The sequence below is a fragment of the Alteriqipengyuania abyssalis genome, from assembly GCF_019857185.1.
GTDB classification, from domain to species: domain Bacteria; phylum Pseudomonadota; class Alphaproteobacteria; order Sphingomonadales; family Sphingomonadaceae; genus Alteriqipengyuania; species Alteriqipengyuania abyssalis.
Genome location: NZ_JAHWXP010000003.1, coordinates 277501 through 729491, shown reverse-complemented (window position 1 = coordinate 729491; position 451991 = coordinate 277501). Strand labels below are relative to the sequence as shown.

Annotated in this window: 427 protein-coding genes, 5 tRNA genes, 2 pseudogenes and 3 riboswitches (2 of these 437 only partly in view); of the genes and pseudogenes, 272 read left to right on the top strand and 162 right to left on the bottom strand. The window is 65.2% G+C overall.

The features are described from left to right. Positions 1–736: the end of an aminomethyl-transferring glycine dehydrogenase subunit GcvPB gene (gcvPB, locus tag KYN89_RS13350; RefSeq protein WP_222825497.1), read on the top strand. It extends 866 nt beyond the left edge of the window; the window shows 736 of its 1602 coding nt (coding positions 867–1602); its start codon lies off the left edge, out of view; the stop codon is at positions 734–736. Positions 737–748: 12 nt separating this feature from the next. Then, positions 749–1465, top strand: a complete 717-nt coding sequence (locus KYN89_RS13345; RefSeq protein WP_222825496.1) for an Nmad3 family putative nucleotide modification protein — start codon at positions 749–751, stop codon at positions 1463–1465. Between the two features lie 151 nt (positions 1466–1616). On the opposite strand, the gene mmsB is transcribed toward KYN89_RS13345, so the two are convergent. The 11 genes from mmsB to KYN89_RS13290 form a co-directional block, all read right to left on the bottom strand. Next, the gene (mmsB, locus tag KYN89_RS13340) at positions 1617–2489 is read right to left on the bottom strand and encodes a 3-hydroxyisobutyrate dehydrogenase (protein WP_222825495.1); all 873 of its coding nucleotides are present in this window, start codon (positions 2487–2489) and stop codon (positions 1617–1619) included. 255 nt (positions 2490–2744) lie between these two features. Continuing rightward, positions 2745–3527 carry an enoyl-CoA hydratase-related protein gene (locus KYN89_RS13335; protein ID WP_222825494.1) on the bottom strand — a complete coding sequence of 261 codons (783 nt, stop codon included), beginning with the start codon at positions 3525–3527 and terminating at the stop codon, positions 2745–2747. A gap of 117 nt (positions 3528–3644) precedes the next feature. Continuing rightward, positions 3645–4694, bottom strand: a complete 1050-nt coding sequence (locus KYN89_RS13330; protein WP_222825493.1) for an enoyl-CoA hydratase/isomerase family protein — start codon at positions 4692–4694, stop codon at positions 3645–3647. Continuing rightward, positions 4691–5080 carry a VOC family protein gene (locus KYN89_RS13325; protein WP_429699548.1) on the bottom strand — a complete coding sequence of 130 codons (390 nt, stop codon included), beginning with the start codon at positions 5078–5080 and terminating at the stop codon, positions 4691–4693. The genes KYN89_RS13330 and KYN89_RS13325 overlap by 4 nt, the downstream gene beginning before the upstream one ends. Then, positions 5077–6222 carry an acyl-CoA dehydrogenase family protein gene (locus KYN89_RS13320; RefSeq protein ID WP_222825492.1) on the bottom strand — a complete coding sequence of 382 codons (1146 nt, stop codon included), beginning with the start codon at positions 6220–6222 and terminating at the stop codon, positions 5077–5079. Before KYN89_RS13320 ends, KYN89_RS13325 begins: the two co-directional genes overlap by 4 nt. A gap of 64 nt (positions 6223–6286) precedes the next feature. Next, positions 6287–6934 carry a hypothetical protein gene (locus KYN89_RS13315; RefSeq protein WP_222825491.1) on the bottom strand — a complete coding sequence of 216 codons (648 nt, stop codon included), beginning with the start codon at positions 6932–6934 and terminating at the stop codon, positions 6287–6289. A 139-nt stretch (positions 6935–7073) separates the two neighbouring features. Then, positions 7074–8015, bottom strand: coding sequence for a polysaccharide deacetylase family protein (locus tag KYN89_RS13310; protein ID WP_222825490.1), 942 nt, complete (start codon positions 8013–8015; stop codon positions 7074–7076). A 31-nt stretch (positions 8016–8046) separates the two neighbouring features. Beyond that, positions 8047–8583 (bottom strand): hypothetical protein, encoded by a 537-nt coding sequence (locus KYN89_RS13305; protein WP_248285221.1) that lies wholly within the window; start codon positions 8581–8583, stop codon positions 8047–8049. A 40-nt stretch (positions 8584–8623) separates the two neighbouring features. Further along, the gene (locus KYN89_RS13300) at positions 8624–9202 is read right to left on the bottom strand and encodes a hypothetical protein (protein ID WP_248285220.1); all 579 of its coding nucleotides are present in this window, start codon (positions 9200–9202) and stop codon (positions 8624–8626) included. 40 nt (positions 9203–9242) lie between these two features. Continuing rightward, positions 9243–9974 carry a hypothetical protein gene (locus KYN89_RS13295; protein ID WP_222825488.1) on the bottom strand — a complete coding sequence of 244 codons (732 nt, stop codon included), beginning with the start codon at positions 9972–9974 and terminating at the stop codon, positions 9243–9245. Positions 9975–10034: 60 nt separating this feature from the next. Next, a complete protein-coding gene (locus tag KYN89_RS13290; protein WP_222825487.1) occupies positions 10035–11534 on the bottom strand; it encodes a CoA-acylating methylmalonate-semialdehyde dehydrogenase in 1500 nt (499 codons plus the stop codon). Positions 11535–11767: 233 nt separating this feature from the next. Between KYN89_RS13290 and KYN89_RS13285 the strand changes: the two genes are divergently transcribed. The 6 genes from KYN89_RS13285 to KYN89_RS13260 all read left to right on the top strand — a co-directional run bounded on the left by KYN89_RS13285 (position 11768) and on the right by KYN89_RS13260 (position 15106). Beyond that, a tRNA-Gly gene (locus KYN89_RS13285) sits at positions 11768–11841 on the top strand. Between the two features lie 100 nt (positions 11842–11941). Next, positions 11942–12214, top strand: coding sequence for a UvrB/UvrC motif-containing protein (locus KYN89_RS13280; RefSeq protein ID WP_222825486.1), 273 nt, complete (start codon positions 11942–11944; stop codon positions 12212–12214). A 186-nt stretch (positions 12215–12400) separates the two neighbouring features. Next, the gene (locus KYN89_RS13275) at positions 12401–13393 is read left to right on the top strand and encodes a GGDEF domain-containing protein (protein WP_222825485.1); all 993 of its coding nucleotides are present in this window, start codon (positions 12401–12403) and stop codon (positions 13391–13393) included. 19 nt (positions 13394–13412) lie between these two features. Then, on the top strand, positions 13413–13964 hold the full coding sequence (locus KYN89_RS13270; protein WP_222825484.1) for a hypothetical protein: 552 nt from the start codon (positions 13413–13415) through the stop codon (positions 13962–13964). 137 nt (positions 13965–14101) lie between these two features. Beyond that, the gene (locus KYN89_RS13265) at positions 14102–14563 is read left to right on the top strand and encodes a Dps family protein (protein WP_010236441.1); all 462 of its coding nucleotides are present in this window, start codon (positions 14102–14104) and stop codon (positions 14561–14563) included. A 78-nt stretch (positions 14564–14641) separates the two neighbouring features. Further along, positions 14642–15106: an NUDIX hydrolase gene (locus KYN89_RS13260; protein ID WP_222825483.1), complete on the top strand. Its 465-nt coding sequence runs from the start codon at positions 14642–14644 to the stop codon at positions 15104–15106. Here the strand turns inward: KYN89_RS13260 and dinB are convergent. Beyond that, positions 15103–16242 carry a DNA polymerase IV gene (gene dinB / locus KYN89_RS13255; RefSeq protein WP_222825482.1) on the bottom strand — a complete coding sequence of 380 codons (1140 nt, stop codon included), beginning with the start codon at positions 16240–16242 and terminating at the stop codon, positions 15103–15105. The genes KYN89_RS13260 and dinB overlap by 4 nt on opposite strands. Positions 16243–16308: 66 nt before the next feature. Here dinB and KYN89_RS13250 point away from each other — a divergent pair, with 66 nt between their 5' ends. Next, positions 16309–17601 carry a multidrug effflux MFS transporter gene (locus KYN89_RS13250; protein WP_222825567.1) on the top strand — a complete coding sequence of 431 codons (1293 nt, stop codon included), beginning with the start codon at positions 16309–16311 and terminating at the stop codon, positions 17599–17601. A gap of 133 nt (positions 17602–17734) precedes the next feature. Here KYN89_RS13250 and KYN89_RS13245 read toward each other — a convergent pair whose 3' ends face one another. The 5 genes from KYN89_RS13245 to crtY are packed head-to-tail and all read right to left on the bottom strand — an operon-like array spanning position 17735 to position 23961. After that, the gene (locus tag KYN89_RS13245; protein ID WP_222825481.1) at positions 17735–19627 is read right to left on the bottom strand and encodes an acetyl/propionyl/methylcrotonyl-CoA carboxylase subunit alpha; all 1893 of its coding nucleotides are present in this window, start codon (positions 19625–19627) and stop codon (positions 17735–17737) included. A gap of 33 nt (positions 19628–19660) precedes the next feature. Next, a complete protein-coding gene (locus tag KYN89_RS13240; protein ID WP_222825480.1) occupies positions 19661–20671 on the bottom strand; it encodes a phytoene/squalene synthase family protein in 1011 nt (336 codons plus the stop codon). Then, a complete protein-coding gene (locus tag KYN89_RS13235; protein ID WP_222825479.1) occupies positions 20668–21261 on the bottom strand; it encodes an LOG family protein in 594 nt (197 codons plus the stop codon). The genes KYN89_RS13240 and KYN89_RS13235 overlap by 4 nt, the downstream gene beginning before the upstream one ends. Further along, positions 21258–22757: a phytoene desaturase gene (locus KYN89_RS13230; protein WP_222825478.1), complete on the bottom strand. Its 1500-nt coding sequence runs from the start codon at positions 22755–22757 to the stop codon at positions 21258–21260. Before KYN89_RS13230 ends, KYN89_RS13235 begins: the two co-directional genes overlap by 4 nt. Beyond that, positions 22750–23961, bottom strand: a complete 1212-nt coding sequence (gene crtY / locus KYN89_RS13225; RefSeq protein WP_222825477.1) for a lycopene beta-cyclase CrtY — start codon at positions 23959–23961, stop codon at positions 22750–22752. The genes KYN89_RS13230 and crtY overlap by 8 nt, the downstream gene beginning before the upstream one ends. A gap of 130 nt (positions 23962–24091) precedes the next feature. Here crtY and KYN89_RS13220 point away from each other — a divergent pair, with 130 nt between their 5' ends. Next, positions 24092–24976 (top strand): MipA/OmpV family protein, encoded by an 885-nt coding sequence (locus KYN89_RS13220; protein ID WP_248285219.1) that lies wholly within the window; start codon positions 24092–24094, stop codon positions 24974–24976. An 88-nt stretch (positions 24977–25064) separates the two neighbouring features. On the opposite strand, the gene KYN89_RS13215 is transcribed toward KYN89_RS13220, so the two are convergent. Beyond that, complete coding sequence (locus KYN89_RS13215) at positions 25065–27119, bottom strand: S9 family peptidase (protein ID WP_248285218.1); 2055 nt, start codon at positions 27117–27119, stop codon at positions 25065–25067. Between the two features lie 114 nt (positions 27120–27233). Here KYN89_RS13215 and KYN89_RS13210 point away from each other — a divergent pair, with 114 nt between their 5' ends. The 4 genes from KYN89_RS13210 to KYN89_RS13195 all read left to right on the top strand — a co-directional run bounded on the left by KYN89_RS13210 (position 27234) and on the right by KYN89_RS13195 (position 31696). Next, a complete protein-coding gene (locus tag KYN89_RS13210; RefSeq protein ID WP_222825475.1) occupies positions 27234–28505 on the top strand; it encodes a metal-dependent hydrolase family protein in 1272 nt (423 codons plus the stop codon). Next, positions 28502–29020 carry a hypothetical protein gene (locus KYN89_RS13205; protein ID WP_222825474.1) on the top strand — a complete coding sequence of 173 codons (519 nt, stop codon included), beginning with the start codon at positions 28502–28504 and terminating at the stop codon, positions 29018–29020. The genes KYN89_RS13210 and KYN89_RS13205 overlap by 4 nt, the downstream gene beginning before the upstream one ends. A 136-nt stretch (positions 29021–29156) precedes the next feature. After that, the gene (locus KYN89_RS13200; protein ID WP_222825473.1) at positions 29157–30974 is read left to right on the top strand and encodes a DUF885 domain-containing protein; all 1818 of its coding nucleotides are present in this window, start codon (positions 29157–29159) and stop codon (positions 30972–30974) included. 314 nt (positions 30975–31288) lie between these two features. After that, positions 31289–31696, top strand: a complete 408-nt coding sequence (locus KYN89_RS13195; RefSeq protein ID WP_222825472.1) for a hypothetical protein — start codon at positions 31289–31291, stop codon at positions 31694–31696. A 4-nt stretch (positions 31697–31700) separates the two neighbouring features. Here the strand turns inward: KYN89_RS13195 and KYN89_RS13190 are convergent, their stop codons facing one another. Beyond that, a complete protein-coding gene (locus KYN89_RS13190; RefSeq protein ID WP_222825471.1) occupies positions 31701–33317 on the bottom strand; it encodes an AbgT family transporter in 1617 nt (538 codons plus the stop codon). Positions 33318–33347: 30 nt separating this feature from the next. On the opposite strand from KYN89_RS13190, the gene KYN89_RS15525 reads away from it, so the two are divergent. The 7 genes from KYN89_RS15525 to KYN89_RS13155 all read left to right on the top strand — a co-directional run bounded on the left by KYN89_RS15525 (position 33348) and on the right by KYN89_RS13155 (position 39433). Continuing rightward, positions 33348–33683: a DUF1328 domain-containing protein gene (locus tag KYN89_RS15525; protein WP_429699547.1), complete on the top strand. Its 336-nt coding sequence runs from the start codon at positions 33348–33350 to the stop codon at positions 33681–33683. A gap of 43 nt (positions 33684–33726) precedes the next feature. After that, positions 33727–33838: riboswitch (TPP riboswitch) on the top strand. A 52-nt stretch (positions 33839–33890) separates the two neighbouring features. Further along, positions 33891–35780: a phosphomethylpyrimidine synthase ThiC gene (thiC, locus tag KYN89_RS13180; protein ID WP_222825470.1), complete on the top strand. Its 1890-nt coding sequence runs from the start codon at positions 33891–33893 to the stop codon at positions 35778–35780. Further along, the gene (locus tag KYN89_RS13175) at positions 35777–36301 is read left to right on the top strand and encodes a hypothetical protein (RefSeq protein ID WP_222825469.1); all 525 of its coding nucleotides are present in this window, start codon (positions 35777–35779) and stop codon (positions 36299–36301) included. Before thiC ends, KYN89_RS13175 begins: the two co-directional genes overlap by 4 nt. Before the next feature lie 31 nt (positions 36302–36332). Then, positions 36333–36914 carry a hypothetical protein gene (locus tag KYN89_RS13170; RefSeq protein ID WP_222825468.1) on the top strand — a complete coding sequence of 194 codons (582 nt, stop codon included), beginning with the start codon at positions 36333–36335 and terminating at the stop codon, positions 36912–36914. Positions 36915–37024: 110 nt separating this feature from the next. Continuing rightward, a complete protein-coding gene (locus KYN89_RS13165) occupies positions 37025–37579 on the top strand; it encodes a nuclear transport factor 2 family protein (RefSeq protein WP_222825467.1) in 555 nt (184 codons plus the stop codon). Between the two features lie 203 nt (positions 37580–37782). Next, the gene (locus tag KYN89_RS13160; RefSeq protein WP_222825466.1) at positions 37783–38811 is read left to right on the top strand and encodes an ATP-dependent nuclease; all 1029 of its coding nucleotides are present in this window, start codon (positions 37783–37785) and stop codon (positions 38809–38811) included. Next, entirely contained in the window at positions 38777–39433 is a 657-nt protein-coding gene (locus tag KYN89_RS13155) for a hypothetical protein (protein WP_222825465.1), read from the top strand. The genes KYN89_RS13160 and KYN89_RS13155 overlap by 35 nt, the downstream gene beginning before the upstream one ends. Positions 39434–39476: 43 nt before the next feature. On the opposite strand, the gene KYN89_RS13150 is transcribed toward KYN89_RS13155, so the two are convergent. Further along, positions 39477–39947 carry a YaiI/YqxD family protein gene (locus tag KYN89_RS13150; protein ID WP_346727238.1) on the bottom strand — a complete coding sequence of 157 codons (471 nt, stop codon included), beginning with the start codon at positions 39945–39947 and terminating at the stop codon, positions 39477–39479. Positions 39948–40021: 74 nt separating this feature from the next. On the opposite strand from KYN89_RS13150, the gene KYN89_RS13145 reads away from it, so the two are divergent. The 5 genes from KYN89_RS13145 to KYN89_RS13125 all read left to right on the top strand — a co-directional run bounded on the left by KYN89_RS13145 (position 40022) and on the right by KYN89_RS13125 (position 42948). Then, positions 40022–40618: a hypothetical protein gene (locus tag KYN89_RS13145; protein ID WP_222825464.1), complete on the top strand. Its 597-nt coding sequence runs from the start codon at positions 40022–40024 to the stop codon at positions 40616–40618. Between the two features lie 483 nt (positions 40619–41101). Beyond that, positions 41102–41314 carry a cold-shock protein gene (locus KYN89_RS13140; RefSeq protein ID WP_222825463.1) on the top strand — a complete coding sequence of 71 codons (213 nt, stop codon included), beginning with the start codon at positions 41102–41104 and terminating at the stop codon, positions 41312–41314. 74 nt (positions 41315–41388) lie between these two features. Then, on the top strand, positions 41389–41589 hold the full coding sequence (locus KYN89_RS13135) for a hypothetical protein (protein ID WP_222825462.1): 201 nt from the start codon (positions 41389–41391) through the stop codon (positions 41587–41589). A gap of 224 nt (positions 41590–41813) precedes the next feature. After that, entirely contained in the window at positions 41814–42221 is a 408-nt protein-coding gene (locus KYN89_RS13130) for a DUF6491 family protein (RefSeq protein ID WP_054525352.1), read from the top strand. 142 nt (positions 42222–42363) lie between these two features. Next, positions 42364–42948: a fasciclin domain-containing protein gene (locus tag KYN89_RS13125; protein WP_222825461.1), complete on the top strand. Its 585-nt coding sequence runs from the start codon at positions 42364–42366 to the stop codon at positions 42946–42948. A 77-nt stretch (positions 42949–43025) separates the two neighbouring features. On the opposite strand, the gene KYN89_RS13120 is transcribed toward KYN89_RS13125, so the two are convergent. Then, entirely contained in the window at positions 43026–43544 is a 519-nt protein-coding gene (locus KYN89_RS13120) for a hypothetical protein (RefSeq protein ID WP_222825460.1), read from the bottom strand. Positions 43545–43715: 171 nt separating this feature from the next. On the opposite strand from KYN89_RS13120, the gene KYN89_RS13115 reads away from it, so the two are divergent. Further along, a complete protein-coding gene (locus tag KYN89_RS13115; RefSeq protein ID WP_222825459.1) occupies positions 43716–44141 on the top strand; it encodes a COG3650 family protein in 426 nt (141 codons plus the stop codon). Here the strand turns inward: KYN89_RS13115 and KYN89_RS13110 are convergent. Beyond that, entirely contained in the window at positions 44138–44482 is a 345-nt protein-coding gene (locus tag KYN89_RS13110; RefSeq protein WP_222825458.1) for an Mpo1-like protein, read from the bottom strand. The genes KYN89_RS13115 and KYN89_RS13110 overlap by 4 nt on opposite strands. Positions 44483–44639: 157 nt before the next feature. Here KYN89_RS13110 and KYN89_RS13105 point away from each other — a divergent pair, with 157 nt between their 5' ends. After that, positions 44640–45716, top strand: a complete 1077-nt coding sequence (locus KYN89_RS13105) for a PAS domain-containing protein (RefSeq protein ID WP_222825457.1) — start codon at positions 44640–44642, stop codon at positions 45714–45716. Then, entirely contained in the window at positions 45713–46096 is a 384-nt protein-coding gene (locus KYN89_RS13100) for a response regulator (protein ID WP_222825456.1), read from the top strand. Before KYN89_RS13105 ends, KYN89_RS13100 begins: the two co-directional genes overlap by 4 nt. A 12-nt stretch (positions 46097–46108) precedes the next feature. Here the strand turns inward: KYN89_RS13100 and KYN89_RS13095 are convergent, their stop codons facing one another. Next, on the bottom strand, positions 46109–47533 hold the full coding sequence (locus KYN89_RS13095) for a S41 family peptidase (protein WP_222825455.1): 1425 nt from the start codon (positions 47531–47533) through the stop codon (positions 46109–46111). Positions 47534–47707: 174 nt separating this feature from the next. Here KYN89_RS13095 and KYN89_RS13090 point away from each other — a divergent pair, with 174 nt between their 5' ends. Continuing rightward, on the top strand, positions 47708–48286 hold the full coding sequence (locus tag KYN89_RS13090) for a YbhB/YbcL family Raf kinase inhibitor-like protein (protein ID WP_222825454.1): 579 nt from the start codon (positions 47708–47710) through the stop codon (positions 48284–48286). Here the strand turns inward: KYN89_RS13090 and KYN89_RS13085 are convergent. Both KYN89_RS13085 and KYN89_RS13080 read right to left on the bottom strand, forming a co-directional pair. Then, positions 48283–48684: a DoxX family protein gene (locus KYN89_RS13085; protein ID WP_222825453.1), complete on the bottom strand. Its 402-nt coding sequence runs from the start codon at positions 48682–48684 to the stop codon at positions 48283–48285. The genes KYN89_RS13090 and KYN89_RS13085 overlap by 4 nt on opposite strands. Positions 48685–48688: 4 nt before the next feature. Continuing rightward, on the bottom strand, positions 48689–49120 hold the full coding sequence (locus KYN89_RS13080; protein ID WP_222825452.1) for a cupin domain-containing protein: 432 nt from the start codon (positions 49118–49120) through the stop codon (positions 48689–48691). A 69-nt stretch (positions 49121–49189) separates the two neighbouring features. On the opposite strand from KYN89_RS13080, the gene KYN89_RS13075 reads away from it, so the two are divergent. After that, positions 49190–50449 (top strand): dipeptidase, encoded by a 1260-nt coding sequence (locus KYN89_RS13075; protein ID WP_222825451.1) that lies wholly within the window; start codon positions 49190–49192, stop codon positions 50447–50449. 26 nt (positions 50450–50475) lie between these two features. Here the strand turns inward: KYN89_RS13075 and KYN89_RS13070 are convergent, their stop codons facing one another. The 8 genes from KYN89_RS13070 to KYN89_RS13035 form a co-directional block, all read right to left on the bottom strand. Then, entirely contained in the window at positions 50476–50667 is a 192-nt protein-coding gene (locus KYN89_RS13070) for a DUF3008 family protein (protein ID WP_010236360.1), read from the bottom strand. Between the two features lie 10 nt (positions 50668–50677). Continuing rightward, a complete protein-coding gene (locus KYN89_RS13065; RefSeq protein ID WP_222825450.1) occupies positions 50678–50908 on the bottom strand; it encodes a hypervirulence associated TUDOR domain-containing protein in 231 nt (76 codons plus the stop codon). Positions 50909–50929: 21 nt separating this feature from the next. Then, positions 50930–51244, bottom strand: a complete 315-nt coding sequence (locus tag KYN89_RS13060; protein ID WP_222825449.1) for a hypothetical protein — start codon at positions 51242–51244, stop codon at positions 50930–50932. A 69-nt stretch (positions 51245–51313) separates the two neighbouring features. Beyond that, entirely contained in the window at positions 51314–52135 is an 822-nt protein-coding gene (gene dapD / locus KYN89_RS13055) for a 2,3,4,5-tetrahydropyridine-2,6-dicarboxylate N-succinyltransferase (protein WP_222825448.1), read from the bottom strand. 85 nt (positions 52136–52220) lie between these two features. Further along, on the bottom strand, positions 52221–53264 hold the full coding sequence (locus KYN89_RS13050; protein ID WP_222825563.1) for a phosphotransferase family protein: 1044 nt from the start codon (positions 53262–53264) through the stop codon (positions 52221–52223). Positions 53265–53520: 256 nt separating this feature from the next. Beyond that, positions 53521–54606: a Zn-dependent alcohol dehydrogenase gene (locus KYN89_RS13045; protein WP_222825447.1), complete on the bottom strand. Its 1086-nt coding sequence runs from the start codon at positions 54604–54606 to the stop codon at positions 53521–53523. 69 nt (positions 54607–54675) lie between these two features. Next, the gene (locus KYN89_RS13040; RefSeq protein ID WP_222825446.1) at positions 54676–55968 is read right to left on the bottom strand and encodes an acyl-CoA dehydrogenase family protein; all 1293 of its coding nucleotides are present in this window, start codon (positions 55966–55968) and stop codon (positions 54676–54678) included. Between the two features lie 99 nt (positions 55969–56067). Then, a complete protein-coding gene (locus KYN89_RS13035) occupies positions 56068–57534 on the bottom strand; it encodes an MFS transporter (RefSeq protein WP_222825445.1) in 1467 nt (488 codons plus the stop codon). Between the two features lie 226 nt (positions 57535–57760). Between KYN89_RS13035 and KYN89_RS13030 the strand changes: the two genes are divergently transcribed. From KYN89_RS13030 to KYN89_RS13020, 3 genes are all read left to right on the top strand, one after another. Then, complete coding sequence (locus tag KYN89_RS13030) at positions 57761–58939, top strand: acyl-CoA dehydrogenase family protein (protein ID WP_222825444.1); 1179 nt, start codon at positions 57761–57763, stop codon at positions 58937–58939. 148 nt (positions 58940–59087) lie between these two features. After that, complete coding sequence (locus KYN89_RS13025; protein WP_222825443.1) at positions 59088–60227, top strand: acyl-CoA dehydrogenase family protein; 1140 nt, start codon at positions 59088–59090, stop codon at positions 60225–60227. Positions 60228–60367: 140 nt separating this feature from the next. Then, a complete protein-coding gene (locus KYN89_RS13020; RefSeq protein ID WP_222825562.1) occupies positions 60368–61171 on the top strand; it encodes an SDR family NAD(P)-dependent oxidoreductase in 804 nt (267 codons plus the stop codon). Positions 61172–61225: 54 nt separating this feature from the next. Here KYN89_RS13020 and gmk read toward each other — a convergent pair whose 3' ends face one another. From gmk to KYN89_RS13005, 3 genes are all read right to left on the bottom strand, one after another. Continuing rightward, positions 61226–61891, bottom strand: coding sequence for a guanylate kinase (gene gmk, locus KYN89_RS13015; RefSeq protein ID WP_222825442.1), 666 nt, complete (start codon positions 61889–61891; stop codon positions 61226–61228). Between the two features lie 66 nt (positions 61892–61957). Further along, on the bottom strand, positions 61958–62356 hold the full coding sequence (locus KYN89_RS13010; RefSeq protein WP_197637459.1) for a hypothetical protein: 399 nt from the start codon (positions 62354–62356) through the stop codon (positions 61958–61960). A gap of 57 nt (positions 62357–62413) precedes the next feature. Further along, positions 62414–62926 carry an SspB family protein gene (locus KYN89_RS13005; protein WP_010236326.1) on the bottom strand — a complete coding sequence of 171 codons (513 nt, stop codon included), beginning with the start codon at positions 62924–62926 and terminating at the stop codon, positions 62414–62416. A gap of 85 nt (positions 62927–63011) precedes the next feature. Here KYN89_RS13005 and hisB point away from each other — a divergent pair, with 85 nt between their 5' ends. From hisB to KYN89_RS12930, 15 genes are all read left to right on the top strand, one after another. After that, positions 63012–63605, top strand: a complete 594-nt coding sequence (hisB, locus tag KYN89_RS13000; protein ID WP_054527262.1) for an imidazoleglycerol-phosphate dehydratase HisB — start codon at positions 63012–63014, stop codon at positions 63603–63605. Further along, positions 63598–64215 carry an imidazole glycerol phosphate synthase subunit HisH gene (gene hisH / locus KYN89_RS12995; protein WP_222825441.1) on the top strand — a complete coding sequence of 206 codons (618 nt, stop codon included), beginning with the start codon at positions 63598–63600 and terminating at the stop codon, positions 64213–64215. Before hisB ends, hisH begins: the two co-directional genes overlap by 8 nt. Before the next feature lie 163 nt (positions 64216–64378). After that, positions 64379–65110: a 1-(5-phosphoribosyl)-5-[(5-phosphoribosylamino)methylideneamino]imidazole-4-carboxamide isomerase gene (hisA, locus tag KYN89_RS12990; protein WP_222825440.1), complete on the top strand. Its 732-nt coding sequence runs from the start codon at positions 64379–64381 to the stop codon at positions 65108–65110. After that, on the top strand, positions 65107–65307 hold the full coding sequence (locus tag KYN89_RS12985) for a hypothetical protein (protein WP_222825439.1): 201 nt from the start codon (positions 65107–65109) through the stop codon (positions 65305–65307). Before hisA ends, KYN89_RS12985 begins: the two co-directional genes overlap by 4 nt. Continuing rightward, positions 65304–66092: an imidazole glycerol phosphate synthase subunit HisF gene (gene hisF, locus KYN89_RS12980; RefSeq protein ID WP_222825438.1), complete on the top strand. Its 789-nt coding sequence runs from the start codon at positions 65304–65306 to the stop codon at positions 66090–66092. Before KYN89_RS12985 ends, hisF begins: the two co-directional genes overlap by 4 nt. A 34-nt stretch (positions 66093–66126) precedes the next feature. Further along, positions 66127–66465, top strand: a complete 339-nt coding sequence (locus KYN89_RS12975; RefSeq protein WP_222825437.1) for a phosphoribosyl-ATP diphosphatase — start codon at positions 66127–66129, stop codon at positions 66463–66465. Next, on the top strand, positions 66455–66829 hold the full coding sequence (locus tag KYN89_RS12970; protein WP_222825436.1) for a histidine triad nucleotide-binding protein: 375 nt from the start codon (positions 66455–66457) through the stop codon (positions 66827–66829). The genes KYN89_RS12975 and KYN89_RS12970 overlap by 11 nt, the downstream gene beginning before the upstream one ends. Positions 66830–66935: 106 nt before the next feature. Then, positions 66936–67430, top strand: a complete 495-nt coding sequence (locus KYN89_RS12965; RefSeq protein ID WP_248285216.1) for a YbgC/FadM family acyl-CoA thioesterase — start codon at positions 66936–66938, stop codon at positions 67428–67430. Next, the gene (gene tolQ, locus KYN89_RS12960) at positions 67431–68144 is read left to right on the top strand and encodes a protein TolQ (RefSeq protein WP_222825435.1); all 714 of its coding nucleotides are present in this window, start codon (positions 67431–67433) and stop codon (positions 68142–68144) included. A 1-nt stretch (position 68145) separates the two neighbouring features. Beyond that, positions 68146–68589, top strand: coding sequence for an ExbD/TolR family protein (locus tag KYN89_RS12955; protein WP_222825434.1), 444 nt, complete (start codon positions 68146–68148; stop codon positions 68587–68589). A 13-nt stretch (positions 68590–68602) separates the two neighbouring features. Then, positions 68603–69418, top strand: coding sequence for a TonB C-terminal domain-containing protein (locus KYN89_RS12950; protein WP_222825433.1), 816 nt, complete (start codon positions 68603–68605; stop codon positions 69416–69418). Then, a complete protein-coding gene (gene tolB / locus KYN89_RS12945; RefSeq protein ID WP_222825432.1) occupies positions 69415–70818 on the top strand; it encodes a Tol-Pal system beta propeller repeat protein TolB in 1404 nt (467 codons plus the stop codon). Before KYN89_RS12950 ends, tolB begins: the two co-directional genes overlap by 4 nt. Positions 70819–70892: 74 nt before the next feature. Then, the gene (gene pal / locus KYN89_RS12940) at positions 70893–71399 is read left to right on the top strand and encodes a peptidoglycan-associated lipoprotein Pal (RefSeq protein ID WP_222825431.1); all 507 of its coding nucleotides are present in this window, start codon (positions 70893–70895) and stop codon (positions 71397–71399) included. Positions 71400–71536: 137 nt separating this feature from the next. Continuing rightward, on the top strand, positions 71537–72070 hold the full coding sequence (locus KYN89_RS12935) for a J domain-containing protein (RefSeq protein WP_010236293.1): 534 nt from the start codon (positions 71537–71539) through the stop codon (positions 72068–72070). 103 nt (positions 72071–72173) lie between these two features. After that, on the top strand, positions 72174–74531 hold the full coding sequence (locus KYN89_RS12930; protein WP_222825430.1) for a TonB-dependent receptor: 2358 nt from the start codon (positions 72174–72176) through the stop codon (positions 74529–74531). Between the two features lie 63 nt (positions 74532–74594). Here KYN89_RS12930 and KYN89_RS12925 read toward each other — a convergent pair whose 3' ends face one another. Next, positions 74595–75911, bottom strand: a complete 1317-nt coding sequence (locus tag KYN89_RS12925; RefSeq protein WP_222825429.1) for a cystathionine gamma-synthase family protein — start codon at positions 75909–75911, stop codon at positions 74595–74597. Between the two features lie 242 nt (positions 75912–76153). On the opposite strand from KYN89_RS12925, the gene KYN89_RS12920 reads away from it, so the two are divergent. After that, a complete protein-coding gene (locus tag KYN89_RS12920; protein WP_222825428.1) occupies positions 76154–76813 on the top strand; it encodes a hypothetical protein in 660 nt (219 codons plus the stop codon). Positions 76814–76826: 13 nt separating this feature from the next. On the opposite strand, the gene KYN89_RS12915 is transcribed toward KYN89_RS12920, so the two are convergent. The 3 genes from KYN89_RS12915 to pdeM all read right to left on the bottom strand — a co-directional run bounded on the left by KYN89_RS12915 (position 76827) and on the right by pdeM (position 78783). Further along, positions 76827–77378 (bottom strand): hypothetical protein, encoded by a 552-nt coding sequence (locus tag KYN89_RS12915; RefSeq protein ID WP_222825427.1) that lies wholly within the window; start codon positions 77376–77378, stop codon positions 76827–76829. Between the two features lie 36 nt (positions 77379–77414). Then, positions 77415–77957 (bottom strand): translation initiation factor IF-3, encoded by a 543-nt coding sequence (infC, locus tag KYN89_RS12910; protein ID WP_222825560.1) that lies wholly within the window; start codon positions 77955–77957, stop codon positions 77415–77417. 109 nt (positions 77958–78066) lie between these two features. Beyond that, positions 78067–78783, bottom strand: a complete 717-nt coding sequence (gene pdeM / locus KYN89_RS12905) for a ligase-associated DNA damage response endonuclease PdeM (protein WP_222825426.1) — start codon at positions 78781–78783, stop codon at positions 78067–78069. Positions 78784–78852: 69 nt separating this feature from the next. Here pdeM and hemF point away from each other — a divergent pair, with 69 nt between their 5' ends. The 6 genes from hemF (at position 78853) to KYN89_RS12875 (ending at position 86861) form a co-directional block, all read left to right on the top strand. Continuing rightward, entirely contained in the window at positions 78853–79707 is an 855-nt protein-coding gene (gene hemF / locus KYN89_RS12900) for an oxygen-dependent coproporphyrinogen oxidase (RefSeq protein WP_222825425.1), read from the top strand. Positions 79708–79902: 195 nt separating this feature from the next. After that, positions 79903–81906 carry a bifunctional diguanylate cyclase/phosphodiesterase gene (locus KYN89_RS12895; RefSeq protein WP_222825424.1) on the top strand — a complete coding sequence of 668 codons (2004 nt, stop codon included), beginning with the start codon at positions 79903–79905 and terminating at the stop codon, positions 81904–81906. A gap of 13 nt (positions 81907–81919) precedes the next feature. Next, on the top strand, positions 81920–82354 hold the full coding sequence (locus KYN89_RS12890) for a BLUF domain-containing protein (RefSeq protein ID WP_222825423.1): 435 nt from the start codon (positions 81920–81922) through the stop codon (positions 82352–82354). A gap of 84 nt (positions 82355–82438) precedes the next feature. Beyond that, entirely contained in the window at positions 82439–84349 is a 1911-nt protein-coding gene (locus KYN89_RS12885; RefSeq protein WP_222825422.1) for a M1 family metallopeptidase, read from the top strand. A gap of 59 nt (positions 84350–84408) precedes the next feature. Continuing rightward, positions 84409–86502, top strand: coding sequence for a RelA/SpoT family protein (locus tag KYN89_RS12880; RefSeq protein ID WP_010236263.1), 2094 nt, complete (start codon positions 84409–84411; stop codon positions 86500–86502). Beyond that, the gene (locus KYN89_RS12875; protein ID WP_222825421.1) at positions 86499–86861 is read left to right on the top strand and encodes a VOC family protein; all 363 of its coding nucleotides are present in this window, start codon (positions 86499–86501) and stop codon (positions 86859–86861) included. The genes KYN89_RS12880 and KYN89_RS12875 overlap by 4 nt, the downstream gene beginning before the upstream one ends. Here the strand turns inward: KYN89_RS12875 and KYN89_RS12870 are convergent. From KYN89_RS12870 to KYN89_RS12860, 3 genes are all read right to left on the bottom strand, one after another. After that, positions 86858–87391: a GNAT family N-acetyltransferase gene (locus tag KYN89_RS12870; protein WP_222825420.1), complete on the bottom strand. Its 534-nt coding sequence runs from the start codon at positions 87389–87391 to the stop codon at positions 86858–86860. The two genes, KYN89_RS12875 and KYN89_RS12870, sit on opposite strands and share 4 nt — an antisense overlap. Next, a complete protein-coding gene (locus KYN89_RS12865; RefSeq protein ID WP_222825419.1) occupies positions 87388–88377 on the bottom strand; it encodes a peptidylprolyl isomerase in 990 nt (329 codons plus the stop codon). Before KYN89_RS12865 ends, KYN89_RS12870 begins: the two co-directional genes overlap by 4 nt. Before the next feature lie 103 nt (positions 88378–88480). Then, entirely contained in the window at positions 88481–88885 is a 405-nt protein-coding gene (locus KYN89_RS12860; protein ID WP_222825418.1) for a metallopeptidase family protein, read from the bottom strand. Positions 88886–88967: 82 nt separating this feature from the next. On the opposite strand from KYN89_RS12860, the gene KYN89_RS12855 reads away from it, so the two are divergent. The 16 genes and pseudogenes from KYN89_RS12855 to KYN89_RS12780 form a co-directional block, all read left to right on the top strand. Then, positions 88968–89058 (top strand) — tRNA-Ser (locus tag KYN89_RS12855). A gap of 143 nt (positions 89059–89201) precedes the next feature. Continuing rightward, a complete protein-coding gene (locus tag KYN89_RS12850) occupies positions 89202–90377 on the top strand; it encodes a tyrosine-type recombinase/integrase (RefSeq protein ID WP_222825417.1) in 1176 nt (391 codons plus the stop codon). Continuing rightward, the gene (locus KYN89_RS12845; RefSeq protein WP_222825416.1) at positions 90374–91165 is read left to right on the top strand and encodes a hypothetical protein; all 792 of its coding nucleotides are present in this window, start codon (positions 90374–90376) and stop codon (positions 91163–91165) included. Before KYN89_RS12850 ends, KYN89_RS12845 begins: the two co-directional genes overlap by 4 nt. Positions 91166–91302: 137 nt before the next feature. Continuing rightward, positions 91303–91494, top strand: a complete 192-nt coding sequence (locus KYN89_RS12840; RefSeq protein ID WP_222825415.1) for a helix-turn-helix domain-containing protein — start codon at positions 91303–91305, stop codon at positions 91492–91494. Next, a complete protein-coding gene (locus tag KYN89_RS12835; RefSeq protein ID WP_222825414.1) occupies positions 91494–91874 on the top strand; it encodes a hypothetical protein in 381 nt (126 codons plus the stop codon). Before KYN89_RS12840 ends, KYN89_RS12835 begins: the two co-directional genes overlap by 1 nt. Next, positions 91871–92128, top strand: coding sequence for a PC4/YdbC family ssDNA-binding protein (locus KYN89_RS12830; RefSeq protein WP_222825413.1), 258 nt, complete (start codon positions 91871–91873; stop codon positions 92126–92128). Before KYN89_RS12835 ends, KYN89_RS12830 begins: the two co-directional genes overlap by 4 nt. A gap of 898 nt (positions 92129–93026) precedes the next feature. Further along, entirely contained in the window at positions 93027–93479 is a 453-nt protein-coding gene (locus KYN89_RS15400) for a helix-turn-helix domain-containing protein (protein ID WP_248285215.1), read from the top strand. Then, positions 93476–94054, top strand: coding sequence for a PIN domain-containing protein (locus tag KYN89_RS12820; protein ID WP_222825412.1), 579 nt, complete (start codon positions 93476–93478; stop codon positions 94052–94054). The genes KYN89_RS15400 and KYN89_RS12820 overlap by 4 nt, the downstream gene beginning before the upstream one ends. 413 nt (positions 94055–94467) lie before the next feature. Continuing rightward, the gene (locus KYN89_RS12815) at positions 94468–95484 is read left to right on the top strand and encodes a COG3904 family protein (protein WP_222825411.1); all 1017 of its coding nucleotides are present in this window, start codon (positions 94468–94470) and stop codon (positions 95482–95484) included. Positions 95485–96457: 973 nt separating this feature from the next. Beyond that, on the top strand, positions 96458–97045 hold the full coding sequence (locus tag KYN89_RS12810; RefSeq protein WP_222825410.1) for a hypothetical protein: 588 nt from the start codon (positions 96458–96460) through the stop codon (positions 97043–97045). A gap of 417 nt (positions 97046–97462) precedes the next feature. Further along, positions 97463–97897 (top strand): DUF6998 domain-containing protein, encoded by a 435-nt coding sequence (locus tag KYN89_RS12805; protein ID WP_222825409.1) that lies wholly within the window; start codon positions 97463–97465, stop codon positions 97895–97897. Then, positions 97891–98277: a thermonuclease family protein gene (locus tag KYN89_RS12800; RefSeq protein WP_222825408.1), complete on the top strand. Its 387-nt coding sequence runs from the start codon at positions 97891–97893 to the stop codon at positions 98275–98277. The genes KYN89_RS12805 and KYN89_RS12800 overlap by 7 nt, the downstream gene beginning before the upstream one ends. A 104-nt stretch (positions 98278–98381) precedes the next feature. Next, positions 98382–99131, top strand: a complete 750-nt coding sequence (locus tag KYN89_RS12795) for a hypothetical protein (protein ID WP_248285214.1) — start codon at positions 98382–98384, stop codon at positions 99129–99131. Beyond that, positions 99131–100327, top strand: a complete 1197-nt coding sequence (locus KYN89_RS12790; protein WP_222825406.1) for a M48 family metallopeptidase — start codon at positions 99131–99133, stop codon at positions 100325–100327. The genes KYN89_RS12795 and KYN89_RS12790 overlap by 1 nt, the downstream gene beginning before the upstream one ends. Further along, entirely contained in the window at positions 100324–100914 is a 591-nt protein-coding gene (locus KYN89_RS12785) for a hypothetical protein (RefSeq protein WP_222825405.1), read from the top strand. The genes KYN89_RS12790 and KYN89_RS12785 overlap by 4 nt, the downstream gene beginning before the upstream one ends. A gap of 650 nt (positions 100915–101564) precedes the next feature. After that, positions 101565–102173 (top strand): annotated as a pseudogene (locus tag KYN89_RS12780) (dipeptidase); the annotation flags it as partial. On the opposite strand, the gene KYN89_RS12775 reads toward KYN89_RS12780, so the two are convergent. The 5 genes from KYN89_RS12775 to KYN89_RS12755 all read right to left on the bottom strand — a co-directional run bounded on the left by KYN89_RS12775 (position 102170) and on the right by KYN89_RS12755 (position 105134). Next, the gene (locus KYN89_RS12775; protein WP_222825403.1) at positions 102170–102823 is read right to left on the bottom strand and encodes a glutathione S-transferase; all 654 of its coding nucleotides are present in this window, start codon (positions 102821–102823) and stop codon (positions 102170–102172) included. The pseudogene KYN89_RS12780 and the gene KYN89_RS12775 sit on opposite strands and share 4 nt — an antisense overlap. Then, the gene (gene trhO / locus KYN89_RS12770) at positions 102813–103790 is read right to left on the bottom strand and encodes an oxygen-dependent tRNA uridine(34) hydroxylase TrhO (protein ID WP_222825402.1); all 978 of its coding nucleotides are present in this window, start codon (positions 103788–103790) and stop codon (positions 102813–102815) included. Before trhO ends, KYN89_RS12775 begins: the two co-directional genes overlap by 11 nt. A gap of 41 nt (positions 103791–103831) precedes the next feature. Beyond that, entirely contained in the window at positions 103832–104176 is a 345-nt protein-coding gene (locus KYN89_RS12765) for a hypothetical protein (protein WP_222825401.1), read from the bottom strand. 120 nt (positions 104177–104296) lie between these two features. Next, positions 104297–104941 carry an ABC transporter permease gene (locus KYN89_RS12760; RefSeq protein WP_222825400.1) on the bottom strand — a complete coding sequence of 215 codons (645 nt, stop codon included), beginning with the start codon at positions 104939–104941 and terminating at the stop codon, positions 104297–104299. A 52-nt stretch (positions 104942–104993) separates the two neighbouring features. Beyond that, positions 104994–105134 carry a hypothetical protein gene (locus KYN89_RS12755; protein ID WP_222825399.1) on the bottom strand — a complete coding sequence of 47 codons (141 nt, stop codon included), beginning with the start codon at positions 105132–105134 and terminating at the stop codon, positions 104994–104996. A gap of 38 nt (positions 105135–105172) precedes the next feature. On the opposite strand from KYN89_RS12755, the gene KYN89_RS12750 reads away from it, so the two are divergent. From KYN89_RS12750 to KYN89_RS12720, 7 genes are all read left to right on the top strand, one after another. After that, entirely contained in the window at positions 105173–105754 is a 582-nt protein-coding gene (locus KYN89_RS12750) for an ATP-binding cassette domain-containing protein (RefSeq protein ID WP_222825398.1), read from the top strand. A gap of 261 nt (positions 105755–106015) precedes the next feature. Next, positions 106016–108730, top strand: coding sequence for a TonB-dependent receptor (locus KYN89_RS12745; protein WP_222825397.1), 2715 nt, complete (start codon positions 106016–106018; stop codon positions 108728–108730). 75 nt (positions 108731–108805) lie between these two features. After that, on the top strand, positions 108806–110764 hold the full coding sequence (locus tag KYN89_RS12740) for a tetratricopeptide repeat-containing sulfotransferase family protein (RefSeq protein WP_222825396.1): 1959 nt from the start codon (positions 108806–108808) through the stop codon (positions 110762–110764). A gap of 266 nt (positions 110765–111030) precedes the next feature. After that, positions 111031–111402: a response regulator gene (locus tag KYN89_RS12735; RefSeq protein ID WP_248285283.1), complete on the top strand. Its 372-nt coding sequence runs from the start codon at positions 111031–111033 to the stop codon at positions 111400–111402. Further along, a complete protein-coding gene (locus tag KYN89_RS12730) occupies positions 111402–113744 on the top strand; it encodes a sensor histidine kinase (RefSeq protein ID WP_222825394.1) in 2343 nt (780 codons plus the stop codon). The genes KYN89_RS12735 and KYN89_RS12730 overlap by 1 nt, the downstream gene beginning before the upstream one ends. Beyond that, the gene (locus tag KYN89_RS12725; protein WP_222825393.1) at positions 113737–114906 is read left to right on the top strand and encodes an EAL domain-containing protein; all 1170 of its coding nucleotides are present in this window, start codon (positions 113737–113739) and stop codon (positions 114904–114906) included. The genes KYN89_RS12730 and KYN89_RS12725 overlap by 8 nt, the downstream gene beginning before the upstream one ends. Before the next feature lie 45 nt (positions 114907–114951). After that, the gene (locus KYN89_RS12720; protein ID WP_222825392.1) at positions 114952–115560 is read left to right on the top strand and encodes a response regulator transcription factor; all 609 of its coding nucleotides are present in this window, start codon (positions 114952–114954) and stop codon (positions 115558–115560) included. 57 nt (positions 115561–115617) lie between these two features. On the opposite strand, the gene KYN89_RS12715 is transcribed toward KYN89_RS12720, so the two are convergent. Next, positions 115618–116988: an alginate export family protein gene (locus tag KYN89_RS12715; RefSeq protein WP_222825391.1), complete on the bottom strand. Its 1371-nt coding sequence runs from the start codon at positions 116986–116988 to the stop codon at positions 115618–115620. Positions 116989–117205: 217 nt separating this feature from the next. On the opposite strand from KYN89_RS12715, the gene KYN89_RS12710 reads away from it, so the two are divergent. From KYN89_RS12710 to KYN89_RS12695, 4 genes and pseudogenes are all read left to right on the top strand, one after another. Then, complete coding sequence (locus tag KYN89_RS12710; RefSeq protein ID WP_248285213.1) at positions 117206–119098, top strand: HAMP domain-containing methyl-accepting chemotaxis protein; 1893 nt, start codon at positions 117206–117208, stop codon at positions 119096–119098. Between the two features lie 254 nt (positions 119099–119352). Beyond that, the gene (locus KYN89_RS12705) at positions 119353–120759 is read left to right on the top strand and encodes a methyl-accepting chemotaxis protein (protein WP_222825390.1); all 1407 of its coding nucleotides are present in this window, start codon (positions 119353–119355) and stop codon (positions 120757–120759) included. A 64-nt stretch (positions 120760–120823) separates the two neighbouring features. Continuing rightward, the gene (locus KYN89_RS15520) at positions 120824–121336 is read left to right on the top strand and encodes a protoglobin domain-containing protein (protein WP_429699546.1); all 513 of its coding nucleotides are present in this window, start codon (positions 120824–120826) and stop codon (positions 121334–121336) included. After that, positions 121261–122453: pseudogene (locus KYN89_RS12695) on the top strand (methyl-accepting chemotaxis protein); the annotation flags it as partial. The gene KYN89_RS15520 and the pseudogene KYN89_RS12695, both read left to right, overlap by 76 nt. 217 nt (positions 122454–122670) lie before the next feature. Here the strand turns inward: KYN89_RS12695 and flaF are convergent. Continuing rightward, positions 122671–123033: a flagellar biosynthesis regulator FlaF gene (flaF, locus tag KYN89_RS12690; RefSeq protein ID WP_222825388.1), complete on the bottom strand. Its 363-nt coding sequence runs from the start codon at positions 123031–123033 to the stop codon at positions 122671–122673. 156 nt (positions 123034–123189) lie between these two features. Between flaF and KYN89_RS12685 the strand changes: the two genes are divergently transcribed. The 14 genes from KYN89_RS12685 to KYN89_RS12620 all read left to right on the top strand — a co-directional run bounded on the left by KYN89_RS12685 (position 123190) and on the right by KYN89_RS12620 (position 133407). After that, positions 123190–123906, top strand: coding sequence for a hypothetical protein (locus tag KYN89_RS12685; protein ID WP_222825387.1), 717 nt, complete (start codon positions 123190–123192; stop codon positions 123904–123906). Between the two features lie 81 nt (positions 123907–123987). Beyond that, positions 123988–124872: a flagellar motor stator protein MotA gene (gene motA, locus KYN89_RS12680; RefSeq protein ID WP_222825386.1), complete on the top strand. Its 885-nt coding sequence runs from the start codon at positions 123988–123990 to the stop codon at positions 124870–124872. Further along, positions 124847–125197, top strand: a complete 351-nt coding sequence (locus KYN89_RS12675; RefSeq protein ID WP_222825385.1) for an STAS domain-containing protein — start codon at positions 124847–124849, stop codon at positions 125195–125197. The genes motA and KYN89_RS12675 overlap by 26 nt, the downstream gene beginning before the upstream one ends. Continuing rightward, complete coding sequence (locus KYN89_RS12670; protein ID WP_222825384.1) at positions 125194–125559, top strand: response regulator; 366 nt, start codon at positions 125194–125196, stop codon at positions 125557–125559. The genes KYN89_RS12675 and KYN89_RS12670 overlap by 4 nt, the downstream gene beginning before the upstream one ends. Continuing rightward, positions 125556–127745: a chemotaxis protein CheA gene (locus KYN89_RS12665; RefSeq protein ID WP_222825383.1), complete on the top strand. Its 2190-nt coding sequence runs from the start codon at positions 125556–125558 to the stop codon at positions 127743–127745. The genes KYN89_RS12670 and KYN89_RS12665 overlap by 4 nt, the downstream gene beginning before the upstream one ends. 29 nt (positions 127746–127774) lie before the next feature. After that, entirely contained in the window at positions 127775–128287 is a 513-nt protein-coding gene (locus KYN89_RS12660; RefSeq protein ID WP_222825557.1) for a chemotaxis protein CheW, read from the top strand. Further along, positions 128287–129168 carry a CheR family methyltransferase gene (locus KYN89_RS12655; RefSeq protein ID WP_222825382.1) on the top strand — a complete coding sequence of 294 codons (882 nt, stop codon included), beginning with the start codon at positions 128287–128289 and terminating at the stop codon, positions 129166–129168. Before KYN89_RS12660 ends, KYN89_RS12655 begins: the two co-directional genes overlap by 1 nt. Further along, the gene (locus KYN89_RS12650) at positions 129165–130190 is read left to right on the top strand and encodes a protein-glutamate methylesterase/protein-glutamine glutaminase (RefSeq protein ID WP_222825381.1); all 1026 of its coding nucleotides are present in this window, start codon (positions 129165–129167) and stop codon (positions 130188–130190) included. Before KYN89_RS12655 ends, KYN89_RS12650 begins: the two co-directional genes overlap by 4 nt. 11 nt (positions 130191–130201) lie before the next feature. After that, complete coding sequence (locus KYN89_RS12645) at positions 130202–130591, top strand: response regulator (protein ID WP_222825380.1); 390 nt, start codon at positions 130202–130204, stop codon at positions 130589–130591. Between the two features lie 5 nt (positions 130592–130596). Further along, positions 130597–131109 carry a chemotaxis protein CheD gene (locus tag KYN89_RS12640; protein WP_222825379.1) on the top strand — a complete coding sequence of 171 codons (513 nt, stop codon included), beginning with the start codon at positions 130597–130599 and terminating at the stop codon, positions 131107–131109. A gap of 41 nt (positions 131110–131150) precedes the next feature. Beyond that, complete coding sequence (locus tag KYN89_RS12635; protein ID WP_222825378.1) at positions 131151–131441, top strand: hypothetical protein; 291 nt, start codon at positions 131151–131153, stop codon at positions 131439–131441. A gap of 2 nt (positions 131442–131443) precedes the next feature. After that, positions 131444–132289, top strand: coding sequence for a flagellar motor protein MotB (locus KYN89_RS12630; RefSeq protein ID WP_222825377.1), 846 nt, complete (start codon positions 131444–131446; stop codon positions 132287–132289). A 13-nt stretch (positions 132290–132302) separates the two neighbouring features. Beyond that, positions 132303–132755 carry a flagellar basal body-associated FliL family protein gene (locus tag KYN89_RS12625; protein WP_248285211.1) on the top strand — a complete coding sequence of 151 codons (453 nt, stop codon included), beginning with the start codon at positions 132303–132305 and terminating at the stop codon, positions 132753–132755. 1 nt (position 132756) lies between these two features. Next, entirely contained in the window at positions 132757–133407 is a 651-nt protein-coding gene (locus KYN89_RS12620; RefSeq protein ID WP_222825376.1) for a PilZ domain-containing protein, read from the top strand. 53 nt (positions 133408–133460) lie between these two features. On the opposite strand, the gene fliP is transcribed toward KYN89_RS12620, so the two are convergent. From fliP to KYN89_RS12605, 3 genes are read right to left on the bottom strand one after another with little or no spacing between them, the layout of a single operon-like run. After that, on the bottom strand, positions 133461–134198 hold the full coding sequence (fliP, locus tag KYN89_RS12615; protein ID WP_222825375.1) for a flagellar type III secretion system pore protein FliP: 738 nt from the start codon (positions 134196–134198) through the stop codon (positions 133461–133463). A 1-nt stretch (position 134199) separates the two neighbouring features. After that, positions 134200–134607 carry a flagellar biosynthetic protein FliO gene (locus tag KYN89_RS12610; protein WP_222825374.1) on the bottom strand — a complete coding sequence of 136 codons (408 nt, stop codon included), beginning with the start codon at positions 134605–134607 and terminating at the stop codon, positions 134200–134202. 1 nt (position 134608) lies between these two features. Beyond that, positions 134609–134842 carry a FliM/FliN family flagellar motor switch protein gene (locus KYN89_RS12605; protein ID WP_222825373.1) on the bottom strand — a complete coding sequence of 78 codons (234 nt, stop codon included), beginning with the start codon at positions 134840–134842 and terminating at the stop codon, positions 134609–134611. Between the two features lie 122 nt (positions 134843–134964). Here KYN89_RS12605 and flgC point away from each other — a divergent pair, with 122 nt between their 5' ends. The 5 genes from flgC to flhB are packed head-to-tail and all read left to right on the top strand — an operon-like array spanning position 134965 to position 137818. Next, positions 134965–135372 (top strand): flagellar basal body rod protein FlgC, encoded by a 408-nt coding sequence (gene flgC, locus KYN89_RS12600; RefSeq protein ID WP_222825372.1) that lies wholly within the window; start codon positions 134965–134967, stop codon positions 135370–135372. An 11-nt stretch (positions 135373–135383) separates the two neighbouring features. Further along, a complete protein-coding gene (gene fliE, locus KYN89_RS12595; RefSeq protein WP_222825371.1) occupies positions 135384–135713 on the top strand; it encodes a flagellar hook-basal body complex protein FliE in 330 nt (109 codons plus the stop codon). A 19-nt stretch (positions 135714–135732) separates the two neighbouring features. Continuing rightward, positions 135733–135996, top strand: coding sequence for a flagellar biosynthetic protein FliQ (locus KYN89_RS12590; RefSeq protein ID WP_222825370.1), 264 nt, complete (start codon positions 135733–135735; stop codon positions 135994–135996). 4 nt (positions 135997–136000) lie between these two features. Continuing rightward, positions 136001–136750 (top strand): flagellar biosynthetic protein FliR, encoded by a 750-nt coding sequence (gene fliR / locus KYN89_RS12585; RefSeq protein ID WP_222825369.1) that lies wholly within the window; start codon positions 136001–136003, stop codon positions 136748–136750. A gap of 3 nt (positions 136751–136753) precedes the next feature. After that, a complete protein-coding gene (flhB, locus tag KYN89_RS12580) occupies positions 136754–137818 on the top strand; it encodes a flagellar biosynthesis protein FlhB (RefSeq protein ID WP_222825368.1) in 1065 nt (354 codons plus the stop codon). Positions 137819–137863: 45 nt separating this feature from the next. Here the strand turns inward: flhB and KYN89_RS12575 are convergent, their stop codons facing one another. Continuing rightward, on the bottom strand, positions 137864–138280 hold the full coding sequence (locus KYN89_RS12575; protein WP_222825367.1) for a flagellar assembly protein FliX: 417 nt from the start codon (positions 138278–138280) through the stop codon (positions 137864–137866). 98 nt (positions 138281–138378) lie between these two features. Here KYN89_RS12575 and KYN89_RS12570 point away from each other — a divergent pair, with 98 nt between their 5' ends. The 3 genes from KYN89_RS12570 to KYN89_RS12560 are packed head-to-tail and all read left to right on the top strand — an operon-like array spanning position 138379 to position 140200. Continuing rightward, on the top strand, positions 138379–139470 hold the full coding sequence (locus KYN89_RS12570; RefSeq protein ID WP_010236248.1) for a flagellar basal body P-ring protein FlgI: 1092 nt from the start codon (positions 138379–138381) through the stop codon (positions 139468–139470). Continuing rightward, positions 139467–139781, top strand: coding sequence for a rod-binding protein (locus tag KYN89_RS12565; protein WP_010236247.1), 315 nt, complete (start codon positions 139467–139469; stop codon positions 139779–139781). The genes KYN89_RS12570 and KYN89_RS12565 overlap by 4 nt, the downstream gene beginning before the upstream one ends. Next, entirely contained in the window at positions 139778–140200 is a 423-nt protein-coding gene (locus tag KYN89_RS12560; RefSeq protein ID WP_222825365.1) for a hypothetical protein, read from the top strand. The genes KYN89_RS12565 and KYN89_RS12560 overlap by 4 nt, the downstream gene beginning before the upstream one ends. A 150-nt stretch (positions 140201–140350) precedes the next feature. Here the strand turns inward: KYN89_RS12560 and KYN89_RS12555 are convergent, their stop codons facing one another. Beyond that, positions 140351–140770, bottom strand: coding sequence for a flagellar basal body protein (locus tag KYN89_RS12555; protein WP_248285210.1), 420 nt, complete (start codon positions 140768–140770; stop codon positions 140351–140353). A 23-nt stretch (positions 140771–140793) separates the two neighbouring features. Further along, on the bottom strand, positions 140794–143535 hold the full coding sequence (locus KYN89_RS12550) for a hypothetical protein (RefSeq protein ID WP_346727236.1): 2742 nt from the start codon (positions 143533–143535) through the stop codon (positions 140794–140796). A gap of 104 nt (positions 143536–143639) precedes the next feature. Here KYN89_RS12550 and fliG point away from each other — a divergent pair, with 104 nt between their 5' ends. The 8 genes from fliG (at position 143640) to KYN89_RS12510 (ending at position 153221) form a co-directional block, all read left to right on the top strand. Continuing rightward, on the top strand, positions 143640–144674 hold the full coding sequence (fliG, locus tag KYN89_RS12545) for a flagellar motor switch protein FliG (RefSeq protein ID WP_222825364.1): 1035 nt from the start codon (positions 143640–143642) through the stop codon (positions 144672–144674). A 4-nt stretch (positions 144675–144678) separates the two neighbouring features. Then, the gene (locus KYN89_RS12540; RefSeq protein ID WP_222825363.1) at positions 144679–145368 is read left to right on the top strand and encodes a FliH/SctL family protein; all 690 of its coding nucleotides are present in this window, start codon (positions 144679–144681) and stop codon (positions 145366–145368) included. 179 nt (positions 145369–145547) lie between these two features. Further along, the gene (gene fliF, locus KYN89_RS12535) at positions 145548–147083 is read left to right on the top strand and encodes a flagellar basal-body MS-ring/collar protein FliF (protein ID WP_222825553.1); all 1536 of its coding nucleotides are present in this window, start codon (positions 145548–145550) and stop codon (positions 147081–147083) included. Between the two features lie 20 nt (positions 147084–147103). Next, on the top strand, positions 147104–147475 hold the full coding sequence (fliN, locus tag KYN89_RS12530; protein ID WP_222825552.1) for a flagellar motor switch protein FliN: 372 nt from the start codon (positions 147104–147106) through the stop codon (positions 147473–147475). Then, positions 147475–148821 (top strand): sigma-54-dependent transcriptional regulator, encoded by a 1347-nt coding sequence (locus tag KYN89_RS12525; protein ID WP_248285209.1) that lies wholly within the window; start codon positions 147475–147477, stop codon positions 148819–148821. The genes fliN and KYN89_RS12525 overlap by 1 nt, the downstream gene beginning before the upstream one ends. Before the next feature lie 26 nt (positions 148822–148847). Then, positions 148848–150953, top strand: coding sequence for a flagellar biosynthesis protein FlhA (gene flhA / locus KYN89_RS12520; RefSeq protein ID WP_222825362.1), 2106 nt, complete (start codon positions 148848–148850; stop codon positions 150951–150953). 152 nt (positions 150954–151105) lie between these two features. Then, complete coding sequence (locus KYN89_RS12515; RefSeq protein ID WP_222825361.1) at positions 151106–152548, top strand: flagellar hook-length control protein FliK; 1443 nt, start codon at positions 151106–151108, stop codon at positions 152546–152548. Between the two features lie 10 nt (positions 152549–152558). Further along, positions 152559–153221, top strand: coding sequence for a flagellar hook assembly protein FlgD (locus tag KYN89_RS12510; protein ID WP_248285208.1), 663 nt, complete (start codon positions 152559–152561; stop codon positions 153219–153221). A 349-nt stretch (positions 153222–153570) separates the two neighbouring features. Here the strand turns inward: KYN89_RS12510 and KYN89_RS12505 are convergent, their stop codons facing one another. The 6 genes from KYN89_RS12505 to KYN89_RS12480 form a co-directional block, all read right to left on the bottom strand. Then, positions 153571–153984: a hypothetical protein gene (locus tag KYN89_RS12505; RefSeq protein WP_346727235.1), complete on the bottom strand. Its 414-nt coding sequence runs from the start codon at positions 153982–153984 to the stop codon at positions 153571–153573. A gap of 151 nt (positions 153985–154135) precedes the next feature. Next, positions 154136–154963: a flagellin gene (locus KYN89_RS12500; protein WP_222825360.1), complete on the bottom strand. Its 828-nt coding sequence runs from the start codon at positions 154961–154963 to the stop codon at positions 154136–154138. A 164-nt stretch (positions 154964–155127) separates the two neighbouring features. Next, positions 155128–155889 carry a flagellar basal body L-ring protein FlgH gene (flgH, locus tag KYN89_RS12495; RefSeq protein ID WP_222825359.1) on the bottom strand — a complete coding sequence of 254 codons (762 nt, stop codon included), beginning with the start codon at positions 155887–155889 and terminating at the stop codon, positions 155128–155130. 22 nt (positions 155890–155911) lie between these two features. Further along, complete coding sequence (flgA, locus tag KYN89_RS12490; protein WP_222825358.1) at positions 155912–156382, bottom strand: flagellar basal body P-ring formation chaperone FlgA; 471 nt, start codon at positions 156380–156382, stop codon at positions 155912–155914. Beyond that, positions 156382–157167 carry a flagellar basal-body rod protein FlgG gene (gene flgG / locus KYN89_RS12485; protein ID WP_010236210.1) on the bottom strand — a complete coding sequence of 262 codons (786 nt, stop codon included), beginning with the start codon at positions 157165–157167 and terminating at the stop codon, positions 156382–156384. Before flgG ends, flgA begins: the two co-directional genes overlap by 1 nt. A 40-nt stretch (positions 157168–157207) precedes the next feature. Next, entirely contained in the window at positions 157208–157954 is a 747-nt protein-coding gene (locus tag KYN89_RS12480; RefSeq protein ID WP_222825357.1) for a flagellar hook basal-body protein, read from the bottom strand. Between the two features lie 134 nt (positions 157955–158088). On the opposite strand from KYN89_RS12480, the gene KYN89_RS12475 reads away from it, so the two are divergent. From KYN89_RS12475 to KYN89_RS12460, 4 genes are read left to right on the top strand one after another with little or no spacing between them, the layout of a single operon-like run. Further along, positions 158089–158640 (top strand): flagellar basal body-associated FliL family protein, encoded by a 552-nt coding sequence (locus KYN89_RS12475; RefSeq protein WP_222825356.1) that lies wholly within the window; start codon positions 158089–158091, stop codon positions 158638–158640. Next, positions 158640–159656, top strand: coding sequence for a flagellar motor switch protein FliM (fliM, locus tag KYN89_RS12470; protein ID WP_222825355.1), 1017 nt, complete (start codon positions 158640–158642; stop codon positions 159654–159656). Before KYN89_RS12475 ends, fliM begins: the two co-directional genes overlap by 1 nt. Continuing rightward, positions 159656–160291: a DUF6468 domain-containing protein gene (locus tag KYN89_RS12465; protein ID WP_222825354.1), complete on the top strand. Its 636-nt coding sequence runs from the start codon at positions 159656–159658 to the stop codon at positions 160289–160291. Before fliM ends, KYN89_RS12465 begins: the two co-directional genes overlap by 1 nt. After that, on the top strand, positions 160288–160860 hold the full coding sequence (locus KYN89_RS12460) for a MotE family protein (RefSeq protein WP_222825353.1): 573 nt from the start codon (positions 160288–160290) through the stop codon (positions 160858–160860). Before KYN89_RS12465 ends, KYN89_RS12460 begins: the two co-directional genes overlap by 4 nt. A 74-nt stretch (positions 160861–160934) precedes the next feature. Here KYN89_RS12460 and KYN89_RS12455 read toward each other — a convergent pair whose 3' ends face one another. Further along, positions 160935–161339: a hypothetical protein gene (locus KYN89_RS12455; RefSeq protein WP_222825352.1), complete on the bottom strand. Its 405-nt coding sequence runs from the start codon at positions 161337–161339 to the stop codon at positions 160935–160937. Between KYN89_RS12455 and KYN89_RS12450 the strand changes: the two genes are divergently transcribed. Together KYN89_RS12450 and KYN89_RS12445 are read left to right on the top strand one after the other, a co-directional pair. After that, entirely contained in the window at positions 161338–161685 is a 348-nt protein-coding gene (locus tag KYN89_RS12450; RefSeq protein ID WP_248285207.1) for a hypothetical protein, read from the top strand. The two genes, KYN89_RS12455 and KYN89_RS12450, sit on opposite strands and share 2 nt — an antisense overlap. 7 nt (positions 161686–161692) lie before the next feature. Further along, positions 161693–163591 (top strand): hypothetical protein, encoded by a 1899-nt coding sequence (locus KYN89_RS12445; RefSeq protein ID WP_222825351.1) that lies wholly within the window; start codon positions 161693–161695, stop codon positions 163589–163591. A gap of 65 nt (positions 163592–163656) precedes the next feature. Here KYN89_RS12445 and KYN89_RS12440 read toward each other — a convergent pair whose 3' ends face one another. From KYN89_RS12440 to KYN89_RS12430, 3 genes are read right to left on the bottom strand one after another with little or no spacing between them, the layout of a single operon-like run. Next, positions 163657–164562 carry a flagellin family protein gene (locus KYN89_RS12440; protein WP_222825350.1) on the bottom strand — a complete coding sequence of 302 codons (906 nt, stop codon included), beginning with the start codon at positions 164560–164562 and terminating at the stop codon, positions 163657–163659. An 11-nt stretch (positions 164563–164573) separates the two neighbouring features. Then, a complete protein-coding gene (locus KYN89_RS12435; protein WP_222825349.1) occupies positions 164574–166670 on the bottom strand; it encodes a flagellar hook-associated protein FlgK in 2097 nt (698 codons plus the stop codon). Between the two features lie 27 nt (positions 166671–166697). Next, the gene (locus tag KYN89_RS12430) at positions 166698–167996 is read right to left on the bottom strand and encodes a flagellar hook protein FlgE (RefSeq protein WP_222825348.1); all 1299 of its coding nucleotides are present in this window, start codon (positions 167994–167996) and stop codon (positions 166698–166700) included. A gap of 159 nt (positions 167997–168155) precedes the next feature. Here KYN89_RS12430 and KYN89_RS12425 point away from each other — a divergent pair, with 159 nt between their 5' ends. The 6 genes from KYN89_RS12425 (at position 168156) to KYN89_RS12405 (ending at position 172785) form a co-directional block, all read left to right on the top strand. Beyond that, a complete protein-coding gene (locus KYN89_RS12425) occupies positions 168156–168587 on the top strand; it encodes a flagellar biosynthesis repressor FlbT (RefSeq protein WP_222825347.1) in 432 nt (143 codons plus the stop codon). Positions 168588–168597: 10 nt separating this feature from the next. Beyond that, positions 168598–169926: a flagellar protein export ATPase FliI gene (fliI, locus tag KYN89_RS12420; RefSeq protein WP_222825346.1), complete on the top strand. Its 1329-nt coding sequence runs from the start codon at positions 168598–168600 to the stop codon at positions 169924–169926. Then, positions 169923–170375, top strand: coding sequence for a hypothetical protein (locus KYN89_RS12415; RefSeq protein WP_222825345.1), 453 nt, complete (start codon positions 169923–169925; stop codon positions 170373–170375). The genes fliI and KYN89_RS12415 overlap by 4 nt, the downstream gene beginning before the upstream one ends. 6 nt (positions 170376–170381) lie before the next feature. Beyond that, positions 170382–171461 (top strand): peptidoglycan-binding protein, encoded by a 1080-nt coding sequence (locus tag KYN89_RS12410; protein ID WP_222825344.1) that lies wholly within the window; start codon positions 170382–170384, stop codon positions 171459–171461. A 271-nt stretch (positions 171462–171732) separates the two neighbouring features. Continuing rightward, positions 171733–172014: a sigma factor gene (locus KYN89_RS15385; RefSeq protein WP_248285206.1), complete on the top strand. Its 282-nt coding sequence runs from the start codon at positions 171733–171735 to the stop codon at positions 172012–172014. A 36-nt stretch (positions 172015–172050) separates the two neighbouring features. Beyond that, positions 172051–172785 carry a hypothetical protein gene (locus tag KYN89_RS12405; protein ID WP_248285205.1) on the top strand — a complete coding sequence of 245 codons (735 nt, stop codon included), beginning with the start codon at positions 172051–172053 and terminating at the stop codon, positions 172783–172785. A gap of 143 nt (positions 172786–172928) precedes the next feature. On the opposite strand, the gene KYN89_RS12400 is transcribed toward KYN89_RS12405, so the two are convergent. Together KYN89_RS12400 and infA are read right to left on the bottom strand one after the other, a co-directional pair. Beyond that, positions 172929–173081, bottom strand: a complete 153-nt coding sequence (locus KYN89_RS12400; RefSeq protein WP_222825343.1) for a hypothetical protein — start codon at positions 173079–173081, stop codon at positions 172929–172931. Between the two features lie 46 nt (positions 173082–173127). Beyond that, positions 173128–173394 carry a translation initiation factor IF-1 gene (infA, locus tag KYN89_RS12395; RefSeq protein ID WP_010236168.1) on the bottom strand — a complete coding sequence of 89 codons (267 nt, stop codon included), beginning with the start codon at positions 173392–173394 and terminating at the stop codon, positions 173128–173130. Between the two features lie 850 nt (positions 173395–174244). On the opposite strand from infA, the gene KYN89_RS12390 reads away from it, so the two are divergent. Genes KYN89_RS12390 through KYN89_RS12370 form a run of 5 tightly spaced genes read left to right on the top strand, consistent with a single transcriptional unit; the run spans position 174245 to position 180144 of the window. After that, a complete protein-coding gene (locus tag KYN89_RS12390; RefSeq protein WP_222825342.1) occupies positions 174245–175819 on the top strand; it encodes an MBOAT family O-acyltransferase in 1575 nt (524 codons plus the stop codon). Between the two features lie 6 nt (positions 175820–175825). After that, entirely contained in the window at positions 175826–176989 is a 1164-nt protein-coding gene (locus KYN89_RS12385) for a hypothetical protein (RefSeq protein ID WP_222825341.1), read from the top strand. After that, positions 176986–177900, top strand: coding sequence for a class I SAM-dependent methyltransferase (locus KYN89_RS12380; protein WP_222825340.1), 915 nt, complete (start codon positions 176986–176988; stop codon positions 177898–177900). The genes KYN89_RS12385 and KYN89_RS12380 overlap by 4 nt, the downstream gene beginning before the upstream one ends. An 11-nt stretch (positions 177901–177911) precedes the next feature. Then, positions 177912–178157 carry an acyl carrier protein gene (locus KYN89_RS12375; protein ID WP_054526907.1) on the top strand — a complete coding sequence of 82 codons (246 nt, stop codon included), beginning with the start codon at positions 177912–177914 and terminating at the stop codon, positions 178155–178157. A gap of 43 nt (positions 178158–178200) precedes the next feature. Continuing rightward, complete coding sequence (locus KYN89_RS12370) at positions 178201–180144, top strand: HAD-IIIC family phosphatase (RefSeq protein WP_222825339.1); 1944 nt, start codon at positions 178201–178203, stop codon at positions 180142–180144. A gap of 4 nt (positions 180145–180148) precedes the next feature. Here KYN89_RS12370 and KYN89_RS12365 read toward each other — a convergent pair whose 3' ends face one another. Genes KYN89_RS12365 through KYN89_RS12350 form a run of 4 tightly spaced genes read right to left on the bottom strand, consistent with a single transcriptional unit; the run spans position 180149 to position 186307 of the window. Continuing rightward, positions 180149–181132, bottom strand: coding sequence for a DUF2891 domain-containing protein (locus KYN89_RS12365; RefSeq protein ID WP_222825338.1), 984 nt, complete (start codon positions 181130–181132; stop codon positions 180149–180151). Then, entirely contained in the window at positions 181123–182085 is a 963-nt protein-coding gene (locus KYN89_RS12360; RefSeq protein WP_222825337.1) for a DUF979 domain-containing protein, read from the bottom strand. Before KYN89_RS12360 ends, KYN89_RS12365 begins: the two co-directional genes overlap by 10 nt. Then, positions 182082–182753 carry a DUF969 domain-containing protein gene (locus KYN89_RS12355; protein WP_222825336.1) on the bottom strand — a complete coding sequence of 224 codons (672 nt, stop codon included), beginning with the start codon at positions 182751–182753 and terminating at the stop codon, positions 182082–182084. Before KYN89_RS12355 ends, KYN89_RS12360 begins: the two co-directional genes overlap by 4 nt. Then, on the bottom strand, positions 182750–186307 hold the full coding sequence (locus KYN89_RS12350) for a hydantoinase B/oxoprolinase family protein (protein WP_222825335.1): 3558 nt from the start codon (positions 186305–186307) through the stop codon (positions 182750–182752). The genes KYN89_RS12355 and KYN89_RS12350 overlap by 4 nt, the downstream gene beginning before the upstream one ends. Before the next feature lie 329 nt (positions 186308–186636). Between KYN89_RS12350 and KYN89_RS12345 the strand changes: the two genes are divergently transcribed. Next, positions 186637–191238 (top strand): FG-GAP-like repeat-containing protein, encoded by a 4602-nt coding sequence (locus KYN89_RS12345; protein ID WP_222825334.1) that lies wholly within the window; start codon positions 186637–186639, stop codon positions 191236–191238. Between the two features lie 101 nt (positions 191239–191339). On the opposite strand, the gene KYN89_RS12340 is transcribed toward KYN89_RS12345, so the two are convergent. Both KYN89_RS12340 and cls read right to left on the bottom strand, forming a co-directional pair. Then, positions 191340–192053, bottom strand: coding sequence for an endonuclease/exonuclease/phosphatase family protein (locus tag KYN89_RS12340; protein ID WP_222825333.1), 714 nt, complete (start codon positions 192051–192053; stop codon positions 191340–191342). 4 nt (positions 192054–192057) lie between these two features. Continuing rightward, positions 192058–193512, bottom strand: coding sequence for a cardiolipin synthase (gene cls / locus KYN89_RS12335; RefSeq protein WP_222825332.1), 1455 nt, complete (start codon positions 193510–193512; stop codon positions 192058–192060). Positions 193513–193761: 249 nt separating this feature from the next. Here cls and KYN89_RS15495 point away from each other — a divergent pair, with 249 nt between their 5' ends. Further along, positions 193762–196038 (top strand): EAL domain-containing protein, encoded by a 2277-nt coding sequence (locus tag KYN89_RS15495; RefSeq protein ID WP_222825331.1) that lies wholly within the window; start codon positions 193762–193764, stop codon positions 196036–196038. A 432-nt stretch (positions 196039–196470) separates the two neighbouring features. On the opposite strand, the gene KYN89_RS12325 is transcribed toward KYN89_RS15495, so the two are convergent. Next, a tRNA-Leu gene (locus KYN89_RS12325) sits at positions 196471–196557 on the bottom strand. A 158-nt stretch (positions 196558–196715) separates the two neighbouring features. Next, positions 196716–197432, bottom strand: a complete 717-nt coding sequence (locus tag KYN89_RS12320) for a zinc-ribbon domain-containing protein (RefSeq protein WP_222825330.1) — start codon at positions 197430–197432, stop codon at positions 196716–196718. A 154-nt stretch (positions 197433–197586) separates the two neighbouring features. Here KYN89_RS12320 and ftsE point away from each other — a divergent pair, with 154 nt between their 5' ends. The 4 genes from ftsE to KYN89_RS12300 are packed head-to-tail and all read left to right on the top strand — an operon-like array spanning position 197587 to position 200447. Then, positions 197587–198321, top strand: coding sequence for a cell division ATP-binding protein FtsE (gene ftsE / locus KYN89_RS12315; protein WP_222825329.1), 735 nt, complete (start codon positions 197587–197589; stop codon positions 198319–198321). Beyond that, complete coding sequence (locus KYN89_RS12310; RefSeq protein WP_222825328.1) at positions 198318–199247, top strand: cell division protein FtsX; 930 nt, start codon at positions 198318–198320, stop codon at positions 199245–199247. Before ftsE ends, KYN89_RS12310 begins: the two co-directional genes overlap by 4 nt. Beyond that, entirely contained in the window at positions 199244–199774 is a 531-nt protein-coding gene (locus tag KYN89_RS12305) for a YdcF family protein (RefSeq protein ID WP_222825327.1), read from the top strand. Before KYN89_RS12310 ends, KYN89_RS12305 begins: the two co-directional genes overlap by 4 nt. A 1-nt stretch (position 199775) precedes the next feature. Continuing rightward, positions 199776–200447: a lysophospholipid acyltransferase family protein gene (locus KYN89_RS12300; RefSeq protein ID WP_222825326.1), complete on the top strand. Its 672-nt coding sequence runs from the start codon at positions 199776–199778 to the stop codon at positions 200445–200447. Here KYN89_RS12300 and hisC read toward each other — a convergent pair. Continuing rightward, on the bottom strand, positions 200437–201534 hold the full coding sequence (gene hisC / locus KYN89_RS12295; protein WP_222825325.1) for a histidinol-phosphate transaminase: 1098 nt from the start codon (positions 201532–201534) through the stop codon (positions 200437–200439). The two genes, KYN89_RS12300 and hisC, sit on opposite strands and share 11 nt — an antisense overlap. A gap of 70 nt (positions 201535–201604) precedes the next feature. Between hisC and metX the strand changes: the two genes are divergently transcribed. The 3 genes from metX to metW are packed head-to-tail and all read left to right on the top strand — an operon-like array spanning position 201605 to position 203732. Further along, positions 201605–202714 (top strand): homoserine O-acetyltransferase MetX, encoded by a 1110-nt coding sequence (gene metX, locus KYN89_RS12290; RefSeq protein ID WP_222825324.1) that lies wholly within the window; start codon positions 201605–201607, stop codon positions 202712–202714. Further along, positions 202711–203133, top strand: a complete 423-nt coding sequence (locus KYN89_RS12285; protein ID WP_222825323.1) for a GNAT family N-acetyltransferase — start codon at positions 202711–202713, stop codon at positions 203131–203133. Before metX ends, KYN89_RS12285 begins: the two co-directional genes overlap by 4 nt. Further along, positions 203130–203732: a methionine biosynthesis protein MetW gene (gene metW, locus KYN89_RS12280; protein WP_222825322.1), complete on the top strand. Its 603-nt coding sequence runs from the start codon at positions 203130–203132 to the stop codon at positions 203730–203732. Before KYN89_RS12285 ends, metW begins: the two co-directional genes overlap by 4 nt. 133 nt (positions 203733–203865) lie before the next feature. On the opposite strand, the gene KYN89_RS12275 is transcribed toward metW, so the two are convergent. Continuing rightward, positions 203866–204246 (bottom strand): VOC family protein, encoded by a 381-nt coding sequence (locus tag KYN89_RS12275; RefSeq protein ID WP_222825321.1) that lies wholly within the window; start codon positions 204244–204246, stop codon positions 203866–203868. Positions 204247–204386: 140 nt separating this feature from the next. Between KYN89_RS12275 and bchI the strand changes: the two genes are divergently transcribed. Genes bchI through KYN89_RS12255 form a run of 4 tightly spaced genes read left to right on the top strand, consistent with a single transcriptional unit; the run spans position 204387 to position 208121 of the window. Further along, entirely contained in the window at positions 204387–205388 is a 1002-nt protein-coding gene (gene bchI, locus KYN89_RS12270) for a magnesium chelatase ATPase subunit I (RefSeq protein WP_222825320.1), read from the top strand. Beyond that, a complete protein-coding gene (locus KYN89_RS12265) occupies positions 205385–207064 on the top strand; it encodes a magnesium chelatase subunit D (protein ID WP_222825319.1) in 1680 nt (559 codons plus the stop codon). The genes bchI and KYN89_RS12265 overlap by 4 nt, the downstream gene beginning before the upstream one ends. Beyond that, positions 207061–207951 (top strand): alpha/beta fold hydrolase BchO, encoded by an 891-nt coding sequence (gene bchO / locus KYN89_RS12260; RefSeq protein ID WP_222825318.1) that lies wholly within the window; start codon positions 207061–207063, stop codon positions 207949–207951. The genes KYN89_RS12265 and bchO overlap by 4 nt, the downstream gene beginning before the upstream one ends. A 20-nt stretch (positions 207952–207971) precedes the next feature. Further along, entirely contained in the window at positions 207972–208121 is a 150-nt protein-coding gene (locus tag KYN89_RS12255) for a hypothetical protein (protein WP_222825317.1), read from the top strand. A gap of 13 nt (positions 208122–208134) precedes the next feature. Here the strand turns inward: KYN89_RS12255 and KYN89_RS12250 are convergent, their stop codons facing one another. Both KYN89_RS12250 and crtD read right to left on the bottom strand, forming a co-directional pair. Then, the gene (locus KYN89_RS12250) at positions 208135–208959 is read right to left on the bottom strand and encodes a hydroxyneurosporene dehydrogenase (RefSeq protein ID WP_488153967.1); all 825 of its coding nucleotides are present in this window, start codon (positions 208957–208959) and stop codon (positions 208135–208137) included. Between the two features lie 14 nt (positions 208960–208973). After that, positions 208974–210542, bottom strand: a complete 1569-nt coding sequence (gene crtD, locus KYN89_RS12245) for a 1-hydroxycarotenoid 3,4-desaturase CrtD (protein ID WP_222825315.1) — start codon at positions 210540–210542, stop codon at positions 208974–208976. 109 nt (positions 210543–210651) lie between these two features. Between crtD and KYN89_RS12240 the strand changes: the two genes are divergently transcribed. The 9 genes from KYN89_RS12240 to pufM all read left to right on the top strand — a co-directional run bounded on the left by KYN89_RS12240 (position 210652) and on the right by pufM (position 219221). Continuing rightward, a complete protein-coding gene (locus tag KYN89_RS12240; protein WP_222825314.1) occupies positions 210652–211722 on the top strand; it encodes a methyltransferase in 1071 nt (356 codons plus the stop codon). A gap of 112 nt (positions 211723–211834) precedes the next feature. Next, entirely contained in the window at positions 211835–212770 is a 936-nt protein-coding gene (bchC, locus tag KYN89_RS12235; protein ID WP_222825313.1) for a chlorophyll synthesis pathway protein BchC, read from the top strand. After that, on the top strand, positions 212767–213762 hold the full coding sequence (locus tag KYN89_RS12230; protein ID WP_222825312.1) for a chlorophyllide a reductase iron protein subunit X: 996 nt from the start codon (positions 212767–212769) through the stop codon (positions 213760–213762). The genes bchC and KYN89_RS12230 overlap by 4 nt, the downstream gene beginning before the upstream one ends. A 4-nt stretch (positions 213763–213766) precedes the next feature. Next, on the top strand, positions 213767–215308 hold the full coding sequence (gene bchY / locus KYN89_RS12225) for a chlorophyllide a reductase subunit Y (protein ID WP_222825311.1): 1542 nt from the start codon (positions 213767–213769) through the stop codon (positions 215306–215308). Then, positions 215305–216765: a chlorophyllide a reductase subunit Z gene (bchZ, locus tag KYN89_RS12220; protein ID WP_222825310.1), complete on the top strand. Its 1461-nt coding sequence runs from the start codon at positions 215305–215307 to the stop codon at positions 216763–216765. Before bchY ends, bchZ begins: the two co-directional genes overlap by 4 nt. 124 nt (positions 216766–216889) lie before the next feature. Next, positions 216890–217054: a light-harvesting antenna LH1, beta subunit gene (gene pufB / locus KYN89_RS12215; protein WP_010236081.1), complete on the top strand. Its 165-nt coding sequence runs from the start codon at positions 216890–216892 to the stop codon at positions 217052–217054. Positions 217055–217132: 78 nt separating this feature from the next. Further along, complete coding sequence (gene pufA, locus KYN89_RS12210) at positions 217133–217321, top strand: light-harvesting antenna LH1, alpha subunit (RefSeq protein ID WP_010236080.1); 189 nt, start codon at positions 217133–217135, stop codon at positions 217319–217321. A 130-nt stretch (positions 217322–217451) separates the two neighbouring features. Beyond that, positions 217452–218276: a photosynthetic reaction center subunit L gene (pufL, locus tag KYN89_RS12205; protein ID WP_222825309.1), complete on the top strand. Its 825-nt coding sequence runs from the start codon at positions 217452–217454 to the stop codon at positions 218274–218276. A gap of 15 nt (positions 218277–218291) precedes the next feature. Continuing rightward, on the top strand, positions 218292–219221 hold the full coding sequence (gene pufM, locus KYN89_RS12200) for a photosynthetic reaction center subunit M (protein ID WP_222825308.1): 930 nt from the start codon (positions 218292–218294) through the stop codon (positions 219219–219221). Positions 219222–219287: 66 nt separating this feature from the next. On the opposite strand, the gene KYN89_RS12195 is transcribed toward pufM, so the two are convergent. The 7 genes from KYN89_RS12195 to KYN89_RS12165 all read right to left on the bottom strand — a co-directional run bounded on the left by KYN89_RS12195 (position 219288) and on the right by KYN89_RS12165 (position 225862). Then, positions 219288–219557: a hypothetical protein gene (locus KYN89_RS12195; RefSeq protein ID WP_222825307.1), complete on the bottom strand. Its 270-nt coding sequence runs from the start codon at positions 219555–219557 to the stop codon at positions 219288–219290. A gap of 1 nt (position 219558) precedes the next feature. Next, positions 219559–220038, bottom strand: a complete 480-nt coding sequence (locus KYN89_RS12190) for a TspO/MBR family protein (RefSeq protein WP_222825306.1) — start codon at positions 220036–220038, stop codon at positions 219559–219561. A 13-nt stretch (positions 220039–220051) separates the two neighbouring features. Then, positions 220052–221245 (bottom strand): geranylgeranyl diphosphate reductase, encoded by a 1194-nt coding sequence (locus tag KYN89_RS12185; RefSeq protein ID WP_222825305.1) that lies wholly within the window; start codon positions 221243–221245, stop codon positions 220052–220054. Next, complete coding sequence (locus KYN89_RS12180) at positions 221242–222576, bottom strand: BCD family MFS transporter (protein ID WP_222825304.1); 1335 nt, start codon at positions 222574–222576, stop codon at positions 221242–221244. Before KYN89_RS12180 ends, KYN89_RS12185 begins: the two co-directional genes overlap by 4 nt. After that, positions 222576–223478 (bottom strand): chlorophyll synthase ChlG, encoded by a 903-nt coding sequence (gene chlG, locus KYN89_RS12175; RefSeq protein ID WP_222825303.1) that lies wholly within the window; start codon positions 223476–223478, stop codon positions 222576–222578. Before chlG ends, KYN89_RS12180 begins: the two co-directional genes overlap by 1 nt. Positions 223479–223546: 68 nt before the next feature. Then, positions 223547–224977, bottom strand: coding sequence for a transcriptional regulator PpsR (ppsR, locus tag KYN89_RS12170; RefSeq protein ID WP_222825302.1), 1431 nt, complete (start codon positions 224975–224977; stop codon positions 223547–223549). Positions 224978–224995: 18 nt separating this feature from the next. Then, the gene (locus KYN89_RS12165) at positions 224996–225862 is read right to left on the bottom strand and encodes a cobalamin B12-binding domain-containing protein (RefSeq protein WP_248285204.1); all 867 of its coding nucleotides are present in this window, start codon (positions 225860–225862) and stop codon (positions 224996–224998) included. Between the two features lie 214 nt (positions 225863–226076). Between KYN89_RS12165 and bchF the strand changes: the two genes are divergently transcribed. From bchF to KYN89_RS12090, 15 genes are all read left to right on the top strand, one after another. Beyond that, complete coding sequence (gene bchF, locus KYN89_RS12160; RefSeq protein ID WP_222825301.1) at positions 226077–226616, top strand: 2-vinyl bacteriochlorophyllide hydratase; 540 nt, start codon at positions 226077–226079, stop codon at positions 226614–226616. Further along, positions 226613–227908: a ferredoxin:protochlorophyllide reductase (ATP-dependent) subunit N gene (locus KYN89_RS12155; protein WP_248285203.1), complete on the top strand. Its 1296-nt coding sequence runs from the start codon at positions 226613–226615 to the stop codon at positions 227906–227908. Before bchF ends, KYN89_RS12155 begins: the two co-directional genes overlap by 4 nt. A gap of 2 nt (positions 227909–227910) precedes the next feature. Further along, entirely contained in the window at positions 227911–229506 is a 1596-nt protein-coding gene (bchB, locus tag KYN89_RS12150) for a ferredoxin:protochlorophyllide reductase (ATP-dependent) subunit B (protein WP_222825300.1), read from the top strand. Further along, positions 229496–233038 (top strand): magnesium chelatase subunit H, encoded by a 3543-nt coding sequence (bchH, locus tag KYN89_RS12145; protein WP_222825299.1) that lies wholly within the window; start codon positions 229496–229498, stop codon positions 233036–233038. The genes bchB and bchH overlap by 11 nt, the downstream gene beginning before the upstream one ends. Before the next feature lie 10 nt (positions 233039–233048). Further along, the gene (bchL, locus tag KYN89_RS12140) at positions 233049–233936 is read left to right on the top strand and encodes a ferredoxin:protochlorophyllide reductase (ATP-dependent) iron-sulfur ATP-binding protein (protein WP_222825298.1); all 888 of its coding nucleotides are present in this window, start codon (positions 233049–233051) and stop codon (positions 233934–233936) included. Next, a complete protein-coding gene (gene bchM / locus KYN89_RS12135; protein WP_222825297.1) occupies positions 233936–234658 on the top strand; it encodes a magnesium protoporphyrin IX methyltransferase in 723 nt (240 codons plus the stop codon). The genes bchL and bchM overlap by 1 nt, the downstream gene beginning before the upstream one ends. A 29-nt stretch (positions 234659–234687) precedes the next feature. After that, entirely contained in the window at positions 234688–236082 is a 1395-nt protein-coding gene (locus KYN89_RS12130; RefSeq protein ID WP_248285202.1) for a BCD family MFS transporter, read from the top strand. 22 nt (positions 236083–236104) lie between these two features. Beyond that, on the top strand, positions 236105–236878 hold the full coding sequence (gene puhA, locus KYN89_RS12125) for a photosynthetic reaction center subunit H (protein ID WP_222825295.1): 774 nt from the start codon (positions 236105–236107) through the stop codon (positions 236876–236878). Then, positions 236875–237513, top strand: a complete 639-nt coding sequence (gene puhB, locus KYN89_RS12120) for a photosynthetic complex putative assembly protein PuhB (protein WP_222825294.1) — start codon at positions 236875–236877, stop codon at positions 237511–237513. The genes puhA and puhB overlap by 4 nt, the downstream gene beginning before the upstream one ends. Further along, positions 237510–237986: a photosynthetic complex assembly protein PuhC gene (gene puhC, locus KYN89_RS12115; protein WP_222825293.1), complete on the top strand. Its 477-nt coding sequence runs from the start codon at positions 237510–237512 to the stop codon at positions 237984–237986. The genes puhB and puhC overlap by 4 nt, the downstream gene beginning before the upstream one ends. Further along, the gene (locus KYN89_RS12110) at positions 237986–238273 is read left to right on the top strand and encodes a hypothetical protein (RefSeq protein ID WP_054525055.1); all 288 of its coding nucleotides are present in this window, start codon (positions 237986–237988) and stop codon (positions 238271–238273) included. Before puhC ends, KYN89_RS12110 begins: the two co-directional genes overlap by 1 nt. Next, positions 238270–239331, top strand: coding sequence for a magnesium-protoporphyrin IX monomethyl ester (oxidative) cyclase (gene acsF, locus KYN89_RS12105; protein WP_222825292.1), 1062 nt, complete (start codon positions 238270–238272; stop codon positions 239329–239331). Before KYN89_RS12110 ends, acsF begins: the two co-directional genes overlap by 4 nt. Next, entirely contained in the window at positions 239325–240125 is an 801-nt protein-coding gene (puhE, locus tag KYN89_RS12100) for a putative photosynthetic complex assembly protein PuhE (protein WP_222825291.1), read from the top strand. The genes acsF and puhE overlap by 7 nt, the downstream gene beginning before the upstream one ends. A 23-nt stretch (positions 240126–240148) precedes the next feature. After that, positions 240149–241369 (top strand): 5-aminolevulinate synthase, encoded by a 1221-nt coding sequence (hemA, locus tag KYN89_RS12095; protein WP_222825290.1) that lies wholly within the window; start codon positions 240149–240151, stop codon positions 241367–241369. 83 nt (positions 241370–241452) lie between these two features. Further along, positions 241453–241674, top strand: coding sequence for a hypothetical protein (locus KYN89_RS12090; protein WP_222825289.1), 222 nt, complete (start codon positions 241453–241455; stop codon positions 241672–241674). Between the two features lie 106 nt (positions 241675–241780). On the opposite strand, the gene KYN89_RS12085 is transcribed toward KYN89_RS12090, so the two are convergent. From KYN89_RS12085 to KYN89_RS12075, 3 genes are all read right to left on the bottom strand, one after another. Then, entirely contained in the window at positions 241781–242269 is a 489-nt protein-coding gene (locus tag KYN89_RS12085) for a c-type cytochrome (RefSeq protein ID WP_429699545.1), read from the bottom strand. Between the two features lie 54 nt (positions 242270–242323). After that, positions 242324–243625 carry a DUF3422 family protein gene (locus KYN89_RS12080; protein WP_222825288.1) on the bottom strand — a complete coding sequence of 434 codons (1302 nt, stop codon included), beginning with the start codon at positions 243623–243625 and terminating at the stop codon, positions 242324–242326. 100 nt (positions 243626–243725) lie between these two features. Further along, complete coding sequence (locus KYN89_RS12075) at positions 243726–245156, bottom strand: NAD-dependent succinate-semialdehyde dehydrogenase (protein ID WP_222825287.1); 1431 nt, start codon at positions 245154–245156, stop codon at positions 243726–243728. A 98-nt stretch (positions 245157–245254) separates the two neighbouring features. Between KYN89_RS12075 and KYN89_RS12070 the strand changes: the two genes are divergently transcribed. The 4 genes from KYN89_RS12070 (at position 245255) to KYN89_RS12055 (ending at position 249148) form a co-directional block, all read left to right on the top strand. Further along, a complete protein-coding gene (locus tag KYN89_RS12070; RefSeq protein WP_222825286.1) occupies positions 245255–245635 on the top strand; it encodes a hypothetical protein in 381 nt (126 codons plus the stop codon). 82 nt (positions 245636–245717) lie between these two features. Continuing rightward, complete coding sequence (locus tag KYN89_RS12065) at positions 245718–246389, top strand: glutathione S-transferase family protein (RefSeq protein ID WP_010236009.1); 672 nt, start codon at positions 245718–245720, stop codon at positions 246387–246389. Between the two features lie 54 nt (positions 246390–246443). Next, the gene (msrB, locus tag KYN89_RS12060) at positions 246444–246860 is read left to right on the top strand and encodes a peptide-methionine (R)-S-oxide reductase MsrB (RefSeq protein ID WP_010236007.1); all 417 of its coding nucleotides are present in this window, start codon (positions 246444–246446) and stop codon (positions 246858–246860) included. 113 nt (positions 246861–246973) lie between these two features. Continuing rightward, complete coding sequence (locus tag KYN89_RS12055; RefSeq protein WP_222825285.1) at positions 246974–249148, top strand: transglycosylase domain-containing protein; 2175 nt, start codon at positions 246974–246976, stop codon at positions 249146–249148. A gap of 126 nt (positions 249149–249274) precedes the next feature. Here KYN89_RS12055 and KYN89_RS12050 read toward each other — a convergent pair whose 3' ends face one another. From KYN89_RS12050 to hflK, 3 genes are all read right to left on the bottom strand, one after another. Continuing rightward, positions 249275–250795 (bottom strand): Do family serine endopeptidase, encoded by a 1521-nt coding sequence (locus KYN89_RS12050; protein ID WP_222825284.1) that lies wholly within the window; start codon positions 250793–250795, stop codon positions 249275–249277. Between the two features lie 169 nt (positions 250796–250964). Continuing rightward, entirely contained in the window at positions 250965–251813 is an 849-nt protein-coding gene (gene hflC / locus KYN89_RS12045; protein ID WP_222825283.1) for a protease modulator HflC, read from the bottom strand. A gap of 2 nt (positions 251814–251815) precedes the next feature. Further along, a complete protein-coding gene (hflK, locus tag KYN89_RS12040; protein ID WP_222825282.1) occupies positions 251816–253027 on the bottom strand; it encodes a protease modulator HflK in 1212 nt (403 codons plus the stop codon). 74 nt (positions 253028–253101) lie between these two features. On the opposite strand from hflK, the gene KYN89_RS12035 reads away from it, so the two are divergent. The 4 genes from KYN89_RS12035 (at position 253102) to KYN89_RS12020 (ending at position 258949) form a co-directional block, all read left to right on the top strand. Next, on the top strand, positions 253102–254085 hold the full coding sequence (locus KYN89_RS12035) for an Mrp/NBP35 family ATP-binding protein (protein ID WP_222825281.1): 984 nt from the start codon (positions 253102–253104) through the stop codon (positions 254083–254085). Further along, the gene (locus KYN89_RS12030) at positions 254082–256412 is read left to right on the top strand and encodes a xanthine dehydrogenase family protein molybdopterin-binding subunit (RefSeq protein WP_222825280.1); all 2331 of its coding nucleotides are present in this window, start codon (positions 254082–254084) and stop codon (positions 256410–256412) included. Before KYN89_RS12035 ends, KYN89_RS12030 begins: the two co-directional genes overlap by 4 nt. 61 nt (positions 256413–256473) lie before the next feature. Then, positions 256474–257502: a ferrochelatase gene (gene hemH, locus KYN89_RS12025; RefSeq protein WP_222825279.1), complete on the top strand. Its 1029-nt coding sequence runs from the start codon at positions 256474–256476 to the stop codon at positions 257500–257502. A 58-nt stretch (positions 257503–257560) separates the two neighbouring features. Beyond that, positions 257561–258949, top strand: a complete 1389-nt coding sequence (locus KYN89_RS12020; protein WP_222825278.1) for a cytochrome P450 — start codon at positions 257561–257563, stop codon at positions 258947–258949. Between the two features lie 156 nt (positions 258950–259105). Here KYN89_RS12020 and KYN89_RS12015 read toward each other — a convergent pair whose 3' ends face one another. Next, positions 259106–259312 (bottom strand): DUF1674 domain-containing protein, encoded by a 207-nt coding sequence (locus KYN89_RS12015; RefSeq protein ID WP_222825277.1) that lies wholly within the window; start codon positions 259310–259312, stop codon positions 259106–259108. On the opposite strand from KYN89_RS12015, the gene KYN89_RS12010 reads away from it, so the two are divergent. Further along, a complete protein-coding gene (locus tag KYN89_RS12010; protein ID WP_222825276.1) occupies positions 259311–260555 on the top strand; it encodes an RsmB/NOP family class I SAM-dependent RNA methyltransferase in 1245 nt (414 codons plus the stop codon). The two genes, KYN89_RS12015 and KYN89_RS12010, sit on opposite strands and share 2 nt — an antisense overlap. A gap of 190 nt (positions 260556–260745) precedes the next feature. On the opposite strand, the gene KYN89_RS12005 is transcribed toward KYN89_RS12010, so the two are convergent. The 3 genes from KYN89_RS12005 to msrA form a co-directional block, all read right to left on the bottom strand. Further along, a complete protein-coding gene (locus KYN89_RS12005) occupies positions 260746–261012 on the bottom strand; it encodes a hypothetical protein (RefSeq protein ID WP_222825275.1) in 267 nt (88 codons plus the stop codon). Positions 261013–261199: 187 nt separating this feature from the next. Further along, a complete protein-coding gene (locus tag KYN89_RS12000) occupies positions 261200–261637 on the bottom strand; it encodes an FKBP-type peptidyl-prolyl cis-trans isomerase (protein WP_222825274.1) in 438 nt (145 codons plus the stop codon). A gap of 287 nt (positions 261638–261924) precedes the next feature. After that, the gene (gene msrA / locus KYN89_RS11995; RefSeq protein WP_222825273.1) at positions 261925–262479 is read right to left on the bottom strand and encodes a peptide-methionine (S)-S-oxide reductase MsrA; all 555 of its coding nucleotides are present in this window, start codon (positions 262477–262479) and stop codon (positions 261925–261927) included. Between the two features lie 131 nt (positions 262480–262610). Here msrA and KYN89_RS11990 point away from each other — a divergent pair, with 131 nt between their 5' ends. From KYN89_RS11990 to KYN89_RS11970, 5 genes are all read left to right on the top strand, one after another. After that, on the top strand, positions 262611–263450 hold the full coding sequence (locus KYN89_RS11990; protein WP_222825272.1) for a class I SAM-dependent methyltransferase: 840 nt from the start codon (positions 262611–262613) through the stop codon (positions 263448–263450). Between the two features lie 67 nt (positions 263451–263517). Then, positions 263518–264261, top strand: coding sequence for an SIMPL domain-containing protein (locus KYN89_RS11985; protein WP_222825271.1), 744 nt, complete (start codon positions 263518–263520; stop codon positions 264259–264261). A 9-nt stretch (positions 264262–264270) separates the two neighbouring features. Continuing rightward, positions 264271–265137, top strand: a complete 867-nt coding sequence (gene aguB / locus KYN89_RS11980) for an N-carbamoylputrescine amidase (protein ID WP_222825270.1) — start codon at positions 264271–264273, stop codon at positions 265135–265137. Between the two features lie 25 nt (positions 265138–265162). Further along, positions 265163–265648: a 2-amino-4-hydroxy-6-hydroxymethyldihydropteridine diphosphokinase gene (gene folK, locus KYN89_RS11975; protein WP_248285268.1), complete on the top strand. Its 486-nt coding sequence runs from the start codon at positions 265163–265165 to the stop codon at positions 265646–265648. Then, positions 265639–265714, top strand: a tRNA-Lys gene (locus KYN89_RS11970). Before folK ends, KYN89_RS11970 begins: the two co-directional genes overlap by 10 nt. Positions 265715–265718: 4 nt before the next feature. Here the strand turns inward: KYN89_RS11970 and KYN89_RS11965 are convergent. From KYN89_RS11965 to KYN89_RS11940, 6 genes are all read right to left on the bottom strand, one after another. Then, positions 265719–267305, bottom strand: a complete 1587-nt coding sequence (locus KYN89_RS11965) for a sodium:solute symporter family transporter (protein ID WP_222825269.1) — start codon at positions 267303–267305, stop codon at positions 265719–265721. Positions 267306–267364: 59 nt separating this feature from the next. Beyond that, positions 267365–269416: a glycoside hydrolase family 97 protein gene (locus KYN89_RS11960; protein ID WP_222825268.1), complete on the bottom strand. Its 2052-nt coding sequence runs from the start codon at positions 269414–269416 to the stop codon at positions 267365–267367. Then, positions 269416–271053 (bottom strand): alpha-amylase family glycosyl hydrolase, encoded by a 1638-nt coding sequence (locus KYN89_RS11955; RefSeq protein ID WP_222825267.1) that lies wholly within the window; start codon positions 271051–271053, stop codon positions 269416–269418. Before KYN89_RS11955 ends, KYN89_RS11960 begins: the two co-directional genes overlap by 1 nt. Further along, the gene (locus KYN89_RS11950) at positions 271053–272864 is read right to left on the bottom strand and encodes an alpha-amylase family glycosyl hydrolase (RefSeq protein WP_222825266.1); all 1812 of its coding nucleotides are present in this window, start codon (positions 272862–272864) and stop codon (positions 271053–271055) included. Before KYN89_RS11950 ends, KYN89_RS11955 begins: the two co-directional genes overlap by 1 nt. Then, positions 272861–274420, bottom strand: a complete 1560-nt coding sequence (locus tag KYN89_RS11945; RefSeq protein ID WP_222825265.1) for a tryptophan halogenase family protein — start codon at positions 274418–274420, stop codon at positions 272861–272863. The genes KYN89_RS11950 and KYN89_RS11945 overlap by 4 nt, the downstream gene beginning before the upstream one ends. A 101-nt stretch (positions 274421–274521) precedes the next feature. Further along, complete coding sequence (locus tag KYN89_RS11940; RefSeq protein WP_222825264.1) at positions 274522–277284, bottom strand: TonB-dependent receptor; 2763 nt, start codon at positions 277282–277284, stop codon at positions 274522–274524. A gap of 362 nt (positions 277285–277646) precedes the next feature. On the opposite strand from KYN89_RS11940, the gene KYN89_RS11935 reads away from it, so the two are divergent. From KYN89_RS11935 to ppc, 9 genes are all read left to right on the top strand, one after another. Beyond that, positions 277647–278675, top strand: a complete 1029-nt coding sequence (locus KYN89_RS11935; RefSeq protein WP_222825263.1) for a LacI family DNA-binding transcriptional regulator — start codon at positions 277647–277649, stop codon at positions 278673–278675. Between the two features lie 114 nt (positions 278676–278789). After that, a complete protein-coding gene (locus KYN89_RS11930) occupies positions 278790–280319 on the top strand; it encodes an MFS transporter (protein ID WP_222825262.1) in 1530 nt (509 codons plus the stop codon). Beyond that, positions 280312–281697, top strand: a complete 1386-nt coding sequence (locus KYN89_RS11925) for an alpha-amylase family glycosyl hydrolase (protein WP_222825261.1) — start codon at positions 280312–280314, stop codon at positions 281695–281697. The genes KYN89_RS11930 and KYN89_RS11925 overlap by 8 nt, the downstream gene beginning before the upstream one ends. Before the next feature lie 145 nt (positions 281698–281842). Further along, a complete protein-coding gene (zwf, locus tag KYN89_RS11920) occupies positions 281843–283291 on the top strand; it encodes a glucose-6-phosphate dehydrogenase (RefSeq protein WP_222825260.1) in 1449 nt (482 codons plus the stop codon). Further along, complete coding sequence (locus tag KYN89_RS11915; RefSeq protein ID WP_222825259.1) at positions 283284–283901, top strand: 6-phosphogluconolactonase; 618 nt, start codon at positions 283284–283286, stop codon at positions 283899–283901. Before zwf ends, KYN89_RS11915 begins: the two co-directional genes overlap by 8 nt. Beyond that, positions 283898–285718: a phosphogluconate dehydratase gene (gene edd, locus KYN89_RS11910; RefSeq protein WP_222825258.1), complete on the top strand. Its 1821-nt coding sequence runs from the start codon at positions 283898–283900 to the stop codon at positions 285716–285718. The genes KYN89_RS11915 and edd overlap by 4 nt, the downstream gene beginning before the upstream one ends. Further along, entirely contained in the window at positions 285715–286692 is a 978-nt protein-coding gene (glk, locus tag KYN89_RS11905; protein WP_222825257.1) for a glucokinase, read from the top strand. Before edd ends, glk begins: the two co-directional genes overlap by 4 nt. After that, positions 286689–287297, top strand: a complete 609-nt coding sequence (gene eda / locus KYN89_RS11900; protein WP_222825256.1) for a bifunctional 4-hydroxy-2-oxoglutarate aldolase/2-dehydro-3-deoxy-phosphogluconate aldolase — start codon at positions 286689–286691, stop codon at positions 287295–287297. Before glk ends, eda begins: the two co-directional genes overlap by 4 nt. A 29-nt stretch (positions 287298–287326) precedes the next feature. Beyond that, positions 287327–289993 carry a phosphoenolpyruvate carboxylase gene (gene ppc, locus KYN89_RS11895; protein WP_222825543.1) on the top strand — a complete coding sequence of 889 codons (2667 nt, stop codon included), beginning with the start codon at positions 287327–287329 and terminating at the stop codon, positions 289991–289993. A gap of 39 nt (positions 289994–290032) precedes the next feature. Here ppc and KYN89_RS11890 read toward each other — a convergent pair whose 3' ends face one another. Continuing rightward, positions 290033–291874, bottom strand: a complete 1842-nt coding sequence (locus KYN89_RS11890; protein WP_222825255.1) for a gamma-glutamyltransferase family protein — start codon at positions 291872–291874, stop codon at positions 290033–290035. Between the two features lie 224 nt (positions 291875–292098). Here KYN89_RS11890 and KYN89_RS11885 point away from each other — a divergent pair, with 224 nt between their 5' ends. The 3 genes from KYN89_RS11885 to KYN89_RS11875 all read left to right on the top strand — a co-directional run bounded on the left by KYN89_RS11885 (position 292099) and on the right by KYN89_RS11875 (position 298356). Continuing rightward, the gene (locus KYN89_RS11885; protein ID WP_429699552.1) at positions 292099–293538 is read left to right on the top strand and encodes an NAD(P)-dependent oxidoreductase; all 1440 of its coding nucleotides are present in this window, start codon (positions 292099–292101) and stop codon (positions 293536–293538) included. Next, positions 293535–298055: a glutamate synthase large subunit gene (gene gltB, locus KYN89_RS11880; RefSeq protein ID WP_222825253.1), complete on the top strand. Its 4521-nt coding sequence runs from the start codon at positions 293535–293537 to the stop codon at positions 298053–298055. The genes KYN89_RS11885 and gltB overlap by 4 nt, the downstream gene beginning before the upstream one ends. 103 nt (positions 298056–298158) lie before the next feature. Continuing rightward, positions 298159–298356 (top strand): hypothetical protein, encoded by a 198-nt coding sequence (locus KYN89_RS11875; RefSeq protein ID WP_222825252.1) that lies wholly within the window; start codon positions 298159–298161, stop codon positions 298354–298356. A gap of 36 nt (positions 298357–298392) precedes the next feature. Here KYN89_RS11875 and KYN89_RS11870 read toward each other — a convergent pair whose 3' ends face one another. From KYN89_RS11870 to KYN89_RS11835, 8 genes are all read right to left on the bottom strand, one after another. Beyond that, positions 298393–301686, bottom strand: a complete 3294-nt coding sequence (locus KYN89_RS11870) for an efflux RND transporter permease subunit (protein ID WP_222825251.1) — start codon at positions 301684–301686, stop codon at positions 298393–298395. Further along, positions 301679–303007: an efflux RND transporter periplasmic adaptor subunit gene (locus KYN89_RS11865; RefSeq protein ID WP_222825250.1), complete on the bottom strand. Its 1329-nt coding sequence runs from the start codon at positions 303005–303007 to the stop codon at positions 301679–301681. The genes KYN89_RS11870 and KYN89_RS11865 overlap by 8 nt, the downstream gene beginning before the upstream one ends. Next, positions 303004–304512, bottom strand: a complete 1509-nt coding sequence (locus tag KYN89_RS11860; protein WP_222825249.1) for an efflux transporter outer membrane subunit — start codon at positions 304510–304512, stop codon at positions 303004–303006. The genes KYN89_RS11865 and KYN89_RS11860 overlap by 4 nt, the downstream gene beginning before the upstream one ends. Before the next feature lie 92 nt (positions 304513–304604). Continuing rightward, on the bottom strand, positions 304605–304730 hold the full coding sequence (locus KYN89_RS11855) for a DUF2474 domain-containing protein (RefSeq protein ID WP_010235022.1): 126 nt from the start codon (positions 304728–304730) through the stop codon (positions 304605–304607). After that, positions 304730–305728 (bottom strand): cytochrome d ubiquinol oxidase subunit II, encoded by a 999-nt coding sequence (gene cydB, locus KYN89_RS11850; protein ID WP_222825248.1) that lies wholly within the window; start codon positions 305726–305728, stop codon positions 304730–304732. The genes KYN89_RS11855 and cydB overlap by 1 nt, the downstream gene beginning before the upstream one ends. After that, positions 305725–307197: a cytochrome ubiquinol oxidase subunit I gene (locus tag KYN89_RS11845; protein ID WP_222825247.1), complete on the bottom strand. Its 1473-nt coding sequence runs from the start codon at positions 307195–307197 to the stop codon at positions 305725–305727. Before KYN89_RS11845 ends, cydB begins: the two co-directional genes overlap by 4 nt. A gap of 92 nt (positions 307198–307289) precedes the next feature. After that, complete coding sequence (locus KYN89_RS11840) at positions 307290–308336, bottom strand: GGDEF domain-containing protein (protein ID WP_222825246.1); 1047 nt, start codon at positions 308334–308336, stop codon at positions 307290–307292. A gap of 265 nt (positions 308337–308601) precedes the next feature. Continuing rightward, the gene (locus KYN89_RS11835) at positions 308602–310767 is read right to left on the bottom strand and encodes a S46 family peptidase (RefSeq protein ID WP_222825245.1); all 2166 of its coding nucleotides are present in this window, start codon (positions 310765–310767) and stop codon (positions 308602–308604) included. Between the two features lie 230 nt (positions 310768–310997). Here KYN89_RS11835 and acs point away from each other — a divergent pair, with 230 nt between their 5' ends. The 6 genes from acs (at position 310998) to KYN89_RS11805 (ending at position 317383) form a co-directional block, all read left to right on the top strand. Continuing rightward, a complete protein-coding gene (gene acs, locus KYN89_RS11830) occupies positions 310998–312920 on the top strand; it encodes an acetate--CoA ligase (RefSeq protein ID WP_222825244.1) in 1923 nt (640 codons plus the stop codon). Between the two features lie 129 nt (positions 312921–313049). Continuing rightward, positions 313050–314459: a circularly permuted type 2 ATP-grasp protein gene (locus KYN89_RS11825; protein ID WP_222825542.1), complete on the top strand. Its 1410-nt coding sequence runs from the start codon at positions 313050–313052 to the stop codon at positions 314457–314459. A 32-nt stretch (positions 314460–314491) separates the two neighbouring features. Further along, complete coding sequence (locus KYN89_RS11820; protein ID WP_222825243.1) at positions 314492–315439, top strand: alpha-E domain-containing protein; 948 nt, start codon at positions 314492–314494, stop codon at positions 315437–315439. After that, a complete protein-coding gene (locus KYN89_RS11815) occupies positions 315436–316236 on the top strand; it encodes a transglutaminase family protein (protein ID WP_222825242.1) in 801 nt (266 codons plus the stop codon). The genes KYN89_RS11820 and KYN89_RS11815 overlap by 4 nt, the downstream gene beginning before the upstream one ends. Positions 316237–316271: 35 nt before the next feature. After that, entirely contained in the window at positions 316272–317027 is a 756-nt protein-coding gene (locus KYN89_RS11810; protein WP_222825241.1) for a proteasome-type protease, read from the top strand. 23 nt (positions 317028–317050) lie between these two features. Then, positions 317051–317383 carry a protein tyrosine phosphatase family protein gene (locus KYN89_RS11805; protein ID WP_248285197.1) on the top strand — a complete coding sequence of 111 codons (333 nt, stop codon included), beginning with the start codon at positions 317051–317053 and terminating at the stop codon, positions 317381–317383. A gap of 4 nt (positions 317384–317387) precedes the next feature. Here the strand turns inward: KYN89_RS11805 and KYN89_RS11800 are convergent, their stop codons facing one another. The 3 genes from KYN89_RS11800 to KYN89_RS11790 all read right to left on the bottom strand — a co-directional run bounded on the left by KYN89_RS11800 (position 317388) and on the right by KYN89_RS11790 (position 321559). Then, positions 317388–318542, bottom strand: a complete 1155-nt coding sequence (locus KYN89_RS11800; RefSeq protein WP_222825240.1) for a glycosyltransferase family 4 protein — start codon at positions 318540–318542, stop codon at positions 317388–317390. 192 nt (positions 318543–318734) lie between these two features. Further along, a complete protein-coding gene (locus KYN89_RS11795) occupies positions 318735–320321 on the bottom strand; it encodes a hypothetical protein (RefSeq protein WP_222825239.1) in 1587 nt (528 codons plus the stop codon). Next, entirely contained in the window at positions 320318–321559 is a 1242-nt protein-coding gene (locus tag KYN89_RS11790; RefSeq protein ID WP_222825238.1) for a Coenzyme F420 hydrogenase/dehydrogenase, beta subunit C-terminal domain, read from the bottom strand. Before KYN89_RS11790 ends, KYN89_RS11795 begins: the two co-directional genes overlap by 4 nt. A 270-nt stretch (positions 321560–321829) precedes the next feature. Between KYN89_RS11790 and KYN89_RS11785 the strand changes: the two genes are divergently transcribed. From KYN89_RS11785 to KYN89_RS11775, 3 genes are read left to right on the top strand one after another with little or no spacing between them, the layout of a single operon-like run. Next, positions 321830–322819, top strand: coding sequence for a glycosyltransferase family 2 protein (locus tag KYN89_RS11785; RefSeq protein ID WP_222825237.1), 990 nt, complete (start codon positions 321830–321832; stop codon positions 322817–322819). A 28-nt stretch (positions 322820–322847) separates the two neighbouring features. Continuing rightward, complete coding sequence (locus tag KYN89_RS11780) at positions 322848–323786, top strand: lysylphosphatidylglycerol synthase transmembrane domain-containing protein (RefSeq protein ID WP_222825236.1); 939 nt, start codon at positions 322848–322850, stop codon at positions 323784–323786. Then, complete coding sequence (locus tag KYN89_RS11775) at positions 323783–325501, top strand: hypothetical protein (RefSeq protein ID WP_222825235.1); 1719 nt, start codon at positions 323783–323785, stop codon at positions 325499–325501. Before KYN89_RS11780 ends, KYN89_RS11775 begins: the two co-directional genes overlap by 4 nt. Before the next feature lie 13 nt (positions 325502–325514). Here KYN89_RS11775 and KYN89_RS11770 read toward each other — a convergent pair whose 3' ends face one another. The 3 genes from KYN89_RS11770 to KYN89_RS11760 all read right to left on the bottom strand — a co-directional run bounded on the left by KYN89_RS11770 (position 325515) and on the right by KYN89_RS11760 (position 330532). Further along, complete coding sequence (locus KYN89_RS11770) at positions 325515–329099, bottom strand: ABC transporter permease/M1 family aminopeptidase (protein WP_222825234.1); 3585 nt, start codon at positions 329097–329099, stop codon at positions 325515–325517. A gap of 14 nt (positions 329100–329113) precedes the next feature. Further along, positions 329114–330007, bottom strand: coding sequence for an ABC transporter ATP-binding protein (locus KYN89_RS11765; RefSeq protein ID WP_010235060.1), 894 nt, complete (start codon positions 330005–330007; stop codon positions 329114–329116). A gap of 117 nt (positions 330008–330124) precedes the next feature. After that, positions 330125–330532, bottom strand: coding sequence for a nuclear transport factor 2 family protein (locus KYN89_RS11760; RefSeq protein ID WP_054526999.1), 408 nt, complete (start codon positions 330530–330532; stop codon positions 330125–330127). 111 nt (positions 330533–330643) lie between these two features. Between KYN89_RS11760 and KYN89_RS11755 the strand changes: the two genes are divergently transcribed. The 4 genes from KYN89_RS11755 to KYN89_RS11740 all read left to right on the top strand — a co-directional run bounded on the left by KYN89_RS11755 (position 330644) and on the right by KYN89_RS11740 (position 333056). Next, complete coding sequence (locus KYN89_RS11755) at positions 330644–331171, top strand: VOC family protein (protein WP_222825233.1); 528 nt, start codon at positions 330644–330646, stop codon at positions 331169–331171. 3 nt (positions 331172–331174) lie between these two features. Then, positions 331175–331525: a Rieske (2Fe-2S) protein gene (locus KYN89_RS11750; protein ID WP_054525107.1), complete on the top strand. Its 351-nt coding sequence runs from the start codon at positions 331175–331177 to the stop codon at positions 331523–331525. Between the two features lie 87 nt (positions 331526–331612). Beyond that, positions 331613–332041 (top strand): nuclear transport factor 2 family protein, encoded by a 429-nt coding sequence (locus KYN89_RS11745; protein ID WP_222825232.1) that lies wholly within the window; start codon positions 331613–331615, stop codon positions 332039–332041. A 4-nt stretch (positions 332042–332045) separates the two neighbouring features. Then, on the top strand, positions 332046–333056 hold the full coding sequence (locus KYN89_RS11740; RefSeq protein ID WP_222825231.1) for an NADP-dependent oxidoreductase: 1011 nt from the start codon (positions 332046–332048) through the stop codon (positions 333054–333056). Positions 333057–333128: 72 nt separating this feature from the next. Here the strand turns inward: KYN89_RS11740 and KYN89_RS11735 are convergent, their stop codons facing one another. Together KYN89_RS11735 and KYN89_RS11730 are read right to left on the bottom strand one after the other, a co-directional pair. Next, positions 333129–333896, bottom strand: coding sequence for an SDR family NAD(P)-dependent oxidoreductase (locus KYN89_RS11735; protein WP_222825230.1), 768 nt, complete (start codon positions 333894–333896; stop codon positions 333129–333131). 68 nt (positions 333897–333964) lie between these two features. Then, positions 333965–336253 (bottom strand): TonB-dependent receptor, encoded by a 2289-nt coding sequence (locus KYN89_RS11730; RefSeq protein ID WP_222825229.1) that lies wholly within the window; start codon positions 336251–336253, stop codon positions 333965–333967. A 141-nt stretch (positions 336254–336394) separates the two neighbouring features. Here KYN89_RS11730 and KYN89_RS11725 point away from each other — a divergent pair, with 141 nt between their 5' ends. Further along, on the top strand, positions 336395–337408 hold the full coding sequence (locus KYN89_RS11725) for an NADP-dependent oxidoreductase (protein ID WP_222825228.1): 1014 nt from the start codon (positions 336395–336397) through the stop codon (positions 337406–337408). A gap of 28 nt (positions 337409–337436) precedes the next feature. On the opposite strand, the gene KYN89_RS11720 is transcribed toward KYN89_RS11725, so the two are convergent. Continuing rightward, positions 337437–338198: an SDR family NAD(P)-dependent oxidoreductase gene (locus tag KYN89_RS11720; protein ID WP_222825227.1), complete on the bottom strand. Its 762-nt coding sequence runs from the start codon at positions 338196–338198 to the stop codon at positions 337437–337439. Between the two features lie 144 nt (positions 338199–338342). Between KYN89_RS11720 and KYN89_RS11715 the strand changes: the two genes are divergently transcribed. Then, positions 338343–339146, top strand: a complete 804-nt coding sequence (locus KYN89_RS11715) for an SDR family NAD(P)-dependent oxidoreductase (RefSeq protein WP_222825226.1) — start codon at positions 338343–338345, stop codon at positions 339144–339146. 22 nt (positions 339147–339168) lie between these two features. On the opposite strand, the gene KYN89_RS11710 is transcribed toward KYN89_RS11715, so the two are convergent. Continuing rightward, a complete protein-coding gene (locus tag KYN89_RS11710; protein WP_222825225.1) occupies positions 339169–340788 on the bottom strand; it encodes an AMP-binding protein in 1620 nt (539 codons plus the stop codon). Between the two features lie 144 nt (positions 340789–340932). Between KYN89_RS11710 and KYN89_RS11705 the strand changes: the two genes are divergently transcribed. The 3 genes from KYN89_RS11705 (at position 340933) to KYN89_RS11695 (ending at position 344044) form a co-directional block, all read left to right on the top strand. After that, a complete protein-coding gene (locus tag KYN89_RS11705; RefSeq protein ID WP_222825224.1) occupies positions 340933–342120 on the top strand; it encodes an aromatic ring-hydroxylating oxygenase subunit alpha in 1188 nt (395 codons plus the stop codon). Between the two features lie 161 nt (positions 342121–342281). Then, positions 342282–343640, top strand: coding sequence for an aromatic ring-hydroxylating oxygenase subunit alpha (locus KYN89_RS11700; RefSeq protein WP_010235087.1), 1359 nt, complete (start codon positions 342282–342284; stop codon positions 343638–343640). Continuing rightward, positions 343637–344044 carry a nuclear transport factor 2 family protein gene (locus KYN89_RS11695; protein WP_222825223.1) on the top strand — a complete coding sequence of 136 codons (408 nt, stop codon included), beginning with the start codon at positions 343637–343639 and terminating at the stop codon, positions 344042–344044. Before KYN89_RS11700 ends, KYN89_RS11695 begins: the two co-directional genes overlap by 4 nt. 33 nt (positions 344045–344077) lie before the next feature. Here the strand turns inward: KYN89_RS11695 and KYN89_RS11690 are convergent, their stop codons facing one another. From KYN89_RS11690 to KYN89_RS11680, 3 genes are read right to left on the bottom strand one after another with little or no spacing between them, the layout of a single operon-like run. After that, positions 344078–344854 carry an SDR family NAD(P)-dependent oxidoreductase gene (locus KYN89_RS11690; RefSeq protein ID WP_222825222.1) on the bottom strand — a complete coding sequence of 259 codons (777 nt, stop codon included), beginning with the start codon at positions 344852–344854 and terminating at the stop codon, positions 344078–344080. Further along, positions 344851–345654 (bottom strand): SDR family oxidoreductase, encoded by an 804-nt coding sequence (locus KYN89_RS11685; RefSeq protein WP_222825221.1) that lies wholly within the window; start codon positions 345652–345654, stop codon positions 344851–344853. The genes KYN89_RS11690 and KYN89_RS11685 overlap by 4 nt, the downstream gene beginning before the upstream one ends. Further along, a complete protein-coding gene (locus tag KYN89_RS11680; RefSeq protein WP_222825220.1) occupies positions 345651–346433 on the bottom strand; it encodes an SDR family NAD(P)-dependent oxidoreductase in 783 nt (260 codons plus the stop codon). The genes KYN89_RS11685 and KYN89_RS11680 overlap by 4 nt, the downstream gene beginning before the upstream one ends. A 151-nt stretch (positions 346434–346584) precedes the next feature. On the opposite strand from KYN89_RS11680, the gene KYN89_RS11675 reads away from it, so the two are divergent. Next, positions 346585–348018 carry an aromatic ring-hydroxylating oxygenase subunit alpha gene (locus KYN89_RS11675; protein ID WP_054527012.1) on the top strand — a complete coding sequence of 478 codons (1434 nt, stop codon included), beginning with the start codon at positions 346585–346587 and terminating at the stop codon, positions 348016–348018. Beyond that, positions 348015–348815 (top strand): ThuA domain-containing protein, encoded by an 801-nt coding sequence (locus KYN89_RS11670; RefSeq protein ID WP_222825219.1) that lies wholly within the window; start codon positions 348015–348017, stop codon positions 348813–348815. Before KYN89_RS11675 ends, KYN89_RS11670 begins: the two co-directional genes overlap by 4 nt. A 27-nt stretch (positions 348816–348842) precedes the next feature. Here KYN89_RS11670 and KYN89_RS11665 read toward each other — a convergent pair whose 3' ends face one another. Continuing rightward, positions 348843–349940: an acyl-CoA dehydrogenase family protein gene (locus tag KYN89_RS11665; RefSeq protein ID WP_222825218.1), complete on the bottom strand. Its 1098-nt coding sequence runs from the start codon at positions 349938–349940 to the stop codon at positions 348843–348845. A gap of 127 nt (positions 349941–350067) precedes the next feature. On the opposite strand from KYN89_RS11665, the gene KYN89_RS11660 reads away from it, so the two are divergent. Beyond that, positions 350068–350841 (top strand): helix-turn-helix transcriptional regulator, encoded by a 774-nt coding sequence (locus KYN89_RS11660; protein WP_222825217.1) that lies wholly within the window; start codon positions 350068–350070, stop codon positions 350839–350841. Positions 350842–350856: 15 nt separating this feature from the next. Here KYN89_RS11660 and KYN89_RS11655 read toward each other — a convergent pair whose 3' ends face one another. Beyond that, the gene (locus KYN89_RS11655) at positions 350857–352467 is read right to left on the bottom strand and encodes a GMC family oxidoreductase (RefSeq protein ID WP_222825216.1); all 1611 of its coding nucleotides are present in this window, start codon (positions 352465–352467) and stop codon (positions 350857–350859) included. A 127-nt stretch (positions 352468–352594) separates the two neighbouring features. Here KYN89_RS11655 and KYN89_RS11650 point away from each other — a divergent pair, with 127 nt between their 5' ends. The 10 genes from KYN89_RS11650 to KYN89_RS11605 are packed head-to-tail and all read left to right on the top strand — an operon-like array spanning position 352595 to position 362911. Then, complete coding sequence (locus KYN89_RS11650; protein WP_222825215.1) at positions 352595–352990, top strand: Zn-ribbon domain-containing OB-fold protein; 396 nt, start codon at positions 352595–352597, stop codon at positions 352988–352990. Continuing rightward, a complete protein-coding gene (locus KYN89_RS11645) occupies positions 352987–354132 on the top strand; it encodes a thiolase family protein (RefSeq protein WP_222825214.1) in 1146 nt (381 codons plus the stop codon). The genes KYN89_RS11650 and KYN89_RS11645 overlap by 4 nt, the downstream gene beginning before the upstream one ends. After that, complete coding sequence (locus KYN89_RS11640; protein ID WP_222825213.1) at positions 354133–355341, top strand: acyl-CoA dehydrogenase family protein; 1209 nt, start codon at positions 354133–354135, stop codon at positions 355339–355341. Positions 355342–355360: 19 nt separating this feature from the next. Beyond that, positions 355361–356332 carry a thiamine pyrophosphate-dependent dehydrogenase E1 component subunit alpha gene (locus KYN89_RS11635; protein ID WP_222825212.1) on the top strand — a complete coding sequence of 324 codons (972 nt, stop codon included), beginning with the start codon at positions 355361–355363 and terminating at the stop codon, positions 356330–356332. A gap of 13 nt (positions 356333–356345) precedes the next feature. After that, positions 356346–357356 carry an alpha-ketoacid dehydrogenase subunit beta gene (locus KYN89_RS11630; protein WP_222825211.1) on the top strand — a complete coding sequence of 337 codons (1011 nt, stop codon included), beginning with the start codon at positions 356346–356348 and terminating at the stop codon, positions 357354–357356. Positions 357357–357369: 13 nt separating this feature from the next. Then, complete coding sequence (locus KYN89_RS11625) at positions 357370–358809, top strand: 2-oxo acid dehydrogenase subunit E2 (RefSeq protein ID WP_222825210.1); 1440 nt, start codon at positions 357370–357372, stop codon at positions 358807–358809. 39 nt (positions 358810–358848) lie between these two features. Next, positions 358849–359382, top strand: coding sequence for a VOC family protein (locus KYN89_RS11620; protein WP_222825209.1), 534 nt, complete (start codon positions 358849–358851; stop codon positions 359380–359382). Between the two features lie 25 nt (positions 359383–359407). Continuing rightward, on the top strand, positions 359408–360610 hold the full coding sequence (locus KYN89_RS11615; protein ID WP_222825208.1) for a cytochrome P450: 1203 nt from the start codon (positions 359408–359410) through the stop codon (positions 360608–360610). A 40-nt stretch (positions 360611–360650) separates the two neighbouring features. Next, positions 360651–361844 (top strand): acyl-CoA dehydrogenase family protein, encoded by a 1194-nt coding sequence (locus tag KYN89_RS11610; RefSeq protein WP_222825207.1) that lies wholly within the window; start codon positions 360651–360653, stop codon positions 361842–361844. Next, the gene (locus tag KYN89_RS11605) at positions 361841–362911 is read left to right on the top strand and encodes a phosphotransferase (RefSeq protein WP_222825206.1); all 1071 of its coding nucleotides are present in this window, start codon (positions 361841–361843) and stop codon (positions 362909–362911) included. The genes KYN89_RS11610 and KYN89_RS11605 overlap by 4 nt, the downstream gene beginning before the upstream one ends. Before the next feature lie 26 nt (positions 362912–362937). Here KYN89_RS11605 and KYN89_RS11600 read toward each other — a convergent pair whose 3' ends face one another. Continuing rightward, positions 362938–364296 (bottom strand): alkaline phosphatase PhoX, encoded by a 1359-nt coding sequence (locus KYN89_RS11600; protein ID WP_248285195.1) that lies wholly within the window; start codon positions 364294–364296, stop codon positions 362938–362940. 171 nt (positions 364297–364467) lie between these two features. On the opposite strand from KYN89_RS11600, the gene KYN89_RS11595 reads away from it, so the two are divergent. From KYN89_RS11595 to KYN89_RS11570, 6 genes are all read left to right on the top strand, one after another. Next, a complete protein-coding gene (locus tag KYN89_RS11595) occupies positions 364468–365058 on the top strand; it encodes a DUF1826 domain-containing protein (RefSeq protein ID WP_222825204.1) in 591 nt (196 codons plus the stop codon). A 29-nt stretch (positions 365059–365087) separates the two neighbouring features. Then, on the top strand, positions 365088–365462 hold the full coding sequence (locus KYN89_RS11590; RefSeq protein ID WP_222825203.1) for a MerC domain-containing protein: 375 nt from the start codon (positions 365088–365090) through the stop codon (positions 365460–365462). A gap of 143 nt (positions 365463–365605) precedes the next feature. Continuing rightward, complete coding sequence (locus KYN89_RS11585) at positions 365606–366238, top strand: TetR/AcrR family transcriptional regulator (protein WP_222825202.1); 633 nt, start codon at positions 365606–365608, stop codon at positions 366236–366238. Next, the gene (locus KYN89_RS11580) at positions 366231–367916 is read left to right on the top strand and encodes an MFS transporter (RefSeq protein WP_222825201.1); all 1686 of its coding nucleotides are present in this window, start codon (positions 366231–366233) and stop codon (positions 367914–367916) included. The genes KYN89_RS11585 and KYN89_RS11580 overlap by 8 nt, the downstream gene beginning before the upstream one ends. Further along, positions 367913–369031, top strand: coding sequence for an HlyD family secretion protein (locus KYN89_RS11575; protein WP_222825200.1), 1119 nt, complete (start codon positions 367913–367915; stop codon positions 369029–369031). Before KYN89_RS11580 ends, KYN89_RS11575 begins: the two co-directional genes overlap by 4 nt. A gap of 5 nt (positions 369032–369036) precedes the next feature. After that, positions 369037–370401, top strand: coding sequence for an efflux transporter outer membrane subunit (locus KYN89_RS11570; RefSeq protein ID WP_222825199.1), 1365 nt, complete (start codon positions 369037–369039; stop codon positions 370399–370401). A gap of 23 nt (positions 370402–370424) precedes the next feature. Here KYN89_RS11570 and KYN89_RS11565 read toward each other — a convergent pair whose 3' ends face one another. The 7 genes from KYN89_RS11565 to KYN89_RS11535 all read right to left on the bottom strand — a co-directional run bounded on the left by KYN89_RS11565 (position 370425) and on the right by KYN89_RS11535 (position 377886). Further along, positions 370425–371087: an SCO family protein gene (locus KYN89_RS11565; protein WP_248285194.1), complete on the bottom strand. Its 663-nt coding sequence runs from the start codon at positions 371085–371087 to the stop codon at positions 370425–370427. Continuing rightward, a complete protein-coding gene (locus KYN89_RS11560) occupies positions 371080–371625 on the bottom strand; it encodes a copper chaperone PCu(A)C (protein ID WP_222825198.1) in 546 nt (181 codons plus the stop codon). The genes KYN89_RS11565 and KYN89_RS11560 overlap by 8 nt, the downstream gene beginning before the upstream one ends. 74 nt (positions 371626–371699) lie before the next feature. After that, positions 371700–372110 carry a DUF2946 family protein gene (locus KYN89_RS11555; protein ID WP_222825197.1) on the bottom strand — a complete coding sequence of 137 codons (411 nt, stop codon included), beginning with the start codon at positions 372108–372110 and terminating at the stop codon, positions 371700–371702. 72 nt (positions 372111–372182) lie between these two features. Continuing rightward, on the bottom strand, positions 372183–373466 hold the full coding sequence (locus KYN89_RS11550) for a TolC family outer membrane protein (protein ID WP_222825196.1): 1284 nt from the start codon (positions 373464–373466) through the stop codon (positions 372183–372185). A gap of 7 nt (positions 373467–373473) precedes the next feature. Next, positions 373474–375879: an ABC transporter permease gene (locus KYN89_RS11545; protein WP_222825195.1), complete on the bottom strand. Its 2406-nt coding sequence runs from the start codon at positions 375877–375879 to the stop codon at positions 373474–373476. A gap of 13 nt (positions 375880–375892) precedes the next feature. Beyond that, positions 375893–376582, bottom strand: a complete 690-nt coding sequence (locus KYN89_RS11540) for an ABC transporter ATP-binding protein (protein ID WP_248285193.1) — start codon at positions 376580–376582, stop codon at positions 375893–375895. 8 nt (positions 376583–376590) lie between these two features. Further along, entirely contained in the window at positions 376591–377886 is a 1296-nt protein-coding gene (locus KYN89_RS11535; RefSeq protein WP_248285192.1) for an efflux RND transporter periplasmic adaptor subunit, read from the bottom strand. 99 nt (positions 377887–377985) lie between these two features. Between KYN89_RS11535 and KYN89_RS11530 the strand changes: the two genes are divergently transcribed. From KYN89_RS11530 to KYN89_RS11520, 3 genes are all read left to right on the top strand, one after another. Beyond that, positions 377986–379248, top strand: a complete 1263-nt coding sequence (locus KYN89_RS11530) for a sigma-54-dependent transcriptional regulator (protein WP_222825193.1) — start codon at positions 377986–377988, stop codon at positions 379246–379248. Beyond that, positions 379245–380396: a sensor histidine kinase gene (locus tag KYN89_RS11525; RefSeq protein ID WP_222825192.1), complete on the top strand. Its 1152-nt coding sequence runs from the start codon at positions 379245–379247 to the stop codon at positions 380394–380396. Before KYN89_RS11530 ends, KYN89_RS11525 begins: the two co-directional genes overlap by 4 nt. Before the next feature lie 90 nt (positions 380397–380486). Next, positions 380487–381569, top strand: a complete 1083-nt coding sequence (locus tag KYN89_RS11520; protein ID WP_222825191.1) for a DUF2855 family protein — start codon at positions 380487–380489, stop codon at positions 381567–381569. 96 nt (positions 381570–381665) lie between these two features. On the opposite strand, the gene KYN89_RS11515 is transcribed toward KYN89_RS11520, so the two are convergent. Together KYN89_RS11515 and KYN89_RS11510 are read right to left on the bottom strand one after the other, a co-directional pair. Further along, positions 381666–382661 carry an NAD(P)H-binding protein gene (locus KYN89_RS11515; protein WP_222825190.1) on the bottom strand — a complete coding sequence of 332 codons (996 nt, stop codon included), beginning with the start codon at positions 382659–382661 and terminating at the stop codon, positions 381666–381668. A gap of 59 nt (positions 382662–382720) precedes the next feature. Further along, positions 382721–383953 (bottom strand): NAD(P)/FAD-dependent oxidoreductase, encoded by a 1233-nt coding sequence (locus KYN89_RS11510; RefSeq protein ID WP_222825189.1) that lies wholly within the window; start codon positions 383951–383953, stop codon positions 382721–382723. Positions 383954–384201: 248 nt separating this feature from the next. Here KYN89_RS11510 and KYN89_RS11505 point away from each other — a divergent pair, with 248 nt between their 5' ends. Further along, positions 384202–385497: an Nramp family divalent metal transporter gene (locus KYN89_RS11505; protein ID WP_222825188.1), complete on the top strand. Its 1296-nt coding sequence runs from the start codon at positions 384202–384204 to the stop codon at positions 385495–385497. A gap of 109 nt (positions 385498–385606) precedes the next feature. Here the strand turns inward: KYN89_RS11505 and KYN89_RS11500 are convergent, their stop codons facing one another. From KYN89_RS11500 to KYN89_RS11490, 3 genes are read right to left on the bottom strand one after another with little or no spacing between them, the layout of a single operon-like run. Next, on the bottom strand, positions 385607–386569 hold the full coding sequence (locus tag KYN89_RS11500; RefSeq protein ID WP_222825187.1) for an HNH endonuclease family protein: 963 nt from the start codon (positions 386567–386569) through the stop codon (positions 385607–385609). Then, positions 386566–388860 (bottom strand): AAA family ATPase, encoded by a 2295-nt coding sequence (locus KYN89_RS11495; protein WP_222825186.1) that lies wholly within the window; start codon positions 388858–388860, stop codon positions 386566–386568. Before KYN89_RS11495 ends, KYN89_RS11500 begins: the two co-directional genes overlap by 4 nt. A 5-nt stretch (positions 388861–388865) precedes the next feature. Beyond that, the gene (locus tag KYN89_RS11490) at positions 388866–390266 is read right to left on the bottom strand and encodes a hypothetical protein (RefSeq protein WP_222825185.1); all 1401 of its coding nucleotides are present in this window, start codon (positions 390264–390266) and stop codon (positions 388866–388868) included. A 118-nt stretch (positions 390267–390384) separates the two neighbouring features. Here KYN89_RS11490 and KYN89_RS11485 point away from each other — a divergent pair, with 118 nt between their 5' ends. The 9 genes from KYN89_RS11485 to KYN89_RS11445 all read left to right on the top strand — a co-directional run bounded on the left by KYN89_RS11485 (position 390385) and on the right by KYN89_RS11445 (position 404204). After that, positions 390385–391620, top strand: coding sequence for a patatin-like phospholipase family protein (locus KYN89_RS11485; protein ID WP_222825184.1), 1236 nt, complete (start codon positions 390385–390387; stop codon positions 391618–391620). A 237-nt stretch (positions 391621–391857) separates the two neighbouring features. Then, on the top strand, positions 391858–392532 hold the full coding sequence (locus tag KYN89_RS11480; protein WP_222825183.1) for a TetR family transcriptional regulator: 675 nt from the start codon (positions 391858–391860) through the stop codon (positions 392530–392532). A gap of 207 nt (positions 392533–392739) precedes the next feature. Next, complete coding sequence (locus KYN89_RS11475) at positions 392740–393270, top strand: RNA polymerase sigma factor (RefSeq protein WP_222825182.1); 531 nt, start codon at positions 392740–392742, stop codon at positions 393268–393270. A 38-nt stretch (positions 393271–393308) separates the two neighbouring features. Beyond that, the gene (locus KYN89_RS11470) at positions 393309–394241 is read left to right on the top strand and encodes a FecR family protein (RefSeq protein WP_222825181.1); all 933 of its coding nucleotides are present in this window, start codon (positions 393309–393311) and stop codon (positions 394239–394241) included. Between the two features lie 2 nt (positions 394242–394243). Next, the gene (locus KYN89_RS11465) at positions 394244–396616 is read left to right on the top strand and encodes a TonB-dependent receptor (protein WP_222825180.1); all 2373 of its coding nucleotides are present in this window, start codon (positions 394244–394246) and stop codon (positions 396614–396616) included. Positions 396617–396709: 93 nt separating this feature from the next. Further along, positions 396710–399910, top strand: coding sequence for an autotransporter outer membrane beta-barrel domain-containing protein (locus KYN89_RS11460; protein WP_222825179.1), 3201 nt, complete (start codon positions 396710–396712; stop codon positions 399908–399910). A gap of 285 nt (positions 399911–400195) precedes the next feature. Then, positions 400196–402310 carry a TonB-dependent siderophore receptor gene (locus KYN89_RS11455; RefSeq protein WP_222825178.1) on the top strand — a complete coding sequence of 705 codons (2115 nt, stop codon included), beginning with the start codon at positions 400196–400198 and terminating at the stop codon, positions 402308–402310. Further along, entirely contained in the window at positions 402310–402891 is a 582-nt protein-coding gene (locus KYN89_RS11450; RefSeq protein WP_222825177.1) for a hypothetical protein, read from the top strand. Before KYN89_RS11455 ends, KYN89_RS11450 begins: the two co-directional genes overlap by 1 nt. Then, complete coding sequence (locus KYN89_RS11445) at positions 402888–404204, top strand: PepSY-associated TM helix domain-containing protein (RefSeq protein ID WP_222825176.1); 1317 nt, start codon at positions 402888–402890, stop codon at positions 404202–404204. Before KYN89_RS11450 ends, KYN89_RS11445 begins: the two co-directional genes overlap by 4 nt. A gap of 28 nt (positions 404205–404232) precedes the next feature. Here the strand turns inward: KYN89_RS11445 and KYN89_RS11440 are convergent, their stop codons facing one another. The 3 genes from KYN89_RS11440 to KYN89_RS11430 are packed head-to-tail and all read right to left on the bottom strand — an operon-like array spanning position 404233 to position 406741. Next, entirely contained in the window at positions 404233–405531 is a 1299-nt protein-coding gene (locus KYN89_RS11440; protein WP_222825175.1) for a cobyrinic acid a,c-diamide synthase CobB, read from the bottom strand. After that, complete coding sequence (gene cobO, locus KYN89_RS11435; RefSeq protein WP_222825174.1) at positions 405528–406142, bottom strand: cob(I)yrinic acid a,c-diamide adenosyltransferase; 615 nt, start codon at positions 406140–406142, stop codon at positions 405528–405530. The genes KYN89_RS11440 and cobO overlap by 4 nt, the downstream gene beginning before the upstream one ends. Continuing rightward, positions 406139–406741 carry a hypothetical protein gene (locus KYN89_RS11430; protein ID WP_222825173.1) on the bottom strand — a complete coding sequence of 201 codons (603 nt, stop codon included), beginning with the start codon at positions 406739–406741 and terminating at the stop codon, positions 406139–406141. The genes cobO and KYN89_RS11430 overlap by 4 nt, the downstream gene beginning before the upstream one ends. A 209-nt stretch (positions 406742–406950) precedes the next feature. After that, a riboswitch (cobalamin riboswitch) is annotated at positions 406951–407162 on the bottom strand. Between the two features lie 72 nt (positions 407163–407234). After that, a riboswitch (cobalamin riboswitch) is annotated at positions 407235–407426 on the top strand. Positions 407427–407597: 171 nt separating this feature from the next. Between KYN89_RS11430 and KYN89_RS11425 the strand changes: the two genes are divergently transcribed. Genes KYN89_RS11425 through cobU form a run of 9 tightly spaced genes read left to right on the top strand, consistent with a single transcriptional unit; the run spans position 407598 to position 416069 of the window. After that, positions 407598–409517 carry a TonB-dependent receptor plug domain-containing protein gene (locus tag KYN89_RS11425; protein WP_222825172.1) on the top strand — a complete coding sequence of 640 codons (1920 nt, stop codon included), beginning with the start codon at positions 407598–407600 and terminating at the stop codon, positions 409515–409517. Next, positions 409514–409924, top strand: coding sequence for a DUF1636 domain-containing protein (locus tag KYN89_RS11420; RefSeq protein WP_222825171.1), 411 nt, complete (start codon positions 409514–409516; stop codon positions 409922–409924). The genes KYN89_RS11425 and KYN89_RS11420 overlap by 4 nt, the downstream gene beginning before the upstream one ends. Further along, complete coding sequence (gene cobT, locus KYN89_RS11415) at positions 409921–410937, top strand: nicotinate-nucleotide--dimethylbenzimidazole phosphoribosyltransferase (RefSeq protein WP_222825170.1); 1017 nt, start codon at positions 409921–409923, stop codon at positions 410935–410937. The genes KYN89_RS11420 and cobT overlap by 4 nt, the downstream gene beginning before the upstream one ends. Then, positions 410934–411509 (top strand): histidine phosphatase family protein, encoded by a 576-nt coding sequence (locus tag KYN89_RS11410; RefSeq protein WP_222825169.1) that lies wholly within the window; start codon positions 410934–410936, stop codon positions 411507–411509. Before cobT ends, KYN89_RS11410 begins: the two co-directional genes overlap by 4 nt. After that, positions 411506–412216, top strand: coding sequence for an adenosylcobinamide-GDP ribazoletransferase (locus KYN89_RS11405; protein WP_222825168.1), 711 nt, complete (start codon positions 411506–411508; stop codon positions 412214–412216). Before KYN89_RS11410 ends, KYN89_RS11405 begins: the two co-directional genes overlap by 4 nt. Further along, complete coding sequence (cobD, locus tag KYN89_RS11400; protein WP_222825167.1) at positions 412213–413196, top strand: threonine-phosphate decarboxylase CobD; 984 nt, start codon at positions 412213–412215, stop codon at positions 413194–413196. Before KYN89_RS11405 ends, cobD begins: the two co-directional genes overlap by 4 nt. Beyond that, positions 413189–414124: an adenosylcobinamide-phosphate synthase CbiB gene (gene cbiB / locus KYN89_RS11395; protein WP_222825166.1), complete on the top strand. Its 936-nt coding sequence runs from the start codon at positions 413189–413191 to the stop codon at positions 414122–414124. Before cobD ends, cbiB begins: the two co-directional genes overlap by 8 nt. Then, positions 414112–415569: a cobyric acid synthase gene (locus KYN89_RS11390; RefSeq protein WP_222825165.1), complete on the top strand. Its 1458-nt coding sequence runs from the start codon at positions 414112–414114 to the stop codon at positions 415567–415569. Before cbiB ends, KYN89_RS11390 begins: the two co-directional genes overlap by 13 nt. Beyond that, positions 415566–416069 carry a bifunctional adenosylcobinamide kinase/adenosylcobinamide-phosphate guanylyltransferase gene (gene cobU / locus KYN89_RS11385; protein ID WP_222825164.1) on the top strand — a complete coding sequence of 168 codons (504 nt, stop codon included), beginning with the start codon at positions 415566–415568 and terminating at the stop codon, positions 416067–416069. Before KYN89_RS11390 ends, cobU begins: the two co-directional genes overlap by 4 nt. 228 nt (positions 416070–416297) lie before the next feature. On the opposite strand, the gene galE is transcribed toward cobU, so the two are convergent. Together galE and KYN89_RS11370 are read right to left on the bottom strand one after the other, a co-directional pair. Next, on the bottom strand, positions 416298–417311 hold the full coding sequence (galE, locus tag KYN89_RS11380) for a UDP-glucose 4-epimerase GalE (protein ID WP_222825163.1): 1014 nt from the start codon (positions 417309–417311) through the stop codon (positions 416298–416300). A 762-nt stretch (positions 417312–418073) separates the two neighbouring features. Next, positions 418074–418165, bottom strand: a tRNA-Ser gene (locus tag KYN89_RS11370). A 237-nt stretch (positions 418166–418402) separates the two neighbouring features. Between KYN89_RS11370 and KYN89_RS11365 the strand changes: the two genes are divergently transcribed. The 3 genes from KYN89_RS11365 to KYN89_RS11355 all read left to right on the top strand — a co-directional run bounded on the left by KYN89_RS11365 (position 418403) and on the right by KYN89_RS11355 (position 421063). Then, positions 418403–419245, top strand: a complete 843-nt coding sequence (locus KYN89_RS11365; protein ID WP_222825161.1) for a DUF1134 domain-containing protein — start codon at positions 418403–418405, stop codon at positions 419243–419245. 71 nt (positions 419246–419316) lie between these two features. Then, on the top strand, positions 419317–420495 hold the full coding sequence (locus KYN89_RS11360; protein ID WP_222825160.1) for an amino acid aminotransferase: 1179 nt from the start codon (positions 419317–419319) through the stop codon (positions 420493–420495). Further along, the gene (locus KYN89_RS11355; protein ID WP_222825159.1) at positions 420482–421063 is read left to right on the top strand and encodes a GNAT family N-acetyltransferase; all 582 of its coding nucleotides are present in this window, start codon (positions 420482–420484) and stop codon (positions 421061–421063) included. Before KYN89_RS11360 ends, KYN89_RS11355 begins: the two co-directional genes overlap by 14 nt. Here the strand turns inward: KYN89_RS11355 and KYN89_RS11350 are convergent. Then, a complete protein-coding gene (locus KYN89_RS11350) occupies positions 421044–421364 on the bottom strand; it encodes a hypothetical protein (RefSeq protein ID WP_222825574.1) in 321 nt (106 codons plus the stop codon). The two genes, KYN89_RS11355 and KYN89_RS11350, sit on opposite strands and share 20 nt — an antisense overlap. Between KYN89_RS11350 and KYN89_RS11345 the strand changes: the two genes are divergently transcribed. Together KYN89_RS11345 and map are read left to right on the top strand one after the other, a co-directional pair. Next, positions 421332–421547, top strand: coding sequence for a ParD-like family protein (locus KYN89_RS11345; protein WP_222825158.1), 216 nt, complete (start codon positions 421332–421334; stop codon positions 421545–421547). The two genes, KYN89_RS11350 and KYN89_RS11345, sit on opposite strands and share 33 nt — an antisense overlap. Before the next feature lies 1 nt (position 421548). Next, complete coding sequence (map, locus tag KYN89_RS11340; RefSeq protein WP_222825157.1) at positions 421549–422316, top strand: type I methionyl aminopeptidase; 768 nt, start codon at positions 421549–421551, stop codon at positions 422314–422316. A 177-nt stretch (positions 422317–422493) separates the two neighbouring features. Here the strand turns inward: map and KYN89_RS11335 are convergent, their stop codons facing one another. From KYN89_RS11335 to KYN89_RS11300, 8 genes are read right to left on the bottom strand one after another with little or no spacing between them, the layout of a single operon-like run. Next, positions 422494–423006, bottom strand: coding sequence for a GNAT family N-acetyltransferase (locus KYN89_RS11335; RefSeq protein WP_222825156.1), 513 nt, complete (start codon positions 423004–423006; stop codon positions 422494–422496). After that, entirely contained in the window at positions 423003–423488 is a 486-nt protein-coding gene (locus tag KYN89_RS11330) for a hypothetical protein (RefSeq protein WP_222825155.1), read from the bottom strand. Before KYN89_RS11330 ends, KYN89_RS11335 begins: the two co-directional genes overlap by 4 nt. A gap of 13 nt (positions 423489–423501) precedes the next feature. Then, a complete protein-coding gene (locus KYN89_RS11325; protein ID WP_222825154.1) occupies positions 423502–424119 on the bottom strand; it encodes a riboflavin synthase in 618 nt (205 codons plus the stop codon). Positions 424120–424129: 10 nt separating this feature from the next. After that, positions 424130–425101, bottom strand: coding sequence for a bifunctional diaminohydroxyphosphoribosylaminopyrimidine deaminase/5-amino-6-(5-phosphoribosylamino)uracil reductase RibD (ribD, locus tag KYN89_RS11320; protein ID WP_222825153.1), 972 nt, complete (start codon positions 425099–425101; stop codon positions 424130–424132). Further along, the gene (locus tag KYN89_RS11315; protein ID WP_222825152.1) at positions 425079–425531 is read right to left on the bottom strand and encodes a hypothetical protein; all 453 of its coding nucleotides are present in this window, start codon (positions 425529–425531) and stop codon (positions 425079–425081) included. The genes ribD and KYN89_RS11315 overlap by 23 nt, the downstream gene beginning before the upstream one ends. A gap of 53 nt (positions 425532–425584) precedes the next feature. Further along, positions 425585–426319 carry a M48 family metallopeptidase gene (locus KYN89_RS11310; protein ID WP_346727233.1) on the bottom strand — a complete coding sequence of 245 codons (735 nt, stop codon included), beginning with the start codon at positions 426317–426319 and terminating at the stop codon, positions 425585–425587. After that, a complete protein-coding gene (locus KYN89_RS11305) occupies positions 426307–426747 on the bottom strand; it encodes a YcgN family cysteine cluster protein (protein WP_010236552.1) in 441 nt (146 codons plus the stop codon). Before KYN89_RS11305 ends, KYN89_RS11310 begins: the two co-directional genes overlap by 13 nt. Then, on the bottom strand, positions 426735–427334 hold the full coding sequence (locus KYN89_RS11300) for an SCO family protein (protein ID WP_222825151.1): 600 nt from the start codon (positions 427332–427334) through the stop codon (positions 426735–426737). Before KYN89_RS11300 ends, KYN89_RS11305 begins: the two co-directional genes overlap by 13 nt. Positions 427335–427417: 83 nt before the next feature. Here KYN89_RS11300 and KYN89_RS11295 point away from each other — a divergent pair, with 83 nt between their 5' ends. From KYN89_RS11295 to KYN89_RS11250, 10 genes are all read left to right on the top strand, one after another. Next, the gene (locus KYN89_RS11295) at positions 427418–428038 is read left to right on the top strand and encodes an ankyrin repeat domain-containing protein (protein WP_029140395.1); all 621 of its coding nucleotides are present in this window, start codon (positions 427418–427420) and stop codon (positions 428036–428038) included. Between the two features lie 3 nt (positions 428039–428041). Beyond that, positions 428042–428716: a COQ9 family protein gene (locus KYN89_RS11290; protein ID WP_222825150.1), complete on the top strand. Its 675-nt coding sequence runs from the start codon at positions 428042–428044 to the stop codon at positions 428714–428716. A 60-nt stretch (positions 428717–428776) separates the two neighbouring features. Continuing rightward, positions 428777–429016 (top strand): FeoA family protein, encoded by a 240-nt coding sequence (locus tag KYN89_RS11285; protein ID WP_054525192.1) that lies wholly within the window; start codon positions 428777–428779, stop codon positions 429014–429016. A gap of 9 nt (positions 429017–429025) precedes the next feature. Further along, the gene (feoB, locus tag KYN89_RS11280; RefSeq protein ID WP_222825149.1) at positions 429026–430870 is read left to right on the top strand and encodes a ferrous iron transporter B; all 1845 of its coding nucleotides are present in this window, start codon (positions 429026–429028) and stop codon (positions 430868–430870) included. 100 nt (positions 430871–430970) lie between these two features. After that, positions 430971–431510, top strand: a complete 540-nt coding sequence (gene ssb / locus KYN89_RS11275) for a single-stranded DNA-binding protein (protein ID WP_222825148.1) — start codon at positions 430971–430973, stop codon at positions 431508–431510. A 66-nt stretch (positions 431511–431576) separates the two neighbouring features. Then, positions 431577–432047: a hypothetical protein gene (locus KYN89_RS11270; protein ID WP_248285191.1), complete on the top strand. Its 471-nt coding sequence runs from the start codon at positions 431577–431579 to the stop codon at positions 432045–432047. Positions 432048–432338: 291 nt separating this feature from the next. After that, a complete protein-coding gene (locus KYN89_RS11265; protein WP_222825147.1) occupies positions 432339–433910 on the top strand; it encodes an ABC-F family ATP-binding cassette domain-containing protein in 1572 nt (523 codons plus the stop codon). Further along, positions 433907–434908: a DMT family transporter gene (locus tag KYN89_RS11260; protein ID WP_222825146.1), complete on the top strand. Its 1002-nt coding sequence runs from the start codon at positions 433907–433909 to the stop codon at positions 434906–434908. The genes KYN89_RS11265 and KYN89_RS11260 overlap by 4 nt, the downstream gene beginning before the upstream one ends. A gap of 37 nt (positions 434909–434945) precedes the next feature. After that, positions 434946–436313, top strand: a complete 1368-nt coding sequence (locus KYN89_RS11255; protein WP_346727232.1) for a TrkH family potassium uptake protein — start codon at positions 434946–434948, stop codon at positions 436311–436313. Then, positions 436303–436962, top strand: a complete 660-nt coding sequence (locus KYN89_RS11250) for a potassium channel family protein (protein WP_248285190.1) — start codon at positions 436303–436305, stop codon at positions 436960–436962. Before KYN89_RS11255 ends, KYN89_RS11250 begins: the two co-directional genes overlap by 11 nt. 14 nt (positions 436963–436976) lie before the next feature. Here the strand turns inward: KYN89_RS11250 and KYN89_RS11245 are convergent, their stop codons facing one another. The 3 genes from KYN89_RS11245 to KYN89_RS11235 form a co-directional block, all read right to left on the bottom strand. Further along, positions 436977–437513, bottom strand: coding sequence for a PAS domain-containing protein (locus tag KYN89_RS11245; RefSeq protein WP_222825145.1), 537 nt, complete (start codon positions 437511–437513; stop codon positions 436977–436979). A 349-nt stretch (positions 437514–437862) separates the two neighbouring features. After that, positions 437863–438405, bottom strand: coding sequence for a YceD family protein (locus KYN89_RS11240; RefSeq protein ID WP_222825144.1), 543 nt, complete (start codon positions 438403–438405; stop codon positions 437863–437865). Beyond that, a complete protein-coding gene (locus KYN89_RS11235; RefSeq protein ID WP_222825143.1) occupies positions 438402–438935 on the bottom strand; it encodes a ubiquinol-cytochrome C chaperone family protein in 534 nt (177 codons plus the stop codon). The genes KYN89_RS11240 and KYN89_RS11235 overlap by 4 nt, the downstream gene beginning before the upstream one ends. Positions 438936–439122: 187 nt before the next feature. Between KYN89_RS11235 and KYN89_RS11230 the strand changes: the two genes are divergently transcribed. The 4 genes from KYN89_RS11230 (at position 439123) to KYN89_RS11215 (ending at position 442963) form a co-directional block, all read left to right on the top strand. Then, positions 439123–439602 (top strand): outer membrane protein assembly factor BamE, encoded by a 480-nt coding sequence (locus tag KYN89_RS11230; RefSeq protein ID WP_248285189.1) that lies wholly within the window; start codon positions 439123–439125, stop codon positions 439600–439602. 72 nt (positions 439603–439674) lie between these two features. Continuing rightward, a complete protein-coding gene (gene hslV / locus KYN89_RS11225) occupies positions 439675–440232 on the top strand; it encodes an ATP-dependent protease subunit HslV (RefSeq protein ID WP_222825142.1) in 558 nt (185 codons plus the stop codon). A gap of 101 nt (positions 440233–440333) precedes the next feature. Continuing rightward, the gene (gene hslU, locus KYN89_RS11220) at positions 440334–441635 is read left to right on the top strand and encodes an ATP-dependent protease ATPase subunit HslU (protein WP_222825141.1); all 1302 of its coding nucleotides are present in this window, start codon (positions 440334–440336) and stop codon (positions 441633–441635) included. A 125-nt stretch (positions 441636–441760) separates the two neighbouring features. Then, positions 441761–442963, top strand: coding sequence for an MFS transporter (locus KYN89_RS11215; protein WP_222825140.1), 1203 nt, complete (start codon positions 441761–441763; stop codon positions 442961–442963). 9 nt (positions 442964–442972) lie between these two features. On the opposite strand, the gene KYN89_RS11210 is transcribed toward KYN89_RS11215, so the two are convergent. Continuing rightward, complete coding sequence (locus KYN89_RS11210; RefSeq protein WP_222825139.1) at positions 442973–444520, bottom strand: SulP family inorganic anion transporter; 1548 nt, start codon at positions 444518–444520, stop codon at positions 442973–442975. Positions 444521–444704: 184 nt separating this feature from the next. Here KYN89_RS11210 and KYN89_RS11205 point away from each other — a divergent pair, with 184 nt between their 5' ends. Next, on the top strand, positions 444705–447542 hold the full coding sequence (locus KYN89_RS11205; RefSeq protein WP_222825138.1) for a M16 family metallopeptidase: 2838 nt from the start codon (positions 444705–444707) through the stop codon (positions 447540–447542). Between the two features lie 18 nt (positions 447543–447560). Here KYN89_RS11205 and KYN89_RS11200 read toward each other — a convergent pair whose 3' ends face one another. The 4 genes from KYN89_RS11200 to KYN89_RS11185 all read right to left on the bottom strand — a co-directional run. Further along, a complete protein-coding gene (locus tag KYN89_RS11200) occupies positions 447561–449375 on the bottom strand; it encodes an ABCB family ABC transporter ATP-binding protein/permease (protein ID WP_222825137.1) in 1815 nt (604 codons plus the stop codon). Between the two features lie 45 nt (positions 449376–449420). Continuing rightward, entirely contained in the window at positions 449421–450404 is a 984-nt protein-coding gene (locus tag KYN89_RS11195) for a retroviral-like aspartic protease family protein (protein ID WP_222825136.1), read from the bottom strand. Between the two features lie 73 nt (positions 450405–450477). After that, a complete protein-coding gene (locus tag KYN89_RS11190) occupies positions 450478–451935 on the bottom strand; it encodes a lipopolysaccharide biosynthesis protein (protein WP_222825135.1) in 1458 nt (485 codons plus the stop codon). Next, positions 451932–451991, bottom strand: partial view of a glycosyltransferase family 2 protein gene (locus KYN89_RS11185; RefSeq protein WP_248285188.1) — the end only. The gene runs 870 nt beyond the window's last position; 60 of the gene's 930 nt are visible here — the last part of the coding sequence; its start codon lies beyond the right edge, outside the window — the gene reads right to left on this strand; the stop codon is at positions 451932–451934. Before KYN89_RS11185 ends, KYN89_RS11190 begins: the two co-directional genes overlap by 4 nt.

The following is a 451991-nucleotide window of genomic DNA, read 5'->3' as shown; positions in this document are numbered from 1 at the left end:
GATGCACATCAACCTGCACAAGACATTCTCCACCCCGCATGGCGGTGGCGGACCGGGCTCGGGCCCGGTGGTCCTGTCCGAAGCCCTGTCGCCCTACGCCCCGCTGCCGTTCACCGCGCGCGGCGAAGACGGCACGGTGCATCTGGTTGAGGAAGAGAACGCGCACGAGTTCGGCCATTCGGACGCTTTCGGCCGGATGACCGCGTTCCACGGGCAAATGGGCATGTTCACCCGCGCGCTCGCCTACATCCTCAGCCACGGGGCGGACGGGCTGGCGCAAGTCGCGGAAGACGCGGTGCTCAACGCCAACTACATCCTGCGTTCGCTGGAAGACCTGCTCCACGCACCATTCGGGGAGAGCGGCCCGTGCATGCACGAGGCGCTGTTTGGCGATCAGGGTTTTGCCGAGGGGCTTTCGACGCTCGATCTGGCCAAGGCGCTGATCGACGAGGGCTATCACCCGATGACGATGTACTTCCCGCTGGTGGTCCATGGCGCGATGCTGATCGAGCCGACCGAGACCGAGAGCAAGGCGGGTCTCGACCAGTTCATCGGCGCGCTGCGCTCGGTCGCCGAGCGGGCGAAGGCCGGCGACGAAGGCCTGAAGGCCGCGCCGTACTTCGCGCCGCGCCGTCGGCTCGACGAGACGCAGGCCGCGCGCAAGCCAATCCTTGCGTGGGAAGGCGAACTGGCCCCCGGCGGTGCGGCGGCACGTAGCGAGGTCGGCGGGCAGTAACCAGGTCGCGGCATGAAGATCGTCTTCAGCCGCAAGGGGTTCGACAGCGGATCGGGCGGGGGCTCCTCGCCCATCGTCGATGGCAAGCCAATCAGCCTGCCGATTCCCGACACCAAGGGGATCGCGAGGACGACCTATGGCGAGCTCGGGCTGGCCGCGCTTGCCGCTGCGGCGAGCCGGGGAGCTTACGGCGCGGAAAGCCTGTGCCATCACGATCCGCTGTTCACCGGCGATGGCCGCTGCCTGTTCGGGCAGGTCGGGGCGGCGCAGACGCATCTTGCCAATCAGGGCGTCGGCGTAGGCGACACCTTCCTGTTCTTCGGCCTGTTCGCGGGCGAGGATGGCGAGCGCCATCACCGTATCTTCGGCTACCTGCGGGTCGCGGCGGTACACCGGCTGGCTGGAGGGGTGCCCGAGCATCTGAAGGACAGCAGCCACCCTCATGTGCTCGGCATGCACGGCAGCAACGACACGATCTACGAAGGCGAGGGGAGGCAGGCGCGCCTCGCTAGCGAGGTGCTGCGCCTCACCGTGCCCGGCGGCCCGCTGACGCTGTGGCAGAGGCCTGCGTGGCTGAAGCGCGGCGGCCTGAGCTATCACGATCGACGCGACCGCTGGCTGCGTAGCGGTCGCCTGCGCAGCGTGGCGCGTGGTCAGGAATTCGTCGCGGACGTGGGCCGCCGCAAGGCTCCCCGCGAATGGCTGGAGCGGGTTCTCAACGAATTCTGATCCTCCCCGTTTCTCCGCAGAATAAATGGGGAGGGGGACCGCCCTCAGGGCGGTGGAGGGGCAGGCCGCGCCATGGCCCCTCCGTCACGCAGCCTGTGGCTGCGCGCCACCTCCCCGTTTGCGCTGGCGCGAAAACGGGGAGGATTGTTGGTTACTTATACGTCTTGATGATCGCCGAGAAATCGAGGCCGTCGTTGCCCGCGCCCGCGAAATCCTCGTACAGGCTAGCCGCGCGTGCGCCCAGCGGCACGCCCGCGTCGACCTCTTCCGCCGCCGCCATCGCGAGGCGCAGGTCCTTGAGCATCAGTGCGGTCGCGAAGCCGCCCTGGTAATCCTTGTCGGCAGGGCTCTCTACGCCCACGCCCGGCAGCGGGGTGTAGGCGTTGAGCGACCAGCAATAGCCGCTCGACTGCGACGAAATCTCGTAGAACTTCTGCGGATCGAGACCCAGCTTCTGCGCCATCTGCATCGCTTCGGCGACGCCGATCATCGAGATCGCGAGCAGCATGTTGTTGCAGATCTTGGCGGTCTGGCCCGCGCCTGCGTCACCTGCGTGGATCACCGCCTTGCCCATGCCTTCGAGGATCGGCTTGGCCGCCGCAAACGCCTCTTCGCTGCCGCCGACCATGAAGGTCAGCGTGCCGCCGTCCGCCGCCGCGATCCCGCCGCTGACCGGCGCGTCGACCATCTTGTAACCCTTGGCGGTGGCCATCTTGGTCACTTCCTTGGCGGTGGCGACGTCGATGGTCGAGCAGTCGAGCAGCGCCGCGCCTTCGGGCGCATGGCCGATCACGGCGTCGGAATAGACCGACTTCACGATCCCGCCATTGGGCAGCATCGAAACCACCGCGTCGACGCCCTGCACCGCTTCCTTCGCATCGGTGAAGGTCTCGCAGCCATTGCTCTTGGCCTTGGCGAGCGCGTCTTCCGACAGGTCGAACGCGCGCACTTCGTGGCCGTTCTTGACCAGATTCGCGGCCATCCCGCCGCCCATGTTGCCGAGGCCGATAAAGGCGATTTTCATATCACTCTCCCAAAAGTGAGAGGACCGCGACCCCACCAAGGATCATGAGCGGCCCAAAAGTTAGAAACAGGACCGGCTGGACGTACGCCATTGCGCGGTCCCATCGGTTGTGAGGCAACGGCTCTTCATCTCCGCCAGCCTTCAGAATGGCCGCTTCGATTAGGCTGATGCGCTCCTCGCGCCTGTGCCGCCAGCCACTCACACCGAGCCAGACGAACAGCAGGCCGAAGCCGAGTAGCCCAAGGCCTTTGAGGATTATCTCCCCTTCCACTGCCCGTCGCGCTTCTCGATGAAGGCTTTCATGCCCTCGGCCTTGTCCTCGCTTGCGGTGAGGATCTGGAACAGGCGGCGTTCGTGGATCACGCCCTGGCCGAGGAAGGTCTCGTAGGCGGCGTTGACCATTTCCTTGTTCACCATCGCGGCCATCGGCGGCATCCCGGCGATGGTCGCCGCGGTGGTCCGAGCCTCGTCCATCAGCGTGTCATGCGGCACGACGCGCGCGACGAGGCCGCTGCGCTCGGCTTCCTCGGCGTCCATCATCCGGCCGGTCAGGCACATTTCCATCGCCTTGGCCTTGCCGACCGCGCGGGTGAGCCGCTGCGATCCGCCCATGCCCGGCGCGACGCCCAGCTTGATCTCGGGCTGGCCGAACTTGGCCCTGTCGCTTGCGATGATGAAGTCGGCCATCATCGCAAGCTCGCACCCGCCACCCAGCGCGAAGCCGTTGACCGCCGCGATCCACGGCTTGCGGACGGCTTCGACAATGTGGCTGGTCCACTTGGCGAAGAAGTCCTGCAGGTAGAAATCCGCCGCCTCCTTCTCGCTCATCTCCTTGATGTCCGCGCCTGCGGCGAAGGCCTTGTCGCCGCTGCCGGTCAGGATCGCGCACAGCTGGCTGTCGTCGTTCTGGTAGGCGGCGAAAGCCTCGATCAGCTCGTCGAGCACCACGCTAGAAAGCGCATTGAGCGCCTGCGGGCGGTTGAGCGTGATGGTGGTGACGGCACCGTCGGTCTGCGTGGTGATGGTTTCGTAGGGCATTTCTACTCCAAATTCGTCATTGCGAGGAGCCGCAGGCGACGCGGCAATCCAAGGTGCTGGTCCATGGATTGCTTCGCTTCGCTCGCAATGACGAGGAAGGAAGCAATCCTGCGCTCGTCAATTCAGCGGCGTCCATTCCTCGCCCTCTGGCAGGGCAGCGAAGATCGCCTCGATCTGTTCGTCGGTTACGCCTTGGGGCGTGGCGGGGTTCCACTGCGGGTCGCCGGTCTTGTCGACGATCACTGCGCGGACGCCTTCGGCGAAATCGTGGCTGACAAGCACGCGGCTGCCGATGCGGTATTCCATCCGCATCTCGTCGGCGAAGCTGCCCAGCGTCAGGCTGTCCGCCAGCTGGCGCAGCGCGACCTTGCAGCTTTGCGGGCTCTTGGCGCGGAGCGTCTTGAGTTCCTTCGCGGCCCACTCGGAATCATCGGCTTCGAGCGCGGCGAGGATTTCCTCCAGCGTGCGGCCCGCGAACAGCCGGTCGATCGTCTCGCGATTGGCGAGGATGCGTGCTTCGGGCGGGGTCTCGGATGCCTCGTCGAGGATCGACTGGATGTTCGCCGGATCGTCGATGATCGCTGCCTTCACCCGGGCGAGGTTTTCGCTCGCGATGTAGTGCGTGGCGAGGCCGATGGCGTGGCACTCCGCCCCGTCGAGCCGCGCGCCGGTCAGCGCGAGGAACTGGCCGATGCGCCCGGGAAGGCGGCTGAGATACCAGCCGCCGCCGACGTCCGGAAAAAGGCCGATCCCCGTCTCGGGCATCGCGAACTTGGTGTTCTCCGTCGCCACGCGGAACGCCGCAGGCTGGCTGATGCCCACGCCGCCGCCCATCGTGATCCCGTCCATGAAGGCGACCACCGGCTTGGTGTAGGTGAACAGCTGGTGGTTGAGCTGGTACTCTGCATGGAAGAACTCGCGGCCCGTCTTGCCTTGATCGTTCAGCGCCGAGTTGCGCAACATCGCGATATCGCCGCCTGCGCAGAAGCCGCGCCCTTCGGCATGGTCGATCATCACCGCGGCGATGCCATCGTGGCTGGCCCACTCGGCCAGCGCATCGGCCATCGCGATGCACATTTCAGTGGTCAGCGCATGGATCGCCTTGGGGCGGTTCAGGGAGATATGGCCCACGTTCTGGTGGGTGTGGATGTTGAGCTGGTCGGTCATGCCGCGTCCTTATGTTCGATGAGATCCCAGCGGTTGCCCCACGGATCGTTGAAAACCGCGACGGTGCCATAGGCCTCTTCGCGCGGTGCTTCGGTGAATTCGACGCCCCATTGCGCCATGCGGCGATGGTCGGTCGCAAAATCGTCCGACTGGAGGAACCAGCCGACGCGCCCGCCCGCCTGATGACCGATGGCTGCGCTCTGTTCGTCGTTCGCTGCGCGCGCGAGCAGCAGCTTGCCGCCACGCGCCCCTGCCACAACGACCCAGCGCTTACCGCCGCCCAGATCGCTGTCTTCCTCGACCGCGAAATCCAGCGCGTCACGGAAGAAAGCGATCGCCTCGTCGTAATCGGGGACGAGGAAGGTGGTCATCGCAAGACCGGTCACTGCCGCAGCAGATCCCGACCCACGATCATGCGCATCACCTGGTTGGTGCCTTCGAGGATCGAGTGCACGCGCAGGTCGCGCCAGTAGCGCTCGATCGGGTAGTCCTTGAGGTAGCCGTAGCCGCCGAACAGCTGCAGCGCGTCGTTGACGATCTTGCTGCCGTTATCGGTCGCCAGCCGCTTCGCCATCGCGGAGAAGCGCGACTTGTCGGGCGCGTTGTCGGTGACTTTCGCCGCCGCGAGGTAGAGCAGCGCGCGCGCCGCCTCCAGATCGGTCGCCATGTCGGCGAGCATGAACTGCGTATTCTGGAAGTCGGCGATCTGCTGGTCGAACTGCTGGCGTTCCTTGGTGTACTTCACCGCCTCGTCGAGGCAGCGCTGCGCCCCACCGAGCGAGCAGGCGCCGATGTTCAGCCGCCCGCCATCGAGCCCCATCATCGCGAAGCGGAAGCCTTCGCCCTCGTCGCCCACACGGTTCTCCACGGGCACGCGCGCATCCTCGAAGATCACCTGCGCGGTCGGGCTGGCGTTCCAGCCGAGCTTCTTTTCCGGAGCACCGAAGGAAACACCGGGCGTGTCCTTGTCGACCACGAGGCAGGTAATGCCCTTGGTCTTGTGCTCGCTTGTGCGGACCATCGTGACGTAGACGTCGTTCACGCCGCCGCCGGAGATGAACTGCTTGGTGCCGTTCAGCACATAGTGGTCGCCATCCAGCACAGCCTGAGTCTTCAGGCCCGCCGCGTCCGATCCGCTGCCGGGTTCGGTGAGGCAGTAGGAGGCGAGCTTTTCCATCGTCACCAGCTGGGGAAGGTATTTCTCCTTCACGCCGTCGCCGCCGAAGCGGTCGATCATCCAGCTCGCCATGTTGTGGATCGAGATGAATGCGCTGGTGGTGGGGCAGCCATAGGCCATCGCCTCCATGATCAGCGCGGCTTCGAGCCGGCCGAGGCCGATCCCGCCCGATTCCTCGGACACGTAGATCGCGCCGAAGCCGAGTTCGGCGGTCTGCTTGATCGTGTCGACGGGGAAGTGATGTTCCTCGTCCCACTTGCCCGCATGGGGCGTGATGTTGTCGGCGGTGAACCGCTGCGCCATGTCCTGGATCGCGAGCTGGTCGTCTGAAAGCTGGAATTGTCCGGTCATGGAAGGCGACCTAGCCCCCCGGACGCGGATAGAAAAGGGGACAAAACGCTAGGGCGGGCTGCGATCAGGGTGCGCTGGAGCCGCGATCCGCCGGGCAGCGTTTGCGCATCGTGATGCGATCGGGGTAGCTTGACGCGGTGACGGCCAGCCGCTCCCGCCCGCCGAACAGCCGCATCGAGTAGTCTTCTTCCCAGCGCTCGCCTTCGCCTTCCATCGCCAGCGACACCACCAGCCCATCCCGGGTGCGGCGTACCGCGGTGACCTCGCCCCGCGATTCGTAGAAGCCGATGCTGCCCGGGCGCACCATCATGCGCAGGTCGGATTCGGGCGCGCAGCTGCCCTCGATGCCATCCCATTCGCCCAGATAGCGCGCCGGAATCGCGGTCAGCGCGGCGCGGTTGCGCGCGACATCGTCCGCCGGGACATTGGGCAGGGTGTAGAGGGTGGGTTCGCTGGACGGCGCAGGCAAGGGTCCGGGCGATGGGCTTGGCGGGGCGCTTTCGCTCGCGGCAGGTGCAGGCGTGCCCGCGGTGGCAGGCGCAGCTTCGCGGGTCGCGTCGTCCGGGGCGGGGGTGGCGACGCGGCGCGGGTCGATCGCCGGATCATCCGCGGTTGCGCTTGCGGCGGGGTCCGGCTGGGCGACCTCGCTGGTCCCGTCGCAGCCTGTCAGCACGATCAGCGTCGCGGCTGCCGGCATGATCCGTTTTATCATCGTAAAATGCCCCCCACGAGCAGCCCGGGTCGGTGCGCCGCTGCGTGGCCCGCTTTTCGCGAGGCCGACCGGAGCGGCGGCTTGGAGACCCGGCGCAAATTGCATGGTCGGGCCAGGATAGCAGCTTCTTCGGAAAAGGTCAGTCGTTGCGTTCGTGCGGCAGGCCGAGCACGCGGGTATCGAACCATTCCTGCGCCAGATCGGTGTCGTTGCCGCGATACCAGCGCGGGGCGGGCAGACCCTTTTCCCACGCGACCATCTCGGTCAGGCTGCCCTGCGCGGAGGGGGTGTCGTAGACGGCGGCGAAATCGGCGAAGGGATCGGCATAGGCCTCGTCCGCGCTGACGATGGTCCAGCCCTTGGCCTGCAGCGCGCGAACCAGATCGCCGATAAACATCGCGTTGAGGTCGGTCTCGTGCAGCAGGATCACGTGAACCGGGGAGCGTCCGATCGTCTGCCGCGCGAGCTGGTCGTAGAACTCTGCCGCGTCGACCTGGGTTTCGATATAGAGATCGTGCAGCGCCTGCCGGTCGATCGCCCGGCCTTCCGCCATCGCGCGCTTGGCTGCGCCTTCGTAGAACCAGTCGCTCGCATCCACGGTGACATAGCCGTTGGACAGGCCGCGCTGCGCCAGACCTTCGCGCACCGTGTCGCGCTTCGCCTTATCCTGCCGACCTTCGTCGAGGTAGGGATAGCGGAACCACGGGCGGTATCCTGCGCGCCCGTGAAGCCATTCCTCGGCGGCGTCGATATCGGCCAGATATGCGGCGGCATCGGCCTGCGAGAGGTGGGGGTGGGTCGCCGAATGGTTGGCGATCACGTGCCCGGCGGCGACATAGGACGCGATCCGCGCCTCGTCATCCGCGCCATCGATCTGCCCCGGATTGACGAAGAACACCGCCTGATCGACACCAGCCTCGGCAAGGTTGGCGATCAGCAGCCGCGTGCGCTCTTCCTCGGTAAGAAAGGCGCCCGGCGCGCGCGGCGCATCGTCGAAGCTGAGCGCAATCCGCTTTTCTGCCGACTGCGGCGGGGTGGGTGCGGTCTCGGCATGCGCGCACGCAGCAAGCAGACCGAGCAAGAGGGGAACGAGCCAGCGCATGGCCCGGACGTTAGTCCGGGCAGCGGCGGTAGGTAGTGGTGGAGCGTTCACCCGTGTCGAAATTGCGGACGGTCAGCGTCTTTGCAACCGGATCGACCCGGAACTCGAGCTCGTCACGGGTCGGCTCGTCCGCATAGGTGGTGTCGAACAGCGCGCGGATGTGGCCGGGCGCGCGGTCCGAGACGGAGATGAACTTTCCGCCGGTCTCGAAGAACGAATAGCCGTCTTCGCCGATGGTCAGCACCTTGCCCATATTGTCCTGCTGATAGCCGTCGCACTGGGCTTTGGTCACCGCTGCGCCATCGGTTTCGCGCCATTTGCCGCGGATCGCTGTGGGGAAGGTTTGCGCAAAGGCGCTGGGTTCCTGTTGTGCGTCACCGTCCGAAGGCAGACCCTTGGGCGGTCCGGCCCCGTCGCCGATCCCGCCATCGGGTTCGACCGGGATCGGGGTCTGGACGGCATCCGGGCCTTGCAGGGACGCATCTGCGGCGGAGGTATCGACCTCCTGCTCGTCGGGTGTGGGCGAGCACGCAGACGTGGCGAGCAAGGCGATCAGAAGGGGAAGGCAAAAACGCATGGGGGCAAGACTAGCCCGGACAGCGGCGGTATGTCCGCATAAAGTGTTCATCCGTGTCGAAATTGTGGACGGTCAGAGTTCCGGACGCGGGGTCGACGCTGAATTCGAGCTCGTCCTGGCTCGGATGGTCCCCGAACTTGGTGTTGAACAGGGCGCGGATGCGTCCCGGCTCGCGCTCGCTGACCGAGACAAGTCGTCCTCCGGGTTCGAAAAAGGTATAGCTATCGTCGCGGATGGTCAGCACCTTGCCCATGTTGTCCGGCAGGAAACCGTCGCACTGCGTGCTGGAGGCAGGGGTGCCTTCGTTCTCGCGCCATTTTCCCCGGATCGCGACGGGGATGCTTCTCCGCCGGGGATGTTGCCCTTCGGGCAGGTCGTCGTCCGGAAAAAGCCCGGGCCAGGGTGCGGCGTAGGGTCGGGCCGCGCTGCCCTCGATCTTTCTGGCCGTTTCGATGGCGATCGGAATCTGGCCATTCTCGACGGAGGGCGCAGGCGCGTTCGAGCCGGGCGCAGCATCCTTGGAGCTGTCGGCAGCGGAGCAGGCCGTCACGCCGAGAGCGACCGACGACAGGAGGGCAAGCGATTTCATTATCCGTGCACTTCCTGCTGTCGACACCCTGTCCGAAAGCTCAGCCGGAACATCTGGTCAGCGGGATCGGGCTGTGGCCAGGGCCGACCAGAGAACCGCTCTTGCCCCCCTCGTCCAGCACGATGCCGTAGGGTTCATCCTGGCCGTCGTCTTCGAGTTCGATCGCGTTCGGCCCGGCGTAGTGGACCTTGGTGAAATTGCTCGTCTTGCCCTGCCAGGTGATCGTCGTCGGCGCGATCCTGATCAGGCTGTCGGCGGCCGCCTTGCAGGTGCCGTAGGTGGACCAGGTGCCTTCGTACTCGGACGGGATCAGATGCGCCTCGCGGATTGTCGCGCACTTGCGGAATTCGAACGGTTCGAAACCGTCGCCCGAAAGGGTCAGGCGCTCGCCACCGTCCGACAGCTTCAGCGTGTAGGACTCTTTCGACCGGTCGTCGGCATACTGGAAGACACCCTCGCTCTCGATCCTGTCGTCGGAGATCTGCGAGATCGTCTCGGGCGTGAACGCGCCCTCGTAATACTGCAGCAGCTTGGGCTCGATCGTCAGCGCCGTATCGCTGAGCGTGGTGCACGCGAACTCGCCCGCGTCGACGCTGTCCCACCCGCCGCGAAAATTCGCGGGGATAGCGTCGAGCGCGGTCGGCGTGGGCTCTGCCTGCGCGGGGCGCGGCGCGGGGTCCGCGCTTTTCCCGTCCGCGTCCTCTGCTTCACCCCCGCATGCTGCCAGCGCGACCAGAGCCGCCACTGGCGCGATGTACCTGACCATGGTCATCCGTCTTCCCCCTGAAATGGTGCGACCCGAGCGGATTTTGGCAAGGTTTCCGGCGGCGGTTCAACCCATCGTCGGGATGACGAAGGCGTTCGATCCGTCGCCGCCGCCATCGGGCCAGCGCTGGGTGACCTTCTTGGTCTTGGTCCAGAAGCGCAGCCCTTCCTGCCCGTACTGGTCGATGTCGCCGAAGCCCGAACGCTTCCACCCGCCGAAGCTGTGGTAGCTGACCGGCACCGGGATCGGCACGTTGATGCCGACCATGCCCACGTTCACCCGGTGCGCGAACTCGCGTGCGGCGTGGCCGTTGCGGGTGAAGATGGCGACGCCGTTGCCGTACTGGTGCTCGCTCGGCAGCTTGACCGCTTCCTCGAAATCCTTTGCGCGCACGATCTGGAGCACGGGGCCGAAGATCTCTTCCTTGTAGCTTTCCATGTCGGTGGTGACCTTGTCGAGCAGGGTCGGGCCGACGAAGAAGCCCTTCTCGTGGCCTTGCAGCGTAAACCCGCGACCGTCGATCACGACCTCGGCGCCTTCCTTCTCGGCGGTGTCGATCCACTGTTCGATCCGCGCCTTGTGCTCGGGCGTCACGACCGGGCCGTACTGCGCATCCTTGTCGGTCGAAACGCCGACGCGCAGAGCGTTGATCGCGGGGATCAGCTTTTCACGCAGGCGGTTCGCAGTATCCTCGCCCACCGGCACCACCACCGGCAGCGCCATGCAGCGTTCGCCAGCCGAGCCGAAGGCCGCGCCCGCCAGATCGTTCACCACCTGGTCGAGATCGGCGTCGGGCATCACGATGCCGTGGTTCTTCGCCCCGCCGAAGGCCTGCACGCGCTTGCCGTTCGCGGTGCCGCGCGAGTAGATATACTGCGCGATGTCGGACGAGCCGACGAAGCTGACCGCGGCGATGTCGTCATGGTCGAGGATCGCGTCGACCATCTCCTTGTCGCCGTGGACGACCTGCAGCAGCCCTTCGGGCGCGCCCGCTTCCACGAACAGCTCGGCGAGGCGCACGGGTACGGAGGGATCGCGCTCGGACGGCTTGAGGATGAAGGCATTGCCCGCCGCGATCGCCATGCCGAACATCCACATCGGGATCATCGCGGGGAAGTTGAACGGGGTGATGCCCGCCCCGATGCCGAGCGGCTGGCGCATCGAGTAGACATCGATGCCGGGGCCCGCGCCTTGCGTGTACTCACCCTTCAGCGCCTGCGGGATGCCGCAGGCATATTCGATCACTTCCAGCCCGCGCTGCACGTCGCCATGCGCGTCGTCGACAACCTTGCCGTGCTCGCTGGAGAGCAGTTCGGCCAGTTCCTGCTTGTTGGCTTCGACCAGCCGCTTGAACTCGAACATCACGCGCGCGCGGCGCTGCGGGTTGGTCGCGGCCCATTCGGGTTGGACTTCCTTCGCCTTGGCCACCGCCCGTGCAAGCAGTGCCGCATCGCCCAGCGCAACCTCGGCCTGCACCTCCCCGGTCGAGGGGTTCCACACCTTGTGCGTGCGGGCGGCTTCGCCGGCAGCGACGCCGGTGGCGAGGTGATGGTCGATAGTGCGCATGGGGGCTCTCCGTGAATTTACTTTTCGGTAGCGCGCTAGACGCTGCGACCGTCCCAGATCAAGGGAGGAAGGGCCCGCTAACCACTGGCGAAAGAGCTAGCCGTAGCGTCCATCGCGCCCGATGCCCCCGAAATCGCATGAGGGTTGGCCGCAGTCAGGGGCGCTGCGTTCAACCCATCTTGACCGCGACGGGGCGAAGGTGCAATCGCGCCACGGCCCAATGCGGCCCCGATGCGGGTGTAGCTCAATGGTAGAGCAGCAGCTTCCCAAGCTGACGACGAGGGTTCGATTCCCTTCACCCGCTCCACAATCCTGAACCAGCCGCAGACAACCGCCATTCCGGAAGGGGGGTAGTGCGCCTCGTGCGGAGCGGGGGACCGGAAGTCGCATCCGCGCGTTCAATCGTCATGAGCAAGACCGTCGAGGAACTCCAGCGCGATATGGAAGCCGCCGCGCGTGCGCTCGATTTCGAAACTGCCGGGCGGATACGCGACCGGATCAACCTGATGCGCGGCGGAGCGAATGCGGAAGAGGCCGCGCAGGCCGATACCTCAGGCCTGATCCGCCAGCAGCCCGGTGCTATGGGGCTGGGCACAAGCAGGCAGCGGCCGATTCCTCCCGCAGGCTGGAGGAAGCCGCCAAAGCCCGACCTCATGACCTCCGGCCGGAAACGCAAATGAGCATCGCCACCCCCCATGGCGCGATCGAGTGGGAGGCGCGATTATCCCCTCTTTTGAGACTTTTGGATTTGCGCCGCGGGTGCGGGCGTAGATAAAAATTCACCAACGCGCCGTATAGTTAATGCCGCTGCGGCTCGTGGATGATCGGGCGCGGCACGATGAGGATACCGGACGGGCGAGTGGGGTATGGGTAAGGACAATATCGGGCGCGACGTGCTCACGTTTCTGGCTGGCAATCTGCTCGATCCCACGCCGATGAACTATCGCTTCGGCTATCTCTACCTGACCCGGTCGAGCAAGGTGATCTGCGAGGAAACCGACACCTACATCGAAAACGGCATGCGCATGAAGCAGGAGACGATCGTCGAGATCATGGGCAAGCACGCCTCTGCCTCCGACGATCCCGAAGAGCGGATTGCTGCGCGCGACGAAGCGGTCGAACTTTTTCTCAACACTGCCGGAGAGCTGGCGCGCGAGGCAAAACGTCAGGCGGACGGGGTCGGACGCGATATCGCGGAGGAAAGCCAGGTGATCCGCGAGGGCGCGCAGGGCGAGGATCTGACCGGCGCGATCCGCCGCATCATCGATCGCGCGGAAGAGGCGGAGCGCGAATTGTCCAACGCCTCCAACCGGATCGACCGGCTCCAGCGCGATCTCGACGAGGCGCGCAACAAGGCGCTGGTCGACGAATTGACCGGCATCCCCAATCGCCGTGCGACCCGCGCGACCATTCAGGATCTGGAGATCCGCAAGGTCCGCTATTGCCTCGGCCTCATCGACATCGATCATTTCAAGGCGATCAACGATACCTACGGCCACCCGGTGGGCGACCGCGCGCTGAAGCTGGTTGCCGAAGCGCTGAGCGAATCGCTCGCCCCGTGGCCGGTCGCGCGCTGGGGAGGCGAGGAGTTTCTCGTGATCGCCGAAGTGCCCGACGCAAAGAAGCTGGCGGAGCGCGTGGCCGAGGCGAAGGAAACGCTCGCCGAACGCAACCTCAAGCTGCGCGAGACCGACGAGCCGATGGGCCCGATCACCTTCTCCGCCGGGGTCGCGGTCAATTCCGAAACCAGCGACGAGACGCTGCGCCGGGCCGACAACGCGCTGTACGAGGCGAAGAAGGCGGGCCGCAACACGGTGCTGATCGCGCCCGAGAGCGGCCGTGTGGCGGACGCCGCCTGACCGCGCGCACCGCCCGCCCATGTCCTCCTTCCTCTTCGGCTTTGCCGCAGCGTTGCTCCTGACCATCGGCGCGCGCGATCAGTTGCTGGTCGCCCGGCTGGCCGGGCCGCTCGGCGCGATCATCCTGCTGGCGGCGCTGGTCGCTGCGGTCTTTACCGCCGGACTCATGGCGCTGGCGGGCGACGCGATCGCGCAGATGCTGCCCGAGGCTGCCCGCCGGATGCTGGTCGCCATCGCGCTGGTCGTCGCCGCGGTGGAGCTGGTCTGGCCGGGGCGGGACAAGCGACCGAAAGAGCCGACCCGCTCGCCCTTCGCGGCCTTCGTCGTGCTGCTCGCCCGGCAATGGGGCGATGCCGCGCGCTTCCTTCTCTTCGCGCTCGCCGCCGCAACCGCGCTGCCCGCCTATGTCGCGCTCGGCGGTGGTGCGGGGGCGGGGGTGGCGCTGGCCGGTGGCTGGGCGCTGGGGGAAGAACTGCAGGCGCTGCCGCTGCGCGCCTTCCGGCTGGTGATGGCGAGCATCGTCTTTCTGGCCGGGCTGCTGATCGGGCTGGGTGCACGCGGGATTATCTGAGCGCCGATCCCTCCGATTGGGCGAAGGCGCAGTCAATCACAGTAATCGAAGCTTTGGCAGGAAACCGGGAGCAGCTTGCCCCGTTGACCTCACGAGACCCTTTCCAAGGCCCGATAAAATAACACAGGAGACCAAACATGGCTCAAGCTGGCGACAATTCGAAAACCGCACTGGTGCAGGAACTTAACGGCCTGCTGGCGGACCACCTCGCGCTCTATTTCAAGACCAAGAACTTCCATTGGCATGTGAAGGGGCCGCGCTTCCGCGACCTGCACCTGCTGTTCGACGAGCAGGCGATCGAACTGCGCGACCAGATCGATGCGATCGGCGAACGCGTGCGCAAGCTGGGCGAGGTGACGCTGACCTCGATCGGTTCGGTCGCCCGCGCGACGCAGGTCAAGGATCAGGATTCGACTGACCTCGACGGCGATGCGATGGTCAAGGAACTGCACGACGACAACGTCGCGATGATCAAGCGCCTCAAGGGCATGAAGCCGCTGGCCGAAGAGGCGGGCGATAATGCCACCGATGGCCTGCTCGACGACTGGACCGATATGGCGGAGGAACGCGCGTGGTTCCTCAAGTCGACGCTCGGCTAATCCCCCGTTAGCTTGGCAACCAGAGGGGCCGATCCGGTGCTATGCCGGGTCGGCCCTTTTCTGTATCGCGCATCCATCATGCCGCCGCTGCTGCCCCGTTCGCTCCACCGCCTCGCGCTGCGCGCCGCGCACCGGCTGCGCCACGTCTGGCGGCGGCTGGCGAAGCCGCAGCTGCGCGGTGTGAGCGTCATCCTGCGCGATCCCGAAGGCCGCGTGCTGTTCGTCCGACATACCTATGGCCCGCCCGACTGGAGCCTGCCGGGCGGCGGGATCGCGCGCGGCGAAGCGCCCGAGGCAGCCGCGCGGCGCGAGATGGCGGAGGAACTGGGGCTGACGCTCGGCCCGGTCAGCGAACTGGGCACGATCCACGAAACCATTTCTGGCGCGCCGCACACTGCGTACCTTTTCCTGGCGGAGATCGCGGAGGCCCCGGTACCCGACGGGCGCGAGATCGTGGAGGTGCGCTTCGCGATGCCGGACGACCCGCCGCAGCCGGTCAGCGGCCTCGCCGAGGCGCGGATCGCTTACCTGCTGAAGATCTAGAACAGGGCGAGCTGACCGCCGCTGGCATCATTGGATCGCCCCTCGTCTTCTTCCCCGGAAGCGCCCCGTTCGAGATTGGAGAGGGTCAGGCCCATCAGGCGGATCGGGCGGGGCAGGGGCAGCAGTTCATCGAGTATCGCGTGCCCGATCGCGGCGAATTCGGCCTTGTCCGCTACACTGCGCGGTAGCGAGCGGGCGCGGGTCATCAGCTGGAAATCGTTGTATTTGAGCTTGAGCGTGACGGTGCGGCCGCGCGCCTGTGCCCGCTCGATCCGCTCCCACACGATCTCGACGATCTCGTCCAGCGTGGTGCGCAGCTCCTCCGCCTCGTGCCGGTCGACCGAGAAGGTGCGTTCCCCGCCGACCGACTTGCGGATGCGGTTGGCGCGCACGGGCCGGTCGTCGATTCCGCGCGCCGCGCGGTAAAGGTATTCGCCGAAGCTGCCGAAATGCTGCGCCAGCCAAGCGCGGTCCTTCGCGGCCAGGTCCGCGCCGGTGGCGATGCCGAGCCGCGCCATCTTCTCCTCTCCTCGCGGGCCGACCCCGTGGAAGCGCCGGATGGGCAGCGTCTGGACGAAAGCCGCGCCTTCGCCTGGGCGGATCACGCACATCCCGTCGGGCTTGTTCTGGTCGCTCGCCAGCTTGGCGAGGAACTTGTTGTAGCTCACCCCCGCGCTCGCGGTCAGGCGGGTCTTGGCGCGGATTTCCTGCCGGATCATCTGCGCGACCTGCGTTGCCGACGCGATGCCCAGCTTGTTGACGGTGACATCCAGATAGGCCTCGTCGAGGCTAAGCGGTTCGACCAGATCAGTATGGTGGCGGAAGATCGCGCGGATCTGGTCCGATGCCTCGCGATAGGCATCGAAGCGGCTCTTCACGAAGATCAGGTCCGGGCAAAGCCGTTTGGCGGTGACCGATGGCATGGCGGATTTTACGCCGAACCTGCGCGCCTCGTAACTGGCGGCAGCGACCACGCCGCGCCCGCTCGCCCCGCCGACCGCGACCGGCTTGCCCCGCAATTCCGGGTTGTCGCGCTGCTCCACGCTGGCGAAGAAGGCATCCATGTCGACATGGATGATCTTGCGCGTCGGCGGCGCTTCGCCGCGATCTTCCGGTGTGGTGGCGCCTTCGCTCATCGCGGGCCTGCGATAGCACACAGGTTGCCAAGCGGAACCGACGACGCCATCTGCGGTTTTGTGCAGATGCGAAATGAACAATTTTCTCCCGGCGAGTCGATCGACCGGCAGAGCGTAGATGCTCGCGCGCCTGCGGCGCTGCCGCCGTCGGGCCAGCGGATCGGCGAGCGCCAGCTGATCGCGATGATGGCGCTGCTGATGGCGCTCAACGCGCTGGGCATCGACGCCGTTCTCCCCGCGCTCGACAACCTTGCCACCGATCTGGGTGCAAGCGGCAATTCGCGTCAGTTCGTGGTCGGCGCCTACCTGCTTGCGGCGGGTCTGGGCGCGCTGGTGCCCGGATCGCTGGCGGACCGATACGGCCGCCGACCGGTGCTGTTCTCCGCGCTGGGGCTCTACATCGCCTTCTCGCTGCTGTGCGCGTTGGCGTGGAATTTCGAATCGCTGCTGACACTGCGCTTCCTGCAGGGCTTCGGCGCGGCGGGGATCGTGGCGCTTCCGCCCGCGATCATCCGCGACCGGGTGGGCGGCGACAAGATGGCCCGGATGATGAGCCTGATCTTCGTCATCTTCCTGATGGTGCCCGCGATCGCGCCGAGCATCGGGCAGGGCGTGCTGATGGTGATGGGCGACTGGCGCTGGATCTTCGTGTTCACTGCGGTCGCGGGCGTGGCGATGGGCGCATGGGCATGGCGCAACCTGCCCGAGACGCTGCATCCCGAAGACAAGCAGCCGATCCAGCCGCGCGTGATCGCGCGCAACATGCGCGCCACGCTGACCATGCGGCAGGCGCTGGGCTACACGCTGGGCAGTGCGGTGATTTTCGGTGCGCTGTTCGGTTTCATCAACTCGGCGCAGCAGCTGGTGGGAGAGGCATTCGGCGCGGGGCCCTGGTTCCCCGCGATCTTCGCCTGCTGCGCGGGCGCGATGGCGGTCGCCAGCTGGACCAACTCACGGATCGTCGAGCGTTTCGGTGCCCGCCGGGTCAGCCACACCGGGCTGTTCCTGTTCCTGATCGTGGCCGCGGTGCAGCTGTTCGTCGCGACCATGACCGAGGAAACGCTGTGGACCTTCGTCCCGCTGATGGCGGCAAACATGATGCTGCTCGGCTTTATCGGTGCCAATTTCGGCTCGATCGCGATGCAGCCTTTCCGCGAGACGGCGGGAGCGGCGGCAAGCGTGCAGACCTTCTTGCGGATGGTTACCGCAGCGGTGATCGGCGCGAGCATCGGCTATGCCTATAATGGAACCGCGATCCCGCTGGCGACCGCGCTGTTCGGCGGCGCGCTGATCTGCATCGGCCTGGTGCTGTTCGCGGAGCGCGGCAAGCTGTTCGGCCCACCGGTGGGCGAGGATTGATCGATCTAAAGCCCCTCCCCTTGAGGGGAGGGGTTGGGGAGGGGTGTGCCAGGGTTGCGGGTGTTGCCCTAGCCCGAGAGTTCAGAACCCCCACCCCTCGATCCCCTCCCCATGGGGAGGGGAGGTTGGAGGCCTATTCCGCAGGCTCCACCACGCACAGCACCGCTTCGACCTGCACCTGACCGCCCTCGCTGGCGGAAAGCTGTGTCACGGTGCCATCGAACGGCGCGGTGAGCGAATGCTCCATCTTCATCGCCTCGAGCACCATCAGCCGCTGGCCTGCGGTGACGCTGTCGCCCTCGGCCACGTCGAGCGCGATGACCTTGCCCGGCATGGGCGCGAGGATCGCGCCATCCGCGGCGGAGGCCGATCCGCCGGCATCATGGCGATAAGGTTGAACCCGAAATGCTGCGCCGTTCTCAAAAACCAGGTCGCCTGCCTGATAGGTTCCTACTCCGCCGCTAGGTAGCGGATCACCCCAACCATCATGGGGTGTGACTTCTACAGCCTCGCCATTGACCAAAAGGCGAATGCTTTCTTTTCGTTCGGCATTGAGCCGGAAGCCACCGATACCTTCCAACCTTGCGAGATCATTTCCGAATTGGTCTTCGTAGAGATGGTCTCGTACTCGTAGAGCAAGTGTTAATTTACGTAGCTGGGGTTCTTCTGTCAGTTCCTCAATGTGATCGCCGATGGTGCCCGTAGTCATCTGCCCGGACTTGAATTCGTCCAGTTCGAGCAACCTAACAAGAAACCACGCATTTTGCCGGACCGGCCACACATTTGTGTTAGCCGTTGCTTCGCGGAGATTGGAGATAGCGTCCTCGCGGTTGTCCCCCTTGCACACGATCTTGGCAATCATGGGGTCATAAAAGGGCGAGACTTCCGACCCCTGCTCCACACCCGTTTCGACCCTCGACCTGAAAGCGGGTAGGTCAAGATACTCCAACCGGCCCGTGCTCGGCAAAAACCCCTTGGCGGGGTCCTCCGCATAGAGCCGCGCCTCGATCGCCCAACCGGCGATGCTCAGCTCGTCCTGCTCTTTGGGGATCGGCTCGCCCGCCGCCACGCGCAGCTGCCACTCCACCAGATCGACCCCGGTGATCTCTTCCGTCACCGGATGCTCGACCTGCAGGCGGGTGTTCATCTCCATGAAGAAGATGCGATCCGCGCGCAGGCCTTCGCTCGCGTCGGCGATGAATTCGATCGTGCCCGCGCCTTCGTAATCGACCGCCTTGGCGGCGCGCACGGCGGCGGCGCAGATTTCCTCGCGCGTGGCCTCGTCCATGCCGGGGGCGGGCGCTTCCTCGATCACCTTCTGGTGGCGGCGTTGCAAGGAACAGTCGCGTTCGAACAGGTGGACGTGGTTGCCGTGACTGTCGCCGAAGACCTGCACCTCGATATGGCGGGGCGAGGTGATCCATTTTTCTAAGATCACATCGTCATTGCCGAAGCTGGCCTTCGCCTCGCGGCGGCAGGATTCGAGCGAGGAGAGGAAATCGCCCTCCGCGTCGACCTTGCGCATGCCCTTGCCGCCGCCGCCCGCGACCGCCTTGATCAGCACGGGATAGCCGATCGCGTCGGCCTCCTGCTTCAGCCGCTCGGGGCTCTGGTCGTCGCCATCGTAGCCCGGCGTCACGGGCACGCCCGCCTCGCGCATCAGCTTCTTGGCCGCGTCCTTAAGCCCCATCGCGCGGATCGAGGAGGGCGGCGCGCCGACCCAGATCAGCCCGGCGTCCTGCACCGCCTGCGCAAAATCGGCATTCTCCGACAGGAAGCCATAGCCCGGGTGGATCGCCTCCGCGCCGGTCTGCTTCGCGGCGGCGATGATCTTCTCGCCCACCAAATAGCTTTCGGCAGCGGGCGAGGGGCCGATATGCACAGCCTCGTCGGCACTGCGCACATGCAGCGCCTTGGCGTCGGCATCGGAATAGACCGCGGCGGTGGCAATGCCCATCTCGCGCGCGGTGCGGATGATGCGGCAGGCGATTTCGCCGCGATTGGCGATCAGGAGCTTCTGGATCATGCCCGCAGCGCTAACGCCAAGAGGGCGGCAGGTCTACCACCCGGCAACCGGGCGCAGATCGTCGCGGGTATAGGGCGGCCAGTGCTCGGGCTCGGGCGCGTGCTTCGTGACGGCCTCACCAAAGGCGGCGATCACATGGACGAGCTTTTCGTACCACGGCACATAGGTGCGGGTATCCCATGCCAGCTGGCCGCGTGCGCGGACCTTGCGCCCGATCGCGCCGTAGATGCGCGCGGCGGAGAGCACCGCCCAACGCTGGCGGAAACGCAGGTGTTTCGCGCCCAGCCGGGACGCGACCTCGTACATTTCCATCCGGTCGACCAGCCGTGCGGAGACCGCCGCGAGCGCGAAGCGGTTATCCTCGTCGGCATAGTTCTCGCGGGTCAGCCCGGCGTCCTCCAGCCACTCGTCGGGCAGGTAGCAGCGCCCGGCTGCCGCATCCTCGATCACGTCGCGCGCCACGTTGGCTAGCTGGAAGGCAAGGCCGAGGTCGCACGCGCGGTCGTAGATGAAGCTATCGTTGGGGGCGAACATCACCCGCGCCATCAGCACGCCGACCGCGCCCGCGACGTGGTAGCAATAGCGCATCAGCTCCTTCTCGCTGTGCGGGCTGAAGCCGTTCGCGTCCATCGCGAAGCCTGCGATCACCTCGTTCGCCATGTCGAGCGTGATGCCCGCCTCGCCCGCGACCTGGCCCAGCGCATCGAACGCGACATCGGCGGTCGGCTCGCCGGCCAGCGCGCGGCGGGTCAGCACCTTGATTGCCTGCAGCCGGTCCTCGATCCCCGCCTGGTCGCCAAGCTCGCCGCCCTTTTCCTGCGCGTCGGCCAGATCGTCGCACCGGCGGCACCAGGCGTAGAGCATCCACACCCGCTCGCGCGTGGCCTGGTCGAACAGCTTGGAAGCGAAGGCGAAGCTGCGCGAGCCTTCCGAGATCGCCTCGTACGACTGGCGCACGAGGCCCGCACGATCGCGCCCGCCGCCGGGACGGGGGATGGAGGGGCGCACGAAACGCGAAGGGACGAGGGGGCGGGCCTGGTTCAAAGCTGGTCTGCGCTCATGCGATAGATCGGGGTATTAGGCGTATAAGACGCAAGCTTGTCGAGCAGTTCCGGCAAATTGTCCGCAACCTGCAGGATCTCGCGATGTGTTGCACGCACGAAACCCGTATCCGCCATCCGGTTTACGAACTGCACAAGATCATCGTAAAAACCGAAGGCGTTGAGCAGGCCGACCGGATTTTCGTGATATCCGATCTGCGCCCAGCTCAAGGCTTCGAACAACTCGTCCATCGTGCCCATGCCGCCGGGCAGGGTGATGAAACCATCGGCGAGGTCGGTGAAATGCGCCTTGCGCTGGTGCATCGTGTCGACCGTGATCAGCTGCGTGCAGTCGTGGTTGGCGAACTCACGCTCCACCATCGCGTGCGGGATTACCCCGATCACTTCGCCCCCTTGATCGAGCGCACCCTGCGCCAGCGCCCCCATCAGACCGAGCCGACCGCCGCCATAGACGACGCCAATATCACGCCGCGCCAACTCGCTACCGACGTCGCGTGCCAGCTCGATATAGCGCGGATCGGGCGGTGTGGCCGCACCGCAATAGATCGCCAATCTGCGAAGGCTGGGCTTCACGCGAGATCCTCGATCATCAGTCCGGCGGTCGCCTTGGCGCTGCCGACCACGCCGGGGATGCCCGCGCCCGGGTGGGTGCCTGCGCCGACGAGGTAGAAGTTGCGGATCACATCGTCGCGGTTGTGGCCGCGGAAATAGGCGCTCTGGGTCAGCACGGGTTCGAGGCTGAAGGCGCTGCCGAGGTGCGCGTTGAGATCGGCGGAGAAGTCGCTCGGCGCGTAGTGGAACTTGGTCACGATCCGCTTGTGAATGTCGGGCACCAGCCGCTTGCCGACCTCGTCGAGGATGCGCTTTTCGAGCAGCGGGCCGACCTCGTCCCAGTCGACCGGCAGCTTGCCCTGGTGCGCCACCGGGACCAGCGCGTAGAACGTGCTCATCCCCGGCGGGGCCATGCTCGGATCGCTCTTGCTCGGGTGGTGGAGGTAGATCGAGAAATCTTCCGGCAGCACGCCGTTGGAATAGATATCGTCGAGCAGCCCTTTGTAGCGCGGCCCGAACAGGATCATGTGATGCGCGATGCCCGGCCATGTCCCTTCGAGGCCGAAATGGACCACGAACAGCCCGGGGCTGTAGCTCTTGCGGGCAAGACGGCGACCCATGCTCCACCCGCGCTGCGAGCGGCCCAGCAGGTCGCGGTAGGAGTGCATGATGTCGGCATTGCTGGCGACCGCGTCGAAACGCTGGACGAAGCCGCTTTGCGTCATCACGCTCTTCGCGCGCTTGTCGTCGACTTCGATCCCGACCACCGGGTCGCCCAGCCGGATCGTCCCGCTGATCCGCTCGAAATGGCGGACCATTCCGGCGATCAGTCGGTTGGTGCCGCCCTTGGTCCACCACACGCCGCCATCCATCTCCAGCTTGTGGATCAGCGCGTAGATGCTCGACGTCTTCATCGGATTGCCGCCGACCAGCAGCGTGTGGAAGCTCAGCGCTTCGCGCAGCTTCTCGTTCTCGACGAAGCTGGAGACCATCGAATAGACGCTGCGATAGGCCTGCTTCTTGGCGAGCGCGGGCGCGGCCTTGAGCATCGACTTGAAGTCGAGGAAGGGCACGGTGCCCAGCTTGACGTAGCCTTCCTCATACACGCCCGCCGAGTATTCGAGGAAGCGCTGGTAGCCTTCGACGTCCTTGGGGTTGAGCTTGGCGATTTCCGCGAACAGCTCTTCATGGTCGTTCGAGTAGTCGAAATTCGTGCCGTCGGGCCAGTTGAGGCGGTAGAACGGTTTTACCGGGACCAGTTCGACATCCTGCGCGATGTCGTGGCCCGAGAGTGCCCAGAGTTCCTTGAGGCAGTCGGGATCTGTGACGACCGTGGGCCCGCCGTCGAAGGTGAAGGTGCCTGCATCGGCGTCCTTCTCCCAGTAATAGGCGCGCCCGCCGGGCTTGTCGCGCCCCTCGATCACGGTCGTGGCGATCCCCGCGCTCTGCAATCTGATGGCGAGCGCGAGGCCGCCGAAACCGGCCCCGATAACGCATGCTGTACGGCCTTCAGCCATTGTCGGCAGTTCCTTCTGGTGGGGCGAGCGGCGGGCGATGCGATGCCAGCGCGCGCAGGGCATGGGGGATCGGGACCGGCGGCTTGCCGGTCAAGACCCTGAGCTTGTCGGGGGTGGTCGACCGAGCGGCGTAGAACCGCTCGATCAATCCCGGCGACAGGCGATAGAAGCGCGAGAAGATGCGATATCGTTCCTCAGGTTTCGCCGCGCCAAACAGCATTTTGCCGAGCATCCGGTAAAAACCGGTCCGCTGCCACACGCGGCGTGCATGCGCCTCCAGCAGCGCGGCCATCTGTTCGCCGGGAAGATCGCGGTTCTCGGCCACCAGCAGGGCGGTCTCGACCGCGAAGGGCAGGGTGTAGCTGGTCAGCGGGTGGGCGATCATCGCCCTCGCGCCCGCAATGGTCACGCCGGGCACGCGAACCTGCCGCTGGTACCGGGCAAGGTCGCCGCCGGTGATCACCGGCAGCACTCCGGTCTCGAACCCGATCGGCTCGCCCTGCCAGCCCATCGCATCGCAATAGCGCTCTATCCGGCTGGAGAGCGCCGCGCGGTCGAGCACCGGACTGTCCTGATAATAGGTATCCTCGACGAACAGCTCGTCCGCGGCGAGCGGCAGGGTGTAGACGAAGCGGAAGGCGTCGTGCTGGCGGACCTTCGCGTCCATTACGATCGGGCGGTCGACATCGTGCGGGGCGTCGGTGCGCAGATGGCGGCCCATGAACACCTGCCAGCCACCCTCGAACGCGTCCGACAGGATGAAGCCGCGCGCGTCGATCACGCAGCGCGCCTCGATCCGCTCGCCCCCCTCCAGTGTGGCTCCGCGCGCATCGACCGAGGCGACGTTGCGGCCCGTGTGAATGGTCGACTGCGCCAGCTCACGCCGCAGCGCCGCGTCGAAATCGGCCGAGGCGAGCGACAAATAGGTGCTCTCCAGCCGCCGCGAGTGCTCGGGAAAATGCACGTCGTAGCCCGCGGGCCAATGGATCTTGCGAAAGGGCGCGAGCAGCGCCGCGCCGCCTTGCGGCAGGTCGCTTTCGAACCAGCTCCAGCGGTGGTTGCCGCCCAGCGTCTCGCCCGCCTCGATCAGCACCACCGCCATCGACGGATCTGCCCGGCGCAGGGCGAGCGCAATCAGGCCGCCGGCGAGGCCGCCGCCAAGGATCGCGATGTCGGCACGTGCCCCTGATGTTGCCGGTGTCATCGCCAATGCTCGTAGGGCGCTGGGGAAAAAGGTGCAATTGAACTTGCGGTTGTCCGCGCAATCATGCGCTTTTGCGTGGAACTATGCCTCTCCATCGCCGTTCAATGGGGCGCAACATGAGGGATAATCCATGCGTTCAATTCTTCCCGCCCCCGCAACGTTCGCTGCGGTCGCGTTCGCCTGTGCCGGGGTGGCCACGCCAGCGCTCGCGCAAGACGGCCCGGACGATGATGCTCCGGCCCGCTCTGCCGAGGGTACGGTGTTCGACGGCGACTGGGTCCAGATCGGCGTAGGTGCCGGTTTCGCGCCCGATTACGACGGCTCGGACGATTACGAGGTCTTCCCGTTGCCGATCATCCAGGGCAGCCTCGGGGGGATCGATATCAACCCGCGTGCGGCCGGTTTCGCACTCGATTTCATTCCCGACGGCGCTGACAGCAAGGTCAATTTCGGGTTCGGACCTGCAGTGCGCCTGCGTACCTCGCGGACCGGCGATATCGAAGATCCGGTGGTCGCCGCAGCAGGCGAGCTGGATACCGCAGTCGAGGTCGGGCCGAGCGCCAGCATCGGCGTTTCGGGCGTGCTCAACCCGTACGACAGCCTGTCGGCCAATGTCGACGTGCGGTGGGATGTCGCGGGCGCGCACGAGGGGATGGTTATCAACCCAACGGTGACCTATTTTACGCCCGTGAGCCGCGGCGCGGCGGTCAGCCTGTCGCTCAGTGCGGAGCACGGGGACGAGGCGTTCAACGAATACTACTATTCGGTCGCCCCTGCGCAGGCGACCGCCAGTGGCCTGCCGGTCTACGATGCCGGTTCCGGTTTCAACAAGCTCAGCGCGAACCTGCTGGTCGGGTATGATCTGGACGGCGACCTCACCAATGGTGGCCTCGCGCTGTTCGCGATCGGCGGCTATTCGCGGATGATCGGCGATGCGAAGGATTCGCCCTTCGTTGCGCTTCGCGGCGATGCCGACCAGTTCTTGATCGGCGGCGGGATCGGCTACACCTTCTGACGCCAGCTGATGAGCTGACCATCGCAAACGCATGAAAAAGGGGCGCGGAGGCTTGAACCTCCGCGCCCCTTTTAATTGGTAGGCAGCGTTACTCGCTTGTGTCCTCGATCATCAGGTCGGGGCGCGGAGCGGGCATCTGCGCATCGCGGTCGCCGGTCTTCAGATAGGTGTCGAACCACTGCATCATGCGCAGGTTGTAATCGTAGCGGCTGGCCGCGCGCCGGTTGCCGTGGCCTTCGCCCGGGAACAGCACGAGGCGGACCGGGGTATCGGGCTTGCGCACCTTGATGTTGCGATACAGCTCGTAGCTTTGCGTCGGCGAAACGCGCGTGTCTTCTGCCCCGTGCATGATCAGGATCGGGGTTTCCGCCTTGTCGACGTGGTAGATCGGGCTGCGTTCGAGCAGGTGATCCCATTCCTCCCACGGCCACTTGCGCTCGTGCACCAGATACATCTCGTTCGGGATGTCGGTGGTGCCAAACTTGCTGATATTGTTGGAGATGCCGACGAACATCACGCTCGCGGCATACTCGCTGGAATAATAGGTCGCGCCCCAGGCGCTGGCGAACCCGCCGTAGGACCCGCCGGTGATCCCGGTGCGGTCCGCATCGGTCACGCCTTCGGCAACCAGCGCACGCTTCGCATCGACGATGTCGTCGAATTCCTTGCCAGCATAGTCGCCCTGGTGCTGCTTGGAGAACGCGGTGCCGTAGCCGGTCGAGCCGCGATAGTTCGGGTGGAACACGGCATAGCCCTGACCCGCGCCGACCTGTCCGGGCATCGAATAGCCGGTCAGCCAGCCATTGGTGTAATGCGATTCCGGCCCGCCATGGACCATCATGATCGTCGGCGCGCCGCCCTTGGGCACACCGCCGACCGGCTCGATCAGAATGCCCTCGATCTGCTGTCCGTCGCGCGCGGTGTAGGTCATCGTGCGCTGCGTGCCGAAGTCGATCTCGGCGAGCCACGGGTTGTGGCTGGTCCAGCGGGTCAGGGTGGTGCCGTTCAGCGCGAACAGTTCGCCGGGGTGGCGCGGGCTGTCGGCACGCACGAACAGAGAATCGCTGCCGCCGTTTTCGAGGGCAGTCGGGACCAGCTCGCCCGGGTCGATTTCCTGCGCCACGCTGCCATCGGCATTGTACATGCGCAGGATCGTGTCCGCGCCCTTGTCCACGATCGCGGCAAGCTGGCCATTGGCGAGCCATTCGGTATCGCCGACCGCTTCCGCCGCGCCCTCGTTGAGCGCGCGGTATGCACCGCTGGCGACATCCACCAGATGCAGCGTCGTCGCGGCGGGATCGTGCTGGTCGATACCGGCGACCAGCGAGAGCTGCCTGCCGTCGGGCGAGACTTCCAGATCGCCCAGCTTGCCCGGCGTTTCGACCGTCCGCAGCACGCGGCCCGTGCCCAGATCGATGATGTTGACCCGGCTGGCGGTATAGGTGTCGTCGATCCGCGGGGTCGGCTGGCTTTCGACAATGCCGAGCTTGCCGTCGGGCGTCAGCTTGAACGAGGTGACGTAGCCGGACACGGCGATCTCGCGCGGCTTCGCGTCGATCTCCTCGCCACCGGCCTGCGCGGCGAACAGGCGGTTGAACCGCTCTTCCTCTTCATAGACCACCGCGTTGAAGCCTTTCTTGGCCTCTGCCTTGCGGTCTGTGTCGGGGGCGGCGCTCGCCAGCAGATAGAGCGTCGCGCCATCGGGCGCCCATGCGTAGCTGCGGACCGAGGCGTCCTCGATCGCGGCGAGCTTCATCTGCGCGCCACCATCGACGGGGATGCCCCAGACCGCGCGATCTTCGTCGTCCTTGCTCCACAGGAAGCTGACCATCCGCCCGTCGGGCGAGAATTCGACCGTCGAGACGGAGACATCCTCGGGCAGGAAGACCCGGGTGTTGTCCGGCCCGTAGGCCATTTTCAGCTGCTGCTGCGTGCTGCCATTATCCTCGCCCGCAACCACGTCGGGCAGGCTGGCGGTGGTGTAGGCGACGCGGCTGCCATCGGGCGAGACGGCGATTGCGCCCACGCTTTCCAGCTGTGCCACATCCTGCGGCGTCATCGGGCGCGCCTGGGCGGTCGCGGCGAGCGACACCCCGGCGAGCAGGCTGGCGGCGGTCAGGGCAGTGCGGGTGGCGTGGTGCATCTTGTGGTGGTCCTCTCGTATTGCTTGGGTTGTTTTTGCCAAACTGTGCGGCAGGCTATAGCCAGCCATCCGGCGTGCGCAAACGTGCGGCCGGTCAAAAGGGGGAATAGGACGATGCGGGTACTGGTCTGGGTGATGGCGGCGTTTGCTGCGCTGCTGGGCACGCCTTCGCTGGCGCAGGTGACGGTGATCCATGCCGGATCGGTGATCCGCGATGCCGATGGCGAGCCGAGCGGCCCTGCCACCATCACGATCGAGGATGGCCGGATCGTTTCGATCGTCGACGGGCTCCAGACGCCGGGTGGCGAGGCGCAGGTGATCGACCTCGCCGACAAGACCGTGCTGCCCGGCCTGATCGACCTGCATGTTCACCTTACCGGCGATCCCGGCGGCGATTTCTGGAAGGAAGCGGTCGAGCCGGACGAGTGGGGCGTGGTCGTGGGCGCGAAGAACGCGCGGCTTACCGCGCTGGCGGGCTTCACCACCGTGCGCGAGGCGGGCAGCGGGCCCGAAACCGCCTTCGCCCTGCGGCGCGGAACGGCCGAGGGGCTGATTCCCGGCCCGCGGATCGTTGCGGCGGGCGTGCCGTTGGCGATCATCGGCGGGCACGGCGACGTCAACGGTTTCCGGCCCGAGGTCAACGAACTGCTCGACACGGGCTTCACCTGCACCGGCCCGGTCGAATGCGCCGCCAAGGTGCGGCTGGCGAGCCAGAACGGCTCCGACGTGATCAAGATCACCGCCACCGGCGGCGTGCTCAGCCAGCAGGGGCGCGGGCTGGAGGCGCATTTCAGCGATGCGGAAATGAAGGCGATTGCCGACACCGCCCACTCGCTCGGCCTCAAGGTCATGGCCCATGCGCACGGCGCGCGCGGGATCGAGGCGGCGAGCCGCGCCGGGATCGATACGATCGAGCACGGCACCTATCTTGATGAGGCGGCGGCGCGCGCGATGCGCGAGAACGGCACCGTGCTGGTCCCCACGCTGATGGCGTTCCAGGGCGTGACCGAGCGGCTGGGCAAGGGCATCTACACCCCCGTGGTGGAGGACAAGATCCGCGCCGTGGCCGATACCGCGCGCGTCTTCATGGGCAAGGCGCTGCGCTGGAACGTGCCGATCGCCTTCGGCACCGATGCGGGCGTGTTCGCGCATGGCCGCAATGCCGGCGAATTCGCGCTGATGCGCGCACAGGGCATGACCGACCGGCAGGCGCTCGCCAGCGCCACCACCGTCGCCGCGAAGGTGCTGGAGATGGACGACCAGATCGGCCGCCTCGCGCCCGGCTATTCGGCGGACATCATCGCGGTCGACGGCAATCCGCTGGAAGATGTGACGGTGCTGGAGAAGGTCGATTTCGCGATGGTCCGTGGCCGGGTGATCGAGTGAGCGACCCCTGGGTCGAGGCCCTCTCGCTGCGCTCCTCCACGCGGGAAAAGGTTCTGGAACATCGCTTCCTGGCCGAAGTGTGCAGCGAGCTGTGGCGTCTGCAATGCTTCGATTTCAGCGTGGCACGCGGCGAGGTGGATGACGGCGGCTTCGACGTTGTTTTCGAGGTCGGCGACCTGATTCGGCATGTGCAGCTGAAGGCCAAGCACATTGATGGGCGGGCCGCGCGCTATGCGATCCAGACCGCGTTGACCCGCAAGCCTTCGGCCTGTGTGGTCGTGATGGTGCACGATCCCAGAACGCTCGAAATCGACCACTATCGCTTTTTCGGGGGAGCGCCGGGGGAGGGCCTGCCCGATCTCGGCGATCGCGAGGTCAGGCATACCAAGGGCAACGCGCTCGGGCAGAAAGCGGTTCGCCCCGCTTTGCGCAACGTTCCGCTGGGCGCGTTCGAAAAGGTGGAGAGCACCGTCCAACTGATCCCCCATCTCTTCGGTCATCATCTCGCAGCCTAGGCGATGACGGGGCGAAAGTGGGATCGTGATAGCCGCCGCCCGTCGATGCCACAATGCGGCTGATCGAAGGCGCTTGGTGGAAGGGCCGCCAGAGCCTAGGCTCGTGCGCGATTATATTCCGGGGGAGACTACCGACATGACCATCCGCCGCTTGCTGACCGGAGCCGCCGCGCTCGCCCTGCTTGCCTCGCCCGGGGTGGCGCTGGCCGATCATCACGAGGAAGCGCCCGTCGCCGCGCAGCAGTCCGAACACGACAAGCTGTTCGCGCTGTTCGCCGATTCCGATGCGCGCAGCCTCGAACTCAACCCGCTCAGCCGCCTGTTCCGCGGCGACGATACCAATGCGGACCGGCTGGGCGACTACCTGACCGATGCGAGCTATTATGCCTCGCTGCGCGATACGCAGCTCAACGTTGCGCTGCTCGACCAGATCGACCGTGCCAAGCTCTCGCCGACCGACCAGCTCGCCTACGACGTGTTCAAGTACAACCAGGATGAATCGCTCAAAGGTGCAACCCCGGAAATCCGCGCGCTGACCGAGGTGCGCCCGGTCAACCACTTCAGCGGCTTCCACACCTTCTACCCCAATTTCGCGAGCGGGACCGGCGCGGCGCCGTTCAAGACCATCGCGAACTACGAAGACAACCTCAGCCGCCACGACGACTATATCGCTATCACCGACCGCTCGATCGAGAAGTTCCGTGAAGGGATGGAAACGGGCGTGGTCGAAACCAAGCTGACAATCGGCAACGTGATTTCGCAGCTCGACACGCAGCTGGCGATCCCGATCGCGGAATCGCAGTTCATGGGCCCGACCACGATGTTCCCCGAGGATTTCTCGGACGCGGACAAGGCCCGGCTAACCGCCGCCTATGAGGCCAAGACCCGCGAAATCTACGCCGCGCACGAACGGCTGCGCGATTTCCTGCGCGACGAATATCTTGCCGCCGCGCGTGAGGAGGTCGGCCTGAGCCAGATGAAGGGAGGGGCGAAGCTGTACGAACAGCTGATCGAGAGCACTACGACCCTGCCGCTCAAAGCCGACTACATCCACCAGCTGGGCCTTTCCGAGGTCGAGCGGATCAAGGGTGAGCTGGAGGCGCTGAAGGAAGAGGTCGGCTTCGAAGGCACGCTGGGCGAGTTCTTCGACTACGTGCGCACCGACGAGCAGTTCAAGCCGGAGAGCCGCGAGGCGCTGACCCAGACCTATTACGATATCGGCAAGCAGGTCGATGCGAAGATCGGCGAACTGTTCAGCCTGGTCCCCAAGTCCGAACTCAAGATCGAACCCTACGACCCCTCGATCGAGCAGTTCAGCGCGGGCGGCTCCTACCAGTCGGGCACCCCCGACGGATCGCGCCCGGGCACGTTCTTCTTCAACGCCTACGACCTGCCCAGTCGCCTGACGACGGGCAATGTGACGCTCTACCTCCACGAAGGCGCGCCGGGGCACCATTTCCAGATCAGTCTGGCGCAGGAGAACGAGGATCTGCCCGCCTTCATGCGCTTCGGCGGGACGACCTCCTTCGTCGAAGGCTGGGCGCTCTATGCCGAGACGCTGGGCAACGAGATGGGCTTTTATGAAGACCCGTGGGCGCGGTACGGCACGTTGCAGGACGAACAGCTGCGCGCGATGCGGCTGGTGGTCGACACCGGCATCCACTCCAAGGGCTGGACCCGCGAGCAGGCGATCGACTTCATGCTCGAAAATTCAGGCATGACCCGCACCGAAGTGGTCGCCGAGGTGGAGCGCTATATCGCGATCCCGAGCCAGGCGCTGGCCTACAAGATCGGCGCGCTGAAGATCCAGGAACTGCGCGAGCGCGCGCAGGCCAAGCTGGGCGATGCGTTCGACATCAAGGATTTCCACGCGCAGGTGCTCAACACCGGCGGCCTGCCGCTGCCGGTGCTGGAGGAAAAGATCGACCGCTGGATCGCGAACGGCGGCGGCTGACCGCGCGCCGGGCGGGCACTGACCCTCCCTGCGCCTGATAAGAAACCGGGCTGCGGCTGTCGCATAACGGGGCGGTCGTGCGGCGGTGGAGCGGCCCGCTTGCGAACGCGTGTGCCATCGGCCAAGAAACAATTGTTAACTACGCAATTTCCGGCGGTGAGTCACACGCGCATCATGTGGCGGTGGCACCTGGCCGGGCGCGGTACCGGAGCGGCGAGCTGCCGCGCGGGCCCGTTGCCCGCTGCGCGGCGCATCAGCATCGCGACCGGTTCTTGCGATGCTTGGCACGATTATCACAGGAGCAATCGCCGCAGATGGCCACCGCCGACACCATTCCCGCCTGGATCGCCATGTTCATCGGCATCTACGCCTTCGCCGCCGCTATGGGCGAGCTGCGGCTGCCGGGTACGTGGAAGGCGATGATGCAGGATTTCGAGCAGTCGCCGGGCATGCGCTTCATCGCCGGGATTCTCACGCTGACGCTGGGCGCGGTGATCTATCTCGTGGTGCCGTGGCGGCCGGACGACTGGCTGTTCATCGCGGTCTCCGCGCTGGGCGGGCTGCTGGTGCTGGAAGGCATCGTGCTGCTGGCGGCGGGCGAACGCTTCGTCACCTTCGGTCGCTGGCTGATGGCGAGCGCGAGCGAGGTGTGGGCGGGTCTTTCCGCGATCCTTGGCGCAGGGTGCATCTTCATCGCGCTGTCGCGGCTGGGCACGTTCTGAGCCGCTAGTCCGCCGGGTAATAGGTCGGTGAACCCGGACCCACCGGCAGGCCGAGCGCGAAGGTCCACAGGTAGAAGAAGACCGACCACGCGATGAAGAAGCAGATCGAATAGGGCAGCATCATCGCGATCAGCGTGCCCACGCCCAGATCCTTCTGATATCGCGTCGCCCACGCCAGGATCAGCCCGAAATAGCTCATCATCGGGGTGATGATGTTGGTGGTGGAATCGCCGATCCTGTAGGCCGCCTGGATCGCTTCGGGCGAATAGCCGATCAGCATCAGCATCGGCACGAAGATCGGCGCGGTGACCGCCCACTGCGCGGATGCCGAGCCAAGCGACAGGTTGATCAGCGCGCAGATGCCGATGAAGGCGAAGAACATCGCCGGGCCGGTCATCCCGGTGTCCTTGAGGAATTGCGCGCCGGTGACGGCGGTGATCCCGCCCAGATGCGTCCACCCGAAGAAGGCGACGAACTGCGCGGCGAAGAACACCAGCACGATGTAGAGGCCCAGTGAGCTGAGCGCGCCCGCCATCGCGTCGATCACGTCGCGGTCGGTCTTCATCGTCTTCGCCGCGCGCCCATAGGCATAGCCGATGACGACGAAGAAGATCAGGATCCACACCACGAACCCGTCGAAGAAGGGCGAATCCATCCGCTCGCCCGTCTCCAGATTGCGCAGAACGCCCCACTCGGGCCACAGCGTCAGCGCCATCAGCGCGAAGACGCCGAGCATTGCGATGCCCGCCCAGCGCAGGCCCTTCTTCTCCTCGCTCTGGAGCGGCTGCATCATTCCTTCGTCGAGAATCTCGGGATCGGCCTTGGAGGCATCGAACTTCCCCAGCTGCGGCTCGACGATGTAGATCGAAACGAGGCTGCCGATTGCGGTGATCAGGAAGGTGCTCGCGACCATGAAATACCAGTTGGCGGTCGCCAGCACGGTGTAGTCGGGGTCGATCAGCTGCGCCGCTTCCTCGGTAATCCCGGCCAGCAGCGGGTCGATCGTGCCGATCAGCAGGTTGGCGGAATAGCCGCCCGAAACGCCCGCAAAGGCGGCGGCCATGCCCGCCAGCGGATGACGGCCGAGCGCGTAGTAGATCGCGCCGCCCAGCGGGATCAGCACGACATAGCCGACCTCGCTCGCGGTGTTGGAGATGATCCCGGCGAACACGATCGCCACGGTCACCAGCTTGGGCGGCGCGCCCAGCACCAGACTGCGCACCGCCGCGCTCAGCAGCCCCGATTTCTCCGCCACGCCCACGCCCAGCATCGCGACCAGCACCACGCCGAGCGGCGCAAACGAAGTGAAGTTGTCGACCAGCCCGGTGAAGATGCGTTGCAGCCCCTCCACGTTCATCAGGCTGACCGCGCGGATCATCCCGTCATCGGCCACACCGGACGCGCCTGCGGGTCTCGGATCGACCACCGCAACGCCCAGCGCGCCGAACAGGCCCGACAGCAGCACGATGCCCACCGCCAGCAGCGCGAACAAGGTGACGGGGTGGGGGAGGAGGTTGCCCAGCCATTCGACGCCGTCGAGGAAGCGGGTGAAGGCGTTGCGCTTCCTGGGCACCCCGGCTTCGGGCTGGCCATCGTCTGCGGGCGGGGGAAATTCGGTCATTATGGCTCCGTCGGGATTGGCGGCGGGGTCGTGCGGGCGCTGTGGCCCGAATGGCTCGAAAAGCGCAAGTCGGTGATGCGCAAAGCTGAACAGGCCCGAGTGCGCCTGAACCTCGGCAGAACGGGTCTCGGCCTGGAGAGGCGAGGGGAACCCCGGGTCGCGTCAACGGTTCTCACCAGCATGATCAAACTCGCCATCATGTGTCTCGTCGTCGCCGCTATCGCCGCGATCCTGGGTTTCGGCGGAGTTGCAGGCGCTTTCGTCGATATCGCGGTCTGGATCGCGATCATTGCGGTGGTGCTGTTCGTGGTCTTCCTGCTGCTCGGCATTTTCGCGGGCAAAAAGGCGAGCGACGCGCTCGACTGATCCGGCGCCCGCTTTACGCCGGGCATCGCGTTCCCTACAGTCACGGCCATCCCCGGGGAGCTTGCCGCGCAAACGCAGGTTGAGAGCGGAATACACCGCGACCCGTCGAACCTGATCCCGGTAATACGGGCGGAGGGAGGGAGCGGTTTTCGGAAAAAAAACTCCCGGCCACCGCCCTCGCTCCGACTTTGTAAGGAGCGTTTTTTCATGGCCGACATCCCCGCCCGCACCGAAATCGGCGTAACCACCGGGCCCATTCGCGGCAGCCGCAAGGTTCACGTTGCCGCGCGCACCGGCTCTGGCGTGCGCGTCGCCATGCGCGAGATCGACCTCGAAGGCGGTGAGCCGAGCTTGCGCGTCTACGACACCTCCGGCCCCTACACCGACCCCAATGTCGCGATCGACATCAACATGGGGCTCCCGCAGCTGCGCCGCGAGTGGATCATGGCGCGCGGCGATGTCGAGGAATACGACGCGCGCGAGGTGAAGCCGGAGGATAACGGCCAGCTCGGCCCCGATCGTTCGGGCGGCGTTCCGCAGTTCCCCAGTGTGGTGAAGCGGCCTCTGCGGGCGAAGGCGGGCCAGAACGTCAGCCAGATGCATTACGCCCGCAAGGGCATCATCACGCCCGAGATGGAATATGTCGCGGAGCGCGAGAACCTGGGCCGCGAAATGATCGCCCGGGAACGCGACGGGCAGAGCTGGGGCGCAGCCATTCCCGATTTCATCACGCCCGAATTCGTCCGCGACGAGGTGGCGCGGGGACGCGCGATCATCCCGAACAACATCAACCACCCCGAAAGCGAGCCGATGGCGATCGGGCGCAACTTCCTGGTCAAGATCAACGCCAATATCGGCAACTCCGCCGTCGCCAGCGATGTCGCGAACGAGGTCGACAAGATGGTCTGGTCGATCCGCTGGGGTGCGGATACCGTCATGGACCTCTCCACGGGCCGCAACATCCACGACACGCGCGAATGGATCATCCGCAACTCGCCCGTGCCCATCGGCACCGTGCCGATCTACCAGGCGCTCGAGAAGGTCGGCGGCATCGCCGAGGACCTGACCTGGGACATCTTCCGCGACACGCTGATCGAACAGGCCGAGCAGGGCGTCGACTACTTCACGATCCACGCGGGCGTGCGCCTGCCCTACGTGCCGATGGCGGCCAAGCGCATGACCGGGATCGTCAGCCGCGGCGGATCGATCATGGCCAAGTGGTGCCTCGCGCATCACAAGGAGAGCTTCCTGTACGAGAAGTTCGACGAGATCACCGAGATCATGAAGGCCTACGACATCGCCTATTCGCTGGGTGATGGGCTGCGCCCCGGCTCGATCTACGACGCCAATGACGAAGCGCAGTTCGCCGAACTCTACACGCTGGGCGAACTCACCAAGAAGGCGTGGGAGCAGGACGTGCAGGTGATGATCGAGGGGCCGGGCCATGTGCCCATGCACAAGATCAAGGAGAACATGGACAAGCAGCTGGAGGCCTGCGGTGAGGCCCCGTTCTACACGCTCGGGCCGCTCGTCACCGACATCGCGCCGGGCTACGACCACATCACCAGCGGCATCGGCGCGGCGCAGATCGGCTGGTACGGCACCGCCATGCTTTGCTACGTCACGCCCAAGGAGCACCTCGGCCTGCCCGACCGCGACGACGTGAAGGTGGGCGTGGTGACCTACAAGCTGGCCGCCCACGCCGCCGATCTGGCCAAGGGCCACCCGGCGGCGCAGGTGCGCGACGATGCGCTGAGCAAGGCGCGCTTCGAATTCCGCTGGCGCGACCAGTTCAACCTCTCGCTCGACCCGGACACCGCCGAGCAGTATCACGACCAGACGCTGCCCGCAGAAGGCGCCAAGACCGCGCATTTCTGCAGCATGTGTGGGCCCAAATTCTGCTCCATGAAGATCAGCCAGGAAGTCCGCGAGTTCGCCGCCAGGCAGAACTCGGACAGCTATCTGGCGAGCGAGAGCCTGAAGGGCGAAAACTCGCCCGACCAGCGGGCCGAGAACGAGAAGGGCATGGAAACCATGAGCGAGGTCTACCGCGCCAAGGGCGAACGGCTCTATCTGCCCGAGCAGGAGACCGAATGAAGCTGCGCGCCATCGCAGCCGCGCTCTCGCTTGCCCTCTCGCTCGCCCTCGTGCCTCGTGCGGCCGCCGCACAGGACGAGGGCGGCGCTGAGGTGCGCGCGGGAGAGCTGCGGATCATTCACCTCTGGTCGGTCGACCCCGACGCGTTCCTCCCGCAGTGGAACCAGCCCGACCCGCCGACCCTGCCGACCACGACGCGGACGGCCCGCAACCGGCCGATCCAGCAGTTCATCCTCTATTCCGGGTGCCAGCGCGACTTCGCCGGGCAGTGCCATCTCTCCGCGGTCGTCACCGTCACCGCGCCCGACGGCACACCCTATGGCGATCCGATCGCGTTCGACGCGCTCCCGCTCTCGCCCCCGGTCGCGCAGGGCTTCGGCCTCGCCCCCAATTCGATCGGCCTGGTGATCGAGGATGGCGAGCAGCTGGGCGACTACACCGTGCAGCTCGACGTGACCGACGAGATCGCGGGGGTCACCGCCAGCCAGACGAGCGTGCTGGAGATCGTCGAAGCCGACTGACCGGCGGCGACGATAGGAGGCGGGGCGACGAATGACCGAATACCTGATCTTCTTCGCCATCGTGTTCGGCGTGAACCTGCTGCCCGCGTTCGGGCCGCCGACCTGGTCGATCATAGCGCTCTACACGCTGGGCGGAGATCTGGCGCTGCCGATCCTCGTCCCCGTGGGCGCGCTGGCGGCGGCGTCGGGGCGCTTGCTGCTCGGCCTCGCCACGCGGTATCTGGGCGCAAGGTTCCTCTCTGCGCGCACGCAGGACAATCTGGCGGCGGCGCGCGAAGCGCTCGAGCAGCGGCGCGGCAGCACGCTGCTCGGGCTCGGGCTGTTCGCGCTCTCCCCGCTGCCATCGGCGCAATTGTTCATGGCCGCGGGCCTCGCCCGGATGCGCCTGCTGCCCTTCACCGCGGCGTTCTTCGCCGGCCGGTTCGTTTCCTACACGATCTACGGCGTCACCGCGCACACCATCCGCGCGACCAGCCTGGGCGAGGTCATCCGCAGCGGCCTCACCAGCCCGTGGGGCATCGCGCTGCAGGTGGCGATGCTGGCGGGGATCGTCGCGCTGACCCGGATCGACTGGCGCAAGCGGCTGGGCGGAGGAGACGCGCCCGAAGGCTGAGCGCGCGCCGCGCCGCCGGTCCGCCGGGGAGCGGCTCTCGCAGAACCGCCGCTTGACCTTCGCGCCCGCGCGCGGTTGCATCGGCCACCTGATAGAGAGGGGGCTGTCCGATGAAATCCAATCGCCTGAATTCCGCGCGGTCTAACCCTGCGCGCACCGCCTGTCTCGCGCTGGCTGCGGCGCTGCTGTGCGGGGCCGTCCCGCTCTCCGCGCAGGAGGCTCCGCCGCGCGATTATGGCGAGGTGACCGCCGCCAACACTCCGCTCGCAGAGGCCTATATCGCCGCCTACACCTCGCGCGACTGGGACGCGCTGGAACCGCTGCTGGCAGAGGAAGCCAGCTTCCGCGACCCGACCGCCACGCTGGTGTTCGGCGGGGTAGAATCGCAGGGCCGCGCCGCGATCATGGAGCGGTTTCGCGTCGGCTACGCGGGGATCACGCACATGGAGTTCACGCCTTTCCGCCAGATCGTCTCGGGCGAGGTCGCGGTGGCCGAAGGCGCGCTCCACTGGGGCCTCGACCTCGGCGAGGGCAAGGCGGTGGACAGCGTGACGCCGATGGTGATCGTGCTGATCCTGTCGGACGGCAAGGTGATCGAGCACCGCGACTACGTCGACTACGCGCCGTTTCTGGAGGCGGTGCGCGAGGTACGGGCTGGGGGGTAGGTCTGGGGGGCGGGCTTCTCGGCGAAGCACAGCTCGGACAGCTATCTGGCGAGCGAGAGCATCAGGGGCGAGACCTCAGCTGGAGAGGCGGCGGAAGCGCGCGGGGTATGGATGAGATGAGGAAGGTTTACCGGGAGAAGGGAGGGAAGTTGTATTTGCCGGAAGAGTGATGCAACGAACCGAAGCGTGCAGGGGAGGCTGATTTGGAACTCACGAAACTTAGGGTGGAGCGCTTCAAACGTATTGATGAGATTGAAATTCCGCTAAAGTCAGTCAATATTTTAGTTGGCGCCAATGGGAGCGGAAAATCATCTATCTTGCAAGCTGCTCACTTGGCTTCTTGTTTGATAAGGCAAGTTGATCGTGTTCGAACGACTTCGACTGCAATGGTTAGAATTAGTGACTTGGATTATCTGCCATCTGACGAATATTGGCGATTAGGTCATGGCGTTGACTGGGGGAATGCGTCTAGCAGTCCTTCTTCGAAAGTTCTATTTTACTTCGTTGATGGTAAAGGCGACGAAGTTGCCACCGAGTGCGAAATGCGTTCGGCTAGGAATGCTGGAATCTCTGTTAGGGGCGAACTTCCAGAAGAGGTTCGAGGCCTTTTCCGTGGCCAAGAAGTCTTCTTTAGTGGCTTTATTCCCGGCATATCTGGCATCCCCAATGTCGAGCAGAAAAAATCTAAACGAGTCGTTTTGAAGGCCTGTTCGTTTGGTGATTCGAATGTCTATTTGCGGAATGCATTGGACCTTCTCTCGCAAGCGGATGTTCGTCAAATTGAAAATTGGCTCGAGCCCCTTTTGGGCGAGGTTAGGTTGGATATCCGATTTAATGAACTCGAAGACTTCGAGATTTCTGCCAACGTCACATTGAATGGCCAGGATCATCCTCTGGAATTGTTGGGAACTGGGTATTTGCAGCTAATACAAATTTTCTGTTATATACTTCTCTTCAAGCCAACGGTCCTTCTAATTGACGAGCCGGATATTCACTTGCACCCTGATGTCCAAGAAAGGCTTCCGCGATTATTGCTAACAATTGCTCGTACGAAAAATCTAAAGATTTTGTTGACGACGCATTCTCCTTTTATTGTTCGAGGGGCTCCCGCCGAGGCCAATGTTACGTGGCTCGCCGAAGGTGAGGTGGTCACTGACGATCGCTCAACCGTTGAACTGGCTTTGGGTTGGGGCGCCTTTGGCAAAAAAACTCATTATTGTGAGCGAAGATAAAGAAACAAAGTTTCTCAAGAAATTGGTGTCGCAATGGCCGGAGCTTGATCGACAAGTGACCGTTCTGCCGGGGCGCGGATACAAACATCTGTTATCAAAGTCGGAGGCTGAGGAACTGAGGTCATCTTTGGGTAATAAGTTCAAACTCCTGGTTCACAGGGATCGGGACTCTTTAACTGATAATGAGGTGGAGCGTCTCAAAAATGAATATGATGATGAAAGCATTCGACTTTGGTTTACTGAACAGTCTGACCTAGAAGCAGAATTCTGTAGTGCCGATTTTTTGATGTCGCTTCTCGGTATTTCACGGCAAGAGGCTGACGATTTCATCGAAAGAGCTTTGAATCGAAATACCGGACCCATCCGAGAGCAATTTGAGAATCAACGGAGGGCTCATAACCAAGAATTGTGGGCCGCTGGAGGCAGCCCCACTAATGACGACGTATGGGATTCGATGCAGCATCGGCGGTTGAGAGGGGCCAAAGGTAAGTTCGTTTTCAACCAGCTTAAGAACGTCATCGGTCAAAACTTGTTTTCCGATGACATCGTAATTGGGTGTGAAAACTTTCCCGAACAGGCCGTTGGTTTAGCGCGAAACATTCGAGACCTACTCGCAGATTGACCTCTCGACAAATACACTCCTCCGGGGTGCCGAAAGGCCCCGCTCATCCCATTCCCACCAGCACCCGGTCGAGCGCCTGCAAAAACCGCGAACGGTCCGTCTTCCCGAACGGCGGCGGCCCGCCACCAACCCCGTCCATCCCGGCGCGCAGGTCTTCCATGATGGCGCGGGTGGCGATCGCGCTGCCGATGCTGGCGGCGTCGAAGCTCTTGCCGTCGTGGCGCAGCACTAACGCGCCCGCCTTGAGGCAGCGCTCGGCCAGCAGGATGTCGGCGGTGATCACTACGGTGCGTGGCCCTGCGTTCTCCGCGATCCAGTCGTCCGCCGCGTCGAAGCCATCCGAGACCACCACGCGCTTGACCCGTTCGTTCACCGGCACGCGGAAGGGGCTGTTGCTGACCACGCGGACATGCGCCTTGTGGCGCGCGGCCACGCGGTAGATTTCCTCCTTCACCGGGCAGGCGTCGGCATCGACCAGAATGGCGGGGTGCGGGATGGTGGTGGGTTCGCTCACGCGGGGTCTCCTAGCGAAGATCGCGGCATCGCCAAAACTTTCCTACTCCGCGCAAATCTGCCTTAACCTCTCCGATGAGCGCCTCCGACAAACCCCGCCCGTCCGCCGTTTCCTCGCAAGTCCCCGACGTCCCGCCGGAAGACCGCTGGGACAGGCGCAAGATGGCGGAGTTCCTGCGCGTGCTCGCGGCGACGCAGCAGGTGACGGCGGCGGCGAAGGCGGTCGGCATGTCGCGCCAGTCGGCGTACCGCTTGCGAAACCGGCAGAAAGGCGAGCCGTTCGATATCGCGTGGGAGGCGGCGTTCCAGCACGGCTACGACGCGCTCCATCAGGCCGCGCTCGAACGCGCATTGCATGGGGTGGAGGAACCGGTGTTTCACGGCGGGGAGCAGGTCGGCACGCGGCGGCGCTATGACGAGCGGCTGACCGTCTTCCTCCTCGCACGCCGCAACGCGCTCGGCGCGCAGCGGCTGTCGCGCTATGGCGTGGCGGCGGAGTTCTGGTCCGAACGGTGGGAGAAAATGCTCGACCGGATCGAGCACGGGCCGATCGTGTGGCAGGACGAGGACGGCACGCGGCTGCTCGACGATGATACCAAGCGGGCGAAGGATATCGAGGCGCGCCACATGCTCGACGCGAGCGAAGATCGCGCGCGGAACGGCTCGCGATAAAATGGCGGGCGATTTGCGCAATGTGTCACCCGGGGCGCGATGGCCGCGGGTGAGAATCGCGGGGCCACAGGGGGTTATGCCGCGCAAGATGCGGTGGGCGTGGGGGTGACAGGTGGGTGACACGTGTCACCCTGTCGCCGCCGGGCTTTTGCCAACGCCCGGCCGTGCGAATGTCGGCCACGAGAAGGTCGGCCCGCTGCGGATCGCCTTCCGCCGGGCGCAGGGCAGGGCAGGGCAATATGCGGCGGCGGAGAGAAGCGAGGCAGCGAGGATTAGGTAATTGCGCCGATCGGTGCTACATAAGCCTCGCTGACGTCGAAATTTGCGACGGACTTCGGAATTTGCCTCGCCGCTTGCCCCTGCTTACCCGCCTGGGCCCCGGCGTAAACCAGACGACGTTTTCCTTTCATCGGACGATTTGACGCAAAACCCTGCGCGCAATTTCGCGCGAGGGGCCTTCATTGTTCTTGAAAGGAACATCACATGGCCAAGACTGGCACCGTAAAATTCTTCAATGCCGACAAGGGCTTCGGCTTCATCCAGCCGGATGACGGCTCGGCCGACAGCTTCGTGCACATCACCGCCGTCCAGGCGGCCGGGATGCAGGGCCTCGATAAGGACCAGCGTCTCAACTACGAAGTCGAGCAGGGCCGTAATGGCAAGGAAAGCGCCGTGAACCTCTCGGCCGCCGACTGATCATCGCGAGGGCGTCGCTTCACATCGAAGCGGCGCCCTTTCTCTTTCACCCACCCCCCGCCGGAGGACGCCCCATGAGTCAGAGCTACGAATTCTATTGCGCCCGCGCGGACCAGGCCGCCGCTGCCGCGGACAATGCCGAACTCGCCAATGTGCGCGACCGCGAACTGCGCGCCGAGAAGACCTGGCGCGGCCTCGCCGAACACGCCCGCGCCGTGGCCGAGGAACGCGCCAAGCTGGTGCGTGACAAGCAGGCGGAAGCCGACGCGGCCTGAGCCCGCTTTTCTACGCATCCAAAATATGGTTCGTTCCGAGGGATGAGCCAGTGCCCACTATCTATCCTTCTGTGCGCAGCTTTTGCCGTTCGGCATGAGCCGCATGCGCCAGCCTGGCCTCGGCGCCTGGGCGGGAAGCGGCAATGAGCCGGACGGGAACGCGCGCCCCCGGTTTTCCGTTTTCAGAGCATAACCGCGCTTACGCACCGCATAGGAGATTCGTTGTGAACAATCCGATCGCCTGTTTGACGGCCCTGGCCGGGGCAACCGTCCTTGCATCCTGCGCACCCGTTCCCGAACCCGCGAGCGCGCAAGGCGATACTGCGGAGGAGACGCTTGCCGGGCTCGACACCAGCAATCAGTGCTTCTTCATGCGCAACGCGGATCGCTATTCCGAGGCACCCGATGCCCCCAACGGGAATGAGCGGATCTTCGTGAAGACCCGCGCCAATGAGCGGTTCGTGCTCGAAACGCTGAGCAACTGCCGGGACATCGACTTCGCCTACGAGGTCGCGCTCGACAACCGCTTCGGGTCGAACCTGTGCACCGGAGACACCGCGAACCTGCTGGTCCCCTCGCCGAGCGGCACTGACAGCTGCATGGTTCGCGTGATCGGCCGGATCGAGGACTAACCGCGTCTGGCGCGGGATCGCGGCCGGATGCCTCATTTTCGCCAAATTCGGAACATCGCGCGCCCCGGTCCGTTGATGGGGTGAACGGAGCGGCCAACCGGCTGCGACGTGTCTACGAAGCCCCCGAAAGGACGATAACCTCATGAACAAGCTAGCCCTGACGCTCGCCTCGGTCGCTGCGCTCTCGCTCGCCGCGTGTGCCGAATCCGACACTGCGAACGACGACACTGCGATGACCGACGATACCGCCGCCGACCAGATGGCGGTCGATGACGCGGCCAGCGGTACAATCGTCGAAGTCGCGCAGGCTGACCCGCAGCTTTCGACTCTGGTCGAAGCGGTGACCGCAGCCGGCTTGGGCGAGACGCTATCGAGCGGCGAGTACACCGTCTTCGCGCCGACCAACGCCGCGTTCGACAAGGTGCCGCAGGCGACCCGTGACGAGCTGATGAGCGAAGCGGGCAAGGAAGACCTGACCAACATTCTCACCTACCACGTCGTCGAAGGCACGACCGATGCAGCCGCGCTGACCGCGGCGATCGAAGCTGCGGGTGAAGACGGTTACAAGCTGACCACGGTCAATGGTGCGGAACTCACCGCGATGATGGATGGCAACAACGTTGTCCTGCGCGATGCCGCGGGCAATACCGCAACCGTCACGATGACCGATATCGACGCCTCGAACGGTGTGGTCCACGTGATCGATACGGTCCTGATGCCGCAGTAAGCGCTTCTGTACCTCTAAACGACGAAGGGCTCCCGGATGCGGGAGCCCTTTTCGTGTGAGGTGCAATGCATGCTCGCTCAGCGTGCTGTCGATGCTCCCTGCACCACCGGGCGCGAGACGTAGGTGATGCTTTCGCTTCGCGGAGGCAGGGAAATGTTCGCGGGCTGCTCGAGCTCCAGCGGACGGCGGGGGGGCGGGCGGCTCGATGCCTGCCGGGTGTATCCGCGTTGCCGATCGATCGCGCGGCGCTGTTCAGCTTCCCACCGCAGGGACTCGGCCTGCGCGGCCTCGAAGTCGAACTCGCCAAGCCCGGACTCTGCCTCACTATACGCGAAACGGGGCGCGAACCGATCCTGGCTGTAGAGCCCGCGTTCGCGCAGTTCGGCGACCTCGTAGGTCTTGCCGTTCGCCTTCAGCGGGTAGTGATCTGCGGCGCCGAGGGCACGACGCTTGTCGTCGATCGCGATCGGTCCGGGGCCGGGCAGCGGCGTCTCGGCGTGGATCTGGCGCGGGGTCGTATCAATCGCGGCACCGGCTACCGCACCGCCGATTGCGACCACCGCGACTGCTCCAACGATCCCGGGTAAGGCGCGCATCTTGTTGTACTCCCAGCCAAATCTTGCGTCGAATTCCTTGCCATCACAATACGCAAGCGCCGTGCGCGGTTCCCGGGAGGTCTTGCGGTCGGCCGCGCTTTGCGCTTCCTGCGGGACAGGATAGATAACGCGACCCTAACAAAGCATTCTCGTTCGCCGAAAGGAACCCCCATGCGCCTGCTGGTTGTTGCCATTCCTCTGCTGCTCGCTGCGTGCCAGACCGAGAACGGAGCGGGTGCGCCCGGTACTTCGCCCGAAGGTTTCGACGCCATCGGCAAAAGCGAGACGATCCGCTTCACCGGCACCGAGCCTTTCTGGAGCGGCAAGGTCAGCGGCGAGAGCCTGACCTACAAGACGCCCGAAAATACCGATGGTATCAGGTTTGCCGTCCGTCGGTTCAGCGGGCAGGGCGGGCTCGGCTTTTCCGGCACGCTCGACGGGGCGGCGTTCGACATGACGGTGACGCCGGGCGCCTGCTCCGACGGGATGAGCGACCGGACGTATCCCTACACGGTCACGCTGAAGATCGGCGACGACACGCGCGAAGGCTGCGCGTGGACCGATGCGCAACCCTTCGAAGGCCCGGAGGCGCCCTAGCCTTGCGGTCGGTTCACGCCTGCGCGATCGAGCTCGGGGCCGAGCCGCCCGGTGATCCACAGGAAGAACATCCGGAAATCGGCGATCAGGCTCCACAGCGGATAGGTGAAGGTCGCGGGGCGGTTCCGTTCGACCCGGAAATGCGCGATCCAGGCAAAGAAATAGCCCGCCACGGGCAGCGCAAGCAGCACCCACCAGTTGCGGCTCGCCAGCGCGACCACCGCAAGCGCGATGACCAGCCCGGTGCCGACATAGTGCAGCCGGCGCGTTGCGGGGCGACTGTGTTCGCGCAGGTAGAAGGGCCAGAACTCCGCAAAAGTGGTGTAGGTGCGCTCGCCCATCAATGCCTCCCCGAGATGCTTCCGAACCATCGACGCGCGCAGATGCCCAAAAAAGGGATGCGCGCGAAGAAAATGCAGGAACGAGCGGGGAATATGCTCGTTCAAGCGATCAATGTTAATAGCGCGCAGCCTTCGGGCACCAGCTTAACGGACACCTATGGCCGACCGACCCGAAGTACATAGTCAGGCATCGCAACGCGATCCCAATGCCCGACCGCGGCGCGACATGAAGGATGTCGGCAGCGAAGACCGGTTCTCCGACACCTCGGGAGTTCTGTTCGAACAGGCAATGGCGCAAACGCGGATGGCGGTGTGCCTGAGCGATCCGAACCTGCCCGACCAGCCGATCGTGTTCGCGAACCGCGCGTTCCGGCGGCTGACCGGTTACGACGAAGACGAAATTCTCGGCCGCAACTGCCGCTTCCTGCAAGGCCCCAAGACCGACCGCGCAGAGGTCAGCCGGGTGCGCGAGGCGATTGAGAACGAAGACGTGGTGGTGGTCGAACTGCTCAACTACCGCAAGGACGGCACCGAGTTCTGGAATGCGCTGCATCTGGGCCCGATTTACGATGCGCAGGGCAAGCTGCTCTATTTCTTCGGGAGCCAGTGGGACGTGTCGGACGTGCGCGCGGCGCGCGAGGAAGAACGCCACGCCCGGGCGATGGCGCGCGAATTGTCGCACCGGATCAAGAACATGTTCTCGGTCATCTCGGGCATCGTCAACGTGATGGGCCGGGTGCGCGGGGTCGAAGACACCGCGTCGGAGATAAACAGCCGCATCCATGCGCTGGGCCGGGCATACGAGACTACCCTCGACGAAGCATCGGTCGGGGTGATCGATCTTGGCCCTGCGGTGAAGGCGATCCTGGAACCCTACGCGGTCGACGAGCGGGTGAAGTTTCTGGGTAACGGCGCACAGGTGCCATTTTCGGCCATGTCGCTGATCGGCCTTGTGCTTCATGAGCTGGCGGCCAATGCCACGCGCTACGGCGCCTGGGCCGAGGGATATGACGGGCAGGTGTCGGTCGACTGGCAGCGGCGCGATGGCAACGCGGTGCTGACCTGGATCGAGACCGGCGGGGCACCAATTTCCGGTGCGCCGGCGCATAGTGGCACCGGAGCGACTATTATGAATCGTATGGTAGCTGCGGCGCGAGGCACGATTGAGAGAGAATGGAAGCCGGAGGGGCTGCACGCAGTCCTGACCGTGCCGATCGAAGGGGGCAATACGTGATCGATGGATGCCGCATCCTGTTGCTGGATGACGAACCGCTGATCCTGATGGATCTCGAATTCGCGGCGGAAGACCGTGAATGCCGTCCGCTGACCGCGACCAATGTGCGCGAGGCGCTGGCGCATATAGAAGCGCAGGGCAGTGTCTCGTGCGCCGTGCTCGACGTGACGCTGCGCGATGGAGAAACCTGCATGCCGGTCGCCCGCGAGCTTGAGCGGCGCGACATTCCCTACATCCTGCACTCGGGCGACCTCAATCGGCAGGAAGGCACGCTTGCCGCGCTCAACGCGCGTTTGATTGCCAAGCCGGCTTGCTCCAGCAAGGTCGTCGATGCGGCGCTCGCACTCGCCGAGCCTGCGGCAACCCGCCAGGCATCCTGAAGACTGCCCGGACTAGAACAGCCCGGGAATGCGGTATTGGGCCGCGCTCGGCTCGGTCGGCCTGATCGCCTGATATTCGACCTGCTTGATCTGTCCGCGCTGGCTCTGGCCTGCCGCGCCAGCCTGACCGATGGCACTGCACGCTGCTCCGCGCAGGAAGCCTAGCGCCGCACCGGTCGAAGCTTCGTCGACCGACCCCAGTGGATCGAAGATGTCGTCCGTGGCTGCGCAGGTCTGCGGATAGACGCTCGCGAGGCCATTGTAATAATCGCCACCGCCAGCGGCATTGACCGTGCGGAACGCGACCACGCGCAGGCGGTCGTCACACTCGGCCTTGTCGCGCGCGATCTGGCCGACCGGCTTGCCATAGGTGTTGCTGCCGACCAGCGCGGTGTTGTTGCCCAGGTAGGGAATGAACGCGTTGCCGACCAGTTCGCTCGCCGAAGCGGTAGAGCCGGTGCCGATCAGCGCGATCTTGGTCGCAGCGATGGCCTGAGGCCGGGTTTCGAACAGTCTGGTCGCGTTGTTGCTGGAGAGCGAATCGCGGAAGATCGTGCGGCTGAATTGCTGGCCTACCTTGTCCGCGCCGAGCAGATCGCCGAGCGTTTCCGCCACCGAGACGAGCCCGCCGCCATTATAGCGGAAATCGAGGATCACCTCGCTGATCCCCTGCTGGCGGAACCCGTCGATCGCCGCGCGCAACTGCGTACCTGCATCTTCCACGATGAAGGTGCGCAGGTTGATATAGCCGACCGGGGTGCCGCCATTGTCGATCACCTTCACACCGTATCGGTCGGAGATTGGATCGAGCTCGTACTCGCTCTTGATCACGCTGACCGTTGCCTCGGTCTGGTCGGGCTGGCGGATGGTGAAGGTGCGAGTGACGCCCGGGTTGCTCGACCCCAGCGCGTCGCTGAATGCCTGCGGCCCGCCAGAGGCCAGCAGGCTGGCGGTAGAGGTGCCGTTGACCGAGAGGATCTCGGTCCCACGGTCAAAACCTTGCGCGAAGGCTGGCGCATTTTCGAACGCCTCCAGCACGAACACCCGTCTCGCTGAGGTGTCGTAGGCCAGACGGATCCCGAAGCCTGCCGAGGCACCCGAATTGATGAGCTGGTTCTCTTCTTCGATCGACGTGATGTAGGTGAAGTAGCGGTCGCGCCCCAGCGCGCGGGCGGGAGCGACGAGCGCGTCGATATAGTCCTGCACGGTGGCGTATGCGGCCGGGTTCACGCCGGTATCGAGCAGGTCGGGGAACAGGTAATAGGTGCGCAGCTGGTCGAGCACCCATGCCTTGCGGTTCTCGAGCGAGCAGGCCGAGGTCGCAGGGCTGGGTGTAGGCGTGCCTCCGGTCGAGGGCGACGAATTGCCGCCGCCGCCTCCGCAGGCAACAAGCGTCCCGGCGAGTGCCAGTGCAAGCGAGGTGCGACCGATCGACATTGCTGATTTCCCTCTCAACTTCCCGTATCCACGGGATATTCCCCAGCGCCCTTGCTTGTCTATCGCGAAAAGCCCCGCGCAGGCGGCGCCCTCCACCGGGCAGCGAGCGCCGGGGCCTTACATCGATCGCCGCAAACGCCTACCCGGGGGGGGACAAAGGAGATTCACCGACCCATGACCGACTGGCTTTCCGCAGTTCTGCCCTCGTCTTGCCCTGCCAATGCCAAGCTTGCGATCGCGCGATTCGCGAAGCGCGAGACGATCGGGCGCAACGGCTTTTCCCTCTCCAGCCCCGCCTTCGGGCAAGGCGAGGAGCTCGACCCGTGCTTCACCGCGGATGAAGAAGACGCGGTTGCGCCGCCGATGGAATGGACTGCACCGCCCAAGGGCGCGGAGGAATTGGTTCTTGTGGTCGAGAATGCGAGCCAGGCCGATCCGACCTGCCACTGGCTGGTCTGGGGCCTGCCCGCGCAGCACGGCAAGCTGCTGGAGGGCGAGACCCCGCCGCGCACGGGCAAGAACGACCAGGGCAATTCGGAATGGCTGCTGCCCAAGGTCGATCCCGATGGCGCGCCGCACTGCTTCGTGTTCCAGCTGTTCGCGCTCGACCTGCCGATCGCGCTGATGCCCGGCGCGGGCAAGGCGGAGCTGTTCGCCGCGATGGAAGGCCACGTGATCGCTGCCTGCGTGCTCTCAGCGAGCTACAGCGGTTCGAATGAAGAGGATCTGGGCGACCTCGAAGACGACGCCTAGACCCGCTTCGCGAAGGGCCAGTCGATCACCCGGCTGGCCCACAGCGCGGCCCAGATGATGACCGGCTGCGCGAACATGCGCGGGATGTGATAGCCGAGGCCGAGGCCGCCATCGGCGCTGGCGAGGTCGATCATCATGTGCTGGACGTTCGCCGGCCATACGCACAGCGCGTAGAGCGCGAGGCCGATGCCTCCGGCCGCTCTCAGCGCAGGCGAGACGGGCTGCGCAAGCGCGATGGCGCCGAGGATTTCGGCAACTCCGGTGGCGAACACCACCGCCTCGGGCAGCGGCACGAAGCCGGGCATGATCGAGAGGAACGGGCCGGGCACTGTGACGTGCAGGATGCCCGCGGCGAGGTAGGCGAGCGTGAGGAACCAGCGGGTTGCGGTGCGGGCCATCGCCTCAGGCCCGCTTCGGCGCCCAGCCGGGCGGTGCGAGTTCGAACCCGTCGAAGGAGAAGCCCGGCGCGACGACGCATGAGACGAACGCGTAGCCGTGCGACCCGGGCAGGGGCAGCGCCGCCTGCCACTGGCCTTGCGGCACCACGCCCTGCCACTGCGGCGCGTTGGCGTCGCCCAGCACGATCGTCTCGACCGCTGCATCCTCGGTTTCCGCGACCCTGAGCGCCAGCGGGTCGCCCGCATGCCACAGCCATAGCTCGTCCGCATCGACGCGGTGCCAGTGCGATGCCTGTCCGGCCTCCAGCAGGAAGTGGATCATGGTCGCGCTCGACCGGCCATCCTTCTCGCCTGCGCGAAAGGTCTCGCGGTACCAGCCGCCTTCGGGATGGGGTTCGAGGCTGTGGCGCTCGATCATGTCGCGGGCACTGGTCATGGGGCGTCCATCTTCCTTTTTGCTGCTGCGTCGGTATGCCTAGGCCGACAGATGCAGGGGAGTCACCACATGCTGCGCCGTTTCGCCACCGCTTCCGCTCTCGCAGCGCTTTTGTGCGCACCCGCGCTGGCGCAGACGCCCGAAGAGATCGCGCAGGCCGCCCTTAAAGCCGCGCCGGTGTGGGACGGGCACAACGACGTGCCGATCCAGCTGCGCAGCCGCTTCGGCAACGAGCTCGGCGAGTTCGACTTCACCGATACCCGCGCGACGAAGACCGAGACGCGTAATGGCATGCACACCGATCTTGCGCGGTTGCGGGCCGGGCATGTCGGTGCGCAATGGTGGTCGGTCTACGTTCCCGCCTCGCTCGACGAGCCCGAAGCGGTGCAGATGACGCTGGAGCAGATCGACGTCGCCAAGCGGCTGATCGCGCGTTACCCGGACGACATGACGCTGGCGCTGAGTGCCGACGATGTCGAGGCGGCGCGGGCGCAAGGCAGGATCGCCGGTCTTATCGGGATGGAGGGCGGCCATTCGATCGGGTCGAGCCTCGCCGTGCTGCGGCAGATGTACGATCTGGGCGCGCGCTACATGACGCTGACGCACAGCCGCAACACGCCGTGGGCGGACAGCGCGACCGATGATCCCGAGCATGGCGGGCTGACCGATTTCGGCAAGGACCTGGTGCGCGAGATGAACCGGATCGGGATGGTGGTCGACCTCAGCCACGTGGCCGAGAAGACGATGATGGACGCGCTGGATGTGAGCCGCGCGCCGGTGATCTTCAGCCACTCCTCCGCCCGCGCGATCAATGGCCACGCGCGTAACGTGCCCGATGCGGTGCTGCGCCGACTGCGCGAGAACGGCGGGATCATCATGGTCACCGCAGTGCCCGGCTTCATCAGCGAGGACGCGCGGGTGTGGAACGCGCAGCGCGATGCCGAGGAGGCGCGGCTCAAGGCGCTCTGGCAGGGCCAGCCCGAGGCGGTTGCGGCAGGCATGTCTGCTTGGGACGAGGCCAACCCCTATCCGCCCGCCAATATTGCCGACATGGCCGACCATATCGATCATGTCCGCAAGATTGCCGGGATCGACGCGATCGGGATCGGCGGCGACTACGACGGCATTCCTTTTGCGCCTGAGGGGCTGGAGGATGTCTCGACATACCCCGCTCTGTTCACCGAACTGGCGCGGCGCGGATACTCGCAGGAGGATCTGGAGAAGATCAGCTTCCGCAACATGATGCGGGTGATGCGCGGGGTCGAGGCGACCAGCGCCGCGATGGTCGATGTGCCGCCCTATCAGTACCCGGCAGGCGGCGGCGAGTGAGGAGGGCGGGCTGACGCCCGGCCCGTTCAGTCTCCGTCGACTTCCTCGGGGAGGTCTTCGCGGTCGGTGGAGGCCATTTCCTCCAGCTCGTCCTCGGTCATGCTCTCGTACATGCCGACGGACGCGCCCTGAAGATCGGACTTGTCCGTCTCGCCGCGCTTGGCGGAGAGGGCGGCGCCTGCCGCCTGTTGCTGCTTCTTCGATTTGGCCTTGGGCATGGCGTGATCCTCAGCTGTTCTGGGCTTCGATTTCGGAACCCAGCTTGAGCACTTCGTCGCCATCATCCTGTTTGATGAGGTAGGCGGGGTCGTCTTCGGAGCCCTTCCTGGTGATCTCGCTGCCCTGCAGGGTGCGGGTCACTTCGCGCTCGAAACGCTCCTTGATCTGGCCCTTGGCAGTGCCGTCGCCCCAATCCCACTGCACATACTGATCGCTCTGGAAGCTGTTCGTATTGCTCATGAAATTGGGGCTCCTGGCCGGTTATTCCTGTTCGGTAGAAACAACCTCGTCATTGGCCGCCGGTTCCTCGGCAACGCCTTCGTCGCCCGGAGCCTCTTCGATGATGCCGTCCGTATCGGTGCCGATCGGCGCGCCGCGTGCTTCCATCGTGCCCGTCATCGTCGCTTCTTCCTCTGCGTCACCCTGCGTCAGCGCGGGGATGATCCAGATGATCGACAGCAGCACGATCGCGAGCAGCAGGCCGATGCCCAGCACCCAGCGCACGACGCCTTCCTTGCTGCCGCCGCTGACCTTTTCCTCATCGATGTGAATCTTGCCGTCGTCGTTATCAACCATGTGAAATACCCTTTCCGTCCATCGAAAATAACCAACGGCTCGTCTGCCGCGCGGTTCCTTGAATGCCGATCAGTCGCGCAGCAATTCGTTGATGCCCGTCTTCTCACGGGTCTGCGCGTCGACCGTCTTGACGATCACCGCACAGGCGAGCGAGGGGCCGCCATCCTTGCCCGGCAGGCTGCCCGGCACCACCACCGAATAAGGCGGGATGTGTCCGCGCAGCACTTCGCCCGTGTCGCGCACCACGATCTTGGTCGACTGGGTAATGAACACGCCCATCGCGACCACGCAGCCTTCGCCCACGATCACGCCCTCTACGATCTCCGAACGCGCGCCGATGAAGCAGTTGTCGCCGATGATCGTCGGGTTGGCCTGCAAGGGCTCCAGCACGCCGCCGATCCCTGCGCCGGCAGAGATGTGGCAGTTCGCGCCGACCTGCGCGCAGCTGCCGACGCTGGCCCAGGTGTCCAGCATGGTGTTTTCGCCCACATAGGCACCGATATTGGTGAAGCTGGGCATCAGCACGCAGTTCTTGCCGATGAAGCTGCCGCGCCGCGCGATCGCGCCGGGGACCACGCGAAAGCCGGCTTCGCGGAAGCGCGCTTCGCCCCAGCCGGCGAACTTGCTGGGCACCTTGTCGAACGCAGGCGAGCCGACCGCGCCGTCCATCACCCGGTTGTCCGACAGGCGGAAAGAGAGCAGCACGGCCTTCTTCAGCCACTGGTTGACCTGCCAGCCGCCATTGCCGTCAGGCTCCGCCACCCGTGCGCTGCCTTCGTCGAGGCTGGTAATCGCACTTTCGACCGCTTCGCGCAGGTCCACATCGCCGGTATCGAGAGAATCGCGGTTCTCCCATGCCTGTTCGATCACCTGCCGGTGTTCGTCGCTCATCCTCAAATCACTCCTGCACCGGGTATCGGCCCCGTCTTCGCCATGCCTGCTAGCGAGCCCCTGCGCGGTTGTGAAGCGCGCCCGCTCAGTCGAGCCCGGCGCGCTTGGCGAAGTCGTAGGCGGACTGCACCAGCGGGCGCACCCGCTCGCTCATCTGCTTGGCATGCGCTGACGAGGCAGTGCCGTCGATTACCCGCTTCTTGATGCCCTGGATGATCCCGGCGAACTTGAACAGGTTGAACGCGAAGTACCAGTCCATGTCGGGCACGGGGTAGCCGGTGCGTTCGACATAGCGCTGGGTGACTTCCTCGGCGGTGGGGATGCCCAGCGCCTTCAGGTCTTTCCCGCCGAGCCCAGCCCGGCCGTCGGACGGGTTGTGCCAGTTGAGCACGAAATAGCTGAAATCTGCGATCGGATCGCCCAGCGTCGACAGCTCCCAGTCGAGCACCGCGGCAACGCGGTTCTCCTCGGCATGGAAGATCATGTTGTCGAGCCGGTAGTCGCCGTGGACGATCCCGCTGGCGTGCTGTTCGGGCACCGTCTCGGGCAGCCACGCGATCAGCGCCTCCATCTCCGGAATCTCTTCGGTTTCGGAAAGCTTGTACTGCTTGGTCCAGCGCGCGATCTGGCGCGCGCAGTAATCCTGCGGCTTGCCGTAGTCGCCCAGCCCGATCTTTTGCGGATCGGTGGTGTGCAGATCGGCGAGCGTGTCGACCATCGCGTGGTAGATCTCGCGCCGCTCGTCCGGCTGGTAATCGGGCAGCGCGCCGTTCCACAGGTTGCGGCCCTGGATCAGTTCCATGACGAAGAATTTCGAGCCGATCACGTCGGCGTCTTCGCACAGCCCGAAGGTGCGCGGCACGGGGAAGCCGGTGGGCGCAAGCGCGCTCATCACGGTATATTCGCGATCGACCGCGTGGGCCGATGGCAGCAGCTTGCCGAAAGGCTGGCGGCGCAGCACGTAATTGCGGCTGGAAGTCGCCACCTTGTAGGTTGGGTTGGACTGTCCGCCCTTGAACTTCGAGAGGGTGAGGGGCCCTTCGAAGTCCTCCACATTCGCCTCGAACCACGCGGTCAGAGCCGCTTCGTCCAGCTTGTCCGCCTCTGGCACGTCGACCGTGCCGACCATTTCCTTCTCGTAGTCGATAGCTGCCACGAACTTCCTCTCCTAAACCAATGGCGGCCAGTCTCTATGCTGGCACCTGTACCGCGCCCGTTCGCGAAATTCCGGTCATGGCGTGCAGTCGCACTATTCCGCCGGGCCGGACCGCAAACGAGAGCGGCAAGTGTCACCTTTCAAAATTCATCACCCTGCGCCGAATGATCTGTCCGACGCAGGTTTTAGCGCGCCAGCCCGGTGTAGGACAGGCGCGGTCCCGTAACCGTCAGTCGAACACCACGATGCTGCGGGCGCTGTGCCCTTCGCGAAGCTTGTCGAACCCGGCGTTGATGTCTTCCAGTGCGATCCGTTCGGCAATGATCGTGTCGAGGTCGAGCAGGCCACGCAGGTAGAAGTCGACGAGGCGCGGCAGATCGACCGGGAAGTGGTTCATCCCCATGATCGCGCCCATCAGCTTCTTGCCGCCAAGCAGGTCCATCGCGCCCAGGCCCACCTTGCAGTCGAGCGGCATCATGCCGAGGACCACTGCAGTGCCGCCGCGCCGCAGCGATGCGACCGCGAGATCCGCGCTCGCCTGCCGTCCGACCGCTTCGATGCCGTAATGCACGCCGCCACCCGACAGCTTGACGATCTGCGAAGCGGCATCTTCCGCCAGGGCATCCACCGTGTGTGTCGCGCCCAGCGTTTCCGCCAGCGCGCGCTTTTCGGGGAGCGGGTCGGCTGCGATGATCATGCCTGCGCCCGCGATCCTGGCCGCGTTGATCGCCGCGAGGCCGACGCCGCCGCAGCCGATCACCGCCACGCTCTCACCCGGCGTCAGCTTGATCGCGTTGAAGATCGTGCCTGCACCGGTGGTCACCGCGCAGCCGAGCACGGCGGCCCGGTCGAACGGCATATCCTTGTCGATCGCGACACAGGCGTGTTCGTGGATCAGCATCTGTTCGGCAAAGGCTGACAGATTGAGCAGCTGGTTGACCGGCTCGCCATTGCGGGAGAGGCGCGGGGCCGCATCCTTGCCGCGCCGCGTACCCTGACCAAGGCACAGCGCCATGCGCCCGGTGACGCAGAATTCGCACTGGCCGCAGAACGCGCTGAGGCACGAGACGACATGGTCGCCCGGCTTCACCATCGTCACTTCGCTGCCCACCGCGCGGACCACGCCCGCCGCTTCGTGCCCAGGCACCAGCGGCAGCGCATGCGGATAGGCACCGTCGATGAAGTGCAGGTCCGAATGGCACAGGCCGCACGCCTTGGTGTCGATCAGAACCTCGTGCGGGGCGGGTTCGGCAAGTTCGATCTCGCCGATCACCATCGGTTCGCCGGGCTTTTCAAGGATTGCAGCCTTCGCCATTCTCAACTCCGTCTAATTTTTCCGCTCGCCCTGAGCCTGTCAGGGCGAGCGGTAGTGTTGCCTTGGGCGTTAGCGCGTGGCGCCCATGTCGCCCGAGCTGTAGGTTTCCATCTCGTCCTCGGTCGGCGCGTGCCGGGCGAATTCCATGCGCGCGATCGAGCGTGCGTGGACCTCGTCCGGGCCGTCCGCCAGCCGGAGAGTACGTTGATGCGCGTAGGCCTGCGCGAGGCCGAAATCGTCGGACACGCCGGCACCGCCATGCGCCTGGATCGCATCGTCGATGATCTTCAGAGCCATGGTCGGCGCGGCGACCTTGATCATCGCGATTTCCTGCTTGGCTGCCTTGTTGCCGACCTTGTCCATCATGTCGGCGGCCTTGAGGCAAAGGAGGCGCGTCATCTCGATGTCGATACGGGCCTGCGCGACGCGCTGTTCCCAGATCGAATGCTTGTAGATCGGCTTGCCGAAGGCTTCGCGCGCCTGCAGCCGCTTGCACATCTTCTCCAGCGCCTCTTCCGCGACCCCGATGGTGCGCATGCAGTGGTGGATGCGGCCCGGCCCGAGGCGGCCTTGCGCGATCTCGAACCCGCGCCCTTCGCCCAGCAGCATCGCCGAAGCGGGCACGCGCACGTTGTTGAGGCTGATTTCCATGTGGCCGTGCGGCGCATCGTCGTAGCCGAACACGGGCAGGTGACGCTCGATGGTGACGCCTTCCGCGTCGAGCGGCATCAGGATCATCGACTGCTGCTGGTGACGCTGCGCCGAAGTATCGCTCTTGCCCATCACGATCGCGACCTTGCAGCGCGGATCGCCCGCACCGCTGGACCACCACTTGCGCCCGTTGATGACGTATTCGTCACCTTCTCGGATGATCGAGGTTTCGATGTTGGTTGCATCCGAGCTGGCGACCTGCGGTTCGGTCATCAGGAAGGCGCTGCGGATCTCGCCGGCCATCAGCGGAGCAAGCCACTGCTCCTTCTGCTCGCGCGTGCCATACCGGTGGAGCACTTCCATATTGCCCGTGTCGGGTGCGGAGCAGTTCATCGTTTCGCTGGCGAAACCGATGCGGCCCAGCTCTTCGGCGACCATCGCGTATTCGAGGTTGGTGAGGCCGGGGCCTTCGAACTCGAAGCTTTCATCGACATGGTGGTGGCTGTCGTTGCGCGGGGGCATGAACATGTTCCACAGGCCCTTGGCCTTGGCCTTTTCCTTCAGCTCCTCGACCACGGGGATGACCTTCCAGCGATCACCCTCGGCGTCCTGGGCCTTGTAGGTGGGGACGGCGGGGCGCACTTCCTTCTCGATGAAGTCGCGCACCCGGTCGCGCCAGTGGCTTTGCCGTTCGGTCGGTTGGAAATCCATGTCTTGCCTCTCTTGCTTCGGTCTGTCTTCGAATATCAGGTATGCGGTTGAAACGTCTCGTGGCAGAGCGGCGCGGCTGCGCCAACCCTGTTGCGTCAATTATGGCGGCAGCACTTCGCCTTCCGCGTCGGCCCGTGCCGCATCGTCGAGGAGAGCGAGCCGCGCCTCGTGGCTTTCGCGGGTGATCGGGAAGCGGGCGAGCCAGTAGGCCGCAATCACCGCGAGGATCAGCGATACCCCTGCGTAAAGCAGGATCATCGGGCTCAGCACGTCCATCCCGACCTCGCCGGCCTTGGCCTTTGCGGGCATCTGGGCGAGCGCGATGATCTGGCCGGAGATGAAGATCCCCGCGCCGGTCGCGCATTTCTGGACCAGCCAGTTGCCCGCGTAGAACTTGCCCTCCGCCCGCTCTCCGGTGCGTTCCTCGAACAGCTCGATGATTTCGGCGACCATCGAGGATGCGGAGATCATCGAGACGATGCCCGATGCGTTGGCGAAGACCAGGAACAGGTAGAACAGCATGGTCGAACCCAGCGTACCGACCTGCGGCCATGCGCCGAGCAGGAACAGCATATAAGGGATGAATGCGAGCACGAAGGCCGCCAGCGCGCCACCTGCGGCGGTATAGGCCTTGCCGAAGCGGCGGTGCAGCGGGCTGACCACGATGAACATCAGCACCGCGCTAAGGAACAGCACCAGCGGATAGGCGGTCAGTCCGGTCAGCCGGATCGGCAGGCCGGGAATCTCCACCTGGTCGAGCTGCCAGACGAACACGTTGAGATAGTTGGAGATCGAAAAGGTCGTCCCCTGGCTGACATAGGCCGCCATCGCCCCGGCGGCGAAGATCAGGAACGCCTTCTCGCTGAACGCCTCCTTGATCTCCGCAAAGGCATCGCGCCAGCGGAACGGAGGCGGGCGCTTGGCCGGCGGATGCGCGACCAGTTTGTGCAGGCCCAGCGCCGATCCGACGACGGAGAGCGCCATGATCGCCGCGCCTGCAATGCCGAAGCCGACATAGCCTTCCGGCTCCAGAATCCCGTCCGGCCCGCGCATGAACACGGTATAGGCCAGCACCATCATCAGGATGCCGCCGCCCCAGCCCATCAGGTAACGATAGCGGAACAGCGTGGTTCGCTCGTCATAATCGGCGGTGATTTCGGGCAGCAGGCTGACCTGCGGCACCTCGCATGCCGACAGCAGCACGCGCACGCCCACCGCGATCCCGAGCAGGCCGAGGAAGCTGGGCGCTTCACCGCCCGGCGGCGACCACAGCAGGATCCACATGATCGCCAGCGGCCACGGCGCGATGTACAGCCACGGCAAGCGGCGGCCCCAGCGGGTATAGGTCCGGTCGGAGAAATAGCCGATCAGCGGATCGAGCACCGCGTCGAACACCAGCGCCAGCATCAGCGCCAGGCCGACCAGCCCCGCGTCCATTCCCAGCACCTGGTTGTAGAAGATCAGCAGGAAGAACGAAAAGCCGTTGTCCTTCACGCCGAAGGCCATCGCGCCAAGCCCCTGGGTTAGCCGCAGGCGGATCGGCAGCGGGCCTTGAGTGAAAGCCATGGTGTGAAAATCTCTCCCGGCGGCGCTTTGCTGGCCGCGTCTTACGTTCACGTAACACTACGGGTTGTGCGGTGGCGTGCAAGCGCAATCGGCCTGCCGCTACGGCATACCGGTTTTACGAAAGTACGCTTGCGGCGGGCCCTCGCTTGGCCTTACGTAGGCGTCAGCAAAAGCACCGGCGGCGAGAGTCTCACACCGCTCCGCCGCATCCCGAGGAGAGAGATACATGGCCGATCTGGAGCAATTCCGCGCGGAAACGCGCAGCTGGCTCGAAGCCAACTGCCCCCCCGAAATGCGCAAGCCCGCCGAAGACGAAAACGACGTCTACTGGGGCGGGCGCAACGCCACGTTCAAGAACGACGCGCAGAAGGCGTGGTTCGAGGCATGCCGCGACAAGGGCTACACCGTACCCGCATGGCCCAAGGCCTATGGCGGCGCGGGCCTCTCGCCTGCGGAGGCGAAAGTGCTGCGCGAGGAAATGGCGCGGATCAACGCGCGCCCGCCGCTCAGCAGCTTCGGCATCTGGATGCTCGGCCCGGCGCTGCTGCACTTCGGCACCGAAGGCCAGAAGCAGCGCTTCCTCAACGAGATCGCGCGCGGCGAGATTCGCTGGTGCCAGGGCTATAGCGAGCCGGGCAGCGGATCGGACCTCGTCTCGATGCAGACTTTTGGCGAGGACAAGGGCGACCACTGGATCGTCAACGGCCAGAAGATCTGGACCTCCTACGCCGATGAAGCCGACTGGATCTTCTGCCTCGTCCGCACGGACAAGGACAACAAGTACCAGGGCATCACCTTCATGCTGTTCGACATGGCGGGCGACGGCGTCTCCACCAAGCCGATCAAGCTGATCAGCGGCAACAGCCCGTTCTGCGAAACCTTCATGGACGATGTGAAGGTGCCCAAGTCCTACGGCGAGGATATCCCGGCCTATGTCGGCGAGATCAATCGCGGGTGGGATGTCGCCAAGTACCTGCTGGGCCACGAGCGCGAGATGATCTCCGCGACCGGCGGCGGCGACCGTGCTTCTTCGCTGGGCGCTGTCACCAGCCGCCAGGGCGAGCTCGACCCTGTGCTGCGCGCGGAAATGGCGCTGTTCGATGTCGATGCGCTGGCGTTTACCGCGATGAGCGAGAAGTTCCTCGACGAGGTCAAGGTCGGCAAGGGCCACCCTGCGCAGCCCAACATGCTCAAATATGCCGGGACCGAGCTCAACAAGCGCCGGCACGAGCTGCTGATGGCAGCCGGCGGTTCGCGTACCCTCGAATGGGAAAGCGACGAGACCGAGCACGGCAAGCCTGCCCGCAGCTGGCTGCGCACCAAGGCGAACTCGATCGAGGGCGGCACCAGCGAGGTGATGCTCAACGTGGTCGCCAAGCGCATCCTCGAACTGCCGGGCGCGTAAATCATTCTCCCCTCCCGCTCGCGGGAGGGGCCGGGGGTGGGCGAGGCCTTGCGCCGCACTGCCTCCCACCCCGTTGCGACTAGGTCGCCGACGCGACCAAGTCTCACTGCCCCTCCCGCAGGCGGGAGGGGATTTGGAGAGAGAACAGATGCCACTTTACTACGACGACGATCAGGCGATGCTGGCCGACAGCGCCAGCGATTTCATCCGCGAAGAAGGCAGCATTGCCAAGCAGCTGCGCCACTGGCGCGACCGCGACTGCAAGGACGGCTTCGGCCACGGGCTGTGGGAACAGTTCGGCGAAATGGGCTTCACCGGCATCCTGCTGCCCGAAGACGACGGCGGGCTGGGCATGGGCCAGGTCGAGGCGAACATCGTGCTCGAAGAAATCGGCGCGAACCTTACCCCGTCGCCGTTCCTCAGCAGCTCCGTGCTCGCCGCCACCGCGCTCAAGCACGGCAGCGACGACACGCGCGGCCGCTGGCTGCCCGATCTGGTCGCAGGCAAGAACGTCTACGCCGTCGCGATCGACGAGGGCGCGAAGCACCGGCCCGAAAAGATCGCCTGCAAGGCGGAGAAGTCGGGCAACGGCTTCAAGCTCACCGGCAAGAAGGACTTCGTGGTCTACGGCGCCAGCGCCGAGATGATCGTGGTCGCCGCGCGCACCTCGGGCAGCGAAAGCGATGCCGACGGGATCACCCTGTTCGCGGTTCCGCAGGACGCATCGGGCATGAGCCACGACAGCGTGCGGCTGGTCGATTCTTCGATGGCGAGCCACATCACCTTCGACGCGGTCGAACTGGACGGTGATGCGGTGATCGGCGAAGTCGACGGTGGGCGCGAAATCCTCAACGCCATGCTGCGCGCAGGCCGTGTCGGCGCGGCGGCGGAAGGCGTCGGGGTCGCGCGCGGCGCGATGGACATGACGGTCGACTACCTCAAGCAGCGCAAGCAGTTCGGCAAGCTGATCGGCGAATTCCAGGCCCTCCAGCACCGCGCCGCGCACCTCTATTCCGAGGTCGAGATCGCCCGCGCGGTGACCATCAAGGCTGCGCAGCTCATTGATGCGGGCAGCGAGCAGGCCGAACTGATGACCTCGGTCGCCAAGGCCAAGGTCGCCAAGGCGGCGGGCCTCGCGGTCAAGGAAGGCGTGCAGATGCACGGCGGCATCGGGATGACCGACGAATATGACATCGGCCTCTACATGAAGCGCGATCGCGCGCTGCAGGAGTTCCTCGGCGACATGTACTACCACGCGGGCCGGGTTGCCGAACTCAGCGGGTATTGATTCAAGCCTCCCCTCCCGTTCGCGGGAGGGGCGGGGGGCCAGGATAGCGCCCCCCCGTTCGTGGTGAGCCTGTCGAACCGCGAACGTCGCGCAGGGTTCGCCCTTCGACAGGCTCAGGACGAACGGAGCATACGGACATGATGAAACTCACCGACCTTTTCGGTCTCGAAGGCAAGATCGCGCTGGTCACCGGCGGCAGCCGCGGGATCGGGCGCATGATCGTCGAAGGCCTGCTCGAAGCGGGCTGCGCCAAGGTTTATATCGTCGCGCGCAAGAAGGAGCAGGTCGACGAGACCGCCGCCGAACTGGGCGACAAGGTCATCGGCCTGGTCGGCGACCTCAGCCAGATGGACGGGATCAAGGCGCTGGCCGACGAGCTGGCATCGCGCGAGGACAAGCTCGACCTGCTGGTCAATAATGCAGGCGCGGCCTGGGGCGAACCCTTCGAGGAGTTCAGCGAAGCCGGCTGGCACCGCACGATGGACCTCAACCTGAAGACGCCGTTCTTCCTCACCCAGAAGCTGCTCCCGCTGCTCAAGAAGGCGGGCACGGCGGAGCGTCCGGCCAAGGTCCTGATGATCGCAAGCATCGACGGGATGAAGACCAACCCGTGGCCGACCTATCCCTATCAGGCGAGCAAGGCCGGGCTGATCCACCTTACGCGGCGGATGGCTGCAGAGCTGATCCAGCACAACATCGTCGTGAACGGAATCGGCCCGGGCGCTTTCCCCAGCGCGATGAACCGCGCGGCGCGCGACAATGAAGAGACGGTCAAGCGCGGCATCCCGAGCAGGCGCGTGGGCGTGACCGAGGATATGGCCGCCGGCGCGATCTACCTGCTCAGCCGCGCGGGCGACTACGTGGTCGGCACGACGATCCCGATCGACGGCGGCGTGGTCAACGCCAATATGTCGACCAGCTTCGTCGATCCTTCGGGCGACTAAGGCCCCGGGTACTATCGTCGAGCCTCGGGGCGCGCTTGCTCCCCGGGGTTCGCTTCACCCCATCAATTCGCGCACGAAGGGGATCAGCCCGGTCTGGCGCGTACGCTTCATGCGTTCGGCGTGCAGGATCTCGCGCACCTTGGTGAAGCACGCATCTACATTGTCGTTGATCACGACGTAATCGTATTCGGCCCAGTGGCTGATTTCCGCGCGCGCGCGTTCCATCCGGCTGTTGACCACTTCTTCGCTGTCGAGCGCGCGTGCGGTCAGGCGGCGGTGCAGTTCGTCGAGGCTGGGCGGCAGAATGAACACGCTGACCGTGTCCTGCTGGTCTTTCTGGTAAAGCTGCTGCGTGCCCTGCCAGTCGATGTCGAACAGGTAATCCTGCCCGCGCTTCAGTCCTTCGCGGATGTGGCCCTTGGGCGTGCCGTAGCGATTGCCGAAGACGGGTGCCCATTCGTAGAACCCGTCCTCTTCCACCAGCCGGTCGAACTCTTCGTTGCTGACGAAGTGATAGTCCTTGCCATCGACCTCGCCTTCGCGCGGGGGGCGCGTGGTGGCGGATACCGACAGCATGATTTCCTCCTCCGAGGCGAGCAGCATCCGCGACAGCGTCGTCTTGCCTGCGCCCGAGGGGGAGGAGAGGATGAACATCAGGCCGCGCCGGTGCAGCGTGTCGGTATCGTGCGAATGGGAGGAGGAGTCGGGCATATCCGCCATTGGCCCGTCCGGGCGGGTCAGATCAACCCTTCGCGTCGGCTAAATCCGTAATGGGTGCGTGCGCGCTTACGCGTCGGCGGCGTCTTCCAGAATCTTCGCGTCGCCCTTGGCCCGCGCCTTCTTGGCCTGCCGCCGGTCGTACAGCGCCTTGGCCAGCATTCCGCCGCCGACGACTACCGCGCCGGTGGACGACCGCGCGGCGACCTTGGACAGAGCGAGCGCGGTCAGCGTCGATCCCAGCCCCTGGTTCTCTGCCGCGGCTTCGGCGGTATCCTTGCCATAACGCCCGCGCAGCATGCGCTTGTCGACCGCCCGGCGCAGCAGGATCGATCCGGTGCGCACGATCGCGTTGGCCATGATCAGGTTGGCCGCCGGGTTGGGGGAGAGGCCGGGCACGGCTTCACCACGTGCGCGCGCCTGTCCGCGGGCGACCTTGCGGCGCAGTTCCTCGCGGCGTTTGCTCATCTGGTCAGGCCCCCTGGCTTGCAGGCTCCGGACGCGCTGACGAGTGTGTGCGGAGCGTTACTTTTTGCGGCCGAAATCGACCGTGACGACGTTCGAGCCGTCTTCGTTCTTGGTAACGGCCTCGCGCGGATCGCGTTCCGCATCGTCCGACCCGTCGTTTCCTGCGGCATCGGTCGGGGTGGGGTAGTCCTCCACCTCGGTCGCCTGGAACTGCAGGCCGAAATCGACCGCCGGATCGACGAAGGCGGTGATCGCGGAAAACGGCACCACCAGATGCGAGGATCGCTGATTGAAGCTCAGCCCGACCGAAAAGCCCACTTCGGTCACGTTCAGATCCCAGAACTTGTTCTGCAGGACGATCGTCATCTCGTCCGGAAAACGCTCCCGCAGATGGTCGGGTATCTCGACCCCGGGGACGCCGGTCTTGAACGTAATGTAGAAATGGTGGTTGCCGGGCAGCGTACCGCCGCCCGCCTCGATTTCACCAAGCACGCTGCCGACCACGGCGCGCAGGGCCTCCTGCACGATCTGGTCGTAGGGGATCAGGCTATCGGGCGCATCGTCACTCATCACGTGGCTAGGTGGCGGCGAGCGCGCGTATGGTCAAGCGCAGAATGCTTGCGTGCAGCCCCGGTCACGGATAGCGCGCGTCCCCATGCGAACCGGTCTGATAGAGCGCGATACCAAGGAAACGCGCATCCGCGTGGCGGTGAACCTTGATGGCACCGGCACCTACGAGGTGGCGACGGGGATCGGCTTTCTCGACCATATGGTCGAACAGTTCTCCCGCCATTCGCTGATCGATGTGGAGATGAAGGTCGATGGCGACCTGCATGTCGACCAGCATCATACCACCGAAGACAGCGCGATCGCGCTGGGCCAGGCGCTGGCGCAGGCGCTCGGCGACAAGGGCGGGATCGCGCGCTACGGCACTGCCTATTCGCCGATGGACGAGACTTTGGCGCGGGTCGCGCTGGATATTTCCGGGCGGCCCTGGTGCGTGTGGCGTGCGGGCTTCAGCCAGGCCAAGCTGGGCGAGTGGGACACCGAGCTGATCGAGCACTGGTTCCAGTCGGTCGCGCAGACCGCCGGGCTGACGCTCCACGTCGAGCTGCTGTACGGTTCCAACAACCACCATATCTGCGAGGCGATCTACAAGGGCTTCGCCCGCGCGATGCGGCAGGCGGTGGAGATCGACCCGCGCAAGGGCGGGGCCATTCCCTCGACCAAGGGCATCCTGGGTGGCTGATCGTGTCGCGCTGATCGATTACGGCGCCGGGAACCTGCATTCGGTCGAGAACGCGCTCCAGCGGGTCGGCGCGGATGTCGCGCTGGTCTCGGATGGCGATGCGCTGGCGCAGGCGGAGCGGATCGTACTGCCCGGCGTGGGTGCGTTCGGCGCGTGTTACAACGGCCTTGCCAGCCTGCCCGGCATGATCGAGGCGCTGGAGGGCCGCGTGCTTAAGGACGGCGTGCCCTTCCTCGGCATCTGCGTCGGCATGCAACTGCTCGCTGACAAGGGGCTGGAGCATGGCGAGACGCCGGGGCTCGGCTGGATTGGCGGCGAGGTCCGCGCGCTCGAGCCGTCCGAACACGTAAAGGTGCCGCACATGGGTTGGAACGATGTGGTGGTGGCCGACGATGCCAGCGCGCTGATCCATCCGGGCGAGGCCTATTTCCTCCATTCCTACGCCTTCGATGTCGCCAACAATGCGCATGTTGCTGCGCGCACCGACCATGGCGGGGCAGTGACGGCGGCGGTCGCGCGCGACAATATCCTCGGCGTGCAATTCCACCCGGAGAAGAGCCAGGCCTACGGGCTGGCGCTGCTGGAAAGGTTTTTGAAGTGGAAGCCGTGATGCGCCCCTCACCAAGCTCCGCTAGCCGCTGGCGCGGCAAGCTGCGCTATCCTCTCCCGCAAGGGGAGAGGACGAGTGCGCCGCGTTCCTCTCCCCTCGCGGGAGAGGATATGGAGGCTTGGCGACGCAGGAGCCTAGCCGCAATTGGAGAGGGGCACGCAGTATGATCATCTTCCCAGCTATCGACCTCAAGGGCGGCAATGTCGTCCGCCTCGCCGAAGGCGATATGGACCGCGCGACAATCTACGGCAATAATCCCGGCGAACAGGCCGCGCGCTTTGCCGAAGCAGGCGCGAGCTGGCTGCACGTGGTCGACCTCGACGGAGCCGTCGCGGGCGAGCCGGTCAATGCCCACGCGGTTGAGAGCATCCTCCAACGCTTCCCCGGCAAGGTGCAGCTCGGCGGCGGCATCCGCACGCGCGAGGGTGCGGAGCGCTGGCTGGAGCTCGGCGTGGCGCGGGTGGTGATCGGCACGGCTGCGCTGAAGGACCCCGAACTGGTCAAGGCTCTGGCGGCGGATCATCCGGGCCGCGTGGTGGTCGCGGTCGACGCGCGCGACGGGATGGTCGCGACCGAGGGCTGGGCGAGCGTTTCCGACCTGCCCGTCGAAGACCTGGCGCGCCGGTTCGAGGATGCGGGCGTCGCCGCACTGCTGTTCACCGATATCGGGCGCGACGGGCTGCTCAAGGGCTGCAATGTCGAGGCGACGCTGGCGCTGGCCAGGGCGCAATCGCTGCCCGTCATCGCCAGCGGAGGCGTCGCCGACATCGAGGATATCCGCGCGCTCGCGCCGCATACGGCTGACGGGATCGAGGGCGTGATTACCGGCCGCGCGCTCTACGACGGGCGGCTCGATCTGGCAGAGGCGCTGCGTGTGGGGACAGGGGCGAGATGATTGCCTATCTCGTATCCATCGCCGCGATCATTCTGAGCGCATACCAGATCGTTCAAGCTCTGAAGACGGGCAAGGTCGGTTACGTGTTCGGGGGCCGTCGGCGTACAAGGGCCGATGACCCTAACATCTTCTGGTCTGTGATCGCTTTCTGGACTTTGGTGATCGCGTACTTCGCTTATCGGATGGTGACGCTATGACCGTCCGTATCCGTGTCATCCCCTGTCTCGACGTGGCCGAGGGCCGCGTGGTCAAGGGCGTCAATTTCGTCGACCTGCGCGATGCGGGCGATCCGGTCGAGCAGGCGCATGCCTACGACCTCGCGGGCGCGGACGAGCTGTGCTTCCTCGACATTTCCGCCAGCCACGAAGGGCGCGCGACGCTGGCCGATATCGTGCGGCGTACCGCTGAAGTCTGCTTCATGCCGCTGACCGTGGGCGGGGGCGTGCGTAGCGTCGAGGATGCGCGCACGCTGTTGCTGGCAGGCGCAGACAAGGTCGCGATCAACTCCGCCGCCGTGGCGCGGCCCGAACTGGTCGACGATATCGCGCAGCGCATGGGCAGCCAGTGCGTCGTGGCGAGCGTGGATGCGCGGCGTGGCGAGAGCGGGCGCTACGAAATCTTCACCCACGGCGGCCGCCGCGCGACCGGGATCGATGCGCTCGAACATGCGACGAAGCTGGCGCAGCTGGGCGCGGGCGAACTGCTCGTCACCTCAATGGACCGCGACGGGACCAAGGACGGCTACGACCTCGAACTGACGCGGATGATCGCCGATGCGGTCGATGTGCCGGTGATCGCCAGTGGCGGGGTCGGCACGCTCGACCACATGGTGGCGGGGGTTCGCGAAGGCCGTGCAAGCGCGGTGCTGGCAGCGAGCATCTTCCACTTCGGGCAGCATACGGTCGCTGAGGCGCAGGACGCGCTGCGCGCGGCGGGCTTGCCTGCGCGCCACCCGGAACCCTACGCAGGGACGCACGGTTGAGGCGTCACGCATAACCAGAAAGAGGACCGTCTGGATGGAAACTCTCGCTCGCCTGGAAAAGGTGATCCTTGAACGTCGCAATTGCGATCCCGAAACCAGCTATGTCGCGCTGCTCAAGCGTGACGGGCGGCCCAGGATGGCGCGCAAGCTGGGCGAGGAAGCGGTCGAGGCGGTGGTCGCCGGGCTTTCGGGCAGTGACGAGGAACTGGTCGGCGAAGCCGCCGACGTGCTGTTCCACCTGATGGTCCTGCTGGCCGACCGCGAGATCGCGCTGGACGACGTGCTCGCCGAACTCGACCGGCGCGAAGGCATCTCGGGGATCGAGGAGAAGGCCAGCCGCGAGAGCCAGGAGGAGACGAGCAATGCCGATTGACCCGACCGCGCCCTATGACGACGACAATATCTTCGCCAAGATCCTGCGCGGCGAGATTCCCTGCACCAAGGTGTACGAGGACGACTGGGCCTTCGCGTTCGAGGATATTGCTCCGCAGGCCGAAATCCACACACTGGTGATCCCCAAGGGCAAGTACGTCAGCTGGGACGATTTTGCGCAGAAAGCATCGGACGAGGAAATCGCCGGGCTGGTTCGCGCGGTCGGCACCGTGGCGCGCGCGAAGGGGCTGGTCGAGCCCGGCTATCGCCTGCTCGCCAATGTGGGCGAGAATGGCGGGCAGGAAGTGCCGCATTTCCACGTCCACATCTTCGGCGGGCAGAAGCTGGGGCGGATGATCGCCTGATCGCAGCGCTTCTTCTGGCGCGGCGGGCGAACCGCTCCCACCGTGCGACAGTCCGCCCGAATGTGATTGCCGCTGCGAACAGCTTTCCGGTAAAGGCGCGCCCTGCATGACCGACGCACCCGATCCTGTCCGCCCGACGCCGCCCGGAGGCGTGTTCGACGGCTCGCTGCACCTGTACGCGGTGCGGGTCTATTACGAGGACACCGACCTCTCCGGCATCGTCTATCACGCCAACTACCTGCGCTGGTTCGAACGGGCGCGTTCCGACGTGCTGCGGATGCTCGAGATCGACCAGCGCGCCGCGATCGAAGCGGGCGAGGGTGCCTATGCGGTGGCCGATGTGCAGATGCGCTATCTTCGGCCCGCGCTGCTCGACGACGACATCGTCATTCATACGCGGTGCAGCGAACTCAAGGCAGCGAGCGTGCGTATGGTGCAGGAGGCGAAACGCGATGGGGAGACGATTTGCAGCGCGACCTTCCGGGTCGGCTTCGTCGCGCCCAATGGCCGCCCGCGTCGCCAGCCCGATGTATGGCGCCAAGCCTTCACCCGAATTCTCGATACCAGTTCCGATACCAGTTCTCTTGGGGAGCATGCCTGAATGATTCTTTCCGACCTGCTTGCCGCCGCCGCGACAATGCCCGTTCCGCCGACCCGGCTGGAGCCGGTGAAGCTGTTCATGGACGCCGATATCGTGGTCAAGGCGGTGATGGCGGCGTTGCTGCTCGCCTCGATCTGGAGCTGGATGATCATCATCTCGGTCGCGATGAAGATCGGCGGCGCGAAGAAGCGTGCGCGCAAGTTCGAACGGGATTTCTGGGCCTCGGAAAACTACGAGGAGACGCTGGATGCCTATCGCAACCAGGATGTCGCGCCCGCGCGCATCGCATGGGGTGCGATCACCGAGTGGAAGAAGTCGACCAAGGGTGGGGTGAAGGACGTGCGCGGTGCGCAGGGCCGCATCGCCGCCGTGATGGACAGCCATGTGGCCGAAGAGGCTGACCGGATGGCCAACCGGCTGACCTTCCTCGCCACGCTGGGTTCGGTTGCGCCCTTCGTGGGCCTGTTCGGCACCGTTTGGGGCATCATGAACAGCTTCTTCCAGATCGGTGCGCAGAACAATTCCTCGCTCGCGGTGGTCGCGCCTGGCATTTCCGAAGCGCTGTTCGCAACCGCGATCGGCCTGTTCGCCGCGATCCCCGCGGTCATCGCCTACAACCGCTTCTCGGCCAGCGTGAACAGCTACGAAGCGATCCTTCAGCGCTTCGCCGACCGGTTCAATGCGAACCTCGGCCGCGAACTGGAGCGCGTCTGATATGGCGATGGGCGTCCATTCCCATAAGCGCGGGCGCAACGCCAAGCGCGCGCCGATGGCGGAGATCAACGTTACCCCGCTGGTCGACGTGATGCTGGTGCTGCTGATCATCTTCATGGTCACCGCGCCGCTGCTGACCGCCGGCGTACCCGTCGACCTGCCGGACAGCCGTGCGAACGCGCTGCCGCAGGACGAAGAGCCGCTCAACGTGTCGATCGCGGGTGACGGCACGATCTATGTCGGCGAATCCGCGGTGCCGCAGGGCGATCTGGGCGCGGCGCTCGCCACCGCCAGCGAAGGGGTCGCCTGTTCCGAGCGGGAGGTGGTGCTGCGCGCTGACAAGACGCTCGATTACGGGCGCGTGATGGGCGTGATGGGCGAGCTCAACCTGATGGGCTGCAACTCGATCTCGCTGGTCACCAACAGTTCAAGCGACTCGATCTAGCTCCCAGGGCTCGATGGACGCGAAACAGCATACCGGCCTCGATGCCATTGCGCTGATCGTCGCGATCGCGCTGCACGCCGCGCTGATCGCGGTGCTGCTGGTGCAGGGTGCGACGCGCGAAAAGCTGCCCGAGCCGCAACGCATCACGGTTAATTTCGCGGAAGATGTCGGGACCACCTCGACCTCGCCAGACCCCGTTCAGGAAGCGCAGGCCTCGGTCGCGCCGGAGCTGGGCGAGCAGGTTTCCCCGCCGATCGAATACGTACCTCCGCCGCCGCTGCCGCAACCCACCACCGCCCCCGCCCCGCGTCCGCAACCGACCGCGCGCGCGACCAGCCGCCCGCAGCCCCGGCCGAGCCCGCGAGCGACCGCGCAACCGCGCCCACGCCCGCAGCCGCGGCCCAGTGCCGAGCCGAGCCGCTCTGGCGGCAGCCGCGTGGGCGACGATTTTCTCGCCGGATCGGGCAGTTCGTCGACCTCGACCGACACACGCATTCCCGCTTCGCAGATCGGGAACAGCGCGAAAGCCAGTATCGCTGCGGCGATCTCGCGTCAGATCAAGCCGCACTGGCAGCCGCCTAGCGGGCCCGACGTGGAACAAATCGTCAGCTACATCTCTTTCCAGCTCAACGAAGACGGATCGCTGAAGGGGCGTCCGCGTCTGGTGCGCCAGACCGGGGTCAACGAAACCAACCGCGCGCAGGCAGAACGCCATGCCGAACAGGCCATCCGCGCGGTGCAACTGGCCGCCCCCTTCGATTTGCCGCCCGAATATTATAATGCTTGGAAGTCGGTGACTGCCAACCTCGATTGGAGACTCGCTCAATGAGATTCTTGCTGGCTAGCCTGGCCCTGCTGATTGCTTCGCCGGTCCTCGCGCAGAACGAAGACCTGGGCACTGCCCCGCCGGTGGGCGGCGAGGTCGAAACCGTGCCGACGCCCGGCGATGGCGATGAAGACGGGGGCCTGTCGGTCAATGTCTCCTTCGAAGGCAGCCTCGACGACCTGCAGCTCGCGATCCCCGCCTTCGCTGCGGAGCGTGACGTGGCGACCGCAGCCAATGCGCAGGGCACCGCTGCGCTGGGTGCGGAACTCGCGCGGGTGATTACCGCCGATCTGCAGAACAATGGCCTGTTCGCCCCCACCGGGCCGGACGCGCTGCCCAAGCCGAACTACCCGCAGATTACCGATCCCGTGTGGAACATGTGGCGCATGCGCGGCGCGGAAATGCTGGTGCAGGGCTATGTCCGCCCGCGCGCCGACGGCAAGCTGGTGGTCGGCTGCTATCTCTACGACGTCGCCCTGAACGACGAACTGGCCCGCTCAGGCTGGGTCGTCCCGCCGTCCGACTGGCGGCGTGCGGCCCACAAATGTGCCGACCTCGTCTATTCGCGCCTGACCGGCGAAAGCCCGTTCTTCGACAGCCGGATCGCCTACATCGCCGAAACCGGCCCGAAGGATAACCGGACCAAGCGGCTCGCGATCATGGACAGCGACGGGGCCAACCACCGCTTCATCACCACCGGCCGTGCGACCGCGCTGACCCCGCGTTACTCGCCCGACTACCGCAAGCTGATGTATCTCAGCTATGTCGACGGCAATCCGCGCATCTACATCTACGACATCGGCACCGGGCGGCAGACGCTGGTCACCGAAAGCAGCAACCCGACCTTCGCTCCGCGCTGGAGCCCGGACGGGCGCTGGGTGCTCTATTCGATGGCGGTCAACGGCAATACGGATATCTACCGCGTCTCCGCCAATGGCGGGCCGAGCGAGCGGCTGACCGATGCGCCGGGCATCGACGTGGGCGGATCCTACTCGCCCGACGGCACGCGGATCGTGTTCGAAAGCGACCGTTCGGGCGCGCAGCAGATCTACATGATGAATGCCGACGGATCGAACCAGCGGCGGATCACCTTCTTCGGTGGCCGCGCCGCCACACCCGAATGGAGCCCGCGCGGCGACCAGATCGCGTTCACCTACATCCCGGGCGACTTCAACATCGCGACCATGAGCCCCGACGGGAAGAACTTCCGCAAGCTCACAGACGGCTGGCAGGACGAAGCCCCCACCTGGGCCCCCAATGGCCGCATCCTGCAGTTCTTCCGCACCGAGCGGAACACGGGCCGCACCGCGATCTATCAGGTGGATCTGACCGGCGAGAATCTGCGCCGTCTGCCCACTCCGGTCGACGCGTCGGACCCGGCATGGGGCCCGATCCTGCCGTGAGGCGTTAGGAAATACAGATGCTTTTTCGTGGGGTCGCACCGACGAATGAAGGCAATTATGTGAGGAGAGACCAAATGAATTCTCGTATTGCAGCAGCGATCGTCCTTTCGGCCACCGTGTCGCTGGCGGCGTGCAAGTCGCCCGCACCCGAACAGCTCCCGCCCGAACCGGGGGTGAGTCAGCCGACCACTGGCGGCAATACTGGCGGGCCCGGCGTCGGCACGCAGGAGCACTTCGTGCGCGCGGTGAATGGTCAGAACGTGATCTATTTCGACACCGACCGCTACAATATCGACACCGCCGATGCGGCTGCGCTGCAGACGCAGGCGCAGTACATGTCGCAGTACCCCAACATCACCGTGACCATCGAAGGCCACGCGGACGAACGCGGCACGCGCGAATACAACCTCGCGCTGGGTGAGCGGCGGGCCAACGCGGCGAAGAACTATCTCGTCAGCCTGGGCATTGCCGCCAACCGCATCCGCACGGTGAGCTATGGCGAGGAACGCCCGGTCGCGACCGCTTCCACGCCCGAGGCATGGGCCAAGAACCGCCGCGCGGTGACCGTCGTCGTCAACTAGGCGGCAAGCGCCGTAGTGCGGGAAGGGCGGGTGGCTTGCGGGCCGTCCGCCTTTTCTTTTGCGCTGTGGTGGCGCGAGGGGCCTCAAAGACCGGTTTGCGAGGTTGCGGGCGCGGTCGATCGCTCTAGATTGAACCAATGGCAAAACCGCGCAGATCGAACGATTGGGGTTTCCCGCGCTGGCGCGGCTACGAGGAAAGTCGCGAGGCCGCGACCGTGCGCCTGTGCGATCGCCACGGCTGCGACGAGCGTGGCGACTGCCCCGCACCAAAATCCCCCAACAACCCGGATCGCTGGTATTTCTGCCAGAAACATGCGGCGGAGTATAATTCCAAGTGGGACTATTTCGAAGGCCTGGAAAAGGCCGAGGCGGCCGAGCGCGCGCGGACCGAACAGCGCGACAATGCAGGCTATGCCGAAGCCTCGCATTACAGTTGGGGCGGATCGGGCGATGGATCCCGCTCGGCGGACGAGATGCGCGCGCTCGACGTGCTGGGTCTGGAATCCGATGCCGATTTCGCCACGATCAAACGCGCCTGGCGCGAAAAGGCGAAGACCGTCCATCCCGACGTGAAGCCGGGCGACAAGGAAGCCGCCGCCGAGTTTCAGAAGCTGCAGGTCTCCTACGAGGTGCTGAAAGCTGCCGAAGCGCGGCGCGAATGGCACGGTTAGAAAGACAAACGCATATCGTCATCAAAGCGTCACCGATCGGACCTTGATCGGTCACGTGGCGTCCCTAACGACCCTTCGCAATCGCAGCATAAGGGGTCTCACCATGCGTTCGTCTTCCGTTTCCATCCTCCGTCTCGTCTTGCTCGGCACCGCCGCGCTGTCGCCTGTCGCCGCCCTCGCGCAGGCTCCGGTCGAGCCTGCCGATGATGCCGCCGGCGAGGAGGAAATCACCGAAGAAACCGGCAACATGATCGTTGTCACTGCGCAGAAGATCGAACAGCGCGCGCTCGACGTGCCGATCACGATCAGTGCCCTGAGCGGAGATCAGATCGCCAATCTGGGCGTCACCGATCTCGACGAGCTGTCGAACTATGTCCCCGGCCTCAACATTCAGGAGCAGAGCGCCAACAACCCGGGCATCGTCATCCGCGGCATCACCTCGGACAGCGGCTCGGCGCAGCAGGGCCCGCGTGTCACGCTGTATTACAACGGAGTCGACATCTCGCGTTCGCGCGGATCGTATCAGGCGATCTACGATCTGGAGCGTGTCGAAGTCATCAAGGGCCCGCAGGCGACCCTGTTCGGCACCGCCAGCGCGGTCGGCGCGATCAGCCTCGTCTCCGCCAAGCCGAAGCCCGGCTTCTCCGCCGAGATGACCGGCGGCTACGGCAACTACGACGCCACGCTGCTCTCGGGCTTCGTCAATGCAGGATCGGATGTGATCGCGGGACGGGTCGCCTTCGAATGGCGCACGCGTGACGGCTATGTAAAGAACCTCGCGACCAGCCAGACGGACGATCTCTACGCGAAGGACCAGTTCGGGGTTCGCGGATCGCTGCGCTTCACCCCGTCGAGCGACATCACGATCGACCTGATCGGCACCTACGACCAGCAGCGCAACGGCGGCACGCCCTTCATCTCGGGCACGTTCCCCGCCTTCGCCGGTGCGCCGGGCGGTCCGGCCAATGCCTTCGTCGATGCGAACCTGGGCGGATCGCCTTACTCGGCGCAGGCGCTGGGCGATGACCAGCTGGGCCTGAACCGCGAAGTCTACGATGTGAACCTGACCGCCGCGTGGGACTTCGCGCCCGGCTGGACCTTCACCACGGTCAACGGATACCGCAATTTCGACAGCGCGGAGGTGTTCGACGCCGACGGTTCGGCCGCGCCGTTCCTCGAATTCGCCGAGATCGCGAAGGGCGACCAGTTCAGCCACGAAGGCCGCTTCAGCTACGCGGGCGACCGGCTGCGCGGCTCCTTCGGCTGGAACGTGTTCAGCGAAGACGGCATCCAGAACGTGCCCTTCTCGACCGAGGAAGGCATCTTCCTCCAGTGCCTCACCTCGCTGTTCGGCGCCCCGCTCGTTCCCGGGATCGCCTGCGTGGCACCTGACGGCAGTGTGCCCGCGGCCGCTGTCACCGGTCTTGCGACAAGCGGGGCGGCGCAGGCCATCCCGTACACCTCCGTGTTCGAGAACCAGGGCCAGAACGACAGCTATTCGGTCTTCGCCGATGTAACGTTCATCCCTGTCGAATCGGTGGAGCTGACCGCAGGCGTGCGTTACCTGTGGGAAGACCGCAGCTCGGGGTTCCGGGCGGTGGTGCCCAACTCGGTCCTCAGCGGTGCGCCGCTGATTCCGGGGCAGGTGGATACCGGCGGGCAGACGCTGACCGCCGAAGACAGCTTCGATGCATGGCTGCCCCGCTTCAACGTCCTGTATCGCATCAGCCCCGACGTGAACGTCTTCGCCACGATCTCCAAGGGCCGCCGTTCGCCGGTGGTCCCGGTGAATGCGGGCGGGGCGCAGGACCTGATCCCCGAAGAAACCGTGTGGAACTACGAAGCCGGGGTGAAGCTGGCGACCGGCATCGTGTCGGGCTCGCTGGGCGTCTATTACCAGAAGTACGACAACTTCCAGGTGTCGATCGCAGACCCCGACAACCTCGGCTCCTTCATCACCGCCAGCGCGGGTTCGGCATCGAACCTGGGTGTCGAGGCGGAGCTGGCGGTGCAGGCGACCGACTGGCTGAGCGTGTTCGGCAATGTCGGCTACATCAGCGGCGGGATCGACGAGGACGGCGCGTACTCGCCCGAATATTCGGGTGCGCGTTTCCGCCTTCAGCCCGAGTGGCAGGCGGCGGGCGGCTTCACGGTCGACTATCCGCTGGGCAATGGTGCGCGTCTGTTCGCCACGCCGAGCATCACCTACCGCAGCCGGATCTTCTTCGAAGTGCCGAACGATCCGCTGATCTCGCAGGGGCCGGTAACGCTGGTCAACGCGCGGGCGGGCGTTTCCTTCGCCAACGACCGGTTCGAGATCGCAGGCTTCATTCGCAACGCTTTCGACGAGGATTATCTGCTCGACGCCGGCAACACGGGCGGTTCGTTCCGCGTGCCGACCTTCATCCCCGCAGAACCGCGCCTGTTCGGGGTCGAACTGACTGCGCGTTTCGGGCGCTGATACAAAAATGGGCGGGGGCCTTGCAGCCTCCGCCCATTCGCATTTTTCCGGTGAACCGGCCGATCAGACCGCGTCGAGCGCCTGATCGAAGTCGGCGATCAGATCCTCGGGGTCTTCGATCCCGATGCTGATCCGCACCAGCGCGTCCGAAATGCCGAGCTGCTGGCGGCGTGCATGGGGCACGGAGAGGTGCGTCATGCTGGCCGGGTGGCTGGCGAGCGTTTCGGTGCCGCCGAGGCTGACCGCAAGCTTGGCGACCTTGAGCGCGTCGAGGAAGCGGAAGCACTCCTCTTCACCGCCCTTGAGGAACAGCGAGAAGGTCGACCCGGCGCCAAGGCAGTGGCGGTCGTAGATGTCCTGCTGGCGCTCATCCTCGATCATGCCGAGGTAGCCGAGCCCATCGACCTTGGGGTGCTTCTTCAGGAATTCGCAGACCTTCGCCGCGTTCTCGCCCGCGCGCTGCATCCGCAACTCGACGGTTTCGAGGCTGCGCAGCAACATCCACGCGGTGTTCGGGTCGGCGATGCCGCCCATCGTGTTGCGGATCATGCGGACCGGGTTCATCCACTTCTTGTCGCCGGCGATACTGCCTGCGACGAGGTCCGAGTGGCCGCCGACATATTTGGTCAGCGAATAGCACACGATATCCGCGCCATGTTCCAGCGGACGCTGCCACAGCGGGCCGAGGAAGGTGTTGTCGATCGCGATCGGGCAGTCGGCGGGAAGCGCCGCGTCGCGCGCATCGCGGACCATCTCGATATCGACCAGCGCGTTGGTCGGGTTGCCGGGGCTTTCGAGGTAGATCATCGCGACCTTGCCGCCGTTCTCCTCGGCCATCGCCTTGGCCTTGGCGAGCACATCGTCGAACTGCTCACGCGTCGCACCGGCGGGGAAGTCGATATACTTCACCCCGAACTTGGCGAGGATCTTGGCGACGAAGCCTTCGGACGCGGCATAGAGCGGGCCCGAGTGGACGATCACGTCGCCTGCGCTGCAATAGGCCATCATCATCACGCAGATGGCGGTCATCCCGCTGGAGAAGCACAGCGAATCTTCCGCGCCGTCCCAGATGGCGAGGCGGTCTTCGAGGATTTCCTGGTTCGGGCCGTTGAAGCGCGAATAGACGAGGCCTTCCGCGCCGCCTTCACGCAGGCCGGTGATGCCTTCGAAGTGGCGCTTGCCCGCAGCCGCGCTTTCGAAGGCGAAGGTGCTGGTCAGAAAAATCGGGGCCTTCAGCGATCCTTCGGACAGCGCGGGGTCGTAGCCGTGGCCCATCATCAGGGTGGACGGCTTCATCTTGCGCCCGTCGATCTTGGTGACTTCGGGCTTGGGCTTGCGGCGGGGGGTGGGGGTTTCGACTGCGTCGACGGCGTCGGTCATGGGGAACGGCCTTCCTCAACTATACCCCCAGGAAGGCGGGGGCTTGGGCTGGAGGCTGTGCCGGTGGCGGGCCCGCTCCTAACCTCCGCAGGAACGCATCTCCACCAGCTGCCGGTTTTCGAACGCGCCAGTACCGCCGGGAGTTTCCGCGATCAAGCGACCCTGAGTACATGGGGCGGCGGGCTGGTCGCACAACGGCCCGTTCAGCGTCGATCCATTGGCGCTGGAGCAGTGTCCGGGGCATGTTGAAGCGATCCCTGATCCTCGCCGCTGCATCTGTCGCATTGCTCGGCACCGGCATCGCCGTGGTGCCATCGGCACCGGCGGCGGCGCAGTCCGCGCGTTCGACCTGGTCGATCGGCCCGGTCGTGCGCGGCAAGAACTCTTCATACCGGATGCCCGCGACCATGCAGGATACCGCGCGCGGTGCGGTGTTCGATTTCCCCTATCCCAGCCCGGCGGCGGGCCATGTGCACTATGTGACCACGGCAACCCGGCCGCTAGCAGGCGCGAAGCGGATTACCATGCGTTACCGGATCGATGCCGCACGCGGAGTGCGCTTCGTGCCGGAGGAAGACCCGCAGAACACTGCGACCCTGTCGCTCTATTTCCAGCGCGCAGGCGACCGCTGGACGATGCGCACGCCGCACCACCGCTGGTACGCGCCGAACGACAAGGTCATCCCGCTGAGCCGCGGCACGCACGAGGTCAGCATCGATCTGGACGAGGAGTGGATCGCGATGGTCGGGGGCACCAGCTACACGCTGCCCGAGGCGTTCGATCGCGCGCTGGATCGGACTGCGCAGGTCGGCTTCGTGTTCGGTTCGCCCGCGCTGCGCGGGCACGGCGTCTATGCCACCGGCCCGGCGCGGTTCACTCTGCTGGATTTCCGGATCGAGTGATCCGCAGGGTGGGCTAGCTCGACGAAACAGAGAAGCGGCGCACGCGCCACTGCAGCTGTTCTTCGGTTGCGCCGGGGACATCGTTGACCCGGCTGAGCACGATCTCCCCGGTCAGGGTCTGCCCGGTCGCGCCCCGGATGGTGATCGGGACCTCGTAGTAACTCGTCCCTGCCGCACCTTCCATGGTGCCGGCCGGAGCCGAGACCGTCAGGTCGCCGAGACCGGCAAAGGTCTGCGTAAACTGCTCGCGCGAAAGATTCGCACGCAGTTCCGGCACCATCAGGTTCCAGGCCTGATCGAACTCCTTGAGCTCGATCGCACGGGTGAAGGACAGCAGCACGTTGCGCGCGCCCTTTTCCCCTTTCTGCGCCTCGGGAGTGAGCGTGGCGGGTGTGAGGTCGGGAATCCCGTCGTTTACGCCCGCCGGCTGCTCGGCATCGCTGCCCGCCTGCTGCGTATTCTCGCCACTGCTTGCGGCCTGGTTCGGCTGCGTCTCCCCTCCCGAATTGCAGGCGACCAGAGCGAGGGTCGCGACGGCGATTCCGGCAAGGGAGACTATGCGCATGGGGAGAGCCTTGGGCTGCAGGGGTAGAAGAGGCAGTTACTTGGGCGCGAGGACCATCAGCATCTGACGGCCTTCGAGGCGCGGGAAGCTTTCGACCTTGGCGATCTCTTCCACATCGTCGCGAACCCGGTTGAGCAGGTCCATGCCCAGCTGCTGGTGCGCCATTTCGCGGCCACGGAAGCGCAGCGTGCACTTCACCTTGTCGCCGTTCTCGATGAACTTCACCACATTGCGCATCTTCACGTCGTAATCGTGCGTGTCGATGTTCGGACGCATTTTGACTTCCTTGATGTCCTGCGTCTTCTGCGTCTTGCGCGCGAGGTTCGCCTTCTTCTGCGCTTCGTAGCGGTGCTTGCCGACATCGAGGAACTTGCACACGGGCGGATCTGCGTTCGGCGACACCTCGACGAGGTTCAGGCCAACTTCCGCAGCGCGTTCGATCGCGTCACGCGTGTTGAGGACACCGATGTTTTCCCCGGTCTCGTCGATAACGCGGACCTTGGGCGACTGGATAAAATTGTCGTAGCGCGGGCCGCTCTTGATCGGCGGCTGAAGGGAACGACGGGGGGGACGTGCTATGGGATGCTCTCCTAGAGTAATGAACAGATGTCCGCGCTATTTAGGTGTTTTCGCCGCAATGCGAAAGGGGGCTGCGCGAGGAACCGCGCTTTGCAGCGGGTAGATCGCGTCAGGCCGCGCGTTTTTCGGCCCGCCACAGCGGCAGACGGACCAGTTGCCCGCGCACCGCGCACAGCGCCTCGATCGTTTCGGCCGGGCTCAGGCTCTTGCGAATCGCCGGATCGTCGGCCGCCATTCCACCGGTCAGTGCGCCGAATGCGGGCAGTACCATGCGCGGAGGACCATCGCTGCGCCGGGCGATCACCGCGCACGGGCGGCGTATGTGGCGACCGCGCAGGGTGACGGAAAGCTTGGGGTGCCAGTGACCGGAAAGCTCTGCCTGCGTTTCGCCGGCTCGCGCCTCGTGGCGGCAGATCACTCCGCCAATTTCCAGCTCTTCATGCAGAGACCCGCCGCACTGCGCGGCTGCCCCGGCGGCGTCGGGCGGGCCGTCGTGGTTGCCTGTGATCCAGACCCAGTCGATCCGCGAGGTGAGCGCGCGCAGCATGTTGCACGCGCCCTCTTCCAGGCGGGCTGCGCCATCCGCGTCGTGGAAATTGTCGCCCAGCGTCACGACCTTGTGCGCACCGGTCTCGTCCACCGCCTGCGCCACCCGTTCGAGCGTGGCGCGGCTGTCGTAGGGCGGCAGCGGCTGGCCGTGACTCGCGAAGAAACTTGCCTTTTCGAGGTGCAGGTCGGCGACGAACAGCGTCGCCTCGCGCGGCCAGTAGACCGCACCGTCGCTGCGCAGAAGCAGCTCCGCCGTGCCGAACGAAAGGGGAACCATGGGGTCCACTTGCCCTAGGCTGGCAGGATTGGCAAGGGATGCACGACGCCACGCAAGGATGCGAAGACAATGCCCGACTGGTCTGCCCAAACGCAACAAGCGCGTACCTGGTTCGAATCCCTGCGCGATCAGATCTGCGCCGAGTTCGAGGCGATCGAGCGCGAGGCTGGTTCCGACGCGACCTTCCAGTACACCCCCTGGGAGCGCGAGGAAGAGGGCAACGACAGCCCCGGCGGCGGGGTGCAGGGCCTGATGAAGGGCAAAGTGTTCGAGAAGGTCGGGGTCAACGTTTCCACCGTGCACGGCACATTCGCGCCCGAGTTCGCCAAGACGATCAACGGGGCCGAGGACGATCCCAGCTTCTCCGCCACCGGCATCAGTCTGGTCGCACATATGGCCAACCCGCATGTCCCGGCAGTGCACATGAACACGCGCTTCCTCGTCACCGGCAAGGCGTGGTTCGGCGGCGGCGCGGACCTCAATCCGCCGATCCCCTACGAGGAGGATACGCAGGAATTCCACGCCGCCTTCCGCGCCGCCTGCGCGAAGCACAACCCGACCTATTACGAACGCTTCAGCAAATGGGCGGACGAGTATTTCTACATCCCCCATCGCGGCGTGCATCGCGGGGTCGGCGGGATTTTCTACGACCATCTGGAATGCGATGACGAGAGCGGCTTCGCGCGCAATCTCGATTTCACGCAGGATGTCGGGCGCGCCTTTCTGGAGATTTTCCCCAAGCTGGTCCGCCGCCGGATGGAGAGCGAGTGGACCGAGGCGGACAAGCGCACCCAGCTGGAATGGCGGGGGCGCTATGCCGAGTTCAACCTCGTCTACGACAGAGGCACGCTGTTCGGCCTCAAGACCGGCGGCAATGTCGACGCCATCCTGATGAGCCTGCCGCCCGAAGCGGTGTGGACCTGATTGGGCAAGGGGCACTGAGCTCGGCGCCCCGGCAGACAGCTTGCCAGATAGGGGCCTGCGAACCGAGGCTTTGCCTACACAAAATTAACCTCAGTAATTCTACCGAGCACGCTGTCGATCGGTGATGAAGCCTTCGACGTGTTCGAAGGTAGTGTGTTGCGCGTTCTGACCTGTCTTTTCCATGAGCATGATCTCATGCTCGTTCTGCTGGCGGCGCTGCTGTGCGTGGTCGGCTCCTATGTTTCCATCCAGCTGTTTCGTCGCACGCTGCAGGCGGGAGGTGGATCGCGCTTTCACTGGTGCTTCCTCGCATCGGTCTGTGCCGGTTCCTCGATCTGGGGAACCCATTTCATCGCGATGCTGGGCTACCAGCCCGGGGTGCCCGTCACATTCGATGCGACGCTGACCATCATTTCTGTGGTGATCGCCATCTTTGGCGTGGGCATCGGCCTGTTCCTTTCGACTCTGCGTAACCGGTGGTTCGGGGCGCTGTGCGGTGGCGGAACGATCGGTCTTGCCATCGCGGCGATGCACTATGTCGGGATGTTCGCTTACCGGGCAGACGGGATCGTCGGCTGGCTGCCGAACTATGTGGCGCTCTCGCTCGCCTGTGCGGTGGTTTTCGGCGCGCTCGCCATTGATCGGCTGCGTGTGCACGACCACGAGGGCCATCCGTGGACGGCGACCTTGCTGCTGGTGGTCGCCATCGTGATGCTGCACTTCGTTGGCATGGCCGCGTTTACGGTCACGCCGATCGCGGGCTTTGGCAGCGGACCGCAGAGCGAGGTCTTCGTCGCCATGGCCTCGGCCATCGCGATGGCTGCACTGCTGATCGTGGGCACCGGCATCTCCACCTATCTGGTCGAGATGCGCACCCGCGTCGATGCGCAGGATCGGCTGCACCATATCGCGATGCACGACACGCTGACCGGCCTGCAGAACCGCCATGCCTTCAACGGCAAGCTTCGCCGTCTGTGTCAGCGGCTGGTCAAGGGCGGCCCGCCATTCGCGCTGCTGATGGTCGATCTCGACCGCTTCAAGCCGATCAACGATTCGCTTGGCCATCCCTTTGGCGACAAGGTTCTGAAGGCGGTCTCCGCGCGCCTGCAGGAGGCGGTTCGCGACAACGACATGGTTGCCCGCATCGGTGGCGACGAATTCGCGGTGATCGCGCCAGGGGTCGACGATCCATCAGTCGCGCGCCTGCTGGCGGAGCGGATCGTCGAGGTCCTTTCGCGCCCGTTCGTGATCAGCGGCCAAGTCGCCGATCTTGGGGCCAGTGTGGGAATTACGCTGGCGCCCGCAGACGGCAAGGATGCCGAAACGCTGACGCAACAGGTCGATATCGCGCTCTACCATGCCAAGAACGAGGGACGCGGTCGGCACTGTTTCTTCGATCCCTCGCTGACGGAGACCCTGCGCGAACGCCGGCTGCTGGAAGCGGACCTTCGTCGCGCATGCATGCGTGAGGAATTCGAGGTCTATTTCCAGCCGATCCTCGACACTGCGACCCGTGAATTTGCAGGCGCAGAGGCGCTGGTCCGGTGGCACAGTCCGGAGCGCGGCGTTGTGTCGCCCGTGCTGTTCATCCCGGTTGCAGAGGAGCTTGGCCTGGTCACGACCATCGGCGCGCTGGTCCTCGAGCGAGCATGCGCCGAAGCAGCAACCTGGCCGGACGGCATGACCGTGGCTGTGAACGTATCGCCCGTCCAGATGATGGGCGGCCGACTGGCGAGCACGGTCGCGCAGGCGTTGCACAAGTCGGGCCTGGAGCCGGGCCGGCTGGAGATCGAGATTACCGAGACCGCGCTGGTGACGGATGACGAGCTTGCGCTTCGTGCGCTGGAGGAAGTGCGCGCATTGGGGGTGAAAATCTCTCTTGATGACTTTGGCACGGGCTATTCCTCGCTCAGCTACCTCCACCGTTTCCCGATCGACCGGATCAAGATCGATGCCAGCTTCGTCAATCAGGTCCCCCACGATCCGGGCAGTGCATCGATCGTTCGCGCGATCGCGCAACTGGGCGAGAGCTTGCAGATGGAAGTGACGGCGGAAGGGATCGAGACCGATGCCCAGTACTCCTACGTCGCCGAGCATGGTTGCCGCCACATGCAGGGCTTCCTGTTCAGCCGGCCGGTCGATGCGGCCACGCTTGCCCGGCTGTTCGGCACTCACGAGAAGAACCGTTCGGTCGCCTGAGGGAGAACGCGAGATGACCGTCCAGCGCCTGTTCTATTCGAGCCGCATCGCAGACGAGCACGCCTCGCGCGGGGCCGCGATCGCCCGCGAGATCGCGCAGGCCAGCGCCGTCCGCAATTCAGCATCGGAGCTCACCGGGACGCTTGCCTATATCGATGGGCATTTCATTCAGGTGCTGGAAGGAAACCTGAAGCAGGTGGAAGAGACGTTCGAGCGGATTTGCTGCGACTTCCGGCATCGCGAACTGAAGTTACTCGACTACCACACGGCGCCTTCGCGCCTGTTCTCCGAGTGGGCGATGGCCAGCCTGGTGGAAGAGGATGCGACGATCGGCCAGCGCGAAGCTCTGTCCGAAGTGCGTGTCCTCGCCACGCTCAACGCGCGCGAAGCGATCGCGCGGATGCGCCAGCTGCTCGCTCTGCAAGATCGGGCCGTGCTTACCGCCTGATTGCACAGGGTTGCGAATATCGTTCAGGCGTGATTTGCACGGGAGCGTTTAACGCACCCCAAAACACGTCTTTCGGAGAACTCCATGTATCGTCTTGCCGCAATCGCAGCCTGTGCCGTCCTTGCGACCGGGTGCAGCACGATCGACGGGGAGACGGCACCGGCTTCCCAACCGGGCGTGCCGATACAAAAGGCGATGGTCTCCCCGATCCTGACAACGCCCGATGCGGTGGACGACCAGACCTATGCGCAGCCGCAGGTCGCGCGGGTCACGCATGTGGCGCTGGACCTCGATCTGGATTTCGACGCCAAGATGATCGGCGGCGGTGCGGTGCTGAACATTCTCGCCAAGGACGATGCCAAGCAGATCGTGCTCGACAGCAACGGATTGCGGATCGACCGGGTGACCGACGGGCAGGGCAATTCGCTCCCGTTCACGATCGGTGAGGCAGAGGAGGGCAAGGGGGCCCCGCTGACCATCCAGCTGAACGGCGCGCGCCAGCTGCGCATCGCCTATCGCAGCGCGCCCGATGCCGACGCGCTGCAATGGCTGACCCCCGAACAGACCGCCGGGGGCGAGTACCCGTACCTGTTCAGCCAGGGGCAGGCGATCCTCAACCGCACGTGGATTCCGACGCAGGACAGCCCTGGCATCCGCCAGACCTGGGAGGCGCGCATCACCGCGCCCAAGCCATTGGATGTGGTGATGAGCGGCGTGCGGCAGGGCGAGCCCGAAGATGTCGGCAACGGCCGCCGCGCCTTCCGCTTTGTGATGGACAAGCCTGTGCCGCCCTATCTGATCGCGATTGCTGCCGGCGACATCGATTTCCGCGCCACCGGCCCCCGCACCGGCGTGTGGGCCGAACCGGCAACGCTCGACCGGGCGTATAACGAGGTGGCGGATACCGAACAGCTCGTCGAAGCGGCAGAGGAACTCTACGGCGATTATCGCTGGGGCCGCTACGACATGATCGTGCTGCCGCCCTCGTTCCCCTACGGGGGCATGGAAAACCCGGTGATGACCTTCCTCACGCCGACTTTCATCGCGGGCGACCGGTCGAACAACGGGCTGGTCGCTCACGAGCTGGCGCACAGCTGGTCGGGCAACCTCGTCACCAACGCGGTGTGGGGCGACGGCTGGCTCAACGAAGGCGTCACCTCCTACTTTGAGAACCGCATCGTCGAGAAGGTCTACGGCAAGAGCCGTGCCGAACAGGAGGCCGCGCTCTCCTATGCCAACATTATCGAGACCTTGAACGAGGTCGGCAATGATGCGCCGGGCACCGCGCTCCACAACGAAGGCGATGGTGAGCTGATCGGCAGCGCGATCGCCTACGACAAGGGGCATTTCTTCCTGCGCACGGTAGAGCGCGCGGTTGGCCGCGAGCGTTTCGACGCGTGGCTGCGCCAGTGGTTCGACAACCATGCGTTCCAGCCAGCGACCAGCCAGATGATCTACGACGACATGCTGGCGAACCTCGTCACCTCGCCCGCCGAAGCGAAGCAGTTGAAGCTGCGCGAATGGATTTTCGAGCCCGGCCTGCCGAGCAATGTGGCCAAGCCCGATCCGCAGGCCTTTGCTACGGTCGATACGGCGGTGACCGCCTATGCCGACAATGGCACCATCCCCACCGGCTGGAGTGGCTGGACTGCCGCGGAGCAGATGCGCTTCCTCGACAATATTCCCAAGGAGCGCACTGCTGCGCAACTTGCCGCGCTCAATGATACGCTGGGCCTGTCGGAGACGGGCAACAACGAAGTGCTGTTCCTGTGGCTCGAACTCGCGCTCGCCAACCGGTACGAACCTGCCGTGCCGCAGGCCGAGGTCTTCCTGAGCGAGATCGGCCGGGCCAAGTTCGTCCGCCCGCTGTTCGCGGTGCTGTGGGACCAAGGCGACTGGGGGCGGCCTATCGCTAAACGCATCTATGCCGAAACGCGCGACGGCTATCACGCGGTGACGCGGGCCGGTGTCGACCGGCTGATGGCAGCCGATTAACCAAGCGGCGATTTTGCGCGTTGCAATAATGTGCGCTGCACCGCACATTTGCGGGTGAAATGCTGCGCCAGTACGAACTTGTTGAAAGGGTCAAGGCCTATGACCCGGACGCCGACGAGGCGATGCTCAACCGCGCCTATGTGTACACCGTGCAGAAGCACGGGACGCAGAAGCGCGCGAGCGGGGACCCCTATTTCAGTCACCCGGTAGAGGTCGCCGGGCTGATGACCGACCTGCGCCTCGACCAGCAGACCATCGCCACCGCGCTGCTGCACGATACGGTCGAGGATACGCTGGCGACGATCGAGGATATCGAGGCCAATTTCGGCCCCGAGATCGCGCGGCTGGTCGATGGCGTGACCAAGCTCTCCAAGATCGAGCAGTTGCCCGAGAACGAGCGCGCGGCAGAGAACCTGCGCAAGTTCCTGCTCGCGATGAGCGAGGATATTCGCGTGCTGCTGGTCAAGCTGGGCGACCGGCTGCACAACATGCGCACGCTCCACTTCATCAAGAACGAGGACAAGCGCCGCCGGATCGCGCGCGAGACGATGGATATCTACGCCCCGCTGGCAGAGCGCGTGGGCATGTACGAATACATGCGCGAGATGCAGGCGCTCGCGTTCGAGCAGCTGGAGCCGGAAGCGTACGCCACGATCACCGGACGGCTTGCGGAAATCCGCAGCCAGGACAGCGGGCAGGTCGATGCGATCGCGCTCGCTATCAAGCAGGCGCTGGCCGAGGCGGGGCTGAGCGTCGAGGTGTCGGGGCGCGAGAAGCACCCCTATTCGATCTGGAAGAAGATGGCCGAGAGGCATCTGCCCTTCGATCAGGTGACCGACATTTTCGCGTTTCGCGTGATCACCGAAAGCGTCGAGGACTGCTACCGCGCGATGGGCGTGCTGCACACGGTGTGGCAGTTCATTCCCGGCAAGTTCAAGGATTACATCTCCACCCCCAAGAGCAACGGCTATCGCAGCCTGCACACCTCGCTGATCTACGAGAATTCGATGCGGGTGGAGGTGCAGATCCGCACGCAGGAGATGCACCGGACCAATGAGTTCGGGCTCGCGGCGCACTGGGCGTACAAGCAGCACGACCGGCCCGACGGGCAGGTCGGCTGGCTGCGCGACCTGATCGAGATCGTCGACGCCAGCCACGACCCCGACGAGCTGCTCGAACATACGCGGCTGGCAATCTATCAGGACCGCATCTTCGCCTTCACGCCCAAGGGGGCGCTGTTCCAGTTGCCCAAGGGCGCGACCCCGGTCGATTTCGCGTTCGCCGTGCACACCGATCTGGGCGCGCAGACGGTCGGCGCGAAGATCAACGGGCGGCACATGCCGCTGCGCACCCCGCTGGCGAACGGCGACGTGGTGGAGATCATCAAGGGCAGCGAGGCGGAGCCGCAGCTATCCTGGCTGGGCTTCGTGGTGACGGGCAAGGCGCGCGCCGCGATCCGCCGGGCGGTGCGCAACAAGGAACGCGAAGACGTCGCCGAACTGGGCTCCAAACTCTACGACCAGATCGCCGCGCGTACCCCGGCCAAGGTCGGCAAGAAGGCGCTGCGCGAGGCGCTGAAACGCCTCGGCATGGAGGAAGAGGAAGACCTGATGTACGCCATCGGGGCGGCGCAGATCACCGATCACGAGGTGATGGAGGCGCTGGTCCCCGGTAGCACCGCCGATTTCGAAGACGACCCCGACTGGGGGCGGCACAAGAAGCAGGCGCTCTCCATCCGCGGGCTCAAACCCGGCAATGCCTACACGCTCGCCCAGTGCTGCCATCCGGTGCCCGGCGACCGGATCGTCGGGCTGCGGCGCAAGGGGGAGAGTGTGGAGGTGCACAATATCCAGTGCCTCAGCCTTGCCAGCGGGATCGACAACGACTGGCTCGATCTCGACTGGGGCAATCGCTCTGGCCTTGCGACCGGGCGGCTGTCGGTCACGCTGTACGACCGGCGCGGAACGATCGCCGAGATGGCCAATATCGTCGCGCGCAACAATGCCGATGTCCGCAGCCTCGACAAGGTGCGGATCGAAGACCCCTTCGCGACCTACGAGATCGATATCGAAGTGCAGGATCTCGCCCACCTCACCCGCATCCTCAGCGCGCTGCGGGCGAGCGATGCGGTGGCGCAGGCGGACCGGATATGACCGGGCTGCTGGCCTATGATCATGTCCAGCTCGCCATTCCCGAAGGCGGCGAGGATCGGATGCGCGGCTTCTTCGTCGATCTGATCGGCATGCGCGAGGTGCCCAAGCCCGACACGCTCTCGCCGCAGGGCTGCTGGTTCGCGGCCGGCGAGGTCGCGCTGCATGTGGGTATCGACCCCGATTTTACCCCAGCGACAAAAGCGCATCCGGCGTTCCTCATCAGCGATCTGGATGCCCTGCGCGAGCGGCTGGAACAGGCCGGTGTGGCCTGTCGCGACGATAAGGCCGTGGCAGGCTACCGCCGTTTCTTCACCGCCGACCCTTTCGGCAACCGGCTGGAATTCATGCAGAAGGTCTAGCGGTTGGCGAGGTCCGCGGCCCGAGGCCAGTGCATGCGATAGCGCACTTCGTCGGGCGCCTTGTCCCAGTCGGACATGATCCGCTCGGCGATCTCCCCGCCGAGCGCGCGGTAGAAGCCGACCGCAGCTTCGTTGCGTTCGAACACCCACAGGTAGAGCCCTTTGTGCCGATCGCGCGCGGCGACCCGCCGTGCCGCCTCGGTCAGCAGCGCCTTGCCCACACCCTGTCCGCGCACCGATGCGGCGCTGTGCAGGTTGTCGACGAAGCTGCCCCAGTCGGGCTCGCGCTCGTGGAACAGGCTGGCGAAGCCGATGATCCCCTGTTCGCTTTCGGCGACGACCACCTCGAGGTCGTCCGGCCCGGCGGTCAGACGCTCATGCCACACCGCGCGTCGATCTTCCTCCACCGGCCCGGCGAGATAGGCCGGGTCGAGGATGTCGGCATAGGCGCTGCGCCAGTTGGCGGTGTGGAGCGCCGCGATCGCTCCGGCATCGCCAGCATCGGCAGTGCGCAGCGCAAATGTGCTCACTCCGCGTCTGTCCTGCGCACGGGCACCGGGATATTGCAGACGTCCGCCCCGCCGGCAGGCTGGATGAAGAACGGATCGCGCCGGTTGGCGCGCGCATCGGCATAGCGCGCGAAGCTCTCGCTCGCGGTGGAGAGGTATTCGAAGCGGGGCCGCTCGCTCTCGGGCATATCGGCTGCCATGCGGACCGACACGATCGGCACGCGCTTGCTCTCGTCCTCGTAGAAGCCGAGCGGGCCTGTGCCGCGCGGCAGGCTGGAGAGGTGCTCGATCCCTTCCACGATCCGGCCCACGACCGCGATATTGCGGTCGAGATGGCGCGGCGCGTGGCCGATCACGGTGTAGAGCTGCGATCCGTCGCCAGTATCGGGCGACATGTTGCGACCCACGCCGACCATGCCGTAGCAGTGGACCGGCCACTGGCGTGCCAGATGCATCCCCTGCACGCCGGCAATCGGCCAGCCGTCACGGAAGCTTGCGAAATCGGCGTAGGCGTCGGTCATCATCGGGGCGGGCCAGTCCTCGAACACCTGCGGCTGGCGCTTGGCCTGCAGCACCGGTCCTGTGAGCCAGTTGGGCGATCCGGCGGTGTACTCGCCCTCGGTCATCACCTTCAGCCCCTCGGGCACGGGCTTGGGCTCGACCCCCATTTCCGGGTCGGGCTGGCCCCACTGGACCACGTAATTGTCCTGCACGCGCAAGATCTGGCTGCCGTCCCAGTACTTCGCGCGGGCGAGGGTACGGATGTTCGCGACCCAGCCCTGGCTGAACGGCGCGCCGATCAGTTGCATCACCACCTTCCGTTCGGTGCCATCCTCCAGCGGGGGCAGCGTCATCACCACCAGGTTCTCCGGATCGATCGCGATCCAGTCATCGGTGGGCGCCAAGCTTACGATCTCGCTCGGCGAAGGCGGGGGCGCCTCGACTTCTTGCGCGAACGCGGCAGTGGCGAGCGCGAGAGCACAGGTGGCGGCAAAAAGAATACGCATTGGCTTCCCCCTCATGGCGAGCAGTGCGACACAATCCGGAGCGGAGCGCATCGCTGCCCCAGATTGCGTCCTCACGATGCTCCCCGCAATGCCGAACGCAAATTTAGCGGTCCGCCATATCTTCCAGCGCATGCATGTCCTCGTCCGAGAGGCCGAAGTGATGGCCGATCTCGTGGATTACGACATGCCGCACCAGGTGCTCCAGCGCCTCATCGCCGCGCTCTGCCCATTCGTCGAGAATCGGGCGGCGGAACAGGCGGATGCGGGTGGGGAGCTGGCCCGACATCTCGATGCTGCGCTCGGTCAGGGCGTGACCCTCGTAGACACCGGTCAGTTCGAAGGGATTTTCCATTCCCAGCTCGTGCAAGGTCTCCTCGTCGGCGAAGTCCTCCACCGCGAACACGACATCGCCCAGTTGCTCGGCAAAAGCCTGCGGAAGCGCAGCGATCGCCGCCCGGCCAAGCGCTTCCATCTCGTCAAGCGTCACGGGAAGTCCGAATTCTCTCATGCCAGGTGCCTAGCGGAGCTTCCGCGTCTTGCGAAGCGCACGGAACGCAGCTAGGTGCGCACCCTTCCCGAACGGGCGATGCGGAGCGGTGGCCGAGTGGTCGAAGGCGCACGCCTGGAAAGTGTGTATACGGTAACCCCGTATCGAGGGTTCGAATCCCTCCCGCTCCGCCAATCGCCCTTTCGTGGCCATTCCCTAGCTTTCGTGAAACCTGACAAAACCTGAGGCTTGATGCGCCTCTGCGGTTCCGGCGCGGACCTTGCCGTTCCCAGCCGCTCGCGCTATCGTGTGGGAGAAAGCGTGGGAGTATTCGGCAATGGGGAGCCTTACGGCGACGGCGGTGAAGGCCGCGAGCGAGCCAGGACGGTATGGCGATGGGGACGGGCTTTTCCTCCTGATTGGAAAGCGCGGCGGCAAGAGCTGGATAGTTCGGGTCCAGAAAGACGGGCGGCGGCGCGACATTGGGCTGGGGAGCGCCAAAAAAGTTTCGCTGAAATTGGCACGAGAGCGAGCGGCGGAAGTTCGCTCGCAAATCGAGGTAGGCATTGATCCGGTTGCCGAGCGCCAGAAGGCGGCGGGCATTCCCACATTCTCGGAAGCGGCCAGATTGGTGCATGCCGAGAACGCGCCCAGCTGGAAAAACCCGAAACACGCGCGGCAATGGATCACTACGCTAGAGGCCTACGCATTCCCCGCGTTCGGCAATCGATCTGTTGCTAGCGTGGACGCTGCGGCGGTACGCGATGCTCTTGTTGCGATTTGGCTGGAGAAGCCCGAGACCGCTCGCCGGTTGCGCCAGCGCATCAACACGGTGATCGATTGGGCGGTTGCTAAGGGCTACCGCGATAGCGGCCTTGCGTTGCCGGTGATAGACAAAGCCCTACCCAAACAGCGCGCTCAGCCGAAACACCACAAGGCATTGCCCTATTCCGAGCTTCCCGAATTTATGGGAAAATTACGGGAAGGCGAAAGCATGGGGAGGCTAGCGCTGGAGGCTGTCATCCTCACCGCAGCGCGCTCTGGCGAAGTGCGGCTGGCCGAATGGAGTGAGATAGACCTCGACGCGGCGACTTGGGCAATCCCAGCCGAGCGCATGAAGGCAGGGCGTGAGCATGTTGTGCCACTATCGCCAGAAGCGGTTGCCCTATTCGAGCGAGTGAAGGCGCATAGGCGCGGCGATAGCGATTTGGTTTTTCCGGGGCAGCGACGAGGCAAGCCTCTAAGCGATATGACGCTCACAAAGGTGATGCGCGACATGGGCCGCGATGAGGTGCCACATGGCTTTCGCAGCACGTTCCGCGATTGGGTTGCCGAGCAGACGCATTGGCCAGCCGAGCTAGCAGAGGCCGCGCTGGCCCATGTCGTTGGCGATAAGACGGTTGCAGCCTATCAGCGTGGATCAATGCTGGAAAAGCGGCGCGAGCTTATGGCTGCATGGGCCGCCTACTGTGAGGGAGCGAGCGGCGGGAACGTCGTTCGGTTGGCAACTTGAAGGATGAGAACCTTCCGGAACAAAATGACGAATGGCAATCGCGACAACAGAAGCACAATCAGCGCGTCGAGGCGTTTCTTAGCCGGGAAGATTTAGGAGACCTCACCCCGCGCGAATATGTCGATGCCTACGCTGATGCCCTCAGACCGCAGAACATCGAAATGCTCCGAGGGGCTGAGCATATCGGGTGGATGGCCACCAGCGAGGTTAGGCACGCCGCCATTCGAGAAACTTTCCGTGATTTCAATTTCGAGCTTGAGCCCGTGTCCGGCTGGAGCAATTTCCTCTTCGAGTTGGACTTGATTTTCGTGCAATTCGATGTGCCGGACGTTCGAAAGGGGTATGCCGAGTTGAGGCGCGAGGTTGATGCTTGCATTGGAAAACTCGAGGCGCTGCGTCCTACTTTTTTTGAATTTAATCACAGTATCGATTTTTCCGTCGCAGCAATGCTGTCGAAGGCGGCTACGAACGACAACATTCGTATGCTGGACGCTTTAATTAAATCGCACAAAATCGTTTCCGCCTGGCTCTCTGAGCACCATCAAGCGCCACGGTGGCGAGAAAAGACGCTCCGCAATTCCCGAATTGATTTGGCTACTAGATTACTCACGATTTTTCATCGCGAATTTGGTCTTGCGCCAAAGCCGGATGGTGGATCGGCGCACGTTCCAATCGAGCAAGCAAATGATTGGCAGCGGTTCTATCAGGCTTGTGCATTCGTTCGAATGCAAGAGAGGGAGACTCCTGATCGGCAGGCCGTTTTGTGGGAAGCGTACCAGAATTGGTAAGCGTCGGGCATTCTCGTGCCGCCGAGGTTCAAACTATCTGACAGCGTTTCGCACCCGTCGCAATTATCCCTAGCAGCACCACGGCATTCGCCGGGTCCGGCACGGAGGTTTTCCGTGCGCAGCTAGGACTAAGACAAATGGACCTTCCTGAATTGCTTACGGTCGCGGAATTTTGCGACCGCTTCTCTATCGGCAAGACCTCTTTCTATCGCGAGGTGAATGCCGGTCGCCTGAAAATTCGTAAGTTCGGAGTGGCAACGCGGATTGCTCGCGCCGATGCGATGGCTTGGGCGAATGCGCTTCCCGACTATCAGGGGGAGGCGGCCTGATGGCAGACAAAGTAAAGGCCCCGGACGCGGCAACGTCCAAGGGCCAGCCGAAAAGCGTGGTAGCAATCGACAACCCGCATATCGCCGACAAAGGTTCCCATGACAAGCCGCAAGTGGCCTTCCGCTCTTCCGAAGGGCGCGTCTGGCGCTATCGCGGCAAGCGGGCGCGGGTTCTCTTCTTGCTGGCAACCAAGCGCGATGGTCTGACCCAGTGGGATACGCTCCCCTGGCACACCCGGCTTGGTGGTACGATCCACGCGATGCGCGAAGATAGGCTGGCAATCAGCACCGAAATTGAAGGTGAATATCGCCACGCGCGCTATCGCCTCTCGACCATCGGTAGCGTGATTGAACAGGGCGAAAACAGGGAGGCGGCATGAGCGAGCTTCCCGGTTTTACCGCTCCCGTCGTCTGGGAACTGCAAAAGCGCGAAGGGCGGCTGGTCGCCGGTGAGCGCGAGTTCAAGGGGCGCGACTTCTTCGAGCTTCGCCTCTGGGCAGGACAGCATGGTGACACCGCGACGAGCAAGGGCGTCACCATGCCGATCGATGCAGTCGCGGACCTCGCGCGGGCCCTCACCGCCTATGCGGAAGAAAAAGCTCTCGGCGTGCCCGAAACGGGCTCTGAGAGCTAAATCGAGCGGGGTGCGTCGGCCCAGCTGGGTGAACGCGCCCCGTTTGCCAAATCTTGAAACTTCACCGTCATGGCAGAGAACGCCTTCCTGCACGCTGGGGCAAACCGTTTGATAGCGGCGGATAACGGACGAGCAGACGACTTTGGCACGGCGATTGCAAACTATAGTGATACTCTAAGTTGCGACCTTGGTCAGCCGAGACAGGCCGGGAATGGCACGTGGGGCGGCGCTCGTAACCGTGCGGATCGGGTTAGCGATTTCCTCTCCAATCGTCAGCTTGCGATGCTGATGGGGGCAGCCGCTTACGCCTTTGAGACCGGGCGAGTTTTTCAGCGGCACTGGGCTGTCCACTATGGGCTAGCCGATATTGAGCCGAGCGACGGCGCTAGGTTTGTCGGCAAGCTTTTAGACCTTGTCAGCAAGCAGGCGCGAAGGGAGGGCGGGAGCCTCTCCGCAATTTGGGTTAGGGAACGCGCGAGCGGCAAGGGCGAGCACGTTCATATCCTTATGCACCTGCCAGCCGAGATATGCCTCAGAAACCGGACGCGGCGATGGATTGTGACGGCTGGCGGCACTTACCGTGCCGGTGTGAGCAAGGTGACTGTGATAGGCGGTCGGCTTTCTAAAGCAGAGGGGAATAGACGATCGCACACGAATGCCGAGAACGTGGTTCGCTATATCCTTAAGGCAGGGAAGACTGAGGCGGGTGAGCGGCTGGGATTGCCGCGCTCTGGCGAAGGCGGTGCGATAATTGGGAAGCGATGCGGGCGGACGCAAAATCTGCAGCCGCGTTAATGGACATCTGACACCCGTTTACGTTTAATGCACTTATTTCACATATTGCACTTATCCAGATTGGCTATATATGGATCACGATTGGCCACCACGGAGAGCAAATATGTCTAATCAAGCAGAAGCGATGCGTCCCCCTACCGAGGATGAGGCGCAAAAGGCGGGTGAGGCTCTTGAAGCTCTCGCCTCGGCGCTCACTCCTGCAGGCGCTTTGCCCATCCAAGTCACTTCGAATGGAGAGACGACGAGGATCGAGCTTCCAAAGGCTCTAGGTCAGCTGGTGCTAGACTTGCTCGCTCATGTGTCGCGAGAGGAGATGGTTACATTCGTACCTTACGGCGCTGAATTGACCACAAATCAGGCAGCTGACCTTCTTAACGTCTCGCGACCACATTTGATCAAGCTTTTGAATGACCAGGAAATCGACTTCCACAAAGTTGGATCGCATCGGCGGGTCAAATCTGAGGATGTTCTTGCTTACAAGAGAAAGCGAGACACAGCGCGCTCCTCGGCCTTGGATCGAATGCAGCAACTGGGACAGGAGGCAGATGCAGCTTGAGCCACATCGCTGACAGGTTTGTGGTCGTTCTAGACGCGAACGTTCTATTCCCATTTACAAAGCGAGACGCCCTGCTTCGGTTCGCCGAGGCGGGGCTGTTTCGAGCGCGCTGGTCAAGCGAAATACTTGATGAATGGACGCGCAATCTGCTCAAACTGAAGCCTGATTTACGGGAAAGTGTCGAATCCCAGATTGCAGCGATGGCGGAGGCATTTCCCGAAGCCTGTGTGGACGGTGGCCAGGACCTAGTCGAAGGTTTGGTCCTACCAGACCCCGGTGACAGACACGTGCTTGCAACCGCGATTGTCGTGGGAGCTGAGCAAATTGTCACAGATAATCTGAAAGATTTCCCACTCGAAACGTTAGAAGAATACGGCCTCAGTGCTGTCTCGGCAGATGATTTCCTAGCTAGCACGTTTGAGCTCTATGAGGCAGAGGCGCTCAAAGCGATGCGGCGAATGCGTAGGGCTTACACAAATCCACCATATCAACCCGATGGCTTCATTCTTCACCTGCAGACAAATGGCTTGCCCAAACTCGCTGCCATGCTCAAGCCGCATATAGAGAGTTTGTAACCGTTCGTGGCCGTTCAGATGGTCGGATTTCCCTAATAATCTAGGAAAATCACTGGCTGTGATTCCAGCCATTCCGTAGGTTCTAAAGATGGATGGCTCTGGTTCTGGGCGCTACGGCGGAAGGCCGATTTCTGAGCATTGCTTGCGGATCGACCTAGCGTGGATGATGCGCCAGGGATTGTCACTGACACGTGCGGGCTGCTCCGGGCGAATTATGGGCAAGCGATGCGGGCGAACGCAGAATTTGAGTTCGTAAGCATCAGCGGTCGCTCGAGCCTTGCCTGGTTTGCGTTGCGCGAGAGCGCGTTTTTTCTAAAGTCGGCACTCTTCCGTGATAAGGTGGTGCAATGGCAGTTAGGCTACTTTGGCTTCTATTTGGTATGTTAGCCACTTGGTCGGCCCCGCTTCACGCCTTGGAGTTCAGCTTTGCCCATCAAGGCGGCAATTGCTCAACTTGCGCTTGGATCGCGGCAGAAGGCACGATTGAAGAAGGCGACGCAGCTGCGTTGCTTGCCTTCATTGAAGCAGAGCAAATCGACTATCTAAACCTTATCCGGATTAATTCTCCGGGTGGAAATTTGGCTGCTGCTCTCGAATTGGGGCAATTGATCCGTGATCGAGAATTCGACGTTATCGTATCCGAGACCTACAAGAGTGAAGAGGAGCCATACGGGATCTACGATAACATAGAGCTTGCGCGAGAGGGCGTCTGCGCGAGCGCTTGCGTGTTTGTGCTGATGGGCGGAGTGACGCGTGAAATGGAGGATGGAAGCCTCATCGGAGTTCACCAGTTCGCTCCGGAAGCTGACGATATTAGCCAGACGAGTGCTACGACGTCTGAAACCCAGAGCCTAGTGGCATTGCTCCAGTCTTATACGATGTCGATGGGTGTTGATCCGGTGGTGCTTGCCTTGGCTTCAGCAACCAAGCCTGATGAAATGGCATGGCTAGACCGACTAGAGCTAGAGAGCGTAAATTTACTTACATATCGAGCGAGCTTTGAGCCAAGTAAATGGTCCTTGGAGCCATTAGACGACCGATTGATTGCGAAGACGGTTCAGGAGCAAGCGAACGGTCGGGGGCTTGTCGTTATTCTCGATTGCGGATTGATGCATGTCGGCTTTCAGGTCCGCACCCGAAGGATCGAGGAAGTAGCTAAATCGATCAGGGGCGTGGCACTTGAGATTGATGGGACTAGCATCCGATACGATTTGCAAGTCGTGGATGTGACCTCGGATGATGGGCTAATTCTTGTAAGCCTCGCACCAGTACATCGGGCTATTTCGATGGCCGAAGCGTCAAACAATCGATTGGTACTTGATGTCGATCTTCCTCATGCTTTTTTGGAAGAATTCGGCGGCTGGACATACCGGATTCCGACATCAAATCTCGAGGAAGTTGCGCCACATATGCGTCGATCGTGCCGTTGATCGGTGAGTGCAACTCATTGCTCGATTTCAATAGCCGGACTTGGACCAAGCGAGGCAATTTGGTGCATTCAATGTTGGAACTAGGAAAGTGCGAAACCTGCGAGCGGCGAGGGCGAGCACGTGCATATCGTGATGCAATTGCCAGCCGGGCTGAGCCCTAAGAACCGCACGCGGGGATGGATTGTGGCGGCTGGGGGCACTTACCGCGCCGGTGTGAGCAGGGTAACGGTATTCGGCGGGCGGCTTTCTCAGCTCAAGGGCAATAAGACAATTTCATCCGAATGCCGAGAAAATGGTTCGCTATATCCTCAAGGCAGCAAAGCGAGAGACACGCGAGGCGTTGGGGTCAACTCGCTCTGCGATGGCGAAGCGATAACCGGTAAGCGGCGAGGATAACTCAAAATCTCACTAAAACTGATCATCGAGCAATTCAGTCCTCGGCGTCCCATATTATATTCCCCTCGACCAATTCTCCTTCATTAAATTCTTGAAGCTCCACACACCCACCCGTGAAGCACAAGGAAACCGTCCCTGTTTCACGATCAATTCGATGCGTATCTCCACCGCCTACATTGACGAGTTGGTATCGAGGCGCAGGGTCTTCTAACCGAATAATGAGTGATGCGCCGACGATTCCAGCGGACACTATAATTGCGGACATAACCTTCGCGGTTGGCTCACCCAACGGACGACGATTTTTTCTCGGGTTCAAATTGAACTTGGTGGGGGGGGGGCGCTCTGTGTCTCGCACGTAATTTACTCCCAAATTGAAGAGTTTGAGATCAAGCTAGTAATTGGTAGACGACCTCGCGATAGGCGCTAGTAGGTCCCTAATTTCGCCGCATCACATCGTCGCAAATTCTACTAATGATTTAGGAAAATATTAGCAGGTCGAATCGTCTGCTGCTAGTGTTTCGCTATGGGCGGTTTTGGTTCTGGGCGCTACGGCGGGAGGCCGATTGCTGAGCAATGCTTGCGGATCGATCTGGTGTGGATGATGCGCCGGGGCTTGGCGCGAGAGGGCGATTATAGACAAGGCACTCTCAGCTGGACTTGCAACGGTTCTCCGAGCGGTTCCATTGGCTATCGGGCATCTATGGATGCGCCGGGGAGCGAGCGGCTGACGCTGGATTATTCGCGGGGCAGCGGTGAGGATACTGAGCGTGTCAATCAAACAATCCGCCTCATCTTCACTGAGCCCAATTATGGCGGCAAGCGATGGTGGATGATTTGCCCTTATCGGCATATCCGTGTGGGCAAGCTCTACCTTCCACCAGGGGGTGATCGGTTTGCTTGTCGCCGGGCTTGGCGGCTGGGTTATCAGTCGCAGCGGGACGCGGCGAGAGACAAGCCCTTTGAGCGGCTTTTCAGACTTCAGAAGAAGCTAGGTTGTGAGCTCGGCTGGGGGAATGTGCCGACCAGACCGAAAGGCATGTGGCACCGCACCTATGAGCGCCACATGGAAACATTTTGGGAGCTAGATGAACAATGCTCGCTTGAGATGGCGGGAATGCTGACCCGGTTTAAGGGTGAGCCGGGGGAGGGGTGGTCAAATCTCTGAGGCTACAAGTCCGTACACCGGCGGCGAAACGCGTCGCTTTCGCTAAACCATTTTTTCGCCCGCGCGCGCGAGGGATTGTCCGTGTTGAATGTTCCCGCCATGTTCCGCTCATGACGGCTCATTCGATTCGACAGGCGAAACGCGACGACCTCGCTTTTCCAATTCGCGTGAAGGTGCGAGTACCGCCCGATGGGTTGGGCAAGTCGCTCGGCTCAATGCAGGGTTGGCTTAATGAGACAGTCGGACCTCGCAACCATGCTTGCCATAGTCAGCCAGGCCTGGCTTGCCACACGGCGGCGTTCTATTTCCGTGACATACGAGTAGCTCTGGCATTCGTGAAAGCTTTTCCCGAGGCCGAATTGGCGGATGGCCTTGTGTCGCCTGCGTACAGATCCGAGCGACGATAATGAGGGGAAAATGGCGGTAGGTTCAGATCTTCAGGCCGTGAAGCATATCATGGCGACTCTGTTCTCAGCGCAGAACGCTTTACGTTCTCTCGCGCCAGAGTTCCGCTGGGCAGGTCTGGGTAACTTGCTGGGCGACTACGGAGAATACGTGGCCATTGAAGCTTACGGCCTCGCCAAAGCGCCAGCCGGGTCGGACGGCTTCGATGCCACGACGCCGGATGGGCAGACGGTCCAAATCAAAGCTAATCACGCGGCAAGCCAAATCGGTTTCAGAGGCGAGGCTGACCTTCTCCTGGTTGTGAAAGTCGAGACCGATGGCGATTGGTCAGAAATTTACTACGGCTCGTTTGCGGAGGTAAAGGCTGTGGCGCGCTATTCAGGGCGAGACAATAAGCATATGGTAGCAATTACGAAGCTGAAGGCTTTGCAAGAGGCGCAATGCTAAGTTTGGCTGCGGCACTTCTTGCTTTTATACAGGTCGACGCTGAAAGAGTGCAGTTCACAATTTGTGGCTCCGAGCGCCGGGTAACTTGCGTAGTGGACGGGGACACATTCTGGCTACACCGCGTAAAATATCGAGTTGCTGACATCGACGCACCTGAGGTGAGCCAACCGGAATGCGAACGAGAGGCCCTGCTTGGCGATGCTGCGACACTGCGGCTGGTGCAGTTGCTAAACGATGGGGCGTTCTCCCTCACCACACATGGTAAAGATCGATATGGCCGAACATTGGCCACAGTCAGTCGGTCGAGCATTTCTTTAGGTGAGAGCCTTGTAAACGAAGGGCTCGCGCGGCGATGGGGGGATAGGCGCGGTTGGTGCTGAGCGTTTCCAACCTATAGAAGATGCATCGCGAAATTGCCTCGTTGACCTACGCGGAATCCGCCGTAAGTCTTTCGAATTCAGATGGGGTAGGGGGTCTCATGCTGTTGAGTCGCTTGTTCGTGTTCCTAGGAATGGCGGCGCTGCTGCTTGCATCGCCAGTTAGCGCGCAAGAGAGGGGGGCGGTCCGGCACGATTTCGATTTTTCGACCTTAGGGACCGACACGCGCATCCTTGTCTTTCGACCTCGTATCAAGGTCGGAGAACAGTCGACAGGCGGGATGTTCGAACCCCGAGCTGACTGGACCGAACTCGCTAGAGAGAACATCGGCAGTGCATTGGATGTGCAGCGGCGTCGCTACGGTAGCTCGCTTATCGATGCCCCCGAGCCGATCGGAGAGGACGCACGGCTAGTTGACGAGTATCTCGCCTTATTCAGCGCGGTTTCAAACTCGATAATCACCTATCAGTTCTTCAGAGGCGACCGTTTGGAAACGAAGAAAGCGGACAACCGCGAAGATGTTTTTGATTGGTCGCTAGGGCCAGGCGTTGCGGAACTGCCCGGGGCTGATCAAGCCGATTACGCACTGTTTATCAGCACGGAAGACCATTACGGCTCGACCGGTCGCAAGGCTCTACAAATCTTGGCAGCAGTAACAGTGGGAGTGGGCGTTACCTCTGGGGTTCATTCTGGCTACGCTGCATTGATCGATTTGAAGACCGGCAACATTCTTTGGATCAATGCCGACTTTCAGATGGGTGGCGATGTCCGCGAGGCGGATGGTGCGGAGAAGCGCGTCCGCCAATTGTTCGAAGATTTCCCGCTTCCTGTTACCGATGGGTCGGGAGAGCAGTGATGCGCTTCTGGCACCTTCCGCTGATTTTCGCCGCCGCCGGTTTGATTGCAACTAGTGCGTTGGCCGATGACAATGAGTTCGAACTACCGACCTGGTCCGGGGCATACCAACCCCAAGATAGGGACGAGCGCGGTCTCTGGGCAATGGATGACGAAAGTGAGCGAGCACTCGCGCAATCTGACCTCGTCATCCGTGACACGGCGCTAAACGAGTATGTCCGTTCGGTCCTGTGTAAGACTGTCGGAGACGACCGTTGCCAGAGTGTCCGTATATACATTTTGCGGGTGCCTGCATTTAACGCTTCGATGTCGCCCAACGGAACGATGAGGGTATATTCGGGGCTTCTTCTACGAGTGCGAAGCGAGGCTGAACTCGCCTCAATCCTCGGACACGAATTCGCCCATTTCGAGTTACGACATACATTGCGAGGCTTCGAGGCTGCACGACGCGGCAGTGATGCAATGGCATGGACTGCGCTACTGGGAGCGGTTGCGGCTTCATACGGTGGCACTGGGCCAAGCGTATATGACACTCAATGGTCAATCCTTGGCGGGCTCTACAGCTTCAAAAGGGACCAAGAACGCGACGCTGATACGCTTGGCTTCGCTTACATGGCCAATGCTGGCTATCGGCCATCGGCTGCGCCGGAAGTCTGGCGGTCAGTTATGAATGAGTCTGACCAAACCGCCATAGATCGAGGTCGCCGCACGAAAAGATACGATGGGGTCGCGTTTTTCGCGAGCCATCCGACCAGCTTGGAGCGGGCGGACAAACTCAGTGCGTTGGCCAATCGTGTGAGCGGTGGCGAATTTGACGGCTTTGCAACTCACAGGAAGGCGATGAAAGACTGGGTGCCTCTCTTTCTTGCTGACGAATTGGCCATGAATGACTTTGGCGGGACGGACTATGTGATTGATCGGCTTGGGGGAGAAGAGTTCACCGCTGACCTATATTACGCAAAGGGTGAACTCTATCGCGCGCGAGGGAATCCACGTGACATGGTCAGTGCGGCGAATTTCTATCAGAACGCTCTCGAACTTGATCCAGAAGCCGCTTCGGCCTGGAGAGGATTAGGCCTTGCCTTGCTTCGCAGCGGAAAAGCCGAAGATGGCCGATCTGCCCTGCAGAATTATCTAGAGCGCGTGCCAGACGCACCAGATGCCCCCATGCTCCAAATGTTGGTCGGAGAAGAATGATGCGCGCTTTCCTTTTGATCGCGTCCGGTCTGCTCATGGTGCCTACCGTTCCGGCAGCCGCCCATAAACTTATCGATGCTGGCGAAACCGTCACAGTTGCAAAGTCCGATCTGACCGTGGTTCCGGCCATCGACTGGAACCGGATCAACGAGCGTCCGGGGAAAGAGGCTGAACGCTGGACGTTGGATGGCGAATTGCTGAACGATGTCCTGTTCTTTGCAGAGGTCGAAGACGGCGACGCCATTTTCCGCGAAGTTGATAAGCGAAACAGCCCGTTGCCAAGATTTTCCGGAAACATGCTGCTGATCGACCTGCCTGACTTTCTTAACTCATCGATGAGGATTGCTAAGGGTCATCAGACTTTCTCGGTAGACTCGGTAGCGCCGACCACCTTTCTCGGCCAACCTGGTGTGAGCGTCTCGTTTTCAACTGTGGGCAACGACGATATTCGCAGACGAGGGAGGGCTGTGGCTACGATCATCGACGGCGAGCTCTTCATGATGACCTTCGAGGCGCCGACGATCTATTTTTTCGAGCGAGACTTGCCGCATTTCGAGCAATTGGTAGCTTCGGCACGCCTGAGCTGACCCGGGGCGCAACGCGCTAAACGCCGGATGGCGCTTAGCTTCCGTGGTAAGAATTGTGGGAGAAAATGTTTCTCCTCTAAGAATCTTTCATGATATGTAGGTACTTACGGAATATGTGAGGCGGACTCCCGCTCCGCCATTGGCTTTTCTGAGGCCGATCCGATTTTCTCCCGGACTGCTGTTTGTCCGCGTATGCCGGGACGCGGAGTCGCGAGAGGGGGCCGCACTCTGCCCCGACAGACCGCTCGGATGATTGCGGAGCCTACGAGCCCCAGCCCATGTTTTGTTAAAACCGGATACGGGCACGCCCGCTCCGGCTTCTCCTCCTGCGGACCATATCGGGCGACCCGCGCGCGGTGCCCGGCGACAAGGGGAGAGCACGCCACGGTAGAGACAACGACCCACACCGATCTCAGGGGCGAAAGAGTGGACGGGCCGACCAACACACGGCTGACTCCCGCGGCCGGCCTGCTCGACCGCATCAGCTAGGGTGCGATCTTTGCCGGGGCGGTGATCGCGCTGGGGCTGACGGCGCTGCTCGGCCTGATGGGCACCGCGCTTGGCCTCCGGGCGATAGAACCGGGTGAGAGCGACCCCTCTGACCTGTCTATACAGAACGGCGAAGCAGACCATCGGGTCCGCTCGGCAAGCAGTGGGTGGACGAGATGAACCAGCTGGGCATGGTGATCGACGCCAGCCACGCCTCCGATGCGGTGTTCTACCGACTGCTGGAGCGGTCGCGCACGCCGATCATCCTCTCGCACACCTCGCCGCGGTGGGCTTACGACCATCCCCGTAATCTCGACGATGCGCGCATCCGCAAGCTGGCTGCGCAGGGCGGGGCGATCTGCATGTCGACCATCTTGATGAGCGAGATCAACCTCGACGGAGAGCGCGGCGAGCTGTTCGACCAGTACAAGGACATCGCCAGCATGTCCGCCGCCGAGCAGCGCGAACTGATCCGCAAATGGCGTGAACTCGACAAGACGCAGCCGCTCTGGGACATCGATCTCGACCGCTACATGGAAGCGCTGCTGCACACGTTCGACGTCGCGGGCGTCGACCATGTCTGCTTCGGCGCGGACTGGGATGGCGGCGGCGGGATCGAGGGGCTGATGGAGATTTCATCGCTGCCGGTCGTGACCGGGCGCTTGCTCGAAGCGAGCTACTCGCGTGAGGACGTCGGCAAGATGACGGGCGGCAATGTCCTGCGGCTTATGCGTGCCGCGCAAGTTGCGGCTCAGCCTGGCGAATCCTAGCCGTCCGGCTGGCCGGGGCTTGCGCCCGAAACCACCACGGCAGGATCTCCAGGCGACCATGCATCGACGCGAAGCATTACTTGCGAAAACAGCGGTGATGCCAACTGATCGGCCAGCCATTTCTGCAAATGCGGTATCGGTTGGGCCGCAAACCACTCCGAATCCACTCCTGCGAATTGGCGCACGAAGGGCATGATCGCCGCGTCGGCCATGCCGCGCTGCGAACCGCACAGGTGCGCGTGATCCGATAAGCGGGCGTCGAGCAGGCCGAGAAATTCCATCCCCCGCTGCCTGTGCTCAAGAGCATCTGAATCATGGCGATCGGGATATTTGTATCGGTCGAGATCGTGCTTGAACGGCCCATCATTGCGTTCGATCAGGGCGGCATCGTCCCGCTCCAGCCACCCCTCGGGATCGTTCCGGTCGAGCGCCCAGCGCATGATTTGAGAACTCTCATCGATGACTGTGCCATCGGTGAGGACAAGAACCGGGACCGTGCCCTTGGGCGAAGCCTCCAGCATCGCAGCCGGCTTTCGCGACAGACGTACTTCCCGCAGCTCGTAGGATGTTTCGCTGATCGCGAGGGCGAGCCTTGCGCGGATCGCATAAGGACAGCGGCGGAAACTGTAGAGTATGCGCTCAGTCGACATCGTCCCTCCCTGTCGCCGCGAGCACTGCCCCGACATGCGCGCGACCTTGCTCTGCGGCGCGTATTTCCTGCCGGTGGCGTTCGCGGTAGGACGCGCGTCGATCATCGTCCCTCTCACTATGGCAGGCCGCACAACTGACGCCAGCTTCGTACATCGGAGACAGCTTGTCCGACGGGCTGACCGGGCGACGACATGCGAAGCACAGTTCATGAGTGCCGTCCGAAAGCGCGTGCCCGACTGCCACGCGCTGGTCGAACACGAAACATTCGCCCTGCCACCGGCTCTCTTCCTCGGGTACCGTCTCGAGGTAGGCAAGGATGCCGCCTTTGAGATGGAAGACGTCTTCCAGCCCTTCCTTCTTCAGGAAAGCGGACGCCTTTTCGCAGCGGATGCCACCGGTGCAGAACATTGCGACCCTGGGCGGCCTTTCGGATCCGAGCAGGCGCTCGCGCTCGCGTGCGAACCACTCCGGAAAATCGCGGAAGGTGCCGGTCATCGGATTGATCGATCCCGCGAAAGTGCCGATCGAAACCTCGTAGTCGTTCCGCGTATCGATCACGATCGTATCGGGATCGTCGATCAGCGCGTTCCAGTCTTGCGGATCGACATAGGTGCCCGCATTGGCGGCTGGATCGATACCGGGCTGCCCGAGAGTGACGATTTCCTGCTTTAGCCGCACCTTCATGCGGTGAAACGGCATCGTTGCCGCGCTCGAGAACTTCACGTCGAGGTCGGCGCAATCGGGCCAGCTGCGAATATGATCGAGCACCCGGTCAATGCCGGCCCGCGAACCCGCGATCGTGCCGTTGATACCTTCGCTCGCCAGCAGCAGCGTGCCCTTGATGCCCTGATCGTCGCACAAGCGCTTCAGGGGTTCGCGCAATTGCTCGAACTGCGCGAGGGAGGCGAAGCGGTACAATGCGGCGACACAAATCGGTCGGGCGCTCGCATCGATCGGCGTGGTCATGGTCATTTCGTCCGTAGGATATTGCGCTGCGTGGTCGAAGATCAGCGCTTCTTCTTGGCCGGGCTGGCGTGAAAATCTGGATCCTTCTTGGCAACCCAGTCCACGAATTTGCGCATGTCGGGATTGAGCAGGATCGCCTCGACATCGAGCGCGTGGCGCTGCAGTTCCGCATTGCTGAAATTGGCGATCAGGGTTTGCTGGCAGATCGGGTGCATCGGCACGACATCGCGCCCACCCCGGCTCTTCGGCACGGGATGGTGCAAGACGATATTCTTGCCCAGGGGGCGGCCGCAGAGCCAGCACGGGGCAGGTGCTGCCGTTTCTTCCTCGTCCTCGCGAGAGGTTTCCTCATAATAGGCACCAGCCTTGGAATGTTTGCGCGCCATGTGCCTATATCCGATTTGCTCGATGGGAGGGGAGCGTCTAACGGCTTGATCCGAGATTTGCGATCTCTGGTTCGGATCGGTCTTGTCGGACTACCACCGCCGCTGGCGGCAATGCGAGCCTTATGGCTGTGGCTTGATCAGGTTTGAGCGGCCTGCGATTCGACCGGTTCTCGACTTGGTGCTCATGACGTTGATGGCAAAGAGCCACGGGAAATAGATTCCCTGCCGCGAAAGTACTGCCCCTGTTGCAGCCATCGTGCCGACGATGCCCAGGCAGAGCGGGGGGATGGCGCTGCGGAACAGGATTGCGCAGCCCATCTGCAGCGCGACCATCAACATCGCGCTTGCCGCCATCTTCGCCAGAACAAACGCACACGTCGCAAACTCCCGTAGCCAGGCGTCAGAGCCCGGGAGACCGCGCAGCAGCAGCCAGCCGATCAGCATCGCCACTGCGAGAACACCGTGCATCGCTAAGGTCAACACGGCCGCGACTCCCATTTTCGCAGTGTACAGGAAGGGCCGGGCGCCTTCGTGTGACAGGGCGTGGTCCCAGACCTGACGCGAATGTTCCATCTGGGCGAGGAGCACGCTTAGTGCGGTGACCGCCATCGGTAGCATGGCAAACGACCACAGCGCAGCGCTGGCCGAGGCGAACTGCGCGAAGCTCCGGATATCCTGATCCAGGCTGATCGCGAGATTGAGCACGACCACGGAGACCGGCGCGACCAGGCAGAGGAGCAACGCAAGCGATCCGCGAAGCTTCATGAATTCGGCTCGCGCGAAAACACTCGCCAGTGCAAGGTCGGAAGGCCGCATGTCAGCCACCAAATCCGCCATTGGCCGTGATGAAAGCCTTTAGTGAACGGTCATTGGACGTAAGATGATAAAGCGCGACGTCTTCGCCGACCAGCAGCTGTGCGATATGATCGACCTTTAGCGAGCGTGCGCTGGCGCTCATCAATCAGGCGATGCAGGTGCGCTTTCTCAAGGTGCACAGTGCACTATGGCGAATACATCGCCATCACCGGCCGCTCGGGCGGAGGGAAATCGACCCTGCTGAAACTGCTCACCGGTCTCTACGAGCCGGCTGGCGGTACGATCACGATCGGCGGCAAACCTGCGCTACCGCCGTTGTGGCACAGCTGGCGTGGGCGTGCGGGTATCGTGTTGCAGGACGATCAGCTGTTTTCTGGCTCCATCGCCGAGAACATCGCCTTCTTCGATCCTGAAATGAGCGTAGAAAGGGTCGTACAGGCGGCCAGATCGGCGAATGTCGCCGCCGAAATCGAACAGATGGCGCAAGGGTTCTCGACGATGATCGGCGATATGGGGGCGGCACTGTCCGGTGGGCAGCGCCAGCGTATCCTCCTGGCCCGGGCACTCTATCGCAACCCCAGCTATCTGATCCTCGACGAAGGCACGGCCGATCTCGACGAGGCTTCGGAACTGAAGATTGCCGAGCACTTGCGCAACCTGAACATCACACGGATTGTTATCGCCCATCGTCCCGCACTGTTGAGCGCAGCGGATCGCGTTTACGAGTTGAGCGATTGCCAACTGCGCTTGAAGGAAGGGTGAGGGCCTCTGAGCGAACTCAGCATCGGCCGATCCGGGCAACAACTTGGCGCTGACTAGTCAGCTCAAAATGTTGCAATCATGCAACACGAATTGCTTGTGGCCTGGTTTTCCGGCCTGCTGCGGTGGCCGCGCGTGGACCGGCCCGTTACCCTTGGCCCTCCACCGCCGCGAAATCCATTTCGCTCGTGAGCACGCTGCCCTTCGAAGTCGTCGGGCATGCTCGCGCCTCTAGTGTGGCTTAAAATTTAACGGGGCTTATCAATGAACCGACTTCTAACCGGCATTTCGTCGGGCGCGCTTTCGTTCGCGCTCGCCACGGGCGCTTCCGCACAGGATGCTGCGCCTGCCGAAACATCGACCGCTGCCGCCGCGCAGCAGAGCCAGTCCGGCCAGGCTGCACAGCCCGGCGCCCGCCGCAAGCCTGCGCAAGGCGGGGTGAAAACCATCGTCGTCACCGCACAGCGGCGCAGCGAAGACCTGCAGGATGTACCGGTGGCGGTCGACGCGATCGGTGCCGAAGAGCTCGACCAGCTCAACATCAGCACCTTCGACGACTATCTGGAGCAGCTGCCTTCGATCACCGCGGGTGGCTCCGGCCCCGGGCAGAGCACGATCTATATTCGCGGCCTCGCCTCGACCACGCCGAACCTGACCACGGCAGGCGTCGCGGGCCTTGCCCCCAACGTCTCGATGTATCTCGACGAGCAGCCGCTGGCGCAGCCGGGCCGCAACCTCGACGTCTATGCCGCCGACCTTGAGCGGATCGAAGTGCTCAAAGGCCCGCAGGGCACGCTGTTCGGTGCCAGCTCGCAGGCGGGCGTCGTCCGCCTGATCACCAACAAGCCGAGCCTCGCCGGGTTCGACGCCAGCTTCAAGGCTAGCACCTCCTTCACCAAGGGCGGCGAGGAAAGCTACAAGGCCGAAGGCATGATCAACGTGCCGGTGACCAGCAATCTCGCTCTGCGCGCGGTGGTCTATCTGGACGATCAGGGCGGCTATATCGACAACGTGCCGGGCACCCGCGACCTCAGCGAGAGCGCGCGTTTCCGGGAGGCGGGCACCGTGCGCCGCAACGGCGTGCCGGTCGAGCCGCGCCGCCAGGGTATCCAGGCGGGCGCCGACCTGTCGGACGTCACCTTCCTCGAAGCCAATAACGCAGGGCTGGTCGAAGAGAACTTCAACGACGCGCAGTATTCGGGCTTCCGCGCCTCCGCGCTGTATGAATTCTCGCCCGACTGGAAGCTGACCGTGTCGCATACGCGCCAGTCGCTGGAGACCGACGGCGTGTTCTTCGCCGATCCGGAGCTCGACCTCGATGAGCTGGAAATCCAGCGGTACGAGGATGACCGGCTGGAAGACAGCTTCTCCAACACCGCGTGGAGCGTCGAAGGTCGGCTGGGCATGCTGGATGTGATCTACAACGGTGCCTACACCGATCGCGAGGTCGACCAGAAGATCGACTACACCGATTACATGTTCGCCGGTCAGTACCTGCCGTACTACATCTGCGACGGTTCGGTCAGCTATCCGGGGGCCGGCAACGATCCCAGCGGCACGTGCCAGGCCCCGAATGCATTCGTGACCTCGGATACCGAAACCACCGTGTTCACGCAGGAACTGCGGGTCAGCACTCCGGAAGAAAACCGCTTCCGCGTGACCGCAGGCGGGTTCTATTCCGACCTGATCCTGAAGGAACGCAACGACTACAACTATCCGGGCAATATCGAGGCGGCACCCTTCGGCGGCTTTGCCCCGAACTTCCCGTTCCCGGGCGCGTATAACAGCGATGCCGGTCCGCTGCCCGCGACCGCGATCTTCCGCAACGACGTGAAGCGCACTGACCGTCAGATCGGTATCTTCGGCGAAGCCAGCTTCGATGTCGTGCCCGACCTGCTGACTGCCACCTTCGGCGCGCGCTACTACAACGTAGAGGTCGATTTCGAAGGCACTGCCAACAGCTCGTTCTGCAACGCAGGCGCTGCCGAAGATCAGAACGCGTTCGGCACCAACCTGTCGGACCTGTACGACGGCGACGGGCAGTACACCTTCATTGGATCGTGCGACGCCTCGCTTCGCCAGACGTTCAACCTTGGCGATACCGTCGACGACATCATGGCGGCCGGCCTTTCGGAATCGCAGGCCAATCTGGTGTTCAACGCGCTGAGCGCGCCGGACGTGGCGAAGTCCGAAGGGGTGATCTTCAAGGGCACGGTTACCCTGACGCCTGCCGACGACATTCTGCTGTATGCGACCTATTCGGAAGGCTTCCGTCCCGGTCTTCTCAACCGGCCGGGCGGCGCGCAGGGGCCGGGCGACTTCACCGTTCCCTTCGAACTGCAGACCGATACCGTGGCCAATTACGAACTCGGCTGGAAGACCCAGCTGTTCGACCGCCAGCTGAAGTTCAACGGCAGTGCCTTCTTCGTCGACATCAGCAACCTGCAGACGACGATCTTCGATCCGAGCATCGTCAACCTGTTCTTCTCTGACAATGCGGCGAATGCAGAGATCTGGGGCGTCGAGGCGGAGTTCACCTTCGCACCCTATGCCGTGCCGGGTCTGACGTTCTCGGGCGCGTTCTCGATCCTCGATACCGAGATTACGGAAGTGCTGACCCCGACCGACGACGTCGAACTTGGCAGCGATCTCGCCTATGCGCCCAACTTCCAGGGTAATGCGCGGGTGCGGTATCAGTGGGCGCTCAGCAATGCGCTGGATGCCTATGTGATGCCGCAGGTGACGCATTCCTCGTCGAAGTACACCGACATCATCAAGATCAACCGCTGGCAGCTGGAAGGTTACACGACCTTCGGCCTGTCCGCAGGGATCGAGGCGGATCGCTGGAATGTCGAAATCTTCGGCGAGAACCTGTCCGACGAACGGGCGCAGATCGCAGGCGACTTCTACTATGACCGTCCGCGTATCGTGACCAACCGTCCGCTGACGGTCGGCCTGCGGGTTGGCTACAACTACTGATCGAAACGATTTCCGATCATCATGCGGCGGCGGGCGGTTTGCGCTCGCCGCCGCTCTTCATTTAGGGCCGCACGCATGGACCGACGCGACGAACAGCTTCAGGCGGCGCGCAAGGCGTTGCAGGCAGGCGATCACGCGGGCGCGCTCGCGATTGCGGAGGAACTGCTGGCGGCAGATCCGGGCGATGGCGATGCGCTGTACGTCGCCGCGGTCGCCGCGCGCTACGCCGGCAAGGCCGAGGCAGCGGCGGATTATCTTGCGGCGCTCCACCGTGCGATGCCCGAATATGGGCGCGCGTGGCAGGAGGCGGGCCATCTGGCAGTGGCGCGTAATCAGCCGGAAGAGGCGATCGCCGCTTTTTCACGGGCGGTCCGTTTCAACCCCGCGCTGGAGGCCAGCTGGCGGGAACTGGCAAGATTGCAGGCAGCCGCGGGCCGGACTGCGGAGGCGCGGGCGGCCAGCGCCCAGCGCGAGCGTATCGTGGCGCTGCCGCGCGAGTTGCTCGCAGTGACCAACCACCTGCACGAGGGCCGCCTGCTCCGTGCCGAGGAAATCTGCCGCCATTATCTGCGCGCGCGCCCGCAAGAGACGGAGGGGATGCGCCTGCTTGCGCAGATCGGCATCCGGCTGGGCGTGCTCGACGACGCGGAGTTCCTGCTGGAGAGCGCGGTCGCCTTCGCTCCCGAGGACATCCAGCTGCGGCTCGACTATATCGACGCACTGCGCCGCCGCCAGAAATTCGAGCGTTCGCGCGAAGAGGCCGAGGCGCTCTACGCGCGCGATCCCGACAACCCGCTGTTCCAGTCGCATCTCGCGATCGAGAGCCTGCAGACCGGCGATTACGATCGCGCCTTCGAACTGTTCGGCCAGGTGCTGGAAAAGCTTCCGCACGATCCCGCGACGCTGACCAGCCGTGGGCACGCGCTCAAGACGATGGGGCGGCAGGCCGACGCGGTCGAAAGCTACCGCGCTGCCTTCGCTGCGAAGCCTGATCACGGCGATGCCTACTACGCGCTCGCCAACCTCAAGACCTACCGCTTCACCGACGATGAAATGGCGGCGATGCGCGAGCAGGCTGCCCGTCCGGAGCTTGCCTTCATGGACCGGGTCCACATCGCCTTCGCGCTGGGCAAGGGGCATGAGGATCGCGGGGAATATGCCGAGAGCTTCGCGCATTACCGCGAGGGCAACGATCTCAAACGCGCCCAGACACGTTACAGCGCCGATGCCATGACCGCCGAGCTGGCACGCCAGCGAGAGGCATGCACCGCGGACCTGTTCGCGCGGCACGAGGGTGACGGGCACCGCGCGCCCGATCCGATCTTCATCCTCGGCCTGCCGCGCGCGGGATCGACCCTGCTTGAACAGATCCTCGCCAGCCACAGCCAGATCGACGGGACGCTGGAACTGCCCAATATCCTCTCGCTCGCGCACCGGCTTCGTGGGCGCAAGGCGAGCGCCTCGCGCTATCCCGACATCCTGCACGATCTGACTGCAGAGCAGCTGGCGAAATTCGGCGAGCAGTACATCGCCGACACCCGCATCCACCGGCAGGGCGCGCCGTTCTTCATCGACAAGATGCCGAACAATTTCCGGCATATCGGCCTGATCCAGCTGATCCTGCCCAATGCCACCATCATCGACGCGCGGCGCGATCCGATGGATTGCTGCTTCTCCGGGTTCAAGCAGCTGTTCGCCGAGGGACAGGAGTTCACCTACGGGCTGGAAGAGATCGGTCGATACTACGCCGATTATGTCGACCTGATGCAGCACTGGGATGAGGTGCTGCCGGGGCGGGTTCTGCGAGTGAACCACGAGGATGTGCTGGACGATCTGGAGGGCCAGACCCGCCGCATGCTCGACCACATAGGCCTCCCCTTCGAGGAGCAATGCCTCGCTTTCCACGAAACCAAGCGCGCGGTCCGCACCGCCAGCAGCGAACAGGTGCGCCAGCCGATCACGCGGGCGGGGCAGGGCGCGTGGAAGCCCTATGAGGAATGGCTCGATCCGCTCAAGGCCGCGCTTCAACCCTAGGTAAACGCGCTTTGAGCGCGCGCTACCAGCCGCGTATATTCAGGAATTACCATGCGCTCCGGCGGGGCATCGCGCCTCCTAACCCGTTGTGGAGGCAACGACTTTTGCACGGTCGCATGAACTGCGCGAGTTGCCCATTACATCCATGATGGGTGAGAACGCGAGGCGGAGAGAAAGTAGTTCTGCCGGCGTTCTGGAAACGTTAACGGCTTGGCAGTACCCTTTGTCTAAATGTTTGAGGTTGCTAGGCGCGAGATTTGTCTGCGATGATTTTGGTAGTCGAAGACGAGGATGACGTTCGCGAAGAACTGGTCGAAATGCTCGAATTGCGCCGTTTTGATGTCTGCGGGGCAGACAGTGTCGCATCCGGCATGGAACAGGTCAGGGCGGCTTCGGGCCCGCTGATCCTGCTGACGGACCTGCGCCTGCGTGAAGGGAGCGGCCTCGATCTCATCCGCCAGATAACGGCTGATCCGGCCTTGCGGTCGAAGGTCGTGCGTTTGATCCTCATGACCGGGCATATCGACCTGACCGATCAGGTTAATCTCGACATCCAGAAGCAGGATCTTCCCATCCTCTTCAAGCCGATCGATTCAGAACTGCTGCTCTCGTTGCTGGCGCAGGACGCGGTGACTTGATGGCCAGCCGGATCAACCGCAAGACGGCAGGCCTGAAATCCATCTTCGGGTCATATGCTTGGCGAGGAATGACCGCCCGAGGATGGGTGGTCGCCCTGGTTCTGGTTGTTGTCGCGGTCGCGGCAAGCTCTTTCCGGATCGTGCTTGCGCCGGGCTTCGAGCTGTATCTTGGACCTTTTTTCTATCTGCTGGCATACCGGCTGGGCGGGCTGAGACTGGCACTGCCGATGGTCCTGCTCACGATGGGGGCGTCGGTTTTCTGGTGGGGCCATTACTTCAGCATCGCGATGGCGCTGGGCCATGTGGTGTTTATCGATCGGGTCCGCTTTGCCGACCGCTCGCTCGCGATAGCAACGCTCGTGTTCTTTCTCACGTTCGGTGCTGTCGGGTCGTTTCTCTTCCTGTATTTCTATTACGGCGCGTCGGCCACGATCATCGAGTTGGCGCTTATCCGCAAGATCATCAACGAAGTGCTGCTGGCTGCCCTGGTGGACCTCGGCGTGGCCATGCTGACGTTCAATGTTCGCACCGGGCGTCTGTCCAGGCGGCGAACGGTCAGCCTTTCGGAATTGCTGCCCGCTTCCATCACCCTCATCGTGCTCACATCGGCGCTCGTGCTGTTCGTCGGAAGCGTGCGGACCTTCCCGCAGGATTTCGCCAATTACAGGGCCGACACGGCGCTTCAGGTGGAATTGAGGATCGGTCGCGGTCTCTACCGTCAGGAACCCTTCCTGGGCATGGCCAATCTGGAAAATGCCGGGATCGAGAATCAGAGAGTGCTGATCTCGGACGAGCAGAATAGCCTGCGTTCGCGCTCTGCCATGGATATCTTCGGATGCGAGCGGATCGACGATGGCTCAAATGTGACCGGGCCGAACGATCGCAACACCTTCGCCTATTGGGTATCGGCCTGCCAGCTTGCCGAGACGCAGATAGCGGGCCGCCGGTATTTCTACCTGTATTCGACCCGGCCGCTGGCGGAAGAAGCATACCACGGGGTGCTGCTTCAGATGATCGGTCCAGCGCTGATCCTGGCCTTTTCGATATTGCTGCAGATATTTCTGTCACGTGCGCTGAAACGATCGCTGCGCGCCTGGAAAGAGGTGACCGAAGGGTTCGGTCGCCCCGGCCTGACCGCTCCGCGCCAGCTGGTGATCACGGAGTTCGAGCGGCCAATCGCGGCGATCGTCGCGGCCAACAACAGCTTCGCCGGGCTGGTGGAGGAGCGTCGGCGCATCACCCGCGCGGTGACCGAGCTCAAGAAGGAAATGGACCTCAGCCTCGCTGCAAATATCCGTTTCGATCGGGATGGCTGCACCCTTAGTTTCGAGGATATCAGCACCGATCGGCTCGCGGTGCAGCGGTCGGTCCATGTGCATCCCAACGACTGCATGGCCTTTTCTGAAGTGAGCAGGGAGGACGAGGCCTTCATCGAATTCCGCCTCGGGGGGGATGTCTCCAACGATTGGTATCTGCTCGTCGCCCGCGATCTGCTCGCCCCGGGGCACTGGCGTTCGGGGTGGCTGGTGCGCTTGCGGCAGTCCAAACTGGCTCAAAACCGGATGCTTCAGCAGGCGCGACTGGTGGAACTCGGCGGCATGGCGTCGGCGCTGAGCCATGAGCTCAAACAGCCATTGTTCACCATTTCGCTGTGCGCGGAGAACGGACGGCTGCTGCTTGATCAGGGTGATGAGGAGGGTTCTGTGCGTGCGCGTGGAAAACTCGATCGGATCAGCGATCAGGTGCACCGGGCACGGGACATCATCGGGCGGATTTCGCGCTACGCGCGCATCGAGGATAGCGATCCCGAACCGCTGGATCTGGGTGAGGTCATCACCGCGACCCTGTCTTTCATCCGGCCCCTGCTGGTCCAGCACGATATCGGCGTACACGTAACCCTGCCGGAAGGTCCGCCACCGCGCTTGCTGGCACCGCGGGTCGGCCTCGAACAGGTGCTGGTCAATGCATTCCAGAACGCGGTCGATTCCATCGCGACGCGCCGCGAGAGCGAAGAGGACGGGTTGACCGGAGTGATCGAGCTTGGCGTGAATATGGCGGAGGACGGGCTGCAGATCAGCATTGCCGATAATGGCGGTGGCTTGTCGCTCAGCCACCCCGAAGCTGCGTTCGATGCGTTCATGACGACCAAGGATTCAGATCGTGGGACCGGACTGGGTCTTTATATCTCACGGCAAATCGTCATGGAAATCGGCGGCAAGATTGCGATCACCTCGCGCGAGGAACCCGAGAAGGGCGCGATCGTAACGATCGACTTCCCCGCATTTGTCGTGGTTCCGCCCGACGCGCCTTCCACTGCGCAGGAGGTTTCGGCGAATGCCTAGGCCAAGTCTCCATATCATCGACGACGACGAGGAAGCTTGCGCCGAGATTGCCAGTGCGCTGCGGGCTTCGGGTTACGATTGCTCTTGGGCGACGTCGGCCGAACGGATGACGGGGCCGGGCGACCGGGATCCCGATATCCTGCTCCTCGACCTCAGCTTGCCGGGTATGGATGGATTTCAGGTCATCAAGCGGCTCGCGGGGGAGGGGCGCCGGTCCCACGTGATTGTGGCCAGCGGACAGGAACACAGGATCATTCAAGCTGCCGTGCGCTACGCCCGGGATGTCGGTTTGAGTATCTTGGGTGCGCTCGAAAAACCCTACTCGATCCACTCGCTTCTGGCCCTTGCGGAGAAGGGTGCCTCGCCTGTGCGAAGCACTCCGGACGACCAGGCGGCGTTGATCGACAAACTCTTGGGTAGCGATGCGATCGGACAGCAGGCGCGGACTGTTTTTCAGTCCAAGCGCCGGTTGTCCGACGGATCAATAGTCGGATACGAAGCCCTGCTGCGCCTTTCAGCAGATGGCGTTGCCATCAATCCGGAAGCAATCTTCGATGCGCGCATTGAAATGGCGCACCAGATCGCGCTGACACGCAAGGTACTCGACGACGCCTTGCAGTTCTTATCGAGCCTGCGTGATGCGGGCACACACACCACGGTTTCGGTGAATTGTACCCCGGCGATCCTGTGCACCGGCGATCTTCCCGAGATCGTTTTCGAAGCGTTGGAGCGCTGGCAGATGCCGGCAGGCACGCTGATGATCGAGATCACCGAAAACGCGGCGATCGAATCGTTTCATGAGGTTGCCAGCGCTGCGTGTCGCCTTGCGATGCGCGATTGCGGCATCTCGATCGACGATTTCGGGCGCGGGACAACCAGCCTGGAACGGCTCTTCGACCTCCCGCTGACCGAGCTGAAAATCGACAAGGAGATTTTCTGGAAATGCTTCGACGGTTACGAACCTTCGGGTCTACTCAAGGAGGTGGTCCATTACTGCGAGGAACGCGGGATCACATCCACGGTTGAAGGCATCGAGACAGTCGCGCATTTCGATTTTGCCACCTCGCTGGGGGCGCAATGCGGACAAGGCTATCTCTGGGACTGGCCGAGCCCAGCAGTGGTCTTGTCGGGCCCGCAGGCAAACGTATCATTGGGCGGATAGGGTACCATCCATTCCGACCCGTCATTTTGAGTTCGAGCGGATATTATGCGCAGCATCTACATAGTCGATGACGATCAGTCGGTGCGCTCAGAGCTGTATTCCCTGCTGTCGGTCTATCCCAACACGTTGCTGCGATCGTTTGCTTCCGGCGACGATTTTCTGGCCGAGCTTGGTGACGTTCAATCTGCTCTGATCCTGCTCGACATGAACATGCCGGGTGCCAGCGGCTTCGACGTGCTGGCCGCAATCCGCGATCGTAAGGATCTGTTGTCGATCGTGATCACCGGTCAGGGCGATACGCGGATGGCCGTCCAGGCGATGAAGGCGGGTGCCATCGACTTTCTCGAAAAGCCCTGCGAGCCCAAGGCCCTGTTGCAGACGATCGATCAGGCGTTTGAAAATCTGGAAGAAACCGAACAGGTGATCGCGCGCACCGGAGAGGCGCGCGAGAAGGTGTCCCGCCTTTCCGCCCGCGAGCGGGACGTTCTGGAAGGGCTGATCGACGGCAAGTCCAACAAGGTCATCGGTTATGAACTCGATATCAGCCCGCGCACGGTCGAGGTCTACCGTGGGAAGATGATGGACAAGCTGGAAGTGCAAAGCCTGCCCGAAGCTCTCCGCGTGGCCTTCGCTGCCGGCTTGGTCGAGGCCTAGGCCAGAGGCCGCGCGGCCAAGGGTAAGCCGCGCGGTGCCGGGTTGTAGGGGCGATCGTCAGAAACTGAAGGTCACGTCCGAGAGGATATAGCGCGTGTCGCCGGTATCGGGCGCATTGGCGGCCTCTTCGAGGAAGCGCCCCTTGCTGAGATAGGCTGCGCCAAACCCGAAGCGTACCGACTTGGGCACGATCCAGTAGCCCAGCGAAGCTTCGTACTGTGTCCCGGCGAAGCGACCTGCATCGCCAAGGGGATCGACAACACCCGTTTTCGCAAAGGAATCCGTCTCGCGCTGGAGCCAGGCGAGGCGAACCGAGAGCGATCCGTCGATCCGCTTGCTGGGCTTTGCCGCGACGCGCAGGCCCGGCGAGATGATGTTGGCGAAAGACAGCGGGCCGAAATTGGCGGTCGGGCCGAAGGTGCTGCTGCGTGCGCCGAACAGGGAATCGAAGCGGGTGTAGTCGCCACCCGCGCTGTCGCCCGAAGCGGCGTCGAACAACGCCGCGATGCGCAAGCCTGCCGGGCCACCCAGGGTGCGACCTACCTCGGCATGCAGCATCCATGCGGAGACGTCCTGCTCGGCAGCGGTGGCCGCCTTGCCGGTGCGGATCGTGCCCAGCTGATAGGCAGCCTCCAATTCGAAATCGAAAGCGCCGTCCTTGGGGTTGCGCAGCAGCCGCAGGCCCGGGGTGAAGAGCTGCCGGTTACGCGTCGCATTGTCCGGGCGATCGTCTTCCAGCAGGCCATAGCCATAGAGCTCGAGGCTGGCGCCGAGCGCGTCCAGCTTGGACTGGTAATTGGCACCGAAGAGCTGGAGGTCCGTCCCCTCGCGGTCGAGCTTGAAATCATTGTCGCGAATGGACGCGGCATCGCCAGGGCGCCGTTCCTGCGGCATGGTCCAGAACAGGCTGATCTGGTCGCCGCCTTCCGAAGCAAGGTCGATCCGCGCCCCGGTAAAGGATGTCGGCACGTTGGAGAAGCCGATGCGGCTGACGAGGCGGCCCGATCCGTATTTCATGGTGAAGCGGCCCGCCTGCAGGCTCGTCTTCCAGCCATCGGCAACCTCGCCCAGGTCGAACTGGGCATAGGCCTGAATGGGCTCCAGCACGTTCACGGTGGAGGTGTTCACGGTAGAACCCGGATCGACCCCGTAGGCACGCGCGTCGAGCAGTTCGCCGACGAACCGCACCGGCCCGGTGGCATATTCGGCCTTCACCAGTGCGCGGGTCGACCAGATGGTTTCGTCGGGAAGCTTGCCCGGACGAAATTCGTCATCGATCCGTTCGAACCGGCCGCGTACGCTGCCTTCGATCGAGAAGCCGTCATCCTCCTGCGTGTCGTCGGCAGCCAGCACGGGGGCAGGCAGGGCCAACAGCACCGCAACCGCGACCATCGAGGCGCGGCTGCCAGAACGTTCGCCAAAAATCATAGTGCACTCCATCTGAAACCTGTGCTGTTTTTATAGCTGGAGCGAAGAGGGTTCCGGCGGACGGACACGCCTTTTTCGGTTCGCCAAGGATGGTTTGCGCCTTCGCCAAGGGCCCGGATGGAGATTTTAGCGCCGCCGCCGCAGGGCTGCGCGGCCGCCATTCTATAATTGGGACATCCGTTCGGCTTTTTGCCCTCAATTATGGAGTGATTTCTAAATGCTAAGTCGCCTCAACGACTGGCCCCTGTCGCGCAAGATGCTGCTCGCCTTTGGCGCGCTGTTTATCTCCTTCGCGGCCATGGCCACGGTTTCGTATGTCGCCGAAAAATCCGCGCTCGCCTATTCCGAACAGGCCAATAAACGTGGCCTGGTAGCGACCTCGGCGCTTGCTCGGGTACAGGATCAGGTCAAGCAGTACCGGATCCTGGTTTTCGCCCACGTCAACCGGATTAGCGAAGAGGATCGCATCAATACCGAAGAGCGTATGGCCAAGGCTCAGACCGAGCTCCACGCCGCGATGGACGACTATGCCGAGGCAGCGGAACTCGCGCAGCGCGAAGGCGACCAGGTGACCCGCGACTTCGAGACTCTCGAAAGTGCAATCGACCGACTTGAGGCGACCAACCAGCAACTGATCGCAATCAGCAGCGCACAGCCCCGCGAAGTGGCGATCCAGTTCCTGCGCACCGACGCAAAGGAAGCCTCGCATGATGCCATCGAGGCAGTCGAAACTCTGGTCAAGGAAGTGATCGACACGCGTCAGGCCGCCTTCGAAGAAGCGCGCGACTTCGGCAGCTTCATGGAAATGCTGTCGCTCCTGATCGCCCTATTCGGCATCGGCGCGCTAGGCGCAATCTGGTTTGGCCTGAACAGGAGCGTCGCCAGCCCGCTTGCCGCGCTGGCCGATACGACCCAGCGTCTGGCCGGTGGAGCTGACCTTCCGGTGCCTTCCACCAATCGCACGGACGAAGTCGGCCAGATCGCCAAGGCCGTGGACAGCTTCCGCGTGGCCGCCGCCAAACGCTCGGAAGACGCCATTCGTGAAGCCGAGGAACAGCGGGTGGTGACGACCGCACTGAGCAGCGGGCTCAACGCGCTCTCGGAAGGCGATCTGACCACGGAACTGAAGGCCGACTTCCCGCCCGCGTACGCAGAGCTCAAGATCAATTTCAACCAGGCAATCGAGCGCCTGCGCGAAATGATCTCGGCCGTTGCCGACAGTGCCGAGGCGATCGGAACGGGCTCGCGCGAGATTGCGCAGGCATCGGAAGATCTCGCTCGTCGTACCGAAAGCAACGCCGCCAGCCTGGAGGAAACCTCCGCCTCGCTGACGCAGATCGACCAACGCCTCAAGGCGTCCGCAGATGCTGGCCAGCAGACCGTCGTACGCGCAGACAACGCGATCAAGGCGGTCAGTGGTGGGCGCTCGATCGCGGATGAGGCGGTTCAGGCGATGGGCCGCGTCAGCGAGAGCGCCAAGGGCATCGACGCGGTGATCGAAGGTCTCGACAAGATCGCCTTCCAGACCCGCGTTCTGGCGATGAACGCCGCCGTCGAAGCAGGCCGTGCCGGTGAGGCGGGGCGTGGCTTCGCGGTCGTCGCCGATCTGGTCAGTGCGCTGGCCATGCGCGCCGAGGAAGAGGCCAAGCTTGCCCGCGACCAGCTGACCGTGACGCAGGCCGATATCGGCACTGCGGTGAACGCGGTCGAGCGTGTCGACGGCGCGCTTGCGGACATCACCGAAGGGGTGAGCGAAGTGCACACCCTGCTGGGCACGATGGCGGCGGACAACCAGACCCAGTCGTCTTCGGTGACCGAGATCAGTTCGGCCATCTCCAGCATGGACCAGTCGACGCAGCAGAACGCCGCGATGGTGGAAGAAACCTCCGCTGCCGCCCGCAACCTGCTCAGCGAGGTCAGCTCGCTGTCGGAGCGCGCTTCCCTGTTCCAGACCGGCAAGGCCAAGGTGACGGTTACGGCGCCCGCGACCAAATCGCGTTCGCTTCCGGCCCCGGCGGCCAAGCCTTCCTCCACCTACGTCTCTCCCGTCGCGGCTCTTCCCGCCAATGGGGCGGGGGCCGGCGGTGCGGACGACTGGAACGACTTCTAGTTCCACTTCCTCACTCGATGCCAGGCCGGCCACCTTAAGGGTGCGACCGGCCTGGCAGCTTTATGCGTATGGTGCTTCACGAATTTCTGAAAAACATGCCTAAATAAGTTATTGTAAAAGCCTCCGATAAGTTACGTAATCCTATATAATATTAGCAGGAAAGCCTTTCACCCGCGGCGTTCGGCTATAATAGCTGGAAGCGTAATCGTGCGGACGCGCCTTAGAGTATCGCACAATGAGAGTGAGGTTTAGCTATGCACTGGTTCAGAACAGTTGCCCCGATCAGGTTGAAGCTGCTTATAGCATTCGGTTCGCTCACGGCGCTGACCGCGATGGTTGGTATCGTCGGCGTGATCATGGGGGACGCCATCACCATGGCTGCCGGAGCGGTGGCCACTCTGATCGCAGCGGGTCTGGGCGTCGTCTATCGCACCAATATCGCTGATCCGTACGTGACCACCGTGGTCCGTATGGAAGGTCTCGCTGCCGGGGATCTGGATTCGCCGATCGAGTTCGTCGATTATCAGGACTGCGTGGGCCGTATCACACGGGCCATGTTCACCTTCCGCGATGCCGCGGTCGAGCAGAAGAAGCAGGCGGACGGGCAGGCCGAGGTCGTAAAGGTCCTTGCCGCGCATCTGGCCAAGCTGTCCGAAGGCGACCTGACTGCCGAAGTGAACGCGGAATTCCCGCCCGCCTATGCCGAGCTCAAGACCAACTTCAACGAAGCGGTGGTGCGCCTGCGCGAGATGATCTCGGCCGTCGCCGACAGCGCCGAAGCGATCGGCACCGGCTCGCGCGAGATTGCGCAGGCATCGGAAGACCTTGCTCGCCGCACGGAAAGCAACGCCGCCAGCCTGGAAGAAACCTCTGCCTCGCTCGCACAGATCGACGAACGGCTGCGCGCCACCGCGGGTGCAGGCCAGAAGACGGTGCAACGTGCGGACTCGGCGATTGGCGTCGTCAATGGCGGTCGCTCGATCGCCAACGAGGCGGTTCAGGCGATGGGCCGCGTCAGCGAGAGCGCCAAGGGCATCGACGCGGTGATCGAAGGTCTCGACAAGATCGCCTTCCAGACCCGCGTTCTGGCGATGAACGCTGCCGTCGAAGCAGGGCGTGCCGGTGAGGCGGGCCGTGGCTTCGCCGTGGTTGCCGATCTGGTCAGTGCGCTGGCCATGCGCGCCGAGGAAGAGGCCAAGCTCGCCCGCGATCAGCTGACCGTGACCCAGACCGATATCGGCACTGCGGTGAACGCGGTGGAGCGCGTCGACGGCGCGCTGGCAGAGATCACCGAGGGTGTCAGCGAAGTGCACAGCCTGCTGGGCACCATGGCGGCCGACAACCAGACGCAGTCTTCGTCGGTGACCGAAATCAGCTCCGCCATCTCCAGCATGGACCAGTCGACGCAGCAGAACGCGGCAATGGTGGAAGAGACTTCCGCTGCCGCCCGCAACCTGTTGAGCGAGGTCAGCTCGCTGTCGGAGCGTGCGTCTCTGTTCCAGACCGGCAAGGCCAAGGTCACGGTTACTGCGCCCGCCTCAAAGGCCCGCTCGCTTCCGGCCCCTGCGGCCAAGCCTGCCAAGGCCTACGTATCTCCGGTCGCGGCCCTGCCCGCGAACGGCGCATCGCATAGCGGTGCGGACGACTGGAACGACTTCTAGGGAGGTCCAGCCGTCAAACGAAATCGGGCCGGCGTTTCCTCGGGGCGTCGGCCCGGTAACCACCATGCCGAGTACGGCGATGTTCCGCTCCGTAGGTAAAGGACACGGGCGGTCGGGCCGACAGGATGGTCTCCCGCACCTCAACAACGAGAGTTTACCCAAGATACCCAAGCAAGAAATGCAGTCGCGGCTTGAATTTGCCGCGTTCGACACCCAGCAGCAATCATTGTTGTCCAAGTCCAAGTCGCGCATTGAGCGGGTTCTTCCGAAGGCTCTCGACCGCTTTTACGACGTTGTCCGCAAGACGCCGGAGACGGCACGCTTCTTCAAGGACGAGAAGCACATGACCGGCGCCAAGGCTGCCCAGTCGCGCCACTGGAACAACATCGCGACCGCGAATTTCGACGAGGCCTATTACGAGAGAGCGTCCGGCGTATCGGCGAATGCCATGCCATCATCGGGCTTGAGCCGCGTTGGTATATCGGTGCCTACGCGGTGCTGCTCGAGGAGATGTTCCGTGGGCTCGCAGGTGGCTCCGGTCTCAAGCGCCTTGTCCCCGGCAACGACATCGAACTGATCATTTCGGTGCTCAAGGCAGCGCTGATGGACATGGAGCTGTCGGTCTCGATCTACTTCGAACGCACCAAGGCCTCGCAGGTCGCCGTGGTCGAAGCGCTCGAGCGCGAACTGAGCCGCCTGTCGCAGGGCGATCTCACCGCCCGCATCGACGGAGATCTCGCGCCGGAATATGCGACGGTGAAGACCAACTTCAACGACGCCGTGGCGAACCTGCGCGAGATAATTTCGGCCGTTGCCGAAAGTGCCGAGGCGATCGGTACCGGCTCGCGCGAGATTGCGCAGGCATCGGAAGACCTTGCCCGTCGCACCGAAAGCAACGCCGCCAGCCTGGAGGAAACTTCCGCCTCGCTGACCCAGATCGACGAGCGTCTCAGGGCGTCCGCGCATGCGGGCCAGAAAACCGTCGAGCGCGCCGATTGCGCAATCAAGGCGGTCAATGGCGGCCGCTCGATCGCGGATGAGGCGGTTCAGGCGATGGGCCGCGTCAGCGAAAGTGCCAAGGGCATCGACGCGGTGATCGAAGGTCTCGACAAGATCGCCTTCCAGACCCGCGTGCTCGCCATGAACGCCGCCGTCGAAGCTGGCGTGCCGGTGAAGCGGGCCGAGGCTTCGCGGTGGTCGCCGATCTGGTCAGCGCGCTGGCCATGCGCGCCGAGGAAGAGGCCAAGCTCGCTCGCGACCAGCTGACCGTGACCCAGACCGACATCGGGACTGCGGTTGGTGCGGTCGAGCGTGTCGATGGCGCACTTGCGGACATCACCGAAGGGGTGAGCGAAGTGCACAGTCTTCTGGGCACGATGGCGGCGGACAACCAGACCCAGTCGTCTTCGGTGAGCGAGATCAGCTCGGCTATTTCCAGCATGGACCAGTCGACGCAGCAGAACGCCGCGATGGTGGAAGAGACTTCCGCTGCGGCGCGCAACCTGCAGACCGAGGTCGGCTCGCTTTCCGAGCGTGCGGCGATGTTCCAGACCGGCGCCGATCGGTCCGGCGTGCGGGTCACCGCTCCGGCGTCGAAGGTCCGGTCGCCCGCCCATGCTTCCGCGAAGAGCCACGGATCGCCCGCTGCGAAAGACGCCGCTCTTGCGGGCGCGGATGACTGGAACGGTTTCTAGGACGAACTGCCCCTCCAGCCCGGGAATGCCAGGGCCGCCGCTTCGGTAGGGAGCGGCGGCCCTGTTCGCATCCTGGCTCGCAAATTCGTGGGTGTGTCCGCCGGCAGGTGGCCTGCCGCTGGACCCGACGGCCGGGGCAGACGCAGACGGCGGACAAAAAGGGGGAGCGACAGATCGTCTGTTGCTCCCCCTTTTGGCTGAATGTCACGTGGTGTCTTCAGGCTTTGACCAGCCGCTGCGCTGCGAGCCCTTCCATGACGCTGCGGTTGACCTCGATCAGGTCCTCGATGCTTTCGCGGCCGGCGATAACCTCGCTCGAGAAGCGATTGACCCACAATGCGAGGGAGATGATCGAAGCGCGCAGCTCGTGGGGGAGTTCATTGCCGGGAGAAGTGCAGTCGGCGGAGAAGATGTTCCACATCTCGCGATTGCGATGCAGCGGCTCGGCCAGTTCGGCCCCCTGCTTTCGAGCATCGCGGGCGGTGATCATCTCTCCGGTGATCTGCCCCATCAAGCGATGCTCGGTATCGCGGGGCGCTTCGGAGAGCCGGCGAACACTCTGGTAAGCGGCAAGCGACATGAAAAACTCCTCTGACGGTGTTCTTCTATTTTAGACGGAATGCCGCGTATCCCGTCACCTGACGGGCCATTTTACGGGTGCTTGCCTCCGTGACCCTCTGAAATCCTCCTATAATCTAAAGGCGCGTGCCGTGCGTGCGATTACGAGGACTTCTCCATGGATCTGCCAACTCATCCTCTTGCCGGGATGCGCCTTGCGATCAAGGAGACACTCGACACGACCGAGGTTGATCGGGTGTGCGTGATCGGACGCGTCGATCCGCTTACCGAAGATATCCTCGCGCAGTTCGAAATGGAGGGCGGCACGCTCGAGCTGCTGGACTGCGCTTGCGGCACGACGGCGTTTCCGATGGATTTCGAATCCTGCGCCTGGATCATTCCCGAAGTCGCGAACTACTTTCATGCCTATAGGTTGCTGCACGGCATTCGCGCGACGTCCATCAGACAGCGAACCCCTCTGCTGGTCCTGCGCCCGCAGCTGGAAAGCGCGATCGCCCGCCGCGACTACTACGTTGGAATTCCGAGCGTGCCCCAGGCATGGCGGCACTGTTCGGAAACCTGCCTGGTACGCGGCGAGACGATCGAACGCGCCAGCATCAAGGGCGGCCAGCGCAATGGTGTGCTGACGGCGATCGAGGATTTCACGCAGGAGGTTTGGGACGAAGGCACCGCGCTCGCCTACACCTGCCTGCCCACGATCGGCGGCTTCTGCGCCCTGTTCGACGTGGAGGCCGACTGGGCTCCCGAGCTCGCATACCGCCTGTCCAGGTTCCACGACAGCGCTGCCGTTGCCGCGATGACCGAACAGGAACTGCTCGATTATCTGGACATCATCGGTCGAGCGCGCGGTGGCGCGGGCACAACCGAAGAATAAACCGCCCGTTCGCGTCCGGGCCCAGCTCCGGCGCACTATAATTCTCCTTAGACCCTAATCGACGAAAGCGACCGAGAATCCATGCTCAACGGCATTGGCCTTATTGTGATCCTTGCTTGCGTGTTCGGCAGTTTTATTCTGGCCGGCGGCAAGATGGACATCATTTCTCATGCGCTGCCGCATGAGATGATGGCCATCGGCGGCGCAGCGATCGGATCCTTCCTTGTCGCCAACTCGATGGGTGTGGTGAAGAAGGCGGGCAAGGGGCTCATCCGTTCCTTCAAGGGGCCGCGCTGGAAGGAAAGCGATTATCGCGACCTTCTGACGATGCTGTTCAGCCTGCTGACGACCTTCCGCAAGGGCGGCGCGACGGCGATCGAACCGCATCTCGACGCTCCGGAAGAAAGCTCGCTGTTCAACCGCTATCCGCGCATCCTCGCCGACCATCACCTGGTCGAGTTCATCTGCGACTACCTGCGCATGATGACGGTCAATTTCGAAGACCCGCACCAGATGACCGAAGCGATGGAAAACGACATCGAGCGGCATCACCATGAAGAGATGGAGCCGCAGCACGCGCTTCAGGTGATGGCCGATGGCCTGCCCGCCATCGGGATCGTCGCCGCCGTGCTGGGGGTGATCAAGACCATGGGTTCGATCGATCAGCCGACCGAAATTCTGGGCGGAATGATCGGTGGCGCGCTGGTCGGGACCTTCCTTGGCGTGCTGCTTTCCTACTGCCTCGTCGGCCCGCTTGCAGCCAAGCTGCTAGAAACGATCGAGGCCGATTCCAAGCCGTTCATCATCGCGAAGACCGCGATCATCGGACACGCCCAGGGGCTGCCCACACAGGTAGCCATCGAAATTGCGCGGCGCATGACACCTTCGGGTTTCGCGCCGTCCTTCCAACAGCTCGAGACCGCACTTGAGGAGGCGAACAGTGAACTCAACGCCCAACCCGCCTGAAGACAATACGCCCCCGGGCGACAGCAAGGGCAAGCCGCAGGGCTCCGTCACGCTTCCGGCGAACGGCACCACTGCCACTGCCGAGGAACTGCGGGTCCAGCTGGTGCTGGCACTCGACGGCCAGGCCCCGGCGGAAATCGACGCCAGCGAAGTGGAGAACGCCGGTCAGGCGGTTCTGCAGCTGCTGGTTGCCGCTCAGGCCGAAGCGCGCAGCGCGGGCCGTCCGTTGACTTTTACCAATCCCAGCGCGGCTTTTCGCGACCGCGTCGAACGTTGCCATCTGACCGATCAGATCGGCCTGGATCCTGAAGGAGTTGCCGCGTGACCAAGCGCATTCTGACTGTCGATGACTCGGCGAGCATGCGTATGCTCTTGAAGGCATCGCTGACCAAGCAGGGTTTCGCCATCGAAACCGCCGATGATGGCGAGCACGGCCTTTCGCGCATGTGCGAGCTGAACCCGGACCTGCTGATCACCGACATCAACATGCCCAAGATGGACGGCTTCGAGCTGATCGAGGCGGTTCGCGGCATGCCGGAGTTCCGCGGGACCCCGATCCTGGTCCTGTCGACGGAATTTTCCGACGACAAGAAGGCCCGTGCGCGCAGCGCGGGTGCAACCGGCTGGATCACCAAGCCTTTCGATCCTGACAAACTGGGGGCGGCGATCCGCAAGGTGTGCCCATGAGCGACGATCTCGACGATATCCAGGCAATCTTCTTCGAAGAATGCAACGAAGGTCTTGCGACCGCCGAAGCCGGCCTCAGCACGATGGCCGACGGCGACACCTCGGCCGATGTGATCGCAGGCGTGTTCCGCGCGGTCCACTCGATCAAGGGCGGCGCGGGTGCCTTCGGGCACGAGGCGCTGCAGAGCTTCTCGCACATCTTCGAAAACCTGCTCGACGAAGTGCGCGCGGGCCGGATCGAACCGACCGCCCATATCTGCAAGAACATGCTGCTTGCCTTCGACGTGCTCTCCGATCACGTGCAGGCGGCGCAGGGTTTTGCGCCCGTGCCGGACGACGCCGCGATGCTGGCCACGCTCGAAGCGCTGCTGGTTGAAGGCGCTGGCGATGCGCATGCCGAAGACGCCGCCACGCTTGCGCCGAGCGCACCTGCTGCCGAAGGCGAAGCGGACGAGTTCGGCTTCATGCCGGTGGTCGTCGATATCGAGGATCTCGACCAGGATCCCGATCCGTTCATGGATCTGGGGGATGGCGAGGCACCGCGGGCGGCTGAGGCTGCGGGCTGGTCGATCCGTTTCGCGCCGTCGCGTGAAGCGATGGCCAATGGCAGCGAACCCCTCCTGGTGCTGCGCGAACTGGAGCGGATGGGCGGCGAGGTTGTCGGTGTGGAGACCGGTTCGTTGCCGTCGCTGCGCGAGATGGACCCCGAAGGTGCCTATTTCGCCTGGTCGATCGAAATGCCTGCGAGCGTGACGCGTTCGGACATTGAGGAGGCGTTCGACTTCGTCGCGCCCGACTCGGTGGTCGACATTGCCGAAGGCGTGGCAGCGCCGTCGCAGGACAGCACGCCGGCGGAACAGCCCGAGGCCGCCCCCGAAGCGGATGCACAGCCCGTCTCGACCGCCTCCTCGCCGAACGCGCCTGCAGCCGAAGACAAGCCGTCCGAGCCTCCGGTGAAGGCCGTCCCGGCGGCTCCGCCGGCGGAGGCCAAGGCAATCGAGCCGCCGCAGAACATCCGTGTCGACGTGTCCAAGCTCGACATGCTGCTCAACCTCGTCGGCGAACTCGTCATTCGCAACTCGATCCTGGCGGACCGACTCTCGTCGGCCGACCAGCAGCGGGTCGAACTGCCCGAACTGGCGCGCCTGACTCGCGAGATTCAGGACAATGTGATGGCGCTGCGCGCGCAGCCCATTCGCCAGGCGTTCTCCCGCGTGCCACGGATGCTGCGCGAGCTGTGCGCGGCGACCAACAAGGACGTGGCGCTCGAAATGTCGGGCGAGGCGACCGAAGTCGACAAGAGCGTGATCGAAAAGATCGGCGAACCGCTGACTCACATGATCCGCAACGCCGTCGATCACGGTATCGAAAGCGCGCAGGAGCGTATCGAGAAGGGCAAGCCTGCGCAGGGCAACCTGCGGCTGTCGGCTGAGCAGAGGGGTGCGCGTATCTTCCTGCGCGTCGCCGATGACGGGCGCGGCATCGATCGTGAACGCGTGCTCGCCAAGGCGGTCGAGAAGGGCATCGTCGCCGCCGACGCGACCCTGAGCGACGAAGAGATCGACAACCTGATCTGCGCCCCCGGCTTCTCCACCGCCGAAACGATCTCGTCCATTTCCGGACGCGGCGTGGGCATGGATGTCGTGCGCAGCAATGTCGAGGCGCTTGGCGGCCGGATCGAGATCACCTCGGTTCCCGGCAAGGGCACCACCTTCACCATGATCCTGCCGCTGACGCTGGCGATCCTGGATGGCATGGTCGTGCGGCTGTGTGGCCAGCGCTACGTGCTGCCGCTGTCCAACGTGGTCGAGACCGTCCAGCCCGAGCCCGGGCAGATGCGCCCGGTCGCCAACAGTTCGGAAGTGATCGACATGCGCGGCACCTACGTGCCCGTGAAGCGCCTGTCCGAGCTGTTCCAGCTGCCGCCCGCCGATCGGGAAGACGAGGATAGCGTCGTCATCATCGTCGAAACCGATGCGGGCAATGTCGGCCTGATGGTGGATACCATCGAGGACCGCCGCGAAGTCGTGATCAAGAGCCTCGACCAGAACCTTTACCCGATCCGCGGGCTGGGTGGCGCGACCATCCTGGGTGACGGCTCGATCGCACTCATTCTCGATATCGAGGCCCTGGTGGCCTCGGCCAACTCCCCCAACAAATTCGTCCTGAAAGGAATGGCAGCATGAACGCGACCGATACCGCCGATCTCAACACCATGACCGCTGCGTCTGTGCAAGCGACCGAAGCGGTCGACGATGCAGAGCGCAAGATCGTCACCTTCCTCCTCGGCAAGCAGACCTTCGGCATCGACATGTCGGCGCTGATCGAAATCCGCGAATGGGAAGATCCCACTCCGCTGCCCAGCGTGCCCGCCTACATCAAGGGCGTCACCAATCTGCGCGGCCATGTCGTGCCGGTGGTCGGCCTGGCCGAGCGTCTCGGCTGGGAGCCCAGCGTGCTGCATGCGCGCTCGTGCATCCTGGTGGTCAATATTGGGGGCAAGCACGCCGGCTTCCTGGTCGACGAAGTGGCCGACATCGTGTCGGTTGCGGACAGCGCGATCCAGCCGGCCCCTGAAGTTGAAGTGACTGAAACCAGCGTGATCCGCGGTCTGGTCGAAATCGGCCAGCGTAGCCAGGACAGCTCGGACAACAAGCACCAGATCATGGTCTCGCTGCTCGACCTCGAGAAGCTCAGCCCGACCCGCCATCTCGACCTGGCCGCCTGATGACGCCTGCGGTCTCCCCTGTCGGCACCGTGTCCGGCCCCGGGCCCGAAGAAGCGCGGCTCGATCCGCGCGACTTCGCGCGGGTCGCGGCAATCGTGGATCGCGAAGCGCGGATCGCGCTTCAGCCCACGAAGGCGACGCTGGTCTTCTCGCGTCTGAGCCGCCGTCTGCGAGAGCACGGACTGGCTTCGTTCGGCCAGTACATTTCGCTGGTCGAATCCGACGCGGTGGAACGTGCTGCGATGGTCGAGGCGCTGACCACCAATCACACCCACTTCTTCCGCGAAGGCCACCATTTCGATCACTTCAAGCAGAATGTCCTCGGCGAACTGCAGGCACGTGCCCGCGCCGGACACGCCGTGAGGCTGTGGTCGGCCGGATGCTCGAGCGGTGAGGAAGTCTATTCGCTGGTCATGTGCATGCTGGGCACTTCGCGGCCCGAAGCACGCTGGGCGACCGATGGCGACGTCAAGGTGCTCGCCACCGATCTGTCGTCGCGCGTCGTCGCGGCGGCGCGCAGGGCGGTCTACCCGGAGAACACCGTCAAGCCGATCCCCGACGAGTATCGGCGACTGTGGCTGCGCGAGGAGGGAGCCGACTTCGCCGTCGTCGACCAGGCGCGCGAGCTGGTGACCGCGCGCGAACTGAACCTGTTCGGCGAATGGCCGATGCGCCAGCAATATGATGTCATCTTCTGCCGCAATGTCATGATCTATTTCGACGACAATGCGACCTCCGAGCTGATCGCCCGGTTCGCGCGCCTGCTGCGACCCGGTGGCTATCTTTACATCGGCCACTCCGAGCGTCTGATCGGCCCGGGTGCCGACGTCCTGATCAATTGCGGCCAGACGATCTTTCGCAAGGAAGGGGCCCTGCAATGACGTCTCCGGTTCGAACCCTGGTGGTCGACGACAGCGTGACGATGCGCACGATGCTGTGCGCCGCACTCGATGCCGATCCCGATATCAAGGTGGTGGGGTCCGCACCCGAGCCGCACGCGGCGCGCCAGTTGATGCGCGAGCTCGATCCCGATGTGGTCACGCTCGATGTCGAGATGCCCGGCATGGACGGGCTCTCCTTCCTCGAGAAGATCATGCGCCTGCGGCCGACCCCGGTGGTCATGTGCTCCTCGCTCACCACGCACGCGGCCGAGGTCACCATCGAGGCGTTGCGCCTCGGTGCGGTGGACTTCGTCGCCAAGCCGACGGGCGCGGGGGCCGACATGGCGCGCGCGGCTGCGGAGCTGTGCGAGAAGGTCAAGGCTGCGGCGCGTTCGCAGGTGCGGCACTCGCCCAATATCGCGACGCCGGCTCCGGTCGATGCGGGCGGTGGAATGTTCCTCGACGATCGTCTGATCGTCATCGGATCGTCCACCGGCGGCGTCGATGCGCTGTTCGCCATTCTGCCGAGCCTGCCCAAGGATGCGCCGCCGGTGCTGGTCGTCCAGCACATGCCGCCGGCCTTCACGGGCAGCCTTGCGCGCCGTCTGGATGGCGTGTGTGCGGTGAAAGTCATGGAAGCGTACGACCGCGCACCGCTGGAGCGTGGAACCGTCTATATTGCTCCTGGGGGGGACCACCACATGGTCCTCTCTGGCAAGACCGTTCGCCTGATCGATGGAGATCGTGTGACCGGCCATCGCCCGTCCGTCGACATGCTGTTCAAGTCGGTCGCACCGCTCGGTCGCAAGGCTGTGGGCGCGATCCTGACAGGGATGGGCGACGACGGCGCGGCCGGCCTGCTGGCCATGCGCCAGGCGGGGGCCCGCACCTTCGGCCAGGATGCACAGTCCTGCGTCGTTTACGGGATGCCGCGTGCGGCCGTCGCCATGGGCGCGGTCGAAAGAGAATTGAGTCTGTCTGCGCTGCCGATGGCGATCATCGGCGCCTGTCGCAGCAAGTAAGGGGATCGGTTATGCCGGCAGCGTCCGCAATCAAGGTAATGGTGGTCGACGACCAGACCAGCATGCGCGCGATGATCCGCCGCACGCTTCAGGATCTGGGCTTTCGTGACGTTCGCGACAAGGCGAGCGCGACCGAAGCGCTCGACGACGTGCGCGCCAATCGCGTGCATCTGATCATTTCGGATTACAACATGCCCGAAATGGACGGGCTCCAGTTCCTGCAGGAAGTGCGCAAGGATTCGGTGATCGGCAAGACGGTCTTCATCATGCTGACAGCGTCGGCGGAGAAGGAGATCGTCCAGAAGGCCGCCGAGATGGGCGTCAACAACTACGTGGTGAAGCCCTTCACGCCTGCAGCTCTCAAAGAGAAGATCGAGCGCGTCTTCGGGGCGCTGTCCTGAACGCCATGCGCCGCGTCTCCATCATCCAGGGCGAACATCGCGTCATTGCCGAACCGGAGGTCATGCTGACCACGGTTCTGGGATCGTGCGTTGCCGTGTGCCTCCACGATTCCGTGGCTCGCCTTGGCGGGATGAACCACTTCCTGCTCGGCGAACCGACCGCCGGGCACGATGTCAGGCCCGAGGAAATGCAGCGCTACGGGGTGCACGCGATGGAACTGCTCATCAACGCGATGATGCAGGCCGGTGCGAAGCGCGAACGGCTCTGCGGCCATCTGTATGGCGGCGCGAATATCGTCGCCGGGCTGGGGGCGATCGGCAGCAGCAATGCCGAGTTTGCCCGCCGGTTCATGCAGACGGAAGGTCTGGAGGTGCGCCATTGCGACCTCGGTGGGACCAGCGCGCGCAAGGTCGAATTCCTGCCGTTCGACGGCAAGGTCCGTTCGATCAAGGTTACCGACGCACCGCTCGAGCAGCGCCCGCAGCGGATCGCCACCAATGATGTCGAGCTGTTCTGATGCCTTTGTCGGAACGCCTTCTTGTTTGCCTGGGATGAGCCATGGATATTCTCGAAAAACAAACTGCCGAACTGTGCCGGGCCATTGCTGACGAAATTCGTCAGGTAAGCCTTCTGGTGGAGGAACTGGCCCACGTCCTCGTCGCCGACGAAGACATTGCTCTGAGGCATCTGCATCGCCTGCAGGCGTTCGATCTGGTCATCCAGCGCGTGGGTGAGAGTGCCCACGTGCTCGAGCGGCTGGCGTCGGGCGTGCATTCCAACCAGGCCATTGATGCGGTCTGCCTCGAAGCGCTGCAGGACCGCCTGCGGGCGGCCACCCGCGCGAACTGAGCATGGCGACCCACGCCTCCGATCGTCCCATCGTCATCCGGCGAGTGAAGAAGGTCACCGGCGGGGGGCATCACGGCGGCGCGTGGAAGGTCGCCTATGCCGACTTCGTGACCGCGATGATGGCCTTCTTCATGCTGCTGTGGCTGACGGCCAACCCCGACAAGGAGATGCTCAAGGGGCTGGCCGAGTATTTCACGCCCGCCGATCCCGGCGCTGTCGGGCCGGGCAGCAGTGGTTCGTCTGCGGGCGCGGGCAACAGCCGTGCGGCGCAATCGAGCGAGCAGAAGCCGCAGGGAACCCCGGCGATGGAAGCCGCGACCGCAGGTGCGGCCCGCGGGGGCACCGCAAATGTGCCGGACGCGTCGATGCGCGTGCTTGCACAGGAACTGCGCCTCGCCATCGATAGTACCGCCGACGACCGCGTTTCCGACAATGTGAAGATGGAGGAGGACGGCGACACGCTGACCATCAGCCTGATGGACACGGCCAAGCGACCGATGTTCAAGGACGGATCGGGCGAGCCCAACAGCTACGCCACCAACCTGCTGATGCGGATCGCGCGCAAGGTTGCCGGAACCGGGGTGAGCGTCGAGCTGGAAGGGCACACAGACGCCGAAGGCGGGCTTAGCGAAGCGAACTGGAAGCTCTCGGGCGACCGTGCCCAAGCAGCGCGCAGGATCATGCAGTCGGCCGGGCTGTCTTACGACCGGATCAGCCAGGTTTCGGCGATGGCGAGCACGCGCCCCGTCTATCCTGATCAGCCCATGCGGCCCGAAAACCGTCGGATCGCAATCATCATCAAGGCGGAAGGCTCCGCCCTGCCGCCCGACACCAGTTTCGAATTCTAGCGAGTAAGCAGCCATGCCGGGTATCAAGACAATGTTCATGCCGATCGTGCTGCTGGCCGGCGGTGTCGGGATCGGCAGTGGCGCGGCCTACGGGACTACGATGCTGCTCGGCCCTGCAGAGGCCGATGGCGCGAGCAGTGCCGAGGAAAAGCCCACGACGCTGGTCGAGGTGGATGATGTGATGGCGCCGCTGGTACTGCCCGACGGGCAGCGTCTTGCCGGTTACGTCTCGTTCCAGATTGCGCTGCAGGTGCCCGAGGATCAGGCCGAAGACGTGACCGCGCGCCTCCCGCTGCTGCGCCACGAGATCAACATGCGTACCTATCGCAAGCCGATGGCTAGCGGGCCGGATGGAACCCTGCCGACGCTCAAGATCTTCCGTCAGATCGTACAGGAAGCGGCCGATGTCGCCTTCGAAAAAGGCACGGTCAGCGCGGTCGCCATCGCCAGCGCAAGGCCCGTCTGAGATGGGGCACCAAGCATCTATCGGATCCGCACCAGCGCACGTTGCACATCCTGCGAACGACCGGCACGAGGTCCCCCGGCTGGAGCGCACCGTCACCTTGCTGATGCTCGGGCGGCTGCGGCACCGGGGCAGCGATACGATCTGCCGGATTCGCAACGTCTCTGCCGGGGGCATGCGCATCGACACCGGTTCGCCACTCGAAAAGGGTGACCGGGTCGCGATCGAAGCACGCAGCGGCGTATGTATCGACGGGCAGGTTGCATGGACCAACCAGCTGGCGGCGGGCATCGCCTTCACCCGCAACGTCGATCATCAGGAGATGCTCTCTCCGCCGGTGGGGCCATCGGGGAAGAGACTGGCTGCGCGTAGTCCGCGCTTTCATGCGACCGCGCGCGCGCGATTGCAGACCGCCGGGGAGGCTTCGACGCTGCGGCTGGTCGATATCTCGCTTGGGGGTTGCCGGGTCGAAAGTGACCAGGGCTTCCCGCTCGGGGCGGATGGGTCCCTCACCATACCCGGTCTGCCGCCGCTGGCATGTACCAGCCGCTGGGCTACCGGCAATCGCGCCGGGCTGATCTTCCACGTCAGGCCCGACTTCGGATCTTTCGCCCGCTGGCTGGAGGCACCGGACCTGCGCTTTGCCGCTGCTTAGCCTGCAAAAGCGGATGGCCCGGTGCTGTCCCGCAGGTTGGCGGGGGCTGTTATTCAGCCGCCCCCGAAACTTTTGACCAGCGAGCCCGCAACCAGCGCCCAGCCATCGACCAGCACGAAGAACACGATCTTCATCGGTAGCGATATGGTGGGTGGTGGCAGCATCATCATCCCCATCGCCATCAGCACGGCGGAAACCGCAAGGTCGATGATGAGGAACGGCAGCAGCAACAGGAACCCGATTTCGAACCCGCGCCGCAGTTCGGAAATCATGAAGGCCGGCACCAGCGTCGACATGGCGAGTTCGCTGCGGCTGGGCGCAGGCTTGCCCGAAAGCTCGACGAACAGTTCCAGATCGCTCTGGTTGACTTGGCTGAGCATGAACTGGCGGAAGGGGGCGGAGGTCCGCGCGAACGCTTCTTCTTCGCCGATCTCTCCCTGCGTGTAGGGGGTCACGCCGTCTTCCCATGCCTTTTCGAAGGTCGGCGCCATGACGAAGAACGACAGGAACAGGGCGAGGCTGATGATCACCGGGTTGGGCGGCACGCCGGGCGCGCCGATCCCGGTGCGCAGCAGCGACAGGGCCACCACGATGCGGGTGAAAGAGGTGACCGTCATCAGGATGCCGGGCGCAAGGCTCAGCACGGTCAGCATCAGGACCAGCTGGATCACGCTGCCCGACATCGAGCCGCCGCCACCCAAGTCGAACGTGGCGGACTGCGCCAGGGCGTGTCCCGGGATCAGCAGCACGGTCGCGCCGGTCGCGGCGCGGAGGAATTGGCGGAAGATCATGTCAGTTCTTTCGCTTGGAGCCGGGCTTCGCAAGGCGCGACGAGATGTTTCCAGGCACGGCAAGCTTGCGGTCGAGCAATGCGGTAAAGGATTCCGGAAGCGCGCGCGGGGTGCGCTCCGGCGAAAGCGGTGCGGGCTTGCGCGGTCGCGCTTCGAGCGTTTCGACCAGCAGCTGCCCTTCCGGGGAGATGATCAGCAGATGCTCGCGATCGTCGCGCCGGATCAGCACGGCCGAGCGGCGCTGGTCCAGGCCCAGCCGCTCGACCAGTTCCAGCCGCCGGTCGGGCTGACGGGTGACCGCACCGGGCAGGCGGATGTCGAACCGTCGCACCGCCCACAGCGCGCCCGACAGCAGGCCGAGCAGGAGAGTGAGCGCGCCAAAGGTGCGAAACAGGACCAGAGTGTCCATCCTAGCGCCCCCGCTTCACGAGGGTGCTGATCTCCAGCAGCATCTTGTCGCCTTCGACAAGGATCTGCCCCTTCGCGATCAGCTGACCATTTATATAGATAAGCGTGGGGTCGTCCTCGTTGCAGTCGAGGGGAATGGTCGCCCCGCGCGACAGCTTGAGGATCTGCTTGATCGGCAGGGTCGTGGAACCCAGCGCGATGGTGCATTCCACCGGGACATCATCAAGTACGGACATGGCAACAAACTCCTTGCCCGCATTCTAGGAAGAAAAGTCCTGCCCCCCGCCCCGGGCTAGGCAATATTTTCCTATCAGTAGTGTGTCAGCGCCGCTCGGCGCACCACAACCGGGGCCACACAATGTCTCTTGATAGTTCGATCGGCGTTTCCGCAGCAGGGCTTCGCGCCCAGACCCTCCGCATGCGTGTCATCGCCGAGAATCTGGCGAATGCCAATTCCGTCGCCGACACGCCGGGAGGCGACCCCTATCGCCGTAAGGTGCCGACCTTCCGTGCCGCGCTGGACCGCACCAGCGGCGCCACCACGGTGGAAATCACCGGCATCCAGGCCGACCAGTCCGACTTCACCCGGGTTCACCAGCCCGGCAACCCGGCCGCGGATGCCGATGGCTACGTGAAGATGCCCAACGTCAATTCGCTGATCGAAAGCGCGGACATGAAGTCCGCCCAGCGATCCTACGAAGCCAATCTCAACGCCATCGAAGCGGCACGCAGCCTGACGATGCGCACGATCGATCTCCTCAAGTAAGGAACGCCCAGATGTCCATCAGTGCTTACGACGCAGCGACCGCATATGGCGGTGGTCTTGCCGGGATTCCCGTTTCCAAGCCCGGCGGCCTTGCGGGCAAGGCTGCCCCCGGCGGTGAAGACGGCGGCAGCTTCGGCGATCTGGTATCGGGGCTCGTCGCCGATACTTCGGGCAAGCTGCATACGGCCGAGCAGGCGAGCATTCGCCAGGTCGCGGGCAAGGGCGACCTGATCGACGTGGTCACCGCCATTGGTGCCGCCGAAACCGCCCTCGACACGGTGGTTGCCGTGCGCGATCGCGTGGTCAGCGCCTATGGCGAGATCATGCGGATGCAGATCTAGTCGCGATCGGGCCGCGAACATGACCTCTACCGACGCCATCCAGATCGCCCATGCGGCGCTGATCGTGATCCTCACGATCAGCGGCCCCATGCTGTTCACCTCGCTGGTGATCGGTGTGGCGATCGGCCTGTTGCAGGCGCTCACGCAAATTCAGGAGATGACGCTTACCTTCGTGCCCAAGCTGTTCGTGATGGGCTTCGTCCTGCTGCTGTGCCTGCCGATGATCGGCGATGCCATGGGCAATTTCATGGCGCAGGTCTCCGACCGGATCGTGGCCGGCTGAGGCAATGGGAGACTTGCCCGCACAGGTGGAGGGCTTCCTGGTGGTATTCGCCCGTCTGGGCGCGATGCTGATGGTTTTGCCTGCCTTCTCCGACGACGCAGTGCCCGGGCGCATCCGCCTCCTGGTTGCGCTGGGCATTTCGCTCGGCCTGTTCGGCATGCTCGGGCCGCAGGTGCCCCCTACGGGCAACGCCGTCAACCTGGCGGCAACCGCCTTCGCAGAGCTGCTGACGGGGCTGGCGCTGGGCGCGATCGTACGGATCATGTTTCTTGCCATCACCATCGCAGGATCGATCATCAGCCTGCAGACCGGCCTGACCTCTGCCGTGATGCCCGATGCGGCGCTGGGCGGGCAATTGCCGGTGATCGCCAAGCTGGTCAGCGTGGCGGCGGTTATCGTGTGCTTTTCTCTCGGCGTGCATCACCTGTGGATCGCCGCGATGGTCAACAGCTACCTCGTCTTCCCGGTGGGCGGCCTGCCGCCCGCAGCCGATTTCGCGCAACTGGCGATCGCCACCACCACCCGATCGATGGAGCTGGGCTTCTCGCTCGCCGCGCCGCTGGTGGTCTACGGCATCGTGTTCAACGTCGCGCTCGGCCTCGCCGCGCGTCTTGCCCCCACCATCCAGGTCTTCTTCATCGCCCAGCCGCTCAATATCCTGCTCGGCCTGGCGCTGTTTGGCGCAACGCTGGGCGCGGTGCTGATGGGCTTTGCGATGGCGATGGCCGAATGGGTTCAGCAGGGCTGGGTCTGATCGATGTCGCAATCCGATTCCGGCGAGAAGACGCACGACCCAACCGACAAGAAGCTCGACGATGCGCGCAAGAAGGGCGACGTCGCCAGCGCGCCGGAGATGCGCCACGCGAGCATGTTCGTCGCCGCGATCGTGGTGATGGGCGGGATGGGCGCATGGTCGGTCTCGCGCATGCTGACGGTCTTCGTCAGCCTGTGGGGCGGGGCGGACGAGCTGGATGTTCGCGGTAGCGGACAGACCTTTGCCGCCCTGCTGATGGGCCAGGTCGGGCTCGCGCTGGGCCCGCTGCTCGGCATGCTGATGTTCTTCGCGCTGCTCACGCTGTTCCTGCAAGGTCGGCCCACGCTGGCCCTGTCGCGCCTCAAGATCAAATGGAGCAAGGTTAACCCCGGCTCGGGCCTGAAGCGCATGTTCGGCAAGCAGGGTCTGGTGGAGTTTGCCAAGACGCTGGCGAAGTTCGGCCTCGTTGCCGGGGTCGCGCTGATCGTGGTGTGGCCGCATGCGCGCGGGATCGAAACACTGGTCGGGGCGCCCTCGCACGCGGTCGGCAAGGTCGCGGCGGATCTGGTGTTCCGGATGGTCATGGCCGCGACGATCATGGTCGCCGCGCTCGCCGCCGCCGATTTCGTCTATCAGCGGCGCGCCTTCCTGAAGAAGATGCGGATGTCGCTGCAGGAGATCAAGGACGAGCACAAGGATGCCGAGGGCGACCCGCTGATCAAGGCCAAGGTGCGCGCGATCAGGATGGAACGCGCCAAGCGGCGGATGATGACCAAGGTCCCGCAGGCGAGCGTGGTGATCGTCAACCCGACCCACTATGCGGTCGCGCTGCAGTACGATCACGGCGCGATGGCCGCGCCGGTCGTGGTCGCCAAGGGTGTCGACGCGGTTGCGCTGAAGATCCGCGAGATCGCGAAAGACAATAACATTCCGATCATCGAGAAACCGCCGCTCGCGCGTGCACTGCACGCCAGCGCCAAGCTCGATCAGCCGATCCCGGCAGAGCATTACCTCGCCGTGGCCGAAATCATCTCCTACGTGATGAAGCTTGCGCAAGGCGGGCGGTAGGAACCGCGCCTTTGTGCCCCGTGCCTTGTGCCGGTGGGCGAGGGCCTAGACCTCGATATCGAATTTCGCCAGTTCGACGCGCACGCGCAGTTCGATATCGGCGATGATTTCGGCAAGCACAGGATCGGCGGGCTGCTCGACCTGAGCGACCCATTCGGCCAGCTGCTCCAGCCGTTCTGGCGTCACCTCGCCGGTGGCCAGTTCCACCTGCAGCGCTTCGAGCGCGTCGAGACCGTCGCAGCCCTGTTCGGCCATCTGCCGGCGGCGTTCGCGGTCTGGATCATAGGCGGCAAGAGTCACCAGCATCTGCACCGAACCAAGCGGCTGGCCAGGCTGGACGGCAGGCTGCTGCGGCACCTGTGCGGTGGGCACGTCCGGTTCTTCCCCGACGCTGAACGTCGGGGTCTTGCGGGCGAACCCCGCAAGCAAGGCCGGGGCAGGCAAAAGCGCGCTGATCTGCACGATAAACTCCTACCAAAGTGCGATTCTTGTCCTCCTCTATTCTATAAGAAATGGAAGCCATTTTGGTAAACAGGAGCGAGAATATGCGCATCGTGACAATGGTCGTCACAGCTTTGGCCCTGCTTCTCGCAGCGCCCGCGCAGGCCCAGTCAGGTTCGCGGATCAAGGACATCGTCGATGTCGAGAACGTGCGCACGAACCAGCTGGTCGGCTACGGCCTCGTGGTCGGTCTCGCCGGGACCGGAGACCGCACCCGCAACGTCCCGTTTACCGAGGAATCGCTGCAATCCATGCTCGAACGCATGGGCGTGAGCGTGCGCGACATGCAGTTGCGGACCAAGAACGTCGCCGCCGTCACCGTCACCGCGACCCTGCCGCCTTTCGCGCGGGCCGGTTCGCGGATCGACGTGCAGGTCTCCGCGATGGGCGATGCGACCAGCCTGCAGGGCGGCACGCTGCTCATCTCCCCCCTGCGCGCCCTGAACGGAGAGATCTTCGCGGTCGCTCAGGGCCCGCTCGCCGTCTCTGGCTTCAAGGCTCAGGGCGCAGGTGCCAGCATCAGCCGCGGTGTTTCGACCTCCGCGCGGATCGCCGGTGGCGCGATTGTCGAGCGTGAGGTTCCCTATGTGCTGGGCAGTGCGGACAGCCTCAAACTGGCGCTCAAGAACCCCGATTTCACCACCGCCGATCGTATCGTAAGGGCGATCAACCAGCGCTTCCCGGGCGCGGCACGCATGCTCGATCCGGCGACGGTCGAGCTGGGCGGGGCGGGCGGCTATGGCGGCTCGCTTCTCCAGCTCCTGCCCGAGATCGAGAACCTCCCGGTCGATGTCGACCAGCCTGCGCGGATCGTCGTGAACGAGGCGGCGGGCACGGTCGTCATGACCTCCGACGTGCGGATCAGCCCGGTGGCGATCGCACAGGGCGGGCTGACGATCAGCGTCGCCGAAAGCCCGATCGTATCGCAGCCCGGACCGTTCTCCGGCGGAGAGACCACCGTGGTGCCGCGCACCCGGCTGGAGGTGGATGACGGCAGCGGGGCCTCGCTTGCGATGCTGGAGCAGGGCACCTCGCTCCAGTCGCTGGTCAACGGCCTCAATCGGCTGGGCGTGTCGCCGCGCGACCTGATCACGATCCTTCACGCACTCAAGGGCGCGGGTGCTCTGCAGGCGGAGATCACGATCCAATGACAAGCGCAGCTTCAGCCACGCCCTTTCAGGGGCTGCCGGCGGCGGTGCCCAGCGGCGCATCGCCCGGCGCATCGCGCGCCGAGATCGCCAAGACGGCCGAGGAATTCGAAGCGGTTTTCCTCGGCGAAATGTCCAAGCTCATGCTCGAGAGCGTCGAAATGGGGGACGAGTTCTCCGGCGGCCATGCCGAGCAGATATTTCGCGGAGTCCTGGCTGAAAAGCTGGGTGCGGAAATCGCCAGACGGGGCGGCGTAGGCCTGGCCCCGTCGGTGATGGAACAGATGATCAAAATGCAGGAGGGTTCTCAATGATCGAAACAATTCTCGATGCTGCCCGCTCGATTGCCTCGCTGATGGATGAGGAAACCGAAGCACTCGGCCAGCGTGGACGCCTTGCCGACCACGCCGAGCTCGTCGCTGCCAAGCGCCGCCTGGTGGCGCAGATGGAAGCCGAGATCGTCCGTCTCAACCGTGAAACGCCCAACTGGCTGCGCGATCTGGACGCAGAGCAGGACGCCTCGCTGACCGAGGCGATGGGCACGCTGCAGGCCGCGGCCATGTCCAACGCGACCGTGGTCAGGCGCCAGCGTGACCTTTCCAACGATCTGATCGATGCCGTCGCGGCCGAAGCGAAGCGGCTGACCGGGAATTCCAGTTGCAGCTACCGCGACACCGGTTCGGTGACGTGGCGGCAGGATTCCAGCCCGATCTCGGTCAATACCAGCCTCTAATAAGACGATCCCGGCCAGCCTCGGGGCTGGCCGGGATTGCCCGATCGCTCCGACCACCAACGGGTCGGATCCCGAACGACATTCCAACACGCACAAAAAGACCCCGGCTGGCACTGACGCCAGCCGGGGTCGCTTTGCTTTGGGGGCGGGTCAACCGTTGCCGCGACCGGTCGCGGTCTTGAGCAGTTGCATCTGCTTGCGATAGAGGTTGGTCAGCGCGGTGAATTCGGATTGCACCGCGCCCAGCTTCAGAACCTGTTCTTCCAGCGTGACGTTGTTGCCATCCGGCTTCGTCTCGACGATATTCTCGTCCAGGATGATCGCGCTCGATGATTGCTGGCGCGCACCGAGCGCGCGCATTTCGGAACTGATCTGGACGGTGGGCCGCGCGACGCGCCCTGCGCCGTTCGCATCCACCATCCCTGCAAAGCTGGGCGCTTCGAGTTCGCGCGCCTTGTAGCCGGGGGTATCGCCGTTGGCGATGTTCTGCGCGATCACCTGCTGGCGATCGGAAAGATGCCGCATGGCGACACCAATGCCCCGCAGGAGGGCTGGACTCGTTTCACTCATGCCATGCTCCCTGGTCTGAGTTGTTAGAACAAGCCGCCGGAGTTGAACCCGGCGGTAAGGCTGCTGATGCGGGCAAGCGCATCCTGATAGTTTGCGATCTGCGCCAGCTGGCGCGGGGATGCGCCGCCGGTGGAACCGGCGCCGCCATTTACGATCGCGGCCTTCCCATCGTCCCAGTAGAGCGAGCGATAGGCGGTCTGCGTCATCGAGATCGCGCTCTTGATGCGTTTCGTGGCAAGCGCGGCGCCCTCGCGGGTCGAAATGTCGAACGCATGGGTCAGGTCGAGGCCGTAGCTGCCGCCCGGCAGAACCTTGGGTGCGCGTTTGTCATAGGCCGGCGGCGCGACCAGCTTCGCTTCGGGCAGGCCCAGCTTGGCAAGCGCATCGCGCCCTTCACCGCCACTGACCAGCTCGATCGCCTGGCCTGCCTTTGCGGTGATGCTCAGAGTGCGGCCATCATCGCCCGATGGCGTGGTGACGGTCGCCTTGGTGCCGGTGATCCGGCTGATCTTCTGCGACAAGGTGGCCATGGTCTCGTCCGCGGCGATGGTGATCTGTCGCGCGATTCCGTCGTTGACCTTGATCGAGAACTGGTCGCCCGAGCGCAGGCTGGTCTGCGCGGTCAGCAGGGGGGAATCGGTGCTGTCGAGCCGCCCGCGCTTCAGACCGAGCGCGCCCAGCACGGTCGATCCGCTGGTGGCCGCGGCGATGCGGACCGGCTCGGTCGTGCGGGTGGCGAGGCCGAATTGCTGGATATTGGCGATCGCGCCGGTTCCGGCATCCAGCCGTGCGACGAACCCGTCGCTCGTCCCGCTGCGCGTCCCGTCAAGGTCGCCCGTGGTCCGTCCGCCAGCGTAGAGACTGCTGCCCATGAATGTGATGCTGTCCACCCGCTCGTCTGCCCCGGTGGCGATGTAGCTGACATCGCTGGTGGCCAGATCGGCGCTGACCCGCGCGACGAACCCGTCACGCCCGCCCTGCATGGCGTTGAGCTGGTTGCCGGTCACCGCGCTGGAGGCCGAGCCGCCGACCCCGATCGTGCCGTCGGCGGCGACCGCCAGCACGCGGGCATCGACCCGGCCGAGATCCATCGAGCCGAGATCGTTGACCAGAGAGGTGCTGTCGATCCGTCGCAGCGTGCCGACGCCGCCTTCGCTGGTGAGCGCGAGCAGCTCGCCATTGCTACCGATCGCCAGCGCATTGACCGTGTCGCTGCCGCCGCTGTCGATCCGGCGGCGTTCGCGCAGCTGACCGTCCGCGTCGAGCCGCGCGATGAACGCATCGCCGCCGCCCGTCGCGCCGCGCCCGCCGACGAAGATCGAACCGTCTGCGGCAACCGCCAGCGCGTTTGCGCTGTCACTGCCGACCGCACGGATGACCGTGGAGGACAGCTCTGCGCCGTTCGCGTCGAAGCGCGCGACCATCATGTCGCCGTCGGTGTTGGCGCCATCGAAGGTGCCGGTCACCGTGCCGGCCACTACGATCTGGCCATCCGGGCCGAGGGCGACCGCCGCACCGCTGGCAGAGCCGCTGGCACCGAGCGCGCGTTGCCAGACGACGGCGCCCTCGCTGTCCAGCTTGGTCAGAAACAGGTCTTGCGAACCGGCGACCCGGTTGGAATCGAGATCGCCCGAAGTCGTGCCGACGACGAAACTGGAACCATCGGCAGCACTGACGACCGATTGCGCAGTGGTGGCGGCAAATCGCTCCGTCGAAGGCGGCTCAACGCCCTCGATCGGCGCATATTTCGGCGCGTTCAGCTCCGCACGCTCAGTGGCCAGCCGGTCGAGCCCGGCGATCTGGGACAGGGTCGATCGTTGGGCTGTGCCGGCCGGATCGGATATCCGCATCACCTGCGTCGATGGGGGGGAATCAGGATCGGTCTGGCCGGTAACCACCATCAGCGCATCGGGCGCATCGATCTGGTCGATGGAGACCTCTTCCAGGCCCGGGTTCTCGATCTTGAAGCCCCAGCTCCCGGTGCTCTTGTCCGGCACGAAGCGGACCAGCCAGCGGGGCACCGGGTTGCCGTCTGCGTCGAGGTTGACGCTACCGTCGGGTGCCCGCATCGGCACGGCGGCGATTGCATCGTTGATCGAGCCCGAAATCGAATCCAGCGTGGGCGGCTGTGGCCCTCCGGCTAGGTCGACATTGATCACGTCGCTCGCATCGCCGCGACGAATGGTGATGGCGAAGCGTTCCGTACCCGTAAGCGCGGTGAGCGGCGCATCGCGCGCTTCGGCCACGCCCTTGCCCGCGATCGTGCCGACGGGGGCATCTGCGGCGACCGCGACAGAGCGGACGCTGGTGCTCGGCTCGTCAAAGGCGAGAGTCAGCTTTTCGCGGGGTGCGGAGGCGACGAACGCCTCGAGATCCTGCAACCCCTTGGCGAACACTCCCTGCAGCGTCTCGCGCACGGAGTCCGTGGGCCCTGCGGTGGCTGCTTCGGCGAGCATGCGCAGCCGGTCTAGCGCGCGATAGGTGGTAAAGGCGGTGGCCACATCGCTGGGCAGCTTTCGCGCGCCGGTGGGCCCTGCATCGATGATCGACGACATGCGCCGGATTGCCGAAACCTGCGATGACAGCGAGGTTCTGGGCTGCGCCTCCTTCCACGGTGGCGTGGTTTCGGGCGTCGAGAAGTTCGCCTTGGCGCGACGCACGGCGAGCGTCTCGAAGCCTCCCGATCCGGGCGAGAACATCGCGAAACTGTTCGTCCCGCTAAGCAGGCTGAGACCTGCGAGGCTGCTGTTGAGGTTCGTCGTCACCTTCTTGCTGCATCCGTCCAATCGGCTGTTCGTTCCTCTATAATAGAACGAGCGCAGCCATCATGCGGGATGGGCGCTGGGATTTCTTTCTCTGGGGAACTGATATGACCATGGCCGCCAATCTCGTGGAGCCAGCCGAACTCAAGAAATTTTCGGGGCCGCAGCGCGCTGCAGCGCTGATGCTCGCGCTCGGCCAGGAACACGGGGCACCGATCTGGGAGCAGCTGAATAACGACGAGATCAAGGAACTGTCCGCCGGCATCGCCCAGCTGGGCCGGTTGCCGGCCGTGGCGGTGGAGCACCTGCTGGTCCAGTTCAGCAGCGAAGTCTCCAGCATGTCGTCGCTGCACGGATCGTACGAGACGACAGAGCGACTGCTCTCCGGCATCCTCGGGGAAGACAAGGTCAAGGAGATCATGGAGGATATCCGTGGTCCCTCGGGCCGCACCATGTGGGACAAGCTGTCCAACGTGAATGAGGCGGTTCTTGCAGCCTATCTGCGCAACGAATATCCGCAGACCGTGTCGGTGATCCTCAGCAAGCTGCGGGCCGAGCATGCCGCGCGCGTGCTCTCCGAATTGCCCAGCGACTTCGCGACCGACGTCATCCAGCGAATGCTTCGGATGGAACCGGTGCAGAAGGAAATCGTCGCCGAGATCGAGCAGACGCTGAAGAGCGAGTTCATGACCAATCTGGCCCGCTCCCAGAAGCGCGACCCGCACGAGATGATGGCCGAGGTGTTCAACGCGCTCGACCGGTCCTCCGAAGAGCGGATGCTCAGCGCGCTCGAAGAGTGCAACGCGGAATCGGCGGAGCGCATCCGTGCGCTGATGTTCACCTTCGAGGATCTGGGCAATCTCCTGACCGCATCGATCGCCACGATCGTCAAAAACGCCGACAAGCGCGAAATGGCGCTGGCGCTGAAAGGTGCGCCGGAGGAAATCCGCGAGCTGTTCCTGGGCGCGATGACCGAGCGTGCGGCCAAGATGCTGCGCGAAGACATGAGCGCTATGGGGCCGGTGCGTGCGCGCGAGTGCGACGAGGCGCAAACCGCGCTGGTCCGCCTGGCCAAATCGCTCGCCGATCGAGGGGAGATCGTTCTGGTCGATCCCAAATCCGACGAATCGATGATCTACTGATCCGATGACGATGCACGATCATCAGCTCCACGTCCGTCCGTTCGACTTCGACCGCACTTTTGCGATGCCAGTTCGCGAACCGGCACGGCAATATCGACGCAAGACCGACGCGGCCGAGTTGGCGCACGACGTAGATGCCCTGCGCAGGCAGATCGCCCGGATCGAAGAGAGCCATGCGGAAGAATTGGCCCGGACAAGAACCGAAGCGTTCGAGGCCGGGTGCAGCCATGTGCGCGCAGAACGCGATGCGGCGATCCTTTCGGCGCTGGATGCGGTGCAGGCATCGCTGGACGAGCTTTCCGAGCAGTCCGGTGAACTGCAGGCCCAGGCCGAAGCCGATGCGATCGAGGTCGCCTTTGCGGCGGCCGAAGTGCTGGCGGGACAGGCTGTTGCGCAGCAGCCCGGTGGCGCGGTCGACGAAGCGATCGGGCGCGCGCTCGCGCAGGTCGCGCGAGGGCAGGAGATTGATGTAAAAGTCCACCCGGACCTGGTCGAGGATATCGAGGCGCGGATCGCCGAGCGGCAGAGCCGGGACCGCCGTCGCCTGGCGCTGGTCGTATCGGGCGATGCATCGCTCGCCCCCGGCGATGCGGTGCTGCGCTGGGATCGTGGCGGGGTGATCGTCGATGCGCAAAGCCGCCGCCAGGCGGTGCTCGACGAGCTCGCTCCGCTGATGGAGCAGCCTCCGGAGTGATCTGGCGCGCCGGGCTTTTGCGCGCCCGGCAAAAATTTCCCACCGGCAAAAAATGCCGCCCCGCAGCCCTTCTATAATGAACCCGAAAGCCGGCGATTTTGTCGGCGCAATCCTACGGGGTCACCTTGGAAGCACTGCGCAACTTTGCCGGACAACTCGGGCCACGCCGGGTGCTGATGATGGGCGGCGTGGCGTTCGCGCTGCTCGCTGCACTGGCGATGGTCGCGATGAGCGGTGGCTCGTCCGACAAGATGGGTTATCTCTACACCGATCTGGATCCCACTGCGGCGCAGGCGATTACCGAGAAGCTGCGCGCGCAGAACGTGCCGTTCTCGCTGTCGGGCGACGGCACTGCCGTGATGGCTCCGGAAAACCGCCTTCCCGAACTGCGGATGAGCATGGCGGGCGAACAGTTGGGCGGCGCAATCGGCTACGAAGTGCTCGACACCCAGCAGGCCTTCGGGGTCTCCTCCTCGCGCGAGAAGATGAACGAAACCCGCGCGATCGAAGGCGAACTGGGACGCTCGATCTCGACCCTCCAGTCGATCGTCAACGCGCGTGTCCATATCGTCATGCCAGAGCGCGCCCTGTTCGCGCCAGAGGCGCGCAAGGCCAGCGCATCCGTGACGGTCAAAACCCGTGGCAAGCTGTCGTCCGGCAATGTCGAGGCGATCCGCTATCTGGTCGCCGCTGCGGTGCCCGAATTGTCGCCCGAATCCATTTCCATCGTCGATCAGACGGGCGCGCTGCTGGCGCGGGCCGGGGAGGCGGGCGAAGCCGGCGCGAGCCAGGCCGACGAACGCCAGGTTGCCACCGAGGCACGCATCCGCAGCCAGATCGAGGCGCTGATTGAACCGATCGTGGGTGTGGGCAAGGTCCGCGCGGAGGTCTCCGCCGAAATCGACCGCGATCAGACGCGCGAAGAATCCGAGGTGTTCGATCCCGACACGCAGGTGATCGCCCGCCAGATCTCGGTGGAATCCGGTGACCAGAACCGTGAAAACGCTGGTGCCACCCCGGGCGTCACCGTGGGCGCGCAGCTCCCCGAAGGCGGCGACGTCATGGGGGGCGGCGGTGATACCCGCGAGAGCGCCCGCAGCGAAACGTCCGAAGACATCACCTTCCAGAACAGCAGCCGTCGCACGCTGACCACCCGCGCGCCGGGCAAGGTTTCGCGGCTGACCGTGGCCGTGATGGTCGATGGGGGCGAACAGGGCCTTCCCGCGCCGCAGGTGCAGCGCCTGACCCGGCTGGTCGAGAACGCCGTCGGCTATGATGCAGAGCGTGGCGACAGCGTGATCGTGGAAAGCATGCCCTTCGCCCAGCCCGATGAAATTGCCGATGCCGAAGGAGACTTCTGGTCCGACCTTCCGCTTGGCCAGCTGTTCGATCTGGGCAAGCTGCTTGTGATCGCAGTGGTCGGCCTGTTCGTCCTGCGGATGCTGCGCCCCAAAAACGCGCCCGTGTCCGCCGCCGGTCAATTGCCTTCGCCCGAGCAGGGGGTGATCGATCTGACGCCCGAGGGGCGGGGCGGCGGCGAGCAGCTCGAAAATGACGGGGCTCCCGCGCTGAGCGGTCCCGAGCTGGATGACGAAATTGCGCTCGCTCAAGTCGAAGGCAAGCTCAAGGCCTCGGCACTCCAGAAAATCGGCGATGCCGTTGCCGCCAGCCCGGCCGAATCCGCCGCCGTCGTTCGCCAATGGCTTAGTGCCTGAAGGATACTCTCATGATCGAAATGGACAATGACATCGCCGCCGCTCCGATCGAGCAGAACTCGGAAGCCTTCGTAGACCTGCCGTCTCTTGGGGAGACCGCTTCGCCTGAACCGCTGGAAGATATTGCCGTGTACGAGGGTGACGGTGGGGCGCTTGGCCTCGACGCGGTCCATGAAGTGCCGGTCAAGATGCAGGCCGTGCTTGGCCGCGCCCGGATGACCGTCTCCGAACTGATGAGTATCGCTCCGGGCCGTGTGGTCGAACTGGATCGCAAGGTCGGCGAGCCGGTCGACATCTTCGTCAGCAACCGCCTGATCGCTCGTGGCGAGGTCGTCCTGATCGACAAGGCGCTGGGCGTGACCCTGACCGAGATCGTGCACGAAGACGACTGATGAACGGATCGCTTTCAACTCCGGTGCGCATGACGCTGGTCGGCGCGCAGCATTCTGTCTTCCGGCAAGCCGCGCAGATGGCGCGCGAGACGGGCGCTCTCGTCACCATGGCGGATGACGAGCACTCGGCAATGGACCTGCTGCGCCGTGCCGGCGGGGATCTGGTGATGATCGACGTCGCGCTGGACGTGCCCGGCTTCATTGCCGCGCTGCGCGCCGAACGGATCGCGGTTCCCACGATTGCCTGCGGCATCGATGCCAGTGCCCAGAGGGCTGTGGCCGCCGTACGCGGCGGCGCGCGCGACTATCTGCCACTGCCGCCCGACCGCGACCTGATTGCCGCGGCCATCATGTCCGTCGCGCGCCCCTCCCGCCAGATGATCGGCACGAGCGAGCTGATGCGGCAGGCGATCGAGTTCGCAACGTCGATGGCCGCTACCGCTGCGCCGATCCTGATCCGCGGAGAGCCGGGCACGGGCAAGGAAGTCATGGCCAGGCTGGTCCATGCCAGCTCGGGCAGGGTGGGCCATTTCGTGACCGTCGAGTGCCACGGCGTGTCGCCCGAGATACTCGAATCCGAACTGTTCGGTCACGAGCCGGGAGCCTTTCCGGGGGCGGTCGCGCGCCGGGTGGGGCGGCTGGACGAAGCGGAGGGAGGCACGATCTTCCTGCGCGGTGTCGAAGCGCTTGGCCCCGCTCTGCAGGCGCGGCTGCTCGACGTGGTTCGCACGGCGCAGGCCGGTCAGAACGCCCTTTCGGCGACCACCGGTCCGGGCGCCCGCCTGATTACCAGTTCTACCTGCGATCTCGCTTCGCTGGTCGATCAGGGGCGTTTCCGCGCCGATCTGTACGCCCGCCTCGGCTTGGCCGAAATCGGCATGCCGCCGCTGCGCGCACGGGGGGAGGACATCATGACCCTGGCGCATCACTTCGCCGCCCGGTTTGCAGACCTTTACGAGGCACCAGTGCACGAATTCGACGACGAGGCAGTACGGGTGCTGCGTGGTTATGCCTGGCCGGGCAATGTTTCCGAACTGGAGACGACCGTGCACCGTGCCATCCTGCTCGCGCGATCCGGCACGATCGGTGCCGAGGCGCTGGTCCATACCGACGGGTCCCCGCTGGTGCCTTCCCGCGAGGAAGATGATGGGGAGGGCCTCCATGTCGAACAGCTGGTCGGCCACACGGTCGCCGAGGTGGAGCGCGAGCTGATCCTGCACACGCTGGAGCGGTGCGGCGGCAATCGTACCTCTGCCTCGTCGATCCTGGGCATCTCGGTGCGCACGATGCGCAACAAGATCAACAGCTTCGTCCAGGCGGGCATCAGCGTCGCCCCGTCAAAGTAATGTCCTCGTAACAGGTCGCCCGTTTCATGCCGCAGAATCTGACCAGTTTCCTCGAACGCATCGGCGCCAACCGCGACCTCGCGCTGGCGATCGGCGTGATCGGCATCATCGCGATGCTGATCCTGCCGATGCCCGCCTGGCTGCTCGATTTCGGGCTCGCAATCTCGATCACGCTGTCGGTGATGATCCTGATGACCTCGCTGTTCATCGAGAAGCCGCTGCAGCTTTCGGCATTCCCGACGATCCTGCTGATCGCGACCATGCTGCGGCTGGGCCTGAACCTCGCGTCCACCCGGCTGATCCTGGGTCACGGCCACGAGGGGCCGCAGGCGGCAGGCGGCGTCATCGGCGCCTTCGGACAGTTCCTGATCGGCGGCGAGACCGTGATCGGTCTGACCATCTTCATCATCCTGGTGGTGATCAACTTCGTCGTCATCACCAAGGGTGCCGGGCGCATCGCGGAAGTCGCCGCGCGCTTCAGCCTCGATGCGATGCCGGGCAAGCAGATGGCGATCGACGCCGATCTGGGCGCGGGGATGATCAGCGAAGAACAGGCGCGGGAGCGGCGCAAGGAACTGGAGGCCGAAAGCGGCTTCTTCGGCGCGATGGACGGTGCCTCCAAGTTCGTGAAGGGCGATGCGATCGCCGGGCTGCTGATCACCGCGATCAACGTGATCGTCGGGCTGATCGTCGGTGTGGCGATCCACGGCGTCGAGTTCGGCGAAGCGGTTACCACCTATACCCTGCTGACAGTGGGCGATGGTCTGGTCAGCCAGATTCCGGCGCTGATCGTCTCGACCGCTGCGGGTCTGCTCGTCTCCAAGGGCGGCATGTCGGGCAAGACCGGCAATGCGCTGGGCGAACAGCTGGGCCGTTATCCCAAGGCGTTCGCCATGGTGTCCGTGCTGATGGGGGCGTTCGCGCTGCTGTCCGGTTTCCCCTTCCTGCCCTTCGCTTTCGTGTCCGCAGCCAGCGGCTATTACGGCTGGTGGGCCAGCCGCAAGCACAAGCAGCAGCTTGCGCACGAACAGGCCGAGAAGGCGCAGGCCGAGATCGCTTCGGCCGAAACCGAGGAACCCATTGCCAATACCATCGCGATCGACGCGGTGCGGGTGGAGCTGGGCTATGGCCTGCTGCCGATCATCAAGGGCTCGGCGGCCGAGCCGCGGCTCGACGATCAGGTGCGCGCGCTGCGCCGCCAGATGGCGACCGATTACGGTTTCGTGCTGCCTGCGGTGCGGATCATCGACAATATGGGGCTGGGCGCGCACGACTATCGCGTCTTCATCCGCGAGACCGAGGTCGCGGCGGGCGAGCTGCGGCTCGACAAGCTGATGGTCATCAACCCGGGCGGCGGCGATGTCGGCCTGCCGGGCGATCCTGCGCAGGAGCCGGTCTTCGGCTTGCCCGCGCTGTGGATCGATCGCGAACTGCGCGACGAAGCGGGCCTGCGCAATCTGACCGTGGTCGATTGCGGCACCATCGTCACCACCCATCTGGCGGAACTGGTGAAGGATAATATCGCCGAGCTTCTGTCCTACACCGAAACGCAGAAACTGCTGAACGAGGTGCATACCGACGCGGAGAAACTGGTCGCCGATCTGGTGCCTGCGAAGATCAGCATTTCGGGCATTCAGCGGATCCTGCAGAACCTGCTCGCCGAAGGGGTTTCCGTGCGCGACATGGCGACCATTCTGGAAGCGATCGCGGAAACCGCTCCGCTGACGCAGAACCTGACCCAGATCACCGAGCACGTCCGCGCCCGGCTGGCCCGGCAGATATCTGCCCAGCAGACCCGCGACGGCTACATCCCGATCCTGACCCTGTCGCCCGACTGGGACCAGCAGTTTGCCGAAAGCATCATCGGGGAGGGGGACGAACGTCACCTCGCGATGGCGCCCTCGAACCTGCAGCGCTTCATCACCCAGGTGCGTGAACTCTACGACACGCTGGCCGCGAGGAACGAGATTCCGTGCCTTCTGGTCAGCCCGTCGATCCGCCCGTTCGTGCGCTCGATCATCGAACGGGTGCGCCCGGCGACCGTGGTTCTCTCGCAAAACGAGATCCATCCGCGCACCCGGGTTCGCTCGGTTGGCAGCATCGGTCAACAAAATGTGCTCGAAGCGCCCTGAACTCTTTCATCTTCCTATAATGCTCTTAGGCGCCCCCCGGGCGAAAGGACCGCATGACCCAACTCCTCTCGCTTGTTCCCGGCAACAGCTCCCCTTCTGGATTGTCTGGGGGCGCCACCCCATTCCCTTCGCAAGGCCCCTCCTTCGCGGCATTGCTGACTGCGCCTTGTTCGCAGCAGGCAACGCAGACCACCGGATTTGCAGGCCTGCGCAACATGCCGGGCATGATCCTCGACGGTAGCCAGCAGCTCGCGCGCCCCGGGATGATCCCGGACCAGCTCGCCGCTGCGTCCGGCATGGCGGGCCAGGCCTTGATGCCCGATCCCGCGATGCCGCCGGTGGCGACCACTGTCGCGGCCGACGTGGCTGGCCAGCCCGTCGATGTGCCACTCAGCAATAATCCCGCGCAGAACGCCGCCCAGCTTGCCGATCTCCAGCCTTCCGGAGAGGGCGAGGGCTTGCCGACATTGTCGGGCGTCCAGGCCGAGGGGGACAGCCCCGCGACTGCGCCGGATGAACAGGTGCTCGATGCGGAGTCCGTCTCGCAGCCCAACCCAGCTCGCCCAGATCCGATCTCGCAGCCGACCGCGCAACCGATTGCGCAACCGATCGTGCAGGCAACGCCCGAGCAGGCTCTCGAACAGCCCGCCACGCCCGTCGGTGAAAATGCCGACAGCGCGATCGAACAAGCGCCCGTTCAGACGGATGCTGGCCCTGTGCCGGTCGATCAGCCCGAAAGCGATCCCGACGTCGTCCCAAGCGCGGATGATATGCCGGAGACGGCGGATGGGGTCGTTGTGGCTATGCCCGCAGATGGCGTGGTCGAGGCCGTCCCTGCGCCCCCTACGCGGCAGCCTTCTGTGGTTTCGGATGAACCCACGGCGGACGGTATTGCTCAGGACGACAGCAAGATTTCGGTGTCCGCTCGTGACGCTCGCCAGGCACCCGATGCCGCTGCGCCGCGCTCCACGGCGGCGCAGGCATCTGACAACGGCAGCGCCCGCGACTTTGCCCAGCTCGTCAAAGACAATGGCGCAGATGCCGCTGCCTCTGCAAGTGAAGGCGGGGATGGCGCGGCCGATATGCTCACCCAGGCACGCCTCGACCCTGCCAAGCCGGCTGTCGACACGGTCAAGCACGCGGGATCGGTGCCCGGGACCGTCTCTGCCCGGCCGGGCGAGATCGGGCGTGAGCTTGGCGTCGAAATCGCACGGCACACCCGCGATGGTCGCGACAGCCTCACCATCCGCCTCGATCCGGCGGAAATGGGCGAGATTCACATCCGCCTGCAGTTTGACGACAAGGGCACGATGCGCGCGCATGTGACCGCAGAGAGCGCCGCGGCGCTGGATATGCTGCGGCGCGATAGTGGCGATCTCGCCCGTGCGCTGGGCGATGCTGGCGTGCGCACCGATGGCCAATCCTTCCAGTTCGAGGCGCGCAGCCAGGGCCGTGGCGACCAGCAGGGCCAGCAGAACCGCCCCGAAGCTCATTCCGGTGCGAACACCGCACAATCCGAAGCCGAGGGCGATGACGGCGCGCAGCCAGCGCGCGCGAAGCGCCTCGGTAGCGGAAGCCTAGATCTCTTCGCTTGAGGACCAAGACATGACAGTAATTTCCTCGATGACGTCCGGCGTGCCGGGCAATGGCGCCGGCGGTGCGGCGGGAGCCGAGCTCAACGCCAATTTCGACATGTTCCTGAAGCTGCTGACCACGCAGATGCAGAACCAGGATCCGCTCGATCCGATGGAAACCTCCGAATATACCCAGCAGCTGACGCAGTATTCGCAGGTCGAGCAGTCGATCCAGCAGACTGCCGCGCTGAAGGACATCCTCTCTGCGCTGTCGACGCAGGATCTCGCCCAGTCGGCGAACTTCCTGGGGCAGCGCGCCGAGCTCGACAGCAGCACCGCCGGCCTCTCCGCCGACGCGCCTGCGCAGTGGGCCTGGTCCGCCGATCGCCCGATCCAGAGCCTGACCGCGACCATTACCGATGCACGCGGGCGGGTGGTCGAGACGCGCGAACTGGATCCGGCGACCGCAGGCAGCTTCGTCTGGGACGGTTCGCTCGCCTCGGGTGATACGGCGGCGGAGGGTGCCTATACTCTCGCGCTCAGCGGTGTGGACGCAGCAGGGCAGGAAGTGCCCGTCGACATTCGCAGCACGGGCATCATCGACGAGGTCGTCACGCGCAATGGGGCGGTGTTGCTGGGCATCAACGGCCTGAACTTCCCCTCCACGGTGCTGGCCCGCGTGGTCGCGGGTTAAGAATTGTTCGGCCGGCGCCCGCTTGCGCCTGCAAATCCTCTATAATCAAATCAGGCCGGCAGTTTCCCAGTCTCAAGCTGCCAGGTCGGACTTCCGGGGCACTCTTCCCCCTCCCCAGGGTCGATAGACATGGTTCTCGTCTCTCGCCCGCCCCGGAAGCCCAGCCGGCCTGCATCCCCGCACAGTCCTGAACATCATAGGGTTGCGAGGCGATAATCGTCTGCGATCGGCGATGGTTGAGCCCGATAGCCCGGCGTTCCTGCGCTGAGGCGGTCCGGGCGTTCGCCTCCCCCGCGATACCTGCACGAACAGACCGGTCCGTGAGACCTCCCTGCCGCCGGTGGAAGGCTCAGTGCAGATAGGACTGCCGCCCCCGGCCGAGCTCGCGCGCATGCGCGCAGACGATGCACAATTCGGCGTACACCCGGTCCCACAACGCGGCCAGGATCATGAGCGCAGGTTCATCGTTGAGCTGGTCGATAATGACCGCAGCGTCCGGCCCAGGCTCCAGCTGGAAACGGGTCGGGAAGGCACCGCCGATTTCTTCTTCGGGCATGGTCCCGGGCACGGCGAGCCTGGCGGACATGATGTAGCCGAGCAGGATATCCGCGCCGTAGGCATCGAGCATGATCTTGCCTGAGCCTTGCGCGTTCGGGCGATCTATCAGGACCAGCGCGCCGCCGGGATGGGGTTCTACGCTGATCCGCAGGACCTCGCCGTAGGGATCGGAAATTTCGCGGACGCGGGGAAAATTCGTTGCCACCGGGTGTGATACCTGCCTGCTGTTGATGCTGCTGCAATCGGCAGCGTCGGCGGCGCTTCATGCATCGCGCGACGGGAAAACAAAAGGGGCCGGACTTGCGCCCGGCCCCAGGTGGCCTTCCCCCCGGAAGGGGAAGGACTTCGTCGACCGATTAACGGAAGAGCGAAGTGATCGTCTGCGGCGCCTGGTTGGCGATCGACAGAGCCTGGACACCCAGCTGCTGCTTGACCTGCAGGGCCTGCAGCTTGGCCGATTCCTTGGCCAGATCGGCATCGACGAGGTTGCCGATACCGCTCTCGATCACGTCGGACAGCTTGCTGTTGAACGACAGCTGCCCTTCGATCTTGCGCGAAGCCGAACCCAGAGTGCTCAGCGTCGACGTCACCGTGGAGGTCACGGTGGCGATTTCGGTCAGTGCAGTATCGGCATCGGCTTTGGTGCCGAGACCGGTGCCAAGGGCGGTGGTGACGTTGGTTTCGAAGGCCTGGTTGGCCACGCCGATCGTGCTCGTGGTATCGAGCGACTGCAGCGCGGAAACCTTACCGGTCGAGGTTGCGTCATCCTTCAGCAGGTTCGTGCCGTTGAACTCCGACGAAGCGATGATCGTGGTGATCTGCTCCTTCAGGGCCGTGTAGTCGGCGTTGATCGCGGTACGGCTTTCAGCATCCAGGCCGTCATCCGACGCCTGAATGGCCTTTGCCTTCATCTGGTTGAGGACGTCGGAGATCTGCTCCGCGCCCGAAACCGCTACGTCGACGGTGCTCTTCGCCCGGTTGAGCGAGGAATTGACCGCCGAGAGACCACCCACGTCGCCGCGGAGAGACTGCGCAATCGTGAACGATGCCGAATCGTCCTTGGTCGATGCGACGTTCAGGCCGGTGTTGATACGGCTCTGAACCTGCGACAGACCCTTGTTGGTCTGGTTCAGGCTCTGCAGGGCCGCCATCGCGCCGACATTGGTATTGACTGAGAACGCCATTTTTCATTTCCTTCTTGGATAGGCGAACCGCATTCTGCGGTCCGGGCCAGAGGCGCTGGCCACGACGCCCGACAAAAAGCTTCGGTGCGCCTTTCATTCTGGAAAGAAACGGCACTCCATCCCAAACGGATCGGTAGATATTTTTGCCGTTCCGCGAAGCCGTATCAGAACGGGAACAGCGCTTCGTAGATCTGCTGGCCCCAGCGCGCCTGCTGCACGTCGGTCAGCTGGCCGCGACCGCCGTAGCTGATCCGCGCCTCGGCGATCTTGCCGTGCTGGATCGTGTTGCCCTTGGCGATGTCCTGCGGCCGCACGATGCCGGTCACGATCAGTTCGCGCAGCTCGAAATTGACGCGCATCTCCTGACGCCCGCGGATCACCAGATTGCCGTTGGGCAGCACATCGGTGACGATCGCCGCCATCGTCATGTTGATCGTCTCGCTGCGGGTGGTGCGCCCCTGTCCGCCCGAGGCCGAGTTCGACGTCGCGTCGACCGCCTGGGCAGGATTGCCCGGGAGCAGGTCCTGCAGGCCGAGCAGTGCGCCGATGCCCATGCTTTCCGAGCCACTACGCGAGCGAGAGGTCGAATTGCCGAACTCGGCCTTGTCGGCGATGTTGATCTCGACCGTCAGGATGTCGCCCACGCGCGAGGCGCGCTGATCCTGAAACAGTTCCCCAGCGCCGGCGCGAAACAGCGAGGCGTTGGGGGCCTGAGCTTGGGCAGGAGCTTGCGGAGCGGGCGCGGTCGGCACGGTTCCACGCATCCGGACTGGGTCCGTGCTTGCGATGGACGGCTCGTAAGCAGGGGTGGTGTAGGCCTCTACCGGCGACATGGACGGTGCCTTGCCGACATTCTTGAGGCGATCGATCGTGCCGCAACCCGACAGCAGCGACGCCGTAACGGCGATCGTAACGACTTTTTTCATCTGAGTTTCCTTGGCTTGTGGCTCAGGGGGCGAGCACACGAACAGTGCCCGCGCCTTCGACGACACCCTGAAGCGTCTGGTTGGTGGCTTCGCTGAAGACGCGCACCTGCTCGCCCAGCGCGGCATCGGCCAGCGCGCGGCCCATGGCGGTGATCGTCAACGCGCCTTCGCGCACGCTGATCTTGACCGTCTCGCCCCGCTTGACGAGCCGCGGTTCGGCGAGGTCGCTCGCGCGCACCGGCATTCCCGCGCGCAGCGTGCGCCGCGCCTCCATGCCTGCCACCTGCTGCGCGGCGAGGCTTCCCCGCGCCTGCGCGGCGGTGACTTCCTCGGGCGCGAAGTCGCGCTCCGACAGCAGGTCGCCGCGCTGGATCGGGCGGGTGAGAACGTCTGCCACCACGCCATCGCCCGTGCTCTGTGCATGGAGCGCGCCGCATGGCAGCAGCGCCAGCCCGGCGAGCAGCGGGGCGGTGAGCAAGAAACGCCGGGCCATCAGCGCAGCTGGCTCGTCGTGCCGAGCATTTCGTCGGCGGTCTTCACGACCCGGCTGTTCATCTCATAGGCGCGCTGCGCGGTGATGAGCGCGGTGATTTCCGCGACCGGATTGACGTTGGAGGCTTCGACGAAACCCTGTGCCACGCTGCCGAAGCCGGGTTCGCCCGGCGCTGCGATGGTCGGCTCGCCAGACGCTGCCGTGGCGAGGAACAGGTTGTCGCCCTTGGCTTCCAACCCGGCCTCGTTGACGAAGGTGGCGAGTTCGATCTGGCCGACGGTCTGCATCTCGGTCTCGCCGGCGATCTTGATCTGGACCTCGCCCGTGCGCGACACCGCGACATCGACCGCGCCCTGCGGAATGGTGATGCCCGGCTCCACGACGAGACCCTGCGAGGTGACCAGCTCGCCCTGATCGGACAGCTGGAAGGTGCCGTCGCGGGTATAGCCGATCTCGCCGGTCGGCATCTGGACCTGGAAATAGCCGAGGCCCTGGATCGCCAGGTCGAAGCGGTTGTCGGTCTGCACCAGCGCGCCCTGTTCGGCGATGCGATAGACGCCGCCGGTGCGCACGCCCGCGCCGATCTGAATGCCCGTGGGCGCGCGCGCTTCGGGCCCGGCGGAAGAGGCACCGGGGCGCGAGACCTGCTGGTAGAGCAGATCCTGGAACTGGGCGCGCTGACGCTTGAACCCGGTGGTGTTCATATTGGCGATGTTGTTGGAGATAACGTCGACATTGGTCTGCTGGGCAAGCATGCCGGTGCCGGCGATCGAGAGCGAACGCATGATTTTCTATCCTTCTTCGATGATATCTGGGTGAGGGCGATCAGCCGACGCGGCCGAGCCGGTCGAGCGCGCGCTTGCGCATGTCGTTCAGGCTTTCGGTCATCCGCACGCTGTTCTGGTAGGAGCGCAAGATGTCGATCATCGCGGTGGTTTCCACGATCGGCTGGACGTTCGATCCCTCGACGCCGCCGCTACGCAGCTTGGTTTCCTCGGCAGGGAGCACGCGGCCCTGCGCGCCCGAGTAGAGTCCGTCGCCCGTGGGGGCGAGGCCGCTCTCGTCGTCGAACACGGTGACCGCCAGTCGGCCGAGCGGCCCACCGGCGCCCATCACGCTGCCATCGGCGGCGATTGAGACGCGGCCGGCCTCTTCGGGGGGTACCATGATCGGCTGCCCGCCCTCGTCGAGCAGGCGTTGCCCGCCTGCGGTGGCGAGTTCGCCGGTTTCCAGAATGCTGACGAAGCCCGCCCGCGTATAAGCGGTGCCTGCGCCATCGGGCAGTTCGACCGCGAGATAGCCCGGTCCCTCGATCATCACGTCGAGCGGATTGCCGGTCGGCTGGAATGCGCCGGGCGTCATGTCGTGAATCGCGCGAAAGTCGAGCACGAAAGAGGTCGGCTTCGCATCGTCGATGATCGCCTCGTCTGCGCGCTCCACATATTCGCGGAACATCGGCTGTTCGCGGCGAAAGCCGACGGTCGAGGTGTTGGCCAGATTATTGGCGACGATATCCATCCGTCGCCTCAGCGCCTGTTCCTGGCTGAGCAGAACGTATGAGGAAATATCCATCGGCTTGCCGCTCCGAAAAAACTGCTTCGAAAATCGCCACTGGGCAAATCTTGCCGGGTGACGATCCTATAATAGGAGAAAATCACCGCCGACGTTTCGACCGCCGGCTTTTGGTAAAGAAAGACATTCGAGCCATGACCACCGAGACGCAGGACGAGGCCAAGCCCGAAGACGGCGCCAAGCCGCCGCGCTTTTCCAAGAAGAAAAAGATCATCGCTGCGGCGGGCGCGGTGTTGCTGGTCGGCGGCGGTGCTGGTGCCTTTCTTATGGGCGGCGGCGGCGATGCCGAGGCCAAGGAGTCCGGCGATCATTCGGGCGGGGACGCCAAGAAGGATGCCGGCCACGGCGAAAAGTCGGGCGGCGGTCACGGCGAGGAAGGCGGGGGCGGGCTGGTCGAGGTCGATCCGATGATGGTCAACCTGCGCACCAATGACGGCCAGGCCCGGTTCCTGAAGCTGCGAATTCTCATGGTCCCCGGCTCGCCCGAGGATGCAGGCACGATCGAAGCAAGCCTGCCGATGATCATCGATCGCTACCAGCCGTTCCTGCGCGAACTGCGCCCGGAAGATCTGGCCGGATCGGCCGCGGTCTACCGGCTGAAGGAGGAGCTGCTTTTGCGCGCAGCGGATACGGTGGGCGAGGGCGTGGTCGCCGACGTTCTTATTCAGAACATGGTCCAGCAGTGATGACCGACGACGATTTCGAAGAGTTCGACCTTCCCGATCCCCCGGCAATGGACATGCCGGAGGGGGCGACGTTCGATCAGGCCAGCATTGATGCGCTGTTCGGCGATTCCAGTTCGGACCTGCCGCAAAAGAGCGGCCTGCGGGCAGTCATCGAATCCCGCGTCGTCAGCCATGCCCGGCTGCCGATGCTGGAGGTGGTGTGCGAACGCATGGTCCGCTCCTTCGCCACCAGCATGCGCAACCTCACCTCGGACGCGATCGAGGTCTCGCTCGACGATATCGCCTCGGTCCGCTTCGGCGACTTCATGAACCGTGTTCCGCTGCCCTGCATGCTGGCGGTGTTCAAGGTGCCCGCGTGGCAGGATTACGGCCTGGTCACGATTGAGGCGAACCTGATCTACGCGGTGGTCGATGCGCTGCTGGGCGGACGCAAGGGCGCCGCCCCGCGCAAGATCGAAGGGCGTGCCTTCACCACGATCGAGACCACGCTGGTATCGAAGATGATCGAACTGGTGCTGCGCGAATTCAGCACCGCCTTCGAACCGATCGCGCCGATCACGATGGAGCTCGAACGGATCGAGACCAGCCCGCGCTTTGCCGCCATTGCCGGGCCGACCAATGTTGCCTCTGCCGCGACCTTCGCGGTCGACATGGACGGGCGGGGCGGCAATTTCACCATTCTGCTGCCTTTCGCCACGCTCGAGCCGGTGCGCGGCAAGCTGTCGCAGCGCTTCATGGGTGAAAAGCTGGGCGGCGATAACACCTGGCGCGATCACATGCGCAACGAGATCATGCGGACCGAGGTCGAAATCTACACCGTCCTTGGCGAGCGGGAGATGCGCCTTGCCGACGTTCACTCGCTGGAAGTGGGGCAGACGATCCCCTTCGACGTTACTCCCGACGATCCCTTCGAGGTCTGCTGTGGGGGCGTGCCGCTGGCACGCGCGCAGATCGGTCGCCAACGCAATCACGTTGCCATCGGCATCGTCGACACCATCAAACAGGGTCAATCGTAATGAGCTTCACCGTCTTCACCAATGTCATCACGGTCCTCTTCTGCATTGCGGTGCTCATTCAGAGCGTACGGATGATGCGCAGCCTCAAAGATGTTCGCGAGGGTCAGCTCGATCGCACGGTCGGCGCGCTCGATACGGCCACGGCGAAGGCTCAGGGTGTGCTTTCCGAGCTGAAGCAGACTCTGTCGGTCGAAGGGGCGGCCAATGCGCGCGCGCTGGGCGATGCGCGCGAAGTGCGCGAAGAGCTCCATCTCATGATCGGCATCGCCAATGCGATGGCGGAGCGACTGATGGAGGCCGCCTCGGTTGGCTCGGCCCAGGAAACCAAAGTGGTCAAGGCGGTCAAGGAGAGCCGTCCGGCGCGTGTGCGCAGCGCCAAGCCCACGCAGCCCAAGGCCGATATGCCCAAGGCAACCAGGGCCGCGCCTGCGAAGATCAAGAGTGCTGCGAGCACGAGCGCCATGGCTCCGAGTGCAAAAGCTCCGAGCGGGAAGACTCCGTCCGTAAAGTCCACCACCGCGCAGGCCGCTGCCGCCACCGCCCCCGCGGCGAAGGCTGTGACGACCAAGAAGACGCCCGCCCGTACGTCGCGCAAAGGCTCCACGCGCACTGCCGGTGCTAAGGAAGCAGCATGACCATCAAGCGCCCCTCTTTGTTGATGCTGATGGCGGGTGCCGCCGCGCTATCGACGCTGGCCCATGGGGTCAGCGCCTCGGGCACGAGCGGGGAGAAGGCACCGGCCAAGGCCTCGCAGTCGCGGCTCGGATCTGCCATCCAGTCGGAACTGGCCGAGAAAAGGCAGACCGCCAAAGAGCGCGAACGTGCGCTAGACCTGCGCGAACAGGCGATCAGAGCGTCGGAGAAGCGGCTCAAGGACAATTTGCAAAACCAGCAGCCGCGGCCCCAAACCAATGGCGCGGCCGCGGCCAAGGCTGACGCAAAAGCCGCTAAGGAGGCTGAGGAAGCGGAGACGCTCGATCAGCTGGCGCGGATCTATCAGTCGATGAAGCCCAAGCAGGCGGCGGTCGTGTTCGAACAGCTGGACATCGATGTGCAGATCGCCGTGGCGCGCAAGATGCGCGAGCGCTCGACCGCGCAGATCCTTGCCGCGATGACTCCGGCGGCGGCTGCCCGGCTGAGCATGGCGCTGGCGGGCAAGCGGCCCGCGCCGCCCAAACGGGTCGGACCGGCCCCGGTCGGGTGAGCTCCAGGCTCACCCGGCGACCAGGACTGTCGATGTCAGGGAATGCAGGACGTTAGGCTGCGGGGCGGCCCGGTTCAGGACGATCTGGCGGCCACTTCTACCAGCAGCACCCGGTCGATCCCCTCGTAGCGCGCGTGCAGGGCTTCGGTCAGTTCGTCCGACAGCCGCTGTGCGTCCACCGCCAGGAATGGGGAAGCGCGCAGGCGGGAAAATTCCGCCCCAGTGGCCAAGGCTTCGGCACGCAAGTCGGGCAGATCTGCGGTAATCTCCGCAGCCGCCTCGGCGTCGTGCGCTTCCAGAACGATGCGGAATCGTAAAGTGCCCTGAAGCTTGGCACCATCGACGATCGGCACTGCGATCGCCTCCATATCGATCAGGTCTTCGGCGGCACCCTTGCCGCCGCCGCCTGCGCCCGAAGCGCTGCTGACAGGCACCACGGCCAGCAGTGCGCCACCCAGCAGGAGTTTCTTGCTATTCATGTCGCGCTGCCAATCCGTTCGAAAAAGGGGTGCTGCAGCCGGCCTGCAAGCCGGTCTCTACCCTATAATAGAGGATATCCCGACCGGAGCGGACATGAGCTACGACCAAAAACCCAGCCGCATCAAGCTTGTCAGCACTGGCGGGCCCGCGCGCGCGCCTCAGAATGGGCCAACCGACACCCGGCCGATCGAGCAGGCGATCGAACAGGCTGCCGAAAACGCGCGGGCTTCCGCCGCCGAACCTGCACCCACGCGGCGTTTTTCGATTCTGTCCGCGATCCTGTTCCTCGCCGGATGCGCCGTTGGCGGTGCCGGCCTTGCTGCCTGGCCGCATCTGGCCGGATGAGATAAAGATGCGCAGAATCACCGCCCTTTCCGCCAGCCTGACGCTGGCTCTGGCTCTGGCTTCTTCGGCGCTCGCCGAAGAAGCTCACCACGGCAATGAAAAGCCCGCGCCGGATCAGGCTGAAGCGGGTGCCGATACGCATGAAGAAGGGCAGAGCGAGAGCGAACCCAATGCTGCGGCAGGAAACGCGCTGCCGACGGTGCGCCTGCCGGGCTTCGCGGCGGCGCTGGCCAATCAGCCGCTGGTGCAGGATGTGAAGGGCTGGCAGGTCGTCTCCGACCGCGAGGCATGGCACGCTATCGCCAGCAGCAGCGAGCAGACGCGCCAGGCGGCGCGGTGGCGCTATGCGAGCAGCCTGATCGGCAAGGGGCGCGCGGCGGAGGCCTATGGCGTGCTCGTCACGATGGCCAAGGACGATCCCGATCTCTCGTTGGTCCCCGCGCACAGGCTCGCGCTCGGCGCGACGCTGGTAGAACTCGACCGGCCGATGGATGCGCTCGACATGTTGTCGGCCGAACAGCTTGCGCAGAATCCGGAAGCGTGCGCCTGGCGTCTGCGGGCGATGGCCGCGTTGGACATGACTGCCGAAGCGGTCGGCGAATGGACCTGCGCGCGCACGGCCATCGCCTCGCGCACGCAGCGGCAGGGAGCATCCTTCCTGCTCGCCGCGGCGCAGGCCGCGCTCGACGGGGGAAATCCCCGCAGCACGCTCTCCCTGTTGAAGTATCTTTCCGACGCCGATGCCGCAGCCAATCTGGTTCGCGGGCGTGCGCTCCTGCAGCTCGGCAGAGATCAGCAGGCGCGGCTCCGGTTCGACCGCGCGGCCGACAACGGCACGCAGGAACAGCGGGTCGATGCACGCATCTCGTTACTCGAAGGGCTGGTGGCACAACGCCGCGCCAAGCCGCGCAAGGCGCTCGCCCAGCTCGAACGGCTCGGCTATGTCTGGCGTGGCGGGCTGCTCGAACGGCGAGGGCTCAAGCTCCGCTTCGCTCTGGCCGAAGAACTGTATGATGATCGGGCGGCGCTTGCCGCCGGTGCAGCGCTGCTGCGTTACCACCCCGTATCGGCCGATACCGGAGCGATGCTGGAGATGCTGCAAGGTCGTCTCCAGGCGGTTCTGGAACCCAACAGCAAGGTGCCGCTGCCCGAGGCGGCAGGGTTGTTCTGGGATTATCGCGATCTCAGCCCGAGCGGGGCTGGCGGCGATCTGCTGGTCAGCCGGTTGGCGGACCGGCTTCAGAACGCCGGGCTGTATGAACGCGCGGCGGAACTGCTGGACTATCAGCTGATGGCCCGCGCGAAGGACGTCACTCAAGGCCCGCTCTCCGTGCGCGTGGCGAAGCTCTACATCCTCGCGGAAAAGCCCAACGAGGCCGTGCGGGCGCTGCGCGCCACCGACGACAATATCTATCCCAACCCGATGCTGTGGGAGCGACTGCGGATCGAGGCGGTTGCGCTGCACAAGCTCGGGCGGACGGACGAGGCGCTGGCGGTGCTCGACGGCGTGCCGCAAGGCGATGCCATCCGCGACGAGATCGAATGGGGCCGCCAGAACTGGCAGGCCCTGTCAGGCTCCGACGCGCTGCCTGCGGCGGGGAGTGGGGGACTGTCTCAGGTCGAGCAGACCGTCATCCTGCGGCGTGCGGTGGCGCTGGCCATGCTCGGCCGCGAGACGTCGCTCGAAGGTCTGCGCTCGCGCTATGGCAGCGCGTTTGCAGGGCAGCCGACCGCGGCTGCATTCGATCTGTTGACCGGTCCGGTCGAAGATCTGGATCCGACGGCGATCGCCCAGGCACTGGCGGCGATGCCCACGGCGAGCCCGGCGGGCGAATTCGCGGATCTGCTGGCCGGCGAGACGCCCAAGGCCAAGAGCAAGTCCAAGGCCAGGGCGCAGAAGTCCTAGGACGCGAAGGAGAGGGCGACATGGCTATGCCATGCGCCCTCCGCCTCCAGCGCCCACCTCCCGTCCTAGAGGTATTTGGTGAGATTGAGCTGGGTGAGCTGAGCGAAGACGGAATAGCTCGCCTCCAGCGTGGCCTTTTGCTGTGCAAGGTCCACCGCCACCTGACCCAGATCCGCGTCTTCGTTGGCGGCGATGATGTCGTTGAGCACCAGCGACCGCTGTTCCGCACGCTCGCCCAGCGTTTCCACGCGCGACTGCTTGCGGCCATTCTCTGCGTTTGCGGCGCGCAATCCCACAGAAGCCGTGTCGATCTGCGCGAGTGCGTCCTGCAACGCGGTTTTCTGCGCATCGGTCAGCCGCTCTCCGATCGGACCGGCGGCAGCCAGCGTGCGAAACGCTTCGTAGATCTCGGTGCCCAGATCGCTCGCGGTGATGCCGTAGGTCACCGAAGTCCCCTCCGCGAGATGGGCGACGGCCCGAACGTCATCGTTCAGGAACGCGTCGGTGGCCGGCGTGGCGGCCACATCGGCCAGACTTTCCGGGGTGAAGGGCAGCACATCGGTGCGCGACCCGCCGAACAGCGGGATGCCGCCTTCCTTGGCATTGAGGCTGCTGCGGAACTGTTCGAACGCGCTCTTGATCGTCTCTTGCAGGCCTGCGGAATCTTCGGTCCCGATCGCGGTCGCCATCCGGGTACGCAGGTCGATCAGGGAGTTGTCGAGACCGGTGACATGCGCGTCGTAGATGGCAAGCGTGGTCGTCACGTGTTTGGAGACGACTGCCTGCGCGTCCTGCTTGGCGAGCATCGAGCGCGCCGACATCGTGCGTACGGATTCCGTGCCCAGGCTGGCGTAATCCTGCGCCTTCTTGCCCGTGGAAAGCGCGGTCTGCGTCTTGGCGAGGTTTTGCTGCGCGCGCTGGATGGCATCGGCCATGGTGCGCTGCAGGGGAATGGTGGCAACCCGGTTCATTGTGGGACCTTTCAGCGGACCATATCGAGGAGAGTGTCGTACATCTGCGTGGCGGTCGTCATGACGCGCGCGGCGGCGGAATAGCTGTTCTGGAGGACCACCATCTGTGACAGTTCCTCATCGAGATTGACGCCCGAGAAGCTGTCGCGGCGGTTGATCGCGTCGTCCCGGCGCGCAGCGGCATCCACCAGCGCGTCCTGGGCCCGCGCAGCCTGGGTTCCGGCGCGTCCCATCAGCAGGCTGGAGAAACGCTCGATCGTGGCGGAGCCCGCCTTGCCGAAATCCATCGGCTTGCCCAGCGCCTCGACGAAGGCACCGGCGACCCGCGTGTCGCCACCGCCCAGCGCAGACTCGCCAACCGCAGCGTCGGTCCGCAGGCGGGACAGCGGCAGCCTGTCTGCACTGGCCAGAATGTCGGCCCGCACGCCAGCCCCGCCGAGCCCGCTGGCACTGCCGGTCAGGCCGGAAAGGGCGGTGAAGGATACGCCGGTGCCGAAGCGGTCGGTCGAATCCGAGGGGATCGAGAGCACCGCACCGCTCGCGCCGGGAGAGGGCGTGAACGTCATCCGGCCACGATCGTCCATCGCAAAAGTGCCGAACGCGGCGAGCGGGCTCTGGCCCAGTTCGGTGACCAGATCGCCGAAAGTGGGACCGACCGAGCCCGTCAGCGTGGTCGTCGCGAGCGATCGACCGGTCGCATCGCGCAGCACCAGCTGCGTGGATTGTCCCGCAGCGAACCCGTGCGGATCGCTGGCGACGAAACCGGGCGCGACGAGCGTCGCGGAATCGCTGCGGATGACGTCGTTGAGGCCGAAGTAATGCGAGAAGCCGTTGCCTGCGCGCGCGCTCGGCGGATCGCCCTGCGCTATCGCCACACCATTATTGCCGCTTGCCGCGACAAAGGAGAGACGCCCGTCCTGCAAGGCGACGGTGGCATTGCCGCCGAGGCCGCCATTGATCGCGGCGACCGCATCGTCGAGCGTAGCCAGCGGACCCAGGGCGTCGAAATCGACCATGGTGCTGGCGACCAGCGTGCCGCTCTTGTCGGTAACCGCGAAGGTGGCCTGCCCGGTGAAGCCCAGCCGGTCGCTGCCGATCAGGCCGGTCGGCCTGCCGTCGAGCCGGTTGGGCGGCGGGTAGGACGTGCCCGAGTTGGCCACCGCATTGATGGTTTCTGCAAGACCGCCGAATAGCGAGCCGAGCTGGTCGGAGAATTCCGGCAATGCGCGATCGCGCAGATCGAGCAATCCGCCCAGCTTGCCCCCTATGGCGGAGGATTCCAGCTTTTCCCCCGTGGCGTTGGTCGGCTCACCTGCATCATTGGTGAAGCGAATGTCGATCACCGGGTAGGTGGGCTGCGCGACCCCGTCGCCCGGGCTCGGGTATGACAATTGCCGCAGCCGCCCGTCGAGCAGGACCGCGCCATTGGCCGCGTCGATATTGACCCGGCCATCGGGCTGTTCGCGGATCGAGACTTTCATCAGCCCGCTCAGCTCTTCGAGCGCGGACATGCGCTGATCCTCGGCCCCGCCGGCGGTGCGGCCGAGGCCGCGAAGCTGGGCCACCGTGGCGTTCAGCGTGTGAATGCGTTCGAGCAGGACGTTGACCGCTTCGATCGAATAGCCGACTTCCGATTCAACATCGCCGCGCAGCACCTGAATATCGTCGTCGAGCTGGCGGATGGAGCCGATCGCGTCCTGCATCTCGGCAATGAAATTCGATGCCTTCTGGGGCGAGCTTTGCCCGCTCGTCAGCGCGATCGCGGATGCGCTGATCGCATCGAGGCGCGCGGGAAGACCGCTTTCGGCCCCCGGTGCGCCCAGGAACGACTGCAGCCGTTCCATGTAATTCGCGGTCACCTCCGCCCGGCCCATATCGCCCGCGCGAAGATAGACCGTCTGTTCCAGAAACCGGTCGGCGATCCGGGTAGGCTCGCCGATCACGACCCCGTTGATACGGCCCTGGGTTACACCGGTACTCAGGGATACGCGCTCGCGCGCGTATCCCGGCGTACTGATGTTGGCGATGTTGTTGGACACCGATTTGATGCCGGCCTGCGATGCCGCAAGGCCGGACACCGCCGATCCCAGGATATTGCTCAGCGACATTAATCAGCTCCCCCGTGCGACCGAGCTCTAGCGCTTGAGCGCACTGACTTCCTGGAGCATGTCGTCGACCGTGGTGATGATCTTGGACGATGCGCTGTAGGCGCGCTGGAAGCGGATCATGTTGGTGAATTCCTGCGCCAGATCGACGTTGGAGGCTTCCAGCGTGCCGGCCGAAATCGTGCCGCTGCCAAGCTCGCCCGGGCGGCCGATGGCGACATTGCCGGACTGCTGCGAGACGGTGTAGGCATTGCCCGGCAGGCGAGAGAGACCGTCCGGATTGGCGAAGGTCGCCATCGGCAGCTGGAAGACCGGGCGCGACGTGCCGTCGTCGAAGACGGCGCTGACGATCCCGTCCTTGCTGACTTCAACCGAGACCAGGTTGTTGAGCATCCCGCCGTCGGTGCTCGAGGCGATCAGGGCGGAGGCGCTGCCGAACTGGGTCAGCCCGTCGAGCCCGTCCTGGCTGCCGAGGTTCAGGCTTATCGGAGAAGAGCCGGCCTGGTTGGTCCACGAGACGTTCAGCGTACCGAACAGGGCCGGCGAGGAGTTGGCCAGATCGAGGCTGCCGTCCGGGTTGAAGGCGACGTTGCCGCTGGCGAGCAGGCCGTTGGCCGCGGTCACATCGGCGGGGTCGCCATAGATTTCGGAAACCCACTGGTTGGGCCCGGTTTTGACGAAACCCATCGTCACCTGATGGCCGCCACCCTGTGCATCGAAGACCTCGAAGGTGCGCGAGAAATGCGGCTCCAGAGCGCCGGTCGCCATATCGCCTGCGGCATAGGCACCGGTGAACGGCTCCTGCGTGGATTGCAGGTTCATGCGAGCGGTCAGGCGGGTGGTTGCCGTGGCGGTGCCGGTCAGCCCGCTCAGTCGGACGGGTTCCAGCTCGCTCACGCCACCGGTGCTGGTGTAGCCGCCGGTCGCGTCCAGCCGCCAGCCCTGCAGGAAATAGCCGCCGGTATTGCGCAGATAGCCCTGCTCGTCCGGGCGGAAAGCCCCGGCGCGGGTGAACGCAATGCCACTATCGGGTCCGCTCCCCGTGCGGGTGACGAAGAAACCGCCCCCGTCGATGCCCAGATCGGTCTGGCTGGAGGCTGCCTGGAGGAGCCCCTGCTTGGAAATCATCGCGCGCGGTGCCGCCGCAACGCCGCCTGCCGAATAGCTGCTCTTCAGGCGTCCGTCCGTGACGAGCGTGCGAAAGTCCGCTTCTGCGCCCTTGTATCCCACGGTGTTGATGTTGGTGATGTTGTCGGCAACCGTCGCCATCGCGCTCGATTGGGCACCGAGGCCGGACACACCGGCGTACAGGGCAGAATATAGGCTCACTGAATTGCAACTCCTGCTTGGCGGGCACGCGCGCCCGGTCACAAGAGCATTGTAGGAGAGCGGCACGGGCAAACCCAAAAGCAGGCAATTTTTTCCGCCCCGCCACCGGCACCACTCGCACCCCTCTATAATGGTCCCATCAGTCAGAAGGGACATGAGATGCTCCACATTACTCTTCGCGAAGGCGAAAAGGTCGTCATCAACGGTGCGGTGCTGCGCTCGACCGGTCGCGCAGAGATCGTTGTCGAGAACGCTGCGGCAATCCTGCGCGGGCGCGACGTCATGTCGCCCGCAGAAGCGAACACGCCGGCCCGGCGGCTCTATTTCGCGTGCATGATGGCCTATCTCGATCCGGCCAACCTGACCCAGTATCAGGGCCGCATCCTGTCGCTGTTCGAAGATTTCGTCGAAGCGGTGGAAGCGCCCGAGGCAAAGGCGCACTGCGTCTCGTTCGCGCGCAGCGTCGCCTATTGCGATTTCTATCGCGCGCTCAACGATTGCCGCGCGCTGATCGCCTACGAAGCCCAGGCGCTGGCCCGTTTCGCCCCGGTCGAAGAGACCGAAACCGCGCAAGCGGCCAACGCGGCCTGATCCCTTCGCCATGCAGACGCTGGCCTCCGCCGCGCGGGCGATCCGCGCGTTTCCGACCGATCGGCACTTCGGTTCCGTCGCCGCAGTCCGCGGCGCACTGATCGAGATCGATGGTCTGCTCGGCTCCGCCCGCATCGGGTCGCGTATCGCGATCGAGTGCGAGGGCGGAACCGTGGATGCGGAGGTCACCGGACTCGACCGGGAGACCGCTCACTGCCTGTCGTTCAACGATCCGCACGGGATCGCCACCGGAACCCGCGCGGACCTGTTGCAGGGCCAGTCGGTGCTGCGTCCGACGGACCAGTGGCTGGGCCGGGTGGTGGACGGGCTGGGGCGGCCCATCGACAACAAGGGGCCGCTGCCCGTCGGCCCGGAACCGCGTCTGTTCAAGGCCGACCCGCCTGCCGCTGCCAACCGCACCCGCGTGGGGCGCAGGCTGGAAACGGGGGTCCGCTCGCTCGACCTGTTCGCGCCGCTTTGCCGGGGCCAGCGGCTCGGCCTGTTCGCAGGCTCGGGCGTGGGCAAGTCGACCCTGCTATCGATGCTGGCGCGCTGGGTCGAGACCGATATCGCGGTGATCGGCCTGATCGGCGAGCGTGGCCGCGAAGTTCAGGAATTCATCGAGGACGATCTGGGGCCGGAAGGGCTGGCGCGCAGCGTCGTTGTCGTCGCGACCTCCGATTCACCGGCCCTCATGCGCCGACAGGCGGCGTGGACCACGCTCGCCATCGCGGAGCATTTCCGCGACGCCGGGCGCGACGTTATGTGCCTGATGGATTCGGTCACCCGCTTTGCGATGGCGCAGCGCGAGATCGGCCTTGCCAATGGCGAGCCCCCTGCGACCAAGGGATATACGCCCACCGTCTTTGCCGAACTGCCGCGCCTGCTCGAACGGGCGGGGCCGGGTGGGCCCGGACAGGGATCGATCACGGGTCTGTTCAGCGTGCTGGTCGACGGTGACGATCACGACGAGCCGATCGCCGACGCGGTGCGCGGCATTCTGGATGGGCACATCGTCATGTCGCGCAAGATTGCCGAGCGTGGCCGCTTCCCTGCGATCGACATCCTCAAATCGGTCTCGCGCATGCTGCCCGACTGCCACGAGGAGGAGGAGAACCGGCTGCGCCTCGCGGCGCTGAGGCACCTTTCCAACTATGCCGACATGGAAGAGCTCGTCCGGCTGGGTGCCTACAAGACCGGCTCGGATGCCGAGGTGGACGAAGCAATCCGCCTCGCCCCGGCGATCGAGGATCTGCTGAAGCAGCGCAAGGACGATCGCGGATCGGTGGCCCACAGCTTCGCCCGGCTCGCCGAACTGATGACGGAGACTTCGCAATGAAGACGCCCTTCGACACCGTCCTGCGGATGCGGCGGCGGGAAATCGACCGCACCCGCATCGCCATTCACATGGAAACGACCCGGCTCACGGAGATCGACCAGCAGAGCCGCGCGCTGGAGGAAGAGCTGGCGCGCGAGTACGAAGTTTGCGCGCAGAGCTGGGCCTCGTCTGCCGAGGCCTTCGTCCGCCGCAGGATGGCGCAGCAGGCGGATCTGGTGGCGCAGCGCGTCGTGGTATCGGAACAGATCGGTCGCCTGCGCCGCGAAGCGATCGACGCCTATGGCTCGCAGCACGTGCTGGAAAATGCCGCAGAGGCGTTTCGCACCGACCATCGGCGGCAGCAATCGCGCGCGGAACAGCGCGAGGCGGACGACCTGTGCGCGGCGCGTGCGGTCCCAGCACCGCGTGCCACGGCTGCCCTCACGGTCCTCCAGCTTCCGCCCCGGTGACGCGCGATGCAGCAGGTAGGACTCGAATCGCTTTCCCCGCAGGACCGGGCACGCGTCATCTATACGCAGGCCCGTTCCGAGATGACCGACCGCCTGTGGCAGGCGGCCATCGGCGGTGCGCAGGACGATAAGTCGGGCGCGCAGGGGCCGTGTCGGCACGGCGTCGGGATGCTCCCCGCCGGGGGGATGTGGGATCTGCTCGGCAACGGGCAGGATGCAGGCGCGCTCGCGCGCGTTCTCGAAGCGATGCCCGGCGCTCCTGCAAGGCCCGGGATCGGAGTCGACGGCATCCGCCGCCCCGAGGTAAAGCCCGAGATCGCCGTCGAAACCATCACCCCGGCGGTGACCAAGCCCGGGCTGGGATTCGATGCGCCGGCACCCGCGAGCCCCGCCATCAAGGAGGGTTCGGGCATTGGCCCGCTTGGCAGCCTGGGGGCCAATTCGGGCTACGCCGCAACGCTGCAAAGCGCCGCCGAGCGCAGCGGGCTGCCCGCGACCACGCTCGCCGCGATCATCGATGCCGAAGCGGCAAAGCGCCCCGATGGCAGCTGGAACCTGCTGTCGCGCAATCCGCGTTCCAGTGCGGCGGGGCTGGGCCAGTTCCTTTCCGGCACGTGGATCGGCATGGCGCAAAAGCCGGGCACCTGGCTGCATGACGTGGCGAAGCAGAGGGGCTGGCTGACCGAGAGCGGCCGGGTCGCTCCGGCGGCGCGCGGATCGCTGCTCGCGCTGCGTTACGACGCCACCGCGTCGATCAACAGCATCGCCGACTATGCCACATCGAATATCGCGACCATTCGCAGGTCGGGCGTCAGGACCGGGGACGATCCTCAGGCGCTCGCCCGGATTGCCTATCTCGGTCACCACCTGGGGCCGGGCGATGCGATCCGTTACCTCAAGGGCGGGCTGGGCGAGGGCCGTGCGAGCGTCCTCCTGAAGGCGCAGATTGGTGCGACATCGGCGCGCGAGCGGATCGCGCGTACCGGAGATGCGTCCGCGGCGCATCGTGACTGGCTCAACAGCTACATCGCCCGCAAGATCCGGCCCGATCGTTTTGCCGCCCTGCCGCAGGCGGCCAGCAGCTGATCCAGACAGACAGACGGACTGCCGATAATCCGCAGAATGCCTGATTTGCCGGGAAAACCTGCCCGCCCCGGTGGCCTGCGATGCGCCCCGGGAGGGGGCCCGAAGTCTTCCGGGCATGCCCATAGCGGGCCTTCCGTAAAAGTACTGAAGCCGAGTTCGGTATGGTTCCTTAAAGGAGAAAACCGGAACCGCCAAGAAAGAGGTCGTTTATAGGCTCCCTACTATCCCTTGATCGTCACAAGACAGCATTTGACGTAAGGGGAGCTTACTCATGTCGAAAAGTACTGAAGCACTGGAAGTCGCGGTAGCGGAAGTTATTGCTAACATGAATTCGGACGGATCGCGTGGGTCCGCTCGTCAGCGCGCAAATATCGACCGCGCTTTTGTCAGAATTCTCAAGATCGCAGCGCCGCGTATTCGGCACTTCATCCGCCAATACGGCCTGGCTGCTCATTACGAAGACGCCGAGCAGGTCTGCGCGATTGCAGTCCACCGCGCGATCGAGGCCTATGACCCGACCAAGGCCAAGTTCACCACCTTCCTCAACTGGTAGATCCGTGGCGAGCTGCAGAGCCTGCGCTTCCGCCTGATGACCGATCAGCGCCCGTCCGCCCGCAAGGTGGAAGCGGTGACGATCGCCCTGACCACCGGCACGACCTCCGACGATGGCGAGGAAACCAGCCTCGAAGCGCTGATCGAGGACGAAGCGGCGCTGGAGCGGACCGAGAGCTCCGCCTCGGAATATCTCGCCAATCAGGCCTGTGTCGCTCTGGTCGACGCCTATATCGAAGCAGAGCGCAAGGCAGGGGTCGAACAGCTGCGCAAGCGCGCCCGGACTCGCCGGCCCGCCCAGGATATCCGCGACTCCCGCCCCGATCTGCCCGCGAGCTTTCGTGCTCACATGGCTGGCCCCGATCCGGTGGAACTGGAAAAGCTGCACGAACGGCTGGAGCGCGATCGCGCCATCATCGAGCGCAGCATGTTCTCGGGTGACACCAAGCTGGCGCTCAGCATCGACACCAGCCTGACCCGTGAACGGATCCGCCAGATCGTCCGCCGCGCTGGCAAGCACATGGCGCAGCTGGTGCAGACCGATCCCCGCTTCGCCATGCTTGCCGAGCAGGCCGGGATTCAGGTCGAACCCGCCGCGACGAAGCGTCCTGCAACGACGCCGGCCCCTGTCGGCATGCTGCCGGCCATGAACCAGCCGCACAACCGGACGATCACCGTCACCGTTCCGGCCGAACCCTCGACCGATCGGGTGGCAGTCCGCGGTCTTCCGGTCATTCCGGCACGGCACCAGTCTGGTGGGCTGTCTGCCTGAGCATGGCGCCGTCGGGCGCCGGGCGATGGCGTAAAGCTCACCTTTCCAAAAAAAAGAGGCCTCCGCCCCTTGGAACAGGGTGGAGGCCTTTCATCATGTCCGGGGTGCAAGCACCCGCAGCGCTCGCGTCGGTCGGACGGGTCTCAATCGACCATCGTCGCGACGATCTTTTTCAACTCGGGGGTCGGGATGGTTGCGGGCGTCGGGGCCTTGCTCGTGAGTGCCCGTGCGTGGACTGCGCCATAGCGCAGCGAAAGCTTGGTGCGCGGCGTGCCGCGCGTATTCGAGATATTCATTTGTAAGTATGTCCGGCGGATATTTTCCCGCCGCCTTCTGGTATTGTCAGCGCCTGCCGCCACGGCTGCGCGCACCGGCGGGCCCTTGCCCGGGTGTGCGCTCGCGGAAGACGATCCGGCCTTTGCTCAGATCGTAGGGCGTCATTTCGACATGTACGCGGTCTCCAACGACCGATCGGATACGGTAGCGACGCATCTTGCCAGCAGTGTAGCAGATGATGCGGTGCTCATTATCGAGGGTGACGCCGAAACGTCCGTCCGGCAGGATCTCGTCGATTGCGCCTTCCATCGTGATGAGCTCTTCTTTCGCCAAACCATAGTCCTTAGCGTACGTAAAATCATCCGTGCGGACGTATTCCGTCACGGAGCCGTGGTGTGTGAAAAGGAATTGGTGCCGAACTTGCGCTGAGGCGCATATCTCGGCGGTAACAATCCGTCGCAAACGACGTCAGGCAAGATCAATATAGCGACATGTGAGAAAATTACAATGGCGCAGGACCGGCTTTTGCATTTGAGCGGCTGTCGGCAATATTTTTCTGGTCTCGTTGCAGAGCCTTTTCGTCGACGCGGATTTTGATCCTGGCTCGCATTCTAGCGCCAGCGGTCCTTGCGTTTACGTTTGCGATCTCGCCTGTAGGCAACGATGCCGAGCGCGGCCGATAAAATCAGAAGCGCGATAATCGAATAGGCAATTACAAGGCGGGTTTCCATGTTTCCTCCGGAAAGCGGAGGACAGGATTATCCGGCGCAGCTGACGGTACCATGTGGTAATAAATAAACAAGAAAATAGAGACGGCATGGATAAGACGCGCCTTTTGGGGAAGTAAGGGGCATCGTTGCGTATATCGCGAGGGAATTCGTCCGGGTATATAATGGACCGGGACGCTTCATTTTTGAGCGTTCCCCCGGTGTTTCGATGTCCCGCTTCAACAAGCCCGCGTCGCTTGATCGGGCGCGGCCGCCACCGCGCCGCTTGACGAATCCGCCGCCGTATCTACTGGTGCGCGCGGGATTTTTCGCCGACGGCCTGATGCAAGCTGGGTGATCGCAGCGGGCAGGCCAGGGGGGAAGCGAGTGCTTTGCGTTGATCCCCCATCCTCCCTACACCGGTCCGGCCCATCCGGGCTGGCGAGGCGCGCCGGGGTTCGAAAAGGCTGCTGACAGTGCTGTTTACTGACCCGGCCTATCTTTTCCTGTTCCTGCCGATCGTCGCGTTCGTGTGCGCAGGCGTGCGCTCGCGCTTCGGGGTCGAGTGGGCGCTGGCCTTCCTTTTCATCGCCTCCTGCGCATTCTACGTCGGCTGGGGCGTCGACTATCTGATCATGATGCTGGCCAGCATCCTGGTGAACTGGGCCGCGTCGCAGTCGCTGATCCATCTGGGCGACGACAGAAGCCGGATGCGAAGGGCGATCTTCTGGGCTGGCATCGCGTTCAATTTCGGTGCGCTGATCTGGTTCAAATACTCGTTCTTCTTCCTGAATTACGCGGAAAGCTCGGCCGCTTTCAACGCCGGGCTGGTGGCGATCCCGGTTGGCATTTCCTTCTACACCTTCCAGCAGGCGGTCTTCCTGCTCGACGCGTATCGGCGCGACCGCGAGGTGATGGACTATCTCGGGACGGAGCGCGGCGCGCGCGGACGGGCGCGCGGCTTCGTGCGCTACGCCGCCTTCATCGCCTTCTTTCCCCAGCTGGTGATCGGCCCGATCGTCTATCTGAAGGAGTTCGCGCCGCAGGTCCGGAGCGCCGATTTCGGGCGACTGGTGCGCATCAATATCGAAGTCGGCCTGTTCCTGATCATCGTCGGTCTGTTCAAGAAGGTTCTGATCGCGGACAATATCGCGCGCTATGTCGACCCCGTGTTCGACATGGTTGCGGTGGGCGGCGAACCCAATCTGATCGACGCGTGGACCGCTGCGCTCGGCTACTACGCGCAGCTCTATTTCGACTTTTCGGGCTATAGCGACATGGCGCTCGGCTCGGCGCGTATCCTCGGCATCATCCTGCCGATCAACTTCGCCTCGCCGCTCAAGGCGAACTCGATCGGCGACTTCTATCGCCGCTGGCACATCACGCTGACCCGCGTGATCGCGCTGTTCATGTACACGCCGCTGTCGCTGTTCGGCGCGCGGTTCGCGGCCCGGCACATCAAGTGGAAGCCGCTCGCCCGGTTCCCGCTGATCTGGCTTCCGCTGCTGGTCAATTTCGAGGTGATCGCGCTGTGGCACGGCGCGACGATGACCTTCGTGCTGTTCGGCCTGCTGCACGGCCTGTGGTACGTGCTGGAGACCGAGGCGAAGAAGACGTCGGCCTGGCGCACGTGGAAATCACGCTCCAGCGAGACCGCGCGCAACATCATCGGCCGGGTCGCCTTCACCGTGCCGATGGTGCTGTGTTTCGCGCTGTTCCGGTCCGAAAGCGTCACCACTTGGAGTCATCTGGTGGGCGCCATGTTCGGCCAGCAGGCGCTCCCCCTCGATCGGGTCGGCCTGCGCGACTTCGGCGAGTTGGCGCTGGTCTTCGCCATTCTCGGCTTCTGCTGGTTCCTGCCCAATGCCTACGAACTGGCGCGCGATCACAAGCCGGGGCTGTTTACCTGGACCTACCCGGCCAACCGCAACCTGCTGGCGCGGATCAAGTGGGCCCCCAACATAATCTGGGGCGGGATCATGGCGGGGGCCTTGCTCGCCACGCTCTATTACGTCAGCCGTCTTCCGCCGTTCATCTATCTGGGATTCTGAGCGACCGTGACGAAGCCCGACGACAGCACGACCTCTCCCGCCGAACGCCAGCACGGCGGCCGGATCCTGCGCTCTCCCTTCATCCTCGCGATCCTGTCGGTGGTCGCGTTCTTCTGGGTGGTGACCGGGGCGGTGATCGCGATCGACCCGCTCGACCTCTACGACTGGGGTGAGCCGCCGCGTCTGCTGCCGGACTATAACCGGCACACCAATCGCGAGATGTACATGGTCGCGGCGCGTACGGATGTGGACGTGCTGCTGCTCAGCAGCTCGACGCTCGCAGCGATCACTAGCGACGAGATGGAAAAGAGCTTCGGCGTCGAAAAGGCGTTCAACTTCGCGGTCTCCGGCCCGCGCCCGGCAGACCGCCGTTTCCTGCTGGAGCAGGTGGCGGCCCATTCGCCCGCCGAGCGGGTGATCGTGAGCTTCGACTATCTCTTCGTCCTGCCGCCCGACTACGCATCGGATCTGTTGCCGACCTATCTGTACGACGACAATCCGCTCAACGACCTCAGGATCGCATCGCCAAACGTGCTTCGGCTGACCATACAGAAGCTGAAGGGAGAGCCGATTGGGCTACCTGGATGGGAGTATTCCACCGCGTTGGCGGCCGAACGGCAGGAATATGCGGCGTTCCAGCAGAAGCTGACAGAAGAGCGGGAGGACGACCGGCACCGGGCATCCGCCGCAGATATGGACAGCGCATCGCAGGACTGCGCGGACTACCCGCTGGTCTCGCAGATCCTGCCTGAACTGGTCGACCGGATGACCGCGCGCGGCAAGACAGTCGATTTCGTGATCCCGCCCTATTCCTTGCGGCTTTATCGCAGCTGGCAGGATTACGGCATCGCGGCGGAGGTTGCCATGGCCGAACCCTTTCTGCCAAAGCAGATCGCGATCCGCCGCTGCCTCGTCCGCGCCTTTGCCGGGCGTGACGATGTCAGGGTGTTCGCTTTCGACAACGAGACCTGGATTACCGGCGACCTGACCAATTACCGTGACGAGGCACACGTACAAAACCCGGCCATCTACCGCTTCATCCTGAACAGTATGACGCAGGGGAGCCATCGTCTGACCACCGGGAATTTCGAGAACTACGCCGCGACCCTGACCCGCAATGTGGAGCGGGACGCGCTATCAGAACCGGACGAGAGGGGGCCGGCGACATGAGCAGGCTGGAACAGCATTCTACCCTGGCAAAGCTTTACGCGCTGCAGCTGGAGGTATTTCCCGAGCATGAGGATTTCCTCAGCCGCCGGATCGCGAACAGTTCCGACGAGCATCTCGTCGAACTGGAGCATCTGGCACAGGTGATCGCGCGGATCGGTGAAGGCAAGCTGGAGACGATCGCGCGCGACTATGCGTGGCTGACCAACGAGATGCTGGAAGAGGAATACTACTTCCGGCGCCATGGTACCTATCGCCTCTCCACCTTCGAGGAGGCGGAGCGCACGGTCTACGCCAACGCCGAGTTCATGCAGAAATACATGAACGGGGTGCTGTTTTCCCACCTGTGGTGGGGCAATCACTCGCGCGTGATCATCCACTTCCATCGCGAATTCCTGTCCCGCATCAAGCAGGGCGCGCATCATCTGGAAGTCGGGCCGGGCCACGGCCTGCTGCTGTATCTGGCCGCCAATTCGCCGCGCACCGGATCGGTGACCGGCTGGGATGTCAGCGCGACCAGCCTGCGCGATACGCGCCACGCGCTCGAGGCGATGGGTGTGCACAAGCCGGTGACGCTGGAAGCGCACAACATCGTCGATGCGCCGTCGGGCAAGTTCGACAGCCTGACCTTCTCCGAAGTGCTGGAACATCTGGAACAGCCGCGCGATGCGCTCAAGACGCTTCGCTCGCTGCTCAACGACGGGGGCAAGATCTTCGTCCACGCGCCGGTCAACTCGCCCGCGCCCGATCACATCTATCTGTTCCGTGAGCCGGAGGAGATCGTCGAGATGGTGCGGGATGCGGGCTTTGCGATCGACGAGACGGTGAATTTTCCCGGCATGGACGCCTCGCTCGAGCGGGCGCGCAAGCTGAAGCTGACGATCTCGACCATCGTCGTCGGGACCGCGATCTAGAAAGGGTGCAGATGACCAGGGAAGACGTTTACGCAAAGCTCGAACCGATCTTTCGGGAGCTGTTCGATCAGTACGACGGGCCGATCACCGACGAGCTGACGGCCAATGATGTCGAACAGTGGGACAGCCTCGGCCATGTGCAGCTGGTCGTCGCGCTGGAGCAGGAATGCGGCGTGCGCTGCGCCCCGCAGGAGGTCACCGGACTGCCCGATCTGGGCGCGCTGGTCGATCTCTTCGCCGCCAAGACCCAGGCCTGAGCCGCGCCGGGGCGGGCGGTGACGTGATGGCGGCCTGCTGAGAATGGCGATGCTCGAATGGAAGCCTCCGCTGTCGCCGGAATGGGGCGAGTGGAAGTCCACCGCCGATGCGCTGCTGACCGAGGCGGAAAACGGCGCTGAGCTTGGTCCCGACGCGCAGCGGCAACTGGCGGAGTGCCTTCACCGCATGGCCAGCGAAAAGCTGGGGCCCATGCAGCAATTGCAGCTGGAACGGCTGGCGCGCCGTGCGGTCCAGGCCGTGCCGCAGCTGGAGCCGTTTCGGTTTCTGAGGGTCGGCATCGTCTCCGATCGCACGCTCGATTTTCTGGCCCCCGCGCTTCAGGCAGCCGGGCTCGCGCGGTTGCTGCTGATCGAGCCGGTGCTGGCACCGCCGGGCAGCGCGGCATCGCTGGCGTTCGGCGCAGGTGACCCGTTCGGCGGACCGGTGGACATCGTGCTCTACTGGCACGACGCCACGATGACCCACGCCCGCACCGCGCTGCTCGACACGCAGGCGCAAGAGGCGGCGATTCATGCGAGCACGGCGGCGCTACGACAGACCATCGAAGCCCTGCAAGCAAAAGGCCGCGCGGATGTGCTGGTATCGACCACACCGCTGCCGCCTGCACAGCGCGTCTCGTCGATCGATGCAATCACGCCCGGCTCCATGGCGGCGCATGTCGCACAAACCAACGCGGCGGTGTTGGAGGGCGCGGCGCACGGTGACTGGACAGTGATCGACATCGCCGCGCTCGCCGCCGATGTGGGGCACGCGAGCTGGTTCGATCCGATGCGCCTGTTCGATCTCAAAGTGCCCTTCGCGATGGAGCTCAATCCCGTGGTCGCGGACCATGTCGCGCGCCACCTGGCGGGGGCGTTCGGAAAGGCACGGCGCGCGCTGGTGCTCGATCTCGACAACACGCTGTGGGGCGGGGTGATCGGCGATGACGGGCTGGAGGGGATCGAAGTCGGGCAGGGCAGTGCGGCGGGCGAGGCCTTCCTCGCGCTGCAGCAGCTCGCGCTCACCCACAGGGATCGCGGTGTCGCGCTGTGCGTGTGCTCCAAGAACAACGACTGGACCGCACGCCAGCCTTTCGCACAGCATCCCGACATGCTGTTGCGGCTGGACGACTTCGCCGTGTTTCACGCCTCCTGGGACGACAAGGCAAGCGGCGTCAGGGCCATCGCGCAGGCGCTGCGGCTGGGGCCGGAATCGCTCGTCTTCATGGACGACAATCCGGCGGAGCGCGCGCGGGTGCGGCAGGAGCTGCCCTTCGTCTTCGTGCCCGAACTGCCCGAGCAGCCTTTCCGCTACGCGACGATTCTCGCCGCGTCGGGCGCATTCGAGCACGGGCTGCTGAGCGGCGACGATCTCGCCCGCGCGCAGTCCTACGGGAGCGATGCGAAGCGGGTCGAGATGCAGGCGGCCATCGGCAATTACGAGGATTACCTGCGCGCGCTTCGGATGGAGATTTCCATCACACCGTTCGACGATATAGGCCTGCCGCGCATCGCGCAGCTGGTGGCCAAGTCGAACCAGTTCAACCTGACCACGCGGCGCCACGGGAAGGACGAGCTCGCCCGAATGCAGGCATCAGGCGATGTGCTGTGCTGGCAGGTGCGCCTCAGCGATCGGTTTGCCGATCACGGCATGATCGCGGTCGTCATCGTGGCCAGGCGCGGGGAGGACTGGGTGATCGACACCTGGCTGCAATCCTGCCGGATCCTGCAGCGCGGGGTGGAGCAGGAGATCGCGAACCGTTTGGTCGAGGCGGCGCGTCGCGAGGGCGCGCGCCGCGTGCTTGGCGAGTACATCCCGACCAGCAAGAACGCGCTGGTTGCCGATCTCTTCCCCCGACTGGGCTTTGCCGCAATCGAAGCACCGGCAGACGGCGACAAGGCAAGCCAGTGGTTCGCGTGCGAGGTGGATGGCTTTACCGAGCATGCGACCTTCTTCGGGTCGCCGGATGCAGGCCGCCCGGCCTGACCCGCTAGGGCTTCTCCAGCAGGGCGAGCAGAGCGAAGCTCGCCAGCCAGTGCTCTCCCATATAGTCGCCGGTCACATGGGGCAGCGCGGCCTCGAGATGCGCGTTGGCGCAGCCATCCAGCAGGTCGCGATCCTCCGCATGGCTGAGCGCGGGGAGCATCGCGCGCAGGGCCCAGGCGCGGCTGAGATTGAGCCCTTCGAGATGGGCGATCTTGCCATCGCTCCGGTCGGAGACGCTCGCGGGCTGAAGCCGTTCAAGCCAGCCATTGTCGAGCACCAGCCCGGCGAACCAGCGAGCAAAATCGACCCGGGACAGGACGTTGCGCATCAGAAGCGCGGCGCTGAGTACGGGGGAGAGAAACTCGTCGCCGCCCGGCTCCCATCCGGCATAGTTGCTGCGCTCGGCGAATACCCGATCTGCCCAGGTATCGATCGTTTCGACCAGTTCCGGGTCGCGGGTTTCGGCCCACTCGCGCGCCAGCGTCAGTGCGAAGGCGGTGTTGTAATGCGTGCCGACGAAGACGGGGTAGGTGAGGACGGCAAGATAGTCCTTGAACGCCTGCGCGAAATGGCGCGCCAGCGGCTCCAGCCGTGCGGCCCATTCTTCGTCATGGCGTGCCGCTTCGTGGTGCAGATAGAGCAGCCAGCCCCAGCCATAGGGCCTCTCGAACCCGCGCGAGGAAGGCCGCTGTGCGTAGGCCAGTTCCACCGCCAGCTTGTCGGTGGTGAAGGTCTCTCGGGCAAGCGTTTCGATCGCGCGCGCTTCGTCGCTCTCAGGAAACAGGCGCCGCAGGGTCAGCAAGGTCCACCAGCCATGGACGCAGCTGTGCCAGTCGAAACTGCCGAAGAAGCACGGGTGCAGTTCGCGCGGGGGGGCTACGTCGGCATCGCCGTCCATCACGTGATCGAGCTTGTGCGGGTATTCGCGCGCCACGTGCCCCAGCGCGGCCTGCGCGAAGCGAGCCGCCGTTTCCTGCGTCAGGTCCATAGCAGGAAGCCTCCGATATAGATGATTGCGATGTTGCAGACCCACAGCGGGATCGCGGTCCACACCTGCTGTTTGATGACGCCGTTCTGATCGTCAAGCTCCAGCAGCGCGGCGGGCACGATGTTGAAGTTGGCCGCCATCGGGGTCAGCAGCGTGCCACAGAAGCCCGCCAGCATGCCGACTGCGCCGATCACCGCCGGGTTGCCGCCATAGGCCTGCACCAGCAGCGGAATGCCAATTGCGGCGGCCATTACCGGGAAGGCGGCGAAGGCATTGCCCATGATCATGGTGAAGATCGCCATCCCCAGCGCGTAGACGATCACGGTCAGGATGACGCTGCCTTCGGGAATGACCTGCCCTGCAAGGCTTCCGATGATGTCACCCACGCCGGCCAGCGCGAACACCGCACCCAGCGCGGCGAGCATCTGCGGAAGGATCGCCGCCCAGCCGATCGAGTCGAGCAGGCGGCGCCCTTCCTGTGCCGGGGCGAGGGCAGGGGGCCTCAGCCACGCCATCGCCACCACCAGCGCGACCAGCACCCCGATCGCGAACAGCAGCAGCGTCTCGCGCCGCGGCTCGAACAGGCCGGTCCCGCTGAGTGGGGTGTAGTTATATGCGAGCGTCCCGACGACCGCGACGAAGGGCACGATCAAAGCGGGGATGAACAGCCTGTTGCCCTTCAGTTCGGACAGCTCGAGCCTCTCCTCCAGCGTCGTGGTCGGCGGATCGCTACGGCCCAGCCTGCCCACGCCCGCGATGGCGACCAGCGCCAGCACCAGCACGCCGTTCGCAAAGTCGCCGATATGGCTGCCGAACAGGAAACTCCCCGCAAGCAGACCCCAGAAAGCGGCATTGCCCCAGCGCTTGCCATTGCTGCGATCGAGCGCGCTCAGCAGTGCCCAGATGGCGAAGAAGATGCCGGAAAGGATGTAGAGCCATTCGTAGGTGATCATGGCTTCAGCCTCCCCAGTCGCCGGTCCATCGCCATCAGGCGACTGGAATGGATCAGGAAGGCGCAGATCGCGGTCGGGATCGCCCAGACCGAAAGCTGCAGCGGCGTCATCGGATAGCCCGCCGCCTCGAACACCCCCTGGATCAGCAGGATGGAGGCGATGGCGAAGAAGATGTCCTCGCCAAAGAACAGCCCGACATTGTCGGTCGCCGCCGACATCGCGAGCACTTTCTGGCGCTCATCCTCGGGCAGGTCGCCGTGTGTCTTGGCCGCTGCCGCCTCGGCCATGGGGGCGACCAGTGGCCGCACCGCCTGCGGGTGTCCGCCGATGTCCTTCATGCCGAGCGCCGCGGTCAGCTGGCGAAACGCGAGGTATATCACCAGCAGCTTGCCCATGGTCGCCCCGCGCACGCTTTCGATCAGGCCGCGCGCGCGTTGCTGCAACCCATACCGCTCGAGAAGGCCGATCACCGGCAGGATGATCCAGGTGACCGAGATGTAGCGGTTGTCGTTGAACGCCTGGCCCAGCGCCTCGATCACCGAAACCGGATCGAGCCCGGCCAGCAGCCCGGTCGCGATCGCCGCGCCGACCACCACCAGCAGCGGATTGAATTTGAGGGCAAACCCGATGACGACCAGCGCGATGCCGATCAGGGGCCAGTAGTTCATCCGTTTGTCTCTCCAAAGCCGCCCCCGCCGGGCGTGAGGATCACGAAGGTATCGCCCGGCTGCATGTCCGCGCTGTCGGTCCCGGACAAGTCCTCGCGCGATCCGTCGCCGCGTTCGACCCAGTTTTCCCCCGGCAGCGCATCGCCGCCGCCCGCGATCCCGCGCGGCGGCACCGTGCGCCGGTTGGCGAGGATGTTGGCGCGCATCGGTTCCAGGAAGGTCACCCGCCGCTCGACCCCGTCACCGCCGGTATGCGCGCCGCTGCCGCCCGATCCGCGTCGGATCGCGAAGGTGTCCAGCCGCACGGGCAGGCGCGTTTCGAGGATTTCGGGGTCGGTCAGGCGGCTGTTGGTCATGTGCGTCTGCACCGCGCTGGTCCCGTCGTGGTCGGGCCCCGCGCCCGATCCGCCCGCGATCGTCTCGTAATACTGGTGGTTCTCGTTGCCGAAGGTGAAGTTGTTCATCGTGCCCTGGCTGGGCGCGAGGCGTCCGGTCGCGGCGAACAGGCAATCGGTCACCACCTGGCTGGTCTCGACATTGCCCGCGACCACCGCAGCGCCGGGCTTCGGGTTTAGCATCGATCCTTCGGGCACGATCAGCTCGACCGGGCGCAGGCAGCCATCGTTCATCGGGATCGGATCGTCGATCAGCGTGCGCAGCACATAGAGCGCGGCGGCGCGGGTGATCGATCGCGGCGCGTTGAAGTTGTTGTCCTGCTGGTCGCTGGTGCCGGTGAAGTCGAACACGGCGGAGCGGGTCGCATCGTCGATCCGGATCGCGACCTGGATCTGCGCGCCGTTGTCCATCGGATAGGTGAACGCGCCATCCTCCAGCCGGCCGAGCAGCGCGCGCACGCTCTCCTCCGCATTGGCGAGGACGTGGTCCATATAGGCGGAGACCATCTGGGCCCCTCGCTCGTCCGCCGCCTGATGCAGCAGCTCCGCGCCGCGGGTGCAGGCGGCCAGCTGGGCGCGCAGGTCCGAAAGGTTGCGGTCGGGCCGCCGTGCCGGGTATTTTGCATCGGCCAGCGCCGCGCGCACCGCGTCCTCGCGGAAGGTGCCCTCGTCGACCAGCAGGAGGTTGTCGATCATGACCCCCTCCTGCTCGATCGTCCTGCTTTCAGGCGGCATCGAGCCGGGTGCGATCCCGCCGATATCCGCGTGGTGCCCGCGCGCGGCGACGAAGGCGTCGGGCGTGTCGCCGTCATCGGAATAGAACACCGGCGCGATCACGGTGATGTCGGGCAGGTGGGTGCCGCCGCGGAACGGATCATTGACCACATAGGCATCGCCGCGCCGGATGCCGCGACCATCGCGCGCATCACCGCGCACCTCGATAACGCGGGCGATGCTGTCACCCATGCTGCCCAGATGCACCGGAATATGCGGCGCATTGGCGATCAGCTCTCCGCGCGCGTTGAACAGCGCGCAGGAGAAATCGAGGCGTTCCTTGATGTTGACCGAGGTCGCCGTGTTCTGCAGCACCACGCCCATTTCCTCGGCGATGGCCATGAACAGGTTGTTGAAGATCTCCAGCCGGACCGGATCGACTTCGGTGCCCGCCGCGCGCGTGCGTTCGAGCGGGATAGTGCGGGTCAGCACCAGGCTGCCTTCCTTGGCGAGCTGCGCTTCCCATCCTTCGTCGACCACGGTGGTAGAGCCCGGATCGATCACCAGCGCGGGGCCCGCGATCGCCTGTCCGGTGGAGAGCGCGGCGCGCTCGTAGGTCGGCCACTCGCCCGAGGCTTCCCCATCGACTGCGACGGGTTCGATGCTCGCATCGCCAAGCCCGCCGGAGGTCCCGCTCGCCTCCACGCTCAGCGCCTCGACGATGATCGCGGCGTCCCTGTCCGAATAGCCGTAGCGCTGGCGGTGAAGCACGCGGAAGGCGGCGTCCATCGCGTCCGCATCGGTGCACTCGATGGTCAGCATGGAATCGCTGCCGTCGAACCTGAGCCGCGCGCGCGCGGCAAGTGTGACGTCCTTCGCGGCGATGCCCTGCTCGGTCAGTGCGGCGCGAGCCTCGTCTCGCAAGGCATCGAGTTCTTCGGCAAAGCCATCGTGCAAGGGGCGGACCAGACTGACCTCGCGGATCGCCTTCACCGGCGCGAGGCCGATGCCATAGGCGGAGAGGATTCCGGCGAGCGGATGGACCAGCACGGTCTCGATCCCCAGCTCGTCCGCGACCTTGCACGCATGTTGCCCGCCCGCGCCGCCGAAGCAGGCAAGGGCATATTCGGTGACGTCATGCCCGCGCGCGACCGAGATCTTGCGGATCGCATTGGCCATGTTGTCGACCGCGATCGCGAGGAAGCCGCGTGCGATGTCTTCCAGAGGCTTGGGTTCGGGCAATTGGGCCGCGATCTCTTCCAGCCGTTTGCGCGATGCTTCGGGGTCGAGCGGCTGGTTGCCCTCCGGTCCGAAAACATGCGGGAAGAAGGCCGGGTCGATCCGCCCGAGGACGAGGTTGCAGTCGGTAACGGTCAGCGGGCCGCCCTTGCGGTAGCAGGCCGGGCCCGGGTCCGCGCCGCCGCTTTCGGGCCCGACGCGGAAGCGGGCGCCATCGAAGCTGCACACCGAGCCGCCGCCCGCAGCCACGGTGTGGATCTGCATCATCGGCGCGGCGACCCGCACGCCTGCGACAAGGTTCTCCGCCGCCAGCTCCAGCTCGCCCGCATAATGCGCGACATCGGTGCTGGTCCCGCCCATGTCGAAGCCGATCAGCTTGCGATGGCCGAGCGGTTCGCCCGCCGCGACCATTCCCACAACGCCGCCCGCCGGGCCCGACAGAATCGCGTCCTTGCCGCGAAATGCGCCGACTTCCGCCAGCCCGCCATTGGATTGCATGAAGCCGAGCCGCTCGACCGGCGGCAGGTCCCGCTGAAGCCCGTCGGTGTAGCGCTTGAGCACCGGTGAGAGATAGGCGTCGACCACCGTGGTATCGCCGCGCGGCACGTATTTGATCAGCGGCGCAACCTCGTGGCTGACGCTGACCTGCGTGAAGCCAATTGCGCGCGCGATCTCGCCCAGCCGTGCCTCATGATCGCGGTATTTCCAGCCGTGCATCAGGATGATCGCCAGCGCATCGAACCCTTCGTCGCGCAGGTTCTGCAATGCTGCGCGCGCGGCATCATCGTCGAGCGGGTGCAGGATCTTGCCATCGGCCCCGATCCTCTCGTCGATCTCGACAACCTTGGCAGGCAGCTGCTCTGGCAGGATGATGTGGCGGGCGAAGATTTCGGGCCGCGCCTGCGCGCCGATCCTCAAGCCATCGCCGAAGCCGCGCGTGGTCACCAGCGCGAGGCGTTCGCCCTTGCGCTCCAGCAGCGCGTTGGTTGCCACGGTGGTGCCGATACGCAGCTCCGCGATCGGCCCCTCTCCATGCTCCACCATCAGGCGGCGGACGGCTTCGGTCGCGGCATCGTCGTAATGGCCGGGATTTTCGGACAGCAGCTTGTCGGTCACCAGCCGCCCGTCAGGCGTGGTCGCGACCACATCGGTGAAGGTACCGCCGCGGTCGACCGCGAAGCGCCAGGCACGGGAATGTTCGGTCACGAAGGCTCGCTCATTTTGCCACGGGAGGGAGGCGGACCGTTGTAGGGGTGCGTGCGTGCTTGTCCAACCGGGCAGGCAGGCCGCGATGCCGTTGTCGGGTGAACACCATTTGCGCTGGACTATTGTCAAGAATCTGTAGCGCAGACCCCGATACATCGTTGGCAAGCAGCGAGATCGTCGAGAATCTCCTGCCTATAGATGGTTCTAATTGCGAATTGATCACTGTTGCCCAAAAATAGATCGGCATGTAAAAATTGAATTGGGCGATTCGGCTTAATTGTGGCGATTGATTTCGCTGCAAGCGGAGGCGATTGGGTGAAGGGGGCATTATGCCGACAATTACGTTCAGCGAGCGATCAGTAGGAACGCGTAACCCGATATTTTCTTTCGACGAGAACACCGTTCGAACATCGGGGCAGATCGTTCGCGATGGCGCTCAGCCAGCATCCCCCGCTTTTGCCGCAAACAGTAGCTATTTCGGCCCTGTTTTCCTGTTTTTCGAGCGGGCCGTTACTTCGGTCTCGCTCGCCGCCGGCTATTTCGACAATCTCGGCAGCACACGGATCGAATTTCTGGACGGTTCTGGCCGAGTACTTAGCTCGATCCTCAATTCCGCGTTCGGCGTACAGACCTACAGCTTTACCAGCGAAGCGGGCATCGCCTCGGTCCGTGTGATTGATGAATCCTATGACGCCGCCGGGTTCTCGATTGACACGGTGATTTTCGGAGATCCCGTTGCCTCGCTCTCTCCGCCTGTGGTGAGCCAGACGGCAGGCGCTCTCCTCCTCGATCGCGATTTCGGACAGGTCGGCCCATCTTCGCTGGTCTTCAGTGAGGAGCTCGGCCCGGGCGACAGCTTGGACACGATCGCCTTCACGGCAGCGGCCCCGGGGGCGATTACCCTGACCGTCGCGCTTGATTCCGATCCGCAAAACATCCGCGCAATCACCTTCGCAGTGACCGAGGGACGTAACTTTTTCAGCTTCCGGCCCCCAGAGGCCTATACAAGCGATCAGTCCTACACTGTTCGAATGGATGTCGACATTCAGCAACCGGATGCCGAACGGCTCATGGATGCCTGGGTCAGCGACACGGCAGCGGACATACTGGGCGGTACATTCGATTTTCAGGAAGCGAAGTTCAAACTTCTCCAAATCGCGGCAAGCGTCGATTCTCCCGATAGTGCTGCCCGGCTGCTGGGCAAGGTGGCTGGGGTGTACAGCCTTGTCGGACTGGTATTCGACGCCTCTGTTCGAACTAGCCGGGTTCGCAATGCGGAAGATTTTCGCGAAGAGTTTTTCGTACAGGCTTTCGATGCCGCAACGGAGACTCTCGTCTCTTCCGGGCCTGCCGCCGTAGGCGCGATGACGCGACATCCGATAGGCGTCGCCCTTGGTATCGTCACGGGCTTCGTCGGAGGTGTCGCGTATACCGTTTTCTTCAGTGATGACGTGCAAGATTATGCTAGGACGCTTTACAGGGAGTCCTTCCAGTCTGTCGATGATCTGCCATACATGTATGACGCCGATCATGCCGACAGTAATACCGCGCCGGTGAGCTTCGATGCCGAGTATTACCTCGACACATACGCTGACGCTGCGACCGCGGTCGCCAATGGAGATTACGCGACCGCCTATCTGCATTACATTGGCGTGGGCGCGGCGCTCGGCTATGCGCCGTCAGAGGGTGTGGCTCCAATCCCGGCCTCGGCCCTCGCCAGCGAGACAACCCCAGAGCTCGCCCGGCAGGGCTACAACAGCGCGCTCTTCATTCAAGCAGCCGGCGGTTTTTCGGGCGACACCGCTTCCGCCACTGAGATCGGGATCGCCGCGACACTCAACGATGCGCGAACCGCCGGATCCGAGCTGGGCCTGAGCGGTGCACTGTTCACGCTTGCCAACCGGATCGCTCAGGACGTTGCCGTCAACCGGCTCGTGGAACCTTCGGTCGCGTTCACGCCGACCGATCTGCAAGGCTGGATCGCCACGATGTCCAACGGGCAGGCAATTCCGGACGCATTCGCATCCTATCTCGGAGGAAGTGCCAACCTCCAGTTCTTCGCGGTCTATTCCGACGATGTGCGGCCTGAAGACATTCTTTCACGCTTCCTGGCCGACGCTGAAGCCGCCCCGAGCCTGCTTGGCACGTCGATCCGGAGCATCGGCATCGGTGAACATGCGGGCGTCTACGTCATCGCGGTCAGCACCAGCGTCGCAGGCTCCGGCCCTGCCGAAGACGCGGCACCTCGCGAGCTTGTTCTGGCGGGTGATGAAGGCGCCGATACCTTCTATGCGGGTGGCGGAGTCGCCAATCTGACCGGTCGCGATGGCGCCGACATGCTGGTTGGCAGTGCGTACGCGGACCGCCTCGACGGCGGCGCGGGAGACGACGTCATCCGGACCAACGGCGGGGCGGATATCGTGTTCGGGGGCAGCGGAAACGACCGCTTCATCATCGATTCCGGAAGCGCGCCGGTAGATCGGCCCGACATCGTCAAGCTGGCGACGCAGGTGAATGGAACCCGCGAAAACGCGATCGCGCTCGAAGGGGGGTTCGACCTTGTCTCCGACTGGAGAATTGCCGACTCCGCGACAATCCCGCACGCGACCGTCAACGCCGTCTCCAGCAGCGGGCGGGAGTTCTACGCGGTGACCGTGGCCCAAGGGGCGACGATTATCATCGATATTGATCGGACGACCGACTTCGACAGCGCGCTCAGGATAGTCGATTCCGCTGGGCAGACAATTTCGGCCAACGCGACTGCCAGCGTGATCGATCCGGGCAGCGACTTTACCTACGATGCCTATCTCACGCACACGTTCGAAGCAGGCGGCACCTATTACATCGAAGTCACCAACGAGCGCGGGGAGATGCCGGCAGGCTCTTCCTACACCATGAATGTTTCTCTCACAGGGGCGACCATCCCGTCGCTCAGCGCTGCTGCGACAGTCTATGGGGGGACGGGCGACGATGTTTATGAGGTGGATGGCGCTGGCGATTTGCTGGTCGAATATGCCGGGGGAGGCACCGACACGGTCCTTAGCCGTGTTTCCTACACACTCGGCGCGAATATCGAAAACCTCACGCTCGTCAGTGGATCGGGTGCAGTCGAGGCTGCCGGAAACGACCTGGATAATCTTCTTCGCGGGAACGCGGCAGACAATGTGATCCGCGGAGGCGCGGGCGACGATATTCTGGTGGGAAGCGGCGGGAACGATGCGATCGACGGGGGCGCTGGCACGGATACCGCAGTGTTCTCTGGCAACCGGTCGGACTATACCATCTTCAATATTGCCAATGGTCAGGTCCAGCAGATCAGCGGGCCCGACGGCGTCGACACGCTGTTCAGCGTTGAACGCCTCGCTTTTGACGATGGCATTTACGCGCTCGGCGCACAGGCTGGCGAGTTGCAGTTCCGGTATGACCAGTTTGGCGCCGGAGATGCCGCAGGCGGCTGGTCGAGCAACGAGCGCTATCCAAGGACCGTCGCGGATGTGAACGGGGATGGGCGCGCCGACCTGATCGGATTTGCGTCTTCGGGTACTTTCGTGGCGCTTGGGCAGGCGAATGGCACCTTTGCGCCGCTCCAGCTGGGCATTGCCGGCTTTGGATCGGCAGATGCCGCAGGCGGCTGGGCGGATGGCGACCGGTTCCCCCGCACGATGGGTGACGTAAACGGCGATGGCCGTGCAGACATCATCGGCTTTGGCAGCGGTGGTACCTACGTGTCTTACGGCCAGGCGAGCGGCACCTTCGCGGCGCCCGTGCTTGCCTTGGCGGGTTTCGGCTCCGCCGACGCAGCGGGCGGATGGCTCGACAACACACGCTTCCCGCGCGAAGTGGCGGACGTGAACGGCGATGGACGCGACGATCTGATCGGTTTTGGCGGCGCAGGCGTCTACGTGTCGCTGGCGCGCGCCGATGGCGGCTTCGGAAACACCTATCTGGCAACGAACAGCTTTGGTTTTAGCCAGTCCGCTGGCGGCTGGAGTAACAACGACCTCTACCAACGCACCCTTGCCGACATCAATGGCGACGGTCGCGCGGATATTGTGGGTTTCGGGAGTGGTGGGGTCTACATCTCGTACGCGCTCGAAAACGGAACCTATACCGACCCCGTCCTCGGTTATAGCGGATTTGGCTCGGCCCCGTCTGCCGGCGGGTGGCTGACACAAGACCGGTTCCCGAGAATGCTTGGCGATCTGAACGGCGACGGAGCCGTCGACATCGTCGGCTTCAGCTCCAACGGCACGTGGGTGGCGCTGGGCGATGGTGAGGGCGGGTTTGCCAACGCAACGCTCGCGACCGATCAGTTCGGCTATGGTGATGCAGCCGGGGGTTGGGCCACCAATGATCGTTTCCCGCGCATTCTGGCCGATATCAATGGCGACGGGACCGATGATATCGTCGGCTTCTCGTCCGGCGGCGTAGTCGTCGCGTACGGCGGCACCAGTGACTGGGTCCGTATCGGCTCGGCGTTGGACTATTCCGGTGAGCCTGGATTCGGGACTGCGCAAACCGCTGCGGACCTGCTGTTCGATGTCGCGTCCAATCGGGCCCTGTCCGCCGAGCTGCGTGACAACGAAGTCCATCTGCCCAGTGACCGGGTGCTGCACCCCGTGGTGTTCGACGAAGGATCGTATGAGCTGTTGATCGGTCCCGACCAGCCCGTCTTCCGCTTCGAAAACAGTTCCAGATGGGGCCGCGCCTCGGTGATGGAGAGCGAGGTCGAACTCGCCGGCCTGCAGGTCTTCGATGTGCCCGATACGCATGTTGTCGAGCCGGGCTTTGGGTATGGCGCCGCAAGTGCCGCGCTCCGCGCATTGCAGGCAGAGGACAACTTGTTGGGCGATGCGTTGCAACAGTCGCCCGTCGTCTCACCCATCGCGCCGGGACTGGAACCGCTGATCGACAATATTGCGCTGTTCTAGCGGATCACTGCTGACGCGAGAGACACGGGGCTGCTTCGCCGGTCGGCGTGTGCAGACCAGATCCGCTGCGCTCCAGCCAAGGCTGCCAGAGCGTCAGCGCATCAATGAGGTATGCGGAACACGCCCCAGACCGGAAGGTGGTCGGACGCGCGCGAGGCGAGCGGGCTGTGGTGCACGCCGAACTCGACGGCCTCCAGCGGTGCTCCGTGAATGATCCGGTCGAGCCGCCCCATCGGGCGCTGGCTGTGGAAGCTGCGCCCGCAATCGAGCACGGTGAAGTGGCGTGCGAATTCCTTCAGGCAGCCGCCGTTGGGTCGCCATTCATTGAGGTCACCCGCCAGCAGCGTGGGCCGCTGCTCCTGCGCCGCGCGCGCCAGTTCGGCGATCGCGCGCGCCTGGCGCAGGCGCCACAGGCCCGACAGGTCCAGGTGCATTCCGAATACCGACAGTTCCAGCCCGGCGGGAAGCCGCAGGGTCGCGGTCACGACCCCGCGCGGTTCCAGATAGGGGATGTGGAGGATGTCATGCTCAAGGATGGCAATATCGCGCCGGACCATGATCGTGTTGCCATGCCAGCCCATTGAATCGTGCTGCACGTCGAAGGGGACCGGCACGTAATCGGTATGCTGCTCGACCAGAAAATCGGGCAGGGTGCGCTCGCGCTGCCCGAACCGACGGTCTGCCTCCTGCAGGATCACGATGTCCGCATCGACCTCGCCCAGCACGTTCAGGATGCGTTGCGGATCGCGCTTGCGATCCGTGCCGACGGCCTTGTGGATGTTGTAACTGGCGATCTTGAAGGTCGGGGCGTGCATGGGTTCAGATCAGTTCGCTCATCATTCGCGCGGCGTTTTCCAGCACCTTGTGCATCAGCGGGCGATGCTTCCATTCGTCGCAGGAGAGGGGAGTGGAGCGTTCGAGATATCCATTTTCCACCTGCTGGAGGTCTTTGGCGAAAGCCTCGTCATAACATAGCAGATCGATCTCGGCATTCAGTTCGAACGAGCGCATGTCCATGTTGCTCGACCCCAGGATCGCCACCTCGTGATCCACCCGGGAATGTTTCGCATGCAGGAATTCCGGGCCGAACAGATGGATTTCCGCCCCGAGCGAGAGGATTTCCTCGTAATAGCTGCGCTGCGCCAGCCCGGCGAGGTACTGATCGCATTTCGCCGCCGTGATCAGCCGCACCCGCACCCCGCGCAGCACCGCGCCGCGGATGGCGGTCAGCAGCGAGTCATTGGGTACGAAATAGGGCGTGACGATCACGATCTCCTCGCTCGCGTTGTGCATTGCCTGCGCGACGATCAGGTCCATCCCGCCCACCGGATTGTCCGGCCCCGTGGCGATGATCTGCGCAGCCAGTCCGGTGCCCCGGTCGAGCGGGGGGAACATCGCGTCCTCCGCCAGCTCTTCGAGCGTTTCGAGATACCAGTCGCACACGAAGATCGCCTGCAGCTGCACGACGAGCGGCCCGGTAACGCGAACCGCGAGTTCCCGATTGGCCTGTCGTCCGTGGTCCTCGGGCGCCCAGATATTCTGCGATCCGGTGTAGCCGACCCGCCCGTCCACCACCACGATCTTGCGGTGGTTGCGCAGGTCCACGCGCGAGCTGGACAGGCGCCGGCGCAGCGGCAGAATGTCGTGCACTTCGATGCCTGCAGCCTCCAGCCGGTGCTTGATCGATGCGACCGAACCGTAGGAGCCCAGCGCGTCGAGCAGCACGCGGCAGGTCACGCCGCGGGTATTTGCCCGCTCCAGCGCTGCCATCAGACGGTCTCCGACCCGGTCGCTCTTGAAGATATAGAACTCGACGTTCACGTGATGCCGCGCGCGGTCGATGTCGGCGATGATCCGGTCGATCGTGCCGTGGTAGTCGCCCAGAAGTTCTATCCGGTTGCCATCCACCGCGGGAAACTGGCCGAGCCCGTGCGCGAGGTTGGCCAGCGAATGGTTGTCTTCGCACAGGTTCGGGGTGATCTGTGCCTGGTCGAAGCCGGTCTTGCGGGCGATCCGCTCAAGAATACCCGGCAGGTCCGCAACCCGCTCCCGACGCTGCTTCGCGTATCGGGGCCGACCGATCAGCCAGTAGATGGGTAATGCCACCCAGGGCAGCGCGAAGAAGATCAGCAGCCAGTTGCGTGCCTCTGCCGGCGGGCGACGAAACGGCACGACCACGAAGGCGATCATGGCGATGATCCAGCCGATGATTGCCAAAAGGTGGTCCCAGACCCAGGCAAAGGTGCCATCGATCACGCTGCCGATGTCGATCATCGGGCGCGCCCGGTATCTGAAAATGGCAGAAAATCGAACATTCGCATGATTGACCCGGTTGGCTCCCCGTCTTGTTAACGGCGGTCGTGCTCCGCCGTTTCCGGGAAGACCCCAGTTCTCCGCCTGCCGGGAGCGCTACGCAACCGTTTTGCGGTGGTCGAGGCCATCGGCGCTCGCCGACGCGCTGTGAACATTTGTTTTACGCATATTTACTAGAACGGGCGCGCAAAACCGGAAGGGTCCAATTTCGTGCATCGCAAGTTCTGGCTGAGCGAGAGGTCGCGCCACCTGTACATCGCGATCGCGATCGCGCTGCTGGCGGGCGCGATTTCGCTTCTCAAGCCGCTGGACATCACCGCGTGGGCCATCCAGTCGAGGCTGAGCGACAGGGACGCGAGCGGCACCATCGCGCTCGTCGAAGTTGGGGCTTACACGGACCAAAATGCGGCGGAAGAAAACCGCCACATCGCATCTCTGATAAGGAAATTGCGCGCGCGAGGAGCGACGCGGATATTCGTCAATATTCCCTTGCGTGAGAGCAACTTGCCTTCGGTGGATGAAGAGCTCTCAAGGGTCCTCTCTGACAATCTCGATTATGTCTATGTGGCGGGCGCAAACCTGCCCGAGCAACAGAACGCAACGCAAGATCTGCGTGCCAACGCCTTGTCGTTCGAGAGACTGAAGGGCTTCGACAACGACGTTTCGCAGGACTTCCTCAGGTTCGTCTGGACTATCAGGGCCGAGGGGGATGGAGGCCGTGAAAGCCTTGCTTTCGCGCTCAGTCGATCCGGTCAAAAGCGTACCGAAGTCTTCATCGATGGCACGATCGATTCCACATCGATTCCCCGGCTCAACCAAGGAAACTTCGATCTCGCGATCGATCGTATCGATGTCCCCGATACCGCATTTGTCATTGGTGTCGGCCAGCTCGGAAACGAATTGCGGGTCGCAAAGCACGGGTATGTGACGAACTCTGTTGCCCATATCCTTGGGGCGGAAACGCTGCTGCGGGGCACCGGACAGCGCGTTGCGTTCTATGTCCTGCCGCTCGCCATCGGATTGGCCCTGTTGCTTGGCGTATGGTTCGCGCGGACCCCCAGGATAAGGCGGCTGGTCTACGCCGCCTGTGTGCTTGCCTTCGTGTCCGTGTTTGTTGGGACAGGCCTTGCCGGGGTGCAGGCGCACTTTGCCGATACGCTGCTCCTGCTGACGGTATATGCAAGCCTGCGCGGATTGGTGCTGTACAAGCAGCGTCACCTCTACATCGATCCGATCACTAGGTTGCCGAACTTCTCGGCGCTGCGCCGCGATTTTTACGCCAGCGAAGGGCAGGGCAATCAGGGCGTCGTGGTCGTCAAGATCCTTCGCCTGGACTCGATCTTCGCCCATGTTTCGGAAGGGGAAAAGCGCGCCTATCTGCGACAGGTTTCGGATCGCCTGTGCATCACGGGCAAGGATACGAAGATCTATTTCGACGGGGGCAAGTACTTCGCCTTCATGCTCGATGGGGCGATCGACTATGAGTCGCACCTCTCGGGTCTGCGCGCAATCGTGTCGCAGCCCATCATCATCGCCAGCAAATCGATCGACGTGGCGGTGACGGTAGGGGCCGATTTCTCGTCGAAAGGCCTACCCGCGCACAGGTTGAGTTCGGCCATCGCCGCCGCCGACCACGCACGCGAAGCATTCCAGCCCGTTTTCATCGTTTCCGATGCCTGCCACGACGACGAATGGGACCATTCGCTGACCGCCCGACTGGCCGAAGCGCTTGCCGAGGACCGCATTTCGATCAAGGTCCAGCCGCAGGTAGACCTCAAGACCGGCAAGTTCGTGGCCGCCGAAGTGCTCGCGCGGTGGCAGGATCAGGCGGGCAACGAGATTTCGCCTGCCCGCTTCATCCCCCAGTTCGAGCGCATGGCCCGGCTCGATGAACTGACAGGCCGGATACTCGACAAGGCGATGGCTGCGCTGCGCTCCTTGCAGGACACCGGCTGCGTCCTTCCCCTCTCCGTCAACGTGTCGGCCGTTCAGTTCGTGGACGACAGGATCGCCGAAATGGTCGAAAAGAGCCTGAGGGATTACGCTGTCGACCCCTCGCTGCTGAAGATCGAGGTCACCGAGACTGCGCGTATCGAGGATTTCGAAACCGCCCGCCAGATTGTCGAGCGCCTGCGCAGCCAGGGCATCACATTTTCGCTCGACGATTTCGGGGTGGGGAGCGCCAATCTGGAGGCGCTGCAACGGCTCCCGTTCGACGAGGTCAAGATCGATCAGCTCTTCATCCAGCAGCTGGCCGGGTCGTGCAAGACGCGCGCGATCGTCGAGGGGGTCCTCCACACGACGTCGAGAGCGGGGATGACATCGGTCGCCGAAGGGATCGAGGATCTTGAGACCCACACCTGGCTGTCGAGCATCGGCTGCGATCGCGGACAGGGCTACTTCATCGCCAAGCCGATGGTGATTTCCCAGTTTCGCAACCTGCTGGAGCTCAACCGGGACGTGATGTCACGTCCCGACTATGGTTAACACTTTACTAACGGTTTTGGTTAACGTACTTAGAAGTCCTCTATCCTTGTAACCGAAGGGGACGACTCATGTGGGATATTTGGGAATGGATTTTCCGCAGCTAAGCGACCGCCTTGGCTGACTAAATCAATGAAAGGCCCCGATTTCCGGGGCCTTTTTTGTTGCTGCACGAGGTTTGCAGAGGGCCTGCGATCGTGTCTGGCAAGGCAGTTTCAGCGTCGTCCGCGCCTTGCTAGCGCCCGCGGCGAATCGGGGGTTAACAGCTGTCCGGGCGTGCAAAGCACGTCTTCCGAGCTGACAGAGTCGCGTATAACGGCGGGAAGGGGTGTTTGGCGTGCGCGGTTGCCACGGTGAGCTTATGCGCGCTCAACCAGCCGCGGTGGGCGACCTGGCTGTGCCGGTACCGTCTTTACGATTTCCCGAAGGAGATTTTGGTGCGGTCGAGAAGACTCGAACTTCCACGGCCTTGCGGCCACAACGACCTCAACGTTGCGCGTCTACCAGTTCCGCCACGACCGCACACAAGCCCGTAAGTTCCGGGCTGCATCCGGGGCCAGCCAGTCCGGCTCTGCCCCGTGAGGAAGCGGCCCACTAGCAGGGGGCGCGGCACCCCGCAAGCGGGTTTGCGGAACAATCTTGCAAGAATCTCCACACGCGTCCGCTATGCGGCTTTTGCGTCAGGACGGGCTCCAGCCGATCTCCGCAAAACGCGCCGATTTGGGCAGGTCGGTGATCGCCTCGTTGATGCTGAGCGTCTCGCCCGGCTGCAGGCGACCCTGCCGGGGGAGGATTTCCCAGTTGTAGACCTTGCGATTGCGCGAATCGTACAGGACGATCAGCACCGGCGGCACCGTCTTGGTTTCGCGCCCGACATTCTTGATCTCGCCCGCGACGCCGAAATATTCGCTGCCATCGGGCAGGGTGCGCCGATCCTGCTTGCTGGCCGGGAATTCGAGCACCAGGTCGGGCTCTTCCATGGCGAAGGTGGGGCGGCTCACCGGCACCCAGTCGGGCAGGCCCGCATAGCTGACCGCCGCGATCGCGCCGACCGAGATGACCGCGAACAGGCTTGCCGCCATGCCCCACATCTTGAGCGGATTGCGGCGCGGGCGGAACGGCGGTTCGGCCGAGAACTGCGAGCGGTCCTCGCTCGTCCGTGCGCGCGGTTCTGAAGCGGCGATCGGGGGAACGTCGTGCCAGGGCTGGCGCGCGGTCGGCTCGTCCTCGACGCTGGTCGCGGTGCCATCGCGCTCGAGCTCTTCGAGGTCGAGTTCGCTGCCCGACTGGAACCAGCTATGGCGGCACCGGGCGCAGCGTACCGTGCGTCCTTCGGGGCCGATCGCGCTGTCGGGTACGGCATAGCGTGTATCGCAGGCAGGGCAGGCGAGTATCATAGTGCCTTTTGCATTACGCCTGGCAAGCGGCGACAGGCAAGCTTCCCGTCGGTGGACGGGCCGGTTTTGCGCCTTTTGTCCACACACAATGCCCCCTATATCCCCCCCTGCTTGGTTAACGATGGGACAGGTCGACAGGTGATGAGGCAGCACGATGTCGGGGGGTGACGGCGAAGTCGCGTTCTTCGACAATGTCGGCCTGCGTTACGGGACCGGCAAGGAAGTTCTGACCGACGTCAGCTTCTCGCTGTGGCCGGGCAGCTTCTATTTCCTGACCGGCGCGAGCGGGGCGGGCAAGACGAGCCTACTCAAGCTGCTGTACCTTGCCCAGCGCCCGTCGCGCGGGATCATCCGCATGTTCGGCAGCGATGTGATCACCCTCCCGCGGTCGCGCCTGCCCGGCTTCAGGCGGCGGCTGGGCGTGGTTTTCCAGGACTTCAGGCTGGTCGACCATCTCTCCGCGTTCGACAATGTCGCGCTGCCGCTGCGCATTGCGGGGGTGGACGAGAGCGAGCTGGTACAGCCGGTGTCCGACATGCTCGAGTGGGTCGGTCTGGCGCATCGGGCCGAGGCGCGGCCCGAGACATTGTCCGGCGGCGAGAAGCAGCGGGTGGCTATCGCGCGTGCGGTGATCGGTCGGCCCGACATGCTGCTGGCCGACGAGCCGACCGGTAACGTCGATCCCGACATGGCATTGAAGCTGATGCGCCTGTTCGAATCGCTCAACCGGCTGGGCACGACGGTGATCGTCGCGACCCATGATGTGCACCTGCTGCAGAACGTGCGCAGTTCGATGATCATGCGGCTGGACAAGGGGCGCTTGGCGGACCCGACCGGCGCGCTGCGCTATCCCCCGCGCAGCCCCGCGGGCGGGAAGACGCCGCGATGAGCCAGCCACCGCTCAGCGATGCGGCGCGCACAGGCCATTCGCCCTTCGCAGGCGAGAAAGCGCGCGCGCTGATCCCGCAGGCGCGGCTGGCCGGGCCCATGCCGTGGGTGCTGGCGATCATGGTTGCGCTCACCGTGCTGGCGGCGGGCGCGGGGCTGTCGCTCGGCAATCTGGCGGGCGATGCGCGTTCGGAATTGTCGGGCGGGGTGACCGTGCAGATCCTCGACGCCGATCCGCGCAGCCGAGCCGAGCAGGCGCAGGCTGCCCAAGCCGTGCTGCAGGGCATGGATATGGTCGCGCAAAGCCGGATCGTGCCGCAGGAAGAGCTCGACCGCCTGATCGAGCCGTGGCTGGGCAGTGCAGGCGATGCCGAGACTGTGCCGGTGCCCGCGCTGATCGACGTGCGGCTGGGCGGCAAGGCGACCCCGCAGGCAATCGAGGCGCTGGCCGACGCGCTCGCCGGGACCGCGCCCGATGCGCGGATCGATGCGCAGTCATCGTGGCTGCAGCCGGTGTTCAGTGCGCTCAGGTCGCTCCAATATCTCGCGCTCGCGCTGGTCCTGCTGCTGGCGGTGACCAGTGCGGCGGCGGTGTTCCTCGCGGCCAGAAGCGCGCTGGGCAACAACCGTGCGACGATCGAGATCGTCCACCTGCTGGGCGGGACCGACGGGCAGATCGCACAGCTGTTCCAGCGGGCGGTGCTGGTCGACTCGATCCTCGGCGGGGCGGCCGGGCTGGTCCTCGGGCTCGCCGCGGTGCTCGCCCTCGGCTACCAGTTCGCGGCGCTCGATAGCGGGATGATCGCGAGCGCGGGGCTTGACTGGGTCGACTGGATCGTGATCGCGCTGATCCCGGTTTTCGGGGTGTTGCTGGCGGTCGCGACTGCCCGCTTCACCGTACTCGCGGCAGTAAGGAAGATGTTGTGATCTGGCGTGTCGGCCTTGCCATCGTGCTCGTCTGGGTGCTCGGCTTCATCTGGTTTGCCGGCTGGCTGCCGGGCCCTGCGCCGATGGAGCGGACCGATGCGGTGATCGTGCCCACCGGCTATGCCGGGCGGATCGAGCGCGGGCTGGAGGTGGTCCAGACCGACAGCGCCGACACCCTGCTGGTCACCGGCGTCGATCCCGAGGTCAAACCGGGCGAGTTCGCCGCGCAGTTCAAGGTGCCCGAGGATGTGATGGAATGCTGCGTCACGCTCGGCTTCGCGGCGACCGATACGCGCGGCAATGCGCAGGAAACGCGCGAATGGGTGGAGGCGCACGGGATCAAGAGTCTGCGCCTCGTCACCAGCGACTGGCACATGCGCCGCGCGGCGACCGAGCTGCGCCGCCAGCTGCCCGGTGATGTAAAGCTGATCAAGGACGCGGTGCGCAGCGAGCCGAGCCTGTGGCTGCTGCTGATCGAGTATCACAAGTGGCTGGTCAGCCGCACGGTCGGGCCGCTGTTCTCCTGATATGAACCTGATCCGCAGCCTCCTGTTCTACCTCGTTTTCTACGCTGGCACGCTGGTGTTGCTGGTGCTGGTGCCGTTCCAGGGGCGGCATGGGATGCGCCGGGTCGCAGGCGCGTGGAGCGGGGTGCATCGCTGGGCGCTGCGCCATGTCCTGCGCATCCGCGTGATCTGCGAGGGCGCGCCGATCGATCGCCCGGCACTCTACGCAATGCGGCACGAGAGCTTTTTCGAAGCGATCGACTCCGCGAAGCTGTTCGATGCGCCGGTGGTGTTCGCGAAGCAGGAGCTGCTCGAAATTCCCGTCTGGGGTGGGGCCGCGACCAAGTACGGCATCATTCCGGTCGCCCGCGCGGACGGGGCCAAGGCACTGCGCGATCTGATGCGCGCCGCGAAAGAGGCCAAGGCGGAAGGCCGCCCGTTCCTGATCTTCCCCGAAGGCACCCGCACCCCGCATGGGGGAGAGGGCGATATCGTTTCCGGCTTTGCAGGGCTCTACAAGCTGCTCGCCCTGCCGGTGGTGCCGGTCGCGGTGAACAGCGGGCCGCTCTATCGCAGCTTCGTGAAGCGCCCCGGGCAGATCACCTATCGCTTCGGTGCAGCCATCGAACCGGGCCTGCCGCGCGAGGAGGTCGAGGCGCGGGTGCGCGAGGCGATCAACGCGCTCAACCGGTGATGGCGCGCTCGATCGCGTCGCCGACCACTGCCATATCCTCGTCGTTGCCGATGGTGATGCGCAAGGCTTCGCCCAGGCCCTGGCCGGGCAGGTGTCGCACCGCGTAGCCTGCATCGGCAATGGCATCGCGCACGCGTTCCGCCGTCGGCTGGTCGGCAAAGCGGACCAGCACGAAATTCGCCTCGCTCGGCACCACGGAAACGCCGCGATTGCCCAGACCCTCCAGCCGCGCGTCGAAATCCGCGCGCACCCGAGCATTTGCCTCGCGCGATCGGCGCACGAAATCCTGGTCGCCCAGCGCAGCGAGAGCCCCGGCCTGCGCGGCGCCGGTCACGTTGAACGGCCCGCGTATCCGGTTGAGCGCATCGACCAGAGGCGGCGCTCCGGTCGCCCAGCCGACCCGTGCCGAGGCGAGGCCGTAGATCTTGGAGAAGGTCCGGGTAACCAGCACATTCTCCGCCTCGCCCGCCAGAGCGAGCCCGGGCGCACCCTCGTCATCCAGATATTCGGCATAGGCCTGGTCGAGCACCAGCAGCACGTCGCCCGGCAGCCCGGCGTGCAGCCGCTGGATTTCCGAATGGGGCAGCCAGGTGCCCGTCGGGTTGTTGGGGTTGGCGATGAACACGATCCGCGTCGCGGGCGTCACCGCAGCCAGGAGCGCGTCGACATCGGCCCCGAAATCCTTCGCCTTCGCCTCCACCGGCACCGCGCCCACACGCCGGGCGGCGATCGGGTACACGGCAAACGAGAATTGCGGCATCAGCACTTCGTCGCCCACCCCGGCAAAGGCCTGCGCGGCGAGGTTGAGCAGCTCGTCCGAGCCGGTCCCGCACACGATCCGCGCGGGGTCGATCCCGTGTAGTTCGCCCAGCGCATTGCGCAGCGCCACGCTGTCCGGATCGGGATAGCGCGCCGCCTCGCGGCTCTGCATCATCGCCGCCAGTGCCGCTTCGCTGCACCCCAGCGGGTTCTCGTTGGCGGAAAGTTTCGTCAGCGCGCGCCCGTCGGCCGCCTTGGCAACGCCCGGCACATAGGGCGCGATGTCGAGGATGTAGGGCTTGGGCGTGGGGACGGACGGGTTTGTCATGGACCCAAGCGCTTACGCAAAATCTGCACTTTCACAAGCATGCGAAGTGGCGGTAAGGCGGCCGGCGACAATGCCAGCCTGTAATCCCGACCTGTGCCTGACGCTGCCCGATCCGCTGCCGCTGGATAGCGGCGCGACGCTCGCGCCCGTCACCATCGCCTACCAGCAATATGGCGAGCTTTCGCCGGAGCGCGACAATGTGGTTCTTATCTTCCACGCGCTGACCGGCGACCAGTACGTGGCGAGCCCGCATCCGGCGACCGGCAAACCCGGCTGGTGGGACCGGATGGTCGGCCCGCGCAAGCCGATCGACACCAACCGCTTCTGCGTGATCTCTACCAATGTGATCGGCGGATGCATGGGTTCGACCGGCCCCGCAAGCGAAGGGCCCGACGGCAAGCCCTATGGCCAGCGCTTCCCCGTGGTCACGATCCACGACATGGTCCGCGCGATCGCGGGCCTGCTCGACGTGCTCGAAATCGACAAGGTCCACGCGGCGGTTGGCGGGTCGATGGGCGGGATGCAGGCGATGGCCTTTGCGTCCGATTTTCCGGGGCGCGCGGAGCGCGTGCTGGTGCTGGCCAGCGCCGCGCGCCAGTCCGCGCAGAACATCGCCTTCCACGAAGTCGGGCGGCAGGCGATCATGGCCGATGCCAACTGGAACGGGGGCGCGTACTACGATGGCGCGCATCCCGATGCAGGCCTCGCGGTGGCGCGAATGGCGGCGCACATCACCTATCTGTCCGAAGCCGGGCTGACCGAGAAGTTCGGGCGACGGCTGCAACAGCGACCCGATGGCAGCGATGGTGCCAAGTCCTTCGGGTTCGAGGCGGATTTCCAGGTCGAATCCTACCTGCGGTATCAGGGCAGCGGCTTCACCCGACGCTTCGACGCCAATTCCTACCTCTATATCACCCGCGCGATCGACTATTTCGATCTGGCGGAAACACACGGCGGGCGGCTGGCCGATGCCTTTGCGCACACCTCTTCGCGGTTCTGCATCGTCAGTTTCGATACCGACTGGCTCTACACCACGGAGGAAAGCCGCCACATCGTGCGCGCGCTGAACGCGGCGGGCGCGCCGGTCAGCTTCGTCGAGCTGTCATCGCCTTATGGCCATGACGGGTTCCTGCTCGATACGCCGGGGCTAGACGAGGTCGTGCAGGGGTTCGTGTCGTGACCGAACTCCCTGAAGGGTACGAGCTGCGCGAGGGGGCCGATGCCCGGTCCGCGCACGCTTTTCTGACGCAAAGCTACTGGTCGCCGGGCATCCCGCTCGAAACGGTCGAGCGCGCGCTGGCCAACAGCCTGTGCGTGTCTGCACTGCATGGCGGTGCGCAGGTTGGCATGGCCCGGGTGATTACCGACCGGACGACCTTCGCCTATCTCGCGGATGTCTATGTGCTCGACGGGCATGGAGGCAAAGGGCTGGCCAAGGCGATGGTCGGCTATCTGCAGGAGCATACAGAGTTGCAGGGGTTGCGCCGCTGGATGCTGGCGACACGCGATGCGCACGGTTTGTACGAAAGCCTCGGCTGGCAGTCTCTTCCCGACCCGAGCCTTTTCATGCAGCGCCATTTTCCGGACATTTACGCATGAGCACGCTTCCTGATCTGCGCCCCGATCTTGCGGCGATTGCCGGGACGATCCCTGACGGATCGCGCGTGCTCGATATCGGCTGCGGAGAGGGCACGCTGCTCGCCGCGCTGGCGGAGCACAAGGGAATCGACGCACGCGGTCTGGAGATCGACCCCGAACGTGTGGCGACCTGCGTGTCGCGCGGGCTTTCCGTGGTGCAGGGCGATGCCGAGGCCGATCTGGTGCATTACCCGGACGACGCGTTCGATTACGCGATTCTCGGCCAGACGATCCAGATGGTCGACCGGCCTGCCGAGGTGATCGACGCACTGCTGCGCGTGGGCCGATCCGCCTTCGTCAGCTTCCCCAACTTCGCGCACTGGCGGATGCGGGTCGCGCTGGGGCTGGGCGGGCGCATGCCGGTGACGCCCGCGCTGCCCGAAAGCTGGCACGCGACCGGCAATATCCGCAATCTGACGGTGGTCGATTTCAAGGAACTGGTGAGCGACCGTGGCGCCCGGATCGAGCGCAGCTGGTACTTCGCGAAGGGTCGCGAGATCGGCGAATTCGGCGCAAACCTGCGCGCCGAATTCGCCCTGTTCCTGATCGGGCGCGGTTAGGCCCGCATTTCTCCCCTCCCCTGGGGAGGTGCAGGGGGTGGGGGTTCGGCATTGGTGGTTTGTGCCGCCCAAAGCCACGAACGCTGTACACCCCCTCCCACCCTCCCCCTCAAAGGGGAGGAGTCAGGCTGCATCAGCTCGGGCGATACATCGCGCAGATCTTGTTGCCCGCGGGATCGCGCAGATAGGCGAGATACAGCTTCATCCCGGCGCCTTCGCGCAGGCCCGGCGGGTCTTCGATCGCGGTGCCACCATGGGCGAGGCCAGCCTCGTGCCATGCATTGGCCTGTTCCTCGCTGGTCGCGGCGAAGCCGATGGTCGAGCCATTGCCGCAACTCGCGGGCTGGCCGTCGATCGGCTTGGTGATCAGGAAGATGCCGCCATTGTGCATGTAGATCACCCGGCCCTTGGGATCGACCGAGCCCTCGCGCCCGCCGAGCGCCTTGAAGCACGCATCGTAGAAGGTCTTGGACGCCTCGATATCTTCGGCGCCGAGCATGACGTGGCTGAACACTGGTTTCTCTCTCCCATATTGGTTGCAGTCTGCCACCTTTCCCTAGCAGCGCGGGCGCGCCGTACAATGGAGGAATGGGGGGCGGAATGGGGATGAATGCCCTTGCCAGCGCCCTCCCGCTACGACACTCTGCTGTCCAGATGGCGCGTTTCCCGTTTTCAGCGATCGTCGGTCAGGACGAGATGAAGCAGGCGCTGCTGATCGCCGCGGTCGATCCTGCGATCGGCGGGGTGATGGTGTTCGGCGACCGGGGGACGGGCAAGTCCACCGCTGCGCGCGCGCTCGCCAGCCTGCTCCCTCCGATCAGCGCGATTCAGGATTGCCCCTACGGCTGTTCGAAGGATGATCAGGCGCGCTACCCCGACGTGTGCGGGACCGGCCCGCTGCGCAAGCGCCCCGTGCCCTTCGTCGACCTGCCGCTGGGCGCGACCGAAGACCGCGTGCTGGGCGCACTCGATCTGGAGCGCGCGCTGCGCAGCGGCGAAAAGGCGTTCGAGCCCGGGCTGCTCGCCAAGGCGCATCGCGGTTTTCTCTATATCGACGAGATCAACCTGCTCGAGGACCATCTGGTCGACCTGCTGCTGGATGTCGCCGCCTCGGGCGAGAACGTGGTCGAGCGTGAGGGGCTGTCGGTCCGCCACCCGGCCAAGTTCGTGCTGATCGGCAGCGGTAACCCGGAAGAGGGCGAGCTGCGCCCGCAATTGCTCGACCGGTTCGGCCTGTCGGTGGAAGTGCGCACGCCGGGCGACATCGAATCCCGCGTCGAGATCATGCGGCGGTGTGCGGCGCAGGAGGCCGATTCCCAAGGCTTTGCGGATGACTGGGCGGACGAAGACGCCAAGGTGCTGCGCCGGGTGGACCGGGGGCGCAAAAGGCTCGCCTCGGTGACCATTCCCGACGCGGTGCTGCATAAGGCCGCCGAGCTGTGCATGGCGGTGGGCGCGGATGGCCTGCGCGGCGAGCTGACCCTGATGCGCGCGGCCAAGGCGCTGGCCGCGCTGGAAGGCGCCAAGACGGTCGGCCAGGCGCATCTGGTCGCGGTCGCCCCCTCGGCATTGCGGCACCGCTTGCGGCGCGACGTACTCGACGAGACCGGCTCGACCGCGCGGATCGAGCGTGCGCTCGACGAAGTGTTTGCGTGAGCCGGGCAGAGCCCGCACCGCCCGACCCGGCTCGCGATGCGTGCCTCGCTCTCTCGCTGTTTCTGGCCGCTCCGGCCCAGCTCGGCGGGCTCAGCCTGCGCGGCAGCGGTCCTGCGCGCGAGGCGTTGCTGGAGATGCTGCGCGATACCGGCGTGGCGGTGCGGCGGATGCCCGCGCATGTCGATGACGAGCGGCTGCTGGGCGGGGTCGACCTCGCCGCCAGCCTTGCGAGCGGGCGCACGGTGCGGGCGCGCGGCCTGCTGGAAGAGATCGCGGGCGGGGTGCTGGTGGTGCCGCTGGCCGAACGGCTCGACCACGCGGTCGCGGGGCGGCTGGCGCAGGCGCTGGATGGCGATGCGCGGTTCGGCCTGGTGCTGCTCGACGATGGAATCGAGGACGAAGGACCGCCCGCCGCGCTGCTGGAGCGGATCGCCTTCCACTGCGACCTGACCAGCGCAGGGCTGGCGGAGGGCGCGCTGCGCAGTGCCGACCCCGCCAATGTCGCGCCGCTGGACGAAGAAGCGCTGCACGCGCTCGCCGCAACGGCCGCCGCGCTGGGCGTCGAGTCGATCCGCGCGCTCAATTTCGCGAACGCTGCCGCGCGCGCCCATGCTGCGCTGGAGGGGCGCGGGGCGGTGAGCGAGGACGACATCGCCACCGCCGCGCGGCTGGTGCTTGGCCCGCGCGCGACCCGGCTGCCCGAGATGCCCAAGCAGCCCGAGGAGGAGCCCACCCCACCGCCCGACGACACCGATGCGGGCGAACGCGACGCGGCATCCGATCCCGGAGACACCCCGCTGGACGACGTCGTGCTCGACGCCGCGCTGGCGAGCATTCCGCCCGATCTGCTGGCCCGTCTCGCAGAGGGCAAGGCGCGGCGCAGCAGCGGCAGCGGCGGGGGCAGGAAGCGTATCTCCGGCCTGCGCGGCAAGCCGCTCTCTGCCCGGCCCGGCAGCCCGCGCGGCGGGGCGCGGCTGGCGCTGGTCGATACTCTGCGCGCGGCGGTGCCGTGGCAGCAATTGCGGCGGCGCGAATACGAAGCCGCCAACGACCGCCTGATCATTCGCAGCTCCGATATCCGCGTGCGCCGTTATGAAGAGCGCAGCGGGCGCGTCACGATCTTCTGCGTCGATGCCTCGGGCTCGGCGGCGGCGGCGCGGCTGGCGGAGGCCAAGGGCGCGGTCGAGCTGATGCTCGCGCAGGCCTATGTCACGCGCAGCGAGGTTGCGCTGGTCGCTTTCCGGGGGACGGGTGCGGAGCTGCTGCTGCCGCCCACCCGCTCTCTCACCCGCGCCCGCCGCGTGCTCTCCGCGATGCCGGGCGGGGGCGGAACGCCGCTCGCGCTGGGGCTGCAGGCGGGGCACCAGCTGGCCGAGGCGGTGCAGGCGCGGGGCAAGACCGCGCATCTGGTGATCCTGACCGACGGGCGCGCCAATATCGACGCCGAGGGCAAGGGCGGACGCCCGCAGGCCAAGGCCGACGCGCTGGATGCTGCGAGAGCGATCGCTGCGCGCGGGATCGATGCGCTGGTGGTCGACATCTCCGCGCGCACTGCGCCCGAGGCGGGCGAGCTGGCGCAGGCGATGCACGCGCGCTTCCTCGCGCTGCCGATGGCCGATGCGGCGAAGCTGCACGCGGCGGTCATTGCCGCCGCCCCGCAGGCGCGCGCCGCATGAGCGAGCCGCTCAACTGGGACCGCGACGGGCGCCACTGGCCGCATCGCGACGCGAGTCGCTTCGTGACAAGCGGCGGCATCCGCTGGCACGTGCAGGTGATGGGGCGGGCGCTTGGCACCGCGCCGGTCCTGCTGCTGCTCCACGGCACGGGCGCTTCGTGTCATTCGTGGCGGGGCGTGATGCCGCAGCTCGCGGACCGCTACACCCTGATCGCGCCGGACCTGCCCGGCCATGCCTTTACCGGCAGCGTGCGCGATGCGCAGATGACCCTGCCCGGCATGGCCGATGCGGTGCATGGCCTGATCCAGACGATGGACATCGCACCCGCCGCGATCATCGGCCATTCGGCGGGCGCGGCGATCGCGCTCACTCTGGTGCAGGCGCGCTATCCCGATACGCCGGTGATCGGCCTCAACCCCGCGCTCGCGCCGTTTCCCTGGCCCGCCACGCAGGTCTTCCCGGCGGTCGCGCGGCTGCTCGCGCTCAATCCGCTGGTGCCGAAGTTCTTCTCCGGGATGACGCGGCTTGCGGGCGATACCGAGGGTTTCATCCAGCGCTCGACCGGCTCTCGCCTCGATCGCGAAGGTGCGCGCTGCTACGCGACGCTGCTGGGCAATAGCCGCCATGCGCGCGGTGCGCTGGCGATGATGGCCAATTGGGATCTCGATACGCTCGACCGCGCGCTGCCGGGCATCGCGAACCCGGTGCTGCTGATCCATGCCCGCGGCGACGATGCCATTCCATTGAGCGGCGTGCAGGACGCCGCGCGCAAGCTGCCCGACGCCACGCTGGAGGTGCTCGACGGCCTCGGCCACCTCGCGCACGAGGAACAGCCCGAGCGGGTGGCGCAGCTGATCCGCGCGTTTCTGGAAGCCCGTGCTATCTAGTCGCCAGGGGAGAACGAGCGATGGAACGCTTCGGCGAGCATTTCGGCTGGATCGAGATCGTGTTCACCGCGGTTGTCGCGCTGGGCTTCGCCGGCTGGCAATACTGGTCTGTCAGCCGGGAGATAAGGCGCGACAAGGAGGAGAAGGAGCGCGAGGCCCGCGACGAGTGAGGCCGCTGCGCGCTTATGCGTCGACCCGCGGCATCCGGTAGGGCAGCATGAACTGCACCACGGGCGAGGCGAAGCGCTTCAGGTTCAGGCTCTCCTGCACCGCCACTACCTGTTCGCCATAAATCCGCGCGCCCAGCGTCGAGCGCGCGTAGAACGGTGAATCCTCCCATGTCTTGATCACGCTCGCATGGCCGCGATCCGCGCGCGTTCGGCGTTCCATCTGCCATGCGGTGTTGGGCAATGGTGCGGCGAGTGGCAGTTCGGCCTGCTGCGGCAGGCCATAGGCATCGAAGCGGATCGCGCTGGCGAAGCGCGAGCCGTCGCTGCGCTTGCCTTCATAGCTGACCACCGCGCCTTCTTTCAGATGCGCGCGCGACCAGTGCCAGACGTCGAACCCGTCTTCGAGCGACTCGCTCCCGAAATTGGAATCGAGATAGGCGCGGCCCGTCCAGCTGAGCGAAGGCTCGTGCATCTCCACCTCGATCCGTGCGCGCGGGGCGAGGCAGTGCCAGTGGTGCTTCGCGCCCGGGTCGAGCGCGAAGCCGACCGGGTTGAGCGCTTCGGGGATCACGCGGATCACCCCGCGAACCGGGCGCTGCCAGGGGATGCCCAGCCGCTTGTCGCGTTCCTCGATCGCGATTTCCAGCGCCTCGCCGGTCCAGTGCACGCTGCTCGGCCCGATCGCCAGCGTGTCGCGCTCCTGCACCACCGCCTCCCCGCCGCGCTCGGTCATCGCCCAGCGCGCCCTGGGGCCGTAGAGTGCGACATTGAGCGCTGCGTGGTTGAGCGGATCGCCGCGACCGCTGGCCTTGTAATAGGGGGAGAAGACGCTGCCCAGAAAGGCGATGATCGTCAGGCCGTGCTGGCAGTCTTCCGAGATCGCGTCGACATACCACCAGCCATAGCCGCCCGGCGGGATGGCCGCATCGAAGCGAGGCGTGCCATCGCCGCGCGCGCCCCGATCTGCCCGGACAAGGCGGCCATCGGCACGCCCGCGCCCGGATGGGTGCTCCCCCCGACGCAGAAGAGCCCAGGGATCCGCGTGGCTGCCCCCTGGCGCAGGAAGGACGCCGCCCATCCGTGCGAGGCCCGTCCATAAAGGGCCCCACCCGTCGAAGGGAACAGCGCGTCGAAATCCGCCGGGGTGACCAGCCGGTGCGGGAAATCCGCCTCCAGCTCCAGCCCGCAGCGGGCGAGGCTGCGTGTCATGCTGCGCGTGCATTGGTCGAGCTCCTTCTGGGTAAAGTCGTGGCGGTCGCCATTGGCCGGGGCGTTGACGATCACTTGGAAGCGCTCGCGCCCAGTTGGCGCGGCGGTGTCCTCGGCGAGGTCTGCCGCGCGATCCTGCGCGCAGATGTAGACCGACGGATCGTCGATCTGGCGGCCCCGTTTCAGCTGGTCGAACTCGGCGCGGTAGTCGGGCGAGAAGAACACGTTGTGGCGCGACAGGGGAAAGCCGCCGGTCTTCGCGTGCGCCAGCCACACCATTGCGGAGAGCGAGCGGCGGCCCTGCGGCACGCGGCCGACCGCGCGCTGTGCCTCCTCGCCGAAACACCCGTGGGCCAGCGCTGCCGGATCGGCATTGCACAGCACCGCATCGGCTGCGATCCGCTCTCCATTGGCCAGGATGACGCCCGATGCGCCCTTGCGGTCGGTCTCTATCCGGGCGACGCCTTCGCCCAGCCGGAAGCGTGCGCCGTTCGCCTCTGCCAGCGCCCTGAGCGCCTCGGCCAGCGCGCTCATCCCGCCCTCGATCAGCCATACGCCCCGCGCCTCGACATGCGCGATCAGCATCAGCGTAGCGGGGGAGGAGAAGGGGGAGGAGCCGCAATAGGTGGTGTAGCGGGCGAATAACTGGCGCAGGCGCTGGTCCCGGAAATGCTCGCCCAGCACCTTCCACAGGCTCTCGTAAGGGCGGATTGCGGCGAGATCGCCGACCCGGGTGAGGCCGATCCGCTGCATCAGCGGCAGCGGCCAGAACACCTTGCCCTGCCGCAGCAGGCTTTCGTCGAGGATGTTGTAGATCCGCCGCGCCTCGGCCCGGAACGCGCGATAGCCGCGCGCCGCCTCGGCCCCGGCGAAATCGCCGATCGACTCTTCGCTGCGCATCGGATCGGCGAACAGGTCGAGTCGCTCGTCCTGCGACCATGCGTGGCGCGCGATGACTTGCGCGGGCCTGATCGAGAGTGCGGAGTGGATGTCGCTGCCGCAGACGCGGAACACCTCCTCGAACACCTCGCGCATGGTGAACACAGTCGGCCCGGCGTCGATCGGCTGGCCGTCGACCGCCAGTCTGCGCGCCTTGCCGCCGACATGGCACTCTTTCTCGATCACGGTGACGTCCTGCCCGCGCGCGGCGAGGAGCGCGGCGCTGACCAGCCCGCCGATGCCGGCTCCGATCACGACAGCCTTGCCGCTCATTCTCGCGCTCTCCCACAAGACGATTGCTATTGACATAGCATGTGTCCAACACACTGGACAAATGATAATCGGTCAAGCGCAATCGGATGGTCCTCCCCGTGGTTGGAGAATGCGCCTGCTGGGCTGGCGGAACCGGATTCTGGGCAGCGCCCGGTTCCAGCGCCACGCGGCGGAGAACCCTTTGCTGCGTCCGATCGCGAGGCGGCGTGCTGGCGCGCTGTTCGACCTGGTGGCGGGCTTCACCTACTCTCAGGTACTGTTGTGCACGGTTGAGAGTGGTTGTGTGCAGCGCCTTGGCGAAGGGCCTGCAGACGCGGACGAGCTGGCGCGACTCGCCGGATTGTCGCCCGATGCAACGCTCAGGCTGCTGCGCGCGGCGGCGGCGATCGGGATTGTCGAGCACGTTGCTGGCGACTGGTGGATGCTCGGCCGTCACGGGGCTGCGCTGCACGGGAATGCGGGCGCGCTGGCGATGATCCGCCATCATACCCTGCTCTATGCCGATCTTGCCGACCCGCTCGCCTTGCTGCGCGCCGATCGCGCGCGGCCGACCGCATTGTCGCATTTCTGGTCCTATGCGGGGAGGGCGGCGGAGGCCGATCCGCAGCGTGCGGGCGCCTATTCGCAGCTGATGTCCGCCTCGCAAGCGCCCGTCGCGCAGGAGGTTCTGGCGGCGTACGACCTGTCGCGCCATGCCTCCCTGCTCGATGTCGGCGGTGGGCAGGGCACGTTTCTGGAGGCCGTCGGTGCCGCGCATCCCGCGCTCCGACTCGGCCTGTTCGACCTGCCCGAAGTGACCGCGCGACTCGAGGCGGGCCGAGTCGCCGTCCACCCCGGCAGCTTCTTCGAAGATGCCCTGCCGCGCGGCTATGACTGCATCTCGCTGGTGCGAATTCTCCACGATCACGACGACGGCCCGGCGCTGGAAATCCTGCGCAACATCCGCGCCGCGCTAGAGCCGGGCGGTACATTGCTGATCGCCGAACCAATGGCCGACACGCCCGGCGCCGAAGCAATGGGTGATGCCTATTTCGGCTTCTATCTCTGGGCCATGGGCCAGGGCCGCCCCCGCACCGCAAAGGAAATCCGTTCAATGCTGCGAGACGCTGGGTTCGTGCGCAGCCGTCGGATTGCGGCGCGTCAGCCTATCATCACGTCTCTGATGGTCGCTGTTGCCTGACAGCTTATCTGTCATCCTGAATTGACAGTATAGATTGTCAGGCGTAGCAAAAGGGTGGGCCATCGCACCTTCGGGACGCCGACGGACCCAAGTGAAGAGAGGGACCGACGCAATGGATGCAATGGCCGTCACACTCGAGGGACCGGGGCGCCTCGCGCTCAAGCGTCTCGAGCTGCATGCGGTCGAGGCATCCGACGTGGTCGTCTCCATTCACTGGAGCGGCGTCAGTACCGGCACGGAGAAGCTGCTTTGGACCGGCGAAATGCCGTCCTTCCCGGGCATGGGCTATCCACTGGTGCCCGGCTATGAATCGGTCGGGCGGATCGTCGATGCCGGGCCGGCTGCGCAAGGCCGCATCGGGGAGTGGGTCTTCGTCCCCGGAGCCAGTTGCTACGCCGATGCGCGCGGACTGTTCGGCGGTGCCGCGCAGACGCTGATCGTGCCGTCCGCCCGCGCGCTTCCGATCCCCGAGTCGCTGGCCGAGCAGGGCGTGCTGTTCGCACTCGCCGCGACCGCACAGCACGCACTGGCTGGCGGAGAGCCGCCCGACCTCATCGTCGGCCACGGAGTTCTCGGCCGCTTGCTGGCACGCATGACGATCGCTTCGGGCGCGCCTGCCCCTACCGTGTGGGACAACAAGGCGCACCGCCGCACCGGCGCGCTCGGCTATGAGGTTATCGCGCCCAAGGACGACGAACGGCACGATTACCGCGCAATCTACGATGCCAGCGGCAGCAGCGACGTGATCGACATCCTGATGACCCGGCTTGGCCGCCAGGGAGAGATCGTGCTCGCGGGCTTTTACGCCAGCCGGATCAGCTTTGCCTTTCCCGCAGCCTTCCAGCGCGAGGCGCGCCTGCGCGTCGCTGCAGAATGGCAGCCCGAAGATCTCGCGGCGACCCACACCCTCATCGAAAGCGGCGCGCTGAACCTCGCCGGTCTGGTCACCGACGTGGCCCCGGCAGGCGATGCGCAGACCGCATATCCCACGGCTTTCGAGGATCAGGAATGCCTCAAGCTGGTGCTGGACTGGAGCGAACTTGCATGACCCATCTCGACCAACTCTCTGCCGTGGACGCCCTGCGCGAAGAGGCCGCGATCGAGCCCGATCCGGTGCACGATGGCGAGGTGACCAAGGAAACGCAGGTCATCGCGATCTACGGCAAGGGTGGCTCGGGTAAGAGCTTCGCACTGTCCAACCTCAGCTACATGATGGCGCAGCAGGGCAAGCGCGTGCTGCTGATCGGCTGCGATCCCAAGAGCGACACCACCAGCCTGCTGTTCGGCGGCAAGGCCTGCCCGACGATCATCGAAACCTCGTCCAAGAAGAAGCTCGCGGGCGAGGAAGTCAGCATCGAGGATGTCTGCTTCCAGCGCGACGGCGTGTTCGCGATGGAGCTGGGCGGGCCCGAGGTCGGCCGCGGCTGCGGCGGGCGCGGGATCATCCACGGGTTCGAACTGCTCGAGAAGCTGGGCTTTCACGAGTGGGGCTTCGACTACGTCCTGCTCGACTTCCTGGGTGATGTGGTGTGCGGCGGCTTCGGCCTGCCGATCGCGCGGGACATGTGCCAGAAGGTGATCGTGGTCGGCTCGAACGACCTGCAATCGCTCTACGTCGCCAACAACGTGTGCAAGGCGGTCGAATATTTCCGCTCGATGGGCGGCAATGTCGGCGTCGCGGGCATGATCGTGAACAAGGACGACGGCACGGGCGAGGCGCAGGCCTTTGCGAAAGCCGTCGACATCCCGGTGCTGTGCGCGATCCCCGCAAACGACGACATCCGTAAGAAGTCGGCTAATTACCAGATCATCGGCACGCCCGGTGGCGAGTGGGCTTCGCTGTTCGAAGAGCTGGCGATCAACGTCGCCAAAGCACCGCCGCAGCGGCCCACGCCGCTGGAGCAGGACGGTCTGCTCGACCTGTTCAGCCCCGAGGAAACCGGCGGCAATGTCGAACTGGTGCCCGCCACGCAGGCGGACATGCGCGGTGGGGCGTTCGAGCCCAAGCCGAGCCTCGAAGTGGTTTACGACGAGGTCTGATGGAATGAGCGACGCCATCACTTCCGGTACCCGCGCAGCTGACAGGCTCGATCTCGGCAAGCCCGAGGAGGGCGGCTGCGCGAGCGGCGACACGATGCGTGAGGCCGCCCGCAAGGCTGGCAAGAGCGACATCCTCGACCAGTATGCGCGCGACTATCCGCTCGACGAGGCGAGGGCAGGCCCGCACGATCAGCCGCAGAGCATGTGCCCTGCCTTCGGGTCCTTGCGCGTAGGGCTGCGGATGAAGCGAACCGCGACCGTGCTCTCGGGCAGCGCGTGCTGTGTCTACGGTCTCACCTTCACCAGCCACTTCTACGGCGCGCGGCGGACGGTCGGTTACGTGCCGTTCAGCTCTGAAACGCTCGTCACCGGCAAGCTGTTCGAGGACATCAAGGAAGCGGTCGAGCAACTCGCCGACCCGGCGCAATACGATACGATCATCGTCACCAACCTGTGCGTGCCCACCGCCAGCGGCGTGCCGCTTCGGCTGCTGCCCGACCAGATCAACGGCGTGCGGATTATCGGTATCGACGTGCCCGGCTTCGGCATCCCGACCCATGCCGAGGCGAAGGACGTTCTCGCGGGCGCGATGCTCAAATATGCGCGCGAAGAGGCGGACGAAGGTCCGGTCGCCGCGCCGACCCATCGACCGGACCGACCGACGGTGACTCTCCTGGGAGAGATGTTCCCCGCTGACCCGGTCGTGATCGGGCAATTGCTCGAGCCGCTTGGCCTCGCGGCCGGCCCGGTCGTTCCCACGCGCGAGTGGCGCGAACTTTATTCGGCGCTCGATTGCGCCGCCGTTGCCGCGATCCACCCGTTCTACACCGCCAGCGTGCGCGAGTTCGAGGCGGCCGGGCGCGGTGTCGTCGGCTCCGCGCCGGTCGGCCGCGACGGCACCGCCGCCTGGCTCGATGCGATCGGGGCGACATGCGGCATCGCGCAGGGCAAGGTCGATGCGGCCAAGAATGCGATCCTGCCCGCGATCGAGGGCGCGCTTGCGGCAATGCCGATCGAGGGGCGCGTCACCGTGTCGGGCTACGAAGGCTCCGAACTGCTGGTCGCGCGGCTGCTGATCGAAAGCGGGGCGGATGTGCCCTATGTCGGCACCGCTTGCCCGCGCACCAGATGGTCCGATCCGGATCGCGAGTGGCTCGAGGCGAAAGGCGTGCGGGTCAATTACCGTGCGAGCCTCGAAGAGGACATCGCCGCTTACGAGGAATTCGGCCCCGATCTCGCGATCGGCACCACGCCGGTCGTGCAGCACGCGAAGCAGAAGGCGACGCCCGCGCTCTACTTCACCAACCTCATCTCGGCCCGGCCGCTGATGGGTCCGGCAGGGGCGGGCAGCCTCGCACAGGTGATCAACGCGGCGCTGGGCAACAAGTCGCGGTTCGACCGGATGCGCGACTTCTTCGAAGGCGTCGGTGCGGACGACAATGCGGGCATCTGGGAGGATACCCCGGTCGACCGCCCGCAGTTCAAGAAGAAGTTCGCCGCGCAAACCGCCGCCGCGCTCAAGGCGGCGGAGGCGGTGGGATCATGACCCTCGTCCTCGATCACGACAGAGCCGGGGGCTACTGGGGCGCGGTCTACGTGTTTACCGCGGTGAAGGGCCTGCAGGTCGTGATCGACGGGCCGGTGGGGTGCGAGAACCTGCCGGTGACGAGCGTGCTGCACTACACCGACGGCCTGCCGCCGCACGAATTGCCGATCGTCGTCACCGGGCTGGGCGAGGAAGAGCTGGGCAAGACCGGCACCGAAGCCGCGATGAAGCGGGCGTGGAAGACGCTCGACCCGGAACTTCCCTCGGTCGTCGTCACGGGTTCGATTGCCGAGATGATCGGCGGAGGGGTGACCCCGGAGGGCACCACGATCCGCCGCTTCCTGCCGCGTACGATCGACGAGGATCAGTGGGAAAGCGCCGATCGCGCGCTGAGCTGGCTGTGGACCGAGTTCGGGCCGAAGAAGATGCCCAAGGCCAAGGCGCTGAAGGATGGCGAGAAGCCGCTCGTCAACATCATCGGGCCTGCCTACGGCATGTTCAACATGGCCAGCGACATGGCCGAAATCCGCCGCCTGCTCGAAGGCATCGGGGCGGAGGTGAACTGCGTCTTCCCGCTCGGCAGTCACCTCGCCGACATGCGCAAGCTCGCCAATGCGCACGCCAACGTGTGCATGTACCGCGAATATGGCCGCAACCTGTGCGAGCTGCTCGAGCGGCCGTTCTTCCAGGCACCCATCGGGCTGAGTTCGACCACCAGTTTCCTGCGCGCACTGGGCGAGGAGTTGGAGCTCGACCCCGAACCCTTCATCGAGAAGGAAAAGCACACCACGATCAAGCCGCTATGGGACCTGTGGCGCTCGGTCACGCAGGATTTCTTCGGCACCGCCAATTTCGGGATCTGTGCGAACGAGACCTACGCGCGCGGCATCCGGCACTTCCTCGAAGAGGATATGGGCCTGCCGTGCAATTTCGCCTTCGGGCGCTGTGCCGGGGTGAAGCCGAAGAACGAAGATGTGCGCGCCGCGATTCATGCCAACCCGCCGCTGGTGGTGTTCGGCAGCTATAACGAGCGAATGTACATGGCGGAGACCGCGGGCGGTGGCCACGGTCCGCAGGCCCAGTTCATCGCAGCGAGCTTTCCCGGCGCCGCGATCCGTCGCCACACCGGCACGCCCTTCATGGGCTATTCGGGCGCGACCTATCTGGTGCAGGAGGTGTGCAATGCGCTGTTCGACGCGCTGTTCCACATCCTCCCGCTGGGCAGCGACATGGACAAGGCCGAGGCGACGCCCACGCGCAAGCAGGCCGCGTTGGGCTGGGAGCCTGCGGCCAAGGCCCGGCTCGACCAGATCGTGGAGGCACAGCCCGTGCTGGTGCGCATCTCCGCCGCCAAGCGCTGGCGCGATGCCGCCGAAGCTGCCGCCCGCCGTGCGGGCGAGACCACCGTCACTGCCGACCGGCTTGCCGATGCCCTGCTCGAAGGGGCGGGCCGGTGAGCCGCGCGGCCATCCAATCCACCCGGTCACGGGCCCAGAAATTCGTGGGGGAGAGCAGTTTCTCACGCGGATACCGCCGGGGCGGCAACGCCCCACCTTGTCCAGCAAGTTTGGAGATTGACCAATGAACGATCCGACACCTGGCGATGATCGCTTCGGTCTGCGGACCTACCTGACGCCGGAAGAAGCCAAGGAATTTCACAAGATTTTCCTGGGTTCCTTCATGGGCTTCACCGGGATCGCCGTCCTCGCCCACATCGCGCTGTGGATCTACAAGCCCTGGCTCTGACCGATCCGCCTCGCTCGTTCGACGCGTGTTGGCGTCAGCGAGCCACATCTGCCGTAACCACATGAAAGGAATTATGAAATGTGGAGAATCTGGCTCATTTTCGATCCGCGCAGGGCGCTTACCGGCCTGTTCGTGTTTCTCTTCGTTCTCGCGCTGCTGATCCACTTCATCCTGCTCAGCACCAACCGGTACAACTGGCTGGATGGCGCAAGTGCCGCCCCGGCGACGACCACTGCGGCGGTCGAAGGCCCGGCGACGACGGGATAGCAACCCGCCGGACGTGACGGGGGCGGGCCTCAACTTCCGTCCCCGCAGCCGGCGCCGCTGAGGCGGCACGGCACAAACATCTGGGATGAACCCTAGAAGCCCCGCGTGACGGGGCGGGAAGGATGGACCAATGGCGCTCCTTAGCTTCGAGCGGAAATACCGTGTGCGTGGCGGCACGCTGATCGGTGGCGACCTGTTCGATTTCTGGGTCGGTCCATTCTACGTCGGGTTCTTCGGTGTGACCGCGGCGATCGCGGCGTTGCTGGGCACGTTGCTGATCTTCGCTTCGGCCTCACAGGGGCCGACGTGGAATCCGTGGCTGATCTCCATCGAACCGCCCCCCATCGACGCAGGGCTTGCCGCCGCCCCGCTCAATGCGGGCGGCTATTGGCAGATCATCACCGTGTGCGCGCTGATCGCGTTTGTCTCATGGGCGCTGCGGCAGGTGGAAATCTCCCGCAAGCTCGGGATGGGCTATCACGTGCCGGTCGCCTTCAGCTTCGCCATTCTGGCCTATGCCACGCTGGTGGTGATCCGCCCGCTATGGCTGGGGGCGTGGGGCTACGGCTTCCCGTACGGCATCTTCACCCACCTCGATTGGGTGTCGAATACCGGCTATTCCTACGTTAACTTCCACTACAATCCGCTGCACATGGTCGCGATCACGTTCTTCTTCACGACCTGCCTCGCGCTTGCGCTGCACGGTGCGCTGGTGCTGTCCGCGGTGAATGTGCCGCGCGGCACCGAGGTGAAGTCGCCCGAATACGAAGACACCTATTTCCGCGATTTCGTCGGCTATTCGATCGGCACGATCGGCATCCACCGGCTGGGCCTGCTGCTGGCGCTCAATGCCGGGTTCTGGAGTGCCGCCTGCATGATCCTCGCCGGGCCGCTGTACCAGGGCAGCTTCCCCGAATGGTGGAGCTGGTGGCGCAGCATCCCGATCTGGTCCTGAGGAAGGGAGTACGTCATGGCACGCTACCAGAATATCTTCACGCAGGTTCAGCTGGAGGGCCCGGCCGAGATGGGCATCGCGCTGCCCTTCACCGATGAGCCGCGCATTCCGATTCATTCCAACGCTTACTGGTTCGGCAAGCTTGGCCAGGCGCAGCTGGGGCCGATCTATCTCGGCTGGCTGGGTGTCGCCTCGCTGCTTTTCGGCTTTATCGCGATCGAGATCATCGGGCTCAACATGCTCGCCTCGGTCAACTGGAGTCCGGTGGCCTTCGTGCGCGAGTTCTTCTGGCTCTCGCTTCAGCCGCCGGGGCCTGAATGGGGCTTCTCCCCCTTCGTCCCGCTGGCCGAAGGTGGCTGGTGGATCATGGCCGGGTTCTTCCTGACCACATCGATCCTGCTGTGGTGGGCCCGCACCTACCGCCGCGCGAAAGCGCTGGGGATGGGCCTGCACGTCTGCTGGGCCTTCGCCAGCGCGATCTGGCTGTATCTGGTGCTGGGCTTCATCCGCCCGGGGCTGATGGGCAGCTGGTCGGAGGCGGTGCCTTTCGGGATCTTCCCGCACCTCGACTGGACCAACAACTTCTCGCTGATTTACGGCAACCTCTTCTACAACCCGTTCCATGCGCTCTCGATCGCCTTCCTCTACGGATCGGCCCTGCTGTTCGCGATGCATGGGGGCACCATCCTGGCGGTCAGCCGCTATGGCGGCGAGCGGGAGATCGAGCAGATTACCGATCGCGGCACCGCGTCCGAGCGGGCCGGCCTGTTCTGGCGCTGGACCATGGGTTTCAACGCGACGATGGAATCGATCCACCGCTGGGCCTGGTGGTTCGCCATCCTGACCACGCTGACCGGCGGGATCGGCATCCTGTTGACCGGCACCGTGGTCGACAACTGGTACCTGTGGGCGCAGGAGCACCACTACGCACCGCCGCCGCGCTGACGCGTCGTCTCAAACTCAGACACGCGAGAGCCCGGCCCCGATGGCCGGGCTCTTGTCGTTTCGGGATCAATGGGTCGCGCGCAGCCTGTGCCGCAGGTCGAGCAGATGCAGCGGGAAGGCGAGTGCGACCGGCAACGAGACCCAGTACCACTCCGCGCCTACAAGGGCCGCGCGCAGGCCGAGCACGATCAGCGCAGCAGGTCCGATCAGGCCGATAATCGCGGTGAAGGCCCAGCCGCGCCGGGCGAGGATTAGCGCTTCGATTGTCAGCACGCCGAGCACGATGTCCGCCGCGTGACCGCTTGCGAACAGCGCCTCCATCATGGCTGCCGCCATGCTAGAACGGGCCGTTGAGCTGGACGATGTTCCAGTTGAGCGCGCCCGCGATGCTGACCCAGATCAGGTAGGGGACCAGCGCGAGTGCGGAGAGGCGCGAGAAGCGTCCGCAATAAAGGATCAGTACCAGCACCGAGAGCCATAGCGCGACCAGTTCGGCGAACGCCCAGTCGGGCCTTTGCGAGCGGAAAAACAGCAGGCTCCATAGGATGTTGAGGAAGCCGTTGAGCGCGAACAGGCCGATGGTGGTGGTGCGTGCATTGGCATTGGGGGCGGAGAGCCAGGCACTCACCGCAGCAAGCGCGGCCAGCGCGAAAATGGCGGTCCATGCGATCGGGAAGACGTAGCCGGGCGGAGTCCAGTCCGGCTTGGCGAGCGACTGATACCAGGGGCCCAGATCGGTGATCGTGCCGCCCAGCATCGCCACGCCAAGCGCGGCAATGCCCGCCACCAGAATCGGCAAAAACCAGCTGCGCCCCATTACGTCGGTATCCTCAAGCGGGTGCCTTCAACCCCAGCAGATGGGCGCAATCCTTCAGGAAGATGCGGACATGCGCAACCGGTTTTGCGCGCACCAGCCGCTTGTTCATATAGGCTTCCCAAGTCAGCTGCTGCACATCGCGGTCGGCGCACATGGTCACGAACCGCTCGCGCCGCTTGTCGCTCGAATACCAGAAATGCTGCATCATCCCGAGCACCCAGAACACCTTGCCGTGTTCGCGCATGAAGGCCTTGCGCGCACCGCGCAGCGCAGCAGGCTGCCCGGTCGCGAGGAACTGCGCGGCGGCCTGCGCGACGCAGCGCCCGCCCATCATCGCGTAATAGATGCCCTCGCCACTGGCCGGAGCGACCACACCCGCAGCATCGCCCGCGACGATGACGTCAGCGCCGTTGTCCCACCGCTTGAGCGGCTTGAGCGGGATCGGCGCGCCTTCGCGGCGGATCGTCTCGCAGCCATCGAGCTCCAGATCGCCGCGCATCCGCGCGACTGCGCCGCGCAGGGAGAAACCCTTGTTCGCGCTGCCCACACCCACGCTCGCGGTTTCGCCGTGGGGGAACACCCAGGCGTAGAAATCGGGCGACAGGCGGCCCTGATAGAACACGTCGCAGCGCGATGCGTCGAAGTGATCGCTGTCGTTGGCGGGCGACTGGATGATTTCGTGATAGGCGAACACGCACTTCATCCGCTCGGCACCCGCGATGTTCTGTGCGGCGACCGCAGAGCGTGCGCCGTCCGCGCCGATCACCAGCCTTGTGCGCACCCGCTGGATCTCGCCGCCGCGCTGCTCGCGATAGCACACGGTCGGCGGCTGGCCTTCCTTGCGCTCGATCGTCTCGAACGTGCCGGTACGCCGCTCGGCGCCTGCCTGAGCCGCACGCTCTCGCAGCCATTCGTCGAACACGTCGCGGTCGACCATTCCGACATAGCCGATCTCGCCCACCGGCATGTCGACTGTGCGGTTCGACGGGGCGATCATCCGGGCCGAGCGGGCGCGGGCGACCAGCAGGTGGTGCGGGATCTCGAAATCCTTGAGCAGGCGCGGGGGCACCGCGCCGCCGCACGGCTTGATCCGGCCTGCCCGGTCGAGCAGCAGAACCCGGTGCCCCTCGCGGGCAAGGTCGGTTGCGATCGTGGCTCCCGAGGGGCCACCGCCGACCACCACTGCGTCGTAAACCGTCTCCGTCATGCCGCTGCCACTCCCTTGTCTGCCATTGGCGCCCTGCGTGTCGCCTGCACCGCCAGCACGGCGGCGAGGATGAACAGGCACGCCTCGATCGCGAAGATCAGCTGGAAGGCCGCGCCGTCGCGGCCGATAAGGTGGCGCGCCGCATCGACGCCGAGCGCGCCGGTCAACCCGCCGAGCCCGAAGGCGATCGCCTGCGCTGCGCCCCACACGCCCATGCGCACGCCTTCGCGGGTGTTTTCGCCCGCACCGGCAAGGCCCATCATCGCACCGATCGCGGAGACCGCGAACACGCCGTTGCACAGGCCGAGCAGGAAGACATTGGCGCTCAGCGGCCAGCCCGGCCCGGCCAGCGCCGCCATCGCGAGGCCTGCGAGCGCACAGCCAGAGCCTGCGCAACCGGCGACGATCCACACGCGCAGGTCCACCGGCAGCCGTCCTGCAAAAGCACTGCCGCCCACGCCCGCGATAATCATTCCCAGCAGCACGCCCGAATGCTGGGTGCCCGAAAGACTGGTCGATTCTCCGGGCGACATGCCGAAGACCAGTCCCGCGAAGGGCTCGAGGATCAGGTCCTGCATCGAATAGGCGAGCATCGAGACGAAGATCAGCACGGTGAAACGCCGCGCTGCAGTCTCCTGCATGATCTCGCGCAGCGCCTCGGCGAAGCCCGGTACCTCGCCGCGTGGCCGTTCGGAGAAATCCCGCATCGCGCGCGGCTCCAGCCGCCAGATCGCGGCGCAGGCGAGCGCGAATGCGGTGAGCGCGACGCTGCCGGCAACGCCGATCAGTCGCGCCTCGCTGAATGGATCGAGCAGCGCGCCCGCAACGCCTGCGGCAACCACGATCCCTGCGATCATCATCGTCCATGTAACCGCCGCCGCCGCCGCGCGCCGTTCGGGCACGACTCCCGAGGCCAGCAGCGCGAGCATCGAGGTCCCGGCGGCGCCGACCCCAGCGCCGATCATGGTGAAGGCGACGATCGCCAGCGCGCCGCCCAGCAATGGCGAGTCGGGCAGCATAACCGTGGCGCGCACCGCCAGCAGTGCCCCGCCTGCCAGCATGGCCATTCCGGCGACGATCCACGGCGTGCGCCTGCGGCCCCGATCCGACCCGTGCCCCCACAGTGGCCGCGCCAGCTGGACCGCATAATGCCACGCGACCAGCCCGGCGGGGACCGCCGCGACGAGCGCGTATTCGACCACCATCACCCGGTTGAGCAGCGAGGTCGCCAGCATCACGATCGCTCCGATCGCCGCCTGGACCAGACCCAGCCGGATGATCGCGATCCAGCCGAGGCCGGTCGAGGATGGATGCAACGCAGCGCGACCCATCAGATATAGCCCCCCAGCCCAAGCCCGGCGGCGAGCATGCCGAGGACGTAGAGCGTGACCCCCGTCGCGCCGTACCACGGGGCATTCTTCGCCGGATTGCGCAGCAGCTTGGGCATGAGCGCGCACTGCCCGATCAGCAGTGTGGCGACGATTGCCGCCGACAGGGTGATTCCCCAGGCAAACAGCAGTGCGACCACGACCGCTTGCGCGCCTGCCATCGTCGCACAAGCGAGCAGGCTTGCCCGGCGCACACCCAGCACAACGGGGAGCGAACGCAGTCCGGTTGCCCGGTCACCCTCGACCGCCTTGAAATCGTTGAGCGTCATGATCCCGTGTGCGCCGATCGAGTAGAGTAGCAGCACGATGAGCACGGTTGCCGAGGGCGTCGTGCCCAGCATTACCGTCGCCCCGGTAAACCAGCTCAGCCCCTCATAGGTCAGCCCGACCACGGCGGGGCCCCACCAGCCGCTCGACTTCAGGCGGAAGGGCGGGGCGCTGTAGGCCCAGGCCAGCGCCAGCCCGATCACCGCCGCACCCAGCACCAGCGGGCCCAGCGCCGCCGCGAGGGCGAGCGAGAGAAGCGTGCCGGCGATGGCGATGAACAGGCCCCAGCGACCGGCGATCCGGCCCGAGGGAATTGGGCGGTCGGGTTCGTTGATCGCGTCCACGTGCCGGTCGAACCAGTCGTTCACCGCCTGGCTGGTGCCGCACACCATCGGCCCGGCCAGCAGCACGCCACCGGCCACCAGGATCCAGCGCCCGTCGATGCTCGCGCCGGAGGAAACGACTCCGACCGCGAAGGCCCACATCGGGGGGAACCAGGTGATCGGTTTGAGCAGCGCAAGGACATCGCGGGCCGCAGGTGGCGGCGACGTCTTTAGAGGGAGCGCCGAACGTTCCATGCCGGGCAGCGTATGCCTCGGCACAGCACTCGTCAAACCATTTTGACAGTCAATCTGTCAGCCAAAGGCTACCTGGTTTCTTCACCCTGCTTGCCCAGGCCATAGCGGTTGAGCTTGGAATAGAGGCTCTGCCGGCTGAGGCCGAGAATTTCGGCGGCGGAGGCGCGGTTGTCCGAAGTGTAGAGCAGCGCCGCCTCGATACACAGGCGCTCGATCAGGTCGGTGCTCTCGCGAACAATGTCCTTCAGAGGCATGCGTCCGACCAGATCGGTCAGTTCCTCGACCGAGCGAGGCAGTTCCTCGCCCGCTCCGCTCACATCGCGCAGACGGCGGCCGATGGGCCGAATTACAAATCCGAAATGGCGCGGTTCGCCGTCCTTCTCGGTGCCCGTCGCGACAGAGGAAATCTCCACCGGCTCCTCCGCCGTCCCGCTCAGCGTGCGCACGACGCTCGATACGTTGCGGGCGACCCCTTCCTTCTCCATCTGCCCCGCGATCAGGTCCAGATCGATCCCGGGGCGACCGATGAGGCGCGAGAGCGAGCGGCCGTGCAGCTGCTCCTCGCTCGCGGCGTCGACCAGTTCCACGAAGGCCGCGTTGGCCCGCAGGATCCGCATGTCTTCGTCGGCGACGACGAAGGCGTCTGGCATTCCCTCGATCACCGACGCGAGGGCATGGTCGTCCGAAGGCGTACTTTCGTCCGTCGGGTTGACGATCAGCAGCAGATACTGGCGGCGATTCTGGCTGAATCCGGTCGCGGTAACCACGGCTTCGCGGCTTCCCTTGGCGAGCCTGACCGGGATCGGCGCGGCGGCATCCGCGCCAAGGGCGGAGCCCAGCTGGTTCGCCAGCCGATCGCGCGAGCCGCTGTGAAACAGCCCCTCCAGCTTCTTGCCCTGCAGGCTGTCGGGACGCACTCCGGCGAGCTTGTAGGCGGCCGGGTTCGCCTCGCGGATGCGGTGGCTGTCCGCCTCGACGATCAGCACCGCCTCGCGCGAGCGATCGAACAGCATGCGATAGCGCGCTTCGAGCTGGCGCATGCGCATATAGTCGCGCTCCAGCGCCTGCTGTACCTGCAACAGGCGTTGCTGGGTGCGGGCTGCATCGCGCAGATCGCGGCCCAGCGCGAGGTGGCGTCCTTCGCTGAGGCTGACGAGTGCGTAGCGTACCGGCACATCGCCCTGGCTGGTCGGATGGTTGACCTGCCGCCAGCGACCGGCTTCGCCCTTGCGCGCGGCGGCGAGCATTTCCATGACCTTGGGGCGGCTTTCGATGGTTACCGTTTCGAGCCAGTTGGCCCCGGCCCATTCGACCAGATCGGGAAACTCCCGCTCATCCACCGACACGTCCAGGATGTGACCGGTATCGTCGAGCACGAGCGCGATGTCGCCCGCCGCAAGGGCCAGGCGTTGGGCGGAATCTGCGTCGAGCGCGCCGAAATGCTCGGCGGGATTGCCGAATTTGCGATCCGCGTCGGAGCGGTGCTTCTTGGTCAGCATCTGGTACTCGCCCCCTCATCAAGTGGGGTTAAGGACTAGTCCTGTCTTCGCGACCATCTGTTCGGCGAGTTCGAGTGCCGCAAAGGCATCGTTCGCCGTACCATCTGCGCCAACCTCGTCTGCGATGCCGGGGTTGGCGTTGACCATCCGCCCACCGATCATGACGCAGGTTTGTGGATTGGACGAAACCGTGCGGATCGCCCGGATCAGGGATTGGAGCGCGGAGCTAGGGCAATCGTTTGTTACGGTCAATCCCACCAGATCGAAGGGTTTGCGGGAGATCACTGAGAGCAGTTCGCGCCGCTGCGGATCGATCAGAGCTTCGCTTTCCCATCCGGCACGGGCGAAGACCTCATCGATCATCAGCGCGCCGAATCCGTGCTGGTCGCCGGGGATGGGAGAGAACAGCGCGCGTGCAGGGGCTTGCATGGCGCGCTCGACCGGCGGGGTGCGCGAGGCGATCTCGCGCATCACTTCCTGCAGGCGCCACAGGCCCATGGTGACCTCGACGAAATCGCATTCGTCCTCTTCCCACAACACTCCCAGCTTGCGGGCGGCAGGGGCGAGAAGGTCGAGGAAGATGGAACGGATATCCTGCCCGGCGCTCATCAGCGCTTCCACTTCGAGCAGAGCGCGGTCGGCCTCCCATTCGAGCAGATTGACCGCGAAGCTTTCCGCCTTGTCGGGCGTGATCGGGGCGGGCTCTTCGACCCTCGTCGCAGTCCGGTCGCGCGAATGCGCGAGCATGAGGCGGGGGATCATCTGATGTTCGACGATCTCCACCAGCTCTCTGGTGTGGACCTCTTCCGCTCGTCGTCGCGCCCCCCGGGGGCTCGGGATAATGCTGCGGAAGGCGGTGGAACCCTTGCCAAATACCGATGCCATTTCAGACTCTCCCCAGTCTGTTAGCGGCGCGGACTGCGTCGACTCGGGCATGCATTTGCGAGTGCCACTCGGCCCGGGCTGAGAGAAGCGTACGCCTTAAACGGGAGAAGCGCAAATTCTCATCTGTCTAATGTACTTGTCGTCATGATAGATTGACACTCTCGTTGAAGGAGGCCTAGTCTCCATCGCGAGAGAGGAGGTCGTCGAAGCCAGTATGACGCACGACGGATCGCCAGAAGCAGGCCCGAAGACCGGCGTAGCCACGCGCCCGCAGGCCGCTGCGCTCTACACTCCGGAAGAACGCGCGCGCCGCGACTCGAGCGTGTGGACGATCGTTCAGGGCGTGCTCGCCCCGGTGCAATTCTCGATCTTTCTCATCAGCCTTGCGCTGGTCCTGCGCACGCTGGTGACGGGGGAGGGCGCGTTTGCCGCCGACCTTTCCATCCTCGTCAAGACTTTCGCGCTCTACGCAATCATGATCACCGGCTCGATCTGGGAGAAGGTCGTGTTCGGCAAATGGCTGTTCGCGCCTGCCTTCTTCTGGGAAGACGTGTTCAGCATGGTCGTGATCGGGCTGCACACGGCCTATCTCGTGATGCTGTTCGGCGGGATCGGCAGTGTCGAGTCGCGGCTGCTGGTCGCGCTTGCCGGGTACGCCGCCTACGTCATCAATGCCGGGCAGTTCCTGCTCAAGCTGCGCGCCGCGCGACTCGCGGGTCAGCCTGCCGCGCAGCCAATGGCGGTGCCGGCATGAAGGCAGATGCATTCTCGCTCCCCGCCGAAAGCGGATGTGCGGCTCCGCCCGAGCGCGAAGTGCTGCGCGAGCGCGGCCAGCGCGAGGTTTTCTGCGGGCTGACCGGGATCGTGTGGTTGCACCGCAAGATGCAGGACGCGTTCTTCCTGGTGATCGGCTCGCGCACCTGTGCGCATCTGCTGCAATCGGCGGCGGGCGTGATGATCTTCGCCGAGCCGCGCTTTGCCACCGCGATTATCGAGGAACGCGATCTGGCGGGCATGGCGGATTGTCACGAGGAGCTGGACCGCGTGGTCGACCGGCTGATCGCGCGCCGTCCCGAGATCCGGCAGCTGTTCCTGGTCGGCTCGTGCCCTTCCGAGGTGATCAAGCTGGACCTTGGCAAGGCTGCCGAGCGACTTGGAGCGAAGCACGCGGGTCAGGTCCGCATCCTGAACTATTCGGGTAGCGGGATCGAGACGACCTTCACCGAAGGCGAGGATGCCTGCCTTGCCTCGCTGGTGCCCGTGATGCCTGCGAGCGCGCCCGATACGGCGCCGCAGCTGCTGCTGGTCGGTTCGCTGCCGGACATCGTCGAGGACCAGTTCCTGCGCCTGTTCGCGCAGCTCGGGATCGAAAACGTCGGCGTGCTGCCCGCGCGCACGGCGGACGGGCTCCCGGCGGTGGGGCCGAACACCCGCGTCCTGCTTGCGCAGCCGTTCCTCGGCGAAACCGCGCAGGCGCTCGAGGCGCGCGGCGCGCAGCGGATCGACGCGCCGTTCCCCTTCGGTGCCGAGGGCACCACCGCATGGCTCAAGGCGGCGGCGCAGGCTTTCGGGATCGACGAGATGCACGCCAACAGCGTCATCGCGCCGGGCCGCGAGCGGGCCAAACGCGCGCTCGAACATCATCGCGAGAAGCTGGCGGGCAAGCGGATCAGCTTCCTGCCCGACTCGCAGCTGGAGGTGCCGCTCGCGCGGTTCCTCGCCACCGAACTGGGCATGGAGCCGGTCGAGGTCGGCACGCCCTATCTCAACCGCAAGCTGGTCGCGCGCGATCTGGAGCAATTGCCTGAAAGCACACGGATCAGCGAGGGCCAGGACGTCGACAGGCAGCTCGACCGGGTGCGCGCCGACCGGCCCGATCTGACCGTGTGCGGCCTCGGCCTCGCCAATCCGCTGGAGGCCGAAGGGCTTTCGACCAAGTGGGCGATCGAGCTGGTCTTCTCGCCGATCCACGGGTTCGAACAGGCGGGCGACCTCGCCGAACTCTTTGCGCGCCCGCTGCGCCGCCGCGACGTGTTGCAGGTGTAGCGGTGCAGCTGAGCGTCTGGACCTACGAGGGGCCTCCTCATGTCGGCGCGATGCGGGTCGCGACAGCCATGCGCGGAGTCCACTATCTGCTCCACGCGCCGCAGGGCGACACCTACGCGGACCTGCTGTTCACGATGATCGAGCGGCGTGGCTGCCGCCCGCCGGTGACCTACACCACCTTCCAGGCGCGTGATCTGGGCAAGGATACCGCCGACCTCTTCCAGCGCGCGGCGCGCGATGCCTATGCGCGGTTCGACCCGCAGGTAATGCTGGTGGGCTCGTCATGCACCGCCGAGCTGATCCAGGACGATCCTGCCGGAATGGCCGAGGCGATGCGCCTGCCGTGCCCGGTCGTTCCGCTCGAACTGCCAAGCTATTCGCGCAAGGAGAACTGGGGCGCGGGCGAGACCTTCTACCAGATCGTGCGCCATCTGGCGGATCGCGATGTGCGCCCCGCGCCGCATGAAGGCCGCAGGCCGCTGGCCAATATTCTCGGCCCCGCAGCGCTCGGCTTCCGCCACCGCGACGATGTGCGCGAAGTGCGCGGTATCCTCGCTACGCTCGGCATCGAGGTGAACTGCGTTGCACCGCTGGGCGGTTGGCCCGCCGACGTAGCCCGGGTCGGCGCGGCGGATTTCAACATCGTGCTCTATCCCGAAATCGGCGACAGCGCCGCCCGCTGGCTGGAGCGCGAGTTCAAACAGCCCCGCACCAAGACCATCCCTATCGGCGTCGGCGCAACCCGTGAGTTCATCACAGAGGTTGCCGCGCTAGCGGGCGTCGATCCTACGCCTGCTCTGCAAGACGGCGAGTCGCGCATGCCGTGGTGGAGCCGCTCGGTCGACTCGACCTATCTGACGGGCAAGCGCGTGTTCGTGTTCGGCGATGCCACCCATGCGGTTGCCGCTGCGCGGGTCGCGCACGAGGAACTCGGCTTCGAGGTCGTCGGGCTTGGCTGCTACAACCGCGAATTTGCCCGCGACGTGCGCGATGCCGCCAAGCTGTATGGCGTCGAGCCGCTGATCACCGACGATCATCTCGAGGTTGAGGACGCGATCGCCGCCGCCGCGCCCGAGCTGGTGCTCGGCACGCAGATGGAACGCCACATCGCCAAGCGTCAGGGCGTGCCCTGCGCGGTCATCTCCGCCCCGGTCCACGTGCAGGATTTCCCCGCGCGCCACAGCCCGCAGATGGGTTTCGAAGGCGCGAACGTGCTGTTCGACACATGGGTGCACCCGCTGATCATGGGGCTGGAAGAGCACCTGCTGACAATGTTCCGCGAGGATTTCGAGTTCTCCGACGATGCCGGGGCCTCGCACCTGGCCGCTCATTCGCCTTCTCGTCATGCTGAACGTGTTTCAGCATCCAGTGCGCCAAGGGCTCCAGCCATCCAGGAGGAGGACTGGCCCCCGGAACAAGTCCGGGGTGACGATGAAGATACGCTCTGGACCGCCGAAGCCGAGGCCGAGCTGAAGAAGATACCCTTCTTCGTGCGCGGCAAGGCGCGGCGGAATACCGAGAGCTTCGCCGCCGAACAGGGCCGTGCCGCGATCGACCTCGAAACGCTGTACGATGCGAAGGCGCACTATGCCCGCTAGTGCGCTCCCCCAGACGCGCGTCGTCATCGTGACGCTCGACAACCACCTCAAGGGTGCGGTCGAGCGCGCGAGCGCGCGGCTGGCGGACGAGAATATCGAAATCGTGCTCCACGCGGCGTCCGACTGGGATCGGGTACCCGGATCGCTCGAACAGACGGAAAGCGCCATCGCGCAGGCCGACATTGTCATCGCGACGATGCTGTTCCTCGACGATCATGTCCGCGCGATCATGCCCGCGCTGGAGACTCGCCGCGAGCAGTGCGACGCGATGCTCGGCCTGATGTCGGCGGGCGAGGTTGTCAGGCTGACCCGGATGGGCGGCTATCGCATGGATGCGCCTGCCAAGGGCCCGCTCGCGCTGCTCAAGAAGCTGCGCGGGTCGGGCAAGCCGGGCGCCAGCTCGGGCGCGGGGCAGATGAAGATGCTGCGCCGCCTGCCCAAGATCCTCAAGTTCATCCCCGGCACCGCGCAGGATGTGCGCGCCTATTTCCTCACGCTGCAATACTGGCTCGCCGGGTCGGACGACAATGTGGTCGCGATGGCGCGGGCGCTGATCGACCGGTATGCTGCGGGTGAGCGCGAGGCGCGGCGCGGCGCGACGCATGCCGAGGCGCCGCAGGAATATCCCGAGGTGGGCGTCTATCACCCGCGCACCGATCGGCTGATTTCGGAAAGCGCGCGCCTGCTGCCGCGCCTGAAGGGCGCGCATGGCCGGGTCGGGCTGCTGATGCTGCGGTCCTACCTGCTGGGCCGCGACACGGCGCATTACGATGGCGTGATCTCTGCGATGGAGGCCGCCGGGCTGGAAGTGGTGCCTGCCTTCGCCGCCGGGCTCGATGCGCGCCCGGCGATCGAGAAATTCTTCGTGAAGGACGGCAAGCCCACGGTCGATGCGATCGTCAATCTGACCGGCTTTTCGCTGGTCGGCGGGCCTGCCTACAACGACACGGCGGCGGCGGTGGAAACGCTCTCCGGTCTCGACCTGCCCTATATTGCCGCGCACCCCATTGAGTTCCAGTCGCTCGAATCCTGGGCCGAGGGGCGGCTGGGCCTGCTGCCGCTCGAAACCACGATGATGGTCGCGATACCCGAACTCGACGGGGCGATTGCGCCGAGCCTGTTCGGCGGCCGCAGCGACGATGCCGAAGGTCCGGTGCGTGCGATGCGCGGCCATCCCGAACGCGCTGCGGCGCTTGCGGCGAAGACCGCAAAGCTGGTCACGCTGCGCAAGTCCGCTCGGGCGCAGCGCAAGCTCGCCATCGTGATCTTCAACTTCCCGCCCAATTCGGGCGCGACCGGCACCGCCGCGCACCTCGCGGTCTTCGAGTCGCTCCACGCCACGCTCGTCCGGCTCGCTGCCGAAGGCTACGCGGTCGATGTGCCCGCGAGCGTCGAGGCGCTGCGCGACGCGGTGCTGCACGGCAACGCGGATATGTTCTGCGCCGACGCCAATGTCGCCGCGCGCATTCCCGCAGACGAGCATGTCCGCGCCGAGCCGCATCTCAAAGAGATCGAAGCGCAGTGGGGCCCTGCGCCGGGCAAGCAGCAGGCCGATGGCGCGGCGATCCACATCTACGGCATCGAGCTGGGCAACGTCTTCGTCGGCGTGCAGCCCGCCTTCGGGTACGAGGGCGATCCGATGCGGCTGCTGTTTGAGGGCGGCTTCGCCCCGACGCACGCATTCTCCGCCTTCTACCGCTGGCTCCGCCGCGATTTCGGTGCGGATGCCGTGCTGCACTTCGGCACGCACGGCGCGCTCGAATTCATGCCCGGCAAGCAGTCGGGGCTGAGCGGGGATTGCTGGCCCGAGCGGCTGCTGGGCGACCTGCCCAATTTCAATCTCTACGCGGCCAACAACCCATCCGAAGGCATTCTCGCCAAGCGGCGCGCTTCGGCCACGCTGGTAAGCTACCTCACCCCGCCGCTGGCCGAAGCGGGCCTCTACAAGGGCTTTGCCGACCTTAAGGCTCTGACCGAGCGCTGGCGCGGGTCGACCGACGCGGAAGAACGCGCATCGGTCGAAGCGATGATCGCCGATGCGTGCGACACGCTCGAGATTTTCATAGGCGATATCGAGGACCTCTCGGGCCGCCTGTATGAACTGGAACGCACGCTGATCCCGCACGGGCTGCACGTGTTCGGCACCAACCCGGAAGGGGAGGAGCGCGAAACTCTGCTCGACGCCATCGAGTGCGCAGACGCCGACGCCAACCGTGAAGCGTTCGAAGACAAGCTCGATGCCAATGACGAGATGTCCGCGCTGATCCACGCGCTCGACGGCGGCTACGTCCTGCCATCGCCGGGTGGCGACCTGCTGCGCAACCCGGACGTCCTGCCGACCGGGCGCAACATCCACGGGTTCGATCCCTTCCGTATTCCCAGCGGCTTCGCGGTTGCCGAAGGCGCGCGGCAGGCCGAGCAGCTGCTCGCCCGCCACCGTGCTGCGCAAGACAAAGCGCCGGAGAGCATCGCGATGGTGCTGTGGGGGACCGACAACCTCAAGAGCGAGGGCACCCAGCTGGCGCAGGCGATGGCGCTGATCGGCGCGCGTCCCCGGCTCGATTCCTATGGCCGCCTGAGCGGTGCCGAACTGATCCCGCTGGCTGAGCTGGGCCGCGCGCGGATCGACGTGGTCGCAACGCTCTCGGGCATTTTCCGCGACCTGCTGCCGCTCCAGACCCGCATGCTCGCCGAAGCTGCGTGGCTGGCGACCATCGCGGACGAGCCGGTCGAGCAGAACTTCGTGCGCAAACACAGCCTCGCCTTTGCCGAGGCACATGGCTGCGACCTCGAAACCGCTAGCTTGCGCGTCTTCTCCAATGCCGAGGGGGCCTATGGCGCCAACGTCAACCAGTTGATCGACGGCGGCGTGTGGACCGATCCGGACGAGCTGGCCAACGCGTTCGAGACGCACAAGGGCTATGCCTATGGGCCCAAGGGTGCGCCGGTGCAGCGGCGCGAGCTGTTCGCCGCCGCGCTCGCTTCGGTCGATTTCACCTACCAGAACCTCGAAAGCGTGGAGGTCGGGATCACCGATCTCGACCAGTATGTCGACGGGCTGGGCGGGATGAACCGGGCGATCTCGCGCGCGAAAGGCGGGGCGGAAGCGCCGGTCTATATCCTCGACGCCACCCAGGGCGCGGCGAAGGTCCGCACGCTGGGCGAACAGATCGATCTCGAAACGCGCACCCGCACGCTCAACCCCAAGTGGTACGAAGGCATGCTCAAGCACGGCTTCGAAGGCGTGCGCCATGTCGAGATGCACGTGACCAACACGCTCGGCTGGTCGGCGACGACGGGCGACGTGAAGCCGTGGGTCTACCAGCAGATCAGCGAGACCTTCGTGCTCGACGACGCGATGCGTGCGCGGCTGGCGGCGCTCAACCCGAAATCATCCGCACGAGTGGCGAACCGCCTGCTCGAAGCCTGCGAGCGCAAGCTGTGGGAACCCGACGAAGACACACTGGCAGCCCTGCGCGCGGCGAGCGACGATCTGGAAGATCGGCTCGAAGGCGTGGTTGCGGCCGAATGAGGAGACTATGATGCTAGACGCCGGAACACTGTCCCCGCCCGACGGCGATGGCTCCGTCCAAGTCCAGCTCGACCCGAGCGACAAGATCAAGGGCGCGAAGGTCTTCGCCGTCTACGGCAAGGGCGGGATCGGCAAGTCGACGACCTCGTCCAACCTCTCTGCCGCGTTTTCCAAGCTCGGCCACCGGGTGCTGCAGATCGGCTGCGATCCCAAGCACGACAGCACCTTCACGCTGACCAAGAAGCTGATGCCGACGGTGATCGATGCGCTGGAGCAGGTCGAGTTTCACAGCGAGGAACTGCGGACCGAGGACTTCATGTTCGAAGGCTATAATGGCGTGATGTGCGTCGAGGCGGGCGGGCCGCCTGCGGGCACCGGTTGCGGTGGCTATGTCGTTGGCCAGACGGTCAAGCTGCTGAAACAGCACCACCTGCTCGAAGACACCGACGTCGTCATCTTCGACGTGCTGGGCGACGTGGTGTGCGGGGGCTTCGCCGCGCCGCTGCAACATGCCGAACGCGCACTGGTGGTCGCTGCCAATGATTTCGACAGCATCTTCGCGATGAACCGGATCGTCGCCGCGATCGGCGCGAAGGCGAAGAACTACGATGTGCGGCTCGCCGGCGTGGTCGCCAATCGGAGCCGCGAGACCGACGAGATCGACCGCTTCTGCGACCAGATCGGGATGCAGCGTCTGGCGCATTTCCAGGATCTCGATGCGATCCGCCGCAGCCGCCTGAAGAAATGCACCTTGTTCGAGATGGACGACAGCCCCGAAGTGCTCGCCGCGCAGAACGAATACCTGCGGCTGGCGCAGCTGCTGTGGGACGGGGTCGATCCGCAGGAAGCAACTGCGATGAAGGACCGCGACATCTTCGATTTTCTGGGGTTCGAATAATGGCGAGCCAAGCAATCCAGCACGGCGGGGCAACGCCCTACGATCTCAACCGCGACCGGCTGGCGACCTATTTCGACAGCACCGCGCAGAAGGCGTGGATCGACCTGACGTCGGACGCGCCGGTAAGCGGAATTCGCGCGACCGTGCGGGCAGGGCGCGATGCGATGCGCCAGACTTTGCTGTCGTGGTTGCCGCAAGACCTGCGGCGCACCCGCGTGCTCGATGCGGGGTGCGGCACGGGTGCCTTGAGTGTCGAAGCGGCGTTCCGCGGCGCGGAAATGACCGCGGTCGACGTTGCCGCCGGGCTGGTCGAGGTGGCACGGCGGCGCGAGCCCTCGTTCCTCGGCCATGGCCGGATCGCCTGGCGCGCGGGCGACATGCTCGACCCCGCGCTGGGCGAGTTCGCGCATGTCGTGGCGATGGATTCGCTGATCCACTACCGTGAGGCGGATCTGGTCGCGGCGCTGGCCGAGCTGGGTGAGCGGACTTCGCACTCGATGCTGTTCACCTTCGTGCCACGCACGCCGCTGCTGTTCGCGATGTATCAGGCGGGCAAGCTGTTCCCGCGCAGCGACCGATCCCCCCGGCTGGTTCCGATCCTGGAAGACAGGTTGCGCGCGCAGCTGGAAAGCCACCTGCCGGACTGGCGCGTGGCTCGCAGCGAGCGGGTTTCCAGCGGGTTCTACATCAGCCACGCGATCGAACTGGTCCGGCGCGGATGAGCCAGAGCGCGCCTCTTGCTGCAAAATGGATGCAGGTGGCCACGGCGTGGCTGCCCTTCGCCGATGCAGCGAGCGCGGAGCTGCCGCTGTCGCGCCTGTTGCGGCTGGCGCTGTTTCAGGTGAGCGTGGGAATGGCGGCGGTGCTGCTGACCGGAACGCTCAACCGGGTGATGATCGTCGAACTGTCGATCCCCGCCGGGCTGGTCGCCACGATCATCGCGATCCCGCTGCTGGTGGCACCCTTGCGCGCGCTGATCGGCCACAAGTCGGACACGCATCGCTCGGTGCTCGGCTGGCGACGGGTGCCTTATATCTGGCTGGGGACGCTGATGCAGTTCGGCGGTCTGGCGATCATGCCCTTCGCGCTGCTGCTGATGTCCGACCCCGACCATGTCCGGATGGAGATCGCCTTCAGTGCCATCGCCTTCCTGCTCACCGGGCTGGGGCTGCACACCACGCAGACCGCCGGGCTGGCACTGGCGACCGATCTTGCCCCGCAGGACAAGCGCCCACGTGCGGTCGCGCTGCTTTATGTGATGCTGCTCGCGGGCACGATGCTGGCCGCGCTGGCGATCGGATCGCTGCTGGTCGATTTCTCGCCCACCCGGCTGGTGCAGGTGATTCAGGGCGCTGCCGCGCTGACGCTGGTGCTCAATCTGGTGGCGCTGTGGAAGCAGGAGCCGCGCGGCTCCTCGCGCATGCCCTGCGACCCCGAAGGGCCGAGCTTTGCGACGCTGTGGCGTGCATTCGTCGCCGAGGAGCGCACCGCGCGACTGCTTGCCGCGATCGGCATCGGTGCGGCGGCCTTCGCGATGCAGGATGCGCTGCTGGAGCCCTATGGGGGCGAGATCCTGGGCCTGTCGGTGGGCAGCACGACGATGCTGACCGGAGCATGGGCGGCGGGCGCGCTGGCGGGTTTCTGCCTTGCTGGGCGCAGCCTGTCGCACGGAGGGGACCCGCTGCGGCTGGCGGGCACTGGTCTGGTCGCCGGGATCGCTGCGTTCCTGCTGGTATTGTTCGCTGCGCCCTTCGCCTCGATCCTGCTGCTCTATGCCGGCGCCTTCGCGATCGGGCTTGGCCTCGGCCTGTTTTCGGTCGGCACGCTGACCGAAACGATGGTCCGCGCGCGGGGCGAAGGCGCTGGCCTTGCGCTGGGCGCATGGGGCGCGGTGCAGGCGAGCTGTGCGGGCCTTGCGATCGCGATCGGCGGGGCCTTGCGCGATACGCTGTCGCACACCGCATCCGCTGGCGGATTGTCGGGCGCGCTCAATACGCCTGCCGCCGGTTATGCCGGGGTCTACATCATCGAAATCATGCTCTTGCTGGCCGCGCTCGTGGCGCTCGGCCCGCTTGTCGCGCGGCGTCGCGCCGACAGCCCGCAGACAATCGCGGGCCCCTTCGGCCTGTGCGAGTTCCCGACATGATGGCCATCCAAGGAGAATCCCAATGAGCGACCCGACCATCGTGGGTTCGATCGACATCGCGGAGCTGGTGTTTCTGGCCTTCGTGCTGTTCTTCATCGGCCTGATTTTCTACCTGCGGCGCGAAGACCGGCGCGAGGGATATCCGCTGGAGGACGAGAGTACCGGCCTGGTGGAATCGCCCGGCGGTGCGCTGAGCCGAGCACCTACCAAGACCTTCGTCCTGCCGCACGGCCGGGGCACGGTAACCGCCCCCACCGGCGGTCGTGACAGCTTCGATGTGGCCGCGGTGCGCAGCTTTGCCGCTTCCGGCGCGCCCTATATCCCGACCGGCAATCCGCTGGTCGACGGCCTCGGCCCGGCAGCCTGGGCGAACCGCAAGGATCTGCCCGATCTGGCAGCAGATGGTCGCCCGCGGATCGTGCCGCTGAGCCTCGATGCGCACATCGCGATCGCCGCGCGCGATCCCAATCCGATCGGGATGAGCGTGATCGGGGCGGACGGGAAGGTCGCAGGTACGGTCAGCGAAGTGTGGATCGACCGCGCCGAGCATGTGATCCGCTATCTCTCGGTCGACCTCGGCATGGGCAGGACCGTGCTCGCGCCGATGGCGATGGTGCTGGTGCGCGGGCGGCAGGGCCGGATCTTGATCGACGCGCTGACTGCCGGGCAGTTCGCGGGCGCTCCCGTTCCCGCAGCGCCGGACCAGATCACCTTCTACGAGGAAGAGCGGATCGTCGCCTATTTCGGCGGCGGCTATCTCTACGCCAAGCCCGAGCGGCAGGAGCCTGCGTTGTGACGGCACGCAAATCCCCTTCGCTCAGCGCGGCGCAGATCGACGCGCTGTGGCATCCGCAGGCGGACGAGGCGGTGCTGTGGCAGGGCCGGCCCGATCCCATGGTGCTGGCCCGCAGCGCGTTTCACACTCCGCTGGTGGCGGGCTATTTCGCTCTGCTCGCCCTGATCGCCGTCGCGATGGGGAGCGGGCCGGGCGGCATTGCGACCACGCTCGCCGCAGGCGCGGCGGTGCTCGCGATCCTCTATGCGACGGCCTTCGCCTCGGCGCGGACCACCCGCTACATCCTGACCGACCGGCGGGTGATCCTGCATATCGGCATCGCGATCGAGAAGACGGTCAATATCCCGCTGAAGCAGATCGGTGCCGCGCATCTCAGCGAGCGCGGCCACGGCTTCGGCGACATCGTGCTCGAGCCGAATGGAGAGCGTACGCTCGGCTACCTGCTGCTGTGGCCGCATGCGCGCCCGTGGCGCCTCGCCAAGCCGCAGCCGATGCTGCGGGCGCTGCCGGGGGCGGCAAATGTCGCCGAGCAGCTGGCCCACGCGGTCGCCGCGCATGAGGCGATCGAACGCGGACAGGCGCAGGAGCGGCCTGCACAGGCGCGCACACCTGCGATGGAGGGGGCGCTGGCATGAGCCTGCATCACGATCACGCCGAACCCTCTCCCAAGGCGCCGCTGCTGGTGATCGCTGCGATCGCCGCACTGTCGCTCGCGCTGGCGGCGTCTGCCAGCTTCGGTCTGGTCGAGCGCGACGCGGTGCCCAATGTGTCGCGCGCCGCCGCAGGGACCCAGGCCAACGCGATCCGCAGCCTGACCTTTGCCGACGCACCCGATGGTGCGGTGCTGATCGACGACGGCACGACAGGCGAGCGGATCGTGCGGGTCGAGCCGGGCACCGGCGGCTTCATCCGCTCCACCGTGCGCAGCCTCGTCCATATCCGTCGCAGCCAGGGCATTTCCGCGCGCACGCCCTTCACCCTGACGCGGTGGGACGACGGCTCGCTCACGCTGAGCGATCCTACGACCGGCCGCGCGCTCGAACTGGGCGGGTTCGGCGACGATAACCGCGCGGTGTTTGCCGCGCTGCTGCCAGAGGAGGCCGCGTGATGGCGCGTCAGACCTTCGAGATTCCCTGCCGCATCCTGGTCGAGCAAAGCTCCGAGCATTTCCACGCGCATGTCGAACTGCCCGAGACGGTCGCGATGGAAGCGGGCGACAGGGTCCGCGTGCAGGGCGATCCGATCTCGATCCCCTTTGGCAGCCGCGAGGTGTTCGAGCGCACCGCCACCGTGACCCGGGCAGGGCCGGTCATGCGCAGCCTCACCCGTATCGCGGCCTATTTCGACCTCGCCGAACTCTACGAGGTCAGCTTCAACGCCGGGAGGATCAAATGAACGCCTACAAGCCGATGACCAGCGAAGAGGCGATGGCTCTCGCCACCCAGGACACGATCCTGACCCCGCGGTTCTACACCACCGATTTCGACGCGCTCGATGCGATCGACGTGTCGCCGGTACGCGATGAGTGGGACGCGTTGATCGAGGAGATGATCGGCGATCCCAACAAGACGCACTTCAAGCACAATGACAGCTTCACCGGCGTGATCGAGAACCTCCCGCCCGCGCTGCGCAAGGAATTCACCGATTTCCTCGTCAGCTCGATGACCTCGGAATTTTCCGGCTGCGTGCTCTATGCCGAGATCGCGAAGCGGACGAAAAACCCGGACGTGAAGCAGCTGTTCAAGCTGCTGGCCCGTGACGAGAGCCGCCACGCGGGCTTCATCAACGAGAGCCTGAAGGATGCGGGGATCGGCGTCGATCTGGGCTTCCTGACGAAGACCAAGAAATACACCTTCTTCAAACCGAAGTTCATTTTCTACGCGGTCTATCTATCGGAAAAGATCGGCTACGCGCGCTACATCACTATCTACCGGCATCTCGCCGCGAACCCGCAGCACAAGTTCCACCCGATCTTCGACTGGTTCGAAGAGTGGTGCAACGACGAGTTCCGCCATGGCGAGGCCTTCGCCATGCTGCTGAGGTCCGATCCCAAGCTGCTGCAGGGCAAGAACAAGCTGTGGATCCGCTTCTTCCTGCTGTCGGTCTACGCGACCATGTTCGTGCGCGATCACAACCGGCCGGTCTTCCACGAGGCGCTGGGCGTCGATCCGACCGAATATGATTACGAGGTATTCTCGGTCTGCAACCAGATCGCCCGGCAGGTCTTCCCGGTCGAACTGGAGACGGACGATCCCGCCTTCCGCGCCAAGATGGCCCGGCTACGCCGCGCGGCTGACCGGATCGATGCGGGCAAGGCCGAGGGCGGGCTCGGTGGTCTGCTGAAGCGTGTCGGCGGAATGGCGGGTGCGGGCGCTGCCTTTGCCAGCATGTATTTCCACCGCACGCGGACCAACGAACTGCCGCAGACCGTCAGGCTGCAACCGGCATGGTGAGCTTTACCGGCCATGTCCTGCCGGTGCTGGCGACCATCGCGGTGTGGTTCTTCGCCACCGGGCTGATCGCCTGGGCGGCGAATGCCCCGCGCGAAAGCTATGGCCGCAGCCTGATATGGGCAGGTGTGGTGGGTGCGGGCGGGATGCTGTGCGTGATCGCCTCGGCACGTATTAGCGGCGGGGGCGGGGCCTATCTCGGCTTTGCAGGCGCGATGGCGATCTGGGGCTGGCACGAATTCGCTTTCCTGACCGGCGGCGTTACCGGCCCCCGGCGCGAGCCATGCCCCGAGGGCGCACAGGGCATTGTGCGCTTCGCCAAGGCGAGCGCGGCGGTGCTGCATCACGAGATCGCGCTGGCGGCGACCGCCGCGATCCTGATCGCGCTGTGCTGGGGCCAGCCCAATCCGATCGGCGCGCAGGTCTTCGTGCTGCTGTTCGCGCTGCGGCTGCTCGCCAAGCTGAACCTGTTTGCAGGCGTGCCCAATGCCAGCACCGATATCCTGCCGCGACACCTCGCCTATCTGACCAGCTATTTCGGCCCCAACCGCTTCACCGCGCTGCTCGCGCTGAGCATTGCGGGTACGCTGGTGCTGGCGGGCTGGCTGGGCGCGATCGCGGCGGAGACGAGCGGCCAGGGTGCCTCGGTTGCGGCGAGCCTGCTGTTCGCGATGGCGGCACTCGGCGCGCTCGAACACCTGTTTTTTGCCCTGCCGTTGCGCGATGGCGCATTGTGGGGATGGGCTATTGCCGCGCGCGACAAGCGGGCGCACACCAATGCGATGAGGGGTCTATAATGCACGAGACGGAGATTTCCCCGATGGACTACAATGCCTTCTTCAAGGACGAGCTCGATGGCGTGCGCGAAGAGGGGCGTTATCGTGTGTTCACCGATATCAAGCGCCATCGCGGCTCCTTCCCGCAGGCGACGCGCTTCATCGGCGACGAGACGCAGCCCGTCACCGTGTGGTGTTCCAACGATTACCTGGGCATGGGCCAGCATCCGGTGGTGGTCGACGCGATGCACACCGCGCTGGACGAATGCGGTGCGGGCGCGGGCGGCACGCGCAATATCTCGGGCACCAACCACTATCATGTCGAGCTGGAGCGCGAGCTGGCCGACCTGCACGGCAAGGAAGCGGCGCTGCTGTTTACCAGCGGCTATGTCTCCAACTGGGCGGGGCTGGGCACGCTGGCATCTAAGATCCCGGGCTGCGTCGTGTTTTCCGACGCGCTCAACCATGCGAGCATGATTGAGGGCATTCGCCACAGCCGCGCGCCGTACAAGATCTGGTCGCACAACGATGTCGAGGATCTCGACCGCAAACTGTCCGACTACGGCCCGGACGTGCCCAAGCTGGTCGCGTTTGAAAGCGTCTATTCGATGGATGGCGACATCGCGCCGATCGCGGATATTCTCGACGTGTGCGAGCGCCATGGCGCGATGAGCTATATCGACGAGGTTCATGGCGTCGGCCTCTATGGCCCGCGCGGCGGGGGCGTGGCCGAACGCGAAGGGCTGATGGACCGGATCACCGTGATCGAAGGCACGCTGGGCAAGGCGTTTGGCGTGATGGGCGGCTATATCGCGGCCAGCGCCGACCTGATCGACTATGTCCGCACCTTTGCCAGCGGGTTCATCTTCTCGACCGCGCTGCCCCCGGCGGTGGCGGCAGGCGCGGCGGCGAGCATCCGTCACCTCAAGGCGAGCGAGATGGAACGCGCGCGGCACAAGGACCGGGTGGCGCAGGTGCGGAGGAGGCTGGATGCGATCGGCATCCCGCATCTCGACAACCCGAGCCACATCATCCCGGTGATGGTGGGCGATGCCAAGAAGTGCAAAATGATCAGCGACTGGCTGATGGACAATCACGGGATCTATGTGCAGCCGATCAATTATCCGACCGTGCCGGTGGGGACCGAGCGGCTGCGGATCACCCCCTCGCCGGTGCACACCGATGGCGATATCGGGCGACTGATCGACGCGCTGAGCGAGATCTGGTCGCAGTGCGAACTGGCTCGCATGGACGCGGTCGCCTGATCGCGCGGGCGCGCATCCGGAACCGATCGTCGCGCTAACCGGTTGAAAGAAAAGGGCTGGAGGGAGAAAGCGAGAAATCCCCCATGTCCGTTTCAAATATGCCGTTGCTGGCCGTGGCCGCACCGCTCAACATCATGACGCTGGTGATCGTGTTCGCGATCATCGCGGTGGTGTTCTTCCTCTTCATCCGCAAGCGCTCCAACCGCCATCCGATGGACACTCCAGAGGGCGAGGCGGCCGAAGAGATGCGCCGCCGCGAAGCGGAAGAAGAGCGTCGCGACGAAGGACGGCCCAAGGTCGACTGAGGTCGATCGGGGCCGGCGTCGAGCTCGGAAACTTTCTCAGGACAAAGAAAAAGGCGCCGCCGCATATCGCGGCAGCGCCCTTTTTCGTGGCTCCTGAAGCCCGGTCTTAAGACTGGGTTTCGAGATAGGCGATCACGTCCGCACGCTTCTGCGGATCCTTCAGGCCCGGGAAGATCATCTTGGTGCCCGGGATGGTCGCCTGCGGATCCGCGAGGTAGACGAAGAGTTCTTCCGGTGTCCACGTGATGCCGCTGTTCTTGTTCGCATCCGAATAGTTGTAGTCTGCGATCGAGCCGGCTTCGCGGCCAACCACGCCGTGCAGTGACGGGCCGGTCTTGTTCACGCCCGCTTCGACAGAGTGGCAGGTGGTGCAGACCGCGAACGCTTTCTCGCCCGCAGCGGGATCGCCGGTCAGGCTGGCGAATTCGACATCGGCGGCCGGTGCCGCAGTGTCGGCGGCTGCGGTGGTTGCAGGCGCTTCGGTGGTGGTGGTCGCCGGAGCGGCCGGTTCTTCGTCGGCGCGGCTGTTACAGCCAGCGGAGACGAGCAAGCATGCCAGAGCCATGCTGCCGACAAAAACATGAGATTTCTGCATTTAATTCTCTCCTCACCCGAACCAACTCACTCAACAGACTCGGTATAAACCCTTTCAGGCGTCATTCAAAGGATGACGTTTGTCTGAACGAGCGGCGGCGTTTTCGGTTTCCTTGATGAACCGATGGCGGATGCGCGAGACGAGGAGGAAGATCGTCAGGATCACGACCGGCGCGATCAGTGCGATCGCCACGTCGACTTCGTGTCCTTCCTCGCCAAAGCCGACCGCGCCCTTGGCCATGTAGGCGATCAGTGCGACCGCGTAGTAACTGGCCGCGATCACCGACAGCGCCTCGACCAGGTTCTGCAGGCGCAATTGCAGGTTGAAGCTGCTTTCCATCGACCGCAGCAGTTCGAGGTTCTGCGCTTTGATCCGCGTATCGATCCGCGTGTTGAGCAGCGCGATCACATCGCCACTGCGTTCCGACAGGCGCCGCAGCCGGTTGACGAAAGTCTCGATCGTGCGGGTCGCGGGCACCAGCCTGCGCTCGGTGAAATCGGTCAGGCTCTGGTATCCGTCGATCGGCTGGACATCGAGCGCGTCGAGCCGGTCGGCAGCGATCTGCGCGTAGGCCTGGCTGGCGCTGGTGCGATAGGAGTTCTCCGCACGGACCTGTGCCAGTTCGGCAGAGACCTGCGAGAGGTCGTGCAGCAAACGCTCGTCCCCGCCTTCCGCTTCGTTGACCAGCGCCTGCGCATGGGCGGCGAGCCGATCCTCCAGCGCGTTCAGTTCGGGCATCAGCCGCTGTACGCGCGGCAGGCCGACCAGCGCGAGATTGCGGTAATTGCCCAGCTCCTGCAGCCGCTGGACGATCCGCCCGAGATCGTCGGGCTGGCGACCCGGCGCGGAGACCAGCAGGCGGCCATAGCCATCGTCACGGATGCGGAAATCGGACCACACGCGCACGCCCGAACACACGTGGCACGATACCAGGTCGGCGTCTTCGAAGCCCATTTCGGGGAGCAGCGCCTCGGCCTCGGCTTCGCCCGGTTCGACGAATACTTTGGTGGCGCGCAGGACCGATCCGGGCCACGCGCCGAACCATTCGGTCAGCGGCGCCATCGCGTCCTGCCCTTCGCGCGGGGCGATCAGGGTGATGGTGGTCGCTTCGGTGTGGCGTTCCCACAGGACGGTCAGATCGCCCGCGAAACGGAGCACCGCGTGGCGGCTTTCCTGTTCGATCGAGACCGGCTTCAGCGGCAGCGAGGAAAGGTGGCGCTGTTCCTCCCCGCGTCGATCCTCCGCGATCAGATAGACCATCTGCACGATGCGGGCGGGGGCATGGACCGGGGCAAAGCGGCGCAGGTGCATCTCGTGCACCAGTTCACGCCGCAAGGGATGCTCCGTGAAGGCCATGGCGTGCAATACACCAAACCGGCCAGTTGAGGAAGCGGCATGAAATACGGCCCGCCGCTCAAGAAAAAAGGGGGGCGACTGGCCCCCCTTTTCTAAAAAATCAGCTTTCGTGGATGGTCTTGGGGACCATGCAGTGCATCACGCCTTCGGCGCCATCTTCCTGCCCGTGGCCGGACCATTTGACCCCGCCGAAGGGCGCATCGACCGCGCTGACATTCGCGCCATTGATCGCCAGCATTCCTGCTTCGACATCGGCGGCCAGACGGCTGCGCAGCTTGGGATCGTTGGTCCATGCATAGGCGGCAAGGCCGTAAGGCAGGCGGTTCGCCTCTTCGATGATCGCGTCGGCATTGGCCATCGGGTTGATCAGCGCGATCGGGCCGAACGGCTCTTCGTTCATGATGTCCGCGTCGGTCGGCACTTCGCTGAGCACGGTCGGCTCGAAGAAGAAGCCCTGGTTGCCGATCCGCTCGCCCCCGGCATCGACCTTCGCGCCCTTGTCCTTCGCATTGGCGATCTTCTTGGCGAGGCCTTCGGGCCCGCGATCATTGGCCATCGGGCCCATCAGCGTGGCATCGTCGAAGCCGTTGCCCACGGTGATCGCTTTGGCCCGCTCGACGAAGCCGTCGCGGAAGGCGGGGAACAGGTCCTGTTCGACCAGGAAGCGGGTCGGGCTGACGCAGACCTGGCCTGCGTTGCGATATGCCGCGCCGACCATCGTATCGAGCACGGTGTCGACGTCGCTGTCCTTGAAAACCATGATCGGGGCATGACCGCCCAGTTCCATGGTGGTGACCTTCATGTCGTCCGCCGCCAGCTTGGTCAGGTGCTTGCCGACCGCAGTCGAGCCGGTGAAGGTGACCTTGCGGATGATCGGGCTGGCGAGCAGGTGGCGGCTGACCTCGTCGGGCACGCCGAACACCACCTGGCAGACATCGCCCGGAACGCCCGCGTCGAGCAGTGCCTGCACCAGCGCGATGCCCGCTGCCGGGGTTTCCTCGGACGGCTTGACGATGACCGAGCAGCCTGCCGCGATCGCGCCGCCGATCTTGCGTGCCACGTTGATCGCGGGGAAGTTCCACGCGGCAAAGCCGGCGACGGGGCCGACCGGCACGTAGATCACCCGCGCGCTCTGGCCGGTCGGGCGGACCAGTTCGCGCCCGTAGGTGCGCTTGCACTCGCCGGCGTAGAATTCGAACAGCATCGCGCAGTAGATCACTTCGCCGATGGCTTCCTTGATCGGCTTGCCCTGTTCCTTCGTCAGCAGGGTGCCGATGTCCTTCGCGCGTTCGCGGAGCAGCTGGCCCGCCTTGGTCAGCACGGCGGCGCGCTTGTCCGCGCTTTCCTTGCGCCAGGCGTGGAAGCCCTTGTCCGCATTGGCGAGCGCGGCGTCGAGATCGTCGGTGGTCGCGGTGGGCAGGCTGCCCAGGACCTCGGCGGTTGCCGGGTCGATCACCTCGATCATGTCGCGGCCCCCGCCAGAGACTTTCTCGCCGCCGATCAGAAGGTGGAGATTGGAATGGTCGGACATGGCTCGGGGCTCCTCTATAGCAACGGTTCGTCTTGTTTTCGTCCCGCTCCCCAGAAAGGGGCAGCGCTGCGTCGGGGCATCAGGTATAGGTCCGGGCCATGATCGCCAAGTTCCTTGCTCTCGTTTTTTTCGCGACCCAGGCTGCTGCGCCGCCGGCACCGCAGGATGCGCCTGCCGCCGATGCGCTGTCGCCGCTGCCGGCGGACCAGCAGGGCGCGATCCGCTGCTCCGCTGCCTTCGCGCTGATCGCGGAGCGCCAGCGGCAAGGCGACGAGGCCGCGCTGGTCTACCCGCCGGTGGGGGAGCGGGGGCGCGAGTTCTTCGTGCGCACCGGCGCAAGGCTGATGGACGAGACCGGGATGACCCGCGATGCGGTGGAGGCACGGTTGCGCGCGCAGGCCGGAGTGATCCTTGCAGAGGGCTCGCTCGACGAGATCATGCCCGCCTGCCTGATGCTGCTCGACGCGTCGGGGCTTTAGCGCGGCGGGCTGAACTGCCGCTGCGCAAAGTTTCGTTTCAGCATCTGGATTTGCCGCCCCACATGGCCCATCTGCATCGGCCATGTGGACCATCCACCAATTCCCCCTGTGCCCGTTCAGCCGCAAGGTACGCATCCTGCTGCGCGAAAAGGGCGTGCCCTTCGCACTCCAGCGGCTTGACCCGTGGAAGGCGGCCGATGACTTTTTCGATATGAACCATGCGGGCCGCGTGCCCGTGGTGGAGGAAACCGAGAAAGGGATTGTGCTGAGCGATTCGACCGCGATCTGCGAATATTTCGAAGAGACGGTCGACAAGGCGCCGATGATCAACGGCTCCGCGCTCAACCGCGCCGAAATCCGCCGGCTGGTCGCGCTGTTCGAGGAAAACCTGTTCGGCGATGTGACCATGCCCATGCTGCACGAGCGGATGAAGAAGCGGCTGGTGCTGCGCGAGCCGCCCGATTCGCGGATCATCCGTGAAGCGATGAAGCTGGCCCACGCGCATCTCGACTATCTCGACTGGCTGCTTGACCATCGGGCATGGCTCGCCGGGCCGCAGATGAGCCTGGCGGACATTACCGCTGCCGCGCAGCTTTCCGTGGCGGACTATCTGGGCGGGATCGACTGGAAGGACCACGAGCCGACGCGCGACTGGTACGCCGCGTTCAAGAGCCGCCCGAGCTTCGGCCCGCTGCTGGCGGACAAGATGGACGTGATCCAGCCATCGGCGCACTACGCCCAGCTCGACGACTGATACGAAACCCGCGCGCCGCGCAGGCGTTGGTCCGGCAAAAGGAGATTTCCCGATATGTCCGACAAGCTCGATCTGACCGAAGCCGAATGGCGCGAACGCCTGACCCCCGAACAGTTCCAGGTCCTGCGCGAAGGCGGGACGGAGCGCGCCTTCACCGGCGCCTACGACAAGCTGAAGGACGAGGGCGAATATTACTGTGCGGGCTGCGGCTCGCTGGTCTTCCGCAGCGACGAGAAATACGACAGCGGTTCGGGCTGGCCCAGCTTCTACGCCCCGGCGGATGACGGTGCGGTCGAGACCGAGCAGGATACCTCGCACGGGATGACCCGGACCGAGGTGATGTGCGCCAAGTGCGACGGGCACTTGGGCCATGTATTCCCCGATGGGCCAAAGCCCACGGGACTGCGCTATTGCATCAATTCCGCCGCGCTCGAGTTCGAGGCGGCAGGCGATCCCCCGGTCGGGAGCTGAGTGGTTAATTGCGGCAAAAAAATGTCGTTCATTCGCCATTGAGCTTCGCCTATGCATAGCGGCGAAATTCACGGGCGCGCATGACGACGCGCCGTAGGCTGGGACGACCCTGAATGGCGAGGAATACAACCGCACGCGGAGCGGGGCGACGCTTTCCCGGCGCGCAGACGTGGGAAAAGACGCCCCGCTGGCTGCGCCTCACGCTGATGTGGGGCGCAGGCCTTGCCACGCTGGCGGTGATTTTCCTGCTGCTCGCAGTCGCCTTTGCGGCCCGTTCGCTGCCCTCTTACCAGGAGCTCAAGGCGGCGCAGAACGCGCAGACCATCGTCGTGCGCGCGGCCGACGGCAGCGAGATTTTCGAACTCGGGCCGAGCTATGGCGAATGGCTCGACAGCGACGAGATTCCCGACGAGATGAAGCAGGCGATGGTCGCGGTGGAGGATCGCCGCTACTATTCGCATCCGGGGGTCGATCCGATCGGCCTTGCCCGTGCGCTGTATGTCGCGCTCACCGGGGACGGGCGGATCGCTGCGACCTCCACGATCACCCAGCAGCTGGCGCGCAACGTCTTCCTCAATTCCAACCGCACGCTCGACCGCAAGCTGCGCGAGGGGGTGCTCGCGCTCGCGCTGGAGGCGAAGTTCAGCAAGGAGCAGATCCTCGAGCTGTACCTCAACAAGGTCTATTTCGGCGGCGGCGCCTACGGCATCGATTCCGCCAGCCGCAAGTTCTTCAGCCACCCCGCGACCGAGCTTTCGACCGCCGAGGCGGCGATCATCGCCGGGCTGGTCAAGGCGCCCAGCCGCTATTCCCCCACCGCTGACGTCGACGCCGCCGTGGCGCGTGCGCAGGTCGTGTTGCGGCTGATGCGCGAACAGGGCCGGATCACCGCCGCGCAGGCATCGGTCGATCCCTCTGCGGTGAAGCTGAAGAAGGATGTCGGCCAGAACTCGGTCCGCTATTTCACCGACTGGGCGCTGCCGCAGCTCGACCTGCTGCTGCCCAACACGATGGAGCCGATCGAGGTGTGGACCACGCTCGACACCGGGATGCAGCGCGCCGCCACCGCCGCGGTCAAGGCCAACGCCCCTAAGGGCACGCAGGGCGCGCTGGTATCGATGGACCGCGACGGCGCGATCCGCGCACTGGTCGGCGGCACGGATTATGTGACCAGCAATTTCAACCGCGCGACCGTGGCCCAGCGGCAGCCGGGATCGGCGTGGAAGCTGTTCGTCTATCTCGCCGCGCTCGAATCCGGCTACCGCGCGGACGACACCGTGGTTGACGCGCCGATTACCATCGATGGTTGGAGCCCCAAGAACTACAACGGCCGCTACGCGGGCGAGATGACCCTGCGGCAGGGCTTCGCCTATTCGGTCAACACGATCGCGGCGCAGCTGGGCAACGAGGTCGGCTTCGGCACGGTTGCCTCGATGGCCCGCCGGTTCGGCATCGGCTCGGATATCTCCACCTACCCCTCGATGGTGCTGGGCACGTCCGAAGTCCGCCTGCTCGACATGACGCGCGCTTTCGCCTCGGTCGCGGATGGCGGGATGGCCGTGCAGCCCTATGGCATCGCCAAGGTGACCACCGCCGACGGGCAGACGCTGTATGAGCGCGAGCCGCCGCAACAGGTGCGGCTGGTGCCCGACTATGTCGCCAGCCAGATGACCGACCTGCTGCAGGCGGCGGTGCAGACCGGCACTGGTCGCGCGGCGCAGATCGGCCGCCCGGTCGCAGGCAAGACCGGCACGACCAGCTCCAACAAGGATGGCTATTTCGTCGGCTTCTCGTCCGGCCTGACCACCGGCGTGTGGATGGGGCGCGACGATAACAAGGCGGTCGCGGGCCTCTCCGGCGGGGCGGCACCGGCGAAGGCCTTTGCCGCCTTCATGCGCTTTGCAGTCAAGGATCGCCCGGTCGAACCCTTCGACACCGATACCGATCTGCCCGAATGGCAGGTCGAGCCGGACGAGGAATTCTACTACGGCGATCCGGAAGATTATTACTTCATCGACGAGCAGGGCAACCTGATCGAGCCGGGCCGCCGCCCCAGCGAGGAAGGCCCGGCGAGCGAGGGCGCGACCGAGCGCCCCCGGCAACCGGGTGAGGGTGCCGATGGCGAACCGCAGGCGATCGACGACGATTTCCTCGACCGCGCGATCGGTGGCAACAACCAGGGCGGGCAGGGCAATCGGCAGCAGCCCCCCGCACAGCAGCCGCCGCCGCAGCCGCGCCCGCAGCCCGAGCGCAACGAGCCGCCGCAGCAGCGCCAGCAGATATACTAGGCGCGCTCACCAGCTTGGCGTGCGTGCCGGGCACGCCACCACGGCAAAGCAAAAGCCCCGGAGGATTGCTCCTCCGGGGCTTTTTTGTTGTCAGGCTCCCACAAGGGGGGCGTCGGTGGCGGACCCTTACTGGATCCGCACGCCGATATAGCCGGACGGGCCACGCACGCGCTGGATGCGCAGCACGACCGAGGGGCGTCCATCCGCCTCGGCAGCGCGCACGATCGCTTCGAGCTGCTCGGCGGTGGTGACCGGCTGGTAGTTGGCCGACAGGATGATGTCGCGGCGCTGGATGCCCTTGCGTGCGGCATCCGAGTTCTGGTTGACCGCCGCCACGGCCAGCCCCTGCGTATCCGCAGAGACGCCCAGCTGGCGCGCGATCGTCGGATTGATCGGCACGACGCCAAGGCCCAGCTTCTCGGCCAGGAATTCGCCCTGATCGAGCGGCGCGGTCATCTCGTCTTCTTCGTTGTCGTTGCCGAACATCTGCGACTGGGCGAGCTCTTCCGCGCTCGGCCGCGTGCCGACCTTGACGTTCAGCTTGCGCCGCTTGCCGTCGCGGATCAGTTCGACGGGGACGGTCGTGCCCGGCTTGATATTGGCGACCAGGAACGAAAGCGTCTGGTCCGGCGTCACATCGCGGCCATTGACCGAGATAACGACGTCGCCCGCTTCGATGCCAGAGCGCGCTGCCGCCTCGCCATCGACCACCGACTGGACCACTTCGCCGCGGTTGCGCGGCAGGCCGAGCGCGGCGGCGAAATCTTCCGTCACCGGGCCGATGCTGACGCCCAGATAGCCGCGTTCGATGGTTTCGCCCTTGCGCAGCCGCTCCACGATCGGCGCGGCGGTGTCTGCCGGAATGGCAAAGCCCACGCCCACGCTGCCGCCCGAGGGCGAGAGGATTGCGTTGTTGATGCCGATCACGTTGCCCTGCATGTCGAACAGCGGGCCGCCAGAGTTGCCGCGATTGATCGCCGCGTCGGTCTGGATGTAGCGGTCGTAGGCACCAGCACCCGCGGTGCGCAGGACCGAGGAGATGATCCCGCTGGTCACCGTGCCGCCGAGGCCGAAGGGGTTGCCGATCGCGACCACCCAGTCACCCGCGCGCGCCTTCTCCGAATCGCCGAACTTGACGAAGGGGAAGGGTTCGCGGCGGTCGATCTTGAGCACCGCGAGATCGGACTCGGCATCCTTGCCGACCAGTTTCGCCTCGTACTCGGTGCCGTCGGGCATGGTCACGGTGATCTCTTCGACCGTGCCGTTGCCCTGCGGGGTGACGACGTGATTGTTGGTCACCACGTAGCCATCGGCGGAAACGATGAAGCCCGAGCCGAGCGACTGGCCTTCGCGGGTGGTCGGCTGGCCGCCGCCACGATCGCCGAACATGCCTTCGAACGGGGTGCCCGCGAACGGGTTGGAGCTTTGCACCTCGACCCGCTGGCGGGTGGAGATGTTGACCACCGCCGGGGCAAGCTGTTCGGTCAGGTCGGCGAAGCTCGCCGGGGCGCCCGCACGCGGGACCGCCGTCTGGATTTGGGGGTCCGCATTCTGGGCAACTTGCGCGCCGGCCGGCTGGCCGGTCACGAGAGAGATGGTCGCGCCGCCGATCAGCAGCGCCGAAGTCAGGCCATAAGCATATCGCACGGGTCTCACGTCCTTCTGGTTCCTTTTTCTACTCAACGGCCTCACCCCTTGGCTGATACGCATGGGGGGCCGGTCTCGATCCCCCGCAGCACTCAAACGGGTGGGCGCTTAATCACGTTTGAACAGCCCGGCATCGCGCGCTGCGGACGCCGGGCTGTTCGACGAACGGTCAACGGCGTCCGCGGAACTGCCGCAGATATTCGTTGTCGGGCGAGAGGATGATGTTGCTCTCGCTCTTGGGCTGACCGTTCTCGTCGGTCGCCGCGAAGGTCGCATCATAGCTCTGCATGGCGCGGTAGAAATCGTAGAAGTCGGCGTCCTTGCCGAACGCATCGGCGTAGATGCGCGCGGCCTGGGCGTCGGCTTCGGCGCGGATGATCCGCGCATCGCGGCTGCCCTGTGCGCGGATCGTGCGCGCCTCGCGCTCGCGGTCGGTTTCCATCCGCTGGAACGCCGATTGCAGCGGCGCGCCGTCGGGCAGGTCGGTGCGCTTGATCTGCACATCGATCACTTCCGCTCCGTACTGGCGGGCCTGCCGGTCCAGATTGGTGCGGACCACGGCCAGCGCGCTGCCGCGCTCTGCGGTCAGCATGGCCTGGAAGGTGCGGCGGCCAAGCTCTTGTCGCAGGACCGAGTTGAGGATCGGCTCCAGCGCGGTGCGCACCCCTTCGGTGGTGCCCGCACGTTCGACCATGCGGACCGGATTGACGATCCGGAACCGGGCATAGGCGTTGACCAGCAGGCGCTGCTGATCCTGCGAGAGCACTTCCTCGTCGGTCATTTCGAGGTCGAGCACGCGCTTGTCCACGCGGCGGACCGTGTCGACGAACGGAATGCGCAGATAGAGCCCCGCGCCCTTGGTGCCGTTGATCGTGTTGACCGTGCCGACCGGCTCACCGGTGCGCAGGACGACCGCCTGCTCGCCTTCGGGGACGATGTAGATGCTCAGCATCAGCGCCACCAGCCCGACGCCGGCGAGGACCAGCAGGCTACTATATCTTTGCCACAGGTTGCTCATGATCACTGGCTCCCGCTGGCGTTGGAATTGGTGGAAGGCTGGGCCGGCTGCGCGGGCGTCACCGTGGTCGACCGGCGGCGGTTGACCTCGGGCAGCGGCAGATAGGGCGTCACATTGTCCGTTTCGACAATGGTTTTGTCGGTCTGGCTCAGCACGCGCTCCATGGTTTCGTAATAGAGCCGGCGGCGGGTGACTTCGGGGGCGAGGCGGTATTCCTCGTAGACCTTGTCGAACGCCTCGGCCTCACCCTGCGCATTGGCGATCACCTGCTGGGCATAGCCGCGCGCCTGGTTGCGCGCCGCGTCGGCGTTCTGTTCAGCGACCGACACGTCGCGGAAGGCATCGACCACTTCGCTGGGCGGGTCGGCCTTGTCGATTTCGACGCCGAGCACGTTGATCCCCGCGCGATAGCGGTCGAGCACGCGCTGCATCCGCTCGCGCACCGCCAGTTCGATTTCCGCACGGCCCTGGCCGGAGAACGTCTCGTCGAGGGTCTTCTCCGCGACCGTCGCGCGCATCGCGGCCTCGGCCACTTCGTTGACGGTCTCTTCCGGTTCGGCGAGGCGGAACTTGAACTGTTCCAGATTCTTGATGTTCCAGCGCACGATATAGCTGAGGTCGACCAGGTTCTGGTCGCCGGTCAGGATCAGCTTGGCGCGTGCCTGGCTGCCCGGGATCTGCACCGCGCGAACCCCTTCGACATCGACGACATCGACCGTTTCGATGGGGAAGGGCGCGGTGAACTTGAGCCCGGAATCGAGTGTGCGGGTGTAGGCGCCGAAGGTCTGGACCACCGCCTTTTGCTGCGGGCCGATGAGGTGCGTGCTGGTCACGCCGATCCAGATCAGCACCACGACCGCGACGATCACCGGCACCCAGCTCTTGCCGCCGGGCCGCTCGGGCATGCGGAAATTGGGGCCGCCGGGGCCACCCGGGCCGCCGGGGCGACGGCGTGGGCCTTCGGGGCCGCGGTTCTTGAAGATATCCTCGATCGAGGCAGAGCGCCGCTCTCCATCGCGGCCGCCCTGCGGCAGCCACGGATTGCGCGGGCCCTTTGGCCGGTCCTCGGAAGGCTTGCCATCCGAGCCATCGCCATCGCCGGAAGCGCCGGAGCGGTCGCCACCGTCGTCGTCGCCGCCGGAAGAACTGCCCCAGGGATTTTTGCCAGCCATCGCCAGCGCGATTCGCGAGTGAAACCCGTCCAAGATTTTCATGCCATCCTGTATAGGAACCAAGTTTCACGAAAAACAGGGGTTGCCCGCGCATTTTTGCTGTTAATGACGGGCGCGTGACGAGCAACGGACAGACAGAACTCGAGACGGTCAGAAAGGCGCTACCCGCCGAGCTGGCCCCGCGGATCATCTCGGCGCGGCAGCGCGAGGATCGATGGACGCTGGTGGTGGATGGCGAGGGGCTGGATGCCCCCGCGCGAGAGCGGATGGAGGCGCAGCTGCACAGCGCGCTTGCCCCCGGCGGGGGCGATCCCGCACCCGCGATCGCCTTCATGGGTGAGCGCGTGCGCCGCCGGATCATCGCGATCGGATCGGGCAAGGGCGGGGTCGGCAAATCGACCGTGACCGCCAATCTCGCGGTCGCGCTGAAGCGTGCAGGTGTGAAGGTCGGCGTGATCGACGCCGATATCTACGGCCCCTCGCAACCGATCCTGCTCAAGAGCGAGGATCTGAAGCCCGAGGCGGAAGGCGAGACGCTGCAACCCGTGCGCGGCGTGGCGGATATTCCCATGCTCTCTATGGGGCATCTGGTCGCCAAGGGCCGCGCACTGGCGTGGCGCGGGCCGATGGCGGGGCGCGCGCTGGCGCAATTGTTCGAAGCCAACTGGGGCGATACCGAGCTGCTGCTGGTCGACCTGCCGCCGGGCACCGGCGATGTGCAGATCACCATGCTCCAGAAGTTCAAGCCCGATGGCGCGGTGATCGTCTCCACGCCGCAGGATCTCGCGCTGGCGGACGCGGCGCGCGCGGGCTCGCTGTTCGATCAGGGCGAGGTGCCGATCCTCGGCCTGGTCGAGAACATGGCCGGCTATGTCTGCCCCCATTGCGGCGAGGCGAGCGATCCGTTCGGTTCGGGCGGGGTGGAACGCGCTGCGGGCCGTCTCGACCTGCCGTTCCTCGGGCGCATTCCGCTCAGCCACTCGGTGCGCGAATCGAGCGATGCGGGCGATCCGGTCGCGCTGGGCGATACGCCCGAAGCGCAGGCGTTCCACGCCATCGCGCGGCAGATCGCGGTGGCCGAGGGACTCGCGAAGGCATGACCGTGCTGCGCCGGGATGCTCCGGCCCGGCGCGGCTTTCACGTCTCCCGGCGCGGCGTGCTCGCGGGCGCGGCCGCCGGTGGCGGGCTGGTGGTCGCCTACCTGCTGCTGCCCCAGCGATTCGACGCGCCGCTCAAACCTGGCGAGGGCGAGGCCGGGTTCAATGCCTGGATCAAGATCGCCACGGACGGCGTGATCACGGTCGCCGTGCCGCAATGCGAGATGGGGCAGGGCGTCACCACGCTGATCCCGCAGCTCGCCGCGATGGAGCTGGGCGCGGACTGGCGGCAGATCGCGGTCGAGCCTGCGCCGCCTGCAGGTGCCTATCCGAACCTTGCGCTCGCCAGCCACTGGGCACCGCTATGGATGGCGGGCGGAGCCGACCTCGCTAGCGATCCCGACTCGCTGCTCGCGCGCCGCTTTGCAGAGCGCACGCGCTTCACCGCCACCGCCGCGGGCACCACGCTCGCCTCCTACGAAATCCCCGTGCGCGAGGCCGCGGCGACCGCGCGGGCGATGCTGATCGCCGAAGCGGCGGCGCGGTGGGACATTGCGCCCGAGCAGTGCCGCGCGACAGAAGGCTTCGTGATCGCGGGCAATCGCCGCCTTCGCTTCGCCGATCTTGCCGAGGGTGCGTCGCGGCGCGACCCGCCGTCGGTCGCTCCGCTGCTGAGCGAAGAGCCCGCCGAGGCACCGACCGGGGCGGGGACGGGCGGCGACACGGCGTTCCCCCGGCTGGACCTGCCCGCCAAGGTCGACGGCACCTTCCTGTTCGCGGGCGATATCCGCCTGCCCGGCATGGCCTTCGTCGCGATCCGGCAGGGCCCGCTCGCCAAGGCGCGGCTCAAGAGCTTCGACCGCAAGGCGGCGGCGAACATGCGCGGGCTGCTGGGTATCGTCAAAGCCAACCGCTGGCTCGCCGCAGCAGGGGAGACATGGTGGGCGGCGGAGCGCGCACTGGCGGCGATGAAGCCGATCTTCGCGCTGGCCGACCCTGCGGACAGCGACACCATCGCCAACGCGCTGTCGCAGGGGCTTGCCAAAGGGCCCGCGCAGCGGATCGCGCTGATCGGGGCTAGCGAGGTGGTCGACGGCAAGCCGACCGTCACGCGCCGCTACGACGTCGCCCCCGCCGTGCACGCGCCGATCGAAACCGCGAGCGCGACCGCATGGCTCAAGGACGGCAAGCTGACGCTGTGGATCGCCAGCCAGGCGCCCGAGCGCGCGCGGGTCGCGGCGGCGCGCGCGGTCGGTATCGGAGTGGAAGATGTCGTGCTGGTGCCGATGGCGGCAGGCGGCAGCTTCGATGCACGGCTCGACCACACTCACGCGATCCAGGCGGCGGTGATCGCGCGCGAGCTCGACCGCCCGGTGCAGCTGGTCTGGTCGCGCTGGCAGGAGATGATCGGCAGCCCGCCACGCGCGCCAGCTGCGGCCGAGATATCCGCGCGGCTGGGCCGTGACGGCAGCATCATCGCGCTCAAGACCACAATCGCGATCCCGCCCTTCATGCGCGAACAGGGCGCGCGCCTGTTCGACAACCGCACCACCATCGCCGCGCGAGAGGAAACGGCGGGGCAGGCGGACCCGCTGGCGCTGTCGGGCGCGGTGCCGGACTATGAAATCCCCAATCTTGCGGTCGATCACGTGCCGGTCTCGATCGGCCTGCCGGTGGCGCGGATGCGCGGCGGCGGCGATGCGCTGACCGCGTTCTTCACCGAGAGCTTCATCGACGAACTGGCCGAGGCGCTGGGGCGCGAGAAACTGTCTTACCGCGTGGCGATGCTGGGGCCGGACCTGAAGATGGTCGAGGTGCTGCAACGCGCCGCCCGGCTGGCCGAATGGAACGGCGGCGAAGTCGCCAGCGGGCAGGGGCTCGCCTGCCACAAGATGACGCTGGGCACGCGCACCGGGCGGATCGCCTGCGTTGCCGAGGCGCGCGCGGGCGAGGGCGGTGTGCGCGTCACGCGGCTGAGCGCGGCGGTCGATATCGGGCGGATCGTCAATCTCGATCTGGCGCGCCAGCAGATCGAGGGCGGGCTGATCTACGGCCTCTCGCTCGCGGTCGGATCGGCGATAGGGTTCCATGGCGGACTGCCCACCACCAGCCGCCTTGCCGGGCTCAACCTGCCCACGCTGGCGGACAGCCCGCAGATTGCGGTCGAATTCGTCGCCAGCGACGATCCGCCGTTCGATCCCGGCGAGCTGGGCACGGTGATCGCCGCGCCGGCCATCGCCAACGCGCTTTCCTCCGCCACCGGGCAGCGGTTCCGCAGCCTTCCGCTCGATCTCGCATCGGCGCAGCCATCGGGGGGCGGGGCATCGTGAGACGGGCCATCGGGAACACTGCCACCTTGACGAATGCGCTCGCTTGCCCTTGGCGGTGCGGATGACCTGGCAGGATCAGCAACTCCCCGATGGGCACCCCACCGTACGCTCGGGCAAGATCGGCGTGCTGCTGGTCAACCTTGGCACCCCCGTCGCGCCGACCACCGCCGATGTGCGGACCTATCTGGCGGAATTCCTGTCCGACAAGCGCGTGATCGAGATTCCGGCGCTGGTCTGGCAACCGATCCTGCGCGGTATCATCCTCAACACCCGGCCCCAGAAATCGGCGGAAGCCTACCGCAAGGTGTGGAGCGAGGATGGCTCCCCGCTCGCCGCGATCACCAAGGGGCAGGCGGTCGCGATGCAGGGCGCGCTGGGCGGCGACGGGCGCGTGATGGTCGACTGGGCGATGCGCTACGGCGCGCCGTCGATCCCCGACCGGCTTGCCGCCTTGCAGGATGCCGGGTGCGACCGCATCCTGCTCGCGCCGATGTACCCGCAATACTGCGCCGCGACGACCGCCACGGTGGTCGACAAGGCGGGCGACTGGCTGCGCGAACAGCGCTGGCAGCCGAGCCTGCGCACCCTGCCGCCCTACCATGACGAGCCGCTCTATATCGACGCGCTGGCCGCGGATATCGGCCGCCAGCTGGATGCGCTGGACTTCGTGCCCGAACTGCTGCTGCTCAGCTTCCACGGAATGCCCGCGCGCACGCTGACGCTGGGCGACCCGTACCACTGCCACTGCCACAAGACCGCGCGCCTGCTCGAAGCGAAGATGTCAGGCCGCGGCCTGCGTTTCCGCACCAGCTTCCAGTCACGCTTCGGCCGGGCCAAGTGGCTCGAACCGGCGACGGACGCGGTGCTGGAAGAGGAAGCACGCAGCGGCACGAAGCGAATCGCGGTGGTCGCGCCCGGCTTCTCCGCCGATTGTCTGGAAACGCTCGAAGAGCTGGCCATCGAAGGGCATGAGCAGTTCGTCGAAGCGGGGGGCGAACAATTCGCCGCGCTTTCCTGCCTCAATACATCGGATGCCGGGCTTTCCATGCTCGAGGCGCTGTTGCGGCGCGAACTGGCCGGGTGGATCTGACGACTGGATTTGCCGCGCGAGCTAATTTACATTGGGGTTAATAAGGAGAGGACACCCCATGGCAACGCTCGCAGCTCACCAGCCCGCAAACGTCCGTCCGCAGCACTGGAAGGACGCCAACCCGACCAAGGCCGACCTGTCGCATATTCCCGGCGAACAGGGCCTGCCGGTCGTCGGCAACACCTTGAAGATGCTGGCCGATCCGGTCGGGTTTACCAAGTCGATGGTCGAGAAATACGGCCGCGTCTATCGCAACAACGCGTTCGGCGGCACGGTCGTGGCGCTGGTCGGCGCGGACGCGAACGAGCTGGTGCTGTTCGACCGCAACAAGATCTTCTCCAGCGAACAGGGCTGGGGCCCGATTCTCGACAAGCTGTTCCCGCGCGGGCTGATGCTGATGGATTTCGACCATCACCGGGCCGACCGCAAGGCGCTGTCGATCGCCTTCAAGCCCGAGCCGATGCGCCATTACGTCGGCAGCCTCAACCGCGGGATTTCCGAGCGGATGGAGGAATGGGGCGCAGGTCCGATGCGCTTCTACCCCGCGATCAAGCAGCTGACGCTGGACCTCGCGGCGGACAGCTTCATCGGCATTCCCTTCGGCGCCGAAGCGGACAAGGTGAACCAGGCCTTCGTCGACATGGTCCAGGCCTCGGTCGCGCCGATCCGCCAGGCGCTGCCGTTCACCAAGATGAAGCGCGGCACCGATGGTCGTGCTTTTCTGGTCGAATATTTCACCAAGGAAACGCAGCGCCGCCGCGCGGAAGGCGGCGGGCAGGACATGTTCAGTCAGTTCGCCACCGCGACCCGCGATAATGGCGAATTGCTGCCGGTCGACGAGGTGGTCGATCACATGAACTTCCTGATGATGGCCGCGCACGACACGATCACCTCGTCCGCGACATCGCTGGTTTATTACCTCGCCAAGAACCCCGAGTGGCAGGACAAGCTGCGCGAGGAACTGCGCGCGATCACCGGAGGGGAAGGGCGTGCGCTGGGGTATGAGGAACTGGCGAAGGCCGAACTGACCGAGATGGCGTTCAAGGAAGCGCTGCGGATGATCCCGCCGGTCCCCTCGATCCCGCGCCGGGCGCTGGAGGCGTTCGAGTTCGGGGGGTATCACATCCCCGCGGGCACTCCCGTGGGCGTGAACCCGACCTTCGTTCACAACGACCCGGAAATCTGGGATTCGCCCGACAAGTTCGACCCCATGCGCTTCACCCGCGAGGCGGAGAAGGCGCGGCACAAATATGCGTGGGTGCCCTTCGGCGGCGGCGCACACATGTGCCTGGGGCTGCATTTCGCCTATATGCAGATCAAGATCCTGATGGCGCACATGCTGACCCGCTACCGGATCGAAGTGGCGGAAGATTATGCGCCCGACTGGCAGGCCTGGCCGATCCCGCAGCCCAAGGACGGGCTGCAGATCAGGCTGGTGCGGATCTGAACGAATCCTCTCCGTTTTCGCGAAGCACAAATGGGTAGGGGGACCGCGACACCGCAGGTGTCGGGGTGGAGGGGAGCTGATCGATTGCCCCTCCGTCAGCCGCCTGCGGCGACTGCCACCTCCCCGTTTGGCTGCGCAAAGCGGGGAGGATTATGGTCAGAAATCGATCGCGATTCCGTCCTTCACCCAGTCGCCGTAGCGCGTGGGGCTGAGGCCCTTGGGGTCCTCCACGCTGGCGTCGATGGGTTCGGGCGTGGGCGCGGGATCGTCTTTCCAGTGCGCAGGCTTCTTGAAGTCTTCGGGGCGTTCGGTAGCGCGTTTCATATGAGAGAAATGATCCTGTTCGCCCCCGGTTTCAAGCATGGCTGACTCCAGCAACGATATTCCCGGCCTGCCTGCCCGGCGCGCGGCGCTGCGCCTGCTCGACGGCGTGCTGCGCCGGGGCGAGACGCTGGAGCAGAACGAGACTGCGGCCCTGCGCGGCCTGCCCGCCTCGGACGCGGGGCTCGCCCGCGCGATCGCGGCGGAAACCCTGCGCTGGCTGGCCGATTTCGATGCGCTGATCGACAGCGCGACGCGCGAGGTTCTGCCAGAGTATGCAAAGCCGCGCACCGTGCGGCGGCTGAGGCTGGCGCAATGGCTGCGTCTTGATACGCCGCCCCACGCGGTAATCGCGACCGCGCTGCCGCTGCTTTCGGGCGGGCCCAAGCGGCTCGCGCATGGCGTGTTCGGTGCCCTGACCAAGCGCGGGGTCGCACTGCCCGCTGCCCCGACTCTGCCCGAAGCGGTGGCCGAAAGGTGGGGCGAGCGTGCGGGAGACATCGCCGCGGGCCTCGCCGAACCGCCGCCGCTCGACCTGACGCTGCGCGATCCCTCGCACACCGCCGAATGGGCGGTGAAGCTGGGCGCGGACAGCCTGATGCCGGGCCACCTGCGCCTCTCGCGCGGGCAGGCGGTGCACGGGCTCGAAGGATATGAAGAAGGTGCGTGGTGGGTCCAGGACCTCGCTGCCTCGCTCCCTGCGCGCTTGCTGGGCGACGGGCAGGGCAGGCGCGCGCTCGACCTGTGCGCCGCGCCTGGCGGCAAGACGCTGCAACTGGCGGCACAGGGCTGGCAGGTGACCGCGCTCGACATCTCGGCCAAACGATTGAAGCTGCTGGAGGAAAACCTCAAGCGTACCGGGCTTGAGGCAGAGGTGATCGCCGCCGATGCCTTCAAGTGGGAGCCGGAAGCGCCCTTCGACGCGATCCTGATCGACGCGCCGTGCACCGCCACGGGGACCGCGCGCCGCCACCCCGACGTGCTCCACCGCATCGGCCCTCGCCAGATCGAGCAGATGGCCGAGGTACAGGCGCGCCTGATTGAGCGGGCGAGCGGCTGGCTCACCCCCGGCGGCGCGCTGGTCTATGCGGTGTGCTCGCTCGAGAGCGAGGAAGGGGAGGAACAGGCGGAGAAAGTCTGGCTCCCGCGTGAGCCGATCAGTGCGGAGGAACTGCCCGCAAGCCTGTCCCCCACCGCGCACGGCACTTTGCGCACCGACCCCGGAATGCTGCCCGAACACGGCGGCCTCGACGGGTTCTTCATCGCTCGGTGGCGCAACAGTTAGCCCTTCTTCTCCCCTCCCATGGGGGAGGGGCTGGGGGTGGGGGTTCTGCGCCACCGGCTTTTGGCACACCCCCACTCAATCTCCCCCTGAAGGTGGAGGAGCATGGTGCGGCTGTCCCGATGCGCTGGTCCGCGGAAGAGAAGTCACTGCTGAGGGGTGGAAAGCGGAGGGTGGACCGCTCTCCATGCCTTCAATAAATCAAGTTTAAGGATTCGAGCAGAAACAGAACTGCCGTGAATACCATCAGCGCCAGCCCAAGTGTTCCGACAATACGGAATGCTACCGTGAACCAAAGGTATGGCTGCTTGCGGTTCCCCGGCCGGTTTCGAAAAGTTGGGTGCGGCGAGAAGAACAGGTGCGGAACGCCGGTCTTGATCTCTCGATAGAGTGTGCGTGCTGTTAGCCAAAAAAACAGCGTGGTTGCGACCAGAACTATCATCGACATGGGCGTAGACATGGGGATCTTTTAGCTGCGTTCATGCTATGCCCGCAATGGGATCGGAAGTTGCCGACCCCCAAAGAAAAACGGCCTCTGGGCTTTCGCCCGAGGCCGCTTCTCATATCCGAAATTCCGCCCGGATCGGACGGAGTTCGTCAGTCCTCAGGCCGCATCGAACTGCGGCCCGTCACAAGGCGCGCGCGAGTTACGCGGCTTCCTTGATCTCGACCAGCGTCACGCCGAAGGTCAGGTCTTCGCCTGCCAGCGGGTGGTTGCCGTCGGCCTTGACCGAGTTGTCGTGCACTTCGGTGATGACGAGCTGGATCGGCTGGCCGTCCTGGCCCTGCGCGGAAAGCTGCATGCCCGGCTGCGGTTCGGGCTCTGCGGGCAGGTTTTCGCGCGGCACGTCGATCACCAGCTCCTCGCGGCGCGGGCCGAAGGCGTTGTCGCTGTCGATCTTGACCTGCTGGACCGAGCCGACTTCCATGCCATCGAGCGCGGCTTCGATCGCGGGGAAGATTTCCTGCTTGCCGAGCGTGACGACCTGCGGGCCGCTTTCCTCGGTGTTGCCGACGACCTGGCCGGCTTCGGTCTTCACAACGAAATCGATCGCGACGGTGTCGCCGTTCTTTGCGGTAGGCATAAGCTATTTCCTCTCTGACTGAGGGTTGGGGCTGCGAGCGATTGCGCGGCCACGGGAATATTCGATGCGCACCAACGTGGGGCCAAAGCCGCGAGGTGCAACCCCGGAGGGCAAATCTGTCGTTTCGGCGCTGTCCTACAGCCGCCCGCGCATGCCATCCTCTCGCCATGCGCCAGGATACGAAAACGCCGGCCCGGGCTGCCTTTCATGGCGCCCGGACCGGCGGTGGTTTTCAAGCCCTTGGACTGTGTGTCAGGTGTGTCAGGGCATGCGTGTCGAACGAGGGATCAGGCGTCGTCCTTGACGTATTTCTGGAAGCTCTTGCGCAGCTTCATCAGCTTGGGCGGAATGGTCGCCTGGCAATAGGGATTGCGCTGGCCTTCGCCGTCCCAATAGTCCTGATGATAGCCCTCGGCCGAATACCAGGTCGCGGTCTGCTCGCCGTCGGACATGCCTTCGATCGTGGTCACTGCCATCGCGCCATTGGCGGCGTTCCAGCGACCGATCGCGGCTTCGGCTTCTTCCTGCTGCTTCGCGTCGAGCGGGAAGATCGCGCTGCGGTACTGCGTGCCCACGTCGTTGCCCTGCCGGTTGAGCTGGGTCGGATCGTGCGTGCCAAGAAACATGTCGAGCAGTTCGGCATAGCTGATCGTGTCGGCATCGTATGTCACCTTCACCGCCTCGGCATGGCCGGTGGTGCCGGTGCACACCTGCTTGTAGGTCGGGTCCGCCACGTCGCCCCCGATATAGCCGCTCTCGACGCTCTCGACGCCGATCACGTCCTTCATCACCGCCTCGGTGCACCAGAAGCATCCGCCTCCGAAAATTGCCGTTTCTGCCATTGTAGTATTCTCCTTTGCAGGGGAGGTAGGAAGCCTGCGCGCGATTGCCATGCTCGCGCGGCGGCTCTGCTTGCCTTGGCTCCTCGTGGCCCTAGAATACGGGCCACACATAACCCCGGGGAGAATATCTGATGCGCCGTTTCACCAGCCTGCTCGCACTTGCCGCGTTCGCCGTCGCCACGCCTGCGCTCGCCGATCATCATGGCGAAGCGATGATGGGCGAAAGCCATGCCCACCATCCCGCGCTCAAAGCGGCAGTCGCCTCCGATGTGCGGGGCGAGGATTCGCAGCGCGACCAGTGGCGCCACCCGTTCGAAACGCTCGACTTCTTCGGGGTGAAGCCGGGGATGACCGTGGTCGACTACATGCCCGCAGGCGGCTGGTACACGCGCATTCTGGTGCCCTATCTGGGCAGCGAGGGGCGCTATGTCGGCCTCACCCCCGATCCCGCCGCGGCGGATGCGGAGCGTTTCGGCGAGTATTTCGGCGGCCTGCCGGGCAAGTTCGAGGAAACCTATGGCGGCTGGAACCTCAGCGGCGCGCCGGTCAGCATCTACGCCTCGCAGGACATGCCCGAAGCGATGAAGGGCCAGGTCGATCGCGCGCTCATCTTCCGCGAGATGCACAACCTGCTGCGCTCGGGCGTGCTATATACCGAGCTGACCCGCATTCGTTCGATGCTGAAGGACGACGGGATGCTCGGCATCGTGCAGCACCGCGCGAAGGCGGATGCGCCGGGCGACTACACCAATGGCTCCAAGGGCTACCTGCGGCAGGACGACGTGATCGCGCTGGTCGAGGCGCACGGGTTCGAACTGGTGGGGATGAGCGACATTAACGCCAATCCGGCCGACCCGGCCAACTGGGAAGGCGGCGTGTGGACCCTCCCGCCGAGCAATAGCGGCGATGTCGCCGGGGCAGCGGAGACGGGCGAAAGCGACCGGATGACGCTGCTGTTCAGGAAGCGCTGAGCCCTGTCAGACGCGGTTCAGGCGGGCGGCGGCAGGTGTTGAGACATGGTCTCATTGAGGATTTGCCATGGATTTGAAGCACCTGCCCCTGCTTGCCTCGCCGCTCGCGCTCGCCGCGTGCCAGCAACCGGCCTATGACCCGCGCGGGGTCGATCATGACGAAACGCTGCTGTCGGTGAGTGCGACGGGCGAATCCGAAGTCCGGCCCGACGAGGCGTTCTTCCAGGTCGGGGTCGAGAATTTCGGGCGCACCGGCAAGGCGGCGAGCGATGCCAACGCGGAGGACATCGCCAAGGTGGTCGCCGCGCTGAAGGAGGCGGGCGTTCCGGCGGAGGACATCCAGACGCGCACCGTCGGCATCCAGCGGATCCAGTACGGCGACCGCAAGGGACAGTACCAGGCGAACAACATCGTCGCGGTGACCGTGCGCCAGATCGACAAGGCAGGCGACGCGGTGACCGCGGCGACCGAAGCGGGCGCCAACGTGTTCTCCGGCCCGGACCTGCGCATCTCCGACAGCGAGAGGGCGGCCAACACCGCCTATGGCGAGGCGTTCAAGGCCGCCAAGGCACGCGCGCAGGCCTATGCCGATGCCGCCGACATGAAGATCTCCCGGGTGCTCACCATCCGCGACAGCGGCGGGGCGCAGGGCAACCGCTACATTCCCGGGGCGCCGCCTCCGCCTCCTCCCGTTGCCCCGATGGTCCGCACGCAGGCCATGCCCGAGGAACAGGCGGGCGGGGTGATCCAGCCCGGCCAGACGACCAGCCGCGTTTCCGTGCAGGTGGACTTCGCGCTGGTGCCAAAGTAACCGGCGGCGATGCGAGAAATCACCGTAGCCGCGCTCCAGCTGGAGCTTGGAGCCCAGGACGAGCAACAGAATATCGAGGCGGTCTCCTCGCTGGTCGAGGAAGCGGCGTCTCGCGGCGCGCAGGTGATCCTGCCGCCCGAGCTGTTCGATGGCCCGTACTTCTGCAAGCACGAGGACGAGGCCCTGTTCGCCCGCGCCGCCCCGACCGCCGAGCATCCCAACGTGCGCGCGATGGCTAAGCTGGCGAAGAAGCTGGGCGTGGCGATCCCGACGAGCTTCTTCGAGAAGGACGGCCCGCACCATTACAACACTCTCGCGATGATCGACGCGCAAGGCGAAATCATGGGCGTCTATCGCAAGAGCCATATCCCCGATGGGCCGGGCTACGAAGAGAAGTACTACTTCCGCCCCGGCAATACCGGGTTCAAGGTGTGGGACGTTCCCCTGAAAGATGGAGGCTCAACGAAGATCGGCGTCGGCGTATGCTGGGACCAGTGGTATCCCGAAACCGCGCGCGCGATGGCGCTGATGGGGGCCGAACTGCTGTTCTACCCCACCGCGATCGGTTCCGAGCCCTACGACGCCAGCTTCGATACCAGCCGCATGTGGCAGCGCGCGATGCAGGGGCACTCGGTGTCGAACTGCATGCCGGTGATCGCCGCCAACCGGATCGGCACCGAGGACGGCCAGACCTTCTACGGCCACTCCTTCATCACCAACGAATGGGGCGACAAGCTGGTCGAATTCGGGCGCGAGGAAGACGGCGTGCTGGTCGCCACGCTCGACCTCGATACCGCGGCCAAGCACCGCGCGGGGATGGGCTTCTTCCGCGACCGTCGGCCCGAGCTGTACGGTCGCCTGGCCGAGGACGTCTAAGCTGAGCGAGACCTATCTGATCGCGCTGGGCAGCAACCGGCGCCATGGCGAGCATGGCCGCCCGCATGAGGTCGTGCGTGCGGCAATGGAGGAGCTGAGCGCGCTCGGCACGGTAACCCGGCGCAGCCCGGTGATCGCCAGCGCAGCTATAGGCCCCGCGCGGCGGCGCTTCGCCAATGCGGTGGCCGCGCTGGAGAGCGATCTCACCCCGCCGGAACTGCTGGGCGAGCTCAAGCGGCTCGAACGCGGGTTTGGCAGACGGCGCGGGCAGGCCTGGGGCGACCGCGTGCTCGATTGCGATATCGTCCTGTGGTCGGGCGGGGCGTGGCTTGGCGATGACCTGACCATCCCGCACCCGGCCTTTGCGCGACGCAGCTTCGTACTCGGCCCGGCATGCGCGATTGCGCCCGGCTGGCACGATCCTGTCACCGGGCTTTCTTTGCGACAGCTTCACGCCCGCTTGACCCGCCCGCGCGCCCTGCCTAGTGAGCGCACCCGGTCGGACCCTTAGCTCAGTTGGTAGAGCAAGATACTTTTAATATCGAGGTCGCTGGTTCGAGCCCAGCAGGGTCCACCAACCCTCACCAAAGCCAGACGTACAGGCCCGCGAGGATCGCGATCACTGCCACGCTGAGGGTGTTGAACAGCGGGCTGGTGGCGAAGGCGATGTCGCCCATCCGCACCGTCCGCTCCTCCTCGGGACGACCCGTGACGCGCGAAACGACCGCGGCGGCGACCAGCGCGATCACGAACACGATCCAGATGCGGATGATGAAGGGCACGTCTGGTGCGGCGAACTTCAGCACCACATTGACGCCGAGCGACCCGATCAGCGCGGTGTAGGCCCCCGCCGCATTGCTCCGCCGGTCGAAGAAGCCGAGCAGGAACACGACCACCACGCCGGGCGCGATGAAGCCGGTATATTCCTGCACCGTCTGAAACCCGCTGGCAAAGCCGCCGATGAAGGGGCGGGCGAGCACCAGCGCGATGCCCATCGCGGCAAAGGCGGCGATGCGGCCCACGGTGACGTAATGTGTCTCGGCCCGGTCGGGTCTCCATGCGCGGTAGAGGTCCATCGTGAAGATGGTCGAGATGGAGTTCATCATCGAGGCAAGGCTGGAGACCACCGCCGCGATCAGCGCGGCGAACACCAGGCCGCGCAGGCCTGCGGGTGCGAAGGCCATCAGCTCTCCATAGGTGCGGTCGCTCTGCGCCGCGATCGCCGCCCCGTCGATCGTGCCCTGCTGCGCCAGCATCACCGCCGCGATGCCGGGAATGACCACGATGAACGGCGTCAGCAGCTTGAGGAAGGCGGCAAAGGCGAGGCCTTTCTGCGCTTCGCCCAGGCTCTCCGCGCCCAGTGCGCGCTGGATGATGTACTGGTTGAAGCCCCAATAGCTGAAGTGGAGCACCCACAGCCCGCCCAGCAGCGTCCAGATCCCCGGCAGGTCGCCATAGGCGGGGTTGTCGCGGGCGAGGATCATCTCGAAATGCCCCGGCATCTCGCGCATCAGCAGCGCCAGGCCTGCCATCGCACCATCCGCGCCATCGAGCGCGTCGAGCGCGATCCAGGTGATGGCGAGCCCGCCGATAATCAGGATCACCACCTGGATGATGTCGGTCAGCGCCACCGCCTTCAGCCCGCCGTAGAGCGAATAGAGCGCGGCGAAGCCCGCCAGCGCGGCCATCGCGCCGAACACGCTCCAGTCGGTTAGCGAAGAGATCGCGAGCCCGCCCAGCCACAGCACGGTGGTCAGGTTGACCGCCGTGTACAGCGCGACCCAGAACAGGCTCATCAGCGTCTTGACCCCCTCGCCATAGCGCTGCGCGAGGAACTGAGGCATCGTGTAGATGCGGCGCTTGAGGAAGATCGGCAGGAAGAACTTGGCGACGATGATCAGGACCAGCGCGGCCTGCCATTCGTAGGCTGCGATCGCGATCCCCACCGCATAGCCCTGGCCCGACTGGCCGATGATCTGTTCGGCGGAGATGTTCGACGCGATCAGCGATGCGCCGATCGCCCACCACGGCAGCGCGCGCCCGGCGAGGAAGTAATCCTCGGTATTCTTGTTGCGCCCCTTGGGCTCGCGCGACACTGCCAGCGCGATGCCCAGCAGGGCGAGCGCGTAGCCTGCGATGATAATCAGGTCGATCGTCTCGAGCGCCATCGGCTCATTCCCCCAGCGGATTGCAGCTGCAGATATTCGGCGCACGGCCAAGCCCCGTATTATCCGGCAGGCTTGAGCTGCATCGCAAGCCCGCCACCGGGCGCGAGGCGTACGGTGTAGCTGTCGCCGCGCCGGATCGTCAGCGTGTCGTAGGCGATGTCGTGCCGCGCCTCGGTCTCGTAGGTCGCGGTGGGGCCGTCCTTCCACACGCGTGCGATGTAGGCCTGACCATCGTCGAGGAAGTCGAACCTCAACTCAACCGTCCGTTCGGTCGCATCGTTGACGCCGCCGACATACCAGTCCTCGCTATGGCGGTCCTTGCGCGCGAAGATCGCGTAGTCGGCCACTTCGCCCGCGATCAGGTGGCTCTCCGCCCAGTCGGCGGGGACCATCCGGATGAACTCCAGCTCTTTCGGATGCGCCTCGAGGCTCTCGACGAAATCCGCCGCCATCTGGATCGGCGAATAGATCGCGAGATAGAGGCCGAGCTGCTTTGCGAGCGTGGAGGCGATCGGATCGCCATTATTGCCGACCAGCCCGAGCACGCCGGGCGTGTAGTCCATCGGGCCGGACAGCATCCGGGTATAGACCAGCGTCGGGTCGTGCTCGGTCCCGTTGGCGAATGCGCCCCAGGCGTTGTATTCCTGCCCCCGCGCGCCCTCACGGCTGACCCAGTTGGGATAGGTCCGGCGCAGGCCGGTATCCTTGACCGGTTCGTGCGGGTTGATCGCGATGCCGCGCCTGGCCGCTTCGGTGACGACCTTCAGATGGTGCTGCACCTGCCGCTGGCCGTCGTGCCACTCGAACACCTCGTCCCCGCAAGGCGCGGCGATATCGGCGTTGCAGCTGATGATCCCGCCCGCATCGGCGACGTAGCCGGTCTTGACCACGTCCACCCCATGCGCGGCATAGAGGTCGAGCGCGTCTGCCAGCTGGCGTTCGTAGACCTCGATATTGCCGCCGGTTTCGTGGTGGCCGATCAGGTGGACGCCCTTCGATGCGGCGTAGGCGGTGACTTCGTCGAAGTCGAAATCGGGATAGGCCCGGGTGAAGCTGTAATCGCGGCCATTGCCGAACCACTGGCCGTCCCAGCCTATGTTCCAGCCTTCGACCAGCACGCCGCGAAAGCCGTTGGCGGCGGCGAAATCGATATATTGCTTGGCCCGCTCGGTCGTCGCGCCGTGCTTGGGCCCCTGCGCCCAGGTCCAGTCGCCGCGGATCATACCCCACCAGATGCCGATATATTTCGCAGGCTCGAAATAGCTGACATCGCCGAGTTTATTGGGCTCGTTGAGATTGAGTTCGAGGTTGCTCTCGACCAGCCCGGCAGGCCCGTCGGCGATGCGGATCGTGCGCCATGGCGTGGTGAAGGCGCCTTCGCGCACCACCGTGGCCCCGCGGCTCGACGGGGCGAGCACGGCGCGAAAGCGGGTGCCATCGACCCGCCGCATCCACATCCCCGCATAGTCAACCAGCGCCGCCTCGTGGAAGGCGAGGTGCGTGCCGTCGGCCAGCCGCACGGTCATGGGTGTGTGTGCGGTCGAAACCTCGGCCAGCGGGGTTTCGTTGTAGAGATATTCGTAGCGGTTCCAGTCGCCGCCAGGAATCCACCACGCGGTGCCGCCTGCTGCTGCTTCGGGCGCGATCACGAACTCGGTCAGCTCGTCGGCAATCCGCGTGACCGGCGTCGCGTCGCTGCCGGGGAATTCGTAGCGGAAGCCGATCCCGTCGTCGAACACGCGCATCCGCACGGTCAGCGCGCGCTTCGAGGTATCGCGGGTTTCGCGGAAGGTGACCGCCAGCTCGTTGTAATGGTCGCGCACGAAGCGCCGCTCGCCCCACGGCTGCTCCCACATATCGTCATGGCTCGTGCGCGTCTCGCTCTCGATCGCGAAGTTGCGGCGCATGGTCTCGGCATCGGTGAAGGTGAAGCCGAGCACGCTGTCGGCAATCAGCGGCTCGCCGTCGCGGTCCACGCGGTAGAACGCCTTGCCTTCGTTATCGACGTCCAGCTGCACCACGATCCGCCCGTCGGGGGAGGATACCTCGGCGGCGGAGAGCGGCGCGGCGAGAGCGACGAGCGAGAACAGGGCAACCAGCAGGGCACGCATTACGCGGTCTCCAGAATAAGCGCGGCGAAGGGGGGCAGGGCGCTGGTGGTGGCGCCGTTGGTGGCGAGCAGTTCGCGACCTTTCACGGAGATGGCGTGCTCGCTTGCGCCCAGATTGAAAACGCACAGCACGCTGTGCCCTTCGGCCTCTCGGGTCAGCCACAGCAGGTCGCCATCGGCGCGGCACTGCGCGACGCGCCCCTGCCGCAGCGCGGGGGTTTCGTTGCGCAGCGCGAGCATCCGGCGGGTGAAGCCGAGCAGCGCCTCGGGATCGTTCGCCTGGACATCGACCGCGCGGGTCCGGTTCGCCTCACCGACCGGCAGCCACGGCGATCCGGCGGAAAACCCGCCCCTTGGATCATGCGCGACCCACGGAATCGGGGTCCGCACCCCGTCGCGCGAGAGGGTCAGCGGCCAGTTGGCGATCGCTTCGGGATCGTGCAGCTGTTCGAACGGGATATCGTCCTGTTCCAGACCCAGCTCCTCGCCCTGATAGATGATGATGTTGCCGCGCAGCGAGGCGAGCAGCGCCATCTTCATCCGTGCAAAGGCGGCGATGTCTTCGGGCGAGCAACCGGCCGGGCACCAGCGCGAGACCGCGCGCGGGGCGTCGTGGTTCTCGAACGCCCAGCTGGGCCAGCCGGTGCCCGGATCGTCGGGCCATTCGGCCAGTGCGGCGCAGACCAGCCCGGGGGTCAGCCGGTCGGCATAGAGGAAATTGAAGCCATAGGCGGAATTGAGATGCGCCTCGCCCTGCGTGAAGGCCTTCATCTCCGCCTCCGCCTCGTCCCCGCCGACCTCGGCGACGGTGAAGATTGCCCCCGAATCGTCGGTGTACTCGTCGGTCAGTGCCCGGATCCGCTCGATGAAATGCGGGATGTCGGGGTGCGACATGTTGTATTTCTTGAGCTGGAAATCGAACGGGCGCGTGCGCGGCCTGTCGGTTGCGGGGGCGGGCGGATTGTCGCGCAATTGCGGGTCGTGCATCGCGAAATTGAGCGCATCGATGCGGAAGCCGTCGACCCCGCGATCCAGCCAGAAGCGCATTACGCCCAGCAAAGCGTCCTGCACGTGCGCGTTGTGCACGTTGAGCTGCGGCTGGCTGCTGAGGAAGTTGTGCAGGTAATACTGCCCGCGCCGCGCATCCCAGGTCCATGCCGGGCCGCCGAACACGGACTGCCAGTTGGACGGGGGCGATCCGTCGGGCTTGGCATCGGCCCACACGTACCAGTCGGCCTTCGCATTGGTCCGGTCCGAACGGCTCTGCGCGAACCATTCATGCTCGTCCGAGGTATGTGAATAGACCTGATCGATCAGCAGCTTGAGGCCCAGCTCGTGCGCGCGGGCGACCAGCGCGTCGAAATCGGCGAGCGTGCCGAAGATCGGATCGACATCGCAGTAATCGGACACGTCGTAACCGAAATCCTTCATCGGGCTGGCGAAGAAGGGGCTGACCCAGATCGCATCGACGCCCAGATCGGCGACATGCTCCAGCCGCGAGGTGATGCCCGGCAGATCGCCGATGCCGTCGCCGTTGGAATCCATGAAGCTGCGCGGATAGATCTGGTAGATCGTCGCGCCGCGCCACCATTGCCCGTCTTTCGCAGCAGCGGGGGAGGGTTGCATCGCGCTCGCCATCAGTTGCGCTCCAGCTCGCACACGGCCCAGCCGAAGGGGGGAAGGGTGAACCGCGCGCTGCCCGGCGCGGTCGGTTGGGCGGGGCAGGTGCCGTCGAGGGTTTTCAGCGTGGTTTCCTTCATGTCGATTTCCACGTTCCGCGTGATTGCTTGCCCACTGGTGTTGAACACCAGCAGGACCGTCTGGCCGCCTTCGGGGTCGCGGCGGATGAGTGAGAGCAGGCCCGGCTCGCGGTCGAACGTGCCGATCTGGGTGCGCCCGCGGCGCAGCGCAGGGGTGCCCGTGCGCAACGCGGAAAGCCGCGCGATCGTGCGGTAAAGCGGGTGGTCGGCGGCGTAATTCTCGTCCGCCGTAGTCGCTTGCGTGCCGAGGAGATCGTTGTCGTTGTAGTCGGCCACCCGGCTGGCGAACATGTCCTCGCGCGCCTGCTGGTCGTTGCCGTCGGAGATGAAGCCCTGCTCGTCGCCGTAATAGACGGTCGGGATGCCGCGCAGGGTCAGCAGCATCGCATGGCCCTGCATCGTGCGCGCAAGCAGTTCCGACTGGCCGGCATCCGGATTGCCCGCTTTCACGAACATAGAAAAGCGGCCCATGTCGTGATTGCCGAGGAAGGTCGGCAGGCGCAGCGCGGCTTCCTCGCCACCTGCATAGAGCACATCGCCTTCGAGCATCTGCACCAGCACTTCGGGCGAGGCATTGTCGGCCACCACATCGCGCACTGCGGACTGGAAGGTGAAGTCGAGCACGGCGGGTAGGGCGTCGCGGTGGGTATAGGCCGCCAGCGGGCCGGGGCGCGCACCGTCGACATAGACCTCTCCAAAGATCAGGAAATCCGCGATCCCTTTCGCCTCGGCGCGCGCCTGCATCGCGGGCACGAAGGCCTGCCAGAACTCGGGGTTCACATGCTTGACCGTGTCGATCCGGAAGCCGTCGATCCCGAAGCGGTCAATCCAGCTGCCGAAGATATCGATCATCCCGGCAAGCACGCGCGGATGCTCGGTCGCCAGATCGTCGAGCCCCGCGAAATCGCCATAGACCGCGCTTTCGCCCCACCACTCGCTGTTGCCGCGATTATGGTAGTAGATCGGATCGTTGAGCCATGCGGGCACTTTGATGTCCCGCTCCGCCTCGGGCACCACGGGGGTGTAGGCGAAGCGCGGATCGGTCAGCTTCGCCCAGTTCTTTGCGCCGGGATCATCGTCGCCCGCGAAGCCCGGGTTGATCCGCTCACCCTCGGGCCCGCCAAGGGTGGAAAAAGGATAGTCCGCCTTGCTGCGATAGGCATAGTCGCCGCCCGCATACCGGATGACGTCGGCGGTATGGTTGGTGATGATGTCCATATAGACCTTCATCCCGCGCGCGTGCGCCGCCTCGACGAAGGCCTTGAACTCGGCATTGGTGCCCAGATGCGGGTCGACCGAGGTGAAGTCGGTCACCCAGTAGCCGTGGTAGCCCGCGCTCTCGTCACCCGCCGGGCCCTGCACCGGCTTGTTCTTGAAGATCGGCGCGAACCAGATCGCGGTAACGCCGAGGCCCTGAATATAGTCGAGCTTCTCGGTCAGGCCCTTCAGATCGCCGCCGTGGTAGAAGCCGCGATGGGTGGGGTCGTAGCCGCTTTGGAGCCGGTCCGCCGGATAGCCGCCGGTATCGTTGGCCGTGTCGCCATTGGCGAAGCGGTCGGGCAGGACGAAATAGATCACCTCGTCCTGAGACAGGCGATCGCCCGTTTCGGCGGCTGGCTCCTGCGCCAGCGCGGGGGTGGCAAAGCCGAGCAGGCTGGCTGCGGCGAGCAGGGTGACGGCGCGCTTCATCGGGCGGTCTCCGAAACCGGGGTGGGGGATGGATTGGTAGCGCGGGGCATGCAGTAGGCGCGCAGAAACTCGACATGCGACGGCATGGCATCGACCAATCGGCCGATCCCCGCCTCGATCTCGCCCAGCATCCGCTCCAGCGCAGCCGGATCGGTCGATGCGGCCAGCGGGTGGAGCGATTGCGGCGTCACCTCCTGCCCGATCAGCACCTGCGCCCAGCCGGGGATGGTGAACAGCTCCTCGTGCTCGCGATGGATGAAGCCGCTGGCTTTGAACTGCTCGATCTTCGCGGTCAGTGTGTCGGGCAGGGCCATTTCCCGGCGACGATCCCAGAAAGCTTCGCCGACGCGCCCGTTCGCCCAGTAATGCAGGATCAGGAAGTCGCGGATGCGGATCCATTCGAACTCCGCCTGCCGGTTGAACTCCGCGCGCATTGCGGGCGCGGGCTGCCTGCCCGGCAGCATGTTCAGGAACCGCGCGATCGAGGACTGGATCAGGTGGATGCTGGTCGATTCCAGCGGCTCCATGAACCCGGCGGCCAGCCCCAGCGCGAGGCAGTTGTGCGACCATTGCTGGGTGCGCATCCCGGTGGTGAAGCGCAGGCGGTTGGGCGTGGCCTGAGGCGCGCCGTCGAGATTGGCGAGCAGCTGCGCCTCGGCCTCGTCATCGGAGAGATAGTCGCTGCAATAGACCAGCCCGTTGCCGATCCGGTGCTGCAACGGAATGCGCCATTGCCAGCCGGCGGAGTGCGCGGTGGAGCGGGTGTAGGGGGTGAACTCGCCTTTCGTGGCGCACGGCACCGCGACCGCGCGGTCGCACGGCAGCCAGTGGCTCCAGTCCTCGAACGGTGTCGCCAGCTCCTGCCCCAGCAGCAGGCTGCGAAAGCCGCTGCAATCGATGAAGAAATCGCCTGCGATCCGGCGCCCTTCTTCCAGCGCAACCGCCGCGATGTCACCGCTTGCGCCATCGCGCTCGACCGAGGCGACCTTGCCTTCGATTCGCGCCGCGCCGCGCGCTTCGGCCAGGCGACGCAGGTAGGCGGCGTAGAGGCTGGCGTCGAAGTGGTACGCCCACGGCATGTCGGGCGCGCTGTGCCCCGCGTCGCCGCGCCACATCTGCATCTTGAGCGCGCGCGCCGCGCGCTCATTGAGCGAGTAGGTGGCGAGGTCTTTTGCCTCGCCCAGTTCGCGGCCGCGCAGCCACAGCTGGTGGAAGGGGAGCAGGCCCGCGCCCGCGCCGATCTCGCCGAAGGCATGCATGTAGCTGGCACCAGCGTGCGACCAGCCGGCGAATTCGATGCCCAGCTTGAAGGTGGCTTTGGTCTCGCGCAGGAATTCCGCTTCGTCGATCCCCAGCGCCTGGTTGAACAGGCGGATCTGCGGGATCGTTGCCTCGCCCACGCCGACCGTGCCGATCGCCTCGGACTCGACCAGCGTGACCGCGCATGGCGTCAGCCGCGCGAGCGCCGCCGCCGCCATCCACCCGGCAGTGCCGCCACCGACAATGACGATGGCGGGCGGTTCGGTTTCGCTGGAACTGGTCCGGTTCACGCTCACCTCCCATCCTCACCCGCGCGCAGGGCGCATGGCAAGGATTAGGGTCCGAGGCAGACGGCGCGGCTTGGGAGGAATGCGCCGCCTGCTCCGGACCTTGGCTATCAGAACTTGAAGGTCGCGCCGACGAGGAAGCGGCGGCCATATTCCTGATAGTCGATCACCGCGCGCGGTTCGGGCACGTTGAACTGCGACACGAACGGCGCGTTGGTGAGGTTCTGCCCCTGGAGATAGACCGAGAGGCCCTCCAGCGCGCTGCCCGGCTGGAATTCATAGCCGATTTGCGCATCGACGATCGTCTCGCCTCGCGCCAGACGCCGCGTCGGCGAACCGCCGAAGCCGCTGAATTCGCCGATGAACTCGGAGCGATAGCGGACGCTGCCCCGGGCGCTGAAGCCGTTGAGGTCGTAGTAGAGCGTGCCGTTGGCGACCCATTCCGAATAGCCGGAAATCGGTGCGACATCTCCGTTGAAGTCTTCCACTTCCGACTTGGTGTAGCCCACGCCGCCGGTTGCGCCGAAGCCTTCGAGGCCGGAGAAGAAGGCGTCGAACGGTACCGTCGCCGACAGCTCGACCCCGTAGAAGTTACCGCCGCCGGTGTTCACCTGCGTATCGAGGAAACCGATCGTGGTCGCCGGGGTCTGACCCGCCGGGGTCGGAAGTCCGGAATAATCGAAGGTATAGCGCCCGTTGGCGATCCAGTTGACGATATCCTTGTAGAAGGCCTGCACCGCGACGACGCCCGCGCCGTTTGCGAAGTACTTCTCGATATTGAAGTCGACCGCGTTGGCCCGGTACGGGCGCAGCAGCGGGTTGCCGCCGCCGCCGCTGATGAACGGCGCGACACCGGTCGGGCTTTCACCCGCGTTGGTGTTGATCCCGTAGCTGATCGCCACGCGCAGATCGTCGAGACGCGGGCGCTGGATCTGGCGGCTGGCGGCAAGGCGGAAGACCCACCCGCTATCGAGCCGCAGCGACAGGTTGGCGCTGGGCAGCACGTCCCAGTAATCCGCGCCCAGCGACACGTCGACCGGCTGGCCACCGGCGAACGCAAGCCCGGTCGAGTTCTGGTCGGTATTGATCGCCTGCACGCCGAAATTGCCGGTCAGCACGCCGATGCCCAGTTCCTGCTCGATATCCGCCTGCAGGTAGATGGTCATCAGGTCTTCGGTGATGCCGTAGGCCTTGGCCGGAACATCGTTGGAGGTATTGCGATCGAGGATCAGCGTGCCATCCGCGATCAGGTCGCGGACATCGTAGCTGACGATCGGGCCAAGGCCGAGATAGTCGAGGTCGGTCGGCCGCAGCAGCGCGCCGGTCGGGATTGCCACCTCGGTTGCGCCGCCCGGCGGCGAGACGAAGAACTCGTCCGGCGTCAGGCTCTTGGAACGGTCGGTATAGGCCATCCCGAAATGCATGGCGGAGAGGAAGCCGCCCAGTTCCTTCGACACGCCCACGCGATACTGGAAAAGCTCGTCGGCAATGATGCGGTTGTTCCAGTAGCCCGCCTGGACGCGCGCGCCGCCCCAGCCGAGGGGGTCGGTCAGCCGGATCAGGCTCGGGTCGCTGTAGTCGAGCGTGTGGGTGAAGGATGTGCCATTGGTGTCGGAGGTGAAGCCGATCGTATCGGCCGCGCCGTTGCCCCCGCCATAGCCGGTGCCCGAATAGCTTTCGATGCTCAGCTCGTTACGGTCGGTGCGCGAATAGCCGAAATCGAAGAACGCGCTCCACCCGTCATCGCCATCGTAATCGAGGTTGAGGCCGCCCGAATAGAGGTCCGCCTGGCGCTGGAAAACGTCGTTGCGCACGACGCCGCGCACATCGGTGAAGGTGCCGGATTCGGCGAAACCGCCGAACGGACCGTCGACCACGCTGCTTGTGGTGTAGGGGTTGCTGAAGCCCAGCGGCAGTTCGATCCCGCGCTTGGACTGGTCGTCGTCGAAACTGGAATAGAAGCCGTCGACGGTGACCATGAAGTTGGGCGACGCCTGATATTGCAGCGTGCCGTTGACCCCGAAGCGCTTGAGCCGGGTCGAGGTGACGAAGCTCTTGTTGCCGCCGATGATGTACGGATTGCCGGGCGTGCCATCGCCAGCATAGCCCCAGGCGTTGAATTCCTGCAGCTGATAGGGCTCGTCGGTATAGGCCGCCGCCAGCGCGACGCCGATCGTGTCGTCGGCGAACTGGTCGACGAAGGTCGCGTTGACGCGATAGCCGTAATCGCGCGAGCCCGCGTTGAGCGCGCCGATATCCGCATAGGAACCCTTGGCCCCGATCGCGAAGATCGGCTCGTCCACTTCGAGCGGGCGGATCGTGCGGACGTCGATCGTGCCGACCAGGCCCTGGCCGACGAGGCTGGCCGAGGGCGTCTTGTAGACATTGACTTGGGCGACGACTTCGGAGGGATACTGGTCGAATTCGACCGCGCGGCTATCGCCGGTGGAGGTCTGCTCGCGCCCGTTCAGCAGCGTCTGGGAGAAGTCCGGGCCGAGGCCGCGAATGGCGATCACGTTGGCGCGGCCATTGAGCCGCTGCGAGGTGATGCCGGGCAGGCGGGCGATCGATTCCCCGATCGAATCATCGGGCAGCTTGCCGATATCCTCGGCAGTGACCGATTCCAGGATCAGGTCGCTGTTGCGCTTCTCGTTGACCGCGCTTTCCAGAGCGGCGCGAAAGCCGCTGACCACGATGACGTTCTCGTCGGTATCGTCGTCGGCGACCGGCTGACCGTCTTCTTCCGTGTCGGGGACGGGCGGCTGGGTGGTCTGCGCGGCGGCGATGCCCGGCACGGCGGCGCCGGCCAGGATCAGGGCGATGGCACAGGTGCGCAGGCTGGTGCCGCTGCGAAGCGAATTGCGGTAGGACATGACTGTTCTCTCTCTCCCGTGTGCGGCGCTGCCATTCCCAGCGTCGCCAGATGCACGTGGCCCGGTCTCGATCGGCCGGTCCTTGGCGCGTCTGCGGCGGTCATAATGCAGCACCGGGGGCGTGCCGGAAGATCGCATACGTATACGCGTGCGATGCGCCGCGACCGGCCCGACAGGACTGTGGCACAAATGTCGATGCCCCGCTTGCGTGCAGGCCGGGCGGCCATCATAGGCGCAATCACGCCATTTTCGCGGCTGCGAGGGGCTTCGCCTAGGAGGCGGCAATTGCCTTGCAGGGCGACCTGACGTAATCCGATGAATACGTAAGCATGAGAGGCGCACGACGCCTTTCGGGAGAGAGAATGGGCCGCACCCCGTCAGGCAGGCCGACCAGCTTCGATATAGCCTACCGGGCCGGAGTCTCGCAGCCCACGGTCAGCCGTGCGCTGCGCGGCGACAAGTCGGTCAGCCAGGCGACCCGCGAGAAGATCGAGCGGATCGCGCGCGAGCTGAACTATGCGGTCGACCGCAATGCCTCCTCGCTCAGAACCCAGCGGACCAACACCATCGCGCTGCTGTTCTTCGAGGATCCCACGCCCGACGAGAGCATGATCAACCCGTTCTTCCTCTCGATGCTCGGTTCGATCACCCGCGCCTGCGGTAACCGCGGGCTCGACCTGCTGATCTCGTTCCAGCGGATGGAGGATGACTGGCACGTCAAGTATCAGGACAGCAAGCGGGCGGACGGGCTGATCCTGCTCGGCTATGGCGACTACACGCTCTACGCGGAAAGGCTGGACCAGCTGGTCAAGGCGGGGACGCATTTCGCCCGCTGGGGTTCGGTCAGCAGCGACAGCAGCGGCGCCACTGTCGGTTCGGACAATATCGACGCGGGGCGGCTGGTCGGCGAACACTTTATCGAGCGCGGACGCAGGAAGGTCGCGTTTCTGGGCCATGCGGACGAGCACTATCCCGAATTCGCGCACCGCTATCTCGGCCTGTCCGAGGCGTTGAGGGAGCAGGGGATCGAGCCCGATCCGGCGCTGCAGTTCGACGCGGTGACATCGGACGAGGCGGGCTATGCCGCCGCGCGCCGCCTGATCGAGAGCGGTGCCGCGTTCGACGCGGTGTTCGCGGCGAGCGACGTGATCGCGATCGGCGCGATGCGCGCGCTGGATGAGGCGGGGCTCTCTGTTCCGGGCGATGTCGCCGTGGTCGGGTTCGACAATATCCCCGCCGCCAGCATGACCCACCCGCCGCTCTCCACCATCATGCAGGACACGCAGGGTGCGGGCGAGCTGCTGGTGGAAACGCTGCTGGCGCATATCGAAGGCTCCGACCCGCCGCCCACCCGCCTGCCCACCCGGTTGATCGTGCGCGCAAGCTCCTGAGCGCATTCGTATGTTGCTTGTCCGGCCTCCCGGATTGGTGAAAGCCTTGCCCCATCATCGATCGGCAGGGTGACGCGAGTTCGCCCGCCGACAGGGGAAAGGATAACAAGGCCGATGGAGAAACCACGCCAGAGCTGGGCGGGGCTGTGGAACATCAGCTTCGGCTTCTTCGGAATCCAGATCGGCTTCGTGCTGCAGAATTCCAACATGAGCCGGATCTTCCAGACGGTGGGGGCATCGCTTGACGATCTGCCCGCGCTGTGGGTGGCCGCGCCGCTGACCGGGCTGATCGTCCAGCCGATCATCGGCTACCTGTCGGACCGCACGTGGAACCGGCTGGGCCGTCGGCGGCCCTATTTCCTGACCGGGGCGATCTTCGCCGCGTTCTCCCTCTTCCTGATGCCCTTCGCACCCGCCTTCGCCGCGCCGCTGGTGTTTGCCGCAGGCCTGCTGTGGCTGCTCGACGCATCGCTCAACATCTCGATGGAGCCGTTTCGCGCCTTCGTGGGGGACATGCTGGACAAGTCGCAGCACGCGACCGGCTATGCCGTGCAGACCGCCTTCATCGGCAGCGGCGCGGTGGTCGCGGCGATCTTCCCGTGGTTCCTGGAGCATCTGGGCGTCGCCAATGTCGCGCCGCCGGGGCAGATCCCCGACACTGTGCGGTGGAGCTTCTGGGCGGGCGGGGTCGCGCTGTTCGTGGCGATCGGCTGGACCGTGCTGACCACGCGCGAATATTCGCCCGAGGAAATGGCTGCGTTCGAGGCCGAGAACCAGATCGAGCAAAGCCACACGATCCGCGCGCTGGCCGCGAAGAACTACGGCTTCGCGCTGGTCTGGCTGGTGGCGGGCGCGGCAGTGCTGCTCGCAGTCGCGCCGCTGGGGCTGGAGAAGGAGATCTACCTGCTTGGCGGGCTGCTGGCGACCTACGGCCTGCTAAGCGCGATCGGCATTTCCATGGCCCGCAAAGGCCAGTCGGCCAACATGCTGTCGAGCATCGTGGGCGACTTTTCCGGCATGCCCGATGTGATGAAACGGCTCGCGCTGGTGCAGTTCTTCAGCTGGTCCGCGCTGTTCATCATGTGGATCTATTCCGGCCCGATCGTGTCGCAATATTTCTACGGCAGCGCCGATCCGGCGAGCGCGGCCTATAACGACGGCGCCAACTGGTGGAACCTGATCTACACCGTGCAGAACGGGGTCGCCGCGATCGCCGCGCTGTTCGTGCTGCCGGTGATGGCGCGCAAGTTCGGCCAGGCATACACCCACATGGCATGCCTGCTGGCGGGCGCGCTGGGCTTCCTCGGCTTCTTCGTGCTGCGCGATCCGATGCTGCTGATCGGGTGCGAGGTGCTGAAGGGCATCGCCTGGGCCAGCATCCTCGCGATGCCCTACGCGATCCTCGCCAGCAATCTGCCGCAGGCCAAGCTCGGCATCTACATGGGGCTGTTCAACATCTTCATCGTGGTGCCGCAGCTGCTGGTGGCGACCATCATGGGATCGATCATGAAGGCGTTCTTCCCGGGCGAGCCGATCTGGACGATGCTGTTCGCCGCCGCCGCGTGGGCTCTGGCTGCGCTGGCCATGCTGCGGGTCGGATCGGTCCTGCCCGCGCAATCCAGTACGGAGACCGCCGATGCGTAAGCTCGCCATCGCCGCGCTGCTGGCGTGCGCCGCAGCGCCCGCCGCCGCGCAAGGCTCCGATCCGTGGCAACCCCGGCCCTTCGTCGAGATCGAGCATCCCGAATGGAGCCGCGATGCGGTCCTCTACCAGATCAACACCCGCCAGTTCACGCCGGAGGGCACCTTCGCCGCCGCGCAGAAGGAACTGCCGCGGCTGAAGGAACTGGGCGTCGATATCCTGTGGCTGATGCCGATCCACCCGATCGGCGAGGTCAACCGCAAGGGCACGCTGGGCAGCCCCTATTCGGTGCGCGATTACTACGCGGTCAATCCCGAGTTCGGCACCGAGCAGGACCTGCGCAACTTCATCGACGCCGCCCACGCGCAGGGCTTCCACGTCATCCTCGACCTGGTGGCCAACCACACCGCGTGGGACAATGCCCTCGCGAGCGAGCATCCCGACTGGTACGAGAAGACCTGGGACGGCCATTTCCGCCCGACCCCGTGGTGGGACTGGTCCGATATCATCGACCTCGACTGGAGCAAGCCCGGGGTGCGCGAGCATGTCGGCAAGGCGATGGAATACTGGGTCCGCGAATTCGGGGTCGACGGCTATCGCGCGGATGTCGCCGGCTATGTCCCGATCGATTTCTGGGAGACGATGCGCGCGCGGCTCGATGCGATCCGCCCGGTCTTCATGCTGGGCGAGGTGCAGCAGACCGTCCACCACCGCGCCGCCTTCGATGCGACTTATGCGTGGGACTGGCACCATACCGGCAAGCGGATCGCGAAAGGCGAGGCGGATGCGACCGCGCTGTTCGGCTATTATGCCGAGAACGAGAGCCTGTGGCCGCGCGAGGCGATGCGCCTGACCTATATCGAAAACCACGACAGCAATGCGTGGGAAGGTACGATCTACGAGAATTACGGCGACGGGCTGGAAGCGCTGACCGCGCTCGCCTTTACCGGCGAAGGCCTGCCGCTGGTCCATAACGGGATGGAGGCGTGCAATGCGCACCGCCTCGCCTTTTTCGAGAAGGACCCGATCGACTGGAGCCAGCGCGAAGGCTGTGACTATGGCGCACTTCTCAAGGACCTCATCGCATTCCGCACAGCCAACCCCGCGCTCGACAACGGGCAGTGGGGCGCGGTGATGCAGCAGGTCGTCAACGACAGGCCGCAGCAGCTGTTCGGCTGGGTCCGGCAGAAGGACGGCAACAAAGTGGTCGGCCTGTTCAACCTGTCCGACACACCGGTCGAGGCGAGGCTGGCGGACGGGCTGGCGGCGGGCTCCTACCGCGAATTTCGTGACGGAGACGCGGTTACCATCGCGGCAGGCGACACCGTTTCGCTGCCCGCCTGGGGCTTCCGCCTGCTTTCGACCGGGGGCGAGCGATAGGATCGGCAGGCCGGAACCAGGCCGGGCGTTAAATCATCACATAGCTATGCGGCTGGAAATCCGGGCGATGCTTGCCTTAGGGTAACCGCGGTCTGGCGGGGGCTGGAACATTGCTCCGCCGCACGATTATCAGGGAGCGACCTTTTTGAAGCGACACCCTTCTTCCTCGCTCCTGCTGTTCGGAGCGACTGGCGATCTGGCCAAGCGGATGCTGCTGCCATCGCTCTACGCGCTGCACGAAGACGAGCTGATCGCGGCGGACCTGCGGATCGTCGGCACCGCGCGCAGCGAGCTGTCGGACGAGGAGTTCCGCGCGCTCGCCAAGGAGGCGCTGGACCAGTACCTGCCCGATGACCGCAAGGACGAGGCCAAGATCGCCTCCTTTCTCAAGCATCTGCAATACCAGCCGCTCGACGCATCCACGATCGAGGGGTTCGACGATCTCGCCGCCAAGCTGGGCGATATCTCGGGCGGCCTCTCGATCTTCCTGTCGACCGCGCCGTTCCTGTTCGAACCCACGATCAAGGGGCTGCAGTCCGCCGGGCTGGCGGGCGACAATGTGCGGATCGGGCTGGAAAAGCCGCTCGGCAATGATCTCGCCAGTTCGGCCAAGATCAACGACGCGGTGGCCAGCGCCTTCGGCGAAGACCGGATTTTCCGGATCGATCACTATCTGGGCAAGGAAACGGTCCAGAACCTGATGGCGCTGCGCTTCGCCAACATGATGTTCGAACCGCTGTGGAACGCCAACCACATCGACCACGTGCAGATCACCATCAGCGAGACGGTGGGTCTGGAAGGGCGGCACGGCTTCTACGACGAGACCGGCGCGCTGCGCGACATGGTCCAGAACCACATGCTCCAGCTGCTCGCGCTGATCGCGATGGAACCGCCGGTCGATTACGACGCAGCCAGCGTGCGCGACGAGAAGGTCAAGGTGCTGCGATCGCTGCGCCCGGTTTCGCCCGAGGAAATGGTTCGCGGCCAGTACGGCAGCGGGGCCGTGCAGGGCGAGGCGGTGGAAGGCTATGCCGACGATCTGGGCGAGGCGTCCGACACCGAAACCTTCGTCGCGATCAAGGCGCATGTCGACAGCTGGCGCTGGCAGGGCGTGCCCTTCTATCTGCGCACCGGCAAGCGCATGACCGAGCGGCGCAGCGAGATCGTGATCCAGTTCAAATGTGTACCGCACAATATCTTCGCCGGGCGCGGCGGGCGGCTCGATGCGAACCGGCTGGTGATCCGCCTGCAGCCCGAGGAATACGTCCGGCTGATGGTGATGGCCAAGCAGCCCAGCATGGACCGCGAAGGCGTGACCTTGCGCGAAGTGCCGCTGGACCTGTCGCTGACCCATGCCTTTGCCAAGGCGCGCCGCCGGATCGCCTACGAGCGGCTGCTGCTCGACCTGATCGATGGCGACCCGACGCTGTTCGTGCGGCGTGACGAGGTCGAGGCGCAGTGGCGCTGGGTCGACGGCATCCGCGCGATCTGGGCCAAGGAAGACGCCCCGCCCAAGCGCTACGGCGCGGGCAGCTGGGGGCCGAGCGCGGCGATCGCGCTGACCGAACGCGACGGGGTGACCTGGCATGAGTGATCTGCGCTGGGCACCCGATGGCTCCGCCAAGGCGGTGGCCGACCATATCGAACGCGTGGTCACGGGCAGCGATGCGCCGGTGATCGCGGTGCCCGGCGGATCGACCCCGGTCGCGATCTTCGCCGAACTGGCGGAGCGCGGGCTCGACTGGAGCGGGGCGACGATCATGCTGGGCGACGACCGGCAAGTGCCGCGCGATCACGAGGCGAGCAATCAGGCGAAGCTGGAACGCGCGCTGGGCGATAGCGGGGCGCGGATCGTCGCGCTGGAAGAGGGCATGGCGGTGCCCGATCTCGACCTGTTGTGGCTGGGCATGGGAACGGATGGGCACATCGCTTCGCTGTTTCCACAGATGCAGGCCGAAGACCGCCCCGGACGCGCGGTGATCCGCACCGTGCCCGATCCGCTTCCCCCCGAAGCGCCGTTCCCGCGTCTGAGCATGAATTTCGCCGCGCTGACCAAGGCCCCGCGCGAAAGCATCATCGTGTTGCGCGGGGCGGACAAGAAGCAGGTGATCGAGCGGGCGCAGGAATCCGCAAGCGACCTGCCGGTCGCGCGCTTCTTGCGCGAGGCGAGCGGCCCTGTGACCATCTACTGGAGCGCGCAATGACACTGAACGACACCGTCGCCCGCGTCACCGACCGGATCGTGGAGCGTTCGCGCGACGGGCGGGCGCGCTATCTCGACCTGATCGAGCGCGCGCGGGACGAAGGCGTCCATCGGCCCACGCTCTCCTGCGGCAATCTCGCCCACGGCTTTGCTGCGAGCGGAGAGGACAAGGCGACGATCAAGAGTGGGCAGGCGATGAATATCGGCATCGTCAGCGCGTATAACGACATGCTCAGCGCGCATCAGCCCTACGGCCGCTATCCCGAGCAGATCAAGATTTTCGCGCGCGAGCGCGGCGCGACCGCGCAGGTCGCGGGCGGGGTGCCCGCCATGTGCGATGGGGTCACGCAGGGGCAGGATTCGATGGAGCTGTCGCTGTTCAGCCGCGATGTGATCGCGATGGGCACCGCCGTCGGCCTCAGCCACGGGATGTTCGAAGGCGCGCTGCTGCTCGGCATCTGTGACAAGATCGTGCCCGGCCTGCTGATCGGTGCGCTGCGCTTCGGCCATCTGCCGACCATTCTGGTGCCCGCCGGACCGATGCCCTCTGGCCTCGCCAACAAGGAGAAGATCCGCGTCCGCCAGCTCTATGCCGAGGGCAAGGTGGGCGAGGAGGAACTGCTGGAGGCGGAAAGCGCCAGTTACCACGGCGCGGGCACCTGCACCTTCTACGGCACGGCCAATTCCAACCAGATGATGATGGAGATGATGGGGCTGCACATGCCCGGCTCCAGCTTCGTCAATCCGGGCAACAAGCTGCGCCAGGAATTGACCCGCGCGGCGGTGCACCGGGTCACCGAAATCGGCTGGCAGGGCGATGATTACCGCCCGCTGGGTGCGTGCATCGATGAAAAGGCGATCGTCAACGCGACCATCGGCCTGCTCGCCACCGGTGGCTCGACCAACCACATGCTCCACATCCCCGCGATCGCGCGCGCGGCGGGGATCGCGATCGACTGGGACGATATGGACGAGCTGAGCGACGTCGTCCCGCTGATCGCCAGCGTCTATCCCAATGGTGCGGGCGACATAAACTACTTCCACGCGGCGGGCGGCATGCCCTTCGTGATCCGCGAACTGCTCGGCGCAGGGCTGGCGCATCCCGACATCCGCACGGTCTACGGTGCATCGCTGGAGGAAGGCGCGCAGGAGCCCTTCCTCGAAGAGGATGCGCTGATGTGGAAGCCGGGCGCAGAGCAGTCGCGCGACGAGACGCTGCTCAAGCCGGTCTCCGATCCGTTCCAGTCCGACGGCGGTCTCGCGCTGCTCGCCGGCAATCTCGGCCGTGCCACGATGAAAGTCAGTGCGGTCGCGCCCGAGCATCGCACGATCGAGGCACCGGCACGCGTGTTTTCCACCCAGCATCAGGTCGCCGAAGCCTTCAAGGCGGGCGAGCTGGACCGCGACGTGGTCGTCGTCGTCCGCTTCCAGGGCCCGGCGGCGAACGGCATGCCCGAACTGCACAAGCTGAGCTCGCCCCTGGGGGTCCTGCAGGATCGCGGCTACAAGGTCGCGCTGGTCACCGACGGGCGAATGTCGGGCGCGAGCGGCAAGGTCCCATCCGCGATCCACGTTTCGCCCGAGGCGTACCATGGTGGCCCCCTTGGTAAGCTGCGCGACGGCGACTTGGTGCGCGTGTGTGCGCTTGAAGGCACGCTGAGTGCGCTTGTGGACGCCGGTGAATGGGCCGCGCGCGAGCAGGCGGAGGCGCCGCCGGAAGCATGGGGCACGGGCCGCGAGCTGTTCGCGATGATGCGCCGCTACTCCGATCCGGCGGAAAAGGGCGGCTCTGCGATGCTCGCCGAGGCGGGGCTGTGAGCGAACGCCAGCTGGTCGCGGTCGATATCGGCGGCACCCACGCGCGCTTCGCCATCGCGACCATCGCCGAGGATGGAGCGATCTCGCTCGACGAACCGGAAACGCTTCACACCGCCGATCACGTCAGTTTTCAGACCGCATGGGAGGATTATCGCGCGCGCAAAGGCGGCCACCTGCCCGACGCGGTAAGCCTCGCAATTGCGGGCCGGACGAGCGGCGATGCGATCCGCTTCACCAATAATCCCTGGGTGATCCGCCCAGCGCTGATAAAGGAAAAGCTCGGCGCGTCGCGCTATACTCTGGTGAATGATTTCGCAGCGGTGGCCCATGCGGTGGCACAGGCGCCGGACGACCAGTTTCTCCACCTTGCAGGCCCCGACCAGCCACTCGCTGCGGAGGGCACGCTGAGCGTGCTCGGCCCCGGCACCGGGCTGGGCGTTGCGCATTTATGGCGCGATTCCAGCGGTTACCGGGTGCAGGCGACCGAGGGCGGGCACGTCGACTTTGCCCCGCTCGACCAGATCGAAGACGCGATCCTCGCCCGCCTGCGCAAGCGCCACATGCGCGTTTCGGTGGAGCGCGTGGTGTCCGGGCCCGGCATCGTCGAGATTTACGCAACGCTCGCCGCGCTCGAAGGAAAGCCGGTTGCCGAGATGGACGACGTATCGATCTGGCAGGCGGGAATGGAGGGCAGCGACAGCCTCGCCGCCGCGGCAGTCGACCGGTTTTGTCTCGCGCTGGGTAGCATGGCGGGCGACTTCGCGCTGGCGCAGGGCGGCTTTGGCGGCGTCGTGATTGCCGGCGGGCTCGGCTATCGCCTGCGTGAAATCCTCCCCGGATCGGGCTTTGCCGAGCGGTTTCGCGCCAAGGGGCGCTTTGCGGACCTGATGGGCACGATCCCCGTCAAGCTGATCACCCACCCACAGCCGGGCCTGTTCGGCGCGGCCGCTGCCTTCGCGAAGGAACACGGATGACAATCGAAGAGATCATGCGCACCGCGCCGGTTATCCCGGTGCTGGTGATGGACCGGCTGGAAGATGCGGTGCCGATGGCCGAGGCGCTGGTTGCAGGAGGCCTGCGCGTGCTCGAAGTGACGCTGCGAACCCCGGTCGCTCTCGACGCGATCCGGGCGATGCGCGAGGTCGACGGCGCGATCGTGGGCGCGGGGACGGTGGTCGATCAGGAGCAATTGCAAGCTGCGATCGATGCGGGCGCGCAGTTCATCGTCTCTCCGGGTCTGACCGAGGCACTTGGCCGCGCGGCGATCCGGGCCGAGGCGCCCTTCCTGCCCGGGATCGCGACGGCTGGCGACATCATGCGCGGGCTCGAACTGGGCCTTCAACATTTCAAGTTCTTCCCGGCAGAGGCCAATGGCGGTATTCCTGCGCTCAAGGCACTGGCAGGCCCGTTCGGCGGGCTCAAGTTCTGCCCCACCGGCGGCATCAGGCAGGAAACCGCCGCCGACTGGCTCGCGCTGGAGCAGGTGCTCTGTGTGGGCGGCAGCTGGCTGGTCCCGCAGGGCGAGGTTGACCGGGAAGCGATCCGGGCGCGGGCACAGTCTGCGACCCGGTTGGTATAACAGGCATCCGCAACCCAAGGAGAGTTTCCATCGCCACCCGACCCGCAATCCAGCAAAACCCCGATATCCGCTATCTCGGCAAGCTATTGGGCGATGTGATCCGCGAACATGGCGGCGACCAGCTGTTTCAGCGGACCGAGGAAATCCGCGCCGCCAGTGTCGAGCGCCATCGCAACGAGGTGCCCGTCGACCTGCGGCTGGGTCAGCTCGATCTCGATGATACGCTCGCCTTCGTGCGCGGCTTCGGGCTTTTCTCGATGCTCGCCAACCTCGCGGAAGACCGCGAGGGGATGATGGCCGAACAGGACATGCCCTTCGCCGATGCGCTGGCTTCGCTGAAGGAGCAGGGCATTTCGAGCGAGCAGGTCTCCGAAATGCTCGACCAGGCGCTGGTGATGCCGGTGCTGACCGCGCACCCCACCGAAGTGCGCCGCAAGAGTGTGATCGACCACCGCGTGCGGATCGCCGAGCTGATGCGGATGCGCGATGCGCAGGCGATCTCCACGCCCGAGGGCGACGATGTCGAGGAATCGATCATCCGCCAGATCGCGTTGCTGTGGCACACCCGCACGCTGCGGCGCGAACGGCTTTTCGTGACCGACGAGGTCGAGAACGCGGTTTCCTTCATGCGCGACAGCTTCCTGCCCGCGATCCCCGTGCTCTATCGCCGCTGGGAAGACGCACTGGGCAGCCGCCCGGCCAGCTTCCTCCGGGTCGGCAGCTGGATCGGCGGCGACCGTGACGGCAACCCCTATGTCACCGCGGATTCGCTGCGTTTCGCGCAGGCCTTCGCTGCGGAAACCGTGATCGAATACTATCTCGACGCGCTCCACAAGCTGGGCGGTGAGCTTTCGCTTTCGAGCGAGCTGACCGAGGTCGATCCCGAGCTTGCGCGGCTGGCCGATGCGAGCGGTGACGAGTCTTCGCACCGGCAGGACGAGCCCTATCGCCGTGCGATTATCGGCATCTACAACCGCCTCGCCGCGACCTTCGAGGAACTGGTCGGCAAGGAGCCTTCGCGCGCCGCGATCGGCGCGGCAGAGCCCTATGACAGCCCCGATGGCCTGCAGGACGATCTGCGGGTGGTCGCCCGGTCCTTGACGAAGGCGGGCGGCCAGACGCTCGCCTCGCAGGGCGCGCTGGGGCGGCTCGCCCGTGCGGTGCGCACCTTCGGCTTCCACCTCGCCACGCTCGACCTGCGGCAGAACAGCGCGGTGCACGAGCGTGTGGTGGGCGAATTGCTCGCCAACGCGGGCGTCGAGGAGGATTACACCGCGCTCGACGAAGAGGCGCGCATAGCCTTGCTGCGCCGCGAACTCGCCAGCGCCCGTCCACTGCGGTCGCAGTGGATGGAATACGGCGAGGAGACGACCAAGGAACTGGCGATCCTCGAGGCGACCGCGCAGGCGCACGCGCGGTTCGGCCCGCACTGCATCACGCAATACGTGGTCTCGATGGCGGAGACCGTGTCCGACCTGCTCGAAGTGCACATCCTGCTCAAGGAAGTCGGCCTGTATCGTGCAGGCGATACGCCGCACAGCGCGATTCAGGCGGTGCCGCTGTTCGAGACGATCGGCGACCTGAAGAACGCGCCCGAGGTGATGCGCAGCTATTTCGGCCTGCCGGAGGTCGCCGCGATGGCAAGCGCGCGGGGCCATCAGGAAGTGATGATCGGCTATTCCGATTCCAACAAGGATGGCGGCTATCTGACCTCCAGCTGGATGCTCGCGCGGGCGAGCGAGGCACTGGCCCCCGTATTTGCCGAGGCCGGCGTGACGATGCAGCTGTTCCACGGGCGCGGCGGTTCGGTCGGCCGGGGTGGCGGCTCCGCCTTTGATGCGATCCGCGGGCAGCCCTCGGGCACGGTCAACGGGCGCATCCGGATCACCGAACAGGGCGAGGTGATCGCGGCGAAATACGGCACGCCCGAGGTCGCTGCGGTCAATCTGGACGCGATGGTGACCGCCGCAATGCTCGCCACGATGGAGCCCGAGCGGGTGCCGCAGGACGATTATCGCCGCTATGCCGAGGCGATGGATGCGGTGTCGGAAAACGCGTTCAGGACCTATCGCGATCTGGTCTATGGCACCGAGGGGTTCGTCGGCTTCTTCCGCCAGATGACGCCGATCGCGGAGATCGCCACGCTCAAGATCGGATCGCGCCCGGCGAGCCGCAAGTCGGACGACCGGATCGAGAACCTGCGCGCGATTCCGTGGGTGTTCTCGTGGAGCCAGGCACGCGTGATGCTGCCCGGCTGGTACGGCGTCGGCACCGCGCTGTCGCAGTTCGAGGACAAGGCGCTGCTGCGCGAGATGGCGCGTGAATGGCCGTTCCTTCGCAACGCGCTCGCCAATATGGAAATGGTGCTCGCCAAATCCGACATGGGCATTGCCGAGCGCTACAGCGAACTGGTCGAGGATCGCGATCTGGCGAAGGGCGTGTTCGGGGCGATCCGCGACGAATGGCAGCGCACGCATGACGCGCTGCTGGATGCGACCGGGCAGTCCTTCCTGCTTGAAAATTCCCCCCGCCTCGATGCGTCGATCCGGCTACGGCTGCCCTATATCGAACCGCTCAACCTGCTGCAGGTCGAACTGCTCAAGCGGCACCGTAGCGGCGAGCCGGACGAACGGATTGCCGAGGGCATCCAGCTGTCGATCAACGCGATCGCGACCGCGCTGCGCAATAGCGGTTGAGGTGGTGAAGGGGCGGGCCGGTAACGCCCGCCCTCTCACTCAATAGCCCGAAGCCTGACCGTCCTTGCGCATCTCGGTCGCGCCGACATAGACGCCGCTCTCGGCATCGCGGGCGATCGCCTGATAGCCGCCGAACGGGATGCCGGTGGTCTCCACCTCGACATTGTGGCCCATCGCACGCAGCGCCTCCACGGTCGCAAGGGGGATACCGGGTTCGACCATCAGCACGCCCAGATTGTCGATATCGACGGTATCGGCGGCGCTGCCTGCCAGCGCATCGGTCGGCTGGCGACCGCCATCGTGCATCAGCCGCGCAGCATCGCCCGCCTCCTGCAGGTTCATCCCGTAGTCGACGAGGTTGATCAGAATCTGCACGTGCCCCTGCGGCTGCATCCCGCCGCCCATCAGCCCCAGCGTCATGAAGGGCTTGCCGTCTTTCTTCACGAAGGCGGGAATGATCGTGTGGAAGGGCCGCTTGCTGGGTGCGTAGGCATTGGGGTGTTCGGGATCGAGGCTGAACAGCTCGCCGCGATCCTGGAACATGAAGCCCAGCCCCGGCGCGACCAGCCCGCCGCCCATGCCGCGATAATTGGACTGGATCAGGCTGACCATCATCCCGTCCTTGTCTGCCACGGTGAGGTAGGTGGTGTCGCCTTCGCCCTCCAGCTTGGGCTCACCCGGCCCGAAAGTGGGCGTGGCACGCTCCGGATCGATCAGCGCGAACCGATCGCGTCCGTAGGCATCGCTCAGCAGGGCTTGCGGCGCGGCGGCGAAGTCGGGGTCGGCGTAGAAGCGCGCCACATCCTCGAACGCGAGGCGCTTGGCCTCGGTGATGTAGTGGATGACTTGCGGCGAACCACGCTCCCACTGGGAAAGGTCTACATTCTTGAGGATGTTGACCATCTGCAGCGCGGCGAAGCCCTGGCTGTTGGGCGGCAGTTCGCACAGCTCGTATCCCTTGCGATAGGTGACGCACGAGACATCGACCCACTCGCTGTCGTGGTTGGCGAAGTCCGCCAGCGTGAACGCGCTGCCCTGCTCGCGAAGATAGTCGACGATGATCCGCGCGGTTTTGCCCTCGTAATATTCGTCGCGTCCATTGCGTGCAATCCGCTCCAGCGTGCTGGCGAGATCGGGGTTCTTGAACATCTCGCCCGGCTCAGGCGCATCACCATCGGCGAACCAGGTCGCGCGGGCATTGTCGAAATCGAAATCGAACCGCTTGAGCCGCGCCTCGTAGGCGGCGAGCGAACGGTCGAGGTACATAGCAATCACCGGGGCCACCGGATGCCCTTCGCGTGCGTAGGTGATCGCAGGCGCGAGGATCTCGGTCATCGGCAGCTTGCCGAAGCGATCGTGCATGTCGAACCAGGCATCGACCGTGCCGGGAATGGTGATCGGCAAGGGCCCCACCGGCGGAATTGCGGTCGCGTCCGGCCCAAGCTTTTCCTTCAGCTGGTCGAGCGTCTGGCCCGAGGGGCTGCGGCCCGATCCGTTGATGCCGTAAAGCTTGTCGGTCTTGGGATCGTAGATGATCGCGAACAGGTCGCCGCCGATGCCGTTCCCGGTCGGCTCCATCAGGCCCAGCGCGGCGTTGGCGGCAATCGCCGCGTCGACCGCGCTGCCGCCCGCCTTGAGGATGTCGAGCGCGATCTGCGTCGCCAGCGGATGCGCGGTCGCGGCCATGCCGTGCGGGGCCGCCACCGGGGAGCGGCTCCAGTCCGCACCCACGGGCCGCGCGCCCGCGCCGATTCCCTGCGTCGCGTTTTCGGCGGTGTCGGCAGGATTCAGCGGGGGCGGATTGTTCTGCGCCAGTGCCGGGCTGGCGATCAGCGCACCCGCTGCGATGCCAGAAGCCAGAAAACTCGAAATTTTGCGCATTGCGACTCTACTCCCCTAAATGCCGGTATTGACGCTAGGGGAAGCGGGGCAAGAGCAAAAGGGGGCGCTCCCGAGGTCGCTCCGGCAAAGCTGTGCTTCTTCGCAGGCGCAACAAATTTGCATTGAAATTTCGTGGAGCATCCTCAATGCTGATCGAGTGATGCGCCAAATGCGGCGCTGACTTTCCGAAACCGAAACTTTTCGCTTTGAACTGGGCCGATCCGATCGAACGTAACGTCACCAACAAATTTGTCGACCGCAAACAGGCCTATCCGGCCAAGCGCACCCCCGATAGCCGCCGTGCGGACTTCCTCGAGATCGGTGCGCCCTTCGCGGATGATGCCGCGCGCGCCCAGGCGGGGCGCTGCGCGCAATGCGGCGTGCCGTACTGCCAGGTCCATTGTCCGCTGCACAATCACATTCCCGACTGGCTGCGCCTGACCGCCGAGGGACGCCTGCAAGAGGCCTACGATCTGTCCTCGCGTACCTCGACCATGCCCGAGATTTGCGGTCGGATCTGCCCGCAGGACCGGTTGTGCGAAGGCAATTGCGTGATCGAGTTCTCCGGCCACGGCGCAGTCACCATCGGCAGTGTCGAGAAATACCTCGGCGACAATGCCTGGGAGAACGGCTGGGTGCGACCGATCGAGCCGGGCACGCCAACCGGCCAGTCGGTCGCCGTGATCGGTGCGGGGCCCGCCGGGCTGACCGCTGCGGAATACCTTCGCGTCGCGGGCTACGAGGTCGAGATTTACGACCGGCACGACCGGGCGGGCGGGCTGCTGATCTACGGCATCCCCAACTTCAAGCTCGACAAGAGCGTGGTCGACCGGCGCGTCGCACGGATCGAGGAAGGTGGCATTACCATCCATCGCGGTGTCAAGGTGGGCAAGGATATCACCCTGGCCGAATTGCGCGAGCGGCACGATGCGGTCTTCGTCGCGACCGGTGTGTACCAGTCGCGCGAGCTTACGGTCGATGGTGCGGACAAGGACGGTGTCGTCCGCGCAATCGATTTCCTGACCGCTTCCAACCGCAGCGGTCTGGGTGACGAGGTCGCCGAGCACGCCGATGGCAGCTTGTTCGCGAAGGATCGCGACGTGGTCGTGATCGGCGGCGGCGATACCGCCATGGACTGCGTCCGCACCGCGATTCGCCAGGGCGCGAAGAGCGTGAAGTGCCTTTATCGCCGCGACCGGGAAAACATGCCCGGCAGCCGCACCGAAGTCGCGCATGCCGAGGAAGAGGGCGTCGAGTTCCTGTGGCTGTCCGGCCCCGCCTCGATTCAAGGCGAGACCCGTGCCGAGCGGGTGCAGGCCAACCGGATGGAGCTGGGCGAGCCCGATGCCGATGGCCGCCGCCGCCCGGTGGTCGACCCGTCGAGCAGCTTTGCGCTCGATGCCGATCTCGTAATCCTTGCTCTGGGCTTCGAACCCGAGCCGCTGCCGGCGATCTTCGGAGAGGAAGGTCTCGACGTGACCGACTGGGGCACGCTGGAATGTGATGAGGACATGATGACCTCGCTCCCGGGAGTATTCGCAGGGGGGGACATTTCCCGCGGGGCCAGCCTGGTCGTCTGGGCGGTACGCGATGGGCGCGATGTAGCCGAGAAAATCGACGCCTACCTTGTCCAGCAACGCAATCCGAGCGCGGCAGCAGCATGATCAACCAACACGAAGAAGCGCTCCGCCTTGCAGCGGAAGGGATGTACCATGCCGATAGCGAGCACGATGCCTGCGGCGTCGGGCTGATCGGCGAGATTTCGGGCAAGCCGACGCGCCGCGTGGTCGATTGCGCGATCGAGGCGCTGTCTTCGATCTGGCATCGCGGCGCGGTCGACGCCGACGGCAAGACCGGCGACGGCGCGGGCCTGCTGCTCGACCTGCCGGTGGAGTTCTTCACCAGCGCAATCAATGCCAGCGGCCATTCGCTGCGCGACGGACGGCTTGCCGTGGGCGTCGTGTTCCTGCCGCGGACCGATCTGGGCGCGCAGGATGCGTGCCGGACGATTGTGGAAGCCGAGCTGATCCGCGCGGGTCTGTTCGTCTATGGCTGGCGGCAGGTGCCGGTCGATATCTCGGTCATCGGGCGCAAGGCGAAGGAAACCCGCCCGGAAATCGAACAGGTGATGATCGCCGGGCCGAGCCCGTCCGAGGTCACGCTGGATGAGTTCGAAAAGCGGCTCTACATCGTGCGCCGCCGGATCGAGCGGCGGATCGTCGAGGCGCAGCTGCGCGATTTCTATGTCGCCTCGCTCTCCGCCCAGTCGATCGTCTACAAGGGCCTCTTCCTCGCAGAGAGCCTTGCGACCTTCTATCCCGATGTGCGCGACCCGCTGGTCACCAGCCGGATGGCGATCCTTCACCAGCGCTATTCGACCAACACTTTCCCGCAATGGTGGCTTGCCCAGCCGTTCCGCACGCTGGCGCATAATGGCGAGATCAATACGATCCGCGGCAACCGCAACTGGATGCGCACGCACGAGATCAAGATGGCGAGCCTCGCCTTCTCGGGCGTCGCGGACGATATCAAGCCGGTGATCCCGGTCGGCGCGTCCGACACCGCCAGCCTCGATGCCGCGATCGAGCTGCTGGTGCGCTCCGGCAAGGCGATGCCCACCGCAAAGTCCATGCTGATCCCCGAGGCATGGCAGGTCTCCGCCGACATGCCGGCCGAGAACAAGGCGATGTACCAGTACATGGCATCGGTGATGGAGCCGTGGGACGGCCCCGCCGCGCTCGCGATGACCGATGGCCACTGGGCGGTCGCCGGGCTCGACCGCAATGCCCTGCGCCCGCTGGCCTTTGCCCGCACCGATGACGGCCTGCTGGTCGTCGGTTCCGAAAGCGGGATGGTTGCGCTCGAAGAAGACCGCGTGGCCGAGAAGGGACGTCTGGGCCCGGGCCAGATGATCGCGATCGATCTGGAGGCGGGCCGCCTGCTGCGCGATGCCGAGCTCAAGGCGCGGATAGCGCGCGAGGCGGATTACGGCGCGCTGGTCGCCGGCTTCCGTACCAGCGACGACCTGCCCAACATCGACATGCCTGCCGATCCGCCGTTCGACGACGATCAGCTCGACCGCCGCCTGACTGCGGCGGGCATGACCAACGAGGATATGGAGCTGATCCTCGATGCGATGGCGCTCGACGGCAAGGAAGCGATCGGCTCGATGGGCGACGACACGCCGCTCGCGGTGATCAGCGGGATGCCGCGCAATGTCAGCCAGTTCTTCCGCCAGAACTTCGCGCAGGTGACCAACCCGCCGATCGATTCCCTGCGCGAACGGCACGTGATGAGCCTGCGCACCCGGTTCGCCAATCTTGCGAACATCCTGGAAGAAGACGCGCAGAACGATTCCGTGCTGGTGCTCGAAAGCCCGGTGCTGACGTCGAACCTGTGGGATCGCCTGCGGGCCGGCTTCGGCGATACGATCGGGGATATCGACTGCACCTTCCGCGCACGCGGCGAACCGGCCGATCTGCGTCAGGCGATCGAGCGGATCCGCGCAGAGGCAGAGGCGCTGGTCCGGCGCGGGAAGTCGGAGATTTTCCTCAGCGACGAGAATACCGGGCCCGATCGCGTCGGTGTGCCGATGATCCTCGCCGCCGCAGCCGTGCACACCCACCTGACGCGGGTGGGCCTGCGCAGCTTCACTTCGGTCAATGTCCGCTCTGCCGAATGCGTCGATACGCATACGCTGGCGGTGCTGATCGGTGTCGGCGCGACTACGGTGAACCCGTACCTTGCCGAGGGCGCCTTGCTCGCTCGCCATGCGCGCGGCCTCTACGGCGATCTCTCGCGTGAAGAGGCGCTGGCCAATTTCCGCACTTCGCTGGAAGACGGCCTGCTCAAGATCATGGCCAAGATGGGCGTTTCGGTCATCTCCAGCTATCGCGGCGGCTACAATTTCGAAGCCGTCGGCCTCAGCCGCGCGATCACCGCAGACCTGTTCCCCGGCATGCCCAACAAGATTTCGGGCGAGGGCTATGCGTCGCTCCATCTGAGCGCGGAGAAGCGCCATGTCCGTGCATTCGGCGGACGCCATGCGCAGCTGCCGGTCGGTGGCTTCTACCGTCGCCGCTATGGCGAGGAAACGCACGCCTGGGGCGCGGAGGGGATGCATGCGCTGCAGACCGCCTGCGCGACCGGGAACGAGAAGCAATGGCGTCGCTTCGTCGACGCGGTCGAGAATCAACCGCCGATCTATCTGCGCGACCTGCTGGGGATCGACGAGGCCGTTGAACCACTGCCGCTCAACAAGGTCGAGCCGGGCGAGGCGATCCGCACACGCTTCCTGACCCCGGGGATGAGCCTCGGCGCTCTGTCGCCAGAGGCGCACGAGACGCTGGCGATCGCGATGAACCGGATCGGGGCCAAAGCCGTTTCGGGCGAGGGCGGCGAATCCGCTGAACGCTTCACCCGTCGCGAGAACGGCGATCTGGCCAATAGCGGGATCAAGCAGGTGGCGAGCGGGCGCTTCGGCGTCACCGCGCACTACCTCAACAATTGCGAAGAGATCGAAATCAAGGTCGCGCAGGGGGCCAAGCCGGGCGAGGGCGGGCAGCTGCCCGGCTTCAAGGTGGACGAGGTGATCGCCAAGCTGCGTCACTCGACGCCGGGCGTGACGCTGATCTCGCCCCCTCCGCACCACGATATCTACTCGATCGAAGATCTCGCCCAGCTGATCTACGACCTGAAGCAGATCAATCCGCGCGCCCGCGTGTGCGTGAAGCTGGTCAGCGCGGCGGGTATCGGCACGATCGCGGCGGGCGTGGCCAAGGCGCATGCCGACGCAATCCTTATTTCGGGCCACACCGGCGGCACGGGCGCGAGCCCGCAGACCAGCATCAAGTTCGCCGGCACGCCGTGGGAAATGGGCCTCGCCGAGGTCAATCAGGTGCTCGCGCTCAATGGCTTGCGCCACAAGGTGAAGCTGCGCGTCGATGGTGGCCTGAAGACCGGTCGCGAGATCGTGATCGGGGCGATCCTGGGCGCCGAGGAGTTCGGCATCGGCACGATGAGCCTGGTCGCGATGGGCTGCATCATGGTCCGCCAGTGCCACTCCAACACCTGCCCGGTTGGCGTTTGCACACAGGACCCGCGCCTGCGCGCGATGTTCGACGGCAGCCCGGAAAAGGTCATCCAGCTGATGGATTTCCTTGCCGAGGATGTCCGCCGCATCCTCGCCAAGCTGGGCGTATCCTCTCTCGAAGAGGTTATCGGACGCACCGAGCTCTTGCGGCAGGTTAGCCGCGGGGCCGAGCATCTCGACGATCTCGACCTCAATCCGATCCTGCAGAAGGTGCAGACGGACGAGCCGCGCGTGTTCTCGATCCCCGAATATCGCAACCCGGTGCCCGACAGTCTCGATGCCGACGTGCTCGGCGACCTGCGTGATGCGCTGGAGAACGGCACGCAGACAACGCTGCATCTGCCGGTGCGCAACGTGCACCGCGCGGTCGGCACGCGCCTGTCGTCCGAGGTGGTCACCCGCCACGGACCGGACGGTCTGCCCAACGGCACGATCGACCTCTATCTGACCGGCCAGGCGGGCCAGTCGCTGGGCGCATTCCTCGCGCGCGGTATCCGCCTTCGGATCGAAGGCGACGCGAACGACTATGTCGGCAAGGGCCTGTCCGGGGGCGAGATCGTCGTGCATCCGCCCGCAGTCGTCGCGCGCGAAAGCCAGCACAACGGCATTATCGGCAACACCGCGCTGTATGGCGCGACCTCGGGCGCGCTGTTCGCGGCGGGCAAGGCGGGCGAGCGGTTCGCCGTGCGTAATTCCGGCGCGGTGACCGTGGTCGAGGGATGCGGTGCCAATGGCTGCGAATACATGACCGGCGGCAGCGCGGTCTTCCTTGGCCCGGTCGGCGCCAATTTCGGCGCCGGGATGACGGGCGGAATGGCCTACGTTCTGGACGAGAACGGCATGTTCCCGAAACTCGCCAATTCCGGCTCGATCCTGTGGCAGCGGGTTGCGAGCGAGCACTGGCGCACGCATCTGCGCGACCTGGTCGAGCGGCATGTGGAACTGACCGGCAGTGTGTATGCACGCGGCCTGCTCGACCGGTGGGAAAAGACGCTCGAGAGTGTCTGGCAGGTCTGCCCGAAAGACATGATCGGCAAGCTTTCCCACCCGCTGACCGACTCGATCGAGACCGTCGAAGCGGCGGAATAAGCCTTGCCCGGCAAGTCGTGCCGATTTCGGTCACCTGCGTGATCGACACTCGACTGCCGGGACCTTTCTGGCATGCCTCCTGCCGACAAACAGGAGGTATCGAATGAAAATGCTCACTGCCCTCGCGGGTGCCGCGTTTCTGGCCGTGGCAGCTCCGGCCGTCGCGATGGACACGCCGCCTTCGGACCCCGGTCACGGCGGTGGCTCGAGCGGTGGGGGCACGCCCGTTCCCGCACCTCCGGTCGCGATCATCTTCGGTCTCGCTGCGGGCGCGATGCTGGTTCGCCGCAAGCTGGGCTAGGGCCTTCGGCCCTAGGGCCGCGCTTGCGTTGCGCCCCTAGGGCACCATAGGTTCGCCTCCGGGATCGACGGCATCGCGGTTTCTGCCGCGCCACCTCTGAACCCTCGCGACCGCGCGCATCTGGATCGTCGCGAGCGCAGGGATCAGCAGGATCAGCAGCGCAGTGCCGAACAGCACGCCAAAGCCCAGGCTGGCCGACATCGGGATCAGGAACTGCGCCTGCAGGCTGGTCTCGAACGTGATCGGCGCCACGCCCAGAAACGTCGTGATTGCGGTCAGCATTATCGGGCGGAAGCGTGATTTCGCCGCGTCGATAACAGCCTCGCCCGGCTCCATGCCGTTGGCGAGGTTTTCATTCAGGAAGTCGATCAGCACCAGCGCGCCGTTGATGATCACACCGGACAGCGCGATGATTCCGAACATCGAGAGAATTCCCAGCGGGATGCCCAGAAGCAGGTGCCCGATCAGCGCCCCGATCATGCCAAAGGGGATCGCCGCCATGATGATCAGCGGCTGGATGTAAGAGCGGAAGGGCACCGCGAGCAGCGCGTAGATCGCCACCAGCGCGAGCAGGAAAGCCTGCCCGAGATCGCCGAAGCTTTCCTGCTGTTCCTCCTGCTCTCCGCCGAAATCATATTGTAGCGAGGGGTAATCCGCCTGCAGTTCGGGCATGATTTCGTTGTCGAGCAGGTCGGCGACCTCTTGGCCCGTGATCGTGTCGCTATCCACATCGGCAGTAATCGTGGTGATCCGGTGCCCGTCCTCGCGCCGGATGACCGAAGGCGCTTCGCCGAAGGATACCTCCGCCAGGCTCGACAGGGCAACCTCGCCGCCGGGAACGCGGACCCGGTAATTCTCGATATCGGCAATCGAATCGCGCTCTTCCTCGGGCAGGCGGATATAGACCCGCACGTCCTCGCGCCCCCGCTGAACGCGCACCGCTTCGGCTCCGAAGAACGCTGCCCGCACCTGCCCTGCGACATCCTGCAAGGTTACTCCCAGCGTGCGTGCCGAAGGCTTCAGGCGTAGCTCGATCTCCTGCTGGCCCGCGTCCTGATCGCTTTCGATGTCGAACACGCCGGCAACGCCTGCCAGTTGGTTCATCAGCCGGTCGCCGGCGAGGTCGAGCACCGCATCATCCGGGTGGCTCAGCTGCACGTTGACCGGTTCGCCGATCCCCAGCAGCGAGGAGGAGATGGAGAGGGATTTCGCCTCGGGCACTTCGCCCAGTTCCTCGCGCCATGCCTCTTCGATCCTCACTGCGGATATGTCGCGCTGGGCCGCAGGGACGAGGCTGAGCTGCACGTTGGCAAGGTTGGGGCGTGCGGTCCGCTGCGGTCCGCCCGGGCCCTGGCCCGTCTGCGCCAGCCCGATCGTCGTGTAGGTCGCTTCGAGAAAGCTCGGATTAGGCCCGCCGTTCGCAACCCCGGTTTGCGCCTGCGTTTCGCCGGGTGGGGAAGACTCGAGCCGGGCGAGCGCTCGGTCGGCCGCCGCTTCGATCCGGCTGGTTATCTCTGCCGTCCGCTCAACCGTGGTGCCCGCAGGCATTTCGAGCGAGGCGGTGACGATGTCCCCTTCGATCTCGGGGAAGAAGGAGAACTTGATGATCCCGGCAGGCAGCATCGCCACGAACAGGATCAACAGAGCAATTCCGCCTGCGACGACTAGGTAAGGCGCGGCCACCACGAACCGGAGCGTCCTGTCGAGCGGACCTTCGACAAAGGCCTTGAACCGCGCATCGACCCATGCCTGCACCCGCGCGAAGAAGCGTGTGACCCGATTGCCAGGCTTGTGGGAGGGATCGGGCAGCGTGCTCAGGTGATGGGGCAGGACATAGAGCGCCTCGATCAGCGAGAGCGTGAGCACGGCAATCACCACCAGCGGGATATCGGCCAGAATCTTGCCGATCACGCCGCCCACCGCCAGCAGCGGCAGGAACGCGGTAATGGTCGTTGCAACCGCGAAGAACACCGGCACCTTCACGCGCTGTGCCCCGGCGATCGCGGCACCCATTCCGGTGCGCCCGCGCTCCCGCTCTGCATAGACGTTCTCGCCCACCACAACCGCGTCGTCGACCACCAGGCCAAGCGCAAGGATGAACCCGAACAGGGAGAACATGTTGATGCTCGACCCGGCCCAGTCGAGAATGAAGATAGCGCCCACGAAGGTCGCTCCGATGCCCACGGCGGTCCACATCGCCAGCCGCAGGTCGAGGAACAGGGTCAGCGCGGCCAGCACCAGTACCAGGCCGAACGCGGCGTTGCGCAGCAGCAGGTCCAGCCGGTCTTCGAGCAGTTCCGAGCTGTCTTCCCAGATCGCGTAGGAAATGCCGGGCGGCATGTCGAACTCGTTGGCGACCAGGTTCTTTGCTGCCTCGGCAATATCGAGCACGCGTTCGTCGCTGGTGCGGTAGATGTCGACGAAGGCGACCGGCTGGTCGTTGAACCGGGTGATGAGGTCGGAATCCTCGAAACTGTCGTCGACATCGGCAATGTCGCCCAGCCTCAGGGTCGCGCCGTCCTGCGTGGTCAGGACGATGATATTCTCGAAGTCCTGCTGGTCGTAGTTCTGGCCGATGGTGCGCACGCGCACCTCTTCCCGGCCCGTCTCGATAGATCCTGCCGGGGTGTCGAGGCTCGACTGGCCGACGATCTGCGCGACCTGAGGCAGCGACAGGCCGAGCGCACGCAGGCGAGATTGGGGGACATCGGCATAGATCTCGTAATTGCGCACCGCCGAGGTATCGACATAGCTGATCTCCGGCAGGGCGGCGGCCGCATCTTCTAGTCGATAGGCGGTTTCCTTCAGCGTCCGCTCGTTCACATCTCCGAACAGCGCGATCCGCAGCACCACCAGCCGGGTGGTGAGTTCGCGAATATCGGGTTCCTCCGCCTCGTCGGGGAAGGTCTGGATCTGATCGACTTCGGACTTCACCTCGTCCAGCGCGCGGGCGATGTCCGCGCCCAGTTCCAGCTCTACATTGACCGTGCCGCGCCCTTCGGCCGCGGTCGCGGTAATCTGCTTCACGCCCTCGATCGCCTCGACGGCTTCTTCCACCTTCTGGACGATCGATTCCTCGATCTCCTCGGGCGTGGCACCGGGATAGGTGACCGAGACGGAAATCGTATCGAGGCTGCTTTCGGGAAACACCTCCTGCACGATGCTGGTGTAGGAGAAATAGCCCGCCACCAGCATCGCCAGTAGCAGCAGGTTGGCTGCAACGCCGTTGCGCGCCATAAACGCGATCGGCCCCGAGCGGTCGCGCGCCCGGTCACTCGCTTCGTTGCCGTATCGGTCGACCGCGCCGGTATGGTCTTCCGTGTCACTCACCGCCGGACTGGCCCGCTCGGCGCTGCTTTTCTGCCCCTGCGACCCGTACGCGCATGCCGTCGGTCGGCGCGCGCAGGGTACTGGTCACGATCCTGCCACCGGCGGCAAGACTCTGCGTGGTGACGTAGGCAATCTCGTCGGAGCGCTGGATGACGCGTACGGGCAGGATACGCAGCCGCCCCTCGCGCACCACCCAGATCTCGTTGCCGGGCCTGAGCGCGGCGATCGGGATGCGGGCGAATGGCACCGGCACCTCCCCCACGATCCGCGCCTCGACGAAACTGCCGAGCAGCAGCGGCGGGCCCGGCGGAGCATCCTCGCCTCCATCGACCGGCTGCCCGCTACGTAGCGGAGAGGGCACTTTCAAAAAGGCGTCGATGGTGCGCGTCTGCGGGTCGAGGATCGGGTCCGCGCGGTCAACGAAGGCATCCCATCGGTAGGTGACGCCGCCATAGACGAAGGTCACGCTGGCGGGGATGCGGCCTGCATCGGCGCGCAGCAGGGAAGGGATCAGTGCAGCCTCGTCCTCGGTAAGCGCCACGCGCACCTCGAAGGCGTCGGTCGCGACCAGCGTGCCGAGCGTCTGGCCCGGCTGCACCAGCGTGCCGACCGCGGCGTTCTCTTCCTCCACCAGGCTGCTGAAGGGCGCGCTGATCCGCGTGCGGGAGAGCGAGAGCTGGGCGGCTTCGAGATTGGCGGAGGCCCGTTCCCGCGCCGCCTGAGCGGAGCGCAGTTGCGGCTCGCGCGTGGCGAGGCGGCTGGGCGAGTCGCGATCCCGCCCTGCCTGGTCGCCGGAGAACGCCTGCTGCGCGAGTGAGCCGGGCGGCAGGATGCGCGCGGCGTAGTCGTCAGGGTCGATCCCCGCCTGCAATACGTCGCGGGTCGATTGGCGCCGGGCGAACCGGTCGAGTTCCTCGCGGGCGATTTCCAGTTCCTCGCGCGCCTGCAGCACCGCGACATCCTGCGCCGCGACATCGGCGCGCGCGGTACGGACCTGGTTCTGGTAGTCGACCGGGTTCACGCGGAACAGCGTCGCCCCGCGCGGGACGATGCGGCCCTCGCGAAAAGCCGGGTTCACATAGACCAGCCGCCCGCCGACCTCGGCCCCGACGGTGACGGTTTCGCTCGCCTGCACGGTGCCGCTACCCCGCACTTCGAGCGGGCCTGTGTCCTGCTGGAAGGCGACCGTCTCTACCAGCGGGGCCTGTTCGACCCGCTCCTGCTCTTCCGTCCCTGGCCGCAGGGTCACCATCAGCACTGCGATCAGGATCGCCCCGACCAGCACCGCTGCCACCAGCAGCAATTGTTTGCGACGGCTCATGGCTCTTGTCCTTCCTGCGGGGCGGGCACCATCTCGACAGGGTGGGGCCCGATCCGATCGGGTGCAGACGGATCGGTCCAGTCTCCGCCCAGCGCCCGGTGGATGCCAAGGCGCGCGATTGCAACCGTGCGGCCTGCCGAAGACAGCGCGGATTCGACCTGGTACAGCGCGCGCAGGGCATCGAGATAGCTGACATAGTCGCCCACTCCGGCCTCGAACCGGCGGGCCTGCAGATCGGCGGAGAACCGCGCCTCTTCGCGCTGGGCGAGGATCAGCCGATAGCGCTGGCGGTTCTCTTCGTAATCCTCGATCGCGCTGTTCGCTTCGCGAAAGGCGGTCAGCACGGTGCGCGCGTAATTGGCGGCTGCCGCATCGTAGGTTGCTTTCGCAGCCTCGATATTGGCGGAAATCCGCCCGCCCTGGAAGATCGGCGCAGTCAGCCCGGCGGTAAGGTTGACCGCCCAGTTGTTCGCCACGTCCAGCGCGCCGCCGATGTCGCCCCCCTGCGTGCCGGGCTGTGCGGACAGGGTAATGGAGGGGAAGCGCTCTGCCTTGCGGGCGCCGACCCGGGCGCGGGCGGCCTCCAGCCTCGCCCAGGCCGCAGCGACGTCGGGCCGCTGGCCGAGCAGGTCGGCAGGCAGACCTGCGGGCACCTCGTCGAACACCAGTTGCGGCGTCAGCGGGCGCGCGAGGCGCGCCTCCACAGCCTGCGGATAGGCCCGCACAAGCACACCCAGACGGCCCTCAGCGTCGTCGAGCGCAGCTTCGCGCTGGGGAAGGGATGCCTGAACATTCCGCTGGTCCTGCTGCACCTGATAAAGCTCGAAGCTCTGGGTCAGCCCGCGCCGGAATCGCTCTTCGGTCCGCGCGGCGCGATCGCCCAGCAGATCGATCGTTTCCAGCGTCAGTTCGATCTGACGGCGTGAATCGACGATTTCGAAATAGGTCGCGATGGTCTCTGCTGCGGCGGCGAGCTGGACCGTGCGGTAATCATATTCGGCGGCGAGGGCATCGGCGCGTGCGGCTGCGTAATCGTTGCGGACGCGGCCGAACAGGTCGATCTCGTAGGAGGCGCCGAGGCCGAGCGAGTAGGAATCGTTTTCGATCCGGCTGCTCTGCGCGCCGCCGCCGCCTCCTCCTCCGGGAAAGCCGCCGAAGGCGCTCCCGCTCAGCGGGGTGTTGGAATAGCTGGCATCACCGCTGGCACTGACACGTGGCAGCAGGGCGGAGCGGGCCACGCGCGCCTGCGCGGCGGCTTGCGCAACCCGGGCAGAGGCTTCGGCGATGTCGAGATTGTTGGCCAGCGCATCGGCCACCAGCGCGTCGAGCACCGGGTCCTGGAACGCGGTCCACCATGCGGCGGGCCGATAAGGTGCCGCATTCTCGCTGTTGGGGAAGCCCTCGGGCAACTGCGCGGTCACCTGCGGCTGGGCGCGGTCGGGCGCGAGATTGACGCATCCGGTCAGGGCCAGGGCGGCGAGGGCAATTGTGATCGCGCAGCGCATGGGCGGCGAGGATAGGCAAGGCTCACCCGATTGGCGAGTGTGCCCGGGAATTTAAGTTTCGATCGGCGACCGATTGTGGCCGGTGCGTGCCCTCAGGGTATCAGCCACCAGCGGATGAGAAACGCGACCGCACCCAGGACGGCGACACTCATCCCCCAGATCGCGGCCATCCAGCCAAGCCGCTTCCACAGCGGGCTGTCGACGTCACCTTCCGCCATCAGTGGTAGCCTTCGTCGCCCACCTTGCCGCGGAACACCCAGTAGGCCCAGGCGGTGTAGGCGATGATCAGCGGCATGGTGATCGCAACGCCTACCAGCATGAAGATCTGGCTGCGTTCGGGCGCGGCGGCATCCCAGATCGTCAGGCCCGGGGGGACCACGTAGGGCCAGATGGTCACGCCCACGCCGGCGAGCCCGAAGAAGAACAGCGCCAGCGAAAGCCAGAAGGGCTTGGAATGGCGATCACACGACAGCGCGTGCCACAGGAATCCCGCCACGATCAGGGTGGCGATCGGGATCGGTGCGACCCAGTAGATCGCAGGTGCGCTCAACCAGTGGTCGCCATATTCGGGGCGCAGCACGAGGTTGTAGAGGCTGACCGCGCCCATCAGCGCGAGTGTCGCCACCGCTGCGATCTTGCCCAGCTTGCGTGCGTGAGTCTGCGCGTCGCCGTCCAGCTTCCACACCAGCCATGTCGCGCCGAGCAGGGCGTAGCCTGCTACCGTGCCGACACCCGTGAGCAGGGTGTAGGGCGTCAGCCAGTCCCACCAGCTGCCCGAATAGGCGCGGTCGGTAACCTCGATCCCCTGCAGCAGCGCGCCAAGGATCATGCCCTGTGACAGCGCGGCAACGATCGAGCCGCCGCTGAAGGCTGCATCCCAGAAGCGCCGGTGCGAGGGATCGCGCCAGCGATATTCGAACGCGACCCCGCGGAAGACCAGCCCCAGCAGCATCGCGATGATCAGCGGATAGGTCGCAGGCAGGATCACCGCATAGGCCAGCGGGAAGGCCGCGAACAGGCCGCCGCCGCCCAGCACCAGCCAGGTCTCGTTACCATCCCACACCGGCGCGATGGAGTTCATCGCACGGTCGCGTTCGCGGCCAACCGCGAAGCTGGGGAAGAGCACTCCGATGCCGAGGTCGAACCCGTCCATCACCACATAGGCGAAGATCGCGAAGGCGATGATGAAGGCCCAGATCGTCGTGAGGTCGATCATTGGTCGTCCTCCCTGCCTTCAGGCTCGATATACCGGATCGAACTGAGCGAATCCGGGCTGAGATTGCCGGGGTCCTGGGTCGGCCCCGGAGTGATCCCGGCAGTCCGGATCGGACCCGTATCGCCGCGCTTGACCCCGGTCTCGCGGGCTTGAGGTGGCTGTTTCATCAGGCGCATGATGTACCAGGTGCCGGTACCGAAGACCGCGAAGTAGACGATGACGAAGGCGATCAGAGATGCGCCCACGGCAGGCGCGTCGAGCGGGCTCGCCGCATCGGCGGTGCGCAGAAGATTGTAGATCACGTAGGGCTGGCGGCCGACTTCGGTGGTGATCCAGCCCGCGATAACCGCGACGAAGCCGGCAGGCCCCATCACCAGTGCGGCGCGGTGCAGCCAGCGCCAGTCGTACAGCTTGCCGCGCCAGCGGGCGAGCAGGCTCCACAGCCCGACGCCGAGCATCGCGAAGCCCAGCCCGACCATGATGCGGAACGACCAGAAGACGATGCCGACCGGCGGCTGCTCGTCGAGCGGGATCGTATCGAGCCCGTCGAGCGGCGCGTTGAGATCGTGCTTGAGGATCAGGCTGGAGGCCTTGGGAATCTCGACCGCGTACTTCACCTCACGCGCGTCGCTGTCGGGAATGCCGAACAGGATCAGCGGCGCGCCGTCGGGGTGGCTCTGGTAATGGCCTTCCATCGCCATCACCTTCTGCGGCTGGTGCTCCAGCGTGTTGAGCCCGTGCGCGTCGCCGGCGAAAATCTGGATCGGCACGACCAGCGCGGCCATCCACATCGCCATCGAGAACATCTTGCGCGCGTGGCCGTTGGTGCGGTCCTTCAGCAGGTGCCATGCGCCCACGCCGCCGACCACGAAGGCGGTGGTCAGATAGGCGGCGAGCACGGTGTGCACGAGGCGGTAGGGGAAGCTGGGGTTGAAGATGATCGTCACCCAGCTGTCTCCCGGCAGGAACTGGCCGTTTGCGCCCATTTCGTAGCCGACCGGGGTCTGCATCCAGCTGTTGACCGAGAGAATCCAAAAGGCGCTGATGAAGGTGCCACCTGCGACCATCAGGGTGGCTGCGAAATGCAGTTTCTTGCCCACGCGGTTCATCCCGAACAGCATCACGCCGAGGAAGCCGGCTTCGAGGAAGAACGCTGTCAGCACCTCGTAGGCCATAAGCGGCCCGATCACCGGACCTGCCTTGTCGGAGAAGACCGCCCAGTTGGTGCCGAACTGATAGGACATCACGATGCCGCTGACGACGCCCATCGCGAACGCGATCGCGAAGATCTTCAGCCAGTATTTGAACAGGTCCATATAGACCGTCTTGCCGGTCTTCAGCCAAAGGCCTTCGAGGACAGCAAGATAGCTCGCCAGCCCGATCGAAAAGGCAGGGAAGATAAAGTGGAAGCTGACCGTGAACGCGAACTGGATCCGGGCCAGGATGATGGGATCGACTGCATCGAACATGGGCGCGACTTACAGAAAAGCCTGCCGTGCTACCAGCGCCGGTTCGTCATCGGGCGTTGCGATCCGCGCAACAGAGACGATCTGCTGCGTCGTCACGCGGCCAGCGTGGGCGCGTAGCGCGTGCCGATACCCTTGCCCGCTTTCTTCGCGGCATAGAGCGCCCGGTCGGCCAGAACATGCAGCTCCGCGATGTTGGTGGCATCGTCCGGGTAACAGGCGAAGCCCGCAGTAACGCCGATTTCGACCAGGCTTTTTGCATCGGCCGCGTAGGGCGCGCCGGAGACTTTGGCGAGGACCGCTTCGATTACCGCCTCGGCCGTCTGTGCGTCCTGGCCGGGCAGAAGGACGAGGAATTCGTCTCCCCCGATCCGCGCGAGCACCTGTCCGTCGGCAAGCGCCGACTCCATGCGATTGGCGACCTCGCAGAGCAGATCGTCCCCCGCTGCATGGCCGAAGCGGTCGTTGATCGGCTTGAAGCCGTCCAGATCGAAACAGACCAGCGAGAACACCTCGTCGCGGGAGAGCTTTTTCATCACCCCTTCAAGCCCATGCCGATTGAGCAGACCCGTCAACGGATCTCGGCGCGCACGCTCTGCATTGATCAGTTCCGCGCTGAGGGCGGAAAGCATCGCGCTGCGGTAGTGTGCCAGCAACTGGATCGAGCCGACCAGGAAACCGGGCAGCAGCGCCAGCAGCGCCAGCATCAGCGGTTCGCCCGTGCTCGCGGCGCCGGCCAGGAACGGCCCCACGCATAGCGCGACCAGCAGCATGCCGAGCCGGGGCGCAGCGTAGTTGCGCGCGCATAGTGGTCCGACCAGCCCCATGCAGTGCGCCGCCACCAGCACCATCATGCCCGTATTGCCGCTTCTCATCGAGAAGAAGAAGAGCGCGCCCTGCAGCGCGCACCACAGGATCGAAAGCGTGATCGGTATGTCTATGCCCGGTATCTCGCCCGTGGAGCGGATCCTGCTCACCCGCTTCAGGCTGATGAGGCGGGTGAACAGCAAAATCGTCTCAATGACGATGATGATCGTGAAAGCCGGTCCGCCGATTGTGAAATGCGCGAGGCTGGCCAGGAACAGGCCATTCACGGCCCCCAAGATCACTGCACTTGGCGAGGAGAGCAGCGCACCGCACATGAATGGACGCAGTTCTTTGGGTGTCCCATGGCTCCACCGCATCAGCCACGGCAAAGGTCCTTGCGTCGCGTTCAACCGTCCCTCGGGCCGATCGGGCGAAGCGCCTTGGGTCCTATCGTCCATCCTCATACGAACGCGATAGCGACACATCGCTAATAAAGATTAAAGTGATGATAGGGAATATGCCGCAAAATCAATGCGTGCGTTGCAAAGAAAAGGGCGACCCGCGGGCCGCCCTTTCTTTTCTCGTGAAGTGGATGGCCGTCTAGTCGACGATGTCCATTTCCGCGATCAGGTTCTGCGCCCCGTCGACCTTTTCCATCACCCACAGCATGTAGCGGGTGTCGACGTGGATCGAACGCGTGGTGCGCGGATCGAAATCCCAGTCCGAATTGACGCTTTCGAACGTGCCGTCGAACAGCAGGCCGACCAGTTCGCCCTTCGCGTTGAGGGTGGCCGAGCCGCTGTTGCCGCCGGTCACGTCGAGATCGGACAGGAAGTTGACCGGGACCGAGCCGATCGAGTCGAGCTTGTACTGGCCGTAATCCTTCGCCTCGATCAGGGCGAGTTCGCGCGCCGGAGCGTTGAACGGATCGATCCCGGTGTCCTTCTGGGTGATCCCTTCGAGCGTGGTGAAGGGCAGGTACTCCATCCCGTCGAACGGCGATCCGCCCATCACGTTGCCGTAGGTGATGCGCAGCGTCGAATTGGCATCGGGATAGGGCAGCATGCCCTGTTCGGACTGCCACTGCGTGATCGCCTCCATATAGGCGGGGCGCAGGGCGAGCGCGCGACCGGCGCGTTCCTCGGCTTCGTCCTCCAGCCCGCGCTCGTAATCGTAGAGCGCGATCGCGAGCTTCATGAAGGGATCGTTGCTGGCCTCCAGATCGGCGACGCTGGCATCCATCAGCGCGAGGCGGGTCTCGGTCTCGTCGAGCGAGGTGTTCGCGTAATAGGGATCGAGGATCGCATCGAGCTGCCTGGCATCGTCGACGCCGGTCAGGCCCAGGGCGTTGTCGAACACGGCGACGCGTTCGGCCTGCGGCTGGGCGAGATAGCCGCTGAGGAACAGCTCCCATTCGGCCTTGTCGACGCTGGCGTCATAGCGGCGGTCGAGTGCCTGCAGGCCCTGGCGGAAGAACGCCATGTCGCGTTCCTGATAGCCGGACTCGCGCTGGGCGTTCGGCTTCTCGCGCTCTTTGGCGAGACGATAGAGCCGCTGGGCGACCGAGAGCAGCTGCGCACGCGTGGCGTTGCCGTACCAGAAGCTGGTCCGCGCCGCGGTGGCGTTTTCCTGCGAGAGTTCGGCCAGGTCCTCGATCGCCGGGCCGTAAGCTGCCCGCGAAGGATCGGCGGCGATCCATGCGGCGAGCGCGGCCTCGCGTTCGCGGCGGCGTTCGATCAGGCCGACGCGGCGCGCGCCTTCGATCTGGCCGCGCAGGTTCTTTTCGTAATTGTTGAGCCCGGCAAGACGTGCTTCGTATTTGACGCGCGCATCCGATCCTTCGGGCGCGGCGGCTTCGATCGTGCCGATCCAGTCGGTCAGCAGTTTCTGGAAGGTCGGATATTCCCAGCCGAAGGTGTTTTCGACTTCGGCGAGCATGGCATAGCGCGAGGTCGAGCCGGGATAGCCCGCGACCATCACGAAATCGCCTTCGTCGAGCCCGCTCTTGGAGACCTTCAGGAAGTGCTCGGCCTTGTAGGGCACGTTGTCTTCCGAATATTCGGCGGAGGAGCCGTCGGGCGCGACATAGGCGCGGTAGAACGAGAAATCGCCGGTGTGGCGCGGCCACATCCAGTTATCGACGTCGCCGCCATACTTGCCGATCGAATCCGCCGGGGCGTAGACGAGGCGCACGTCCTTCACTTCGAGCTGCTTGATCAGCTTGTATTCGTCTCCGCCGTAATAGCTCGCGACCCGGCAGCGATAGCCGGCTTCCTGCTCGCACTCCGCGGTGATGTCCTTCGCCCGCTGGTCGATCGCGTCATACCGCTCGTTGGGCGTCATCGCGTCCGTGCCCTCGCGCATGCGCTGGGTCACGTCGCTGAAGTCGGTGGTGACATAGATGCGCGAGCCGGGCGCGGCAGGCAGTTCGGCGCCCATGGTCTTCGCGAGGAAGCCGTTTTCGAGATAGTTGTTCTCGGCGGTCGAGTTGTACTGCACCGATCCGCGCGCGCAGTGGTGGTTGGTGACGACCAGGCCTTGCGGCGACACGAAGCTGGCCGAGCAGCCGCCTAGGCTGACGACCGCGCCCATCGGGAAGCCGGTGAGGTCGGTGAGCGCCTCGGGGTCGAGTTCGAGGCCGGTCTCTTTCAGATCGTCGGCAATCTCGGGCAGCTGCTCCGGAGTGAACATCCCTTCCTTGGCGGCAAGCGGCTGGACCGCGACACCAGCCATGAGAGCGGCCATCAAAAACACCTTGTTACGCATCTGATTCCCCTGAATTTCCCCGGCACGCGACTCGGCGCCGATGTTACAGGGTCACTCGCTATTGGCCTTGCCCGGATGGCGCAAGGGCGGCGCCATGTCGTTCGTCGGTCAGGCTGGTTCGTTCGTCAGCAGTCGATCACTGCGCGCGCAGTCCTGTGAAAGCTCCCCAGTCGCCAAAACCGTGACGATGGGTTAGCCAATTGGAAAACACGATTGGGAGAGCCAGCGCCGTGAGCGAATTCATCGACCCGCCGCAGACCGCGAACACGAACTGCACCGCAGAACAATACGAGGCGGATTACGCCCGCTCGCTGTCCGACCCGGACGGGTTCTGGCTGGAGCAGGCGCGGCGGCTCGACTGGGTCGATGCCCCCACCAAGGGCGGCGAATGGTCGTTCGATCCGGTCGATATCACGTGGTTCGCCGACGGCACGCTCAACCTGTGTCACAATGCAGTCGACCGGCATCTGGCCGACAAGGCGGACAAGACTGCGCTCATCTTCGAGCCCGACGATCCCGACGGCGAGGTCCGCACGCTGACCTACGCCGATCTTCATCGCGAGGTTGTGCGCATGGCCAATGCGCTCAAGGCGATGGGCGTAACCAAGGGCGCGCGGGTCACGCTGTACATGCCGACGGTGGTCGAAGGCGTGGTCGCGATGCTCGCCTGCGCGCGGCTGGGCGCGATCCATTCGGTCGTGTTCGGCGGCTTCTCGCCCGAGGCACTGGCCGGTCGCATCATCGATTGCGACAGCCAGTTCGTGATCACCGCCGACGAAGGCCTGCGCGGGCGCAAGCCGATCCCGCTCAAGGCCAACGTCGATGCCGCGGTCGACGAACATGATACGCCGGTGAAGGGCGTGCTGGTGATCGCACATACCGGCGCGGACATTGCGATGAAGCAGGGCCGCGACCACTGGTACGCCGACCTTGCCAGTGAAGGCGACTGCCCGTGCGAGCCGATGAATGCGGAAGACCCGCTGTTCATCCTCTATACCTCGGGCTCGACCGGCAAGCCCAAGGGTGTGCTGCACACCACGGGCGGCTACGGTGTGTGGACCGCGACAACCTTCCACTATGCGTTCGATCACAGGCCGGACGACATCTTCTGGTGTTCCGCCGACATCGGCTGGATCACCGGGCACAGCTACGTCACCTACGGACCGCTGCTGAACGGCGCGACGCAGGTGATCTTCGAAGGCGTGCCCAACTATCCCGACCACGGGCGCTTCTGGCAGGTCATCGAAAAGCACAAGGTTTCGATCTTCTACACCGCACCGACCGCAATCCGCGCGCTGATGCGCGAGGGGGATCGCTTCGTCACCGCGCACGACCGCTCCAGCCTGCGCCTGCTCGGCTCGGTGGGGGAGCCGATCAACCCGGAAGCATGGCGCTGGTATCGCGACGTGCCGGGCGAGGGCCGGGTGCCCGTCGTCGATACCTGGTGGCAGACCGAGACGGGCGGGATCATGCTGACCACGCTGCCCGCCGCCCATGCGATGAAACCGGGCAGTGCAGGCCTGCCGTTCTTCGGCGTGCAGCCGCAACTGGTCGACAACGACGGCGGGGTGCTGGAAGGCGTGGCGGAGGGCAATCTGTGCCTGACCGCGAGCTGGCCGGGGCAGGCGCGCACCGTCTACGGCGATCACGACCGCTTCGTGCAGACCTATTTCAGCACCTACAACGGCAAGTACTTTACAGGCGACGGATGCCAGCGTGACGCGAACGGCTACTACCGCATCACGGGCCGGGTCGACGATGTGATCAACGTCTCGGGTCACCGGATGGGCACGGCCGAGGTGGAAAGCGCGCTGGTGCTCCACCCGCATGTGGCGGAGGCCGCGGTGGTCGGCTTCCCGCACGATATCAAGGGGCAGGGCATCTATTGCTATGTCACGCTCAACGCGGGCGATGACGGTTCGGACGCGCTTGCCGAAGAACTGCGCCAGCAGGTCCGCAAGGAAATCGGCCCGGTGGCCACGCCTGACCGGATCCATTTCACCGATGCTTTGCCAAAGACCCGTTCGGGCAAGATCATGCGCCGTATCCTGCGCAAGATCGCCGAGAACGATTATGGTTCTCTGGGCGATACATCGACGCTCGCAGACCCGTCACTGGTCGATCGGCTGATCGAGGGGCGCGTCTCCGGATGAGGTGAAGATTTCGCGCGGCGGAACAATTGACGCAGGCTCTTGGTTGGGTGACTATCGACGGCATACGGCCAGTAGAGAAGCCGGAACAGCCGAACAGGAAGGCCGGGAACTCAATTGAGCTTCGACGAAATGCTTGGACACGATGGGGGTAAGTCGGGCGAGACCCGCGAAGCCTACCAGGCATTTCGTAAATGGCTCGATTCCCAACCTGACAACCGGGTCCTGCGAAAGTCCGAGCAGGCGGAGAATTTCTTCCGCAAGATTGGCATCACCTTCAACGTCTATGGCGAAGAGGCGGCGGACGAGCGGCTGATCCCGTTCGACGTCGTGCCGCGCGTGCTGTCGGGTAACGAATGGCGCAAGCTCTCCAAGGGTATCGAGCAGCGCGTTCGTGCGATCAACGCGTTCCTCTATGACATCTACCACCGGCAGGAGATCCTGCGCGCGGGGCGCGTGCCCGAAAGCCTGATCGCCAATAATGCCGCGTTCCTGCCCAAGATGATGGGCTTCGATCCGCCCGGTGGCATCTACACCCACATCATCGGCACCGACATCGTGCGCACCGGGCCGGACGAATTCTACGTGCTGGAAGACAATGCGCGGACCCCGTCGGGCGTGTCCTACATGCTCGAAAACCGCGAGATCATGCTTCAGATGTTTCCGGAGCTGTTCGCGGATATCCCGATCCGCGAGGTGAGCGATTACCCCAGCTGGCTGCGCCGCTCGCTGTCGTCATGCGCACCTGCCGCGTGCCTCGACAAGCCGACCGTTGCGGTGCTGACGCCGGGGACGTTCAATTCCGCCTATTTCGAACACAGCTTCCTCGCCGACCAGATGGGTGCGGAGCTGATCGAGGGGTCGGACCTTCGCGTGATCGACGGGCGGGTCGCGATGCGCACCACCCAAGGCTACAAGCCGGTCGATGTGATCTATCGCCGGATCGACGACGAATATCTCGACCCGCTCAACTTCAATCCGGAATCGATGCTCGGCGTGCCGGGGATCTTCGATGTGTATCGCGCGGGCGGCGTCACCATCGCCAATGCGCCGGGAACGGGCATCGCCGACGACAAGGCGCTGTACAGTTACATGCCGGAGATCGTGAAATTCTACACCGGCGAAGAACCGCTGTTGAAGAACGTGCCCACCTGGCGCTGTTCGGAGCCGGACCAGCTGGCCGAAGTGCTCGACAAGCTGGACGAGCTGGTGGTGAAAGAGGTCCACGGATCGGGCGGCTACGGCATGCTGATCGGCCCGACAGCCAGCAAGCAGGAAATTGCCGACTTCCGCGCGAAGCTGAAGGAACAGCCCGAAGGCTACATCGCACAGCCAACGCTGGCGCTATCGACCGTGCCGATCTTTACCGAGCAGGGCCTCGCCCCGCGCCACGTCGATTTCCGCCCCTTCGTGCTGATGGCGCCCAATTCGATCGACATCGTTCCCGGCGGGCTGACCCGCGTGGCGATGAACGAGGGATCGCTGGTGGTGAATTCAAGCCAGGGCGGCGGTACCAAGGATACGTGGGTGCTCGATGACTGATCGCGCGACGACCCTTTCGACGGAGGCGCGCGATGCTGGGTAAGACCGCGTCCGGCCTGTTCTGGATGTTCCGCTATCTCGAGCGGGCGGAGGCGACCGCGCGTCTGCTCGACGCGGGCTTCCGCATCGCGCTGACGCGCGCAGGTTCGTCGCGTTCGGAATGGCAGTCCGTGCTGACCACGGTCGGCCAGCTGGATGCCTTCAAGGCCCGCCATGGCGAGCCGAACTCGTCCAAGGTGATCGAATTCCTGCTCAGCGATCGGGACAATCCCTCCAGCATCATCTCGATGGTCAAATCCGCGCGCGACAATGCGCGCGGCGTCCGGATCGGGCTTACCAGCGAGGTGTGGGAAGCGACCAACGAAAGCTGGATGACGCTCGACAAGCTGCTGCGCGGGACCATCCCCGAAGCGGACCTGCCCGACACGCTGACCACGATCCGCCAGCAGAACGCGCTGGTGCGCGGCGCGACCACCGGCACGATGCTGCGCAACGACGGCTTTAATTTCGTGCGACTGGGCACCTTCATCGAACGCGCCGACAACACCGCGCGCATCCTCGATGTGAAGTACTACCTGCTGCTGCCCTCGATCAGCCAGGTCGGCTCCACGCTCGACATCAAGCAGTGGGAGACGATCCTGCGCTCGGTCTCGGCGCTGCGCAGTTACCAGTGGCTCCACGGCGCGACGGTCAATCCGCGCGACATCGCCCAGTTCCTGATCCTGCACGAACAGATGCCACGCAGCCTCGCGTTCTGCTATAACAAGATATGCGACAATCTGGGCTACCTCGCGAAGAACTACGACAACCGCACGGAGTCCTGCGAATTGGCCGACCGCATTCACCTCGATTATCTGGGCCGGTCGATGGACGCCATCTTCGACGACGGGCTGCACGAGTTCATCGAAAGCTTCCTCGACGCGAACAACCGGCTCGCGAGCCAGATTTCCACCGACTATTCGTTTGGACCGGCCGCATGAGGCTGCGGGTCGATCACGAGACGCGCTATACCTACGATGCGCCGGTCGCCTACGGTCTGCAGCAGGTCCGCATGCGACCCAAGGACAGCCGCGGCCAGAAGGTGCTCGACTGGACCATCACGGTCGAGGGCGGGGCGAGCGAGCTGTGCTACGACGATCACAACGGCAACCGGGTCGACCTGATCGGGATCGAGCCGGGCCGCACCGAAACCTCCATCCGCTGCGTCGGCCTGGTCGAAAATACCGAGGGTGACGGCGTGCTGGGCAAGCATCAGGGCTTCCTGCCGCTGTGGCACTTCAAGCGCTCTTCCCCGCTGACGCAGGCGGGCGAGGGCGTGCGCAAGCTGGTGGCCGGTCTTGGCGATTGCGACATCGCGCAGGTCTCCACCGGGCACGCGCTGTCCGCCGCGATCCTCGACACGGTCGGCTACGAGGGGGGCAACACCCATTCGGGCACCACGGCGGAAGAAGCGATCACCGGCGGCACGGGCGTGTGTCAGGACCATGCGCATATCTTTTGTTCGGCCGCCCGGCTGATGGGCCTGCCTGCACGCTACGTCTCGGGCTACCTGATGATGAACGACCGGGTCGAACAGGACGCCAGCCACGCCTGGGCGGAAGCCTACTTCGATGGCCTGGGCTGGGTCGGTTTCGATGTGTCCAACGGTTATTCCCCCGACGAGCGCTATATCCGCGTCGCAACCGGGATAGACTTCCGCGAAGCCGCGCCGATCAATGGCATGCGGATGGGGGGAAGTGACGAAGGCGTGCTTGTCACCCTGAAGGTCGAGCAATAGTCCTTTCCCAGCAACTACGACGAGTGCCGAACTAGATGACCTATTGCGTGGGCATGCGGCTGGACCGCGGCCTGATCTTCATGTCCGATACGCGGACCAATGCGGGCGTCGACGACGTCTCGCAGGTGCGCAAGATGCGCCACTGGGAAAACCCGGGGGAGCGGGTCATCACGCTGCTTTCGGCGGGCAATCTCGCGACTACGCAGGCGGTCGTCAGCCTGCTGGACGAGCGGACAAAGGCGCCGTCCGAACGCGACCCGTCGATCCTGTCGGCCCCGTCCATGTTCCAGATCGCGACCATCGTGGGCAATACCCTGCGCGAGGTGATTTCGTCGCTGCGGCACGAGGGGCCCGAGGCAAGCGCGTCGTTCCGCGCCAGCCTTATCCTGGGCGGCCAGATCGCGGGCAGCGAACCGCGCCTGTTCCTGATCTACCCGGAAGGCAACTTCATCGAGGCGGGCGATGACTCGCCCTTCTTCCAGACCGGCGAGACAAAGTATGGTCGCCCGATCATCGTGCGTACCTTCGACCCCGCGATGACCTTCGAGGATGCGACCCGGCTGCTGATGGTCAGCTTCGATTCGACCATCCGGTCCAATCTCGCGGTCGACCTGCCGCTCGATCTGGCCACGCACGAGCGCGATGCCTGCAGGCTCGGCCACCAGCAGCGGATCGAGACCAACGATCCCTATTTCCGTCGGATCTCCGAACAGTGGAGCCTATCGCTGCGCGAGGCGGTCAACCGCCTGCCGCAGTTCGAATTCGAAACGGGTGGCGAGACCGAGACCTGAACCGACGACTGGAAGGACTTTCGATGATCGACATGAAACAGCTCGATGAAAACGTATGGGTCGCCGGGCAGATCGACCCGGCAGACCTGCCTGCGCTGGCCGAACGTGGCTTTCGCGCCATCATCGGCAATCGCCCCGATGGCGAAGAGCCCGGCCAGCCAAGCTGGTCGGTGATTGCTGCGGCCGCGCAGGACGCGGGAATTGAGGCACGGCATATCCCCATCGCCGGGCCGGACGATATCGCCGCGCGCAAGGGCGATTTCGCGCAGGCGCTGGCCGAGATGCCGGGGCCGGTACTCGCCTTCTGCCGCTCCGGCGCGCGTTCTGGCCGCCTCTACGAAGCGGCGCAGGGCTGACAGGTCAGGCAGCCGCTCTGCGCTTTGCCGCGACGGCGGCGACCTTCGGGTCGCGCAGGTGCGGGCCCTCGGCGATCGCCTGGCGGTAGCTGGCGATCACGTTGTCGAGGATTGCCGACCAGTGATAGCGCTCGCTGAACGCGATCCCAGCATCGGCCAGGGTTTTCCGATAGGCGGGATCGTCCGTCAGCCGCTCGATCGCATCGGCATAGGCGCGGGCATCGCGCGGCGGCACGATCAGCCCGTTCTTGCCATCCTCGATCAAGGCCCGCGCTGCCGGGGCGTCCGCGCTGACCACCGCCAGGCCGGAGGCCATCGCCTCCAGATTGACGTTGCCGAACGCCTCGGTGATGCTCGGATTGACGAGGATGTCCGCGCTGCCGACCGCGCGTGCCAGTTCCTCACCCTCGACATGGCCGGTGAAGACCGCCTCGCCGATCCGCCCGGCAAGATCGTCGCCCGCAGGCCCGGCGCCGACGATCAGCGGGCGGACCTTGCGTCCACGCTCGCGAAGGGTCTTCACAACCTCTTCGAACACGTCGATGCCCTTTTCCTTCACCAGTCGCCCGAAGAACAGCAGCACCGCCTCGTCATCGGCGTAGCCCTTGGCCCGGCGCCATTCCGGGTCGCGGCGCGAGGGGTTCCACAGCTTGTGGTCGACGCCCCGGCTCCAGGTGTGGACATGATCGCCAAGCTGCGTCGTCTGGCGCAGTTCATCGACAAGATAGGGGTTGGGGGCGAGCACGATGTCGCACCGGCCGTAAAAGCGGTCGAGATAACGCTCCGCATAGCCCCGGAAGATATCGAGCCCGTAATAGGTGAAGTAGGTCTGGAACAGCGTGTGGAGGCTGGCCACCACCGGCACTTCGATCTCGGCAGCGAAGGTCTGCATCTGACGGCCGAGCCGGTCGGGTGCGGACAGGTGGACCACGTTGGGCGCGAAGGCGCGGATATCTTCGCGCACGGCGGCAGGCAGGCCCAGCGCCAGGCGGTATTCCTTGCGCGTCGGGATCGCGAAGGAGGGGACCGATACAAGATCGCCCGCAGGCGCGAAGGCGGGCTCCGCAATGGTCGGCGAATAGACGCGGACCTGCGCGCCATGCTCCAGCAGATAGCGCACCAGCCGGTTGAGCGCCTTGTTCGCGCCATCGCGAACCATGTTGTAATTTCCCGAGAACAGCGCGACCCGCAGACCGGCGGCCTTGCCACCCGTCCGCTCTGAATCGAAGACCGCGGTCTTCGCGCTAGGCTCGGTCTGTGCGATCGGTTGTTCCCTCGTCCCGCAATCTTCCTGGCGGATGCTACGCGCCTTGAAAAGGCCGCGCGGCGGTGCGCCTGTTTGGCTGCGCGGTTAGCACGGGGTGATGCGCGTGACGATAGTGATTGCGTCGGGCGTGGCCGAGCGCTCTTCGGACAGCGCAAATCCGCGGATCGGCGCAAGATCCTGCGGATGATAGCTGTCGGCGCTGGCGACGTGGCGCTTGGATGCGCGCGGCGCACGCAGCACGCGGTCGGTGGTGCGCAGGCCCTCGATCCGGTCTGTGATCTCGACGCTGCCGTCGCGATGCGTGATCTTGCGGTTCAAGACCGGCTCCGACTGCCCGCCGCGCTTGAAGATCAGCACGCGCTTGAGGATCGGGATCAGCCGCTTGCCGAGCACGAAGGCGAGACAGCGCAGCACGATATGCTGGAACGGGTTGGACAGCTTCTCGCGGTGGGAGAACATCCGTCCCGCAACCGAGATACCGCCATCGACCGGCTCGAACGACCAGTCCGCGCTCCACCAGTGCGACACATATTGCGTCTCATCGCGCTCCACGATCCAGCCGAAATCGCTCGCCTCGCCTGCGGGAGTGCTGATGGTGAGAATGCCGCCCTTGCGCGGCGAGACGATCAGTCCGTCGGCCAGATAGTGGCCCGAACCCTCGAACAGGTGCGGCGCGGGCGTGGCGGCATCGCTGGCCAGCGATGCCCGGCCTTCGAGCAGGGCGAGCGCGCGCATCACCGAATGGCCGATATAGTGGCAGATATAGCGGTCGTCGGTCGCGGCGTAGGTGTGATCCTCGCTGTCGGCGCTGGCGAACGCCCACTGCGCGACCCGCGCCGCGTCCGCGCGCTCAGCGTCCGTGCCCTCGATTGCGGAGCGGATGATGCCGTAGGGCACGAGGTAATCGGTGTTGCGGCTGTTGTGCTGGCCGACCCCGTTTGGCGCGGCAGCGGGAAACGCGGCCATGAAGCGGAGCGCGCGGGCGATGGCGTCGCGGACGTCCGCATCGCCGGTCGCGTCGTAAAGGTCCCACAGGCAATCGATGGTGACCGCGAGATAGCCCAGGTCCGGCCCGTCATATTCCCAGAACCAGCCTTCCGCGTGCTGCAAATCCAGCGTGCGGGCTTTGACCTGCGCGAAGGCTGCAGGATCGGCATCCTGCGGCAGAACCTTGTCGATCCATGCGAGCGCGGCGAGCCCGGCGACCTGCTGGTTACCCGCCTGCGCTTCGAACCGGGTGCGCAGCTGGCGCGCCGCGATCCGCAGACCGTCGCGCACGTCTTCCACCGCGACCACGCCCTGATCCGCCAGCTTGGCGGCGGCGAGCGTGGCGAAGGCGAGCGGGGGGTATCCCTGCTCCCACGGGTAATATTCCTCGAACGCGTAGTGCTTTTGCGCGCGCGTGTTCCAGAACCGCGCGCTGGCGGCGGCGATGGCGTCCAGCGCTTCGCGCTGATCGTGCCACTGCGGCAGGCGCGCGGCCTCGTGCAGCGCGTAGCCGGCCTGCTGGAGGATGATCGAGGGGAAGTCGCGGATCTTGTAGTGCCACCAGTTGCGATCTGCGCAGCCGAACAGCGGGGAGGTGGGGTCGCGGCACACCTGGGTCAGGATGCGCGGCATCCAGCGCTGCGCCACGCGAAGCAGTGGGGCATGCAGATCGGGCGCGCTCATTCCTCGTCCACGATCATGCGGAAATCGGCCAGCCCCTTGCGCTTGGTCGGCTTGCTCGCCTTCTTCCAGCTGAGCCGCAGCTTATTGAAGACCGGGCCGATCACGCTTTCGGGGATCTGCCGCAGCACGAAGCGGGCAGGGGCGGTGCTGCCGATCACGAACAGGGTGGAGATGACCAGTTCGGCCATCTTGCGCGATGGCGGGATCGTTGCTGGCGCCATGCCGTAATCGGGTGCAGCCAGCCCGATCTTGCGCCGCCATTGGTTACGGATGAAGCCGCCGCGCTTCTTGAAGTCGATCATGTGGCCGTGCATTTCGGTCGCCTTGAGATCGTCCTCGCGCTCCAGCACCAGCGCGCCTGCGGCGATCATCTCCTCGACCAGCGCCTCCATCTTCGCACTGCGCGTGACCACCACCGAATGCCCGCCGCCCTGCGCCTCGAACGCGGGGCTCCACGCATCGCCGACCGACAGGTCACAGAACTCGTTGGCGAAATCCATGCTCTGCAGGCTGGCGCGGGTGACGAAGAAGGGGATCAGGAAGTTGTAATAGACCTTCTTGGACCGCAGCACCTTGCCGCTCTGCGTCTTGATCTCAAGATAGCCCGGCCACTCGCCCGCGCGCCATTCGAGACTGGTGACGGGATCGTCCTTGGCCACGCCATGCGCGCGCACGAAGCTGTCGATCGCGGCGGGGTAGAGCGCGGTGCCGGTATAGGGGCCGAGGACGTAGTCGATCTGCTGCGCCTGCGGGTGCCCCGAATGCTGCAACCGCCGCAGTGCCGCCGCCTGTTCGGGGACCAGCGTGATCGCATAGCGCTTGCCCGGCTCCAGCCGTGAGAGGATGTCGAGCATCGCGACCGGGATGTAGACCGATTGCGCAGCATCGAGGATCTCCTCCGCCGTGCTCGCAATAACCGGGCTCGCTTCGAGTGGGGCGGGCACGCCCTGCCGCGCGACGATCGCCGCGTCGATCCGGCCCGATTGCAGCAGGTGGAGCAGCACCGCCGTGGTCACGCCGCCCGATGCTCCGCATGCGCGCACCGACGGGTCGCCCGCATAGCCGGTCCGGGTCGCGACGATGTGGCCGACCAGCCAGGAGTCCGGCATCCGCCCGTAATGGTCGAGATAGAGCTGCGGGTAGTCGATGCCCTTGCCCGGGCATGCCTCCCACGCGAGTTCGGGCAGCGCGGTGCCGGGCGCGAAGGCCGGCTTGGGCCCGGTCGCGGTGCGTCCCATCGCCGAGCGCCCGCTGGCATCCAGCGCCACGCATGCCCCGCAGCCGACGCAAATGCCGCGCTGCACCACCTTGTCGCGCAGGCGTTGCGTGACCGCGTTTTCAGATGTCAGGGAGCCGGTAATCCTTCGTACCTTTGTCCGGTTGAGCCAAACTGTGCGAGCCCATAGAGGGGGAGCGTCGTTTACGGCAACATTTCTTCTGGCCATCAACGGGTCTAGGGGCTTTAGCGCCCGACACCCCCACGAGACCTTCGATCAAAGAGCCCGCCTGTGAAGCTGATCATTCAAATCCCCTGCTACAACGAGGAAGAGACGCTTGGCGAGGCGCTGAGCGATCTGCCGCGCGAAGTGCCCGGCATCGACGTTGTCGAATGGCTGATCATCAATGATGGCAGCACCGACCGCACGGTGGAGGTCGCCAAGGCGCACGGGGTCGACCACATCGTCGATCTGCCGGTCAACATGGGACTGGCGCACGGTTTCATGGCCGGTGTCCAGCGGGGCCTTGCCGAAGGCGCGGACATAATCATCAACACCGATGCGGACAACCAGTACGACGCGTCCGACATCCCGCAACTGGTCGAGCCGATCCTGAAAGGGCAGGCGCAATACGTGATTGGGGCAAGGCCGATCCCCGATATCGAGCATTTCAGCAGCACCAAGCGGTTCCTCCAGAAGCTGGGCAGCCGCGTGGTCCAGATCGTTTCGGGGACGGACATTGCCGACGCGCCGAGCGGTTTTCGCGCACTGAGCCGCGAGGTCGCGCTGCGGATCAACGTGTTCGACAGCTACACCTACACGCTGGAATCGATCATCCAGGCGGGGCTCAGCGATTTTCGCATCGTCTCGGTTCCGGTGGGCGTGAACGGGGAGACGCGGCCCTCGCGGCTGGTCCGCTCGATCCGCGACTATGTGCGCCGCTCGATGATGTCGATCCTGCGGTCCTTCTTCGTCTACAAGCCGGGCAAGACCTTCTTCCTGCTCAGCCTGCTGCCCGCATTGCTCGGCACGGGTCTGATGATCCGCTGGCTGGTGCTGTTCTACATGGGGACCGAGCGCGCGCATGTCCCCAGTCTGGTGGTCGCCGCCGTGCTGCTGATCGCGACGCTGATCTTCTGGGTCGCGGGGCTGCTGGGGGAGCTGTTCGCGATCAACCGCCGGCTGCTGCAGGACCTGCAATATATGAAGCGCAAGGAACTGGCGGACGCGCACCTGCACCTGCGCGATCGGGAGCCGCCCGCCCCGCCGCCCGCGGGGTGAGCACCCCTCCGATGAGGGAGACGGCACAGTGAAAAAGGCGATCGGGGCGCTGGTCAGCCTGATCCTGCTGGCGCTGATCTGGTGGCAGGTCGATCTGACATCGATCCGCGCCGCGCTGGCGGCTTCGGATGGCTGGTGGCTTGCCGCGGGCCTCGCGACGATCGTGCCGCTGACCCTGGTCACCGCGATGCGTTTCGGCATGCTGACCCAGACGCCGATCGGCCTGTGGTCCGCCACCCGGCTGATCCTGGGCGCATCCTCGCTCAACCTCGTGCTGCCCTCCAAGCTTGGCGATCTGGCCAAGGCGGTGGCGCTGACGGGGCGTCACGGGTTCGACCCGAAGCTGGCGGTGGGCGTCGTGGTGATGGAGCGCTCGCTCGATATGGCGGCGCTGCTGTTCTGGGGCGTGCTTGCGCTGCTGTGGGTCGGCTGGGGCGACCTGTGGCTGATGCTCGCTGCTGCGGGCACGGGTGCGATGCTGATGCTGCTGGTGGTCCTGCTTTCGCCCTTGCGGTTCGCGAGCCGGTTCCTCGCGATCGCCGGGCGGATCGCGCCGGGTCGGATCGGGCGCTGGCTCTCGGGCTTTGGCGAGACCTGGCAGCAGGCGGTCGGCTGGTTCTGGAGCGACCGCAGGCGCGTGGCAAAGGTCGCCGGGGTCAGCCTGCTGATCTGGGGCGGACATCTCGCGCAGTTCTGGCTGTTCGCGCAAGGATTGGGCCGGGTGCCGTTCCTCGACAACATGGCCTTTGCCACGCTTGCGATCCTTGCTGGTCTGCTGCCGTTCACCATGGCGGGGGTGGGCACGCGCGATGCGGCGATTGTGCTGCTTTACGCGCCCTATCTCTCGTCAGGGGCCGCCGCCGTGCTCGGCGTGCTGGCCACCTTGCGCTATCTCGTGCCCGCGATCGCGGGCCTGCCCTTCATGGGCGACTATCTGGTCCAGGTCCGCAAGGAGCGCGCCGCATGACGATCCTTCCCGCACTCGACGACGAACGCGGCTGGCGCACCCTGCTGTTCGCCGCGACCGGCGTGACCGCGCTGATCTATCTCTACCTTGTCTTCTTCGTGCCCGGCACACTGACCTACGCGCCGCTCACGATCCAGGACGATGCCCGCCAGTTCCTCACCTGGATGGCGCGGCTGAACGACCCGGACGCGATGCGCGGCGATCTGCTGGCGGATTACTGGCAGTCGGTCGGGCCGTGGGCCTACCGGATGCTGTTCGCGGCGGCGAATATGCTCGGCCTCGAACCTCTGGTCTTCGCCCGCCTGCTGCCCGTGCCGCTGCTGTTCCTTTCCGTCTGGATGGCCTGGCGGATCGCGCTGCTGCTAACCCAGCGCCCGCTCGCGGCCTTTGCTGCCGCCGCGCTGCTGGCGGGCTTCGTGCTGCATGAGGATTCGATCTACTCGGCCACGCCGCGTGCATTCTCGGCGCCGCTGCTGCTGGTGTTCCTCGACGGGCTGCTGCGCAATCGCGGGTGGCAGATGATCCCGACGCTGTTCGTGCTCGGCCTGCTGTACCCGACCACCGCGCTGGTCGCCCTGACGATGATGGGCCTGTCGCGGGTCGGCTGGCGGCCGTTCCGGATAGATTTCGGCCTCAGGACATGGGTGCTGTGCGGCCTCGGTGCAGCGGCGGTCGGCGCGGCGGTGATCCCGCTCGCGGGCGCGACCGAGGGCTGGGGGCCGACCCTCACGATCAGCGATGCGCTGGGAATGGAGAACATGAACACCGGCCTCGCACGCAGCGCGGTGGTCGGCCTGTCGGGCAAGGTCGATCTGGTGTGCCAGGCGCGCACGGGCCTGCTGCCCGAAATCGTCCCCTGCTGGTCGACCCGCTGGGCCTGGCTGCCAAACCTGTTGCTGCTGGTGCCGATGCTGTGGCTCGCCTTCGCGGCACTGCGGCGCGGTTCCTTCCGCGTCGATGGCGCGCCGGGCAATTTCATCTATGCCTGGGTGCTGATCGCGGGGATCGCGTGGTGGGCGGTGGCGGTCGCCTTCGCCTTCTCGCTTCATCTGCCCAGCCGATATACCCAGCGCACGCTCTCGGTGCTCGAATTCATCGCGATCGGGCAGGTGGCCGGCATGTGGCTCGATGCGAGGCTGCGGGCAGGGGCGATCGACGCGCGCGTCTATGCGGGCGGCGGCCTGCTGGCTGTCTTCCTCGTCGCATCCTTCCTCTCGCCCACCCCGGGGCTGACCCGCCCCGCCGATCCCGGCGCGATCGCGCGGATCGATAGCCTGCCCGATTCAGCGGTGATCGGCGGGGTGAGCGAGGAGCTGGACTTCATCCCCGCGCTGACCGGCCATCGCACGCTCGCCAGCGCAGAGCATTCGATTCCCTATCACATGGGCTATTTCGGCCCGCTTCGCGGCCGGCTGGAGGATGCACTGGCGGCGGTCTCTTCATCCAACCCCGACGCGCTGCGTGACTACGTGGAGAAATACGGCGTCACCGTGATCGCGGTCGATCGTGCCTTCCTGACGCAGGGCACCTTGCCCGAGCGGTGGGATCTGGTCGTCCCCACGGCGTTCCGCGCGGCACAGGCGCGGCTTGCACGCCAACCTTCAGCCCTGCGTCGCGCCGCGCCCGGCTGCATCATTCACGACGGCGAACTGATCCTGCTGGACGCCGCCTGCCTCGTCCGCAGCCTGCAAGGCGGGAGCGGAGAGGCAGGCTGAGCGTCGCACGTCGCTAGTCGATCGCGACGATATTATCGTCCGAATTGCGGTCGATATACTTGTTGTACGGATCGATCCCCGCGAAGCTCGGCCGTGTGTCGGTGACGATCCGGATCGTCTGCGAACCGGAGTGGACGGGGTAGCGGCGCATCGCCAGCACGTCCTTGCGCTCGAACGCGCCAAGACCGGGCTTCTGCGCGAACACGCCCACTTCGATCTCGTCGCTCAGCAGCGCCTTGCGCTCCTGGCCCTGACCGTCGGCGTAGAACTTGTCCGCATCCACCGTGATCTCGGTCTCGAACTTGCCGTCCGCGCGCTTGGTCACCTTGGCCTCGTCCGCCTTCAGATCGTACAGCGTGATGCGCTGGAGCAGGTCGGTCACCAGATCGCGTTCCTGCTTGTTACGCGCCAGCGACAGGTAACCGCCGACCAGATCGTTCGCGTTGGCGTAGGGCGGCCCCTTGAACTTGTAGCGATCGAGCAGGCCGGAGAGCATCGTATTGACCCGATCCTCGCCCAGCCGGTCCTGCAGCAGGTAGGTGACCACCGCGCCCTTGCGGTAGTGGATGTAGCCCTGGTCCTCGACCCGTTCGAGCGGGAGTTCCTCGATCGCCTCGCTGCCGCGCGCGGCGAGGTAGTTGTCCAGTTCGTATTTCAGGAAGCGGCGGATGTTATCTTCGCCGTACAGGTGCTTCATCACCATCAGCGCGGAATACTGGGCCATCGTTTCGACCAGCATGGTGCCGCCCTGCTGATCGGAACTGATCAGCTGGTGCGCCCAGTACTGGTGGCCCAGTTCGTGCGCGGTGACATAGGTGACGTAGTCGATGCTCTCCGCATCGCCATTATCGGCGATGAAGCCCATGTCTTCGGAATAGGGGATCGTCCCGGCAAAGGCCTGCGCGAAGGAGGCGTAGCCCGGGAATTCGATGATCCGCGCATAGTCGAACTGGTAGGGGCCGAAATTGGCCTCGTAATAGTCGAGGCTGATCTCCATCGCGTCCAGCATCCGCTCCACGTTGAAGTCGTGGTTGGGGTGGTGGTAGATTTCCAGCGTGGTGCCGTTGTGCACCCGCCGGGTCACCTCGTAATCGGCCGACTGGATCGAGAAGAACGCCAGGATCGGCTGCTTGGACACGAAACGCGCCACGCGCCGGTCGCCGCGGACCTCGTCGGACACGCGATCGCCGGGGGCGACCGGGGTCTGGCCGGCGACGGTCGAGACCGTGATGTCCGAAGTGACCCACGGCGAATTGCCCACGTAATTGCGGTTGCGCGCGCTCTCGTCTTCCAGCTTGGCCTGCCGCAGTTCGGCGGGCAGGTCGTATTTGCGCCGGGTTGCCCGGTCGCTCAGCAGGCCGGAGCGGCTCATGCCGATCTGCGGCACGAACTCGCTGTTGCTCAGGAACGTGCCGTTGCGCACGAGCCGGGTGTCGTCGCCGCTGGCACGCATGCCTTGCTGCCAGCGCCGCGTGGCGAAGGTGAACGCACCTGTCGCACCCGGGGCCAGCGGCTGATCGAAGCGGTAGATGCGGTACTTGTTCTCTTCGTCATCCACGTCGAGAGTCGCGCCCTCGACTTCTATCGAGCGGATTTCCGCGTCGGAATCGGCGATCCGCAGATGCAGCTGCTCCAGCGGCCTGCCGGTGTTGTTGACGAAAGCGATCGTCCCGCGCGCCTCCATCCGGGTTTCCTCCGGATAGAGGTCGACGGCGAGCTTCATGTCGGTCGCGGTCGGCTGGGGCAGGTTTTCGTATTTGAGATATTTCTTCTCGTACGCCGCCAGCTGGGCCTCGACGTCGTCCTGCGTGCGGTACTCGTCGACCACGTTCATCTGGTAGAAGATCCATCCGCCCGACAGCGCGGCCACGGCCAGCGCACAGGCAAGGATGGCACCCGACGGCGAGGCGAGCCTGCGCGGCAATTGCCGCAGGCGGGGCAGCAGCGCGCCATCGGCTCCGCGCCGCCACAGCAAGTGGGCAAGCACCGCCAGCACCAGCGCGATCGCGCCCCAGTACAGCCGCAGCCACCAGCCGGTCGACCAGCCGACATTCGCGCCATTGATATCGGACACGCGCATCGTGCCAGTGCTGCCGTAGAGGTAGAGCGGATGCTCGAAGCCGAGGCTGGAGAGCACGATGGTGCCGATCAGGTAGATCACCATGATCCCCCAGCCGACGAACTTGTTCGGGCTGAGCGCCTGGATGAAGATCGACAGGATCGCGAGCAGCACCATGTCGACCGACATCGGCAGCACATACCAGGCGAGATATTTGCCGATCTCGAAATCGGTATAGCCGCGAAAGGCCTGGATCAGCATTGCCGCGACCACGGAGATCAGCAGGGTCGCGATCAGCACGAAGGCGACCGCAATCGTCTTGGGCACCATGTAAGACCACCCGGGGACCGAGGTGGAATCGATGATCTCGTTGAACTTGCGCTCCCGGTCGCGCCAGACCAGCTCGCCGCCGTAGTAGATCGCGATGATGATTGGGATCAGCGCGAAGGTGCCCATCAGCGGCTCGATCAGCGCGAAGGTGAGGGGGCGTGCGGGCGTGCCGTAAATCTCGTTGCCGAAGAACAGCCCGGCGAAGGCGTTGAACAGGCCGATCAGCAGCAGCACGAAGAAGGCGGGGCTGCGCAGCACCTGACCCATCTCGAACCGGGTGCGCGCGACCAGCCGGGCCCAGCCGGCACGCTCGGGCGTCGGCTGGGGCAGGGTGTCGACCAGCCGCGGCTCCTTCGCCGCCAGTTTCGCCAGCTTCCTGTCGGCCTTGCGCGCTCTGCGTGCCGAGATCGACTTGCTCGCGAAGCTGAACCGCCAGTAGGCGAGTGCCAGCATGAGGGCGGAAAAGCACAGCCAGATCGCCCGGTTGGCCAGCAGCACGCCGTCGACGGGCGGGATCAGCGTGTTCGATTCCGCAGCCGTCCAGTAACGGGTCGCATTGCCGAAGGCGGCCAGTCCGAAAGGCTCGATATAGCTCGCCAGGTCGCGGTATTCGGGCTGGCTCGACATCACCGAGTTGAGGACGATGTAGAGCACCAGAAACAGCACCACGGCGACATAGGTGTACATCATCGAGCGGGTGATGGTCGCCACTGCGAAGAACAGCGCGCTGACCATGAAGATGCTCGGCAGGGCGAACACGAAATAGGCGACGGCGTAGTAGGAGAAGCGGTTGGGCCCGATCGTTTCGGGGTCGAGCCACGGCATCAGCGAGCCGATCCAGATGCCCAGCGGCACCACCAGGAACGCGCATGCGGCGGCGACGAAAGCGCCGGTGAAGCGCCCGAACAGGTAGCTGAACTTGCTGACCTGAGTGGACCTGATGAGCGGACCGAACCCGCTTTCCTCGTCGCGTACGATCACGTTGGCGACGAAGGCGGTGGTCACGAACATGAAGAACAGCGTCAGGATCATGTGGGTCGTGACGATCGCGACGGGGCTGTTGGCGTTGACATTGCCACCCCCGCCGATGGTGATGTCGTCACTCGCCATCGCGCCATAGGTCAGCAGGAAGAAGATGACCGTGGCGACCCAGAAGACCGGGTTGCGCAGCTGGTAGCGCAGTTCGAACAGCGCGATTTTTGCAAACATGGTGCTGCTCCCGCTCAGGCGGCGATGTCGGCAGGCGCGCGGCGCGAGCTGGCGAGGGCGGAGAAGTAGACATCCTCAAGCCCGCCTTCGACCGCCTGGAAACCCGGCCCCGGCGCACCGTCGGACAGGACGTGGATGATCGTCTGTCCCGCGAACAGGCGGGTCGAGATCACCTCGTATTTCTCGCGCATCTCGTCGAGTTCGGAACGCTCGATGGTCTTGGCCCACACGGTGCCGCGTGCCTTGTCGATCAGTTCCTTCGGTGCGCCCTGCAGGCTGATCTTGCCGTCGATCAGCACCGCCATGCGCGGGCACAGGTCGGCGACATCCTCCACGATGTGGGTCGAGAGGATCACCACCACGTTCTCGCCGATCTCGGCCAGCAGGTTGAGGAAGCGGTTGCGCTCTTCGGGGTCGAGCCCGGCGGTCGGTTCGTCGACGATGATGAGGTTGGGGTTGCCGATCAGCGCCTGCGCAATGCCGAAACGCTGGCGCATCCCGCCGGAAAAGCCCGCAATCGCCTTCTTGCGAACGCCCCACAGGTTCACCTGATTGAGCAGCGTCTCGACCGTCGCCTTGCGATCCGAAGCGGAAGAAATGCCCTTCAGCACCGCCATGTGATCGAGCATGTCGTAGGCGGAAACGCGCGGATAGACGCCGAAATCCTGTGGCAGGTAGCCGAGCTGCTTGCGCAGTTCCTCGGGATTTTCGAGAATGTCGATCTCGCCGAAGCGGATGCTACCCGAACTGGGCGTCTGCAGCGTCGCAACCGTGCGCATCAGGGTCGACTTGCCCGCGCCGTTGGGGCCCAGCAGGCCGAACATCCCCTTCGGGATCGACAGCGTCACATCGTCGAGCGCGCGCACTCCATTGGGATAGGTGTGCGTGACGTTTTGCAGTTCGAGCATTGGTAAGCTGACTCCCCTCAATCTGGCCAAGGCCTAGCATGAGATGGGTCAGCGTGCCCTGACGCCAATCGAAGCGCTGATGTCGCTGGTCGATGAGGCGGCTGACCGCCCGCGGGATCAGGCGTTGCCCGCCTTCTTGGCCGCCACGGCAGCATCGAATGCGGCGGGGTTGTAGTAATAGGGCTTGATCTCGCACACCTTTCCGTCGCGGAAGCGGAACATCTCGCAGGTCTCTGCCGGGGCCAATCCTTCCTGCGCGAACTGGATTTCGAGGATCACCACCGCGTAGTCGCCGCCGGTGGTGGTCTCGATCCGCTTGATCCCGCTGGCATCGACCATGGTGAAGACCAGCGTGTAGAGCTCTTTCAGCCCGCCACGACCTGTGAAGCGGCCCTTCATCGGCAGGTGATCGGCCTCGCTGGCGAAGAAGTCTTCGGTCAGCATGGACTCCGCGCGTTCCCAGTCGCCCGCCCCGGTGGCGGCGTAAAGGTCGTCGATCAGCTTGAGCTTTTCATCGTGCGTCATCACTCTCTCCCGGTTTCTTATCGGGTAGCATTCTTTCGATCGGGCCGCGCGCGGGCACCTGCCGAAATGGTTAGCCTGTGCCGCTCAAGCGTGGCTGCTAGGCCGGTGGACATGGGAGACGTCGCAAGTCCGGTCAGGCAAATCGCGTATTTTTGCGAGGATGTCCGCGCAGCGGCGATGGATCACCATCGGCTGTTCGGATCCGGCCCGTTCTTCGTGCTCGACCGGATTACGCTTGCCCATGCGACCTATCGCGGGGCCGACAGCGATCTGGTCCACAGCTCGGCCTATGGCCAGTGGGGGCCGGTGATGGTCGAGTTCGTCCAGCAGGATAGCGCTGGCGCGTCTCCGTTCCGCGAGATGTTTGCCAAGGGCGAGACCGGGCTGCACCACATCGCGCTGTTCGAGGACGATCTGGAAGGCGCGGTCGCGCGATTTGCCGGCCGGGGCCAGGCGGAGGCGTTTCGCGGGACGATGGAGGACGGCTTCCAGTTCGTTTTCATCGACACCGTCGCCAGCCTTGGGCACATGGTCGAACTTTACCGGCCTGTGTCCGCGCTGGTCGGTTTTTACGACATGGTTGCGGACGCGGCGGCCGGGTGGGACGGCAGCGAGCCCGTTCGTGTTCTGGAAGGGTGATGAATGAGTGCCACGTGGTTTGAGGCTGTTGCGATCGACGCATTTCCCGAAGACGGGAAGCTCGCAACGAAGCTGGGTGAATGGAACGTCCTGATCGTGCGCGAGGATGGTGCGTTCACCGCGTTCAACGATTGCTGCACGCACCAGGCCTCCGCTCTTTCGACGGGGCGTGTCCGTCGCGGCACGATCATGTGTCCGCTCCACGGCGCGCGGTTCGAGGCGCGCACCGGCAAATGCATCGGCGGGGCCTATCCTGCCCTGCGCATGTTCGAAACGCGCGAGAGCGAGGGCATGCTGGAGGTCGCCGTACCGGATCAGCCACCCGCGATTGGCGAGCGGCCAAAGCTAGGCTGAGGCCTGCTACCCCCTCCAATATTGCACAGCTGGCCCGCGGCCTCGCAGCCTGTAGGGTCTGCCGGACAATAATGGAGAGGACATTTCATGAGCTATACCGGCCCGGTCGAGGACCGGCTCGCTATTCGCGAGCTGATCGAAGCCTATGCGGACGCGGTGACGCGGCGCGATGCGGATGATTGGGGGGCTTGCTGGTCGCAAGACGCCCGGTGGGAAATGCCCGATTACCCCGAATTTCCGCCGCAGGAAGGCCGCGACAATATCGTTGCCCTGTGGAAATCGGCGATGGAGCAATATCCGGGCATCATGTTCCAGGCCTGGCCCGGCGCGATCGAGATCGACGGCAACCATGCGAAGGTCCGCAGCTGGACCGCAGAAGTCTACGACCAGGGCGACAACACCGTCCGCGATCGCGGAGCCTATGACGACGAATGCGTGAAGGTAAACGGACGCTGGGTGTTCTCGCGCCGCAGCTTCCGCAATATTCACAAGCAAATCCAGCCGAAGGGGTGCTGAGGCGATGAGCACCCGTCGCCACTGGCGTCTCGATGCGCGGCCCGAAGGGCACGATTACGAAGCAGCACTGTCTCTGCAGGAAGAAACCCTGCCCGAACTGGCCGAAGGGCAGGTGCGGGTTGCCGCGCAATACCTCTCCATGGATGCGGGCGTGCGCGTGTGGATGAGCGCGCGCGAGGATGGCTATTCACCGCCGATCCCGCTCGGCGCCACGATGCAGGGTCAGTTTATCGGCCGCGTCGAAGCCTCGCGCAGCGATGCCTTCGCAGAGGGCGATCTGGTTCGCGGCTTCGGCGACTGGGCGACCCACAGCACGGTCGACCCGGCGCTGGCCGGCCTGACGAAGCTGGACGCGGATATCGACGATGTCCGCCAGCATTTCGGCGTGCTCGGCCTCAATGGCATGACCGCGCTGTGCGGGCTGACCGATGTGATCGGCGGTCTAGAGGAAGGGCAGACCGTGCTCGTCTCCGCAGCCGCCGGGGCGACCGGCGGGGCCGCCTGCCAGATCGCGCGCAACATGGGCTGCAAGGTCTACGGCATCGCAGGGTCGCCCGAGAAGTGCGAGTGGCTGACCGGCACGCTCGGGCTCGACGGTGCGATCGACTACAAGCGCCAGAATGTCGCCGAAGAGATCGCAAAGATCGATGGCGGGATCGACGTCTATTTTGAAAATGTCGGCGGCCCGATCCTCGACGCGGCGCTGCCCAACATGGTGCTGGGCGGCAGGATCGGCATTTGCGGGCTGCTTTCGGGCTATACCAGCGAAAGCGGCGAGGCTGGCCCGGTGCGGTTCGACCAGATCCTGATGAAGCGCCTGACCGTGAAGGGTATCTTCCTGCCCGACTACCTCGCCCAAGGCTACGACTATTACCCGCAGCTGCGCAAGTGGTACGACGAGGGCAAGCTGGTCGGCGATATCGACGAGACGCGCGGCATCGAAAACACGCTGCAGGCGTTCCGGCGCATGCTGACCGGCGACAAGTCGGGCAAGGTCATCGTCGCGATCGACTGATCCTGTGCGAACAGGAAAAAGGGGGCGCAGCCGATACCGGCGCGCCCCCTTTTTTGTGCGTCATGAGCTAGCTTACTGCGCGGTCATCCCGCCATCGACCACCAGTTCGGTCCCGGTGACATAGCGACCTTCGTCGCAGCTCAGGAACAGCACCGCATTGGCGATATCGACCGGATCGCCCATCCGGCCCATCGGGATCGAATCGACCACTTGGTCGAAGAATTCCGCATTATCGGACCGCGCGACGTTCTGCATGTTGGTGTCGATCATTCCTGGGTGGATCGAGTTGACCCGGATGTTGTCGCGCGCGCATTCGATCGCGATGGTCTTGCCGAACATCCGCACCCCGGCCTTGGCCGCAGCATAGGCGGAACAGGCGGGCACGCCGACGAGCCCGGCGACCGACGACAGGTTGACGATCGATCCGCCTTTCCCGGCCTTGCGCATGATCTCCACCGCCCGCCGCGTGCCGAAGAACACGCTGTCCAGATTGACGGTCAGCTGCTTGTTCCAGTCCGCGCTGGTAAGGTTCTCGATCGGGCGCAGTACGGCGATCCCGGCATTGTTGACGAGGATGTCGAGCGAACCCCATTCCTGAGCGATCCGGTCGAGCACGCTGTCCCAGTCGGCCTCTTCGGCGACGTCCTGCTTCAGCGCCATCGCAGTGCCGCCCGCATCGCGGATGGCCTTGGCGACCGCTTCCGCGCCGTCGAGATCGATGTCTGTCACGCAGACTTTCGCACCCTCTTCGGCGAGGCGCTGCGCGGTTGCGCTGCCAAGGCCGGGGACCGATGCGCCGCCGGTGATGAGTGCGATCTTGCCATCGAGGCGTTTGGTCATGGTTTCCTCCTAGCGGAATAAAAAAAGAGGCCGGGCGCGATGCCCGGCCTCGCTGGGATGGGTCTGGGTTAGAAGTCGAAGCCGAGAGATGCGCCGAAGATGCGCGGTTCGCGGGCCGACGAGAAAGAGAACAGCCCGGCCACCGTGAACGCGGCGTTCGGTCCGCGATCGTCGAGCAGGTTACGCACGAAGACCGAGGCATAGGCGCGTGCGCCACCGATTTCGAAATTCGCCCGAATGCTGGCGTCGAGCAGGGTCTGCGCATCGGAGCGAACCCGCGGGTCGTTTCCGTTCACGATCACCGGCCCGTTGGCCAGGTCGCCGCTGAGCGGCCCGAGCGAAATCTGCTGATCGTAGGGATCGATGTACCGGAAGGTGACGTTGCCGACCATGCTGCCGAAACTGGTTGGCTGGTCGTAGGTCGCGCCGATCGATCCGGTGATCTTCGGGTTGTAGATCAGGTTGTTGTTCGAATAGTCGAACGGGATGATGTTGCCGTTCACCGGCGAGACGTTGCCCACGATGAACCCGTCGACCTCGTTGTTGAGATAGCCCAGGGCACCATTGATGGTCAGCTCGCTGGTCAGACGCGACGTGAAGTCTGCTTCCAGACCCCAGATGGTTGCCGAGGCGACGTTGTCGGTGATCGTCTGGTTGCCTGTCGGACCGCCGGGGATGGTCGTGTTCGCCTGCAGGTCATTATACTTCGAATAGAACCCGGCAAAGTTGAACTGGGTGCGTCCGAAGCTCAGCTTGGTGCCCAGTTCGAAGCTGTCGACGACCTCGGGCTCGTAGGGGCGGCTGGCGGTCGCGGCCGTCGCTGCACGCGGGGAGAACCCGCCCGAGCGGAAGCCTTGCGAATAGCTGGCATAGACCATCAGATCTTCGTTGGGCCGCCAGTCGACACCCAGCTTGGGGGTGAACTTCTTGAACGTGGCTTCGCCCTGGCCGACGAGCCCGGTCTGGGCGAACCCGTTGCTGAGTTCCTTGGTGTCGGTCGTGTACCGACCGCCGAACGACACGCGGACCGTATCCGACAGGCTCAGGTTGAAGTCGCCGAACAAGGCGAAGCTTTCCACCGAACCGACGACCGATTGCGGATTATTGTCCGTGGTGCTCGCATCGACCCCCGGCTGGAACCCGAAGACCGAGGTGTACTGGATCAGGTCGTAGTTCGAGTTGAAATAGTACCCACCGATCACGAAATCGAAATTATCGGTGAAGTTGCCTGCGGCGCGCAGCTCCTGGCTGAACTGGTCGTAGTTCTGAAGGCGGCGGACCTTGTACAGATCCACGCTGGAACCGTCGAAATCCTGGCCCTGGTTTTCGTGTGATTCGCGATAGCTGGTGATCGAGGTGAGCGCGAGGCTCCCCAGATCGAGGTTCATCTCAAGCGTGCCTGCTGGTGCCTTGTAGCTCGATTTGAACGGCTCGGTGAACACCGTGTACAGGTCGCTCGTCGTATTACGATTGCATTCGATCGCAGGCATGAAGCCGCAGAAGACTTCCCCAGTCTGCGTAATCGGCGCGTTGACCACGTCGAAGGACTGTTCCTGCTGCTCGAGCGTCAGCAGCCCTTCGAAGGGACCACCATCACCGACCTTGATCGACAGGCCGTAGTTTTCGTTGTTGCTCCCGCCGCGACGATCGCCGGTGAAGTAATCCGTGTAATAACCATCGGATTCGGTGTGGAAGTAGAAGAACTTGCCCGACACCGTGTCGCCAAGCATCGGCGTGTTGATGACCGCGCGGGTGGCGAAGGTGCCATATTCGCCATAGGTCGCCTCGGCCTTGACGCCGAACTGGCCGGTCGGACGGGTGCGGCGGATATTGATGACGCCACCGATCGTGTTGCGGCCGAACAGCGTGCCCTGCGGACCGCGCAGCACTTCGACCTGTTCGATATCGAAGAAGTCGAGGAACTGGCCGGTGCTGGTGCCGATGAATACGCCATCGATCACGACACCCACGGTCGGCTCGGCGGATTTCTCGACGTCGGCATAGGTAAGGCCGCGGATCGACAGGTTGGCCGCAGCCGCGCCGCTGTTCTGGTTGGTGATCAGCAGGTTGGGCGACAGGCCCTGAATATCGCCGATGGTCGTCGTACCGCGATTGTCCAGCGTCTGGGTGTTGATCGCGGTGATCGCCACCGGCGTATCCTGCAGCGCTTCGTCGCGGCGGCGCGCGGTGACGATGATCTCGCCATCCATGTCGCTGTCATCGGCCTGGTTGCCGACATAGCCATCGGGCGAATCGTCCTGCGGCGTCTGCGCCTGTGCCTGCGCGGGCATCGCCCACATCAAGGCGGAGGTGCCCAGCGCGGTTGCCAGGACCGTACGATAGGTCGAAACAGTCATCCTCTAATCCCCTCGTGAGTTCGCCATTCACCGATGGCTTCAACCTCAGTGTTTTCCCTAACCTGCCGCCTTACTTGAACTGACAATTGGTAGAGGTGTCGGTCACAGGTCTATTTGTGAGGAATGGGAGCGGGAGATACTATGACCGATAACAAGCGTTTTCTTCTTCGCCGCCGCCCCGAGGGCGCGCCCGTGGAAACCGATTTCGAACTGGTAAGCGACGCGATTCCTGCCCCGCCGGCGGGTGGTTTCGTGCTCCACAACCATTTCGCCTCGCTCGACCCCGCACAGCGCGGGTGGATGGACGACGCGCCCAGCTACATGCCGCCGATCGCGCTGGACGATCCCGTCCGGGCGACGACCGTGGGTCAGGTGCACGCGAGCGATCATCCCGATTATGCGCCCGGCGACTGGGTGATGGGATTGAACGCGATCGAGGAATATTCTGTCGTGGTGCCCGACGGTTTTACTGCCAAGGTCGATGTCTCGGCAGTCGACAGCCCCTCCCGGTTCCTTTCTGCTTTCGGCGCGGTCGGGTTGACCGCTTATTTCGGGCTGCTCGAAGTCGCGAAGCCCCAGCCGGGCGAGACCGTGCTCGTCTCCGGCGCGGCTGGCGCGGTCGGATCGGTGGTCGGGCAGATTGCCAAGATCCACGGCTGCCGCACGGTCGGCATCGCTGGCGGACCTGACAAATGCGCAAGGCTGGTCGAGCGCTATGGCTACGACGCGGCGGTCGATTATCGCGGCAAGTCCGCGGAGCAGCTGGCCGACGCGATCCGCGAGGTCACGCCCGATGGAGCGAATATCGTGTTCGAGAATGTCGGCGGAACCGTGTTCGATGCCGAACTGATGAACCTCGCCAAGCATGCCCGGATCGTGCTGTGCGGTCTGATCAGCGAGTATAACAGCGAGACCAAGCACGGTGCGCGCAACCTGTGGCAGGTGCTCGCGCAGGAGGCGACGCTGCACGGATACCTGATCTCTGCCTATGTCGATCGCTTTGCCGAGGGCGGGGCGCAGATGGCGAAGTGGATCGCCAGCGGCGAGGTAGTGATGGACGAAGACATCCAGCACGGCATCGACAATGCCTATCCCGCATTCATGCGGCTGTTTTCAGGCGCCAACACGGGCAAGCTGATCCTCGCACTCGACTGAGGATCGGCTCGCCCGGCGGTGCGCGCAATCAGAACTGGTTGCGCTTGGTGATCCCGCTGTCGACCACGATGTTCGCGCCGGTCATGGTCGAGCATACCGGTGAGGCGACGAAGGCGATCGCCTTGGCCAGTTCGGTGCCGTCGGTCATCCTGCCCAGCGGCATCTGACCCATGATCTGGTCGAAGAAGTCGGGCATGCCTTCCTTGATCTGGGGCCACGGGCCGTCCTCGGTCCACACCGGGCCCGGGGTGATGCAATTGACCCGGATGTTCTTGGGCGCGAGCGCCTGCGACTGGGCGGAGGAATAGGCCATCACTGCCGCTTTCAGCGCGTTGTAGGGCTGCACGCCCATGAATTCCTCGACCGCGCCGGTCGAACTGATGCACAGCACGCTGCCCGCTCCGGATTTTTCCAGATGCGGCAGAGCCGCCTCGATCCCGCGCCGCATCGGCAGCACGTCGGTTGCGAGGATGGTCTGCCATGCCTCGTCGGTGTCCTCACCCGGATTGGCGGAGGTGAAGCTGACGAAGATGTCGCACCCGCCCAGCGCGTCGGCTGCGTTGGCGACGAAAGCGGGCACCGCGCTCGCATCGGTCACGTCGAGTGCTTCGGAATAGACCTTCGCGCCCTTGCCTTCACATTCCTTGGCGGTGGCGGAAACCTTGTCCGCGCTGCGTCCGCAGATCGCGACGTCGCAGCCTTCTTCGGCGAGCACATGCGCGACTTGCCGCCCGATGCCGCCATTCGCACCGACCAGAATCGCCTTCTTGCCCTTGAGTTGCAGGTCCATTGTCGTCTCCCGGAAAATTGCCTGAGATTATCTCCAGCCCACCGTGTTCGAGCGGGCCGGTGCACACCACTGCGTTTTGTGACAGGCCCGGCGCTTCCGGGGCTCTGATACGCTCGAGCCGATAACTAAAGCAGGAGAGCGGATATGAAACGGCTGGAAGGCAAGCGGGCGATCATTCTGGGGGCGAGCAGCCCCGATAACATTGGCCAGGTGATGGCACGCAGGTTCATCGATGAAGGCGCGCAGGTAATGGTCTCGGGCCGCAAGGTCGATGTGCTGGAAGACTTCGCGAAGGAAACCGGCGCTGTATGGCACGCGTGCGACATCACCCAGGAAAGCAGCCTTGCCGAGCTCGCCGATGCGGCGATGGAGCAGATGGGAGGGATCGACATTGCGGTCAATTCCACCGGCTGGGGTCTGCTGGAGCCGTTCCTCGACACGACCCGCGAAACGCTCGACCAGATGACGGCGCTGCAATTCATCGGGCCCTACCAGTTCTTCCAGGCGATGCTGCGCAAGATGGCCCGCAGTCATGGCGGGCAGGGTGGCTCGATCATCCAGATCAGTTCCGTGACGGCGGTCATCATGCTCGAAAACCACGCCGCCTACATGGGGACCAAGGCGGGGACCGATCATGTCGTGCGGTGTGTCGCAAACGAATTCGGCAGCGAAGGCGTGCGTGCCAATTCGATCTCTCCCGGTCTCACCGACACACCGATGAACGCGGAGGCCGCCAAGGTGCCCGGCCTGTTCGAAAGCTTTCGCAAGGGCTATCCGCTGGGCCGGTGGGGAACCTCGGAAGACGTTGCCGAAGCGGCGGTTTTCCTCGCCAGCGATGCCTGTTTCATGACCGGCGAAAACCTGCAGGTGAACGGCGGGCTGTGCCTGCGCCGCAATCCGACGCAGGAAGAAATGCAGGCCTCGATCGAGGCGGCCTCCGCGGGCTGAGACGCGCCGCCCGCAGGCTCGTCTAGGCGTCGGCGAGCTTGCGGGCGATATCCTTGCGCAGCTGATCCTTGCGCACCTTGCCGCTCGCCGTGCGCGGGAAGTCGGTCACGAACTCGAACCGCTCGGGGATCTTCTGTTTGGCGAGGCCCGAATTGATCACGTGATCGACCAGATCGCCGATTGCGGGCGGTTCGTCCCCGGCGATGCAATAGGCGCACACCCCTTCGCCAAGGCGATCGTGCGGCATCGCCACCACGCTCACTTCCTGCAGGCCGGGGTGGGCGCGCAGCACATCCTCGATCTCGACCGCGCTGATGTTCTCGCCGCCGCGGATGATCAGATCCTTCTTGCGCCCGGTCACGGTGAGCGCGCCGTCGGCGGTCAGCCGGCCCAGATCGCCGGTGCGGAAAAAGCCGCGCTCGTCGATTGCGGCGCGGGTCTGCTCCTCGTCCGAATAGCCGAGCATCATGGCAGGGCCATGGGCGAGGATCTCACCCTCTTCGCCCGGCGGCAGATCGCGGCCCTCGTCGTCGACGATGCGGACCTGATAATCGACGACCTCGCCATCCGTGGTCGCGGCGAGTTCGGGATTGTCGGGCCAGCCATAGGTCACCAGCGGCACTTCCGAGGCGCCGAACACGCGAAACGCGACGAGATTGTCGAACGCTTTGCGTGCGCTCGGGATCAGTTCGGGCGGCACCGCCGCGCCGCCGCAGGCGAACCAGCGCAGCGAAGGAAGGCGGGTGCCCGCCTTGCGCGCGGTATCGGCGAGTTCGACCAGGAAGGGCGTTGCCGCAACCGTGCCGCTGACCCGATGCCGGTCGATCAGCGCGACCGCCTCGGCCGCATCCCAGCGCTCCATCAGAATGGTTCGCGTGCCCCGCACCAGCGGCATTTCCAGCCCGTTGGCGAAGCCCGAAATATGCGTGACGGGGGAGGGCATGATCAGCGTGTCGCCCTCGCTCACCCCCCAGTGCGCTGCGCTATGATCGAGCACGTGATCGAGCGTGGTGTGCGAATGGAGCACGCCCTTGGGCCGGCCCGTGGTGCCCGAGGTGTAGAGTACCATCTTGGCCCCCTTCGGGTCGACCTCGACCTCTTTGAGGTCGAGCTGTGTACCTTGCTGTACCAGCGAGGCGTAGTCTTCGCCGAGGGTATCGTCCCCGCGCACGACGAAGATATCCTCCAGCTGGGGCAGCTCCTGCTGCACGCGCGCGGCCATTGCGGCGAAGTCGTAATTGCGGAACTCGGCGCAGGTGAACAGCGCGCGGGCTCCGGAATCCGCCAGCATCAGGCGGACCTCGGCATCACGGTAGATCGGCACGATCGGCACGATCACCAGCCCTGCCAGCGCCGCGGCGAGATCGATCACCGCAGCCTCGTGCCAGTTGGGTAGCTGAAAGGCGATGACGTCGCCCGCCCCGTATCCGCGCTTTTGCAAAGCCGCCGCGAGCGCCTGTGCTTCGTCCAGCCACTCGCACCGGGTCAGGTCGCGCCGCTCGTCGCTGATCGCGATGAAGTCCGGCTCAGCCTTGGTCAGACTGCGTGCATGGTCGGCAATGGTCATGCTGCGCCACTCGCTGCCTTCGTGGTGCGATGGCGGGATGGAAAGCCAGTTCCAGGCCCTGCTCGGATTGGCCATGAAGCCCTCTCTCTTTCGATCTTATGCTTTGGGCGCAAATCTAGCACCAACGCGCGCCCCGGCACCTGTTACCTCTCCCAGCTTGCCCGTGCGCGCGCGGGGCGGCACTCTGGCACGCAAAGTCATAGAAGACCGGAGAGAGCCATGGGCAAGATCGATCGCATCGCGAAGGTAGGCGATGTCGCCGAAATCATGCTCGACTATGTCGAGAACAAGAAGACCCACCAGACCTCCGAGGTGATGCGGGTCCCGGCGGCGGCCTATGTAGATCCCGATCAGTACCAGCGCGAGATCGACCTGATCTTCAAGAAGGTCCCGCTGATGCTGGCCTTCACTGCGGAAATGCCCGAGCCGGGCGACTACAAGGCGATGGATGCGGTCGGCATGCCGGTGCTGATCGCGCGCGACAAGAAGGGCACCGTGCGCGCGTTCCTGAACGTGTGCGCCCACCGCGGTGCGCCCGTTGCAGAGGCCGGGCGCGGCAATTGTTCGCGCTTCACCTGCAAGTATCATGCGTGGACCTACGGCCAGGACGGCAAACTGCTGGGCGTGGCGGAAAAGTCGCTGTTCGGCGATGTCGACAAGCAGGACCGCTCGCTGCGCGAACTGCCGTGCGAAGAGCGGGCAGGGATGATCTTCGTCAGCCTCGATCCCGAGGCGACGATCGATCTCGACGAGTATTTTCAGGGTTACCTGCACGACTTCGCCGATCTCGACCTTGGCAGCTGGGCCTATATGGGCAGCCGCGAGATCGAAGGCGCGAACTGGAAGATCGCCTTCGACGGGTATCTGGAAGGCTATCACTTCGGGTCTTTGCACCCCGAGACCATTTTCCCGCGCACGCCATCCAACCGCATGCATTACGAGGCATTCGGCCCGAACCTGCGGATCGGCTTCCCCCACCACGCGATTGCAGAGAAGCTGCGTGAGCATCCGCGCGACAAGTGGGGCGAACAGGAAAACAACGGGTTCGACTTCGTGCGCATCCTGTTTCCCAATGTCTCCGCCTTCATCGCGCCCGAGATCACCCAGATCGCGCAGCTGTTCCCCGGGCCGACGCCCGACAAGAACCGCACCGTGCTCAACTATCTGCGCCGCGAGCCGATCAAGGACGATGCGGATCGCGAGGCGGTGGAAGGGGCGATGAACTTCTTCCGCAACGTAACCTACGAGGAAGACTATCTGATCGGGATGGAAATCCAGAAGGGCCTGGCGAGCGGCGCGCACGAAGACCTGGTCTTTGGCAAGAACGAGCGCGGCAACCAGTACTTCCACGAGTGGGTCAACTGGTATCTCGCCAATGATCCGGACGCGCCCAAGCCCGAACTTTAGGGGCACGGACCGGGCGGTCGGGCGCTGCTCGCGTCCGCATTATCCGGCGCTAGCTGGATAAACGGTTAGTGGCCCCGCCCGCCCAAACGGCGCATCAAAGCGAAAACGGGGCAAACCCCGACAAGCCGGACCGCTACGAGTCAGGACACGAAGAGGACGCTATGAACATCGAGAAGGGCATCTCGCGCTATTCCGAAGGCTTCGACCAGGAGGTGCGCGGCGACACGATCACCGCGGATCGGTACACCTCAAAGGAGTGGCTGGAGAAGGAATTCGCCAACCTGTGGCCCAAGGTCTGGCACCTGGGCGCGGTGACCGCCGAACTGGAGGAAGAAGGCGACATCGTGCGCCACAACTTCGCCAATGAATCGGTGATCATGGTCAAGCAGGCGGATGGTTCGATCCGCGCCTTCTACAATGCCTGCCCGCACCGCGGGAACCGGCTGGTACTGGGCGATGTCGCTGCGGTCGATCGGATCGTGTGTTCCTATCACGGCTGGCAGTTCGATCCGGCGGGTACGCTGGTCGAAGTGCAGGATGCGGACGATTTTCCCGGCGGCAATCCGTGTGGCAAGGTCCACCTGACCGAACTGCGCTGCGAGACGTGGGGCCCGTTCGTGTTCTGGTGCATGGACGACGACGTGCCGCCGCTGCTCGAATGGCTGTCCCCCTATCCTGAGCGGCTGGAGGGTTATGGCCTCGAAAACTGGGTCCGGGTGCTCAACATCTCCGCCGACGCGGAGTTCAACTGGAAGATCATCCGCGACAATTTCAACGAGAGCTATCACCTGCCCACGATCCATCCCGAACTGGCGACCTTCATCAATGACGGCCTGCCCGACACCGTGTTCGAGATGTACGATAGCGGTCACAATGCGATGTGGATGAAGGGGCATCAGGCGACCACCCGCCAGCACTTCGAAGCGGTGCCGACCCCGCTGGACGAGATTGCCAGGCAGTGGGATGTCGATCCGGACGAATACGAGGGCCGGCCGGCGGAGATCCGCGAGGCGATCATCGAGGCCAAGCGGCGGCTCGGGCCGGGGCGTGGCTTCACCAATTACCACCAGATGTCGGACCAGCAGCTGGTCGACTATTTCCACTGCACGATGTTCCCCAACCTGACGCTGACCATGTCGCCCGAGCAGTGCCAGATCCTGCGCACCGAACCGCATCCGACAGACCCGGCCAAGTGCGTGTTCCAGCACTGGTGCCTCTATCCGCCGGTCGAAGGGATGGAAACCGTGGTGACCCCGGTCGGCGAGCTGCCGCTGCGCCATGATGCCGAGGCGCGTCATTCGGTCTATGGCGATGGCCAGTCGCTGGGCTTCGTCGCCGATCAGGATCTCTCGATCGGGACCACGCAGCAGCAGGGCCTCAATTCGCGCGGGTTCAAGGGCTGCATCCTGACCCACCAGGAAAAGCGCATCCAGCGCTTCCATGAACTGCTCAACGATATCGTCCTGGGCGGGCCGACCGAGCCGCAACAGCATTTCGGCGGCATGGACAAGGCGAAATGAGCGGGACCGGGATCGAGGACCGTCTCGCCCTGCAGGATATGCTGGTCGGCTATTGCCGCGCGATCGACCGCCGGGCGAGCGCGGACGATGCGGCTGCCTACTACGTCGAGGATGGCGTGCTCGACAACTCGGCGGTTGGCGCGCCGGTTGCCGAAGGTCGCGCGGCGGTACGCGCGATGATCGACGGCATGTTCACGAGCATGGCATCCTTGGAGCACTACCTCTCCAACGTCCTCGTCGAGACCGGCGATGCGGAGACCGCGCAGCTGAGCGCCTATGTTGTTGCGCATGGCCAGCCGAACGGGGGCGATGCCTTCTCGATGCGCGGAGCCTATGTGGTGGATGCGAGCAAGGTTGACGGAGCCTGGCGGATCGCACGACTGACCTTCACCCCTTTCGGCTGAGGGACCGGGCCGCTCGCGCGGCCCGGTAGCCGATCAGGTGAAGACGTAGCCGCCGTCGATGTTCAGTTCCTCGCAGGTCATGAAGCTCGCTGCGTCGGAGCACAGGAAGACGACCCCGCCGGCCAGTTCGTCGGGTCGGCCCATCCGCCCGATCGGGTGGCGTGTGGCAACGTTGGCCAGCGCGGTGTCGACGTCGGGGGCAGCGCCCAGCTCGACATAGCGGGCCGCGATCGAGCGCATCATGCCGGTATCGATCCCGCCGGGATGCACGCTGTTGACGCGGATGTTGTATCCCAGCGCGGCGAACTCCGCGCCGGTGCACTTGCTGAGCATCGCGACCGCGGCCTTGCTGGTGCAATAGGCCGCGTTGAATGGCGCGCCGCGCTGCCCGCCGACGCTGGAGAAGTTGACCACCGCTGCGCCGCTCTCGCGCCGCTTCCCGCCTGCCTTGAGCATCTCCATCAAGGCCTGCGTGCCAATCACGATACTGTCGAGATTGACCGAATTGATCCGGTGAAACTCGCTCAGCGGCGTCTCCTCGAACGAGGCGACGGTCGAGATGCCGGCATTGTTCACCAGCGCATCGAGGTGGCCGAACTCCGTCTTCACGAAAGCCGCGATCTGCTGCCAGTCGTCCGGCTTGGAGACATCGTGGCGGAAGTAGTGGTCTGCGCCGCTTTCGTCGGTCTCGGCCAGATCGCTGGCGATCACGGTGGCGCCTGCCGCCTTCATTGCCTTGACGACTTCGCGGCCGATGCCGCCGTTCGCGCCGGTCACCAGCGCGAGGATTCCTTCGAGTGCGATTGTCATTGTGCGGTCCATCCCCCGTCGATCACCATTTCCGATCCGGTCATGTAGCTGGCGTCCGGCCCCGCCAGAAACGCGATGCCCGCCGCAATCTCGCGCGGCTGGGCGAGCCTGCCCATCGGGGTCGCGGCATTCATCGCGTCGACCAGATCCTGCGGCTTTTCGGCCACGCCCTTGTCGACCCAGCGCTGGAAACCTGCCTTGAGCAGCGGCGTCTCGACGAAGCCGGGATGCACCGAATTGGCGCGGATCGGCATGCCCTTGGTCGCGAACTCGATCGCGATGCCCTTGGTGAACAGCCGCACCGCGCCCTTGCTGGCGTTGTAGGCGGAGACTTCGGCATAGCCGACCAGCCCCATGATCGAGCTGACGTTGACGATGCTTGCCCCGCCTTCGACCTCGCTGCCGCTTTCGGCCATCAGCGGGACGAAGCGCTTGGTGCCCATGAACACGCCGTCGACATTGATCGCCATGATCCGCCGCCAGTCTTCCAGCTCGAGCGTCTCGACCGTGCCGGTCAGGTCGATCCCGGCATTGTTGACCAGGATGTGGCACGCACCGTGCGCCTGCTGCACATGGTCGAGCGCGCGCGCCCAGTCGCCTTCATCGGTCACGTTGGCCTGCACGTAGCCGACCCTGTCGGCCAGATCGCCAAGCAGGTCGTGCGCGTCGCTTTCGGAATCGAGATCGCTGACGATCACGGTTGCGCCTTCATCAAGCATCCGCGCGGCAGCCGCATGGCCGATTCCGCGCAGGCCCCCGGTGACGAAAGCAACGCGGCCCGCGAGCCTGCCCGCGCTCACAGCCCCATCATCCCGGCGGTGCTGGCACCGTCGATGGTCAGGTCTGCGCCGGAAATAAACGCTGCCTCGTCCGATCCGAGGAACGACACCAGGGCCGCGATTTCCTCGACCTCGCCCATGCGCTTGAGCGGGGACATGCCGGCGTAACCGGCACGCATTGCGTCGGGGTTTTCGTTGCTGGCGATCAGGTTGGAAATCAGCGCAGTCTCCACCACGCCGGGCAGGATCGCATTGACGCGGATCTTGTAGCCCTGGTTGCCGCAATGGATCGCGGCAGACTTCGCCAGCGCCACCACCGCCGCCTTGGTCACCGAATAGGCGACGAAATTGCCCATCGCGCGGTTCGCGTTCATCGAGGAATTGATGATGATCGAGCCGGTCGGCCCATCGGGATTGTCGCGCATCGCGCGGATCGCGTGCTGCACGGTCAGCATCACGCCTGTCTGGTTGACCGCGAGGATGCCGTTCCACCCGTCGAGTGAAATATCCTCAACACTGCCGTCGCCGCGTTCCATGCCGGCATTGGCAAAGGCGATGTCCAGCCGGCCAAGCGCGTCGCGAATCTGCGCGATCACATCGGCCCAGCCGTCCACGTCGGACACCTCGTGGCGGATGAATGTTGCGCCGGTCTGCCCTGCGATCTCTCTGCCGGCGTCTTCGTTGCGGCCGGTGAAAAATACCTGCGCCCCATCGTTGCGAAGGCGCGCAACCGTGCCTGCGCCGATGCCGCTCGTCCCGCCGGTAACCAGCGCGACCTTGCCTGCCAGCCGTTCAGTCAAATCCTACTCTCCCATTTTCTTATTCAGACGATCCTGCCGCGCACGCCATGCTCTGTAACCTATGATTTCGGCAAGGTGACGACATGGGCCACGGTCGGCATTACGGATGCAAACGAGAAGCCGCACGCAGACGGCACGAGAGGACACTGACATGGCCGAACAAGATCCGCAGGTAGCACCCGGCCAGGATCGCAGCGAAGGCGATACCTGGGTCGATTTCATGAAGCGCGATTCGCGCGAGGTGCCCGATTTCCTGATTGAGGAAAGCTACGAATATCGTGGCTCCGAACCGATCCCGGCGGAGCGTTACACCAGCGAGGAATTCGCCCGGCTGGAGCGAGAGCGGATGTGGCCTTACGTGTGGCAATTCGCCGCACGCGAGGAAGACCTGCCCGAACCCGGCGATTACATCGTTCACGAGATTGCCGGTCGATCCTGGCTGGTCGTGCGTCAGGAAGACGGATCGGTCCGCGCGATGCACAATGTCTGCCTGCATCGCGGACGCAAGCTTAGAACCGAGGACGGCAGCGCGCCCGATGGCTTTACCTGCCCGTTCCACGCGTTCTCGTGGAACAAGGACGGCAGCTTCAACAAGGCGCCGTGCCAGTGGGATTTCCCGCATCTCAAGGACAAGAACCTCGACCTGCCCGATGCCGAAGTCGGCCATTGGCAGGGCTATATCTTCATCCGCGAGGAGAAGGGCGGCCCGAGCCTGGAGGAATACCTCGCGCCGCTACCCGATCACTTCAAGCGCTGGCGGCACGACGAATGCGTCACCGTGATGCGCGTGGCGAAGGAGGTTCCGGCCAACTGGAAGGTGACGGCCGAGGCCTTCATGGAGGCCTGGCACACGGTCGTCACGCACCCGCAGCTGCTGCCCTTCACCGGCGACTGCAATGGTGCCTACTGGACCTATGGCGATCACGTGAACGTCAACCTGGTGCCGTTCGGGGTGATGAGCCCCCACGTTGCCGAGGGGCAGGGCGAACAGTGGATCGTCGACGAGTTCATCAAGTATAACGGACGCAGTTCCGACAACTACGACCCCGATGCCGATCCGATGGCGATCGAGGTGCCCGAGGGGAAGACCGCGCGCGAGGCGCTGGGCGACCGGATGCGCGAGGTCTATACCGAACAGACCGGTTACGACCACTCGCACGCGACGGACGCCGAAGTGCTCGATGCGCTGGTCTACAACGTGTTCCCCAACTTCGCGCCGTGGGGCGGCTACATGCCCAACATCGTCTACCGCTGGTATCCCGGAAAAACGCCCGATACCTGCGTGATGGAAGTGCGCGTGCTGGCCCGCGTGAAGAAGGGCGAGCCCAAGCCTGCGGGCGCGCCGCTCAAGTATCTCACGATCGACCAGAAATGGACCGAGGCGCCCGAGCTGGGCGGGCTGGGCGAAGTGTTCGAGCAGGACATGGACAATCTGCCCTACGTTCAGGAAGGCCTGAAGGTGCACAAGACGGGCGAGGTCCAGCTGGGCAATTATCAGGAGATCCGCCTGCGCCAGTTCCAGGATACCATGATGAAATATATCGACGGCGAACTGGGCGGCGCTGCGCCGGGCAAGAACGCATGAGCGATACCGATCACGGCCCCGATCCGCTGGCCCACGCGACCGAGGACGACCATCCCCAGCGCATCGACTGCGTGCTGGTGGCCGGCGGGCTCTATCACGATATCGACTTCGCCCGGCTGGAACTGCTCAAGCTGCTGGCCGAGCATCCCGAGGTCCGTACCCGTGTGTTCGAGGATTATGAGAATCTCGACGCCCTGCGCGAAGCGGACATGATCATCTCGTATACCTGCGACGTGGTCCCCTCGCTCGCCGCGCAGGAGGTCTTGCGCGACTGGCTGGATGCGGGCGGGCGCTGGTATGCGCTGCACGGGACCAATTCGATCCTGCGCCTGATGGACGACGGCGTGTGGGAGGCCCCGCGCTGGGCCCCGCTGATGATGGACCTGCTGGGCAGCCAGTTCGTCAGTCATCCGCCGATTGCGCCCTATACGGTGACGGTCGCCGATCCCACGCACCCGCTGGTCGAAGGGGTCGAGCCGTTCGAGACCACCGACGAGCTCTATCATCTGGAAACGCACGGCGACCTGCATGTGCTGCTGGAGACCGAGACTGCGGAGGAAGGCACCGGTTTTCGCGAGGCGGCCGATGCGCCGGGCAAACATCCGGTTTTCTATCTGAAGCCGCGCGGGAAAGGCGGCGTGCTCTACAACACGCTGGGCCATTGCCGGGGGCATTACGACCTTCAGCCGCTGGCGCCGTGGTGGCCCACTCTCGATCGCTGTGCGTGGGATCTGCCGGTGTTCTACGACCTGCTGCGGCGGGGTATCGGCTGGCTCAAGGATCGCGAGCCAGCCTGACCTCCAAGGCTCCCGGGGAGCCCCGGCCTAGCTGGCAAGGGCGAACCGGTCGAGCGCGGCGTCGGGCGCTTCGGGCCAGCGCGACAGCACCATCAGCCGCTTGTGCCCCTGGCCGATCGACAGTTCCTGCGTGATTCCCATCGCGCCGTGCAGCTGGATCGCCTCGTGGCCCAGCTCGATCCCCGTTTCCGCGATGAAGGCGCGCGCACCGTCCAGGCGCTTCGCATAGTCCGGCGTGCCCTCGCTCACGATCGCGAAGTCGAGCAGCGACTTGGCCTGTTCGAGCTTGGCATAGAGCGCGGCCATGCGGTGCTGGATCGCCTGGAAACGGCTGAGCGGCTGGTCGAACTGCTCGCGCTGACGCAGGTAGTCGAGCGTGTGTTCGAACAAGCGCTCCATGATCCCGACCATCTCGGACGAGCGGGCGAGTGAGGCGGTCTGCTCCACCTGCGCGAGCAGGCGCGCGCCGTTCTCGATCCGCGCGATCGGGCGCACGTCGGTCAGCCGCAGCATGGCCGCCATCGAGCCATCGGCCACACGCCAGGTTTCGACATCGAGGCCATCGGCGTCGGCAGCGACGAGATAGATCGCGCCGCCGTCGGCGACATCGTCATCGAGCGCGCTGACCAGATAGAGATCGGCGCCGCAGCCGCCCATCGTGAACGGCTTGGTGCCCGTGATCTGCACGGTGTCGCCCGTCTTGCGCGCCTGTGTGCGCAGCCCGCTCCAGCCGCCCGGGGCATCGAATTCGTTGTGGGCGAGGGCAGCACGTTTTGCCCCGCTCGCGAGATCGTCCGCCCATTGCCCGGCAATCTCGTCCTGCGCACGTACGAGAATGCCGCCTGCCAGCAGCGCGCAGTCGATCAGCGGCTCAACCGCGAGACCGCGCCCCATGGCGTGATGGATCAGCGAGATCGACGTTGCGCCGAGGTCCAGCCCGCCGGCTTCTTCGGGATAGCTGGCGGCGAGAATCCCCAGTTCCCCCAGCAACGCCCAGTTTCGGGGTGCGAAGCCGCACGGTTGTGATTGATACTCGCGTCGTTCCTCCCCCGCATACTGGTTGTCCAAAAAGCGTTCGGCGACGGCCTTCAGCATCTGCTCGTCTTCCGTCAGGTCGAAATTCACGGTTTCTCCTTCTCCCGTCAGCTGCTGAAAATAGCGGAGCGGGAACCGCGCTGCCTCTCCCCAAAAGGCTAGCTGTGCGAGGTTGCTGGGCAGGGCCGCAGGCCGTATTGGGGGTGACGGAGAGAACATGTCTGAATTTCAATTGAAGGATCTGACCTCGGTCAGGATCACCGACCAGGACGACATCCGCCCAGCGGCGGAGGCTCTGCACGCAGTTGCATTGGAGCGTGGCTATCGCGTTGCCCCGGCGCACGACATTGCCGACAAGCGCACGCCGGTGGACAAGGATGGCAATGTTCTAGCTCTGGAGGTGTTCGGTTGGCCGGGCGATGAAACCGCCTGGTGGCGCAATTCGCGGATCGCGCTCGACAGCCCGATCACCACCGCCTGCCGCTTCGAGAACGAACCGTACTGGGTGAACGAGGACGGTTTCCGGACCCGCCTTCCCAACGCCTATCTCGAAAAGATCGACATGACCAATTTCGCCAAGCGCGCGATGACGCGTGCGGCGATCGTGGTGCCGGTGCACATGGCGTTCGGGCGGATCGGCGCGGTCAGCTTCAATCCGCTGGACGAGGACCAGACCGATCTTGCCGCGGATTACGAGGACTATGCCGATCTGTTCGCGATCCTCTCACGTGCGTTCATTTCCAGCTATACCGTGGTGATGACCTCGCCCGAGCCGCTTCCGGCGGGCTCGCGCCTGTCGAAGCGAGAGGTCGAATGTCTGCGCTGGGCGGCGATCGGCAAGACCGATCTGGAAATCAGTATGATCATGTCGCGCAGCCGTGCGACCGTGCGATTCCATATGCACAATGCTTCGATCAAGCTGAACGCGGTCAATCGCAGCCAGACGGTCTTCAAGGCCGCGCAGCTCGGTTATATTTCCCAGAACAACTGAGGCCCGCCAGCCGGATCAGGCTCCCATCCGCTCCGCTGCCAGCAGGCCGAGCGCCATCGCCGGGGCATTGGTGTTGCCGGTCACATGGCCGGGAATGACCGAGCAGTCGACCACGCGCACGCCCTCGACCCCGCGAACGCGCAGGTCCGGGTCGACCACCGTTTCGTCGCCCGAGCCCATCCGGCAGGTGCCGATCCCGTGAAGTCCGCAGCTCGAATAGCGGCGGAAGAAGGCCAGGATGTCCTCGTCGCTATCGACTTCGCGGCCGGGCAGCATCTCCTCGCCCACCTTGTCGCCCAGCGGTGGCGCATCAACGAAAGCGCGCATCTTGCGGACCATTGCGACGGCGCTCGCGCGGTCGTGCTCGGTCGAGAGGAAGTTGGGCGTGATTTCGGGCGCATCGTCGAGGTCCGGCCCACCGATCGCAATATTCCCCTCACTGGTCAGGCGCAGCAGCGAGCCATAGATGGTCAGCCCTGGGCGCCGGTCGATCTTGTCGAGCGGGACGGGATTGTTCTCGTCCCCGACTTCGAAGGTGTAGCCCCCGAGGTAGAACTGCGCGTCGGTCCGCCCGTCGGGGTGGTAGACGTTGAGGAACGCGCCGACCTCGAACGGGCCGGTCGCCATGATCCCGCCGCCGGTCAACAGGTAGCGCGCCATCGCGAGCGCCGCGCCAGTCCCGTAGAAATGCCGGTTGGTGCCTTTTCCGCGATCCAGTCGGTAGGGCATCGAGAGCGAGAGGTGTTCGTTGAGGTGATGCCCGACATGGGAATTGTCGACCAGCGGCGCGACGCCTCGTTCCTGCAACAAGGTGGCATCGCCGATCCCCGAACGCTGCAGCAGCAACGGGCTTTCGATCGCGCCTGCACACACGATCACCTCGCCCGCGCACGCGAAATGCTGGCGCTCTCCGTCGACAGCCACTTCGATCCCGGTTGCGCGGCGTCCGTCGAAAGTAATGCGCTGCGCGCGCGCGCCGGTGACCACGGTCACGTTGTCGCGCTTGCGGGCAGGCCGCAGGAAGGTCTGCGCCGCGCTTTCCCTTTTGCCCTTGCGGATGTTGTGGCTGTAATATCCGACCCGCGCGCCGGGGCGGGCGTTGAGTTCACGCACGCGCGACAATTGCAGGCTCTCGCCCGCCGCAATCATGTCTTCGGCCAGCGGATAGGTGAAGATCTCGGGCTCGACATGGACCCGCCCGCCCGATCCCAAGCGGTCGGTTGGGCCGTCGGCGTGATCTTCCAGCCGCTTGAAGGCACCCAGCATTGCGGCCGCGTTCCATCCGGTTGCGCCGTGATCGCGTTCCCACGCGTCGTAATCCTCGTCCTCGCCCCGGCTCCAGATCATGCCGTTGACCGAGCTCGATCCGCCCACGCCCTTGCCGCGAATCCAGAATTCGCTGGCCTCGCCTTCCGGAATGCGTGGCTGGGTAACCTTGTAGGCCCAGATCTTGTCGGGGTTGGTGACCAGCTTGGCGACGCCCTTGGGCACGCGGTTCCAGAACCCGCTCTCGCCGCCAGCCTCCAGCACCAAGACCCGGTGGCGGCCGCTCGCGCTCAGCCTTTCGGCCATGACGCAGCCGCTCGAACCTGCGCCGACCACGATGTAATCCCACTCACCAGCCATGCCGCTCTCCCTTTTGTGGTGTCATCCCACGCATGGCGGCCTGGTGTGACCTAGCACTTTGGGGAATGGGATAGGCTGCGAAGACACGACTATCGTTGCCTCCAAGATGAGAGGGAAAGAGGTGTCGATGCGCGCGATAGCCGAAGGGCTGTTTACACAGGACGTGCCGCCGAGGCTGATCGGCGGGCGCAATCGCCATACCGGCCGGATCGTGTTTCCCTGTCCGGAAAACGGAGATTTCGAGCCGCATCCGCTTTCGAGCGAGGGCAGCTTGTGGTCCTATACGATCCAGCGTTTCCGCCCCAAGTCGCCGCCCTATGAAGGGCCGGAGAACTTCAGCCCCTGGGCGCTTGGCTATGTCGCATTGCCGGGGGAGACGATCGTCGAGGCGCGGCTGGTCAATGTCGCGTTCGAGGATCTGGCGATCGGCATGCCGCTGCGCTTCACGCTCGCGGCGCTGGACGACCAGGCGGAGCAGCCGCGCGCGATCCCTGCGTTCGAACCCGTGGAGACCGCAGCATGAGCGATGTGTGCATTATCGGCGTGGGGATTCATCCGTTCGGGCGAACCGACGGGGTCGAAGGGATCGACCAGGGTGTGTTCGCGGTACGCGAAGCGCTTAGGGATGCCGGGGTCGAGTGGCCCGACATCCAGTTCGCCTATGGCAGTTCGGATGCGGCGGGCAATCCCGATACGATGGTGGAGCGGCTGGGCCTTACCGGGGTTCAGTTCATCAATGTGCGCAATGGCTGCGCGGCGGGCGGCTCGGCGCTGTTCAGCGCGCAGATGGCGATCAAGTCGGGCGATTTCGACCTCGGCATCGCGGTCGGCTTCGACAAGCATCCGCGCGGCGCTTTTGATGCGAAGCCCGCCGAATACGGTCTGCCTGACTGGTATGGCGAAGCCGGCTACATGGTCACCACGCAGTTCTTCGCGATGAAGATCATGCGCTACATGGAACTGCACGGCATCTCGCGCGACAGCCTGGGCCGCGTGGCCGAAAAGGCGTTCCGCAATGGTGCACACGCGCCCCACGCGTGGCGGCGCGAGCCGATCGATCTGGAGACGATCCTCCAGGCACCGATGATCAGCGATCCGTACAGCAAGTACATGTTCTGCTCGCCCGCCGAGGGCGGGGTCGCGCTGATCCTGGCGAGCGAGCGCAAGGCGCGTGAACTTGGCTGCAAGCCGATCCGGCTGAAGGCGGCGACGATGCGGACCCGCCCGCCGGGCAGTTTCGAGGTCTTCGCCCCGTCGATCGATATCGAACGTGGCGGAACCGCCACCGCGCTGGCCAGTGCGGCGGCGTTCGAGGCGGCGGGGATCGGTCCGGACGAGATCGACATCGCGCAATTGCAGGACACCGAGGCGGGCGCAGAAATCATGCACATGGCCGAGAACGGCTTTTGTGCCGACGGCGAGCAGGAGGCCTGGCTGGCCGAGGGGGCGACCGCGATCGACGGGCGGCTTCCGGTCAACACCGATGGCGGCTGCATTGCCTGCGGCGAACCCATCGGGGCGAGCGGCCTGCGGCAGGTCTACGAAAATGTCATTCAGCTGCGCGGCGATGCCGGGGCGCGACAGGTGCCGGGCGATCCCAAGACCGCCTACAGCCATGTCTATGGCGCACCCGGCGTTTCCGCAGTGACGATCCTGGAGCGATAGATGGATATTGCGCTGACCGAAGAAGAAGAGCGCTTCCGCAGCGAGCTTCAGCAGTGGCTGAAGGCCAACCTCACACCCGAGCTCAGGCGTGGGGCGAGGCTTTCGCCCGGCGTCTTCGCAGAGCCCGACGTGGCCGTTCCGTTCATGGCGAAGCTCAACGAAGAAGGCTGGCTGGCCTACCAGTGGCCCGAGGCGCATGGCGGGACCGGCTGGTCCGCGACCAAGAAGTACATCTTCGAAAAGGAACTCGCGCTCGCAGGCGCGCCCAACTCTGCGGTCATGGGGACCAAGCTGGTCGCGCCGGTGCTGTGGACCTTCGGCAGCGATGCGCAGAAGGACTATTACCTTCCCCGCATTCTCTCGGGCGAGGACTACTGGTGCCAGGGCTTTTCCGAACCCGGCTCGGGTTCGGACCTCGCCAGCCTCTCGTGCCGCGCGCGGCGCGACGGCGACAAGTACGTGGTCGACGGATCGAAGATCTGGACCACCCATGCGCAGTTTTCCAACCGCATGTTCGCGCTGGTCCGCACCGATAACAGCGGCAAGAAGCAGGCCGGGATCAGCTTCCTGCTGATCGATCTCGACACGCCGGGGATCAGCGTACGCCCGATCCACAACATCGCCGGCGATCACGATGTGAACCAGGTGTTCCTCGAGAATGTCGAGGTGCCGCTCGAGAACCTCGTCGGGGAAGAGGGCGCGGGCTGGGCCATCGCCAAGTTCCTGCTGGAGAACGAGCGCGGCGGATCGTGCCATGCACCCAAGCTCGGCCATGCGCTCGACGTGATCGAACGGGCGGCAGCCGATATGCCCGATAGCGCTGGCGGCATGCTGGCCGATGATCTCGCCTGGCGGCGGCGGGTCGCGCGGCTGCGGTTGCGGCAGGAAGCGCTCGAAATGATCGAACTCAAGATCCTCGCCAATGTTGCCAAGGGGCGCGATCCCGGTCCGCAGACCTCGCTCACCAAGCTCATCGCATCCAGCCTCAATCAGGACATCGATCTGCTGGCGGTCGACCTTTACGGCCCGCGCGCCTTGCAATTGCCGGTCGAGAGGCCGCTATACGGCGAGGATGTGCCCGAGCCGATCGGATCGGAGGACGCGCAGGTTGCGATGGCACGCTATCTCAACAGCCGTGCCTGGAGCATCTTCGGCGGCACCAACGAAGTGCAGTCGACAATTATAGCAAAAACCGTGCTCGGCATGTGAGCGCGAGGGAGAGAGAACCATGCAATTGAGCCGTGAGCAGCTGCTACAGGCCTATCGAAGGATGGCCACGATCCGGGCGTTTGAGGAACGCCTGCACGATGTGATCGCCACTGGTGAGGTCGCCGGGTTCACCCACCTTTATTGCGGCCAGGAAGCGGTCGCGGTGGGCGTGTGCGAACATCTCGATACCGAAGACAAGATCGTCTCCACCCACCGCGGCCACGGGCACTGCCTCGCCAAGGGCTGCGATGTGCAGGGGATGATGAAGGAAATCTGGGGCAGCACCGAAGGCCTGTGCAAGGGCAAGGGCGGCTCCATGCATATCGCCGATGTCGACAAGGGCATGCTGGGTGCGAACGGTATCGTCGGCGCAGGCGCGCCGATCGCGGTGGGCGCGGCGCTGTCCAACAAGCTCGACGGGGAAGGGCGCGTCGCGATCGCCTTCTCGGGCGACGGGGCGTGCAACCAGGGCACCACTTTCGAAGCGATGAACATGGCGGTCGTCACCAACGCGCCGTGCATCTTCGTGTTCGAGAACAACCACTATTCCGAACATACCGGCGATGACTACGCGGTCGGCACCGCCAACGACATTGCCAGCCGCGCGGAAGCCTTCGGCATGCGCGTGTGGCGTGCGGACGGCTGCGATTTCTTCGCTGTCTACGAGACCATGCGCGAACTGCTCGAATATGTCCGTGCCGGCAACGGCCCGGCGGCGGTCGAGTTCGATACCGAGCGTTTCTACGGCCACTTCGAAGGCGACCCGCAGAACTATCGCGGCGATGGCGAACTCGACCGGATCCGCAAGGAACGCGACTGCCTGCAGATATTCCGCCAGCGAGTTTCCGAAGCCGGACTGCTGGAAACCGATGCGCTCGACGAGCTCGACAAGGCGGCGCACGCCGATGTCGAGGCGGCGGTGGAGGCGGCACGCGCCGCCCCCCGGCCGACCGCCGAGGATGTCCTCACCGATGTCTATGTCACTTATTGAAGAGCGCTGAGTTATGGCTGAAATGATGTATCGCGACGCGGTTCGCGAAACGATCCGCGAAGAAATGGCCCGCGACGAAAGCGTCGTGGTGCTTGGCGAAGACGTGGTCGGCGGCATGGGGACCGCTGGCGGGCCGGAGGCGATCGGCGGTATCTGGTCGACCTCCACCGGGCTGTTCGAACAGTTCGGCGCATCCCGCGTGATCGACACGCCGATCTCCGAAAGCGCGATCGTCGGCACTGCCGGCGGCCTCGCGCTCAGCGGTAAGCGTCCGGTGGCCGAGTTGATGTTCGCCGACTTCATCGGGGTCAGCCTCGACCAGTTGTGGAACCAGATCGGCAAGTTCCGCTACATGTTCGGCGGCAAGACGCGCTGCCCGGCGGTGATCCGCATGGCCTATGGCGGCGGGTACAACGCCGCGGCGCAGCACAGCCAGTGCGTCCACCAGATCCTGACCGGAATGCCGGGCCTCAAGGTGGTCATGCCATCCACGCCCGAAGACGTGCGCGGCCTGCTGCGCACCGCAATTCGCGGCGACGATCCGGTGATGTTCCTTGAGCACAAGGCGCTCTACGGCGTCTCGGGCGAAGTGCCGGAGGGCGATTACACGATCCCCTTCGGCCATGCGCGTCAGGTAACCGCGGGCGAGGATGTGACGGTGGTCGCCACCGGCATGATGGTCGGCGTGGCCGAGGCCGCGGCGGAGCGGATGGCCGAAGACGGCATCGGTGTCGACCTGCTGGACCTGCGCACGACCAGCCCGATGGACGAGGAAGCGATCCTCGATTCGGTCGAGGTGACCGGGCGTCTGGTGATCGTCGACGAGGCCCCGCCGCGCTGCAATCTGGCGACCGACATTGCCGCGCTGGTCGCGCGCAAGGCGTTTTCCAGCCTGCGTGCCCCGGTCGAGATGGTCACTGCGCCGCACTCGCCCGTGCCCTTCGCGCTTGAGCTGGAGCAGGCCTACCTGCCGTCCGACGACCAGGTCGAAGCCGCGGTTCGCAAAACACTCGATTATCGCTGAGGAGGCGGATGGAATGACCGATCTGCGCGCCTTTTGCATGCCCAAATGGGGCATCGAGATGACCGAGGGAACGCTCGCCGAATGGATGGTGGGCGAAGGCGACGCCTTCAAGAAAGGCGATCTGCTGTGCCTGATCGAAACCGACAAGATCACCAACGAAGTCGAGGCCGAGAAGGACGGCGTCGTTGAACGGATCGTGGTGAAGGCGGGCGGCGATGCCGAAGCCGTCGGCAGCCTGCTCGCCGTGTTCGGCGATGGCAGCGCCGATGCGGAAGCGATCGACAGCTTCGTCGCCGGGTTCAAGCCGACTTCTGCACTTGGCAGCGTCCGCAAGAAGAAACCCGCCGCGCAGAAGGTGGCGGACGATCAGCCGGTGCCGCCCAAGGATGCGAGTGGCGGCGAAAAGAAGCCGGTCAGGATCGACACCAATCGCCCCATCAGCCCCGAAGCGCTCAAGTTCGCCGAGGCCGAGGGCGTGGATATTTCGGGCATCGAGGGTTCGGGTCGCGAGGGCCGGATTACGTTGCAGGACGTGCAGCAGGCGGCGCGCCCGGCGCGTGCGCCTCAGCTGCGCGGTCCGGTCGATCATCCGGAGGAGAACCTTGAGGTGTTCGCCTCGCCGCTCGCCCGGCGGATCGCTTCGCAGAACGGGGTCGATCTGGGCCCGGTTGTAGGGACCGGCCCGCGCGGACGGATCCGCAAGGCCGATGTGCTCAAACTGCTGGAAGGGCAGAGTACCGCCAGCGACGCGCCCTTCGTGCCGGTCGACAACAGGCCGGAGATCGAAGCCTTCGATCGCGTGCGCAAGGTGGTCGCCAAGCGGCTCACTGCGGCCAAGCAGGACATCCCGCATTTCTATCTGCGGACGTCGGTCTGCGCCGATCCGGTTATCGCGTTGCGGCGGCACGCCAATCTGGTGCTGGGGAGCAAGGCCTCGCTCAACGATTTCGTGGTGATGGCGGCGGCGCGTGCGCTGCGGCGTCATCCAGAGGTCAACGTGCAGCTGCATGGCGAGGAAATCCATCGTTTCCCCCACGCCGATGTGTCGGTTGCGGTCGCCTCGCCCAATGGGCTGATGACGCCGATCGTGCGTCAGGCCGACCGGCTCGGCATCGGGCAGATCGCAAAGGCGACCCGTGCGCTGATCGACAAGGCGGAGGCGGGCCGGCTGGGCTACGACGATCTCGACGGCGGGACTTTCACCGTGTCCAACCTCGGCATGTTCGGGATCGAGAATTTCGATGCGATCATCAATCCGCCGCAGGCCGCGATCCTCGCGGTCGGAGCCGCCTCGCGCGTGCCGGTCGAGGGTGAAGACGGGGCAATCGGGTTCGAGACGCGTATCTCGCTGACCCTGTCGGTCGATCACCGTGCGATCGATGGCGCAGCGGGGGCGAAGTTCCTCGCCACCTTCAAGACCCTTTTCGAGAACCCCGAGGAATTGTTCGCCTGAGCAAAGTCCATCGGGGCGTGATCTGCTGGAGAAGAACCAATGCCCAAGCCTGGAAGTCTCGCCGCTCTGGGGCCGTGCGAGCAGCTCGCCTACGTGCCGAGCGACTTCGACGCGGCGCTGAAATACTGGACCGAGACGATGGGGGTCGGCCCCTTCTTCCTGTTCGAGAACATCACGCTGGAGAACATGCGTTATCGCGGCGAGCAGACCGATGCGCGTTTCTCTGTCGCGATGGCCTATTGGAACGACATCCAGATCGAGCTTTTCCGGCCCGAGAACGACGCGCCTGCCCATTATAACGGCGAATACGGGGTGAAAGACCGGCTGCACCACACGCTGGTGATCGTCGAGGATTTCGAGGCGGCGAAGAAAGCGGTCGGCGAGGCGGGGGCCGAGATCATCGTCGAAGGCACCTTTGGCGGCGCGCGGGTCTATTATGTCGATCCCGGCGCGGGGCCGGGCGGGCTGCTGGAGATCCTCGAAAAGTCCGATCAGGGCGAACAGCTTTTCACGATGATGCGCGATGCCGCGCGCGACTGGGACGGCAGCGAGCCGCTGCGGACACTGGGATAGGCCCACGGGCCGGGGGAGAGGGGCGATGAGCGCGCAGCCAATACCGGATCACGTCCCGACAGACCGGGTGGTCGATTTCAACGTGTTCGCGCCGCCCGGTGGGGAGCAGGATTTCTTCGCCGCGTGGAAATCCCTGCTCGGCGGCCCCGGCCTCGTCTGGACGACCGAAAACGGCGGGCACTGGATCGGCGCCTGCGGAGAAGTGGTGCGCAGCCTGTGGGGCGATGCGGAGCGCTTTTCCAACGAAGCGCTCGCGGTGACGCCGGGTCTTGGCGAGGTGATGGAGTTCATCCCGCTCCAGCAGGACCCGCCCGAGCACAAGCCGTTCCGCATGGCGGTGATGAAGGGCTTCGCGAATAATCACGTCGTCGCGATGGAGCCGCTGGTCCGCGAACAGGCGCGCCTGCTCATCGAAGGGCTGATGGGCAAGGGCGGGTGCGAGTTCATGTCGCAATTCGCCGAAATCCTGCCGATCCATATCTTCCTGACGCTGATCGGCGTTCCGCCCGAAGACCGCGCGAAGCTGCGCCCGCTGGGCCAGCAACTGACCCGGCCCGACGGATCGATGACGGTGGTTGAATTGCGTGACGCCGCCGATGCCTATCTGGAGCCCTATATCCGCGAACGGCTGGCCAATCCGGGCAGCGACCTGTTCAGCCGGATCCTCTCGGTCCCGATCGAGGGGCGCGCCTGGACCTTCGACGAGGCACAGCGGATGTGCCGCAATCTGCTGTTCGGCGGGCTCGATACGGTGGTCGCGATGATGGGCAACATGATCATGCACCTCGCGCGCCATCCCGACGATCAGGAGTACCTGCGGGAGGATGCCTCGCGCATTCCCGCCGCAGTCGACGAACTGATGCGCCGCTATCCGACGGTTTCGGTCACCCGCAACTGCGTCGAGACGACCGAGGTCGACGGGGTGGAAGTGCGCGAGGGCGATCTGATCTATCTGCCCAGCGTGCTGCACAATCTCGACCCGGCCTGTTTCGATGACCCGGAGAAGGTGGATTTCGATCGCGGCCTCTCGCCGGTGCGCCATACCACCATGGGGGTCGGCCCGCACCGCTGTGTGGGCGCGGGGCTCGCCCGGCTGGAAGCGATCGTTCTGCTCGAAGAATGGCTCGCCCGTGTGCCGCATTTCTCGCTGGCCGAAGATGTGCAGCCGACGTTTCGTGGCGGCAATGTCGGCTCGCTGCTGCAGCTGGAGCTGCGCTGGGCCGAATAGCAGGGCCCGCCCATCACTGAGATAATCTGAAGGATTGAGAATGATCGAGGTTTCGCAACGCGCCCGGGACATCGGCGATCGGGTGGAGGACTTCGTGCGGAGCAAGATCGCGCCTTACGAGCACGATCCGCGCCGCGACCATCACGGCGCGCCGACCCGCGAACTGGTCCGCGAAATCCGCGCGCTCGCCCGCGAAGCGGGGCTGATGACGCCGCACATCATGGAGGACGGCAGCCACCTGACGCAGGTCGAGACTGCCTATGTGCTGATCAAATCGGGTCTCTCCCCGCTCGGCCCGCTGGCGCTCAACACCAACGCGCCGGACGAGGGCAACATGTACCTGCTGGGCCATGTCGGCAGCGATCATCTGAAGGAGAAATTCCTCTCCCGACTGGTTTCGGGCGACGAGCAAAGCGCGTTCTTCATGACCGAGCCTGCCGACTGGGGCGGGGCCGGGTCCGATCCTTCGATGATGAAGACCACCTGCAAGCTGGACGGCAATCACTGGGTGGTGAACGGGCGCAAGCGCTTTATCACCGGGGCGGACGGCGCAGGCGTGGGCATCGTGATGGCGCGCGCCGAAGGGGTGGACGAAGGCGGCGGGGCCTGCATGTTCCTGGTCGACCTGCCTGATCCCGCCATCCGGATCGAGGGCGCGCCCAACACGATCGACAATTCGATGCCAGGCGGCCACGCGGACGTCACGATCGAGAATCTGCGCGTGCCTGCCGACCAGATGCTCGGCGCGGCGGGTGAGGGTTTCCGCTACGCGCAGGTGCGCCTGTCGCCCGCGCGCCTGTCGCACTGCATGCGCTGGCTGGGCGCGGCGATCCGATGTCAGGAGATCGCCAGCGAATACGCCTGCCGCCGCCAGGCCTTCGGCAAGCCACTGATCGATCACGAAGGCGTGGGCTTCATGCTCGCGCAGAACCAGATCGACCTCAAACAGGCCGAACTGATGATCTATTGGTGCGCCAGTGTGCTCGACACGGGCGATCTGGGCACCACTGAAAGCTCGATGGCGAAGGTCGCCGTATCCGAAGCGCTGATGCGAGTGGCCGACAATTGCGTGCAGGTGATGGGCGGCACCGGAGTGACCGACCAGACCATCGTCGAGCAGGTGTTTCGCGAGCTGCGCGCGTTCCGGATCTACGACGGCCCGACCGAGGTGCACAAATGGTCGCTCGCCAAGAAGATCAAAAAGGCCCACCGCGAGGCCGCCGCGTCGGCATGAGCGCCGCGGCAGAGGGGAATACGGGCACCACGGCTGTCCGCGCGGGCTACGAACTGGACCGTGCGGCGCTGGAGGCATGGCTGTGCGGCCATGTGGACGGGTTTGCCGGACCGCTGGAGGTGGACCAGTTCAAGGGCGGGCAGTCCAACCCGACCTACCGGCTGACCACGCCGACACGCAGCTACGTGCTGCGGCGCAAGCCTCCGGGCGAAATACTCAAGGGTGCGCACGCGGTAGAGCGCGAGGCACGGGTGATGGCGGCGCTGGGCCGGACCGGCTTTCCCGTTCCGGCAATTCACGGCCTGTGCGAGAACGAGAGCGTGCTCGGCACGCCGTTTTTCGTGATGGAGATGGTCGAAGGGCGCATCTTCTGGGACGCGACCTTCCCCGATGTGCCCCGCGATGCGCGGCCGGACTACTTTTCGGCGATGAACGGCGTGCTCGCCCAGTTGCACGGGGTCGATCCCGAGGCGGTCGGGCTGGGCGACTACGGCAGGCCCGGCAACTATTTCGCGCGCCAGATTGCCCGCTGGTCGAAGCAATATCTGGCCGACGAAGAGGCGGGCCGTAATGCGGACATGGACGTGCTGGTCGAATGGCTGCCCGAGAATATTCCGCCGGGCGAGGAAACCGCGATCGTCCATGGCGATCTGCGCTGCGACAACATGGTCTTCGCGCCCGACGAGCCGCGCGTGCTCGCAGTGCTCGACTGGGAACTCTCGACGCTGGGCCACCCGCTCGCCGATTTCGCCTATAACGCGATGATGTACCGGATGCCTCCGGACATCGTGGCAGGGCTGCATGGTGCCGATCTGGCCGCGCTCAATATCCCGAGCGAGGCGGAGTATGTCGCCGCCTACTGCGCACGGACCGGGCGCGAGAGCATTCCCAACTGGGATTTCTACATCGCGTTCAACTTCTTCCGCCTCGCGGCGATCTTCCACGGGATCAAGGGCCGGGTGATCCGCGGCAATGCCGCCAGCGCGCAGGCGGCGGAGCGGGCGACGAAGTTCCCGGTCCTCGCCCGGCTGGCGCGCGAGGCGATGCAGGCCTGCGAGCAAGGGTGATCCTTCACCCCGGCGAGTGATCCGCCTCAGGTCATGAACCGATCCCATGGTCCCGTGATCGCCACGGTGCGCGTGGGCGAGTAGGCGTTTACGAAGAGCCATTTGCCGTCGGGTGAGAAGCAGGCCCCGGCCAGTTCGGTCTGCATGGTCAGCCGGCCGAAATCATAGGCGCGGCCATCGGGCGTAATGCCGCGCAGGTGATTGTCGACCACATCGGTATACTGATCCTCGCACACGATCAGGTGGCCGTTGGGCGAAACGGTCAGGTTGTCGCCGAAATTGAACTGATCCTCGCTTTCGCTCTCGAAGAACAGCTCCACCGTGTCCGGCCCGCGTCCGCGACCGGGGACGAAGCGGAAGATCTGCCCGAGCCCCTTCTGCCCACCGCTGGTCGAGCACACGAACAGGTCGTCGGTGCCCATGTGGATGCCTTCGCCGCGTGCGACCAGCGCCGCGCCCTTCGCGACCGCGCGGATGCGCAGGTCGTCCAGCGGAGCGTCTACGTCGTCGAGGTCGATCCAGCGCGCTTCGTACAGCTTTTGCACCTGCATGCCCGGCGCATCCCAGTTGCGGGTATCGGCGAGGCCGTCGATCACCATAGCCTGCAGCCGTCCGCCCGCGGGCAGATTGCCGCGTTCCTTCGGGATGAAACGATAGAGCACGCCATCGTCGCGGTCCTCGGTCATGTAGACCATCCCCGTCTCCGGATCGAAGCAGGCAGCCTCGTGGTTGAAGCGTCCCATCGCGGTCAGCGCGACGGGATCGACCAGTCCCGAGGCATTGGCGGGCACTTCGAACACCCAGCCGTGATTTTGCGCCAAGCCCTCGCCATAGCGCTGGCCGGGGCCGGTCGGCGATTCCTCGCACGTCAGCCAGGTGTTCCACGGCGTGACCCCGCCCGAGCAATTGCGGATCGTGCCGCCCAGCGTGCGAAACTGGCGCTTTACCTCCAGTGTGTTCGCGTCGAGCACGATATTGGTCGTCCCACCGGGTACGATCTCGCCATTACGGGTGCCGAAGCCCCTGGCGATCGGCCCACCCGCGCCGTCGCCCGGAACCAGTTCGTGGTTTCGCACGAGGGCGATCTCACCATTGCCGAGGTCGAAGCAGCCCATGCCGTCGGCCTTGTCAGGCACGGTCCCGCCATCACTCATGGCCTCGCCGAGGCTGGACAGCAGCCGGTACGAGAAGCCGGAAGGCAGATCGAGCATTCCGGCAGGGTCGGGTTGCAGCGGGCCGTAGGCGGGAACGCTTGCGGTGCCGGCTGCCGTAACCATCCTGTTGGTGGTGCAGCCGCTCGCCAGCAGGGCGCCGAAAGCGGCCCCGGTTCCGACGAGAAACTTGCGGCGGTCGGTCTGGATCGGCGCTGTCTGGATCGGGGGCATCGGGTCTTCCTGTGAGCGGGATGGGGAATCGGTGGCACGCGCCATAACCGAAAATGAGCACGATCGCAGCTTGAAATTGATGATATAATATCACATCTAGCAGCTCGCACATCTCGGCGCATCCCGACGGATGCCGAGCCAACACCAGTGTTGAAAGAAAATCGCCCGATCATGCAAGTTGCCGCATCTCTGCCTCTTCCGCCATCGCCCTCGAACGCCACCGACTACGCGTGTTTCACCGATGACTGGAGCGCGATACGGCGACCGGAACATCCGCTGGTCGTGCAGCGCCGAGCGGTGCCGCTGTGCGACGGGCATGTGCTGACGCGCGATCCGTTTACGTGGCGCGCGAGCGGTGCGCCCGATCGCGCGGCCGCCGCACTCGGCGATCTGCCCGGTGCGCTGGCGGAGGATATCGCCATGCTAGCCACCCGCCTCGCGGCGTTGATGCTCTGCGAAGAGGTCCGCCTGCGGCTCGAGCTGGTCGATGATGATTCCTGCCGCAAGCTCCACGCGGATTTCACCGACCTGCGGCTTATCACCACCTATGCGGGGCGCGGCACGCAATTCGCCTGCGGAAATGTGCCGGACGGGGAGGTGTGGAGTATCGATGCGGGCGATATCGCACTGGTCAAAGGCTGGCAGTTCGGGGAGGGGCACGATCCCTGTCTGCACCGTTCCCCGCCCATCGCAGGCACCGGTGAACGCCGCTTGCTGCTGGCGATCGATACGCCGCGGATCGACCCGGAGCCGGGCGCGTGAGGCCGCGTAGCAGAGGTGTCGCCGCGGCGATGGATGGTGCCGGCGTGACGCTGTCGACCGCCTGCCTCATCCATTGCCTCGTCTTCCCACTGGCCATCGCCATCCTGCCGAGCTGGAGCACTGCGCTCTCGCTGCCGGAAGGGTTTCATCTCGTCATGGTGCTCATCGCGGTGCCGCTGACCAGCTATGTCCTGCTGAAATCGCGGCATGGTGCGGGCAGTGCGGGGGGCCGGCTGGTCCTCGGCTTTGCCGGGCTGGGGCTGATGATCTCGGGTCTGTTCGCCCACACTCTGGCGCTCGAAACCGGGCTCACGACACTTGGCGCGGCACTGGTTGCCGGGGCCCATATTCTCAACTGGCGAAGCCGTGCCAGACCGTGCCGTTCGGCGGAGGTGTCGGACTGATCGACACGGGCGGTGCCGCTGGCGACTTTCAGCGGAGTTCTCGCCCCTTTCCGCCGGTCGGGAAGCAGCGCCTCGAATATATTCAACGCCTATTGAATATATTCGAGGCGCCTCCTAAATCGCGCTCCTGACAGGAGCGTAGAGTGAACAAGCGACGCGGGCCGGGACGGCCCAGAAAGAGCGATACGGATACGAGCGCGGCGATTGCCGACGCCGGCCGACGGCGCTTCGCCACAAGAGGGTACGAAGCGACCTCGCTGCGCGAAATCGCCTCCGACGCGAATATCGACGTCGCGCTGATCGGCTATCGTTTCGGCGGCAAGGTCGGCTTGTGGAAGTCGATCGTCTCGCAATCGGCGAAGGATCTCCACGCGGCGCTCGATCAGGCGCTTGTCGAGACGCAAGCCAGGTCCGCCCGCGAACGTCTGCGTCACGCGATGAGGGCCTTCATCGATTACCAGCTTGCGCACCCGGACATGCCGCGGCTGCTGCTGCGCGACATCACGATCGATTCCGAGCGCAACGACTGGCTGCTCGACGAACTTTCCCTGCCGCTGCACCGCTATTTCTTCGATCTCGCCCAGGCGGCTGCCGCAGAATGCGAGCGCGATGTGCATCACCTGCAATTCAGGGTGGCCAATTTCATCTATGCAGCGGCGAGTACCGTCGCCCGGCGCGTGCGGCTCGCCAAGCTGGTCGATAATGTGGCGGACGACCGCGCGTTCGAAGCGGCGCTCGAAGACACCCTGATCGACGGAGCATTGCGCTGTGAGTGATCGCCCGCCCCTTTTCGACTACGCGGTCAGCTATCGGTTCAAGCCGCATGAGATGCCGATCCTCCCGGGATCGCCTGCCAATCCCGATCATCCGGCGCGTCGCCGCGCGGCCTATCTTGCGATCGGTCTGTTCATCGGGCTCGTCGGGGGCAGCCAGAACGGTTTCCTGCTGGCCAACTCGGGCGCGCTTCAGGCCGAGTTCGCGCTGACGCCGGTGGAGTCGGGCTGGCTTACCGTGGCGTTCTATTCGACCTATTCGTGCATGAGCATGCTGCTGTTTCGCGTGCGGCAGCAGTTCGGCATCCAGCCTTTCGTCCGCTGGGCGATGGCAGGGCTGGTTGCGGCCAATTTCGTACAGATGATCGGCCCGGGCTATTATCCCGAACTGGCGGCGCGCGCGGTGGCAGGGATTACGGCCAGCGGCCTGTCCGCACTGACGATCTACTACCTCATGCAGGGGCTGCCGGCGGCAATGAGGGTTGCCGGGCTGGTGATTTCGATCGGCCTCAGTCAGATCGCTTTCCCGCTGACCCGGGCGCTGTCGCCGACGCTGCTGGTCGACAGCGATATGAGCCACGTGTTCCAGTTCCAGTTTGCCCTGTCGCTGCTGGGCTTCGGGATGGTCTATCTCCTGCGGCTTCCCCCGGGAGAGAGAAAGGACACGTTCGAGGCACTCGACATTCCGAGCATTGCGCTCTTCATCATCGGTGTCTGCGCGCTCTGCACGTTCCTGATCCAGGGCCGCATCCAGTGGTGGGATACGCCGTGGCTGGGTTATGTGCTGGTCGTCGCGATCCTCGGCCTGGGCGGCTGCTTCCTGATCGAGGCCAATCGCAAGAGCCCGATGCTCGACCTGAGCTGGCTGTCGAGCCGCGCGGTCCTCAGTCTCGCTGTGATTGGCGCGACGGTGCGCGTACTGGTTGCCGAACAGGGCTTCGGTGCGAGCGGGATGTTCTCCGCACTGGGCTATAGCAACGACCAGCTGATCGGATATTTCTGGGTGCTGACCGGCGCGACCACCGCCGGGATGGTGCTCTCGGTCGTTCGTCTCGATCCCAAGGATCTGACGCGTCCGGTGCTGTTCGCGATTCTTGTGATCTGCATCGCCGCCTTTGCCGACACCCGAACCGGGGTCATGACACGGCCACAGGACGTGTACTGGACACAGGCCGCGATCGCTTTCGCCGCGGTGTTCGCGATGGGCCCGATCATGATGGAAGGCATGGTCCGCGCGCTGGTCGCAGGGCCGAGGTTCGTGATCAGTTTCATCGCGATCTTTTCGCTGTCGCAGTCGATCGGCGGACTTGCAGGCTCCTCGCTGCTCTCCGCCTTCTACACGATCCGTCTGAAGACCCACCTGATTGACGCGGGAAGCACGCTAACGTTGGGCAATATCCAGCTCGCGCAGGCGCTTTCGAACGCGACCCGGCGGATCGCGCCGGTTCAGTCGGACCCGGCGCTGCAGCAGCAGGCGGCCTCCGCCAGCGTCTCGCAGTCGGTCGGGCGCGAGGCCGCGGTGCTGGCATTCAACGATGTGTTCTTCCTCGTCGGCACGCTCGCCGCGATAACCTTCGCCGTGGTGCTCTTGCCGTGGCTCATCAACAAGATACGCGGGCGCAATCCGCTCGCCAAGGAACTGGCTTCGCTTGAGGCCATGCTCGCAAGGACCAGACAATGACAAACTCCCCTTCCCAGACCGAGCCAGAACCCGAGGTTGTTGAAGACGCGCCCGCAGAGGCGGAGTCGGACAAGGGCTGGTCTCCCAATGCTTCGCGCCGACGTATCATCGTCGCGGTCCTGCTGATTCTGGCAGGCGTGCTCGCCGCGCTTTATGCCTGGGGCCTCCCGCCCTTCGCCGGCGGCGACGAGACGACGAACAATGCCTATGTGCGCGGCCGTACGACGGTGGTGAGCCCGCAGGTCGCCGGTTATCTGACCGAAGTGCCCGTCACCGATTTCCAGCGGGTCGAAAAGGGCGATCTGCTGGCGCGGATCGACGATGCGCCCTTCCAGCAGAAGGTCCTGCAAGGCTCGGCGAATTCCGCCGCGCAGCAGGCTGCACTGGCCAATAGCGCGCAGAGCCTGCGCTCCGCCCAGGCGCAGCTCAAGCTGCAGACCGCTGCGGTGACGAGCGCGCGCGCCGCGCTGCAAAAGGCGCAGGCGGACATGAACCGCATCGCCGAACTGGTCGACGAAGGATCGGTCTCTCTGCGCGAGCGCGATCAGGCGCGCGCCGCCTTGCAGCAGGCGCAGGCAGGTGTGCAGCAGGCAGAGGCCCAGCGGGCTATCGCTGCCGAGAACGTGCGCTCGGTCACGGTCGGACGCGGTGGGCTGGAAGCGCAGGTTGCCGGTGCCGAGGCATCGAAAGACCTCGCCGAGATCGAGCTTTCCCGCACCGAAATCCGCGCGCCGCGTTCGGGCCGCCTGAGCGAGATTACCGCCCGTGTCGGCCAGCTCGTCAGCGCGGGGACGCAGCTGATGTACATCGTGCCGGACGAGCTGTGGGTGGTCGCGAACTTCAAGGAAACCCAGACCGCCGACATGGCGGTGGGCCAGCGCGCCACGCTGGAAGTCGATGCGCTCGGCGGGCTGGAACTGACCGGCCGGGTGCAGAGCATCGCGCCTGCCGCCAGCAGCGAATTCAGCATCGTTAAGCCGGACACGGGCGCGGGCAATTTCGTGAAGGTGCCGCAGCGCATCGCGGTGCGCATCGTGCTCGACAAGGGCCAGAAGGCTGCCGAGCGGCTGGGGCCTGGCATGTCGGTCGTCGCAACCGTTCACACTAAGGAGTGATCGCCATGCGCAAGTCTCTTGCCCTTCTGTTCACATCCGCGCTCGCTCTGTCAGCCTGCGCGCCAACCTTGCAGGACGCTCCTGTTGGCACCGCTGTGACGCCGCCAATCGAATGGCGTACCCAGCTTGGTGCGAGCGCCCCGGTCGAAGCGGCCTGGTGGGAGAGTTTCGGCGATCCGCAGCTCTCGCGCCTTGTCGAGCAGGCGCGGCTCAACAATCCCGATGTCCGCATCGCGGCGGCACGGGTGGATGAGGCACGCGCGACCGAACAGGCTTCACGCGGGTACCTGCTGCCATCGCTTGGCGTGGGCGTCGAAGGCGGCGTGCAGCGCGAGGTTTCGGCGCTGGGGCGGCCACAGGAGTCGGTTGCGGCCCAGCCGACCTTTCGCGCCTCCTACGAACTCGACCCGTTCGGCAAGAACGCCGCGCGGGTCGATGCGGCAGAGGCGGGCGTCGCGGCGAGCGCTGCGGCTGAGGAAGCCGCTCGCCTCGCAGTGAGTGCTGCCACCGCCACGGGCTATATCACGCTGCTCGCGCTGGATGCCCGGCTCGCGGTGCTGGAAGATACGCTGGCGGCGCGTCAGGAGGCGCTCAAGTTCGCCCGCGACCGTGCCGAGGTCGGCTATACCTCGCAGCTGCCCTTGCGGCAGGCGGAGGCCGAATATCAGGCGACCGCGCAGCTGGTCCCGCAATTGAAGGCGCAGATTGCGCGGCAGGAGAATGCGCTCTCGGTCCTGACTGGGGAGCTGCCCGGCGGCATCGAGCGCGGCGGGACGCTGGACGAACTGGTCGCCCCGGCGCCGCCCGCAACGCTCCCTTCGGAACTTCTGCGCCGCAGGCCGGATATCGCGGCGGCGGAATACCGGATTGCCGCAGCCGATGCCAAGATGCGCGTCGCGCGCGCCGATTTCATGCCGTCGATCGATCTGGGGGCGAGCGCGGGGCTGGCCCTCTCCGATCTGCTTGCCGATCCGATCAGCGTCTGGTCGCTCGGCGGAAGCATCCTCGCGCCGATCTTCCAGGGCGGGCGGCTGCAAGCCCAGCTCGACGGAGCGACTGCGCAGCGCGATCAGGCTGCGTGGGCCTATCGCTCCACCGTGCTCGGGGCCTTCCGCGAGGTGGAGGATCGCATGGCAATCCTGGCCAATCTCGGCGAACAGCAGACCGCGCTGGAGGCACAGCAGAGCGCGGTCGCGGATGCGCTGCGCCATGCGCGCAACCGTTACCGCGCCGGATACACGCCCTATATCGAGCAGGTCGATGCGCAGCGCGCGCTGCTCGGGGTCGAACTCTCGCTGGTTCAGGCGAAGGCCGACGAACTGACCACGCTGGTGGGGCTGTATCAGGCGGTCGGCGGCGCCCCGCGCTAGTCGCGGGACACCGCCGAACCTGCTTACGTCTGATCGACCAGCCGCTCCAGCTTGGCGAGCGAGGTCTTCGGATCCTCGTGATAGTCGATGGTCGAGCGCAGCTTGCCCTCGGCATCCATCAGGTAGACCGACGCGGTGTGGTCGATGGTGTAGTCGTCGCCATCGGTCGGTACCTTCTTGTAGAAGGCGTGGTAGGCCTTGGTGACCTTGGCGATTTCCTCGTCCGAGCCGGTCAGGCCGATAATCGGCGTGCCGAACAGGTCGACATAGCGCCCGATATCTTCCGGACTGTCATATCCCGGATCGACCGAGACGAACACGATCCGGAACTTGTCGCCATCCTCACCCATCTGCTTGCGAAGTTTGGCGAGGCTCGCGAGCGTGGTCGGACACACGTCCGGGCATCGGGTGAAACCGAAGAAGATCGCAAACGGCTTTCCCTTCAGTGTCTGGTCGGTGACGGTCGAACCATCCGCGGCGGTGAGTGAGAATGCACCGCCCACTGTGTCGGCATAACCGGCCGGTTGATCAGGCGCAGGCTGCCTGGCCGGCCCGAACAGCGCGAACAGACCCATCCCGGCGACTAGCGCCACGAACAGCCAGACGATCATCCGGAAGGTTCTCAAACCCGCCGCGCGTTCTTCCGGCGTCTGCTCTTCTTCGAGCTCAGGAAACGGATCACTCATCGACCCCTCCCGCCCCATCAGGCCCCTGAGAGCCGACCGGCTCGACGATGAGTTCCACCTCGACCGGCCCGGCCTTTTCGAAGGTGAGCGTCAAGGGAACGGTTTCGCCCCGTTCCAGCGGGCGCTTCAGGCCCATCAGCATAATGTGGAAGCTGCCCGGCTTCAGCGTGACCGTGTCGCCTGCAGGTATCTCCAGTCCATCGGACAGCTGACGCATGCGCATCACGCCGTCGGTCATGTCGACCGTGTGGATCTGCACATCGCCCGCCACCGGGGTCGATCCGCCGGTCAGCCGGTCGGCACCGCTGCCCTCGTTGGCGATGGTCATGAAGGCGCCGCCCGCGTCCTGGCCCTTCGCGGTTTCGCGCGACCAGGGGGCGGTGATGACGAGCTCGCTGCTGGCGTTTTCGCTTGCCGCGCCCTCAGGCTGGGATTGCGAGCTGCACGCTCCGATCGAGAGGATCAGCGCTGCGGCGCCAGCAGCGGCAAAGCCAGCGTGGATGGTCCGCCCCAGCGGTTGGGTCGTCTTGAATTGCATTTTCTATACTCCGAAAGGCCGCGCTGCGCATTCCGGGCGCGCGACGGCAGAACCGACAGGTCAGGCTAGGATTGTCAGGCTGCTGCCGGAGGGCCGCGCAGCGGCGGTCGGAGGTAGGAGTTTCGCTGAAACGCAAGCCGCCGCACCGGCGCCAGGCCAAGCACGAGGATGAAGGCGAAGGCGAGCGCCAGCAGTGCGGCATCGGCCGCACCGTCGGCAGCCTTTGCGAGGCTCGAGAATGCGCAATGCTGGGCCTTCTCCATGCCATCCGAATGCCCGCTGGCCGGCTTCTTGCCCGGGATGACCAGCTGCATCTGCTTGAGACCGGCGGAGGCATCGGAACAGATCGTCACCGAAAGAACGGTGTCGCTGCCAGCGGACACCATGAAGCCCGCAGGGATTATCGCCCGGATAAAAAACGCCGCCAGTAGCAGCGCGAGCGCAAGGTGTCGGTATTCCCGAATCGAGGCGCGCAAGGACTGCATCGGCCGATCACACTAAAACGTGCCCGTGGCTTTGTCAGCCAGTCGCGCCAAAATCCGTCGAGGGAGAAGACGCTAGCCGGGGATTGTGCCAATCTCCCCTTGCTGGCCCAGAAAGGCTGCGCGATCGAGATGGCCGGTCGCCCTGAGCAGCGCGGCCTGCGCCATCAGCACGTCGCTGCGCGCGCGGGCGAGGGCGAGCTGAGCAGAGCGATAACTCTGTTCGGCAAGCAGAATGTCGATCGTCGAGCGCAGGCCGAATTCATACTCCGCGCGCACCCCGTCGAGCGCGATCTGTGCAGCCGCCAGCCCGTCCCTGCTTGCCTCCTCGCGCTGTCCGGCTGCCTGAAGCGTCGCCCAGGCCGTTTCGACGGCGCGCATGGTTTCGCGCAGCTCGGCTCGCACCGCGTAGCGATCGGCACGAGCAGTCGCCTCAGCTTCGCGCACTCTCGAAGCCACCAGCCCGCCGGTCAGCAAGGGAATGCGCAAGGTCACGCCGACGCTTGCAGCATTGTCATAGCCCCTCAGGTCACCGCCGATTTCTTGCACGCCGCGGCCATAGGCCCCCGCAAGCTCGACACTCGGCGCACCCTCTGCGTGGGCGCGGTCGATCCGGGCTTCGGAGGCGTCGACGATGCGCAGGCGTTCCAGCAGGCGGGGATTGGCAAGCTCGGCATCGGCGCGCGCATTGGCGAGGTCGGCGGGAAGCATTGCGGGTGGGGGCACATCGTCCTCCAGCGCGCCCGGTTCCTCTCCCACCACCGCGCGATAGGCGGCCCGTGCGCTGGCAAGAGCGGCCTCGGCATCGGCGAGATTGGCGACGACGCTCGATCTCTGGGCCTGCAATTGCGCGACGTCGGTCTTGGTCGCTTGCCCCAGATCGAAGCGCGACTGGGCCTCGCCCACCTGCCGGTTGAGCCGTTCGATCCCGATCCGCGCGACCTCGACTGCTTCCTGCGCGAACAGCAGGTCGGCATATGCTGTTACCACCTGCTGGAGCACCGCCGCCTCTCTGTTGCGCACCACCTGTGCGCCCGCCGCGACATCCGCCGTGGTTGCGCGAACGGAGGACGCTACGCGCCCGCCGGTCCAGATCGGCATCGCCGCCTGCAGATCGGCGCTACCCGCGCTGCCGTAGCCGAGATCGTCATAACCAGCTCCTGCAACGGCAGAGAGTGTCGGCCGACCCTCGGCTCGGGCCTGCTCGGGTGCTTCCTCAAGCGCCTCCTGCCGAGCTTGCGCCTCGGCCAGCGTGGGGTTGGTGGCGTAGGCCGCCGCAATCGCATCGCGCAGCGTGTCCGCTTGCGCAGGTGCCGCGCCCACCAGCGCGACCCCTGCGAGCAATACGGCTCTTGTCATGATGCCTCTAGTCATGGCGCAGCGCCCATGCCGGAGCGGTACGGCTCGCGCGGAGCGACTGGCCAAGGACGGTGAGCACCGCGATCGCGATCGCGACCAGACTGGCCCCGATGAAAAACAGCGGAGAGAGGGTGATCCGGTCATCGAAGCCTGCCAGCCAGGTGCGCATCGCAAAATAGGCGAGCGGCCATGCGATCAGGTTCGCGATCAGCACGGGACGCATGAACTGGCCGACCAGCAGCTTGACGATATCGGTTGCCGAAGCGCCCAGCGACTTGCGGATGCCGATCTCCTTCACCCGGCGCGCGGTGTTGAAGGAGGCGAGGCCCCACAGCCCGACCATCCCGATCAGCACCGCCAGTCCTGCACCGATGGCGAACAGGCGAGCGGTCCGTTCATCATCCTCGTAAAAGGTCTCGAGCCGTTCGTCGGTGGTTTCCATCCCCAGCGGGAGCGCTCCTGCACTTTCCTGCCACGCCGCGCGCACCGCCTCCTTCACGGGACGCGGATCGCCGGTGAACCGCAGCGTGGCGATAGCGAAATCGGGCAGTTCGCTCTTGTAGACGTAGAATGTCGGCCCGATCTCGGCGCGCGCAGAGGTGTAGCGAACATTGTCGACCACGCCGACGATGGTGCGCGGTCGGTCTCCGCCGACGACCTTGCCGATCGCGTCTTCCGGCGAATCGAAGCCCATCACGGGCACGGCGTTGCGGTTGATGACGATGTTGAAGTTGCCTTCATCCTCCGTTTCGGTCGCATCGTCGCGGCCGAATTCGGAGCTGAACACCCGGCCCGCCACGGTCCTGATGCCGTAGGTTTCGAAGAACTTGTCCCCGATATCGATCTTGCGGACACTGGGCCCGGGGCCGGGCACGCCGGGCAATTCCATGTTTTCGCCGGTATTGCTGCCGCTGCCGCCCACTGCCATCGTCGCCGCGGTGACCGAGGTGACTTGCGGGATCTCACGGAAGCGCGCCATCAGCGTACCCTTGGCGGCGTCGTCCAGTCCAGGATCGTTGAAGGTGCTCAACACCAGCAGGCCTTCGCGCTCGAAACCCAGATCGGCATTCCGGATGTAGCTGGTCTGCGCCATCATCACCGCAGTGCCGATCATGAAGGCGATCGATAGGCCGAACTGGAACACCACCAGAGCCTCGCGCACCCGGGCACCGCCCCTGCCGCCACCCGGTGAGCGCGACGAGGCAAGTACGGCGGCCGGCTGGAAGCGCGAGACGACCATGGCCGGATAGAAACCGGCGAGCGCGCCGGCGACGATAGCCAGCACGACCAGTGCAGGGACGACCAGTGCGTAGGGAATGTCGAGCGACAGCCCGCCCGTGGCATTCACGAAGGGCAGCCCGAGCTCTGCAAGGATCAGCCCGCCGAGCGATGCGATCGCGACCGTGAGGATCGCTTCACCCATGAACTGGCGCATCACCTTGCTGCGATCCGCGCCCAACACCTTTCGCATTGCGACCTCGCGCGCCCTCAGGCCCGCACGTGCGGTGGCGAGGTTGATGTAGTTGGTGAGCGCGATCAGCAGCGTGACCAGTCCGACAATGCCGAGCGTCGCAACGGTCTGGCGCAGGCTGTCCGCTGTCCCGAGATGAAAGTCCGCAATGGGTTCGACCACGTAGGACAGCATTTCATCGGGGTTCTCGCCGATGCCGTCGCCGTGCTGGCGAATGAAAGCAGGCATCTTTTCCAGGAAGCCCTGCACATCCGCGGCCGTCTCGAGACGAACATAGGTAAGCGCAGTCAGGGCGCCCAGATTGCGCTCCTCCGCGATGATCGTCGGCGAGGTGGATTGGACGATCGGGATCAGGATCGAGAAATCGAACTGGGTATTTGCCGGCAGATCTCGAACGACCGCGCCGACAGTGTAGTTGGTCGGGCCTTCGTCGTGCGAGAGCGTGATGGTCTGGCCGATCGGATCGCCCGAGGGAAAATACCGCTCGGCCGCAGCTTCGGTCAGCACGGCGTTCCGCGGTGATTTAAGCGCGTCGCGCGAACCTGCCGCCAGCTCCAGTCGGAAAAAATCGAGGAAGCCCGGATCGGCGGGCGCGATGTTCTCTGCTGTCCCGGCGCCGTCACGGATCACACTGCCATAGGCAGGCATGATATTCGTCCCGACAAGCTCGGGATCGGTCTCCTTGAGCATGTCGAGCAGCGCCCACGGCGTTTGATAACTCACGCCGTCGAACGGGCTTCCGGGCAGGTTGAAGTCGCTCTGCACCATGTAGAGATTTTCGTGATCCGGAATCCAGCGGTCGTAGCTGGTCTCGAACCGGACATAGAGGCCCAGAACGATAAACACGGCGATCCCGATCGCCAGCCCCCCGATATTGAGCGCGGCGTAAAGCTTGTGCCGAGTGAGCGAGCGATAGAGCGAGAGCAGGGCGAAACGGTTCATGAATGCGTCCTCCTCAGATCGCGCGCATGGCGCTGGCGACGATCCGGCCGTCGAGCATGTCGATCCGGCGTTTCGCCATATCGGCATGGCTGGGGGAGTGGGTGACCATCACGATGGTCGCACCACCGGCGTTGAGTGCGGTGAGGATGTCCATCACCTGCTCCCCATTGGCGGTGTCGAGATTGCCGGTCGGTTCGTCGGCGAGGATCAGCCTCGGCTGGCCCACGATCGCGCGGGCGATCGCGGCGCGCTGTTGCTGGCCGCCCGACAGCTGGTGGGGGAAATGGCGCGCACGGTGGGCGATGCTGACCGTGTCCATCGCCGCAGCGACCCGCTCCGCCTTGTTGCCGGACACATCCTTGCGATAGGCGAGGCCCAGCGCGATGTTCTCCTCGATCGTCAGCTCGTCGATCAGGTTGAAGCTTTGGAAAACGAAGCCCAGCTGCGCAGCGCGGAACTTCGCCAGCGCCTGCTCGCCCATGGCAGCAAGGTCTTGGTCGCCGAACCAGTAGTGGCCCGAGGTCGGCCGGTCGATCGTCCCCAGCGTGTTGAGCAGGGTGGATTTGCCGCAGCCCGACGGTCCCATAATGGCGAGGAATTCGCCCTCCGCCACCTCCAGGTTCACATCGACCAGCGCGGTCGTTTCGACTTCGTCGGAGGCGTAGCGGCGTTCGATATTCTCGAGCTTGATCACGAAATTCATCCCTCTTTTCAGCGGATATTGATGGTGTCGCCCTTCACCCGGGCGAGATTGCTGGTGACGATGCGCTGGCCCGGTTCGAGGCCCGACCGGATTTCGACCTGGCGCGGGTTCCGGCGGCCCAGGGTGACGGAGACCCGGCGGGCATGCTTGCCATCGGGATCGATCACGAAGGCCGCGGAGCCGCCTTCCGTCAGCCATCCGCCCGTAGGGGCGATCAGCGCGGGCTTTGCCGCGCCGAGCGTGATCCGCACGTCGAGCGTCTGCCCGCGATTGAGATCCTGTTTCGGCATTGTTTCGAAGGTCAGCTCGACGCGGAAGCGGCCATCGGTGACGGTCGGCAGAACCTTGGACACGGTCAGCTTTGCACCATCGGAGGTGGTCGCTTTCTGACCAACCTCGACCCGGCCGAGGTAATATTCGTCGACCTCCGCCTCCAGCTTCCAGTCACCTTCGCTGTCGACCTGTCCGGCAGGATCGCCCGGCGCGAGCGTCTGCCCCGGCTGGAGTGGGAAATTGGTCAGCCGTCCGGCCATCGGCGCGCGGATCGTCAGCGCATCGAGGCTGCCGCGCACGGCGGAGAGATTGCGCTGTAGCCGCGCGCGGGTGGCGTCGAGCATGCGGCCCTGTGTGGCGGTAATCCCCGCTTCGGTGGCGCGGCCCTGGCGCAGCTGGGCGAGACGCTGGGTCTGGTAATCAACCTCTTCCTGATAGCTCTTGACTCCGGCATCGGAGACGAAGCCCTTGTCGTGCAGTTGCTGACGGATATCGAGCTCGCGCCGTGCGCGGACCAGATCGTACTCCGCCGCCGCGACTTGCCCCGCGCGATCGACGCGGGAGCGCTGGATACCCAGGTTTTCGCCCGCGACACCGCCCAGCTGGCTGGCGATCTGCGCTTCCTGGCTGAGCACGGTGAGTTCGAGATCGGGATTGGCTAGCCGGGCGAGCGGTTGGCCCTTGGTGACCAGCGCGCCATCCTGCACGAACAGCTCTTCCACCTGACCCCCGCTCATCACACCGACGAGGGTGGTCGTGGCGGGCACCACGCTCGCGCGGACCGGCAGGTAATCGTCGAAGGCGGCACGGGTTACTTCGCCTGTCTGGATGTCGTCCGCATCGACATTGGTCGAACCGCTCGCGGGGATCGCGCGCCACCCGACAAAGGCGATCGCGATTACCGCGATGGCGATTAGCAAACGCTTGTCGCGCCACCACGGCACCTTCTTCTTTTCGACCTTGCGATCCATCGCGGCACCGGGTGCGGGCGTAGACAAATTGTTGGACTGTTCGGCTGTGTGCGTCATCATGTCGCCAGTATCGCCGAACAGGGCTGAAAGACCTAAGTCACTATGATCGCAAGAAAATCCAGCAGCGCCTCTGCATCCGAGCGTCCGTCGCCGGACACTGTGTCCGCAAATGGACAGCAGGGCGAAGCGTCAAGCGCAAAAGCGGGGCTGGCGATTCTGCTGATCGACGACCGGCCGGAAGTCGCCAGCGCGATGGAGATCGCATTCCGCATGGCCGGGCACAGCCTGACGGTGGCGCATGGGCCGGAGGAGGCGTTCTCGCAGCTCGCGCGGTCTCGCTTCGATGGGATCGTGCTCGACCTCAATTTCACCCCGGGGAAAAGCGACGGCAAGGAAGGGCTCGCCTGTCTCGCCCGGATCATGGCGGACGACCCGGCGGCGTGTGTCGTGGTGCTGACCGCGCATGGCGGGGTGCGCATGGCGGTCGCCGCGATGCAGGCGGGTGCGCGCGACTTCGCGGTCAAGCCGTGGAACAATGCTGACCTGATCGGAAAGGTGGAAGCTGCCGTGGCGCGCGAACCGACCGCGCCCGCTGCGGGCGGAACTCCTGCCGACCGCAACATGCCGCCAGCGCGCATCCTTGGCGAAAGTGCGCCGATCGAGGAATTGCGCCAGCTGATCCGCTGGGTTGGGCCGACGATGGCGGGCGTCGCAATCACCGGACCTTCGGGGGCAGGGCGGATGCTGACCGCGCTCGCCGTGCATGCCGCTTCTGCGGATGCGCAGAACATGCCGCTGCGGATCGATCTGCGCGAGGAAGGCGCGCTCGACGCGATCGGGGACACGTCGGGCAGCGTGATCCTGCGCTATCCGGACCGGCTCGGCGAACTGGCGCAGGATCGCCTCGCCGCAAGACTCTCCGAGAACATCCGCCCGATCGCGATCGTCGACCGGCCCGATGCGCTGACCCCTGCGCTTCGCAGAAGGATCGCGACGATCGAGCTTGCTATACCTCCTCTCGCGCAGCGGCGCGCGGACATCCCCATCCTCGCACGCCATTTCGTGACCGATGCAGCGATCCGCTTCGGACGCGCTATCCCGCGCATTACCGAAGCTGCCGAGACGGCCTTGCGTGAGGCGGACTGGCCGGGCGAGGTACGAGGGCTCGCCGCGGAGATGGAGCGTGCGGTGCTGCTGTGCGATGACGGAACGATCGATACCGCAGCCTTGTCGATCGGTACGCCCGTTGCGGCCAGCGCTCCTGCCGAGAACGACGCGCCCAGCTTCGATCTCGACCGCACGGAAAAGGCGATGATTGCCGCCGCGCTGGCGGAGCATCATCACAATGTCAGCCATGCTGCCAAGGCACTCGGGCTCAGCCGGGGGGCGCTGTACCGCCGGATGGAGCGCCACGGGCTATGAGGTTGTACCACGGGCGCGGGTGGCGTGCGGCGGGTCTGGGGCTGGCGCTGCTCGCGAGTGCAATCGTGGCGACCTTCGCCTGGTACACCGGTCGATGGGGGCTGCTGACCGGCGGGGTGCTGGCGGGGATCTGGGCCCTCGCGCTCGCGTGGTGGAACGCTGCGCTCGTCCCTCCGCGCCCGCTTGCAGAGGGAGGCGAGGCAGAGGATGCAGACGCAGCCGTGCATCGCCTGTTGCTGGACGCTGCGCCGACCCCGTTGCTGGCGCTCGATCGCGATACGGCCCGCGTGCTCAACCGCGCGGCGCGCGCGATCTTCGGCGCCGACGACCGGATCGTGCCGGCCCCGCCCGGGCTGCTCGATCCTTCGGCACCCACCTTTCGCCACGAAGGGCGCCTGTGGCGGATCGACCGGGTGGAGGCGTCTTCGGGCGTAACGGTTGCCGCGCTGATCGATGTCGAGAGCGAGGAACTGGCTGCCGAGGCGCGCGCCAGTGCGGACCTGATCGAAGTGCTGGGGCACGAGCTGCTCAACGGCCTGTCGCCGATCGTGTCGCTGGCCGAGAGCGCGCAGACCGCAGCGGCGCAGGAGCCGGTGGACACCGCCCTGCTGGCAGAAATTCTCGGCCCGCTTGCACGCCGCGCCGAAGGCTTGCAGCGCTTCGCGACCGATTATCGTGCGCTCGCCCGGCTGCCCGAGCCGATCCTTGCACCCTCGTCACTCGATCAGTTCGCGCGCGATCTGGCGCAGCTTTTCGCGCAGCGGTGGCCTGCCACGAAACTCATGCTGGATATCGGCGCGGTCGAGCAATGGCGGATGGATCGCGATCAGCTGCACCAGGCGGTCTGGGCGCTGCTCAACAACGCCGCCGAAGCCACCGGCGCGACCAGTGAACCGCGCGTTACCCTCTCCATCGATCGTGAGGAGAACCGGCTTGCGATTACCGTCACCGATAATGGCGTCGGGGTGGACCCGGAAAGCGCGGGGCTGATCTTCCGGCCTTTCCACACGACCAAGCCGAAGGGGTCGGGGATCGGGCTGTCGCTCGCCCGCCAGATCGCACGCGGCCATGGCGGATCGCTGGAGCTGACGGGGGCGAACCCGACCGCGTTCAGGATCAGCCTCCCGGCAGGAAATCCCGCCGATTGATTGACCTGAAGGGGGCTTTCGGTCTCATGATGGCGAAGAGTACTGAGGGCGCTGTCAGCAGCCCATCCACACAAGGCAAAGAGCCCGCATATGACGACAACCAGCCAGTTCCTGGTCCAGAAGGACAATATCCGCGAAGGCCGTATCGACACGCGGGAAGTGCCGCCGCTCGGCGATGGAGCGGTCCTCGCGCGGATCGACCACTTCGCGCTGACCGCGAACAACGTCACCTATGGCGTGATGGGGGATCGCATCGGATACTGGAAGTTCTTCCCGGTCGAAAGCGAGGGGGAGGGCGTGATTCCGGTATGGGGTTTTGCCGAGATCGTTGAATCCGCGCATCCGGAGGTGCCGGTTGGAGAGCGGATCTACGGCTTCTTCCCCATGGCGAGCCACCTCGTCATGCAACCGGCGAAGGTCAGCGAAGGCCGCTTCGTCGATGGCGCGCAGCATCGCGCGGGTCTGCCGCCGGTGTACAATTCCTACACCCGTGTCGGGGCAGAGCCTGATTACGACGGCGACCTGGACGATGCGCACATGGTGCTGTTCCCGCTCTATGCGACATCCTTCTGCATCTATGACTTCATGCAGGACCATGACTGGTACGGAGCAAGTCAGGTCGTCGTGCTGAGCGCGTCGTCCAAGACCGCGATCGGGTGCGCCTATGCGATCGCCGCCGATGCGTCTGCGCCCAGGAGCGTCGGCGTCACCTCGCCCCGCAACGTGGCGTCGGTCGAAAAGCTGGGCCTCTACGACGAGGTCCTGACCTACGACTCGCTGGACGATATCGACGCGAGCATTCCGACCGTCATCATCGACATGTCGGGCGATGGCGGCGTGCTCGGGCGGCTGCACGATCATCTGGGCGACAGCATGAAATACACCTCCAACGTGGGCGTCACCCATTATGACGCGAACACCATGCCGCCCGGTTTCATTCGGGAGCGCAGCGAGATGTTCTTCGCGCCCGGCCATATCCAGAAGCGCCACAAGGAGTGGGGCCCGGGCGTGTTCGAAAAGCGCGCGCACGACTTCTGGAAAGACACCGCGCTGAAATCGCGCGATTGGCTGACGATCCACCGCGAGCAGGGCGATGGTGCCGTGAAGCAGGCGTGGAGTGCAGTCGCCATGGGCAAGACCCCGGCGGACGAGGCGTGGGTGGTCGGCTTCTAGAGCTGCCCGATCCTCACCTGTCTCATGGCGCCCAGGCCTCATGGATCGGAACAGCGCATTTGCGTGGGGAACCGCTCCGAGTGGCTGTCCTAGCCTCTAGAAGACGGCATGCTCGCCGCGCTCGGCCTGCGCCTCTCCGCTGAGCAGCTGCGCGTAATAGTCGAACAGCGTTTCGGAGCCGGTCGAGGGCGTCGCCTCGGCATCGTAGAAGCCGGTTTCGGGGTTCAACACGAGCATGGACTCGGTCGCGTAGTAGCGTCCGATGCGCGCAAGTTCGGCCTTGGTTCTAAGCGAAGGGACGACGCGCCCCATGGTGCCGAGCATCAGGACGATAGCATCCAGCAACGCGACCGGCACATGTTTGAAGCGCGGCGGCTGTCCGAGCATGGCGAACAGCGCCTCCCCCTGCATGCGCGGCGTGATCGCCGGTCCCGGGCCACCGATCGGCAGGATGCGGTTGCGCCGCTCTGGGTTGTCGATGCAATCGGCGAGGTATGCGGCAAGGTCGCCGTCGCTGATCGGCTTGCAGGCGGTCAACGTGCCGTCCCCGAACATCACGAACGGCTTGCCCTGCCGCACGCGCTCGACCTGCCCCGACAGTGATTTGAAGAAAGCTGTAGGGCGCACGATGGAATAGTCGATCCCCGATGCGATCAGCGAGTGTTCGAATGCCAGCTTGGCTTTCTGGAAAGCCAGTTGGGGCTTCTGCACGCAGATCGCGGACAGCAGGATCATGTGCGGAATGCCCGCCGCCTGTGCCTGTCGCAGAGCGTCCAGATGGGCGTCGTGGTCGATCCGCCAGGCATCGTCCGGTGCGCCGGTACGCGATGCGAGGCACGAGAGCACAGCATCGAACCTTTCGCCCCGGATGCCGTCGCGCGCCAGCGAAGCCGGGTCGGTCACATCGCAGGCGCGAAGCTGTGCCCCGGAGAGGTGAGGAGGCGCGGATCGCGCTGATGTGCGTCTCGCCAGACAGACCACCTCGTGCCCGCGCGCGACCAGTGCGCGCACGGTTGCCCGCCCGATCGTGCCGGTCCCGCCAAGGACGAGAACGCGACGCGGCCGCCCACCATATGTTCGATCGGCCTGCATCGGATCAGGCTACGCGATACCGCGGCAGGTGGCGAGGAATTGCTGACGCAGTCCCTGAGTCAGGACGTCGCGAGTTCCTTCAGCGGGGTACCGGTATCGGCGACCGCCTTGGGGTCCGGCGAAACGCCCTGCTCGACCAGCTTCCGGCCTTGGACGAAATCCTTCATCGCATTGACGCAGTCGAGCGCGATCACCTGTCCATCGCGCAGGTAGACGACCGAGAAGGAGCGGGCGGCAGGGTCTCCGCGCAGCACCGCCGCGTCGTAGCCTGTCGAGAGACCGGCGGTCTGAAGCTTCAGGTCATACTGGTTGGACCAGAACCACGGGAACGCGGCATAATCCTGCGGGTCGCCGCAGATCGCCTTCGCCGCGGCGGTGGCCATGTCGTTGGCGTTCTGCACGGACTCGATCCGCAACACCGCATTTTGAGCCCACCGGCTGCTATGGGCAGCGCAGTCACCGATTGCAAAGACGTCCTCCAGCGAGGTGCGGCATGATCGGTCGACGTCGACGCCGTTCGAACACACCGCGCCTGCCTTCGCCAGCGGCTCGACCGAAGGCACGATCCCGATCCCGACGATGACCAGGTCGGCGTCGATCGCGCTGCCATCGTGCAGACGTACGCGTGCGACCCGGCCATCCTCGCCCTCAAGACAGTCGACCATCGTCTCGAGCCGCAGATCGACCCCGTGGGCGCGATGCTCGGCCTGATAAAAGGCACTGAGTTCCTCGCCCGCCACACGTGCAAGAACGCGCGGCTGGGCTTCGAGCAGCGTGACCTCGCAATCGAGCTTGCGCAGCACCGCTGCCGCTTCCAGCCCGATATAACCGCCACCGACCACCACCGCCCTCTTCGCGCCATCGGCGAGCTCGCGCATAAGGGCATCGACATCGCTGCGGGTGCGCACCGCGTGAACGCCCTTCAGGTCCGCGCCCGAGCAGGTCAGCGCGCGCGGCGCGCCGCCGGCGGCCCAGATCAGTTTGCTGTAACCGATGCTCTCGCCGTCCCCCAGCGCCACCTCGTGCATTGCAGGGTCGATCGCGACGACCTCGGTGCCAAGGCGCAGCTCGATGTTCTTGTCGCTCCAGAACTGTTCCGGACGGATCAGGATACGCTCGAACGGCTTGTCGCCGGAGAGATATTCCTTGGACAGGGGGGGGCGCTCGTAAGGAAGTTCGCTGTCCCGACTGACCATCAGGACCGATCCTTCGAACCCGTTCTGCCGCAGCGCGATAGCTGCCTGCGCTCCCCCATGGCCCGAGCCCACGATGATGACGTCTCTGGTTTCCATTGCAGACTGCCGTGGGCTTCCGTTTCGATTGAGATGCAAGGTCGTGAAAGGTGGTTATAAGGACGACCGCCGGAATTTTCGCCTCACCAAACAACCTGGTTGGCGAAGCAGACCGCACTGACCGCGCCCGATTCCATCGGTCAAATGCACTGCGGCTGTTTCAGGGCACGCGCCCCGCGTATATGCGGCGTGCCTGGGCTTTCGCATCGGGGGGCCGATAGAGCGAGCGAAGGAGGGAGAGCGCAATCATGAGCGACCAGGGCGAAATGGCGCAGCGCCATGATGCGAGCGATCCGGAAGGACCGGATGCCGGGCATGCTCCACCGACGCGCGGCCGGATGTGGCGCCATCTCGGCCCCGGAATCGTGGTCGCGGCGACCGGGGTGGGGGCGGGCGATCTGGTCGCCACGCTGATCGCCGGGTCGCGCTTCGGCTATGCCTTGCTGTGGGCCGCGGTGGTCGGCTGCATCGTCAAGATCGCGCTGTCCGAAGGCTCCGCCCGCTATCACCTCGCCACGGGCTCGACCATCCTTGCGGGCTGGCGATCGCTGGGCCGATGGACCAGCTGGTATTTTGGCGTTTACGTGATCATCTGGGGTTTCATCTACGGCGCCACCGCGATGAGCGCGACGGCCCTGCCGCTGACCGCGCTGTTCCCGGGCCTCTCGCTGCGCGCTTGGGCGATCATCGCGGGCCTGTTCGGCTTCGCTTTCGTGTGGTTCAATAAGTACGAGACCTTCGAGACGGTGATGAAGCTGCTCGTGGGCACGATGTTCGTCATCATGGTCGGCCTCGCAATCCTCGTCGCGCCGAGTCTGCCGGATATTGCCGGTGGTATGACTTTCACGCTGCCCGAAGGCTCGCTGTTCTACACGCTGGGCCTAATCGGCGGGGTCGGCGGGACGATCACCACCGCCGCCTATGGCTACTGGACGCAGGCCAAGGGATGGCGCGGCACGCCGTGGCTGCCGATGATGCGGGTGGACAATTCCATCGCGTACATCGTGACGGGTATTTTCGTCATCGCCATGCTGATCGTGGGTGCCGAACTGCTCCATTCCGCCGGTATCGCGCTGCAGGACAGCGACCAGGGGCTGCTGGGCCTCTCGGGCGTGCTGGAGGAGCGGTTTGGCGCGACGATTGCGACCCTGTTCCTGATCGGCTTCGCTGCGACCTCGGTCTCATCCCTGCTCGGCGTGTGGCAGGGGATGAGCCTGTTTTTCTCCGACTGGTGGTACCAGCTGAAGGGCCGCGAGGAGGGCGGGCACGAGGGGAGCAATGCCTATCGTTTCTACCTTGCCTGGCTGACCTTTCCGCCGATGTTCCTGCTGTTCGCGGACCGCCCCTTCCTGCTCGTAATCATCTACGGCGCGTTCGGGGCGCTCTTCATGCCATTCCTAGCCATCACGCTGCTGATGCTGAACAATTCCGAACGCCTGCCGGCAGAGGCCCGCAACGGTGTGGTTTCGAACATCACGCTGGCGGGATCGGCGATCCTGTTTATCGTGCTGGCGGTCCAGCAGGTCGCGAGTCTTGTCGGGTAGGTGCCGGACATGCGGAGGGGGCCGCTTTGCGCGGTGGCAGAAAGCGCGAATAAGCATCGAAAATCAGGCGTGTCGATACAACGCCAGCTAACCGACTCCGGAAGCCTTTCTATACACCGTCGGGAGCCGCCACTCTGGACGCGAAGTGGTCCAGCCAGGCCGCGACCATCGCCGAATAGGGTCGTGCCGGATCGGCCATCGCTCTCATCTCGACCAGCAAGCGGTCGGCAAATCCGGAGACCGCCCGTTCCGCCCGACGAACCGTCTCATCGGGCGGCGCACCCGCGAGGTCCTGCGCCAGCGCCTTCAGGTCGATCATCAAGGCGCCGAGAAACTCGAGCCGTCGAAGAACCTCGGTGCGGGCCTGGACCAGCCCGATACGGTTGAGCCCGTAGACGTGGATCGAAGTCGTGCCTTTGAGGCTGAGGGAGTGGTCACCGGCGAAGTCCGGGTCGCCCCCCACCAGCTTGCGCGCGACCACGAAGGAGACAGGGTTGGCGGGGTCGAACAGGTATTCCAGATGCTCCCCCGGTTCTTCCTCGCACGGGTTCAGCAGCAGCGGCTTTTCGGCAGACAGGGGATCATCGGCGCGGGTCGCGCGAACCCCGCCTGCAGCGAGCGGGAAGCTGTCTTTCTTGCCGGTGCCGACCGTCGAGGACCTGGAGAAACCGAGCGTGGCTTCGTGCAGCCGGACCTGGCTGACATCTCCCCTTGGTGTGATCTGGTAGCGCTTGCGATTGCAGTCGATGCAGCTTGGCAGGAGATTGTCCCACGCCATCGCGATCCACCAGTACCCTGGATGCGCGTCGTCGCCCTCCACCGCACCCTTGGGCCGGTAATGCTCGACGTCCATCGACTGGGCGCTCGCATAGAAGGTTTCGCAGTAGGCGCACTTTCCGCGAAACAGCCGTTCCAGCTCGTTTTTTACTTCCTTGTGCTTGTAGATCGCAAACGGGAAGGCCTTCGCGGACGCCCTCGGCGGCCCGAAGTATCGCACGGCCTCCTCCCGTTCCTCGGCACCCTTGGTCGTGAGAATTTCGGGCACATCGGCGGGTCGCGGCACCTGCCTCATGTGGCGCTCCGCAGCGCTTCGACGATGGCTTGGCGGGTCTCTTCTTTCAGACCCTTCAATCGCTCGCGCGTCGCGCTGCGCTGCTCGGCGAGGAATGTGGCGATGGCTTCCTGCACCAGCCGGTGGACCTCGCTGTCGCCGATCGGGAGCGCGCCGCTGATCTCATTGAGGTAGGCCTGCAATTCCGGATCTTCAGCCGGTGTCACCCCGAGGGCGAGCTTGTCCTGCATGCGCGCGAGACGGCGTTCGGCTTCGGCGTTTTCGGTGCTTCGCAGCTGGAAGAAGTCGGCGGTGAGCAGTTGTTCGATGGTCCAGTGACTATTGTCGGGAAGATCGACCAGCGATTGGGTGAACACCGGAAGCTCGGTGTCGGCCTGAGCACCCGGAATCCGTTCGAGGACCAGCACCTCTCCAGGCTTCATGCCGCGCAGGCACAAGGGATCGTGCGATGTGGCGATGAAGGTGACCTGCGGTAGCGCGCGCCGCAGGCCGGTCATGATCGCCATTTTCCAACGGGGGTGCAGATGCGCCTCGATCTCGTCGATCAGGACGATGCCCCGCGCGGTCTCCAGCGTGCTGAACTCCGGGTTCACACGCTTGTCCATCAACCCCTGCATGATGTCGCACAACATCGCGAGCACGGCCCGAAATCCCGAAGAAACGATCGTCAGCGGCGTGTGCTGGAGCGGTCCGGCTTCACCTTCGCCGAGCTTCTGGACCACGAATACGCGGTCGTCCCGGCGTTCGAGCACATCGAACTCGCCATCGATGCTGAACACATCCCGCATTGCGCGAACGGCCATGTTGAACTCGGCTCTCTTCAGGCCGAGCAGCCAGCGCTCCGGATTGGAGAGCAACTGATCGGTCTGGAACATGCTGCGGACATGCTTGTGCTTGGTGTAGCGCCGTTGGGCTTCCAGATATTGCCGGAATGCGCCATAGGCGAACAGCGGGATGGAGTTCGGCTCGCCTTGGGTGCGAAAGTCCTGTTCGATGAAATGATCACTGCTCGCTAACGTGCTGGGCGCGATCGACAGATGCTGCTTTTCGCCTTCCGCATAGTGTAGTTCAACCTCGGCCTGCTCGGGGCTGGGCGCTCCGCGCGCGCCGAGATGCCGGGGATTGAGCACGAGCTGCCCGGCTTTCAGGTCCAGCATGTGACGTGTTTCCGTATCCATCAGCGCGATCGCGATGGCTTCGAGTATCGTGCTTTTGCCCGCCGCATTCTCCCCCAGGATCAGGAGCGCCGCAGCATTGGGTTCGCCGCTGGTCGAGGGAGCTGGAAGACGGACCTCGATATTCTCCAGCGATTTGAAATTGCGGATGACGATCCGCCGAGGCTCTCGGGGAGCAGAAGGTTCGTGGTAGAGCCGCTCGCTGTCCCACGCATCTTCTGGCTCCGGCGGTGCGAAGAGGGCTTCACGGGCGCGCTCTAGGCGATCCCTCCAATCGCGATGTTCGCGCAGAACGAGCAGTTGCCGTTCGACATTCTCGCTCGCGCGTCGATTGAGCGCGCGCGCGAGGAGATCGCGAAGGTATATGCGCCAACCGCCGCTAAACGGCCCCCTGTCGGGAAACAGAGAGCGGCCATCGTCATAGTCCTCCGTTTCCAGACCTTCCCACAACTGAGCGAAATACCGCTCGAACAACGCCCCCCGCTCGCTGGTCAGCGATCGACGATCCAGTCGAAAATGTCGGATTGTGGAGCGTCCTCGCCGGTTATTGCGGTAAGCGCTGATGCTGCCATCACTCGCAAAACGAATATACCGCCAGAGATTACGATCGCTGCACGGGTCGAGGAAGATCGCATTCTCGTCGAGAGGAAAGACGGGCCAGCGACCATCGCTGCGGTCGATATATTGCTGGAGCTGCCCGGGGTTGGGGAGCGGGCTTCGTCGACCGCCTTCGACCGGAAAATGGAACGGGTCCTCTGGCATGCACTCCCAGCAAATCGGATACAGGTTCTGCCAGGCATCGGCGAGCCAGGCATAATAGAGGTGTGCGAAGTCGCGGTCGGTGACGGGGTGCGCACCCTCTGCAGGCCGAAACCGGAACACCTTGGGATCATCGATGAGGGTCTCGCAAAAGGCGCAGGAATGGTTGAAGAGGTCTGCGAGCGCGCGGCGCACCTCGGGATGATCGGCGATTGATCGGCTACGGTCGGAACGGGTTTGCAGCAGGGTTTCCGGGCCGCTCATGAAAAGATCGAGCACACGTTGGCGGCTGATCCGCGCATCATCGCTCCCGAACACGGCGGGCGGCTCTATCCGGTCGCGTTCGACATATCGCATGGCGGTCAGTCTCCTTGCATTTCGGTGTCGGCGACGATCTCGTCCTTGCCGGCCGCCTCGCCCCACAATGCCTCGTCCGTGTCCCGCGCCCTCAGATTGAGCGCGCGACGAAGCGCCACGATAGTCGGGTGCACGGGCTCGGCGTCGGGGTTTTTCCAGTAATCGAGATGGCGGAAACCCGGCGGCTTGCCAATCGGAAGCCGGACATCGAGCACTGCCGGCCCGAAGAGCTGCCGCAGCGGGCCGGACACGATGTCGCCAAACCAGATGAGACGATGTGGATGGTACAGGTTGGTCCACACGGTCGGGCCGAAAACAGCCCCGTGGTGCGGACGCCGGACCTTGTTCGCGGGTGGATAGGAAAAACGACGGTTGCCCTTCTTTCCTTCAAGCACCGGCGGCGACGAGGGTATCTCCCGGCGCGCGATACGGGCCTGCAGATCCTCGGCATCGTGGCCGATCAGCAGGGCGGCCTTGCTCAGCGGACTGCCGATGGTCACAAGGTCGCTCACGATCCAGAGCGGCACCTCGCCCCTGGCAAGCGTCTTGTGATAGAGGCGCTGCGCATTGCGATAGGCGGTTCTCCTTGCAGGTCGATCGGCTGGCGATGCATCCACAAGTTCGCGTGCGGCAGCTTCCAACGCTGAGAGAGCTTCCATCGCCGCGCTTTCGGCCGCATGGATCGCGGACATTTTCGATCGGTCGAGGCGGTTCCACGCGAAGTTCAGAAGGTCGTGAGCGATGACCGACCCCAGGCTGTGCCCGGCGACGACGATGCGGTCGTACTCACCACTTGCGGTCAGCTTTTCGATCAGCGAGACGCCGTCCTCGCGTATCTGCTGGCGAATGGCGACATTGTTCGGCTCCGGGCTTAGATATCGCGCGGCATCGCCCGCCTGTGGCAGGATGACCGCATGAAGGATGAAGCTGCCTGCTGCGAGAATCAGAGGCGCGCTGATGACAATCCAGCGCGGAATGCCGAGGCTGGCCATCAAATCGCCCTGCCACGCAAGAATCGCCAGCACGGCGGCTGCGACCAGCAACCCGACCCCGAAGCCCCAGGCGAGGAACAGGCCCTTTGGTACCTGGGAAGGCGCGCGCAGGAAGAGTTTCATGGTCCAGCGCAGCAGCCCGCCGAGGGTATGGCCTTGCATGCGGTGCGCCCAGTAGAACTCGAAGAAATCGAAGCGGCGCTTATCGCCGTAACTTGCTTCCCGGGTGGTAATCCGGCGCAGCTCGAACGAACCTGTCACCAGTTCCGGCTTCGACCAGACCTCGTTCCGGGTCGGATGCACAAGCTGGGCGTCGTGGGTCCATGCTGCACGGACAAAGCCCCACAGCGTATCCATCGGCCGCTGTTCACCGATTCCATGGATCAGGACGACTGCTGTCTTCGGCTTTGCCACATCTGCCCCCTTGGTAAAGGCAGACTATCGAGTATCGACTGGTTGTCGATGGCCATTCAATTCGCCGTGCAGGGCCGAAGCTGGGCTCTTGCCGACGATCAGGTCAGGAGGAGCGTAAATGGCAATGAACCCTAGGCCGATAAACGCCACACCCATCCAGACGCGCCGGGTCGTGCGTCTTTTCGCGCTGTTCGTACTCGCCGCGGCGTTACCGCTGGCCGGGTGTGCAACCATCGAGCGCGAGCCGTTCGAAGCAACGCAGGTCGATGCCGCGCAGCCGCGCGATATGCCGCGCGTGCGGTATTGGGCCGACGCGCCCAATCTTATCCAGCAGATGTCACTGCCTGCACCGGCTGACGGAGAGCCGGTGCGCTTGCTCGCCCTGTCGGGCGGCGCCGACAAGGGGGCCTATGGCGCAGGCTTTCTCAACGGCTGGAGCCAGTCGGGCAAGCGCCCGCGGTTCTCGATCGTAACGGGGGTCAGCACCGGGGCTCTGATCGCGCCGTTTGCCCTGCTCGGGTCCGACTACGACGACGAGATGAAGGCTGCCTATACTCAGATCACGCCCGACGACGTGTTCGAAATGCGCTTTCCGCTCGCGATCCCCTTTTCATCGAGCGCCGCGACCACCGGCCCGCTCGAACAGCTGATCGCCCGCTTCGCGACAAACGCCGTGATTGATGCGGTGGCGGAGGAGCATCGCGCGGGGCGGCGGTTGTTCGTCGGCACCGTGAATCTCGATCGTCCCGGCAATGCGATCTGGGACATGGGGGCGATCGCGGCGAGCGATGCGCCAGACCGCTACGATCTGTTTCGCCGGATCCTGCTGGCGAGCAGTTCGGTTCCGGTCCTCTTCCCCCCCGTCCTGATAGAGACCCAGGTCGAGGGCCGACAGATCAGCGAATTGCATGTGGACGGCGGCGCGATCGCTACGCTGCTGGCATCTCCATCGGTCGCGGAGGGGCAGACTGGGCGAGCGGGCCCGCAGACAGAGCTCTATCTGCTGGTGAACGGCAAGATGGCCGGGGAATTCGAGATGATCGACGGATCGGTGCCGGATATCGCCGTGCGCACGATCGATGTGATACTCTTCGCCAGCCTGCAGGATCGTGTGAATTCGGCCTATACGTGGTCGCAAGGAAACGGGGCGGCCTACCATCTGACCTACATCGCCCAGGACTATAAGATCCAAGACCACGATCTGTTCGCGCAGGACTTCATGCAAGATCTGTACGACTACGGCCTGGAGCGCGGGCGAAGGGCCGCGTGGGAGGAACGTCCGCCTTCTCCCAAGCCCGAGGTGGAGAGCGGGGTAGAGCTAAGCGACACCGACACAGGCGGCAACCGCCAATAGCCGGGGACGCTATCGCTAATCGTGTTGCGGACGCGACTGGAGCTCGGCCCGAGCAGGGCGATCACGTTACCGACGATCGGCTGCTCATACTTGTCGGCGCGCGCCAACCGAAAAGCCGAAGTCGGCAGTCGATCTTTCGTCATGCGAGCTCTGTCTGTCGTATCCGAGCCTTGGCTGCAGCGTGAAGCTTGCGGGCCTCCTGGATCGGGGCATGCACAGCAGGCACCGAAGCACCCGATGAAGCGTCCACAGACTGTCCGGTCACGCGGGCAAAGAGCGGGACTCGATCTCGATCAGATCGTCGAGACCGCGCAGAGCTTCGAGGTGGAAGATTTGACGATGCAATCGCTCGCCAAAGCGATGCAGGTCGATCGTAAAGCTTTGAACTATTACGTGAAAGATCGTGAGGCCCTGCTCACCATCTTGGCTCACAAGGCTTTTGCGGACGAATTCTCACCCGACGCGATTCGGGCTGCAGAAGACTGGCGCGATGCCTCTCGCATCTATGCCAGTAGCTTCGTGGAGCGAGCCCTGTCGCTCGGGAAGCTGTCCGAGCACCTGTGGTTTGGCGAACCGCTGACCACGTGGTCGCTCGAAGCGAACGAGAGTCTCTTCGCGCGTTTTTTCGAGGCCGGATTTACGGACGAGGCGGCCACGCGACTGGTGACCATGCTTTCCACCCTGTGCCTCGGCCATGCCCGCGATGTGATACAGGCGACGGGTTCGATGGAGAAACCCCGCCCAAAGGCGCTGCGCGCTGCGCTGGAGCGTCTGAATCCGGAAAAATTCGCCAATCTTCTGCGTATTCTCGATCATGGTTACGACACGTATGGCGATGAACAGATCGACTTCAGTATCGACGTTTTTCTGGTTGGTGCCGAAGCCGTGCTGAAACGCGACCTTCGTCGTTAGGGTGGTCCGCACGGCGCCCCGGCCCATCGCCTAAGTTCGCTTGCGCCAGAGTCGCGCGATAGCTTGCCAAAGCTATTGCCAGAGACTCGGGATGCCCATACCTCACCTCGCGAATTGCGGCATCGACGCGACCGACAAGTCCCGCTGGGGCGTCTGCCCTGGGGTATGTTTATCGGTCATCCGCCCACGCAAGCGAGTAAACTGACTTTGCCAGACTCCGGCGATTCCCCTGACGGACTAGAGGCCGTCTTCCCGGCGAACCGGGACAAGCTTCTGCGCTTTCTCGTTGCGCGCGGAGCGGGGGAGGATGCCGAGGATATTCTGCAGGAAGTCTGGCTGAGAATTTCGCGGGTGGAAGCCGGCCCGATCGCCGCACCGCTCGCCTATCTCTATCGTGCGGCCAACGCGGCGATGATCGACCGCTACCGCTCCGCAAAGCAGGCCGAACAGCGCGATGCGGCCTGGGTCGAAGGGCATAGCGGGGTCGCGATCGGCGTGTCCGACAGTCCCTCGGCCGAACGGGTGGTTGCAGGCAGGCAGCTTGCAGCACGGGTCGAGGAAGCGCTGGCGCCATTGCCGCCGCGCGCGGTGGCGATCTTTCGCCGCAGCCGGATCGACGGGATTGCCCAGCGCGTGATCGCCCAGGAATTCGGCGTGAGTATCAGTACGGTCGAGAGCGATTTGCGGCAGGTCTATCGTGTCCTGATCGAACTCAGGGAGCGGCTGGATGAGGTATGAGCGCGACGACTCCGTCATGTGGCCAGGAGCATTCGTGAATGGCGGTTGATCAGCAAATCCTGGATGAAGCCGCGATGTGGGCGGTGCGCACGTCGGAGCCGGACTTCGACGACTGGGCTTCGTTCACCGAGTGGCTCGAAGCTTCGGCTGCGCATGCCGAGGCTTACGACCGGGCGATGATCGCGGTGGAGGAGGGGGCCGAGGCACTCTCCTCGCTCCCCGCGAACGATCCCGACTGGTCGGATGAGGATAGCGATGAGGGCGGGCACAGGTCGCCTCGTCGCTGGTTCGCGCCCGCGCTTGCCGCATGTCTCGCCCTTGTCGCGGCGTTGTGGCTGTGGCCCGCCGGTGATGCCGATACGACCTACCGCACGGCGGCGGGTGAGACGCGTACCATCGAACTCGGCGATGGCAGCGCGGTCGTGCTGGCGGGTGGCACGGAACTGGTCGTCGATGGCGAGCGGGAAGCACGCCTGAACAGCGGGCGTGCCGTGTTCGAGATTCGCCATGACGATGCCGATCCCTTCCGCCTCGCGGTGGGCGATGCGACGCTTGTCGATGCAGGGACCGTGTTCGAGGTGACCATCCGCGAAGCCGCAGTCGCGGTGGGCGTGGCCGAAGGCGCGGTGATCTACGAGCCGGATGGCCCGGCTGCGCGGATCGATCCGGGCCAGGTGCTCAGCTTCGATCCGGCAAAGGGTAGCTACCGGATGGAGAGCGTGCCGGTCGATCAGGTGGGCGAATGGCGGGAAGGGCGGCTGACCTTCCGCAACGCCCCGCTGGCGGATGTGGCGGATGACCTGTCGCGAGCGACCGGCATTACCTACCGCGTTGCCGACGCGGGAGAGGCGCGCTCGATTTCGGGCAGCGTTGCGATTGATCCGCTACGGCGCGATCCAGGTGCGCTGGGCCCCCTGCTCGGGATCGACGTGCAGCAGGACGGTGATGTCTGGATACTCGGCGGACGCTGACGATGCGCGTGTATCCGGTTCTTGTTGCGGCCCTGGTGGCGAGCGCGGCATATCCGGCCAGCGCGCAGGAGCGCCGCGTCGATGTGCCTGCCGGAACGGTCGCGGACTCCGCGATCGCGCTTGCCCGTCAGACCGGGTCCAGCATCGTGGTCAACGGTTCCAGCCTGTCGTCGCGGCGGGTCGCGCGCATTCGCGGGACCATGTCCGCAGAGGCGGCGGTGCAGCGGCTGGCGCGGCAGGCGAATGCCCGCGCGGTCCGCATCAGCGCAATGGCCTGGCGGCTCGATCCGCTACCGGCGCGTGCCGCTCGCCCGCGCCGGGACGCACGCGTAACGACGACCGAGCGCGGACCACGCCCCGGCCCCGCGCCGACTCCCGCCGCACCTCTGCCGGAAATCGTGGTGACCGCCAGCAAGCGCGAGCTTCCGCTGAAGGAAATGCCCGCGCAGGTCTCGATGATCGATGGCGAAGAACTGGCGCTCGGCGGGGTCGGCGGGACCGAGAAGATCACCCAGCGCGTCGCCACCGTTTCCTCGACCTATCTTGGCAGCGGCCGCAATAAGCTGTTCATCCGCGGCATCGCGGACTCCAGCTTTACCGGTCCCACGCAGGCGACTGTCGGGCAGTATCTCGGCGATATCCGGCTGAGCTACAACGCGCCCGATCCCGATCTCAGGCTTTCCGACCTCGAACGGGTGGAGGTGCTGGAGGGGCCGCAGGGCACCCTGTACGGCGCGGGCTCGCTCGGCGGGATCATCCGGCTGGTGCCCAACAGCCCCGAACTCAGCCGATCCTTCGCGAGCGGAACGCTGGGCGGGGCGCTGACCGAGCATGGCGACGGCAGCGCCGATCTGGGCCTGATCGCCAACCTCCCGCTGGCGAGCGACAAGGCTGCGCTTCGCGTGACACTCGATGGGGTGACGGAAGGGGGCTATATCGACAAGCCGTTCCTCGATCGCACCGACGTCAACCGGACCTCGATCCTCTCGGGGCGGGCCATACTGCGCGCGCAGCTGGCACCGGACTGGACGATCGACCTCATCGGCCTGGGCCAGACCACCCACGCGCAGGACAGCCAGTACGTCACCCGCAACCAGCCCGGCTACGACAGCGCGGCGCGCGTGCGTGAAGGATCGGATGCGGAATACCTGCACGGCCAGATAGTGGTCGATGGTCGCATCGGCGCGGTGCGTCTGCGGTCCTCCACCGCAATTGCCGATCAGACCCTGGAAGAACGCTACGATGCGTCGACCGAGCAGGAGCGGTTGTTCGTCCAGCGCAACGAAACGCGGATGATCGCACACGAAACGCGCCTGTGGCAGCCGATCGATGACCGGTTCGGGTGGGTCGCGGGGCTGAGCCTGGTCGACAACCGTACCCAGCTCAACCGCAGCCTGCGGCAGATGACCCTGCGCGCGGCCACCACCGGCGTGCTCAACACGGTGACGGAAGCGACGGTCTATGCGGAGGGTTCCTATCGCCTGCACGACAATCTGATCGCCACTCTGGGTGCGCGCTATTCGCTGGTGCGACTGGGCGGCAGTGCGGAAGATGTCTCTGCTGCGCTCGCGATCGAGCGTGCGGCGGTGACGGCGAAGCGGGATCAGTCGGCCTTTCTTCCATCGGCATCGCTGATGGCCCGGCTTGCGCCCGAAACCAGCCTCTATCTTCGCTATCAGGAGGGCTTCCGTCCGGGCGGCCTTGCGATCGAGGGCGAATTCGTCCGCCGGTTCGATCGCGACGATGCGCAGACCTTCGAGGTCGGCGTTCGCCACGGAGTTCCCGGGCGCGATCCGTTCGATCTGGCGCTCAACCTATCCTACACCAGATGGAACGACATCCAGGCCGATTTCATCGATGTGGCAGGGTTGCCCAGCACGGCGAATATCGGCGATGGTCGCGTGTGGACGATCAGCGCCAGCGCAGGTGTGTACCTCGCTCCCGATCTGCGGCTGACGGGCGGCGCGAGCGTCAATCGCAGCTCGATCGACGAGCCACCCTTCAACCTCATCCTTCTTATGGGCCGGACCTCGCACGTGCCCAATATCGCGGAGTTTTCCGGGCGGCTGGGGCTCGAATATTCGCGCCCGATCGGCGGAAACCTCGATCTCGATGCGCGTGCCTGGGCGAGCTATATCGGCAAGTCACGGCTGGGCATCGGCCCCGAACTCGGCGATTTGCAGGGGGATTATCTCGACAGCGGGCTGACGCTGCGGATCGGCAATGATCGGATCGGCGGGACGCTTTCGATCACCAATCTGGCCGACGCGAAGGGCAACCGGTTTGCGCTGGGCACGCCGTTTGCGGTCGTCCGCGCGCAGGAAACCCCGCTGCGCCCGCGCACGATCCGGATCGGCGTCGACTTCGCGTTCTAGCGGCTGGGCCGGGCGCGCGAGATTTTTATCGACAGGACCAAGGCAAGTTCCCGTCGGCTCCGTCCTCCCGTCTGACTCAAGACGGAGGAATGCATGTATCGTTATCTTCTGGCCGGAACCGCACTTGCAGCGCTGGCCGCGCCCGCGGCGGCGCAGACCACGGTCGACGCGAAGCGGACGCAGCCGGTTCGCACGTCGCAGCTCAAGGATGGGGCTGGCGACGATGTAAAGGTGACCAAGAACGGTTCGATCGAGCTGACCAGCGGCTCGGGGATCGTCGTCGACAGCGATCACGATGCGACCAATGAAGGCAAGATTGTCATCACGAATGTCGATGGCGGGAGCGGGATCGAGACCACCGGCGACCGGCAGTCCGACATCGTCAACACCGGGACGATCACGGTCGATGAAACCTACGAGCCGACCGATATCGACAACGACAAGGATCTCGATGGCCCCTTCGCGGTCGGCACCGACCGGGTGGGCATCCGTATCCGCGGCAATCTGACCGGTAACATCGTCAACTCGGGCAAGATCACCGTCGAAGGCAATGATTCTGCCGGCATCTGGGTCGCCGGTGTGGTGGACGGCAAGCTGGTCCACGATGGCGAGACTGTGGTTCTCGGCGATCGCAGCGTGGGTATCGACGTGCAGGACGTAACCGGCGACGTGCGGCTAGCCGGAACGGTGTCGGCAAAGGGCGAGGATGCGATCGCGGCGCGCTTCGCCGGCGATCTGGATGGCACCCTGGTGGTTCAGGGCACGATCGTGTCGACCGGCTACCGCGCGGTGACCGCGCCCGCCGATCTGAGCAAGCTCGACGATGACGACGTCCTCCAGGGAGGCAGCGCGATCGTTATCGAAGGCGACGTGGCCAAGGGCATCCGCTTCGCAGTCCCGCCTGCCGATACCGACAAGGACGACCCGGACGAGGACAAGGACGGGATCGAGGACGCGAAGGAAGGGAGCGCCAAGGTCGTCTCCTATGGTGCCGCGCCGGCAGTGGTGATCGGCGCCACCGACAGGGACATCGCGATCGGTGCCCTGCCTGCGACCGGGACCGGGTTCGGGATCATTGTCGACGGATCGATCGCGGGTCAGGGGGTGTATAGCGGAATCGACGGCAACGGGATGGTCATTGGCGGGCGCGGCGGCGACGTCACGATTGCCGGCGGGATTGCCGTTAATGGTTCGATCGCCGCGAGCTCGATAGACAGCAACGCCACCGCACTGCGTCTGGGCGCGGGAGCTTCGACGGCCGAATTGCGCAACGCTGGCACCATCTCCGCCTCGGGCGGAGGCAGAGATGCGACGCGCGCGACCGCAGTTTCGATCGATGTCGGGGCGAACTTGCCCTATGTTCGCAACAGCGGGACGATCAAGGCGATCGCTCTCAAGGATACGAGTACGGCAATCGCAATCGTCGATCGCAGCGGCACGCTGCGTCTGGTCGAGAACAGCGGCCAGATTATTGCCAGCGGCGCGAAGGCCGATACGGGCCGCAATATCGCGATCGATCTGACCAGCGTCGCCGCCGGTGCGACCGTGCGCCAGACGGTGGTCGGCTCTGGCGTAAACGCGCCCGGTATCAAGGGCGACATCCTGTTCGGCAGCGGGGAAGACAGGCTCGAACTGCTCGACGGAACGGTCGCGGGCGATGTGTCGTTCGGCGCAGGGCTAGATCGGTTCGTGCTGTCGGGTGATGCGAGCTTTTCCGGCAAGGCAAGCTTCGGTGGTCAGACCGACGAACTGGCGCTGTCTGGCACTGCTGGCTTCGCGGGCACGGCGGATTTCGCGGGTGGGGCAGGCAAGCTCACGCTGGCCGACAAGGCCCTCTTCAAGGGGCGTCTGGTCGGCAGCGAAAACCTGTCGGTCATGGTCAACGGCGGCGCGCTCGATCTGACTGGGCCCACCACTCTTTCGACACTTGCGGTCGGCGCGAACGGCGTGGTCGTCACCACGCTCAGCAAGGACCCCGCTGCGGGAAGCGGGATCACCGTCACCGGCAATGCCAGTTTCGCGGACGGCGCAAAGCTCAAGCTGCGGCTGACCGATATCGCAGAGGCGGAAGGGATCTACACCGTCATCGACGCGGGCACGCTCACGGGTGCAGCAACCCTGAAGCCGGACGTCGCGCTGGTCCCCTTCATGTACAAGGCGCAGCTGGCCGTGGATCAGGCGGCGGGACTCGTGAAGGTGGATATCGACCGCAAGGCGACCGACGAACTCGGCCTCAACCGCGCGCAGACGACCGCCTATGATGCACTTTACGCCGCTCTCGCCGAGGATGACGACGTTGCGGGCGTCTTCCTTGACATCACCGAGAAAGACCCGTTTCGCGCCGCCGTCGCGCAGACCCTGCCCGATCACGCGGGCGGCGCGTTCGACGGCCTCAGCCTCGGCATCCGGACCTTCGCGCGCAGGCTCGCGGAGCCGCAGGGTCCGTTCGAACGCAAGGAGAAGCTGAGCATCGTGTTCGATGCGGCGGGGTGGGATTCGTCAAAGGATGAAGGAGACACCGCGCAATACGACCTCGACGGTTTGGGTTTCTCGGGCGGTGCCGAATTGCAGACAGGGCTCGGCACCGTCGGTGCCACGGCCACCTGGCTGTGGAACCGGCACGATACGCTGGCCGACAACAGCCTCATCTCCAACACCTACGAAGGCGCGCTGTACTGGCGCGGAAAATGGGGCGCGCTGTCCGGCTTCGCCCGAGGTTCCTACAGTTTCGCGAACTTCGATGGGGCCCGCTATTTCAACGGCAAGGACGGCGATCAGACCATCACTCGGACGATGGACGGCGAGTGGTCCGGCAACGCCACCAGCTTCATCGCGGGTGTCTCGCTCGAAGCCGGATCGCAGTTTGTCTTCTTCCGGCCGTCCGTAACGCTCGACTATATCCGGCTGAGCGAGGACGGCTATGTCGAGACCGGCGGCGAGGCACTGAATCTCACGGTCGAAGATCGGACCAGCGATGAACTCGCGATCAATGTCGGCAGTGCCGTCGGCGTCGATCTGCTCGGCATGCGCAGGCGCGACAAGAACTGGCTGCGGATCGAGGCGGAAGGAGGATGGCGTGAGATCCTCTCCGGTGAACTTGGCGCGACAACCGCCCGGTTCGGCGACGGCGACAGCTTTACTCTGACGCCCGAGGAGCGAACCAGCGGCTGGTTCGCGCGGCTGCGCGGTGTGGGAGGCGATGCCTTCTACACCATTTCGGGCGAACTTTCCGCGGAGGAGCACAACGACCAGATCGGCTATGCGCTGCGAGCATCGGTCAGCTTCGCAATGTAGCCGGGCCCCAAGGTGTCTGGGATGGGTTCGGCAACCGGTCTAAAACCGAAAGTCCCCTGATGGACCGATCGAACCCTGAACCCGGGCGTCTCACCGGACGCCCGGGTTCTTCTTTTTCGCGCGCTTGCCTTCTCTTCCAATGCGTTGGTTCGCTCGTCCCCGGTAAACCCCGGCATCCGTTGGAGGTGCGTAATCCCTCCTTCAAAGCGTACTCACCCAAACCGCTATTGCAATTGAGAATAGGTTTCATTAGCAGGCGCTCACATCGTGTTCAGGGAGCAAAAAGTGAAACCTATTTTCGCCGCCACGACCGCATCGCTCGCGCTGATTGCCGCGTCGCCCGCTCTGGCTCAGGACGCCTCTTCGGAAACCGGCGATCCCGACGGCGCGACCGACACCCGTACGATTGTCGTCACCGGCGCACTGACCGATTTCGGCGCGACCAAGTCCGACACGCCGATCGTCGAGACCGCGCGCTCGATCTCGATCGAGACCGCGCAGGATTTCGATGAGAAAGGCGCGCAGTCGCTCGACGACGCGCTGACCTACTCCGCTGGCGTCACCGCAGAGCCCTTCGGCTTCTCGACCCGCGGCGACTTCGCCAAGGTCCGCGGGCTCGCCGCGCCCGAATATCGCGACAATCTCCAGTACCTGTTCGGATATTACAACACGACCCGGCAGGACATCTACACGCTGGAGCAGGTGGAGGTGCTCAAGGGGCCGGCATCGGTGCTCTACGGTGCAGGATCGCCCGGCGGCATCATCAATGTCGTCACCAAGCGCCCCAAGGGCGTGACCGAGGGTGAGGTGCGGCTCGACTACGGCAGCTTCGATCGCAAGCAGATCGCGACCGACATCAATATTGCCATCCCCGGGGCCGAAGACGAAGCCCAGTTCCGCTTCGTGGGCTTGCTGCGCGATTCCGGCACCCAGATCGACGAGGTCGACGACAACAAGTTCGTCATCGCCCCGGCACTGACGTTGCGCCCGGCCACGGGCACCGAGATCACGATCCTGGCCAATTATTCGGACCAGGATTCGGACACGGCGCACCAGTTCCTCCCCGTCACCGGAACGCTGCTGCCGTCGGCCAGCGGCGAGGAAATCGATCCTTACGAATACATGGGCGCGCCCGGCTTCAACGCGTACGACACCGAAAGCTTCGCGCTGACCCTGATCCTCGAACAGCAGCTGAGCGATGCGTTCTCCTTCGAGGCGGTCGGGCGCTACGTCGATTCCAAGGCCGATTATCGGCAGGCGTGGATCGCGTTTCAGGGCAACGGCGTCCCGCGCATCGACGCCAATGGCGACGGCGCATGGACCTTCTACCTGGCCGATAACCGGAGCGAACAGCTCGCGCTCGACGCACGCGTGCGCGGCGAGTTCAAGACCGGGCCGATCCGGCACGAACTGCTGGTGGGCGTGCAGACGCAGGACGTCTTCACCGATTCCGATACCGCCTACGTGTTCAACGCGGGCACGCTCAACGTCTTCAATCCGCAGTACACGAACGCCCCGACGGTCGAGCAAATCCGCGACTTGCAGGTTAACGGCCCGCGCAACTACGTCGATTCGACCGGCTATTACATTTCCGACCAGATGAGCTGGGGCGCGCTGGTCGCCAACGCGGGCGTCCGGTTCGACGATGTGACCAACCGGGTCGAGAACGGATCCACGCAAAAGGACGATGCGACCAGCCTGAGCTTCGGCCTCCTGTGGCGCGGTCCGGCGGGTATCTCTCCCTATGTCAGCTACGCGGAAAGCTTCGAGCCGGTCGTCGGGGTCGACAGGATCACCAGCCAGCAACTGAAACCCCAGGAAGGCCGCCAGTACGAGGCCGGGATCAAGTGGCAGCCGACCGGCATCAACGCGCTGGTCACCGCGTCGGTCTTCGATATCGAGGTTTCCAACCTGCCCAATCCCGCCGCGCTGGCAGGGGCCGACAGCCAGCAGGAAGGCATCTCGAAGGTGCGCGGTGCGGAGCTGGAAGCCAATGCGCTGATCGGCGGCCTGCGCATCGATGGCAACGTCACCTATCTCGACGCGGAAGATCCCAACGGGCTGCCGCTGACCTCGATCTCCGACTGGCAGGCCTCGCTCTTCGCGCTGTACAATTTCACCGGCGCGCTGGAGGGGCTGAGCTTCGGCGGCGGCGTCCGGTACGTCGGCGGAAACGAGAGCAACGGCATCTCGGCGATCACCAATAGCCTGCTGACCTACCGCGTCGATGGCCACACGGTGGGCGACCTGTCGCTCGGCTACGACTTCGACCGGTTCAGCCTGCGGATCACCGCGCGCAATGTGACCAACGAGGAATACTACTCGGTCTGCCTGGTGCGCGGCGATTGCTACCCGGGCGAGAAGCGCAGCATCAACGGCTCGCTGACCGTCGCGTTCTGATGGCGGGCGATGCGCCGATGTGGCTTGCCAGCGCGCTCGCAATTGCGGGTGTGGCCGTTCTGCGGGTGTCGTGGGGGCGGGCGAAACGCTCGCTCCCCCTCAACCTTGCAGGTTGGGCGGCGCTGCTTGCGGCGCTGGTCGTCGCGGATCGTACGGCAGGCGAGTGGGGCATCACGGTCGCCATCCTTGTCGCGACCGGCGCGGCCTTCGTCGCGCTCGCATTCGCGGCCACCGAGAAGGTGCGGAAGGGCCGGGCGAAAGCGGTCCGAACGGTACATCGCGGAAGCGACGAAGCGGCTGCCGGGCCCCGCCGGTCCGGCTGGCTGACCTTTCTCATCACCGGCCCGCTGTCTCTCGCGGCCAGCTTGTTGCTGGCGCTCGCGGTGCGCGCGCTGATCGTGGCATCGGGTGGGGCCGAGGCGGACGGGAATGTCGCCGTGCTCGCCGTGGTCCCGCTCGCCTGGCCGATCCTTGCCTTCGTCCTGCTGATGATGGCGCGCCGCCGCGCCCAACTGGCCTGGGTGCTGGGCATCGCAGCGCTTTCGGCACCGTTTCTCATGTTGCAGGGAGGCCCGGCATGACCTTCGCATTCTCCAAGGACACCGTCCGCAAGGCGATCTCGGCGCACTCCGCGCTGGGTCTGGTGTGCTGCGCGCTGCTTTATCTGATCTGCGCCACCGGCACCGCGATCGTGCTGTACGAGGAGTGGCAGCGGTTCGAGCAACTCGACGCGCCCGAGATGTCGGCAATCGACCCCGCCAGCGTCCAGCGCGGGATCGAAAACGTGCTGGCGAGCGAGAAAGGCAAGCCGGCGACGACGCACCTCTATGTCCATCTGCCGACCGAGGCCCTGCCGCGCACGACGATCACCACCGATACGCAGGCCGTGCATATTGATCGCGAGGGTGAAATCGTGGTCCCGGAAGAGAATGCGTGGGCCGAATTCCTGCTGGCGCTGCATTATCGGCTCAACCTGCCGGCGCTCTACGGCATGACGCTGGTCGGCCTGTTGGGCGCGATGATCGTGGCGCTCTCGGTCTCCGGCATCGTCGCCCATCCGCGCATTTTCCGCGATGCCTTTCGCCTGCGCGCGCGCCGGGGGGACGATGTGGCGACGCTCGACTGGCACAACCGGCTGGCGGTCTGGACGCTGCCCTTCGCGCTGGCGATCGCGCTCACCGGGGCGATGATCGGGCTCTTCTACGTGTCGGGTGGCGCGGTGGCGGCTGCGGCCTATGGCGGCGACAGCGAAGCGGCGCTCGCCCCGGTGTTCGGCGGCGAGCCGGAAGGCGATGCGGCCCCGGCGCCGATGCCCGACGTCGCGCCTGCGCTTGCCTATATGGAGCGCGAATATCCCGAGGTGGATCCCTACTACGTCATCCTGCACGACCCGAGGACTGCGGGCCAGCACGTGCAGGTGATCGCGGAACATCCGCGCCGGCTGATTTTCGGCGACTATTACGCATTTTCCCCAAGTGGCGAATTTCGCGGCACGGTGGGCCTGGCCGACGGCACGGTGGGGCAGCAGGTGGCCGCTTCGATGTACAACCTGCACTTCGGCAATTTCGGCGGGCTGCCGGTCAAGATCGCCTATATCGTCTTCGGGCTGGCGCTGACCGTGGTGGTGGCAACCGGCACCTTTATCTGGTTCGACAAGCGGGAGCGGCGGGGCCAGCGCTCCACCTATCTGCGGGCCGCCTGGTGGGGCCTCGTGGCGGGTGTTCCGCTCGGCCTGGTGGCCACGCTTCTGGCGCGTTTTGCACTTGGCAACGGCGCGCCCTTCGTGGCGATTTTCTGGGTGGTCTGTCTGATCGCGATCACTGTGCCGCTGCTGCAGACCCGGCGGGCTAGTGTGCCTGACAAGAGATCGCCGGAGCCCGTGCCGGCAGAGTGATGATCGCCGAAGACTGTCTCAGGTTCCGCTATTCGGTGATCCGGAAGAGCGATGCCGCTGCGGCACTGTTCGATCTGAAATAGGAATGGACATAGCTCGCCCGCAGCGATCCGCGTATGAACAGCGCTTCGCTGCGTCCGCCGTTGGGATTGCGGGTCTGGGCGAAGGGCGCGAGATCGGTCTCGATCCGCGAATAGTGAAAGCCGTGTCCGCGCAGCGTGCCGCCGGGCCACGGGCATTCCTGCAGGCCGAGACCGCCAAGGCGCGACTGCATGATCGTGCGGCCGGGCAAGAGTCCCGCCATGACGTGGGTCTGCCCGTCGATCGTCTCCAGCTCTTGCGCACACACCATCATGCCGCCGCATTCGGCGAGGATCGGCTTGCCCCGTTCGTGATGGGCCCGCAGCGCATCCAGAAACGCGCCATTGTTCGCCAGCGCTTCGGCATGGAGTTCGGGATAACCGCCGGGGAGCCAGAGCGCATCGAAATCGGGCAACGAGTCTCCTGCAAGCGGTGAGAAGAAATGGAGGTCCGCCCCCAGCTCGCGAAGCACCGCCAGATTGTCGGGATAGATGAAGGCAAAACAGGCATCGCGTGCGATCGCGATGCGTTGTCCTTTAAGGTCTGCCGGCAGCGCGGCGTAATCAGTTCCGGGGGTGAAGGTGACCGGCGGCGGCAGGTCGTTCACTGCGGCTGGAAGCCCCCGCGCGCACGCTGCAATCCGTTCGTCCAGGCCGGCGATCTCATCCGCTATCAGCAGGCCGAGATGGCGCTCGGGCAAGGCGAAGTCGGCGCTGCGCTCCACCGCGCCCAGCCACCGCACCGGCGCGCGCACGCTGTCTTCCAGCATGGCGGCATGGCGCGCGCTTCCCACTCGATTGGCGATCGCGCCGTGCAGCGCGATGTCGCTGCGGTAGGTAGCGAGGCCGTGGACGATCGCGCCGAAGCTTTGCGCCATGGCCGAACCGTCGATCACCGCCAGCACCGGCAGTCCGAAGCGCGCGGCGATATCGGCAGCCGACGGATCGCCGTCGAACAGGCCCATCACGCCTTCGACGAGGATAATGTCCGCCTCGCACGCCGCCTCGTAGAGCAGGCGGCGGCAATCATCCTCGCCCACCATGAACAGGTCGAGCGAGCGGACCGGATGGCCGCTCGCCCGCTCGAGGATCATCGGGTCGAGGAAGTCGGGCCCGCACTTGAACACGCGCACCCGCAGGCCACGATCGCGGTAGCGGCGCGCGAGGGCGGCGGTGACGGTGGTTTTCCCTTGCCCCGACGCGGGCGCGGCGACCAGCAGCGCGGGGCAGCTCGCGCTGCCGGTCAAAGATCGATGCCTTTCTGCGCGCGAACCCCGGCGCGAAAGGCATGCTTCACATCGCGGATCGAGCTGACCGTGTCCGCCGCCTCGATGAAGTCATCATGCGCCGCGCGGCCCGTTATCACCACATGCTGCATCGGCGGGCGGGCCTCGATCGCGGGCATGATCTCTTCCAGCGAGAGATAGCGATAAGTGACCAGATAGGTCAGCTCGTCCAGCACCACGAGGTGGATCGAGGGATCGGCGAGCGCCTCCTTCGCCTTTTCCCATCCCGCGCGGGCGGCGGCGATATCGCGGTCCCGGTCCTGCGTTTCCCAAGTGAAACCCTCGCCGCAGCGTTCCCAGCGCATGTTGGGGTCGCGAGCGAAAAAGGCGCGCTCGCCCACTTCCTCCTTGCCCTTGATGAACTGGAACACCGCCGCCTTGTGGCCATAGCCCAGCGTGCGCGCGACCATGCCGAAGGCGGAGGAGGACTTGCCCTTGCCGTTCCCGGTCAGGACCAGCAGCAGGCCCTTGTCCTCCTGTGCAGCGGCGATGCGCTTGTCGACCACCGCCTTGTGCTTCGCGGTGCGGGCACGGTGGCGGCGGTCGATCTCTTCCTTGTCGGCCTCGCTCACCGGGTGCTGTCCGGCACGCGCTGGCCCGTCAGGCTGCGCGCCGCGACATGCGCGATCACGGCGATGCCGGTCCAGCTCAGCGTCGCGATCAGCGTGCCGGGGAAATAGCGTTCGAGGCGCGGCAGCCAGCCGGCCAGGCTCGCATCGGGGAAATGTCCGCTCAGCGCATAGAACCCACCGCTGGAAAAGGCGTTGGAAACGAAGGCCGCACCCGCGACGGTGGCGATCAGCGCGGGCAAATGCGCCAGCTTCAGCTCGAGCCGGGCGGCGGTGAAGCGGCCCGCCAGCCACATCACGCCATAGGCGGGCAGCAGCATCCAGTAGGCAGGGGTGAAGCAGAAGCTTTCCCCACCCTCGACACCGATCACCGCGAGATCGATCGCGAAAGCGAGTGCGAACAGTGCTGGGAAGGCGAGGCGCGGGCGAATGTAGAACCCGGCGACGAGGAAGCTGGCAAGGCTGGTTTCGGGCAGGTGCACGAACTCGCTCAGCGAATGCGGACGGGTCGCCAGCATGACCGCGGCAAGCGCAGCGAAGACGAGAATATCGAACCGCCGGATTGCGTGACCGGACGGGGCGGTGGTGGATAGATCGGACATCATTGGACTCCCTTGAAGTTGCAACGATGCGTTGCCCGGTGCGCCCGGCCGGAAAGGCGGGTGCCACGGGACAGAAGGCCATGACCGGGGGCCATGGCGCACAAACAGGATCGCGAGTGCCGGATGACGGCCCTCCCTCTTCAACGCACACACAGGTGTCGTCCACCAAGGGATCGGACCCTCTTTCGACCGGTACATCCCGCCCGGGCGAAGAACGACGGCAACGGGCCGGTTTCCTGACTTGCCGGTTCGACGCGGAGACCGCCGCCTTCTCGAAAGGGCACGATGCCCGTTCAATGGCGCGATGGCGGTCCGCTCACCGGCATACAGTTGCGGGAGCAGTGCCGGATTGGGCTGGCGGTGCCAGCCTGCCGGACTTCCCGATTAAGCCCTTGCGGGCACCCGTTACGCCGCCCCTGATATGGAGGATTGGCAGCGCAGGCAAGACTTCGCGCTTGCACAACGGGCTTGCCACGCGCGCCGCCCCCGCATATCGGGCCGCCAAGCTTCAGGTTCCCCGAGAGGGGATTGAAAGGGAACGCGGTTAAAGACCGTGGCTGCCCCTGCAACTGTGAGCGGAGAGCCATCGGCCATCATGCCATTGGGGCGCGCAAGCGGCCCGAGAAGGCGGCCCGACCGGCATCGACCCGCGAGCCAGGAGACCTGCCTGACGCCGTCGTTCTTCGTCCGGACAGGGTGTGCCGGCCGAACGGGGTCTTCCTCGAGAAACGACAGCCATTGCCTCGTGCGGCGCGTGCCGGACGGGATGGCTGGTGCGTGCGCCTCGCGGTGCCTGTTCCCGTCATTCCCCCGACACGATCCGCGCGGAGCGTCGTGTCACTTCTGGGGAATGTTCATGCCCGAAAACTATCCTGTTTCCATCCTGGCGCTTGCCGCCGTCCTTTCGCTTTCCACTGCCGCCCACGCGGAGGATGCCGATGATACCATCGTCGTCTCCGCGCTCAGAACGCCGGTCGAGACCGATCGGGTGTCGTCCTCGGTGACCGTGCTTGACCTCAAGCGGATCGAGCAGGAGCAGCCGCTGGCGGTGTCCGATGTGCTGCTGCGCACCCCCGGTATCAGCCTGAGCCGCAATGGTGGCTACGGCACGGCCACCTCGCTGCGCATCCGCGGGTCCGATCCGGGGCAGACCGTCCTCGTCGTCGACGGGATGCGGCTGGCCGATGCCTCTACCACCGATGGCGGCGCGGATTTCGGTAACCTGTTCGCCGACGATATCGAGCGGATCGAGATCCTGCGCGGGCCGCAGTCGATCCTGTGGGGCAGCAATGCCATCGGCGGCGTGGTCAACGTGCTCACCAACCGGCCGACCGCGCCGCTGGAGGGCCGTGTCTCGATAGAGGGTGGATCGCGCAACACGCTGAATGCGCGTGCGGGTGTCGGCGGCAGCGGCAAGCTGCTCGACTGGCGGATCGCGGGCAGCACTTTCACCACCGACGGAATCTCGGCGCGCGCCAGCGGGACCGAGCGCGACGGCTTTGAGCGCCAGTCGGCCAGCGGCACGCTGACCGCCAGGATTGCGCCCACGCTCTCGGCAGACCTGCGCGGCTATTACTCGCATGGCAGCAATGATTTCGACGGCTCTTCGGGCGATACGCTGGCCTATGGCGTGACGCAGACCTGGGCGACCTATGCCGGGATCAACGCGACCGTGCTCGACGGTCGGCTCGTCAACCGCATCGCCTTCATCGAGACCCGGACCGACCGCGACAATTTCGATCCCGCAAGATCGGTCCGCACCAAGACCTTCGACGCGCAGGGGCGCACGCGCCGCTATGAATATCAGGGCGACCTGACGCTATCCGACATGGTGCAGGTGTCCTTCGGAGCAGAGCGCGAGGAACAGCGCATGCGCACTGCCTCCCCGCGCGACAATAACGCGCCGGTCGATGTCACCCGCGCGAAGGCGGACACGAACAGCCTGTATGCGCTGGCGCGCGTCACGCCGGTGGCCGGGCTGACGATCGATGGCGGGGTGCGTTATGACGATCACACGCGCTTCGGCGACAACACGGTGTTCAGCGCAGGCGCAAGTTTCGAACCTTGGCATGGCGGCACGCGGCTGCGGGCGAACTATTCGGAAGGCTTCAAGGCACCCTCGCTCTACCAGCTGTTCAGCCAGTATGGCTTCGCGGACCTCGACCCCGAGCATGCCAAGGGCTGGGAAGCGGGGATCGAGCATGATCTGCTGGATGAGCGTGTGACGTTCTCGGCGGTCTATTTCGAGCGCGACACCGATAATCTGATCGATTTCGCTTACTGCCCGTCGTCGGCCCCGCTGCCGCCGGAATGCTTCATTCCCGGCAGCGATGTGGAGCGCTTCGGCTATTACGCCAATATCGATCAGAGCCATGCACGCGGCGTCGAAGTCGCGGGTGACGCGCGCTTTGGACCGATCTTCGCGCGCGGCAATTTCAGCTGGGTCGAGGCCGAGGATCGCACCGAGGGCTCAACCTTCGGCCAGCAATTGCCGCGCGTGCCGCAATACCTCGCCAATGCCGCGATCGGCTATCAGGCGCGGCAGGGCCATTCCTTGAGCATCGCGCTGCGCTATTCGGGCGAAAGCACGGACCGGGCAGGCGGCGACATGCTGGACGACTACCTGCTGACAGATCTGCGCGGCGAGTGGCACGTGAGCGGGCCGCTGGTGCTCTATGGCCGGGTCGAGAACCTGTTCGACACCGACTACGTCACCGCCAAGGGGTACGGCACGCTTGGTCGCAGCGTTCATATCGGCCTGAGGACGCGGCTGTGACGCTGGCGCCTGCCAGCAGCGGCGCATCTGTCGTCGTGTGCAGCACCTGCCGCCTGTCCGCCGATCGTCGCGAAGACGACGACGGGCAGCGCGGCGGCGCGCGCCTTGCGCAGGCGCTGCGCGAGGCGCGGGGCGCGAGCGAGCGCTACGCCGACATCGCGATCGAGGAGATGCCCTGTCTGTTCGCGTGCCAGCGGCACTGCACCGTGCATGTGCGCGGGCCGGGCAAGATCGGCTATGTGCTCGGCGACTTTACGCCCGACAGCGAGAGCGCCGAGGCGATCCTCGAATACACCGCGCATCACGCCGAAAGCGAGCACGGCAAGGTCGCCTATGCGAACTGGCCCGCAGGGGTGAAAGGCCACTTCATCGTGCGCGTGCCGCCCGAAGGAAAGGTCGCGACATGACCGCTTTCGCCGATCCCGCCGCGTTCGCCCATGCGCTCGCCATGCTGCCCGAGCCCGATCCGAAGGTGCGTGCCGCCGCGGCTGCGCGGCAGGCGGAGCTGACCAAACCGGCGGGTTCGCTCGGCAGGCTGGAGGAGATCGCTGTCTTCATGGCCGGCTGGCATGGCACGCCCCGACCTACGGCGGATCGGATCGATGTCGTGGTCTTCGCGGGCAATCACGGCTGCGCAGCGCAAGGCGTCAGCGCCTTTCCCACCGAAGTGACCGCGCAGATGGTCGCGAACTTCCAGCATGGCGGGGCGGCGATCAACGCGCTCACTCATGCCTGCGGGGCGAGCCTCGCGGTGATTCCGCTCGACCTCGATACGCCCACCGCCGATATTTCGCGCGCGCCCGCGATGAGCGAGGCGGAATGCCTCGACGCGCTGAACCGGGGGGCGGCTGCGGTGCCGGAGGGATGCCAGCTGTTCGTTCCCGGCGAGATGGGCATCGGCAACACCACACCCGCAGCTGCGTTGTGTGCCGCCGCGCTTGGGGGCGAGGCAGAGGCATGGGTCGGCAGGGGCACCGGCGTTGACGATGCGATTCTCGCCCGCAAGCGCGCGCTGGTGGAGGCTGCGCTGGCCTTGCATGGCACTGCAAGTACCAATGCCTTCGAGACGCTGCGGCGGCTCGGCGGGCGCGAGATCGCGGCGATGGCGGGGGCGGTGCTCGCCGCGCGCCACAGGCGCATTCCGGTGATGCTCGACGGGTTCATCGGCTGCGCGGCCATCGCACCGCTGGCGGCAGAGGCACCGGCCATCGTCGATCACTGCCTCGCGTCGCATCGCTCTGCCGAGAATGCGCATGGCCGCCTGCTCGACGCGCTCGGGCTCGATCCTCTGCTCGCGCTCGACATGCGGCTGGGCGAAGGCTCGGGCGCGGCGGTGGCGGTGCAGATCGTCCGCTCCGCGCTGGCCGCGCATGACCGGATGGCGACTTTTGCCGAAGCTGCGGTGGCAGGGGCGACATGAAGCCCTTCGCCCTCCACCTGCTGCGCCATGGCCCACCGCTGCGCACCGGGCTGATGCTGGGCCATCATGACGAACCGGCGGCCCCGGGCGCGCATAGTGCACTGATCGATCATGCGCAGGGTCTGGGCGCGGCAGAAGTGGTCTCATCGGACCTCAGCCGTGCAAGCGATGGCGCACGCGCGATTGCCGATGCCCGCGCGTTCCCGCTGAGGATCGATCCGCGCTGGAGGGAGCTCGATTTCGGCGCGTGGGACGGCAAGCCATCCGCCGCGCTGCCCCCCCGGCAGCTCAAGGATTTCTGGTCTGATCCCGATGCCAACCCGCCGCCCGATGGCGAGCGGTGGAGCGACCTGCTGGGCAGGGTCGGCAATGCCATCGTCGACCTCGACCGACCCACCATCGTGGTCTCCCACGCCGGGGCGATGCGGGCGGCGGTCTCGGTTCTCACCGGGCTGGATCATCACGCCGTCTGGGCGTTCGACCTGCCCTATGGCGCGTTGCTCTCGATCCGCGTCTGGCGCGGCGAGGGGAGCGAACCGGCAAGCGGACAGATCGTGGGCCTGCGCACATGAAATCGCTCATCCTCGCCATCCAGTTCATGACCCGCGTGCCGCTCCCCGCGGTCGCCGCGGACACGCGCGATATGGCGGGGGCTATGCGCTGGTTTCCGCTGACAGGCGTGATCGTGGGGCTGGCGGTGTGGGGCGCGGTATGGGTCGGCGGATTGGTCGATCCGCTGGTCGCGGGCGCGGCGGGGCTTGTCGCCTGGGCGGCCATCACCGGCGCGCTTCATCTCGATGGCTTGGGCGACGTGGCCGATGCTTCGGGCGGGGCGCACAAGGACGCCAGCCGGATCTCGGAGATCTTGGCCGATCCGCATATCGGCAGTTTCGGTACGGTCGCCATCGGCCTGCAGTTATGCGCCAAGCTTGCGCTGCTTTCGGCGCTTTCGAAAAGCGACGCTCTCTGGGTGTTGCCCGCGATCTGTTGCATCGCCCGGATGGGCCCTCTGCTGTGGGCGAAGGTCCTGCCGCCGCTGCATGAAGGCATGGGGACGCAGTTCGCCATGGCGCTGCGCTGGTACGATCTGACGGGCTGGATCATTGTCGCCGCGGTCCTGTGCTGGCTTGCGCCCGCCTTGCTGGTGGCGGCTCCGGCGATCGGGGTGTGGGCGCTCTGGGTCCGTTCGCGCCTTGGCGGCATATCCGGCGACAGCCACGGCGCGGGCATAGAAGTCGTCGAGACCGTGCTGCTGCTCGCCTGGATCGCTGCATCATGAGCGGCGCGTTCGACTGGCATGGCGGCAGGCTCGATGCGGCCTGCGCGCGTTTCGGCGGAGCGCGGGAAGAATGGCTCGACCTCTCGACCGGGATCAATCCGTGCCCCTGGCCGGTGCCGCGCGATCTGGCACCCGACTGGCATGCTCTGCCCGATCCCTCGGCGCTGGCCGGGCTGGAGGGGATCGCCGCGCAGTATTTCGGCGTCGATCCATCGCTGTGCTGCGCGTTGCCGGGAAGCGAGATCGGGCTGCGGCTGATTGCCGCGATCCTCGGCCTGCCGGGGCGCTATATCCAGCCGTGCTATCGCACGCACGCCGCGATGTTTTCACAAGCCGACCCGGTGGTTGAGCCGCGCGACGGCGATGGCGCGAATGCTCTCGTCATCGCCAATCCCAACAATCCCGATGGCCGCGTCACACCGCCCGCGATGCTGCGCGAATGGTTCGCGCTGCAGGAGGAGGCTGGCGGCTGGCTGATCGTGGACGAGGCGTTCGTCGACACCATGCCGCTGGTCAGCATTGCGCCTGAAGTCGATCCCGCGCGCCGACTCATCGTGCTGCGGTCCTTCGGCAAGTTCTTCGGGCTGGCGGGGGTGCGGCTGGGCTTCGCGATCGCGCCGCCCGACGTCATCTCCGCACTGCGCGATCTGCTCGGCGACTGGCCCTTATCGGGCGCGGCACTCGCGATCGGTGAACGCGCCTATTCCGATAGCGCATGGATCAACGCTACGCGCACCGCGCTGGCCGCTCGCGCCGCGCAGTTTGACCGAATCCTGTCTCAGCATGGGATGGAGCCACAGGGCGCGTCGCCGCTGTTCCGGCTGGTCCGGGCGGAGAACGCGGGCGCGCTTTTCGATCGCCTCGCCCGGCATCGCATCCTCACCCGGCCCTTCGCGGATCGGTCGGACTGGCTGCGCTTCGGCGTGCCGGCAAATGAAGCGCAGATGCAGCGGTTTGCAAGGGCGCTGGACGATGGCTGATCCGGTACTCGCCGCCGCGATGGCCCTGGATGCGGCGTTTGGCTGGCCCGGCTGGCTCTACCGGCGCGTGGGGCATCCGGTCGGCGGCTTTGCTCGGATGATCTCGGCGGGCGCGGAGATGCTCAACCGGCCCCAGTACAGCGCAAGGCAACGTCGCCTTGGAGGCATCGCGACCATGCTTGCGGTTATAGCGACTGCCGGTGGGGTTGGGTGGGCGGCTCAAGCCGTCGTCCGGCAGATGTTGGGCGAAAACGGCTGGCCGCTCGTCGCGCTCCTCGCCTTTCCCGCCATCGCCCAGCGCAGCCTGATCGACCATGTGCGTGCCGTGTCGAGCGCGCTCGCCACGGGCGATCTTCCTGCCGCGCGGCAGGCGGTGGCCATGATCGTGGGCCGCGATACGGCCGCTCTGGACGAGGCGGGCGTGGCGCGCGCCGCGATCGAGAGTCTGGCGGAGAGCTTTTGCGACGGAGTGATCGCGCCTGTCTTCTGGTTCGCGGTGCTGGGCCTCCCCGGCATCTGGATGTTCAAGGCGATCAACACCGCCGACAGCATGATCGGCCATATCGAGGAGCCGTGGCGCGATTTCGGCTGGGCGGCCGCGCGGATCGACGATCTCGCGAATTTCGTGCCCGCACGCCTCGCCGCGATCCTGATCTGCCTCGCCGGGCCTGGCGGCTGGCGGATCATGTGGCGCGACCACGCGCGCCACGCATCGCCCAATGCCGGCTGGCCCGAAGCGGCGATGGCGGGCGCGCTTGGCGTCCGCCTTGCCGGACCGGTCAGCTACGACGAGGTCGGGCATGAAAAACTCTTCATCGGTAGCGGCGGCGAGGCGACGCCCGGCGATCTGCGCCGGGCGATCCGGATCGTATCGCTTGCGTGGCTCATCACGCTCATCATTGCGGGAGCATTTGCATGGCTGGCCTGATGTTGCAGGGGACGGGCTCCGACGTAGGCAAATCGGTGCTGGTCGCGGGCCTGTGCCGCGCGCTCGCCAATCGCGGGATCGCGGTGCTGCCGTTCAAGCCGCAGAACATGTCCAACAATGCCGCCGTCACGCCCGAAGGCGGCGAGATCGGCCGGGCGCAGGCGTTGCAGGCGGTGGCCGCGCGGGCGGAGTTGCATGTCGACATGAACCCCGTGCTGCTCAAGCCGCAGGCGGACCATACCTCGCAGGTCGTTGTCCATGGCAGGATGCGCGGCACGCTGGGTTCGGGATCGTTCAGGCAGGCGCGGGGTGCCCTGCTGGGCGAAGTGATGGAGAGCTATCGCCGGCTATCGGCGCGGTGCGATATCGTGGTCGTCGAAGGCGCGGGATCGCCCGCGGAGATCAACCTGCGCGCGGGCGACATCGCCAATATGGGCTTTGCCCGCGCGGCCGATGTCCCGGTCGTGCTGGTCGGCGATATCGACCGCGGCGGCGTGATCGCGGCGCTGGCCGGGACGCGCGCCGTGATCGACCCCGCCGATGCGGCGATGATCCGCGGCTTCATCGTCAACAAATTCCGCGGCGACCCCGCGCTATTCACCGATGGCTATGCCGCTATCGAGCAACTGACGCGGTGGCGCGGCTATGGCGTGGTGCCGTGGTTGGCCAAGGCGCATCATTTGCCGAGCGAGGATGCGGTCGTCCTCGAACGCGCAGCCGCCGCCAGCTCCGGCCCGAAACGCATCGCCTGCCCAATCCTGCCGCGCATCGCCAATTTTGACGATCTCGATGCGCTGAAGAGCGAACCCTCTGTCGAACTCGTGATGGTGCCGCCCGACACGCCGATCCCGCTGGTCGACATGATCGTGCTGCCCGGCTCCAAGGCGACCATTGCCGACCTTGCGTTCATCCGCGAGCAGGGGTGGGACATCGACATCATCGCCCACCACCGGCGCGGCGGCGCGGTGCTGGGGATTTGCGGCGGCTACCAGATGCTGGGCCGCTCGATTGCCGACCCGCTCGGCATCGAAGGTACGGCGGGGCGAGCGGACGGGCTTGGCCTGCTCGATGTGGAAACCGTGCTGACCGGCGACAAGCGGGTCAGCCAGGTGCGCGGTCAGGCGATGGGTGCCGGGTTCGAGGGGTACGAGATCCACATCGGCCAGACCACCGGGCCCGATACGAAGCGCCCTTTTGCTGAGCTGGGCGAGGGCCATGCGGACGGGGCGCAGAGCGCCGACGGCACAGTGATGGGGACCTATTGCCACGGATTGCTGGAATCGGGCCCCTTGCGCCGCGCGCTGCTGGCGAAAATCGACGCTCCCTCGCACGCGCAGCCGCATGCGGACCGGGTCGACGCGGCGCTGGAGGATATCGCGGCCAGGCTGGAAGACGCGCTCGACATCGACGGGTTGATCGCGCTGGCACGGGAGAACGCCATATGACGAGCCTGCTGGTCCTGGGAGGCGCGCGCTCTGGCAAGAGCCGCTACGCGCAGCAACGCAGCGAAGCGATCGACGGACGGCTTGCCTATATCGCGACGGCGGAAGCGCGCGATGACGAGATGCACCAGCGGATCGACCGTCACCGCGCAGATCGCGGCGAGCGATGGTTCACCATCGAAGCTCCGCTCGACCTGCCGGCGGCGATCGCCGAGGCGGATGCAAAGGCCGATGCGATCCTCGTCGATTGCCTGACGCTGTGGCTGTCCAACCTCATCCTCGCCGATCGGCCGGTGCCGGTCGACGCGATCGAGCGTGCGATCGGCGAATGCCGACATCCGATCGCGCTGGTCGCGAACGAGGTCGGCTTCGGCATCGTGCCGGACAATGCCCTCGCGCGCCGCTTCCGGGACGAAGCGGGGAGGCTCAACCAGCGGATTGCCGGCGTCGTGGACGAAGTTGTGCTGGTGGCGGCGGGGCTGCCGCTATCTCTGAAAGCATGAGTCGCCAATGACGTATTTCCGGCCGGGGAGGGGCTACCTCACAGGCCGTGTTGTATAACCAGCGGGCATCGGAGTCGGAAAATGGCGGAGACGGAGCGGTTCTGCCTTCTCGTCCAAGTATTTTCTAGGCAGGGTCACTCAAGCCGATGCGCTCGATATTTCATTTTGGTCGCTTCGGTCGACGGCACTGCGGGTCGACGTGTTGCGCGGTGTCAGGTCTTGAAGCCGCTAGGAGGTGCGCAATTCGGTGAGTTTCTTTTCCCACATCAGCGCATGTTCGATGATCTTGTCGAGATTGTCGTGGCGCGGCGTCCACGGAACGGTCGCGCGCAGCAGCGAACTGTCGGCGACGAGCATCGCCGGGTCGCCCGCGCGGCGCTCGCCAAAGACGCGTTCGATCTGGCCGCCCGTCACCCGGTCCACCGCGTCGAGCACTTCGAGCACGGAGAACCCGCGCCCGTAGCCGCAATTCATCGTCATCGACCGCTCCGGCTCGGCGATCAGCGCATCGAGCGCCAGCACATGCGCCGCTGCCAGATCGCTGACATGGATATAGTCCCGCACGCCGGTGCCGTCGGGCGTGTCGTAATCGGTCCCGAACACGCTGACGCATTCGCGCTTGCCCAGCGCGGCCTCGACCGCGACCTTGATCAGGTGTGTCGCTCCCGCGGTCGACTGCCCTGTGCGCGCTTGCGGATCGGCCCCGGCGACGTTGAAGTAACGCAGGGCGCAGAAGTTGATCGGATGCGCATGGGCGGTATCCGCCAGCATCTGCTCGGTCATCAGCTTGGACCAGCCATAGGGGTTGATCGGCACGGTCGGCGTCTGCTCTGTCACCGGCGAGACATGGGGCACGCCGTAGGTCGCCGCGGTCGAGCTGAACAGGAAATGGGGCACGCCAGCCGCCACCGCCGCCTCGATGAGGCCACGGCTCTTCACCGTATTGTTTTCGTAATACCACAATGGCTTGGCGATCGATTCAGGCACAATGATCGAGCCTGCAAAGTGCATCACTGCCCCTTTGCCATCGCCCATGCCCTGTTCGGCGAAGACACGTGCAAGCAGATCGCGGTCGGCGATATCGCCTTCGTAGAAAGGGACGTCCTCCGGTACCGCGAAGCGGAAGCCGGTTGAAAGATTGTCGATCACCACCACCGGGCGGCCGGCGTCGCGCAGCGCGTGAACCGCGTGGCTACCGATATAGCCTGCACCGCCGGTTACGAGGGTGGGGCTTTTATCCATTCTCTGCATGGGTTCTCAATTACGTCCACTTGGGATCTGATCAAGCCAAGCCTCTATTCACAACACCTATGCAGATCCGTTAATTTATCGCGGTCGGTTTGTTTCAACCATTCTCATCCTTCTCGACCGTCACGGTCCGATATGTCGATTGCGAGCGCGATGCGGGCTTGGGCTTAAATCTGGAGGCGGTTCGTGCCTTTGGAGCTTGCAATTGATTGTTTTCAGGGGATGGTTTGCCGTCCTTTCTCGGTGACGGGAGTTCTGCGAAGCGGGTCTTTTCAAGCGAGCGCGGATGTCTGCTGACTTGCGAAATGAGGCGCTATTACTGTGCTGCCTGAGGCTCTTACGCGTCCGTAACCGAGCGATTTCTTGCTCACCACTGCCGGGGAAGGCCGGCGTGGAGTGGATGCTGAAACAGGAGGTTCTACGTGCATTCGTAGACCGTAGCATTATGGATTTACGCGGGCCTCGCTTAATCGTTCGGAACCAGCCTCCTGTACCGATCCCGAAGGTCTAAAGTTTGGAAATGCCATGGAAGGCGGCGAAGACGCTCGATGTCGGCCCCTCGACCGTCTACCGCAAGCTGGAAAAATGGGGGGGCAGCGATCGATTGAGCGGGCGCGGCTTCGCGATATGAAGACGAAATGGCGGAGGGTACGAGACGAAGCTCGAACTCTCCGGCAGGAGCGCGACTGCGCGACCGACCGTCAGGCCTCCCCATCGGAGGCCTGAGCGAAGCGAATTGCCGCGAGATCGAAAGAATGGCGGAGACGGAGGGATTCGAACCCTCGATACCCCGATAGAGGTATGGCTCCTTAGCAGGGAGCTGGTTTCAGCCACTCACCCACGTCTCCGCACACGCTTCCGAACCCATTGGTCCGGGTCGCGAGGCGCGCGCTATAACCAGCAGGGCGGGGCGGCACAAGGGCTGCGTGACACCGGAATGATAATCGCGAGCACCGGACTCGTTTCGGCGCGTTTTCGATTCGCTTCGCCGCCTCTCCCCTTGATGCCGCAGGTTCATGCGATTCACGCTACGCACGGGGAAACCAGAGTTTCATTTGCCCTACTGTCTACAAGGAGCGAGGCGCATGACCCGCACTGCCAGCATCCGGCGTATGATCGCCCTCGTGGCCGCGGCCATCGCGATGGCGGCCACTCCGCTCGCGGCGCAGCCGATCGAACGGGTCGACCCGAACCAGGCGATCGATGGCGATCTGCAAGAAAACCCGGGCGAACCGCCGGTCTATGGTGACCCTTCCACTCAGCCCGCGACAGGCCAGGAGACAGCGCCGCCCTCGCAGGATCAGGGTGGGGTGTCCGCATGGAGCGACCTTTCGCCCGAGAGCGATAGCGCGACCACCGGCACCTCTGTCGATCAGGGCCAGCCCGGCTACGATCAGGGCACCGCGCCTGCCTATACCGCGATCCCCACCGAAACCGCCCCTCCGGGCACCTGGCAGGACGACGATCTGATCGGCGCAGCGCAGGGCTTCTTCGGAGAGAACGCGGAAGGCATTGCGCGCATGATCGAGAAGATCCTCGCCGATCAGGGGACGCCCAACGGCTATATCGTCGGGCGCGAGGCATCGGGCGCGTTCTTCGTCGGCGCGCGCTACGGCTCGGGCACGTTGTACCACAAGGTCGAGGGGCAGCGTCCGGTGTACTGGACCGGCCCGTCGATCGGGTTCGATGTCGGCGCCAATGGCGGCAAGACCTTCGTGCTGGTCTACAACCTGTTCGATACCGAGGATCTGTACGAGCGCTTCCCGGCTGGCGAGGGGCAGGCCTATTTCATCGGCGGGCTGACCGCCAGCTACCTGCGCAAGGGCGATACGGTGCTGATTCCGATCCGCATGGGTGCAGGGCTACGGCTGGGGATCAACGCAGGCTACATGAAGTTTTCCAAGGAACACCGCTGGTTCCCCTTCTGAGAGGCGCGAAACCTGAAAACCTGCCGATATTAGCGGTTGCTCTCGCGCCCGTGCGATAGCATGGGACGCGCATGCTCGACCGCCTGCAAGACACTCCGCCCGATGCGCTGCTCGCGCTGATCGCCCAGTTCGCCGCTGACGAGCGGGAGGACAAGATCGACCTTGGCGTTGGCGTCTATCGTACCGACGACGGCGCGACGCCGGTGTTCGGTGCGATCAAGGCTGCCGAACAGCGCCTCTGGGAAGAGCAGGTTTCCAAGAGCTACCTTGGCCCGGAAGGCGACCGCGGTTTCGTCCATGCGCTGATGCCGATCATCTTCGGCTCCGACGCGACGATGGGCGGGCGTATCGAAGGGGTGCAGACGCCGGGCGGCACCGGCGCGGTGCGTCTCGCGATTGCTCTGGCCGAGCGTGCGGGTGTGACCCGCGTGCATGTCGGCACGCCCAGCTGGCCCAACCATATCCCGATCATTGAGGACGTCGGGCTGGAAGCAGTCACCTTCCACCACTCCAACGATGACGGCAGCGCCGATCTCGACGCGGTTCTGGGGATCATCCGGCAGGCGCGCGAAGGCGATGCGGTGCTGATCCACGCGTGCTGCCACAACCCCTCGGGCATCGATTACACTGACGAGCAGTGGGATGCGATCGCCGACGCGCTGGCCGACAGCCCGGTGCTGCCGATCATCGACAGCGCCTATCAGGGCCTTGGCACAGGGCTGGAGGAAGACGCGGCCGGCCTGCGCAAGGTGCTGGCCAAAGTGCCCTATGCGCTGATCGCCTATAGCTGCGACAAGAATTTCGGCCTCTACCGCGACCGTGTGGGCGCGTTCTACGCCAAGGTTGCGGAGCCTGCACAGATGCCCGCTGCCATGTCCAACGCCGCCGCGCTCGCCCGCGCCAACTGGTCCATGCCGCCCGATCACGGCGGTGCGGCAGTGCGGATCGTGCTGCGCGACGAAGACCTGCGCCAGCAATGGCTCGATGAGCTGGATGGCATGCGCCAGCGCCTGCGCTGGGTCCGCGCCACGCTGGCCGGGGCGCAGAAGAAGGTGGAGGGCGTGCCGCTCGCCCATCTGGAAGAGCAGAACGGCCTGTTCGCAATGCTGCCGCTGAACAAGGACCAGATCGCCAAGCTGCGCGAGGATCACGCGGTCTACATGGCGGGTTCGGGGCGGATCAACATTGCCGGGCTGACCAAGGGCAATATCGACAAGTTCATCGCCGCGCTGGCGGATGTCGCCGGCTGAGCTGGATCGCCAGCCGCTCCTCGAAGGGGAGCGGTTTGCGCTGAGGCCACTGCGGGCCGACGACTGGGACGCGCTCTACGCGATCGCGTCGGACCCGGCGGTGTGGGAACAGCACCCGATGACCGATCGCTGGCGCGAGGAGGTCTTTCGCGCCTTCTTCGAGGATGCGCTGGCCAAGGGCGGCGCGCTCGCGATCATCGACACGCGCGACGGCACGATCATCGGCTCGTCGCGATTCCAGGCGCTGAAGAGTGCAGAGGATGACGAGGAAGAGCAAAGCTCGGTCGAGATCGGGTGGACCTTCCTAGCCCCGCGATACTGGGGGACGGGGGCCAACCGCGAGGTGAAGCGGCTGATGCTGGCCCATGCGCTGGAAAGCGTCGAACGGGTCGATTTCCGCGTGGGCGAGGCGAACTGGCGCAGCCGCATCGCTCTGGAGAATATCGGCGCACAGCGCACCCGGCGAACCGAACTTTCCAGACATCAGGGCAAGCGCGTGCTCCATCTGGTCTATGCGATCTCGCGCGAGGACTTTGCGCAGGGTCCGCTTATGCAAGCCTCTGAATAAAAAGAATTTTCCGAAGCCCTCGGGGAACATTCAGCGCTGTGGCGGCTTGCCTGGTCATGCGCACTGATTGCAACGCCGGGCCGGTGGTCCTCTCCCCTGAAGAGATTGATATCCTGCGGAATTTTGCAAAGGCCACACGCGCCATCGCGATCTCGGGCGCGAAAGCCACCGCCTCTGCGCGGCGGTGATCGACACGCAGCGACTCACTGGACAGACCAGGTAGGCGATGCATATACGCTTCGTAGTCGAATCGTTTAAAGGTTGAGCAATGGGTCTGGTGAAGATCGACGATGAACTGCACGAGCAGGTGCGCCGGGCGAGCACGGTGATGTGCCGCTCGATCAACGCGCAGGCGGAGTTCTGGATGAAGATCGGGCGGCTGGCCGAGGCAAACCCGACGCTTTCATTCAACGATATTGTGCAGCGCGAGCTTGCTCTCGCCAGCGAGGCCGAAGGCGAGGGCGACGCCCGCGCCGCTGCCTGAGATGGTCAAGACGTCCGAAGAACTTGAACTGATGCGCGTGTCGGGGCGGCTGCTCGCCTCGGTGTTCGAGATGCTCGATACGGTCGACCTCGCAGGGCTCTCGACCATGCAGATCAACGACCTGGTGGAGCGCTTCATTCGCGAGGATTGCGCCGCGCGCCCGGCGAGCAAGGGCCAGTACGGCTACGAATACGTGCTCAACTGCTCGATCAACGAGGTCGTGTGTCACGGCGTGCCGTCCGACGATGTGATCGTGCGCGATGGCGACATCATCAATCTCGACATCACGCTGGAGAAGAACGGCTTCATTGCGGATTCGAGCAAGACCTACCTGGTCGGCAATGTCTCGGCGCAGGGCAGGCGGATCGCCCGCGTGGCGCAGGATGCGATGTGGGCGGGCATCCGCGCGGTCCGGCCCGGCGCGCATCTGGGCGATGTGGGCTACGCGATCGAGAAACACGCCAAGAAGAACAACTGCACCGTGGTGCGGGAATATTGCGGCCACGGCATCGGGCGCGAGATGCACGAGGAGCCGCAGGTGCTCAATCACGGGCGGCCGGGCAGGGGCCTGCGCCTGCGCGAAGGGATGACCTTCACGATCGAACCGATGGTCAATCTGGGCCGCGCGGCGACTGTGACGCGCGACGATGGCTGGACGGTCGTGACCCGCGACGGGAAACTCTCCGCCCAGTTTGAACATACCGTGGCGGTGACGGCGGATGGCGTCGAAGTGCTGACCCTGAGGCAGGGCGAGACGGTACGCGTCTAGCGCCAGGCGCTGCTTATGCGCTGTCCTACATGAAAGGGTGCGGCTAGCCTGCGATCTGCTCTTTTACAGTGTCGAATAAGGCCCCAAATCAACCGCGCAGGGACTGCGGAGATTTCTCTCCCTTGGACTGTGTGTCAGGTGTGTCAGGCTGCCACCCGATCGGCGGTAGTGCGGTGGCTATTGCGCATCGCGACTCGGGTTCGTCAGACGCAGGAAAACGCTGTCGCACCACTCGTCGCCCACCTTCCAGGTGCGCTGCGCGCGACCGGTTTCCATGAAACCCATGCGTTGCAGCAGCCGCAGCGAGGCCGCGTTGCGCGGATCTACGTCGGCCTCCACGAAAGGCAGGTCGTGCACCGCGAAGGCGCGGTCCAGCACAGGACGAAGCGCCTCGCCCGCGTAGCCCTTGCCCCAGGCATCGGGGTGCAGGATGAAGCCGATCTCGGGAAACTCGAACAGGCCGACCTTCCCGATCACGCGCCCATCCAGCTCGATCGTGAAATCCTCGCCCTTGGCCGGATCGATGGCGAGCATCGCGGCGAGCCAGCTTTCCGTTTCGGCAATGTCGGTGTGCGGCGGCGTGGACCAGTATGCGGTCGCGCGCGCATCGCTCAGGATCGTGTGAAACGCCTCAAGGTCGTCGGGCCTGGCGGGCCGCAGCAGCAGCCGCTCGGTCCTGATCTCGGTCATGCCGCAGCAGCATAGCTCCGGGGAGCTGCGATGAACGCCGCGTAGGGTCGGTCGCTATCGTCGTTGTTGGCCGTGGAGAGCGCCGCCGGTGCACGCTGCGTCCGCTTGGCTCGCGGCGTCGCCGCGCTGCCCTTGCGCCTGTCGGCCGGATTGCGCCCGAAGCGTGGCGTCCAGCGTGCGAGCATCCCCCGCGTCCGCGTCCATGAGGTACTGGCCGCCGCGACCACCACCAGGTCGATATAGAGCGCAACATCGGCGGCATAGGCCAGCATCAGCTCGGGCCCGAAGAGGAGAACCATCTCGCCGCCGAGCAGCAGCATGGCCGCCGCAACGATCACGGTGAGGTACTGATAGCGTTTGTGCGCCAGCAGCAGCGCGACCGGCCGCTCGACCAGATGTCCGTTCAGCATCCGCCGAAACGGGATGTCCGGCCCAAAGCGCATGAACAGTGCCAGCGCCAACAAAAGCCCGTAAGCGATCATCGTCAGGCTCCCTCTAGCCCGCCAGCGCCTGCATCCGCTTGAGATACCGAGCGAGGACGTCGATTTCGAGGTTCACCTTGTCGCCCTCGGCCAGCGCGCCCAACGTCGTCACCTCGCCGGTATGCGGGATGATGTTGAGCGCGAAGCGGGCCGAGCCGTCCGCCTCGTCCTCCACCGCGTTGACCGTCAGCGAGACGCCGTCGACGGTGATCGAGCCCTTGGCCGCGATGAACGGGGCGAGCGCCTTGGGCGCGCGGATCTCGAAGTGGATCGATCCGTCCACGCTGCGCCGCTCGGCCACCTCGCCGACCGCGTCCACATGTCCGGTAACGAGGTGCCCGCCCAACTCGTCACCCAGCCGCAGCGAGGGTTCGAGGTTGAGCTTGCGGCCTTCCTCCCACTGGCCGGGCACGGTGCGGCTGACGGTCTCCTGCGAGACATCGACCGCGAACCAGGCATCGCCTGCGCTCCCGCCGCGCTCGGTCACGGTCAGGCACACGCCCGAGCAGGCGATGGAGGCACCGATCGCGATCCGCTCGGGGTCGAACGGGCAGGCGATCCGCACATGCAGGTCGCCCCGCTGCTCGATCGCGGCGACGGTGCCGATGGCTGTGACGATACCGGTGAACATGGCGGGTCCTCTAGCGGGTGCGGGCAAAAGCCTCGAAGGTGTCTGCGCCGAGCTGGCGTGTCTCGACCGGCTGCCAGCGTCCGTGCGCATGTGCAAGCTCGGCGAGGTTCAGACCGCCCAGCGCGCGCAGGCCATCCCCGATGAGGATCGGCGCGCGGTAGATCTCCAGCCGCTCGACCAGATCGGCTTCGAGGAAGCTGGCAGCAGCCTGCGCGCCGCCCTCGACGTAGAGGTACTGCGCGGGGATGGCAGCGATATCGGCAGGCGCGGCAATGGTCTGCGCGCTCTCGATCGGCTGCGAGGTCAGCACCCAGCGCGCAGGGCTGCGATCCTCGAGGCCGGGCAGGCGGACATCGAGGCGTGGGCTGTCCGCCCGCCAGGTGCCGCCGCCGACGAGGATCGCGTCGGCCAGCGCGCGGCGCGAATGGACATGCGCGCGCGCCGCCTCGCCGGTGATCCACTGGCTGGTGCCATCCGCAAGCGCGATGCACCCGTCGAGCGACATGGCGAGCTTGAGCGTCACGTGCGGTCGACCAAACGCCGCGCGGGTGAGGTATCCGGCAAGGCTCGCCGCGCTGTGCGGGCAGCCCAGAAGCACGGCTTCGATCCCGGCTGCATGCAGCCGTTCGATGCCCTGTCCGGCGGTGCGGGGGTCCGGGTCGACCTGGCCGATGACTACGCGGGCGGGGCGTGCCTCGATCAGGCGGTCGGTACAGGCGGGGCCGCGCGGCGACTGGTGCGCGCACGGCTCCAGCGTGGCATAGACGTCTGCGCCGGTGGCGGCATCGCCCGCCATCTCCAGCGCCATTGCCTCTGCATGCGGACGTCCGCCGGGCTGCGTCCAGCCGCGCCCGACGACGCGGCCATTGCGCACGATCAGGCAGCCGACCGCAGGGTTGGGGCTGCTCGCCGGGCGACCGCGCAGCGCGAGACGCGCGGCGGCGGCGAGCCAGCGCGCATCACTCGGCGTCTTGATCGTCAACCGTCCGGCCCAGCGCCTTGTCCACTTGTGCCTTCGTGGCAGCCTCTTCGCGCGCACGCTCCGCTGCGATCTCGGCTTCCATCTTGTCGGTATCGAGCCCGGTCGCCTGGCCCAGCGCGCGGTACATCTCGCGCCGGGTCTCGAGCTGGGCGTCCAGCAGCCGCTGGCGCGCTTCCTTGCGCTCCTGATTGGCGATGTTGGAGGCCACGATCTCGTCCTCGCTCCGGTCAGGTGCGAAGGTGGTGACGTAGACGATGTCCGGCTTGGCGGGCGGCGCGTAGACACGCTCCTGCGCGAAGAAATAGAGGAAGAACGCGGGGAAGGCACAGGAGGCCAGCAGGATCGGCCAGCGGTAGGGCTGGGGCCGCCTGAGTTCGTTCCACAGGTCGCCGACGCCTCCGGCAACGTCGTATTTGGGGCTGATGCGCATTGGCCCAACATAAGGGCTGCATGCGCGACCCGCCAGAGCGGATGTCGCCGGGATCAGCCGAAGGCGCTGAAAAGCGCCCGCCCGTTGGCCTTCAGCCAGCTCTCGGCGGCGGGAAGGTCGCCCTCGAACAGCTCGCCGAGCAGGGCGTGGAAGCGTGGCGAATGGTCGAAGTGGACGCGGTGGGCGGTCTCATGCGCCACCACCGAGCGGCGCACAGGGTCGGGCGCCTGCACCAGCCGCCAGTTGAGCCGGACCGTACCGTCCGAAGAGCAGCTACCCCACCGCCGCCGCGCACTGCTGAGCGCGAAATCGGGCACGGCGAGACCCGCGCGCGCCGCATAGAAGGCGAGGTCCTGCGCCAGCAGCGCGCGCGCTTCGTTCTGCATCCAGCGTTTTAGCCGGGGGCAAAGCGTCTCGCGCGGGCCGCCAAGCAGAATCGCGCCATCGCCGAGTACGACCTTGCGCGGACGGTCGGCGTGCCAGTCGATCGCTAGGTCTTGCCCCCGATAGGTCAGCGTGCCGCCCGGCGCGGGCTCGATGCGAACCGGGCGCTTCGCCCGCTGTGCCTCGAGCCAGTCCGCGCGGTCTTGCGCGAAGGCCAGCGCCTCACGCGTGGTGCCCCAGCGCGGCAGCGTGACCTGCACGCCCTCGCCATCATCGGCCAGCCGCAAGGTCATCCGTCTCGCGCGCGGATGGCGGCGCACGATCAGCGGGAGCTCGCCTCCCGCCAGCGCGACCATCGGATCGCGCGGCTCGGGCAGCCAGTCGATCACCGTCAGTCGCTCCACTCGACGATATGGTGTTCGAGCGGGCCGGCTTTGGTCTCCGAAATAACGCGCCCGGCTGCGCCCGCACCCGCGAGATGCACATCCTCGCGCGATCCAGTCAGCAGATAATGCCAGCGCGGCAGCGGCTCGCCTTCGGCACGGCGGCGATAGGCGCAGGTTTCAGGGAGCCAAGGCAGCTTGCCCGCGAGAGAGGGCGTCAGCTGCAGGCAGTCTGGCACGAATGCCTTGCGGTTAGGATAGTCGCTGCACCGCGCGGTCGAACAATCGAGCAGGCGGCAGGCGACGTTGGTCTCCTCGATCTCGCCTGTATCTTCATCTTCGAGCTTGTGCAGGCAGCAGCGCCCGCATCCGTCGCACAGTGCCTCCCACTCCGCGCGGTTCAGGTCGGCGAGCGGCCGTTCCCAGAAGCGCTCCCTCAGCGCACCCATTTGTCGAGTTCCTCGGCTACCGCTTCGGGCCCGGCATCGGTCGGCAAAATCGCGATGGGCTTTCCGTCGGGGCCGAACAGGTAGGTGATGCTGGTGTGGTCGACCAGATAGCCGCCTGCCTCGTTCGGCTCGCCGATGCTGTAATAGGCGGCGTAATCCTTGGTCAGCTTGTCGAGCTGCTCCTTGCTGCCGGTCATTCCGATCAGCCGCGGGTGGAACGCGTCGGTGAACTCGGTCAGCACCCCGGGCGTGTCGCGCGCAGGATCGACGCTGACGAACAGCGGCTGGACCTTCGCGGCACGTTCCGGATCGCTTGCCTCGAACCGCTTGAGCCCCGCCATGGCGCGCTGGACGTCGACCGGGCACACATCCGGGCAAAAGGTGTAGCCGAAATAGATCGTCCGGTACTGGCCGTCGAAATCGCTCCACGAGACGGGTTTGCCATCTTCGCCGGTCAGGGTGAAGTCCCCGCCGATATCTGCCCCTTCGAGCGGCGGCGGGCCGGCCGGCTGGGTGCTTTGCGAACACGCAGACAGCGCCAGCGCGAACGCGGCAAAAATGGACAAGGGAAGGACGCGTGCGCTCATGGCAATCAAGTTCAGCCTCTGCTAACGGCGGGTGATCGAGGTCTGTTGCATCAAGGATAGGGGCAATAACAGGAGTGTTTAAGGTGTCGCCTGCGTTTTTCCGCAATTGGGCCCGGATCGTGGTGCTCTCGCTCGTCGCGCTAAGCGGCGTGGCGGTGGCGCAGGTCGGGCTGCAGTCCGACGGCTACAAGCTGCTCAAAGCCGTGCGCGACCGTGATGGGGCCGTGGTCAACGAGATCGTGCAGAAGCCGAACATCGGCACGCTGATCAACACGCGGGATCTCTCGTCGGGCGAAACCGTGCTGCATATCGTTGCCGCACGTCGCGACACGCCGTGGATCCGCTTCCTGACGGCCTATGGCGCGGATCCCAATCTTGCGGACAAGAAGGGCGAGACGCCGTTGATGATCTCGACCCGGCTCGGCCATGTCGAAGGTGTGACCGAACTGCTGGAGGCAGGCGCGCATGTCGACCCGGTATCGAACGGCGAGACACCCTTGATCGTCGCGGTCCATGGCCGCGATGTGCCGGTCGTTCGCGTGCTGCTGGCCAATGGCGCGGACCCTGAGCGGACGGACAATTCGGGTCGCTCCGCGCGGGACTATGTCGCGCAGATCGGCGACCGTCGGCTCGCAGAGGCGTTTGCAAATGCGGACGCCGAAGCAAAGCAGGGCGGAAAGAAGCAATATGGACCGAGCTTTTAAGCCATGATCGACAACGCCGCTGACCTCACCCTCGATGAACTGCGCCTCGCGCTTGCTCCGGCGGTCGCCGACTCGGCGATCTTCGATGGATGGACAGAAACCGCGCTGCTGGCCGCCGCCGAGATGGAGGGCGTCGATCCGGCGCTGGCCCGGCTTGCGTTCAAAGGCGGCGCCATGGCCATGGTAACGGCGTGGATCGAGTCGATCGATGCCGCGATGGCGCGCGACCTGCCGCAGGAGGTGTTAGCGAGCCGCAAGATTCGCGAAAAGATCCGCGATCTGGTGCTCTACCGGCTCGACGCAGTGGCCGGGCAGGAAGAAGCGATGCGCCGGGCGCTGTCGATCGGCTCCATGCCGCAGAATGTCGTCGCGTCGATGCGTGGTGCTTGGCGGAGTGCGGACCTGATGTGGCGCCTGGCTGGCGATACCGCGACCGACTACAACCATTATACCAAACGCACGATTCTCGCTTCGCTCTACAGCGCGACCCTGCTGGTGTGGCTCGACGACGAAAGCGACAACAAGGCGGAGACCCGCGCCTTTCTCGACCGCAGGATCGAGAACGTCATGCAGTTCGAAAAGACCAAGGCGCAATTGCTGGGCGGGGCCGGTGGCAGCGAGCGCGAGCGGTTCAGTCCCGTGCGGCTGCTGGGACGTTTGCGCTATCCCGCAAGATAGACCTGGCGCGGTATTGATAATCAGTTGCATTACGCGGTGCGCTTTGTCAGAAGCGCCCGCATGACGCTCGAAAGCCTGCAACCTGGTCACCGCGCCCGTATCGCTTCGATAGATTGGGACGCTCTGCCGCCCGCCGACGGCAAGCGGATGCGCGCGCTGGGTTTCGAACCCGGGGTCGAGGTGTCGATGGCGCACCACGGCGTGTTCGGCGGGCGCGATCCGGTTGCGGTCTCGATCGGCCGAATGACCATTGCGCTGCGCAAGGTCCAGGCCGCTGCCATTTCGCTCGAACAAGCCTGAGATAGAATTATGAGCGATACGATCCGGGTCGCGCTGCTCGGCAACCCCAATGCCGGCAAGAGCGCGCTGTTCAACAAGCTGACCGGTGCGCGGCAGAAGATCGCCAACTACCCCGGCGTGACCGTGGAACGCGTCGCGGGGATACTGACGCTGCCCGACGGCACCCAGATGGAAGCGATCGACCTTCCCGGGGCCTATGCCTTCGACGCCTCCAGCCCCGACGAAGACGTGACGCGCAAGGTGGCGCAGGGCGAGTTTCCCGGCGAGGCGGAGCCCGACATTCTGGTTCTGGTGCTCGACGCGGGCAATCTGGAACAGCACCTCGTGTTCGCGCAGGAAGTGCTGGCGCTGGGCAAGCCCACGATTGTGGCGCTCAACATGGTCGACATGGCGGAGCGCGACGGGCTCAAGCTCGATGCCACCGTACTGTCGCAGGCGCTGGGCGTGCCGGTTGTCGAAACGGTCGCGGTGCGGCGCCGCGGGATCGACCAGCTGAAGGCCGCGATCGCCGAAGCGCGCGGACAGGTCGGCACGCTCGCCGATCGTCCGAAGATGGACGCGACCGAGCGCCGGCTGGAGGCGCGCACAATCGCCAAGGCGACGGTGTTCCAGACCTCCAGGGCGCGCCGGATCGGCGACCGGCTCGACAATGTGCTCCTCAACCCGTGGATCGGTCCGCTGATCCTGCTGGTGCTGCTGTTCGTCATCTTCCAGGCGGTGTTTGCCTGGGCCGCGCCGCTGTCCGACGCGCTCGATGCGGGGGCCGGTGCGCTGGGCGCGTGGGTCAAGGCCGAGATGCCGGAGAGCATCCTGCGCGATTTCCTGACCGAGGGGGTAATTGCGGGCGTTGGCTCGGTGGTCGTGTTCCTGCCCCAGATCATCATCCTGTTCCTGTTCATCCTGATCATGGAGGCGACCGGCTACATGGCCCGCGCCGCCTTCCTTATGGACCGCCTGATGGCTGGCGTGGGCCTGTCGGGCCGCAGCTTCATCCCGCTGCTCTCCAGCTTCGCCTGCGCCATTCCCGGGATCATGGCGACGCGATCGATCGCCGATCCGAAGGACCGGCTGACCACCATCCTGATCGCCCCCCTGATGACCTGTTCGGCGCGCCTGCCGGTCTATGGCGTGCTGATCGCCGCCTTCATTCCGGCGCGCGATGTCGGGATGGGCATCGGCTTGCAGGGGCTGGTGATGTTCTGCCTCTATCTCGCAGGGATTGTCGCGGCGCTGGTCGTCGCGCTGGTGCTGCGCGGTACGCTGACCAGGGGTGAGGCGACCGGTTTCATCATGGAACTGCCGCGCTACCAGTTGCCCAGCATCGCAGACATCGCGATCGGTCTGTGGCAGCGTGCATGGGTCTTCCTGCGCCGTGCGGGTACCATCATCTTCTCCGCCACGGTGATCCTGTGGGTCCTGCTCAGCTTCCCGCAGGCCGAGCCGGGCGAGAGTCAGGTCGACGTCTCGATCGCAGGGCAGATCGCGGACGGGCTCAACGTCGTGCTCGAACCGATCGGCTTCAACCGGGAGATCAGCCTGGCGCTGGTCCCCGCGATGGCCGCGCGCGAGGTTGCCGTGTCCGCCCTCGCAACGACCTACGCGATTGATGCGAGCGACGAGGAGGCCGAGGCCGAAGGCCTCGCCAGCACGCTCTCCACCCGCTGGAGCCTGCCGACCGCGCTCGCCTTCCTCGCGTGGTTCGTGTTCGCACCGCAGTGCCTTTCGACCATCGCGGTCGCCCGGCGCGAGACCAACGGGTGGAAATGGCCTGCCTTCATGGTCGGCTACCTGTTCGCGCTGGCCTATATCTTCGCGGGCATCACCTACTGGAGTGCGGTGACGCTGGGGTTGTAGCGCCAACCGCGTCCGCTCCGGTGGAAAGTCGCAAGCGGCTCTGGATGCGACTCGCACCGTCAGTTAGGCCCATCCCAACAGACACGAAGGGATACGAATCATGGCGGGCAGCCTCAACAAGGTCATGCTGATCGGCAATCTGGGCGCGGACCCCGAAATCCGCAGCTTCCAGAACGGCGGCAAGGTCGCCAATCTGCGCATCGCGACCAGCGAGCAGTGGAAGGACCGCAACACCGGCGAACGGCAGGAGCGGACCGAGTGGCACACCGTCGCGATCTTCTCCGAAGGCCTCGTCAACGTGGTCGAGCGGTTCCTCAAGAAGGGCAGCAAGGTCTACATCGAGGGCAAGCTGCAGACCCGCAAGTGGCAGGACCAGAACGGGCAGGACCGCTATAGCACCGAAGTCGTGCTGCGCGGCTTCGACGGCACGCTGACCATGCTCGACGGCCCCCAGGGTGGCAGTGGCGGTGGCGGCGGCTACGGCGGCGGCCAGCGTGGCGGCGGCTCGGGTGGCGGCTACGGCGGTGGCTCGGGCGGCGGCGATCAGGGTGGCGGCTGGAACCAGGGCGGCGGTGGTTCGGGCGGTGGCTCGGGCGGGGGTGCCAATTACGACGATCTGGAAGACGACATTCCGTTCTAGGTGGCGTTCCAGGCCGTAGGGGCCGGGTTCACTTTGCAGAAAGTGGCGAGGGGGCAATGCGGCAAGATGCCCGTTCGCCCCCGTCGCTTTGCAACCATCGCAGCGCTCGCCGGCGCGCTGTGTGTGCCCGGCATGCTGTGCGCGCAGTCGCAGCCACAGGCTGAGTCGCCCGCACAGCACCTGCGCTCTCTCGACGCGGCGGAGGCGAGCCGTATGCTCGATGCCCTGCGCGCCGAGCAGGCGAAGCTGAGAGACGGCGAGAAGACCTATTTCCACCTCTCCAGCGGCGCGCCTGCATCCTACGACCAGAACCGCATCGGACCGCGCGACGCCTTCGTAGCGCTGGACCTCGATCATGTCTGGCAGATCGAGCGCACATCGCGCGAGGGCGCGGTGTTTCCGACCTACCAACTCACCCTCATCCCAGACGGCCACAACGCGCCGATCTGGACGCTCGACGTCACAATGACCTGGCCCAGGGACGTGGTCCGCATCATCGAGGTCGACATGTTCTACGGCCCGCCGGCTCCGTTCTGATCGCGGTTTCTGTTGGGTTCCTGACACACCTGACACGCTGTCCAGGGGAGCAAAAACTCTCCCTTCCCAAAGGGCGCCTCCTGCAGGCAATCGACGATCTCAAAGAACGCACCGATCATGCCGTGCGCAGGCCGTGTAGGACAGCGCAATCAGGCCACGGACGCGCGCTGTCCGGTTGCGTCAGCTTCGCCCCGCGCATACATTCGAGGTCGAACTAAAGAAGGAACTCCATCGTGAACATCAGGACGAACAACGCGACCCGCCTTGTCTCGACCCTTGCCACGGTGCCCTATGTCTTCCTTCATCACGCTCGATTCCCTCTCCGCACGCACGCCTGACGGCCGCCCGCTTTTCCATGACCTGACCCTGTCGATCGGCGCGGAGCGTGTCGGTCTGGTCGGTCGCAACGGTTCGGGCAAATCGACCCTGCTCGCGATGATCGCCGGGGCGGCGACGCCCGCAGCGGGCACTATAACCATGTCCGGCACGCTCGGCGTGCTGCATCAGGATCTACCGCCCGGAGACACGATTGCGCGCGCGCTCGGCGTGGACAATCGGCTGGTCACGGTTACCCGCGTGCTGGCGGGAGAGGGGACGGAAGATGATTTCGCGCAGGCCGACTGGTCGCTGGAAGAACGGATCGCTGCCGCTCTGTCAGCTGTCGGCCTGCCCGAAATCCCGCTCGACCGGAAAATAGCCACACTCTCCGGCGGGGAACGGACCCGGATCGGGATCGCCCGCCTGCGGCTGGAGGCGTCGGACCTTCTGCTACTGGACGAGCCGACCAACAATCTCGATGCCGCCGGACGCGCGGCAATTGCGGCGCTGGTGGAGGACTGGCGCGGCGGCATGCTGGTCGCCAGCCATGATCGCCAGCTGCTCGAACACATGGACCGGATGGTGGAGCTGACACCTTTCGGCGTGACCAGCTTCGGCGGCGGATGGTCCGCGTTCGTTGCCGCACGCGATGCGGAGCGCGAGCGAATTGCCCAGGAAAGCGCGCGCGCCGAAGCGGCGCTGCGATCGGCGCGGCGGTCTGCGCAGGAACGGCGCGAAGCCAAGGCGCGCCGCGACAAGGCAGGGCGGGCCGTGGCCGCAAGCGGATCGCAACCGAAGATCCTGCTGGGTGCCCGTGCCGAGCGGGCGGAGAACACCGGCGGACGCGAACAGTCGACCAGCGACCGGCTGATCGCAGATGCCGCCAAGCGCACCGAGGAAGCGCGCGCCAGAGTGGAGGTCGTTACCCCGCTGCGGATCGAAATGCCCGAAAGTGGGATGCCGTCAGGCGCAAGCGTGCTCGCGCTGGACCGGGTGGAGGTAGCGCTCGGCAACCGTCGGCTGGGGCCGTGGTCGCTGCGGATCGACGGACCGGAGCGGGTCGCGCTGAGCGGTGCCAACGGGGCTGGCAAGACGACCCTGCTGCGGATTGCGGCGGGGCAGCTCGATCCGGTCGCGGGCGATGTGTATCGGGCGCATGGGCGGATCGCGATGCTCGACCAGCATATCGCGCTGCTGGACCCGCGGGCGAGCATTCTCGAAAACCTGCGCGCCCGCCATCCCGAGCTCGACGTCGAGAGCGCCCATGCCCAATGCGCCCGCTTCGCCTTCCGCAATCGCGATGCGCACCGCATCGTGCGCACGCTTTCGGGTGGGGAGCGGCTGCGTGCGGGGCTGGCGGTGACGCTCGCCGGAGAAACCCCGCCCTGGCTGCTGATCCTCGACGAGCCGACCAATCACCTCGACATCGAGTCGCTCGAAGTGCTGGAGGACGCGCTGCGACACTTCGACGGGGCGCTGCTGGTGGTCAGCCACGATCCGTCCTTGCTCGAGCGGATCGGAATCGAAAGATCGGTTGCGGTGTGAGCCGCAAAGGCATGGCGCTTGCCACCGGCCCGGAACTCTGGCGCGCCTCGATGGTCGATTCGCTATCGACCATGGCCAATCAAAACACATCCTCTTCGCCAACGACCATCGCCCAGCTGCTGTGCGGCATGGCGCTGTTCGGCACGGCCACCCCGCTGAGCAAGATCGTTGGCGAGCATTTCTCGATCTTCACCGCCTCGTGCCTCAGGATGGCGATCGCCAGCATCGTGCTCGCCCCGTTCGTGTGGTTTGCGACCGATCGTTTCGAGAAGGTCCAGCGGTCGGACTGGGGCGTGATCGCGGCGATCTCCGCCTTCGGCATGGTCGGCTTCACCGCGACCATGCTCTACGGGATGCGACTGACCACGGGGGTGATCGGATCGACCATCATGAGCGCGACGCCGGCAGTGACCGCGATCGGGGCGGTGGTGTTCTTCGGCGCGGCGATGAACTGGCGCAAGGCGGGCGCGCTGGCGCTGGGCGTCGGCGGTATCGCGGTGATCAACCTGTTTCGCGGAAGCGGAGACGGGCAGGGCGGCGATGCCCTGCTGCTGGGCGCGGCGCTAGTCGGCGCGGCGATCTGCATGGAGGCGGCCTATACGCTGCTCTCGCGCAAGCTTTCCGACGGGATCAGTTCGCTCGAAACCACGCTCGCCGCGTCGATCATGGCGGCGATCCTGTTCGTGGTGCTGGCGCTGGTGTTCGACAGCCGCCCGTTCGATTTCAGCGAGGCGACCGGGTTCGGGCTCGGCGCGCTCGCCTTCTGGGGCGCGGCGACCGGGGGGCTGGCCCCGGTGATCTGGTATAATGGTGTGCGCAAGGCACCCGGTGCGCTGACCGCGGGCGCGATGGCGATCATGCCGCTGAGCGCGCTGGCGCTGTCCTACCTGCTGCTGGGCGAGGCATTTCGCTGGATCCACCTCGCCGGGTTCGGCCTGGTCTTCGCCGGGCTGGTGCTGATGATCGTGGAGAATGTGCGCGGGGCAAAGCAGGGCTGAACCGCGATCGCCGTGCGGTCGGGTGGGGCTCGTAAAGGTGCTTTATTCCGGCGCGGCTTGGGCGCATTGGCGCAGCGTGAAAGCGCTGCGCGACCCGATTCGTTTGATTCCCGTGCTGTTTCTGGCGGCGATTGCGATCGGCACCGTGCTGCTCAGCTTGCCCTTCGCAACCGTGGACGGGGTGCGCGCGCCGCTGCTGACCGCGCTGTTTACCTCCACCTCCGCCGTCGCTGTGACCGGCCTGATCGTGGTCGATACGCCGACTTACTGGTCCGGCTTCGGGCAGGGGGTGATCCTGCTGCTGTTCCAGGTCGGCGGGTTCGGGATCATGACCTCGGCCACGCTGCTGGGTCTGATGGCGGGGCGCGGTTTTGGCCTGCGCGACCGGATGGCAACGCAGGTGGAACGCAGCCGGCTGGAGACGCATGATGCGCTCACCGCGCTCAGGCTGATCCTCTTCATCACCATTGCGGTGGAGGGGATCGTGGCGCTCATCCTGACCGTGCGCCTGATCGCCAGCTATGGCGAAGCGCCCGGCCTCGCGCTGTGGCACGGTGTGTTCCACTCGGTCAGCGCGTTCAACAATGCGGGCTTTTCCAGCTATTCGGACAGCCTGATGGGCTTCCAGAACGATCCGCTGTTCCTCGGGCCGATCATGGTGTCGATCATCATCACCGCGCTGGGCTTCCCGGTGATGCAGGACCTGCGGACCAATGGCATCGTGTGGCGGCGCTGGTCGCTTCATACCAAGATCACCGTCGGCGGTACTGCCGCGCTGCTCGTGCTGGGCTTCCTCGCGATCCTCGCGATGGAATGGGACAATCCCGATACGCTGGGGCCGATGGGGTGGGGGGCGAAGATCCTCAACGCCGCGTTCCATTCGGTGATGCCGCGCACCGCCGGGTTCAACAGCCTGAATGTCGGCGCCTTCCACGACGAGACGCTGATGACCAACTTCTTCCTGATGTTCGTCGGCGGCGGCAGCGCGGGCACCGCCGGGGGGATCAAGGTGACGACCTTCTTCGTGCTGTTCGCGATCGTGCTGTCGGAGATTCTCGGGCGGCAGGATGCGGGCCTGTTCCAGCGCCGCTTCGGGCGCGAAATAGAGCGGCAGGCGCTGGCGGTGACGGTGCTGTCCGCAACGCTGATCTTCGTCGCGACGACCTACATCGCCTCGATCAGCAGCCTGCCGCTGGACGATATCCTGTTCGAATGCATCTCCGCCTTCTCCACCGTCGGCCTGTCGACCGGGATCACCGCTGCGCTGCCGCCGGGCGGCCTGCTGGCGCTGATCGTGCTGATGTTCGTCGGCCGGGTGGGAACCATCACCGTGGCCACCGCGCTTGCGCTGGGCGGGCGCGAACTGCCTTTCCGCTATCCGCAGGAGAACCCGATTGTCGGCTAACACACGCAAGCCCATCATGGTCATCGGCCTCGGCCGTTTCGGAGGCGCAGTGTCGCGCACGCTGGAGCGGATGGGGCACGAGGTGCTGGCGGTCGACACCGACCCTGCGCTGGTCCAGCATTTCGCCGGCGACCTGACCAAGGTGGTCGAGGCGGATGCAACCGAGACGCCCACGCTGGAGCGGCTGGGCGCAAAGGATTTCGATGCCGCCGTTGTCGCCATCGGCACCGATATCGAGGCCAGCGTGCTGATCGTGCTGGCGCTCGCGGATCTGGGCCTGACCAATATCTGGGCCAAGGCGACGAATGAGAAACATGCCCGCATTCTCGAGCGGACCGGGGCGACGCACGTGGTCTTCCCCGAACAGCGGATGGGTGAGCGCGTCGCTCACCTGATCAACGAGCGGCTGCTGGACTTCATCTCTTTCGGCGACGAATTCGCGATCGCGCGGCTGGTTGCGCCAGAGCCGCTGCTGGGCCTGCCGCTGGTCACCAGCCAGTGCCGCAAGAAATACGATGTGACGGTGGTGGGCGTGAAGCGTGAGGGGGAGGATTTCATCCACGCGGTGCCCGACACGCTCATCTTCCCGGGGGACGAACTGGTCGTCTCGGGCCGGATCCACGATCTCGAAGCGTTCTCCGCCATGTAGGGCGGCGCTTTCGCTCAGGCGTCGGCGTGGTAATCTTCTTCGAGCGCGAGCGTGTTGAGGTCTTCATTGCCGAAGGTGGCGAAAGAGCGGGCTTCGGGGGCTTCGAACAGGACTCCAAACAGCTCGAACGGTTTCCCGTCAGGACCGAGATTGCAGATGCCGCGGCAAATGATGTGCTTTTCCACTCCCTGCTCGTCGATGATACGCGCATCCAGATGAAATGGGCCGCCCGTCACGGCCGCGCTGGCGAAGGTCTTTCTGGCCCGCTCCCGGTCTTCGGGATGATAATAGTCGATGGTAGATTCCAGTGGAGGGAGGCCGGCGTCCTTGGCGCGGCCGTGAACTGCAAAAACACGGTCTGACCAGAAAAGCTCTCTGGTCCGCAAGTTGACCATCCATGTGGCGACCGAACCGACGTTTTCGGCCAGAGCCAGACATGCGCGGTCCCGTTCGGCCTGTGCCAGCGCGGCGTGCATTCTGCTGCGCTCCACCAGCAGGAAAATAACGCAGACGATCGTCGAAAAAACGAACCCCAGTGCGAACCAGAGCAAGGGCGATATGGTGTCAGTCTCCGTGATACGACCTCCACTAGTTCCGACGGCCTGGAGCCGATCGCAGCTTGAAGGAAGGTGTCCGTGTCAGCCGTTTGCGCGCCCGGGGCGCGTCCATCGCGCCGCGAGATACATGGGCATGATCGGCAAGCCTTTCCCCTTTGCACGACGATGCTAGCAGATTTCTTGAGGACTTGAAGTGGTCAGGGCGATGTATCTGATCTTCTTGAAGAAAAATCAGGGAAGATCTGCGGGATTGGTTGGCAATCCGAGGCGCTCTGGAGGCCTGGAGATCGCGATCTAGAGCTTGCGGGGCATTCGTGACAGATGGGACCAAGCCCCGTGGCGATTACTTCGAACCGAGCCCTTTAAGCGCTTCGGCCAGCGGCCCGCGCGGCGCATCGTCCAGCTCGATCCCAGCCTTCTTGCGCGCCTCTTCGGCATTCGGTCCTTCTGCATAAGGGTCGATCGCCAACGCCAGCGACTGGGCGATGGCTTCGCCGAGATCGAACTTTTCACCAGCATACTCGATTTCGTCGAGATCTTCGGCCTCCAGCTCGATCTCGATTTCCTCGTCTTCCTGCAAGGAAGGGTGGATCGATCCTTCGGGTACGAAGCGCAGCGCGATGTCTTCCACGATCGCGACCGGGAAATCCTCGCCCGAGACCGCGCAGGGCTGGACGATGTCCGCCTCCAGCGTGCCGGTGACGCCAACCCGGTCCCCCTGTCGGTCGAGCGCGACCCGTGCGACCAGCCGGTCGACAGAGGTGATCGCGAAACGGCGAGTGAGGTCCGCTCGCTCCTCGTCGGTCGCCTCCAGTACCAGCGGCTGGCCGGTGATCTGGCGCAGCGCGATCGGGCGGGAGAATTCAGGGGGCGTCACCTCGGTCATGCCGCGATCTCACCGCGTTGCAGCGTGGCGAATTCCGTGCGTGCAAGGCGCGCGTGCAGTGCGCGCAGCCCTGCGGCCATGCGCGTCGGCCCATGCTCTTCGTCCCACAGGTGCATATTGCGCGCCACCAGCGCGGCCAGCGGCGCGTCGTCTTCTTGGGCCAGCGCGTTGCGCAGCGCCCCCGCACGTCCGCCCAGCGTGGCCATCATTCGGCCCATCATCTTGCCCACGGTGGGATCGCCGATGCCGGCCTCGCGCATCTGGCCTTCCATGTCCTCCACAAACAGTTCGGTCAGCCGCGCGGCGGCGGACACGCCGTGCGCGTCCGCATCTTGCTCGCTCTCCAGTCGCAGCATGAACAGCGCGGTGAGCATCGAGATCATGTCGAAACGACCATCCAGCGTGTCCGCCGCGCCGCGCGTTGCATACCAGTGCTCTTCGCGCGCAGTGCCGACCAGCGTGTGCCATAGCGGGTGCCATGTTTCGCGCGGGTCGGGCTCACGACCGAAAAGGCGGGTCAGGAAAGACATCATGCTCCTTCATTCAGCACCAATTCAAACGCCGGTGCCACAGCAGGGGGTATCAGGTTCGTGCAAAAGGCCCGTGCGGCTGCCATTGCACGTTGTGGGGCGAGGCCGTAAGGCTCGCGCCACGATATAGCGCGTGCGCCCGATCAAGGAAGGGCGCACAAGATTTGCGAAGAGGATTGCGAGTACTATGCGGATCGTGAGGGCAATCGCTCCTGTTATGCTGATGGGGCTGGCGGTAGCGGCGAGCGGATGTACGTCGATCCGCGAATCACGCGGCTATATCGAGGATGAGCGGATGACCGGGCTGATCCAGCCGGGCATCGACAACGAACAATCGGTGCAGAGCACGTTGGGTCGGCCGACCTTTACCAGCCAGTTCGGACCCGAAACCTGGTACTATGTTTCCAGCGTTACCGGTCGCAAGCCCTTCGTGCGGCCCAAGATCCAGACCCATTCCGTGCTCGCCGTGCGGTTCGACAGCGACGGCAAGGTGGTTGCCGCCGATCGATCGGGAATTGACCAGGTGGTCTATCTGAGCCCCGATGGCGATGAGACCCCGACGCTGGGCCGCGAGCGGACCTTCTTCGAAGACCTGTTCGGCAATATCGGCACTGTCGGCGCACCGGGTGCAGGCCCTGCAGGGGGCGGGCGCGGCCCGGGCGGCTGACGCTCCACCGGGTGCCGCGATTGTTCGCCTGCACCGCTTGATAGCGTGCAGGTGCGCCCCATATCGCGCCCCATGAGCAATTCTGCGGCCAGCCACGGCCTTGAACAGTGGCACGGCACCACCATCATCGGCGTCAAGCGCGGGGATAGGACCGTTCTCGCCGGGGATGGTCAGGTCTCCATGGGCAACACGGTGATGAAGCCCAATGCGAAGAAGGTCCGCCGGATCGGGGACGGCAAGGTCGTCGCCGGTTTTGCAGGTGCCACCGCAGACGCCTTCACCCTCTTTGAGCGGCTGGAACGCAAGCTCGACCAGTATTCCGGGCAGCTGATGCGCGCGGCGGTTGAGCTGGCGAAGGACTGGCGGACCGACAAGTACCTGCGCAATCTCGAAGCGCTGATGATCGTGGCCGACAAGGACACGCTGCTGGTGCTGACCGGCAATGGCGACGTGCTGGAACCCGAAGGCGGCATCGCCGCAATCGGCTCCGGCGGCAACTACGCGCTCGCCGCCGCACGCGCGCTCTCCGATTACGAGACCGATCCCGAAAAGATCGCCCGCCGCGCGATGGCCGTGGCAGCAGAAGTCTGCGTCTTCACCAACGACCAGGTGACGCTCGAAACCGTATAGCTCCCCTCCCGCTTGCGGGAGGGGTTGGGGGTGGGCCGTCCTGCCTCCGCAATCCCACCCCCCGACCCCCTCCCGCAAGCGGGAGGGGGAGTAGGAAGAAAATGACCCAGTCCCTCACTCCCAAGGCGATCGTCGCCGCGCTCGACGAACACATCATCGGCCAGAAGGAAGCCAAGCGCGCGGTTGCCGTGGCGCTGCGCAACCGCTGGCGCAGGCAACGGCTGGGACCGGACCTGCGCGACGAGGTGACGCCCAAGAACATTCTGATGATCGGCCCGACCGGCTGCGGGAAGACCGAGATTTCGCGTCGGCTTGCCAAGCTGGCCGAAGCGCCCTTCGTGAAGGTGGAAGCGACCAAGTTCACCGAAGTCGGCTATGTCGGCCGTGACGTCGAACAGATTGCGCGCGACCTGGTCGAAGAAGCAATCCGGCTGGAGAAGGACCGTCGCCGCGAGGCGGTGCGCGAATCCGCCAGCGAAGCGGCGATGGAGCGCCTGCTCGATGCGCTGGTGGGCGACAGCGCCTCCGAAGCGACCCGCCAGAGCTTCCGCGAGCGGATCACGCAGAACGCGATGAACGATGTCGAGGTCGAGATCGAGGTGCAGGACCAGCCGGCGACCACGATGGATATCCCCGGCATAGGCGGCAATGTCGGCATGATCGACCTGTCCGACATGTTTGGCAAGGCGATGGGCAGGAAGCCCACCAGCCGCCGCAAGCTGCGCGTGCCAGAGGCGTGGGATCGGCTGGTCGACGAAGAAGCCGAAAAGCGGATGGACCAGGACGATGTCGCGCGCGTCGCGCTGCAGAACGCGGAGACCAACGGGATCGTCTTCCTCGACGAGATCGACAAGATCGCCGTGTCCGATGTGCGTGGTGGCTCGGTCAGCCGCGAAGGCGTGCAGCGCGACCTGCTGCCGCTGATCGAGGGAACCACCGTGGCGACCAAGCACGGCCCGATGAAGACCGACCACGTGCTGTTCATCGCGAGCGGTGCGTTCCACGTCTCCAAGCCTTCCGACATGCTGCCCGAACTGCAGGGCCGCCTGCCGATCCGGGTCGAACTGCGCGCGCTGACCGAGGAAGACTTCGTGCGGATCCTCAGCGAAACGCGCGCCAACCTCGTCCAGCAATACACCGCGCTCATCGGGACCGAGAAGGTCACGCTCGAGATCACGGACGAGGCGGTGCGCGAAGTCGCCAAGATCGCCGCGCAGGTGAACGAGGCGGTCGAGAATATCGGCGCCCGCCGCCTGCAGACGGTGATGGAGCGGCTGGTGGAAGACATCAGCTTCGAGGCGGAAGAGCACGCAGGCGAGACCATCACCATCGATGCCGCCTATGTGCGCGAACGGCTCGACGATCTCGCGCGGGATACGGATCTCAGCAAATATATCCTGTGATCGTATGACGCTCGTCGAGGGATCGCGCCTTCCGCTGGATGCGGATTGACGCGGCCTGTCGTGCGGTAGAGGCCCCCGCTATCGCCGCTTGACCGCGCTGCTTTCACCCTCGAAGGCGGGTGCGCATGAACGAACCCACACGCCTCACCACCGCGCAGGAATACTGGCTCGCCGTTGCGGCGGCGGTGGTGACTGCCAATGCCTATTACATTCACCCGATCATCGGCGATGTGGCGGATCATTTTGGCGTCGGGCATGCCGAGATCGGGCTGGTGCCCGCGCTCAACCAGTTGGCGCTGGCGCTGGGCATCCTGCTGCTGCTGCCGCTGGGCGATCGTTTCTCCAACAGCACACTGACGATCCTGTTCACCATCGGCCAGTGCGTCGGGCTGATCGGGATGACGCTGGCGCAGAGCTTCGTCACCTTTACCGCCGGGTCGACCCTGCTCGGCTTCTTCACCATCGCACCATACCTGCTGCCCGCCTACGCATCGAAGCGCGTCGCGCCCGAGCGGCTCGGCCATGTCACCGCGATCCTGACCGCGGGGGTGATATTCGGCATTCTGGTCGCGCGGGTCGGGGCAGGCGTGGTCGCCGAGTACTGGGGATGGCGCGCGGTGTACTGGATCGCGAGCGGGCTGATGATCGCGATCACGCTCGCGCTGCCCACGATCATGGAAAAGGGCGTGCGCGACAAGGACGCCAGCCGGCTGCCCTATCTCGGCCTGATCGCCTCGCTCCTCGCCCTGACGCGCGAGCGGCGCGAGATCCTGCTGTCGGGGGCGATCCAGGGGATCGGCTTCGGCCAGTTCATCGCGCTGTGGCTGGGGCTGGCGCTGCACCTGACGGCGCCCGAGATGGGCTATGGCACCGACGTGGTCGGCTATCTTGCCGGTTTCGCGGCGATCAGTGTGTTCTCCACCCCCTATTGGGGCCGGCTGGCGGACCGGATCGGGCCGCGCAAGGCACGCGTGCGCTTCGCCATCGTCCAGATGCTCGGCATTTCGCTGCTGTGGCCCTTCGGGGGGAGCCTGTGGTTGCTGATGATCCCGATCCTGATCGGCAATATCGTCGGCCCGGCGATCGACGTGACCAGCCGGATGACGTTTCTTTCGCAGGAGCCTGCGCTGCGTACCCGGCTGACCACGATCTATATCGTGATGATGTTCATCGGCGGCAGCATCGGCAGTATCGCGGGAACATCGCTGTTCGACGCGTTCGGCTGGGCAGGCACTTCGCTGGCGATCCTCGCCAGTTGCGCCTGCCTCGCGATGCTCTCCTACGTGGCGTACCGGCTGTACGGCGACCGCGACCAGCCGACCGGCTGAGCCAGTGGCCTACGGGTGCGGCGCGAGGCCGATCTCCACGCCCGTGCGGTCGGTCGCGCCGTGGCGGTCGACCAGATCGGCGCTCGCCTCGTTGAGGCCGACGACCTGCACACTGCGGCCATGCATCCGCATCCGCTCGACCACCTTGTCGAGGGCGCCGATGGCGGAAATGTCCCAGAAGTGCGCCCGGGTGACGTCGATGATCACGTGGTCCGCCGGGTCCGGCTGGAGGCTTTCCGGCCCCAGGGCCGCTTCGAACCGGGCGACGCTGCCGAAGAAGATCTCGCCATGCGCGGTGTAGGTGGCGGTCTCGCCTTCCTCTGTCACCGTGCGGGTGCGCTCCACCTCGAACATGTGCATCACCTTCTGGACGAAGAAGATGCCCGACAGCAGCACGCCGACCAGCACGCCGATGGCGAGGTTGTGGGTGAACACCACCACCGCGACGGTGACGAACATCACCATCGAGCTTTGCCACGGGTGCACGCGCAGGTTGGGGATCGAGTTCCAGCTGAACGTGCCGATGGAGACCATGATCATGATCGCCACCAGCGCGGGCATCGGCACCTGGCCGACGATCCCGCCGAGCAGGACGAGCATGATGAGGAGCGCGAGGCCCGCAGTGAAGGTGGAAAGCCGCCCGCGGCCACCGGACGTCACGTTGATGACCGACTGCCCGATCATCGCGCAGCCGCCCATGCCGCCGAACAGCGCGGCGACGATGTTGGCGATGCCCTGTCCGCCGCACTCGCGCTGCTTGTCGCTGCCGGTGTGCGTCATGTCGTCGACGATCTGCGCGGTCAGCAGGCTCTCGAGCAGCCCGACCGCCGCCATGGTGAGCGAGTAGGGCGCAATGATCGCCAGCGTTTCCCACGTCAGCGGGACGTCGGGCAGCATAAAGAAGGGCAGGCCCTGCGGCAGCTCGCCCATGTCGGACACCGTGTTGACCGGCGAGCCGAGCCATAGCGACAGGCAGGTCAGCACAATGATCGCGACCAGCGGGCTGGGGATCGCGGTGGTCAGCTTGGGTACGAGGTAGATCATCGCGAGGCCACCTGCGACCATCGCATAGGTGATCCAGTTGACGCCCTCGTTGGTCGGGTCGAGCTGGGGCAGCTGCGCCATGAAGATCAGGATGGCGAGCGCGTTGACGAAGCCGGTGATAACGCTGCGGCTGACGAACTGCATCAGCAGGTTGAGCTTGAGCAGCGCGGCGATGCCCTGAAAGACGCCCATCAGGATCGTCGCGGCGAACAGGTATTCCACGCCATGATCGCGCACCAGCGGCACCACCACCACGGCGACGGCAGCGGTCGCGGCGGAAATCATGCCCGGACGCCCGCCGGTAAAGGCGATCACCATCGCAATCGCGACCGAGGCGTAGAGGCCCACGCGCGGATCGACGCCTGCGATGATCGAGAAGCCGATCGCTTCCGGGATCAGCGCCAGCGCGACGACGATGCCCGCCAGCACATCGGCGCGGACATTGCCGAACCATTCGCTCTTCCATCGGGCTGCTGTGCTGGCATGCGCGTGCGCGCCGGTGCTGGGCGTCATGGGAAATCCGTCAATTTTTGTCTGGAACGCATGACCCGTGCACCATGCTGCGCTGCAACACAACCCCGAGGGCGTGCGCGCTTCGCCGATTGCTCAAGGCGTTGGTCGATAGGCGGGGCCGTGACCTTGCGGGCAGCGGGGCGCTCTGGTTGATTGGCGTGCGGAGCTTTTCTGGGGGACTATCATGCTGAAATCCGCACTTGCCGTCGGCGCCGCCGCGCTTGCCTTTGCCACGCCCGCGCTTGCGCAGGATGCCGCGTCCGATCTGGAGCCGGGCCTGTCCGCGCCCGAGATCGAGTTTACGCAATGGACGCTCGATAACGGATTGCGCGTCATCGCGATTCCCGACGATGGCACCGCCACGGTCACCACATCGCTGTGGTACGAAGTCGGGTCGAAGCACGATCCCGAAGGGCGCAGCGGCTTCGCGCACCTGTTCGAGCATATTCTCAGCCGCAAGACCGAGAACATGCCCTACAACATGATCTACGGCCTCACCGCGGATGTCGGCGGCACGCGCAATGCCTCGACCGGGTCCGACCGGACCAACTATTACGAGACGGTCCCGGCGGAATATCTCGAGACGATGCTGTGGACCCACCGCGAACGCATGTTCAAGCCGGTGATCGACCAGGAGGTGTTCGATTCGGAACGTGGGGTGGTGAAGGAGGAGCTGCGCCAGCGCGTGCTCGCACCGCCCTATGGCCGCCTCCAGCGCTTCGTGATCGCGGAGAACGCCTATGATGTGCTGCCGCAGCGCCGCCCGGGTATCGGCTCGATCGAGGAACTCGATTCCGCGACGCTCGACGATGCGCGTGCCTTCCACCAGGCGTTCTACGGCCCCGACACCGCCACGCTGATCGTCGCGGGCAATTTCGACATGGCCAACCTTCGCGCGCTGGTCGACGCGTATTTCGGCGACATCCCGCGCCGCGCGGATCCGGTCGACCTGACCATCACCGCCCGCGAGCCCGAGCGGACCGAGCCGCGCAGCTTTGTCGCCACCGCGCCCAACGTGCCGCTGCCGGTTGCCGGTTCCATCTGGAAAGCGCCGGGCTCGGGCAGCGAGGATAGCGCCGCACTCGACGTCCTCACCGCGATCATGGCGCGCGGGCAGAGCAGCCGCCTGTATGATGCGCTGGTGCGCACCGGCAAGGCGGTCGACAGCGCGATGTTCTATTCCGAAAGCGAGGAGGGCGGCTATGTCGCCAGCTTCGCGGTCACCAACCCCACCGCCGACGCGGACGAGGTCGACGCGCTGCTCAAGGCGGAGCTGGAGAAGATCCGCACCCAGCCGGTGAGCGCGGCCGAACTTGCCGAAGCCAAGAGCGAGCTGTTCGCGGACTCGCTGCGCCGGCGCGAGACCGCGCGGGGCCGGGCGTTCGAGCTGGGCGAGGCGCTGGTGTCCACCGGCAACCCCCGCGCCGCCGATGACCGGCTGGCAGCGATCGCGGCGGTGACGCCCGAAGATGTCCAGCGCGCGGCGGCCAAGTGGCTCGCCTCCAACGCGCGGGTCGACATGCGCTATGTCGCGGGCGAGGAGAATCCGGAGGCCTATGCCAACCCGGTCCCGATGCCGACCTTCCGCAGCCTGCCCGCCGCCACCGGAGAACCGCTCTCCGTGCTTCCCGAAGGCGAGCGGCAGCAGCCGCCCGCAGCAGGCGCGCGGCCGACGGTGGTCGCGCCCGAGATCGTCGAGCAGACGCTCTCCAACGGGATCGACGTGGTTGCCGCACAGACCGGAAACGTTCCGATCGCCACGATGACCGTGCTGGTCCCCGGCGGCGCGTCGACCGATACGCGCGCCAAGGCAGGCGTTGCCCAGTTTGCCGCCTCGCTCGCCGATCACGGCACTGCGAACATGAGCGCGCAGGAAATCGCCGCGCGTCTGGAAAGCCTCGGCGCCAGCTTCGGCGCGAATGCCGGGCGCGATGGCACTTTTTTCAGCCTGACCGCGCCGGTCGTCAATTTCGAGGCGGCGGGTGAAGTGCTGGCGGACATCGTGCGCTCCGCCCAGTATCCGCAGGACGAGCTGGACCGGGAGCGCAAGCGTGCGATCGACGGCCTGCTGGTCGAAATGAAGGACCCGGGCGATCTGGCGGGCAAGGTCGCCACGCTGGTTATGTACGGCGATGCGCCCTACGGATCGCAGCCCGGCGGCACGGCGGACAGCCTCGCCGCGATCACCCGCGAAGACCTGCTCGCCCACAGGCAGACCTGGTGGCATCCGGGCGAGACCAAGATCATCGTCAGCGGCGGCATCGCGCCCGCGCAGGCGACCGCGCTCGCGAACACGCTGTTCGGGGACTGGCAGGTCGATGCGCCTGCGCCCACGCCGGTCGCCGATCCGGCGGGCACCGCGCAGCCGGTCCGCACGGTGGTAATCGACATGCCCGAGGCAGGTCAGGCCGCCGTCGTCGCGGCGGTTCGTGCGATCCCGCGCGATGACGAGCGCTATTACGCGCTGGATCTGGCCAACGCAGTGCTCGGCGGCGGGTCGAGCGGGCGTCTTTTCGAGGAGATCCGGACCAAGCGCTCGCTCAGCTACGGCGCCTATTCGGGCTTCGGCGACCGGGCGGATGATTCCGTGCTGACGGCGAGCGCGCAGACCAAGAACGAATCCGCCGACGAGGTCGCGCAGATCTTCCTCGACGAGTTCGCCCGTCTGGGCACCGAACCCTTTGCGCAGGAGCTGCTCGACAAGCGACGGCTGTACCTGGGCGGCAACTACGCGCGCTCGCTGGAAAGCAGCTCGGGCTTCAACTCGATCGTTGCGGGGCTGCTGCAGCAGGGCCTCGAGCCTGCCGAGGCGACGCGCTACGCCGCGCGACTGGCAGAGGTGTCGCCGGAAGATGCCACTGCGGCGGCGAAGGAGCTGGTCGATCCGGCGCAGGCGACGATCGTCATCGTCGGCAATGCGGCTGAGTTCATCGACGACCTGCGCGCGATCCGGCCCGACGTCGAAGTCATCCCGGCGGAAGGGCTCGACCTGTCGGCGGCGGATTTCGGATTGGAGGAGTAGGCTAGCGTCCCGGGCGCGCTACGCCTCGCCGTCGGCCTGCTGGCGCGCCCACATTTCGGCATAGAGGCCGTCACGCCGGAGCAGATCCGCGTGGCGGCCCTGTTCGGCGAGGCGTCCGTTTTCCAGCACTAGGATGCGGTCCGAATCCGCGATGGTCGACAGGCGGTGCGCGATGGCGAGGGTGGTCCGCCCGCGCGCGACGCTCTTCAGGGTCTTGAGGATTTCCTGCTCGGTCCGTGAATCGAGCGCGCTGGTCGCCTCGTCCAGAATCACGATCGGCGGGTTCTTAAGTAGCGTGCGTGCAATCGCGACCCGCTGCTTCTCCCCGCCCGAAAGCTTCAGCCCGCGCTCGCCAACCTCGGTGTCGAAGCCATCGGGCAGCGCGTCGATGAACGGCAGGATCGCGGCGCCGCGCGCTGCCTCGCGGATCGCAGCCTCTTCGGCCGGCCCGGTCTCGTGCGGGCGGCCATAGCCGATATTGTACCCGATCGTGTCGTTGAACAGCACGCTGTCCTGCGGGACGATACCGATCGCGGCGCGCAAGCTTTCCTGGGTGACCTGCGAAATATCCTGCCCGTCGATCAGGATGCGGCCGGCCTGGGGGTCGTAGAAACGGAACAGCAGCCGCGCGATCGTGCTCTTGCCCGCGCCCGAAGGGCCGACCAGTGCGACCGTCTCTCCCGCAGCGATCTCGAAATCGAGGCCGTGGAGGATGCTGCGATCCGGCTCGTAGCCGAAATGGACATTCTCGAACACGATGCCGGGCCGCTCGATATGCAGTGCGGGCGCGCCGGGCACGTCCTCCACCTCGACATCGGCGTCCACCAGCCGGAACATCGCCGCCATGTCGATCAGCCCCTGCCGGATCGTGCGATAGACGAAGCCGAGCATGTCGAGCGGGCGGAAAAGCTGGGTCAGATAGGTGTTTACGAACACCAGATCGCCAGTGGTCAGATCGCCCTTGCTCCAGCCCCACACGGTGTAGCCCATCGCACCCGCCATCAGCAGGTTCATGATGAAGGCCTGCGCGATATTGAGCAGGCCGAGCGAGCCGTCGGACTTGATCGCGGCTTCGGAATATTGCCGCGCAGCCTTGGCATAGCGCTCGTGCTCGCGTCCCTCGGCCCCGAAGTACTTCACGGTCTCGTAGTTCAGCAGCGAATCCACCGCGCGCGCCAGCGCCTGCCCGTCGAGATCGTTCATCTCGCGCCGCAGCTTGGTGCGCCATTCGGTGATGATCTGGGTCACCGCGATATAGGCGATCACGGTCACCGCGGTCGCGATGACCAGCCCGATCCCGAAATTGAGGTAGAAGATCACCGCCACCGCGATCAGCTCGATCACCGTGGGCGCGATGTTGAACAGCAGGAAATAGAGCATCGTGTCGATGCTCTTGGTCCCGCGCTCGACCGTCTTGGTCACCTCGCCCGTGCGGCGCGAGAGGTGGAAGCGCAGCGATAGTTGGTGGAGCCGCTGGAACACGTCCTCGGCAAACTGGCGGGTCGCGTCCTGCCCGACCCGTTCGAAGATCATGTTGCGCACATTGTCGAACGCGACGCTGGCGAAGCGCCCGGCGGCGTAGGCGACCACGAAGGAGATCGCGACCATCGCCGCCGTGTTCGCGGGCGTCTCCATCGCATCGACCGCAGCGCGATAGGCATAGGGCAGGGCAAGCGTGGTGCCCTTAGCGACCAGCACCAGCAGCAGCGCAAGCACGATACGGATGCGCAGGTCGGTACGGTCCGCCGGCCACAGATAGGGCAGGAAGCGCCGCAGCGTTTGCCAGCCTTCGGGGGCTGGCTGGTCGGATCTGGTTGTGTCGGTGGGCCCCATTGCTGGGCGCCATGTGGTTACCGCAGGTGCCCGAGGCAAGCGCGATCAGGTTTTGCCGCGCAGGCGCGTGGCCCGGGTCCGCCGGACGGAGGGGCCGCGAGGCAGGAGATCGTCGGGCAGGTCGAACAGCACCTGACGGTGGCGAAAATCGATCGCCAGCCTGTCGAGCCGACGCAGATTGCCGATCCCGAGCAGCATTGCGGGCCTGTCGGCGAAGCCCAGTTCGTCAAGCGCGGGGCTGTCTGCGAAGGCGACCGGCAGGTTGGCGAGTTGCAGGCTGCCCAGCCGCAGTGCGCCCACCGTCGCAACCTGCCCGTCGTAGCGCAGGCCGAGCACGTCTGTCCCGCTCACCGTCTCACGCTCGTGCGCGCGCAAAGCCTCCAGCAGGGCTTGATTGCCGAGCGAGAATTGCGCGCCGGTGTCGATGATCACCGCCGTCTCGACCCCGTCGATCACCGCGTCGGCGATGATCATCTGGCCCCTGCGTTCGTGCGCACGCACGACAATGTCGTAACCTGATCGCGGTGCCCGCTCGCCCGTCTCGACCACATCCATCCGACCGGCCCGGAAATCGATCAGCACGCGCAGGCCCTGCAGGGCATCGAGCCCGAGAATACCGTCCGCCCCGAGGTTGTCATCGTCGAGCACGGGGGTGGTGAGCCCCGCGATGTGCTTGTTGGCGAATACCAGGCTGTCGATCTGCACGGTCTCGACCCGCGCGCGGCCTGCGGTGCTGATGATCGTTGCGAAGCCGCTGGGGACAATGCCGAGCGCGCCGGTCAGCCGGTTGCTGAGGATGGTGCCCTGTGCACCAGTGTCGATCAGGAAATCGTAGGGACCGCTGCCATCGACAGTGACCGGTACGGTAACCCTGTCGTTCCCATCGTCGCGCAGAAGGACGTGCTCGATCGCCGGAGGTATGGCATCTTCCGCCATTGGCGCCTCACCGCCATTCGGAGATTTGGCAGGCTCGGCGAAGGACATCGCGACCAGCGCGAGAATTGCAGCATGGGCCGTGCCTGCAGCCATTGCTCGTCCACTCCTTCCGGCGGTAAATCTACCACCAGAGTGGCGATGCTCCAAAGGCGTTGGACGATTGCTGTCAGGCGCTGGGCACGGGCGGTGCGCGGCGGCGGATGACCAGATCGATGATCTCGAACAGCATGTCGCGCCGCAGGACGAAGACCAGCGCGAGATAGGCGAGGCCCCCGGTGCTCACCAGCACGGCCAGTTCCATCGGCGCAGGCATCGCGGGCAGCAGGCTCGCGACCAGCTTGACCACCAGCGCCATGCCGCAGGCCGCGCCCAGACCGGGGGTCACTGCACCCAGCAGGCCGCGTCCGTCGATCCGCAGCGCTGGGCCGCCGATAAACAGCGCGGCCAGCGGCAGCAGTGGGCTTGCGAAGACCCATGCCCGGGCCAGGCCGATACTGCCATCGCTCAGCCCGATCAGGAACGCGGTGATCAGGATCGCAGCGACCACCGCGCTCGATTTGGCTGACAGGTCGGGCCGGTCGATCGCATTGAAGGCGGGCGAAAACAGGATGTAGACCGTGAAGGCAGGCATCGCGAGCGCGAGCGTGGCAACGATCGGCGCCATCTCCCCCCACTTGGGTCCGAACGCGGTCAGCACCAGCGGCTCTGCCGAGGCATACATGCCAAGGAAGATCGGGCTGACCACCAGCATGATCAGGCGCACAGCGGTCAGGAAGGCGCGCGCCAGCGTCTCGCGGTCCGATTGCAGCCGGGCGAAGCTGGGAAAGGCGACGTCGTTCAACGGCGGGATGAAGCGCGCGGTGATGATCGTGACGAGGAAGATCGCCTCTGCGTACAGGCCGACATCATGCGGATCGAGGCGGCTGCCCGCGAAGAAGATGTCCGCCTGGGTGGCGATGGTCCAGCAGAAGTGGCTCGCCAGCACCCAGGTGCCGTAGGTGAAGAGGTGCTTGCTCCCGCGGAAGTCGAAGCTGGGCCAGTCGAGGCTCTTGGCGGCGATGGTCAGCCCGATCGCGCGGGTCCAGAACAGGGCGATCGGCGCCCACACCAGCGCCCACACGCCGAGGCCTGCAAGCGCGCAGGTGAGCGCCGTGCCCGCAGAGATCAGCGCGGCGATGATGTTGACCACCGCCGGTCGCTTGAAATCGAGCTCGCGCACCAGCAGCACTTCGGGAATGGCGACGAAGGGGACGGACAGGAACAGCAGGACCTGTACGTGCAGCAGCTTCTCGACCAGCGGCTGGCCGTAATAGTCGGCCACCACCGGGGCGAGTGCGAACTGGATCGCGGCGAGCGCGAAGTTGACGAGGATCAGCATGCCGAATGTCTGGCGCACCATTTGCCGGTCGATCGTCTCGCGCTGGATCAGCGCGCTGGCAAAGCCGTATCCATTGAGGAACGAGAGGAAGGTGATGATCACCTGCCCCATCGCGAACAGGCCGTAGTCGCCCGGATCGAGGATGCGCACCACCGCGAGCGTGACGCTCCAGGTGATGATCTGCGCGACGATCTGGCTGCCGGAGCGCCAGGCCACCGCAGACCGCACGGAATCGGCGAGGCTCATTTGACCCTCCAGGCAAGCGCGCGCCATGCCCAGACCAGCACATCGCGCCAGCGGGC

Excerpts from the sequence above, each read along its gene's own strand:
- KYN89_RS12190 (WP_222825306.1), bottom strand. The coding sequence starts at position 220,038 with ATGGGGCGCAGCTGGTTTTTGCCGATTCTGGTGGCGGGCATTGCCGCG.
- KYN89_RS11360 (WP_222825160.1), top strand. The coding sequence starts at position 419,317 with ATGCTCGACCGCCTGCAAGACACTCCGCCCGATGCGCTGCTCGCGCTG.
- KYN89_RS11745 (WP_222825232.1), top strand. The coding sequence starts at position 331,613 with ATGAGCTATACCGGCCCGGTCGAGGACCGGCTCGCTATTCGCGAGCTG.
- KYN89_RS13270 (WP_222825484.1), top strand. The coding sequence starts at position 13,413 with ATGTCCTCCTTCCTCTTCGGCTTTGCCGCAGCGTTGCTCCTGACCATC.
- KYN89_RS11965 (WP_222825269.1), bottom strand. The coding sequence starts at position 267,305 with ATGGCGCTCGAGACGATCGACCTGATTATCATCGCAGGCTACGCGCTC.
- KYN89_RS12975 (WP_222825437.1), top strand. The coding sequence starts at position 66,127 with ATGGAAACTCTCGCTCGCCTGGAAAAGGTGATCCTTGAACGTCGCAAT.
- KYN89_RS13005 (WP_010236326.1), bottom strand. The coding sequence starts at position 62,926 with ATGAGTGACGATGCGCCCGATAGCCTGATCCCCTACGACCAGATCGTG.
- KYN89_RS11740 (WP_222825231.1), top strand. The coding sequence starts at position 332,046 with ATGAGCACCCGTCGCCACTGGCGTCTCGATGCGCGGCCCGAAGGGCAC.
- KYN89_RS11760 (WP_054526999.1), bottom strand. The coding sequence starts at position 330,532 with ATGACGCACGATGAAAAGCTCAAGCTGATCGACGACCTTTACGCCGCC.
- KYN89_RS13020 (WP_222825562.1), top strand. The coding sequence starts at position 60,368 with ATGAAACTCACCGACCTTTTCGGTCTCGAAGGCAAGATCGCGCTGGTC.
- KYN89_RS11510 (WP_222825189.1), bottom strand. The coding sequence starts at position 383,953 with ATGGAAACCAGAGACGTCATCATCGTGGGCTCGGGCCATGGGGGAGCG.
- flhB (WP_222825368.1), top strand. The coding sequence starts at position 136,754 with ATGTCGCAATCCGATTCCGGCGAGAAGACGCACGACCCAACCGACAAG.
- KYN89_RS11550 (WP_222825196.1), bottom strand. The coding sequence starts at position 373,466 with ATGACAAGAGCCGTATTGCTCGCAGGGGTCGCGCTGGTGGGCGCGGCA.
- KYN89_RS12365 (WP_222825338.1), bottom strand. The coding sequence starts at position 181,132 with ATGGACCTGACGCAGGAAACGGCGGCTCGCTTCGCGCAGGCCGCGCTG.
- KYN89_RS12925 (WP_222825429.1), bottom strand. The coding sequence starts at position 75,911 with ATGACCGACGCCGTCGACGCAGTCGAAACCCCCACCCCCCGCCGCAAG.
- fliR (WP_222825369.1), top strand. The coding sequence starts at position 136,001 with ATGGGAGACTTGCCCGCACAGGTGGAGGGCTTCCTGGTGGTATTCGCC.
- KYN89_RS13330 (WP_222825493.1), bottom strand. The coding sequence starts at position 4,694 with ATGACCGACCAGCTCAACATCCACACCCACCAGAACGTGGGCCATATC.
- KYN89_RS11875 (WP_222825252.1), top strand. The coding sequence starts at position 298,159 with ATGAAAATGCTCACTGCCCTCGCGGGTGCCGCGTTTCTGGCCGTGGCA.
- fliF (WP_222825553.1), top strand. The coding sequence starts at position 145,548 with ATGGGCGGCGTGGCGTTCGCGCTGCTCGCTGCACTGGCGATGGTCGCG.
- KYN89_RS13120 (WP_222825460.1), bottom strand. The coding sequence starts at position 43,544 with ATGCGCGCCTTACCCGGGATCGTTGGAGCAGTCGCGGTGGTCGCAATC.
- pufA (WP_010236080.1), top strand. The coding sequence starts at position 217,133 with ATGTGGAGAATCTGGCTCATTTTCGATCCGCGCAGGGCGCTTACCGGC.
- KYN89_RS11190 (WP_222825135.1), bottom strand. The coding sequence starts at position 451,935 with ATGAGCCTCGCCGATTCCGTGCGGTCTGCGGTGGCCTGGCGCTCCGGC.
- KYN89_RS12230 (WP_222825312.1), top strand. The coding sequence starts at position 212,767 with ATGACCCATCTCGACCAACTCTCTGCCGTGGACGCCCTGCGCGAAGAG.
- KYN89_RS12635 (WP_222825378.1), top strand. The coding sequence starts at position 131,151 with ATGGATATTCTCGAAAAACAAACTGCCGAACTGTGCCGGGCCATTGCT.
- fliI (WP_222825346.1), top strand. The coding sequence starts at position 168,598 with ATGCAGACGCTGGCCTCCGCCGCGCGGGCGATCCGCGCGTTTCCGACC.
- KYN89_RS11825 (WP_222825542.1), top strand. The coding sequence starts at position 313,050 with ATGCTTGGACACGATGGGGGTAAGTCGGGCGAGACCCGCGAAGCCTAC.
- KYN89_RS12155 (WP_248285203.1), top strand. The coding sequence starts at position 226,613 with ATGAAGGCAGATGCATTCTCGCTCCCCGCCGAAAGCGGATGTGCGGCT.
- KYN89_RS13170 (WP_222825468.1), top strand. The coding sequence starts at position 36,333 with ATGACCGAATACCTGATCTTCTTCGCCATCGTGTTCGGCGTGAACCTG.
- KYN89_RS13060 (WP_222825449.1), bottom strand. The coding sequence starts at position 51,244 with ATGGTTGATAACGACGACGGCAAGATTCACATCGATGAGGAAAAGGTC.
- KYN89_RS11765 (WP_010235060.1), bottom strand. The coding sequence starts at position 330,007 with ATGCTCGAACTGCAAAACGTCACGCACACCTATCCCAATGGAGTGCGC.
- KYN89_RS11670 (WP_222825219.1), top strand. The coding sequence starts at position 348,015 with ATGAGCGATACCGATCACGGCCCCGATCCGCTGGCCCACGCGACCGAG.
- KYN89_RS12775 (WP_222825403.1), bottom strand. The coding sequence starts at position 102,823 with ATGTCGACTGAGCGCATACTCTACAGTTTCCGCCGCTGTCCTTATGCG.
- KYN89_RS12240 (WP_222825314.1), top strand. The coding sequence starts at position 210,652 with ATGCGCCTGCTGGGCTGGCGGAACCGGATTCTGGGCAGCGCCCGGTTC.
- KYN89_RS13215 (WP_248285218.1), bottom strand. The coding sequence starts at position 27,119 with ATGCACCACGCCACCCGCACTGCCCTGACCGCCGCCAGCCTGCTCGCC.
- KYN89_RS13315 (WP_222825491.1), bottom strand. The coding sequence starts at position 6,934 with ATGATAAAACGGATCATGCCGGCAGCCGCGACGCTGATCGTGCTGACA.
- KYN89_RS11725 (WP_222825228.1), top strand. The coding sequence starts at position 336,395 with ATGACCGATAACAAGCGTTTTCTTCTTCGCCGCCGCCCCGAGGGCGCG.
- trhO (WP_222825402.1), bottom strand. The coding sequence starts at position 103,790 with ATGACCACGCCGATCGATGCGAGCGCCCGACCGATTTGTGTCGCCGCA.
- cobU (WP_222825164.1), top strand. The coding sequence starts at position 415,566 with ATGACGAGCCTGCTGGTCCTGGGAGGCGCGCGCTCTGGCAAGAGCCGC.
- hemH (WP_222825279.1), top strand. The coding sequence starts at position 256,474 with ATGACCTGGCAGGATCAGCAACTCCCCGATGGGCACCCCACCGTACGC.
- KYN89_RS11750 (WP_054525107.1), top strand. The coding sequence starts at position 331,175 with ATGAGTGCCACGTGGTTTGAGGCTGTTGCGATCGACGCATTTCCCGAA.
- KYN89_RS12055 (WP_222825285.1), top strand. The coding sequence starts at position 246,974 with ATGGCGAGGAATACAACCGCACGCGGAGCGGGGCGACGCTTTCCCGGC.
- KYN89_RS11635 (WP_222825212.1), top strand. The coding sequence starts at position 355,361 with ATGCAATTGAGCCGTGAGCAGCTGCTACAGGCCTATCGAAGGATGGCC.
- map (WP_222825157.1), top strand. The coding sequence starts at position 421,549 with ATGGTCAAGACGTCCGAAGAACTTGAACTGATGCGCGTGTCGGGGCGG.
- galE (WP_222825163.1), bottom strand. The coding sequence starts at position 417,311 with ATGGATAAAAGCCCCACCCTCGTAACCGGCGGTGCAGGCTATATCGGT.
- KYN89_RS12410 (WP_222825344.1), top strand. The coding sequence starts at position 170,382 with ATGCAGCAGGTAGGACTCGAATCGCTTTCCCCGCAGGACCGGGCACGC.
- KYN89_RS13345 (WP_222825496.1), top strand. The coding sequence starts at position 749 with ATGAAGATCGTCTTCAGCCGCAAGGGGTTCGACAGCGGATCGGGCGGG.
- KYN89_RS11590 (WP_222825203.1), top strand. The coding sequence starts at position 365,088 with ATGGATGGTGCCGGCGTGACGCTGTCGACCGCCTGCCTCATCCATTGC.
- KYN89_RS13040 (WP_222825446.1), bottom strand. The coding sequence starts at position 55,968 with ATGGATTTCCAACCGACCGAACGGCAAAGCCACTGGCGCGACCGGGTG.
- KYN89_RS12620 (WP_222825376.1), top strand. The coding sequence starts at position 132,757 with ATGGGGCACCAAGCATCTATCGGATCCGCACCAGCGCACGTTGCACAT.
- KYN89_RS12165 (WP_248285204.1), bottom strand. The coding sequence starts at position 225,862 with ATGGCATCGGTATTTGGCAAGGGTTCCACCGCCTTCCGCAGCATTATC.
- KYN89_RS12195 (WP_222825307.1), bottom strand. The coding sequence starts at position 219,557 with ATGGCGGCAGCCATGATGGAGGCGCTGTTCGCAAGCGGTCACGCGGCG.
- bchM (WP_222825297.1), top strand. The coding sequence starts at position 233,936 with ATGGCGAGCCAAGCAATCCAGCACGGCGGGGCAACGCCCTACGATCTC.
- KYN89_RS13010 (WP_197637459.1), bottom strand. The coding sequence starts at position 62,356 with ATGAGCAAACGCCGCGAGGAACTGCGCCGCAAGGTCGCCCGCGGACAG.
- KYN89_RS12540 (WP_222825363.1), top strand. The coding sequence starts at position 144,679 with ATGACGATGCACGATCATCAGCTCCACGTCCGTCCGTTCGACTTCGAC.
- KYN89_RS11915 (WP_222825259.1), top strand. The coding sequence starts at position 283,284 with ATGAGTGATCTGCGCTGGGCACCCGATGGCTCCGCCAAGGCGGTGGCC.
- KYN89_RS13045 (WP_222825447.1), bottom strand. The coding sequence starts at position 54,606 with ATGGCGAAGGCTGCAATCCTTGAAAAGCCCGGCGAACCGATGGTGATC.
- flhA (WP_222825362.1), top strand. The coding sequence starts at position 148,848 with ATGCCGCAGAATCTGACCAGTTTCCTCGAACGCATCGGCGCCAACCGC.
- KYN89_RS11365 (WP_222825161.1), top strand. The coding sequence starts at position 418,403 with ATGACCCGCACTGCCAGCATCCGGCGTATGATCGCCCTCGTGGCCGCG.
- KYN89_RS11660 (WP_222825217.1), top strand. The coding sequence starts at position 350,068 with ATGTCTGAATTTCAATTGAAGGATCTGACCTCGGTCAGGATCACCGAC.
- hslV (WP_222825142.1), top strand. The coding sequence starts at position 439,675 with ATGAGCAATTCTGCGGCCAGCCACGGCCTTGAACAGTGGCACGGCACC.
- cydB (WP_222825248.1), bottom strand. The coding sequence starts at position 305,728 with ATGATCGACCTCACGACGATCTGGGCCTTCATCATCGCCTTCGCGATC.
- mmsB (WP_222825495.1), bottom strand. The coding sequence starts at position 2,489 with ATGAAAATCGCCTTTATCGGCCTCGGCAACATGGGCGGCGGGATGGCC.
- KYN89_RS12885 (WP_222825422.1), top strand. The coding sequence starts at position 82,439 with ATGTATCGTCTTGCCGCAATCGCAGCCTGTGCCGTCCTTGCGACCGGG.
- metX (WP_222825324.1), top strand. The coding sequence starts at position 201,605 with ATGCCAGCCTGTAATCCCGACCTGTGCCTGACGCTGCCCGATCCGCTG.
- KYN89_RS11605 (WP_222825206.1), top strand. The coding sequence starts at position 361,841 with ATGAGCGCCGCGGCAGAGGGGAATACGGGCACCACGGCTGTCCGCGCG.
- KYN89_RS12705 (WP_222825390.1), top strand. The coding sequence starts at position 119,353 with ATGCACTGGTTCAGAACAGTTGCCCCGATCAGGTTGAAGCTGCTTATA.
- ppsR (WP_222825302.1), bottom strand. The coding sequence starts at position 224,977 with ATGCTGACCAAGAAGCACCGCTCCGACGCGGATCGCAAATTCGGCAAT.
- KYN89_RS12465 (WP_222825354.1), top strand. The coding sequence starts at position 159,656 with ATGAGCTTCACCGTCTTCACCAATGTCATCACGGTCCTCTTCTGCATT.
- KYN89_RS15385 (WP_248285206.1), top strand. The coding sequence starts at position 171,733 with ATGTCGAAAAGTACTGAAGCACTGGAAGTCGCGGTAGCGGAAGTTATT.
- hisB (WP_054527262.1), top strand. The coding sequence starts at position 63,012 with ATGCGAACCGGTCTGATAGAGCGCGATACCAAGGAAACGCGCATCCGC.
- bchY (WP_222825311.1), top strand. The coding sequence starts at position 213,767 with ATGAGCGACGCCATCACTTCCGGTACCCGCGCAGCTGACAGGCTCGAT.
- KYN89_RS12345 (WP_222825334.1), top strand. The coding sequence starts at position 186,637 with ATGCCGACAATTACGTTCAGCGAGCGATCAGTAGGAACGCGTAACCCG.
- KYN89_RS12915 (WP_222825427.1), bottom strand. The coding sequence starts at position 77,378 with ATGCGCATAGTCTCCCTTGCCGGAATCGCCGTCGCGACCCTCGCTCTG.
- KYN89_RS12340 (WP_222825333.1), bottom strand. The coding sequence starts at position 192,053 with ATGCACGCCCCGACCTTCAAGATCGCCAGTTACAACATCCACAAGGCC.
- KYN89_RS12970 (WP_222825436.1), top strand. The coding sequence starts at position 66,455 with ATGCCGATTGACCCGACCGCGCCCTATGACGACGACAATATCTTCGCC.
- KYN89_RS11860 (WP_222825249.1), bottom strand. The coding sequence starts at position 304,512 with ATGCGCTGCGCGATCACAATTGCCCTCGCCGCCCTGGCCCTGACCGGA.
- KYN89_RS11835 (WP_222825245.1), bottom strand. The coding sequence starts at position 310,767 with ATGCGTAACAAGGTGTTTTTGATGGCCGCTCTCATGGCTGGTGTCGCG.
- KYN89_RS11820 (WP_222825243.1), top strand. The coding sequence starts at position 314,492 with ATGCTGGGTAAGACCGCGTCCGGCCTGTTCTGGATGTTCCGCTATCTC.
- KYN89_RS12405 (WP_248285205.1), top strand. The coding sequence starts at position 172,051 with ATGACCGATCAGCGCCCGTCCGCCCGCAAGGTGGAAGCGGTGACGATC.
- KYN89_RS13030 (WP_222825444.1), top strand. The coding sequence starts at position 57,761 with ATGGCCGATCTGGAGCAATTCCGCGCGGAAACGCGCAGCTGGCTCGAA.
- KYN89_RS12560 (WP_222825365.1), top strand. The coding sequence starts at position 139,778 with ATGATCGAAACAATTCTCGATGCTGCCCGCTCGATTGCCTCGCTGATG.
- KYN89_RS11715 (WP_222825226.1), top strand. The coding sequence starts at position 338,343 with ATGAAACGGCTGGAAGGCAAGCGGGCGATCATTCTGGGGGCGAGCAGC.
- puhE (WP_222825291.1), top strand. The coding sequence starts at position 239,325 with ATGGTGAGCTTTACCGGCCATGTCCTGCCGGTGCTGGCGACCATCGCG.
- KYN89_RS11410 (WP_222825169.1), top strand. The coding sequence starts at position 410,934 with ATGAAGCCCTTCGCCCTCCACCTGCTGCGCCATGGCCCACCGCTGCGC.
- crtD (WP_222825315.1), bottom strand. The coding sequence starts at position 210,542 with ATGAGCGGCAAGGCTGTCGTGATCGGAGCCGGCATCGGCGGGCTGGTC.
- KYN89_RS12480 (WP_222825357.1), bottom strand. The coding sequence starts at position 157,954 with ATGGATATTTCCTCATACGTTCTGCTCAGCCAGGAACAGGCGCTGAGG.
- KYN89_RS12875 (WP_222825421.1), top strand. The coding sequence starts at position 86,499 with ATGACCGGGCTGCTGGCCTATGATCATGTCCAGCTCGCCATTCCCGAA.
- KYN89_RS11230 (WP_248285189.1), top strand. The coding sequence starts at position 439,123 with ATGCGGATCGTGAGGGCAATCGCTCCTGTTATGCTGATGGGGCTGGCG.
- ftsE (WP_222825329.1), top strand. The coding sequence starts at position 197,587 with ATGTCGGGGGGTGACGGCGAAGTCGCGTTCTTCGACAATGTCGGCCTG.
- KYN89_RS11205 (WP_222825138.1), top strand. The coding sequence starts at position 444,705 with ATGCTGAAATCCGCACTTGCCGTCGGCGCCGCCGCGCTTGCCTTTGCC.
- hflK (WP_222825282.1), bottom strand. The coding sequence starts at position 253,027 with ATGAAAATCTTGGACGGGTTTCACTCGCGAATCGCGCTGGCGATGGCT.
- KYN89_RS12425 (WP_222825347.1), top strand. The coding sequence starts at position 168,156 with ATGCTCCACATTACTCTTCGCGAAGGCGAAAAGGTCGTCATCAACGGT.
- KYN89_RS12570 (WP_010236248.1), top strand. The coding sequence starts at position 138,379 with ATGGTCGTCACAGCTTTGGCCCTGCTTCTCGCAGCGCCCGCGCAGGCC.
- tolQ (WP_222825435.1), top strand. The coding sequence starts at position 67,431 with ATGATTCTTTCCGACCTGCTTGCCGCCGCCGCGACAATGCCCGTTCCG.
- KYN89_RS11625 (WP_222825210.1), top strand. The coding sequence starts at position 357,370 with ATGACCGATCTGCGCGCCTTTTGCATGCCCAAATGGGGCATCGAGATG.
- edd (WP_222825258.1), top strand. The coding sequence starts at position 283,898 with ATGACACTGAACGACACCGTCGCCCGCGTCACCGACCGGATCGTGGAG.
- hemA (WP_222825290.1), top strand. The coding sequence starts at position 240,149 with ATGGACTACAATGCCTTCTTCAAGGACGAGCTCGATGGCGTGCGCGAA.
- KYN89_RS13145 (WP_222825464.1), top strand. The coding sequence starts at position 40,022 with ATGAGCGCCTCCGACAAACCCCGCCCGTCCGCCGTTTCCTCGCAAGTC.
- KYN89_RS11675 (WP_054527012.1), top strand. The coding sequence starts at position 346,585 with ATGGCCGAACAAGATCCGCAGGTAGCACCCGGCCAGGATCGCAGCGAA.
- KYN89_RS12785 (WP_222825405.1), top strand. The coding sequence starts at position 100,324 with ATGATGCGCGCTTTCCTTTTGATCGCGTCCGGTCTGCTCATGGTGCCT.
- KYN89_RS12850 (WP_222825417.1), top strand. The coding sequence starts at position 89,202 with ATGGGGAGCCTTACGGCGACGGCGGTGAAGGCCGCGAGCGAGCCAGGA.
- flgC (WP_222825372.1), top strand. The coding sequence starts at position 134,965 with ATGTCTCTTGATAGTTCGATCGGCGTTTCCGCAGCAGGGCTTCGCGCC.
- pdeM (WP_222825426.1), bottom strand. The coding sequence starts at position 78,783 with ATGGTTCCCCTTTCGTTCGGCACGGCGGAGCTGCTTCTGCGCAGCGAC.
- KYN89_RS12765 (WP_222825401.1), bottom strand. The coding sequence starts at position 104,176 with ATGGCGCGCAAACATTCCAAGGCTGGTGCCTATTATGAGGAAACCTCT.
- KYN89_RS12935 (WP_010236293.1), top strand. The coding sequence starts at position 71,537 with ATGGCAAAACCGCGCAGATCGAACGATTGGGGTTTCCCGCGCTGGCGC.
- KYN89_RS11935 (WP_222825263.1), top strand. The coding sequence starts at position 277,647 with ATGGGCCGCACCCCGTCAGGCAGGCCGACCAGCTTCGATATAGCCTAC.
- hslU (WP_222825141.1), top strand. The coding sequence starts at position 440,334 with ATGACCCAGTCCCTCACTCCCAAGGCGATCGTCGCCGCGCTCGACGAA.
- flgA (WP_222825358.1), bottom strand. The coding sequence starts at position 156,382 with ATGGCCCGGCGTTTCTTGCTCACCGCCCCGCTGCTCGCCGGGCTGGCG.
- KYN89_RS12435 (WP_222825349.1), bottom strand. The coding sequence starts at position 166,670 with ATGTCGCTGAGCAATATCCTGGGATCGGCGGTGTCCGGCCTTGCGGCA.
- KYN89_RS11300 (WP_222825151.1), bottom strand. The coding sequence starts at position 427,334 with ATGAGCGCACGCGTCCTTCCCTTGTCCATTTTTGCCGCGTTCGCGCTG.
- KYN89_RS11505 (WP_222825188.1), top strand. The coding sequence starts at position 384,202 with ATGAGCGACCAGGGCGAAATGGCGCAGCGCCATGATGCGAGCGATCCG.
- KYN89_RS13090 (WP_222825454.1), top strand. The coding sequence starts at position 47,708 with ATGACCGACTGGCTTTCCGCAGTTCTGCCCTCGTCTTGCCCTGCCAAT.
- motA (WP_222825386.1), top strand. The coding sequence starts at position 123,988 with ATGCTCAACGGCATTGGCCTTATTGTGATCCTTGCTTGCGTGTTCGGC.
- pufM (WP_222825308.1), top strand. The coding sequence starts at position 218,292 with ATGGCACGCTACCAGAATATCTTCACGCAGGTTCAGCTGGAGGGCCCG.
- KYN89_RS12440 (WP_222825350.1), bottom strand. The coding sequence starts at position 164,562 with ATGAACCGGGTTGCCACCATTCCCCTGCAGCGCACCATGGCCGATGCC.
- KYN89_RS12075 (WP_222825287.1), bottom strand. The coding sequence starts at position 245,156 with ATGTCCGACCATTCCAATCTCCACCTTCTGATCGGCGGCGAGAAAGTC.
- KYN89_RS13175 (WP_222825469.1), top strand. The coding sequence starts at position 35,777 with ATGAAGCTGCGCGCCATCGCAGCCGCGCTCTCGCTTGCCCTCTCGCTC.
- bchF (WP_222825301.1), top strand. The coding sequence starts at position 226,077 with ATGACGCACGACGGATCGCCAGAAGCAGGCCCGAAGACCGGCGTAGCC.
- KYN89_RS13320 (WP_222825492.1), bottom strand. The coding sequence starts at position 6,222 with ATGACCGGACAATTCCAGCTTTCAGACGACCAGCTCGCGATCCAGGAC.
- KYN89_RS11865 (WP_222825250.1), bottom strand. The coding sequence starts at position 303,007 with ATGAGCCGTCGCAAACAATTGCTGCTGGTGGCAGCGGTGCTGGTCGGG.
- KYN89_RS11535 (WP_248285192.1), bottom strand. The coding sequence starts at position 377,886 with ATGATGACGCACACAGCCGAACAGTCCAACAATTTGTCTACGCCCGCA.
- KYN89_RS12740 (WP_222825396.1), top strand. The coding sequence starts at position 108,806 with ATGGACCGACGCGACGAACAGCTTCAGGCGGCGCGCAAGGCGTTGCAG.
- cobT (WP_222825170.1), top strand. The coding sequence starts at position 409,921 with ATGACCGCTTTCGCCGATCCCGCCGCGTTCGCCCATGCGCTCGCCATG.
- KYN89_RS12730 (WP_222825394.1), top strand. The coding sequence starts at position 111,402 with ATGGCCAGCCGGATCAACCGCAAGACGGCAGGCCTGAAATCCATCTTC.
- KYN89_RS11430 (WP_222825173.1), bottom strand. The coding sequence starts at position 406,741 with ATGTCCGATCTATCCACCACCGCCCCGTCCGGTCACGCAATCCGGCGG.
- cobD (WP_222825167.1), top strand. The coding sequence starts at position 412,213 with ATGAGCGGCGCGTTCGACTGGCATGGCGGCAGGCTCGATGCGGCCTGC.
- KYN89_RS12525 (WP_248285209.1), top strand. The coding sequence starts at position 147,475 with ATGAACGGATCGCTTTCAACTCCGGTGCGCATGACGCTGGTCGGCGCG.
- eda (WP_222825256.1), top strand. The coding sequence starts at position 286,689 with ATGACAATCGAAGAGATCATGCGCACCGCGCCGGTTATCCCGGTGCTG.
- KYN89_RS13280 (WP_222825486.1), top strand. The coding sequence starts at position 11,942 with ATGAGCAAGACCGTCGAGGAACTCCAGCGCGATATGGAAGCCGCCGCG.
- KYN89_RS11335 (WP_222825156.1), bottom strand. The coding sequence starts at position 423,006 with ATGACCGAGATCAGGACCGAGCGGCTGCTGCTGCGGCCCGCCAGGCCC.
- KYN89_RS11405 (WP_222825168.1), top strand. The coding sequence starts at position 411,506 with ATGAAATCGCTCATCCTCGCCATCCAGTTCATGACCCGCGTGCCGCTC.
- KYN89_RS11630 (WP_222825211.1), top strand. The coding sequence starts at position 356,346 with ATGGCTGAAATGATGTATCGCGACGCGGTTCGCGAAACGATCCGCGAA.
- KYN89_RS12650 (WP_222825381.1), top strand. The coding sequence starts at position 129,165 with ATGACGTCTCCGGTTCGAACCCTGGTGGTCGACGACAGCGTGACGATG.
- KYN89_RS11815 (WP_222825242.1), top strand. The coding sequence starts at position 315,436 with ATGAGGCTGCGGGTCGATCACGAGACGCGCTATACCTACGATGCGCCG.
- KYN89_RS11960 (WP_222825268.1), bottom strand. The coding sequence starts at position 269,416 with ATGCGTGCCCTGCTGGTTGCCCTGTTCTCGCTCGTCGCTCTCGCCGCG.
- KYN89_RS12255 (WP_222825317.1), top strand. The coding sequence starts at position 207,972 with ATGGAACGCTTCGGCGAGCATTTCGGCTGGATCGAGATCGTGTTCACC.
- pufB (WP_010236081.1), top strand. The coding sequence starts at position 216,890 with ATGAACGATCCGACACCTGGCGATGATCGCTTCGGTCTGCGGACCTAC.
- KYN89_RS11520 (WP_222825191.1), top strand. The coding sequence starts at position 380,487 with ATGACGACAACCAGCCAGTTCCTGGTCCAGAAGGACAATATCCGCGAA.
- KYN89_RS13275 (WP_222825485.1), top strand. The coding sequence starts at position 12,401 with ATGGGTAAGGACAATATCGGGCGCGACGTGCTCACGTTTCTGGCTGGC.
- KYN89_RS12755 (WP_222825399.1), bottom strand. The coding sequence starts at position 105,134 with ATGAGCGCCAGCGCACGCTCGCTAAAGGTCGATCATATCGCACAGCTG.
- KYN89_RS13250 (WP_222825567.1), top strand. The coding sequence starts at position 16,309 with ATGCGAAATGAACAATTTTCTCCCGGCGAGTCGATCGACCGGCAGAGC.
- KYN89_RS12460 (WP_222825353.1), top strand. The coding sequence starts at position 160,288 with ATGACCATCAAGCGCCCCTCTTTGTTGATGCTGATGGCGGGTGCCGCC.
- KYN89_RS12555 (WP_248285210.1), bottom strand. The coding sequence starts at position 140,770 with ATGAGTGAAACGAGTCCAGCCCTCCTGCGGGGCATTGGTGTCGCCATG.
- KYN89_RS12010 (WP_222825276.1), top strand. The coding sequence starts at position 259,311 with ATGGCTGACTCCAGCAACGATATTCCCGGCCTGCCTGCCCGGCGCGCG.
- KYN89_RS11620 (WP_222825209.1), top strand. The coding sequence starts at position 358,849 with ATGCCCAAGCCTGGAAGTCTCGCCGCTCTGGGGCCGTGCGAGCAGCTC.
- KYN89_RS11795 (WP_222825239.1), bottom strand. The coding sequence starts at position 320,321 with ATGAGCGCGCCCGATCTGCATGCCCCACTGCTTCGCGTGGCGCAGCGC.
- pal (WP_222825431.1), top strand. The coding sequence starts at position 70,893 with ATGAATTCTCGTATTGCAGCAGCGATCGTCCTTTCGGCCACCGTGTCG.
- KYN89_RS12920 (WP_222825428.1), top strand. The coding sequence starts at position 76,154 with ATGTTGAAGCGATCCCTGATCCTCGCCGCTGCATCTGTCGCATTGCTC.
- KYN89_RS11450 (WP_222825177.1), top strand. The coding sequence starts at position 402,310 with ATGGCGGGCGATGCGCCGATGTGGCTTGCCAGCGCGCTCGCAATTGCG.
- KYN89_RS13140 (WP_222825463.1), top strand. The coding sequence starts at position 41,102 with ATGGCCAAGACTGGCACCGTAAAATTCTTCAATGCCGACAAGGGCTTC.
- KYN89_RS11515 (WP_222825190.1), bottom strand. The coding sequence starts at position 382,661 with ATGCAGGCCGATCGAACATATGGTGGGCGGCCGCGTCGCGTTCTCGTC.
- KYN89_RS12800 (WP_222825408.1), top strand. The coding sequence starts at position 97,891 with ATGCTAAGTTTGGCTGCGGCACTTCTTGCTTTTATACAGGTCGACGCT.
- KYN89_RS12085 (WP_429699545.1), bottom strand. The coding sequence starts at position 242,269 with ATGCAGAAATCTCATGTTTTTGTCGGCAGCATGGCTCTGGCATGCTTG.
- KYN89_RS15400 (WP_248285215.1), top strand. The coding sequence starts at position 93,027 with ATGTCTAATCAAGCAGAAGCGATGCGTCCCCCTACCGAGGATGAGGCG.
- KYN89_RS11770 (WP_222825234.1), bottom strand. The coding sequence starts at position 329,099 with ATGTTTGCAAAAATCGCGCTGTTCGAACTGCGCTACCAGCTGCGCAAC.
- KYN89_RS12665 (WP_222825383.1), top strand. The coding sequence starts at position 125,556 with ATGAGCGACGATCTCGACGATATCCAGGCAATCTTCTTCGAAGAATGC.
- KYN89_RS11925 (WP_222825261.1), top strand. The coding sequence starts at position 280,312 with ATGCGTAAGCTCGCCATCGCCGCGCTGCTGGCGTGCGCCGCAGCGCCC.
- KYN89_RS13190 (WP_222825471.1), bottom strand. The coding sequence starts at position 33,317 with ATGACCGAATTTCCCCCGCCCGCAGACGATGGCCAGCCCGAAGCCGGG.
- gltB (WP_222825253.1), top strand. The coding sequence starts at position 293,535 with ATGATCAACCAACACGAAGAAGCGCTCCGCCTTGCAGCGGAAGGGATG.
- KYN89_RS11495 (WP_222825186.1), bottom strand. The coding sequence starts at position 388,860 with ATGCGATATGTCGAACGCGACCGGATAGAGCCGCCCGCCGTGTTCGGG.
- KYN89_RS11930 (WP_222825262.1), top strand. The coding sequence starts at position 278,790 with ATGGAGAAACCACGCCAGAGCTGGGCGGGGCTGTGGAACATCAGCTTC.
- KYN89_RS12715 (WP_222825391.1), bottom strand. The coding sequence starts at position 116,988 with ATGATTTTTGGCGAACGTTCTGGCAGCCGCGCCTCGATGGTCGCGGTT.
- KYN89_RS12300 (WP_222825326.1), top strand. The coding sequence starts at position 199,776 with ATGAACCTGATCCGCAGCCTCCTGTTCTACCTCGTTTTCTACGCTGGC.
- KYN89_RS11790 (WP_222825238.1), bottom strand. The coding sequence starts at position 321,559 with ATGGGACGCACCGCGACCGGGCCCAAGCCGGCCTTCGCGCCCGGCACC.
- KYN89_RS11305 (WP_010236552.1), bottom strand. The coding sequence starts at position 426,747 with ATGGGTGCGCTGAGGGAGCGCTTCTGGGAACGGCCGCTCGCCGACCTG.
- KYN89_RS12185 (WP_222825305.1), bottom strand. The coding sequence starts at position 221,245 with ATGACGGAGACGGTTTACGACGCAGTGGTGGTCGGCGGTGGCCCCTCG.
- KYN89_RS11990 (WP_222825272.1), top strand. The coding sequence starts at position 262,611 with ATGCGCCGTTTCACCAGCCTGCTCGCACTTGCCGCGTTCGCCGTCGCC.
- KYN89_RS13125 (WP_222825461.1), top strand. The coding sequence starts at position 42,364 with ATGAACAAGCTAGCCCTGACGCTCGCCTCGGTCGCTGCGCTCTCGCTC.
- KYN89_RS11215 (WP_222825140.1), top strand. The coding sequence starts at position 441,761 with ATGAACGAACCCACACGCCTCACCACCGCGCAGGAATACTGGCTCGCC.
- KYN89_RS13195 (WP_222825472.1), top strand. The coding sequence starts at position 31,289 with ATGGCCACCGCCGACACCATTCCCGCCTGGATCGCCATGTTCATCGGC.
- KYN89_RS11840 (WP_222825246.1), bottom strand. The coding sequence starts at position 308,336 with ATGTGCGGTGCGCTGCTCTCCTCGCCAAGTGCAGTGATCTTGGGGGCC.
- thiC (WP_222825470.1), top strand. The coding sequence starts at position 33,891 with ATGGCCGACATCCCCGCCCGCACCGAAATCGGCGTAACCACCGGGCCC.
- bchH (WP_222825299.1), top strand. The coding sequence starts at position 229,496 with ATGCCCGCTAGTGCGCTCCCCCAGACGCGCGTCGTCATCGTGACGCTC.
- msrA (WP_222825273.1), bottom strand. The coding sequence starts at position 262,479 with ATGGCAGAAACGGCAATTTTCGGAGGCGGATGCTTCTGGTGCACCGAG.
- chlG (WP_222825303.1), bottom strand. The coding sequence starts at position 223,478 with ATGGAACGTTCGGCGCTCCCTCTAAAGACGTCGCCGCCACCTGCGGCC.
- KYN89_RS13085 (WP_222825453.1), bottom strand. The coding sequence starts at position 48,684 with ATGGCCCGCACCGCAACCCGCTGGTTCCTCACGCTCGCCTACCTCGCC.
- KYN89_RS13095 (WP_222825455.1), bottom strand. The coding sequence starts at position 47,533 with ATGTCGATCGGTCGCACCTCGCTTGCACTGGCACTCGCCGGGACGCTT.
- dinB (WP_222825482.1), bottom strand. The coding sequence starts at position 16,242 with ATGAGCGAAGGCGCCACCACACCGGAAGATCGCGGCGAAGCGCCGCCG.
- KYN89_RS12890 (WP_222825423.1), top strand. The coding sequence starts at position 81,920 with ATGACCGTCCAGCGCCTGTTCTATTCGAGCCGCATCGCAGACGAGCAC.
- KYN89_RS12625 (WP_248285211.1), top strand. The coding sequence starts at position 132,303 with ATGCCGGGTATCAAGACAATGTTCATGCCGATCGTGCTGCTGGCCGGC.
- KYN89_RS13035 (WP_222825445.1), bottom strand. The coding sequence starts at position 57,534 with ATGGCTTTCACTCAAGGCCCGCTGCCGATCCGCCTGCGGCTAACCCAG.
- KYN89_RS12320 (WP_222825330.1), bottom strand. The coding sequence starts at position 197,432 with ATGATACTCGCCTGCCCTGCCTGCGATACACGCTATGCCGTACCCGAC.
- KYN89_RS11325 (WP_222825154.1), bottom strand. The coding sequence starts at position 424,119 with ATGTTCACCGGTATCGTCACAGCCATCGGCACCGTCGCCGCGATCGAG.
- KYN89_RS11315 (WP_222825152.1), bottom strand. The coding sequence starts at position 425,531 with ATGCGCATCAGCCCCAAATACGACGTTGCCGGAGGCGTCGGCGACCTG.
- KYN89_RS11730 (WP_222825229.1), bottom strand. The coding sequence starts at position 336,253 with ATGACTGTTTCGACCTATCGTACGGTCCTGGCAACCGCGCTGGGCACC.
- KYN89_RS11690 (WP_222825222.1), bottom strand. The coding sequence starts at position 344,854 with ATGACAATCGCACTCGAAGGAATCCTCGCGCTGGTGACCGGCGCGAAC.
- acsF (WP_222825292.1), top strand. The coding sequence starts at position 238,270 with ATGAACGCCTACAAGCCGATGACCAGCGAAGAGGCGATGGCTCTCGCC.
- KYN89_RS13290 (WP_222825487.1), bottom strand. The coding sequence starts at position 11,534 with ATGCGCACTATCGACCATCACCTCGCCACCGGCGTCGCTGCCGGCGAA.
- KYN89_RS12710 (WP_248285213.1), top strand. The coding sequence starts at position 117,206 with ATGCTAAGTCGCCTCAACGACTGGCCCCTGTCGCGCAAGATGCTGCTC.
- KYN89_RS12720 (WP_222825392.1), top strand. The coding sequence starts at position 114,952 with ATGCGCAGCATCTACATAGTCGATGACGATCAGTCGGTGCGCTCAGAG.
- KYN89_RS11655 (WP_222825216.1), bottom strand. The coding sequence starts at position 352,467 with ATGGCTGGTGAGTGGGATTACATCGTGGTCGGCGCAGGTTCGAGCGGC.
- pufL (WP_222825309.1), top strand. The coding sequence starts at position 217,452 with ATGGCGCTCCTTAGCTTCGAGCGGAAATACCGTGTGCGTGGCGGCACG.
- KYN89_RS13200 (WP_222825473.1), top strand. The coding sequence starts at position 29,157 with ATGACCATCCGCCGCTTGCTGACCGGAGCCGCCGCGCTCGCCCTGCTT.
- KYN89_RS11330 (WP_222825155.1), bottom strand. The coding sequence starts at position 423,488 with ATGATCGCTTACGGGCTTTTGTTGGCGCTGGCACTGTTCATGCGCTTT.
- KYN89_RS13070 (WP_010236360.1), bottom strand. The coding sequence starts at position 50,667 with ATGCCCAAGGCCAAATCGAAGAAGCAGCAACAGGCGGCAGGCGCCGCC.
- KYN89_RS12930 (WP_222825430.1), top strand. The coding sequence starts at position 72,174 with ATGCGTTCGTCTTCCGTTTCCATCCTCCGTCTCGTCTTGCTCGGCACC.
- KYN89_RS12880 (WP_010236263.1), top strand. The coding sequence starts at position 84,409 with ATGCTGCGCCAGTACGAACTTGTTGAAAGGGTCAAGGCCTATGACCCG.
- KYN89_RS11235 (WP_222825143.1), bottom strand. The coding sequence starts at position 438,935 with ATGTCTTTCCTGACCCGCCTTTTCGGTCGTGAGCCCGACCCGCGCGAA.
- flgG (WP_010236210.1), bottom strand. The coding sequence starts at position 157,167 with ATGCGTTCGCTCTCGATCGCCGGCACCGGCATGCTTGCCCAGCAGACC.
- KYN89_RS11615 (WP_222825208.1), top strand. The coding sequence starts at position 359,408 with ATGAGCGCGCAGCCAATACCGGATCACGTCCCGACAGACCGGGTGGTC.
- KYN89_RS12895 (WP_222825424.1), top strand. The coding sequence starts at position 79,903 with ATGCTCGTTCTGCTGGCGGCGCTGCTGTGCGTGGTCGGCTCCTATGTT.
- KYN89_RS12065 (WP_010236009.1), top strand. The coding sequence starts at position 245,718 with ATGTGGACCATCCACCAATTCCCCCTGTGCCCGTTCAGCCGCAAGGTA.
- KYN89_RS11640 (WP_222825213.1), top strand. The coding sequence starts at position 354,133 with ATGGATATTGCGCTGACCGAAGAAGAAGAGCGCTTCCGCAGCGAGCTT.
- KYN89_RS11210 (WP_222825139.1), bottom strand. The coding sequence starts at position 444,520 with ATGACGCCCAGCACCGGCGCGCACGCGCATGCCAGCACAGCAGCCCGA.
- KYN89_RS13110 (WP_222825458.1), bottom strand. The coding sequence starts at position 44,482 with ATGGGCGAGCGCACCTACACCACTTTTGCGGAGTTCTGGCCCTTCTAC.
- KYN89_RS11470 (WP_222825181.1), top strand. The coding sequence starts at position 393,309 with ATGGCGGTTGATCAGCAAATCCTGGATGAAGCCGCGATGTGGGCGGTG.
- KYN89_RS11525 (WP_222825192.1), top strand. The coding sequence starts at position 379,245 with ATGAGGTTGTACCACGGGCGCGGGTGGCGTGCGGCGGGTCTGGGGCTG.
- KYN89_RS11560 (WP_222825198.1), bottom strand. The coding sequence starts at position 371,625 with ATGCAATTCAAGACGACCCAACCGCTGGGGCGGACCATCCACGCTGGC.
- KYN89_RS12475 (WP_222825356.1), top strand. The coding sequence starts at position 158,089 with ATGACCACCGAGACGCAGGACGAGGCCAAGCCCGAAGACGGCGCCAAG.
- KYN89_RS11425 (WP_222825172.1), top strand. The coding sequence starts at position 407,598 with ATGCCCGAAAACTATCCTGTTTCCATCCTGGCGCTTGCCGCCGTCCTT.
- KYN89_RS12590 (WP_222825370.1), top strand. The coding sequence starts at position 135,733 with ATGACCTCTACCGACGCCATCCAGATCGCCCATGCGGCGCTGATCGTG.
- KYN89_RS12640 (WP_222825379.1), top strand. The coding sequence starts at position 130,597 with ATGCGCCGCGTCTCCATCATCCAGGGCGAACATCGCGTCATTGCCGAA.
- KYN89_RS11565 (WP_248285194.1), bottom strand. The coding sequence starts at position 371,087 with ATGAGTGATCCGTTTCCTGAGCTCGAAGAAGAGCAGACGCCGGAAGAA.
- KYN89_RS11805 (WP_248285197.1), top strand. The coding sequence starts at position 317,051 with ATGATCGACATGAAACAGCTCGATGAAAACGTATGGGTCGCCGGGCAG.
- KYN89_RS13335 (WP_222825494.1), bottom strand. The coding sequence starts at position 3,527 with ATGCCCTACGAAACCATCACCACGCAGACCGACGGTGCCGTCACCACC.
- KYN89_RS11890 (WP_222825255.1), bottom strand. The coding sequence starts at position 291,874 with ATGCGCAAAATTTCGAGTTTTCTGGCTTCTGGCATCGCAGCGGGTGCG.
- KYN89_RS11265 (WP_222825147.1), top strand. The coding sequence starts at position 432,339 with ATGTCTTCCTTCATCACGCTCGATTCCCTCTCCGCACGCACGCCTGAC.
- crtY (WP_222825477.1), bottom strand. The coding sequence starts at position 23,961 with ATGACACCGGCAACATCAGGGGCACGTGCCGACATCGCGATCCTTGGC.
- fliG (WP_222825364.1), top strand. The coding sequence starts at position 143,640 with ATGACCATGGCCGCCAATCTCGTGGAGCCAGCCGAACTCAAGAAATTT.
- KYN89_RS11600 (WP_248285195.1), bottom strand. The coding sequence starts at position 364,296 with ATGCCCCCGATCCAGACAGCGCCGATCCAGACCGACCGCCGCAAGTTT.
- KYN89_RS12685 (WP_222825387.1), top strand. The coding sequence starts at position 123,190 with ATGGATCTGCCAACTCATCCTCTTGCCGGGATGCGCCTTGCGATCAAG.
- KYN89_RS12110 (WP_054525055.1), top strand. The coding sequence starts at position 237,986 with ATGGCGCGTCAGACCTTCGAGATTCCCTGCCGCATCCTGGTCGAGCAA.
- KYN89_RS12735 (WP_248285283.1), top strand. The coding sequence starts at position 111,031 with ATGATTTTGGTAGTCGAAGACGAGGATGACGTTCGCGAAGAACTGGTC.
- KYN89_RS11570 (WP_222825199.1), top strand. The coding sequence starts at position 369,037 with ATGCGCAAGTCTCTTGCCCTTCTGTTCACATCCGCGCTCGCTCTGTCA.
- KYN89_RS12965 (WP_248285216.1), top strand. The coding sequence starts at position 66,936 with ATGACCGACGCACCCGATCCTGTCCGCCCGACGCCGCCCGGAGGCGTG.
- KYN89_RS13230 (WP_222825478.1), bottom strand. The coding sequence starts at position 22,757 with ATGGCTGAAGGCCGTACAGCATGCGTTATCGGGGCCGGTTTCGGCGGC.
- KYN89_RS12510 (WP_248285208.1), top strand. The coding sequence starts at position 152,559 with ATGACAGTAATTTCCTCGATGACGTCCGGCGTGCCGGGCAATGGCGCC.
- KYN89_RS12950 (WP_222825433.1), top strand. The coding sequence starts at position 68,603 with ATGGACGCGAAACAGCATACCGGCCTCGATGCCATTGCGCTGATCGTC.
- KYN89_RS13245 (WP_222825481.1), bottom strand. The coding sequence starts at position 19,627 with ATGATCCAGAAGCTCCTGATCGCCAATCGCGGCGAAATCGCCTGCCGC.
- KYN89_RS12090 (WP_222825289.1), top strand. The coding sequence starts at position 241,453 with ATGTCCGTTTCAAATATGCCGTTGCTGGCCGTGGCCGCACCGCTCAAC.
- KYN89_RS12450 (WP_248285207.1), top strand. The coding sequence starts at position 161,338 with ATGTCGCGCTGCCAATCCGTTCGAAAAAGGGGTGCTGCAGCCGGCCTG.
- KYN89_RS11845 (WP_222825247.1), bottom strand. The coding sequence starts at position 307,197 with ATGTTCGATGCAGTCGATCCCATCATCCTGGCCCGGATCCAGTTCGCG.
- KYN89_RS12455 (WP_222825352.1), bottom strand. The coding sequence starts at position 161,339 with ATGAATAGCAAGAAACTCCTGCTGGGTGGCGCACTGCTGGCCGTGGTG.
- KYN89_RS13165 (WP_222825467.1), top strand. The coding sequence starts at position 37,025 with ATGAAATCCAATCGCCTGAATTCCGCGCGGTCTAACCCTGCGCGCACC.
- KYN89_RS12130 (WP_248285202.1), top strand. The coding sequence starts at position 234,688 with ATGCAGGTGGCCACGGCGTGGCTGCCCTTCGCCGATGCAGCGAGCGCG.
- KYN89_RS11755 (WP_222825233.1), top strand. The coding sequence starts at position 330,644 with ATGGGAGACGTCGCAAGTCCGGTCAGGCAAATCGCGTATTTTTGCGAG.
- KYN89_RS11720 (WP_222825227.1), bottom strand. The coding sequence starts at position 338,198 with ATGGACCTGCAACTCAAGGGCAAGAAGGCGATTCTGGTCGGTGCGAAT.
- KYN89_RS11355 (WP_222825159.1), top strand. The coding sequence starts at position 420,482 with ATGTCGCCGGCTGAGCTGGATCGCCAGCCGCTCCTCGAAGGGGAGCGG.
- KYN89_RS12080 (WP_222825288.1), bottom strand. The coding sequence starts at position 243,625 with ATGGCCTTCACGGAGCATCCCTTGCGGCGTGAACTGGTGCACGAGATG.
- KYN89_RS12660 (WP_222825557.1), top strand. The coding sequence starts at position 127,775 with ATGACCGCTGCGTCTGTGCAAGCGACCGAAGCGGTCGACGATGCAGAG.
- aguB (WP_222825270.1), top strand. The coding sequence starts at position 264,271 with ATGCGAGAAATCACCGTAGCCGCGCTCCAGCTGGAGCTTGGAGCCCAG.
- KYN89_RS11950 (WP_222825266.1), bottom strand. The coding sequence starts at position 272,864 with ATGAAGCGCGCCGTCACCCTGCTCGCCGCAGCCAGCCTGCTCGGCTTT.
- KYN89_RS11955 (WP_222825267.1), bottom strand. The coding sequence starts at position 271,053 with ATGGCGAGCGCGATGCAACCCTCCCCCGCTGCTGCGAAAGACGGGCAA.
- KYN89_RS11735 (WP_222825230.1), bottom strand. The coding sequence starts at position 333,896 with ATGACCAAACGCCTCGATGGCAAGATCGCACTCATCACCGGCGGCGCA.
- KYN89_RS12725 (WP_222825393.1), top strand. The coding sequence starts at position 113,737 with ATGCCTAGGCCAAGTCTCCATATCATCGACGACGACGAGGAAGCTTGC.
- hemF (WP_222825425.1), top strand. The coding sequence starts at position 78,853 with ATGCCCGACTGGTCTGCCCAAACGCAACAAGCGCGTACCTGGTTCGAA.
- bchL (WP_222825298.1), top strand. The coding sequence starts at position 233,049 with ATGCTAGACGCCGGAACACTGTCCCCGCCCGACGGCGATGGCTCCGTC.
- KYN89_RS11540 (WP_248285193.1), bottom strand. The coding sequence starts at position 376,582 with ATGAATTTCGTGATCAAGCTCGAGAATATCGAACGCCGCTACGCCTCC.
- KYN89_RS12985 (WP_222825439.1), top strand. The coding sequence starts at position 65,107 with ATGATTGCCTATCTCGTATCCATCGCCGCGATCATTCTGAGCGCATAC.
- tolB (WP_222825432.1), top strand. The coding sequence starts at position 69,415 with ATGAGATTCTTGCTGGCTAGCCTGGCCCTGCTGATTGCTTCGCCGGTC.
- KYN89_RS11290 (WP_222825150.1), top strand. The coding sequence starts at position 428,042 with ATGATCGACAACGCCGCTGACCTCACCCTCGATGAACTGCGCCTCGCG.
- hisF (WP_222825438.1), top strand. The coding sequence starts at position 65,304 with ATGACCGTCCGTATCCGTGTCATCCCCTGTCTCGACGTGGCCGAGGGC.
- hisC (WP_222825325.1), bottom strand. The coding sequence starts at position 201,534 with ATGACAAACCCGTCCGTCCCCACGCCCAAGCCCTACATCCTCGACATC.
- KYN89_RS11645 (WP_222825214.1), top strand. The coding sequence starts at position 352,987 with ATGAGCGATGTGTGCATTATCGGCGTGGGGATTCATCCGTTCGGGCGA.
- bchO (WP_222825318.1), top strand. The coding sequence starts at position 207,061 with ATGAGCGAGCCGCTCAACTGGGACCGCGACGGGCGCCACTGGCCGCAT.
- hisA (WP_222825440.1), top strand. The coding sequence starts at position 64,379 with ATGATCATCTTCCCAGCTATCGACCTCAAGGGCGGCAATGTCGTCCGC.
- KYN89_RS11940 (WP_222825264.1), bottom strand. The coding sequence starts at position 277,284 with ATGTCCTACCGCAATTCGCTTCGCAGCGGCACCAGCCTGCGCACCTGT.
- KYN89_RS11775 (WP_222825235.1), top strand. The coding sequence starts at position 323,783 with ATGACGATCCTTCCCGCACTCGACGACGAACGCGGCTGGCGCACCCTG.
- KYN89_RS12790 (WP_222825406.1), top strand. The coding sequence starts at position 99,131 with ATGCGCTTCTGGCACCTTCCGCTGATTTTCGCCGCCGCCGGTTTGATT.
- KYN89_RS11460 (WP_222825179.1), top strand. The coding sequence starts at position 396,710 with ATGTATCGTTATCTTCTGGCCGGAACCGCACTTGCAGCGCTGGCCGCG.
- KYN89_RS12830 (WP_222825413.1), top strand. The coding sequence starts at position 91,871 with ATGAGCGAGCTTCCCGGTTTTACCGCTCCCGTCGTCTGGGAACTGCAA.
- KYN89_RS12000 (WP_222825274.1), bottom strand. The coding sequence starts at position 261,637 with ATGCCTACCGCAAAGAACGGCGACACCGTCGCGATCGATTTCGTTGTG.
- KYN89_RS12400 (WP_222825343.1), bottom strand. The coding sequence starts at position 173,081 with ATGAATATCTCGAATACGCGCGGCACGCCGCGCACCAAGCTTTCGCTG.
- feoB (WP_222825149.1), top strand. The coding sequence starts at position 429,026 with ATGAGCGATACGATCCGGGTCGCGCTGCTCGGCAACCCCAATGCCGGC.
- KYN89_RS12605 (WP_222825373.1), bottom strand. The coding sequence starts at position 134,842 with ATGTCCGTACTTGATGATGTCCCGGTGGAATGCACCATCGCGCTGGGT.
- KYN89_RS12805 (WP_222825409.1), top strand. The coding sequence starts at position 97,463 with ATGGCGGTAGGTTCAGATCTTCAGGCCGTGAAGCATATCATGGCGACT.
- KYN89_RS11800 (WP_222825240.1), bottom strand. The coding sequence starts at position 318,542 with ATGGTTCGCGATGGCGCGAACAAGGCGCTCAACCGGCTGGTGCGCTAT.
- KYN89_RS13050 (WP_222825563.1), bottom strand. The coding sequence starts at position 53,264 with ATGGTCGGCACGGTCGACGTGCCAGAGGCGGACAAGCTGGACGAAGCG.
- KYN89_RS13265 (WP_010236441.1), top strand. The coding sequence starts at position 14,102 with ATGGCTCAAGCTGGCGACAATTCGAAAACCGCACTGGTGCAGGAACTT.
- KYN89_RS12070 (WP_222825286.1), top strand. The coding sequence starts at position 245,255 with ATGATCGCCAAGTTCCTTGCTCTCGTTTTTTTCGCGACCCAGGCTGCT.
- KYN89_RS11575 (WP_222825200.1), top strand. The coding sequence starts at position 367,913 with ATGACAAACTCCCCTTCCCAGACCGAGCCAGAACCCGAGGTTGTTGAA.
- KYN89_RS13295 (WP_222825488.1), bottom strand. The coding sequence starts at position 9,974 with ATGACCATGGTCAGGTACATCGCGCCAGTGGCGGCTCTGGTCGCGCTG.
- KYN89_RS13135 (WP_222825462.1), top strand. The coding sequence starts at position 41,389 with ATGAGTCAGAGCTACGAATTCTATTGCGCCCGCGCGGACCAGGCCGCC.
- KYN89_RS11985 (WP_222825271.1), top strand. The coding sequence starts at position 263,518 with ATGGATTTGAAGCACCTGCCCCTGCTTGCCTCGCCGCTCGCGCTCGCC.
- KYN89_RS11705 (WP_222825224.1), top strand. The coding sequence starts at position 340,933 with ATGGGCAAGATCGATCGCATCGCGAAGGTAGGCGATGTCGCCGAAATC.
- KYN89_RS11270 (WP_248285191.1), top strand. The coding sequence starts at position 431,577 with ATGCCCGTTCGCCCCCGTCGCTTTGCAACCATCGCAGCGCTCGCCGGC.
- KYN89_RS12565 (WP_010236247.1), top strand. The coding sequence starts at position 139,467 with ATGACAAGCGCAGCTTCAGCCACGCCCTTTCAGGGGCTGCCGGCGGCG.
- KYN89_RS12500 (WP_222825360.1), bottom strand. The coding sequence starts at position 154,963 with ATGGCGTTCTCAGTCAATACCAATGTCGGCGCGATGGCGGCCCTGCAG.
- KYN89_RS12860 (WP_222825418.1), bottom strand. The coding sequence starts at position 88,885 with ATGAGAGAATTCGGACTTCCCGTGACGCTTGACGAGATGGAAGCGCTT.
- KYN89_RS11465 (WP_222825180.1), top strand. The coding sequence starts at position 394,244 with ATGCGCGTGTATCCGGTTCTTGTTGCGGCCCTGGTGGCGAGCGCGGCA.
- fliM (WP_222825355.1), top strand. The coding sequence starts at position 158,640 with ATGACCGACGACGATTTCGAAGAGTTCGACCTTCCCGATCCCCCGGCA.
- bchC (WP_222825313.1), top strand. The coding sequence starts at position 211,835 with ATGGATGCAATGGCCGTCACACTCGAGGGACCGGGGCGCCTCGCGCTC.
- KYN89_RS11855 (WP_010235022.1), bottom strand. The coding sequence starts at position 304,730 with ATGGCGGAAGGTGACGTCGACAGCCCGCTGTGGAAGCGGCTTGGCTGG.
- KYN89_RS12355 (WP_222825336.1), bottom strand. The coding sequence starts at position 182,753 with ATGAACTACTGGCCCCTGATCGGCATCGCGCTGGTCGTCATCGGGTTT.
- KYN89_RS11555 (WP_222825197.1), bottom strand. The coding sequence starts at position 372,110 with ATGCAGTCCTTGCGCGCCTCGATTCGGGAATACCGACACCTTGCGCTC.
- KYN89_RS11345 (WP_222825158.1), top strand. The coding sequence starts at position 421,332 with ATGGGTCTGGTGAAGATCGACGATGAACTGCACGAGCAGGTGCGCCGG.
- KYN89_RS11545 (WP_222825195.1), bottom strand. The coding sequence starts at position 375,879 with ATGAACCGTTTCGCCCTGCTCTCGCTCTATCGCTCGCTCACTCGGCAC.
- KYN89_RS11285 (WP_054525192.1), top strand. The coding sequence starts at position 428,777 with ATGACGCTCGAAAGCCTGCAACCTGGTCACCGCGCCCGTATCGCTTCG.
- KYN89_RS13115 (WP_222825459.1), top strand. The coding sequence starts at position 43,716 with ATGCGCCTGCTGGTTGTTGCCATTCCTCTGCTGCTCGCTGCGTGCCAG.
- KYN89_RS12030 (WP_222825280.1), top strand. The coding sequence starts at position 254,082 with ATGACCGTGCTGCGCCGGGATGCTCCGGCCCGGCGCGGCTTTCACGTC.
- KYN89_RS11695 (WP_222825223.1), top strand. The coding sequence starts at position 343,637 with ATGAGCGGGACCGGGATCGAGGACCGTCTCGCCCTGCAGGATATGCTG.
- flgH (WP_222825359.1), bottom strand. The coding sequence starts at position 155,889 with ATGAAAAAAGTCGTTACGATCGCCGTTACGGCGTCGCTGCTGTCGGGT.
- KYN89_RS11200 (WP_222825137.1), bottom strand. The coding sequence starts at position 449,375 with ATGGGGCCCACCGACACAACCAGATCCGACCAGCCAGCCCCCGAAGGC.
- cbiB (WP_222825166.1), top strand. The coding sequence starts at position 413,189 with ATGGCTGATCCGGTACTCGCCGCCGCGATGGCCCTGGATGCGGCGTTT.
- KYN89_RS11240 (WP_222825144.1), bottom strand. The coding sequence starts at position 438,405 with ATGACCGAGGTGACGCCCCCTGAATTCTCCCGCCCGATCGCGCTGCGC.
- bchZ (WP_222825310.1), top strand. The coding sequence starts at position 215,305 with ATGACCCTCGTCCTCGATCACGACAGAGCCGGGGGCTACTGGGGCGCG.
- KYN89_RS11700 (WP_010235087.1), top strand. The coding sequence starts at position 342,282 with ATGAACATCGAGAAGGGCATCTCGCGCTATTCCGAAGGCTTCGACCAG.
- KYN89_RS12760 (WP_222825400.1), bottom strand. The coding sequence starts at position 104,941 with ATGAAGCTTCGCGGATCGCTTGCGTTGCTCCTCTGCCTGGTCGCGCCG.
- KYN89_RS11390 (WP_222825165.1), top strand. The coding sequence starts at position 414,112 with ATGGCTGGCCTGATGTTGCAGGGGACGGGCTCCGACGTAGGCAAATCG.
- gmk (WP_222825442.1), bottom strand. The coding sequence starts at position 61,891 with ATGGCGGATATGCCCGACTCCTCCTCCCATTCGCACGATACCGACACG.
- KYN89_RS11610 (WP_222825207.1), top strand. The coding sequence starts at position 360,651 with ATGATCGAGGTTTCGCAACGCGCCCGGGACATCGGCGATCGGGTGGAG.
- KYN89_RS12415 (WP_222825345.1), top strand. The coding sequence starts at position 169,923 with ATGAAGACGCCCTTCGACACCGTCCTGCGGATGCGGCGGCGGGAAATC.
- bchI (WP_222825320.1), top strand. The coding sequence starts at position 204,387 with ATGGCGCGTTTCCCGTTTTCAGCGATCGTCGGTCAGGACGAGATGAAG.
- KYN89_RS12005 (WP_222825275.1), bottom strand. The coding sequence starts at position 261,012 with ATGTCTACGCCCATGTCGATGATAGTTCTGGTCGCAACCACGCTGTTT.
- fliE (WP_222825371.1), top strand. The coding sequence starts at position 135,384 with ATGTCCATCAGTGCTTACGACGCAGCGACCGCATATGGCGGTGGTCTT.
- KYN89_RS11500 (WP_222825187.1), bottom strand. The coding sequence starts at position 386,569 with ATGAGGCAGGTGCCGCGACCCGCCGATGTGCCCGAAATTCTCACGACC.
- KYN89_RS12610 (WP_222825374.1), bottom strand. The coding sequence starts at position 134,607 with ATGGACACTCTGGTCCTGTTTCGCACCTTTGGCGCGCTCACTCTCCTG.
- KYN89_RS13080 (WP_222825452.1), bottom strand. The coding sequence starts at position 49,120 with ATGACCAGTGCCCGCGACATGATCGAGCGCCACAGCCTCGAACCCCAT.
- KYN89_RS13210 (WP_222825475.1), top strand. The coding sequence starts at position 27,234 with ATGCGGGTACTGGTCTGGGTGATGGCGGCGTTTGCTGCGCTGCTGGGC.
- KYN89_RS12360 (WP_222825337.1), bottom strand. The coding sequence starts at position 182,085 with ATGATCACCTACGAATGGCTCTACATCCTTTCCGGCATCTTCTTCGCC.
- KYN89_RS11485 (WP_222825184.1), top strand. The coding sequence starts at position 390,385 with ATGGCAATGAACCCTAGGCCGATAAACGCCACACCCATCCAGACGCGC.
- KYN89_RS13065 (WP_222825450.1), bottom strand. The coding sequence starts at position 50,908 with ATGAGCAATACGAACAGCTTCCAGAGCGATCAGTATGTGCAGTGGGAT.
- KYN89_RS13260 (WP_222825483.1), top strand. The coding sequence starts at position 14,642 with ATGCCGCCGCTGCTGCCCCGTTCGCTCCACCGCCTCGCGCTGCGCGCC.
- KYN89_RS12955 (WP_222825434.1), top strand. The coding sequence starts at position 68,146 with ATGGCGATGGGCGTCCATTCCCATAAGCGCGGGCGCAACGCCAAGCGC.
- KYN89_RS13025 (WP_222825443.1), top strand. The coding sequence starts at position 59,088 with ATGCCACTTTACTACGACGACGATCAGGCGATGCTGGCCGACAGCGCC.
- KYN89_RS12180 (WP_222825304.1), bottom strand. The coding sequence starts at position 222,576 with ATGGGTCGCGCTGCGTTGCATCCATCCTCGACCGGCCTCGGCTGGATC.
- KYN89_RS11810 (WP_222825241.1), top strand. The coding sequence starts at position 316,272 with ATGACCTATTGCGTGGGCATGCGGCTGGACCGCGGCCTGATCTTCATG.
- KYN89_RS12630 (WP_222825377.1), top strand. The coding sequence starts at position 131,444 with ATGGCGACCCACGCCTCCGATCGTCCCATCGTCATCCGGCGAGTGAAG.
- KYN89_RS12745 (WP_222825397.1), top strand. The coding sequence starts at position 106,016 with ATGAACCGACTTCTAACCGGCATTTCGTCGGGCGCGCTTTCGTTCGCG.
- puhA (WP_222825295.1), top strand. The coding sequence starts at position 236,105 with ATGAGCGACCCGACCATCGTGGGTTCGATCGACATCGCGGAGCTGGTG.
- metW (WP_222825322.1), top strand. The coding sequence starts at position 203,130 with ATGAGCACGCTTCCTGATCTGCGCCCCGATCTTGCGGCGATTGCCGGG.
- fliP (WP_222825375.1), bottom strand. The coding sequence starts at position 134,198 with ATGATCTTCCGCCAATTCCTCCGCGCCGCGACCGGCGCGACCGTGCTG.
- KYN89_RS12310 (WP_222825328.1), top strand. The coding sequence starts at position 198,318 with ATGAGCCAGCCACCGCTCAGCGATGCGGCGCGCACAGGCCATTCGCCC.
- KYN89_RS11650 (WP_222825215.1), top strand. The coding sequence starts at position 352,595 with ATGCGCGCGATAGCCGAAGGGCTGTTTACACAGGACGTGCCGCCGAGG.
- KYN89_RS12370 (WP_222825339.1), top strand. The coding sequence starts at position 178,201 with ATGGCGATGCTCGAATGGAAGCCTCCGCTGTCGCCGGAATGGGGCGAG.
- KYN89_RS12375 (WP_054526907.1), top strand. The coding sequence starts at position 177,912 with ATGACCAGGGAAGACGTTTACGCAAAGCTCGAACCGATCTTTCGGGAG.
- KYN89_RS12840 (WP_222825415.1), top strand. The coding sequence starts at position 91,303 with ATGGACCTTCCTGAATTGCTTACGGTCGCGGAATTTTGCGACCGCTTC.
- KYN89_RS12655 (WP_222825382.1), top strand. The coding sequence starts at position 128,287 with ATGACGCCTGCGGTCTCCCCTGTCGGCACCGTGTCCGGCCCCGGGCCC.
- KYN89_RS11595 (WP_222825204.1), top strand. The coding sequence starts at position 364,468 with ATGCAAGTTGCCGCATCTCTGCCTCTTCCGCCATCGCCCTCGAACGCC.
- KYN89_RS11480 (WP_222825183.1), top strand. The coding sequence starts at position 391,858 with ATGAAGCGTCCACAGACTGTCCGGTCACGCGGGCAAAGAGCGGGACTC.
- KYN89_RS11710 (WP_222825225.1), bottom strand. The coding sequence starts at position 340,788 with ATGGCCAATCCGAGCAGGGCCTGGAACTGGCTTTCCATCCCGCCATCG.
- KYN89_RS13075 (WP_222825451.1), top strand. The coding sequence starts at position 49,190 with ATGCTGCGCCGTTTCGCCACCGCTTCCGCTCTCGCAGCGCTTTTGTGC.
- KYN89_RS11195 (WP_222825136.1), bottom strand. The coding sequence starts at position 450,404 with ATGGCTGCAGGCACGGCCCATGCTGCAATTCTCGCGCTGGTCGCGATG.
- KYN89_RS12020 (WP_222825278.1), top strand. The coding sequence starts at position 257,561 with ATGGCAACGCTCGCAGCTCACCAGCCCGCAAACGTCCGTCCGCAGCAC.
- ssb (WP_222825148.1), top strand. The coding sequence starts at position 430,971 with ATGGCGGGCAGCCTCAACAAGGTCATGCTGATCGGCAATCTGGGCGCG.
- KYN89_RS13220 (WP_248285219.1), top strand. The coding sequence starts at position 24,092 with ATGCGTTCAATTCTTCCCGCCCCCGCAACGTTCGCTGCGGTCGCGTTC.
- KYN89_RS15520 (WP_429699546.1), top strand. The coding sequence starts at position 120,824 with ATGCCGAGTACGGCGATGTTCCGCTCCGTAGGTAAAGGACACGGGCGG.
- KYN89_RS12645 (WP_222825380.1), top strand. The coding sequence starts at position 130,202 with ATGCCGGCAGCGTCCGCAATCAAGGTAATGGTGGTCGACGACCAGACC.
- KYN89_RS12015 (WP_222825277.1), bottom strand. The coding sequence starts at position 259,312 with ATGCTTGAAACCGGGGGCGAACAGGATCATTTCTCTCATATGAAACGC.
- KYN89_RS11445 (WP_222825176.1), top strand. The coding sequence starts at position 402,888 with ATGACCTTCGCATTCTCCAAGGACACCGTCCGCAAGGCGATCTCGGCG.
- KYN89_RS12865 (WP_222825419.1), bottom strand. The coding sequence starts at position 88,377 with ATGCGTATTCTTTTTGCCGCCACCTGTGCTCTCGCGCTCGCCACTGCC.
- KYN89_RS12380 (WP_222825340.1), top strand. The coding sequence starts at position 176,986 with ATGAGCAGGCTGGAACAGCATTCTACCCTGGCAAAGCTTTACGCGCTG.
- KYN89_RS12445 (WP_222825351.1), top strand. The coding sequence starts at position 161,693 with ATGCGCAGAATCACCGCCCTTTCCGCCAGCCTGACGCTGGCTCTGGCT.
- msrB (WP_010236007.1), top strand. The coding sequence starts at position 246,444 with ATGTCCGACAAGCTCGATCTGACCGAAGCCGAATGGCGCGAACGCCTG.
- cls (WP_222825332.1), bottom strand. The coding sequence starts at position 193,512 with ATGATCGACATCGGCAGCGTGATCGATGGCACCTTTGCCTGGGTCTGG.
- puhC (WP_222825293.1), top strand. The coding sequence starts at position 237,510 with ATGAGCCTGCATCACGATCACGCCGAACCCTCTCCCAAGGCGCCGCTG.
- KYN89_RS13105 (WP_222825457.1), top strand. The coding sequence starts at position 44,640 with ATGGCCGACCGACCCGAAGTACATAGTCAGGCATCGCAACGCGATCCC.
- dapD (WP_222825448.1), bottom strand. The coding sequence starts at position 52,135 with ATGAGCGACGAACACCGGCAGGTGATCGAACAGGCATGGGAGAACCGC.
- KYN89_RS12835 (WP_222825414.1), top strand. The coding sequence starts at position 91,494 with ATGGCAGACAAAGTAAAGGCCCCGGACGCGGCAACGTCCAAGGGCCAG.
- fliN (WP_222825552.1), top strand. The coding sequence starts at position 147,104 with ATGGACAATGACATCGCCGCCGCTCCGATCGAGCAGAACTCGGAAGCC.
- KYN89_RS13300 (WP_248285220.1), bottom strand. The coding sequence starts at position 9,202 with ATGAAATCGCTTGCCCTCCTGTCGTCGGTCGCTCTCGGCGTGACGGCC.
- flaF (WP_222825388.1), bottom strand. The coding sequence starts at position 123,033 with ATGTCGCTTGCCGCTTACCAGAGTGTTCGCCGGCTCTCCGAAGCGCCC.
- hflC (WP_222825283.1), bottom strand. The coding sequence starts at position 251,813 with ATGAGCAACCTGTGGCAAAGATATAGTAGCCTGCTGGTCCTCGCCGGC.